Below are 456,260 nucleotides of genomic sequence, written 5' to 3' on the forward strand. Positions count from 1 at the left end.
CATCGGCAAGGGCGGCTGAGCCGTCCGTACCCGACCCGGTGGCCTTCGATCCTCGTGCCGGTGGCATCCGCTCCTTGTGCCGGTGGCGGCCGGTGGCCTCGTACGGATGGGAACTAACCTCAGCAGATGGCCGACGACCTGCGCGTGACCGACCGACTGGTGATTCCCGGCGGTGAGCTGCGGGAGCGGTTCTCCCGTTCGTCCGGGCCGGGCGGGCAGGGCGTGAACACCACCGACTCGCGGGTGGAACTCTCCTTCGACGTCGGCACGTCGCCGACCCTGCCGGAGCGCCTCCGGGAACGCGCCTTGGAACGGCTCACCGGCCGGCTCGTCGACGGCGTGCTCACGGTCACCGCCAGCGAGCACCGGGCGCAACTGGCCAACCGGGAGGCGGCCCGGGCCCGGCTGGCGGCGCTGTTGCGGGACGCGGTGGCGGCTCCGCCCCCGATCCGACGCGCGACGAAGCCGAGTCGGGGAGCGAAGGAACGGCGGCTGGCCGAGAAGAAGCGACGCGGCCAGATCAAACAGTTGCGCCGGGGCGACGGGGACTGACCGGTGGTCCGCAGGACCCGATCCGCAGGTGACGCCCGGCGGGTGGGAAGGGCGTACCTACCCCGCGGCAGTGCTCAGTCCAGCAGGGCGGCGAGGGCCAGGTCGACGTCGTACTCGGTGGAGTAGAGGTGGAACGAGGCGCGGACCCGGCCGGCCCGGACCGCCGCCCGGACTCCGGCGGACGCCAGCTTCTCCGCCGCCCCGGGTACGTCGACCGTGACGATCGCGCTGTTCGAGGGCGGCCGGCCGAGGCCGGTCAGGAACCGGTTGGCGAGTCCGACGTTGTGCTCCCGGATTGCCGGTAGGCCGATCTCGGCGAGCAGTTCCAGTGCCGGAGCCGCCCCGACGAAGCAGAACCAGGCCGGGGAGAGGTCGAACCGGCGGGCGTCGCCGGCCAGCCGCAGCGGGGGACCGTAGTACGACGCGTGCGGGTCCTCGCCCGCGTACCAGTTCGCGGCCAACGGGGTGATCCGGTCCCGGATCCGGGGGCTGAGATAGCCGAACGCCGCGCCGCGTGGGGCCATCAACCACTTGTACGCGCCCACCGCCACCACGTCCGCCCGGCTCGCGTCGAACGGAAGCCAGCCGCAGCCCTGGGTCGCGTCGACCACCACCAGTACGTCGTGCGCCTCGGCGGCGGCGAGTACGTCGTCGTACCGGGCGATGGTGCCGTCGGCGGACTGCACCAGGCTGAACGCCACCAGGTCGGTGTCGGCGTCGATCTCGTCGGCGAGCCGGTCGAGCGGCACCGTGCGGACCCGTACCCCGCGTTCGGCGTGCACCTGCCAGGGGAACAGGTTGGAGGTGAACTCGACCTCGGGTACGACCACGGTGCTGCCGGACGGCAACGCCGCACCGATCGGGGCGAGCAGTTGGGACACGGTCGCGCCGACGGTGACGTCCGCGACGGGTACGCCGACCAGGCCGGCGAAGGCGGCCCGGGACCGTACGGTCGACTCGTCCCACCCCTCCCAGGAGGTACGCCCGACCTGCCAGTCGGCCAGCGCCGACTGCAACGCCGTCCAGGCGGGTTCGGGCGGCAGACCGTAGCTGGCCGTGTTCAGCCAGCCCGGCTCGGGTTGCCACAGCTCCTGCGCCTTCACGAGATCCACTTGACCAGCGTAGTCAACGATCCGAGCTGGTCATGATCGCGACTTCTCGGCTCCGTTGAGGGCGCCGTGCAGGAACAGGTCGACCAGTTCCTCGACGACGACCTGCGGCTGCCCCTGTGCCGGCGGCCTGCCCCGTCCGAAGAGGAAGTTCAGGAAGATCTCCGCCAGCCGGTCGGGCGGCAGCCGCAGCGTGGCCCTCTCCGGCTCGAACAGCTCGGCGATCGCCTCCCGGGTCTCGGCCTGCGACCTGTCCCGGCCGATCGACCGGCCGGTTGAGCTGTCCCGGTCGGTCGACCGGTTCCGTGTGCCGTCGGCAGCGGTCTGCTCTCCGGATGGCGGCCGGTGCGACTGATAGCCCGAGGCGTGCAGCGCGCCGAGCACGGTTCCCATCCGGTTCAGATACCCGGAGAGCGCCTCGGCGGCCTCCACCAACCTGTCCGCCAACGGCTGCTCCACGGAGATGGACCGTAGTTCCTGCAACACCGTTGTCGGATCCAGGGCCCGGGCGATGCAGGCGGCCAGCAGTTCCTCCTTGTCGGCGAAGACCCGGAAGATGGTCGCCTCCCCGATCCCTGCCGCTCGGGCGATCTGTTGCGTCGTCACCGCGCTGCCGAACTCGGCTACCAACGGTAGCGCCGCCTGCAGCACCATCTCTCGTCGTTGTTCCGGAGTCATGCCCGGCGCACGTCGCCGGGTCGCTGGTGTCGTCATGCCATCCAGCCTACGGAGTGAGTACTCACTCCGTCAACCGCTCGACTCGCGCAGTCTCGCCCAGTCTTACCGAGCCTCGCGGGTGGCGTAACGACGCTTACATCCCCAAGGTAGCGGCGCTTCGGAAGGAGTGTTATCGTCGCTAACGTGGATACGAGAACACGGATACTGCACGCGGCGGCCGACCTGCTCGCCCGATCGCCCGAGGCCGACGTCTCGACCCGGGCGGTCTGCGAGGCCGCCGGTGTCGGCGCCCCGGTTCTCTACCGGCAGTTCGGCGACAAGGAGGGCCTGCTCTCGGCCGTGGTCGACTTCGGCTTCGAGCAGTACCTGGCGGGCAAGCGCGCCGCGAAGCCCTCGACCGACCCGGTACGGGACCTTCGGGACGGCTGGGACAACCACATCTCGTTCGCGCTGGAGAACCCGAACTTCTACCGGCTGATGTACTCGCCGGGGCTCTCCACCCCGCCCGACGCGGCGGCGGAGGCGCACGCACTGCTGCTGGCGGTCCTCGAACGCTGCGCGTCGGCGGGCCGACTGCGGGTCAGCCCGACGCTGGCCGCCCAGATGGTGATGCCCGCCAACGCGGGGGTCGCACTGCTGCTCATCACCCGTCCCGCCATCTACTCCGACGCCGACGAGGTCGCCGCCCGGGTCCGGGAGGCGATCGTCACCGCCGTCACCACCCCGGACGAGCCGGCCGGTACCGCCCCGCCGGTCGGCGAGGTGGCCGTCCTCGCGGCCAGCCTCGGCGCCCTGCTGCGGGCACAACCGGAGAGCCCGCTCTCCGGCGCCGAGACCGCGCTGCTGCTGGAGTGGCTGACCCGGCTCGCCGACCGAAGATAAGGAAGGGCCCCTTCCTATCGCTTTCTGTAGAAGAAGGGCCCCTTCCTAACCACCCACACGGCCGTCGCGACCCGGCGACGTCCGGCGATGACACCTACCCGCACCCCCCGAAGGAGAACACCATGTCCATCGACGCCACCCCGACCGAGATCCCGACCGTCCGGACCGCCGTCGTGACCGGAGGCTCGCGCGGCATCGGCCGTGGGGTCGCCACCCGACTGGCCGCCGACGGCTACGCCGTGGTCATCAACTACGCCAGCAACACCAGCGAGGCCGAGGCGGCCGTCCGGGAGGTCGAGGCCGCCGGCGGCCAGGCGATCGCGGTACGCGCCGACGTCGCCGACGAGAAGGCGATCAGCGCTCTCTTCGACACCGCCGAGCAGACGTACGGCGGGGTCGACGTGGTCGTGAACGCGGCCGGCCGGATGCCACTCTCGCTGCTCGCCGACCTCGACCTCGACGTGCTGGACGCCCTCTACCGGACCAACATCCGGGGCACCTTCGTCGTCAACCAGCAGGCGGTACGGCGACTGCGGCCCGGCGGCGCGATCGTCAACCTCTCCTCCTCGGTCGTCGGGCTCGCCTTCCCCCGCTACAGCGCCTACGCGGCCACCAAGGGTGCGGTGGAGGCGATGACGCTGGTACTGGCCCGGGAGCTGCGGGGCCGCGACGTCACGGTGAACGTGGTCGCACCGGGGCCGACCGCCACCGACCTGTTCATCCAGGCCAACGACGAGGAGCGGGTCGCACAGCTCGCGGCGCAGCCGCCGCTGGAGCGGCTGGGCGTGCCGGGCGACATCGCGGAGGTGGTCGCCTTCCTCGCCGGCCCGGCCGGTCACTGGGTCAACGGCCAGGTGCTGCGCGCCAACGGCGGAATCATCTGACCGCCCACGGCGGAGCCAACCAACCTCAGACGTCCCAGGGAGAACCACAATGGGCAAGATCATCGTCATCACGGGCGCCTCGAGCGGGTTCGGGGCACTGGGCGCACGGGCGCTCGCCGACGCCGGCCACACCGTCTACGCGGGAATGCGGCAGACCACCGGCCGGAACGCGGCAGCGGTCGCCGAACTCGACCGGTACGCCACCGGACACGGCGTCGACCTACGTGCCGTGGAACTGGACGTCAGCTCGCAGGAGTCGGCCGACGCGGCGATCGGCCGGGTGATCCGGGAACAGGGTCGGCTGGACGTGGTCGTACACAACGCGGGGCACATGGTCACCGGTCCGGCCGAGGCGTTCACCCCGGAACAGTTCGCCTCGGTGTACGACACCAACGTGCTCGGCACCCAACGGGTCAACCGGGCGGCGCTGCCGCAGTTGCGGAGCCAGCGCAGCGGACTCCTGCTCTGGGTGGGCAGTTCGAGCACCCGGGGCGGCACCCCGCCGTTCCTCGCCCCGTACTTCGCCGCCAAGGCCGCGATGGACGCCCTCGCCGTCAGCTACGCGGCGGAGCTGATCCGGTTCGGCATCGACACCTCGATCGTGGTCCCCGGCGCGTTCACGTCCGGCACCAACCACTTCGCCAACGCGGGCTCACCCGACGACGAGTCCCGGGTGGCCGACTACGCGGACCGGTACGGCCAGCTGATGGCCGAGGTCGGTGGGCGGCTGGCCGCCCTGGTCCCGCCGGACGCGGACCCGGGCGCAGTGGCCGAGGCCATCGTGCGGGTGGTGGACCTGCCGGCCGGCGCCCGGCCGTTCCGGGTGCACGTCGATCCGTCCCGGGACGGCAGCGAGGTCGTATCGACGGTCGCCGACCGGATCCGGGTGGAGTTCCTCCACCGGATCGGGCTCGACGATCTGCTGGCGGCGGACAGTAGCCGGTAACCGGCCGCGACTTCGGGGTTCAGGGGCGGATCGCCCAGGCGTTCACGGCCAGCCGGCCGGTGGTGCCGAGGTCGATTCCGCCCCGGGGCGCGACGATCTGCGTCGGTTCCCCCACGGCCGGGGCGATCTCCAGGTACTCGCCCTCGGTGGCGGGCACCGTCGACTCCGTCACCGTGTTGCGCCACAGGACCCGCGCCGTCGCCTGGCCGCCCGGGCGCAGCGTCACCGGCTGGGGCGGAGCGTCGTAGCTGTCCGGCGCGCTGACCGGGGACGAGCCGTTGCCGACCGTGATGTCGAGCGGCCGTCGGTTCCCGTCCAACACCCGGACCACAGGAAAGCCGTTCGCGGTGTAGTCCCGGGCGCCGCAGTTGGTGAGCTGGATGCCCAGCGCCCGCAGGCCCATGGCGCTGTCCACCTCGCCCACGGTGATCGCGACCCCCGACTCCGGACAGTCGGCGGCGGTGCTGCTCGGCGACGGCGTGGGCGGGGGCGGCACCGGTGCGGGACCGGTGCAGGCGGCGAGCAGGGCGATCCCGCAGAGCAGCGGGCCGAACCGGCGGATCGTGCGGCCGGACCCGATGCTGCCGGACCGGATGTGGCTGGATCGGATGCGGCCGCTCGGCGTGGCGCTCGCCACGGCCAGGATGGATCTTGGATTCACCCGATCGACGATTCCACGACATCCGACGGGACGGCCGGCGGGGACGGTGCAGATCTCGTGGAGATATCGAGCAGGGCCGCGCAGACAGCGATCAGCCGGGCGCGCAGTCGACCGGCGCGCTGCGAGAACCCGCGTTGCCGGGCGACGTACTCGGCCCTGCCCTCCGGGGTCTCGATGGCCACCGCCGGCTCCCCGTACGAGGAGAGGTCGTACGGGGAGGCCTGCATGTCGAGCAGTCGGATGTCGCGGGCGAGGTCGAAGCAGTCGAGCGCCAGGTCTCCGGGGACCGCCGGACCGAGCTTGATCGCCCACTTGTGGCAGTCCATCGACGCGTGCAGGCAGCCCGGCTGGTCGAGATCCACCTGGGTCGCCCGGGTGGGTTGAAGACGGTTGAGCCCGACCGCCTCCGGGGTGAAGAACCGGAACGCGTCAAAGTGCGTACAGCGGATCTGGGACGACTCGACGACGGCGTCGGTGCCCTCCTGCCCGAGGCGCAGCGGAAGGGGGTGCCGGTGCTGGGGCTGCCGGTACACCATCGCCCACTCGTGCAACCCGAGGCAGCCGGTGAAGGCCGGCCGGGAGGCGATCGCGGTCAACAGCCGGTGGATGTGGTGCACCGACTCGGATCTGTCCAACAGATAGGCCGGCACGTCGAGCCGGACGACCCCGTCGGCGTCGGCGGCGTACCAACGCCACTGCTGGTGCGGCGCGGCGCCGGCCGGATCGGGTTCCAGGGCGACGCCCACGCCGGGGTGCCAACGTCGCAACTGCGCCGGCCTGGTGCCGTAGTAGTCGTAGAGGAAGTCGTCGATCGCGTGGCGTTCGCCCGATGCCTTACGGGCACGGTGTCCCGAGGTGAGCGAGTCGGCGCGCTCCTCGTGGGCCCGGGCAAGGTCACGCCAGATCGTCGCGGGCAGGCTGGTCACGGCCGGTCACCCCGATCGTCCGTCGCCCGCCGGGCACGCCGGCCGGCCGGGTCGGGCGCGGCGGCCCGGGTACGGGTGGCGGTCACCGATCCAGGGTACGACCAGCCTCGGCGCACGCCCGGCGGGGCAGGGTCCCGCCCCGGTCAGCGCGGTACGTCGACGCTGACCCCGGCCGAGAAGACCGCACTGCGCAGCTCGATCCGGGTCGGTGCGGCCGGGCCGGCCGGGGCGAACACCAGCGGCAGGAGCATGCGTTCACCGGCCGGTACGGGGTCGGCGAACGGGTCCTTGCCGGCGTTGGCCGTCTGGGTGGCAGGTACGTCCGCGCCGACCCAGTCGCCCGTGGGCAGGTACGCCCGTTGCAGCGTGCCGTGCCACTGCTGACTCCGGTCGGTCAGGTTGCGTACCCCGACGATCGCCTGGCACCCGCCCGGTGCCGGCGGGCAGAGCAACCGGTACACGGTGAACTCGAAGGCGCTCTCCCGCAGGCTCGTGCCGACCGGCCCGGCCACGGTCTTGCCGACCCACGCCCCGCTCGACGGCTGTCGACCGGTGCTGATCGCGCTCACCTGGCTCGATCCGATCCACGCGGTGATCGTGGCGAACGCCACGGCCAGCACCAGCGCGACCCCCACGGCGAGCCAGGCCGGTGGCTTCGCCCGCCGTCGCGGCCGGTACGCCGTGGCCGGATGCGGGCTGGGTCGGGCCCGACCGACCGCCGGGGACACCTGCTCGGGGTACTGCTCCGGTGCTTCCTCCAGCTCGTCCTCGTCGGCCCGCCCGGCATCCACCGGCACCGGGGTGCGGGGCGGTACCGCCGCCTGGCCGACATAGCGGGCGCCGCCGGCGATGCCCACCGGTCCGTCCTCCTCGGCCGGCTCACCGGGCCGGTGGAGGCGGTCGGCCCCGATCAGACCGTCGTCGACCAGTTCGGCGTCCTCGTCGACCAGGTCGTCGACGGGTCGGAGTCGGTCGTCGGCGAGCCGGTCCCGCTCCTCCGCGAACTCCCGGTCCTCGAACAGCCCCCCGTCGGCCGGCAGCGCGGCATCCGCGTCGAGTTCGGGCTTTGTACCCCGGTCGGCATTCGTACTCCGGTCGGCATTCGTATCCCGGTCGGCGCCCGTGCCCGGGGTGCCGGGTCCGGCCAGGACGCCGTTCTCGGCATGGCCCGTCGCCAGGCGGACGCCGGGCGGCGCGGGGATCTTGGCATTTCCGCGTACCCGGGCGGTGGCCCTGGCGATGGGATTGCCGGACCTACGGATCACCCGGCCCTGGGCGGCGGCGGCCCGTTCCTCGGCAGCACGCCGCTGGGCCGCGCGTTTCTTGGCGCGCTTCTTCTCGGCCTTCTTCGCGGCCCGTTCCTCGGCGGCGCCACCCCGACCCGCAGCGCCACTCGGGGCCGCTGGGCCAGCCGGGGCCGCTGGGTCAGTCGGGGCCGCTGGGCCAGCCGGGGCCGCTGCGTCAGTTGGGAACCCGTCGCCGTTGCGGCCGGTGGCGTTCACACCGCCGGCCGCCCGTCGACGCCGTAGCCGGCGGGACCAGATCAGACCGGCAGCCCCGGCGAGCAGGACCACCACCACGATCGCCGTGCCCAGCATCAGGGTGCTGCGCCACCACGGCGGGGAGGCGGCCGGCTCGGCCCGTACCGAATTGTCGGTACCGGCGCCACCCCCGCCGGCCTTCGCCGGGTCCCAGGTCGCGGTCGCGCAGTCGTACGGCATGCTGCCGTTCGCGACGTACGCGCAGGCCGGTGCGGTGACCTTCGTTCCGGCGGACGGCGGCGTGAGGGTGCTGGTCAGCCGCGCGGTGGTACGGGGGGCCAACTGCACCTGCCAGACCACCTCCGGGCCGGTCTGACCGGGCTGCCCACCGGCGGGAACCACCTGCCCACCCTGGCTGATCATCGCCGCGGTGGTACCGGGTGGCAGATCCTGCCGGACGGTCGTCCTGGCCATGCCGTCGGTGCCGTTGCGCACCTGGATTTCGTAGCGTGGCGTCGCGCTTCCGGAGCTGGTCATCACGACCGTGATCAGCGGAGCGGCGGCCTGGGCGGGTACGCCGGGCGCGGCGGCGGCCAACAGGCAACCCCCGATCACCGCCCCTGCCGTACGTAGTCGGGTCGATGCAGGCATCACGAGAAGTCCTCCCAGTCCGACGCTAGGCCGGCTCCGGCGCCGGTCGGCGGCGAAGGATCGAACCGCTGCCCGGGAACCGGAGGCTGCGGTATCGTGCGCCGCCCGGTGCGACCTCGGCCCTGACCGCTGGTGGGGATAGATTGGCCGGGTGCGTATCGCTCGTTTCGCTCATGCAAAGGGAATGTCGTTCGGCGTGGTCGAGGGTGATCCCGAGGCCGGCCCAGAGGGTCTGACGGTGGCCGAGATCGAGGGCCATCCGTTCGGCGAGATCCGCTTCACCACGGCCCGATGGGCGCTCGCGGACGTCCGCCTGCTCTCGCCGATCCTGCCGAGCAAGGTGGTGTGTGTCGGGCGTAACTACGTCGAGCACGCGGCTGAACTCGGCAACGACGTGCCCACCGAGCCGCTGCTCTTCCTCAAGCCGTCCACCTCGGTGATCGGGCCTCGGGACGCGATCCGGCTGCCGACCCAGTCGAAGCAGATCGAGCACGAGGCCGAGCTGGCCGTGGTGATCGGGCCGCCGGGCGTACGCCGGGCCGACCGCGCCACCGCCGCGCAGGCGATCTTCGGCTACACCTGCGCCAACGACGTGACCGCCCGCGATCTCCAGCGGTCGGACGGTCAGTGGACCCGGGCCAAGGGCTTCGACTCGTTCTGTCCGATCGGCCCGTGGATCTCGACCGGAATCGACGTCAGCGACGTCGAGGTCCGCTGCGAGGTGGGTCGGGGTGCCGAGGAGATGGAGGTACGTCAGCTCGGCCGGACCAGGGACATGGTGTTCGACGTGCCGACCCTGGTGTCCTACATCTCACACGTGATGACGCTGCTCCCCGGTGACGTGGTGCTGACCGGCACTCCGGCGGGGGTTAGTCCGATCGTCGACGGGGATATCGTCACGGTGCGCGTCGGCGGGATCGGCGATCTGTCGAATCCGGTGGTGGCCCTGGACTAGGGCGTACCGGCGGGGCCAGCGTCCGGTACCGACCCGATTTGGCCTCCACCACCGGGTCCGGTAATGTTCGCTCTCGGTGCGACGAGTACCGATGGGGTATGGGGTAATTGGCAGCCCAACTGATTCTGGTTCAGTTAGTCTAGGTTCGAGTCCTGGTACCCCAGCCACCGATGTCCGAAAGGGCGCCGGTAGCTGGTCTCTGGTAGAGTTCGGCAGCGTTGATCGCAAGGTCAACAACGGAAGTTCTGGCCCCGTCGTCTAGCGGCCTAGGACGCCGCCCTCTCAAGGCGGTAGCGCGGGTTCGAATCCCGTCGGGGCTACATCTGACGGCCCGTGTCACCTCTGGTGGCGCGGGCCGTTTCCGTTGCACCAGGGCTGCGGGTCGTACCGGCGCCCCGGCTTCGCGGCGGACCACAGCCGCAGACGGCTCGCGCCGCACCGCTCGGGTGGCACCGCTTGCGGCGTACGCCTTCGCGGGCTGTCTGCTGCACGTTCGCGGGCTGTCGCACCGCTTATGGGTCGAGCATCGCACACCCGACGCCCGTCCAGCCGGCGAAATGAGCTATTTACCCCGCATCCTCGGCAGCCGTCCGTCGCGAGGATGGTTAGGAAGGGGCCCTTCTTCTACAGAAAGCGATAAGAAGGGGCCCTTCCTTGCACCGCCTACAGGCCGCTGAGGCGTTGGCCGGCCCGGACCACGGCCATCGCGTGCCGGTCGCCGGGGCGGCGGCCGAGTCGCTCGATCGGGCCGGAGATGCTGATCGCGGCGATCACCCGGCCGGTGCGGTCGCGGATCGGGGCCGAGACGCTGGCCACTCCGGGCTCGCGTTCCGCGACGCTCTGGGCCCAGCCGCGACGGCGTACCTCGGCCAGAGTGCGGCCGGTGAACTTGCATCGGGGGAGCAGCGGCATGACCGCCTCCGGTGGTTCCCAGGCGAGCAGGATCTGGGCTGCCGAGCCGGCGGTCATCGGCAGGACCGAACCGACCGGAACGGTGTCGCGCAGTCCGCTGGCGCGTTCGGCGGCGGCCACACAGATGCGCTCGTCGGCCCGGCGCAGATAGAGTTGTGCGCTCTCACCGGTCGCGTCCCGGAGTGCCGACAGCAGTGGCTCGGCCGCCGTCAGCAGGACGTCGGGAGCGGCGTTGGCCAGCTCGCCGAGCCGGGGTCCCGGGCGCCAGCGCCCCTGGGTGTCCCGGACCAGCATCCGATGGATCTCCAGGGCCTGCGCCAGGCGGTGCGCGGTGGCCCGGGGCAGCTTGGTGCGATCGACGAGTTCGGCCAGGCTGGCGCCATCGACGCAGGCCGCGAGGATGACCACCGCCTTGTCGAGAACGCCGACACCGCTCATACTGTGTCCCACAAGCCGAAACCTACCTCCCAGAATTTAGGATGTCCAGATGGTGGGAGTCACTCCAGAGCCGTCCTCGCCCAGGACCTTGGCCGAGAAGGTCTGGGATGCTCACGTGGTGCGATCCGCTGACGGTGAGCCGGATCTGCTCTATATCGACCTGCACCTGTTGCATGAGGTGACCAGTCCGCAGGCGTTCGACGGGCTGAGATTGGCCGGTCGACCGGTCCGTCGCCCGGATCTCACGCTCGCGACCGAGGACCACAACACCCCGACCGGGTACGACGATCCGGCGTTCCGGTCCCGGCGAGGTGACCTGCTCACCATCGCCGACCCGACCTCCCGGACCCAGATCGAGACGCTGCGCCGCAACTGCGCGGAGTTCGGTCTCCGGCTGCACCCGCTCGGCGACGAGAACCAGGGCATCGTGCACGTGATCGGGCCACAACTCGGACTGACCCAGCCCGGCCTGACCATCGTCTGCGGTGACTCACACACCGCCACCCACGGCGCGTTCGGCGCCCTAGCGTTCGGGATCGGGACCAGTGAGGTCGAACACGTCCTCGCGACCCAGACCCTGCCGCAGGGCCGCCCGAAGACGATGGCGGTCACGGTGACCGGCGAACTGGCCCCCGGAGTCACCGCCAAGGACCTGGTCCTGGCGCTGATCGCCCAGGTGGGCACCGGCGGCGGTCGCGGCCACATCGTGGAGTACCGGGGCGAGGCGATCAGCCGGCTCTCCATGGAGGGCCGGATGACCATCGCCAACATGTCCATCGAGTGGGGCGCCAAGGCCGGCATGATCGCGCCGGACGAGACCACCTTCGCGTACCTCAAGGGCCGTCCGAACGCCCCGCAGGGCGCGGACTGGGACGCGGCGCTGGAGTACTGGCGGACGCTGCCCACCGACCCGGGCGCGACGTTCGACAGCGAGGTGGTGCTCGACGCCAGCCGGATCAGCCCGTTCGTCACCTGGGGCACCAACCCCGGACAGGGCACCGCGCTGAGTGCGGCCGTACCGGATCCCGAGGAGTTCGTCACCGACGCCGAGCAGACGGCCGCGCGGCGGGCCCTGGAGTACATGGACCTCAAGCCCGGCACCCGGATGCGAGACGTGCCGGTGGACGTGGTCTTCGTCGGCTCGTGCACCAACGGACGGCTGGAGGACCTGCGGGCCGCCGCCGAGGTCCTGCGCGGGCACAAGGTGGCCGACGGGGTACGGATGCTGGTCGTGCCGGGTTCCGCCGCCGTCCGCGAGGCGGCCGAGCACGAGGGCCTGGACCAGGTCTTCACCGCTGCGGGTGCGGAGTGGCGGTTCGCCGGCTGCTCGATGTGCCTCGGCATGAACCCGGACACCCTCAAGCCGGGCCAGCGCTCGGCCTCGACCTCCAACCGCAACTTCGAGGGCCGGCAGGGCCGGGGTGGCCGTACCCATCTGGTCTCGCCCCCGGTCGCCGCGGCCACCGCCGTCGTCGGCCGACTGGCCGCTCCCGCCGACCTCTGAAGGGGCCGACCTGACATGGACAAGTTCACCGTGCACACCGGTACGGCGGTTCCGCTGCGCCGGTCCAACGTGGATACCGATCAGATCATCCCCGCCGTGTACCTCAAGCGGGTGACCCGGACGGGCTTCGCCGACGGTCTCTTCAGCGCCTGGCGGGAGGATCCGGCATTCGTTCTCAACGATTCCTCATATTCCGGCGCGTCGATTCTGGTGGCGGGCCCGGAGTTCGGCACGGGGTCGTCCCGCGAGCACGCGGTCTGGGCTCTCCGTGACTGGGGGTTCCGGGCCGTGATCGCTCCCCGCTTCGGTGACATCTTCCGGGGGAACTCGCTCAAGGAAGGTCTCCTGCCGGTCGAGCTGGAATTGAAGGCCGTCGAGGCATTGTGGGAGTTGGTGGAGTCCGACCCGACCGTGCGGATCGATGTTGATCTGACCGCCCGGGAGGTCCGGGCCGGTGACGACACCTGGTCCTTCCCCCTCGACGACTTCAGCCGTTGGCGGCTCATGGAGGGCTTGGACGACATTGGACTGACCCTCCGGCATGAGGCGGACATCACCGCGTACGAGGGGCGCCGCTCACCCTTCCGGCCCGTGGTGGCATAGGCCGAACGCTCGACCACACAGTCGTTTTCGCCCCCGTCGGTTCGCCCGGCGGGGGCGAATCCGTTGCGACACAATGGGTTTTTTCGAGCAGATGTTTGTGTCCTGGTGGCACAGGGCATACCGTGCGCGCAGAATGGCTCGCGTTGAGTCCAGTTGCACATTGGGAGGGAAGTCGTGAACAAGGCCGAGCTCATCGAGGCTCTTGCCGCGCGTCTGGGTGACCGGAAGGCGGCGACGTCGGCGCTCGACGCGGTCCTCGCGGAGGTCCAGGCGGCGGTCACCAAGGGGGATCGGGTGGCCATCACCGGGTTCGGGGTGTTCGAAAAGCGCGTGCGCGGTGCTCGAACAGCCCGCAACCCTCGCACCGGCGAGTCGGTGAAGGTGAAGAAGACATCGGTTCCGGCCTTCAGGCCGGGCGCCGGATTCAAGGAGATGGTGGCCAGCGGCAAGGCCCCGAAGAACACGGTCGCGGCGAAGAAGACCGCCACGGCCACGACGGCGAAGTCGACCGTCGCCAAGAAGACCACGACCAAGAAGGCGGCGCCGGCGAAGGCGACCGCCACCAAGGCCGCGGCGAGCAAGAAGACGGCTCCGGCGAAGAAGGCGACCACCGTCAAGAAGGCCAGTACGGCCAAGAAGACGACGGCGGCGAAGAAGACGACGGCAGCCAAGAGCACTTCCACCCGCGCAACGGCGGCGAAGAAGACCACCGCCAAGAAGGCTCCGGCCAAGAAGGCCGCGAAGCGCTGACTTGGGCACCGCGAGGGCGTCTCCGGCTCGGCCGGAGGCGCCCTTCGTGCTGTCCGTCGGGGTTGAAGGCGTACTGCCTGGGGGCGGTAGGGGTGCTCAGCGGGCCCTGGGCGGCCTGGAAACCCCGTTGCCCGGTAATCCGTACCCTCCGGGCGGCTGTACCCGCAGAATCGCCGCTACGCAGGTCAGGAGACCGCAGCGGTGAGCCGGTCCGCGCCGTCCAGCCGGCTGGCGGCGACCAACCGGTCGGCGGCGAACGCGAGGAGCCAGCCGGTGCCCTTCGCGGTCTGGAAGTCCTGCGCCCGCCCGGTCGGATTCGTCGGGGCGGCCAGCCGGGCCAACGCCTCCGGAATCACCTTGCCCTGACTGCACACCGCCGCCGAGGTGCCGGTACGGGCCAGGTCGAGCAGCGCACCGGCCGCGGCGAGCGCGTTCTCCACCGCGTCCTGCCCCGGGGCCGGCTCGGCGAAGAGGGAATCGACCTCGACCGGCCGGTCGAGCAACTCGGCCAGCGGCTGGAGCGTCTGTACGCACCGCCGGGGCGCCGCCGAGAGCAGGCGTACCGGGCGGACGAGCGCGAGGAGTTCGGCCAGGGCGTGGGCCTGCTCCCGGCCGGCGGTGTCCAGCGGACGCGCGGTGTCCGGCCCGGACCAGGTGCCCCGTTTGCCGGCCGGCGCGTGCCGGACCAGTCCCACCATCGCGGTCACCGGCGGCAGGGCGGCGAAGTTCCCGAGCACCGTCACGTCGTGCGGATAGCTGAGCAGTCCGGTGGCGTCGCCCAGTGGCAGCCAGCGCACGTCGTCGACCTCGGTCTGCGGCTGGAAGCCACCCGAGCCGGCGGCCCGCATCGACCAGAACTCGACCACCTTCGGCGCACCGTCGCGCATCAGGTAGTGCACCGGCGGCAGCCGTACCTGCGGCACTCCGCGTACGTCGGCCTCCTCGGCGACCTCGCGTACCGCCGCGGTCAGCGGATGTTCCCCCGGATCCAGCTTGCCCTTGGGCAGCGACCAGTCGTCGTACCGGGGACGGTGTACGACACACACCTCCACGACGTCGTCGGACCGCCGCCAGACCACGCCACCCGCTGCCCGTACCGGAGTCATCGCAGCCAGGCCGTCCGGCGTTTGCGTGCCGCCCGGTCCCAGGCGGCGGGGAAGGCGGCCCGGGCGGCGTGCACGCTGGCCCGCTCCCGTTCGAAGAGCCGCCCGGCGGTGACCGCCGTGACGTGGTCGCTCCGTTCCAGTTCGGCGATCGACAGCCAGGTCTGCGCGGCGATCGCCGCGTCCTGGTGCTCGCCGAGCAGGTCCTGCACCTTCGCCAGAGCGCGGGCGAGCTTCGCCGCCTCGCCGCCGAGTACCCCGGCGACGGCGTCGACGGCGTACCGGGCCCGCTTGCCGTTGATCCGGACCGCGTGCCAGCGCTCGTCCGGTGCCGCCGGGTCGAGGTCGGCGGCACCGTCGACCTCGTCGTCGCCGTCGGTCAACCGGTGCCAGGGCCGGGCCACCAGCCGGGGCAGGACCTCGGTCGCGGGTCGTCCGGCCCGGCCGGTCAACTGCGGCGTCCGGGCGGCGTCCACCAGCGCCTCGACCAGGGCGAGGTAACGCGCCGAGCCGAGCGCCTCGTCGACGGCGGCCAGCGCCGCCTCGTGCCGGGTGGCGAGCACCTGGTCGATCCGGGCCACCGCCGCCGGATCGAGCGGGCTGACCGGGTCGGCCGCCGCCGTGCGCGACAGCCGGGCCCGCAGCACCTCGGCGTCGCGGGCCTGCCCGAGTACCCCGGCGAGCCACTTCAACTCGTCCCGCAGCGGCCGGGTCCAGGACTTGCGGACCAGCGGCCCGAACGTCCGCAGGTCGCTGCGGAGCCGTCGACAGCCGACCCGCATCTGGTGTACGGCGGTGTCGTCGTCGCCGACCGGTGCCCGGAGCCGGACCAGCGGATCGTGTCCGAGTAACCGGCCCGTGCTGCGGCGGATGGCGGCGACGACCACGTCTCCGGCGCTCGGCTCGGCGGGCAGTTCGCCCGGGGCGACCAGTTCCGGCTCGCCCTCGGCCGCCGCGCCGAGTGCCCGGACGTGCTTCGGGGTGAAGCCCCCGGCCTGGGCACCGGCGGCGGTGAGTATCGACTCCACCCGGTCGAGCAGCTCCCGCTCGCCGAGTTTGCGCTCCACCTCGATCTCGCGGAACGTCGTCCGGATCCGCTTGCCGTCCAGCACCGACACCGCGTCGTCGGCGAGTTCCACCAGTACCCGGCCTGCGTCGTCGCGCAGCTCGTACGCCCGGCGGACGGTCTGTACGACCGCCGCCGGGGTCAGCTCGACTCCTCGGGAGTACGCCGTGACGAGTGCGACGAGGTCGGCCGGCGGCGCCTTCGGTCGGCCCTTGCGGGAGATCTCGTGCCGTACCCCGGGACTGTCCGCGGGCAGTTTGACCGTCCAGGGGAGGGCGTCGCCCCGGCGGTGCCGCAGCGAGACACCGGCCCGGGCCAGGCGCAGGTCGGCGGTGTCGAGATAGGTCGCGGTGAGGGTCACCGGGGGCAGCTCGACCAGCCGGCCACCGGCCGGTACGGCATCGGACAGATCGGGCAGGAGGAACTCCTGGCCCACCTCGTACTTGCGCTCCTCCTCCAGCATCGGGCCAGCCTAGTCCGCAGATCCGGGGCCGCCACCGCCTCGACGGGGCACCCGGTTCACTTGGCGCGCCCGGAGAACCGGCGCAGCAGCGCCTCCTGGAGGTGGATCATCGGCCGGTCCGGGCTGCCGGTGCGGCGGGTCCAACTGCCGTCCCCGGCCAGCTCGAACGCGTCGATCTGGTCACCCATCGAGATCGTCAGCAGCTCGTCGAGCTCGGCTCGGGCGACCGGATCGGCGACCTGCACGAGCGCCTCCACCCGGCGGTCGAGGTTGCGGTGCATCAGGTCGGCCGAACCGATCCAGAACTCGACGCCGTCGTCCGGGCCGCCACTGCCGAACCGGAACACCCGGGAGTGTTCGAGGAACCGGCCCAGGATCGACCGCACCCGGATGTTCTCCGACAGCCCCGGTACACCCGGCCGGAGCGTGCACATCCCCCGGATCAGCAGGTCGACGTGCACCCCGGCCCGCGACGCCCGGTAGAGCGCGTCGACGATCGCCTCGTCCACCAGCGAGTTGACCTTGAACTGGACCAGACCCGGTACGCCCCGCTCGACCTGCCCGATCTCCCGCTCGATCCGTTCGATCAGGCCGCTCCGGATGCCCTGCGGCGCCACCAGCAACCGCCGGTACGAGGTCTGCCGGCTGTACCCGGTCAGCACGTTGAACAGGTCGGTGAGGTCGGCGCCCACCTCCGGGTCGGCCGTGAGCATGCCGAAGTCCTCGTAGAGCCGAGCGGTCTTCGGGTGGTAGTTGCCGGTGCCGATGTGGCAGTAGCGGCGGATCTGGTTGCCCTCCCGCCGGACCACCAGGGCGGTCTTGCAGTGCGTCTTGAGCCCGACCAGGCCGTAGACCACGTGGCAGCCGGCCCGCTCCAGCACCCGGGCCCAGCCGATGTTGGCCACCTCGTCGAACCGGGCCTTGATCTCCACCAGCACCACCACCTGCTTGCCGGCGGCGGCGGCGTCGATCAGCGCGTCCACGATCGGGGAGTCGCCGCTGGTCCGGTAGAGGGTCTGCTTGATGGCCAGCACGTTCGGGTCGGCGGCGGCCTGCTCGATGAACCGCTGCACGCTGGTGGAGAACGAGTGGTACGGGTGGTGCAGCAGGACGTCGCCGTCGCGCAGGGTGGCGAAGACGCTGCGCGGCACCTCGCCCTCGACCAGCCGGGGATGGGTGGCCGGCACGAACGGCGGATACTTCAGATCGGGCCGGTCGCACTCGTTGTAGACCTGCCACAGCGACGACAGGTCGAGCAGCGCCGGCACCCGCAGCACGTCCTGGCTGTCCATGTCGAGTTCCCGGACCAGCAGGTCGAGGACGTGGTCGGAGACCGAGGCGGCCACCTCCAGGCGTACCGGCGGGCCGAACCGGCGCCGGGCCAGCTCCCGCTCCAGGGCCTGGAGCAGGTCCTCGTCGCGGTCCTCGTCGACCTCCACCTCGGCGTTGCGGGTGATCCGGAACAGGTGGCACTCGACCACCTGCATGCCGGAGAAGAGCTGGTCGAGGTGGACCGCGATCAGGTCCTCCAGCGGCAGGAACCGGCTACCCGGGGCGTCCCGCTCGACCCGGACGAACCGCGGCACGTTGTTGGGCACCTTGACCCGGGCGAAGAGTTCCGAACCGGCGTCGGAGTCGCGGACCACCACGGCGAGGTTGAGCGATCGGCTGGAGATGTACGGGAACGGGTGCGCCGGGTCGACGGCGAGCGGGGTGAGCACCGGAAAGATCTGCTCCCGGAAGTACGTCCGCAGCCGCTGCCGCTCCGGGGCGGGCAGGTCGTCCCAGTGGACCAGACCGATGTTCTCGGCGGCGAGCTTGGGCATCACCTCGTCGACGAAGCAGCGGGAGTGCCGCGCCACCAGGTCGGCGGCGGTCTCCGAGACCAGTTGGAGCTGGGTACGCAGCGGCATCTGGTCGCCGCCCCGGACCGGCAGTCCGGCCGAGAGCCGGCGTTGCATGCCGGCGACCCGGACCATGTAGAACTCGTCGAGGTTGTTGGCGAAGATGGCCAGGAACTTGGCCCGCTCCAGCAGCGGGGTGTCCGGGTCCTCGGCCAGGGCCAGCACCCGGGCGTTGAAATCCAGCCAGGACAGCTCCCGGTTCAGGAACCGGTCCGGCGGCAGAGGTTCCGCCGAGGCCGGTGGCGGCGGGCCGGGATCGGCCGGCGGCATCGCCGCGCCGGAGCGGGCGGGTATGCCGCTGGCCGGCATCGGGCTGTCCGGTCCGGTGGCGGGGCTGCCCCGGCGTCCCCGTTCCGGGTTGTCCGGTCCGGTGGCCGGCGTCCGGTCCGTCCCACCGGCCGCCCCGCGAGCCGAATCCGCCGCCTGGTCCGGTTCGGCCGCCGGGGAATCGGAAGTCGGACCGTCCGGCTGGCCGGCCGGGGCCGACCCGTTCCGTCCGGTCGCCAGCTTGCCGGTGGCGTTGCCGTCCGCGGCGCGTGCCGGCCGGGACTTCGTCGCTCGACGCGGTTCGGCGGATCGGCCGGGGGCGGCGCGGCGCGGTTCGGCCGCCGCATCGGAGCCGGTGGCGCGCTCGGTGGAGCCGGATCGCGATTGACGCTCGGACTGGGGGCGACGGGACGGCGGGGTGCTCACCTCCCCATCATTCCCCGGGGGCGGTGAACGGAAAATGAACTTGCCCCCACCGGATCACTGGAAGGTGGGCAGCGTTATCCGAACCAGCGTTCCGGCCGCGTCGTGTTCGAGGCGTACCCGTTGACCCAGCCGGAGCAGCCGCAGGCCGGAGGCGTCGAACGCGGCGGCCGGGAAGGTGACCGTGGCCCCGTCATCGAGCAGCAGCGTGCCGGTCCGGGTCTCCGGGTCGTAGGTGGCCACCGTGCCCTGCATGCCCAGCACCGTACACCGGGTGTCGGGGCTGGTGCTCCGGACCGGTCAGCGATCGGCTCCGGCCGGCGCGGACCGCCGGGTCAGCTCCGCGGTGCGCCGGCCGAGGCCGAGGGTCGTGGCGGCGAGCAGGTCCGCCGGGGTGTCGACGTCCCGGCGCAGCGTCGGCCAGGCGGCGGTGAGCGGTACGGCACCGGAGGCCGCGTGCGCCGCCGCCGAACCCGGGCCGAACCGGGGATCCAGCGCAACTCCGGCAGGGGCGGTGAGCAGGACCGTGCCGGTACCGGGGGCGTCGGCGACGAACCGGCGTACGCCGGGCGGACCGCTCTCGGCGCCCCGCAACGCCTCGGCCAACTCGACCGGACGCAGGGCCGGCAGGTCCGCGGTGAGCGCGGCGACCCAGCCGTCGGCGACCAGTGCGGCGCCCCCACCGAACGCGGGATTGAGCCCGCTTTCCGGCGGTTCCGCCACGATCCGGGCACCGAGTCGCCCCAGCACCCGGGTGACCTCGGGATCGTCGGTCACCACCAGCAGTTCACCCACCGGGGCGCAGGCCAGTACGGCGCCGACGGTGTCCTCGGCCAGCGCCAGGGCGAGCCGTTCGTGTGGTACCCCGTCGAGCGCGCCCCGCAGCCGGCTCTTCGCCGATTCGAGGCGCTTGACCGGCACGACCACCGTCCAGTTCCGCTCACCCACGCGGCAATCCTGCCAGCCGGCCGGTGTCGACCGCTGCGCGGCGTCGGTGGGACCGGTGGCACCCCTGGCTGGCCGTACCCAGGGCGAGCAGGCATGATTTCGCTGCGGGCGGCGGCATCCCCCACGGGTCGGCGGCGCTCCGCCGGCGGTGTCAGGTCGCCGAGGGCCGTGGGCACGGGCGCGGGTGGCGGCGATCGCTCCACCGGTGGCGCCCGGTGCCCGGCGGCGCCTCGGGCGGGCCGGGCCAGGGTTGGGGACGACAAGGAGGCACAGTGGCACGGCGCAGGCTGGGGTTCTGGCGACGGTTTGCCGTGAGCGTGGTCAAGCCGACGATGGCCGGGTGGACGCGGCGCACCTGGAGCGGCATGGAGCACCTGCCCGCCTCCGGAGGCGTGATCATCGTGCCGAACCACCTCTCCCACGCCGATCCGCTGGTTTCGGCGCACTACATCTACGACGCCGGTCGCTGGCCCCGGTACCTCGGCAAGGCGAGCGTGTTCCGGGTGCCGCTGGTGGGGCGGATCCTGTTGAAGTGCCAGCAGATTCCGGTCGAGCGGGGCACGGTCGACGCGGCCCGGTCGCTGGAGACGCTGGTCAGCGCGGTCCGGGACGGCGGTGCGGTGGTGATCTACCCCGAGGGCACCACCACCCGGGAGCCCGACCTGTGGCCGATGCGTGGCAAGACCGGAGCGGCGCGGTTGGCCCTGGCCACCGGGGCTCCGGTGATCCCGGTGGCGATGTGGGGACCGGAGAAGATCTTCGATCCGCGAACGAAGAAGCTCAGTTTCCGGCCCCAGATCCCGGTCACCGTGATGGCCGGCCCGCCGGTGGACCTGCGCCGCTGGGCCGGTGCCACGCCCAGCCGGGCGGTGCTGGACGAGATGACCGACGCGATCATGTTGCGGCTGCGGGACATGCTTGCCGAGATCCGGGGCGGAACGCCGCCGCCGCTCTGGTCGGCACAGGCGAACCGCCGCGCCGACGAGTCGACCGGGCAGGCCAATCCGGCCCCGCCGGCCGGAGATCCGGCATGAACGGACGTCGTGGGCGAATCGGCCGGCCGGGTTCTGACGGTGCCGGGCGCGGCGGGGTGACGGCATGACCCACGTCGTGGTGCTCGGCGCCGGCTCCTGGGGTACGGCGTTCGCGAAGGTGCTCGCCGACGCCGGCCGGGACGTGGTCGTCTGGGCCCGCCGGCCCGAGGTGGCGGAGGCGATCCGGTCCACCCGGACCAATCCCGACTACCTGCCGCAACTGCGGTTGCCGGCGGGGGTGCGGGCCACCACCGACGCCGCCGAGGCGATCTCCGGCTCCGATCTCGTCGTGCTGGCCGTGCCGGCGCAGACCCTGCGGGGCAACCTGGCGGAGTGGGCCCGGCACCTCGAACCCGACTCGACGCTGGTCTCCCTGATGAAGGGCATCGAGTTGGGTACCACGAAGCGGATGAGCGAGGTGATCGTGGAGACCGCCGGGGTCGCCGCCGACCGGGTCGCGGTCGTCTCCGGCCCCAACCTGGCCGCCGAGATCGGCAGTGAACAGCCGGCGGCGACCGTGGTCGCCTGTACCGACACGGATCGGGCGACCGAGGTGCAGAACTCCGTCAACACGCCGTACTTCCGGCCGTACACCAACGACGACGTGATCGGCACCGAACTGGGCGGGGCGGTGAAGAACGTGATCGCGTTGGCGTACGGGATCACCACCGCGATGGGGCTCGGCGACAACACCCGGGCGACCCTGATCACCCGCGGGCTGGCCGAGACGGCCCGGCTCGGGGTGGCCCTGGGCGCCGACCCGCTCACCTTCGCCGGACTGGCCGGGCTCGGCGACCTCGTCGCCACCTGCTCCTCGCCGTTGTCCCGCAACCGCACCTTCGGCGAGCGGCTGGGCCGGGGGGAGACCCTGGAGCAGGCCCAGGCGGCGACCCGGCAGACGGCCGAGGGCGTGAAGAGCTGCCTGGCGATCCGGGACCTGTCCCGGGCGCACGGGGTGGAGATGCCGATCACCGAGCAGGTCGAGCGGGTCTGTCACGAGGGTGCCGACCCGCACACCGCGATGGCGGTGCTGATGAGTCGCAAGCCGAGGCCGGAGTGACCGGGGCGGCGCACGGCCCGCCCGACCTCTCCGGGTACGGCGACGGCACCCGGTGCGTACACGCGGGTCTGCCGGAGCCGGTGCCGGGGGAGCCGTTCCTGCCCGGTCCGGTCTTCGCCGCGCCCTACCATCTCGATCCGGCGGCCGAGCCGTACGCGACGACCCCGAACGGGTACGGGCGACCGGACAACCCGACCCGGCGTGGGCTGGAGGCGGCGATCGGCGAGCTGGAGGGTGGAGACTGTCTCGCCTTCGCCAGCGGGCAGGCCGCGATCACCGCCGTACTGCTCTCGGTGCTCCGCCCCGGTGACAGGGTGCTGCTTCCCACCGACGGCTACTTCCCGGTTCGGGCCTTCGCCACGGAGACGCTGGCCGGTCTCGGGGTACGCGTCGACTTCGTACCGACCGCCGGGCCGTATCCGGCGCTCGACGGCGTACGACTGGTGCTGGTCGAGACGCCGGCCAATCCGGGCCTGGACGTCTGCGACGTGGCCGAACTGGCGGAGCGGGCGCATGCCGCCGGCGCACTGCTCGCGGTCGACAACACCACCGCCACGCCGCTCGGGCAGCAACCGCTGGACCTGGGGGCCGACCTGGTGGTCGCGTCCGGTACGAAGGCGCTGACCGGGCACTCCGACCTGCTTCTCGGGTACGTGGCCAGCCGGAACGCCGAACTGCTCGACGCTGTCCGGGCCTGGCGGACCACCACCGGATCGATCCCCGGTGCCTTCGACGCGTGGCTGGCACACCGGTCACTGGCCACCCTGGATCTGAGGTTGGCCCGGCAGAGCGCCAACGCGGCGGCGGTGGCGGTGGCACTCCGGGACCGGTCCGACGTCCGGGGCGTACGGTGGCCCGGGCTGCCCGACGATCCGGCGTACCCGGTGGCCAGTCGGCAGCTTCGGCGGGTGCCCGGAATCGTGTCGTTCGACCTCGGCGACGCCGGGCGGGTGGCGCGGTTCCTGACCGCCAGCCGGTTGGTCTTCGCGGCGACCTCCTTCGGCGGCCTGCACACCAGCGCCGACCGGCGGGCCCAGTGGGGTGACGACGTTCCCGCCGGCTTCGTCCGGTTCTCCTGCGGGGTCGAGGACACCGCGGACCTGCTCGCCGACCTGCACGCGGCACTGGACGCGGCCGACGGACGACAGCGGACCGACCCCCGCCAGTGAGTACGCCGCAGAGCGGCGGGTATCCCGCGCCCATGGCGCAATACACGAAGCCCGAGCTACGGGAAAAGCTCAAGGAAGAGATCAAGGCGTCCGACCGGGGCGGCAGACCGGGACAGTGGTCGGCGCGCAAGTCACAGCTTCTCACCCAGGAATATAAGAAAAACGGCGGCGGCTATCAGGGCCCCAAGGACGACCGTCAGAAGTCCCTGCAGCACTGGGGCGACCAGAAGTGGCGGAACAGGCAGGGCACCACCCGGGCGCGGCACGACGGCGAAACCGACCGTTACCTCCCCGACAAGGCATGGAACCAACTCTCTGCCGAGCAGCAGCGCGACACCGACGCCAAGAAGCGCAGAGAGTCGAAGTCCGGCAAGCAGTACGTCGCCAACACCGGGCCGGCCAAACGTGCGCGCCGCGACTCCACGACCGTGCCGCTCACCGAGATGCCGGTCGCCGAGGCGACCCGACACGTCCGCGGCCTCAACGCCAATCAGCTCAAGGCGGCGCTGCGCGCGGAACGCGCCGGAAAGGGCCGCAAGACGCTCATCCAGCGTCTGGAGGCGGCACTCGACCGCCACTGACCAGAACGGGGTGCCCAGATCCGCGCTGGCCTTTGGGCCGGGCGCGTGGCCGGCGCCTCGTCGCTGCGACGGGAGCCCACAGTCCGCCAGCGACGGCGGGAACCGGTGCCGAGGCTGGTGACTCGGTTCGGCTGTGCGGACAACACAGCGGGCCCTGCCCGTCCTCGTCGCGATCGGTCTGCTGGCCGCCACCGGATGCACCGGCCCGGAGCCGGCGGGACCCGCGTCCGGCACCCCGACCGGTGTCGCCGGGCCGACCTCCACGGCCATCCCGGGGCGTACGCCGACCGGCCCGGTCCCGGCCGGGGCGAGCCTGGTCTCCTGCGCACACGTCATCGACCACCTCGACGCGCCGCCGGCGGACCGGGTGGTGGTGGCCGAGGTCGTCGCCGTACCGGTGGGGCTGTTGGAGGTCCATCCGGCCGGGAAGGCGGGTCCGGCCCGGTTCTTCGCCAAGACCGGCATGGTGGTGCGGGCCGACTCGACCGTGGATCTGTCGGTGCCGGCGGGCTCGGCCGGCAGGACCGTGATCGGCTGGGGCAGTCCGGCAGAGCCCGCACGCCAGGTGCGTCTTCCGGGCTGCCCGGATCGGACCGGCTGGGTGGCGTTCGCGGGCGGCTTCTGGCTCGACGAGCCGGCCTGTGTCCCGTTGACGGTCCGGTCCAACGGGCGGGACGAGCGGGTCCGGATGGCGATCGGGGTCGACTGCCCGCAGTGAGCACCGCTGCGGCAGCCGCACAGGTGGTGACGGGTCGACATAGTCACCGAGAGCCGGCGCGCACCAGCCCGCACTCGTACGCGTAGACGACCGCCTGGACGCGGTCACGCAGACCCAGCTTGGCCAGGACGCGGCTGACGTAGGTCTTGACGGTGCCCTCGGAGATGTACATCCGGCCGGCGATCTCGGCGTTCGACAGTCCCCGGGCGACGAGGCCGAGCACCTCGCGCTCGCGTCCGGTGAGAGAGTCGAGCGCGGCGGCGGCGGCCCCCGGGGATCCGGCACTGGCGTAGCGCTCCAGAAGCCGGCGGGTGACGCTCGGCGCCACCACCGCGTCACCGCGCGCCACGACCCGGATGGCGGACAGCAGGTCCGGGGCGAGGGTGTCCTTGAGCAGGAAGCCACTCGCCCCGGCCTGGACGGCGGCGAAGACGTACTCGTCGAGGTCGAACGTCGTCAGGATCAACACCCGGGTGTCGGGCGCGGCGCCGTCCACGCAGATCCGTCGGGTCGCGGAAACCCCGTCGAGTTCCGGCATGCGTACGTCCATCAGCACGACGTCGGGACACAGGTCGAGGGCGATCGCCACCGCCTGGGCACCGTTCCCGGCCTCCCCGACCACCCGCATGTCGTCCGCGTTCTCCAGGATCATCCGGAAGCCGGTGCGGACCAGCGACTGATCGTCGGCCAGCAGTACGTCGATCATGACTGTTGACCTCGCAGTGGCAGTACCGCCCGGACCTGGAAACCAGCGGACGCCCGCCGTCCGGCCTCGAACGACCCGCCGAGGAGGCGGATCCGCTCCCGCATGCCGCGCAGCCCGTTGCCGCCGCTGCTGGCGCCCTTGAGCCGGAGGTCGCCCGGCCCGTCATCGGTGACCTCGACCTCGACGTGCGCGTCGGTATAGGAGACGACGACCTCGGCCCGGGCGGCGGGACCGGCATGCTTCATCGCGTTGGTCAACGCCTCTTGGACGATCCGGTACGCGGACAGATCCACAGTGGTGGACAGCGGTACCGGTTCGCCGACGATCTTCAGCCGCACCGGGGTTCCCGCCTCACGCACCTGGGTGAGCAGTGCGGGTAGCGCGGCCAGCCCCGGTTGCGGGCGCCAGGCGTCGTCTGTCTGGTCCACCGTGGCGAGCACCTGGCGCATGTCGGTGAGGGAGTCCCGGCCCGTCTTGACGATCGCCTCCAGCGCCCTGCGGGTGTCGGCGGGGCGGTTGTCCAGCGCGGCAGCGGCACCCTGCGCCTGGATCACCATCACCGACAGGCCGTGCGCCACGACGTCGTGCAGTTCGCGACTGAGTCGGCTCCGCTCGGCCGCCACCGCCAGCGCCGACTGCTGGTCCCGCTGGCGTTCCAGGTCGGCGGCGTGGGCGTGCAGTTCGTCGAGGTGGGCCCGCCGGCTGCGCGCGCCGGACCCGATCGCCCACGACGCGATCAGCGTCACCATGAGCGCCGGCAGGTCGTTCCAGGCGATGCCCGAGATGTGCCGTACCGCGACGCCGACCGGCGCGGGAGCGGGTGGGGGTTCTTCGTGGCGTGGCGGTACGTCCTGGGGTGGGGGTAGCTCCTTGCGCGGAGGTACTTCCTGGAGCGGGCGTCGCACCTCGCGCTGCGATGTCCGCGCCAGCGGGTCGATCTGGGTGACGGCGAACGTGCTGGAGGCGGCGGCGATCGCCAGCATGGCAGCCAGTGCCGCGACGGAGATCGCCCGCGGGTACCGGACCGCCACGGTGGCGAGCAGGATCGGTGCGCTCAGGTCGATGACCGTTACCGGTACCAGCAGGGCCAGATGGACCACGACGGTGCCGGTACACAACACGAGCATCGGCAGTGGCCAGCGACGGCGCATCGCGATGCCGACCGCGGCGACCACCGTCGCGGCCCACCACATCGCCGAGCTGTCGTCCGGCGGAGCGCTGTCGGAGGACTTGGCCAGCCCGTCCACCGGGGTGCCGAGCAGCACGCAGAGCAGCAGTACCGCCGCCGCGAGCGCCGCGTCCTGCGCGGCGGGACTGCGGGCCAGTGTGCGGACGCTACCCGCCGGATGTTCAGCCATGTCGATCGCAGCTTACGGAACCACCACCTGCGGGGAATCCATCGCAGGTCGCATACTCCGGTACCTCTCGCGGCAGACGCGGGTAGCGCCGGCTCGCCGTCACGGTTGTCCCATGAATCCATCCGACACTCGCACGATCGGCCGGCGGGCCGCCGCGGTGGTGGCCGCGGCCGGACTCGCGGGCACCCTGCTGGCCGTCGTCGCGCCACCGGCGTCCGCCGGCCAGCACGCGCCGCCGGTCACCTGGCAGAGCTGTCCCGCGTACTCCGACCAGACGCTGGCGCTGTTGGCGCCGCCGGACAAACAGCCGCAGCTCAGAGAGCTGCTGGGTCGGCTGGAGTGCGGCACGGTCAGCGTTCCGCTCGACTACGGCCGCCCGAACGGCCGGAAGATCACCGTGGCCCTCAGCCGGCTGAAGGCGCGTGACCAGGCGCACCGGCTGGGCAGCCTGGCGCTGAATCCGGGCGGACCCGGTGGCAGCGGCTATCTCATGCCGGTGGAGGTCATACTCCGCGGCGAGTCGACCGCGGGGCTGAACGAGCGGTACGACCTGATCGGCTTCGACCCCCGCGGCGTCGGTTACAGCACCAAGGTGGACTGTCCGGCACCGGACGAGATGCCGGATCCGCCTCCGCCCGGACCGTTGACCGAGGACCACGCGCGGCGGATCTACGACGCACAGGTCGCCGCCAACGCCGCCTGCGGGCGGTCCGATCCTCCGTTCCTGGGTCAGCTCACGACTGCCAACGTCGCCCGGGACCTGGACCGGATCAGGGCCGGGCTCGGTGAACCGCGGCTCAACTTCCTGGGCATCTCCTGGGGCACCTGGTTGGGCGTCGTCTACCGCACCCTGTACCCGCAACAGGTCGGCCGGATGTTCCTGGACAGCGTCGCAATTCCGCGGTTCAGCATTCCGGCTTTCGTCCAGGGGCGTGCCGACGCGGCCGAGCGCAAGGCCGGTCGGATGACGGCCTGGCTGTCCGAGTACGACGACACCTACGGGCTCGGCACCACCGCCGCCGAGGTACGCGAGACGATCATCGCGCTCCGCGCCGACTACGATGCGAACCCACGCCGGTTCACCGACCTGCCGGAGCCCCTTGACGGCGGCCTCATCGCGGATGCCGCCGGCCAGGACTCGCCGGTGTGGCCGCTCGTCGGCCAGATCCTGAAGGAGTTGCGGGAGGCGACCGGCCCCACCGCGCCGCCGACGGTCAAGCAGGTCCTCGGAGGATCCGGCCCGCCACCGCCGGCTCCGCCAGCCGACGCGCCGGAGCGGTCGAACCGCACCATGAACAAGGCCGCGTTCTGCAACGAGGACCCGAGCCGGTCCGACTTCGCCAGCGCGTGGGCGGCCTACCGCCGCAACCTCACGCACAACCCGATGACCGGACGGTCGGTCAACTTCGCCGCCGGATGCGCCGGCTGGCCACTGCCCGTGCAGGCGTTCCGGATCAAGCCCGGCGGCGGTTCGCTGGTGCTGTCCGGGCACCGGTGGGAGGTTCCGTCACCGTACGAGTGGACGCTGCAGACGCGGGACATCGCGGGCGGCAAGGTGTACACGGTCGACGACGACGTGCACGGCTCCGCGCTGATGGAGTGCACCGCCGACCTGGTCGGCTTCTTCAACACCGGCCGCATCGACGGCGGATGCGACGGTGTGCCCGTCCCGACCGGGCCGGCGGCCGCCGCGGCGGCGTTCAGCAGCAGCTGAGCAGCGACCGCCGGGGCGGGTTCAACCCGCCCGGCGGTCGTGCCGCGTCGCGCTGTCGCTGACGTGTCGTGGCCCGGCCCGGGGCCGGGGCCGGTCCGGGCCACGACACCTCAGCTGTCGTTCGGCGTCGACTGCCCGAAGAGACCGGCGGAGCGTACGGTCGCCTTGTCAGCGGCGGATGTGTCGATTCCGCGCCCCGAGGGCACGATGTCCGCCGCGTCGATCCCCGGCCGGCGGTTTCGGTAGCCGATCCGTCGGCCCGCGGGCGCCGGCCGGGGGCTGCGGGATAACCGCGGGTACGGCAGGGTAAGGCAATTCCGGCTCGGGCCCGACGTCGGAGGCGAGGAGGCAGCCCCATGGCGAACTCGGACATCCCGGTGGTCGTCGGACTGGACAACGGCGGTAACAGCAACAACGCGACGGTGCTCGACGCGACCGGGCGTTTCCTGGTGGACGAACTGGTCGAGAGTCCCTGCCAGGTGCTGGAGGGGCCGGAGGCGGCGGTCGAGGCGTTGGCGGCGGCGATGGCCCAGGTGTTGGCCCATACCGGCACCCCGGCGGAACTGGTCCGGGCCGTCGGGCTGGACACTCCCGGGCCGGCCAGTGCCACCGGGGTGATCTCCGCGAAGGGGTCGACGAACTTCTCCCAGCCGGCCTGGCGGGGTTTCGACATCCGGTCCGCCCTGGAACGCCGGCTCGGCCTGCCGGTGACCTACCACAACGACGGCAACGCCGCCGCGCTCTACGCCCACCACTCCTACTTCGGCGACGAGGCGATGCGCCGGTCGTCGGTCTCCGCCATCGTCGGCACCGGCCTCGGCGGTGGCGTGGTCGAGTGCGGGCGGGTGGTTACCGGGACCGCCGGAATGGCCGGCGAACTCGGCCATGTGCACATTCCGATGTACGGCCTGCTCGCCGAGGGGCAGCCGGTGCCGCTCTGCAACTGCGGGTTCGTCGCGGACGTGGAGAGCGTCGCCTCGCTGACCGGGATCCGACGGAATCTGCTGCCGTACTGGCTGACCCGGTTCGTCGGGCATCCGCTCGGCGAGGTCGACCTGCTCCAGGCCGCCCGACAGGTCCGGCAGTACGGCGTGGACGGCGACCCGATGGCGCTCAAGATCTTCGAGCAGCAGGCGATGGCGTTGGGCCGGCTGTTCACCATCGTGGCCAACTTCGTCGACCCGGACGCGTACTTCGTCGGCGGCGGTGTGGTCGAGGCGAGTCCCGAGTTCCGGGAGTGGTTCCTCGGCACCGTCCGGACGCACACCACACTCCGGACCGAGCAGGCGGAGCGGGCCCGGTTCGCGCTGGTGCCGGATCTCGACATGGCCGGTGCCCGGGGGGCCGCCATCGCCGCGCTGGCGACCCTCGACGGCCGGTCAGGGTCGGCCGACCCGCAGCCGGGGCGGTAGCCGCAGGTTTCCTGGTAGGGCCTGCCTCACCCTGATCCGCTCAGGGTCGCACAACCGGGGGAGTGGTCCGGGATCACGCCGGATCCGGCGCCGGTTCGTCGCGTCCAGGCTGGTCACATGATGTCCGGATGCCGCTGGAAGTCGTGGACCGCCCGCCCGCTCGCCCTGGTTGCCGCCGTAGGTATCGCCCTGACGGCGGCCCTCGGGGTCGCCGCACACCTCGCTCCGGACCCCGGGATGAGTCCACTCTCCCTGACGATCAGCGACTACGCGGTGTCGAACAACGGTTGGCCGATGAACGTGGCGATCCTCGTCCTGGGTGTCACGTCGTTGGCCGTACCGCTGGCGCTGCAGGCCGTACGCGCCCGGGTCGGGGCCGTCGTGCAGGGGCTGCTCCTGGTCTGGAGCCTGGGCCTGATCGCCGCCGCGATCGTGCCGACGGACCCGATCGGGGTGACCGAGCTGAGTACCCGGGGATACGTGCACCGGTACGTATCGGTGGCCGCCTTCGTCGCCCTGCCGGTCGCCACGCTGCTGGCGATCCGCCGGCTGGCCGTCGACGTACGCTGGCGCGGCGCCGTACCCCGGCTTCGGGCGCTGGCCGTGACGAGCGTGCTGGCGCTGCTCGGCCTCTACTATGTCGCCTTCCCCGGTGGCCGGGTGATGATGGGCCTGGTGGAGCGGATCCTGGTGGTGCTGGAGCTGGCGCTGCTCGCGGTCCTGGTCGGACGGTTGCACCGGCTCGCCGGCCGGACCGCGCCGGTGGCCGCGGGTGAGTCGGTGGCCCTGGGTGAGTCGGTGGCCCTGGGTGAGTCGGTGGCCCTGGGTGAGCCGGTGGCCCTGGGTGAGCCGGTGGCCGTGGCTGAGGCGGTGGCCGTGGCCAGGCCGGTGGCGCTGGCCCGACCGGTGCAGCGTGGTCGGGTGGTGCCTGCTCAGGCTCGGTTGGTGGCGACTCGTTCCACCAGTTCGCGGTAGTCGCCCTTCATCGGCAGCTCGCGTTCGACCCGGACCCGCCGCCGGGTGCTGGTCACCTCGGCGTCGCGCACCGGGTCGTGGCCGGGATGCGGATGGCTCTCCCACCAGAGCCCGACGCCCCGGCGCTGCCAGGCGGGCAGTTCGGCGAAGTTGATCCCGTACCGGAAGAGCAGTTCGTTCTTGTCCGACGTGCTGGCGCCGTCCAGTACCCGGTTGGCCTCCGAGGCGGACCGGCCGTCGTGCCGCAACGTCCAGTAGCACCAGCCGTTCAGCGCGCACCGGGCCGCGTCGGACTGCCGCCAGGAGAAGTAGTCGACCACGTCGGCGACGCCCGCCCCCAGCCAGATCCGGGCGTCGAAGTGCGCCGGTCGCCCGGCCGCGCTGGTGAAGGTGGCGCTGGCAAGGCCCGCCGAGATCGAGACGAGTTTCTCCACGGTTCCGCCGAACAACGCGGTGTCGGGAGGCAGCAGCAGGGAGATCTCGTCGCTCTCGGTGTACGCGTACCGGCCGGCCAGCTCGGTCAGCAGGGTGCGCGCCGTGCCGGTCATCAGTTCGCTGAACCGGGGATCGAATGGCTTGTCGAAGTGCTGTTCGGTGAACCGGGAGAAAGTCCGCCCGTCCAGCCGGATCACCGTCCAGGCACCGGGCAGCACCCGCAGGGTGTGGAAGTGCTCCCGGGCCCGCTGGCCGGACTCGAAGTCGTCGGTGTTCATCGCCCCGCTCAGCCCGTCGGGTAGCGGGCCTGGAAGGCGAGCCGGGCGTCGGCCTCCGCGCCGATCCCGTCGAGCACGTCGTCGAGCCGCATGAACGCCTCCCAGGGCTGCTCGTTCCCGGCCACCGCGAGTCGGCCGACGACCAGTGTCTCAAGCCCCGGTTCCCGCCGGCCCTTCAAGATCTTGTCGGCGAGGCTGACCAGCAGCTCCTCGGTGCTCATCGCGGGGCGGTCCCACCCGGCGTGGCTGGCCGCGAACCGGGCCAGTTCGGCGGGTACGCCGTGCCGAAGCAGCAGTTCCCGGCCGGCGGGTTCGTGCCGGGAGCCCGGTCCGGAGAGTTCCTCGGGATGGATTGTCTTCCCGATGTCGTGGGTGGCCGCCCCGAACAGCACCGCGTCGTGGTCGACGTCGAGTCGGGGGTACGCCGGCCGCAGCCAGTCGAGCAGTCGCGCGGCGACGTCGTGTACGGCCCGCAGGTGTGCGCCCAGCCGAGGTGGGGCGTCCAGCGTCAGCAGCAGCTCGACGGCCCGGGGCGGCAGCGGCCGGAGCGCCGGTGGACCCGGATCGGCGAGCGCGCGGTGCAGGGCGGTGGCGATCACGGTGTCGAAGGTTAACCGAGCGGTGCGAGCCGCAGAAGTGTTAGGAAGGGCCCCCCGCTACAACGGAAAGCGATAAGAAGGGGCCCTTCCTTGCATCTCCGCCACGCCCCCTGCCCGCCGACCCGGACCGGCGGAACAGGGGGCGTGGGGCACCGGAGCTGGGCGGGCCGAGCGTTGCCGGGGGGACGCAGCTCGGAGACCGCCAGCCTCCCCCCGGTCAGGGGAGAATGGGGGAGGCGGGCAGCGCGGTGGTGAATGCGGTCCAGGCGGCCGGAGAGAAGGTCAGTACGGGGCCGGTGGTGTCCTTGGAGTCGCGGATCGCGATGGTGGTGTCGGGGGCGGCGTTGATGATCTGGGCGAACTCGATGCAGGCGCCCTGGTCACCGCTGCGGGTGCTCTTCCGCCAGGCGGCACTGGCCAGTGGTGCGTTCGTCTCCGGTGGCATCTCACAGTCCTTTCAGGAGGCGGTTGATGGTGTCGCGGCTCTCCGCGGGGCTCAGCGCGACGGCCCGCAGGTGTTCCATGATCTTCGCGCAGGTCCGCAGGTCGTGCGGCCGGTCGAGGATCAGCTGCCCGGCGACCGTCTCGACCGAGGCGAGGGTCGGGTCCTCCGGATCGGCGAACTCGAGGATGTGCAGGGAGCCACGGGTGCCCCGGTGGTAGCCGGCCTTGAGGGGGATGACCTGGATGGTCACGTTCGGCAGCTCGGACATCTTGAGCAGGCTCTTTAGCTGGGCGGCCATCACGGCCTCGCCGCCGACCGGGCGGAGCAGCGCGCCTTCGTCGACGATGGCGTCGAAGATCGGTGGGTCGGACTCCTTCAGCCGTTCCTGTCGGCCGATCCGGATCTGGACCCGCTGTTCCACCTCCTCGTCGCCGAGGGTGTGCGGGCCGCCCCGCATGATCGCCCGGATGTACTCCGTGGTCTGGAGCAGTCCCGGTACGACCGAAGGCTCGAAGTTCGCGATCGCGGTGGCCTCGGCCTCGACCGCGATGAAGTCGATGGTGCGGCGGTCCAGGATGTACGAGTAGGACACCCACCAGCCCGGCTTCCGGGCCTCCTTGGCGAGCTGGACCATGTCCTCCAACTCGTTCTCCGGCCGCTTGTAGAGCGTGAGCAGCGCGCGTACCGAGGCCGGGCTGACCATTGTCTGCGCGTTCTCGTACCGGGAGAGCGTGCTGCGGGTGCTGTTGATCTCATCAGCAGCCTGTTCGAGGGTGAGCCCGGCCGCCTCGCGGGCATGGCGTAGGGCTATGCCGAGGCGGCGGGCGCGGAACGACTTCGGAGCCATGCATCGATACTGTCACATGTTGGCGGGAAGGCGTGCATGAGAGAACGCCCGTGAGAGTTGCATTCACGCGTTCACAACTGGCAATCTGTCATCACGTCCTCACCGCCGGTGGTCGTGTCGACGGTGGCTGTGGGTGACCGAAGGGGAACGAGGCGCACGGCGATCGGACCTTCCCGTACCCGATCGCCGTGTCCCTCCCGCCAGCCCGCGGACCTGGAGGCGACAGATGACAGCGAGCCCGTGCTGGCCTCGGGTATCCCGGTGTCGTTGGTGCGCCAGACCCGTGCTGAGGGACAACGAGGGCGCCTGGATCCACGCCGACCTGGCCTACGTGTGCCGGGACCGCTGGGGCGGGCTGGCCGGTACGACGGCCGAGCCGGAGGCGGGGCCCCGTGGATTCTGACCGGCGCCAGGCCCACCCTGGGCGGCCCGCCCACCGCGAACCCGGCGGACGGCGTGGCTGCCACGCCGACCACTGCGGAGGGCGGTCCCGGTGACCCGTTTCCTCATCGTGCTCACCGACGTGCGACCGCTGTCCAAGGAGGGGCGGGACGAGCGGATCGAGCCCGAGCGCCGTCGTCAGGTCGTCGGCGCCACCAGTCGGGAGGCCGCCGAGCGGATCGCCGCCGCCTTCGCGGCCCTGGGCATGGTCCGGGCGGGGCGGCAGCGGGTCAAGGTGCTCGCCGTCGGCCGGCGACGCTCCGGATTCGAGTGACTCTCGCCGGGAGTCGGGCGACTCGCAGTCGAGGATCGGTGAGGATCAGCCGGCCGACGCGGGTGGGCGGTGGGCCCGGAACCAGCAGCGGCGGACGAACCAGAAGAACTCCCGCAGGGCGCGACTCCGCCAGCGGATCAGCAGCGTCAGCAGCGGTACCGAGAACAGGATGGGGCCGACGATCTCGACCACCGGGGGCGGATGCGGGCCGACGATGATCAGCAGCATTCCGGCGGCCAGCGCCGCGAGCCGCAGCGGGGCGGCGACGAAGGTGAACCGGTGACGGTTCGCGCGCAGGAGGGCCCGGACCGGTCCGGGCAGCCGGGACAGTCGCCAGCGGAGCAACACCAGCACGCCGGTGACGGCCGCGACGGTGACCATCACGCCACCGGCCACGGCGAGCGGCCGGGACGGCACCAGTTCCTGCACCGCCACCACGACGAAGTTCGCGAGCAGGAGCAGAAGGCAGCCGAGATCGGTGAGCAACCAGAGCGCCTGCCGGGCCCCGGACGTCGCCGCCCGGATCGCCGCCGGATCGTTGGGCACCGCCTGGAGCATGCCGCCCATCACCGGAGAGGCCCGGACCGCCCGTCCCCGCTCGGCATCCAGCGTCGCCAGGCCGAACAGAGCCTGCGGGTCCTCGGGGGCGAGCCGCAGCGCCTCCAGGTACGCGGCCCGGGCCCGGCCGAACTCGGCCATCCGACGCTGCACCGTGGCCTCGGTGACGTGCGCCCAGACACTGACCGGATCGAGTTCCCGAGCCCGCCGAGTCGAGGCCAGGGCGGCCAGGACGGCCTGGGTGCCGGTGCCCCGAAGCAGCGCCTCGGCCCGGACGATCTCGTTGCGGGCGTCGTCCGGATCGAGCGTACGGGCCCGCTCGGCGGTGTCGAGCGCCTCCGGGATCCGGCCCAGTTGACGGAGCGCGACCGAGCGGTTGCGATGCAGCTGGGCGCTGTCCGGGGTACGCCGGGCCGCGATGTCGAGCACGGCCAGCATGTCCGCCCAGCGGTTCTCCCGCTGGAAGCAGTGCGCGTACACCTGGAGGGTGTAGCTGTCGCCGGGATCGGTGCGCAGCACCTCCAACAGCAGCGGGTACGCCGCCTTGACCCGGCCGACCTCGGCGAGTTGCAGAGCCCGTTCCAGCATCGAGTCCCTGACCTCTTCGGTCATTCCCGTTCCGCCGGGCGGGGCGTCGCCGGGCCCCGTCGTGTCGGCCACGGCTCCCTCGGCCATCAGAGCATCTTCCGCCGCTTCAGGTACGTCACCAGGTCGTCGTACGCGCCGCCCTCGTTGGCGAACATCGCCACGTTGCGGGCGGTGGCGAACCACGGCTTCGTCGAGGGACGCACGTCCTTCAGCGCCCGGTCGAAGTCGCGCTGCTCGATCATCCGTACCTCGCCCCGGCGGATCGAGTCGGCCATCGCGTACTCGGCGGCGGACTCGCAGAGGTGGGCCAGGTCGGCGCCGGAGAAGTCCTCGGTGGCGCCGACGATCCGGCGTACGTCGATGTTGGCGATCGGCCGGTCCCGCACGTGGTACTCCAGGATCGAGGTCCGGGCCGGGGCGTCGGGCGGCAGCACCAGCACCACCCGGTCGAGGCGACCCGGACGGCGCAGTGCGGCGTCGACGTCCCACGGGGTGTTCGTGGCGGCCAGCACGAAGACGCCCTCGTTGTTGCCCTCCACCCCGTCGAGTTCGGCGAGCAGCTGGTTGCCGAGCGTCCGCAGGTTGCTCGACGTCACCTTGGACCGCTTGTGCCCGAGGGCGTCCACCTCGTCGAGGAAGAGTACGCACGGCGCGCTGCGCCGAGCCGTCTGGAACAGCTCGTGCAGGTTGCGCTCGGAGTTGCCGATCCACATGTCGAGCACGTCCACGATGGACAGCGAGATGAACTTCGCCCCCATCTCACCGGCGATCGCCTTGGCCAGGAACGTCTTGCCACAGCCGGGCGGGCCGTACAGCATCAGGCCGCCGCGCAGGCTCTTGCCGTACAGCTTGCGTAGTTCCGGGTTGCGCAGCGGGCCGAGGAAGGCGAGTTCCAGCCGCTCCTTGACCTCGGTCATCCCGCCCACGTCGCCGAGCCGGATGGTGGAGGTCTCCACGTCGAACATCCGGTCGGCCTCCCCGGCCACCGGCTCCGGCTCGTCGCTCGCCGACGCGAAGCGTGGCGGCACCACGTCGGCGAGTTCGTTCTCGTAGGCGGCCAGCGGGTCGTCGGCCGGCGGTGGCGGGACGGCGCCACCGCCGCCGGTCGCCGGGCCGGTCGTCGGCGCGGCGGTCTGACCGGTCGCGGACGATCCGGCCGCCGGACCCGCTGCCGGTACGCCACCGCCGAGCGCCCGCTGCATCAACGACTGCGCGTCGGCGTCGGCGGGATTCCGGGCGAGCGCCTGCCCGATCTGCGCGATGGCCTCGGCCGGCCGACCGGCGTCGAGCAGCAGCCCGGCCAGATGCAGTCGCAGCGGACCGTCGTCGGGGTTGGCACTCACCGCGACGGTCAGGCTGTCGATAAGCGAATCGGAACTCACAAGACGAGGAGCCTAGACGTGTCGTGCCACCCGGACGACGCAGCGGCCACTCCGGGCGCTTCCGCCGCAGCGGCCACAGTTCGCAACCGACTACGCATCGTGCTCGATCCGCTGCCCGGCAGGGGTTTGCCGGTCCCGAAAAGGGGTGTAGACCCGGAAGTTGGCCACGCAGAGTAGGGTCACCCGGTGGGCGTACGAGGAGCGGAGGCGGCGCCCCGGCAGGTACCTTCCGTGGTTGTGGCGTGAACGGTCGCGATCGGGTTCCAGATGGCGACTCGGCGTCCGCCGCGCCGGAGCGGTGCGAGGCCGAAGCGGTGACGCGAACGAGCGGTGACGCGAACGAAAGGTGACCGGAGTGACCACCCCAGGCAAGACCCGCGTGGCCGTCGTCTTCGGCGGGCGCAGCACCGAACACGCGATCTCCTGTGTCAGCGCGGGCAGCATCCTCGCCGCCCTGGACCCGGACGAGTACGACGTGGTCCCGGTGGGCATCACCCGGGCCGGACAGTGGGTCCTGACCGACGGTGACCCGGCCCGGTTCGCCATCACCGAGCGCCAGTTGCCGGAGATCACCGCCGCCGCCGGCTCGACCGTGGTGTTGCCGGCCGACCCGACCGGCAGCGGGCTGATGATGCTGGATCCGGCCGAGGGGCCCCGGGCACTGGCCGACGTCGACGTGGTGTTCCCGGCGCTGCACGGCGCCTACGGTGAGGACGGCACCATCCAGGGACTGCTGGAGATGGCCGGCATCCCGTACGTCGGTGCCAACGTCTTCGCCTCGGCCGCGGCGATGGACAAGGAGTTCACCAAGAAGCTCGCGATGGCCGAGGGAATCCCGATCGGACCGTACGTCGTGCTGCGCAACGGGGTCAGCCTGACCGAGGAGGACAAGGAGCGGCTCGGGCTTCCGGTCTTCGTCAAGCCGTCCCGGGCCGGTTCGTCGGTCGGGATCAGCAAGGTCTCCGACTGGGACGACCTGGACGCGGCCGTCGCGCTGGCCCGGCAAATCGACCCGAAGGTGCTGGTCGAGGCCGCGATCGTCGGTCGGGAAATTGAGTGCGGGGTGCTGGAGGCCGAGGCCGGCGGTGGCCCCGAGGCGTCGCTGCTGGCCGAGGTGAAGGTGGCCGAGCGCGACTTCTACGACTTCGAGGCGAAGTATCTCGACGAGGGTTCCGAGTACGACATCCCCGCCGGCCTGCCGGACCGGGTGACCCGACAGGTGCAGGAGTACGCCTGCCGTACCTTCACCGCGCTGGACTGTGCCGGGCTGGCCCGGGTCGACTTCTTCGTCACCCCGGATCTGGACGTCTATCTCAACGAGATCAACACCATGCCGGGGTTCACCCCGACGTCGATGTTCCCGCAGATGTGGGCCGCGACCGGGTTGGAGTACCCGAAGCTGGTGAACCGGCTGATCCGGACCGCCTTGCGCCGGGGTACCGGCCTGCATTGACGAACGAATGCTCCGCCGGGCGGGCGGCGTACCCCCGACGGCGTGCCGGTCGTGCCGGGGGTCAGCCCCCGACGCAGCCGGTCGGGACGTCCGGCACCGACGGCACCGAGGCGACCAACGACTCGGACACCGGGGCGGCCCACTGCACCGTCTGCTCCTGCCCCGGCGGTACGACGAGTCGTACCGGCACCTCGCGGTCCACAGTGGTCAGCACCAGGTCGGCATTGCCGTGCTCGGTGTGCCAGCAGACCCCGTTGACCATCCACAGGTCGGCGGTCGGCGCGACCGTGGGCTTCGGCACCCCGCAGGACAGGGTGAGGGCCGGATCACCGTACGCGGCGTTCTGCTCCGGTCCGGCCGTCACCGCACGCTGGCCCAGGTCGCGGATCGTGGCCGGCAGCCGGGACAGCAGTGCCCGGCAGACGGTGGCCGGCCGTTCGGCCAGGGCCGGCGCGGCCATCTCGACCGGGGCGGTCGACTGCGGCCGGGCCGAACTGGGCGACGGGTCGGGCGAGGCAACCGGGTCCGGGTTGAGCTGGCCGAAGACCAGCACCGCGACCAGGGCGGTCAGCGGCAGCGCGATCACCGTCGCCCAGAGCGCGGCCTGTCGGGTGGTCCGGTCCGGGGCACCCGGCCCCGTCCGGTCGCCGGGATCGGTGGCCGTGGCCGACTCCGTCCCGGAGGCGTCGGGCTGCCCCGGTGTCGTGGTGCGTTCCATCTACAGCCGCACCACCGAACAGGTCAGCGTACGGGTGATGCCCGGCACCAACTGCACCTTGCTGACGATCATCTTGCCCAGCTCGTCCACGGTGTGCGCCTCGGTGAGCACGACCACGTCGTACGGCCCGGTGACCGCGTCGACCCGGACGACTCCGGGAATATCCGCGATGTGCGCGGCCACGTCACGTGCCCTTCCGACCTCGGTCTGGATGAGGATGTACGCCTGGACCACGACCCGCCTCCCGTCCGCCGCCGAGCGGCTCGACCGTGAAAATACCGTACGGAGCAGGTCGGATCCCGATCGGTGGTCAAGGGAGACACGATGAGCGATCGAATCGTCCGGCTCGGTCTGTGCGTGGCTGGGCCGGGAAGATGCCGGAGCCTGCCCGGCGAGCAGCACGGTCGGGGGCTGGCGTGAGCGTCGCACGGGCCGGCGAGTTCGGTCTGATCGCCCGGGTGACCGCCCGACTGGCCAGCGGGCACGCCACGCTGCTCGGGCCCGGCGACGACGCGGCGGTGGTGCACGCCCCGGACGGCCGGGTGGTCGCCTCGACGGACGTACTGGTCGAGGGGCGGCATTTCCGGCGGGACTGGGCGAGTGCGGTGGACATCGGACATCGGGCGGCGGCGGCGAACCTCGCCGACATCGCCGCGATGGGCGCGGTGCCGACCGCCCTGCTGGTCGCCCTCTGCATGCCGCCGGAACTCGAGGCGCAGTGGACCGAGGAACTCGCCGACGGACTCGCCGCCGAGGCTGCCCGGGTGGGTGCGAGCGTGGTCGGCGGGGACATGTCGGCCAGTCCCACCCTCACCATCGCGGTCACCGCCCTCGGCGACCTCGGTGGCCGGGCCCCGGTGGTACGCAGCGGGGCCCGCGCCGGTGACGTCGTGGCGCTCGCCGGTCGGCTCGGGTACGCCGCCGCCGGGTACACCGTGTTGTCCCGGGGATTCCGTACCCCGAAGGTGCTGGTCGAGGCGTACCGGCGACCTGAGGTGCCCTACGGAGCGGGTCCGCAGGCGGCTCGGCACGGCGCCACCGCCATGATCGACGTGTCGGACGGACTGCTCGCCGATCTCGGTCACGTGGCGGCGGCCAGCCGGGTCGGGATCGACCTGCTCGGCGCCGCGTTCGAGGTGCCGGACCAGATGCGGGACGCGGCGCACGCCCTCGGGGTGGATCCGCTCGGCTGGGTGCTCGGCGGCGGCGACGATCACGCCATCGTCGCGGCGTTCCCGGAGGACCTGCCGCTGCCCGCCGGTTTTCGGCTGATCGGGCACGTGGTGCACGGTGCGGGAGTGACGGTGGACGGGCGGACCTACAAGGGCGCCGCCGGCTGGGACCACTTCCGCTGAGGCCGGACCCCGGATCGGTAAGGACCGGTCCGGGTCGTACCCTTTTCCAGTGAGTGAGCTGGAGATCCGTCCCGAACGCTACGACTCCTCAGCGGCGCAGGGACTGGTGGTCGCCGCCCTCGCCGAACTGGCGACCCGGTACGGCGGTGCCGGCGACGAGACCCCGGTCGCGCCGACCGAGTTCGCTCCCCCCTCCGGGGAGTTCCTGGTGGCGTACCTGGACGGCGTTCCGGCCGGCTGCGCCGGTTGGCGCTCGCACGGCGACTCCGGTGAGATCGCCGAGCTGAAGCGGTTGTTCGTGGCATCGACGGCCCGGGGACGCGGGATCGCCCGGTCCCTGCTGGCGGCGGTCGAAGGCTCCGCCCGCGAGTACGGGCGGCTGCGGCTGATCCTGGAGTGTGGCGACCGGCAGCCCGAGGCGATCGCGCTCTACCAGCGCAGCGGGTACGAGCGGATCGCGGACTTCGGGTTCTACCGCGACGAGCCGGACGTGCTCTCCTTCGGCCGCTCGCTCTGAGCCTTCGGCCGTACGCCCTGAGCCTTCGGCCGCTCGCTCTGAGCTGCCGGTCGACCCGGGAGTCCCGACGGTCCTGACGACGTCGAGTCGGCGCGGCGGTGCTCCGGCGTAAGGGCCGGCCGGCACGCCAATAGCCGCCGGGTGGTGTTCCCGGCGGCTATTGGTACGTTACGGCGTGCCCAGGCTCAGGCGCGGGCGACCTTGCCGGCCTTGATGCACGAGGTGCAGACCTGGAGCTTGCGGGTCGTGCCGCCGCCCGCCGGGGTCCGCACGGACTGGATGTTCGGGTTCCAGCGGCGGTTGGTCCGCCGGTGCGAGTGGGACACGTTGTGGCCGAAGCCAGGCCCCTTGCCACAGATGTCGCACACGCTAGCCACGGAATACTCCTGGAATTGATCGTTCGTCAGGTCGCGGGCAGGGTGCTGCCCAGCAACCTGGCCAGGTTACCCGATGCCCCGTGCGCCGGGCCAATCGGCTCCACCGGCGTTCCTCGGCGGGCTCATCGGGCGGGCTCGCCGGGTACGCCGACCGGAAGATCGCGCGGCTGTGCCAGCGGTGGGTCAGGGGGCGCCAGTAGGCTTCTCGCCGTGCTGCAGACCCTTGACGCCGCCGCCCTGCGCCGGTGGTGCGCGGGCGGGCTGGCCGCGCTCGAGCGGCACCAGGACGAGATCAACCAGCTCAATGTCTACCCGGTGCCGGACGGGGACACCGGCACCAACCTGGTGCTCACGCTGACCTCCGCCGAGCACGCGTTGCGGCTGGACCCGGACGACGCGGCCGATGCCGGACATCCGCCGCACGGACGGGTGCTGCGGCTGCTGGCCCGGGGCGCGCTGCTGGGTGCCCGGGGCAACTCCGGCGTGATCGTCTCGCAGATCCTCCGGGGCCTGGCCGACGCCCTCTGCGACGTTCCGGTGGTACGCGGCCGGGCGCTCGCGGCGGCCCTCCGTACGGCCAGCACGACGGCGTACGCGGCGGTGGCGAGGCCGGTGGAGGGGACGGTGCTCAGCGTCGCCGTCGCCGCCGCGACCGCCGCCGAGCGGGCCGACACCGACGATCTTCCGGCCGTTGCCCGGGCCGCGGCGTCCGCCGCCGACGAGGCACTGGCGCGTACCCCGGAACAACTGCCGGCGCTGGCCCGGGCCGGAGTCGTGGACGCCGGTGGGCGCGGCCTCTGCGTCCTGCTCGACGCGCTCGTCGAGGTCGTCACCGGTGACCTGCCCGTCCATCCCTGCGCCGAGCCGCCGCCGGCCGGTGCGCCGCGACCGCCGGCCGGGTCCGTGCCGCCGGCCGGGTCCGGGTCGGGCACCGGGGCGAGGGCCGTCGCGCCGTCGTCGGCGGGCGGCCCGGCGACGACGGCGCGGGAGACCGGCTCGCCGGAGTACGCGTACGAGGTGCAGTTCCTGCTCGACGCCGCACCCCCGGCGGTACGGACGCTGCGGGCGGAACTGGACCGGCTCGGCGACTCGCTGGTGGTGGTCGGCGACGGGTCCCGGGCGGGCGGGACGGCCACCTGGAACGTGCACGTCCACGTCAACGACGTCGGTGCGGCGATCGAGGCCGGTGTGGTGGCCGGCCGGCCGTACCAGATCTCCGTCACCCGCTTCGAGGATCAGGTGCCCGAGCCCGTCGCCGTACCGGTGCCGACCCCTGGGACGCCGGAACGGGCGGCGGTGGTGGTGGCGGCCGGCCCCGGACTGGCGGCGATCTTCACGGCCGAGGGCGCCACCGTCGTGGACGGCAACCCGTCCGCCGGCGAGCTGCTCGACGCGATCCGGTCGACCGGTGCGTCCCGGGTGGTGGTGCTGCCCAACGATCCCAACACCCAGGCGGTGGCCGGAGTGGCGGCGCAGGAGGCGCAGCCGTTCGGGGTACGGGTGAGCGTGGTGCCGACCCGCTCGCCGGTGCAGGCGCTCGCCGCGCTCGCCGTACGGGATCCGGCCCGCCGGTTCGCCGACGACGTGATCGCGATGGCGGAGGCGGCCGGTGCCTGCCGGTACGCCGAGATCTGCCACGCCAGCCGGGAGGCGCTGACGGTGGCCGGCCCGTGCCAGCCCGGTGACGTACTCGGACTGGTGGACGGCGAGGTACACCTGATCGGCAGCGATCTGGTGGGGACCTGTGAGGCGCTGCTCGACCGGATGCTCGGCGGCGGCGGGGAACTCGTCACGCTGCTGCTCGGCGTCGACGCGCCGGACGGCCTGGCCGAGACCGTCCGGGCCCACCTGGCCCGGCGCTGGCCGTTCGTCGAGGTGCACCACTACTCCGGCGGTCAGCCGTTCTACCCCTTGCTGGTGGGAGTCGAATGACGATGGTCGTGGGGACCGATGACAGCGCTCGTGGGGGGCCGATGACAACCGAAGATCCGAACTCGGCCCAACTGGACACGCCGCTGAAGAAACTGGTCGGGGAGAAGACCGCCAAGGCGTTGGCCAGCCATCTGGACCTGCACACGGCGGGCGACCTGCTCTACCACTTTCCCCGCCGGTACGACGAGCGGGGCGAGCACACCGACATCCGCTCCCTGGAGGTCGGCGAGCAGGTCACCGTGCTCGGCCAGGTGCGGCGTACGGACGTGCGGCCGATGCGCCAGCGCCGGGGCAAGCTGCTGGAGGTGACGGTCGGGGACGGTGACGGCGGCGTACTGACGCTCACCTTCTTCGGCAACCAGGCGTGGCGGGAACGCGATCTGCGCCCGGGCCGGTGGGGGCTGTTCGCCGGAAAGGTCACCGAGTTCCGGGGCAAGCGCCAGCTCAACGGCCCGGATTACGTCCTGCTCGGCGACGGGAACGGGAACGGCGGCGGGGCGGACGCCGACGGTTCCGACGGTGCCGAGGTGGCGGCCAGCGAGGAAATCGAGGAGTTCGCGGGTGCGTTGATCCCGGTCTACCCGGCCGCGGCGGCGGTGCCCACCTGGGTGATCGCCAAGTGCGTCCGGGTGGTGCTGGACACCGTCACCCCGCCCGAGGACCCGCTGCCGGCGAGCCTGCGGGCCAGCCGCAACCTGAGCGGCCTGGGCACCGCCCTGCGCGGGATCCACCGGCCGGGGACCAAGGAGGAGCTGTACCGGGCCCGGCACCGGTTGAAGTGGGACGAGGCGTTCGCCGTACAGCTGACCCTGGTGCAGCGGAAGCACCGCGCGGCGGCCTGGCCGGCCCGACCCCGACCACGCCGGGACGACGGCCTGCTGGCGGCGTTCGACGCCCGGCTGCCGTACGAGTTGACGGCCGGGCAGCGCACGGTGGGCGAGGAGGTCGCGGCCGATCTGGCGACCGCGCATCCGATGCACCGGTTGTTGCAGGGCGAGGTCGGCTCCGGCAAGACGGTCTGCGCGCTGCGCGGGATGCTCCAGGTGGTCGACGCGGGTGGCCAGGCCGCCCTGCTCGCTCCCACCGAGGTGCTGGCCGCGCAGCACTACCGGGGGATGCTCGAGCTGCTCGGCCCGCTCGGTCGGCACGGTGAGCTGGACGGCGACCCGGACGGCACCCGGCTGGCCCTGGTCACCGGTTCGCTCGGCGCGGCGGCCCGGCGGCGTGCCCTGGAGACGGTGGCCGCCGGGGACGCCGGCATCGTCGTGGGTACCCACGCACTGCTCTACGAGGGTGTCGACTTCGCCGATCTCGGTCTGGTGGTGGTGGACGAGCAGCACCGGTTCGGGGTCGAGCAGCGGGACGCGTTGCGGGCCAAGGCCGAGCAGCCGCCACACGTGCTGGTGATGACCGCGACCCCGATCCCGCGCACCGTCGCGATGACCGTCTACGGCGACCTGGAGACCTCCACCCTGTCCGAGTTGCCGCGTGGCCGTTCGCCGATCGCCTCGCACGTGGTGCCGGCGGCGGAGAAACCGGCGCACCTCGACCGGGCGTGGGTACGGCTGCGCGAGGAGGTCGCCGCCGGCCACCAGGCGTACGTGGTCTGTCCCCGGATCGGTGACCAGGCGGCGACACCGGAGGAGGTCGGGGCGGCCGGCGAGGACGGCAAGCGTCCCCCGTTGGCGGTGGCGGAGGTGGCACCCCTACTGGCCGACGGGCCACTGCATGGGCTGCGGATCGGCGTACTGCACGGGCGACTGCCGGCCGACGAGAAGGACTCGGTGATGCGGACGTTCGCCGCCGGGGATCTCGACGTACTGGTGGCGACGACGGTGATCGAGGTGGGCGTCGACGTACCGAACGCGACCGTGATGATCGTGCTGGACGCGGACCGGTTCGGCGTCTCCCAACTGCACCAACTACGTGGCCGGGTGGGCCGGGGTTCCGCCGCCGGGCTCTGCCTGCTGGTGACTGAGGCGGTGGAGGGGGCACCGGCCCGGGAACGGCTGGACTCGGTCGCCTCGACCACGGACGGTTTCCGGCTGGCCGAACTCGATCTGGAGCAGCGGCGCGAGGGGGACGTACTGGGGGCGACCCAGTCCGGCCGGCGGTCGCATCTGCGGCTGCTGTCGCTGCTCAAGGATGCCAAGCTGATCCTGGAGGCCCGGGCCGAGGCGATCGCTCTGGTCGAGGAGGATCCGGAGCTGGAACGGCATCCGGCGCTCGCCGCCTCGGTGGCCGCCCTGGTGGACGCCGAACGCGCCGAGTACCTCGAAAAGGGCTGACGAATATTCCGTAGGCCCGGAAGTTTCCGATGACGTGGCGATCCATCGCCACTGCGGAGCTGGAAACAGAATCGCGATCAGGACCAGGAGAAGCGGCGAGGGCGCGCCGACCGTTTCCGGTCGACGCGCCCTCAGCGCCTGGTTCAGATCGTGCGGCTCTTACCGGTCAGACCGTGAAGGTCACCCGACGGCGACGGGCCACGACAAAGAGCACCACACCGGCGGCGAGCAGCAGTACGGCGCCGCCCGCGATGCCACCGGCGGCGGCACCGGTCAGCGGCAGTTCGCCACCGCCGCCACCCGACTCGCAGTCCTCCGGCTTGGTCCACCTGACCGGTGGGCCCTCTTCGCCGCCGGAGTTCGCGATGACCGTAAGTCCTTCGTAGGCGTCGAACGACACCGAGGTGACCTGGCCGGGAATCGCCTCGAGGGTCCTGACGACCCCCTTCTCGGACTGGAACCTGATCGAGAAGGCCTCGCCGTCGGCCGGATTGTCGATGATGATGATGAGTTCGTCGCAGGTTTCCTTCAGTTCGAAGGTCGCCTCGCCCGGCTCCGGAACGCTCGGGGTGGGGCTCGGCGTCGCGGGCGGGGTCGTCGCGGGCGGAGTCGGCCCCGGTGTGGTCGGAGTGGGCGCCGGCGTGGTCGGGGTCGGGGTCGGCTCCGGCTCCGGCTCTTCGCACTTGCCCTTGAGCTTCGCCCGGCCGGTCCTGGTGTTGGTGACGTCCTCGCGCTTCTTGTCCCAGAAGGCCGTCACGGTGAGTTCGGCATTCTGACCGGCGGGGACCGTCTGCTCGCCGGTCGGCGCGGGTCCACCGGACGACAGCTTCGGCAGCTTGGTACCGACACCGAGGCCGGTGACCGTCGCGCCGGACGGCGAGGAGATCTGCGTGATCTCGGCGTCCCAGTCTTTCTCGCTGTTGGCGACGGTCCAGACGACCTTGATGTCACCATTGTCGAGCTCACAGCCGGCACCGAAAATCTCGGGATGGTGGGCGCTCGCCGGCGCCGCGAACGCGACGGCGCCCGCGACGCCGAGCAGCAGGCCCGTGGCGAGGGCGAGTGGCCGCCGAAGCGACAGCTTGGGACGGATCACGCGTACTCCTGGAAGATGAGGGCGTCACGGTACGACGGGGAATGGCGATAGGAGTCACCGCCGGTACGGCGTGACCTGCGAGAACTACCTCTCCGACGTCGTAGACCGGCAAACCGTGGCCGGCACAGCCCCAGACCTTAGCGATTGTCGTGGTACAGAAAAACCCCTGAGGGTTAGGCAATCACGATGTTTTCGATTCGAGATGATCGATTCACCTGTGGTGATGTCTTTATCCCACCGGCCCGAACCTCTGTCGCCTTTCCTGGCAGCCTGCCCCCGCCCTTGCGGGAAACCTGCCCCGGTCCTTCCTGGACGCCTGCCCTCGCCGTTCCTGAGAGACGACGCGGTGTCCGGACAGACGCTGAGGGCGCGCCGACCGTTTCCGGCCGACGCGCCCTCAGGCGTGTGGTTCAGATCGTGCGGGTCCTACCGATCAGGCGGTGAAGGTCACCCGACGGCGACGAGCCACGATGTAGAGCACGATACCGGCGCCGAGCAGCAGCACAGCGCCGCCCGCGATGCCACCGGCCGCAGCACCGGTCAGCGGCAGTTCGCCACCGCCGCCACCCGACTCGCAGTCCTCGGGCTGCTCGTACTTGATCGGCTCGCCCTCGAGGCCCTCACCACTCGGGGTGACGGTCAGGCCCGCCTTGGCGGGGAACTTGACGCTGCCGGTCGCGCCCGGCGCCACCGTCAGGGTCTTCGCCTCGCCCTCGTTCGGGGTGAGGACGACGCTGATCTCCGCGTCGGTGGTGTTCTCCAGCGTGATGACCAGTTCGTCACAGGTGGACTCGTAGGTGCCCACCGGCTCGACCGGCTTCTGCGTCACCGGAGGGGTCGCCGGGGGCGTCACCGTGGGGGTGACCGGCGGCGTCAACGGAGGGGTGACCGGAGGGGTCACCGGGGGCGTCACCGGAGGGGTGACCGGCGGGGTCACCGGAGGAGTGACCGGCGGCGTCGTCGGAGGGGTCTTGCACTTCCCCTCGTCCTTCGCCTTGACCGTCCGCTGCTCGGTGACGATCTGGTTGGGGCGCCGCCACTTGGCCTCAACCGTCAGGGTCTTGTCGAGCTGGTTGTGGTTGGCAGCCGTACGCGTCTCGGTACCGCGCAGCGGAGCGCCACCCTTCGGGTTCAGCTCCGCGCCGACCTTGATGTCCCCGGCCGGGCCGGGGCGGACCTGGGTGACCTCAGCCTTGATGTTCTCGCTGTTGCCGACCGTCCACTTGAACTCGTAGTTGTTGCTTCCCTTGACCACGCAGTAGGTCCCGAAGATCTCGGGGTGGTGGGCGCTCGCGGGCGCGGCCACCGCGACCGCCGCGCCGAGGCCGAGGAACGCGGCCCCGAGGATGGCGGCCGATCGCCGGAGCGACAGCTTAGGACGGATCACGCGTACTCCTGAGAGATGAGGGCGTCACGGTACGACGTGGGAATGGCGATGAGGGCCGCTGCCGTAACGGCGCGACCTGCAAGAATTGCCTTCCTGGCGTCGTAGGCCGGCAAGACGCAGCCGGCACAGCGCACGACCTTAGCGATTGCCGTCGAACGCGGATACTCTTCAGGCTTCTCTAACGATGATGTTGTCAATTCGAGATGATTGATATACAAGCGGTGATGGAGCTATCTCCCTCGGTGCGTGCGCCCTGTCGTTTTGTCCGTTGCCGACCTTCCGAGGGTGGGCCCAGATCATCGCGTAGCGTCGGCGCCATGGAGAGGAAGCCGGGATGACCCGGATCGTCGCGGGAGTGCTTGGTGGACGGCGGATCTCCGCGCCGCCCGGTGCGAACACCCGGCCGACCAGTGATCGGGTCCGGGAGGCGTTGTTCAGTGCGGTCGAGGCGTCGACGGAGTTGGCCGGTGCCCGCTTCGCCGACCTGTACGCCGGCTCCGGCGCGGTGGGGCTGGAGGCGCTGTCCCGGGGTGCCGTCCAGGTGCTGCTGGTGGAGTCCGATCCCCGGGCCGCCCGGATCATCCGGGAGAACCTCGCCGCGCTGCGGTCGACCCCGGCCAGCCCGTTGAGCGGTACCGCCCGACTGGTGACCGGGAAGGTCGCCCAGGTGCTCGGCACCCCGCCCGGGGGCGGCCCCTACGACGTGGTCTTCGCCGACCCGCCGTACGCCGTACCGGACTCCGACCTCACGGTGGTGCAGGAGGCACTGCGGGACAACGGCTGGCTGGCCCCGGATGCCCTGCTGGTGCTGGAGCGGTCCACCCGGACCGGCCCGGTCGACTGGGTGCAGGGGATCACTGCCGAGCGCAGCCGCCGTTACGGCGAGACCACTCTTTGGTACGGTCGCCGATCGTGAGACGTGCGGTCTGTCCCGGCTCCTTCGATCCGGTCACCAACGGTCACCTGGACATCATCGGTCGGGCGAGCCGACTGTTTGACGAGGTGATCGTCGGCGTGCTGATCAACGAGTCCAAGCGTGGGCTCTTCACCGTCGAAGAGCGGATCGAGATGCTCCGTGAGGTGACCGCCTCCGACGGCAACGTACGGGTGGAGTCGTTCCAGGGTCTGCTGGTCGACTTCTGCCGTACCCAGCGGGCCGGGGTCGTCGTCCGGGGGCTCCGGGCGGTGAGCGACTTCGACTACGAGTTGCAGATGGCCCAGATGAACATCGGGCTGGCCGGGGTCGAGACGCTGTTCATGCCCACCAGCCCGCTCTATTCGTTTCTTTCGTCGAGTCTGGTCAAGGACGTCGCCAAGTGGGGCGGTGACGTCTCTCCGCACGTTCCGGACGTGGTCCGGGAGCGCCTGCGGGAACGGCTGGTCCGGCCGGGTTCCTGACCGGCGACGAGGCCGGGGTCGCCGGTCCGGCGGACCGTCGGCGGGCGTCGACGGTCAGGACCGTACGCCCGGGAGGATCGGGCCGACGGGGCCCGTACGGTTCGGCGACCTGCCGACCCGGTCCCGGCGACCGGCGCGCTGGGCTCGACACCGGCGCCACCCGGCTCGGCGACCAGACTTTCCGGCCCGCCGTAGACGCCCGTCGGCCTGCGGCGACGCGCCGGTCCCGGGTCGATCGCCGGCCCGGTCCGAGGCGCACCGCATCATTGGTTGAGCAGTAATCCGGTCTGACACCTCATCATGTAGGTCGACCGAAGCAACGACGGGAGTGAGGTACCGGTGGACCCGCTCGATCGCATAGACGAGATCATCGGCATGGTGGAGACGGCGCGTTCCGTCCCGATGTCCCGCAACAACGCCATGGTCGACCGCGCTGAAATGATCGGTGCCCTTGAGGAGCTGCGCGTCGAACTGCCCGTCGACCTGCGTCGGGCGGCGGCTCTGCTGGACGAGCGCGACAAGATCATGGATGCCGGTAAGCGCGAGGCGGACCGGATCATCAGCGAGGGTGAGGCGGAACACGCCCGGCTGGTCTCGGTCAACGAGATCACCGTCTCCGCCGAGCACGAGGGCGCCCGGATCGTCGCCGAGGCCCGGGCCGAGGCCCAGCGGCTCCGCGAGGAGGTCGACGACTACGTCGACACCGCACTGGCCAACTTCGAGCAGTTCCTGACCCGGGCGCTGGCCTCCATCGAGCGTGGCCGGGACAAGATGCACGCGCTCCGGGAGATCGGTACCTTCGCGGGGGAGGAGAATGAACGTCCTCTGCCGTTCTGAGCGCGCCGTCCGGATCGCCGACCCGGCCCGAGCCGCCCAGGACTGGGCTGGCCTGCCCCAATTCGACGCTAAGCCCGCTGCTCAGGTAACCTGTTTCGTCGGCCTCGCACAGGCCGGAGTCTGACTATGCCCAAGCATCTGCCGAGCCACCTCAACCCCAGGTCGCCGCTGGTCCTCGACACGAGGGAACTGCCGCGCCGTCCTGGAGTGCTGCGTACGGTCGCTCGGACGGCACCGGCACCGGCGGACCTCGGACTGGAGCTGATCGGCGTGCCGGAGGGCGCGGACCTGAGCCTCGACCTGAGGCTCGAGTCGGTGTCCGAGGGCGTACTCGTCTCGGGGACCGTCACCGGTCCCATCGCTGGCGAATGCGGCCGCTGCCTGCGCCCGATCACGGACTCGTTGGTCGTCCCGATCCAGGAGCTGTACGCCTACGAGGACAGCACCACGGTCGAGACCACCGAGGAGGACGAGGTGGGCCGGATGCAGGGCGACCTGATCGACCTGGAACCGGTACTGCGGGACGCGGTGGTGCTCGCACTGCCGACCAACCCCGTGTGCCGGGAAGACTGCCCAGGCTTGTGCCCCGAGTGTGGGGTGCAGTGGGACGAACTGCCGGCTGACCACAGCCACCAGCAGGTCGACCCCCGCTGGGCGGGCCTGTCGCAACTGACCCGTCAAGAAGAGTAGGAAGTACCGTGGCCGTCCCCAAGCGCAAGATGTCGCGCAGCAACACCCGGTCCCGCCGGGCGAACTGGAAGACCACGGCGGTCGCGACCGTCGCCTGCCCGCAGTGCAAGTCGCCGAAGCTGCCGCACGCGGCCTGCAGCGTCTGTGGCACCTACAACGGCCGCCAGGTCATCGAGGTCTGACCTGGAACCCGAGTGACGCCACCGACCTCTGGTCGGGCGGCGCACGCGCCCTGGCGACTGCCCGGTGTGCCGGCTCCCGCCGCCGCTGACCGACTTCGGCCGGTCGGCGTTCCAGTGGAGCCGGGCACCGTGCGGATCGCCGTCGACCTCCTCGGCGGGGACGATGCTCCCGCCGTCGTGGTTGACGGCGCTCTGCGGGCGTTCGGCGCTGACCCCGATCTGCGTCTACTGCTTGTCGGCCCGGCTGAGGTCGCCGACGAGCTGATCGCCATGCTCCGGCCCGACGACCGGGACCGGGTTGCCGTCCGGCCCGTCCGTGAGGCCGTCGCGATGACCGGGGACCCTGCCGCCCTCGTCCGCTCGGACAGCACCATCCGGGCGGCGGTGGCCGCCGTGGCCGAGGGAGCCGCCGACGCCGTCGTCTCGGCCGGTTCGACGGGTGCCACCGTGACCGCCGCCGTCCTCGGCTTCGGTCGCTGGTCCGGCGTCCGGCGTCCGGCACTGGTCGCCACCCTGCCGGCCCTCGCCGGCCCGGTCGCGCTGCTCGACGTTGGTGGCTCGCTGGAGGCCCGCCCGGCAACCCTGGCCCGGCACGCCGTGCTCGGCGCGGCCTACGCCGCCGTCGTCTACGGGGTGTCGGAACCCCGGATCGGGCTGCTCTCCATCGGCACCGAGGCCGGCAAGGGCGACCGGGCCCGCCGGGCCGCCGACCCGGTGATCGCCGATCAGCCACTGCCGGCCGGCGGCCGGTACGTCGGATTCGTCGAGGGCTACGACGTGGCGCTGGGCAGCCGCGCCGACGTGGTGGTCACCGACGGCTTCACCGGCAACGTACTGCTCAAGGGCATCGAGGGCGCGTACGCGATGGCCGGAGGTCCACCGGCCGGCGGCGGTGCCCCCCGGGCCGCCGCGCTGCTGGGCGTGGCCGGCGCCGTGGTGGTCTGCCACGGTGCGGCCCGGGCCGACGACGTCGCCTCGGGCATCGCGCTCGCCGCCCACCTGCACCGCCGCCGGGCCATCGCGGCGGTATCCACGCTGCTCGCCGAACTGACGGGGGCCAACCGCATCACCGACACCGAGGTAACGGCATGACCAAGGACAAGCGGCGGCGACCGCCGATCACCCACCTTGAAGCGGCGTTCGGCGTCGCCATGGACCCGGAGCTGCTGGAGCGGGCCCTCACCCACCGTTCCTTCGCGTACGAGAACGGTGGCCTGCCGACGAACGAACGGCTCGAGTTCCTCGGTGACTCGGTGCTGGGCGTGGTGATCACGACGGCGCTGTTCCACAACCATCCGGACCTGCCCGAGGGACAACTGGCCAAGCTGCGGGCCAGCGTGGTCAACATGCGGGCGCTGGCCGACGTCGCCCGGCGGCTCGGCCCGGCGGGTCTCGGGCCGTACCTGCTGCTGGGCAAGGGCGAGGAGAGCACCGGGGGCCGGGACAAGGCGAGCATCCTCGCCGACACGCTCGAAGCCCTGCTCGGCGCGATCTACCTCCAGTACGGGCTGGACACCGTGGCGATCGTCATCCACCGGCTCTTCGACCCGCTGATGGCGGAGTCGGCCGGCCGGGGGGCGGCACTGGACTGGAAGACCAGCCTGCAGGAGCTGACCGCCGCGCTGGGGCTCGGCGTTCCCGAGTACCGGATCGACGAGGCGGGTCCGGATCACGCCAAGACCTTCACCGCCTGGGTGGTGGTGGCCGGCCGGAAGTACGGCGGCTCCGACGGCCGCAGCAAGAAGGAAGCCGAGCAGCGGGCCGCCGAGGCGGCCTGGCGTACCCTCTCCGACCAGGGCGAGGAGGACGTCGAGCCGGCGTCGGCGGCGGCTCCGGTGGCGGCGGTCGACGGCCACGGCCCGGCGGTCGGTGCCGAAGTCGAGCTCGGGGTCGGCACCGACGCGACCGGGGGCGTCGACGCCGGGGTGGGGCCGGTGGACGGTCCGGAGCGCGACGCGGCCCCGACGGCCGAGCCCGCCGCCCGTTCCCGTACCGCACCGGCCGGGGGTTCCGCCGGTGGGGCCGGTACGCCGAGCTGATCGAGGATCACAGATGCCTGAACTGCCCGAGGTGGAGACGGTCCGGGAGGGCCTGAGCCGCTGGGTGACGAACCGCCGGATCGCGGCCGTCGAGGTACGCCATCCGCGCGCCATCCGCCGGCACCTCCCGGGTGCCGAGCACTTCGCGGCGGTGCTCGCCGGACGGGTGATCCTCGCCGCCTGCCGCCGCGGGAAGTACCTCTGGCTGCCGCTGGACAGCGGCGACGCCGTCATCGGGCATCTGGGCATGTCGGGACAGTTGCTGGTCCGACCGGCGGAGATGGCTGACGAGATCCACCTGCGGATCCGTTTCACCTTCGACGACGGCGGACCGGAGCTGCGCTTCGTGGACCAGCGCACCTTCGGTGGCCTGTCGGTCTCGGAGGGCGGCGCGACCCTGCCGGCGGAGATCGCGCACATCGCCCGCGACCCGATGGATCCGGAGTTCTCCGACGCCGCCTTCGTGACCGCGATACGCCGGCGCCGTACCGAGGTCAAGCGGGCGCTGCTGGACCAGACGTTGATCTCCGGTGTCGGCAACATCTACGCCGACGAGGCGCTCTGGCGGGCCCGCCTGCACGGTGCCCGACCGACCGACGCGCTCACCGGTCCGGCGATCACCCGGCTGCTCGGGCACGTCCGCGACGTGCTCGGGGAGGCTCTCCAACAGGGCGGCACGAGTTTCGACGCGCTGTACGTCAACGTCAACGGCGAGAGCGGCTACTTCGACCGGGAGCTGAACGTCTACGGTCGGGAGGGGCTGCCGTGCCGGCACTGCGGTGCGCTGGTGCGTCGGGAGGCCTTCATGAACCGCTCGTCGTTCAGTTGTCCCCGCTGCCAGCCCCGACCCCGTACGGCGGTCGCGCCGAGGTGAGGACGCGGGGCGCCGGCATCGCTCAGAGCGGGCAGGTGTCGCGCCGTACGCCGAGGTTCCGGTCCTTGCGGATGGAGCTGAAGCCGTAGCCGACGGTGGCGGTGCAGAAGTCGACGACCGACCCCTCGTACTCGACGTGGAAGACCGGCTTGCCGGCCGCCACGAACGGCACCAGCCGGTCACACTCGGTACGCCGGAAGCACTCCTCGTTGACGACGAAGTCGAAGTGCGGCTCCAACGCCAGCACCTGGTCGACGTCGTTGGTCAGTCCCGGGGCCAGTCCGGTGCGGCGGGCCAGGTCGGCGATCCGGCGGTTGAAGGTGAGCTGGTCGTCGAAGGTCAACGGAAATCCGCTCCGGTGCCGGTAGGACTCCATCCCGACGGGCAGTACGGCGACGAAGCCCTTGCCCCGGCAGAGTCGGAACCGGTCCGCCAGCACCGGTTCGAGGGTCGACCACTGCCGGATGTCCAGCCACCGGCCGCGCGGAGCGCCCTTCGGCTGACCCGGTACCCCGGTCGGACGGCCCCGCACGGCGGCCGGGAAGCGCTTCGCGTCCGGGCGGGACTCCTGGTGGATCCCGACCTCGACGGAGCAGATCAGCCGCCGGCCGTCGGCCCGGAGCCGGCGGGCCTGCTCCAGGGTGGTGCGGAAGACGTCGAGCGCGTACACCTGCGCGTCGACGGTGGGATCGAGCGGTCCGTCGAGCTGCCACTGCCAGCTCGGGGCGGGGCCACCCGGCCAGGGCGGTACCGGGGCGGAGCGGTCCGGCAGGAAGCGGCAGCCGGGCAGCAGCAGCGCCAGCCCGAGCGCGAGAAGCAGTCCAGTGGCCCGGGTCGGCACCTCAGTGAGCTGCGGTGTTCACTAGCCGCACACCCCCTCGTACGGGCCAACGAGTCAGCCCGGGCGACGGGCACGGCGACGGTCGGCGTACGGCTCAGGCGGCCCGCGGGTACGCCGTACGGGTCAGGCGGCCGAGCCGAACACCTGGGTCCAGTACAGCCGGCCGTCGGTTCCGGTGGCCACTCCGACACCCATCGCCTTCGCGTTGCAGTTCAGGATGTTGGCGCGGTGTCCGGAGCTGTTCATCCAGCCCTCCATCACCGCGGCCGGGGTGGCGTAGCCCATCGCCACGTTCTCGCCGATCGGGCTGCTGTAACCGGCCCGCCGGGCCCGCTCCACGAAGTCGCTGCCGTCGCTGCCGGTGTGCGACATGTTGGTGTGCTCGCCCTGGTCCTGGCTGTGCAGCCGGGCCGCCTCGGCCAGATCGCTATTGATCACCACGGAGCCGCAGCCGTTGGCGGCGCGCTCGCGGTTGACGATCTCCAGCACCTGCGCCTCGCGGCTGTCCCCCGTCTGGGCGGCCTTCGCCGGGGTCCGGGCGGGCGTACGGCGGGCGGTCGGTTTGGTCGTCCGGGGTGGCCTGGTGGTGGTGGCCGTGGGCTTCGGCGTTGCCTGCGGGGCGGTGGTGGCGGTCGGGGTGGGTGCGGCGGTTTCGGCGTCGACGCCGGTCGGCTCGTCCAGGGGTGCCGTCGGCTCGTCGAATCCGTCGGGCGCGGCCGCGTCGGCGGCGGGTTGGTTCGAGCGGCCCCCGGGTGCGTCGGCGAGGCTCGGCGGAAGCAGGGCGGCTCCGACCCCGAAGAGGCCGAGCAGGGCGGTCACGGCGAGCCCCAGACCCACCGGCCCCGGCAGCCGGCTCGGCCGCCGGTGCTTTCCGCTGCCACCGGACGGGTCGGCCTGTTGACGGCCCGGCCCGGGGGCGTCGTCGCGACCGGCCGGGTGCCGCTGACCGGACCTCGTCCGCCCGGCTCCGGCCAGCCCTCGCCCCGACTCGAATTCCGGGTCCCGCTCGAAGCTGTCGAATCGCGGATCCGGGTCGAAGGTGTCGAATCGCGGGTCCGGGTCGAAGCTGTCGACTTCCGGATCGCGGTCGAAGGTGTCGTGTTCCGGGCCGAGCGCGAAGGTACCGAGTTCCGCCGTCAGGTCCGGTTCCGAGTCGTCCGTTCGTGCCGAGCGGGCCGGCGCCTGGGCGCGACCGGCCGGCTGGACGGGCTCCCATTGGCCCTCGTCCCGGTCGTCCGGTTCGTTCCACCCGTGCACGCCAATACCTCCACTCGTCCGGTGCTCCGACCGTCCGGACGCTACGCGGGCCCCTGGCCAGGGGCAACGCGGCTAAGGAAGAGTTAAGAGGAGGCCCGCGAGCGGGATCGGGGCGCTGGCCTGGGGCGTTACCAGATGAGACATCGACTGGCGGTACACTTCCGGTGTCCGAACAGCGACCTGGTTCGTGCCTTGCGGCAGCCCTCGGTTCAGGGTGGTTGACGGCACAGGTGGACCGCGCCCCGGTGAAACTTGACTCAGCCGGGACATCGGCACACTATAGAAGTGTCGCCAGTCGCGCCCGACCATGCCCGCGTTTGCCTGCGGGTAGGTAGTCGCGAACGAGTTGGGCGCGCGTTGGCCGGCCTTTCCGGCAGCGCATTACAAGGAGACGATATGGCGAAGGCCCTCTACGGCCACGTTGGTGCGGCGCCAGACCGGCGCCTACTCGACGAGGTCACCCGACTGCGTTCCAGGGTTCAGGCACTGGAGTTCGAGACTACGCGGTTGCGCGCCGAGAACGATCGGCTCGCTGCGGCGGTCGCCGAGGCAGATGACCTGCTGCGGCTGGCCGAGCCCGCGCTGACCTGAGCTTCCGGGCGCCGGGCGACCGGCGCCCCCGCCTGACACCTGAAACGCACCAAGAAATCGCGCGCCGACACGTCCGTGGCGGCGCGCAGTTCTGTATCCGGACCGGCCGCCGGGCGCCCGACCGCCGGCCGCGGCCGCCTGACCACCGGCCCCCCGCGCACCTGACCACCGGCCGCCGGGCGCCTGACCACCGGCCCCCCCGCGCGCCTGACCACCGGCCGCCGGGCGCCCGACCACCGGCCGCCCGCGCACCTGACCACCGGCCGCCGGGCCGCTGCCGGTGACCCGAGCCAGCCGAGCCAGCCGAGCGCGGTCGTACCCCGAGAGCGCTTTCCGGGTGATCCGATACCCTGATCGGTGCGTGCCGCGTCGGGCAGGGCGTCGAATCCCGGGTTACCCTGCGGGTTGACCAGGCTCCCACCGCCGGGAGCGAGCCATCTCCTCCGGCGTCCGGTCGCGGCCGACCGGGCCGGCGAATCCGGTCGCGGTCGTGCCGGACGGGACCCGGGAGCGGAACTGACCGGGAAGCGGCGAGTCTGCCCGGCGGTCACGTCGGACGAGGATCGAGAGCGTGTATCTCAAGAGCCTGACGGTGAAGGGCTTCAAGTCCTTCGCCTCCAGCACGACCTTCAAGCTGGAGCCGGGAATCACCTGCGTGGTGGGGCCCAACGGCTCGGGCAAGTCCAACGTCGTCGACGCGATCGCCTGGGTACTCGGCGAGCACAGTGCCAAGGCACTCCGTGGCGGCAAGATGGAGGACGTGATCTTCGCCGGCACCGCCGGCCGGGCCCCGCTGGGCCGCGCCGAGGTGACGCTGACGATCGACAACACCGACGGCGCGCTGCCGATCGACTACACCGAGGTGTCGATCACCCGACGGATGTTCCGGTCCGGCGAGAGCGAGTACGAGATCAACGGCGACTCCTGCCGGCTGCTCGACATCCAGGAACTCCTCTCCGACTCGGGAATCGGCCGGGAGATGCACGTCATCGTCGGCCAGGGGCAGTTGGACGCCGTACTCCACGCGAAGCCGGAGGACCGGCGGGCGTTCATCGAGGAGGCGGCCGGCGTACTCAAGCATCGCAAGCGCAAGGAGAAGGCCCTGCGCAAGCTCGACGCGATGCAGGTCAACCTGAACCGGTTGACCGACCTGACCGCGGAGTTGCGCCGCCAGCTCAAGCCGCTGGGCCGGCAGGCCGAGGTGGCCCGCCGGGCGCAGGGGATCCAGGCCGACCTGCGGGACGCCCGGCTGCGCCTGCTCGCCGACGACCTGGCCACGCTGCGTTCCACGCTGGACAAGGAGATCGCCGACGAGGCCGCGCTGCGGCAGCGCCGCGAGCAGGTCGAGCGGGAGCACGCCGAGGTGCAGACCCGGCTCGCCGAGCTGGAGACGGCGCTCGCCGAGGACGCTCCGCTGCTCACCCGGGCCCAGGACACCTGGTACCAGCTCTCCGCGCTCACCGAGCGGTTCCGCTCGACCGAGCAGTTGGCCCGGGAGCGGCTCCGCCACCTGAGCGCCACCCCGGACGACGAGCGTCCCGGCCGCGACCCCGACCGGCTCGAAGCCGAGGCCGAGGAGGTGCGCGCGCACGAGGAGGAACTGCGGACCGCGCTCACCGACGACCAGATCCGGCTGGCCGAGGCGGTGGAGAGCCGGCAGCAGCTGGAACGTCAGCTCGCCGAGGCGGAACGCTCACTAGTCGTCGCCGCCAAGGCGATCGCCGACCGGCGGGAGGGCCTGGCCAAGCTGACCGGACAGGTCAACTCGGCCCGCGCCCGGACGGGTTCGGCGGCCGAGGAGATCGCCCGGCTCGCCGCCGCGCACGCCGACGCGGAGGTCCGGGCGGCGCAGACCCAGACCGAACTCGACGCGGTCGCGGAGCGGTCCAGCGAGGCCGACCGGGACAACGCGGACCTGGACGCCCGGCACGCCGAGGCGGTCGCCGCGCAGGAGGGGGCGGCGGCCACCGTACGGGCGCTTTCCGACGCCGAGCGGGCGGCGGAGAAGGACGCGGCGACCTGGAAGGCCCGGGAGGAGGCGCTGGCCATGGGCCTGCGCCGCAAGGACGGCGCCGGGGCCCTGCTGGCCCGCGCCGACCAGGTGCCGGGGCTGCTGGGCAGCCTGGCCGGGCTGCTGACCGTCGCGCCGGGCCACGAGGCGGCGCTCGCCGCCGCGCTCGGCAGCCTCGCCGACGCGGTCGCGGTGGCCGGGGTCGACGAGGCGGCCGAGGCGATGCGGTGGCTGAAGATCCAGGACGCCGGCCGGGCCGACCTGCTGGTCGGCGGGCAGGCCGGGCCGGGCATGATCGGTACGGCCGACGCGCTGCGCCCGGCGCTTCCGGCCGGCGCCCGCTGGGCACCGGACCTGGTCGGCTGCCCCGACGAGGTACGCCCGGCGGTGCACCGGGCACTGCGGGACGTGATCCTGGTCGACGACCTGGAGACGGCGACCCGGGTGGTGGCCGGTAATGCCGAACTGCGCGCGGTGACGGCCGACGGCGACGTGGTCGGCGGCTACGCGGCGGCCGGTGGTTCGGCGAAGGCACCCAGCTACCTGGAGGTGCAGGCCGCCGTCGAGGAGGCCCGGACCAACCGGGTGACCGCCGAGCAGACCATCGCCGAGCTGCGTGAACAGCTCGGCGCGGCCCGGGAAGAGGCGGCCGACCACAAGCAGACGGTCGCCGCCGCGGCAGCGGTCAAGCGGGAGGCCGAGGGGCAGCGCAACGCCGCCGCCCGCCGGCTCGCCGAGCTGGGCGGGGCCGCGCGGTCGGCGAAGGCCGAGATGGATCGGCTGGCCGAGTCCCGGGACCGGGCCCAGCAGGCCCGGGACCGCGACCTCGCCGGCCTGGCCGAGCTGGAGGAGCGGCTCCGGCTGGCCGAGGCCACCCCGATCGACGCCGAGCCGTCCACGGAGGAACGCGACGAACTGGCCCGGTACCTGCCGCCGGCCCGGCAGAACGAGATGGAGGTCCGGCTCGCGGTGCGTACCGCGGAGGAGCGGGTCGCCTCGATCGCCGGCCGGGCCGACTCGCTGGCCCGGCAGGCGGCGGCCGAGCGGGCCGCCCGGGAACGGGCCGCCGCCCGGCGGGCCGCCCGGGCCCGCGGCGCCACCATCGCCCGCGCCGTCGAGATCGGCGCCCGGGAGGCGCTGACCCGGCTCGCGGTCTCCCTCGCCACCGCCGAGCAGACCCGGGACGCCGTCGCGCAGGCCCGGTCCGCCCGGGAAGCCGAACTCCAGGAGGTACGCGGCGCGGCCAAGCGGCTCGGCGGCGACCTGGAACGGCTGACCAGCGCGGTGCACCGGGACGAGGTGGCTCGGGCCGAGCAGCGGCTGCGGATCGAGCAGTTGGAGGCCAAGGCGGCCGAGGACTTCGGGCTGGACGTGGAGAGCCTGGTCGCCGAGTACGGCCCGCAGCAGCCCGTACCGCCCGCCCAGGCCGAGATCGCCGCCGCCGAGCGGGACGACCGGCCGGCGCCCGAGCCGGTGCCGTTCGAGCGGCCGGTGCAGGAGAAGCGGGCCGCCAAGGCCGAACGCGAGCTGGCCCTGCTCGGCAAGGTCAACCCGCTCGCCCTGGAGGAGTTCGCCGCCCTGGAGGAGCGGTACAAGTTCCTCTCCGAGCAGCTCGAAGACCTCAAGGCGACCCGCAAGGACCTGCTCACCGTGGTCAAGGACGTGGACGACCGGATCCTGGAGGTCTTCGCCAGTGCGTACGCCGACACCGCCCGGGAGTTCGAGCAGGTCTTCACCGTGCTCTTCCCCGGCGGCGAGGGGCGGTTGGTGCTGACCGACCCGGAGGACATGCTCACCACCGGGGTCGAGGTCGAGGCCCGCCCGCCGGGCAAGAAGATCAAGCGGCTTTCGCTGCTCTCCGGCGGCGAGCGGTCGCTGACCGCCGTCGCCATGCTGGTCGCGATCTTCCGAGCCCGGCCCAGCCCGTTCTACATCATGGACGAGGTGGAGGCGGCGCTCGACGACGTCAATCTCGGCCGCCTGATCACCCTGATGGCCCAGTTGCGGGAGAAGAGCCAGTTGATCGTGGTCACCCACCAGAAGCGCACAATGGAGGTGGCCGACGCCCTCTACGGCGTCACCATGCGAAGCGGCGTCACCCAGGTGATCAGCCAGCGACTCAGCAACGAGGAGGACTGATGGCCCGGGAGCGCCCGACCGCACTGCTGGTGGACCTGGACGGGGTCCTGCGGCGGTGGGATCCCGACAACGCCACCCGGGTGGAGAGCCGCTACGACCTGCCGTCGGGCGTGCTGTACGAGATCGCGATGCAGTGGGCGCTGTTGCGTCCGGCGGTCACCGGGCAGCTCAGCCACGCCGACTGGATGGTCGCCGTGGTGGACGCGCTCGCCGGGCCGGGCCGGGACCGGGACCGGATGCGGGCGGCGGTCGACGAGTGGCAGGCGGACCGGGGGACGGTGGACCCCGACGTACTGGCCTTCGTCCGGGAGGCGCGGGCCGCCGGCGTACGGGTCGGGTTGGCCACCAACTCCACCGACCTGCTCGACACCGACCTGGTCACGCTGGGCCTGACCGAGGAGGTCGACGTGGTGGTCAGCTCCTCGACGCTGGGCGTGCACAAGCCGATGAAGGAGTACTTCCAGCAGGCCTGTCTGGCCGTCGACACGCTGCCGGCCCAGGTGCTGTTCGTGGACGACGAGGACCGTGCGATCCGGGGGGCGCGGGTCGCAGGGCTGTCGGCGTACCGGTGGACGGGGCCGGACGACCTGCGCTACCTGCGGGCGGCGCTGGCCGTCTGAGGCGTCACCCGCCGGCCGGTGCTCGCCCGGCTCGGCTGAGCGGCGTCACTCGCCGGTCGTACCGTCGATTCGCTCGCGGATCAGGTCGGCGTGGCCGTTGTGCCGGGCGTACTCCTCGATCATGTGCACGTAGACCCAGCGCAGGCTGATGTCGCGGCCCTTCGGCCCGACGAACGTCTCGTCCAGCGACCGGCCGGCGACCGTCTGCCGGACCAGTTCGATCTCTTCGCGGAGGGTGGCGAGGTCGGCTTTCGGGTCGGCGGCGGTGACGTCCTCGAAGTCGCGGTCCCGCTGCTCCTCGGTGTAGTAGTGGTACGGCAGGTCCAGGCCGGCGAACTGCTGCCGGAACCACCACCGCTCGTTCTCGGCCGAGTGCCGGACCAGGCCGAGCAGGGTCATGTTCGAGGGTTCGACGCTGGCCGTCCGGAGCTGCTCGGCGGTGAGCCCGGTGCACTTCCTCAGCAGCGTCTGCCGGTGGAAGTCGAGCCAGGCGTCGAGCATGGCACGCTCGTCGGCCACAACAGGCGCACGGTCACGGTCGACGTCAGGGGCGGTCCAGGTCATCCGGTCATGATCGCATGATCATGGGGAGCCGCCACCAAGATTCTTGTCGATCTGTGCTTAGTACCGAACCATAACTCTCCAAGATCTGCGATCGGATGATCACGGACTGGAGCCCCGTTACCGGGGAGGCTGCGCCGCCTCGGTGATCGGGCTCCAGTCAGCCAGGGCTGGTGGCGACGACCTTGCGGAGGCTGCGCAGGCACAGGTCGAGCGCCCGGTGCTTGGAGACGGAGTGCTCCCGGGTGTGTTGCCACGTCGCGTAGAGCAGTGACCAGAGCACCTGCTGGACCCAGATCGGATCGAGGGCCGGGTCGAGGGTGCCCTCGGCGTGGCCGCGTTCGACGAGCCGGATCAGTGCCTTGTCCGCCTCGCTGCACTCCTCCCAGGCCTGGGTGTTGTTGACCAGTTCCGGCTGGGAGAAGACGCACATCAGGATGTCGCCGAGTTCGAAGTACTCCTGGCAGAGCCGCTCCAGGGCCTCCGGTGCGGGTCCCCGGTCGAGCTGGGACCGTTCGGCGGCAGCGTCGATCCGGGCGAGCACGTCGGTGCTGAGCGCGGTCATCAGGTCGGCGCGCTCGGGGAAGTAGCGGTGCAGCGTGGTGCGTCCCACCCCGGCGGCGTCGGCGACGTCGGCGAGGGAGGCGGCGCTGTGCTGCGACAGGACGGTGATCGCGGCGTCGAGGATCGCCCGCCGGGTACGGGCCCGGGCCCGGCTCTCGACGTCGACGCTATCCCTCACCGCCATGCCGGCAAGTCTAGACAACATCGAACCCAACTTGAAATATCGGTTGTCCCTAGTGGAACATGTGTGCTCCACTAGGGGGCATGTCTGTAGCGGAAAAGGTCGGCAATGATCAACTTTCCTGGGGGAGGCTACGGATCCTCTGGTCCTTCGCCCGACCACACACCGGCAAGCTGATCCTCGGCCTGCTCCTGGCCCTGCTCGGATCGGCGGCCGGGCTGGCGTCGCCGATGGTCACCAAGTGGGTGCTCGACTCCCTCGGCGGCTCGGCGTCGCTGTCGGGGCCGATAACGGCGCTGGCCGTACTGCTCGTGGTCGGCAGCGCGATCTGGCTGTGGCAGTGGATCCTGCTCGGCACCCTGGGCGAGCGGATCGTGCTGGACGCGCGCGAGTCGATCATCCGGCGCTTCTTCCGGGCGACCGTGCCGGAGGTGACCCGGCGACCGACCGGTGAACTGGTCGCCCGGGTCACCTCGGACACCCTGCTGCTGCACCAGGCCGCCTCGTCGAGCATCATCGGGCTGATCAACGGCACGGTCATGATGGCCGGCACGCTGGTGCTGATGGGCGTACTCGACCTGGTGCTGCTCGGCACCACCGTGGGCGCGGTGATCCTGGTCGCGCTGATGTTCGCCGTACTCATGCCCTCGATCGCCAAGGCGCAGGAGCGGTCTCAGGAGCATCTCGGCCGGCTCGGTGGGGTGCTGGAGGGCGCGCTGCGGGCGATCCGGACCGTGAAGGTGAGCCGCGCCGAGCACCGGCAGTCCGAGCGGATCCTCGCCGAGGCACGCCAGGTGGCGAAGTTCAGCGTCCACGCGGCCCGGCGCGAGGCGATGGCCTGGACCATCGTCTGGTCGGGCATCCAGCTCGCCATCATCCTGATCCTCGGCATCGGCGCGTGGCGGGTCAGCGAGGGACGACTCGAGGTGTCCAGCCTGATCGCCTTCCTGCTGTACGCGTTCAACCTGATGGGCCCGATCAGCGAGATCAGTCAGAACGTGACCGCCCTCCAGTCGGGCATCGCGGCGGCGGGCCGGATCCGCCAGGTCGCCGACATCGAGGTGGAGAGCCCGGACGCCGGACCGGAACGCGCTGACCGACAGCGGCCGGACACCGGGGCGGAACGCGCCGACGGGCATCGGCTGCCCGGCGGCGACCCGACGGACGGGCACCAACCACATCCCGGCCCGGTGCTCGAACTGCGGGGCGTCTCCGCGCGGTACGGCCCGGACGCCGCCCCGGCGGTCAGTGGAATCGACCTGGCCATTCCGAGGCGGGGGCACACCGCGATCGTCGGACCCTCCGGTGCGGGCAAGACGACGCTCTTCTCGCTCGTGCTGCGCTTCCTCGAACCGCAGGAGGGGGAGATTCGGCTCGATGGCCGCCCCTACCGCGAGCACACCCACAGCGAGATCCGCCAGCGGCTCGCGTACGTCGAGCAGGAGAGCCCGGTGGTACCCGGCACGATCGGGGAGAACCTGCTGTTCACCTATCCGGACGCGACCGAGGAGGAGGTGCGGGACGTACTGGCCCAGGTCCGGCTCACCTCGAAGATCGACGCCCTGCCCGAGGGCCTGGACACTCCGCTCACCTCGTCCTCGGTCTCCGGTGGCGAGCGGCAGCGGATCGCACTGGCCCGGGCCATCCTGCGTACCCCGGACGTGCTGCTGCTCGACGAGGCGACCGCGCAGATCGACGGGCTCACCGAGGCGGCGATCCACCAGGTGATCCGGGACCGGGCGGCCCGCGGGGCGGTCGTCACCGTCGCGCACCGGCTCTCGACCGTGATCGACGCGGACACCATCGTGGTGATGGAGGCCGGACGGGTCAGAGCGCGGGGCAGTCACGAGGAACTGCTGGCCAACGACGAGCTCTACCGGCAGCTCGTCGAGGCCCTGCGGATCGCCGGTGCCGGCGACACCGACGCCTCGCCGCGGACCGCGGGTCGCCAGGTCGGGAATGGAGACGGCCGATCGGTGGTGGCCGGCGCGGTCACCCACTAGGGCCGCGTCAGCCGGTGCACCCGCCAGGGCCGCGTCAGCCGGTGCGACCGCCTCGGTGCGGCCCGCGTCAGCCGGTGAGCGAGCGGCGGGCGACGGTGTGCAGGGTGCCCTCCGCCGAGGTGCCCTCGATGGTCACCTCGGCGGACCGGCCGTCGTGCCGCAGGGTGCTCACCGCGTTGCCAAAGTAGGGCCCGTCGAGTCGGCGCCACCGCACCGACGGCCGGCGTACCCCGGCGGTCCGGGCCAGTGCCCGGGCCGCCACGGACGGGCCGCGCCACCAGCCGAGCCGCAGCAGCGGGCGCATCGGAGCCGGTATCTGGTTGTGGATCGGTGAGCAGGTCAGCTGGTGGACCGGGGTGGCGATCGCGGTGTCGAAGCGGGCCCGGGCGACATAGGAGTGGTGTACGTCGCCGGAGAGCACGCTGATCGACGCCGGCGGCGGGTACGCCGGACCGGTGCCGACCCGGTCGCCGGGCTGTCCGGGCGTGCCGCTGCCGAGCCGGGCGAAGACCTGGGCGAGCGCGTCGAACGACCGGCGGAACGCGCCCCAGTGCTCCAGGTCGAGTGCCCGGCGCAGCCGCTCGGAGTACTCGGCCACCCGGGGGCGGTCCGAGTCGGCCAGCCGCTCGTTCCAGGACTCGAGGTGATGGATGCCGGGCGGAAGGAGCCAGGGCAGCGACGACCCGACGACCAGGTGGTCGTAGTCGCCGTGCACCTGGTCGGTGAACCAGGACCACTCGGTCGGCGGGAGCATGGCCCGGTGGGTCTTGTCCAGCACCCGGCTGCACCGGTTGTCCAGCACCACCAGCCGGGTCCGGCCGAGGTCCACGGCGTAACTCCACTGGTAGCGCCCGGGCACCGCCGCGTCGGCGGGTGCCGTACCGGCGCCCAGCGCGGCGTCGTAGCCGATCGCCTCGGCGTCGACCCGCTGGCCGAACTCCCGGAGTACCGAGGTCGCGTCCTCGGCCGCCATGACCTTGGCATAGACCGGGTCCGCCGCGATCTCGTCCGGGTCCAGGTTGCCCAGGTGCTGGTAGACCCAGTACGAGGCCAGCCCGCTGGCGATCCGCTCCGGCCACCAGGGCTGGCTGTGCACCTCGGCCCGCCACGGGGTGGAGGTGTTCCAGTCGTCGATGATCTCGTGGTCGTCGAAGATCATCACGCTCGGCACGGTCGAGAGCAGCCAGCGGATCTCCGGATCCCGCCACGACTCCAGATACAGCTTGGTGTACTCGTCGAAGCTGACCACCTGGTCGGCCGGGGCGCCGACGGTGCGCCGCCGCCGCCGTCGAAGCAGCTTGCGGACCGTCGGCGAGGTCTGGTCGGCGTAGACCTGGTCACCGAGCAGCACGATCAGGTCGGGCCAGTCGGGGTCGGTGCCGTCCGGGCCGGCACGGTACGCCGCCATCAACCGCCGGGAGTACGCGTCGAGCGCGTCCGGCGGCAGCTTCCGTGCGGTGGCGTGCTGGGTGGTCTCCCGGCAGGAGCCGAAGATCAGCCGTACGTCCGGGTCGTCCTCCCGGCGAGTGTGGATCATGCTCGGCGGGAACTTCGACTCCGGCTCCGGCCAGACCTGCTCGTCATCGAGGAAAACCTGGTACGGCGTTGCCCTGCCCGGCGTCAGCCCCTCCACCACGACCAGCGCGTAGTGGTGGTCGAAGGCGGTGAAGGTGGTCGCCTCGCCACCGGCCCCGTCCGGGGTACCGACCCGGACCAGGGCCGGCCCGCTGGTCTCGACCCAGACGGTGGCTCTGGTTCCGACGACCCGGCGTAGGGCCGGGCCGACCAGTAACCGGGCGGTAGGCATGGCACGACCTCCGAGCGGACGGGGATGGTGGGCGAATCCTCCTACCCAGGCTGGCCGTGGCGCTACCAGGGTTTCGCGGCGAGCCTACTCGGGCGCGTGACCCGACACAGGTGCGGCGGCTGCGCCAAGCCGCCCGACGTCTGACAGGATCGGCCGTATGGACAACATCGTCGTCATGGCGGTCGTGGCCGGCGTGCTGCTGCTCCTTCTGGTGGGTCTGGCGGTCGGACTGGTGGTGACCCGGCGGGGTGGCCGGGCCACGCCGCCGCTGCCGCCCATCCCGCCCGCACCACCGGTACCGCCCGTGCCGACGTCGCCACCACCGACCGAGGTGGTGGCCCCGCCGGTGGAGGCCCCTCCGGTACAGCTGCCGCCGGTCGAGGCGCCGCCGGTGGAGCGGCCGGAGCCGACCGCCGGGCGACTCGTCCGGCTGCGTGCCCGGTTGTCCCGATCGCAGAATGTGTTCGGCAAGAGCCTGCTGAACCTGCTCTCCCGTGATCATCTCGACGAGGACGTCTGGGAGGAGATCGAGGACAGCCTGATCGGCGCCGACGTCGGGGTGGAGGCCAGCCGGGTGATCGTCGACCGGCTGCGCGAGCGTACCGCCGTGCTCGGCACCCGCAGCGCGACCGAGTTGCGCGCGCTGCTCGCGGACGAGCTGGTGAGCGCCCTGGACCCGACGCTGGACCGGACACTGCGGGCCACCCGGCCCGGCGACACCCCGGCGGTGCTGCTGATGGTCGGGGTGAACGGCGCGGGCAAGACCACCACCTGCGGCAAGGTCGCCCGGGTGCTGATCGCCGACGGTCGTACCGTCGTGCTGGGTGCCGCCGACACGTTCCGGGCCGCCGCCGCCGAACAGCTCACCACCTGGGCCAGCCGGGTCGGCGCCGAGGTGGTCCGCGGCCCGGAGGGCGCGGATCCGGCGAGCGTGGCCTTCGACGCGGTCCAGCGGGGGATCGAGGCCAACGTCGACACGGTCCTGATCGACACCGCCGGCCGGTTGCAGAACAAGGTCGGCCTGATGGACGAGCTGGGCAAGATCAAGCGTGTGGTGTCCCGGCACGGGCCGGTGGACGAGACCCTGCTGGTCCTCGACGCCACGACCGGACAGAACGGCCTGGAACAGGCCCGGGTCTTCACCGAGGTGGTGGACGTCACCGGAGTGGTGCTGACCAAGCTCGACGGCACCGCGAAGGGCGGCATCGTGATCGCGGTGCAACGCAAGCTCGGCATCCCGGTCAAGCTGGTCGGGCTGGGCGAGGGGCCGGACGATCTCGCTCCCTTCGATCCGGCGCAGTTCGTCGACGCGCTACTCGGCACCGAGCCGCTTGGCGTCGACGCGTAATCTCGGGGGACTCTGCACATGCGCCCCGGTCCCCCCGGGGCGCGACCGCGCCAACCGCTCCGGCGCCGCTCCTCGGGAGAGACGTACGTGACTTCGCAGGAGATCCCGCTGCACGGCGGTAACGTCAGCACCGTTGTGCGGGTGGGTGACACCGTCCGCCGCAACGCGGGCCCGTGGACGCCGTCCGTGCACGCCCTGCTACGCCACCTTGAGTACGTCGGCTTCACCGGCTCGCCCCGGGCGCTCGGGATGGACTCGCGCAACCGCGAGGTGTTGTCGTACCTGGAAGGGGAGTGCGGCGAGTACCCGCTCGCCCCGCACTGGGTCACCGACGAGGCGCTGGTCACCGTCGCCACGATGCTGCGGATGTTCCACGACGCGCAGTACGGCTTCCAGCCGCCGCCGGGCGCGGTGTGGCGGTCGTTCGGGCCGCCGCCGCCGGACACCGAGGTGATCTGTCACCACGACGCCGCCCCGCACAACGTGATCTGGCGTCCGGACGGCACCCTCGCGCTGATCGACTTCGACCTCGCCTCGCCCGGCGCCCGGATCTACGACGTGGCGTACGCGGCCTGGACCTGGGTGCCGCTCTTCTCCGACCGGGACTCCTACACCCTGGGCTGGCAGCGGCCCAACCGACCGCGCCGGCTACGGCTGTTCGCCGACGCGTACGGGCTGATTCCCCGGGACCGGCACCGGCTGGTACGGACCATCCGGAAGCGGATCGTGGACCACGTGGAGGGGATCCGGCGGATGGCCGCCGCCGGTGATCCCGCGTTCGTCCGGATCGTGCACAAGGGTCACCTGCGTCGCCCGATGCGCGATCTGCGACTGCTGGACTACGAGCGGCACACCCTGGAGTACGCACTCCGGTAGCCGTGCGTCGCTTTCCGTTCATTCACGGCGAGCTATTCGGCTGATATGCCCCCGTCCGTTCCATCGATGTAACGGGTTTCTTCACACGTTGGAAACAACCCGTCACGCGGCGGAAACCCCGTGGGCACCACAGGTGAAACAGCGAGCTACGAAGCTTCCGCGCAACCGGCGTACGGGCGATGCTGCCTCGGTGGGCCGGGAAGGAGGGTAACCAACTTTAGGAGGCCAGCGTGCCTGAAGCACCGACGATCGATCCCGCCAACACCGTATGGCTGCTGGTGTCGACGGCGCTCGTGTTGCTCATGACGCCCGGTCTGGCGCTGTTCTACGGCGGCCTGAACCGGTCCAAGGGCGTGCTCAACATGATGATGATGAGCTTTTCCGCGATCGGGCTCATCTCTGTTCTGTGGTGGTTCTACGGCTTCAGCATCGCGTTCGGTACGGATGTGAACGGATTCTGGGGCGACATCTCCCAGTACCTCGGCACCAAGACGTTCCTGGCCGAGACGGACCTGTGGGGTGCGACCGCCGAGAACCCCAGCGGCATCGGCATCCCGCTCTACGTCTTCATGGCGTTCCAGATGGTCTTCGCGGTGATCACCGTCGCGCTGATCAGCGGCGCCATCTCCGACCGGGCCAAGTTCGCCGGCTGGCTGCTCTTCGCGTTCGGCTGGGCCACCCTGGTCTACTTCCCGGTCGCGCACTGGGTGTGGGGCGGCGGGTTCATCGGCGCTGACATCCACGCACTCGACTTCGCCGGTGGTACGGCCGTGCACATCAACGCGGGTGCCGCCGCGCTCGGTGTCGTACTGGTGCTCGGCAAGCGGCTCGGCTGGCCCAAGGAGGTCATGAAGCCGCACAACATCCCCCTGGTGGCGCTCGGCGCCGGCCTGCTCTGGTTCGGCTGGTTCGGTTTCAACGCCGGCTCGGAACTCACCGTCGACTCGGTGGCCGGCCTGGCCTTCATCAACACCCAGCTCGCCACCGCCGCCGCGGTGCTCGGCTGGATCATCATCGAGTGGATCAGGGGCGGCCGGCCGACCCTGGTCGGTGCCTCCTCCGGCGCCATCGCCGGCCTGGTCGCCATCACCCCGGCGTGTGGGTTCGTCGCGCCCTGGGCCGCGGTGCTCCTCGGTCTGGTCGCCGGTGCGGTCTGCGCCCTCGCGGTCAGCCTGAAGTACAAGCTCGGCTACGACGACTCGCTCGACGTGGTCGGCGTGCACTTCGTCGGCGGCTGGATCGGCTCCCTCTGGCTCGGCCTGTTCGCCACCAACAGCGTCAACGGGGCGATCAGCGACGTGGTGGGCGCCTCCGACGGTCTCTTCTACGGCGGCGGCGCGACCCAGCTCGGCCGGCAGGCCCTGGCCGGCCTGATCGTCACCGCCTGGTCCTTCGGGATCGCCTGGCTGCTGGCCTTCGCGATCGAGAAGACCATCGGGTTCCGGGTGAGCGCCGAGGCCGAGGTCGACAGCATCGACCTCGCGGAGCACGCGGAGAGCGGCTACGACCTCTCCACGGCCTCCGGCAGCGGCGGTGGCGGCGCGTTCGCCATGGCCGGGATCGGTACGCCGAACACCAGCACTCCGGCGGACGAGCCCGCCACTCCGGTCAGCGAAAAGGTCGCCGGTTAACGTTACTGCGATGGAGGGGTTGGATATGAAGCTGGTGACCGCGGTCATCAAGCCGTACCAGCTGGATGCGGTGAAGGAGGCGCTGCACGCTCTCGGCGTGGCCGGCCTGACCGTCAGCGAGGTCCAGGGGTACGGACGGCAGAAGGGGCACACGGAGGTGTACCGGGGTGCCGAGTACACCGTCGAGTTCCTGCCGAAGATCCGGGTCGAGGTGCTGACCGACGAGATCGACGTCGACAAGGTGGTCGACGCGGTGGTCGCCGCCGCCCGTACGGGCAAGATCGGTGACGGAAAGGTGTGGGTGACCGGGGTCGAGGACGTGATCCGGGTCCGCACCGGCGAGCGCGGCCTCGACGCTCTCTAGGAGAGATCATCACGATGACCAGGGGACCCGTGCCGTCGACCGCCGGTCAGGTCGACCCGAGGCCCCTGCCCATCGCGGGCATCGGCGCCGCCGCACGTGAACAGCGTGCGGCGGCGCTCGACACCTGGCTGGCCGGGCTGCTGGCGACCGGCCTGCGTGAGACCGGCACCGGCCGCGAGACCGGCAACGGAGCGGGCGGTCCGGTCCGGCCGGACACCGCCGGACCGGACGATGCGGCCTGGCCGAACACCGCCACCGGGGTCGCCCTGCTGGCCGTCGGCGGTCTCGGCCGCCGGCAGTGCGCGCCCTGCGGCGACCTCGACCTCGTCCTGGTACACGCCGGAGTGCCCGGGATGGACGAGCTGGCCGCCGCCCTCTGGTACCCGATCTGGGACGCCCGGCTCGGGTTGGACCACTCGGTACGGACCATTCCCGAGGCGCTCTCGGTGGCGCACGACGACGTCAAGGTCGCGCTCGGGCTGCTCGACGCCCGGCACCTGGCCGGCGACCCGGAGATCTCCGCCCAGCTGATCGGCGCGGCGGCGGACCAGTGGCGGCGTACCGCCGTCCGGGCGCTGCCCGCGCTGCGGGAGGTCACCGCGTCCCGCTGGCAGGCGCACGGCGAACTGGCCTTCCTGCTCGAAGGCGACCTGAAGGAGGCCGCCGGCGGGCTGCGTGACGTCGGCCTGCTCCGGGCCATCGCCTTCGCCGGGATCAGCGACACCCTCCGCCCGGCGGTCCGGGCCGCCCACGTACGACTGCTGGACACCCGGGACGCGCTGCACCAGTCGGTCGGCCGGCGGGTGGACCGGCTGCTCGCCCAGGAACGCGCCACCGTCGCCGCGCTGCTCGGACTGGACGACGGCGACACGTTGCTGCGCCGGGTCGCCGGTGACGCCCGTACCGTCAGCCACGCCCTGGACGACGCCTGGCGGGCCGTCGACCGGCTCCGCTCCGGCCGGCGCCGGGGCGCCGACGGCCGGCCGCTGCGCCGCCCGGTCGCCCGGGACGTGGTCGAGCAGGACGGTGAGCTGGTCCTCGCCCGGACCGCGATCGGCGCCCGCCCCGACCCGAGCCTGTCGCTGCGGATCGCCGCCGCGGCGGCCAGCGCCCGGCTGCCGATCGCCAGGGCCACCTGCGAATGGCTCGCCGCATACTGTCCGCCGCTGCCGACGCCCTGGCCACCGGCCGCCCGGGCCGCGCTGGTCACCCTGCTCGGCGCCGGTCCCGGCCTGGTCAGCACCTGGGAAACCTGCGACCGGTACGGCCTGGTCGACGGCTGGCTGCCCGAATGGCCCCGGATGCGCAGCCTGCCGCAGCACAACCCGGTGCACCGGTACACCCTGGACCGGCACCTGGTGCAGGCCGCCGCCGAGGCCACCGGGTACGCCCGCGAGGTGGACCGGCCCGACCTGCTGCTGCTCGCCGCCTTCCTGCACGACGTCGGCAAGGGGCTGGCCGGGGATCACAGCATCGTCGGAGCACCGATCGCGGCCCGGATCGCGGCCCGGATCGGGCTGCCACCCGCCGAGGTCACGTTGATCGAGAAACTGGTCCGGCTGCACCTGCTGCTGCCGGAGGTGGCGACCCGACGCGACCTCGGTGACCCGGTGACCATCGCCGGAGTCGCCGAGGCGGTCCAGGACACCACCACGCTGAGCCTGCTGCACGCGCTGGCCCGGGCCGACGCCCGCGCCACCGGACCGGCCGCCTGGTCGGACTGGAAGGCCCGGCTGATCGCCGAACTGGCCCGCCGGGTGCACACCCGACTCGACACCGGCCTGCTCCCCGACCCGCCGGCACCCGATCCGGCGCTGGTGGCGGGGCCGCTGCCGGCCGTACACCTGGAGGGGGACCGGGTGGCGGTGGCCGCGGCGGACCGGAAGGGCCTGCTCGCGGCGGTCGCCGGATGCCTGGCCCTGCACCGGCTGGAGGTGCTGGCCGCCGACGCCAGCATGGTCGAGGACCGGGCCCTGGTCGAGTTCCTGGTCCAACCCCGTTACGGCACCCCGCCCGACCCGATCGCGCTCGCCGCCGACCTGCGTCGGGCGGTCACCGGCGACATCTCGGTGACCCAGCGGCTGCGCGGCCGGGCCCTCGCCGCCCGGGGTAGTGGCGCCGCCCCCCGGGTGGTCTGGCACCGCGAGGCGGCCACCGACGCGGTCGTACTGGAACTCCGCGCCGCCGACGCCGGTGGCCTCCTTTACCGCGTCACCAGTGCACTCGACGAGGCCGGCGCCCAGGTCCGGGCGGCCCGGATCTCCACCCTCGGCGGTGACGTCGTCGACGCGTTCTACCTGGTCGGCGCCTGGCCCGACGAGTCCGAGCGGAACCGGGTCGAGGCCACCGTCCTCGCCGCCGCCGCCGGCTGAGGGTGAAAGGAAGGGCCCCTTGTTATCATTTTCTGTAGAAGAAGGGCCCCTTCCTAACACCCGGGCACTACGTCAGCGGGCGTAGCGGCGACGCCGCTCGCGGGGGGATTGCGGCGGGGCCCGCGCCGGGGATCGTCGTGGGCATGACGAGACCACTGCGCGAGGTGCCGGGTCCGCCGGGCGGCGGGCCGGCGCACCCGGTCGAGACCCGCGGCCTGACCAAGCGGTACGGCGAACTCACCGCCGTCGACGCGATCGACCTGACGGTACGGGCCGGCGAGGTGTACGGCTTCCTCGGCCCGAACGGCGCCGGCAAGACCAGTACCCTGCGGATGCTGCTCGGCCTCGTCCGGCCCACCGCCGGCACGGTCCGGCTGTTCGGCCGCCCGCCCGACGCCCCGGGGCGCCCCCCGGTCGGTGCCCTGATCGAGGGTCCCGCCTTCTACCCGTACCTGTCGGGCGAGCAGAACCTGCGGGTGCTGGCCCGGTACGCCGGCAGCCCGCCGGACCGGATCCGGACCGTGCTGGAACTGGTCGACCTGACCGGCCGGGCCGGCGACCGGTACGCGACGTACTCGCTCGGAATGAAGCAGCGGCTCGGGGTGGCGGCGGCGCTGCTTCCCGACCCCCGACTGTTGATCCTCGACGAGCCGACGAACGGGCTCGACCCGGCCGGGATGGCCGACATGCGTACGTTGATCCGCCGGCTGGGCGCCGCCGGCCGTACGGTGCTGCTCTCCAGCCACCTGCTCGGCGAGGTGCAGCAGATCTGCGACCGGGTCGGCGTCGTCGCCCGGGGGCGGCTGGTGGCCGAAAGCACCGTCGCCGAGCTGCGTGGTGCGGCGAGCCTGCGGGTGCTGGCGGATCCGCTGGACGCCGCCGCCGAGCGGGCCCGGGCGCTGTTGGGGCCGGACCGGGTACGGGTCGTCGACGGCGGACTGGACCTCGCGGTCGACCCGGACCGGGCCGCCTGGATCAACGCGGAGCTGGTCGGCGCCGGGGTGGCGGTCCGGGAGCTGCGCCCCCGGGAACGGGACCTGGAACAGGTGTTCTTCGAACTCACCGGCGGCGGGGACTCCGCCGTACCGAACGGACGTGTGGAGGCGGACGATGTCGTTCCGACAGTTGGCTGAACGGGCCGCCCCGGCGGGACTGGACCCGGATCCGGGCGCGTCGGCGTACCGCCGGCCCGGCGGCCTGCCCGAGGTGCTGGCCGCGGAGCTCTACAAGCTGGTCCGCCGGCCGGCGAACTGGCTGCTGCTGACGGTCGCGCTGGTACTCAGCCTGACCTTCACCTACCTGGTGCCGTACGCCGGCTATGTCGAGGGCACCGGCACCGCTGGCGACGGCCCCGGTGCCGGTCAGGTGGGCGTCGAAGGGGGCGGGCTGAGCGGGCTGCTTCCGGCCGAACTGGTCGGCAACTCGATCGGTGGCCTGCCGATCTTCCTCGGCGCCATCATGCTGATCCTCGGCGTGCTGACCGTCGGCGGCGAGTACGGCTGGGGCACCTGGAAGACCCTGTTCACCCAGGGCCCGTCCCGGCTGGTCGGGTACGCCGGCAAGCTGGTCGCCCTGGCCGCCGCGACCCTGGTCGCCGTGCTGGCGGTCTTCGCCACCGCCGCGGTCGCCAGTGCCGTGATCGCCGGGGTCGAGGGGCAGCCGATGCACTGGCCTCCGCTGGCCGAGCTGACCGTGGGGGTGGGGGCCGGCTGGCTGATCGCCACGATGTGGGCCTGCTTCGGGGCGCTGCTGGCCGTACTGCTGCGCGGGGTGGCGCTGCCGGTCGGGCTGGGTCTGGTGTGGCTGCTGGCCGTACAGAACCTGCTGGCCAGTCTCGCCGCGCCACTGCTCGACTGGGTGGCCGAACTACAGAAGGGGCTGCCCGGACCGAACGCCGGGTCCCTGGTGGCCGCGTTGGGAGCCGGCGCGGACACCCCCGGCGTCGAGCAGGTCGTCGGTGGCGGGCAGGCGGCATTGACCCTCGCCGGTTATCTGGTCGGCTTCGCGCTGGTGGCCGGTGCCGTACTGCACCGCCGTGACATCCTCTGAACCGGTGGCGGACACCGACCCGGTGGGCCGCTTCCGGGGCGGACGCCGGTCCGGTGGCGGGCCGCTTCCGGCGCGGATGCCGATGCGCTGGCGGGCGGGTGCTGATGCGCTGGCGGATGCTACTGCGGTGGCGGGTGCTGATGCGGTGGCCGACGCCGAGCCGAGGGGAGGCCGCGTGATGGCGGTGCCGGGGCGGGGCTGGCCGGCGATGCTGGCCGATGCCGCGCTGGCGGTCGGGCTGTTCGCGTTGACCGTGCCGGTGACCACCGTAATCGGGGAACACCAACCCGGGGTGGTTCCGGCGGACGGTTGGTGCTACGCCCTGATCGCGCTCTCCACGCTGGCGTTGGCGGTACGCCGCCGCTGGCCGCTGGCCACCCTCGCGGTGTGCACCGTGGCCACCTCGGCGTACCTGGTGGGCGGCTATCCGTACGGGCCGATGCTGCTGAGCTATCTGATCGCCGTGTACACCGTGGCGGCGTACCTGCCGATCCGGCGCGCGGCGGTCGGCGGGGCGGTGTCGCTGGTCGCCATGCTGGCGCACACCGTCGTGTCGATCCGTACCTCTCCCGTGGGGTTGGCCGGGGTGCTACCCGGGTCGGCCTGGGTCGTCGTACCCTTCGCGGTGGGTGCCACGGTCCGGTCCAACCGGGAGGCCGCCGCCCGTACCCGGATCGAACAGACCCGCCGGCTGGCCGACGAGGAACGGCTCCGGGTCGCCCAGGAGGTGCATGACGTGGTCGGGCACGGGCTCGCCGCGATCAACATGCAGGCGGAGATCGCTCTGCACCTGCTGCCGACCCGACCGGAGCAGGCGGAGACGGCGTTGACCGCGATCAGCCGGACCAGTCGGGAGGCGCTCGACGAGTTGCGGGTGACCCTGTCGGTGGTCCGCCGGGACGCCGGCACCGACCGGGCCCCGGCACCCGGCCTCGACCAGGTCGCCGCGCTGACCGAGCGGCTGCACGGCACTGGTCTACCGGTCACGCTGACGGTCACCGGCGACCGCCGGACGCTGCCGGTGGCGGTCGACCTGGCCGCGTACCGGGTGGTGCAGGAGGCGCTGACCAACGTACTGCGGCACGCCGGCGCCGCCACCGCGACCGTCCGGATAAGTTACCTGCCCGCCGAGGTGACGATCGAGGTCACCGACACCGGGCGTGGTGGGCCGGGGGTCGCGGGTCCGGGGGCGGGTCACGGGCTGACCGGGATGCGGGAACGGGTCGACTCCCTCGGCGGCGTACTGGAGGCCGGCCCGCGTTCGGGCGGCGGGTTCCGGGTCCTCGTCAGGCTGCCCGCGGAGGCCCGGGGATGACCGGGGGCGGAACGGGAGCGCCGCCGACGATCGGGGTGCTGATCGCGGACGACCAGGATCTGGTCCGGCTCGGCCTGCGCACCCTGCTGGAGAGCGAGCCGGACCTGCGGGTGGTGGGGGAGGCGGCGGACGGCCTGGGCGCGGTCGAACTGGCCCGGCGCGAGCGCCCCGACGTGGTGCTGATGGACGTCCGGATGCCGGGGATCGACGGTATCGAGGCGACCCGGAGGATCGTCGCCGATCCGGAACTGACCGGCACCCGGGTCGTCGTGCTGACCACCTTCGAGATCGACGTGTACGTCTTCGACGCGCTGCGCCACGGTGCCAGCGGCTTCCTGATCAAGGACACCCGGCCGGTCGAGTTGCTCCGGGCGATCCGGTTGGTGGCCGGGGGCGAGGCGCTGCTGTCCCCGTCGGTGACCCGGCGGGTGGTCCGGGAGTTCGCCACCCGGCCGTCCCGGGTGCTCCGGCCGCATCCGCAGTTGGACACCCTGACCGAGCGGGAGCGGCAGATCGTCGGCCTGGTCGGCGAGGGCCTCAGCAATGCCGAGATCGCCGCGCAGCTGCTGGTCAGCCCGGCCACCGCCCGTACCCACGTCAGCCGTGCCATGATCAAGCTGGCTGCCCGGGACCGCGCCCAGTTGGTCGTCTTCGCCTACCAGTCCGGGCTGGTCGAGCTCTGAGCCGACCGGTGGGCCGACGGGGTACGGCAGCGGTACGGCCGTCTCGACTTGGTCCCGGGCTCGGCGGCGCGGAAGCGCCGGATGGAGCGGGCGGCTACCCTTGCCATGGCCGGGCACCCGTGGTTCGGCCACGTCATGCTCGGGTGAATACGACAAACGGGATGCTGCGCCGTGTTTGATACTTTGAGTGACCGCCTTTCCGGGATCTTCACGAAGCTGCGTGGCAAGGGCCGGCTCACCGACGCCGACATCGACGCCACCGCCCGGGAGATCCGGCTGGCGCTGCTGGAGGCCGATGTCGCCCTGCCCGTGGTCAAGGGTTTCATCGCCAGCATCAAGGAGCGGGCGCGTGGCGCCGAGGTGTCGCAGGCGCTGAACCCGGCCCAGCAGGTCATCAAGATCGTTCACGAGGAACTCGTCGGCGTGCTCGGCGGCGAGAGTCGCCGGTTGCAGTTCGCCAAGCAGCCGCCCACCGTGATCATGCTCGCCGGCCTCCAGGGCTCCGGTAAGACGACCCTGGCCGGCAAGCTGGCCGGTTGGCTCAAGGGGCAGGGTCACCAGCCCCTCCTGGTCGCCGCCGACCTCCAGCGTCCGAACGCGGTCGGTCAGTTGCAGGTGCTCGGTGGCCGCGCCGGGGTGGAGGTCTACGCGCCGGAGCCCGGCAACGGCGTCGGTGACCCGGTCCAGGTCGCCAGGGGGTCGCTCGAGCACGCCCGCCGCGCCGCCCGGGACATCGTCATCGTCGACACCGCCGGCCGGCTCGGCATCGACGCCGAGATGATGGCGCAGGCCGCCGCCATCCGGGACGCGGTCAACCCCGACGAGGTCATCTTCGTCATCGACGCGATGGTCGGCCAGGACGCCGTACGGACCGCCGAGGCGTTCCGGGACGGTGTCGGCATCACCGGCGTGGTGCTGTCCAAGCTCGACGGCGACGCCCGGGGTGGTGCCGCGCTCTCGGTACGCCAGGTCACCGGCCAGCCGATCCTCTTCGCGTCCACCGGTGAGAAGCTGACGGACTTCGACGTCTTCCATCCGGACCGGATGGCCAGCCGGATCCTCGGCATGGGCGACATGTTGACCCTGATCGAGCAGGCGGAGCAGGCCTTCGACGCCGATCAGAAAGAGAAGATGACCGCCAAGCTCATGGGCGGCGAGCAGTTCACCCTGGAGGACTTCCTCGACCAGTTGATCGCGGTCCGCCGGATGGGCCCGATCGCCAACGTGCTGGCGATGATGCCCGGGATGGGGCAGATGAAGGACCAGTTGGCCGAGGTCGACGACAGTCACTTCGACAAGGTCACCGCGATCATCCGTTCGATGACGCCGGGGGAGCGGACCAACCCGAAGATCATCAACGGCTCCCGGCGCGCCCGGATCGCCACCGGCTCCGGGGTGACCGTGATGGACGTCAACCAGCTGCTCAACCGCTTCACCGAGGCGCAGAAGATGATGAAGCAGATGGGCGGCATGATGGGTCTGCCGGGCGGCCGGCGGAAGGCGACCAAGTCGCCGAAGAACAAGCGCAAGGGGACCAAGGGCGGCGGTCGGCCCCGGGTCGGCGGCGGCCCGGCCGGCGGTTTTCCGGCCGGCATGCCGCAGCTTCCGCCGGGGATGGACCCGTCGGCGCTGCCGGGTGGGCAGGGCCTGCCGCCGGGGTTCAAGCTGCCGAAGCTCGACTTCAACAAGCTCACCAAGCGTCCGAACGAGAAGTGACCGGAGCGGGCGCGGCCGTCGGTCGACAGGGACAGCGAGCGATAGCCTGAACGCGTGCAACGAGCCCCGGCCCGACGTGGTGGCGCTGCGGCCCGATCACGTCACACGCAGCCCGGTCCCGGTCGAGGACGCGATCCTCGCGGTCGAGGTGATCTCGCCCGACTCCACGTTCCGCGACATGTACGACAAGGCCCGGGTCTACGCCCACGCGGGCGTGCCGACGTACTGGGTCGTCGATCCGCTGCACGAGCGGATGACGCTCACCGAGATGGTCCTCGGACCCACCGGGGAGTACGAACCGGCCGCGCACACCGATGACGTCTTCAGCACCGAGCGGCCCTGGAAGGTGACGGTCGACCTGCCGGCGCTCACCGCGCGCTGGGCCGGCCTGCGCGGACGCGCCGACAGGTAGGGCGCGGCGCCGCTCGAAAACCGTGGGGCACGGGAGGGCGCGTCGACCGTGGGGCACGGCGCGCGGGTGAATCGCGGGGCGCGGCGGGTGGCCGGGACGTGATCCGGTAGGAATGTGCGCATGGCGCTGCACGTGCGAGGGGTCGTACTCCCCGACGACGAGGTCCGTGACCTGTGGTTGGTGGGTGACCGGATCACCTTCACGCCGGTCGCCGACGCGGTCACGATCGCCGATCGGGGCTTCGTCCTGCCGGGTCTGGTCGACGCGCACTGCCATCCGGGCATCGCCCCGGGTGCGGTGCCGATCGGCTCACTCGACCAGGCCCGCGAGCTGGCGCTCATCGACCGGGACGCCGGGGTGCTGACGATCCGGGACGCCGGCTCGCCGTACCCGTATCCGGAGTTGGAGGAGGAGCCGGAGCTGCCTCGACTGGTCCGGGCCGGTCAGCACATCGCGCCGCCGAAGCGGTACCTGCGGGACATCGCGGTGGAGGTCGAGGCCGCCGACGTACCGGCCACGGTGACCGCGCAGGCCCGGGCCGGCAACGGCTGGGTGAAGCTGGTCGGGGACTGGATCGACCGGGGCCTCGGTGACCTGGCGCCGTCCTGGGATCCGGCCACCATGGCCGCCGCGGTGGAGGCCGCGCACGCGGCCGGCGTCCGGGCCGCGGTGCACACCTTCTCCGAGTCGGCGGTCGAGATCATGGTCCGGGCCGGGGTGGACTCCGTGGAGCACGGGACCGGGGTGAGCCTCGACCTCGTCGACGAGATGGCCCGACGCGGCACGGCACTGGTGCCCACGATGATCAACATCGACACCTTCGGCGGCATCGCCGAGCAGGCCCGGGGCAGGTTTCCCGGGTACGCAGAGCACATGCTCGCGCTCCGCGACGGCTTTCCGGCGGTGGTCCGGGCCGCGTACGAGGCCGGCGTGCCGATCTACGTCGGTACCGACGCGGGTGGTGGCATCGAGCACGGGCTGGCCGCCCAGGAGATGCTCCTGCTGCACGAGCGTGCCGGGATGTCCACCATGGATGTGCTCGCGGCGGCCTCCTGGCGGGCCCGGGAGTGGCTCGGCTTCCCCGGGCTGGTCGAGGGCGGTCTCGCCGATCTCGTCGTGTACGGCTCCGACCCCCGGGCCGATCTGCGGGTCGTCCAGGCGCCGGACCGCATCGTGCTGCGTGGCCGGGTGGTGCGCTGACCGGGTGCTGCGCTGACCGGGTGGTGCGCTGACCCGGGTGCTGTGCTGACCCGGGTGGTGCGCCGACCGGGTGGTGCGCTGACCGGGCAGGGTCGGTAGGTGGCCCACGGGTCAGGTGACGACCAGGAGATAGTTCGCCTCGACCCGGAACCGGCGGCCGTCGGTTCCGCCGAAGATCAGCCGGTACTTGCCCGGTGGCAGCGGGTCGAGCCGACCCCACAGGCCCCAGCAGCTCACCGGCTGCGCCGAGGGCATCCCGGTCACCGGGTTGCCGAGCGCGCCCCGGACGAGGAACGGCTCGGGCGTGCCGATGACCGCCAGCGGCAGGTCCTCGTCGTCGAGCCGGGCGTACCCGCTGGCCTGTTCCATGATCGGCATCTGGCCGGACCGGGCCCGGGGCTGCCAGATGTTGAACGCCGGGAAGAAGAGCGGCCGATCGGCGGGCAACTTGCACCGGCGCGCCACCGGGCCACCGAACGTGCCGGCGAGAAACCAGACGTCGTCCGGCTGTTTGACCGAGGCGAACTCGCCGGTCTCGTCGGCCACCGGACTCTCCCGCCGGGCCGAGTCGGCCACCCAGCGGACCCAGCGCGCGACCAGCCCTTCCGGCGACATCGGATCGTACGGCAGCGGCATCGGAGGACGGGGACGACCGCGTAGACGATCAAGGAAGGACATGCTCCGGATGCTAGTGGCCTCGCCCCGCCGCGCCGCCCCCGGCACAGGCGCCTAGGATGTGCCCTCATGGCACGCGTGCTCACTCCCCGTGCGGAGGACTTCCCCCGCTGGTACCAGGACCTGATCGCCAAGGCGCAGCTCGCCGACAACGGGCCGGTGCGGGGGACCATGGTCATCCGACCGGCCGGCTACGCCATCTGGGAGCGGATGCAGGCGGAGATGGACGGCCGGATCAAGCTGGCCGGCGCCGAGAACGCGTACTTCCCGCTGTTCATCCCGGAGAGCTATCTGCGCCGGGAGGCACAGCACGTCGAGGGCTTCTCCCCGGAGCTCGCGGTGGTCACCCACGGTGGCGGCAAGCCGCTCGCCGAGCCGATCGTGGTTCGGCCGACCAGTGAGACCGTGATCGGCGAGTTCATGGCCAAGTGGGTCGACTCGTACCGGGACCTGCCGCTGCTGCTCAACCAGTGGGCGAACGTGGTGCGCTGGGAGTTGCGGCCCCGGATCTTCCTCCGGACCAGCGAGTTCCTCTGGCAGGAGGGGCACACCGCGCACGCCGACGAGGCCGACGCTCGGGCGTACGCCCGCAAGATCCTGCACGAGGTGTACGAAGACTTCATGGTCAATGTGCTGGGCATCCCGGTGCTGGTCGGGCTGAAGACCGCCCGGGAACGGTTCGCCGGTGCCACCCATACCTACACCCTCGAAGGGATGATGGGCGACGGCAAGGCGCTCCAGATGGGTACCTCGCACGAACTGGGGCAGAACTTCGCCAAGGCGTTCGACATCACGTACACCTCGGCGGCCGGCGGGGTGGAGCACGCCTGGACCACCTCCTGGGGCAGCTCCACCCGGATGCTCGGCGGGCTGATCATGGCGCACGGCGACGACAACGGGCTGCGGGTGCCGCCCCGGCTGGCGCCGACCCAGGCGTACGTGATGGTGGTCAAGGCCGGCGACGGGGTCGCCGAGGCGGCCGCCAAGCTCTGCGACGCGCTGCGCGACGCCGGGGTACGGGTCGGCTTCGACGACCGGGTCGACACCCCGTTCGGCCGCCGGGCCGTCGACGCCGAACTGAAGGGCTATCCGGTACGCGTCGAACTCGGCCCCCGCGACCTCGCCGCCGGCAACGCGGTGCTGGTGCGCCGGACCAGTGGCGCGAAGACCCCGGTTCCGGTCGCGGACGTGGTGTCGGCGGTGCTCGCCGCGCTCGACGCCGACCAGCAGACGCTGCACGACGAGGCGCTGGCGATGCGCGAGTCGCGTACCGCGTCGGTGAAGACGTTGGACGAGGCGATCGAGGCGGCCGGCGCGGGCTGGGCGCTGGTGCCGTGGTCGGCGGTCGGTGCCGAGGGCGAGGCGAAGGCCAATGCCCAGGCCGTCACGGTGCGCTGCCTGCGCCGCGCCGACGGATCGGTGCCGGACTCGGAGGACGAGCCCGACCTGGTCGCCATCCTGGCCCGCTCGTACTGACCGGCCGGATGCGCTTCCCCCGGGGTCGGGTCGTCCTGCACCGCAACGTCCGACGCGGGCGGATCGGTTGGGTCCGCCCGGCCCGGGTGGTCAGCGACGACGCCCGTGGCCTGCTGCTCTGGATCGCCCGGGGCACCCCGGCCGCCAGTGAGGTCACCGAGGACGGTCGGGGCATGCGGGCGATGCCGTTCACCGAGTGGGTGACCTCGTCGTACCGGCTGAAGGTCGGGATCTGGAACGGACCTCCGCTGCTGAAGTTCCTGCCGGCCGGGGCCGACCACTCGGTCTGGTTCTTCCGGGACGCCGACGGACGGTTCGCCAACTGGTACGTCAACCTGGAGGAACACGGCGTCCGGTGGGACGACGGCGAGGTGGCCGGCGTCGACATGGTGGACCAGGACCTCGACGTGGTGATCTGGCCGGACCACAGCTGGGAGTGGAAGGACGAGGGAGAGTTCGCCGAGCGGCTCGCCCTGCCGGAGCACTACTGGGTCCCGGACCCGACGGCGGTACGGGCCGAGGGGGAGCGGGTGGCCAAGCTGGCCGAGGCCGGGGAGTTCCCGTTCGACGGCACCTGGTGCGACTTCGTACCCGATCCGGACTGGACCGTACCGACGCTGCCGCCCGGCTGGGACCGCCTGCCCGTGCGCTGAACCGCCCCGGCCCGAGGATCGACGCGGACCACGAGGTTGCGGGTGCCGGCCGGGCGACCCCGGGCGCCCCGCCCTCGACCGCCTCCGCCGGGCAGTCGAAAGGAGCAGGCAAGCCAGTTGCTCGGTCGCCTGTCGGCCGGCTGCTCAGTCGCCTGTCGACGCGCTCGGTCGCCTGTCGGCCGGCTGCTCAGTCGCCTGTCGACGCGCTCGGTCGCCGGTCAGCCGGTTGCTCAGTCGCCTGTCGACGCGGGGCGGGTGGACAGCGGCAGCCTCCGCCAGGCCGGGGCGTACGGGCGACAGGACGCGCGGACGACCAGCTCGGTGGGGAGCCGGATGTGCGTATCGCGGTCGACGCCGCCGATCAGGTCGATGAGCAGCCGCAACGCCTCGGCACCCATGCGTTGCAGCGGTTGCATGATCGTCGTCAGTGGCGGGTTCACCAGCGCCGACTCCGGGACGTTGTCGAAGCCGATCACGGACAGGTCGTCGGGCACCGTGATACCCATGTTCCGGGCGACGTCGATGGTGGAGATCGCGGAGAGGTCGTTTCCCGCGAAGACCGCGGTCGGCCGGTCGGCGAGCGTGAGCAGCTCCGCGGCCGTACCGGCGGCGCTTTCGATCCGGAACCCGCCGACGCGTACGAGACTCTCGTCCACCGGGACATCGGCGTCGGCCATGGCCTTGCGGAAGCCGGCCTCGCGCAGGCGTGCCGACTCGAGGTCGGGGCGTCCGCTGATGTGCCCGATCCGGCGGTGGCCGAGCGACAGCAGGTAGTTGGTGGCGAGCACGGCTCCGGCGAAGTTGTCCGAGTCGACGGTGGGCAGGCCGGACGGGCCCGTGTGGGGGTCGACGGCGACGACGTGGAAGCCCTGCTTGGTTTCGACCACGGTCGGCGTGACGATCACGGCCCCGTCGATGAGCGATCCGGACAGGCGTGCCAACGACCGTCGCTCCCAGCCGATGGCCGCGACGTCGCCGTCGCCGCCGGAGTAGGCCAGCAGTTGGTAGCCGGTGCCGGCCACCTCCCGGGACGCTCCCTTGAGCAACTCGGTCGAGAACGGCTCGAACTCGGCTACCAGGATCCCCAGCACGTTGGTCCGGTGACTGCGCAGGCTCTGTGCCCCGAGGCTGACCTCGTACCCCAGTTCCTGGATGACCTGCTGGACGCGTTCCACGGTCGCCTGCGCGACGCCGTACCTGCCATTGATCACCTTGGACACGGTCGCCAAGGAGACGCCGGCCGCACGGGCTACGTCTGACATCTTGACACGCTGCGGAAACGCCACGCCGACGATGATAGAGGTCCGGCAGAACCCCGCCGCAGGGGAGTCGAAAACGTTATCGACAACGGTTGACACTGCGTTACAGGGCTGTAAAACTCGCCCTTCAGATTGAAGTACCGCGACTGCCTAGTCGAGGAGACATTCGATGCCGATCAAGCGCCGTACGGGCGCCGTCCTCGCGCTGCTGACGACCAGCGCACTCCTTGCCGCCGGATGCGGCGGTGGTGACGGTGAGACGCCCGTTGAAGAAGAGCTGTACAAGAACCCGGTGACCCTGAGCTGGTGGCACAACGCCTCCCAGGACGGGCCCGGGAAGACCTACTGGGAGAAGGTCGCCAAGGACTTCTCCGCCCTCCACCCGACTGTCACGATCCAGATCGAGGCGATCGAGACCAACCAGCTCCAGCGCACCCGGCTCCCCGCCGCCCTCCTGACCAGCGACCCGCCGGACATCTTCCAGGCGTGGGGCGGTGGCGAGATCCGCGAGCAGGTGGAGGCCGACTACCTCAAGGACATCACCGACCAGGTCAAGACGGAGACCGCCAACATCGGCAGCGCCGCCGAGATCTGGCAGGTGGATGGCAAGCAGTACGGCCTGCCGTACCGGATGGGCATCGAAGGCGTCTGGTACAACAAGGAGATGTTCGCGCGAGCGGGCATCACCGCTCCGCCGACCACGTTCGACGAGTTCAACGACGCGGTCACGAAGCTCAAGGCCATCAATGTCGTCCCGATCGCCCTCGGCGCCGGTGACAAGTGGCCGGCCGCGCACTGGTGGTACAACTTCGCGCTGCGTGCCTGCTCGGTCGACGTCCTGAAGAAGGCCTCCGTCGAGACCGTCTTCGACGACCCCTGCTTCGTCAAGGCAGGCAAGGACCTCAAGACCTTCATCGACACCAAGCCGTTCCAGCCCAACTTCATCGCCACGCCGGGCCAGAACGATCCGACCAGCGCCAACGGCATGCTCGCCAACGGCAAGGCCGCGATGGAGCTGATGGGTGACTGGAACAAGAGCACCCTGGAGACCGTCGCCGAGGACAAGGCGGCCCTTGCCAAGTTCCTCGGCTGGTTCCCCGTACCGGCGATCTCGAATTCGGCGGGTGACCCGAAGGCGGCCCTCGGCGGTGGTGACGGGTTCGCCTGTGCCAAGAACGCCCCGGCCGAGTGCGTCGAGTTCCTCAAGTACATCGTGAGCCCCGAGGTGCAGAAGGCGTACGCCGAGACCGGCGTCGGTCTGCCCGTCGCCAAGGGCGCGGAGGCCGGCGTCGCGGATCCCGCCCTGAAGTCCATCCTGGAGGCGACGTCCAGCGCGACCTACGTACAGCTCTGGTTGGACACGGCCTTCGGTAGCACCGTCGGCAACGCGATGAACGACGCGATCGTCGCCATCTTCGCAGGCGGCGGCAGCCCTGAGAAGGTCGTCGAGGCTATGAAGGCGGCCGCACGAAAGTGACCTCCATCAACCCAACCCTGAATCCCGTCGGCGGCGCGGACGCGCCGCCGACGGGCCTCCGGCCCGCCCCGAGACGGTCGTTCTCCCGCGCGGCCGACAGGCGACGCAAGTGGTACGAGATCATCGGGCTCACGACGCCGGCGGTCATCGTCTACGTGATGTTCGTGCTGGTGCCGATGGGCTTCGCGGTCTACTACAGCCTCTTCCGGTGGCGCGGGGTCGGCCCACCCACCGACTTCGTCGGCCTCGACAACTATTTCCTCGCCTTCGAGGACCCGATCTTCCTCGACGCGCTGCGCAACAATGCGATCGTCGTGGTCGGGTCGCTGCTGATCCAGGGCCCCATCGCGCTGGCCGTGGCCCTGCTGCTCAACCGTCGCTTCCGCGGGCGCACCGTGTTCCGGCTGCTGGTGTTCGTGCCCTACGTGCTCGCCGAGGTCACCGTCGGCATCATGTGGAAGCTGATCCTGACCGACGGCGGGACGGTCGACGCGCTGCTGCGGTCACTGGGCCTGGGCAGTCTGGTGCAGGCGTGGCTCGCCGACCTCGACGTCGTCATCTGGACGTTGCTCTTCGTCCTCACCTGGAAGTACGTCGGCTTCGCCATCATCCTCCTGCTCGCCGGTCTGTCGAACGTGCCGCACGAGCTGACCGAGGCCGCCGAGATTGACGGCGCGAGCTGGTGGCAGATCCAACGCCACATCACGCTCCCGCTGCTGGGCCCGACGATCCGGATCTGGATGTTCCTGTCGATGATCGGATCACTACAGGTCTTCGACGTGATCTGGGTGACCTCGGTACCCTCGGTCCGGTCGCTCGGTGCGTCGGCCACCATGGCGACGTACATGGTGGACAACGGCTTCTTCGCCCGGCTCTGGGGCTACGGCAACGCGGTGGCCGTGATCCTGTTCGTCATCTCCTTCGTCGCGGCGCTGCTGTTCCAGCGTTTCCTCCTCCGTCGCGACATCCAGGGCGCCATCACCGGAAGGGTGAACTGACCGTGGCCGCGAACGCTGTCCTGCCCCCACCCTCCAAGCGCCGCCCGGTGTCCTGGGGTAGTCCGCTCACCTACGCGCTGGCGCTCGCGATCGCGGCCGTGTCGATCTCCCCGGTGGTCTACGTGATCGTCGGCGGTTTCCGTACCACCCCGTCGATCGTCGCGAACCCGGCCGGGCTGCCCGACCCGTGGGTGTTCGACAACTACGCCCGGGTGTTGACGCAGAGTGACTTCTGGGCGCAGGCGTTCAACAGTGCGGTGATCGCCCTGGGTACGACGCTCTCCGTCGTGGTGCTCGGGGTCTGCGCGGCGTTCGTGCTCGCCCGTTACACCTTCCGGGGGCGTGAGGCGCTCTACACCTTCTTCACGCTCGGCCTGCTCTTCCCGGCCGGGGCGGCGATCCTGCCGCTCTACCTCATGCTGCGCGACTTGAACCTGGTCAATTCCTACCTGGCGGTGATCCTCCCGCAGGTCGCCTTCGCGTTGCCGCTCACGATCGTGATCCTGCGCCCCTTCCTGGCCGCCATCCCCCGCGAGTTGGAGGACGCCGCCGCAATCGACGGCACGGGCCGGCTCGGCTTTCTCTGGCTCATCGTCCTGCCGCTGTCGAAGCCCGCGCTCGTCACGGTCGGGATCCTCGCATTCGTGGCGAGCTGGAACGCATTCCTCCTGCCGTTGCTCGTGCTCAGCGACGCCAGCCTGCACACCCTCCCGCTGGGCGTGCAGAACTTCTCGAGCCAGTACACCTCCGACACGGCGGGGATCCTCGCCTTCACGTCGCTGGCGATGCTGCCGGCGCTGCTGTTCTTCACGTTCGCCGAGAAGCAGATCGTCGGTGGCCTGCAGGGCGCGATCAAGGGCTGAGCGGCAGCGGTACGCCGCGCGAGACGTGGGTCGACACCGCAGGGCCGAGATCCGCGCGACGACGAGCGGGCCGGGACCGGTACGGACGGGTCCGACCGGGACCGACGGGATGGGCGGGACGGCGGGGTACATCTCACCCGGACCGCCCGTCCCGTCGATGCCGCCACGGGCCTGCTGGCTGTGCCGCCACGGGCCTGCTGGCTGCGCGGGTTCCAGCCGGACCCGGCGACCGTCCGGCCCGCCAGTTGGTCCCGGAACCGACGGCCACGGTAGGGTCTGTCGGCTCGTGGCGTGGTCGATCGTCTCCGAGCGTGTCGTGCTGGCGTTTTCGCCGGCCGGTGTGAGGTCTCGGGGCCGGGTCTGGCAGAATGGGTCGCTGGTATCCGGCACACGTCAGGCGCCCTCTACCCGGGCGTGTCGCCAGTCCATCGAGCAGTCTCCGGCCCAACCCCACGGTGCCGGTTGGCTCTCACCCGCGCACCGCCCGTTCCGGGCCGGTGAGAATCGCAACAGGAGCGAACACACTGTGGCCGTAAAGATCCGGCTCCTGCGGATGGGTAAGATCCGCAACCCGCAATACCGCATTGTCATCGCCGACTCGCGCACCAAGCGTGACGGCCGGGCGATCGAGTTCGTCGGGATCTACCAGCCCAAGGAAGATCCTTCGATCATCGAGGTCAAGTCGGACCGGGTGCAGCACTGGCTCTCCGTCGGTGCCCAGCCGAGCGAGGCCGTCCAGCGTCTGCTCGAGAAGACCGGCGACTGGCAGAAGTTCAAGGGCCTGCCGGCCCCGCCGCCGCTGCTGGTCGCTCCCGAGCGGGCCGACCGCAAGGCGGCCTACGAGGCCGAGGCGAAGGCCGCAGCCGGGCTGACCGAGGCGACCAAGCCGGCCAAGAAGGCGGGCAAGGCGGCACCCGCCAAGGCCGAGGCACCTGCCAAGGCTGAGGCGCCCGCCAAGGCCGAGGCGCCGGCTGAGGCCCCCGCGAAGACCGAGGAGCAGACCGGTGCGGGCTCCGGCGAGCAGGCCTGACGTGGCACTCCGGCCGGCGCTCGAGCACCTGGTCAAGGGCATCGTTGATCATCCGGACGACGTACGGGTCCGGATGGTCGACTCCCGGCGGGGCAAGCGCCTGGAGGTACGCGTCCACCCCGAGGACCTGGGCACGGTGATCGGCCGCTCCGGCCGTACCGCGAAGGCGCTGCGCCAGGTGATCGGTTCGATCGGCGGGCGCGGGGTACGGGTCGACATCGTCGACTCGTACTGATTCCGGTCACGATGCTCCTCGTCGTCGGCCGGATCGGCCGTCCGCACGGTATCCGCGGTGAGGTGACCGTGGAGGTGCGGACCGACGATCCCGAAGCACGGTTCGCCGTCGGGACGGTGTTGCGCACCGACCCGGCGGCGGAATCCGCCACCAGGGCGCCCGCCGCGCCGCCGGTCACCGCGCACGGCGAACTGGTACGCGTACCCGAGGCGCTCCTCATCGAGGCGGTCCGCTGGCACCAGGGCCGGCTGCTGATCTGCTTCGACGGCGTGTACGACCGGGACGTGGCCGAGGCACTGCGCGGCACCCTGCTCTGGGTGGACAGCGCGAAGTTGTTGCCGCCGACCGACCCCGACGAGTTCAACGATCACCAGTTGGTCGGCCTCGCCGTGGTCACCACGTCCGGTGAAGCGCTCGGCGAGGTCGCCCGGATCGACCACGCCCCCGCCTCGGACCTGCTGGTGCTGCGCCGTCCCGAGGGGCATACGGCGTTGATCCCGTTCGTCAAGGCGATCGTTCCGGAGGTGGACCTGGCCGGCGGCCGGGTGGTGGTCGACCCACCGGCCGGACTGCTGGACCTGTGAGCCGGCCCGACGAGGCCACGGCGACCCGGATGCGGGTGGACGTGGTCTCGATCTTCCCGGAGTACCTCGCCCCGCTGGATCTCTCCCTGATCGGCCGGGCCCGCGCGTCGGGGGTGCTCGACCTCGCCGTGCACGACCTGCGGACCTGGACCCACGACGTGCACCGGACCGTCGACGACACGCCGTACGGCGGTGGGCCGGGGATGGTCATGCGGCCCGAGCCGTGGGGGGAGGCCCTGGACGCGCTGGTCCCGGTCGGGGAGGAACCGCCGCCCCGGCTCGTGGTACCGAGTCCGGCCGGGGTGCCCTTCCGGCAGGCGCTGGCGCACGAGTGGGCGGCCGAGCGTCATCTGATCTTCGCCTGCGGCCGGTACGAGGGAATCGACCAGCGGGTCCTGGAACACGCCGCGACCCGGATGCCGGTGACCGAGGTTTCGCTGGGCGACTACGTGCTCTTCGGCGGCGAGGTCGCGGTTCTCGTGATCATGGAGGCGGTGACCCGGCTGCTGCCCGGGGTGCTGGGCAACGCCGACTCGCTCGCCGAGGAGTCCCACGCGCACGGGTTGCTGGAGGCGCCGGTCTACACCAAGCCACCGGGATGGCGGGGTCACGACGTACCGGAGATTCTGCGGTCGGGTGACCACGGCCGGATCGCCCGGTGGCGGCGGGACGAGGCGCTGGTCCGGACGGCCCGGCGCCGGCCCGACATGCTCGCCGTGCTGCCCGCGACGGAGCTGGACAAACGGGACATCGCCGCGTTGGCCGGGGCCGGATTTCAGCCACCGGCCGACGATATGGCAAAGTAGGGGGGTTGCCGCAGTCGCCCGTGCCACGGACGACTGCGAGGATCTCCGCCGGAACTCCGATCCAGGAGCCTCCATGGGGATCAGAATCACCCATCCGCGCGCCGACGACCGGTGCGCCGTGAGCCATCAAGGATGCAGCGATGAACACCCTGGACGCCCTCGACGCCCAGTCGCAGCGCACCGACGTGCCCGACTTCCGGGGCGGTGACACCGTCAAGGTGCACGCCCGAGTCATCGAGGGCAGCCGCTCCCGGGTGCAGATCTTCGAGGGTGTCGTGATCCGGCGCCACGGAGCGGGCCTGCGGGAGACCTTCACCGTACGGAAGATCAGCTTTGGGGTCGGGGTCGAGCGGACCTACCCGATCAACAGCCCGGGTATCGACCGGATCGAGGTCATCGTCCGCGGTGACGTCCGCCGGGCCAAGCTCTACTACCTGCGTGAGCTGCGTGGCAAGAAGGCCAAGATCAAGGAGAAGCGCGAGAAGCGGGTCAGCTGACCGCTGACTGACCGCACCCGCGCCGTTGGCGGGGTGCCGTCGGTGTCGAACGCGGCTACTCTGGCCGCACGGGCAGACGCGAGACGCGGCAACCCCGGCTTCCACCGGGGTTGCGGGTCACCCCCGCGCTACCGCTCGCGACGGCTGTCATCCAGGGAGACTGGATGACAGCGCTGTATCTCGGGACCGGGGAGATGCGTTGGTGCGTAGGGTGGACGAAGAGGGCGACATCGAACCATGGAGTCGTCGAGCCCGGCGATCGCGCCGTACCCGTAAGCAGATGCCGCTGTGGCAGGAGCTTCCGCTGCTGCTCGTCGTCGCCTTCTGTCTCGCGGTGCTGATCCGCACCTTCCTCCTCCAGGCGTTCTTCATCCCCTCGGGGTCCATGGAGGACACTCTGCTGATCGGTGACCGGGTCCTGGTCAACAAGATCGTGTACGACATCCGGGATCCGGACCGTGGCGAGATCGTGGTGTTCCGAGGTACGGACGCCTGGGCGCCGCAGGTGAGCGACGAGCCGGATCCCGGATTCGTCGCCAAGCTCGGGCGCACCGTCGGTGACCTGGTCGGAGTGAGCCGTCCGGGCGAGAAGGACTTCATCAAACGGGTCATCGGAGTTCCCGGGGACCGGGTGCAGTGCTGCGACGACCAGGGCCGGGTGACCGTGAACGGCGCCCCGCTCGACGAGCCGTACGTCCTGGAGAACTCCCCAGTGGATGTACCTCCGAACAGCCAGGAGTGCCGGTCCCGCCGGTTCGCCGAGGTGGTGGTGCCGCCGGGGCAGCTGTTCGTGATGGGTGACCACCGGTTGGTGTCGCAGGACGCGCGATGCCAGGGGCCCGTGCCGATCGACAACGTCATCGGCCGGGCCTTCGTGATCGTCTGGCCGTTCGGCAACTGGACCTCGTTGCCGGTGCCGGAGACCTTCGACGAACTGCCGAGACCCGTTGCCGCACCGGCCCCGGGCGAGTCGTCGGACAGCAGCCCGCAAAACACCGCAAACACGGGAGATATAGCAATTGCTATGCCAATCCTGGGCACTCTACTCGTTACCGCGCGTTCCCGACGCTCTCCCGGGACTCGGCATCGTAGGCTCCACCCGTGATTGACGAGCAGACCGACCAGTCCAAGCCCCGCAGTTCGTTCTGGCGGGAACTACCCATCCTGCTGGGCGTGGCGATTCTGGTCGCGGTGCTGGTACGGACGTTCGTGCTTCAGACGTTCTACATTCCGTCGCCATCGATGGAGCACACTCTCGACATCTACGATCGGGTGCTCGTCAACAAGCTCGTCTACGATTTCCGGTCGCCGCACCGGGGCGAGATCGTGGTCTTCAAGGCGCCGACCCAGTGGACGGGTAATCCGAAGGGTGAGGACTTCATCAAGCGGGTGATCGGCGTCGGCGGCGACCGGGTGGTCTGCTGCGACCCGGAGGACCGCCTGATGATCAACGGGCAGTCGCTCGCCGAGCCGTACATCTTCACGGAGAACGGCGTCCAGGATCCGGCCGCCGACGAGGAGTTCGACATCACGGTGCCGGCCGGCCGGCTGTGGGTGATGGGTGACCACCGGTCGGCCTCGGGCGACTCGCTGGAGCACTACCAGCAGAGCCGGCAGAACATCGAGCTCGCGACCATACCGGAGGATTCCGTGGTGGGCCGCGCCTTCACCGTCTTCTGGCCGGTCGGGCGGGCCACCTGGCTCACCGTGCCGAAGCCCTACGACGCCATCCCGAATCCCCAGGGCTGAGCGGCGTTCGGTGGCGGTCAGCCCGGTGGCGGCGCGGCCACCGGCGGCGCGACTAGGCTGACCGGGTGACCGTGTTCAGCCCTCGTCAGGCCGCCCGGATACTCCTGATCGACGCCGCCGGTCGGGTACTGCTGTTCCGGGGCTGGGACCCGGCCCGGCCCGAGCACCGGTACTGGTTCACCCCCGGCGGTGGCCTCGACCCGGGCGAGACGCCGGCGGCGGGCGCCGCCCGGGAACTGGCCGAGGAGACCGGGCTGCGGGTCACCCCCGACGAGCTGGGTGAGCCCGTCTGGCGGGAGGTGACCGAGTTCACCTTCGGCGGCCAGTGGTACCGGCAGGAACAGCAGTTCTTCCTGGTCCGGATCCCCGCCTGGGAGGTGGACACGGCCGGGTTCGATCAGATCGAGCGTGAGACCATTGACGCCCACCGCTGGTGGACGATGGACGAGTTGGCCCGTACGCCGGAGCGGTTCTATCCGACCGACCTGCCCGAAGTGCTACGCCGGGCACTGGAGAGCGAGTAGCGGTGCTGACCCCACCCCGTACGGTGATCCGCCGTGAAGGCGGCATCTATGCCATGGAACGGGCCCTGCGGCGCCGTGGGTTCCGGTACGTCGCCGGCGCGGACGAGGCGGGCCGAGGTGCCTGCGCCGGTCCGCTGGTGGCCGCCGCGGCGGTACTCCCCGAGGGTCGGCGCGGTGAGATCGACGGGCTGAACGACTCCAAACTTCTCACCCCGGCCGCGCGGGAACGGATCTACGCCGAGGTGGTCGCCCGGGCCCTGGCGTACGCCGTGGTGATCATTCCCGCCGTGGAGGTGGACGCCCGGGGGCTGCACGTCTGCAACGTGGCGGCCATGCGTCGGGCGCTGGCCTCGCTCGCGGTCCCGCCGGAGTACGTGTTGACCGACGGGTTCGGCGTCGACGGGCTGGGCGTGCCGGGGCTGGCGGTCTGGAAGGGGGACCAGGTCGCCGCCTGCGTGGCGGCGGCGAGCGTGCTGGCAAAGGTCACCCGGGATCGGATCATGGTCGAGCTCGATGACGAGCACCCCGGGTACGGGTTCGCCGAACACAAGGGATACATCACCGCCGAGCACAGCGCCGCACTGGAACTTCACGGTCCGTGTCCGGAACATCGCTTCTCGTACGTCAATGTCGCCACCGTCTCCGGCCGGGCCGGCAGCCCTCTGCGGTCGCGGCGGCCGGCGCACCTTGGCGGAATCGAGTCGATGGCGCGGGCGGGCCGGTCAGGGAGTACCGTCGGCGTGGCGTTGGGCGAGCGGCTTCGGCCGTCAGCGTTGGTGGGGGAAGATGTGGCCATGGAAGGCGGAGTGGGATGAGCGCGGAAGATCTCGAGAAGTACGAGACCGAGATGGAGCTGCAGCTCTATCGGGAGTACCGCGACATCGTTCGCCAGTTCTCCTACGTGGTGGAGACCGAGCGGCGGTTCTATCTGGCGAACCAGGTGGATCTGCACGTACGGAACTCCGACGGAGAGGTCTACTTCGAGGTCGAGATGCACGACGCCTGGGTGTGGGACATGTACCGCCCAGCGCGTTTTGTAAAGAATGTCCGAGTGATGACGTTCAAGGACGTCAACGTCGAAGAACTCGAAAAGCCGGACATCTCTCTTCCGGCGGATTCCGGATTCGGCGGCTGAGCCTCCGGCCGAGCCGACTGGCACCTCGAACTCGACCCCTGCGAGATCTGCCCGAATCGTCGGGCGGCCTGTGGAAATCGTCCGACCCGCCGCAAATCATCCGGCAACCGGAGTCATCGGCCGACGGGCAACCGTCGGCCGGTCCGTGGGGTGGGTGGCCGCGGCCGATCGATCCGATCGGCAGGCGGTGGGATGCCGGTGACCTATTGATCTTCGGGGACCACGACCTCCACCCGCTGGACGAGATTGTTCGCGAAACCGCCCCGGTTCCACGGCGGATCGACCGGTTGGACCCGCCCCGACGCGTCGGTGGCCCGTGCGCCGAGCGTGTACCGGCCGGGGTTCGCCGTCCACTCGTACCGCCAGCGACGCCACGCCCAGCGCTCGTCGACCGTCGACCCGCCCGGCTCCCGGCCGTCCGGCCCGGTCACCGACGGGTCGCCCGCCGAACCCGCCGACCCCGTCGCCCCGGCTCGATCAACCGGCCCGGTCGGATCGAGGGTGGCGTCGCTCCAGCTGGCACCGCCGTCGGTGGTCACCTCGACCCTGGTCACCGGAGCGTGGCCCGACCAGGCCCGGCCCTCCACGGTGCACGGTCCCGGCCGCAGCACCCGGATCCGGGACATGAAGTCCGGAAATCCGGGCGGCTGTACCAGCGCCCGTGGCTCGATCCGGGTCACCGGCACCCCCGGATCGTCAGCGTCGGTGCGTACCCGGTACGCGACGGCGTTCTGATAGCCGTCGAACTCCCGGTCCAGCACACTGATCCGGGTCAGCCACTTGACGTGCGCCATCCCGTACCAGCCGGGCACCACCAGGCGCAGCGGCGCACCGTGCTGCGGCAGCAACGGGGCACCGTTCATCTCGTACGCCAGCAGCACCTCCTCGCGCAGCGCCTCTGGAACCGGCAGTCCCCGCTGGTAGTCCTGCTCGATTCCGCGCTCCACCCCGTGGTCGGCGCCGGTGAAGACCACATCCACCGCGTCCGGTCCGAGCCCGGCCTCGCGCAGCAGCGGCGCCAGTGGCGTACCCGTCCACTCGGCGGTGCCGACGGCCTCCGACAGCCACGGCTGGCTGACCGGACGAGGGCTCAGGAGCGCCCGGCCGTTCCCGGCACACTCCAGCGTGACCCGGCGGGTCACCCGGGGCCGCTCGCGCAGGGCGGCCAGGTCAAGTCGGAGCGACCGGTCGACCCGACCGTCGATGGTCAGGACGTGTCGCTCCGGGTCCAGGGCCGGGATGTCGTAGTGGATGAGCAGGTAGTGCAGGCCCACCGGCGTGACGTCGTAGCGCAGGGCCTCCAGCGGTAGCCCGTGGTTGCGCGCGGCCAGCGCCAGTTCCTCGATGCTGATGCCCTCGTCGGGCTCCGCGAGCCGGGAGGGTCGGCTGACGTCGTCCACTATGCTCATCGCCGCTCCTCGGGCTGGTGACGGGCTGCTGCCTGCTCCGACTGCCCAGCCTAGGCGAGGGTGCCGGCCCGGCCCGATTCCGGTCCGTGCCACGGCCCCGGGGGCCGTTCACGGGTGGTTCGTGCCGCCCCGCGATGTATCAGATCATCGGGCTCCGTGGGCGTTTTCCACAGCGGGGGAAGTTGTACACAGGCCCGGGTCCGGAGGATTGCGGCGCGGGCCAGGGGAGGCGACTCTGCGAAGCCATGAGAAGAAGATGGCACCGCCGGACGGTCACGTTCCTGGTCTCGCTCCCGTTGTCGCTCGGTTCGGTCCCGGTGTCGGGTTCGGTCCCGGTGTCGGGCTCGGTTCTGGTGTCGGGCTCGGTTCTGGTGTCGGGCTCGGTCCTGGCGGCGGCTCTGGCCGGGTCGTCGGTGTTGCCCGGGTCGTCGGTGTCGGATCAGGCGTCGGTCTTGCCCGGGTCGTCGGTCTTGCCTGGAGTGTCGGTCTTGCCTGGGGTGTCGGTCTTGCCTGGGGTGTCGGTCTTGCCTGGGGTGTCGGTCTTGCCTGGGGTGTCGGTCTTGCCTGGGGCGTCGGTTCTGCCTGGGGCGTCGGTCCCGGTCTGGGCGTCGAGGTCGGTCGAGTCGTTGCGGGAAGCTGCTGTTCCGGTCGGTGGGGCGGTACCGGGCACCGGCATCGTCCGGGCGGCGGTGCCCGAACACCGCCGCACCGCGCCGGTGACGACCAGGTTCCGCTGGCCGCTGGACGGCACCCCCCGGGTGGTACGTCGGTTCGACCCGCCACCAGAGCCCTGGCAGCGAGGGCACCGGGGCGTCGATCTCGCCGCACCCGCCGGTGCCATGGTCCGTGCCGCCGGGCCGGGAGTGGTGCTCTTTGCCGGCATGGTCGCCGGCCGGCCGGTGGTCAGCGTGTCTCACGCCGATGGGCTACGGAGCACCTACGAACCGGTCCATCCCGGTGTCGTGGCCGGCGACCAGGTCCGGCCCGGAGATCCGCTCGGCGTACTCCTGGCCGGGCATCCGGGCTGCGTCGGGTCGGCCTGCCTGCACTGGGGGCTGCGCCGGGGCGACGAGTACCTCGATCCACTCCTGCTGCTGGGCCTCGGCCGGGTCCGCCTGCTGCCGGTGAGGTCCGCCCTGCCGGTGACGTCTGTCGTGCCGGTGACGTCTGTCGTGCCGGTCACGTCTGTCGTGCCGGTCACGTCGGTCGTGTCGGTCGTGTCGGTCGCGGCCGGGAGGCCGGTCGCGTTCCTCCTGCCGCCAGCGGCCGGGACACTCGGTCAGGACGGAGCAGCGAGCAGGGCCGGTAGGCGTTCGGCGAGCTGCTCGTACTCCTCCGCCCGGTTGTAGACCTGACCGGACAGTCGCAGCCAACCTCGGCCCTGCCAGGCGTTGACGGCGACCTCCGCCCCGAGTTCGTCGCCGATCCGCCGCCGTAGCTCCATCGCATCGTCGAGCGTGCTGGCCGTACCGGCCGGCAACGGGAGGAGCCGCATCGCGACCGTCGGCCCACCGGGATGGAGCAGATCGGCCGGCGCTATCCCGAGGGCCCGGCCGATCACCCACTGCCCGTACGCGGCCAGTGCCGCGTTGTGCGACCGGACCCGTTCGAGCCCGAGCGTACGCAGCGTGAAGAGTCCCACCGGCGCGGCGAGCCACGCGGTGTAGTCGAGAGTCGCCTGCCACTCGATCCGGGTGGGGAAGCCGGCGTCGTCATACCAGGAGACGGCGAGTGGCTCGATCCGTTCCCGCCAGCGGGGCGCCACGACCAGTGCTGCGGTACCGCGCGGCGCGTACCCCCACTTGTGCAGGTTGCCGACCCAGAAGTCCGCGCCGATCGTGTCCACCGGCAACGGCAGCATGCCGGGCGCGTGTGCCCCGTCGACCAGCACCGGAACGCCACGCTCCCGAGCCACTGCCACGATCGCCGCGGTCGGAAACAATCGGGCCGTCGACGAGGCGATCTGGTCGATCATGAGCAGCTTGGTGCGTCCGGCACGGATGCCGCTCCGGACGATCTCGATGATCTCCTCGTCGGTCGCGCCCAACGGCACCGGCAGGGTACGCCGGACCGCCCCGGTGCGGCGGACCTCCCGATCGACGGTGAGGGCGAACGAGCCGTACCCGTGATCCGTGCCGACCACCTCGTCGCCGGGCTCCAGCCGCAGTGACTGCAGGACGATGGCCGCGCCGATGGTGACGTTGCCGATCAACGCGGTTCCGTCCGGGTCGGCGCCGAGGAAGCCGGCCAGGTGTCGCCGAGCATGGGTGATCCGGTCGACCAGTCCACGGTTGAAGAACCGCATCGGATTGGCCTCGGTCTCGTCCCGCAGCCGCTGCTGGGTCCGTTGGACCCCGATCGGCACCGCGCCGTACGAGCCGTGGTTGAGGTGGGCGACGCCCGGGTCCAGGGAGAACAGGAGGCGGGCGCCGGGGATCGGGACGGGCGGCTGCGGCCCGGCGACGCTCATTCGATGATCGTATCCCGGTACGACCCAGGGGTCCGGCCGGAACATGACAACCCGGTCATCGCCGGGCTTGTGCCGGGCGGAGGTAGCCGGAGTCGTTTCCCGTCACGCCCGGGGATGTGCCTGGCGATACGCCGCCCGCAGCCGTTCCACCGAGACGTGGGTGTAGATCTGCGTGCTCGACAACGTGGCGTGCCCGAGCAGCTCCTGTACGGCCCGCAGATCCGCGCCGCCCTCCAGCAGATGGGTCGCGGCGGAGTGCCGGAGTCCGTGTGGACTGGTCCGGGGGAGGTTGGCGGCGCGGGCGTAGCCACCGACGATCCGCCGGACGACGGTGGGCTGGAGCCGCCCACCGCGTACGCCGAGCAGCAGGGCCGCACCGCTGGCCGGTACGGCGAACGTCGAACGTCCGAGCCGGAGCCAGTCGTCGAGTGCCCGCTGTGCCGGCAGCCCGTACGGGACCGTGCGTTCCTTTCCGCCCTTGCCCAGGACCCGGACCACCCGACGGGCGGCGTCGACGTCGCCGAGATCCAGGCCGCACAGTTCGCTGACCCGGATTCCGGTGGCGTAGAGGAGTTCGAGCACGACCCGGTCCCGGAACGAGGCCGGGGACGGATCGTCGCCGGGGGCGAGGACCAGTTCCGTTGCCTGGTCGGCGCGGAGTACGGCTGGCAGCTCCCGGTGTGCGCGAGGACTGGCCAGCGGGGCGCCGACGTCCGTCTCCAGTAGGCCGTTCCGGTGCGCCCAGGTGCTGAACGTACGGGCCGAGGCGGCTCGCCGGGCCAGCGAGGCGCGGGCGGCCCCGAGCGTACGCAGCTTCGCCAACCAACTGCGCAGTACGCTGATGTCCAGGTCACGAGGCTCGGTGCAGCCCATCCGGCCGGCGTGGTCGAGTAGCGAGACCACGTCGGCGACGTAGGCGCGGACGGTGTGGGTCGACCGGTTGTCGACCCGGGCGAGATGCCCGGCGAACTCGTCGACGCCGTCCCGCAGGGACGACGGCAGGGCCTGGTGAAGGGCACGGGTGCTGCGATCGGTGCGACTCATCACCCGTGACGGTGTGCTCGGTGTGGCGCCCTCGTCAAGAGGGCTCGCCGGAAACCGGCGTCAACATGCGCGTTGGATACCGGCGCGAACACGCTCGCCGGAAACCGGCGTCAACATGCTCGCCGGATACCGGCGTCGACATGCTCGCCGGATACCGCCGCCAAGAGTCCGAACACGTCCGACACCGTCAGGTGCCGGAGGGCGGCCTAGCGGTGCCGGCAGGACGGTCTACCGGTGTCGGACCGTCCGGTTCACCGGTTCTGAACCGGTTGACCGGCCGGGCCGCTGGATGGCCGGGCGGCTGCCGGTGCCAGGACGTATCCGTCGTCGCGGCGGATGACCAGCCCCAGTTGCTCCAGCATGGACAGCTTCCGCAGTGCGGTGCGTAGTTCGAGCCCGGCCTGTGCGGCCAGGGCGTCCGGTCCGAACGCGCCTCGTCGGGGTACCGACTCCAGGATCAACGCGGACTCGTCGTCCAGCATGTCCCGTGGCTGTTCGGGGCCACGGACCGGCGGGGCCAGGTCGGCGCCGATCCGCCCCACCTCTTCCAGGATGTGCGGTACGCCGGTGACCAGCCGGGCCTCGGGATGCTCGCGGAGCAGCTCGTGCGCCCCGACCGACATGGCGGAGGTGACCGGTCCGGGCAGCACCATCGACGGGTGCCGTAGAGCCAGCGCCCGGCGCAGGGTCTGGGTGGCGCCGCTTCGGGCCGCCGCCTCCACCAGCACCGTTCCGATCGTCGCCGCCGCGATGACCCGGTTCCGGGTCAGGAAACGGGGGCGCAGCGGCGCGGCCCCCGGAAGCCACTCACTGACCAGCAGGCCGACGTCGGCGATCCGGTCGAAGAGGGCGGTGTTCCCCATCGGGTAGGGCCGGTCGACCCCACAGGCGAGCACCGCCACGGTCAGGCCACCAGCGTTCAACGCGCCACGGTGCGCGGCGGCGTCGATGCCGAACGCCCCGCCGGAGACGACGGTCCAGTTCCGGTCGGCCAGACCGAAGGCGATCTCGGTGGCGACGTGCAGCCCGTACGGGGTGGCGGCCCGGGAACCGACGACCGCCACCGAGCGGTGCAGCGCCTCGTCCAGCGGCCATGCGCCACGTACCCAGAGACAGAGCGGTGGCGCGGTTTCCTGGTCGACCCTGCGGTCGGCGCTGGCCAGCGTCAGCCGGTTCAACTCCTGCACCCGTGTCGGCCACTCCTCGTCCTCGGGGGTGACCAGTCGCGCGCCCACCCGTTCGGTCTGCTCGGCGGCGATGTTCGCTGCCTCCCACGGATCCCCGGCGACGAGCCGGGACTCGACCCTCGCCCGCAGTTTCTGGTCCGCCACCTCCCCGGCGAGCAGGCGGCGCAGCGCGCCGACCGGCCCGAACCGCTCGACCAGCCGGAACACCGATCGGGTACCGGGTTCGACGAGCCAGGTCAGCGCGATCCGGGCCAGCCGCATCTCGTCCATCCCGGAAGACGTGCCGGAGGTTGATCGAAGTGGATCCGTCATGCCAGTCTCCCGGTTCGTAGTTGGGTCGCCTCGTCCACGTCGCCGAAGTCCGGTCGCTCTCGGCCGTCCAGGTCGGCGATCGTCCAGGCGACCCGGATCACCCGGTCGAAGCCACGGGCGGACAGGACGCCGCTGTCGAGCAGCCGCCGCAGCGTCCGCGTGTCGTCGGCCGGCAGTCGCCATCGGGGTCGGCGCAGCTGTGGCCCTGGCACCTCGGCGTTGATCCGCCATCCGCCGGCTGCCCAGCGGGCGGCGGCGGCAGCCCTGGCCCTGCCGACCCGTGCGGCGACCACCACGGAGGATTCGATGGTCAGCCCGGCGTCCATCAGCTCGGACGCGGTCAGGGGATTCAGCGTCACCTGTACGTCGATCCGGTCCAGTAGCGGGCCGGAGAGCCGGCCAAGGTAACGGCGCCGGGCGAGCGGCGTGCACTCGCAGGAGATGTCCCCGGAGGGCTTCGCACAGGGGCACGGGTTCGCCGCGATCACCAGTTGCACCCGGGCGGGATATTCCGTGCCGCCCCTGGCCCGGGTCAGGACGATCCGGCCGCTCTCCAGCGGTTGGCGCAACGCCTCGAGCGCGCCCCTGGTGTATTCCGGGGCCTCGTCGAGGAAGAGGACACCACGGTGTGCCAGCGACACCGCGCCGGGCCGGGCCAGCCCGGTACCGCCACCGACGAGGGACGCGATGGTCGCGGTGTGGTGCGGTGCCTGGAACGGCGGTCGGCGCAGCAGCCGGCCGTCCGGAGGTAGCAGACCGGCGATGGAGTGCAGCGCGGTCACCTCCAGCGCTGCCTCGTCGTCCAACTCGGGCAGGATCGAGGGCAGCCGCTCGGCCAGCATCGTTTTGCCGGCACCGGGCGGGCCGAGCAGGGCCAGGTGGTGGCCTCCGGCCGCGGCCACCTCCAGGGCGCGCCGGGCGAATCCCTGACCGGCCACGTCGGCGAGGTCGGGTCCGGGGTGGGCGGCGGGCGGCTGCCCGGCCGGCGGCTCCAGCAGCGGAGCGCCGTCCCGGATGAACGCGACCAGCCGGTGCAGGCTGTCGACGGCGCGGACCCGTACGCCGGGGACGACCGCTGCCTCCGCGGCGTTGTCCAGTGGTACGACCACCCGGGTTATCCCCGCCCGGGCCGCCGCCGCGACCATCGGCAGTACACCCCGGACCGGGCGTACGGCTCCGTCGAGTCCCAACTCGCCCAGCACTGCCACCCGGTCGAGTGGGGCCAGTGGCAGTTCGCCCGATCCGGCGAGCAACGCTGCCGCGATGGCGAGATCGAACGCCGACCCGAACTTCGGCAGCGTCGCGGGGAGCAGGTTGACGGTGATCCGGCGATTCGGCCAGCGCTGCCCGGAGTTGACGATGGCGGCGCGTACCCGGTCCCGGGCCTCGTTGAGCGCGGTGTCGGGCAGGCCGGACAGCACGACGGTGGGCAGTCCCGACGCCAGGTCGGCCTCGACCTCGACGAGATGCCCGGTCACGCCGACCAGCCCCACGCAGAGCACCTTGGCGTAGCTCATCGGGTGGACTCACGGGTCACGTCGTTCGGCACCGGCATGGGAACGACGGTGCCCCGACCAAGGGTGGCCCGAAAGACCGGTGGGCCGGACCTGTGGACAACCAGGGGTGCTGTGGATATCCGGACGATCAAGTGCTCACTGTGCTAGACGTACCGTCCAAGTGGCCGTCCGCAGGCAGTCCTGCCTGCCGGGACGGCTCCGGTCAGGCCGGCTCGGCCGGCTCGGCGCGGACGTCCAGTGGGCGCTCGAATGCGGTCTCCAGGACCACGATGGTCTGGGTTCCGGTGACCCCGTCGATGCCGAAGATCCGTCGGAGCGTCCCCTGTAGCTCCTCCGTGCTGGCCGTCCTGATCTTCACGAGCACGGACGCGGGGCCCGCGATGATGTGCGCTTCCTGGATCTCCGGCAGGGCCAGCAGCGCGTCGCGGGTCGGAGGGTCGCCCATCCAGGCGTTGGAGTCGATCAGGACGAACGACAACACGCCCCGGCCGACTTCGGCCGGCGTGATGTCGACCGTGGTGCGGCGGATCACGTTTCGCTCACGGAGCTTCCGGACCCGTTCGTGGGCCGCCCCGGCGGAGAGGCCGACGGCCGCGCCCAACGAGGCGTACGACTGTGTGGCGTCGCGCTGCAACTGGGCCAGCAGTGCCCGGTCCGTTCCGTCAAGCACATCCTGCTCCGCGTGTGATCTGGGACATCATCGGCTTGACCATACAGCATTCGGCGTACAGGCTGAATTCCTGAACTTTATCCTTTGCGCCCATTGGAGGTTCCTGGTGTCGGACGTCATCCCCGCGCGGTTCCACCTCGTCGACGAGCGGTTCGCGGACTGCAACGGTGACTACGTCGTCGAGCGTCTGCACACCGGCGCGCGGAAGGCGGAGGGACCGGTGTACTTCGCCGCCGGTCGCTATCTGGTCTGGAGCGACATCCCCAACGAGCGGCTGCTGCGGTGGGACGAGACGACCGGCGCGGTGGGGGTGTTCCGGCATTCGTCCGGGTACGCCAACGGCAACACGGTCGATCGCCAGGGCCGCCTGATCACCTGCGAGCAGGGCAACCGGCGGGTCACCCGGACCGAGTACGACGGCTCGATCACCGTGCTGGCGGACCGGTACGACGGCAAGCTGCTGAACAGCCCGAACGACGTCGTCGTACGGGCGGACGGCTCGGTGTGGTTCACCGATCCGAGCTACGGCATCAGCGACGACTACGAGGGCAACCGGGCCGAGAGCGAGATCGGGGCCTGTCACGTCTACCGGATCGACCCGCAGACCGGCCAGGTACGCATCGTCGCCGACGATTTCACCCGGCCCAACGGGTTGGCCTTCTCCCCGGACGAGCAGCGGCTCTACATCGTCGACACCCGGCAGGAGCCGAGCCACATCCGGGTCTTCGACGTCACCCCCGACGGCGGACTCACCGGCGGGGGCGTCTTCGCCGAGTGCGACTTCGGCCGCTTCGACGGCATCCGACTGGACGACGCCGGACGGGTCTGGGCTGCGGCCTGGGACGGCCTGCACTGTTTCGACCCCGACGGGACCCTGCTCGGCAAGTTGCTGCTACCCGAGTCGGTCGCCAACCTGACGTTCGGCGGGCCGAAGCGCAATCACCTGTTCATCGCCGCCTCGACCTCGCTGTACGCGCTCCGCGTCACCTTCGGCGGAGCCCGCTACCCGGACTGACCGCCGCCCGCGCCGGCCCGATCGAGCAACTCGTGCAGCAGCGCGACGACCTCGTCCGGGGTGAACGCCATGGCCTGCTCGCCCACGGTGATCTCGAAGCTCGACCGCCTCGGGTCGGATCCGGTCCGTACCCGGGCGAACAGCTGGGTGCCGTGCTCGGCGATCATCTCGGCTCCGGCCCGCTCGACCGAAGCCCTGGCCGCCGGCAGGTGCACGTGGAAGATCGGTGTCTGGGGCGGGTCGGGCCAGGCGAACGCCACCCCGTCCGCGTTGATCGCGCTGGCGATCGCGATAGCGTGGTCCCGGAAGGCCGGCATCCGGGGCAGCAGCGTGTCGAGCCCGGCGAGCGCGGCGAGCGCCAGCGGCCAGGCGTCGTGGATGTTTCCGCCGAGCCGGGTCCGCCAGACCGCCGCTTCGGCGATGGTCGCCGCGTCGCCGGCCAGGACGGCGCCCCGGACGCCGAGCAGGGCCTTGTACAGCGACACGTAGACGGTGTCGAAGAGGCCGGCGATCTCCGCGAAGGGGCGACGGTAGTAGGTCTGCGCCTCCCAGAGCCGTGCGCCGTCCAGGTGCGTCGCCGCGCCCCGGGCCCGGGCACCGGCCACCTGTGCGCACAGGTCCGTCCACTCGGGAAGCTGCCCGCCGATGTCGCGCTGCGGCAACTCCCAGACGACCGCGGCCAGCGGCTCACCGATCGCCGCCAAATCCGCGTCGGTCATCAACTGGTGGCGGTCGCCGGCCGGATGGAACCGGAGGCCGTGGACGGCGTTGTAGCCCTGGCCCTCCCAGACCTCCAGGTGGCTCTGCGGATGGGCGGCGAAACCGAGCCGGCCCCGACGTTGGGCGTGGATCCGGAGCGCGACCTGCTGCGCCATCGTCCCGGTGGGGAAGAACAGCGCCGACTCGGTGCCGAGCAGTTCACCGATCCGCCGCTCCAGTCGGGCGACCGGCCCGTCCGGACCGCCCGGCGGCGTCTCGTCGTCGACCTGGTCGAGCAGTTGCCGCAGAACCGCCCGGGGCATCCGGTGAGTCGGCGCGTGGAGGAAGAGCGAACGCCGGATCGGAGAGGCCGCCGCCGTCCCGGAGACCGGGGTGGGAGGGGTGGAGATCGGGGCGGAAGGGATGGGGATCGGGGCCGAAGGGATTGGCATCGGGGTGGGACCGGGGTCGGACGGAGGCATGAGCAGGAGTCTGATCTTGTTGCCACAGTTTGGCAACAAGGGCGTCCGGATGGTGTCGACGGCACCCGGTGCGGCGTCCGGGGCCCCGGGTCAGAACGCCGCCTTGAGGTGCTCGACGCGGGCGGCACCGGCCCGGGCGGGGTAGACCTCGACGATGTCGAAGCGGATCTCCCCGGCGTGCACGTCGCCGGCCGCCAGCCACTCGGCGGCCAGTCGGCGCAGCCGTCGGGCCTTCCTGCCGACCACCGCGTCGGCCGGTGTGCCGAAGGCACCGCTCCGTCGGGTCTTCACCTCGCAGAAGGCGAGGACGTCGCCGTCCCAGGCGATGATGTCGATCTCGCCGTGGGCACACCGCCAGTTCCGGGCCACCACCCGCAATCCGGTCCCGACCAGGTGCCGTACGGCGCATCGTTCGCCGTACGCGCCGACGGCCTCGCTCGCCGCTGTCATGGAACGTAACCGTGCCCTCGATCCCGGCCCGGCATAAGCCCCGATCACGAAACTGTGGATATCCGGCCGCCCTGTGGACAGTCGGACGATCATGCATCCGAACTGCTATGGGCGGGCCAGCCACTCCAGCCACTGACCGTGCGGACCGGTCCGGGCCAGGACGTCGACGCTGATCCGGCCGCTCCGCCAGGTGACCAGGGTGAGCAGACCGACCGAGAGCACCCCGGCCGGACCGGCCGCCGCCGGGCGGTGGTCCTGGAAGAGTTCGGCACCCGCCTCGGACGCCTCGTTGAGCAGCACCGTCAGGTCCCGTCGCGCCCCCACCTCCGCCAGTACCGCCACCAGTCGGCGTCGGTCGGGCTGGCCGAGGTACGTCACCGCGTTCGAGGCGAAGACGCACGGCAGGGCGTCGTCGGCCACGGTGGACAGCACCAGGGGCAGGGTCTCTGCCATGTCACCGGCCACCATCCGCAGGTCGTCCCGGCCCATCTCCGCCAGCGCGGCGTCCAGCCGATCGAGCCGGTCCGTCTGCTCCGGCCAGACACAGGCCCGCAGCCAGTCCGTCGCCCGGCTGTCGCTGGCATCGATCGGCGCCAGGTCGATCCCGGTCCGGGCGACCACCAGCGGGTCCACCGCCGCCGGCTCCGGCCAGGCCGTGCCGCGTACCTCGCAGGTCATGGTGAGAGCCGGCGGACCGCCGGCCGGACCGTAGGTCGCGGTCCGCCCGTCGGAACCGAGATACCGGCACGGGTACCGGTCGGTCCGGAGCAGCAACCCGGCACTGGCTCCCAGTTCGACCAGGTGCAGCGGTCGCTCCGGCCACAGCTCGGCCACCCGGCCGAATCCGGGACGGAGCAGCGCGGCCCGGTTGGCCTCGTTGGTCTGTGTGCTGCGGGTCGCGCAGAGCTGGGCGAGTTCGTCCCGGCGCGTCTGCACCAGGTCGGCGAACGCGGTCGCCAGGCCGGGACCGATCGCGCCGTACCCGCCGAGTCCTGGCAGGTACTCCGCGAGCGGATGGCCGGGCGCGGTGGTGCGGAGCAGGTACTGCACCGCGGCGAAGAAGAGGATCGGCCGACGTTGTCCCGGGCCCGCCGCCAGCAACGGGGCCGCCAACTCCGGACGGTCGGCGACCACCTCGGACAGGAACTCGTAGCGGGGGGAGTGACCGTGGAACTCGTGCCGGGCGAAGTGCTGGAACAACCGGGCCAGCCGAGCCTGCTCGACGGTGTTCATGGCGGGAAGTATGGATCTGACGCCGGGACCGGCGCTGCGACGACGATCACCACCGACCATGGGAGTCGACCGCCGCCGGGTGACCGGTCACCCCTTCACCACGCTCGTCAAAACCGGAATATCCGCTGGCAAGCCGGCATCTGGGTCAGGCAACTGGCGAGCAACCACGCAGGTCACATAGCGTGCCTGGCCGTGGACCAAGAACGCAGCTTCCCGGAAGAGCAGGTGCCCGGCTGGCGGGCCGGTGATCGCGCTTATCCCGACCAGCAGTGGCGTGGCGTTGCTGAGGACCGCTATTCCGGCGCCGATCCTCTCGCCCCGACGCAGCCCGGTGGTCCGGTCCCGAACGCACGGTACGGCCAGCCCTCCGATGCCGGCCCCGAGCGGTACGGCCAACCCTCCGACGCCGCCGCCGAGCGGTACGGCGCCTCGGCCGGCGCCTCGCTGGAGGTGCCGCTGCCGGGCTTCGGCCTCGCCGGGTCCGGAGCCGAGCCCGGCTATCCGTCGGCTGACTGGTCCCGGGACGCCACCGAGCGGGGCCGGGGTTCGGCCACCGGCCCCGACGGCGGGTCACCGGGCCACGCCGGGCCCGGGGCACCCCTGCACGGCGGAGGTCCCGACCCGGCCGGCGGTGTGTACCGGATCCCCGCCGGTGGTGGCGTCGACGGCGGCTCGGGCCCGCCGTACGGCGGCCACGGAACCGGCCGGCACGGTACGCAGCCCGCCGACCCTGGCCGGCATGGTGCGCCGCCCGCCGACCTGGGCCAGTCGCCGCCGTCCGCGCCGGATGCCGGCGGGTCACCGGTGGGGGCGGATCCTGGGCGCTCACCGTTGTCCGGCTATCCGATCGTGCAGCCCGGGCGGGGCGCCGAGCAGCCCGGACCGCTGGACCAGCCCACCAACCTGGTGCCGCAGGTCGAGGCGCGGCCGGGCGGGGGTGGTCCGCTGGCCGGTGGCGACGCCGCCGGTTTCCACACCGAGGCGATCGACCGGGCGGCGCTGCGCCGTCCCGTCGCGCCGGCCTCGCCGGGCCACGGCGAGCCGGGCGGTGTCGGTCTGGCCGGTGCCGAGGGGGTCTACCGGAGCCGTCGTCCGGGGCTGGCCGCGATCCTGGCGCTCCTCACGCTGGTCTTCGAGGTACCGGCCGTCCGGGTACTGCTCGACGGGGCGGTCGGCAGTCCGGTTTCGCCCTCCGCGGTACTCGCTGGGGTCTTTCTCGTACTCGGGTTGCCGATCTTCGCCGCTGGGCTCTATGGGCTGATCACCAATGCGGCGACCCTCGGCGACCCGGCCCGTGCCTGGCTCCGGCCGCCGACCGGGTACCTCACGATCGGGCTGGTGCTCTTCGTCGCGGCGGCGCTCGCCACGGGCTGACCCGGCCCGGCAGGGGCCGACCACGGCCCCGGCCCAGGGGGGCTTGACCACGGCCCGGCAGAGGCTGACCACAACCCGTCCCAGGGGGCTTGACCACAACCCGGTCCAGGGCTGACCACGGGCCGGATGAGGGCCGGGGACGGGCGGGCGTGGACCCGACCGGGCAGACCGCCGGTAGCGTCGGAACGAGTGCCCTGACCAGCGCCGGGGCCCCGGAGGGGGTTTGTGTGCTGGTGGACGGGGCGGGGGCGTACACTTGGCCATTGGCGACCGCCTCGTGCGGTCGACCTCGCGCGCCCTCTCCGCGGTCTGCCCGTGGAGCGACGGCCCCCTGGTCCCGATCTTGATCGGGTCCGTCATGGCCGGCGATCCGGCGCCAGGACGCCAGGCCGCCGGCCAGGCGTGGACAACCAGGGACAGAAGGAGCACCTCACCATGGCCGTAGTGACCATGCGCCAACTGCTGGAGAGCGGTGTCCACTTCGGGCACCAGACCCGGCGTTGGAACCCGAAGATGAAGCGCTTCATCTTCACCGAGCGCAACGGTATCTACATCATCGACCTCCGCCAGACCCTCGAGTACATCGAGAAGGCGTACGAGTTCGTCCGCGGGACCGTGGCCGAGGGCGGCAGCATCCTCTTCGTGGGTACCAAGAAGCAGGCTCAGGAAGCCATCGCCGAGCAGGCGACCCGGGTCGGCCAGCCGTACGTCAACCACCGCTGGCTCGGCGGCATGCTGACCAACTTCCAGACCGTCTACAAGCGGCTCCAGCGGATGAAGGAGCTGGAGGCGCTCGGCGATCTGTCCGGCACCGCGCAGGGTTACACCAAGAAGGAGACCCTGCAGCTGTCCCGCGAGAAGATCAAGCTGACCCGTACCCTCGGTGGGCTGCGGGACATGCAGAAGGTTCCGGCCGCGATCTGGGTGGTCGACACCAAGAAGGAGCACATCGCCGTCGACGAGGCCCGCAAGCTGGGCATCCCGGTGATCGCCGTGCTCGACACCAACTGCGACCCGGACGAGGTCGACTTCCCGATCCCGGGTAACGACGACGCGATCCGCTCCGCCGAGCTGCTGACCAGGGTCATCGCGGCGGCCGTCGGCGACGGCCTGATCGCCCGCTCGGGCAAGCGTCGGGGCACCGACGAGAAGCCCGAGCCGGGTGTCGTCGGCGCCGACGAGCCGCTCGCCGAGTGGGAGCGCGAGCTGATCGAGGACACCGAGAAGAAGGCCGATGGCGACGCGGAGCCGAAGGCCGCCGAGCCGGCGAGTGCCGAGCCGGCGACCGCCGCCGCCGAGCCGAAGACTGCCGAGCCGAAGGCCGCCGAGCCGGCGACCGCCGCCGCTGAGTGATTTCGCCGTCGGGTTCCGCCGGTTGATCGTCTGACCGGCGGAACCCGACCTGGTACGAGGCACGGTGGCCCCGAATCGGGGTAACCGCAGAAGACCACCGAATCAGCCGCGTTACACACCGAAGAGAGAGTCATGTCCAACTTCACCGCCGCGGACGTCAAGAAGCTCCGGGACCTCACCGGCGCCGGCATGATGGACTGCAAGAAGGCCCTCACCGAGGCCGAGGGCGACTTCGACAAGGCTGTCGAGTTCCTGCGCGTCAAGGGCGTCAAGGACGTCGGCAAGCGGGCCGGCCGTACCGCCGCCAACGGTCTGGTGGCGCACTCCGGCAAGGCGCTGCTCGAACTCAACTGCGAGACCGACTTCGTCGCCAAGAACGCTGACTTCATCGCGTTCGCGCAGCTTCTCGTCGAGCACGGCGGGCAGTCCGGCGCGGCCGACGCCGAGGGTCTGCTCGGCACCACCCTGGCCGACGGCCGTACGGTCGCCGACGCGGTCCAGGAGCAGTCCGCCAAGATCGGCGAGAAGCTGGTGCTCAACCGCTTCGTCGCACTCGACGGGCCGGTCGCGGTCTACCTGCACCGCAAGGCGCAGGACCTGCCCCCGCAGGTCGGCGTGATGGTGGAGTACACCGGCAAGTCCGACGAGGCCGGTGACGCCGACGCGCGCGGCGTCGCGATGCAGATCGCCGCCATGCGTCCCAAGTACGTCAACCGCGATGAGGTGCCGGCCGAGACCGTGGCCTCGGAGCGGCGCATCGCCGAGCAGACCGCTCGCGAGGAGGGCAAGCCCGAGGCGGCCATGTCCAAGATCGTCGAGGGTCGGGTCAACGCCTTCTTCAAGGACTACGTCCTGCTCGAGCAGGCATCGGTCGCCGACAACAAGAAGTCGGTGAAGCAGGTGCTCGCCGAGGCGGGTATCGAGGTAACCCGGTTCGTCCGGTTCGAGGTCGGCCAGGCCTGAGCCGCCTGACGTACGGGCCGGGTCGTCGCGACCCGGCCGTACGGCGCAGACGGGGTGACACGGAGAGGAGGCCGCTGGTGTACGTGACAGGCACCGCGGCCTCCTTGTCACGTAGGGTCAGCAGCGGCAGGTTGGGTGAATGGACGCCGGCGTGCCGGCGCGGGAGAGGCGGGTCGGATGACGCAGGTTGTGAGTGACCGGACCTCGGCGGCGGACGATCCGACGGCGCCGCCACCCGGGCGGGCCCGCCGGGTGGTGCTGAAGCTGTCCGGCGAGGTCTTCGGCGGTGGCGCGATCGGCGTCGATCCGGACGTGGTGCAGGCCATCGCGCGGCAGATCGCAACCGTGGTACGCCGGGGCGTACAGGTCTCGGTGGTGGTCGGGGGCGGCAACTTCTTCCGGGGCGCTGAACTCCAGAAGCGCGGCATGGACCGGGCCCGGGCCGATTACATGGGCATGCTCGGCACGGTGATGAACTGCCTGGCACTCCAGGACTTCCTGGAGAAGGAGGGCATCGAGACGCGGGTGCAGAGCGCGATCACGATGGCGCAGGTCGCCGAGCCCTACATTCCGCTGCGGGCGATCCGCCACCTGGAAAAGGGTCGCGTGGTCATTTTCGGCGCGGGCGCCGGGATGCCCTACTTCTCGACCGACACCGTCGCCGCCCAGCGCGCGCTGGAGATCCGGGCCGACGTGGTGCTGATGAGCAAGAACGGGGTCGACGGCGTCTACACGGCGGATCCGCGTACCGACCCGAACGCCAGCAAGCTCGACAAGATCACCTTCACCGAGGTGCTCCGGCGCGGACTGCGCGTAGCGGATGCCGCCGCGTTCAGCCTCTGCGAGGAGAACGGGCTGCCGATGCTGGTCTTCGGTGCCGAGGGCGACGACACCATCATCCGGGCTGTCGGCGGCGAGCGCATCGGAACGTTGATCACGGCGTGAGCCGCGCTTGGGCCCGGGCCGGCCAGACCGGGCAGGGTATTAACGACGGAGCAGCATCCAGCAGAAGGAGGCGAAGGAGCAGGTGATCGACGACACCCTCCTCGAGGCCGAGGAGAAGATGGAGCGCGCGGTCGAGCACGCCAAGGAGGAGTTTGGCGCCATCCGCACCGGGCGCGCCTCTCCGGCGATGTTCTCCAAGATCATCATCGACTACTACGGTAGTCCCACCCCCCTGACCCAGATGGCCTCCGTCGGCATCCCCGAGCCTCGGATGGCGATCATCAAGCCGTACGACAACTCGCAGTTGCAGGCGATGGAGAAGGCGATCCGCGACTCCGACCTCGGCGTGAACCCCAACAACGAGGGCAACCAGCTACGTATCGTGCTGCCGCAGATGACCGAGGAGCGGCGCCGGGACATGATCAAGGTGGCCCGGCACAAGGCCGAGGAAGCCAAGGTGGCGATCCGGAACATCCGCCGCCGGGGCAAGGAAGAGCTCGACCGGATCGTCAAGGACGGCGAAGCGGGTGAGGACGAGGGTCGGCGCGCCGAGAAGGAGCTGGACGACCTCACTCACCGGTACGTGACGCACGTCGACGAGTTGGTGAAACACAAGGAAACCGAGTTGCTCGAGGTCTGATGTCCCACGTCGACCCCTATCGCGGCGGCGCGGAGCCGCGTGGCCGGCAGCAACGGCCCGAGCATCCGCGTGGCCTGGATAGGTCCCGTGGTCCGGAGCGCCAGGACGGCCCGGCGGGCCGCCAGTGGCCAGCCGGCGACGACGACGCCTGGGTTCGGGCGCGGCACGGGGGTGCCGCGCCCGACACCTATGCGGCGCCGACCGACAGCTTCCCGGTCCTACCCGACACGTCCGCGGGCCCGACTGGCCAGCACCCCGCCCCACCCGACATTCCGGTGGATCCCGACGGCGGCTATCCGGCCACCGGATTCCCGCCGGGAAAGGCTCCGGGACTCCGGTCCGGAACACTGCCAGGACACCGGAACGGCCACCGCGACCAGGCCGTCGGGGACCCGGGCTCGCAGTGGCGTGGCGCCGAGCCGGGTGGGCCCGCGACCGAGTACCCCGCCGCCGGGCGGCCCGGCTATCCGGAGGGCGGCGATTCGCCGTACCCGGACGGGGACGACCGGCGTGGTGCCGACGCCAGCGCGGAGGCACCGACCAACCCGGTAGGTTGGCCCTTCGTGGACCCGGATCCGGCCCCGGAACCGTCCTCGGCGCCGCGGCGCGGTCCGGGCCGCCGCCGGGCGACCCGCTCCGGCCAGCCGGCCGCTTCCGGTCGGGCCGGCCGGAACCTCCCGGCCGCGATCGGCGTCGGGCTCGGGCTCGGCGCCGCGATCGTCGTTCCGCTCTTCCTGTTCCGCCCCGCCTTCCTGGTCGTGGTGGCGATCGCGGTCAGTATCGGCATCTGGGAGATGACCCAGGCGGTACGGCCCAGCGGGGTCCACCCGCCACTCGTGCCGCTGATCGCGGGCGGCCTGCTGATGGTCGGGCTGGCCTGGTGGGCCGGGCCGGACGCGCTCAGCCTCGGATTGCTGGTGACGGTGCTGGCGACGCTGGTCTGGCGGCTCGGTGACGGGCCGGCCGGCTACCAGCGGGACATGACGGCGGCCACCCTCATCGCGGTCTACGTGCCGTTCCTCGGCGGGTTCGCGGCGCTGCTCGCCGCCGCGCCGGACGACGGCGAACTGCGGGTACTGGTCACCCTGGCCGCGGTCGTGCTCTCCGACACCGGTGGGTACGCCGCCGGTGTGGCGTTCGGCAAGCATCCGATGGCGCCCTCGGTCAGTCCGAAGAAGTCCTGGGAGGGTTTTGCCGGTTCGGTGGCGGCGGCGGCGATCGGCAGCGCCGTACTGCTGGGCGTCCTGCTCGACGTCGAGCCGTGGTGGGGGGCGATCTTCGGGGTGGCGGTCTCGGTGGCGGCCGTGCTCGGAGACCTCGGCGAATCGATGATCAAGCGGGATCTCGGGGTCAAGGACATGAGCAACCTGCTCCCGGGACACGGTGGACTGATGGACCGACTCGACTCGGTCCTCTTCGCCGTGCCCACCGGGTACCTTCTCCTGGCGATCTTCGCCCCGACCGGTTGAGAGTCGACGTGAGCCTTCACACCAGGGGTATCCGGCACCGCCCGCCGGTTCGGCACCCTCGGCCAGGTGCGTTGTCGCGCGGACGTGGGAGACTGGACAGGCCATGACGAGCCTGCCCATGATCCAGATTTCCCCGGACGCCCCGATCGGGTCCGCACCGTCGCGCCGGGCGGCGATGCCGCCCCGGCACCTTGCCGACCTCGACCTACCCGGACGACAGGCGGTCGTCGCCGAGCTGGGTGAGCCCGCCTTCCGTGCCAAGCAGATCTCCACCCACTACTTCGGCCGCCTGGTGCGGGATCCGGAGCGGATGACGGACCTGCCCACCGCCAGCCGGGACCGGATCACCGACGCGCTGCTGCCGAACCTGCTCACCCCGGTCCGCGAGGTGGCCTGCGACGACGGCGCGACCCGCAAGGCGCTGTGGCGGTTGCACGACGGCTCGCTGGTCGAGAGCGTGCTGATGGGTTACCCGGACCGGGTCACCGTCTGCATCTCCAGCCAGGCCGGCTGCGGGATGGGCTGCCCGTTCTGCGCGACCGGTCAGGCCGGCCTGACCCGCAACCTCTCCACCGCCGAGATCGTCGACCAGGCCGTCCACCTCGCCGGCGTGGCCGCCTCCGGGGCGGTCGTCGGATCCCCGCCGAGGTTGTCGCACGTTGTCTTCATGGGCATGGGCGAGCCGCTGGCCAACTACTCGCGGGTCGTGGCGGCGGTCCGCCGGCTCTGCGCGCCGGCACCGGAGGGGCTCGGTCTCTCCCAGCGTCACGTCACCGTCTCCACGGTCGGCCTGGTTCCCGCGATGCGCAGGCTGGCCGAGGAGGGACTGTCGGTGACTCTTGCGCTGTCGCTGCATGCGCCCGATGATGAGCTGCGCGACGAACTGGTGCCGGTCAACCAGAGGTGGAAGGTTGCCGAGGTGCTGGACGCCGCGTGGCACTACGCGGAGCGTACGGGGCGTCGCGTATCCATCGAATACGCGATGATCAGAGATGTGAACGACCAGCCGTGGCGTGCCGACCTACTCGGTCGGTTGCTGGCTGGTCGGCTGACCCACGTGAACTTGATCCCGCTCAACCCCACCCCGGGTAGCCGCTGGGACGCGAGTCCGAAGCCGGTGGAGCGGGAGTTCGTCCGGCGTCTGCGCGCGGCCGGCGTCTCGACGACCGTCCGGGACACCCGCGGGCGTGACATCGACGGTGCGTGTGGCCAGCTGGCCGCCGCGGCGGTGACACCGTGAGCGGCCGGGTCATCAGACTTAGTGGTGCCGCTTGCGGCGTCGACCCGCGTGGCGGGGCGGCGTGAGCGAGCGAAGCGAGCGAGCGAACCAGGAGACATAGTGGCGAGTCAGGGTCAGCGTTTCCGGCGCAAGGCGCTCCGGCGGGGCTACAAGGTCGATGAGGTGGACACGTTCCTGGACCGTGTCGAGGCCACGCTCGCCGGTGAGTCGCTGGGCGCGCCCGTCGCCTCCCAGGAGGTGCACGACGTCGTCTTCCGGGTGCGCTTCGGAGGGTACGACGAGTGGCAGGTCGACCTGCACCTCGACCGGGTGGAGCGGCAGATCGCCGAGCTGGAGGAGCGCGGCGGTGCCGTCGGCAACCGCGGCGGGGATTCGGGGATGGGCGACCGCGGGACGCAGCCGGGCCGCCTCGGTCCGCCGGACCGGATGGGTCCGCCCGACCGAATGGGGCCGCCCGACCGAATGGGTCCGCCGGACCGGATGGGGCCACCGGACCGGATGGGTCCGCCCGACCGGATGGGCCCGCCGATGCGCGACGACCGGGGACTGCCCCCGGGTGGGCAGCCGCCACCGTTGCGTCCCATGCCGGCGCAGGCCGGGCCGCCGAACGATCCGTACGGGCAGTTCGACGAGCCCACCGGGACCTTCGGCGGCGGCTTCGACCCGCAGCGGGGTGGGTTCGACCCGCAGCGGGGTGGCATGGAGCCGCAGCGGGGTGGCATGGAGCCGCAGCGCGGCGGGTTCGACCCGCAGCGGGGCGGTTTCGAGCCCCAGCGGGGTGGCTTCGAGCCGCAGCGCGGCGGGTTCGACCCGCAGCGGGGTGGCGGGGATCCCCAGCGCGGCGAGTTCGAGCCGCAGCGGGGTGGGTTCGACCCGCAGCGCGGCGGTCCGGATCCGCAGCGGGGTGGCTTCGAGCCGCAGCGAGGTGGTTTCGAGCCCCAGCGGGGTGGCTTCGACCCGCAGCGCGGAGGTCCGGATCCGCAGCGGGGTGGCTTTGACCCGCAGCGGGGCGGTCCCGAGGGCCCGCGCGGAGGCTTCGAGCCGCAGCGCGGCCCGGGTGCTCCGGTTCCGCCCCGTACCCCGGGCGGGCCGCCGGGGGGGTTCGGGCCGAACGAGCGGTTTGACGGATTCGATCCCAACCGCCACGGCAAGGCGGACATGACCGCCGAGATCCGGATGCCGGACCGCGAGTTGCGCGGGCCGGGCCGGGGTGTCGGTGAGCCGCCGCCGATGGCACCGCCGATGGGTGGCCCGGGGCTCGGTGGCCCGCCGCCGATGGGAGCTCCGGGGCCGTCGGGGCCGGGTGGTGAGCTGGCGCGGATCGACCAGATCCGTCGTACCTTCCAGGTGCGCCGGTTCGGTAGCGGGTACGACCCCGATCAGGTCGACCGGTTGTTCGAGGGGATCCTCGGCGGCATGGCCGGGCGAGGACCGATGCCGGTCAACCCCGTCGATCTCGACACCATGCGGTTCGGGCTGGTGCCGGGCGGCTACTTCGAGGCCGAGGTCGACGCCGCACTCAAGGAAGTCAAGGACCTGCTGCTCGGACAGTGACCATGCCACCGCCGGCGAGGACGCTCTCCTCGCCGCGCGGGGGCGGGTGGCGCCGACTGGGTGCTTCGGGCAGCCGACTCGGCAGGCCTGACGGCCGACTCAGCGGACGGGCCGCCCTCCCGGGGTCGGCCCGACGTGCCGTCGATCGTCAGGCCGGCCGGAAATCAGGAACGCAGGCCGTTGCGGCGCAGGATCGTGTCGCCGATGACGGCTACCACCAGGAACGCGGCGATCCCACCGAGCCAGATCTTCTCGATGCCGCTGACCTCGTTGTTGTTGAACATCAGCAACACCAGCACGGCCGCGGAGAGGATCGCGCCGATCCGACCCGCCCTGCGGTGTCCCGGCTTGCGTTGGTCGGGTGACGTCACCGGCTCGCTTCCAGCCACTTTCCGGTCCTTTCCTCACGATCGGATGCCGGTAAGTCTGGCACGTGCCGTACCGGCCGCGCCGGAGGGCCCGGCGTCCCGGCGCTGTCCGGCGCTGTGGAACGGCCGGACCGGGAGGCGGCCGGGCGGCCCAACCCGGCGTCGCGGGTCGGCCAGCTCGGGGCCTCCGGTAGCGTTTGGGGGTACGCCTTGATTCCGGGGCCAGGGATGAGATTGCCTACGTCTAGGGGGACTGTGCGGTGCGACTGACCGGTACGGGACACGCGAGCATGCGGATCGACACCGGTGCGGGCAGCATCCTGTGCGACCCATGGGTCAACCCGGCCTATTTCGCCTCATGGTTCCCGTTCCCGGACAATTCACAGCTCGACTGGGAGACGCTCGGGCAGGTCGACTACCTGTACGTCTCGCACCTGCACCGGGACCACTTCGACGCCGAGCACCTCAAGCGGTTCATCTCGAAGAAGGCCACCGTCCTGCTTCCGGAATACCCCACCTCCGAACTCGAGGACGAGCTGCGGGAACTCGGGTTCACCAGCTTCCTGCGTACCAAGACCAACGAGGTCATGGAACTCGACGGCGGCCTGAAGGTGATGGTCCAGGCGCTGACCAGCCCGACCGACGGGCCGATCGGTGACTCGTCGCTGTGGGTGGAGTACGACGGCGTACGGCTGCTGAACCAGAACGACGCCCGCCCGAGCGATCTCGACATCTTCGCCGAACTGGGCCACGTGCACGCGCACCTGCTCCAGTTCTCCGGCGCGATCTGGTACCCGATGGTCTACGAGCTGCCCACGGCGGCCAAGACCGCGTTCGGCAAGCAGAAGCGCGACCGGCAGATGGACCGGACGATCCGCTACATCGACGACCTCAAGGCGTCCTGGGTCTTCCCGATCGCCGGCCCGCCGTGCTTCCTCGACGACGAGCTGTGGCAGTTCAACGACATCCACGGCGACGAGGGAAACATCTTCCCCGACCAGCAGGTCTTCCAGGACCACTACACCGAGCTGGGCTACGACAACAGCGTGATCCTGCTGCCCGGCACCGTCTCCGAGGTCGGTGTTGACACCTGCGAGACCAGCCAACCGGTGCCGGACGTGCGGGAGTTCTTCGTCCGCAAGGAGGAGCACCTGCGCGAGTACCAGGCCCGGTCCCGGCCGGTGATCGAGGCGGCGAAGGCATCCTGGCGGCATCCGGAGATCGACGTGCTGGCCGGGATGAAGCGTCGGATCGAGCCGCTGCTGGACGAGTCGATCTACCTCGCCAAGGGGGTGGGCGGCCCGGTCCGGTTCGACCTGGTCGGCTACGACGGCGAGTCGGTCGAGTCCATCCTGGTGGACTTCCCGGGCAAGGAGGTCCGGCCGGCCGCGGACGAGAAGGTGCGCTACCGGTTCCGTACCGAGCGGGCGCTGGTCGAGCATCTGCTGCACATCGACGAGGTCGACTGGGTCAACTCGCTCTTCCTCTCCTGCCGGTTCTCCGCCGCCCGGATCGGCCAGTACAACGAGTTCGTCTACTCCTTCTTCAAGTGCCTCTCCGAGGAGCGCCTCCAGTACGCCGAGGGCTGGTACGACGAACACGAGCGGGCCGTCGACGCCGAGGACATCACCCTGGGCGACTGGGTGGTGCAGCGGCGCTGCCCGCACCTGAAGGCGGACCTGACCCGGTTCGGCATCGTCGAGGGCAACCAGCTCACCTGCCAGCTGCACGGCTGGCGGTTCGACCTGGAGAGCGGCCGCTGCCTGACCAGTGTCGGGCACAAGGTCCGGGCCCACCGGGCCGGCGAGCCCGCCCCGGTGACCGTCGACGCCGAGTCGGCCGGCTGAGCCGCCGACCGTGCACAGGCGTTAAGAAGGGGCCCTTCTACAACGGAAAGCGATAAGAAGGGGCCCTTCCTTTCACCGGCCGGGGCCGACCTGGCCGAGGTCGGTGAGGATCCGCCGGGCGGCGTTGTGTCCGGCGGCGCCGATCACACTGCCGCCGGGGTGGCAGCCCGCACCACCGGCGTAGAGGCCGTCGAGCCCGGTCGCGTACGGCATCCGGTCGGTGAACGAGACGGTGTTGTCGACGTGGTGGATGTGCCCACCGGTGATGCCGAAGTGCGCCTCGATGCCCGGTGGGGTCAACGGAACCGCGTCGGCGACCAGTTCCGTGGTGCCGGGGGCGTACCGGTCGCAGATCGCGAGCAGTCGTTCCACGTACCCGGGCAGGAGCTCGTCCCAGGACGCGCCGGTCGGTGCGTACGGCACGGACTGGACGAAGAGCGCGGAGGAGTGGTGGCCCGCCTCGTCCCGCAGCGACGGGTCGACTGTGGTGTGCAGGTACCACTCGATCGTCGGCTCGTCCGGTAGCCGGCCGGCCTGGACGTCCGCCCACATCCGGCGCAGCGCCGCCATCGGCGGTTCGTCGCCGGTCGCACCGGGCAGCAGCGAGGTGGAGCCCGGCAGCAGGTGGATGGTGGCGCCGAACGGGCTCGGCGCGTCGGCGGGCAGGCAGGTGAACCGGGGCAGCCCGGAGAGGGCGAGGTTGACCTTCAGGGTGGTGCCGGTGCGACGGACCGCCGTCATCCGCTCGGTCAGCGACGCCGGCAGGGCGCCGTCCGGCACCAGCTCCATCAGCCGGTACGGGTCACCGGCGCCGAGCACCACCTCGGCGTCGACCGTCCGCCCGTCGTCGAGTACGACGCCACTGGCCGCTCCGCCGTCGACGGTGATCGCGGACACCGGCGTACCGCTGAGGATCGTGGCGCCCGCGGCTCGGGCGGCGTCGGCGAAGGTGCTGGTGACGGTGCCCATACCACCGGCGACGATCATCCAGGTGCCGCCCGAGCCGGGCAGCCGGCACATGTTGTGGGCCAGGAAGTTGTGGCCGGTTCCGGGGTCGTCCGGACCGGCGTTCAGTCCGGAGAGGCCGTCGGTGACGGCGTACATCGAGACCAGCAGTTCGGAGCGGAAGTCGAACCGGGCCAGGTAGTCGGCGACCGAGCCGCGGACCAGATCGACGAAGGGCTCGCGGAGGGCGCGCCGGATGTAGCGGTCGGCGGTCTCCTCCACCGGCAGCGGTTCGGCCAGCCAGGCCGGTCCGAGGTCCTCCCGGAGCGCGGCGAGTTCGGCCTGCATAGCGTCGTCGGCCGTCACGTCGGCCCGGGAGAAGAACCGTTCCATCTGCTCCCGGGTGCCCTCCCGGTCGGCCCCGAACAGCAGGTACGGCGAGCCGACACCACCCGGGGTGGGCAGGAAGTAGTGCGGATCGCGGCGCAGCACCGGGATCTGGACGTCGAGCAGCTCGATCAGCTCCGGCGGCATCAGGCCGAGCAGGTACGAGCCGGTGGAGTGGCGCAGGGCCGGCACCTTCGGAAACGGGTTCTCGGTGCGGGCCGCCCCGCCGATCGTGTCGGCGGCCTCCAGCACCACCACGTCGAGGCCGGCCCGGGCCAGCAGGATGGCGGAAACCAGGCCGTTGTGGCCGGCGCCGACGATCACGACGTCGGCGCGGGCGGGTAGCTCGGCGGTCATGCTCGGGAAGCCTAGTTCGGATGCCCCGGGTCGGTGCCGGGTTGGCCGGCCTTGGTTCCGGCGGTGCGTGGTGGGGCGGCGTCGGGTCCGGGAGAGAGCTGGCGCAGGAAGCCCGCCAGCTCCGCCTCGAAGAGTGCCTCCGGATCGGACACCGCCCAGCGGAGCTGGGGTAGACCTCCATCGAGATCAGTCCGTACAGCATCGTCCAGCCGGACAGCATCATCCGGGCCACCTCGACCGGCAGTTCGGGGTGCCGGTCCCGCATCGGCACCAGCGACTCGGCCAGTCGGTGGTCGACCGGGGCCGGTGGCGACACCGCCGGCGGAAAGTCGCTGGTGTGCGGGGCGGGTGATGGCTAGCATCCCGCCGCGTGACGATCTACGAGACCGAACGACTGGTGGTCCGGAACTGGACGCTGGAGCCCGCCGATCTCGCGCGGGTGTACGACACCTACTCCCGTTCCGAGGTCGTCCGTCACCTGGGTGCGGCACAGTTCCCGCTCCGTACGCCCGCCGACGCCGAGGAGTTGGTACGTCGCTGGCACGCCCGCAACATCCGGTTCGGCGTGGAGACGTACGGCCTCTGGGCGGTGCAGCGTCGGGAGGACGGGCTGGTGGTCGGCACCGTGATGCTCAAGCCGTTGCCCGGAGTCGACGAGTCGACGCTGACCGCCGACATCGAGGTCGGCTGGCACCTGCATCCCGACTCGTGGGGGCACGGGTACGCCACCGAGGCGGCGCGCGGAGCCGTCGAGCGGGGCTTCGCGGCCGGGGTCGAGGAGATCTACGCCGTCGTGTCACCCGGGAACGAGGCGTCGATGTCGGTCGCCCGTCGGCTCGGCATGGCGTCGATCGGCCGGCGGGCCGACTGGTACGGCGGCCAGGAGTTGGAAGCCTTCCGGCTGCGCCGCCCCTGACCGGCAGCCCGTACGGCTGGCCCACCCCTGACCGCCCGTCGGTACGGCTGTACCGGCCTCTGACCGCCCGGATTGCCGGCCGGGCGCCCCGCCGGCCGGCCTGCCAGCGGACGCTCAGAGTTGTTCAGGGAGAATGTCCGGGTGAGTTCTCCGCGTGAGATCGTGTTGCTCGGTTCCACCGGGTCGATCGGCACCCAGGCGATCGACATAGTGCGCCGTAATCCGGACCGGTTCCGGGTGGTCGCGCTCGGCGCCGGCGGCGGTAACGTGGGCCAACTCGCCGCCCAGGCGCTCGAACTCGGGGTCGAGGTGGTCGGGGTCGCGAAGGCCTCCGCCGCGCAGGACCTGCAACTGGCCTTCTATGCGGAGGCGGCGAAGCGGGACTACCCAGCTGGCGGCTTCCGGATTCCCAAGATCGTGGCGGGTCCGTCCGCCATGACCGAACTCGCCGAGTGGCCGTGCGACATCGTGCTGAACGGCGTCGTCGGCTCGCTCGGCCTGGCGCCCACCCTGGCGGCGCTGCGCGCCGGCCGTACCCTCGCATTGGCGAACAAGGAGTCGCTGGTGGCCGGTGGTCCGGTGGTCCGGGCCGCGATCCGCCGCCCGGGGCAGATCGTGCCGGTCGACTCCGAGCACTCGGCGCTGGCCCAGTGCCTGCGCGGGGGCAGCCGGGCCGAGGTGCGCCGACTGATCCTCACCGCCAGCGGAGGGCCGTTCCGGGGCCGCCGCCGCGACGAGTTGACCGGCGTCACCCCCGAGCAGGCGCTCGCGCACCCCACCTGGAACATGGGACCGGTGGTCACGATCAACTGTGCGAACCTGGTGAACAAGGCGCTGGAAGTGATCGAGACCCACGAGTTGTTCGACGTCCCGTACGACGACATCGAGGTGACGGTGCATCCCCAGTCGGTGATCCACTCGATGGTGGAGTTCGTCGACGGCTCGACCCTGGCCCAGGCCAGCCCGCCGGACATGCGGCTGCCGATCGCGCTCGCCCTCGGCTGGCCGGACCGGGTGCCCGAGGCCGCGTCCGCCGTCGACTGGACCACCGCGCACAGCTGGCAGTTCGATCCGCTGGACGAGGCGGCCTTCCCCGCCGTACGGCTGGCCAAGCAGGCCGGCACGGTCGGGCGGTGCCGTCCGGCGATATACAACGCCGCCAACGAGGAGTGCGTCGCCGCGTTCCTCGCCGGCCGGCTGCCGTTCCTCGGCATCGTCGACACGCTCGAACGCGTGCTGGAGGCGGCCCCGGATTTTGCCGAACCGGGTAACGTCGAGGAGGTGCTCGCCGCCGAATCCTGGGCGCGGGCACACGCCCAGGAGATCATCGCGAAGGCGGTCGAGGGAGCTTGATGCTGTATCTACTCGGGGTGGTGGCGTTCGCCCTCGCAATCCTCATCTCGGTGAGCCTGCACGAGGCCGGGCACATGCTCACGGCCAAGCGGTTCGGGATGAAGGTGACCCGGTACTTCGTCGGGTTCGGTCCCACCGTCTGGTCGTTCCGGCGGGGCGAGACCGAGTACGGACTCAAGGCGATCCCGCTGGGCGGTTTCTGCAAGATCGTCGGGATGACCCCGCAGGACGACGACGTCGACCCGGCCGACGAGCCCCGGGCGATGTGGCGGTTCCCGCTCTGGAAGCGGACCGTGGTGATGTCCGCCGGCTCGGTGGCGCACTTCCTGCTCGCCATCGTCACGCTCTGGCTCGCCGCGATCTTCATGGGCCTGCCCAACCCGGACTACCCGACCAACCAGGCGGAGGTCCGCAACGAGCCGGCGCGGATCGAACTGGCGTCCTGCGTCGTTCGGGAGAACCCGCCGAGCCGGGCCTGCCAGGCAGGTGACCCGGCCAGCCCGGCCGCCCAGGCGAACCTGCGCGACGGCGACGTGATCACCTCGATCGGCACCACGTCGGTGGCGAACTGGGGGCAGATGCTCGACGCCGTCCGGGCGACCAAGCCAGGTCCGGTCCCGGTCACCTACGTCCGGGACGGTGCGACGCACACCGCCCAGGTCAACCTCGCCGAGGTGCAGCGCCCGCCGCAGGACCAGGCCGACGGCCCGGTCGGCCCGGTCTCGGCACTGGGCGTCGGACTCGGTACGCCGCCGACGATCACCTACGGGCCGGTCGCGGCCTTCGGGGCGACCGCCGACTTCACCGGCGACATGGCGGTCAACACCGCCAAGGCGATCCAGCGGATCCCGCAGAAGGTTCCGGCCCTCTGGGCGGCGATCACCGGTGAGGAACGCGACGTCGACACCCCGATCAGCGTGGTCGGGGCCAGCCGGCTCGGCGGCGAGGCCGTCCAGCACGGGCTCTGGGAAGTCTTCGTGCTCCTCTTCATCTCGCTGAACTTCTTCATCGGCGTCTTCAACCTGCTGCCGCTGCTGCCGATGGACGGTGGACACATCGCCATCGCGTGGTTCGAACGGGCCCGGTCGTGGCTCTTCGCCCGGCTCGGCAAGCCCGATCCCGGCCGGGTCGACTACTTCAAACTGATGCCCGTAACGTACGCGTTGATCCTGATCGGTGGCGCGTTCACGCTGCTGACCGTCACCGCCGACGTGGTCAACCCGATAACGCTGATCCAGAGGTGAGTGCAGAGTGACCGCCGTCAGCCTTGGCATGCCCGCCGTACCGCCGCCGCCGCTCGCGCCCCGGCGGGCCAGCCGGCAGATCATGGTCGGTTCGGTGCCGGTGGGCGGTGGCGCGCCGGTGTCGGTGCAGTCGATGACCACGACCCTGACCGCCGACATCAACGCGACTCTCCAGCAGATCGCCGAGCTGACCGCCTCCGGATGCCAGATCGTCCGGGTGGCGGTGCCGTCCCAGGACGACGTGGAGGCCCTGCCGGCGATCGCCAAGAAGTCCCAGATCCCGGTGATCGCCGACATCCACTTCCAGCCGAAGTACGTCTTCGCGGCGATCGACGCGGGCTGCGCCGCCGTCCGGGTCAACCCCGGCAACATCCGGCAGTTCGACGACAAGGTCAAGGAGATCGCGGCGGCGGCCTCGGCGGCCCGGGTGCCGATCCGGATCGGGGTGAACGCCGGTTCGCTGGACAAGCGCCTGATGGCCAAGTACGGCAAGGCCAGCGCCGAGGCCCTGGTGGAGTCGGCGCTGTGGGAGTGCTCGCTGTTCGAGGAGCACGGCTTCCGGGACATCAAGATCTCGGTGAAGCACAACGATCCGGTGGTCATGATCCGGGCGTACCGGCAGCTGGCCGAGCAGTGCGACTACCCGCTCCACCTCGGGGTGACCGAGGCCGGGCCGGCCTTCCAGGGCACCATCAAGTCGTCGGTGGCCTTCGGGGCGCTGCTGGCCGAAGGCATCGGGGACACCATCCGGGTCTCGCTCTCCGCCCCGCCGGTCGAGGAGATCAAGGTCGGCAACCAGATCCTGGAGTCCCTGGGGCTGCGGGAGCGGGGCCTGGAGATCGTGTCGTGCCCGTCCTGCGGCCGGGCCCAGGTCGACGTCTACAAGCTGGCCGAGGAGGTCACCGCCGGTCTGGAGGGGCTGCCGGTCCCGCTGCGGGTAGCGGTGATGGGCTGTGTCGTCAACGGTCCCGGCGAGGCCCGGGAGGCCGACCTCGGGGTCGCCTCCGGCAACGGCAAGGGACAGATCTTCGTCCGGGGCAAGGTGATCAAGACCGTTCCCGAGGCGCAGATCGTCGAGACCCTGATCGAGGAGGCCGTCCGGCTTGCCGAGGAGATGGGCGCGGACCTGCCGGAGGAACTCCGCGAACTGGTGACCGGCCCCACCGTCACGGTGCACTGACCGGTCGACCGACCCGCACCACGGCGGCCCGACGACGGCGGCCGGGCCAGAGCCGATCGGACCAGAATCACAGCCGGCCCCGACGACCGGTGGCGGATGTTCCCGCCACCGGCACGTCGAGGCCGGCTGATTGCCTTCCGAAGGCCGTCGTGCGGCTCACTCCGATTCGGCGAGGATCGCGTACAGCTTCCGCCGGGTCTCGTCGAGCACCTGGGCGGCCCGCTCGCGTTGGTCGTCGGTACCGGTCATCATCACCTGGCGTAGCGCGTTCATCGCCTGGAATCCGGCCTCCCGGATGTCGTGCCAGCTGTTGATGGTGTTCTCGGCGAACTCACTCCACGGCGGCTCCTGGGCCGCCTGGGTCGCCTCGGCCTGTCCGGCCTCGGTGAGCCCGAAGCGCCGCCGCCCGCCGCCCGACTCCTCGGCGGTGGTCGCGATCAGGCCCTCGTCCTCGAGGAGTTGCAGGGTCGGGTAGATCGACCCCGGGCTTGGTCGCCAGGCGCCGCCGGTACGCGAGTCCAGCTCCTGGATCATCTCGTAGCCGTGCATCGGCCGCTCGGTGAGCAGGGCCAGTACGGCCGCCCGGACGTTCGGCCGGCGTCCCCGTCCGCCGCCGCGACCCCGGCCGTGGCCGTGGCCGCCGTGGCCTCGACCACCGGGCGGACCCATCGGGAAGCCGAAGCCACGCCTCCGGGACTCGTGCAGATCGTTGAATCCTCGGTGAAAACCCATCCTGGGCCTCCTTCATACTGTCGCCGATAGCCTCACGATATATCGGCAAACTATCAGCGACAAGTCTTCAGCCGACAGGATCTTCCCCGGTTCGGCCGTTGGACACCCCCGGAAGGAGGACGAGCCGGCCGCCGGAACCCGCGCAAATGGATGTCGGCGCCGGCCGAAGCCGACGCCGACACCACCGGAGGAGGAGGTCAGGAGGCGGTACAGGTCACCGCCGGCAGGCTGTTGGTGCCGTTCCAGGTGCCGATGAACCCGAAATTGGTGCTGGCCCCGGCACCGAGCGCCCCGTTGTGGGCGGCGTTCGTCGCGGTCACCGCCGAGCCGCTGGTCGTGATGCTCGTCTCCCAGGACTGGGAGACGGTCTGACCGTTGCCGAACGTCCAGGTCACCCGCCAGCCGCTGATCGCCGACGTTCCGGCGGTGACCCGGACCGCACCCTGGAAGCCGCCGGTCCACTGGCCGCTGACCGAGTACGCCGCCGTACACGTCCGGCCGGTGGCGGGCGGTGTCGTGACCGGGGGAGTGGCCGGCGGGGTTGTGGTCGGCGGGGTGGTCGGGCCACTGGTCCCCCAGCCGGCGCTGCTGTCCAGCCAGGCGGTCCGGCGGAACATCCAGTCCCGCATGAACTGGACCTGCCCCTGCCAGGTGGCGGCGGTGGGCGTGACGAAGGGGCCGAGCATCCGGGTGCTGAGGTTCGGCCACCGCTGGAAGTTCCGCTGCGCGGCGTTGCCCAGCGGGGCGACGAGGGTGTTGATCCTGGACTCGAGCTGGGCGTTGGACAGTACGCCCTGACGGAGCTGCTGCCAGCGGGTCCTAACCCGGTTGACGAACGCGGGGTCCTGGAGCAGCCGGACGAACCAGTCGTTGGCGCTCGGGCTCCGGGTCTGCTGGTACTGCCAACCGGAGACCTGGTCGTTGTTGAAGAAGCCGCCGACGCCGAAGCTGAGGTCGAAGTCCCACAGCGGCCCGGCGACGATCTTGCCGTCCCGATCCTTGTGGAAGTACGCGCTGCGCAGGTAGGAGTCCATCTCCCGGCTCAGCTCACTGACGATCAACTGATTGACGAAGGAGTCGATGTCGATCCAGGCGGGATAACCGGTCGTGGGATTGGCGAACCCCGGCGTTCGTAACAGGTCGTGGAACTGTTGGATGTGCTGGCGGAGCCAGTCGCGCTGCGCGGGTTGCAACGGGTCCGGGTCGACGACCTCCAGGTAGTGCCAGCAGGTCTGGTCGGCTCCCTGGCAGGGCAGGGTCGGCTCCTCGGCCGCCATCCACTCGAACTTGAAGATGTAGCCACCGGTGAGCTTGGGCAGCGTGACGTCCTCCTCGTCGAGCTGCTTCAGGTCGAGTCGGTTCTTCGAGTTCTTGATGGTCTCGACGATCAGGTACACCCCGAGGTAGTCGTTGGCGGCCACCGGTTGGGCGTCGGTGTTGACGTACACCTCGGCGAAGGCGAAGCGGGGGGCGTGGATGCCCATCTCGCGGCCGAGGCCGTACACGAAGGCGTCCCGGATCAGTGCCTTGTCGGTGTACGGCCCGCGCAGCACCCAGTCGGAGTCGGCGGGCATGCCGAGCAGCGGCAGGTCGCTGTCGTCGTCGGTGTTGTCCCGCAGTTCCAGCCGGTACGGAGTCTTCGGGAACATCGCACTGGAGTTCCCGCGCAGGTGGAAACCGGCCCGACTGACCAGGTTGGGTGTCGCGGCGATCGAGGTGGACCCGTTCGTCGGCTGGAACTCCATCGCGGCCACGTCGACGTAGTCCCGCCCCGGGGCGCCGCGCCCGTACGCGTCCAGCAGCAGGACCGGCAGGTCGTGGCTGGTGTTCACGGCGCGGGCGACGTAGAGCGCCGTACCGGGTGCTCCGGTGGCGGTGCCGCCGACGAAGGCCTGTGCCCGAAGCTGGGTCGTACGGGTGAACCGCAGCGGTGTCCCGGCGTAGCTGGGCGAGGTCGCGGTGGGCGGCTGGCCGTCGGTGGTGTAGCGGACCTGGGCACCGCTCACGGTGGTACCCAGGCCGACCGAGACCTCGCCCTGGAAGGTGCCGCTCGGCACCGAGTACGTGATGTCGCCGGGGTCGGCCTGGGTGCTCACGTTGTCGGACGCTGCCGGTGGAGCAGGGGCGGCCGGTAGAGCCGGAGCGGCGACGGCGGCCGTACGGCTGATTCCGGCGCCCTGCCCGGGGGACGCCCCGACATCCGTGCCGATGGTGGCGACCAGGAGGACGCCCACTACGTAGTACACGAGTCTGCGCACGGTTACTCCATTTCAGATCTGCCCGAGCGACGGGCTGGGCCCGGCCGCCGGGGCGAAGTCGATGCGTCGGGGCGCGGGATGCGGCCGGCCGCCGTACTCGGGATGGGCGTCGTGCCGGACGAGGTCGGCATCGACGTCGGAACGGCGGGGGACGGGGTGGGTGTCGTGGCCGCAGCTCGGGGAGCCGACCTGGGTGAAGTGCCGGCGCAGGGTCCGTCGCCACGGCGCCGCCGGCAGGTCGGGACGCAGCGCGGCCAGCCCGGTGGCGTACTTGGAGATCCGGGTCGGCCGGTAGCCGCGGACCCACAGCATCCGGTCCACCCGGGACGCGGTGGAGCCGGTCTTGGTCTCGACCACCGCCAGGTCCGGAAGCCGCAGCGGGCAACCGTCGTCCTGCCAGGTCAGCTCGGTGTCGATGGTGACCCGGCTGGTCGTGTCGGGCAGGAACAGGGTGCTGCGCCGGTACTGCGTGACGAGGGTGGGTACGAACGCCGGGGTGCCGCCGAGGACGATCGACTCCTGGGCGAGCACGGTCTCGACGAACTGCCAGCCCGGGGCGAGCGTGGTGTGCTGGTCCGGCTCGTACGCCAACCGGTTCTTCACCGTGCTGCCCCGGGCGCCGTGTGTCTTGACCTCCAGCCAGCACTGCGCCGAGTCGAGGTAGGTCCGGGTCCGAACCTTGAACCGACGGCGTCGGCGCTGGGCGGTCAGCAGATAGCTGGTCAGGTCCGGGGTGTCGAAGTACACCGACTGGTAGGCGAAGGAGCGGGCCCGGTCGATCTCCAGCACCCGGGTCTGGGGGCCGACCTCGGCGAGGACGGCACCGACCGCGCCGAGCGGCAGGACGTACTTGCGGTCGACCCGGGTCTGGAGGTCGGCGCGCTCGGTGAGTTCGTCGAGTCCGATCGGATCCAACCGGTCCAACGGGGCACCGTCGAGCGTGGTCATCGGGGTACTCCGCCCGAGGCGGCGGCGACCGTCACGCCGCGGACGGCGCGCTGCACCGAGGGGTGCGAGTAGCGGACGTCGACCAGCGTCGTGTCGTTGACCAGGTCGACGCGCTGGATGCCGGCGGAGTGCACCCGGGCGCCGAGGATCTGTTCCAGATGGGCGACGAGCGCGACCTGGTCGGTGACGGCCGAGTCGAGGAGCACGCTCTGACGTCGGTAGCTGCGGAACAGCCGGGGATGGTCGCCGATGAACATCACCACGAGGATCAGGGCCATCATGGCCGGAACCTGCCACGGCGGGCCGCCGCCGAGTGCCGAGAGGATGCCGAGCGCCAGCGCGGAGAAGTAGTACGCCACCTCGTGCTGGTCCAGTTCCGTCGAGCGGAGCCGGATGATGGACAACACCCCGAACAGCGCCAGTCCGAGCCCCAGCCCGGTGCCGGCACTGCTGGTGCCGAGCGAACTCGCGACGGCCATGACCCCGATGTTGACGCCGAGGTACGCGGCCACGAGATCTCGGCGCCGGTGACGGGGAAAATAGAGCCCGAACACGAGCAGGTTCACTGCGACGATGTCGATCGCGAAGAGGGCGAGCTGAGGCATGGGTCCTGTCCTCCTGGATATCATCCGGTGGGTGGTGGGTTAACGGACGCCAACATCCAGGTTACATTGAAGAATCTCGATGTATATGGACGGCTCCTGCTAACAGTTTGTAACGAGACTAGATTCACAACTCTCGATCGAATCGGAGATGGTGTCAGGCGGTCGGTGTCAGGCGGTGGCGTCCGGCGGTGCGCAGACGAAAGCGGCGGCTCCGACCCGTTTCACCGGGCCGGAACCGCCGCATCGGGCTCCGTACTCCTTCGACGACCTCGCCCGAGGGGGCGGATCAGGTCAGGTCAGGTCATGCCGATCCGAAGACCGCCAGTCCGGGTAGTGCCCGGTCGCTGTAGTCGAACAGCGCCTGGTTCTCCCAGCCGTTGCCCGAGGACGCGTTCTCCGGATCCCAACCGTTACCGGCTACGGCCGTCCAGGTCGGCTCCCAGTAGAAGATCCCGAGGCCCCGCCCGTTCGGTACCGACCGGACGACGTTGAACACCGCGCGCAGCGCGTCGGCCTGCCCCTGTGGAGTGGCCGGGTAGCCGCCGGCCTGTTGCAACGACGAGTTGAAGATGTTCGGCTCACTGTCGTCGGCGTTGAGCGTGAAGCCGTACGCGGTCTCGGCGACCAGCACCGGCCGGCCGTACCGGGACGCCAGGTCGTTCAGGTTGGCCTGGAGACTGGACAGCGACCCGTGCCAGTAGAGGTAGTGGGAGACACCGATCACGTCGAACGGCACCCCCCGGGACGTCGCCTGGTCGAACCACCACCGGTGCTGCGAGTTGTTGCCGCCCTCGGCCAGGTGCAGCAGCACCTGGGTCGAGCTGTTAACCGCCTTCACCGCGTTGCTGCCGGCGGTGAGCAGGGCAGCCAGATTGGCCCAGTTGTTGCTGCGGCCGTCCGGCCAGAGCATGCCGTCGTTGATCTCGTTGCCGACCTGCACCATGTCGGCCGTCGTACCCTGCGCCTTCAGGGCGTTGAGGACGTCGTACGTGTGGTTGTAGACCGCGTCGCGCAGTTGGCTGAAGTTGTAGCCGTTCCAGGCGGCCGGCTTGTACTGCTTGCCGGGGTCCGCCCAGGTGTCCGAGTAGTGGAAGTCGACCAGCAGCTTCATCCCCTGCGCCTTGATCCGGCTGGCCATGGTCAGTACCCGGGCCTTGTTGTTGTAGCCGTCGGCCGGGTTGACCCAGACCTTCAGCCGGGCGTAGTTGACCCCGTTGGCGCCGAGCAGTTGCAACGGGTCGCGCTGGGTGCCGGCGGCGTCCCGGTAGACGCCACCCCGGTCCTGGCTCTTGAGCAGGGTGGAGATGTCGACGCCGCGGATCTGGGACACCGGGCCGCCGCTGCTGCCCCCGCCGACGAACTCCACGTCGTCGACGTTGATCCAGTTTCCGGCCTGCGCGTCGGAGACGATGCTCGCGGTGCACTGGCCGGTGCTGACCTGGGCGGTCACCGAGATCTGGGTCCAGTTGGCGGCGGTGGGGATGTTGACCCGCTGCTCGGTGCCGCCGCAGTTGCGCAGCGACAGGTAGGCGGCGACCTGGCCACCGCCGGAGCGTACCCAGGCCCGCAGCGTGTACGACCCGTTGCCCAGCCCGGTGAGCTGCTGGTAGCTCTCCACCCGGTACGCGCCGGACGCCCAGTGGGTCAGTCGGTAGTTGCCGGAGCGTCCGCCCGCCTCGGTGAAGCCGGCGCTCTGCGTTCCGTTGCTGGAGGACTCCGACCAGCTCGTCGGTGTCTGGGTGGCACCGGAGGACTCGAAACCGGGGTTGGTGATGGTGGCGGCGGCGGACGCGGGGTTGGTGGGGCCGGCGACCATGCCGGCGACGAGCAGCACGAGGCCGGTGGCGGCAGCCAGCGTGCGGAGCGGGGACGGTCCGCTCATGACGCCTCCTCGCTTCGCTCGTCGGTGTCATGAGCTTGGAGACTGAGCCAGCCGATTCGCTCGCTGCGCTCGCTCATGGTTCTTCCTTCCGTCAAAGGGATCGGTCGCCGGCCCCCGGAGCGGTTGCCGGCCTACCGTTTCGGGCTCACCGAGTCGCCGAGCACCCGAAGCGCGGGCAGGGCTCGGCCGGAGTAGTCGAACAGGGCCTGGTTCTCCCAGCCGTCACCCGAGGCCGGGTCGGCCGGATCCCAGCCGGCGCCGTCGACGGCGGTCCAGGTCGGTTCCCAGTAGAAGACGCCGAGCGCACCGGGTACGGCGGCCACGGTGTTGACCATGTCCCGCATCGCGTCGGCCTGGCCGTCCGGGGTCGCCGGGTAGCCACTGGTCTGCTGCAACGAGGCGGTGAAGATGTTCGCCTCGTGGTCGTTCTCGGCCAGCGTGAAGCCGTACCCGGTCTCCACCACCATCACCGGCTTGCCGTACGCGCTGGTCAGGTCGAAGAGGTTGGCCTGGAGGGAGCCGAGCGGGCCGTGCCAGTAGGTGTAGTGCGAGACGGCGATGATGTCGAACGGGACGCCCCGGCTGACCGCGTTGTCGAACCACCAGCGATGGCCGCCGTTGTTTCCGCCCTCGGCCAGGTGCAGGGCAACCTTGCTCCGGGGCGAGGCGTCGGTGACCGCGGTGCTGGCCGTGGTGAGCAGCGCCGCCAGCCCGTCCCAGTTGTCCCAGCGGCCGTCCGGCCAGAGCATGCCGCCGTTGATCTCGTTGCCGATCTGGACCATGTCGGCCGGGGTGCCCTGCCGGCGCAGGCTCGCGACCACGTCGTACGTGTGGTCGTAGAGCGCCTGCCGGAGCTGGTCGAACGGCAACTCCGCCCAGGCGGCCGGCTTGAACTGCTTGCCGGGGTCGGCCCAGGTGTCCGAGTAGTGGAAGTCGATCAACAGGCCCATTCCGAGCGCGTGCGCCCGCCGGGCCTTGGCGAGTACGTCCTCCTTGTCGCTGAATCCGTCGGCCGGGTTGACCCAGACCTTCAGCCGGGCGTAGTTGACGCCGTTGGCCCGCAGGATCCGCAGCGCGTCCCGGGGTGGTCCGGTGCGGTCCCGGTACACGGCGCCGTAATGCTCGTTCTTGGTCAGGTGCGACACGTCGGCCCCGGCGATCCGCAGCGCGGGGCCACCGGCCGGGCCGTCCGCGCGGGTGAGGCTCAGGTCGTCGAAGTGCGCCCAGTCCCCGGCGTTGCCGTCGGAGACGAGTTCGATCGTGCACCGGCCGGAGGTGACCCGGGTGGTGAGGGCGACCTCGACCCACCAGTCGGCACCGGTACGCGGCAGGTCGACGCGCTCAGTCGCCCCGCCGCACCCGGTGAGCGCGACGTGCGCGTCCCGCTGTCCGCCGCTGGCCCGGACCGACACCCGCAGCGTGTGGTAGCCGGGCCGTAGCCCGCTGAGCCGCTGGGAGGTCTCGACCCGGTAGGGCTGCTCGGCCCAGTGGGTGAGCCGGTTCTCCCCGGACCGGCCACCCGGCTCGGCGAAGCTGGCCGACCGCTGGCCGCGCTCCGACCAGCCGGCCGGTGATCCGAGGTCGCCGGTGGTCTCGAACCCCGGGTTCGCCACTTCGCCGGCCGGGCTGGTGACCCCGGCGCCGGCGCCGAACCCGCCGCTGGCCACCGCCGGTCGACCGAGATCCGGTACGACGACGGCGGCGACCAGCGCGAGAGCTCCGAACGCGATTTTCCTGTTCTGCATCGGCGAACGTTCCTCCTTGTCGGAACCGGCGCCGCAGGCGGGACTCCGCCGGGGCGCCAGCACCGCATATCAGCCCGGAATTGGGAGCGCTCACAGGTAGTGAAAGACGCCTGTTACCTGGAGAAACTCTGTCTTTGGGCATCGAATAAGCGAGTGATGCTGTGAGCGCTCACGGAACCATCAGCGTCGAGCGATGTCAAGAGGTACGTCCAGGGGCCGGTCCGACGTAGATCGACGCCCGCCCACCGGTGCCGGGGTACGGGCCCCGTCGTGCTGCCCGTACCCCGGCCGGAGTCGGTTCAGGTGCGCAGGGCCCGTACGCCGCCGGCCGGAACCCGGAGCACGCCATCGTGGAACGTGCCGTCGATCAGGTCGGTACCGGTCCCCGGCAGTTCCGCGTCCAGGTCGCCGTGGTTGATCGCGATCAGGAACCGGCTGCCGTCGGTACCCGCCCGGCGGATCAGTTCGACGCTCTCCGGCGCCCCGTCCGGCGGGACCAGGCCCGCGTCCCGGTACGCGGCCCGGAGCACCGGGGCGAGGCCGGCGGCGTCCAGGCGGGTGGAGACGTACCAGGCGTGCCCGGCGCCGAGGCGGTTGCGGGTGACCGCCGGACCACCGGCGGCCGGACCGTCCAGATAGGTCAGCACCGTTTCGGCCGCGTGCGGTAGCACCGCCTCGGTCCAGACATCTGCGGTCAGCGTCGCCGCCCGTCCGTCGGCCGGGTCCGCCGGCCACCCGCCCGGCGCCGGAGCGGCGGCGACGTCGTCCGGGCGGCCGAGCCGCACCGTCTCGCCGGCCCGGAGCGGCAGGAACTCCTCCACCGTCAGTCCGAGCAGGTCCCGCAGCGCACCCGGATAACCACCCGGATGTACGGCGTCGTCGGCGTCCACGATCCCCGAGAAGTACGAGACCAGCACCGTTCCGCCCCCGGCGACGTACCGGCGGAGGTTCTCGGCGGCGGACGGTGTGGTCAGGTAGAGGCTCGGTACGACGACCAGCCGGTAGTCGCCCAACGCCCGCTCCGGATGGACGAAGTCGACGGTGAGCCGGTCCCGCCAGAGCCGTTCGTAGTACGCCGCCATCCGCTCGCGGTAGTCCAGGTCGACCGACGGGCGCCAGTCCAGTTCAAGGGCCCACCAGGACTCCCAGTCCCAGAGTACGGCGACGTCGCCGACCACCCGGGTTCCGCGCAGCGGTTCGAGCGCGGGCAGGTCGGCGCCGAGTTCCACCACCTCGCGCCAGACCCGGGTCCCGGTACCGCCGTGCGGCAGCATCGCGGAGTGGAACTTCTCCGCCCCGAACCGGGCGGCCCGCCACTGGAAGAACAGCACCGCCTCGGCGCCCCGGGCCAGGTGTCCCAGGCTATTGCGGCGCAGTTCCCCGGGGCGCTTGGCGATGTTGCGCGGCTGCCAGTTGACCGCCGAGGTCGAGTGCTCCATCAGCAGCCAGGGCCGGCCTCCGGCGACCGCCCGGGTGAGGTCGGCGCACATCGCCAGTTCGATGTGGTTGTCCGGCTCCTCGGCCCGCAGGTAGTGGTCGTTCGAGACCACGTCCACCTCGTCCGCCCAGCGCCAGTAGTCGATTGTCTTGCAGTTGGCGAGCATGAAGTTGGTGGTCACCGGTACGCCGGGGGAGAGCCGGTGCAGGATGTCCCGCTCGCGCCGGAAGTTGGCCAGGTGCGCGTCGGAGGAGAAGCGCAGGAAGTCGAGTTGCTGGGCCGGGTTGACCGCCGTCGGCGCGGCGAACGGCGGTTCGATCTCGGCCCAGTCGCCGTACCGCTGGCCCCAGAAGGTGGTGCCCCAGGCGTCGTTGAGCCGGGCCAGTTCGCCGTGGCGGTCGCGCAGCCAGTCGCGGAACGCCGCCGCCGAGGTCTCGCAGTAGCAGAGCGCGTTCACCCCGCCGTACTCATTGTGGGAGTGCCACAGCACCAGGGCCGGGTGGTCGGCGTAGCGCCGGGCCAGTTGCTCGGTGATCCGGGCGCTCGCCTGCGCGTACGCGGGCGAGGAGGGGCAGAACGACTGCCGGGCGCCCCCGCCGAGGGCGGTCCCGTGCCGGTCGACCAGTCGGGCTCCGGGGTGCCGCCGCCGGAACCAGGCCGGTGGGACGGCGGTGGGGGTGGCCAGGTCGACCGCGATCCCGCCGTCGTGCATGAGGTCGAGCAGCCGGTCCAGCCAGCCGAAGTCGAAGTCGCCCTCCGCCGGCTCCAGCAGGGCCCAGGAGAAGATGCCGACGCTGACCAGGTTCACCCCGGCGGTACGCATCAACTCGACGTCCTCGGCCCAGACGTGCTCCGGCCACTGTTCGGGGTTGTAGTCGCCGCCGTACGCCAGGCGGTCCAGTCGGGGCAGCGGCCCGGCCCGGCCCGGTACGTCCGCTGCGGCTACCACGAGGTGCGGGGTCTGACTCATGCGGGATCTCCGAACTGTGCGCGCTCCCAACGGTAGTGCGCATGATTGCACACCGATCTACAAGGAGAACAAGCACTAGTTGACACCTTGACATGATCGACCGGTAGTCCAAGACTGTGAGCGCTCCCAGTTGTTTCTGTCCGATCACCAGCAGATGACACAGCGGAAACTGAGAGGTTGAGATGACCCGTTCGCTCGGCGGGAAGGTCCTGGCGTTGGTAGTCGGCGCCAGTCTGGTCGCCGCCTGCACCTCGAACTCGGACGACGAACCGGCGCAGGCCACCGGGCCGGTCGAGCTCTCCTTCTGGTCCTGGGCTCCCAAAATCGAGACGCTCGTCGACCGGTGGAACGCCGACAACCCGGAGGTGAAGGTGACGCTGAGCAGGCAGGCCGGGGGCGCCGACATCGTCACCAAGCTGCTCACCGCGGCCAAGGCGGGCAACCCGCCGGACCTGGCCCAGGTGGAGTACCAGGCCCTGCCGACGCTGGTCAGCAACGACGTCCTCGCCGACATCGCCGAGCAGGCCAAGCCGTTGAAGGACAAGTTCGCCGAGGGCACCTGGCAGCAGGTGACCCTGGGCACCGACGCGGTCTACGCCGTTCCGCAGGACGCGGCCCCGATGATGCTCTACTACCGCACCGACCTGTTCCGGCAGTTCGGCCTGACCGTGCCGAAGACCTGGGAGGAGTTCGCCCAGACCGCCCGGACCCTGCGCGGCAAGAGCAGCAAGCACTACCTGACCACGTTCTCCGCCACCGACCCCGGATGGTTCGCCGGCCTGACCCAACAGGCCGGGGCGGCGTGGTGGGGAATCGACGGCGAGTCCTGGCGGGTGACCGTCAACGACGCGGCGACGAAGAAGGTCGCGGACTACTGGGGCGGCCTGGTCACCGAGGGCGTCGTCGACGGGAAGCCGATGTACACGCCGGAGTGGAACAAGTCGCTCAACGACGGCAGCCTGCTGGCCTGGCCGGGCGCGGTCTGGGGGCCGGGCGTGCTGACCGGCAACGCACCCGACACCAAGGGCAAGTGGGCGATGGCCCCGCTGCCACAGTGGAGCGCCGGAGAGAACCGGACCGGCAACTGGGGCGGCTCCTCCACCGGGGTCACCGCCGCGTCGAAGCACAAGGCGGCGGCGGTCAAGTTCGCCAGCTGGTTGAACACCGACCCGACCGCCACCACGATGCTGGTCCGGGACTGCTCGGTCTATCCGGCCGCCCGGGACGCCCAGGCCGGCCCGGCCCTGGCCCAGCCGCCGGACTTCTTCGCGGGCCAGGCCGACTTCTATCCGGTGGCCAAGCAGATCGCCGAGACCGCCGCCGGGGTCACCTGGGGGCCGAACGTTAACGTCACCTACCAGGTCTACCAGGACGAGTTCGCCAAGGCGATCACGGCAAAGACGCCGTTCAGCGGCGCGGTCGAGGCGATGCAGTCGGCGACGGTGGCCGACATGCGCAAGAACGGCTTCACCGTCGCGGGCTGACCGGTGGGGGCACCGGCACGCAGGTCACGGTGCCGGTGCGGTGCAATGACGAGAACCGGCCGACCGAACGGAGAGTCGATGTCCACGGCCACCAACCGGGTCGGCCGCCGGGGAAGGCGTACGGCGGCCCCGTACGCCTTCCTCGCCCCGGCGGTGATCCTGTTCACCCTGTTCGTCATCCTGCCGATCGGCTACGCGGGCTATCTGAGCCTGCGGAAGGTCCAGGTCAGCGGGCTGGGACTCGGCCGGGGCGCCCGGAAGGAGATCTTCGCCGGCCTGGAGAACTACCGCGACGCGGTCGGTGACTCGGAACTCTGGTCGGGTGGGTTGCGGGTGCTCGGCTACGGGGCACTGCTGGTGCCGATCATGCTGGGGCTGGCCCTGCTCTTCGCCCTGCTGCTGGACCGGCCCCGGGCCCGGTTCGGTCGGTTCGCCCGGACCTCGATCTTCCTCCCGTACGCGGTGCCGGCGATCATCGCCAGCCTGCTCTGGGGTTTCCTCTACCTGCCGGCGACCAGCCCGGTCAACGACCTGCTGGCCTGGGTCGGGCTGCCCGAGCCGGACCTGCTCGGCCAGGGCACCGTCTTCTACTCGGTGGTCAACATCGCGCTCTGGGGCGGCATCGGGTTCAACATGATCGTGCTGTACACGGCGCTGCGGGCGATCCCGGTGGAGCTGTACGAGTCGGCCCGGCTCGACGGCTGCTCCGAGGTGCAGATCGCGCTGCGGATCAAGATCCCGTTGCTGGTTCCGGCGCTCGTGATGACCACGGTGTTCAGCATGATCGCCACCTTGCAGGTCTTCATCGAGCCGATGGCGCTCGAGCCGCTGACCAACTCGATCTCGTCGACCTGGACGCCGCTGATGAAGGTCTACCGCGACGCCTTCGCCACCAACGACCGGTACGCCGCCGCCGCCACCTCGGTGCTGATCGCGGCGATCACCCTGGTGCTCTCCTTCGGCTTCCTGCGGCTGGTGCAGAACCGGGCATTCGGACAGGAGCGCTGAGATGGCGACCAGAACCGCCGAGATCGTCACCCCGGACCCGGCACCGGCCATCCGGAGCGGCCCGACCGGCGGGCCGAACCGGTCCAACTGGTCCCAGCTGGTGCCGACCGCCGTACTGCTGATCGGGGCGGTGTACTGCCTGCTGCCGGTGCTCTGGGTGCTGGTGGCGTCCACCAAGAGCGGGTCGACGCTCTTCACCAGCTTCACCTTCGCCCCGAGCACCTCGATGCTGGACAACCTGACCGACCTGTCGACGTACGCGGACGGGATCTTCTGGCGCTGGATGCTCAACACCCTGCTGTACGCCGGGGTCGGCGGGGTGCTCTCCGCGCTGGTCTCCGGGCTGAGCGGCTACACCCTGGCCAAGTACCAGTTCGCCGGCCGGTCGGTGGTGTTCAACGTACTGCTGGCCGGGGTGCTGGTGCCGGGGATCATCCTGGCCGTCCCGCAGTACCTGCTGCTGGCGAAGGTCGGACTCACCGACACGTACTGGTCGGTGCTGCTGCCCAGCATCGTCAGCCCGTACGGCATCTACCTGGCCCGGATCTACGCCGCGTCGGCGGTGCCGGACTCGGTGATCGAGGCGGCCCGGGTGGACGGCGCGAGCGAGTTCGGGATCTTCCGTCGGGTGGCGATGCCGATGATGGTGCCCGGACTGATCACCGTGTTCCTGTTCCAGTTCGTGGCCATCTGGAACAACTTCCTGCTGCCGTTCATCATGCTCGCCGACGACGACCGGTTCCCGGTCACCCTCGGGCTCTACACGCTGCTCAACCGGGGCTCGACCGAACCCGCGCTGTACCGGCTGGTGATCATCGGGTCGTTGCTGTCGATCATTCCGCTGGTGGCGCTCTTCCTGTCCCTCCAGCGGTACTGGCGGGTGGACCTGATCTCCGGCTCGGTCAAGGCGTAGGCGAGGTGTGTCACAACCGCCGATACCGCCGCCGCCGGCCGACCCGGGGACAATGACAGCGTGACCGCGCCCGACCGCAGCCGTAGCCGTAGCCGCCGTACCCGGCCCCGCCCGACCATGGACGACGTGGCGGCGCTGGCGGGGGTCTCCCGGGGCACCGTCTCCCGGGTGCTCAACGGGGGGCACAACGTCAGCGGCCCGGCGCTGGACGCGGTCCGCCGGGCGATCCGCAAGACCGGGTACGTGGTCAACCAGCACGCCCGGAGCCTGGTGACCCAGCGGTCGGACTCGGTGGCGTTCATCCTGTCCGAGCCGCAGGACCGGCTCTTCGAGGACCCGAACTTCAACATCCTGCTCCGCGGCTGCACCCAGGAACTCGCCGAGCACGACATCACGCTGCTGTTGACCATCGCCGGCACCCAGGAGGACCGCAAGCGGGTCGGCCGGTACGTCACCGCTGGCCACGTCGACGGGGCGCTGGTGATCTCCACCCACGCCGGCAGCCCGCTGCTCGACGAGCTGGAGGAGCGCGGCCTGCCCTTCGTGGCCTGCGGCCGGCCCCTGGGGCGGGACCGGGACGTCAGCTACGTCGCCGCCGACGACCGGGGCGGCGCCCGGCAGATGGTCAGCTACCTGCAGTCCCGGGGGCACCGCACCATCGCCACCATCACCGGCCCGCTCGACACCTCCGGCGGGGTGGACCGGCTCGCCGGCTACCACGACGTACTCGGGGAGTCCGATCCGCGCCTCGTGGTGACCGGTGACTACACGCACGCGGCCGGCGAGGCGGGGATGGAGCAGCTGCTGCGCCAGGTGCCCGACCTGGACGCGGTCTTCGTCGGTTCGGACCTGATGGCCACCGGGGCGATCGCCGCACTGCACCGGGCCGGTCGGCGGGTCCCGGACGACGTCGCGGTCGGCGGCTTCGACGACTCGAAGGTCGCCACCACCTCGGTGCCCCGGCTGACCACCATCCGGCAGCCGTGGGGCCGGATCAGCGCCGAGATGGTCCGGCTGCTGCTCAACCACCTGGCCGGCGACTCGCACGCGGCGGTCATCTTCCCCACCGAGCTGGTGGTCCGGGAGTCCGCCTGAGCACGGGACGGCTGTCCGACCCGGCGGCCTGGTCGCCCGGTCGTGGTGGCCAGCCCCGCGATCGGCGGGGGGATACCGGGCGGGCCGGTGATCCGCCCCGCCACCCCGCCGATGATCTGGCAGGCTGGTAGATGTGCTGATGGTTCCGGTACGCCAGCTCGGCGAGGCCGAGCGTGGCGCGGTGGAGCGGATCCTCGAACTCGACCCCTTCGCCGCCGCGCAGGTGGCCGAACGGGTCGCCGCGAACGGCCTGTCCTGGTGGCGGGCGGACGGTCGGGTGCTGGGCTACGGCTCCCGGGACCAGATCGAGTCGCTCTGCTGGCTGGGCGGTCAGCTCACCCCCGTCTGTGCCAACCGGTCGGCGATCGCGGCCTTCGCCGAGGCGCTCGGCGCGGAGGAACGGGGCTGCTCATCGATCGTCGGACGGGCCGAAGGGGTGCTCGGGCTCTGGGAGCGGCTCTCCTCCCGGTGGGGCCCGGCCCGGGACGTACGCCCCAATCAACCCCTGTTGGCGACGGACGCGGTACCGCAGGTGGAACCGGACCCGGACGTACATCCGGTCCGGGCGGGCGAAATCGACGGGCTCTTTCCGGCGGCGGTGGCGATGTACACCGAGGAGGTGGGCGTCTCGCCGCTGGCCGAGGACGGCGGGCGGGCGTACCGGCAGCGGGTCGCCGAGCTGGTCCGGGCGCGGCGGGCGTACGCCCGGTTCGTCGACGGGCAAGTGATCTTCAAGGCCGAACTGGCGGTCGTCACCCGGCGCACCGCGCAGATCCAGGGAGTCTGGGTCGACCCGGCCTGGCGCGGCCGGGGCATCGGTGCCGCCGCGATGGCCGCCGTGGTACGCGACGCACTCGCCCGGGTCGCGCCCACCGTGAGCCTCTACGTCAACGACTACAACGCGCCGGCCCGCCGGGTCTACGAGCGGTGCGGCTTCCGCACGGTGGGCACCTTCGCCACCGTGCTCTTCTGAGGTGTAAGGAAGGGCCCCTTCCTATCGCTTTTTGTAGAAGAAGGGGCCCTTCCTAACAGCTCAGCCGGCCCGGAGGTACTGGTCCGGCAGGCTGGGGGTGGCGCCGAGCCGGACCGCCGCCCGACGCGGCCAGTACGGGTCGCGGAGCAGTTCCCGGCCGAGCAGCACCAGGTCGGCGTCGCCGTTCGCGACGATCGCCTCGGCGTGCTCCGGCTCGGTGATCAGACCGACCGCGCCGGTGGGCACCCCGCTCTCCCGCCGGACCCGGGCCGCCAGCGGCACCTGGTAACCGGGCCCGGTCGGCACGACGGCGTCCGGTACCCCGCCGCCGGACGAGCAGTCCACCAGGTCGGCCCCGGCGGCGGCGAGTTCACCGGCCAGCAGCACGCTGTCCGCCACCGTCCAGCCGCCGTCGACCCAGTCGGTGGCCGAGATCCGGACCAGCACCGGTACGTCGTCGCCGACCGTGGCCCGCACCGCGCGGGTGACCTCCAGGACCAACCGGCTCCGTCCGGCCAGGTCCCCGCCGTAGCCGTCGGTGCGGTGGTTCGTCAGTGGAGAGAGGAACTCGTGCAGCAGGTAGCCGTGTGCGGCGTGGACCTCGACCGCTTGGAAACCCGCGTCGAGCGCCCGCGCCGCACCCGCGACGAAGGCGTCGACCACCCGGGCGATGCCGGTCTGGTCAAGCGCCTCCGGCACCCGGTACGACGGCAGGAACGGCTCGGTCTCCGGCCCGACCGGAGTCCAGCCGCCCTCGTCGTCCGGCACCCCGCCCCGGACCGTCGACCATGGCCAGTACGTCGAACCCTTCCGCCCGGCGTGCGCGAGCTGGACGGCAGGCACCGCGCCGGCCGAGGCGACGAAGGCGGTGATCGGGCGCCAGGCGTCGACGTGGGCGTCCGACCAGAGTCCGGTGTCCCGGGGGCTGATCCGCCCCTCCGGCACGACGGCGGTGGCCTCGCTGATCACCAGGGCGGCGCCGCCGACGGCCCGGGAGCCGAGGTGCACCCGGTGCCAGTCGGTGGGCAGCCCGTCGGGACCGGCCGAGTACTGGCACATCGGCGCCATCACCACCCGGTTCGGCAGCGTCACGCCCCGCAGCTTGAACGGACTGAACAGAACGCTCATCCACGCTCCCTAAGTTGGGTGAAAGGAAGGGCCCCTTCTTATCGCTTTTTGTAGAAGAAGGGGCCCTTCCTAACACCTCAGGCTGGTACCGGGGCCGGGTCGCGGTCCCGGGCCGGCGTCTCCGCCGGCGGCTCGTCGTCGATCAGCTCGTGCCGGCCGGCGCTGTCGTACGCGGCGCGGTCGAGGACACCTTCGCGGGCGGCGACGACGGTCGGCACCAGGGCCTGACCGGCGACGTTGGTCGCGGTGCGGATCATGTCCAGGATCGGGTCGATCGCGAGCAGCAGACCGGCGCCGGCCAGCGGCAGGCCCAGGGTGCTCAGGGTGAGGGTGAGCATGACCAGCGCGCCGGTCAGCCCGGCCGTCGCGGCGGAGCCGACCACCGAGACGAAGGCGATCAGCAGGTAGTCCAGCGGGCTGAGGCTCACCCCGAACACCTGGGCGACGAAGATCGCGGCCAGCGCGGGGTAGATCGCGGCGCAGCCGTCCATCTTGGTGGTCGCGCCGAACGGTACGGCGAACGAGGCGTACTCGCGCGGAACGCCGAGCCGCTCCACGGACTTCTGGGTCACCGGCATCGTGCCCACGGAGGAGCGGGAGACGAAGGCCAACTCGATGGCGGGCCAGGTGCCGGCGTAGAAGCGCAGCGGGTTGAGCCGGCCGGCGAGGATCAGCACCAGCGGGTAGACCACGAGCAGCACGATCGCGCAGCCGACGTACACCGCGGTGGTGAACTTGGCCAGCGGGGCCAGCAGGTCCCACCCGTACGCCTCGACGGCGTGACCGATCAGGCCGAGGGTGCCGATCGGGGCGAGCCGGATCAGCCACCACAGCGCCTTCTGGGTGATCGCCAGCAGCGCCTTGTTGAAGTTGACGAACGGCTCGGCGGCGGCGCCGACCAGCAGCGAGGCGATCCCGGCGACCACGGCCAGGAAGACGATCTGCAGCACGTTGTTCTCGACGAACGCGCCGACCGGGTTCTCCGGCACGATGCCGGTCAGGAAGTCCGTCCACGAACCGGTCCGCTCGGGCGCCTTGGCCCCGGCGACGTCCAGGGTCACGCCCCGACCCGGGTTGGTCAGCAGGCCGAGCCCGATGCCGACGGCGACCGAGATCAGTGCGGTGATGCCGAACCAGAGCAGCGTCTTCGCGGCCAGCCGGGCGGCGTTGGCCACGCCACGCAGGCTGACCAGGCTGACCACCAGGGCGGTGAAGACCAGCGGGGGAACCGCGAGCCGCAGGAGTTGGACGAAGAGACTGCCGATGGTGTCGAGGGTCGTACCGAGCCAGGAGATGTCGGCGGCCCGGGCCAGGTAGCCCAGCGCGACGCCGAGCACGAGTCCGAGCAGGATCTGTAGGGAGAATGGGATCTTGCGAAGAGCAGAGGGCATCAGGGAATCCAAGAGGTCTGGGTCCGGCGGGGCGGATCTCCCGGTGAACGGGTCCGCGCTCGCGGCCGGATGGTGGTCTGCGGTCCGGAGGGGCGCGTCAGCCCGGACAGCAGCCGCTGGCCTGTAGTCGGAGATCGACATACAGGCGGACGGTAAGGAACCAGACGTTGTTCATCGCGGGATGACGTTACGACGACGGAGAGGTGAAGTGAAAGGAGAGGGGCCCGTGAGGCGCCTTACAAGCGACCGATGTCACATTCGCGGCCCGGCCGAGGGACCGCCGGGGCGGCCACCACGGGGCGCCTCACCCGGACCGGTGGCCGGTCGAGCTCCCGGGCCGGTGCCGGGGTGGTCATCCGGGCCGGTGCCGGTGGGCGGGGTCGCGGTGCCGGCCGGCCGGACCAGTCCGAGCGCGATCGCGGTGGCCACACCCCAGGCCGCCAGGTCGATCAGGAGCAGGCGTTCGACCGTACCCGTCAGAAGGCCCCGGCCGACCACGAGCAGCGCGACCCCGGCGGTCAGCGACAGCGGGACGGCGACCACGGCGGCGACCGTGGCGAGCCGGCGCAGCGCCGGCGCCGCTCCGGCGGTCAACGCCACCGCCAGTACGGCGAAGACGGTGCCGGCGGCGGCCGCGATGCTCGCGCCGCCGTGCACCAGGTCGGCGAGGGTGGTCTGGTCGAAGGGCGGCAGCGGACACTCGCTCCGGCAGCTCACCCCGGCGGACACCACCGTGGCCAGGCCGCTCGCGGCCAGCAGCCCGGTCGCCAGCCGGAGCGCCGGGGGCATCGCCACGGCGAGCAGCAGCAGGCCGGCGGCGATGGCCAGCACACCCAGCCGGTACGTCCACACGCTCGGGCTGTCCGACGCGCCGGCCTCGCTGACGTAGCCGGCGAAGCCGGGACTCGGTCCGGCGTCCACGGCGAGGGTCACCGCGACCGCGCCGGCCAGTGTGCAGGCCCCGGCGGCGAGGGCGATCCTGCCGCGCCGCAGCTCGGCCTGCCCGACCCGGACCCGGTCCTGCCCGGCGAGGTCGTGTCGGTCGGGCCGGGACCGCCCCGCGGAGCCGGGGCGGTCGTGGCGGAACTGTCCGGCACCGGGGCGAGGATCGGTCACCGTGGTGCGGGCCGGGACCGGGCCACCGCGCCCGACCGTCCGGTCGACCGGTGAGCCGGTCGGGCCGACCGGCCATCGACACCGGTCTCCCGGTTGAACTGCGCCTGCGCCATGCGGCCAAACCTATCCCGCCGGCCGGCGGCCGGTAGAAGATCGGGTGTACAGGCCCTAAAGTGTGGGTCGATCACCACGACCCTTCCCGGGGCTGCCGGCGCCGCCTGCCCGTGCAGGTCGTGGCCGAGCAGCCCTGCGCGGGCCGGAGTGACGAGCTGAGGCCGACATGCGACTGCCGGACGGGCTACCTGCGGACATCGACCTGACTCGGCCCAGCGCAGCCCGGGTCTACGACTACTTTCTCGGCGGCGCGCACAACTTCGAGGTCGACCGCCGACTCGCCGAGCAGATCGCCGGCATGACCCCGAACCTGGCCGAGACGATGCGCGCCGGTCGGGCCTTCCTCCAGCGCGGCGTACGGATGCTGGTCGGCGAGGGGATCGACCAGTTCCTCGACATCGGCTCGGGCATCCCCACCGTCGGCAACGTGCACGAGGTCGCCCAGGCGGTCAACCCGCAGGCCCGGATCGTCTACGTCGACATCGACCCGGTCGCGGTGGCGCACAGCCGGTCGATCCTGGCCGACAACGAGTACACCCGGGTCATCCACGCCGATCTGCGCGAGCCGGACCGGATCCTGACCGAGGCGGAGAAGTCCGGCCTGCTCGACTTCGGTCGACCGGTAGCCGTACTGCTCGCCGGGGTGGTGCACTTCATCCCGGACGCCGACCGGCCGGCGGAGATCCTGGCCACCCTGCGCGCCGCCACGGTACCGGGCAGCCACCTGCTCCTGTCGCACTCGACGTACGAGGACCAGCCGCCGGAGATGCTCGACGCGCAACGGCTGTCGGCCCGTACGGCGACCGAGATCACCCTCCGGTCCCGGGCCGACATCACCGCCTTCTTCGGCGACTTCACGCTCGTCGAACCAGGGGTGGTGCACCTGCCGCTCTGGCGGCCCGATGATCCGTCCGAACTCGACGGTCATCCGGAACGGCTGGGCGCCTTCGGCGCGGTGGGCCGGCACGACCGCGGCGTAGCGTAGCCGTGCCCACCTCCGCCCCTGCCGGTGGCGGCGTCGACCGGTCCGGTCCGAACGCCGCCGGCAGAAAGTCGGGTACGCCGAACGCCGTCGGCAGAAAGTCGGGTACGCCGAACGCCGCCGGCAGAAAGTCGGGTACGCCGGGCGGTGCCGAGCAGTCGCGGCCGGGTCCGGGCGAGCGGTTCAGCGAGTCCGGCGTGCACCGGTACGCGGCGTGCTGGGCGGCGGCGGTAGCCCGACTCGGCGGTGTTCCGGCGAGTGCGACCCAGTGGCAGCCGCTGCTGCTGGCGCTCACCGTCCGGCTGGCTCGGGCGGCGGTCGCCGAGCCGTTCGTCGCCGAGCCGGCGTACGAGGTGGGTCAGGCCATGGTCGACGGCGACCTCGTCGATCCCGGAGTCCTTGACTGGGCGGTGCGCAGCCTCGGCGACCAGTTCCCGGCCCTGGTGCTGCCGCCGACGGTTCACGCCTCGACGGTGGCGTCGCGGATCCCGGCGTTGCAGGGGGCACTGGCGGCCGGGTTCGCCCAGGCGCTGCGGACCCGGACGTTCAGTCAGCAGGAGCGGATCGCCGAGGACGCCCAGGCAGCGCGGGACCGGGTCGAGTTGGCGCTGCGGGACAGCGAGGCACGGTTCCGGGCGGTCTTCGTCGACGTCGCGATCGGGATCGGCATCGCCGACGTCGACGGACAGGTCATTGACGTCAACCGGTCCTTCGCGGAACTGCTCGGCTACTCCGTACCGGAACTACGCGAGATCAACGTCTCCACGCTGTTCTACCCCGACGACGTGGCCGGGATGTGGGAGCTGTACCAGGATCTGCTCGCGGGCCGGAAGGACGCGGTACGGGTCGAGAAGCGCTACCGACGCAAGGACGGCAGCGCGGTCTGGACGGATCTGGCGGTCTCGTTGGTCCGGCACGACGACGGTCGACCCCGGTTCACGGTGGCGGTGGTGGAGGACATCACCGAGCGGCGCGAGTTGCAGCAGCGGCTGCGCCACCAGGCGTCCCACGATCCGTTGACCGGGCTGCCGAACCGGGCCCTCTTCTTCGACCGGCTCGCCGAGGTCTTCGCCGGGGCCCAACCCGAGGCCCGCGTCGGACTCTGCTTCCTCGACCTCGACGGCTTCAAGGCGATCAACGACAGCCTCGGCCACGATCTCGGCGATCGTCTGCTGGTCGCCGTCGCCCGCCGCCTCGCCGACTGCGTGGCCGGGCAGGGACACCTGCTCGCCCGGATGGGCGGCGACGAGTTCGTGATCCTGATCAGTCAGAACGCCGGATGCCGGGCCGTGCGGGCGGTGGCGGAGGCGGCGCTGGCGGTGGTCGCCGAGCCGGTGCAGCTCGGCGACCAGGAACTGTCGGTGACAGCGAGCATCGGCATCGTGGCCGGTCCGATCGCGGCCACCACCGCCTCCGAGCTGATGAAGGCCGCCGACGTCACCCTCTACTGGGCCAAGGCGGAGGGCCGGGGGCGGTGGGCGACCTACGACCCGGAGCGTCGAGCCCGGGAGCAGGCGAAGTCGGCCCTGGTCGTCGCGATGTCCGTGGCGCTGGAGCGGGACGAGTTCACCGTCGACTACCAGCCGATCGTCACGCTGGCCGACGGATCGATCTGCGCGGCCGAGGCCCTGGTCCGCTGGCGGCATCCCGAGCGGGGACTGCTGGGTCCCGACGAGTTCATCGGCCTGGCCGAGGAGACCGGGATGATCGTCGAGCTGGGCCGCTGGGTACTGACGCGTGCCTGCGAGGCGGCCAGCCGCTGGCTCCGGGACTTCCCCGACGTCCGGCTGGTGGTCAGCGTCAACCTGGCGGCCCGGCAGGCGGGCGATCCGAGCATCGTCGCCACGGTGTCGGAGGTGCTGCGCCAGACCGGCCTGCCGGCCGACCTTCTGCAACTCGAACTGACCGAGAGCGCGGTGATGGCGATCGCGGGCGAGCCGCTGCCCGCGCTGCGCCGGCTCGCCGCCCTGGGCGTACGGCTGGCGATCGACGACTTCGGCACCGGGTACTCCAACCTGGCGTACCTGCGCCGGCTGCCGATCCACAGTCTGAAGCTCGCCGGTCCGTTCGTCGACGGCATCCGGTCGAGCGATCGGCAGGGGCTGGTGGACGGCCGGATCGTCGACGCGTTGGTACGGCTGGCGCACGCGCTGGGCCTGTCGGTGACCGCCGAGGCGGTGGAGACGGTCGGGCAGGCCGACCAGCTCCGGGCGCTGGGCTGCGATGCCGCCCAGGGCCGGCACTTCGGTCCGCCGGCTCCCGAGAGTGAGATCACCCGCCGTCTGGCCATCCGGGCGGACAACCGACGGGAGCCGGTCTCCTGAACCGCTCCGCTGGACTGAGCCGGGCCGTCGGGGTGAGCCGGGCCGTCGGCCCGGTCGGGTCCGCCGGACTGGGCCGGGTCGCCGGCGTGCGCCGGGCCGTCGGCCTGGGCGGATTCGGCGGCGTGACCGGCGTCGGTGGTTCGGTGCGGGTCGACCGGCGTCGGTAGGGCACCCTGTAGGGCGTGGACATGACCGACTCCGATGGACTGGTGACCATCCTGTGTGGCGTGACGATCGTCATCGGCGTCTGCGGGGTGATCGTGCCGATGATCCCCGGGCTGATTCTGTGCTGGCTGGGCGTGCTGGTCTGGGCGTTCTTCGGCGACGGCGCGGGAGTGGGCCGCTGGGTGGTGCTCGGCCTGGCCACCGTGATCACCCTGCTCGGGACCACCGTCAAGTACCTCTGGCCGGGCCGCAACCTGAAACGCAGCGGGGTGCCGAACCTCTCCCTGCTCGCCGGTGGCGTGCTCGGCATCGTCGGATTCTTCGTCGTACCGGTGGTCGGGCTGGTGCTCGGGTTCGTCCTCGGGCTGTGGCTGGCCGAGCTGGCCCGGCTCGGCGAGGCCCGGCTCGCCTGGCCGTCGACGAAACACGCGCTCCAGGCGGTCGGGCTCGCCCTGCTGGTCGAGCTGGCCGCGGCGCTCAGCATCACCGGAGTCTGGCTGGTCGGCCTCGTGCTCACCTGAGCGTCCGACGGCCCTTCCCGGGCATCGTCGGGGCGCGTCGGAAGATCGTGGTCACCGGGACGTCGCGGGGCGGATCCGGATCGGTGTCGCCGGTACGTGCACGTGCTGCATTCCACCCGGGCCCTCCACGTAGCCCGAGCCGCTCCAGTTCGCCGCGCCGGTGACGAACGAGCCGGCGTAACCGCGCAGCTCGGCGGCGTACCACCGGGGTTCGCCGTCGCAGGCCTGAGGTTCCAGGTAGCCGAAGGCGGCCGTTTCGACGCCGTCCACGAGCTGCCGTACGCCGAGGTCGACGACCCCACGCTCCGGCACACCGTCCGGGTACGGCCCGCAGCTGTACCGCCCGACCAGTACGACGACGTCCGGTGTGTCGCCGAGCAGCGCGTAGCGGGCGGTGATCGTGAGTCCGGTGGCGGTGGCGGTGGCGGTGGCAGTGGAAGTGGCGGCGGTGGCGTCGGTCGGGGAGGGCGACGCGTCGGTCTGGGCGGTCGCCGGAGTGGCCGGGCCGGCCAGCCCCGCCAGGGCCAGCCCGAACCCGGCGAGCAGCCGTGGCAGCATCCTCGTCATCTCGGTGTCCTCTCGTCGGCGCCGCCCGGGGGTGCGGGCTCCGGCGCGGCAGCGGGTCGCGGTGCGAACGTGATCGCACATCGTGATTGAGACGGCACGCTAGGCCAGCGCGGCGTGCGGCGCTCGGAGAAGGGCGACGCGCTGGGACATGCTGCGACTACCGACATGCTGCGACTACCGACATGCCGAGCAGAGGGATCACCGTCGACGTCGACCGGGAACCACTCACACGTTCGGCCAGGGCAGTGGTGCGGCGGCGCGGGGCGGGCGTCGGCACGGTTGCCGCCGTACCCGATGAGAGAGAGGTGACCGCGCCCCGCGCCGTCGCGATGGCCGGGTCGTCCGAGGACCCGGCTTCGGGCCCCGCTTCGGGGCCCAGATCCGGCCAGCCGGACCGGCGCGCCGAGATCGCGCGCGAAGTCGTCCGATCAGGCCAGGAAGCTGACGCGCCGCAGTCGGCAGCGGCACGCGGTGTAGAACTCCTGCCATGTCACGCCTAGAAGGATGCGGGTCGGCGAGGGCCGCCGGCAAGGCAATTACCGACCGGGGGTCCGGTCCCCGGATGGCGGGTGGCGAGCCGTACGGGAAGCTCAGCCGGCCGTGAGATCCAGCTCGGGGACGCGCTCGGTGGCGGCGGCCACCACGGTGTGCGCGAGCCCCAGCGGCAGCGCAGCCGAGGTGGCCAGGCTTTCGATCGTGACCTGCTGCTGGTCGAGCAGTTCGACCGCCTTGCCGAGCAGGGACGGCGCCTCCCGGGGCCCGAGGTCGCCGGGTTCGGGGTAGCCCCACTGGGCGAGCAGGCCCATCCCGCGCCGGTACGTGTGCTCCCGGTAGACGCCCAGGTCGTGCCCCCGGTAGACCAGCGCCTTCAGGCTGACCCCCCAGCGGCGCTTCAGTTCGTGCAGCCGGTCGAAGTCGAGCCGGGCCGGCAACTCGTCGCGCAGTACGGCGCTCGGAGCCAGGAACTCGGAGGCGAACGCGGTGGCCTGGCGCTCCAGGAGCTGGCTGCCGGGTTCGGCGTCGTGGTGCATCAGCAGATGGCCGAGCTCGTGCGCGGCGTCCATCCGGGACCGCGCCTTGTCGTCCTTGGCGGGGTTGAGGAAGACGAACGGGCGCTGGCCGTACCAGTGGGAGAACGCGTCCACCCGCTCGGAGACGTCGGGCAGGGCGAGCACGATCACCCCGGACGCCTCCAGCAGTCGGACCATGTGCGGTACCGGAGCCGCACCGAGGCCGTACGACTCCCGGGCGGTGGTGGCGGCCACCCGTACGTCGTCGGGACCGGCGGGTTCGGCCAGATCCAGTTGCGGCAGCCGTAGCCGGGGCAGCCGCAGGTGCCGTTCGGTCACCTCGACCACCCGCCAGGCGATCTCGCCGAACGACTCGGCCTGGTCCCGCTCTGCCTGACTCGTCGTCCGCAGGCTGCGGAAGTGCGCCTGCCCCGGGGTGACGGGCGGCGGGAACCCGGCGGCGAAGAAGTCGACCGGCATCGACAGCGCCAGCGCCAGCCGGGCCAGTACCGCCGCCGAGGGACGCGCCTGGCCCAGCTCGTACTGGCTCACCGCCGCCGCCGTGACCCCGATCTGCCGGGCGAGCTCGTTCTTCCGCATCCGCCGCCACCGGCGGGCCAGGGCCAGGGTGTGCGGGGCGAACGCCGCAGCGGCGGCAGCAGCGGGAACGGGCGGTCGGAGTCGGCCCGTCACGCGGACCGTCCGGCCGACCGGCCGGATCGTGGTGCGAGGTCGCGCGCTCCGCCGACGGGCAGGGTCCGGAGCTCCAACTCGGGAATCGGGAACTCGTCGTGCCGGGGCTGCGGCACCGGGCCGTCGACCACCGGCAACGCCTGGCCGGACGTGGTCGGCTCACCGAACCAGAGCAGCACCTCGAACCAGGGCGAGCCGCCGTCCCGGTTGTCCCGGGGCAGCCCGACGTAGGCGACCGCCTCGCCGGTGACGATGTCCCCGGTGTGCGCGATCCGTATGTGTCGTTTCGGCGGCACGACCCCGGCGAACACCTCGGGGAACTGCCCCTCGTCGTCGAAGGCCAACTGCCGGTCGCGGCTGTTTTCCACCGCGCCGCCGAGCCGGGCCTCGCTGCCCTCCCAGCGGATCGACTCGACCCCGCCCTGGAGCGAGTAGAGCCGTACGACGTAGCCGGCGGAGAGGATCTCCAGGGAGTTGTCCTCGACCCGGACCCGTACCCCGTCCACCCCGGCGAACTCGGCCTGGCCCAGGTGTACGAGGTTGCGCCAGACGGTGGTGCCGAAACTCATCGCGTCGTCGCCGAGCTCCGGCTCGTGCCGGTCCGCCGCCCGTCGGTACACCTGCTGGATCAGCCGGCCCAGCCGGTCCAGCACGCCCCGCTCGTTCAGCACCGCCACCGCGTCGCCCAGCAGTCCCATGCGGGAAAACCTAGCCGATCCACCGGTTGATATTGCCGAAATCAAGTGCCGACACGCCACGGACCGGTGCCCCTTGCGACCGCGATGAGCGATTGCCCCGACAGCCGCGATGAGCGATTGCTCCCGACAGCCGGTTGTGAGCGATCTGGCAGACCTGATCGGCAGGCTGCCGGCAAGGAGGTACTCGGGACATGATTTTTGTCGAACTCACCACGGCCAAGGGCAACCTGGATCCGGAGCAGCGGCTGCGGGTGGCCCAGCGGATCGGGTCGATGCACGAACTGAGCGGTGGCGCCGAGGTCCAGCCCGGCACGGCGGAGGTCTTCCGGTCGATGTTCCAGGTCGTGATCCACGAGCCGGAGGTGTGGGTGGTCGGCGAGGAACCGCTGGCGCCGGCCGATCCACCCCGGTACGTCGTCCGGGCGTACGTGCCGGCGCCGTGGCGCAAGGAACTCAGTCAGCCGCTCATCGCACACGTGACGAAGGTGGTCTCGGAACTGGGTGCCGGCGACGACCGGGCGGAACCGGGGCGCGAACCCGCCGTGCTGGTGCTGGTGCTCGGCATCTCGGAGGGCGCCATCGGTCTGGACGGGGTGCCCCGGACCTCCACCGACCTGGTGGAGATGCTCGGCGAGCCGTACCGGAACGATCTCGCGGCCGGCAGGGCGGTGAAGGATCCGCTGTGCGGAGTGATCGTTCCGTTGAACGAGAACGCCGTCACCCTCGACCTGGACGGCACCCGGTACGGCTTCTGTTGCTCCGGGTGCCGGGACACCTTCGTCGCCAGACGACGCGGGGAGGGCGTGCGGGTGTGACCCGGGCGGGCGGCTCAGCTGTCCCGGATCAGCCCGAGCGCGGCGTCGCGACCCAGGCGCCTGCCCCCGTCGTACGCGGTCCGGTAGTCATCCGGACCGAGCAGGGCCGGCAGGTCCCGGGTCAGCCGGAGCACGTCGGGATTTCGGGCGCTCGGCCCTCCGGAGAGGGCGTGGGCGGCACCGAGGATCCGTGCCGCCCGCTCCGGCCGTCCGGAGTGCCGGAGCAGGTCGGCCACGCCCACTCCGACCATGGCCACCATCGGCAGGTCGGGCATGGTGACCGCCAGGGCGTACGCCTGGCCGAGGTGTCGAGCGGCCGCGTCGAGGTCACCGGTGGCGACGGCATGCCGGCCCGCTCCGGCCGAATACAACACCCGGTACGCCGGATCGCCGTCCACACCGGCCAGCGCGAGTTGGTGTGCCGCCTCGCGCAGGTCACCGTCGTACCGGGCCAGGTCTGCCAGGGTCAGCCGGGCCAGCGCGATGTGCCGGATCGACGGGGCCTGGTCGAGCACGTCCAGCAGGTCGGCGCGGGCGGCCGTCACGTCGCCCGCGTCGATGCGGACCATCGCCGCCCAGATCCGCTGGTCGGCGTCGGTGCCGAGGACCCGGAGCAGGGTCATCGTCTCGTCCAGCGCGGCGACGGCCTCGTCGAAGTCGCCGGCGGACAGCGCGGTGGAGGCCAGGGACATCAGTGACAGCGCGAGGCCCCAGCGTTCACCGGCCACCCGGAAGCCCTCGACGGCGGTGCCGAGTGCCTGACGGCCGTTGTGCGAATCTCCCTCGGTGCCGAGCAGGAATGCCCGGACCAGCCAGAGCATCGCCCTGGTCCAGGGGTCGGGGTGGGTCAGGTACCCGTCCAGTGTGGACAGCCCGGCGCCGAACTCGCCGCCGACCAGCGCGAGGAGCGCCCGGACGAGGGCGGCGGTGGGCCCGGACCCGCGTACCGGTCCGGCCACCGCCGCCGCGTCGGCCAGGTCGCCCGCGAGCATGGAGCTGATCAGGAAACTCGCCACCGCCTCCAGCCGGATCTGCTCGGGTACCGGGCCCGGCACCGCGAGCGCTCCGCGCAACCGGTTCGCCGCCTCGGCATGATCGCCGTGGATCGTCCAGAACTGTCCGAGGGCCGCGCCGAGCCGTACCGCCGTCTCGGCGTCACCGGCCTCGACGGCGAAGCGCAGGGCGGTGAGCAGGTTGTCGCGTTCGGCACTGAGCCGGGCGATCCACGGCAACTGACCGGACCCGCGCAGGTGCGGCGCCGCCCGTTCGGCCTGGTCGAGGAAGCACCTCGTGTACGCGGTCCTGGCCTCGGGAAGCCTGCCGGTGGCGGCGAGCCGCTCCAGCCCGTACGCGCGGATCGTTTCGAGCATGCGGTACCGGCCGTCGTCGTACTGGAGCAGGGACTTGTCGACGAGGGCGTGCAGGAGGTCCGGGCCGATCCCGAGGTGCTCGGCGGTGGACGAGGTCAGGCTCGCCGGGAAGACCGCGAGCCGCGCGGCCGCCTCGCGTTCCGGCTCGGCGAGCAGATCCCAGCTCCAGGCCCGGCGCGCTGACCACCCGGCCAGGGTCGAGGGCGAGCCGGATCAACAACGCGCGCAGCCGTACGCCGCCGATGGGCACCGGCGTTCCGTTCGCCAGCACCTCCAGCGGGCCCAGCACCCCGATGCGCATGCGATCCACTCTGCCACCGACACGCCGGTCGACTTCGGCGTGATCGGTTGACGTGGATCTCCGGCCGGCGGACGATCTCGGATAGAAGTGGCGGAGGTCACAGTCTTCATCCGGCACGGTTGAAGGAGACACTGATGAGCGCACCTACCCAGCCGAGCGGTACGCCAGCCGCGCCGGAGGTCGGTCTCGACGAGCAGCGCCTGGCACAGCTCGGCTACCAGCAGGAACTGCGGCGGAAGCTCTCCGGGTTCTCCAACTTCGCGGTCTCCTTCTCGATCATCTCGGTCCTGGCCGGCGCGATCACGTCGTACGGCATCGCGATGACCGCCGGTGGCCCGATGGCGATCACCCTCGGCTGGCTCCTCGTCGGCGGGATGGTCACGCTGGTGGCGCTGGCGATGGCCGAGATCTGTTCGGTGTACCCGACCGCCGGGGCGCTGTACTGGTGGGCGGCGGCGTTGGCCAAGCGGAACAAGGCGGCCTGGGCCTGGTTCATCGGCTGGTTCAACTTCCTCGGCGAGGTGGCGGTCACCGCCGCCATCGACTTCGGCGCCGCGATCACGACCTCCGCGTTCCTGAGCCTCACCTTCGGCCTGGAGGTGACGCCGGAACGAACCTTCGTGGTCTTCCTCGTGATCATCGTCGCGCACGGCCTGCTGAACACCTTCGGGGTCAACCTGGTACGGGTGCTCTCCGACGTGAGCGCCTGGTGGCATCTCGTGGGCGTGGCCGTCATCGTCGGGGTGCTGGCGATCGTCCCCGACCAGCACAAGCCGATCTCGGAGGTCTTCTTCGAGGTCCGCAACGCCACCGGCTTCGACTTCACCGGCGCGGCCGTCTACGCCGTACTGGTCGGTCTGCTGATGGCCCAGTACACCTACACCGGGTACGACGCGAGCGCGCACGTCGCCGAGGAGACCCACGACGCCGCCCGGTCGGCACCCCGGGGCATCGTGATGTCGGTGGTGGTCTCGGTGGTCGCCGGGTTCTTCCTGCTGTTCGCGATCACCTGGTCCATTCAGGACTACGACGCGCAGCGGCAGACCGAACTCGGACTGCCACCGGCGCAGATCTTCATCGACGCGGCCGGCGAGGAGCTGGGGTTCTTCCTGCTGTTCATCTGCGTGGTGGCGCAGTTCTTCTGCGGGATGGCCTCGGTCACCGCCAACTCCCGGATGACGTACGCCTTCAGCCGGGACGGCGCGCTGCCCGGTTCGCGGATCTGGCGCCGGGTCAACCCCCGGACGGGTACGCCGACCAACTCGATCTGGCTCTGTGTCGTCTGTTCGACCCTGCTGGTGCTGCCCTCGCTCTGGAACACCACCGCGTACCTGGCCGCCACCTCGATCGCGGTGATCGGCCTCTACATCGCGTACGTCGGGCCGGTGTTCCTGCGCCGCCGCAGCCCGGACTTCACCCCGGGCCCGTGGCACCTGGGCCGGTGGAGTCCGCTGGTCGGCTGGCTGGCGATCGGCTGGGTGGGCGTGATCTGCGTCCTCTTCGTGCTGCCCACCTCGGCCCCGGTCACCGCGTCGAACTTCAACTACACGATCGTGGCCGTGGTGGTGGTGCTCGGCGCGGCCTGGCTCTGGTGGGTGCTCAGCGCCCGGCACTGGTTCACCGGCCCCCGCCAGAACATCGCCCCGCATCCGGAACCCGAGCCCGAACCGGAATCCGGGTCCGAACCCGATCCCGAGCCGGAATCCGGGTCCGGGGCCGACGCCGTCAGGCCGGGGGAGGGGCGTTGACGCCCCGGCTCCCCGCGCTCACCGTGGAGGAACTGCGGGTGGCGGTGGACGGCGGTGAGATCGACACGGTGGTGCTGGCCCTGGTCGACATGCAGGGCCGGCTCCAGGGGAAACGGTTCCACGCGCCGTACTTCCTCGCCGAGGTGCTCCGGCACGGCAGCGAGGGCTGCGACTACCTGCTGGCGGTGGACGTCGAGATGAACACCGTCGACGGGTACGCGATGTCGAGCTGGGAGCGGGGCTACGGCGACTTCGCGATGGTTCCCGACCTGAGCACGCTGCGGCGGGTCCCCTGGCAACCCGGTAGCGCGATGCTGCTCGCCGATCTCGCCTGGCTGGACGGCTCCGGTGAGGTCGTCGCCTCGCCCCGGCAGATCCTGCGCCGCCAGCTCGACCGGCTCGCCGCGCACGGGCTGACCGCGTACGCCGGCACCGAGCTGGAGTTCGTGCTCTACCGCGACACGTACGAGGACGCCTGGCGTCGGGGCTACCGCGAGCTGACCCCGGCGAACCAGTACAACGTGGACTACTCCCTGCTCGGTACCGCCCGGGTCGAGCCGTTGCTGCGACGGATCCGGAACGAGATGGCCGGCGCGGGCCTGACCCCGGAGAGCGTCAAGGGCGAGTGCAACCTCGGCCAGCACGAGATCGCCTTCCGGTACGCGGACGCGCTGACCTGCGCCGACAACCACGTGGTCTACAAGAACGGGGCGAAGGAGATCGCCGCCCAGGAGGGGATGGCGATCACCTTCATGGCCAAGCCGAACGAGCGGGAGGGCAACTCCTGCCACGTGCACTTCTCGCTGCGTACGGCCGACGGCTCCTCGGCGATGCTCGGCGACGGTCCGGCCCAGCTCTCCGACACCGGGCGCCGGGTGCTGGCCGGGCTGCTGGCCACGATGTGCGACTTCAGCCTCTTCTTCGCGCCGAACGTGAACTCCTACAAGCGCTATCAGCCCGGGTCGTTCGCGCCGACCGCGCTGCGCTGGGCCAGCGACAACCGCACCTGTGCGCTCCGGGTGGTCGGGCACGGTCAGGGCATGCGGGTGGAGAACCGGGTACCCGGGGCGGACGTCAATCCGTACCTGGCGATCGCGGCGCTGGTGGCGGGAGCCGTACACGGGATCGAGGCCGACCTCGACCTGGAACCTGAGTTCATCGGCAACGCCTACGTCGACGGGTCCGCCGCCCGGGTGCCGTCGACGCTGCGGGACGCGCTCGTCCGCTGGGACGACTCGCCGCTGGCCGCGGCGGCGTTCGGTGCCGAGGTGGTCGCGCACTACGCCAACCACGCGCGCGTCGAACTGGCCGCGTTCGACGCCGCCGTCACCGACTGGGAGCTGCGCCGTGGCTTCGAACGACTCTGACCCGGCCGCCCCGGTCACCGAAGTGGTGAACCCGGCGACCGGGCTGGTGGTGGCGACGGTGCCGGCGACCGGTGCCGAGGAGGCCGACGCGGCGATCGACCGGGCGGCCCGGGCGTACGGGTCGTGGCGGGAGGTGGCGCCGGGAGACCGGGCCCGCCTGCTGCGCCGGTTCGCCGCCGAGGTCGACGCGCACCGGGAGGAGCTGGCCGAACTCGAGGTACGCAATTCCGGGCACACCATCTCCAACGCCCGGTGGGAGGCGGGCAACGTCCGGGACGTGCTCGACTACTACGCCGGGGCACCGGAGCGGCTGACCGGCCGGCAGATTCCGGTACCCGGCGGGTTGGACGTCACCTTCCACGAGCCGCTCGGCGTGGTCGGGGTGATCGTGCCGTGGAACTTCCCGATGCCGATCGCCGGCTGGGGCTTCGCGCCGGCGCTCGCCGCGGGCAACACGGTGGTGCTCAAGCCGGCCGAGCTGACGCCGCTGACCGCGATCCGCCTCGGCGAGCTGGCTCTCGACGCCGGGCTTCCGCCGGACGTCTTCACCGTGCTGCCGGGTCGGGGCAGCGTGGTGGGGGAGGCGTTCGTCGCGCATCCGGCGGTCCGGAAGATCTGCTTCACCGGCTCGACCGAGGTCGGTACCCGGATCATGGCCGGCTGTGCCGCGCAGGTGAAACGGCTGACCCTCGAACTGGGCGGCAAGAGCGCCAACCTGGTCTTCGCCGACGCCGACCTGGAGCGGGCCGCCGCGACCGCGCCGTACGCGGTCTTCGACAACGCCGGCCAGGACTGCTGCGCCCGGTCCCGGATCCTGGTCCAGCGTCCGGTGTACGACCGGTTCCTGGCCCTGTTGGAGCCGGCCGTGCAGGCGTTCCGGGTCGAGGACCCGGCGCTGGACACCGCCGAGATGGGTCCGCTCATCTCGGCCGGTCAGCGCGCCTCCGTCGCCTCCTGTGTCGACGGTGCCGAGGTGGCCTTCACCGGCTCCTGTCCCGAGGGCCCCGGCTTCTGGTACGCCCCGACAGTGCTGCTGGCCCGGTCGCCCGCGCAGCGGCACTGGCGGGAGGAGGTCTTCGGCCCGGTGGTCTCGGTGCTGCCGTTCGACGACGAGGCCGAGGCAGTGGCGCTGGCCAACGACACCGAGTACGGCCTCTCCGGCTCGATCTGGACCCGGGACGTGGGCCGGGCGATCCGAGTGGCCCGGGGCGTGGAGTCCGGCAACCTGAGCGTCAACTCGCACTCGTCGGTGCGGTACTGGACGCCGTTCGGCGGGATGAAGCGCTCGGGCCTCGGCCGGGAGCTGGGCCCGGACGCCCTGCACGCGTTCACCGACGTCAAGAACGTCTTCATCGCCACCGGTCAGTGAATGGGTGGTGACTGCCGAGGAAGACCGGACGGGTCGGCGTCCCGGTGCTGGGCGCCGACCAGTAGGTCCCCGGCGGCAGTACGGAAGTAGAGCACGGAACGGCCGGACCGGCGGCGCCGGACGAGCTGGGCGTCCAGCAGGACCTGGAGGTGACCGCCGACCGAGCCGTAGCCGTACCCGGTGAGCGCGACGAGCTGGGTGGGACTCTTCGGCGAGTCCAGCAGCGTCAGGATGCCCGCCCGGACCGGTCCGAGCAGCCGGCTCAATGCCCGGGGCGGTTGGCGATCGGCCGGGTCGGCCAGGATCCCGGTGCAGGGGTAGACGATCGAGTGCCGGTCCGATCCGGCCGAGCCGAGCCAGCCCCGGTGGTTGGTACTCGGGATGAACAGCAGTTGCGCCCCGGCCAGGTCCTTCGCCGGCAGGTCGTAGTTGTTGACCTGCAACCGGCCGTCGCCGAGCCACCGCATTCCCGGCCTCATCCCGTCGAGCGTGCTTGCCCAGCCGCCGGAGCTGAGCTGCTGGGTCCGGGACACGATGTCGGCCTCCAGGATGCGGCGGCGCCGCGACCAGTCCGGTTCCACCGTCCGGGTCCAGATCCAGCCGAGCAGTTCCGCGGCCCGATCCGGCAGGTCCGGCACCGCCAGCTCCGCCGGCAGCGGTGCGGCCGGCCCGCCGTCGAGTTCGGCCCGGGCGGCCTCGGGCGGGGTGGCCCGGACCCGCGCCAGCTCGTCGGCGAACGTCTCCTCCGGTCCGGCGGGCGGTGACGTCAGGAAGTCGGCCACCCATCTCGGCCGGAAGGCGGCCCGCACCAGCGCCCGGGCGAACGGATCGGCGGCGATCCGCTCCCGGTAACCGGGAGCGTGGGTGGCCAGCCAGTCCCGCTGCCCGGGAACGACGATCCCGGTGTTCAGCGACTTGAGCGCCGAGACCGTCTCGGCCAGGGCGGAGACGGCGAACCGGCTCCGGGCCAGTGCGTCCGTACCGATCCGCCAGGTGCCCACCGCGCGCCTCCCCCGGTTCCGTGTGCCGACGACCTCTCGCGTACAGCCGAAAAGGTATCTTGCCGGGGCGGCGCTCCCCAGACTCCTGCGCATGCACACCTATCGGGAGTTGTTCCGGGTCCGCGAATTCCGGCCGCTCTTCGCGACGGTCTCGCTGCTGACCGCCGCGCGTACCGTCACGGGGTTGGCGCTCGGCACCCTGGTGTACGCGGCCACCGGGTCGCCGCTGCTCGCCGCGCTCAGCCTCTTCGGGTCGTACTTCGCCCAGGTGCTCGGCGCGGCGACGCTGCTCAGCGTCGCGGACCGGGTGCCGCCCCGGGCCGCCATGGTCGCGATCGCGGTGTTCGCCGGGCTGAGCACCCTGATGCTGGCACTGCCGGGCATGCCGGTCTGGGGAATCTTCTGCGTGATCGGTCTCCAGGGGCTGGTCGGCTCGGTGGCCGGCGGCGTCCGCTGGGGACTGCTCGGGGAGATCCTGCCTGGCAGCGGGTACGTCCTCGGCCGGTCGGTCTTCAACATGTCCCTCGGCGTCACCCAGATCACCGGGTTCGCCACCGGTGGGCTGCTGGTCGCGCTGACCTCGCCCCGCCAGGTACTGGTGATCGGCGGCGGGCTGACCCTGGCCGGTGCGCTCACCGCCCGGCTGGGCCTCTCCCGGCGCCCGCCCCGGGCCACCGGCCGCCCGTCGGTGGGGCAGACCTGGCGGGTCAACGCCGAGCTCTGGTCGATGCCGGGCCGCCGGCACGCGTACCTGGCGATGTGGGTGCCGAACGGCCTCGTCGTCGGCTGCGAGGCGATCTTCATCCCGTACGCGCCCAATGCGGCGGGAGTGCTCTTCGTGGCCGGGGCGGCGGGCATGCTCGCCGGGGACGTACTGCTGGGCAGGTTCCTTCCGGCCCGGTGGCGGGCCCGGACGGTCACGCCGCTACAGCTGCTGCTCGGGGCGCCGTATCTGCTCTTCGCCCTGTCACTGCCGTTGCCCGTCGCCGCGGTCGCGGTCGCCGCCGCCTCGTTCGGTTTCGGCGGCGGGCTGCTGCTCCAGGAGCGGCTGATCGAGTTGACCCCGCCGGAGCTACGCGGACAGGCGCTCGGCCTGCACTCGGCCGGCATGCTGACCTTCCAGGCGGTGGCGGCGACGATCGCGGGCGCCGTGGCGGGCTGGCTGCCGGTCGGTCTGGCGATGGCGGTGATGGGGGCGCTTTCGCTGCTGGTGGCGCTCTATCTCACACCTCGGCTGCGCCGCCGGGACCAGGTTCCCACGCCCGAGCCGGTGCCGGCGTGACCCCCGCTGCCCCGATCAGCCTCGCCGGGCACTTCCGACGAAGGCCCGCCACGCGTCGGCGTCGAAGGCCAGCTTGCCGCCGTCGGGGTCCTTGCTGTCCCGGACCAGTACGACGTCCGGCAGGTTGTCGGCCACCTCGACACAGTTGCCGCCGCTGGAGCCGCTGCGGGTGGACGTCCGCCAGTTGGCGCCGGTCACATCCATGGCTGCGGTTCCACCGCCGAGACCATCGACGCGGAATAGTGAGCGATCTTGCCGTACTCCTCCTGGCTCAGCCCGCCGTCCGTGCGCATCCGCCGTAACTGCGCCCGGATCAGATCTGCGGTGAGGACGAGCTTCCGGGTCACGGTTCCTCCACAGTGCTCCCGATGCCTGCCGAGATTGAGTAGTCCTGCGGACAGCAGACTGTCACCGGCAGAACGCGGAGCGGAGGAGGCTCAGGCGCGGCCGGAAAGCAGGTGTGGGGCGTGCTCGCGGACGGCCGCCAGCAGTTTGCGGACCGACGGGTTCACCATCGGCCGGCCCGCGACGGTCACCGTCGGCACGGTCTCGTTGCCGTCCGCCACCGAGCGGACGAACGCCGCCGCGTCCGGATCCTTCCAGATGTTGACCCTCGTGTACCGCAGCCGGCTGAAGAGCAACAGGAACATCAACTTCATGCAGTACGGGCATCCGTGCCGCCAGTAGACGACCACGCCCTCCCGGTCCTCGGTCATGGCGCTCCTCCACTGTCGGCCTCTGCTGTCGGCCTCTGCTGTCGGCCTCTGCTGTCGGCCTCTGCTGTCGGCCTCTGCTGTCGGCCTCTGCTGTCGGCCTCTGCTGTCGGCCTCTGCTGTCGGCCTCTGCTGTCGGCCTCTGCTGGTCGGAGCGTAGCCGAGACCGTCCGGATCCAGACCTGCCGATCTGGTCCTCGACCACCGCCGACGGGTCGGCGAGGATGCCGGGAACGGTGGTGATCCGGAAGGGGAGTACGGCGATGACAAGTGATCGACTGACCGGGCGGGTGGCCGTGGTGACCGGCGCCGGCAGCGGGATCGGGCTGGCCACCGTACGCCGGCTCGCCGCCGAGGGGGCCCGGGTGGTCTGTGTCGACATCGCGGCCGTACCCGGGCGGGCCGCCGCCGACGAGGTGGACGGCGAGTTCGTGGAGTGCGACGTGGCCGACGAGGCGGCCGTACGCGATCTCTTCGACCAGGTCGCGGCCCGGCACGGGCGGATCGACATCGCGTTCAACAACGCCGGCATCTCGCCGCCGGACGACGACTCGATCCTCGACACCGGCCTGGACGCCTGGGAACGGGTGCTCCGGGTCAACACCACCAGCGTCTACCTCTGCTGCAAGTACGTCATTCCGCACATGCTGCGCCAGGGCAAGGGGTCGATCATCAACACCGCCTCGTTCGTCGCCCTGATGGGGGCGGCGACCTCGCAGATCGCCTACACCGCGAGCAAGGGCGGGGTACTGGCGCTGACCCGGGAACTCGGCGTGCAGTTCGCCCGGCAGGGCATCCGGGTCAACGCGCTCTGTCCGGGGCCGATCGGTACCCCGCTGCTCCGGGACCTCTTCGCCAAGGACCCGGAACGGGCGGCCCGCCGCCTGGTGCACGTCCCGATGGGGCGGTTCGGCGAGCCGGCGGAGATCGCCGCCGCGGTGGCGTTCCTGGCCAGCGACGACGCCTCGTTCATGACCGCCGCCCAGTTCGTGGTCGACGGGGGGATCACCGGCGCGTACGTCACCCCGCTGTGAGGTTGTCCGGTGCTGTCCGGATGTCGTCCGGGTCACCGAAGCGTGAGCACTTCCAGGGGCCGACGTTAGGCTGGAGGCCATGACCGTCCGTGCGCCGTTGACTCCCGGCACGCTCTCCCCGTGGCGCCAGGTGCCGCCGCAAATCGTCCGTCCCGAGTACGTCGGCAAGAAGCGGCCGAAGGAGTGGCGTGGCTCGCACGTCCAGTCCGCCGAGACGATCGAGAAGATGCGGGTGGCCGGCCGGATCGCTGCCCAGGCCACCCAGCTCGCCGGGGAGAACTGCAAGCCGGGCGTCACCACCGACGAGATCGACCGGGTGGTGCACGAGTTCCTGGTCGACCACAACGCCTACCCGTCCACGCTCGGTTACAAGGGCTTCCCCAAGTCCTGCTGCACGAGCCTGAACGAGGTGATCTGCCACGGCATCCCCGACTCGACCGTGCTGGTGGACGGCGACATCATCAACGTCGACGTCACCGCGTACCTCGACGGGGTGCACGGGGACACCGACGCCACCTTCTGCGTCGGCGAGGTGACGGAGCCGGCCCGGCTGCTGGTGGAGCGGACCCACGAGGCGATGATGCGCGGCATCCGGGCGGTCGTACCGGGTCGGCAGATCAACGTGATCGGCCGGGTCATCGAGTCGTACGCCAAGCGTTTCGGCTACGGCGTCGTCCGGGACTTCACCGGGCACGGCATCGGCGAGGCCTTCCACAGCGGGCTCTACGTGCCGCACTACGACAGCCCCCGGCCCACCGACATCATGGAGCCGGGAATGACGTTCACCATCGAGCCGATGATCACCCTCGGCACCCACGAGTACGACATGTGGGACGACGGCTGGACCGTGGTGACCAAGGACCGGCGCTGGACGGCACAGTTCGAGCACACCATCGTGGTCACCGAGGACGGCCACGAGATCCTCACCCTGCCGTGACGGACGCCTCCACCGGGGTCAGCGAACACCACCACGCGGACGTCTCCGGCGGCTGGCTGCGGCCCGCCGTCTTCGGTGCGATGGACGGTCTGGTCACCAACATCGCCCTGATCGCCGGCGTCGGCGGGGGTGGCGCCGAGCCCCGGAACATCGTGCTGACCGGATTCGCCGGTCTCGTCGCCGGGGCGATCTCGATGGGGCTGGGCGAGTACACCAGCGTGCAGTCCCAGAACGAGCAGGTGGCCGCCGAGGTGGCCAAGGAGCGCCGCGAACTGGAGCGGAATCCGGCCGGCGAGGCCCGGGAACTCGCCGACGCCTGGGTGCAGCGCGGCCTGCCCCGCCAGCTCGCCGAGCAGGTGGCGGACGCGCTCCGGCGCAACCCGGAGGAGGCGCTCCGGGTGCACGTCCAGGAGGAACTGGGCGTCGACGTCGACGAGCGGCCCAGCCCGTGGACCGCCGCCTTCTCCTCGTTCATCTGCTTCTCGGCGGGCGCCCTGGTGCCGCTGGCGACGTACCTGCTGGGGTTCTCCAGCCTGTGGCTGGCGTTGGCGGTGGGCGGTATCGGCCTGTTCGTCGCCGGTGCGCTGGTCGCCCGGTTCACCAACCGAAAGTGGTGGATCAGCGGTGGCCGGCAGCTCCTGCTCGGCGCGGCGGCGACCGTCGCGACGTATCTGGTCGGCCGGCTGATCGGGGTCGGCGTCAGCTGAGCCCGGGTGATCCGGTCCGGCGGAGGCCCGGCGCCGTGCCGGAGGCCGGGGACCCTCAGTCGCCGAACAGGTCGGCGACCGTGCCGTCCACCGGGCGACCTCGGGCGGCCAGCTCCGTGGCCTGGTCGCGCAGCACCGTGCCGAGTTCGGTCATGTCGGCGCCGGCCAGGCCGGTCCGGATCACGGCGTCCGCGTCGGTCCGGAAGTAGGTGCGGGTGAAGAGGCCGACCACGGTCGCCGCGGCCAGTCGGGCGGCACCGAGCATCAGCAGCGCGGCGTCGATCTGGTACCACTGCGCCAGCCACACCGCCCGGGTGTGCGCCGCGAACCCCCGGCACCACGCCTGCCGGGCGAGCGAGGTGAACTCCGCCGGCCGGGCCGAGGCCAGCCGGCCCAGGTGCGCGTCGCGCAACGCCGGCAGCCATCCGGTGGGGTCGTGCAGCGGCTTCGTGCTGACGTACCGGTCCGCGACGAGCGGCCACGACGCCGAGAGGGTACGCGCCTGGGCCAGGTAGTCGTCGGCGCCGACCGGAGCGAGGTCGACCAGCACCCCGTCCAGCCGTCGGGTGGCCGGCCGTGGTCCCATCCCCGGTCGGTAGGTGACGGCGACGAGGTTCACGTCACTGGTCTCGTCGTCGTCGCCGTGCGCGAGTGGGCCGTACACGCCGATCGCCAGGATGTCGGCCGGATACCGTCGGCGGGCCTGTCCGGCCACCTGCTCGGCGAGCAGCCAACGGGGATTGACGAGGTACGGGTTCTCCTCCGACATCACGCCATTGTCGTGGATCTACCTCTGGTCGGGCAGGGTCGGATCGAGTCGGAAGATGCGGATGTCGCGACCACCTGCCCGGCTCACGTAGGTCTGGTACGCCGGCCACTCGGCCACCAGCAGCTGCCACAGCCGGTCCCGCTCCGCACCTTCGACCAGTTGGGCCCGGACCGGTATCCGGTTGCCGGCGACGGTGACCGTGGCGGCCGGCTCGGCGAGCAGGTTGAGTGCCCAGGCCGGCTGCTCCGGTCGACCCCAGTTGGACCCGATCACCACGTAGCCGTCGCCGTCCGGTACGTAGAGCAGCGGGTTGGCCCGGGGCTGTCCGGACCGGCGCCCGGTGGTGGTGATCAGCAACGACGGGAGCAGCCCCAGCGCGACCACCCGACCCCGGGTCAGGCGCGCGACCAGGCGGTCGGCGGGGACCAGTAGCGGGGTGCAGGCGGCGAACCAGCGCCGGTGGCCGAGCCGGCGGACGAGCCTGCCGGGTACGGAGACCGGTCTACCCTGAGTGGACATCGCCACAGTCTGCCGGCTGCCCGGTCCCGACGACACCACCGATCGGCGCGCGGTGCCGGGCACGGGTCGGCCGGAGGCTGATCGGGCCGGCGACGAGAGGCTGATCGGGCCGGCGGTGAAAGACTGATCGGCCCGGCGGTGGAAGGCTGATCGGCTCGGCGACGGATCAGGCGGGCCGGCCGGGGAACGGCACCGTGGCCGGGGTGACCCCGGCGGCCCGCCGCCACCTGGTGGCGCGTACCGCGGTGTCGGTGAGCCCGTTCAGCGCGCTGGTCCGCTGCGCCCCCTCCGTGGTCGGTAGGGCGGCCCGCCACACCGCGCCGGTCCGCTCCTCGACCTCGACCGCCAGCCGGAGCGCACTGGCCTCGTCGGTAACGGGGAACGGCAGGGCGTACGCCGGGGCGGCCGGCGGAGGGGTGCTGCCCTTCCCGTTCAGCAGCAGGATCAGGCTGTCCCGGCGACTACGGTGTGCGGCCTCGGCGGACCGGGCCTGGGCAGCCCCGTCGCCGTCCAGGTGCACCCCGATCGGCCCGTACGCGTAGATCGCGGCGTGTTCAGCGGCCAGCGCCGCCGCCAGTGCCTCGGACATCAGGCCGCCCTTCCCGTCCGCCCGACGGCGACCGTCGTCCGGTCCACGGTCGTCGTCAAAGCCGTGGTCGTCGTCAAAGCCACGGTCGTCGTCAAAGCCACGGTCGTCATCCGGTCCGAGGTCGTGCTCGAATCCGTGGTCGTCGTCGGCGTCCCGGTCGGCCGGGTCCTGGCGTGGCGCCCGGTCATCGGACCACCTCCAGGTGGCTGGCCCGGGCCGCGGCGATGGACCCGACCAGCGCGGATCGGTTGGCTGGCGCCTCGGTGCACGCCTTCGCGGCGGCCTCGCGGCCCTGCTGCTCGGCCTCCCGTAGCTGCGCCAGGGTCGCGGCGGCGGTTCCGGCGCCGGAATCTCCGGCGGGCGCCGAGGGCGTGGCGGTACCGGGCAGTGTCGTCCGGGTGACCCGGGCCAACTCCGCGGCGTGGGCCCGATGGGCCTCGGCGACCGGACCGAGCCGGTCCGCCAACTCCGGGAACGCGGCGATCGCCGCGTCGTAGCGGGCGGCGAGGTCGAGCGCCCCGCCGATCAGTGGCGCGAGCGGGTCCGGGGCGGGCGGTGGGTCGGGCTCGTTGTCGAACAGGCCGCATCCGGTCAGCGAGCCGGTGGTGCCGACCAGCGCCACCAGGGCGGCTGCTCGCACCACATCGCGTCGGGATCGCCCCGCCGTCCCGTACCTCTGGTTCGTCTCTCCGGTCCGCACCGAACAAGTCAACACCATCGGTGGTCGCGACGGCGTTAGCACGGGCGTCGTGGCTGTCTCGTCGGTGCGCCGATCGGGCCCTCGGCGGGCCAGCGCGTTACGCTCTGCGCAGCCGCCGGGCGCATCCGTCCGGTGGCACGCTGGTGTGGCTGCCGGGACGGGGCCGATGATCGCGAGAGGGGGACGGAGATGACGCAGCGTGGCCGTGCCGCCGGCCGGCCGAAGGCGGGTCCCCGCGCTCCGGGGCGCCCCCGTGACGACTCGTCCGCGCGCCGGCTCCGGCTCCGTGCCGTTATCGAACCCGTGGTGAACGCCGCCGGCTACGACCTCGAGGACCTTGCGGTGTCCCGGGCCGGCCGCCGGTACGTGGTCCGGGTCGTCGTCGACGGCGACGCGGGCGTCAGCCTGGACGCGGTGGCCGACGTCTCCCGGGCCCTGTCCAAGGCGCTAGACCAGGCGGAGGAGACCAGCGGCGATCTGGTCGCCGGGGAGTACCAGCTAGAGGTGAGTTCCCCCGGCGTGGACCGGCCGCTGACGCTGCCCCGACACTGGCGGCGCAACGTGGGCCGGCTGGTGAAGGTGACTGTGCGTGGTGCCGGCGAACCGGTGGCGACCGCCCCGGGTGCCCCGGGAACGGCGACCGGCCCGACCGATCGACCGACGGGCGACCGACAGGTGACGGCCCGGGTGGTCGCTGCCGACGAGATCCGGGCGGTGCTGGACACTGACGCCGGACCGACCGGATGGGCGTACGACGACCTGGGACCCGGCCGGGTCCAGGTGGAGTTCAACCGGCTGGACGAGATCGCGGAAGACGATCCGACCGACGCTGGCCATGACGACTATGACGACGACGTCGAAGACGGCGACGACGAAGATGTGGAGGGCGAGGAGCGGTGAACATCGACCTCGCGGCGTTGCGCGCCCTTGAGCGCGAACGGGAGATCCCGTTCGACACGATTCTCGCGGCGATCGAGACCGCGTTGCTGACGGCGTACCGGCACACAGAGGGGGCCCAGGCGAATGCCCGGGTCGAGATCGACCGTAAGACCGGCGCGGCCCTGGTGTACGCCCAGGAGCAGGACGCCGAGGGTGCGGTGATCAGGGAGTTCGACGACACACCACACGACTTCGGTCGGATCGCCGCGATGACCGCGAAACAGGTCATCCTGCAGCGGCTCCGGGAGGCCACCGACGAGGTGCACTTCGGCGAGTACGCGGGCCGGGACGGTGACCTGGTCACCGGAGTGGTGCAGGCGCACGAGGCGCGCAGCGAGAAGGGCATCGTCTCGGTCGACCTCGGCAAGGTGGAGGCGGTGCTGCCCCAGGCCGAGCAGGTGCCGGGCGAGCTGTACGAGCACGGGCAGCGGCTGCGGTGCGTGGTGGTGCACGTGGTCAAGGGCTTCCGAGGCCCCCAGATCACCCTCTCCCGTTCGCACCCCAACCTGGTGAAGAAGCTGTTCGCCCTGGAGGTGCCCGAGATCGCCGACGGAACGGTGGAGATCGCGGCGATCGCCCGGGAGTCCGGTCACCGGACCAAGATCGCGGTTCGGTCCACCGTCGCCGGGGTGAACGCGAAGGGCGCCTGCATCGGCCCGATGGGTCAGCGGGTCCGCGCGGTGATGAGCGAACTGCACGGTGAGAAGATCGACATCATCGACTGGTCCGAGGACCCCGGGATGTTCGTCGGCAACGCCCTGTCGCCGGCCAAGGCACTCCGGGTCGAGGTCGTGGACGCGGCGACCCGGACAGCGCGGGTCACCGTACCTGATTTCCAGCTTTCATTGGCTATCGGACGAGAAGGGCAGAATGCCCGTCTCGCCGCCCGCCTCACCGGCTGGCGGATCGACATCCATGCCGATACCGAGCAGGTGCCGAGCCCGGCACCGGCCGGCCGGCAGGGCGGTGCTGATCACGCAGCCGAGGCGGACGGAGCGATCTCGACCGGGTAGGGGTAGACTTTCTCAGTGGTACGACGCGCGTGGCCGGAGCGCACCTGTGTGGGCTGTCGGCAACGGGCGCCGGCCGGCCAGCTGCTGCGGATTGTCGCGGTCGGCGATGAGACTGGTCACAGCCTCCGACCCGATCCGACCCGTAGGCTGCCGGGACGGGGGGCGAACCTGCATCCCGACCCGGCCTGCTTCACGCTGGCGCTGCGGCGTCGGGCCTTCGGACGGGCGCTGCGTATCGCTGGCGTTCCTGACGCGAGTGAGTTGGCCGAGCACCTCCAAGGCGTTGACAAACCACGACCGGTCACCCGGCTGGGCGGAATCGACGCAACGGAACCCAAGCAAGGTAGGACGACCGACATGAGCACACGATGAAGTCCCAGAAATGACCAGGCTTCAAGTGCACGAGTGAGGTTGCTGCGGGTGCTGCCCGCACGACCTCGGAGTGAGGAGTGCAGTGGCAGGCAAGGCCCGCGTACACGAGCTGGCAAAAGAGCTCGGGGTCGAAAGTAAGACCGTTCTCGCCAAGTTGAAAGAGATGGGCGAGTTCGTCAAGTCCGCGTCAAGCACTGTCGAGGCCCCGGTGGCCCGGCGGCTGCGTGGCGCCTTCGTCGCGTCTTCGGAGCCGGCGGCACCCGCCGCTCCGTCAGCGCCTCCGGCCCCCAAGGCGACCCCGACCCCGGGTCCCGGGGAGCCAAGAGTCTCCGCCAAGCCGGGACCGCCCCGTCGGGTGACGCCTCCGGCGGCGAAGCCCACCAAGGGTCCGGTTCCGGGTCCGCCGCAGCCGGCGGCTCCGGTCGCCAAGCCGGCGAGTGCCCACGACATCGAGCTGGCCGCGGCCGAGGCTCGGGCCACGGCGCTGAAGGCCGAGCAGGAGGCGGCGGTCAAGGCCGCCCAGGCCGCTCGGCAGCAGCGCAACGACACGGTCCGGCGGGAGCCGCCGGCCGAGGGCGGTCCCACGTCCCGGCCGAGGCCGAACCCGGGTGCCGTTCCGCCGCGACCGGGTTCTCCGGCCGGCGCGCGGCCCGCGCCGCCCGGTGCGCCGGCGCCCGGCCCGGCCCGGCCCGGTGGCCGTCCGCCGGCACGTAGCGGCGGCAACAACCCGTTCGGCATCACGCCGGGCGGACAGCGTCCCGCGGCTGGGGGCGGCCCTCGGCCCAACCCGGCCAACATGCCTCCTCGGCCGAGCCCGGCTTCCATGCCGCCCCGGCCCAGCCCGGCTTCGATGCCGACGCAGCGCCCCGGTCGTCCCGGTGGCGGCGGTCCCGGTCGTCCTGGTGGCGGTGCCGGTGCCGGTCGTCCCGGTGGTGGCGGCGGCGGATTCCGCGGCGGCCCCGGCGGTGGCGGTGGCGGCGGTGGGTTCCGTGGCGGTCCCGGTGGGGGCGGCGGCGGTGCCGGCGGTGGCGGTTACCGGGGTGGTCCCGGTGGCGGTGCCGGCGCCGGTGGTGGCGGTTACCGCGGTGGTCCCGGTGGGGGCGCACCGGCCGGTGGCGCGGGTCGCCCCGGTGGTGGCGGTCGCGGCCGTGGCGGCGGCGCCGCGGGTGCCTTCGGGCGTCCGGGTGGCAAGCCGACCCGTGGTCGCAAGTCGAAGAAGCAGCGCAGACAAGAGTTCGACAATCTGTCCGCGCCGACGATGAGCTCGGGCGCCCCGCGCGGCCAGGGCCAGGTCATTCGGCTGCCGCGTGGTGCCTCGCTGTCGGACTTCGCCGACAAGATCAACGCGAACCCCGGTTCGCTGGTCCAGGAGATGTTCAACCTGGGCGAGATGGTCACCGCGACCCAGTCCTGCTCTGACGACACCCTGAACCTGCTGGGTGAGCACCTCGGCTTCGAGGTGTCGATCGTCAGCCCGGAGGACGAGGACCGCGAGCTGCTCGCGCAGTTCAACATCGACCTGGACGCCGAGGTCGCCTCCGAGCGGCTGGTCACCCGTCCGCCGGTGGTAACCGTGATGGGTCACGTCGACCACGGTAAGACCAAGCTGCTCGACGCGATCCGTAAGGCCAACGTCGTGGAGGGCGAGGCCGGCGGTATCACCCAGCACATCGGTGCGTACCAGGTGCACGTGCCGCACGATGGTGTGGACCGGGCGCTGACCGTCATCGACACCCCGGGCCACGAGGCGTTCACCGCCATGCGTGCCCGTGGTGCCCAGGTCACCGACATCGTGGTGCTGGTGGTCGCGGCCGACGACGGCGTCATGCCGCAGACGATCGAGGCGCTCAACCACGCCAAGGCTGCGGACGTACCGATCGTGGTCGCGGTGAACAAGATCGACAAGCCGGACGCCAACCCGGACAAGGTCCGCCAGCAGCTGACCGAATACGGTCTGGTCGCCGAGGAGTACGGCGGCGACACCATGTTCGTCAACGTGGCGGCCAAGCCGGGGATCGGCATCGAGGAACTGCTCGAGGCGGTCCTGCTCACCGCCGACGCGTCGCTGGAGCTGACCGCTCCGATCGACGGGCCGGCCCAGGGTGTGGCGATCGAGGCGCACCTGGACAAGGGTCGCGGTGCGGTGGCCACGGTGCTGGTGCAGAAGGGCACCCTGCGGGCCGGCGACTCGATCGTCGCCGGTGGGGCGCACGGCCGGGTCCGGGCCATGCTCGACGAGAACGGCAAGCCGGTCGCCGAGGCCGGGCCGGCGCGTCCGGTCATGGTGCTCGGTCTGACCGCGGTGCCGGGCGCGGGTGACACGTTCCTGGCGGCCGAGGACGACCGGACGGTGCGGCAGATCGCCGAGCAGCGGCAGGCCCGGCGGAGGGCGGCGAGCTTCGCCAACTCCCACCGGCGGCCCAGCCTCGAGACGATCATGGAGCAGCTCAAGGAGGGCGAGAAGACCTCGCTCAACCTGGTGCTCAAGGGCGACGGGTCCGGTTCGGTGGAGGCGCTGGAAGACGCGCTGTTCAAGCTGGACATCCCGGAGGAGGTCCAACTGCGGATCATCCACCGGGGCGTCGGTGCCATCACCGAGAGCGACGTGATGCTGGCCAGCGCCTCTTCCGAGGCGGTGACGATCATCGGCTTCAACGTCCGGGCCTCGAACAAGGTCCGGGAGATCGCCGACCGCGAGGGTGTGGAGATCCGGTACTACACGGTCATCTACCAGGCCATCGAGGAGATCGACGCGGCGCTAAAGGGCCTGCTCAAGCCGGAGTACGAGGAGGTCGAGCTGGGCAGTGCGGAGATCCGCGACGTGTTCCGCTCGTCCAAGATCGGCAACATCGCCGGTTGTATCGTCCGGTCCGGTGTCATCCGCCGTAACGCCAAGGCACGGCTGCTGCGGGACGGGACGGTCGTGGCCGACAACGTCGCGATCAGCTCGCTCAAGCGGTTCAAGGATGACGCCACCGAGGTCCGTGAGGGCTTCGAGTGTGGTCTGACGTTGAGCAACTACAACAACCTTCAGGTTGGTGACATCATCGAGACGTTCGAGATGCGCGAGAAGCCGCGCGCCTGATCGAGATCGATGTAGCGGTGGCCGGGGCCCGACGGGTCCCGGCCACCGGCCTGTCCGGGGGCCCGGCGCCCCGGAAAGGTGATGATCGGCGGGGGCGGATTGCCGTACCCTTCCGGCCGTGTATACCGGAACCGCCGTTTTCGACCTGCTGCTGCCCGGAGACTCGCGCTCCCTGAAAGCGAAGAGGTCGTACGTCCGCCCCATTGTCGCCGCACTGCGGAAATTCGAGGTGTCAGCCGCCGAGGTGGGCGCGCTTGACCTGCACGGCCGGGCCCAGATCGCCGTCGCAGTGGTGGCCTCCGAGACTGAGCACGTCAGCACGGTGCTGGATTCCTGTGAGCGCCTGATCGCCGGCCGACCGGAGATCGAGTTGCTCTCCGTACGCCGACGGTTGCACGGTGCGGATGACTGATCCCCGGTGCCGCCCCCGGTACCCCGGTCAGGTCCGCTGATGTCGACGGCGGCGGCGCGGGCCCCGGGCGCGCAGGTAGTGTTCAGCGAGTCGGCCGGTCCGGCCGCGGCGCGTGGCGCCGCCGGTCCGGCCCGGAAGCGGGATGCCGTGGAGGTGCGGAGATGACGGACCAGGCGAAGGTGCGCCGGCATGCGGAACGCGTGCGGGAGTTGGTCGCTTCGGTGGTGCGTACCCAGGTCAAAGATCCCCGACTCGGCATGATTACGATCACCGACGCGCGGATCACCCCTGACCTGCGGGAAGCCACGGTCTTCTACACGGTGCTCGGTGACGCTTCCGAGCAGGCGGCCACCGCCGCCGCCCTGGAGAGCGCCAAGGGGCTGCTGCGGAGCACGGTGGGCAAGGCGCTCGGGTTGCGGCACTCGCCGAGCCTGTCCTTCGTCCTCGACAACGTGCAGGACCAGGTCAAGCAGATCGACGAGCTGCTGACCGCTGCCCGTACCGCCGACGCGGAGGTGCAGCGGCTGGCCGCCCAGGCCGAGTACGCGGGCGAGCCGCAGCCGTACCGGGTCGAGGACGACGAGGAAGCGGACGACGAGGAAGCGGACGACGAGGAAGCGGGCGACGACGAGGACCGGCGGTCAGCGGGCGGAACCGGAGCCCGGCCGTGAGCGGCGGAGCGTTGCTCGCCGACGTGCCCCGGCCGGCGGCCACCGAGCAGCCGACCGAGGCGGAGTGGGCCGCGGCGGTGAGCGCGATCACGACGCTGCCGGCCAACGGCCGGATACTGCTGATCTGTCACGTGAACCCGGACGGCGACGCCCTGGGCAGCATGCTCGGGTTCGCGCTGGGACTGCGCCGGCTGGGCGTACGCCAGTTGCAGGCCACCTTCCCCGGGCGCCCGGAGGTGCCGGAGCCGTTCCAGGCGATGCCCGGCCTCGACCTGCTGGTGCCGGCCACCGAGGCGGACCCGGACCCGGACCTGGTGATCTGCTTCGACGTCGCCGCCGTGTCGCGGCTGGGCGACCTGGCCGACCGGTTGGACCGGGCCGGCGCCTCCGTGGTGCTGGACCACCACGCCTCGAACACCCGGTTCGGCGGGATCCACCTGGTCGACCCGGACGCCGCCGCGACGTCGGTGGTGGTGGAGAAGCTGCTCGTCCGGCTGGGAGTGCCGCTGGACCAGGGGATCGCCGAGTGCCTGTACGTCGCCCTGGCGACCGACACCGGCTCGTTCCGGTTCGACATGACCACACCGGCGGTGCACGAGATGGCCGCCCGGCTGCTGGCGACCGGAATCCGACCCGGGGAGATCTCCCGGCGGATCTTCGACACCCGGCCGTTCGGCGCGGTCCGGCTCTACGGGGACGTGCTGGGTCGTACCCAGCTCGAACCGCTGGAGGCCGGCGGGCGCGGGCTGGTCTGGACGTACGCCACGCTGGCGGACCTGGAGCGGCACGGGCAACGCCCGTACACGCTGGAGCCGCTGATCGACTCGGTCCGCTGCACCGCCGAGGCCGACGTGAGCTGCGTACTCAAGCAGGTCGCCGAGGGGGAGTGGGCGGTCTCCATGCGCAGCAAGGGCGCGATGGACGTGAGCCGGGTGGCGGTGGCCCTCGGCGGTGGCGGACACCGCCTGGCGGCCGGCTTCACCGCGTACGGGTCGGTGCCGGAGGTCATCGAGGCGATCCGGACCGAGCTGGGCCGGGGCGGGGTCGCACTGGACCTGGGCGGGACCGCCGCCTCTGAGCTGCAAGATCAGGAGTAACCGGGCGGGCGTCTAGCTTTCCGCCGGGCGGCGCCGCAGGGACAATTGGCGGATGGAACAGCAACCGGAGCTCTCCGTCGATGTGCCCCGGGCCTGGGACCGACCGGTCGTATCGGTTCCCATCCTGACCTTCTTGTCCCTGGTCGGCGGGCAGCTGCCGTCCTTCTCGCCGCAGGCCAACCTCTATACGATCGGCACCGGCGGTGCGCTGGTGTGGCTCGGGCTCTCCAACCGGATGCCCCGACGGCCCGTACCGCAGCGGTTGGGGTCCGGGGCCGTCTGGTGGGTGCTGCCCGTCATGATCTTCGGAGTCTTCGAGGCCGGCACGTTCATGCTCGGCTCCCGGGACGACTTTCCGACCTTCTCGAAGATCACCGACCCGCTGCTGGACGACTCGCTGATCCGCTCAGCCGCCTACTTCGCGTGGCTGTCGGCCTTCTGGGGACTGGTACGCCGATGAAGCTTCTCGCGATCGGCGGGTTCACGGCGGCCCTGCTGCTCTTCGTCGTGGTGGAGTGGGCGGCCCGGCGGGAGGGGTCCCGGATCCCGACCTTCGGCGACGTCTGTGCCTACGTGATGCGGTACGAGGTCGGCCCGGTGCCGGTCGGCCGGATCGCCCTGTTCGGCTTCTGGTGGTGGATGGGCTGGCACTTCTTTGCCCGCTGAGCAGGACCTACTGTCCGGTACCGTTCCACATGGCGGGAATGCCGCACAGAATGTGGACCTGAACGATAGCTTGGGTAATGGACCTGAACGATACCTAGGGTCGTGACTGCGCCCGTCCCACCCGCGTCGGGTGTGGCACACCCATTGAGCATCGCCTGCCTCCAGGGTCAACCGACCCGGGCTCACGCTGTCCCGGCCACCTTGTCCGGCGATCCCGGACCTGCCACCGAGGACGATCAGCAGGACCCGCCGCAGTGGTCCGCGTCGATGTGGACCACGTGCCCTGGAAGGAGCCCTCCCATGGCGGCCAAGCCGAACAAGCCCAAGCCCGAGAACACCGACGAGGCCCGCGAACAGGCCCGTCGCGCAGTCCAGATGTCGATGGACACCCGTCAGTGACCGACGCGTCGCCGCGGTGACCGACCCGGTCCCGGGTCGTCCGCGTCGACTCCGGTCGGACGGATCTTCCCGTACCGGCCACCTGACCGAGCAGTTCCGCCCGCACCGGCCCGTCGGATGGCAGCAGCCCTCCGGGTAGCCGGTGCGGACGTGAGTTCTCCGCCGGGCAGGATTCGTGATCGATCCTCGGGAACCGCTCGGGGTCGCGGCTAGGTAAGTGCAGCCCTGTCTTGTGCTCCTTACTTGGGCCGTGCCAGGATCGTTCGCGATGAGCCAGCCCGCCAGCCCGCCTCCGGACGCAGCGGTTCCGGACACAGCGGTTCAAGACGAGGCCGTTCCGGACGCGGTCGCTTCGACGGCGGTCGCCGCACCGCCCCCGGCCGCCGGGGCGTCCGCCCGACGGATCGCCGGGTTGGCCCTGCCCGCGCTGGTGGTACTGGCCGCCGAGCCGCTCTACGTACTCGTCGACACCGCCGTGCTGGGGCACCTCGGCTCGGTGCCGCTCGCCGCGCTCGCCGTCGGCGGTCCGGTGATGACCCTGGTCGTCTGGATCGGCACCGTCACCGCGTACGGCACCACCGGGCGGGCGGCCCGACGATTCGGGTACGGCGACCGGTCCGCCGCCGTCGCCGAGGGCGTCCAGTCGTCCTGGCTCGCCCTCGCCGCCGGCCTGCTGCTGGCCGTCGTGATGCAGTTCGCGGCCGGCCCGCTGGCGCGTACCGTCGCCGGAGCCGGATCCCCCGAGGTGGCCGACGGCGCGGCACTCTGGCTGCGGATCGCGGCCATCGGCGCCCCCGGCCTGCTGCTGGCGGCGGCCGGCAACGGCTGGATGCGCGGCGTGCAGGACACCCGCCGGCCGCTCTACTTCGTGCTCGGGCCCAATCTGCTCTCCGCCGTGCTCTGCCCGATCCTGGTTTACCCGGCCGGCCTCGGCCTGGCCGGTTCGGCGGTGGCCAACGCGGTGGCGCAGACCCTTTGCGGGCTGCTCTTCGCCGGCGCGCTGGTCGCCGAGCGGATTCCGCTGGCTCCCCGGCCCCGGGTGATCGCCCACCAACTCGTGCTCAGCCGGGACCTGTTGATCCGGGGAGCCGCCTTCCAGGCCAGCTTTCTGTCGGCGACCACGGTGGCGGCCCGGTTCGGGGTCGCCGCGGTCGGCGCCCACCAGATCGCACTGCAACTGTGGTTCTTCACCGCACTACTGCTGGACGCGCTGGCAATCGCCGCGCAGTCGCTGGTCGGTGCCGCGCTCGGTGCCGGTGACGCGGCCACCGCCCAGTTGCTGGCCCGCCGGGTCGCGGTGCTCGGCGGACTCTGCGGCATCGCCTTCGCGGTGATCATCGGGGCCGGTGCCGGGATCGTGCCCGCCTGGTTCAGTGCCGATCTCCAGGTACGGGAGCAGGCCCTGGTCGCCTGGCCCTGGTTCGCCGGGATGCAGCCGCTGGCCGGAGTCGTCTTCGCCCTCGACGGGGTGCTGATCGGCGCCGGTGACATCCGCTACCTGCGCAACCTGACCGTGCTGAGCGCGCTCGGCGTCTTCCTGCCGGCGATCTGGCTCACCTTCGTCTTCGACCTCGGACTCGGTGGCATCTGGGCCGGCCTCACCCTCTTCGTCGTGGCCCGGCTGGTCGGGCTGCTGCTCCGGATGCGTTCCGGCCGGTGGCTGGTGCTCGGCGCCATCCGCTGACCCCGCCGGGCCACCGGTGGCCCGGGGCGGCGGGCGTCACGGATGGGCGGGGCGCGGGTGACGTCGCCGGGCCGTCTGGCACGCTTGGCGCTCGTGAGCGTGGACGGTCTGATCGTGGTCGACAAGCCCGGCGGCATGACGTCGCATGACGTGGTCGCCCGGATCCGTCGGCTGGCCCGGACCCGGCGGGTCGGGCACGGCGGGACGCTGGATCCGATGGCCACCGGAGTACTGGTGATCGGGGTCGGCCGGGCCACCCGGCTGCTGACGTACGTGATCGGCGCCGGCAAGGGCTACGCCGCGACGATCCGGCTCGGCCAGTCGACGGTGACCGACGACGCGGAGGGCGAGGTGGTCAGCGCCGCCTCGGCCGGCGAGGTCACCGACGCCGCCGTGCACGCCGGTCTCGCCGCGATGACCGGAGAGATCGACCAGGTACCGAGCGCGGTCAGCGCGATCAAGATCGACGGCCAGCGGGCGTACAAACGGGTACGCGACGGCGAGACGGTCGCCCTCGCGGCGCGCCGGGTCACGGTCTCCCGACTCGAACCACTGGCCGTCCGGCGGGAGTCGGTCGACGGGATGGCCGTACTGGACGTGGACGTGCTGGTGGACTGCTCGTCCGGGACGTACATCCGGGCGCTGGCCCGGGATCTCGGCGCCGGGCTCGGCGTCGGCGGACATCTCACCGCGCTGCGGCGTACCGCGGTCGGCGGGTTCACCCTCGCCGAGGCGCTGACCCTGCCGGCGCTGGAGGAACGGGCTCCGGACGTGGTCAACCTCTCGGTCGAGGCGGCGGCCCGACGGTTCTTCCCGGAGCGCCGGGCGAACGTCGACGAGGCCAAGGTGCTCTCGCACGGTGGTCCGCTGGAGCCGGCCGGCATCGAAGGCCCGTACGCGGTCTTCGGCCCGGAAGGCGACCTGATCGCTATCGTCAGCGAGCGGGGCGGACGGGCCCGGGCCGAAATCGTGCTCGCACCCGCCTGAGCGTGGCACACGGGCAGAAGGGGAAGTCAGGAATGCAGCGGTGGCGCGGGTACCACGGAGCACCGGTGGGCTGGGGCCGGTCGGTCGTCACCATCGGCGTCTTCGACGGGATACACAAGGGGCACCAGGCGATCATCGGGCACGCCGTGAAGCGGGCCCGGGACATGGGCGTGCAGTCGGTCGTGGTCACCTTCGACCCGCATCCGGCCGAGGTGGTCCGGGCGGGCTCGCATCCGGCCGTACTGACCGAACCCGCCCGGAAGGCAGAGTTGATCGAGGCGCTCGGGGTCGACGTACTCTGCGTGGTGCCGTTCACCCCGGACTTCTCCCGGCTGTCGCCGGAGGCGTTCGTGCACGACGTACTGGTCGAGCAGTTGCACGCCGCGCTGGTGGTGGTCGGGGAGAACTTCCGGTTCGGGCACCGGGCCGCAGGCGACGTGGCACTGCTGGAGCGGCTCGGCCGGACCTTCGGGTTCGGCGTCGAGGGTGCGCCGCTGGTCTCCGACGAGGAGACGGTCTTCTCGTCCACCTACATCCGGGCCTGCGTCGCCGCCGGTGACGTCACCGCCGCGGTGGCGGCACTGGGCCGGCCGCACCGGCTGGAGGGCGTGGTGGTCCGGGGTGACCAGCGCGGCCGGGAGATCGGCTTTCCGACCGCCAACCTGCTCTGCCACCGCTACGCGGCGGTGCCGGCGGACGGGATCTACGCGGCCTGGCTGATCCGCCGGGGCGGCCGGGCGGGGCAGCGCGCCGAACGGCTGCCCGCTGCCGTGTCCATCGGGACGAACCCGACATTCTCCGGCCGGGAGCGCCGGGTCGAGGCGTACGTCCTGGACTTCTCGGACGATCTCTACGGTGAGCGGCTCGCGTTGGACTTCGTCGCGTACCTGCGGGAGATGCGCTCCTACGACGGCATCGAGCCACTGGTCGCGCAGATCGCCGAGGACGTCGCCCAGACCCGCCGGGCGCTGGCCGACCCGGCCTGACCCGCGCTGACCTGGCCTGACCCCGCGCTGACCTGGACTGACCCGTCCTGACCTGCGGATCTGGCCGGGTCGGTGCGGCTCCGACCGGTACCCACGAGCCCTTGACTCGGACGAACCGTGCCAGGCTGGTAACCTGACGGGGACGTCGGGTTACCGACGTGGCCTCGCGTGCCTGCACGACGCCGCGGGTGCGAGGTCGCCACCCCGGTCCCGTGACCGGATCGGTGGACGTACGCGACAATCCAGGAACAGGGAGATATGGCGCTCGACCAGGAAGCAAAGAGCAAGATCCGGCAGGAGTACGCGACCGTCGAGGGTGACACCGGGTCGCCCGAGGTGCAGGTCGCGGTCCTGACCAAGCGGATCGCCGAACTCACCGAGCACCTCAAGGTGCACAAGCACGACCACCACAGCCGTCGTGGTCTGTTGCTGCTCGTCGGCCGCCGCCGCCGGTTGCTCAACTACATGCAGAAGAAGGACATCAGCCGCTACCGGTCGCTCATCGAGCGGCTCGGCCTGCGGCGGTGACCTGAGCGGGGGAGTGGCCGTCCGAGGTGTCGCAGCCACCGGCGCGTACCGAGGGACGGCCGCTCCACCCGCCACGTCGCCACCCCACCAGGGGCCAGCGCGACCACCCGATGGGGAGCCGGTCGACGCACCGGTCCTCGGTAGTGGCCCCCGGGCCAGCCGGCACGCACCGGCACCCCGGGCGCTTCGATCGAAGACCGGCCGTCTGAACAGCTCCTCTGACCACGGTCCCGTGCCGGGACGTACCGGCGCGGAGGGCGGTCGCGGCCCCCGATCGAAGGAGTGCTACCGCACCATGACCGAAACACCAGGCACCAACAACACGCTGGGCAGCGAGCACCGCACTGCCGTGATCGACAACGGGTCCTTCGGCACCCGTGAGATCACCTTCTCGACCGGCCGGCTCGCCCGGCAGGCCGCCGGCTCCGTCATCGCCCAGCTCGGCGAGACGGTGGTCCTCTCCGCGACCACGGCCGGCCGGCAGCCGAAGGAGCAGTTCGACTTCTTCCCGCTGACCGTCGACGTCGAGGAGCGGATGTACGCCGCGGGTCGCATCCCCGGCTCGTTCTTCCGCCGCGAGGGCCGGCCCAGCGAGGACGCGATCCTCACCTGCCGGCTGATCGACCGGCCGCTGCGCCCGTCGTTCGTCAAGGGCCTCCGCAACGAGGTCCAGGTCGTCGAGACCGTACTGGCGCTCGACCCGCAGCACCCGTACGACGTGGTCGCGATCAACGCCGCGTCGCTCTCCACCAAGATCTCCGGCCTGCCGTTCTCCGGCCCGATCGGGGCGACCCGGATGGCGCACGTGGACGGCCAGTGGGTCGCCTTCCCGACCATCGAGGAACTGGGCCGGGCCACCTTCGACATGGTGGTGGCCGGCCGGGCCCTGCCGGACGGCGACGTCGCGATCATGATGGTCGAGGCCGAGGCCACCGAGCACACCGTCGCGCTGGTCGCCGGCGGTGCCCCCGCACCGACCGAGGAGGTCGTGGCGAGCGGTCTGGAGGCCGCCAAGCCGGCCATCCGGGAGCTGTGCCGGGCGCAGAGCGAGCTGGCCGAGGTCTCGGCCAAGCCGATCGCCGAGTTCCCCGTCTTCCTCGACTACAACGACGACGTCTACGACGCGGTCTCCGGTGCCGCCCGTAGCGAGATCGCCGAGGCACTCAAGATCGCCGGCAAGGCGGATCGCGAGGAGGCTCTCGACCGGATCAAGGAGCGGGTCGTCGAGCAGCTCGCGACCGACTTCGAGGGCCGGGAGAAGGAGATCAGCGCGGCGTTCCGCTCGCTGAACAAGTCCGAGGTGCGGGGCCGGGTGCTCCGCGACCAGGTCCGGATGGACGGTCGGGGCGTACGCGACATCCGGCCGCTGACCGCCGAGATCGCGGTGCTGCCCCGGGTGCACGGCTCGGCGCTGTTCGAGCGCGGCGAGACGCAGATCCTCGGCGTCACCACGCTCAACATGCTGCGCATGGAGCAGGCGCTGGACACCCTCTCCCCGGAGAAGCACAAGCGCTACATGCACAACTACAACTTCCCGCCGTACTCCACCGGTGAGACCGGCCGGGTCGGTGCGCCGAAGCGGCGCGAGATCGGGCACGGGGCGCTCGCCGAGCGGGCACTGATTCCGGTGCTGCCGAGCCGCGAGGAATTCCCGTACGCGATCCGCCAGGTCTCCGAGGCGCTCGGCTCGAACGGGTCCACCTCGATGGGCTCGGTCTGCGCCTCCACCCTGGCGCTGCTCTCGGCCGGTGTGCCGCTGAAGGCGCCGGTGGCGGGCATCGCGATGGGGCTCATCTCCGACGAGGTGGACGGCAAGACCCAGTACGTGACGCTGACCGACATCCTCGGTGCCGAGGACGCCTTCGGCGACATGGACTTCAAGGTCGCCGGCACCAAGGAGTTCGTCACCGCGTTGCAGCTCGACACCAAGCTCGACGGCATCCCGTCCGACGTGCTGGCCGCCGCGTTGCAGCAGGCGTACGAGGCCCGGCAGGTCATCCTCGGCGTGATGCAGGAGGCGATCGAGGCTCCGGCCACGATGTCGGACTACGCGCCGCGGGTCACCACCGTGAAGATCCCGGTCGACAAGATCGGCATGGTGATCGGCCCGAAGGGCCAGACCATCAACGCCATCCAGGACGAGACCGGCGCCGAGATCTCGATCGAGGACGACGGCACCATCTACGTCGGCGCGACCAACGGCCCGTCGGCAGAGGCGGCGGTCGAGCGGATCAACGCGATCGCGAACCCGACGCTGCCGAAGGTCGGCGACAAGTTCCTCGGCACGGTGGTGAAGACGGCCGCCTTCGGCGCGTTCGTCTCGCTGCTGCCCGGCCGCGACGGCCTGTTGCACATCTCCAAGGTGGGCGACGGCAAGCGGGTCGAGCGGGTCGAGGACTTCCTGAACGTCGGCGACAAGGTCGAGGTGTCGATCGCCGACATCGACGCCCGCGGCAAGATCTACCTGGACAAGGTGCGGCCCGAGGGCGAGGAGGCACCGGCCCAGGCGCCGGGCGGCGAGCGTCCGGCCAGCCGGGACCGGGGCGACCGTGGCCCGCGTGACCGGAGCGACCGCGACCGTGGCGACCGTGGCCCGGCCCGGGGCGACCGCGAGGGCGAAGCCGGTGGCAATGATGGCAATGGCGGCGAGGGTGGCGAGGGCGGTGCCGGCGGCGAGCGCCGTCGCCGCAACCGGCACAGCTGATCCATCGCGCCCGCGCTGACCTGCGCCGCCTCTGTGCGCAGGTCAGCGCGGTGCGTGCCGCACGTGCCGGCACCGTTTCATCAAGCTAGGAGCCATGGTCCCTTGAGTCGGGCGAGACGAGCGTCGATCCCCGGCGCCAGCGGCGTTCCCACCAGCATCCGTGCCAACGTCGCCGCCGCTGGCCGTGCCGGCGCTGCCGTCGGCGGTGGGCCGGCCCGTGCGGTGACCCGGGTCGTGGACAGTGATCCACTCGGCGGCACGGTACGCCGTACCGTCCTGCCCAGCGGGCTGCGGGTACTCACCGAGGCCATCCCCACGATGCGCAGTGTGTCGTTCGGCATCTGGGTGGCGGTCGGCTCGCGGGACGAGACCCGGCCCCAGTCCGGCGTCTCGCACTTCCTGGAACACCTGCTCTTCAAGGGCACCCGGAAGCGGAGCGCCCTGGACATCTCGGCGGCGATCGAGGCGGTGGGCGGCGAGACGAACGCCTTCACCACCAAGGAGTACACCTGCTACTACGCCCGGGTGCTCGACCAGGACCTGCCGCTGGCCATCGACGTGATGTGCGACCTGGTCGCCGACTCGGTGCTGAACGCCGCGGACGTGGAGACCGAGCGCGGGGTGATCCTCGAAGAGATCGCCATGCACGACGACGAGCCCGGTGACGAGGTGCACGACCTGCTGGCCCAGGCGGTCTACGGAGACCATCCGCTGGGCCGGTTGATCTCCGGGACCGAGGAGACGGTCTCTCCGATGTCGCGCCGGCAGATCCAGGGCTTCTACCGGCGCCGGTACACCGCACCGTCGATCGTGATCGCGGCGGCGGGCAACCTGGACCACGCCGAGGTGGTCAAGCTGGTACGGCAGGCGATCGGGGGCACCCCGCTGGACAGCGAGGCCGGCACACCGGCTCCGCTGCGTCCGGCCGAGTCGCGGATCCGGACGAGCCGCCCCGGCAATCTCGTCGAGCACAAGGAGACCGAGCAGGCCCACGTGGTGCTCGGCTGTCCGGGGATCGGCCGACTCGACGAGCGGCGGTTCGCGCTCGGCGTACTCAACAACGTGCTCGGCGGCGGCATGTCCAGCCGGCTCTTCCAGGAGATCCGCGAGCGCCGGGGCCTGGCCTACTCGGTCTACTCCTACTCCAGCCAGTACGCCGACAGCGGCCTCTTCGCCGTCTACGCCGGCTGTGCGCCGGGCAAGGTCGACGAGGTGCTGGAGCTGATCCGCGTCGGACTGGCCGAGGTTGCCGCGCACGGGGTCACCGACGCTGAGCTGGCCCGGGGCAAGGGGATGGCGAAGGGCTCGTACGTGCTCAATCTGGAGGACACCGGGTCCCGGATGAGCCGGCTCGCCAAGGGGGAACTCCTCTTCGGCGATCTGCTCTCCGTCGACGACCTGCTGTCCCGGATCGACGCGGTCGACGCGGACGAGGTCAACACCCTCGCGGCCGAGCTGCTGTCCCGGCCGATGTCGCTGGCCGTGGTGGGTCCGTTCGGCGCGGGTGACTTCCCGGCCGAGGCCGGCTGACCCGCCTGCCTTCCCTGCCCCCTGTCGCCTGACCCGCCTGCTGCCTGCCTCCTGAACCGCCGACGCCTGCTGCCTGCTGCCTGAACCGCCGACGCCTGCCGCCTGCCGCACGGCGCACCGCGCACCGCTTGACGGTGATCCGGCGCCGGCCCTTTCCCGGCTCCGGCTTAGGGGACACCCCCGGACGGAGCGTGCCGGGTGGGATAGGTTGTGCCGCGTGAGCGACGAGCGTGAAGCCCAGGCCGGACCGTCCCCGGAGCCCTCGGACCCGCTGTCGGGAGATCCGTTGCGGGTCGGTGTGCTGGGGGCCCGTGGTCGGATGGGCATCGAGGTGTGCCGGGCGGTCGACGCCGCCGAGGGACTCGAACTGGTGGCGATGATCGACCAGGGTGACTGGCTGTTCAACGCCTCCGACGCCGGTGCCGAGGTGGTGGTCGACTTCACCACCCCCGACGTGGTGATGGACAACCTGCACTGGTGCATCGACCAGGGCATCAGCGTGGTCGTCGGCACCAGCGGCTTCACCGAGCAGCGGCTGGACCGGGTGCGTACCTGGCTGTCCCACAAGCCCGGGGTCGGGGTGGTGATCGCCCCCAACTTCGGGATCGGCGCGGTGCTGATGATGCAGTTCGCGGCGCGGGCGGCCCGGTTCTTCGAGTCGGTGGAGATCATCGAGCAGCACCATCCGAAGAAGCTCGACGCCCCCAGCGGCACCGCCACGCACACCGCACGGCTGATCGCCCAGGCCCGTGCCGAGGCCGGGCAGGGAGCCGCGCCGGATGCGACCAGGGACGAGGTGCCGGGCGCGCGGGGAGCCGAGATCGACGGGGTACGGGTGCACGCCGTCCGGGCCGCCGGTCTGGTCGCCCACCAGGAGGTGCTGTTCGGTACCACCGGTGAAACGCTCACCATCCGGCACGACTCGTACGACCGTACGTCGTTCATGCCCGGCGTCCTGCTGGCCGTCCGCTCGGTCCGGAACCGCCCCGGCCTCACGGTCGGCATCGACGACTTCCTCGCCTGAGGTGTTAGGAAGGGCCCCTTCTTCTACAGAAAACGATAGGAAGGGGCCCTTCCTTTCACCGGGTGAGGGTGGCGGTGCCGGAGTGGTCGACGGTGACGTCGACCGGGTTTCCGGCGACCCGGAGCCGTCGGGCGGTGATCGCGCCGAAGGGCATGGTGGAGAGCGGTCGGAGTTCGATCCGGCCGGCCGGTACGTCGGGATAGAGGCCCACCGCCGCGTGCAGTAGGACCACGGCGGCGGCGGCGGACCAGGCCTGTGGGCGGCACGCGGCGGGGTACGGCAGCGGCCGGCCCAGCGTCTCCCGGTCGTCCCCGCCGTACAGTTCGGGCAGCCGGTAGTCGAACGCCTCCGCCGCGCCGAGCAGCCCGTCGGCGAGCCGGGTGGCCTGGCTGGCGAAGCCCTCCGCGGCCAGTCCACCGATCACGATCGCGGTGTCGTGGGCCCAGATCGATCCACAGTGGTACGACAGCGGGCTGAAGCCGGTGTCCTCGGTCGACATCGTGCGCAGCCCGAATCCGCCGGCCAGGGCGGGCCCGGCGAGCAGGTCGGCGACCTGGGCCGACTCGGCGCCGGAGAGCAGTCCGGTGCCGAGCAGATGGCCCAGGTTGCTGGTGAGCGAGTCGACGGGTCGGTTGTCCCGGTCCAGCGCCAGGGCGGGATGGGCGCCGAGGGGGCCGTCCACCCAGAACCGGGCCCGGAAGCGGTCGGCGAGTGCGGCGGCGTACTCCCGCCAACGCCCGCCGCCGGGCCGGTCGAACGCGTCGAGCAGCGCCGCACCGTCCAGCGCCGCGCGGTGGGCGTAGCCCTGCACCTCGGCCAGTGCGATGGGCGGCCGGGCGAGGCTGCCGTCGCGGAACCGGACCGAGTCGTGCGAGTCCTTCCAGCCCTGGTTGGCCAGCCCCTGTCCGCTGCCGTCGAGGTATTCGACGAAGCCGTCGCCGTCCGGGTCGGCGTGTTCGGCCAGCCAGCCCAGCGCGGCCTCCAGGTGCGGCAGCAGCGGGATGATCTCCTCGTCGGCGAGTCCCCAGCGCCAGGCGTCGTGCAGCAGGCTCACCCAGAGCAGGGTCGCGTCGATCGTGCCGTAGTAGGCGGCGGGCAGCCGCAGGCCGTTGCCGGCCGCGACGAATTCGTGCCGGCGCAGCTCGTGCATGATCTTCCCGGGCGCCTCGCCGGACCGTACGTCGATCCGGCTGCCCTGCCGCCGGGCCAGTACCCGCAGCGTGCTGGCGGCGAGGTCGGTGCCGAGCGGCAGCAGCATCCTGGCCGCCCAGAGGCTGTCCCGGCCGAACAGGGTGAGGAACCACGGCACTCCGGCACCGAGGAACACCTCGTGTGGCGTGTCGGCCTCGGCGAGCCGGAGCGCGCGGAGGTCGTCCAGGGAGCGGTCGAGCAGCCGGGCCAGTCGTGGGTCGTCCGCCACCACCTCGGGCCGGGACCAGGCGGGCTCCCGGGGCGGCGTCACCACCACCGCCCGGGGGTCGTCGACGAGCAGGCGCCAGCGCAGCACGGTCCGGCCGCGCGGCGGCAGGTCGATCGACCAGGAGAGCGTCGCGGCGGCCGGCCCGGGGTCCGGTGCGGCGTCGGTCGGGCTGGCCGGCGGACCGGTCTCGATCCCGGTGTGCGCACCAGCGCCGTCTCCGGTGACCGTGACGGTGATCCCCTCGGCGGTCCAGCTCAGTTGGTCGGGCTGGCCGCTCTTGGCGTCCAGCGGGCTGACCGGGATACCCGACTTCACCGTCTCGATCGGTGCCAGGTCACAGCCGAGCCGGAGGGTCACGGTGGCCCGTACCGGGTCGGTGGCGGTCGAGACCACGTGGATCTCCTCGGTGAGTCCACGCGGGACGGCCCGCCGGATCCGGTCGATCCGCACGGTCGGGTCGGGGCCGGGGTCGCCGAGCCAGCGGGCGAGGGAGACGAACCGGGCGCCGTGCGGGCCGTCCGGAGCGTTGCCGATCGCCTCCGGTTCCCGGCCGTCGATCCGGAGCTCGGCCTGGCGGAGCACCCGGGCGTCGGCGTGGAAGACCCCCTGTACGCCGGCGGGTCTCAGTTGGCCGTCCGGGTCGGTCAACGCGCTGGTCGGAGCCAGGACGACTCCCACGAGTTCGTGCAGCAGCGGTTGCAGGTGCTGGTCGGCCACGAGGAACTCCTGATCGGGGGTGGTACGCGGTGCCTTGACAGATCGTCGCGGGAGGTGCAAAGTGCGAAACATTCCAGCAACTTGAACGATCCAATGATGCCTTATTTCGATTGGATCGTTCAAGAGGGGCGATGAGGGAACTTATGGCGGAAAAAGTGACGATCGCGACAGTGGCCCGCCGGGCGCGGGTCAGTCGGCAGACCGTCTCCAATGTGCTGAACGCCCCGCACATGGTCCGGGAGGAGACCCGGGAACGGGTGCGGGAGGCGATCACCGCGCTCGGCTACCGGGCCAACCAGGCCGCCCGGCAGATGCGTACCGGCCGGTCCCGGTTGATCGCGGTACGGATCGAGCCGACCCGGGACGGGGTCAACGGCTCGGTACTCGACCGGTTCCTGCACGGGCTGACCGAGGCGGCCGAGGACTCCGGCTACCGGGTGATGCTGTACACCGCCGCCGACCCCGGTGCCGAGATCGACGCGTACGACAGCCTGCTCGGCGCGTACGACCTGGATGCCTTCGTGCTCACCGGCACCGACCACGGGGATGCCCGGACCGCCTGGCTGGCCGAGCGGGACGTGCCGTTCGTGACCTTCGGGCGCCCCTGGGACAACCCGGCGGAGACCTCGTCGCCACACCGGGCCGCCGTCCCGGCCCCGCATCCGTGGGTCGACGTCGACGGCGCCGACGGAGTCGCCCAGGCGACCCGACGACTGCTCGACACCGGCCATCGGCGGATCGGCTTCCTCGGCTGGCCGGCCGGCTCCGCCGTGGGCGACGACCGGCGCTCCGGCTGGTTCACCACCCTGCGGTCGGCCGGGCTCGACCCGACCGGCCTGGACCGGGCCGCCCCGGACGGGTTCACCCAGGGCGAGGCCGCCGCCCGGGACCTGCTCGCCGTGGCCGAGCCACCGACCGCGATCGTCTGCGCCAGCGACTCGCTCGCGCTCGGCGCCCTCCAGGCGGTCCGCGCACCCGGTGGCTGGCCGATCGGCACCGGGGGAGGACCGGAGGTCGCCATCACCGGCTTCGACGACACCCCGGTGGCCCAGGCCATCGGGCTGACCAGTGTCAGCCAGCCGCTGGCCCCGGCCGCCGCCTGCTGCATGGACCTGCTCACCGACGTACTCGACGGTGGGCGGCGGGGCGCGGCCGACGGGCGGCACCGCACCGACCCGAGCCTGGACGGCGGGGCGGTGCGGACCGGCGGCAGCCCCACCGGGCCGGGGCAGGTGCTGTTGCGACCGTCCCTGGTGGTGCGGCAGAGCGGCTGACCGTCCTCCCCGGCGGCGCGGCGACCGTCCCCGCGCGGAAGCAGACCCGACAGAAGCGAACCCAGAAGATCCGATTCCCCCACCAGGAGAGTGAGATGGCACGACGATTCATCCGCCGGGCGACCGTGGCGGGCATCGCCGCCGCGACGCTGTTGACCTCCGCCGCCTGCGGTAGCGGCTTCGACGACGACGGCGCCGGGGACACCCAGAGCAGTGGACCGGCCGCGTTGCAGATCATGATCGGCTCCTCCGGTGCGGCCGAGACGACGGCGGTGCAGGCGGCCGCCGCCGGCTGGGCGAGCTCGTCCGGCAACACCGCGACGGTCACCCCGGCCCAGGACCTCGTCCAGCAGCTCGGCCAGGCGTTGGCCGGCGACACCCCGCCGGACGTCTTCTACGTCGACGCCGGCCGGTTCGCCGACTACGCCAGCGTGGGCGCGCTGGAGCCGTACGGGGACCGGGTCGCGGGCGCCGACGACTTCTACCCGAGCCTGCGGACGGCGTTCACCCACGACGGCAAGCTCTACTGCGCCCCCAAGGACTTCTCCACGCTGGCCCTCCAGATCAACACCGACCTCTGGGCCAAGGCCGGCCTGACCGACGCGGACGTCCCGACCACCTGGGACCAGTTCACCGCGACGGCCCGCAAGCTCAAGGCGAAGGGCGTCACCCCGCTCACGCTCGGCGACACCCGGGACCGGATCGGCGCGTTCCTCGCGCAGTCCGGCGGTTGGCTCACCAGCCCGGACGGCAAGCAGGCCACCGCGGACAGCCCGGAGAACCTCCAGGCCCTCCAGTACGTCAAGAGCCTGCTCACCGAGGGCCTGGTCCGGTACCCGAAGCAGTTGGACGCGGGCTGGTCCGGCGAGGCGTTCGGCAAGGGGCAGGCGGCGATGACCATCGAGGGCAACTGGATCAAGGGTGCCCTGCAGAACGACTTCCCGAACATCAAGTACTCCGTACACCCGCTGCCGGCCGGGCCGAAGGGCAAGGCGACGCTCTCCTTCACGAACTGCTGGGGCATTGCCGCGAAGAGCAGGTTCAAGGAGCAGGCGATCAAGTTCGTCGAGGCGATGACCTCGGTGGAGCAGCAGATGACCTTCGCCAAGGCGTTCGGCGTGATGCCCTCCCGGCAGGCCGCCCGGGACCAGTACACCCAGGCGTACCCGGCGGACCGGGCCTACATCGACGGCGCCGAGTACGCCCAGGGGCCGGTGAACGCTCCGAAGATGGACAGCGTGCTGGCCGACTTCGACACCGGCCTGCAGGGGCTGGACCGGGGCGACCCGAAGGCGCTGCTGGAGCGCGTACAGAAGAACACCCAGGCCGCGCTCGGCGGCTGACGATGCCGGCTGGCCCTGGCTGCGGCCGCCCCCGTGTCGTGGCCGGGGCCAGTCCCCTCGATCCCCGATCCAGCTGGTGAAGGAAGGAACATGGCGACCGACGTACTCACCGGATCGGATGACCCGGGCCGGACCGCGCCCGCCCCGACGCCCCGGCGTACCCGACGGCGGGGTGGGATCCGCAGCGCGGAGGCGACCGCCGGCTGGATCTTCGTCGTACCCGTGGTGGTGATCCTCGGGTTGTTCATGCTGCTGCCGATCCTGATGGCGCTCTGGGTGAGCCTGACCGACTGGAACGGTCAGGGCAGCCCGTTCACCGGCAAGGTGCCGCTGGTCGGCCTGGACAACTACACCGACCTGTTCACCCGGGACGGGTTGGCCCGGCAGAACTTCATGACCTCGATCCGGAACAACCTCTACTACGTCGCGATAGTGGTGCCGGCACAGACGGTGCTGGCGCTCTTCCTCGCGCTGGTGGTGAACAACCGGATGCTGCGCGGGCGGTCGTTCTTCCGGACGGCGTTCTACTTCCCGTCGGTCACCAGTTCGGTGGCGATCAGCGTGGTATTCCTCTTCATCTTCGCCAACTCCGGGGCGGTGAACCGGCTGCTCGAACTCTTCGGAATCGACGGTCCGCAGTGGTTCGCCGACTCGCGGGGCGTACTGCACATCCTGTTCGGTGCGGTCGGCGTGGACACCCCGCCGGCGTCGCTCACCGGCGACGGACCCTTTGGGCTGCCCTGGTGGGAGTGGCTCTCCGGACCCAGCGTGGCGATGTGCTCGATCATCATCCTGGTGGTCTGGACCACCTCCGGCACCTTCATGCTGATGTTCCTGGCGGCGTTGCAGAACGTGCCGGAGTCACTGGAGGAGGCCGGCCGGCTGGACGGCGCGACCCGGTGGCAGCGCCTGCGGTACCTCACCCTGCCGTCGATCCGGCCGACCCTGTTCCTGGTGCTGGCCCTGGGCGTGATCGGTAGCTGGCAGGTCTTCGACCAGATCTACGTGATGAGCCAGGGTGACCCGGCCAAGACCACGCTGACCCCGGCCTATCTCTCCTACCGGACCGCGTTCCGGGACTTCGAGTACGGCTCGGGCGCCGCCATCTCCTTCGTGCTGTTCCTGATCATCATCGTGCTGACCCTCGGGCAGCGGTGGCTGCTGCGGGAGCGCGATTCCGGGCGCCGGATCCGCCGTCCCCGGCGCCGGGGCCGCGAGACCGGACGGAGGTCCTGACGATGGCCGTACTGACCGAACCGGGGCCGGGTGCGGTGGGCCGGTCGCCGAGCCCGGAAGGCCGCCGCCGGCCGCGCCGGAACCGTGGGCCGGGCGCCCTGGCGACCAGCTTCGCCGGGTACGCCGTGCTGGTCTTCTTCGCGCTGGTGTTCCTCTATCCGTTCGTCATCCAACTCGGCAACGCCTTCAAGACCGAGCCGGACGCGGCGGCGAACCCGCTCTCCCCGGTGCCCTCGGTGCTGGACCTCAGCAGCGTGCAGCGGATCTTCGAGGGGACCGACTTTCCGCTCTGGCTGGGGAACTCGACCCTGGTCACCGTCGTGGTCACCATCGGCCGGGTCTTCTTCGCCTCGTTGGCCGGCTACGCCCTGGCCCGCCTGCGGTTCAGCGGCCGGCGTCCGGTCTTCGCGGTGGTCGTGGCGATGATGGCGGTGCCGCCCGTGGTGCTGCTGATCCCGAAGTTCCTGGTGCTCAACCAGCTCGGGCTCTACAACAGCTACGCCGCGCTGATCGTGCCGCTGCTGGTCGACGCGACCGGGGTGTTCGTGATGAAGCAGTTCTTCGAGTCGATCCCGGTCAGCGTCGAGGAGTCGGCCCGGATCGACGGCGCCGGCACGTTCCGGACGTTCTGGTCGGTGGTGCTGCCGATGGCCCGGCCGGCGCTGATCACGGTGACCATCATGTCGTTCCAGGGCTCGTGGAACGAACTTCCGCACAGCCTGGTCGCGGTCCAGGACCCCGCCCTGTTCACCCTGCCCCGAGGGCTGGCCGACCTGGTCAGCGGTTCGCTGGGCAAGGGCAACCAGTATCCGTTGAAGCTCGGCGCCGCGCTGTTGGCCACCATCCCGGTGGCGATCATCTTCGTGGTCTTCCAGCGCTACTTCGTCCGGGGCGCGAACGAGGGCGCAGACAAGGGCTGACGCCCGGGTCAGTGGTCGGCCGGGTCCGTGCTGGGCCCGGCCGACGGCTGCGTGGCCGGGTCGGCGGTCGGGTCGGCCGCGATCGAGACGTGCAACCGGAGCTGGGGTACCAGCAGGTCGTCGACGTCGAGTGCCCGGGCGGCACCGTCCGGCTCCCAGCCGGCGCCGCCGAGGAACTTGCGGGTCGCCTCGTCACCGTCGAAGGCCCAGGCCACCGCCGTGTCGAAACCGTCGGCGCGCCACAGGTCGACGGCGGCGGCGAGCAGCCGGCTGCCGTGCCCGCGTCGACCCCAGCGCGGCTCGACCAGCAGGTCGGTCACCGCGACGACGTTCGGGCCGAGCGAGCTGGCCGGCTCGTCCGGGGCCAGGGCCTGTTCGTCGGGCGGTCCAGATGCCGCAAATCCCACCAGATACGATTGTTCGGCCTGCTCGACGGCGACCAGGACCCGGTGCCGTTCGTCCGGTGGCGTCTCGACCGCCGCACTCCACCGGCGACCGAGCCAGTCCTCGTCCAGGTTGTCGAGCACGTGCTTCGGTAGCATCCGTCGGTACGCGACCCGCCAGGTCGCGAGTTGGATGCGCGCGATCTCGCCGGCGTCCTCGGGACGCGCCGGGCGGACGTACCCGAGACTCATGGGTGGGAAGCCTACGCAACGCGAGGGGGGCGGCAGTGGCGCAGGGTGCCGTCGGGCGTACGCGGTACCAGGTGCTATTCGTGATCGCGCTCGCCGTGCTGGTGACCGGGTTCCTCTCCGTGGCGGCAGTCCGGCACGGCTTCTTCGACCTGCGGGTCTACTACGGCGCCCTGCACCACTGGGTACGCGCCGACGGGGAGATCTACGACTGGCTGATGCCGGACAGCAAGTACGGCTTCACCTATCCGCCGTTCGCGGCGCTGGTGATGCTGCCGATGGCGTACCTCTCCTGGCCGGCCGCGATGGTGATCAGCGTTACCCTCACGGTCCTGGCCAGCGCGCTGGTGATCTGGTGGCTGGTCGGTCCGGTGGCCCGCCGGGCGGGCTGGCCCCGGTGGTTCGCCCTGGCCGTGGCGTTCTGCCTGGCGGCGGCGTTCGAGCCGATGCGCGAGACGGTCAACTTCGGCCAGGTGAACATGCTGATGCTCTTCCTGGTCGCGGCCGACCTGCTCTGGCTGGCCGCCCCGGCGACCCCGTGGGGCCGGCGACTGCCGCAGCGCTACCGCCGTTTCGCGGGGGTGGGGATCGGGCTGGCAACCGCGATCAAACTGACTCCGGGGATCTTCATCGTCTACCTGCTGGTCACCCGGCGCTGGTTGGCGGCGGCGGTGGCCAGCGGCACCGCCGCGGCGGCAACCCTGGTCGCGGCGGCGGTGGCCCCGGACGCGTCCCGGGAGTTCTGGACGACCGCGCTCTGGGACACCGACCGGGTCGGCTCGCTGTCGTTCATCTCCAACCAGTCCTGGCAGGGCGTGGTGGCCCGGCTCGACCCCGACCATCCGAGCCGGCTGCTCTGGCTGGTGCTGGTGGCGGCGACGGTGGCGGTCTGGGTCTGGCGGGTCCGGGCCACGGCGGCGGTCGGGGACGAGGCGACCGGATTCGCGCTGACCGCGGTGGTGCAGGGCCTGGTCAGCCCGGTGACCTGGGTGCACCACCTGGTCTGGCTGATTCCGGCGCTTATCCTGCTGGTCGACAACGCCTACGCGGCGCCGGCCGGCAGTCGGCGTCGGCGTGGCCTGCTCGGCTTCGCGATCTTCGCCTACCTGATCCTGATCAGCCGGCTGGTCTGGATCTGGCAGAGCCGGTTCGACGGGCTCCTCGGCTTCCTCGGCAGCAACTTCTACGTCTGGATCAGCCTGGCGTTGCTACTGGTGCTGCCGGTCCGGGGGCCCGGCCAGCTGGCCGAGGCGGGCGGCGTAGCGGAGTTCGGTCAGCCCGAGCGGCGGCCGTCCCCCCGGCCGCTGCACTTCATAGGTCGACCGCTCACCATCGGCGACTAGTCCGGCCCGTTCGTAGAACCGGCGGGCCCGCCCGTTGTCCGCCAACACCCAGAGCCGCAACTCGGTCTGGCCCTGTCCGGTCAGCTCGGCGACGGCGGCGGTCAGCAGCCGCCGGCCGATCCCGGCGCCCCAGCGAGCCGGCTCGACGTAGATGCCGAGGATCTCGCCGTACCGGTGGTCGAGCCGGTCGGGGTCCTGGTCCCGCCGGTACGGCCCGACGGTGGCGAAGCCGAGCACCGTCGCGGCGTCGGTGCCGGTGTCCGACTCGGCGACGAGGGTCCGGAACGGGTGGTCGGGCTCGGCGGTGCCCAACTCCCGACGGCGCTGGGCCCAGGCGGTGACGTTCAACCGGGCGAGCACCTCGTCCGGCATGATTCCGGCGTAACCCGCCTGCCAGGTGCGTACGTGCACTCCGGCGACCGCCAGCGCGTCGTCGGGATCTTCTGAGCGGATGCTTACCACCCAGTCGTTTTATCCGGGTTCGCCCGGCAGATCCAGTACCGCCGCCGACGAATTGCTGTCGTAGCCGTGGACTAGGGTCGCGTTGATGGCCGCACTTGAATCATTGTCCCTGGCCCAGGCCCGGCGGATCGCGCTCGCCGCCCAGGGGTTCGCCGACCCGATGCCGGCCGGGGTGCCGACCCGTCGCCACCTCCGCCGGGTGCTCGACCGGATCGGCCTGCTCCAGATGGACTCGGTCAATGTGCTCCAGCGGGCGCACTACCTGCCGCTCTACAGCCGGCTCGGGCCCTATCCGACCGACCTGCTCGACCGGGCGGCCTACCGGCGCCCCCGCGACCTGTTCGAATACTGGGGCCACGAGGCGTCGCTGCTTCCGGTCGACCTCCATCCGGCGCTGCGCTGGCGGATGGCGGGCGCGCACTCCGACGCCTGGGGCGGGATGCGCCGGATCGCCGTCGAGCAGCCCGAACTGGTCGCCCGGGTGCTCGACGAGGTACGCGCGAACGGCCCGCTGACCGCCGCCGAGATCGAGCACGACGCGCCGCGCGACAAGAGCAACTGGGGCTGGAACTGGTCGGTGGTCAAGCAGGCCTGCGAGTTCCTCTTCTGGGCCGGTGAGCTGATGGCGGGCTCCCGGAACACCTCCTTCGCCCGGGTCTACGACGTACCGGAGCGGGTGCTGCCGCCGGCCGTGCTGGCCACTCCGACCCCGGCGACGCCGGACGCGTACCGCCGGCTGGTCGGGATCTCGGCCAGGGCGCTGGGAGTGGCGGCCGAGCCCGAACTGCGGGACTACTTCCGGCTGCCGGTCGCCGCGGCCCGGGTCGCGATCGCCGAGCTGGTGGAGGCGGGCGAGCTGCTGCCGGTCGAGGTGCGGGGCTGGCGGCTGCCGGCGTACCTGCACGCGCAGGCCCGGCTGCCCCGCTGGATCAGGGCCAGCACCCTGGTCAGCCCCTTCGACCCGCTGATCTGGGAGCGGGCCCGGACGGAACGGCTCTTCGGGTTCACCTACCGGATCGAGATCTACGTTCCGGCGCCGCAGCGGCTCTACGGCTACTACGTACTGCCGTTCCTGCTAGGGGACAGGTTCGTGGCCCGGGTCGACCTGAAGGCCGACCGCAAGGCCGGCGTACTGCTGATTCCGGCCGCCTGGTCCGAGCCCGGCACCGACCCGGTCGAGACCGCGCGGGCGCTCGCCGTCGAGCTTCACCGGCTCGCGGGCTGGCTCGGGCTGGACGCGGTGGCGGCGCCCGAGGGGGGCGACCTCGCCGGGCCGCTCACCGCCGCACTCGCCAGCGTGCTCGCGGTACGGTGAGACGAGCCGGCCGGCGACGCCGTGGACCGGCGGGCGATGCGTCGCGGACGACGACGGCGACGCCGTGGCGGACGGATGGGGCACGATGACGAGCGTGGGCGAGAGCCGGTCGGACGAGTTCGGCCCGGTGGCGACCGGATCGCAGGTGCCGGCGGACGAGCCGGCTGCCGCCGCACCGTCGGGGCAACCCGCCGCCGTGCCATCGGAGCAACCCGCCGTGGCATCGGGGCAACCCGCCGTCGTGCCGTCGGGGCAACCCGCCGTCGCACAGTCGGAAGCACCGGCCGGTGGTTGGCCGCCGGCCGGATATCCCGGGCCCTGGCCGCCCGCGGACGGATCGGTGCCGGCCGTCTACCTGGTGCCGCCCTACCAGATGCCCGAGCCCGATCGGCTGACCCGACTCGTCAACCGGATCCAGGCCCGGTCACCCCGCTGGGCGGCGCCGGTGGCCGCGCTCGCCTGCATGGCCGGCGCGGTCGGCTACACCCTCTTCACCGACCCGGCCCACAGCGCCCCCGACGCGGCACCGTCGTGCATCCTCAAGCTCACCACCGGGCTGGACTGTCCGGGCTGCGGCGGCACCCGGGCCTTCTGGTACCTCCTGCACGGCGACCTGCCGGCAGCCGCCCGGCACCACCTGATGTTCGTCTTCGCGGTGCCGTTCCTCCTCTACATCTATCTGGCCTGGACCGGCCGGCAGGTGTTCGGCTGGCGGCTGCCGCAGTTGGAGATCACGCCGAAGATGATCGGCATCTTCCTCGCCGCCTGGGCGGCCTTCTCGGTGCTGCGGAACCTGCCCTGGGCACCCTTCGACTACCTGTACGTCTGACCGCCGCACCCCGGTCAACCGATCTTGTACGCCCGGATCACCGTCTGGGTGACCGTGTTGCCGGCGGTGTCGGTGGCGCTGGCCCGCAGCGAGACGTACCCCGGCGCGGCCGGATGGCGCAGTACGGCCTGGCCGGCCGTCACCTCCGCCGGTGCCCAGCTGACCCCGTCGTCGTAGGAGACCTCGACGTTCAGCCGCTCGTTGGCGCCGGCCCCCGACTCGGGTTGGGCGGTGACGCTGACCGGGATGGTGCCGGTCTGCCCGGCCGGGGTGCTGTTGTCGCTGTCCACCCGGGGCGAGAAGCGCACCGTGGAGACGGGTAGCCGGACCGGTGTCTGGCCGTCCACGTGGCCGGAGCGGAAGGTCCAGGTCACGCTGACCCGGGTGGACAGGGTCGCCGGTCCACCCCGTTCCGCGCTCATCGTCAGCCGGTAGGCCCCGGCCTCCGCCGGCACGGTCAGCTCGCCGTAGAGACCGTCGAGTTCGGCCACCGGGGCGCCGTCCCGTTCCAGGGTTATCCGGCCGGTGGCGATGGAGGAGAAGCCGGCCCGTCCGACGCCGTCGCCGTAGAGCGGCGCCTGGACGTACAGGGTGTCGCCGAGCCGGGTCACCCACTGGTGCTCGTACGGCGGTGTGGCCACCGTGGGCCCGAACACTCCGCGGCTCCACTGTTCCTGGTACGACTGCCCGGCCCGGTACGTGATCGGCGGCGCCACCAGGCTGGTCAGGTACGCCTGTTCGGCGCCGGAGCCGGTCATCTCGTCCACCGCGCGGAACCACTGGGTCCGACCGTCGGTGTTGTAGTACTCGGTGCGGGTCGAGGGCAGGGCGAAGGTCATCGCGTGGGCGAACCCGCCCATCACCGACTCCGGCAACACCGACCAGGCGAGTTTGCGGCCGGTGCTGCCGGAGGACTCGTGCCCGTGGTCGGCCCGTACGGTGGCGAGATCGGCGGTGCCGACCGCTCGGCTGAACCCGCTGGGCATCCGCTGCTCGGTCATCCAGCACAGCAGGTACGCGTACGACTGGTCGGCCGGGTCGCCCGGGGCGAAGGTGGCGGTGATCCGGGAGACGAAGCCGGCGGCCGGCTGGTCCGGGCCGATCCGGCCGACGCGCATCCGATCGAAGGTGCTGCCGAGGGTGCCGACCTCGACGGTCCGCCCGGCGGCCAGCACGCTGGTGGCCAGTTCCGAGAAGACCTGCCGGGCGCCGCTGTTCGGCACGGTGATCGAGAGCGGCTTGCCGAGCCGGGCGTCGAGGACGACGCCGCGCTCGCCGCTGACGTCCAGTTCGGGCTGGGCCACCATGCTGGTCAGGTAGGCGGTTCCGGACAGGCTGGTGATCGCGCTGAGGGCCGAGTACCGCCCCTTCGGCACCCGGAGGGTGACCGCGCCACTGGCGGCGGCGGGCACCGGGATGGCGTGGGCGTTGTCCAGCCCGGCCAGCATGGTCAGGTAACCGGCGGTCGGTTCGCCGCCCTGGCCGAGGTGGGACAGGTCGACGTCGTAGCTCTCCACCTCGCGGTCGACGGCCAGCGGGGTCGGTACGCCGGCACCGTTGGCGGCGGTCGCGGTGAGGTGGCCGGTGAGCTGGCCGAGCGGCCCCCCGCTGCCGGCCGTGTCGGCGGTGACGGTCACGTCGGCGGTGCCGCCGGCCGGGACGGTGACGGTGGCCGGCGTCACCTCGAACATTCCGGCGGGCACGGTGTTGCCGTCCGGCCCGGTCGCCCGTACGCCGAGCCGGAGGGTCACCGTGGCGGTGCCGTCGTTGCGGTAGCTGACCGTACGGCTGACCGGGGTGTCGTCGTCGTGCGGCCACGCCTGTCGGCCGAAGCTGAGGCTCGGCGGGTCGGCGGTGACCCGCTGCTCGAGCGCCCGGGCGACGTCGAGCCGGCCGGCGCCCTGGGCGAAGACGCTGAGTTCGGGGTTCGGGCGTGCGGCGGCCATCAGCGCGCTCTTCAGGCTGGCTGCCGGCAGGTCCGGTTGGCGTTGGGCGAGGATCGCGGCGGCACCGGCGACGTGCGGGGTGGCCATCGAGGTGCCGGACATGCTGATGCCGCTGCCGTCCGGTACCTCCGGTCCGGAGTCGACGCTGCGGGCCGCGACGATGTCCAGTCCGGGCGCGGTCAGGTCGGGCTTGATGGCACCGTCGCCGACCCGGGGACCCTGGCTGGAGAAGCCGGCGAGCTGGTCGGTCTTGCTGACCGCGCCGACCGCCAGCGCGGCGTCGGCGGTGGACGGCGAGCCGACCGTGCCGACCCCGGGTACGTTGCCGGCGGCGACCACGAAGAGCGTGTCGTGTGCGTCGGTCAGCTGGCCGACCGCCTGTTCGATCGGGTCCACCACCGGGCTGTCCGGTCCGGTGAGGCTCATGTTGACCACCTGGGCACCCGATTCGGCCGCCCACTGCATGCCCGCGATGATCCACGACTCGGTGCAGCCGCCGGCAGCGCAGACCTTGCCGTCCAGCAGCCGGGCCCCGGGGGCCACGCCGGTGAACCGGGCGGCACCGGAACCGGCCACTGTGGACGCGACGTGGGTGCCGTGCCCGACGATGTCCCGATCGTCCTCGGTGCCGTCGGTGAAGTTCCGGGCCCCGGTCACCTGGCCGGCGAGGTCGGCATGGGTCTCGTCGATGCCGGTGTCGAGCACGGCGACGGTCACTCCGGTGCCGTCGAAGCCGGCGGCCCAGGCGGCCGGCGCGCCGACCTGCGGGACGCTCTCGGCGAGCGTGGGCTGGCGCAGGCCGTCGAGCCAGACCGTCCGGATGCCCGCGTCCATGGTCCGGGCCGTCGGTAGTGGACCGGTCAGGTCGGTCCAGAATCCGGGCAGTCCGGTCCGGTCCACCACGACCGCCAGGCCGTGCACCGGAGGCAGTTCGCGGACCACCCGGGCGCCGGTCCGGGCGGCCTGGCGCTGGCCCTGGGCCCGGGCGTCGGTGCCGGCGTACGTCACCAGCAGCGGAAGGTCCGCCCGCCGGTCGTAGCCGAACTCCAGCAGTGCGGTGACGTCGAAGAGCCGTTCGTCGAGCCGTCCACTGCGCAGCAGGACAAGGGCGTCGGTCGGGATCACGTGCAGCCGGTCGGCGATCCGTCGGGTGAGGAACTGGATCTCGGCCCGGCCGGGTCCCGGTTCGACGCTGGTCTTCTGCTCGGCGCTGACCGTGACCCGGTCGCCGGTGATCAGGGTGACGGTCCGAGCACCGGTGGCGGCCGGCGTGTTCGCCCCGGAGAAGGCGGCCGGGGTCGACGGGCCGACCGGCGCGGCGGAGGCACTGCCCGGCGGCCCCGGTACGGCGATCGCGAACAGCAGGGCGAAACTCGTTACTCCCCGCGTAAGCCTTCTAAGCGGATTCATGGTGTGCCTCCCCTTGATCCCGGTCATACCGGCATCTCTACCGTCGACCGAAACACATCGCCGGGTAGGCGGCAACATAGACGTCCATAGATTGAGATGATCCCCGGGACGGGTACCCGCCGGATCCGGACCGCCAATTGGTCAGCAGTTCGGCAGCGCCGCGCGGAATCGCCCCAGCACCGGGGACGGGTCGGCGGCCCGCCAGGCGACACCGGAGCTGACCCGGGGTACCGGGTGGCGGATCGGCAGGTACGCGATTCCGTCGCCGCGCAGCATCCGGGCGGACTCCTGCACCAGGGCGACGCCGAGGCCGGCCGCGACCAGGGTCAGTTGGGTGCCGACCTCGCCGGCCTGGTGCACCAGCCTCGGGGTGAAACCGGCGGTCCGGCACACTCCCGCCACCATCTCGAACCAGTGTGGACAGAGGTCGCGGGACAGGAACGCGAAGGTCTCGTCCGCCAGGTCGGCGACGTCGATCTCGGCGCGGTCGGCCAGCCGGTGCCCGGCGGGGACCGCCGCCACGAACGCCTCGCACGACAGTTGGCGCAGTTCGATGTCCTCGCCGAGCCAGTCGCAGTCGAACTGTCCGAGGGTGACCACGAAGGCGATGTCGACGAGGTCGTCGCGCAGCGGTGTGGCGATGGAACCGATCGGCAGCTCCGACAGGCTCAGGTCGACCTCGGGTACGGCCCGCTGGAACTCGCCGAGCAGTTGCAGGAACTGCTGTGCCGAGGCGGTGGGTGTGTAACCGATCCGCAGCCGGCCCAACTCGCCCCGCTGGGCGCGCTGCGCCACCGTCTGGGCCACCCGGGCCTGCTGCAGCGTCCGGCGGGCCTCGACCAGGAAGAGTCGGCCGGCCTCGCTGAGAGCGGTCCGTCGGCGCTGCCGGACCAGCAGGTCGGCACCGAGGGTCGCCTCCAGTCGCAGGATCTGCTGGGACAGCGCGGGCTGGGCGATGTGCAGCCGGCTGGCCGCCCGGCCGAAGTGCAGCTCCTCGGCGACCGCGACGAACGCCTCCAACTGGCGGAGCTCGAAGTTCATGCACTGACGTTATCAACTCATCGGAACTCAGTCTTTGACCGGCATCAACTCCCGCTTCTAGCGTCGAGGCATGACTGATCGGGAGTTGAGCGGCAAGGTGGCGTTGGTGACCGGTGCGACCGGCGGGATCGGAGCGGTGATCGCGCGTACGCTCGCCTCGGCCGGGGCCGCGGTGGCCGTGGTCGGCCGGCGTGCCGACCTCGGTACGGCGGTGGCGGACGAACTCGGCAACGGTCTGTTCGTACCGGCCGACCTGAGCCGGCGGGAGAGCCACGACGAGGTGCTCGGCGCCGTCCTCGACCGGTTCGGCGGGCTGGACATCCTGGTCAACAACGCCGCCGCGCACACCATCGGGCCGACCCACGAGGCCACCGAGGCGGAGTTCGACCGGGTCGTCGGGCTCAACTACAAGGCGACGTACTTCCTGACCCAGGCCGTGCTGCCGCACCTGCTGCGCGGTGCCGACGGCCGGATCGTCAACATCAGTTCGATCGGTACGACCCGGAGCTGGGCCGGTTCCTCGATCTACAACTCCTCCAAGGCCGCCCTGGACAACCTGACCAGAACCTGGGCGATCGAGTACGGGCCACAGGGGCTGCGGGTCAACGGCGTCAACCCGGGAATCGTGCGCGACGGCCCGATGTCGTTTCCGGTGCAGGCGGCCGTGGACATCGAGGAACACGTCCTGCCGACAATTCCGGCCCGCCGTCTCGCCACCGCCGCCGACGTCGCCGCCGCCACCCTGTTCCTCGCCGGCCCCGGCGCCGGGTACCTCAACGGAGTTACCATCGCCCTGGACGGCGGCCTGACCGCCTGACGCCGAGTGGGTGTTAGGAAGGGGCCCTTCCTATACAGAAAACGATAGGAAGGGCCCCTTCCTTGCAGTCAGGCCACCCGGTGTACGTCGATGTCGCCGCTGACCGTCCGGACCTCGAGGTTTAGTCGGGGGCCGTCGGGCGCGACATCCGGGCCGGTCATGTCCAGCCCGTTCCGGGTGCTGCCGGAGATCGTGCTCAGGTCCAGCCACACCCCGGTGCCGGGCCGTACGCCGATGCCGACGTCGCCGGAGGCGGTACCGATCCGGACCCTGCCCTGCCGGGTGAGCCCGAGCAGTACGTCGCCGGAGGCGGTCTTGACCTCCACGCCGTCCCCGGCGTCGGCGATCTCGACGTCGCCGGAGGCGAACCGGGCCTTCACCGGGCCACCGATCTGTCGTGCCGTGAGCCCACCGGAGGCGCCCTTGACCTCCAGCCGGCCGTCCACCCGGGTCACCCGTACGTCGCCGCTGGCGGTCTGCAGGGTGGCGTTGCCGGTGGCGTGGTCGACCTCGATGTCGCCGGAGGCGCTCTCGACCGCCAGATCGGTGTACCGGCCCCGGATGCGCGTGTCGGCCGAGGCGGTCCTGATCCGGGCGCCGCTGTCCAGCGGAACCCGGACGCGGACCCGTACCCCACCGGAGCGGAACCGGAACATCCCGCCGAGGGCGTGGTCGGGCGCGATCACGGAGAGGGTGTCTCCGGTCAACTCGACCCGGGTCTGTGCGGCCTGCTCCCGGGACGCGTCACTCGCGTCGTACGGCTGCACGTCGACGACGGCGTGGGAACATTCCTCGGCGACGATCTCCAGGTCGCCGGCCGGCAGTTCGGCGACGACGGTGACCGGTGCGGTACGCGGGAATTCGGGCATGACTCCTCCAGTTGGGGTCCGGGTTGCGGATGCAGTCGGGGATGGCGCCCGGGTGCGCCCGGGATGGTGTCCGGGTGTGGTCAGGCCTGGGCGAAGCCGGTGATCCGGCGGGACGAACCCCGGCCGGGTCGCCCCGGTGCGGGAGGTACGGCACCCGGCGCGGCGGCGGCGACGGCGCGTACCAGCCAGGCGTTGACCGAGATGCCCTCGGCGGTGGCGGCCTGCTCGACGGTGTCCTTCAGGCTGTCCGGCAGGCGCAGCGTGATCCGGGCGACGTCGCCGGTCGGTTCGGTCGCCGCCGGCACCGGTACGGCCGGTTGCTCCGGCGGAACCTGGTGCACCACCAGGTCCGCCTCGCGGGCGCGCAGCCGCACCTCCACGGTTGCCCCGTCGAGCTTCGCGGTGATCTCGGCGGTGGCGTCGGCCAGCACTTCCAGCAGGCAGAGCCGGGCCGAGACGTCGAGCGAGTTGGCGAGCAGGTCCGCCGCCCGGGTGATCTCGGCTCCGCCGGGTGCGGCGGCGGCGCTGAGGTCACGGCGTAGTGCCGCGAGGTAGGGAGCCAGGTCCATGACGTCATCATGACACCATGGTGACGTCACTGGCAAGTCAGAGTGACGTCAACGCCGGTGCCGGGCGGGGCGCATCGACGCCGGCAGGGGGTCGTCGGTTCCACCAATCGGGCCGACTAGAGTCCGAGGAATGTCGGAGATGGTGGGCCCCCAGGTCAAGGTCATCGCTTGGACGCAGTTCGAGGCGCCGGAGGACGTACCGTGGTCGACCGACGCGGACGGCGGACAGGCCCTGGCCGAGTTCGCCGGACGGGCCTGTTACCAGTCGTGGCGTAAGCCCAACCCGGCCACCGCGACCAATGCCGGATACCTCGCGCACATCCTGGAGGTCCAGCACCTGTCGGTGCTGGAGCACGGGACGGTGACCTTCTACTTCACCGGGGTGTCCCGCTCGTTCACCCACGAGCTGGTCCGGCACCGGCACTTCTCCTACTCCCAGCTCTCCCAGCGGTACGTGCCGGAGCGCGACGCCGCGATGGTCGAGCCCTCGGTGATCGCCGAGGACGCCGAGCTGCACAAGCGGTTCGTCGAGGCGACCGAGGCGAGCCTGCGGGCGTACAACGAACTGCTGGAGGGGCTGGAGCGTCGGTTCGCCGACGTGGAGAACCCGACGCTGCGCCGCAAGCAGGCCCGGCAGGCCGCCCGGGCGGTGCTGCCGAACGCCACCGAGACCCGGATCGTGGTCACCGGCAACTACCGCGCCTGGCGGCACTTCGTCACGATGCGGGCCTCCGAGGGCGCCGACGTCGAGATCCGTGAGCTGGCCGTGGAATGCCTGCGTCAGCTTCAGCGCGTCGCCCCGAACGTCTTCGCCGACTTCACCATCAGCGCGCTGCCCGACGGCACCGAGATCGCCACCAGCCCGTACGCCCAGCAGTCCTGACCCTTCCCCGCTGGCCGGGCGGCGCGAGTCCGATAGGTTGTTCGCATGACCCACGACCACCCTGCCGCCACTGATCGGGCGGCACCCCGCCCGTTCGGGCGACTGCTCACCGCCATGGTGACCCCGTTCACCGCGGACGGCTCGCTCGATCTCGACGGCGCAGCCCGACTCGCGGCATATCTGGTGGACGAGCAGGGCAACGACGCACTGGTAGTGAACGGAACCACCGGCGAATCACCGACCACCAGCGACGCGGAGAAGGAGCGGTTGGTCCGCGCGGTCGTCGAGTCGGTCGGAGGCCGGGCCCAGGTGGTCGCGGGCGTCGGCACCAACGACACCCGGCACACCATCGAGCTGGCCGGCGCCGCCGAGAAGGCCGGCGCCCACGGGCTGCTGGTGGTCACCCCTTACTACAGCAAGCCGCCCCAGGCCGGCCTGTTCGGGCACTTCACCGCCGTCGCGGACGCCACCGGCCTGCCGGTGATGCTCTACGACATCCCGCACCGCAGCGGCGTGCCGATCGCGACCGAGACGCTGTGCCGGCTCGCCGAGCACGACCGGATCGTCGCGGCCAAGGACGCCAAGGGCGACCTGGTGGCCACCTCCTGGGTGACCAGCCGTACCGACCTGGCCTTCTACTCCGGCGAGGACGCATTGACCCTGCCCGCCCTCGCGATCGGCGGGGTCGGCCTGGTCGGCACCTCCACCCACCTGACCGGGGCACTGACCAAGCAGATGATCGAGGCGTACGACCGGGGCGACCAGGCCACGGCGCTGGCCCTGCACCGCCGGCTACTGCCGCTGTTCACCGGGATCTTCCGTACCCAGGGCACCATCCTGGTCAAGGCGGCGCTGGCCGCGCACGGCCTGCCGGCCGGTACGGTACGGCCGCCGCTGGTGGACGCCACCGAGGCCGAGATCGCCCAACTGCGGGCGGACTGTGCCGACGCGGGACTGGGACTGCCGTCGTGACCGAGAGCAACGACTCGGCCAGGCACGACGAACGAAGCGGAGCGGTGGCATGAGTGGGTGCAGCGAGCGAATCGGCTGGCTCAGGTTGGCAGCTCATGACGCCGGCGAGCGAAGCGAGGCGGGGGCATGAGCCAGCCGGGCATTGACCTCGAACCGCCGCCGGAACTGCCCGAGGGCGGGCTCCGGATCATTCCGCTGGGCGGGCTGGGCGCCATCGGGCGCAACATGACCGTCTTCGAGTACGACGGCAAGCTGCTGGTGGTCGACTGCGGGGTGCTCTTCCCCGACGTCGAGCAGCCCGGCGTGGACCTGATCCTGCCGGACTTCGCACCGATCCTCGACCGGCTCGCCGACGTACAGGCGATCGTGTTGACCCACGGGCACGAGGACCACATCGGCGCGGTGCCGTACCTGCTCGCCCACAAGCCGGACATCCCACTGGTCGGCTCGGAGTTCACCCTCGCCCTGGTCGAGGCGAAGCTGGCCGAGCGGCGGATCGACCCGTACACCCTCACCGTGCGGGAGGGCGGCCGGGAGCGGCTGGGCCCGTTCGAGTGCGAGTTCTTCGCGGTCAACCACTCGATCCCGGACGCGCTGGCGGTGGCCATCCGGACCCCGGCCGGGTTGGTGCTGCACACCGGCGACTTCAAGATGGACCAACTTCCGCTGGACGGCCGGATCACCGACCTGGCCGGGTTCGCCCGGCTCGGGGCGGAAGGCGTAGACCTGCTGCTCTCCGACTCGACCAACGCGGAGATCCCCGGGTACGTCACCCCGGAGCGGGAGATCGGGCCGGTACTCGACTCGATCTTCGTGAAGGCGCGTGGCCGGATCATCGTCGCCTCGTTCGCCTCGCACGTGCACCGCGTCCAGCAGGTGCTGGACTCGGCGTCCGAGCACGGCCGGAAGGTGACCTTCATCGGCCGGTCGATGGTCCGGAACATGGGCATCGCCCGGGACCTCGGCCTGCTCCGGATCCAACCGGGCCTGGTCGTCGGGCTGGACGAGGCGACCGCCCTGCCACCGGACCAGATCGTGCTGATGTCGACCGGGTCGCAGGGCGAGCCGATGAGCGCGCTGGGTCGGATGGCGACCGGCGACCACCGGCACATCACGGTGGCTCCCGGCGACACGGTGGTGCTGGCCAGCTCGCTGGTTCCCGGCAACGAGACCTCGGTCTACCGGGTGATCAACCAGCTCTCCCGGGCCGGTGCGCTCGTGATCCACAAGGACGTGGCCAAGGTGCACGTCTCCGGGCACGCCCCGGCCGGCGAGCTGCTCTACCTGCTCAACGTGGTCCGGCCGAGCAACCTGCTGCCGGTGCACGGCGAGTGGCGCCACCTGCGGGCACACGCCCGGCTGGGGATTGAGTCCGGGGTTCCCGCCGATGGCGTGGTGCTCTGCGAGGACGGCGACGTCGTCGACCTGGTCGCGGGCCGGGCCAAGGTGGTGGGGCACGTCAAGAGCCGGTACGTCTACGTCGACGGGCTGGCCGTCGGCGACGTCGGCGAATCGCTCCTCACCGAACGGCGGATCCTCGGCGACGGCGGGTTCATCTCGGCGACCGTGGTGGTCGACTCGGTCACCGGCAAGGTGGTCGGCGGACCGACCATCTCCGCCAAGGGCTTCTCGGACGACCCGGACGCGTTCAACCCGGTGATCCCGCTGATCACCGAGGCGCTCAGCCGGGCCGCCACCGAGGGCATCACCGATCCACACCAGTTGCAGCAGATCGTCCGCCGTACGGTCGGACGCTGGGTGAACGACGCGTACCGGCGACGGCCGATGATCGTGCCGACGGTGGTCGAGGTCTGATCGTCCACACCCCTGGCCGGCTGACCATCCCCTCCGGTCAGGGGTGACACCGCCTTCGGCGCTACCCCGAGGGCGGCCCGGCATCGGATCTTCCGTCCCGATGGCCACAGTTGGTACGTATTCGGCCCTTCATCGGTTCAATCGTACGGTGTGAGATTCTCCATCCCGATCGATTCATCGGTAGCCGGCTATCGCCCGTATCTCACCTCGGGCTGCCGAGGTGAAGGAGTCGATCGGATGGATCGCAGTCGCGCGACGCGAAGCCGGCGTGGCACGGTAAGTCGACGAGGTACGACGGGTCGGCGGGGGATAGTGATCGGTGTGGCGGTGGCTACGGTCGCCGGCCTCGCCGCGGTCACGCTGCCGGCGCTCGCCGGGGACGATCCGGCCCAGCCGAAGGCCACCGCGCCGGCCGGCCCGGCCCGCGAGGTGCTGGAGGCGTTGCAGCGGGACCTCTCGCTGACCGAGGCGCAGGCACGGGCCCGGCTGACGAAGGAGCAGTGGGCGAGCCGGACGGCGCAGCGACTGCGTACCGAACTCGGTGCCGGCTTCGGCGGCACCTGGCTCGCCGCCGACGCCAGCCAGTTGATGGTGGGAGTGACCGACTCGGCCGGTGCCGACCGGGTCCGGGCGGCCGGGGCCGAACCGAAGATGGTGACCCGCAGCGCCCGGCAGCTCGACGCGATCAAGGCCAACCTCGACCGCCGCGCCGCCGACGCCACCCCGGACCTCGCCGGCTGGTACGTCGACGTCTCGAACAACCGGATCGTGGTCCGCGCCCAGCCCGGTGCCGAGAGCGCGGTACGGCAGTTCGTCCGGTCCAGCGGCGCGCAGGAGAGCGCGGTCCAGGTGGTCGCCTCGGCAGAGGCGCCGGTGCCGCTGATCGACATCCGGGGTGGCGACGGGTACCAGATCGACAACGCCGCCCAGTGCTCGATCGGCTTCTCGGTGGTCGGCGGCTTCGTCACAGCAGGCCACTGTGGACAGACTGGCAGCACCACCGCCGACGCGGACGGGGTCGCCCAGGGCGTGTTCCGGGCCTCGTCCTTCCCCGGTGACGACTGGGGCGTGGTGGAGACGAACGACGACTTCGTCCCGCAGCCCGTGGTCAACGACTTCGGCGGCGGCACGCTGCCCGTCGCGGGCGCCCAGGAGGCACCGGTCGGCACCTCGGTCTGCCGGTTCGGTATCACCACCGGCGCCCGGTGTGGCGTCGTCGAGGCACTCAACGCCACGGTGAACTACCCGGAGGGTACGGTCACCGGCCTGACCAGGACGAACGCCTGCGCCGAACCGGGTGACTCCGGCGGATCCTGGCTCTCCGGCGACCAGGCCCAGGGTGTCACCTCGGGCGGCTCCGGCGACTGCACCGTGGGCGGTACGACGTTCTTCCAGCCGTTGGCCGAGATCCTCGCCGTCAACGAACTCACCCTGGTCACCACGGAGACCGGTCCGGCCGAGCCGGTCGACCCGCCGGCCGCCGACCCACCGGCGGCCACCGAACCGCCCGCCGCGACCGAGCCGCCAGCGGCGACCGAGCCCCCGGCCGCGACCGAGCCTCCCGCCGCGACCGAGCCCCCCGCAGCCACCGAGCCACCGGCGGCGACCCCGCCGCCCGGCTCCGAGTGCGCCCACCACAAGGTGGCCAAGTCGGCCACCCTCGGCAACGGCCACCGGCAGGTGCAGCCCGCCGGTCGATACTTCCGGGCCGGCAAGGGCCGCCAGACGGGCTGCCTGGACGGACCCGCCGGGGCCAACTTCGACCTGGTCCTGCAGAAGTGGAGCCGGGGCGGCTGGCGGACCGTCGCCGTCGCCAACGGGCCCAGCGCCGACGAGCAGCTCTCCTACAACGGCACCACCGGGTTCTACCGCTACCGGGTCGAGTCGCGGCGCGGCTCCGGCAGCTACGCCCTGGGCTTCTCGCTGAGCTGAGGACGGGGCGGTCGGCGGCCTAGGTATCCGTACCCGGTCCGCCGGCCGCCCGGCTCGGTAGCCTTGCCGGCGGGAGGGCAGGCGATGGGCTACCGGATGTTGGTCACGTTGGTCCTGGTGCTGCACTTCGGCTTCCTGGCGTACCTGGTGGTCGGCGGCTTCCTGGCCTGGCGCTGGCCGCGTACCGCCTGGCTGCACCTGGCGGCGGCGGCCTGGGCCGTACTGGTGGTCGCGGCCCGACTGGTCTGCCCGCTCACCTACGCGGAGCACTGGGCCCGGCGACGGGCCGGGGAGACCGGCGTCGGGCAGGGCTTCATCGACCGGTACATCGAGGGCGTGGTCTATCCCGAGCGGTACGCGGCACTCGCCCAGGCCCTGGTCGCGGCGCTGGTGCTGGTCTCCTGGATCGGCCTGTTCCGCCGGCTCAGGGCAGCGCGGCCACCGCGGCCGCGAAGGCGGCTCCGGTGGCGAGGGTCGCGTTGACCAGGATCCCGAGCTGACCAGCGGCGACGCCGTGCTCCAGGTCGGTGGTGACGTCACCGACGAGGATCAGCTCACCGTCCCCGACGTCCTGCACGTACGCCTTGGGCAGCAGCCGGTCGTGGTTCCAGGCGTTGCAGAACTCGTACGCCTCGGCGAGCCGGTCCGCCGACAGCCGACGCTCGGCAATCACCCGGGCGTGCAGGATCTCCCGCCGTTCGCCGAACCGGTGGAACTGGATCAGCGCGTCGCCCCACCGGCCGTTGACCGTACCGTCCGGGTCGACGACGTAGTGGTCCGCCCGCTCGCGCAGAACGTCGACGATCGCCGCCGTGGTGAGCGGGCCGACCAGTTCGCGGCGACCACCCGGCGGAATCTGCTCCGTCGGCGACCCCTCGTCGACCGGCCCGTCCGGTGGCAGCGCCACCACGCCCGGAACCGGCCGCTCGGCCAGCCAGCCCGCCATCCGCCCGGACTGGTGGCTGGTGCCGTTCCGGGCGTCGAACCGGCCGGCGAAGTCCTGGGCGGCGGCCAGCAGTTCGGCACCGAGGGCGGTGACAGTCAGCTCCGCGGCGAGCCGGTCGGCGTACGCCGGGCGGGGGATCGAGTGCCGCTCGAAGCCGGCCGTGGCGGCCAGCCGGCAGAGCAGGGCACCGGCGGCGGCGAACTCCATCGCCGAGCACTCGTCGTACGGGCGGTCCCACCAGGGAAGATGCCGGGCGAGGATGTCCAGGCCACGTTCGTAGTGCCCGGTCAGCGCACAGAACCGGAGGTGCTCGGCGAGGAACGGAAACGCGTCCCGTTCGTGGCGGTGTCGCCGGTAGGCCCGGACGTGCGCCTGGGCGGCGTCGTCGTACCGGCCCAGCCGCAGGTACGCCAACTGCACCGAGGCGAGGGTCCGTTCCGGCTGCTCGGGACAGCCCAGTACGCCGGTCAGCACCGGCTGGACGATCTCGATCGCCTCGGCCCACCGCCCCCACGCGGTCAGGAGCTTGGCCTGGTTGGCCGGATCACAGCCGGCGCAGTCGCTGTTCTCGTCACGGGGCGCGTCCCGCCACTGCGCGAACCAGTGCCGGGCGGCCGACTCGTCGCCGACGTGGTCCGCGATCCGGCACCGCAGGCTGTACGCCGCGTGCGGGCTGTGCCCGCCGGACCCCAGGCGCCGCTCCAGGTCGGCGAGGGTCTCCTCGGTACGGGCCAGGCCCACCCGCGAGCTGTCGCGCAGCGCGACCACCGCCCACTTGTGGTACCAGCGCAGCAGTTCCGCCTCGGTCGGATCGAACAGCGCCGGGTCCCGGTCGAAGGCGGCGAGGCACCACTCGAACGGAGCGAGCATCCGCCACCGTTCGGTGTGGTAGGCGTGTGCCTCGATCAGCGTGAGCCGGGCCGTGATGCCGAGGCGTACGTCCTCGGCCGCGTCCGCGTGGGCGACGATCCGGTCCAACTCAGCGATCTTGGTGTCGCCGTCCGGCAGGTCCCGGGCGTCCTCCAACGCGGAGAGCAGTTCGTCCGGGGTCACGCGGCTTCCCACCGACGCTGGATCATGGACGTGGTCTCCTCGGGGCGGGCCGAGTTGGCGGGTGGTCGAACTGGCGGGTGGTCGAGTCGGCGGACGGTCGGTCCGGGAAGTTTACTCAGGGCCGCAGCTCCGCCACGGCCTCCGACATCTGACAGCCGGTCGAGATGCCACAGCCGACCAACTGGTCGAGCTGCGCCACGGTGACGCCGCGTTCGAGATCGGTGACGACCTCGCCACACACCCGGGCGCTTCCGTCGTCGTTGACGTGCACGAACGCCTTCGGCCAGAACCGGTCCAGGTTCCAGGAGTTGCAGAACGCGTAGAGGCCGGGCACGTCGTCGATCGAGAACCGGCTGGCCGCGATCGTACGGATCTGCAGCAGCTCGCCGGCCGTACCGAGCCGGAAGAAGTAGATGACGTTGTCGTCCCAGCGGCCGACCAGGTCACCGTCCGAATCGGTGTAGTAGGTGTAGCCACGGCCGTCCAGCACGGTGGCGAGAAGCTCGTTGGTCAACGGCTGCAGGTGTTGCGGTCGGCCACCACCGGGCAGGTCCGGCGCGTCTGACGGGTCCGGCGCGGGCATGCGGGTCCCTCCTGGACGGCTTGGGCTCTGTCCGTGATCGTATGCGGCACGGTTTGGTGCCGGTAGTCCGGTTCTCCGGGGTAATCCGCTGGTAGACACGGTGGGCAAAAGCGGGGAATCCTCGGCGGGCGCCGCTAACGTGTGAACTTATGGCGGGCCGTGCCTCCTCTCAGCCGAACCGGCGCCGGAACGGGTCGACCACTCGTACCGGCGCCACTCGTGCCGGCAACACCCGAGCGCGTCAGTCCGCGCGGGCCCGAGCCGCGGCGGCACGCCGTCCGGCCCGGACCAGTCCGGCGGTGTACGTCGGCCGCGCACTCGGCGGGGCCTGGATGGGGCTGGCCCACGGCGTCGGTTGGGCGATGCGGGCCGCGGGCCGGCAGGCGGCGACCGCACGCGACCTCGATCCGGAACACCGACGGGACGGCGCCGGCCTGCTGCTGCTCGGCCTGGCGATCCTGAGCGGCGTGGCGGTCTGGTTCTCCTCGGCCGGACCCGTCGGCGGTCGGCTTGCCGACACCATCCGGCTGTTCTTCGGCGCGATCTCCATCGTCCTGCCGGTCCTGCTGCTGATCGGGGCGGTCCGGCTGATGCGGGAGCCGGGCGAGCCGGCGCACCGGGGACGAGGACTGGTCGGCTGGACGGCCCTCATCGTCTCCACCGCCGCGCTGCTGCACATCGGCCAGCATCCGGTGACCAACCTCCAGCGGGACTACGCCGGTGGCCTGATCGGTGCCGGCGTCGGGCAGCCGCTCGAACAGGCGGTCAGCGCCTGGGTGGCGGTGCCGCTGCTGGTCCTGCTGCTGCTGTTCGGGCTGCTGGTGGTCACCGCCACCCCGCTCAACAAGGTTCCGGAGCGGCTCGGCCTGCTGGCCGGGGCGGTGCTGGGCCGCCCCGAGACCGACGAGCCCGAGGTGGAGGAGTCGACGCGGACCCCTTCGGGACGCCGGTCGACCCGACGCCGGTCCGCCCGCCCTGACCTGGCGGACGACGAGGCCGACTACGACGACGACCCGCCGGCCGAGTCCGTACCGCTGCCGCGCAAGCCGCCGGCCAAGGTGCCCGCCGCCCGCAAGACCCCCGAGCCGCCGGAGCACTCGGCACCGCCGACCCGGGCCGAGCAGTTGGCGATCACCGGGCTGGCCGGCGACTACAAGCTGCCACCGACCAACCTGCTGCGCCCGGGTGGCGTGGCGAAGACCCGTAGCCGGGCCAACGACGAGGTGATCGCGGCACTGACCGGGGTCTTCGACCAGTTCGACGTGGATGCGGCGGTCACCGGCTTCACCCGGGGCCCGACCGTGACCAGGTACGAGGTCGAGCTGGGACACGGCGTCAAGGTGGAGCGGATCACCCAGCTCTCCCGCAACATCGCGTACGCGGTCAAGTCGCCGGACGTCCGGATCCTCAGCCCGATCCCGGGCAAGAGCGCGGTCGGGGTGGAGATCCCGAACAGCGACCGTGAGGACGTGGCGCTCGGCGACGTACTCCGGTCCCGGGCGGCGACGAGTGACCACCATCCGATGGTGGTGGCGCTCGGCAAGGACATCGAGGGCGGCTTCGTGGTGGCCAACCTCGCGAAGATGCCGCACATCCTGATCGCGGGCGCCACCGGTGCTGGGAAGGCTCTCGCCCTGGACACGCCGATCCCCACCCCGGACGGCTGGTCCACAATGGGTGACCTCAAGGTCGGCGGCCGGGTCTTTGACGAGCGCGGGCGGGCCTGCAACATCGTCGCGGCCACTCCTGTGATGTACGGCCGTCCGTGTTTCGAGGTCGAGTTCTCCGACGGCACCGTGATCGTCGCCGATGCCCAGCACCAGTGGCGTACGACCACCCGCGCCGGTCGAACACAGCGCACCCACCGGTGGCGGAACGGTTCGTACTGGTCCGCCGACGATGCCAGACTGGTCGCCAGCCGAACCGAACAGGTGCTCACCGAGCCAGAGCGTCTGGTATCGATCAATGATGTGGTGTCGGATCTCGGTCAGCCGTTTCAGAACGTGCTCCATCACGTAACCAGAGACCTGCCGAAATTCGGGCTGCGGGCGAGGGTGACCTATCAGCGCGGTGGGCGCGATGTGACACGCTCGGTGCAGACCTACTCGAGTCACCGGATGTATCAGGCACTCCGTGACCGGATTCTGGCTCCGGGCCGATCGGCCCGGAGACGCGTTCTCGACGATCGGCCGGTCACCACGGCGGAGATCGCCGCGTCACTCCGCGTGACAGGTCGTAACAACTCGTGGGTCAACCACGCGGTAGCGGTGTGCGAGCCGTTGGAATACCCCGAACAGGATCTTCCGATCGCCCCGTACACCCTGGGTTGCTGGTTGGGAGACGGGACGACTCACGCCGCGGGCTTCACCTGCGCCGACGATGAGATCCTCGACTACATCCGTGCGGACGGGTACCTCGTCAACAGACAACCACGGGGTCGCCTCCACTACACGATCTCGAACAGTCCCGAACGTGGCCGGCGAATCGCCGAAGCGGTGGCGCTGGCCGCTGAGGGTGTCAGTTTGGCTCGGGCGGCCCGGCACTGCGGCGTCGGTCTCTCGGCGACGTACCGGGCGGCCGACGGCAGATTTCCACCGGGCAAGAGGGCTTCCGCCGTGCCGACCACGGCGCCTCGGGAGCGCTACCGGACGATGCGCGAAATGTTCCGACAGATCGGCGTCAAGCACATCCCCGACGCGTACCTGCGTGCGTCGGAGCAGCAGCGGCGAGCGTTGCTGGCGGGCCTACTGGATACGGATGGCACGGTCTCCAAGCACGGCGGTGTCGAGTTCGCGGTCACCAACGAAGCGCTGGCGCGGGACGTTCTGGAGTTGATTCTCGGCCTCGGTTACCAGGCCAGCCTGACGACGAAGCGGGTCAAGGGTCGCCGCGAGGACAGTTCCACCTGCTACCGGATCCACTTCACCCCCCCTGACAAGGTGTTCCGGTTGACCCGGAAGCTGAGTCGACAGGTGACCAGCACCCGGTCCACCACCTCTCAGCGATACATCGTGGATGTGCGGCCGATCGAGTCCGTACCAGTCCGATGCATCGAGGTCGACAGCCCGAGTCACCTGTACCTGGCCAGTCGATCCTGTATTCCGACGCACAATTCCAGTTGCCTCAACACCCTGTTGGTGTCCGTGCTGACCCGGGCCACCCCGGACGAGGTGCGGCTGCTGCTGATCGACCCCAAGCGGGTCGAGATGACCAACTACGAGGGGATCCCGCACCTGGTGACGCCGATCGTCACCAACCCGAAGAAGGCGGCGGACTCGCTGGACTGGGTGGTCCGCGAGATGGACATGCGCTACGACGACCTCGCCGCCGCCGGGGTACGGCACATCGACGACTACAACCGCAAGGTGCGGGCCGGCCAGGTCAAGCCGCCAGCGGGCAGCGAGCGGGAGATCCGGCCGTACCCGTACCTGCTGGTGGTCGTCGACGAGCTGGCCGACCTGATGATGGTCGCCCCGCGCGACGTGGAGGACTCGGTCGTCCGGATCACCCAGCTTGCCCGCGCCGCCGGCATCCACCTGGTGCTGGCCACCCAGCGTCCCTCGGTCGACGTGGTGACGGGTCTGATCAAGGCGAACGTGCCGTCCCGGCTGGCCTTCGCGACGTCGTCGCTGGCCGACTCCCGGGTCATCCTCGACCAGCCGGGCGCGGAGAAGCTGATCGGGCGCGGTGACGGCCTCTTCCTGCCGATGGGTGCCTCGAAACCGGTACGCATCCAGGGTGCCTGGGTCACCGAGAACGAGATCAACGACATCGTCAAGTTCTGCAAGGACCAGCGCGAGCCGGAGTTCCGGCCAGACGTACTGGCCCCGGCGCAGGCGACGAAGAAGAAGGTCGACGAGGACATCGGCGACGACCTCGACCTGCTCGTCCAGGCGATCGAGCTGGTGGTCACCTCCCAGTTCGGCTCCACCTCGATGCTCCAGCGCAAGCTGCGGGTCGGCTTCGCCAAGGCGGGCCGGCTGATGGACCTGATGGAGACCCGGGGCATCGTCGGGCCGTCCGAGGGCTCGAAGGCCCGGGACGTGCTGGTGAAGCCGGACGAGCTGGATGAGGCCCTCGCCGCCCTCCGCCCACAGGAGTAAGGAAGGGCCCCTTCCTATCGTTTCCGGTAGAAGAAGGGCCCCTTCCTAACCGGTTCTCCTTGACCTCAAGCGCGGTTGAGCCAGCAGTCTGGGCGGATGACCCGATTCATCACCGACGCTGAGGTGGCGGCCCGGCTGGACGCCGGGACGGCCGTGTCGACCATCCGGGAGGCGTTGCTCGCCGCGTACGAGGGCCGGCTCGTCGCGCCGCCCCGGGTCTCCGCGCCGTTGGCCGAGGGCCGGCTGGTGCTGACCGCTGGCCAGCTGACCGGCGAATGGTACGGCTTCCGCTCGTACGACACCTTCGGGCATCCAGAGGCCGAGCAGGTGGTCGCCCTGCACGACGCCGGTACGGGGCGGGTCCGGGCGATCGCGGTCGGGCAGGAGATCGGCTCCCGCCGTACCGGGGCGCTCGGCGGGGTGGCCGTGGACGCGCTCGCCCGGCCCGAGGCGAGCACGGTCGGGGTGATCGGCGCCGGTGGACAGGCGTGGACCCAGGTCTGGGCGGTCGCGGCGGTCCGCCGGCTCAGCGAGGTCACCGTGTACAGCCGTACTCCGGCCGGGCGGGAGAAGTTCGCGGCACGGGTCCGGGCCGAACTGGGCATCGCGGCGCGGGCGGTGCCGAGCCCGGCCGAGGCGGTTCGCGAGCGCGACGTGGTGCTGCTCGCCACCACCAGCCCCACTCCGGTGATCTCGGCCGCCGACCTGCGCCCCGGCACCCATCTGAACACCGTCGGGCACAAGCAGATCGGCCGGGCGGAGTTCGGCACGGATCTGCTGGACCGGGCGGATCTGCTGGTCACCGACTCGATGGCCCAGGCCGGGGCGTACGAGCCGCCGATGCTCGCCGCCGCGGCGCCGTACGCCGGCCGGCTGCGCTCGCTGGGCGCGGTGCTCGCCGGGGCGGTTCCGGGCCGGAGCACGGCGGACCAGGTGACCATGTTCTGCTCGGTCGGTCTGGCCGGCGGCGAGGTCTTCCTGCTCGACCGGCTGACCCGGGAGATCCCCGAACTGACCGGTTCCGGTGCCCCACCCCGGGAAGTGGATCAGGTTGCCTGGTCGGAGTGAGGCATCCGACCCGGACAGCCTGCCGTGGATGGCGTGTCCGGCCCTCCCGGTACCCTCGGATGGTGTCTGCCGCTTCCTCCTCCGCAATTCCCGGCCGTCGGGTCGCACTGCTGACCCTCGGCTGCGCCCGTAACGAGGTCGACTCGGAGGAGCTGGCGGCCCGGCTGCACGCCGACGGCTGGCAGGTGAGCACCGACGGCGAGGGCGCCGACGTGGTCCTGGTCAACACCTGTGGCTTCGTCGAGAAGGCCAAGCAGGACTCGATCCAGACCCTGATGGCCGCCGCCGACACCGGGGCCAAGGTGGTGGCGGCCGGCTGCATGGCCGAGCGGTACGGTCGGGAGCTGGCCGACAGCCTGCCCGAGGCCGAGGCAGTGCTCAGCTTCGACGACTATCCGGACATCTCGGCCCGGCTCGACGCGGTCCTCGCCGGTGACAAGATCACCGCGCACACCCCCCGGGACCGGCGTGAGCTGCTGCCGCTGACCCCGGTGGCCCGGCAGCGCAGCGCGGTCGTGGTGCCCGGCCACGCCACCGCCGGAGCCCGTCCGGCCGGCGGCACCCTGGTCGCCGACGAACACACTCCCGCGCATCTGCGCCAGGTGCTCCGCCGACGCCTCGACTCCGGCCCGGTCGCCTCGCTCAAGCTGGCCAGCGGCTGCGACCGGCGCTGCGCGTTCTGTGCCATTCCGGCGTTCCGGGGCGCCTTCGTCTCGCGTACCCCGGACGAGCTGCTGGCCGAGGCCGAGTGGCTGGCCGGCTCCGGCGTACGGGAACTGGTGCTGGTCAGCGAGAACTCGACCTCGTACGGCAAGGACCTCGGGGATCCCCGGTTGCTGGAGAAGCTGCTTCCGCAGCTCGCCGCGATCGACGGAATCGTCCGGGTCCGGGCCAGCTATCTACAGCCGGCGGAGACCCGCCCGGGTCTGGTGGAGGCGATCGCCACCACACCGGGAGTGGCCGCCTACTTCGATCTCTCCTTCCAGCACTCCAGCGAGCCGGTGCTGCGCCGGATGCGCCGATTCGGGTCGACCGACCGGTTCCTCGAACTCCTGGCGACGGTCCGGGAGTTCACTCCCGAGGCCGGGGCGCGGAGCAACTTCATCGTCGGCTTCCCCGGCGAGACCCGGAGCGACGTCGACGAGCTGGTGCGCTTCGTCTCCGCCGCCCGGCTGGACGCGATCGGCATGTTCGACTACAGCGACGAGGACGGCACGGAGGCTGCCAACCTGCCGGGCAAGGTCTCGGCGGCGACCGTGAAGCGCCGCTACGACCGGTTGTCCGCGTTGGCCGACGAACTCTGCTCGCAACGCGCGGAGGAGCGGCTCGGCTCGACCGTCGAGGTGCTGGTCGACTCGGTGCAGGACGGCGTGCTGGAGGGGCGGGCAGCCCATCAGGCACCGGAGGTGGACGGCTCCACCACCCTGGTCGCGCCGGCCGAGGGCGGGGTCGACCTCGCCGTACTGCGGCCGGGTGACCTGGTCCGGGCCACGGTGACCGGTACCGAGGGCGTGGACCTGATCGCCGTACCGGAAGAGATGATCTCGGCGGCGCCGCGTAGGGCGGGATGACGCCGGTGAGCGCGGCGGCCTGTCCGGGGCGTGCCGCCGGTCCGGTGGCGTCGAGTGCGGCGGGATGACGTCGTGACCGAGGCGGCGGATTCGGGGCCGGGCAAGGCGGGCGTTCCGGTGTCCGGTGCCCCGGTGGGGCCGGGCCCGGCCGGCGGCCTCGGCCGTACCGCCGGCACGCTCGACGCCGCGCCGGGCCGGGTCGGTCCGGTACCGATCGTCAACGCGGCCAACGCGCTGACCGCGCTCCGGCTCGCCCTGGTGCCGGTCTTCATCGGCCTGGTGATCGCCTCCGACATGGTCGACTCGGGGTGGCGGATGGCCGCCTGCCTGACCTTCGCCTTCGCGTCGATGACGGACCTGGTGGACGGCTGGATCGCCCGCCGGTACGCCCTGGTGACCTCGTTCGGCAAGGTGGCCGACCCGATCGCCGACAAGGCGCTGACCGGGACCGCACTGGTCTTATTGTCGTGGTATGACCGTATTCCTTGGTGGATCACCGTGCTGATCCTGACCCGCGAGTTCGGGGTCACGCTGATCCGCTTCTGGGTGATCCGCTACGGCGTCATCGCGGCCAGCCGGGGCGGTAAGGCCAAGACCGCCGTCCAGATCCTGGCGATCGTCTGGTACCTCTGGCCGGTCCCCGCCGGGCTGGTCGGCGTCGGTCCGTGGATCCTGGCCGTCGCCGTCGTGGTGACCGTGCTGACCGGGCTCGACTACGTGGTCCGGGCACTGCGGCTGCGGCGTCCGGGCGGGGTGGCCGCGGCTTCCGGGGCCCGGCCGGAGCGCGCGGGAGGGTCGGATGGATGACGCGGTCCGCGCCGTCGACAGCGCGGCTGCCGCCGTCGTGCACGCGCTCGCCGACCGGGCCGAGAGCCTGGCGGTGGTCGAATCACTCACCGGCGGGCTGCTGGCCGCGGCGATCGTCGACATCGCCGGGGTGAGCAGCGTGTTCCGGGGCGGGCTGGTGGCGTACGCGACCGAGTTGAAGTCGTCGCTGGTCGGCGTACCGGCGGACCTGCTGGCCGCACGCGGGGCCGTCGACCCGGACGTGGCGGTGGCACTGGCCGAGGGCGGCCGGGTGCGTTGCGGGGCGGACTGGTGCCTCGCCACCACCGGGGTGGCCGGGCCGGAGCCGCAGGACGGCCAGCCGGTCGGCCTGGTCTTCGTCGCGGCGGCGGGACCGTCCGGCACCGTGGTACGCCGGCTCGAACTCGCCGGCAACAGGTTGCAGATCCGGATCGAGGCGGTGACCGGCGCGCTGCGGCTGCTGGCCGACCGGCTGCACGCCGAGGCCGCCGGCAGCCCGGCGGGCCGGACGGGCTGACCGGTCACCGGACCGAACCGTCCGGCGCCGCTGCCCCGGACGAGGCGGCCGGCGCCGATGCCCGGATGACGGCTCACCGTGGTGACGTTCGCCGAGCGGGCGCGCCGGGGCTGGTGCCCGGACGAGGGCCCGGGCCGGTACCCGGATGACGGGCGGGGTCGAGCCGGGCCGGAGTGGCGGGCCGGGATGTCGGAAGCGGCCGTACCGGGTACGGTTGCGGGAAGGCTCGGGCAGTCGACGTCGTGGCTCAGCTCCGCTCAGCGGTGTGATCGACGCGGCGGCGCCGGTCCGACGTCCGGGAAGTCTTGGTCCCGCGACACGGGAGGTGCGATGGTCCTGCTACGCCGGGTGATCGGTGACGCGCTACGGGCGCGTCGGCAGGGGCAGCACCGGACCCTGCGCGAGGTGTCCTCCGCCGCCAATGTCAGCCTCGGCTACCTCTCCGAGATCGAACGCGGGCAGAAGGAGGCGTCGAGCGAGCTGCTGGCGGCCATCTGTGACGCCCTCGGAGCCCGGCTCTCGGAGCTGCTCCGCGACGTCAGCGACACGGTCGAGGTGGCCGAGCAGCCGCCCGGAGTCCTGGTACCGGCGCAGGAGCGTCCGAGCACCGAGCGGATGGCCCCGGCCGAGCGGATGGCGCCGGCCGAGCGGATTGTGCCGAGTCGTCCAAAGTCGGGATCGTCGGCGGACGAGCCGGTCCGGGGCGAGCCCGCCACCCAGTCCGCGCACGTCGAGGCGCCCCTGCCCCGGGCGGCACTGGCCGAGCCGGCCGTACGCAGCCTGGCCGAGGCCGGGGTGCGCCAACTCGCGACCGACGCGGTACGGCAGATCACGACCGACGGGACCGTGTCGGTGACGGTTCGGCAGGAATCGCCGCTCAAGACGACCCTGCGGACCACCCGCCGGATCCGGCCGGCCGGCAACCCCGAGCGTGACGTCGTCTGCGTCGGCTGACGGCCGGCTCTCCCCGGGGCGACTCCGCCACCGCCCTGCTCGGACGGGTATGGAGCGGATTCCGGCGTCGACGGGTCGGGAAGGTGTGGCTCGGTAGGGGCGTACCGAGTTACGGTGGCCCCCTAGCGGCATATCCGGTGGATATCCCCCTGAGGTTGTATGCCGGGGTGGCGCGAGACTGGGACGATGGAGATCGTGTCGCGCGGGCGCCTCGACGGGCCGGCCCGACACGGCTTCCGGAGCGATCACACTGAGGGGATACCGGGACATGGCGAACCCGTTCGTCAAGGGCTGGCATTACATGATGGCCTTGTTCGGCGCCAAGATCGATGAGCACGCCGATCCCAAGGTGCAGATCCAGCAGGCCATCGAGGATGCGCAGCGTCAGCACCAGGCGTTGGTGCAGCAGGCCGCGGCTGTGATCGGCAACCAGCGCCAGCTCGAGATGCGGCTGTCCCGGCAGATGTCCGAGGTCGAGCGCCTGCAGGGGATGGCCCGGCAGGCCCTGGTGCTCGCCGATCGGGCCCGGGCTGCCGGTGACGAGACCGAGGCGACCAAGTACGAGCAGAGCGCGCAGACCGTCGCCACCCAGCTGGTCGCCGCCGAGCAGTCGACCGAGGACCTCAAGACCCTGCACGACCAGGCCATCGGCGCTGCCGCACAGGCCCGGCGGGCGGTCGAGAACAACTCGATGATCCTCCAGCAGAAGCTGGCCGAGCGGGCCAAGCTGCTCAGCCAGCTGGAGCAGGCCAAGATGCAGGAGAGCGTGGCCCGGTCGCTGGAGTCGATGTCCGCGCTCGCCGCGCCGGGCAACACGCCCTCGCTCGACGAGGTGCGGGACCGGATCGAGCGGCGCTACGCCAACGCGATGGGCCGGGCCGAACTGGCCGGCAACTCCGTCGAGGGGCGGATGCTGGAGATCCAGAAGTCGACCCTCGACCTGGCCGGCTCGTCCCGGCTGGAGCAGATCCGGTCCAGCATGGCGGGCGAGAAGCTGGCCGGCGCGGGCGGTCCCGCCGTCGAGTCGGCGGCACCGACCGGGGACTCCGCCGGGGTGGCCCGGCTCGACGAGATCCGTGCCAGCCTGGCCAGGGACAAGCAGGCCGGCGGGAACAGCAACGCTGCCGGCTGAGCCGGCGGTCCATAGCGAGAAGGGGGCGACGTGGCCGACCAGAGAGCCCGTCATCTGCGCCGGCTGCGTGGCCTGCGTCGGTCGGTTCGTCGCTGGAGTGTGCTGGCCGGCGGCCTGGGTGGGGCGAGCGCCATCCTCACCCCGTACCAGGGACTGGGTCTGCCGGACGCGGCCTGGACGGCGGCGGCCGGCGGATCGATCATGCTGGCGATCTGGCGCTGGTCGGACCTGCGGGGCCTGGCGGCGGAGCCGGTGCCCCCGCCGCCCGAGCCGGTCACGGCCGACCAGGCCCGCGCCCGGCTGGTCGCCGTCGTCGAGCGGATGCCCGCCGGCCGCCAGGCGCTGGCCGAGGTACGCCGACAGCGCGCCAGGATCGCGATGCGCGGCTCGTCGGCGGCGGAACCCTGGACCCGGCTGGACCGGGCGGCGGCGACGATGGCCGGGCTCACCGGACGGCTGACCGGCCCGGCCGGTACGGCTGCTCTGGAGGCGGCGGTGGCGGAGCGCTCGTTGCGTGACCTCGCCGACCGGGTGGCCAGCGTGGACCGGGCGCGGCGGCTCGCCCCCGAGGACGCCCGGGTCGAACTGGACACCGCCCACCGCACCCTGCTGGCCGAACTCGACGGGGGCGTCTCCGCGTACGAGCGCATGGTCGCGGCGGCGGCCGGCTACGTCGCCGAGGACGGCTGGGACGGCGACGGCAACGGTGCCGTCTCCCGGCTCACCGAGGCGACCGACCTGCTGCGCGGCGTCGCGGCCGGGCTCGCGGAACTGCGGGCGACCCGTGGAATGCCCCGGACCGGCGCCTGACCGCTTCCGCCGTACCCAACCGGGGCCGGGTCAGAGTGGCGGCGTGTGGATCGAGACGGAGCGGCTGACCACCGACGAGCCGGCCGCGTTGCTGGCCTGGATCCGGTAGTGGTAGTCGGTGTCGCCGGTCAGTCCGGTGTCGCGGAACGACCGGGTCCCACCGGCAAGGGTGAACGTCGTCAGCCCGGTGGTGAAGCCGGGACTGGTGGCCCGGTACAGGATGAAGCTGGTGACCATGCTGGTGACCGCGACGGACCAGCTGACGCCCACCGCGGCGGTGCCGGACCCGGCCGTGGTGCCGCTGGCGTCGGCCAGCCGCAGGTCGATCGGCGTCGCCGGTACGGCCGGAGTGACCACCGTGGAGACGTTGGACCACGGTGACGAGGCGCCGAGATAGCCGGTCCTGACCCGGTAGTAGTAGGTGGTGTCGGCCGCCACGGGACTGTCCGGACAGCTGCCGGTGACCCCGATGGTGGTGGTGACCAGCCCACTGGTGAAGGTCGGGTTGGTGGCGCGTTGCAGGTCCACGCTGGTGGCGAAGGACCGGTTCACCCAGCCCCGGTTGACCCGCAGCGGCGTTCCGCTGGCCACGGTCGCGACCAGCCCGGTGGGCGGCAGCAACTGCACCAGCGCGCTGGCGGTGTTGGAGTACCCGGAGTGGGCGACACCGTTCTCCGCCCGGACCCGGTAGTAGTAGGTCACCCCGGGGGTGACCGTCGAGTCGACGTACCGGTTCTCGGTGGCGGGCACCTCGAAGAGGGTCAGTCCCCGGCTGAACCCGGCGTCGGCGGCCCGCTGGATCAGGCTGTTGGTGGCGCCCGGAGGAGTGGGCGGGCCGAGGCTGGGCCGGGAGTTGTTCGTCCAGGCGACCACGATCGCCGGCAGTACGGTGGCCGAGCCGGGCGCCGGCCGCGCCGCGAGCCCGGTCGGGGCGGACGGGGAGAACCGCAGCACCATCGGGCGGGTCATCTGGTGGTCGGCGTGTCCGAGCAGCTGGCAGTGCCAGACGTACTCCCAACCGAAGTCGTAGAGCCGGTTGGTCACCATCGCCGGTTCGCCGGTCTTCGGGTTGACCTGGGTGTATCCCTGGGCGGACCCGAACGGTTGGCTGGGATCGTGCAGCCGCACGCTGTCCGGGACCTTGAACGGCAGCGGCTCGGGCAGGGTCGGCCGGATCGCCACGATCGTGGCCTCGTACGGGTTCATCCGGACGGTGTCCTTCCAACCCACCTCGTTCGGCTCCGGCGGCTTGATCGCCCCGTCCCGGCCGACCCGGTTGACGAGCTGGACATTGACGTGGTGGAAGTGGACGGCGTGGGTGTCCATCCCGTTGTGGGTGATCTTCCAGAGCTGGGTGCCGTCGCCGGGGGACCCGACCGGGGCGGTGGGGTCCGACGGGTGCAGCACCTCGGTCGGCGGGTCGATCCGGGTCAGCGGGATCGTCGTCTGGATCAGTGTGCTGGTCTTGGGCAGCTCCGTACCGAGCAGGAAGTTCATCCGCCCGTACTCGGGGTCGAACTCCGCGACGATCGCCTTCGGGTGCAGCTCCAGGGTCACCGGGGCGCTGCCGCCGTACGGGGTGAAGGTGATCGAGGTGTCGTCGATCGGTACGTACGTGTTCCTCGGCGTGCTGGTGCCGAACGCGGGGTCGTACGCCTTCTGCGGCACGATCGGCGGCGGCTGGCTCCGCCCGTACGCCAGGGGGAGCCGTTCCCGCAGTCGGTCGGTGTCGAACGGCGGTGCCGGCGTGCCGACCACCTGGATCTGCATCAGAGTCCGGGTGTTCGGGCCGTAACCGGGCAGCGTGCTCGGTGCCCCGCCGGTCGAGGTCTGGTCCGGGTCGCCGGTGTAGTGGTCGTTGCGCGGGTCGAAGCCCGGCATCGGCGCGGGACAGTCGTTGTAGAGGATCAGGTTCGTTCCCGGCGGTACGGAGGAGAAGTCGACGATCACGTCGGCCCGTTCCCCGGGACCGAGCAGCAGGGCGTGCTCGGTGACGTTGAGCACCGTGACGTCGCGCCGGTTGTACTGGTAGTTGATCGGCTGGCTGGGTAGCACCGCCACCGCCGGCAGCAGTCCGGCCTCGTTGCCGATCTGGATCCAGTCCGGTCCGGCCGCGGCTGGGTCGGGCACCCCGCCGCACCGGCCGTCGGTCGGCCAACTCGGCGGGAAGTCGGGGTTCGGCCGGGCCGCCACCATCGGCACCTCACCGGCGTCGCCGTCGGCCAGCGTGCCGTCCGGATGCCACATCGGGCCGTCGGACGCCGCGTGGTAGAGCTGGAGGTTCAGGCTGCGGTCGTTGCAGCCGTTGAGGATCCGGAACCGGTACGCGGCGGGACGCAGCCGCAGGTACGGGTACGCGGCGCCATTGACCAGCGGGGTGTCGCCGAACGCGTCGGGTACCGCCGACGGGGTGGGGGTGCCGGGCTGGACCGGCGGCTCCCACGGCCGCGACTCCGGATCGTGGTACGGGTTCGGCGCCGGTCCGTGGGTGATGCCGGTGAACGGCGGCCAGAACCACGGCCCGTAGTCCCATCGGCCCATCGGGTTCGTGCCGGACTCGTTGTACGGGTTCTGGCTGGGCATGTAGACGTGCGGGAACCAGAGGCTGCCCTTGCCGCCCCAGTTGGCGACGTCCCAGGTCGGGTCCTGGCCGGCGAGTTGGGCGTGGTCCGGTACGAAGGTCCGGTCCTGGATGACCAGGAGAAGTTCCTCGGCCGGGACCACCGCCTCGTCGAGGAGTTGCCGCTGCGCCGGGTCGTCGAGCCGGTAGAGGCCGACCTGCCCGGAGTAGACGGTCAGCCGGGCGATGCCCTCGGTCTGGTCGTGGTACCACAGCAGCCGGCCGCTCTGCTGGTTCGGATAGAAGGCGGTCACCGCGCCGGCTCCGGGCTCGGGCATGTCGGGCACGGTGGCGTAGCTGGCGCCGTGCCGGTGGGCGGTCGTCTCGCCGGCCGGCGTGAACCACTGCGTCGGCCCGCCGTCACTGATCCACGGGGTACGACCGCCGTGCAGGTGGACCGCGGACCGGTTCTGCGGATAGGGCTCCGCCTCGCCCGGCGCCCCACTGCCGGGGACGGACGTCGGCGGGCCGGTGCCGGGGACGGGCGTCGGCGGGCCGGTGCCGGCGCCCGGAATGGTCGGGTCGACCGGCAGGAAGAGGGCGCCCTCGGCCCCGACCGGCAGCTGGTTGACGTACTTGACCCGGACCGGGCGGTCCCGCTGCGCCAGGATCAACGGCCCGAGGTGGTACGCCCGGCTCGGCGGCGCCACCGTGTTGTGCCCACCCGCGTCGGTACCGTTGTTGAGCTGCCGGTACCCGCGTAGCCGGGTCGGCGGCAGGTCCTGGTGCAGGCGTTGCGAAAATTCCTGCACGCCGATCTCGTAGTAGTCGCAGCCGGGGTACGTCATCGTGTCCGGTACGGCCACCGGGATCAGGTTGCCCAGCTCGTTCGGGGTACGCCCGGCCCGGGGCAGGGCGGTGACGAACTTCCGGATCCCGGTGCCGGCCACCACCTGCCCATCCGGGTCCCGCACCGGCAGTGGGCTGTACGCGAAGTTCGGTACGAAGCCGAAGTAGTCCGGTGGGGCGGAGGGGTCGAGGGCCGTGACCGAGCGGGGATCGGTGCCGAGCCGCGCCGCCGGCACTGTGCTCTTCGTCGCCCGGCCGGCGGCGTTCTGGCTCCTGGCCTGCTCCGCGCGGGCCGCCCGGTGTGCCGCGAACCTCTTGAACATGGCCACGCCCCTCCCCGGAGTACGGCTCGACGTCACCGGCCGGACGTCAGCGGTCGAGGCGGTCGACTCGGCGGCCTCCGATCGGTCCATCGACTGGTCCGCCGACAGCCCAGGAATCTGCTGACGATCCGTAAGCAGTCAACCGCGCAGTGCCAGGAATGGATACGGGCAGTGGCGTACGGAAGCGCTTCGACCCCGGGATTGGCACGCACCGCTCAACCCTGTTGATGCCTGGATCGGCGACCGTTCGATGCCCGGGTCGGCGACGGTTTGTTGCCCGGGTCGGCGACCGTTTGTTGCCCGGGTCGGCGACCGTTCCTGCCGCTACCGGCCCGACTTGCGGGTCATCTGGTAGTGCAGGACGAGGAACGGAATGCCGAAGAGCCAGAAGCGGTGCTCCGCGCGGAGTTCGTCGTCCTCGACGTGCACATCGAGCTGCTCGGTGAAGCCGTGCATCGCCAGGGCGGTCAGTTCTCCGCTGTCCGGGTCGACGTAGGTCAGGTAGTGACCGGCCTGGTCGAGATCACTTCGGCTGGTCAGGACCAGGCCGCCGTCCGGGCGGGCCTGCGGGACCAGGGTGGCCGTGAAGCTGGCCTGGGGGAGCGGAAAGCCGACGCTGACGTAACCACGCCCGGCCCGCCGATAGGTGGTGTAGATGCCGACGTAGATCGGTTCGTCGGTGTCGGCGAAGGACCGGATCCAGCCACGGATGCCCACCACCTGCGTTCCCGGTGGACTGATGGTGTCGATCCGGCTCCGGATGCCCCGCAGCGTCTCACGCTGGTTCATCGGCACGTTGGCCTGTCCGAGTGGGCGTGCCACCAGAGCGCGGTAGAGCAGGTAACCGGGTCGTACCCACAGCCGCCACCGGGGCACGATGTCGAGCGCGAACCGGGTGGTGTGTTCGTAGAACTCCCGTACCCGTGGATCGACGGCGCCGGGTTCGAACTGCGGTCCGGCCAGTTCGTCGAGCGAGGAGACGATTCCGATGTCCGGCGCGTCCGCGACGTATCCGCCGCCGAGTGACGCTGCCAGCGTCCGGACGTAGTCGGTCCCCACGTACCGGGTCCGGGCCGCCAGGGGGACGACAAAGGGCAGTTCCTCCGCCCGGACCCGCTCGGCCAGCAGGCTGACCTGCGCGTCGCGGAAGAGCAGGGCCGACAGGATCCGGTACGCCAGCACCACGCCGGCCGCCACCACCGCCCCCGGAACGGGGTATCCGGTGGCGATCGCCGCCCCGCCCACGGCGGCCCCCACGACCGGTCCCAGCAGCACCTTCTGCGGACGGACCCCCAGGATTCCGACCAGCAGCCCGACTGCCAGTCCGAGCGGGAGCGGGCCGACGCCGGTGAGCCGCTCGGCCAGCCAGCCGAGCGGGGCGGCCAGCGCGACGCTCATCGCGATCCGGGCCCACAACGCGGGAATCTGGCCGGGACGCTGCCGGGCCCGGGCCACCGCCTCCGACCCGCCCAGTCCGATCCCGCCGACCACCGCGCCGAGGCCGGTGGCCAGCCCGCCCCAGTGACCGGCGAGCGCGGCGCCGGCCAGCGCGCCGACCACGCAGCCGAAACCCACCGACCCCGGCCGCCGACCGTCCGTCGGGACCGACCGATCCACCGTCACCGCCGAAATCTACCGCCGGCCTGGTCGCGCCGCCGAGCCGGTTCAGTTCCGAGGTACCTGTGGCCCGGGTGAGACCGGGTCGCCGGAGCCGCGCTGGTCAGTCGCGACCCGGCTGACAGGTCGGGCACCAGAAGGTCACCCGTTCGTCCTGGTCGCGCTTGCGGATCGTCGCGCCACACCGTCGGCACGGCTCGGACCGGCGGCCGTAGACGTAGCTGGTCCGGCCCCGGTGCAGGGAACCGGTGGTGCTCTGCGTCCACCGGCCCCGGTTCGCCATCAGGATCCGGTGGGCCAGCGCCACCAGGCCGGGCAGATCCGGTACGTCCCGAACCGGGGTCCACGGCGAGACCCCGCGCAGGAACAGCAGCTCGGACTTGTACAGGTTGCCGATCCCGGCGAGGTTGGTCTGGTCGAGCAGCGCCTCCGCGATGGCCCGGCCCGGCTCGGCGGCGAGTCGGCGTACCGCCTCGGCGGGGTCCCAGTCCGGTCCGAGCAGGTCCGGCCCGAGGTGCCCGACCAGCGTCGCCTCCTCGGCGGTGGGAAGCAGGGCGAGATCATGCAGGTGGTAGCCGACCGCCACCGCGTCCGAGGTGCGCAGCACGGCCCGGATCGTGTGCGCCGGCCGCGCCGCCCAGCGCTCTCCCGGGGCGTACGCCCGCCAGGCGCCGTCCATCCGCAGGTGCGAGTGCAGGGTCAGCGGTTGCCCGTCGGCCAGGGGCCGGAACCGCAGCAGCAGGTGCTTGCCCCGGGCGGCGGACTCCAGCACCACGGCACCGGTCAGGTCGACGGTGGCGAGTCGCGGCACCCGGAAGTCGGTCGCGGTCAGCTGACCACCGGCCAGCGCGCGGTGCAACGCACGGGCCGTGTTCCACACGGTGTCGCCTTCGGGCACCAGCTCATCCTGCCCCAGCCGGCCGAGTCTGGTGCCCGCTCCGCGTTCAGGGCAGTTCGTCCGGGCGGGGCCGGCGGACCGCGTCCTGGTAGCGCGGGTGACTCGCACCGTAGATGGCGTAGTTGAGCCGCGCGTGTGACAGGCTGAGGTCGCCGTTGGGACCGCCCTGGACGACGCCGGCATTCTGGTCGGTGGAACCGTCGTCGGTCCAGAAACAGACCGGACAGGTGCCGCCCCCGGTCCGGTGCGCGCAGCACGGACAGGCGGCGAAATCGATCGAGTGTTTCCCCACGGCCGACAGCATTTCACAGCGGCACGCCACGGGCACAGTAGACATTTCTCCTGCACCAGCCCGACCAAGAGGCTCAATCTTGGTACTCCACCGCTGTCAAGGCAACGGGGGAATACCAAGATTCACGGGTCGGGGGTCCAGCCGGCGGCGGTTAGGGCGGCGCGTACCTGGGTGAAGACGTCGGCTGGGCGGTGGCGGACCAGATGGGCCGGAAAACGCAGCACCCGGTCACCGGCGATCCACAACTCGTTCTGCCGTTTCATGTCCGCCCACTGGTGGCGTGGGTCGCCGTGCTGACCGCCGTCGACCTCGACGTGCACGCCCCACTCCTGGTAGTAGACGTCGAGATAGCGGCGCCGACCGCCGGCGTCGCGACGTACCACCTGACGACTGGGCTCGGGCAGGCCGTACCTTCGACTCAGCCGCAGGTAGTCCAGTTCGGCCAGCGAGTGCGAGCCGCCCGCAGCGTCCCGGGCGGCGGTGGCGATCACCGCACGGCGGCGAACCCTCGGCAGGCGGTCGAGGACCGTACCGATCTCCTCCACGGTGACCAGACGGCGTTGGAACGAGGCCGCCACGATCGCACACGCCGTGTCGTCGGATCCGGCCCAGGCGGCGGCGTCAACCACCGACCGGGCCGGCATGGTCCGGGGCGGTGCCGCCATCCGGTGTACGTCCTGCGCCGGCAGAACGGTGCTCCGGTGCACGATCACCCCGCGAGGTACGTCCCGGGGTTGACGGCCGGCCGGGAGCAGCAGATGAATACCACTGCCGGCGTAGCCGTACAGGCCGTACCCGTCCAGCGCGGTGACGCCGGCGAGCACCGCGCCCGTACCGGCGGCGAGTACGGCGATCCACAGCCGCTGCTCCGCCCCGACCGGCCCGCTGTGTGTGACGTACACCCGAGGATGGATCCGGCGCCAGCGGCCGGAGGCGACCCGGTGCCGGACGGCTGCCTCGGTGAGGAACCGCCGAGCCTGACGCCACGAGATGACGTTGTCCTGCCGGAACAACAGCCAGGTCAACTCGTCGGCGTCGTCGGCGGGCAGCGGACGGATGTCCATCGGCATCATCCGATGGACTGTGTCGGATCCCGGGGATCATGTCAGTCGGAAAGACGGCAGGTCAGGTGGCGGAACCTCCGGTACCGGCCGGCCGTTCGAGCCGCAGCAGGTCGCCCGCCGCCACCCCGAGTACGTCGGCCGCACGACCGCCGTTCACCGCCAGCGCCAGCCGACCGGCGGAGTCGCGGTAGGCGACGAGTTCGCCGGGCGGCGCGTCGCCGAAGGTGGCGCCCCGGATCACCCGGAGGTCGCCGATCCGGACCACCGACCCGAACCGGTCCAGAGTGGATCCAGGCGCGGCGAGCTGGACGTTGCCGAAGTGGTCGACCGTCAGCACCCCGGCCTCCAGCCAGCCGTCGCCCTCGGCGACCAGTGGATCGGGGAGCCGGACCAGACCGGTCGGGTCGATCGGCGGTCCGGCCTCGACCAGCGCCGCGCCGAGCGCGAACCGGGCGGCGGCGGGGGCGAAGACGTCCCGGCCGTGGAAGGTTCGGGACACGTCGGGGAACCACTCCGGATTCGTCAGCTCCACCGCCTCGGTCACCCCACCGAGAGCCTCGGCTGCCCAGGGCAGCAGGCCGTTGTCGGGGCCGACGAGCAACCCGCCGGGGGTGCGTACGGCGATGCCGCGTCGGGCCGTACCCACGCCGGGGTCGACCACCGCGACGTGTACGCCCGGCGGCAGATGCGGCACTGTCTGGGCGAGTACGGCGGCACCCTGCGCGACGTCGCCGGCCGGTACCAGGTGGGTCACATCGATCATCCGTACCGCCGGGGCGATCCGGGCGACCACGCCGTGGCAGGCCGCCACGAATCCGTCCGAGAGTCCGTAGTCGGTGGTCAGGCTGAGCCATTGGTAGCCGGGCACAGCCGGAAGACTAGTCCGTCGGCTCCGGGGCCGGCCGCGGTTCGCGCGCCCCGGTCGGCCGGTCCCGCCGCCCGTGGCAGCATCTCCGACACCTGCCCGCTCGTTCCGTCCCGCCCGGCGAGTCCTTCCGTCCCGACTGGCAAGGTAACGGTATGCGCTTGTGTATCTTCACCGAACCCCAGCAGGGGGCGGCGTACGACGACCTGCTCCGGATCGCGCGGCACACCGAGGACTGCGGCTTCGACGGCTTCTTCCGGTCCGACCACTACCTGACGATGGGTGGCAGCGGGCTGCCCGGTCCGACCGACGCCTGGCTGACCCTGGCCGCCCTGGCGGTGCAGACGTCCCGGGTCCGGCTCGGCACGCTGGTCACCTCGGCGACGTTCCGGCTGCCGGGACCGCTGGCGATCAGCGTGGCCCAGGTGGACGCGATGAGTGGCGGCCGGGTCGAGCTGGGTCTCGGCACCGGCTGGTTCGAGGCCGAGCACCGGGCGTACGGCATCCCTTTCCCGCCGCCCCGGGAGCGGTTCGACCGGCTCACCGAGCAACTGGAGGTGATCACCGGGCTGTGGTCCACGCCGGTCGGCGAGACCTTCGACCACCAGGGAACGTACTACCAGCTCACGGACTCGCCCGCGCTGCCGAAGCCGGTGCGGTCGCCGGCGCCGCCGGTGATCGTCGGCGGCAAGGGGCTTCGTCGTACCCCGATGTTGGCCGCCCGGTTCGCCGACGAGTTCAACGTGCCGTTCAGCTCGGCGGACGACGTGGCCCGGAGCTACGCGGCGGTGGCCGACGCCTGCGAGCGGACCGGCCGCGCGGCGGCCGGTCGGGCGCCGCTGGTGCTCTCCGCCGCGCTCACGGTGCTCTGCGGGCGCTCCGACGCCGAGGTACGGCGCCGGGCCGAGGCGGTCGGGCGCGACCCGGCGGAGTTGCGGGCCGTCTCCGGCGTCGCCGGCACGCCGGACCAGGTCGTCGAGCAGATCCAGGAGTACGCCGCGCACGGCGCGGAACGGTTCTTCCTCCAGGTGCTCGACCTGGCCGACCTGGACCACCTGGACCTGATCGCCAGCGAGGTGGCGACCCAACTCTGAGCGCACGCCTGCGCCCGTGGACGCCGGGGCTCCAGCCGGCGTCCACGGCCGCGGTCGGCCGGCCCGGTCAGAAGTAGTCGGGGGTGAGGTCCCGGGTCGGCCAGCTGGTGACCCGGCCGATCTCGGCGTTGATCCGAGGGCTCAGTACGTTGAAGTCGAGGCTGCCGGTCTCTTCCCGCCGGTTGAACAGGGCGGCGTAGGTGAAGCCGTTCTGTAGCCGGGCGAGGTAGCCGTAGTTGCCGGGCAGCGAGCCGTCGTGCCAGCTGTTGCGGTGGCCGGTGACGTCGCGGGCGAACCAGCCGGCGGCGTACCAGGAGCCGTTGGCGTTGGCTCCGATCTCGGGGATGGCGAACGTTCGGCCGATGGAGGTGGCGTTCAACACCGGGCCGGGTGCGTCGAAGACCTTCGCGAGGTGCACGAGGTCGACCGCCGAGGCCAGCCAACCACCGCCCGGACCGCGGTTCTCCATGCTGAACCCGCCGTAGGGGGTGGGTACCGGGATGCCCGACGGGTCGGTGACCGTCGTACTGGTGTACTGCGACTCGTAGACCACCTCGCCCGGCGCCGCCGCCGAGCGGAGGGTGCGACCGAGCCGCATCCGGCCGATCCCGACCGGCGTGAGGAGCTTCTGGCTCACGTAGGACTCGTAGCTCTGCCCGGAGACCTTCTCGACGATCTGGCCGAGCAGGAGGTAACCGTAGTTGCTGTAGGCGTAGCGCGTGCCGGGGGCGAAGTCGAGGGGCCGGCTGGACGCGTACCGGACGATGTGCTCCCGCGTGATCGGCAGCGGTACGCCGAGCGTGCTGGCGATCTGGTGGTCGAGGTAGAGGTAGTCGGGGGAGATGTCCCGGTCCCAGCCACCGGTGTGTTGCAGCAGTCGCCAGACGGTGACGTCGGCCAGCCGGGGATCGGCGGCGGTCGACAGGCCGAGCAGCGGGGCGACCCGGGCGGTCAGGCTCAGTGCGCCGTCCTGGGCGAGCCGGATGATGGCGGCGGCGGTGATGTGCTTGCTCAGGCTGGCGATCCGGAACAACGACGTGGGCGAGACCTGCGGGACGTCCGGGGTCGTGGCGGCGTACCGGTAACCGCGCGCGAGCACGATCCGCCCGTCCTTCGCGATGGCGAGCTGCGCGCAGGAGATGCGGCGCTCCGTGACGTACGTCTTCAGCACGGCGTCGAATCCGGCGAGTTGTGCCGGCACGACCCCGGTCGTGGTCAGTACGACCGGGCCTGCCACCGCCGGCCGGGAAGTCGCGCCGAGGGCGATCGCCGGGATGACCCCGGCACCGGCCCGGAGAAAGCTTCGCCTGCTGACCATCGTCACTCCGCTCGTCCGAAATGGGCGAGCCTACCGTGTCTGCACTGGCGACAGCGTCGGCCCAGCAGCTCCCGGGAAGCGTCCTCAGGCGTCGTCGTCGGCCCGGCCCAGCCGCCAGTAGCCCATGAAGGCCACCGATTCGCGGTCGAGTCCACGCTCCGAGACCAGGTGCCGGCGCAGCGTCCGGATCACCCCGGACTCGCCGGCCAGCCACGCGTAGTGCCCGCCGCCGGACAGCCCCACCGGCACCTCCCACAGCTCCTCGTCCGGGTCGACGGCCGTGTCCGAGGTGTCGGCCGGAGCCAGCCGTTCGACCGGGATCAGCCGCTCGGCCGCGGCCCGGACGGCCGGGACCAGCAGGCTGCCGTGCGGCGCACCGGACCGGGGCAACCAGGTCACGGTCACCATCGGCGGAGCCGGCAGGTCGAGGACGTCGCCCGGGTGCGGCACCTCGAGCAGGACCTCGCCCCGACTGTCCGTCGGCAGCCGCTCCACAATGCCGGCGATCGCGGGTACCGCCGTCTCGTCCCCGGCGAGCAGCAGGGTGCGGGTCGTCAGCGCGGGTTGGAACTCCCGGCCGCCGTGGTCGCCCCGGTAGCCGTCGTCCGGCCCCATGATGACCACCTGGTCGCCGAGCTGGGCGGATGCGGCCCAGCGGGCAGCCGGCCCGTGGTTGCCGTACGCCCCGCCGTCGGTGTGCAGCACGATGTCGACGTCGACCTCGCGGGTGTGCCGGCGTACGGCGCGCACGGTGTAGGTGCGGAACGGGTTGCGCAGCTTGGTGGGCAGGGCACGCCAGCGGGCGTACCAGTCCGAGTCGGTGGGGAGGTGGCGGAAGCCGTGCACCGGAATCGGGAAGACGAGCTTGATCCGCTGGTCGTAGCCGGGGTCGGCGAAGGTGTCGAGGTCCGTTCCGGTGAAGGTGACCCGGAGGAAGGACGGGCTCAGCCGACGCAGCCCGGCGACCTCGGCCGAGAAGAGCCGCCACGGGGCGACCAGCGGCGTGGCGGTGGAAACCTCGGTCATCGGTCCTGCCTCTCGGTACGCGACGTCGCCGGCTCTGCGCGGGCAGCGTGCCGTTAGGTTAGCCTAACCTGCACAGAATGTCAGGTCCGAAGTCGGAGGGCCAGCGCACCCCAAGTTGTCGAAGTGTCGACTATTACGGGTTGCGGTACCGTCCGACGGTCCGGTCAGTCGGCGGGGAGAGTGGTGGTCGTGGCGGCACAGCAGGTACGGGACCTGGCGGAGATCCGGGTCCGGATCGACCTCCTCGACCGGGAGGTCGTCCGGCTGCTCGCCGAGCGGGAAACCCTGGTACGCCAGGCGGGCCGGCTCAAGTCCGACAGCTCGGCGGTCCGGGCGCCCGACCGGGTGGCCGAGGTCATCGCCCGGGTCCGCGCCGTCGCCGAGGAGGTGGGCGCCAGCCCGGCGGTCGTCGAGCGCACCTACCGGGCGATGATCGACGCCTTCATCGAACTGGAGTTGGCCGTGCACCGGGAAACGGACGCGTCCGAGCCATCACTACCGTGACGGTCATCCGGTAGCTGCTCACGGCGCAGCCCCAGGCGGGTCAGATGGGGCAGCCGAGAGCAGACGGGCGCGGACGAGGATCTGCGCTTGGTCGCCAGACCGGCCGTCCTGACAGATCTTCACACCTTCCAGCCACACCCACTCGTGCTGCTCCGGCCGGTTCGTCACCAGGCGCACCCCGGTCACCCAGAGGGCGACCGGCCCATCGGTTGGACGGAACCGATCCGCAGAGGCGATCCGGATCACCTCGCCGAGCCGGACTCGTACGTCAAACACCACGTCCCCCGACCAGCGCCACCGCACCTACGGATTGGCCAGCCCGACGGGACCGCGGTGCGACAAGGCAGAGCCCGGCGAGGCGTACGAAGACCTCTCGCCGATCGACCGCCCGCCCGGACTGGTCGAGGACGTAGCCGGTCAGCCAGCACCAGCCGTAGTACGTCGGACGGTCCGCCACCACCGTCACCCGCAGCAGCAGCCTCCGACCTCCGGCGAACTGAACCGACGCCCGCCCGTCCAGCAGCAGCACGTCACCCGGTTTCGGAACCATCCTGCGTCCCTCCAGTCGTTGGAAGGCGTCGAGGCGAGCGGGCATTCAGGCGGCTGCGGTCGACCCAACAGCCAGGCGCCGGCACCCACCCCGACGCCCAGCTCACGAGACCGTCACCCGGTCCGTACCCGAACAACCCGGGCAGGACCGCCGGGGCACCATCCGGGACGGCCCAGACGACCGCCGCACCGGCCGCAGCGCCACCCGGCGCGTGGGGGGCTTCAATCCAGCGCCGGTGGAGGAATGACGTTCGGTTGACAGGTTGTGCTCGATCATTGACAAAGGGTGTGGCACAACCGGCCTTACACCCCGGAAAATCATTCCGGGTCCCCATCCCCCGGGGAGGCATCGTGCGCGGCATGTCCAGCACACTCACGATCGGCGAACGCGTCGCCTGGTACCGCAGGCGGCGTGGACTGTCTCAAGAAGTCCTCGCCGGCCTGGTCGGCCGCACCGCCGACTGGCTCGGGAAGATCGAGAACAATCGGATCGAGCTTGACCGGCTCTCCGTCATCAAGTCGCTCGCCGACGTCTTTGACATCTCACTCGGCGACCTCCTCGCCGAACCATCGTTGCTCGACTGGACGCCCGACAGCGGCACCAACACCATGCCAGCACTGCGCGCCACCCTGATGAGCTACCGCGCCATCACGCCGTTCGGCCAGACCACCGACGGCCAAGAGCCCTCCAGCATCGCCGAACTCAAGCAAGACGTGAGCGCACTGTGGACCGCCTACCAGGACTCCCGATTCGGGTACGTCACCAGCCGCTTGCCGAACCTCCTCGACCGCGCCCAGACCGCTGCCGACAGACTCGACGGCGAAGACCAGTCCCAAGCCTGTCGCCTTCTCGGACTGACCTATCAACTCGCGGCGACCCTGCTTACCAAGCTTGGCGAGACCGACCTCGCCTGGATCGCCGCTGACCGTGGACTCACCGCCGTCCGCCCGACGGGCGATCCCGTGGTGACCGGTTCGCTCTTCCGCTCGGTCAGCCACACTTTGCACTCGACCGGCCGTTACCGCGAGGCCGTACGCGTCACCGAGGATGCTGCCGCCTACCTCGAACCCCACCTGAGACAGCCGACACCCGCCCTGCTATCGATCTACGGCACCCTGTTCCTGTCCGGCTCGATGGCCGCCGCCCGGGCCAGCGACCCCGGCACCACTCGCACCTTCCTCGCTGCCGCCGCCGAAGCTGCTGCCCGGCTCGGCGGCGACGCCAATCACCTCTGGACCGCCTTTGGCCCCACAAACGTTGCGATCCACCGCGTTGCCACTGCCGCAGAACTCGGCGACGTCCAAGTCGCCGTAGACCTGGGACCCCGTCTCGACACCACCGGCCTACCCTTGGAACGCCAGGTACGGCACGCACTCGAAGTCGCCCGCGCCTACAACTCATGGAACCGGACCGACGAGGCCCAGGCCGTCCTACTCGACGCCGAACAGCTGGCACCCGAACAGGTCCGACACCACTTCCTCAGCCGGCAACTCGCGCTGACCTGGATCCGCCGCCAACGTGGCAAGCCCTCAACCGAGCTGGTCGGACTCGCCCGTCGTCTCAACGTGCTCGACTGATCCACCGGTCTACGCTGCCGATGTGACGGGATCCGAGACGCCACCCATGGCAACCCCACGCGTCGCCGCAGGCGCCCTCTTCTTCGACGACCAAGGCCGCGTACTCCTCGTCAAGCCGCACTACAAGGACCACTGGGACATCCCCGGCGGGTACGTCGAACCTGGCGAGTCGCCGCGCGCCGCCTGCGTACGCGAAATCCACGAAGAACTTGACCTCACCGTCGACATCGGCCCGATGCTCGTAGTCGACTGGGCACCGGCCGCCGGCGAAGGCGACAAGATCCTTCTCATTTTCGATGCAGGCCTGCTCATCGACGCTGACCGCAAGCGAATCGCCTTCCGGGACGGCGAGCTCACCGAATGGCGTTTCGTCGCCAGCGAAGACCTCGACGCCTACGGCCCAGACCGCCTCACTCGCCGCATCCGAACTGCGATCACGGCAAGAGGTCGAGAACAGCCAACGTACGCGGAACACGGGGCGGCATTGACCTGACAGGGCGGGTCCTCTCCCGACGCATCCCTGGCGCTGAGGTACCGAGTGTTTGGTCCCATGATGCTTGTCGGAACGGCGTCGGTTGGCCGGTGGGTCCGGCGCCGCCGGCCGCTGGCGGGTCCGAACAGGGTTGAGGTGGGGAGCCATCCCGCCGACCGTCGACCCGGGCGAAGCTGAGTAGACCACCGCCCGAGGCCCCAGCGTCCGTATGTGCGTCCCCCGGGCGGCGCGGCGCGCTCTACAGGAGTGCGGTCGACGGCATACGGGATGGACGGTTGGTGCGTGGGGGTCAAACCGTGGCGCAGACTGCCGCCGGTGGCTTGAGATGTTAGCCTCGGGCTTTCACGGCGGCGGTGATCTTGGGGGTTGAGAAGGCTCGGTAGAGGCGGCGAAGCGCCTGCCACGTAAGGAAACTGTCCGGTGTCGAGTCGTTTGCAGTTCCCCGCGCGGAAGGCACTTGGTAGGTGCAGATTACCCAGTGGTGCCAGGTCAACGAGCTGCGGGCCGACATCTCAACCGCGAACCTGCAGCATTTGAATCAAACGTTGTCCCACTTCCGAGTCCCGCACATTGGGTCAACGAGTCGCCAACGCGCACATGTCACGCATGTCAATGGATCGATTTTCTCAGCCGCACCCGGGGTAGGGTCACCGCCCAGAGCAGGAACGCGAGTGCGCTGATCCCCGCCCCCAGCACGCACACGCCACCCCAGCCGGCCCGCGCGTACACGGCGGTCGAAGCGATCCCCCCGGCGCCGCTGCCGATCGAGTAGAAGACCATATAGCCGCCAATCAGCCGGCTGCCGGCGTCCGGCCGCAACTCGTAGATGACGGACTGGTTGGTGACATGGACCGCCTGCACGGCGAGGTCGAGCAGGACCGCGCCGATCGCCAGCGCCCACAGCGACTGTCGGGTGAGCCCGATCGGCAACCAGGACAGGACGAGCAGGACGAGAGCGACGCCGGTGGTCCACCCGGCCAGGCCCCGATCGTTCAGCCGACCCGCGGGAGCCGCCGCCAACGCACCCGCCACCCCGGCAAGCCCGAAGGCGCCGATCGCGCTGTGCGACAGCGACAGGGGCGGTGCGCTGAGCGGCAGCGCGACCCCGCTCCACAGGACGCTGAACGCGGCGAAGATGAGCAGGGCGAGCAGGGCACGGACGCGGAACAGGGGTTCCTCGGTGGACAGTGACACGGTCGAGCGGAGCAGCCTGCCGTACCGGAGGCGGTTGCGGGCCGGCGGGTGGTACGGCAGTACCCGGTACAGGAGCCCCGCGAGCGTCACGGTCAACGCGGCGGAGACGAGGTAGACCGACCGCCAGCCGGCGAAGTCCGCCAGGATGCCGGACACCGTCCGGGCGAACAGGATGCCGATCACCACCCCGCTGGTCACCAGGCCGACGATCCGACCGCGGTTGGCCGGTCCCGCCAGCGCAGCGGCGTACGCCACCATCGACTGGGTCACCACCGCGAGCAGTCCCACTGCGGCGATGCCGGCGAGCAGAACCAGCGCCGTGCCGGCGGTACCGACCACGGCCAGCGCGCCGGCCAATAGCAGCAACTGCGTCACGACCAGCCGCCGCCGGTCCAACAGGTCACCGAGCGGGACGACGAGGAACAGGCCGAGCCCGTAGCCGAGTTGGGTGATGGCCACCACGATGCCCACGGTCGCCGGGCTGAGCGCGAACTCCCGGCCGATGGTCACCAGCAGCGGTTGCGCGAAGTAGACGTTTGCCACCGTCGCCCCGGCGGCGACGGCGAAGAGCAGGGTGAGCCACCCGGACAGCCCAGGGGGCGACGCCGCTCGGCTTCTCGTCCGGTCGGCGCCGGCTAGGTCCATCCCTGGGTCATGGTTGCATGTTGCCACCATGGCACGGTACGGGATTCTGGTAGCATGTTGCAACCAGCATGTGACGAGGAGAGCACGATGGTGAAACGGACCCGCTTCGACGACGCCGAGTGCCCGGTGGCCCGGTCAGTCGACGCGATCGGGGACTGGTGGTCGCTGCTCATCGTGCGCGACGCGTTCGACGGCAGCCGCCGCTTCGGCGAGTTCCAGCGCAGCCTCGGGGTGGCGAAGAACATCCTCGCCGCCCGCCTGCGGACCCTGGTCGCCAGCGGCGTGATCGAGATCGTCGAGGCCACGGACGGTGGCAGCTACCACGAGTACGCGCTGACCGAGAAGGGCAAGGGCCTCTTTCCGGTCATCGTGGCACTACGGCAGTGGGGCGAGACCCACTGCTTCGAGCCGGGCGAACCGCACTCGGAAATGATCGACCGCCGGCACGGGCACCCGCTGCGCGCCCTGGAGGTCCGATCCGACGACGGGCGACAACTCGGTCCGGACGACACCATCATCAACAAGGTCGCCAGTCCGGGCCGAGACGCGACAGCAGCTGTTTCCACCTGAAATGGACGAAGACCCGGCCGAAGTCGTTCGGGTCCTTCTTCGCCGGTACCCGTTCCTGGGCCTCGAACAGGACATGAACGGCACCGGCGAGTGGACCGTCGAACTGCTTGACTGCCGCTGCGATAGCGGCGCTGGATCCAGCACACCGATCGTAACAGGCAGGATGTGCAGCGTGATGCGCTACATCTATTCGGTGGGCCCGCCACCTCGGTTTGCTAAAACGATGGCTTCAGAGGAAAGGTCCACGAAGTCCGTTGGGAGGTCCGTCCTTACGACCTGCCGCGGGTGTCGTGCCGATGAGAGTGCGTGCTTCCTTCCGCCCTAGGAGTACGTCATTCCCAAAGTGGGTCCTGAATTACTACTGGATCACGGCCAGAAACTAGCCGCACGTCCGAATCCGGAACATTTCGATGGCTCAGCTCAAGCAGAAGTCGGACTGCGGCTTGCGCCAGTTCGTCAAGTGGAAAAGAGGCGTTAGTGTGGCCCATGGCCGTTCCGGTAACGAAATCCGCTATTAGATTCCGTCCACTGGGCATCGCTATTGCGGCTGTCTGTGCCACCGAGTCGCCACGATCTACTAGTTGACCGAAGTCCGGACTGTCGACGACGTCGGCATTGCCAACAGCTTGGATCGATATGGCGAAGTTGTCCTGCTGCACTTTGACGTCCGTCATGCGGACTCCCAACTGACGAATACCATCCATCAAGGTAGTAACCGACACGCCGCGACGTGTCTCGTGGGGAGGCAAGTCGTTTGACCTAGCGGCGAAGTAGGCGATCCAGCCGTCACCGCGCAGTGCTAGACAGTCCCGTTCTACGCCCCAATCCGCACGTTGTCCCTCGGAGCTAGGCGCGCCGCTTTGCCCTAAAACACGCGCTCCACGTGCTAACAATCGATCCAGATTTGCTTCGACTAGGTGGCCCAAATTCGGTCCTGACTCTGGCCCCAGGGCTACTACTTGTTCGAGTCGAACGCTGCGGCCGATTCTGCGCCAGAACTGCACATCATCAGTTGTCAGGGTTGCAAGAAGAAGGGAAAGGTCCCTGCCTGTTAGGGGTCCATTCAGGTTTCGATGGGAGGGGAAATTTTCCGCTGTCCCACCTTGTCCCTCCCAGACTGCCCGGTAAAGACGGCTGAATCGGTTGGCCTGCTCGTCGTCCAACATGCCTTCGGCCGCTACGAGCGCCGACCTGATCGGCTCCGCCTCCAAATTCTCCGCAGCGGAGAAACCTGCGATGGCCGATTCGGTCGCACCTCTTGCAGCCTGCCCATCGACTAAGCCCATGCCGCCACGGATGACGGCGTTCGTAAGTACCGAAGTAATCGGGACGCGAGGGGACACGAATTCCTCGATTGCATCTGGATCCGTGATCAGGGCCCGCGCCTCCTTCGCAGTCATCACTAAGCGTTCATGAGCGGTTGGATCCTGTTCGGACCCGGAGTCGTCCAACGTGAGCACAATCGGGTGGCTAGGTGCGATGACCTTGAGATCGGCCGCTAGCCATTCTGGGTTCGGATTGGTGCGAAGGAAGACCAGCCTCTCCCGGTTCTCATCCGGCCAGGTCAATACTAGGTCCGGCGCGAACGTGTGGTTGAAGTATTCAGTCTTCCTGACGCGGGCAGACGGATCGCCGGATCGCAGAAAGTTGCTGACACTGGTTTTCAAGGAGTCGATTCGTCGATCCGGTGTGTCGAAATCTAGCGCATGACGCAAAGCTGCACTGAATTCGCCGCTCATTGGGACTCGTCCCCGATGCCCATGAACGCCATGACCCGCTGGTAGTTGTCGCCCGTGATTACTAAGCCTTCTTGCTCATCGCAGAGCGTCAGCAGCCATAGGCGGTTGGTCAACTCGTATATAACTTGCGCGTCTAGTTTTCCTTGCGCTTCCTCGGCCGATTCCGTTCCGAATATCCGAAATACGTTTTCAGCGTGAAGAAGATGCTTTTTAACGGACTCTGCACTCCGATGTTTATGCCAGCTTTGCGCCTGAAAGGGCGCCCAGGATAACCATAAGAGGTTATCGCATCGGTCTGGCTTCTCTTGGAAGGCTACGTAGCATTCGGCGACGAATTTCCGGTACTCCGTAGCCGAGTCCATCTCGTAGCGGTACGCCTTGACTTCCGCCATGAATGACTTGTCATGGAGAGCGCCGCCGCGCAACTTGCCTCCCAAGTCAAAGCTGAAGCCTTGACCGCCGTAGGGCCACTGGAAATGCAGCAGGTCCTTAAACACCTTGTCAGTGTTTGTGTAGATCGATGCAACACGGGTCGAGTAGTTCAGCCACCGCTTAGCTCGATCTACGCCAATGCTGCCGGTCTGCTGTCGTAGCTCGCCCGCCACCATCACAGGATGATATGCCGCCCACACGGACGGCAACAGGACCGAAGATTCACCTAGAGCCCGCCGGCTGGCCGACGACAACGCCTGTTTGGCTCTCGGTGGCCCCACTGCGAAGCCTTGAGCAGGGCGGGGGCGCGCCGCAGGCCCATGCCGGCGTGGGGTTAGACAAGGGCACAAACACCGTCAAACGTCGTCAACCACCGGAGACGCCGTGCGACCAGGCACCAACCAGCGTTCCCGCTGGTGGCAGGACAGCGGCTCTAAGTTCCGCTTGGTCCTGTGTGGCTCGGTGTGCCCCTACGTTGCACAGGGCTTAGCCCCGTAACCGCAGTCCTCGGGGTGTGGTCCGGAAGCCGGCGGCGGTCAGCGCGTCGCGCAACGGCGACGCGTGCACCGAACCCCCGTCGGCGCGCTCCACCGCGAGCGCGCCGAGCGCCCCGGACCCGACCGCCGAAGCGAGCGCCTGGGCGGCGGCACCTAGCGCCTCACCATCGTCCACAAACGACAGCAGGGTCCGGCCACCACGCTCGACGTAGAGGGCCAAGGCACCCCCGACCAGCACCACCAGCGCGCCGGCCTTACGCCCCGCCCGATGCCCGGTCGCGACGCCCGCCGCTCCACCGCCCGGACCCGCGCCACTCGCGCCCGGCGTCGCACTGACGGCGCCGTCGCCGGAATCGAGCACCCGGGCGGGCCAGGGCAGCGCGGCGCCGTACGGGTTCGCGGGATCGGTGGCGGCCAGCACCCGTGCCGTACCGGTCCGGCGGCGCAACTCGTCCGGCTCGGCGAGCGCCCGCAACCGGTCCACCGCGCCCGGCACCGCGAACTGGGCCGCGCCGAGTCCCTCGACGAAGTAGCCCCGTCGGGCCGCCCCCCGTTCCTCCAGGGCGGCCAGCACCGGGTAGACGGCGGCGAATCCGCCGGTGACCCCCTCGGCGACGACCGCGCCCCGGGTCACCACCCCGTGCCGTTCCAGCAGTACGTCGGCGAGTGCGGCGGCCCGACGGGTCGGATCGGCGTCCCGCTCCGGCAACCGGGACCAGCGTCCCGCGACGGTCGGTGGCCCGGTCCGGCCGGCCAGGACGGGCCGACCCGGACGCCGGTACCGGGTACGCGGCGCACCGGGACGCGGGCGGTGTGCCCCGCTGCCGCCGAGCACGGCCCGCAGCGGTGCCAGGGTGTCGTTGGTCAGCCAGCCGGCCCAGGCCAGCTCCCAGACGGCGGCGACCAGCGCGTCGTCGTCGGTCGCGGTCAGGCCGGGCGTCGAGGAGATCCGGTCGGACAACGCGCGGAAGAAGAGGGCCTGCCCGTCGCCGAGCGCCTCCAGCACCGCCTCGTGCAGCGGGGTCAGGGCCAGCGCGTCGTCCGGTGGCGACAACAGCAGGGCGGCCGTGTCGGCATAGGCGAGCGTCACCCAGCCATCACCCCGGCCGATCGCGCCGGAGCCGGCCCAGAGCACCTCGCCGCTGGCACAGAGTTCGTCAAGGTAGGCGGGGGAGTAGTCGGCCACCCGGGCCGGCAGGACCAGGCTCTCCAGCGCGGACGCCGGCACCGCCGCCCCCTGCAACTGCTCCACCACGGCGGCGACCGCCTCGACGCCCCGGGCCGCCGCACCGACCTGCTGCCAGCGCGGCAGGAAGGTGGCCAGCGCCTGGGCCGGCGCCGGTTCGATCTCCCGACGCAGCGCGGCCAGCGAGCGGCGGCGCAGCATTCGCAGCACCTCGGCGTCGCACCACTCGGCGCCGCTGCCGGTCGGGGAGAACTCGCCGGAGACCACCCGCCCGTCGGCGCCGAGCCGGCGCAGCGTCTGCTCGACCACGAACACCCCGAGCCCGAACCGGGCCGCACAGGTGGTCGCGGCGAACGGGCCGGAGGTACGGGCGTACCGGGCGACGAGGTCACCGAGCGGGTCGGCCACCGGTTCCAGGTACGCCTGCGCGACCCCGACCGGCAGCGCCACGCCGAGCGCGTCGGCGTACCGGCCGGCGTCCTCGATCCCGATCCAGCGCTCCTCGCCCGCCACCCGGATCCGTAGCACCCGCCGAGCCTCCGCCAGCGTGGTCAGCCAGTCCGGTTGGACCCCGCGTTCGGTCAGCTCGGCGTCGGAGAGGTCGCCCAGCAGCCGGAGCAGCTCCACGGCGTCCTCGGCGTCCCGGGGCCGGCGCTGCTCGGTCAGCCACCGCAACTGCCGCTCGGTCTCGGTCACCACCGCCGGATCGAGCAGCTCCCGCAGGTCCACCCGGCCGAGGAGCTCGCCGAGCAGGGCCGAGTCCAGGGCCAGCGCGGCGGCGCGGCGCTCGGCGAGCGGGGCGTCGCCCTCGTAGAGGAACGCGCCCACGTAACCGAAGAGCAGCGAACGGGCGAACGGCGACGGCCGGGGCGTCTCCACCTCCACCAGCCGGACCTTGCGGGCGGCGATGTCCCGCATCAGCGTCACCAGGCCGGGCAGGTCGAAGACGTCCTGGAGGCACTCCCGGGCCGCCTCCAGGGTGATCGGGAAGTCGGCGTACTCCCGGGCAACGTCGAGGAGCTGGGCGGCCCGCTGGCGCTGCTGCCAGAGCGGCTGGCGGCGGCGCGGGTCCCGGCGGGGCAGCAGCAGGGCACGGGCGGCGCACTCCCGGAACCGCGAGGCGAACAGGGCCGAGCCGCCGACCGATTCCTCGACAATGCCGGCGATCTCGTCCGGGTCGAAGGCCACCAACTCGGCGCCGGGCGGATCCTCGGCGGTGTCCGGCAACCGGACCACGATCCCGTCGTCGGAGGGCATCGCCTGGGCGTCCACCCCGTACCGCTCCGCGAGCCGGCGCCCGACGGCCAGCGCCCACGGGCCGTTCACCCGGGCTCCGAGCACGCAGTGCACGGCCAGCCGCCAGTCGCCCAGCTCGTCGCGGAACCGCTCGACCAGCACCGTCCGGTCGTCCGGCACCGACCGGGTCGCCGCCTGCTGCTCGCGCAGGTACGCCATCAGGTTGTCGGCGGCCCAGTCGTCCAGCCCGCCGGAGTGCAGGGTGGCCCGCGCCGCCTCGTCGTCGGCCCGGACCAGGGTACGCAGCCGGGTGCCGATGGCCCGGCCCAGCTCGACCGGCCGACCGAGCTGGTCGCCCTTCCAGAACGGCATCCGGGCCGCCTGGCCGGGGGCGGGGGAGACCAGCACCCGGTCCGGGGTGATGTCCTCGATCCGCCAGGACGACGAACCGAGCAGGAACACGTCGCCGACTCGGGACTCGTAGACCATCTCCTCGTCCAGCTCGCCGACCCGGGCGGCCCGCTCGGCGCCGGCCAGGAAGACCCCGAACAACCCCCGGTCCGGAATCGTGCCGCCGCTGGTGACCGCGAGCCGCTGCGCCCCCGGCCGGCCGGTGAGCAGGTCGGCGGCCCGGTCCCAGACCAGCCGCGGACGCAGCTCGGCGAAGGCGGTGGACGGGTAGCGGCCGGAGAGCATGTCGAGGACGGCGTTCAGGGCCGAGTCGGGCAGCTCGGCGAAGGGTGCGGCCCGACGTACCAGCGCGGTGAGGTCGCCGACCGGCCACGGATCGAGCGAGACCATCGCGACCACCTGCTGGGCCAGTACGTCCAGCGGGTTGCGCGGATAGTGCAGCTCCTCGATCGTGCCGGTCGCCATCCGTTCCGCGACCACGGCACAGGAGACCAGGTCACCCCGGTGCTTCGGAAAGACCACACCCCGGGAGACCGCGCCGACCTGGTGCCCGGCCCGGCCGACCCGTTGCAGGCCGGCGGCGACGCTCGGCGGTGCCTCGATCTGCACCACCAGGTCGACGGCGCCCATGTCGATGCCCAGCTCCAGGCTGGAGGTGGCGACCACCGCCGGCAACTGGCCGGACTTGAGTGCCTCCTCGATGTGTTGGCGCTCCTCCCGGGAGACGCTGCCGTGATGGGCGCGGGCGATCACCGGGGCGGCCCCGGCGGCGGCACCGGACTGCGCCATGATCTCGGCCGGCAGGCCGCCCGGTCGGCCGGGGCGACCGGGTGCCGGTGGGGCAGAACCCTCCGGGGCGAGTTCGGCCTCGTCGGCCGCGAGTTCGTTGAGCCGGGCGCAGAGGCGCTCCGCGCTGCGCCGCGAGTTGGTGAAGACGATGGTCGAGCGGTGGGCGCGGACCAGGCCGTACACCCGTTCCTCGACTGCCGGCCAGATGGACGCCCGGCGCGGGGTGCCCAGTTCGTCGTCGCCGGGTGGCTCCTGCTCGTCGAGCCGGGTCATGTCCTCGACCGGCACCTGCACGCTGACCTCGATGGTCTTCGCCGTTTTGGGCGCCACCACGGCGACCGGCCGGGCACCGCCGAGGAACCGGGCGGTGGCCTCGATCGGGCGTACGGTCGCGGAGAGCCCGATCCGCTGGGCCGGGGCGGGCAGCAACTCGTCCAGCCGCTCCAGGGAGAGCGCCAGGTGGGCGCCGCGCTTGGTGCCGGCCACCGCGTGCACCTCGTCGACGATCACGGTCTCGACCCCGCGCAGCGACTCCCGGGCGGCGGAGGTGAGCAGCAGGAACAGCGACTCGGGCGTGGTGATCAGGATGTCCGGCGGGGTACGCGCGAAGGCCCGTCGCTCGTCGGCCGGGGTGTCGCCGGTACGCATCCCGACGGTGATCTCCGGTGGTGGAAGGCCCAGCCTGGCCGCCGCCTGCCGGATCCCGGTCAACGGAGCGCGCAGGTTGCGCTCGACGTCGACGGCGAGGGCCTTCAACGGGCTGACGTAGAGCACCCGGCACCGCTGCCGGGGTTCCGGCGGCGCCGGCTCACGGGCCAGCCGGTCCAGCGACCAGAGGAACGCCGCGAGCGTCTTGCCGGACCCGGTCGGGGCCACCACCAGGGCGTTGCGGCCGGCGCCGATTGCCCGCCACGCCCCGACCTGGGCGTCGGTGGGCGCGGCGAACGCGGCGGCGAACCACTCCCGGGTCGCCCTCCCGAACGAGGTCAGCACGTCAGTCACCGGCCAATCCTGCCTGGTCGGTCCGACAACAAGCCCGGAACGGATGGCCCCGGCCCGTTTGATCGTTGTTATCGCCTGAGATGAGGGCTAAGTCTCACTTAACTGCTTGCGAATGATGTGCGACATACAGTAACTTCGCGGAAACCTCAGCTCGGCACAAGGGGGCCCCGGATGACCAGCGTTCCGCGTGACGCCCCGGTCGCTACGGACGTGCTGACCCGACGGGTCGAGACCTACCTGACGATGGCGCGGACCAGTCTGCGCGGCGTCGACCTCGACCTAGCCGAGCGGCTCGCCGACTGCCTGCGGACGCTCGTCGCCGACACCGCCACGGCCAGCGCGGCGGACCGGGCCCGGGTCCGCGCCGCCGTGCACGCCCTCGTGCTGCGCCGTGAGGCCCACGGCCGGGTGCTGCCCCGGCGTTCCCTCGCCGCCGCCCAACAGGTGATCAACCAGGTCGCCCGGCAGCTCGGCCGGCCCGAGCTGGCGGTGCCGTCCACTCCGGACGAGCCGGACGACGTCGCCCCCGGCGACCTCGTGCCCCGACTGGCGGCACACTCCGTCGACTCGCCCTGCGCCGTCGGCTGACGAGAAGCAGCGCCACCTCGACGCACCGCCACCCGAGGCACCGCCACCCGACGCAGCCCCACCCGAGGCACCGCCACCCGACGTACCGGCCCCCGGGCGGGGTGGATTCGGCGAAACCGCCTCGTTGACGGCCAACTCTGTCGTCTGATCCTTCTACAGGCGCAGACCTCGGGTGGAATCGCGCCGACACCCACCTGGAGTACGCATGCTGATGCTGCTGGCCCTGCATCTGGTGGCCGCGGCGACGGCGCCCGCACTCGTGCGACGGTGGGGCCGGTGGGCCTGCTACCCACTGGCACTCGCTCCGGCCGCCGCGCTCGGCTGGGCGGTCGCGTACGCCGGGACGGTCCGGAACGGCGGCGCGGTCGTCGAGACGTACCCCTGGGTTCCGGGGTTGGGGCTCGGCCTGGACCTGCGGGTCGACACCCTCTCCTGGCTGCTGGTGGTGCTGATCGGCGGCATCGGCGCCCTGGTGCTGGTCTACTGCGTGCGGTACTTCGACGCCGACGAGCCCGGCCTCGGCCAGTTCGCCGCGATCTTCGTCGGGTTCGCCGGCGCCATGCTCGGGGTGGTGGTCGCCGACAATCTGCTGCTGCTCTACGTCTTCTGGGAGCTGACCAGCGTCTTTTCGTACCTGCTGATCGGGCACAACCCGGAGAAACTGGCCAGTCGGCGGGCGGCGGCGCGGGCGCTCCTGGTGACCACCCTGGGCGGACTGGTCCTGCTGGTCGGGTTCATCATGCTCGGCCAGCACGCCGGCACGTACCGCTGGTCGGAGATCGCTGCCCGGCCGCCGCCGTCCGGCACCTACCTCGGCGTGGCGCTGGTGCTGATCCTGCTCGGCGCGCTCGCCAAGTCGGCGATCTTCCCACTCAGCTTCTGGCTGCCGGCCGCGATGGCCGCACCGACCCCGGTCAGCGCCTACCTGCATGCCGCCGCCATGGTCAAGGCCGGCGTCTACCTGGTCGCCCTGCTCGCACCCGCATACGCCGCTGCCGGCCCCTGGCGTCCGGTGGTGTACGTCGCCGGGACCGTCACCATGCTCGCCGGCGGTTGGGCGGCGCTGCGCCAGGTCGACCTGAAGCTGCTGCTGGCGTACGGCACCGTCAGTCAGCTCGGGCTGCTGATCCTGGTCGTCGGGGCCGGCACCCCGGAGGCCGCGCTCGCCGGCACCGCGCTGCTGCTCGGCCACGCCCTGTTCAAGGCGGCGCTGTTCCTCGTGGTCGGAATCATCGACCGCCGGGCCGGCACCCGGGACCTGACCGTGCTCTCCGGGCTGTGGCGGCGGATGCCGCTGGTCTGCGCGGTCGCCGTACTCGCCGCCGCCTCCATGGCCGGCGTGCCGCCGCTGTTGGGCTTCGCCGCCAAGGAGGCGGTCTTCGAGGCATTCACCGGCGATCCGCCGCTGCTCGTCGCCGTGCTGCTCGGGGCCACGATGACGGCCGGCTACAGCGCCCGGTTCGTCTGGGGAGCCTTCGCCGCCCGGCCCGGCGTCGAGCCGACTGCGACCCGTCGCGTCGAGCCGGCGCTGCTCGTGCCGGCCGCCCTGCTCGCCGGGGCCGGGCTGGTCCTCGGGGTACTGGCCGGCGCGGTCGGCGGGCTGCTCGCCCCGTACACCCGGTTGTTCGGGCCGACCGGTCACCACCTGGCGCTCTGGCCCGGCCCGGGGCTCGCACTCGGCCTCTCGGGGCTGGCCCTGGCCGGCGGCGGGCTGATCTTCGCGTTGCGGAACCGGACCGGTGCGGTGGTCGCCCGGCTGCGGGCCCCTGTCGACGGCGACACCGCGTACGGCTACGCGACCCACGGGCTCGACCGGCTGGCCGTCGAGATGACCGGCGCGACCCAGCGCGGCTCCCTGCCGCAGTACCTCGGCATCATCCTGCTGGCTCTGGTCGTCGTGCCCGGCGGCGCGCTGCTGTTCGGACGGCCGTGGCCGCAACGGTGGATGCTCTGGGACAGCCCGTTGCAGGCCGTCGTGGCGACGGTGCTCGCGGTGGCCGCGGTGCTCACCGTCCGGGCCCGGCGCCGGCTCACCGCCGTGATCCTGCTCGGAGTCACCGGCTACGGCACCGCGATGCTCTTCGTGCTGCACGGGGCGCCGGACCTGGCGCTGACCCAGTTCCTGGTGGAGACCGTCACGATCGTGATCTTCGTGTTGGTGCTGCGCCGCCTGCCGCCCCGGTTCTCGGTCCGGCCACTGCCCGGCAGCCGGTGGGTCAGGGTCGCCCTCGGGGTGGCGGTCGGGGTGGTCGTCTCCGCGATGGCCCTGGCCGCGGTCGGCGGCCGACGGGCCGTACCGATTTCCGAGGAGTTCCCGGAGCCGGCGCGGTCGTTCGGGTACGGCCGCAACGTGGTCAACGTGATCCTGGTCGACATCCGGGCCTGGGACACCATGGGCGAGCTGGCCGTGCTGGTGGTGGCGGCCACCGGCGTCGCCAGCCTGATCTTCCAGCATCGGCGGGGCGTCGGACGTCCCCGCCGACGGGACCTGCCGGCGAGATCGCCCGGATCCGAGAAGGCCTGGCTACGGGCCGGCCCGACGCTGCGTACCCGCAGCCGCTCGATCGTCCTGGAGGTGGTCGTCCGGCTGATCTTCCACACCGTCGTGGTGTTCTCCATCTTCCTGTTGTTCTCCGGGCACAACGCTCCCGGCGGCGGGTTCACCGGCGGCCTGGTGGCCGGTCTCGCGCTCGCGGTCCGCTACCTCGCCGGTGGCCGGCACGAACTCGACCAAGCGGCCCCGGTCGACGCCGGCGTCGTGCTCGGCACCGGCCTGCTCGTCGCGGTGGGCACCGGGATGGCGGCCCTGCTGACCGGGAGCCCGGTGCTCCGGAGCACGGTCCTGGACCTGCACCTGCCGCTGATCGGCGACGTGCACCTGGTCACCTCGATCTTCTTCGACATCGGTGTCTACCTGGTCGTGGTCGGCCTGGCCCTGGACATCCTGCGCAGCCTCGGCGCCGAGGTGGACCGGCAGATCGAGGCGGAGGACGAGCCCGGCACCGGGCTGCGGACCGACCGGGACGGCGAGCCGGAACCGGCCGGGGAACCGGATCGGCCGGCCGGGTCCGACCAGCCGCCTGCCGGAGCCGACCAGCCGCCTGCCGGAGCCGATCCCGGCTCTGCGGCACTGCGGCGGCCGAGATGAGTCCCCCGCTGGTCCTGGTGGTCGTGGTCGGGGTGCTCTTCGCCGCCGGGGTCACCCTGCTGCTGGAGCGGAGCCTCAGCCGGGTGCTGATCGGCATCATCCTGCTCGGCAACGGGGTCAACCTGCTCCTGCTGCTGACCGGCCGGTCCGGGAGCGCGCCGATCCTCGGCGTCACCCCGGCCGGCGAGATGAGCGATCCGCTGCCCCAGGCGATGGTGCTCACCGCCGTCGTCATCACCCTCGGCCTGACCGCGTTCCTGCTCGCGATGGCGTACCGGAGCTGGCAGTTGACCGGACACGACGAGGTCCGGGCCGACCCGGAGGACCGCCGGATCGTACGGCACGCCGCGCGGGGCGAGAGCTCCGTCCCGGACGACGACCTCGGTGCCGGCGTACGGCCCTGGGCGGAACCGAGCGGCGGGACCGGGCAAGTGGATCCGGAGCAGGTCGATCCCGAACCGGGGCCCCGCCGGCTCGACCGCGAGGCGGACGAGCGATGAACTTCCTGGTACCGCTGCCGGTGGTCGTACCGCTGCTCGGGGCGGCACTCACCCTGATCCTGATCCGCCGGCCGATTCTCCAGCGGGCGATCAGCGTCGCGGTCCTCGTGATCACCCTCACCGTCGCGATCCTGCTGCTCTGGCACGCGTACCGGGACGGGCCGCTGGTCGTCTACGTCGGCGAATGGCCCGCGCCGCTCGGCATCGTCCTGGTGGCCGACCAGTTGGCCGCGCTGATGCTGGTGGCCTCGGCGGCGGTGACCCTGTGTGTGCTGCTCTACTCGATCGGCGAGGGCCGGGCGGATCCGGGCCAGCACGCGCCGGTGGTGATCTACCACCCCACCTATCTGGTGCTGACCGCCGGAGTGACCAACGCCTTCCTCTCCGGGGACCTGTTCAACCTCTTCGTCGGCTTCGAGATCCTGCTGGCGGCGAGCTACGTGCTGTTGACCCTCGGCGGTACCGAGGAGCGGATCCGGGCCGGCACCACGTACGTCGTGGTCAGCCTGCTGTCATCGATGATCTTCCTCACCGCGATCGGCCTGGTGTACGCGGCGACCGGAACGCTGAACCTGGCCCAGCTCGTACACCGCCTCGACGGGCTGCCGGCCGAACTGCAACTGGTGCTGCACTTCATGCTGCTGCTCGCGTTCGGCATCAAGGCGGCGGTCTTTCCGCTCTCCGCCTGGCTGCCGGACAGTTACCCGACCGCGCCGGCACCGGTCACCGCGGTCTTCGCCGGCCTGCTGACCAAGGTCGGCGTCTACGCGATCATCCGGACCGAGACGTTGCTCTTCCCGGACGGCCGCGCGGCCGAGGTGCTGCTGATGGTGGCGCTGCTGACCATGCTGGTTGGCATCCTCGGCGCCGTCGCCCAGTCCGACATCAAGCGGCTGCTGTCGTTCACCCTGGTCAGCCACATCGGCTACATGCTCTTCGGGATCGCGCTGACCTCGGCGGCCGGACTGGCCGGGGCGATCTTCTACGTGGTGCACCACATCACCGTCCAGACCACCCTGTTCCTGGCCGCCGGACTGGTCGAACGCCGGGCCGGCAGCACCAATCTGGACCGGATCGGCGGGCTGGCCCGGACGGCTCCGCTGCTCGGCCTGCTGTTCTTCCTGCCGGCGCTGAGCCTCGCCGGAGTCCCCCCGTTCTCCGGTTTCCTCGGCAAGCTCGGCCTGTTGCAGGCCGGCGTCGCCGCCGGTGGGGTCCTGGCCTGGCTGTTGGTGGCCGGCGGCACGCTGACCAGCCTGCTCACCCTCTACGCGACGACGAAGGTCTGGAACCTGGCTTTCTGGCGCTCGCCCCGGACGCCCGACCCCGAGGCGGCGGGCGGGCGGCGCCCGGCGAACGTCGACGAGGCCAAGGCGCCGGACCGTGATTCGGCGGGCGGGCAGCCGGACCGTGACTCGGCGGGCGGGCAGCCCGACCCCGGGGCGGCGGAGCGGCTGCCCCGGCTGATGGTGTGGGCCACCGTCGCGCTGGTCGTACTCGGCCTGGGGCTGACCGTGGCGGCCGGCCCGCTCTTCGGGGTCAGCGCCGAGGCGGCCGAGGACCTGCGGCAACGCACCCCGTACGTGGACGCGGTCTTTCCCGGCGGTGCGCCGTGACCGGCGGTGCACCGTGACCGGCGGTGACCTGCCGGAGTACGCCGATCCGCCGGCCCGGCACCGGGGGACACGCGGCTGGCGTGCGGTGTGGGGTTGGCGGCCGGACCGGCGCCGGTTCCGGGACAACCTGTTCACGGTCGCCTGGCTCGTCGCGGTCTGGAGCCTGCTGTGGGGCGAGTTCTCCCTCGGCAACCTCCTCGGCGGGGCTCTCGTGGCCGTGGTCGTGCTGGTCTTCCTGCCACTGCCCCGGGTGACCTTCGGGGGCCGGCTCCGACCGCTGGCCCTGGCCGACCTGGTCGTCCGGTTCGTCGTCGAACTGGTGGTGGCGAGCGTGCAGGTCGGCTGGGTCGCGGTACGCCCCGGCCCGCCACCCCGGAACGCGATCATCGCCGTCCGGTTGCGGGTACACAGCGACCTCAACCTGACCCTGACCGCCGAGGTGCTGTCGCTGGTGCCGGGAACGCTCATCGTCGAGGCGGACCGGGACACCGGAACGCTGTACGTGCACGTTCTGGACGTCCGTGGCGCCGAGGACCTGGCGCAGAGCCGGGCCCGGATCCTGGCGCTGGAGACCCGCCTGGTCCGGGTGGTCGGCTCCGCCGCGGAACTGCGCCTGCTCTCGCCCACACATCCCGAACCGGAAGGATCCAGATGACTGTCACCGTCGTTATCGTCGCCATCCTGCTCTCGGTCGCGGCGGGGCTGGCCCTGTTCCGCGTCGTACGCGGCCCCGCCCTGCTGGACCGGATGGTCGCGGTGGAGGTACTCCTCTCGATCATGATCGGTGCACTCGGCGCGGAGGCGGCCGTCAACCGGCACGCCACCACCCTGCCGATCCTGATCGCCCTGTCGATGCTGGGCTTCATCGGCTCGGTGTCCCTGGTGCGGTTCGCCGCCGGGGAGGAGGCGTGAGCGGCGCGGATCTGCTGGACGTGCTCGTGGCGGCCTGTCTGGTCGCCGGAGGCCTGCTGAGCCTGCTCGCCGGGATCGGGCTGCTCCGGTTTCCCGACGTACTCACCCGGATGCACGCGGCGACCAAGCCGCAGGTGCTCGGGGTGCTGCTCATCCTGCTGGCGCTGGCGGTGAGCCTGCGCAACGGTGCCGACCTGGCCACGCTGGTGCTGATCGGCGGGTTCCAGCTGGCCACGGCGCCGCTGGCTGCCCAGATGATCGGCCGGGCCGCCTACCGGACCGGGCGGGTCCGCGCCGATCTGCTGGTGGCCGACGAGTTGGCGGACCGCGGGGACGGGCCCGGGGACGGGACCTGAGCGGGCCACGGGCCCGCCCGCCGGCTACGACCCGGCGGGAAAGGCCATCGTGCCGAGCAGTCCGAGGGCACCGGGCAGCCGGGTGTCCTGCCGAAGGAACTGGACGACGACCGGAACCTGGGACCGTACGACACAGCCGAACCGTCGCCCCAGGACGATCGCCTCCGGATCGACGAGATCGTTCAGGCGTACGTGCCGGACCCGGCGCGCGCCGACCTCGATCGGGTACGGCCCGACCGGTTCCCGGTCCTCGTAGTAGATCGTCAACTCCAGTTCGGCGGTCTCGTCCCCCGTGTTGAGCACACACAACTGGTCGAAGCTGGTGAACTCGGGTTCCTCACCACTGCTCGGGAAGGGGATCCGGCCACCCGGGACCACCCACACCCGTCCGCCGAGCCCGGTCATCACTCGTCCCTCAGCAGCCGGGCGAGGTCCGGGGTGAGGAAGACGTCGTCCGGATCGAGCCGACTGCGGAGGTCGGCGAACCTCTGCCACTGTGGATAGAGCCCGCGCAGCTCCCGGGCGGTCAGCGAGTGCTTCTTCCCCCAGTGCGGGCGGCCGTCGTGCTGCCGGAACACGGCCTCGACGTCGTCGAAGTACTCCCGGTGGGGCAGCGAGTTGTTCTGTATGCAGGCGATCGTGGTGGTGGCCCGGCCGTACGCGGTGCTGAGCCAGATGTCGTCCTCGGCGACGGTGCGGACCAGGATCCGCCAGGCCACCCCGGTCCGGTGCCGGTTCAGGACCCGGCGGCGGATCTCCGCGAAGCAGGCGTGGAACGCCTCCGACGGAATGGCGTACTCGATCTCGTCGAAGCGCAGTTCCCGGTGCCGGGGAATGGTCCGGTGACTCGGGCCGGTCTCGGTCGTCCGGGGCTCCCCGGCCGGGGTGAACGCCGGCTCGTCGTCGCGCAGGTTGAGGGTCCGGATCTGGGTGGTGTCGGTACGCGGGTACCAGTAGAAGTCCATGTTCCGGTTCTGCCGCTGCAACTGGTGCAGATGCTCCAGGGTCCAGGCGATGGACGAGCACCAGCTCCGGCGCCGCAGATGGTAGGTCGGGCCGAGCCGCAGCGTCATCCGGGTCACCACACCGAGTGCGCCCAGGGACAGTCGGACCGCCGGAAGCAGGCTCGCGTTCCGCTCCGCGCAGACGTCCAGCACCTCGCCGGTGCCGGTCACCAGCCGTACGCCGGCCACCTGAGTGGACAGATTGCCGAAGCGCAGCCCGGTGCCGTGCGTACCGGTGGCGGTGGCGCCGGCGATCGTCTGCACGTCGACGTCGCCGAGGTTGTCCATCGCCAACCCCGCTTCGTACAGGGCCTCGCCGAGTTCGCCCAGCGGTTCGCCGGCGCTCACCGTGGCCAGGTACGGATCCTCGTGCCGCCGCACCGACCGCTCCAGCCCGGTCAGGCTGACCAGTACGTCGTCGGTCCGGACCAGTGCGCTGGACGAGTGACCGGCGCCGACCGGCCGGAGCTTCGTCGACGTCCGACGGGCCCGGTCGACCAGCGCCCGGAGCGCGTCCTCGTCGGCCGGCGCGACCTGCTCCCGAGGGGTGAAGCGCAGGCTTCCGGACCAGTTGCGCCACTGGCGTCCCAATACCGCCTCCCGTTCCCCGGTGTCCCCGCTGCCGCCGGTCGCGCGTGTGGCTCCGTACGCGGTTCCGGCGGGCCGGCGGGGCCGCCCGGGCACGCTTCCCTACCCGGTCACCGGCCCCGGAAACGGTCTCGGTTCCCGGCCGGCCGACCCGGCGACCGCGGCGGTACGCCCTGGTGGCGGGTCCGGCGGCGGGGACCGGTGGTTGTCCCGGCAGGGCACAGCGGGCCTGGATAAGATGGTCGCGTGATCGACTCAACTGCCCAGGAGGGCAGCTGTAGCCAGCCGGGTCAGACCCGGCACCCATCGCACCAGTCGCGACAACGGGGAGCGCTGAGCCACCCGTGCTGATCGTGCTCGGTCTTCTTCTGATCATCCTGCTCACCGTGGCGACCGGTTATTTCGTCGCCCAGGAATTCGGCTATGTCGCCGTGGACCGGGGCAAACTCCGACAGCTCGCCGAGGACGGCGACATCGCCGCCCAACGCGCCCTCACGGTCACCGGACGCCTCTCCTTCATGCTCTCCGGAGCGCAACTCGGGATCACCGTCACCGCGCTGCTCGTCGGTTACGTCGCCGAGCCGTTCCTGGGCGACGGGCTGGCCGAACTGCTCGGGGTCGCCGGGGTCTCGGCGGCGGTCAGCACGCCGGTCTCGGTCGCGCTGGCCCTGGTGATCGCCACCGTCGTACAGATGGTCTTCGGTGAACTGGCCCCGAAGAACCTCGCCATCGTCCGGGCCGAGCCGCTGGCCCGGGCGCTCAGCCGCTCGACCCTCTTCTACCTCGCCGTCGCCGGCCCGGTGATCCGGCTGTTCGACGTCGCCGCCACCCGGCTGCTGCGCCGGTTCGGTATCGAACCCGTGGAGGAGCTGCCGAGCGGGGCGACGCCGGAGGACCTGGAGCAGATCATCGCCGAGTCGCGCGAGGAGGGGCAGCTCGACGCGGAGATGTCGATCCTGCTCGACCGGGGTCTCGACTTCCGGCAGCTCACCGCCGCCGAGGCCATGGTCCCCCGGGTGGACGTGCACACCGTACGCGCCGACGAGCCGGTCAGCCGGCTGGTCGAGCTGCTGGACACCGGGCACTCACGATTCCCGGTCCGCGGGGCGGAGGGGGTGGACGACCTGATCGGTGTGGTCGGCATCGCCGACGTGCTGGGGGTGCCGGCGGCGGAACGGGCGAGTACCCCGGTCGAGGCGGTGGCCGTACCCCCGTTGCTGGTGCCGGCGACGCTGCCGCTGCCGACGGTGCTGGACCGGTTGCGGGCCGGGCACCGCCAGCTCGCCTGCGTGGTCGACGAGTACGGCGGATTCGCCGGCGTGATCACGCTGGAGGACATCGCCGAGGAACTGGTCGGACCGATCCGGGACGAGGACGATCCGCCCGAGCGGGCCCCGATCCGCCAGGCCGACGGCTCCTGGGTGGTGCCGGCCCGGTGGCGGATCGACGAGGTCGCCGACAGCACCGGCATCACCCTGCCCGAGGCGCCCGAGTACGACACCCTGTCCGGACTCGTGATGCGGGAACTCGGCCGGGTGCCCGAGGTCGGGGACCGGTTGGAGATCCGGTTGTCCTCGGACGGGGACAACGAGCACGACGAGTCGCTGCCCCGGGCCCACGTCGAGGTGCTGGCGGTCGACCGGCACGTCGCCGACTCCGTCCGGCTCCGGGTGCTGGCCAACGAGGCGGCGTCATGAGTACGACGTGGGCGTTGCTGATCTCCCTGCTGCTGCTCGCGCTCAACGGCTTCTTCGTGGCCGCCGAGTTCGCCCTGCTGGCGAGCAAGCGCTACCGGTTGGAGCAGGCCGCCGCCTCCGGTGGCCGGGCCGCCCGGGCGGCACTGGACGGGGTCCGGGAGCTGACCCTGATGCTGGCCGGTGCCCAACTCGGCATCACGGTCTGCACACTGGGGCTCGGCGCGCTCGCCGAACCCGCCATCGAGCACCTGTTCAGCCCGGTGCTGCACGTGGTGGGCCTGCCGAACACGGCCAGCCACGTCATCGCCCTGCTGCTCGCGCTCGCCATCGTGACCTTCCTGCACCTGGTGGTCGGCGAGATGGCCCCGAAGTCGTGGGCGATCACCGACCCGGAGCGGTCCGCGCTGCTGCTCGCCCTGCCGTTCCGGGCGTTCGCCCGGGTCGCCCGGCCGATCCTGGCCGCGCTCAACGGGCTGGCCAACGTCACGCTGCGGCTGGCCCGGGTGGATCCCGAGGAGCAGTTGGCCCAGGCACACGGGCCGGAGGAGCTGCGGATGCTGTTGCAGCAGTCCCGTGAGCACGGTCTGCTCGGCGCCGACCAGCACGAGATGCTGACCAGCATGCTGTCGCTCCAGGGCACCACGGTCGCCCAGGTGATGGAGCCGGTGGAGACCATCGTGTCGGTACGCCTGGACGACTCCGCCGAGCGGATCGAGGAGGTCTGCCGGTCCAGCGGCCGTTCGCGGCTGGCCGTCTTCGACCATCCGGGTGAGGTGGCCGGGGTCGTACACGTCCGGGAGGCGGTCCGGGTCACCACCGCCGGTCGTGCGGCGACGGCCCGGGATCTGATGACCACCCCGTTCACCCTGGCGGCGACGGCCACGGTCACCGAGGCGGTCGCCGCGATGCGTGCCGACCAGGCGCAGTTGGCCCTGGTCAGCAACGGTGCAGGTGCCAGTCGGCCGATCGGGTTCGTCGCCTTGGAGGACCTGCTCGAGGAGGTCATCGGGGAGTTCGACGACGAGACCGATCCGGTGCCACGGGGGCGGCGGCTGCGCTGAGCGGTGCCCGTACGGCCGGCGGGGGCCGGACGTCCGGGTGCGGAAGGGACGGCGGCGGTGGGCTTCGGAGGGCTGCTGCCCGGTTCGGGGTTGAGCGTCCGGACCGCGCTGACCAATCCGAGCACCCGGCCGGGGTTGACCCTGCCGGGCCGGGTCGCCGTCACCGCCGGCCGGTCTCCGGTGACCGTCGACCGGTTGGCTCTCGGCCTGGTCACCCGGGTCGAACCGGCGGACGGTTCGGCGGAGTACGTGCCGGTGGAGTTTCACCGGGTGCCGGTCACCGGAGGGTTCGGGTTGGACGCCGACGAGTGCCGGACCGTGGACTTCGGCGTGCCGGTGCCCTGGGAGACCCCGGTGACGGTGGTCAACGGGGTGTGCCTGCTCAACCTGCGGATGGGGCTGCGGGCCGAGGTGGCGGTCAGCCCGATGCTGGACCGGGGCGACCTGCGCCCGGTGTACGTACATCCGCTGCCGGCGCAGGAGGGCGTGCTCGCCACGCTGACCGGGTTGGGTTTCCGGTTGCGCCAGGTCGGACTGCTCGCCGGCCGGCTGCCCGGAGTGGCACAGCGACTGCCGTTCCACCAGAAGATCGGCTACTGGGCGGCGCCGCTGTACGCCGGCCCGTTCAGCGAACTCGAAGTGAGCTTCTTCGCCAATCCACTCGGCGTGGAGGTCGTCTTCGCGCTGGACCGCCGGATCGCGCTCGCCGGAGCCGGCCACGTCAGCCTGAGCCGGTTCCGGGTCGCGCACCAGGGCGCCGCCGAGGTCGACTGGACGAACGTGGTGGACGGCTGGATCCGGTACGCGGTCGACCGGCACGGCGCGCTGGGCTCCGGCTATCCGGTCCGGACGGCCCGCCGCCCTCCGGCGCCGCCCCGCTCCGCCGCGGTCCGGGCCGAGGCCGACCCACTGCACCCCGGTCCCTCCGGCACCAACACCCCGGACAGCCAACACCCGGGCGCCGAGCCGTCGGGCCACGCCTCAGGCGATGCGTCCGCAGCCGACCGGGGCCCCCGGCAGGCAGACAGCGGCGGGGGCGGCATCGGCGGCGGCGGCGATGGCGGCGGCGGAACCTGACGGTAAGGAAGGGCCCCTTCCTATCGTTTTTTGTAGAAGAAGGGCCCCTTCCTAACACTTCAGCCCCGGCGCGCCCCCCAGGCTCAGCCGACGGTGGCGGTGGCCAGTTTGAGGCCGAAGCCGAGGAAGAGGGCGCCGATGCCGGTGGTCACGGCCGCGGTCAGCCGACGCCGACGCCGGAACTGGGCCGCCAGGTGGCTGCCGGCGAAGATCAGCATGGTCAGGTAGAGCGCGCTGGTGACCTGGACGATCAGGCCGAGCATCAGGAACGACAACGCCGGGTGTGGATAGGCCGGATCGACGAACTGGATGAAGAACGAGATGAAGAAGAGGATCGCCTTCGGGTTCAGCAGGCTGATCGCCGCCGCCCGCCGGAACGGCCGGTCGACAGCGGCCGCCGGGGCGACCGTGGCCGGCCGGGCGCCGGCCGGGTCCGGCGCCGCCGGCTCGTTGCGGGTACGCCAGCGCCGCCAGGCGCCGCGCAGCATGCCCAACCCGAGATAACCGAGGTACGCCGCACCGGCGTACTTGATCACCATGAAGATCGGCGGGTGCGTGGTGAGCAGCGACGCCACCCCGGCGGCGGAGAGTGCCATCAGCACGGCGTCGCCGACGAACACCCCGGCGGCGGCGCGGTAGCCCGTCCGTACCCCGGTCTTGGCGGCCGTGGCGAGTACGAAGAGTGAGTTGGGTCCGGGCAGCAGGATGATGGCCACGGTGCCCAGCAGGTACGTCCAGATGTCGGTGATCCCCAGCACGCCGGAATCATCGCCCGGCCGGGACCGCCGAACGAAGTCTTTTCCGCAGCTGAAGCTGTGCTTCCGGCCACTCGTCGGCGATCATCACGTACTGCACGGTGTCCCGCCACGAGCCGTCCGGACGCTGCCGGTGGCGCCGGAGCACCGCCTCGCGCCGGGCGCCGAGCCGCTCGATGGCCCGCTGCGAACGCTCGTTGCGGATGTCGGTGTGCCAGACCACCCGCTGCGCGCCCAGTTCCTCGAAGGCCCGGGTCAGCAGCAGCAGCTTGGCCTCGGTGTTGACCCCGGTACGCCACCAGCGGCGGCCCAGGAAGGTGTGTCCGATCGCGACGGCGCGGTGCTGCGGGTTGACCTCGTAGTAGGAGGTGGTGCCGATCACCTCCCCGGTGCCGGCGTCGAGTTGCACCCAGGGCACCCGCTCGCCCCGCCAGCCGGCGTCGAGTGCGGCCCGGACCACGTCGGCGAGTTCGTCCGGGTCGGTCGGCCTCGCGACGCTCAGGTGTTGCCAGACCTCGGGGTCGCGGCCGGCCGCCCACAGCCCCTCGACGTGCGACTCGGCCAGCGGTTCGAGCCGGACGTGGGCACCGGCCATCGGTGCCGGGGTGTGCCAGGGGGACAGTGCCGGCAGCAGGTGGTCGGGCAGCGGCGCGGTGACCCCGGTGTCCGGCTCCGGCCGGCCGGTGACCATCCGCAGTGGCAGTACGCCGGCCCAGTACGGCAGGGCGAGGTCCGCCGGCTCCTCGCGTACGCCGCCGGTACGGGTCCGGACCGAGACCTCGCGCAGCGGCAGTGCCAGTACGGCGGTTTCGGCGAGTTCCCGGCGGTTCGGTGGCCGGCTGGCGCCGGACCGTCCCCGGCCGACCTTCTCCACCAGCGCGGTCAGCACGGCCGCCTTCTCCGCCTCGGCGGTGACCAGGTGGGCGCTGCCGTGCACCACCACCGAGCGGTAGTTGGCGCTGTGGTGGAACTGGGAGCGGGCGTAGACCAGGCCGTCGAGGTGGGTGATGGCGACGCAGACCGCCAGCCCGGCCTCGCTCCGGGCGGCCAGCAGCGGCCGGCTGCCGGTGGAGCCGTGCAGGTAGAGCGTCTCGCCGATCCGCACGTGCAGGGTGGGCAGCACCCGGGGTTCGCCGTCGACGGCGAACCCGAGATGGCAGTGGTACGCCGAGTCGAGGAGTTCGTGTGCGGCGTCCCGGCGGTAGTCGGTCCGCGCCCGGTCGCGGGTGGCGGTGGTCCGGTGCGTCTGCTCGTACATGCCGCGTCCACCTCTTTGTTATAGTACAATCCTGTAACTGTGACAGCACATTATCAGATCACCGGTACGACGGCAGCCGAGATTTCGGCGAACATCGAAACCGGGGTACGCCTCGGCGAGTTGCCCGCCGGAGCCGCCCTGCCCGCCGTCCGGGCCCTCGCCGACCAACTCGGGGTCGCGCCGGGCACCGTCGCCAAGGCGTACCAGGGGCTCCGCCAGCGCGGGGTGGTGGAGACCGCCGGCCGCAACGGCACCCGGATCCGCCCCAAACCACCGGTCACCGCCGGCCGGGCCGAGCTGCGGCTGCCCGCCCCACCCGGCGCCCTCGACCTGTCTGTCGGTGAGCCCGACTCCCGGCTGCTGCCCCCGCTCGGCACCCACCTGGCCGCGCTGGCGTCCAGCGCCGACAACCCGGTCAACTACCGGAGCGGTGGCGTCCTGCCCGAGCTGGTCGAGGCGGCCCGGGAGCGGCTGGCCGCCGACGGCGTACCGGCGGAGGCGGTCACCGTGACCGGCGGCGCGTCGGACGGCATCGAGCGACTGCTCGTCACCAATCTGCGGCCCGGGGACGCGGTCGCGGTCGAGGACCCGGGCTGGGCCAACACCATCGACCTGGTCGCCGCCCTCGGGCTGCGGGTGGTGCCGATGTCGGTGGACGACGAAGGCCCCACGCCGGCCGGACTGCGGGCGGCACTGGCCGCCGGAGCCCGTGCGGTCGTGGTGACCAGCCGGGCGCACAACCCGACCGGAGCGGCCGTCACCGCACGGCGGGCGGCGGAACTGCGCGGGATTCTGGCCCGCCATCCGGACCTGCTGCTCGTCGAGGACGACCACGCCGCCGAACTCTCGGTGGAGCCGCTGCACTGCCTGGCCGGCGCGACCCGTACCTGGGCCTTCGTCCGGTCGGCGAGCAAGCCGTACGGGCCGGACCTGCGGGTCGCGGTGCTCGCCGGGGACGCCGCGACGGTCGCCCGGGTCGCCGGCCGGCTGCGGGTCGGCTCCGGCTGGGTCTCCACGGTGCTGCAACGGCTCACCCTCGCGCTGTGGCGGGATCCGGAGGTCGCCGAGCGGATCGCGCTGGCCCGGCAGAGCTACGCCGACCGGGTCGCCGCGCTGCTGGCCGCGCTCGCCGAACGGGGACTGACCGGGCACGGGCGTACCGGAATCAACGTCTGGCTGCCGGTACCCGACGAGACCCGGGCGATCACGGTGCTGCGCGACGCCGGCTACGTGGTGTCGCCCGGCGCGATCTACCGGCTGGCCAGCGGTCCCGGAATCCGGATCACCGTCAGCCCGCTCGCCGAGGAGGACATCGCACCCCTGGCCGACGTGGTGGCCCGGGCCGCCGCCCCCGGCGCGTCGGCCACCCTGAGTGCGTGACGTCGGAGGTATCGGGTAGAACATGCGCTATGTCTGACACCGAGACCGCGCCCGGAGCCCAGGAGTTCATCCCGCCCGGTGCCGACAGCCTCGCCGAACTACGCGCGGCGGCCGGTGGCTGCCACGGCTGTGAGCTGCACCGGGACGCCACCCAGACGGTCTTCGGCCGGGGCGACGAGCGGGCTCGGGTGGTCTTCGTCGGTGAGCAGCCCGGCGACATGGAAGACCAGAAGGGGTTGCCGTTCGTCGGCCCGGCCGGGCATCTGCTGCGGCGGGCCGTGGACGAGGCGGGCATCGACCCGACGCAGCTCTACATCACGAACGCCGTCAAGCACTTCCGCTTCGAGATGCGGGGCAAGCGCCGGCTGCACAAGACCCCCGACCAGGTGCACATCGTCGCCTGCCGGCCCTGGCTGGTCGCCGAGTTCGCCAAACTGCACCCGGAGGTCGTGGTGGTGCTCGGCGCGACCGCCGCCAAGGCGCTGCTCGGCCCGTCGTTCCGGGTCACCCGGTCCCGGGGCGAGCTGCTGCCCTGGCCCGAGTCGGCCCAGCGCCCGCAGGACTTCGCCAAGGTGCCGGTCGGGCCGACGGGCCAGCGGGAGTCGGTCCCGCCGACCCAACTCGTCGCCACCATCCACCCCTCGGCGGTGCTCCGCGCCGACGACCGCGACGCCGCGTACGCCGGCCTGGTCGCCGACCTGAAGGTGGTGGCCGGCGCGCTCGGCTGAGCCTTCGTACGCGGGGGAGTGACCACGGCCTTCACGTCGAGAATCGGTCGTGCGGGCCCAGCTCGCCGTAGCGGCGAGGACCGGTTGTGACAGGTGCGGGACAGCGCACTAGGTGATTGAGAAGAGCCGATCCGTCGGATCCACCAGGACCGCCAGCAACGTGCCGGGTACGAGGGCCGGGTCGTCGGCGCGGATCGTGTCCGCCTCGAAGGTCGCGAACCCGGGCCCGCTGATCCGCAGGCGGAGTTCCAGCCCAGGATCCTCGCCGCCCAGGTGGTTGGCCACCGTGAGAACCTCCGCCGTCGCGGCGACACCGGCGGTGGCGAGCCGACGCGCGTCGCGGCGCGAGCGGGTGACCAGGCGCAAGCCGAAGACGCCGAAGCCGACCCCGACGATCGTCGCCAGTACGCCACCGGCGAGCAGGCCCCAGAAGTCCGTGGGCGACTGCCGTGGGTCCACAGTCACCCCGACAGCGAGCAGGACTGGTCCGGGCAGGAAGATGGCCAGGAAGACGAGCCGGCAGAGTAGTGCGCCGATCGGACCGAGGCGCGCTTCCGCCTCCCGAGGTGTGCCCGCCATCCCCGAACCCTAGTGCACCGCCCGACGTGACCGACCAGTTGTGGGATCGACCGGGTCCGACCCGGAGCAGAACGGCTGGGCGGTGCCGCAGGGGTTGGGTTGGCCGTTCCCCCGGGGCAGACTGACCGGCATGGAGCAGCACCTCTACCAGCCGGTACACGACGAGTTCCGGGCGCTGTGCCGGGCGTTCCTGGCCCGCGAGGCGGTACCGCAGCACGAGCGGTGGGAGGCGGACGGCATCGTCGACCGGGAGGTCTGGCGCCGGGCCGGCGCCGCCGGGCTGCTGGGGATGGACGTTCCCGAGGAGTACGGCGGGGGCGGCCAGCGGGACTTCCGGTTCAACGCGGTACTGGTGGAGGAGATCGTCGCAGCCGGCTGCTCCGGCCTCGGGTTCGGGTTGCACAACGACGTGGTGGCGCCGTACCTGACCGAACTCGGCACGCGGGAGCAGCGGCGGCGCTGGCTGCCCGGTTTCTGCTCCGGCGACCTGGTCACCGCGATCGCGATGAGCGAGCCGGGTGCGGGTTCCGACCTGGCCGGGATCCGGACCACCGCCGTCCGGGACGGTGACGGGTACGTCCTCAACGGACAGAAGACGTTCGTCACCAACGGCGAGCTGGCCGACCTGGTGGTGGTCGTGGTCAAGACCGCGACCGACCGGGGCGCCCACGGGGTCAGCCTGATCGTGGTCGAGCGGGACACGCCCGGCTTCACCCGGGGGCGTCGACTGGCCAAGGTCGGCCTGAAGGCCAACGACACCGCCGAGCTGTTCTTCGACGACTGCCGGGTGCCGGTGGAGAACCTGCTCGGGACCGAGAACAAGGGCTTCTACCACCTGATGGGCAACCTGCCCCGGGAGCGGCTCAGCATCGCGGTTGCGGCGGTGGCCGCCGCCGAACGGCTGCTCGCGATCACCGTCGAGTACGCCCGGTCCCGGGAGGCGTTCGGCCGGCCGATCGGGGCGTTCCAGCACAACCGGTTCCTGCTCGCCGAGCTGGACACCGAGATCACCATCGCGCGTACCTTCCTGAACCACTGCGTCGCCGAGATCAACGCCGGCCGACTGTCCGCGGTGGACGCGGCGAAGGTGAAGTGGTGGACCACCGAGTTGCAGAACCGGGTCGCCGACCGCTGTGTGCAACTGCACGGCGGGTACGGCTACATGCTGGAGTACCCGGTCGCCAGGGCCTGGCTGGACGGCCGGGTGCAGACCATCTACGGCGGCACCACCGAGATCATGAAGGAGATCATCGGCCGCGAGCTGGGCCTTTAGCACATCGACCACCGGATAGGCCCTCGGCGAATCCGGGTTGATATCGCCCGTACCCCGTGTTTCCATCCGTGCACGCGTGTATAGGAAGGGTCCCTTCCTATACAGAAAACGATAGGAAGGGACCCTTCCTAACCAGCAGGGCGGACGGGGAGCGGCATGGCGACGGAGTTGACGACCGGAACGGCAAGCCGGGCGATCGCGGCGGAGCGGACGGATGTCCCCGGGATTCAGCGGCGCACGCTGTGGCTGCTCAGCCTCACCCAGGTCATCGGCGGGATCGGCATGACCATCGGGATGTCGGTGGGCGTGCTGCTCGCCGCCCGGATCGGCGGTACCGCGATCTCCGGCCTCGCGCAGAGCGCCTCGGTGGTCGGCGGGGCGCTGCTCGCCGTACCGGTGACCCAGATCATGCGGTCCGTTGGCCGGCGACCCGGGCTGGTCGCGGCGTACCTGGCGGGTGCGGTGGGCGGAGCCCTGATCGTCGTCGCGGCGGTGACCGGCTGGGTCCCGCTGCTCTTTCTCGGCATGCTGCTCTTCGGCGGCGGCACCGCGGCCAACCTGCAGGCCCGGTACGCCGCCGTCGACCTGGCCGAGCCGGCACGGCGGGGCCGGCATCTGTCGATCGTCGTCTGGGCCACCACGATCGGTGCGGTGACCGCGCCCAACCTGGCCGCGCCGGCCGACGACGCGCTGGGCTGGCTCGGGTTGCCCCTGCTGGCCGGCCCGTTCGTGTTCAGCGTGCTCGCCTTCCTGCTGGCGGCCGGCGTACTCCTGGTCCTGCTCCGCCCCGATCCGCTGCTCACCGCGCGCCGGCTCGCCGCCGAGGAGGCAGAGGAGGCCAAGGAGGCGGAGGAGGTCGACGCGGTGCCGGCTCCGCCGGTCGCTGCGGCGGCCGGCGGGGTCCGCCCGGGCCGGCGGGACGGCCTGCGGGCGGCGTTCCGGGTGGTACGCGAGGTCCCCGCCGCCCGGCTCGGCATCTCCGCCGTCGCAATGGGCCATCTGGTGATGGTCGGAGTGATGGTGATGACCCCCGTACACCTCGGCGAGTGGCACTCCGACGCCGACGTGCTGCGGGTGGTCGGCATCGTGCTGAGCCTGCACATCGCCGGCATGTTCGCGTTCTCCCCGCTGGTCGGCTGGCTGACCGACCGGTTCGGGCGGCGGGCCGTGATCCTGGGCGGCATCGGTACGCTGCTGGCCGCCTGCGCGGTCGCCGGGACCGCCGGGCACAACACCGCACAGGTGTCGGTCGGACTGGCCCTGCTCGGCCTGGGCTGGTCCGGGACCATGGTGGCCGGCTCCACCCTGCTCTCCGAGTCGGTGTCGGCCGACGTCCGACCCGCCGTCCAGGGGCTCTCCGACCTGACCATGGGGTTGGCCGGCGCGCTCGCCGGGGCACTGAGCGGGTTTGTCATCCAGGTGGCCGGCTATGCCGTGCTCAACCTGCTGGCCGCGGTCGCCGTCGTTCCGCTGGTGGCGCTAGCGTTGCGGACGGCGCCGCCGCAGGAGCGCGCCGGAGCGTGAGGCGCGCCCGATCGGGTGGACCCGGCTCGTCGATGGGATGGGAAGGAAAGTGTCTCGGTGCGGCTGACGGATTTCTGGACACGCCTGGAGCAGACGTTCGGTCCGGCGTACGCCGGCAGCCTCGCCGCCGACCAGGTGTTGCCGCAGTTGGGTGGCCGGACCATCCGGCAGGCCCTCGAGGCTGGTGAGGAGACGGTCGTGGTGTGGCGGGCGGTCTGCGCCGCGTACCCGGACCGGGTTCCCGCCCGGCTGCGCTGAGCGGTAGAGTCCTACCGATCAACTCCGAAGCGTGATCAACGAGGCACTTACGGTAGTTTGGCGTGTCGTGCGTTGAGTCGTACACATGTTCGGCTATTGTCCACAGCAGGGCGCCCGTCCACAGGTCGCGGCCAGCCGGCTGTTTTCTGTCGGACCGAGCGCCTAGCGTGTCCGCGTGACGAAAAGCTCAGCGAAGATGCCGGCGAAGGCAGGGGTGGCGACGATGGCGGCAGGTCCTGACCGGGAGAAGGCACTCGACCTTGCTCTCGCTCAGATCGACAAGCAATTCGGCAAGGGCTCGGTGATGCGGCTGGGGGAGCGGCCGGTCATCCAGACTGCCGTGATCCCAACCGGTTCCATCGCGCTCGATGTGGCACTCGGCGTCGGCGGTCTGCCGCGCGGCCGGGTCGTCGAGGTGTATGGACCGGAGAGCAGCGGTAAGACGACCGTGGCGCTGCACGCGGTGGCCAACGCCCAGCGGGCCGGGGGGATCGCCGCGTTCATCGACGCGGAGCACGCCCTCGACCCGGATTACGCGAAGGCGCTGGGCGTGGACACCGACGCGCTGCTGGTCTCCCAGCCGGACACCGGTGAGCAGGCGCTGGAGATCACCGACATGCTGATCCGATCCGGCGCGATGGACATCATCGTGATCGACTCGGTCGCGGCGCTGGTGCCGCGCGCCGAGATCGAGGGCGAGATGGGCGACAGTCACGTGGGCCTCCAGGCCCGGTTGATGAGCCAGGCGCTGCGGAAGATCACCGGTGTGCTCAGCAACACCAACACCACGGCGATCTTCATCAACCAGCTCCGCGAGAAGATCGGCGTCATGTTCGGCAGCCCGGAGACCACCACCGGTGGTCGGGCGTTGAAGTTCTACGCCTCGGTCCGGCTCGACGTGCGACGCATCGAGAGCCTCAAGGACGGCACCGACGTGGTCGGTAACCGGACCCGGGTCAAGGTGGTGAAGAACAAGGTCGCCGCTCCCTTCAAGCAGGCCGAGTTCGACATCATGTACGGCAAGGGCATCTCCCGAGAGGGCTCGCTGATCGACGTCGGGGTGGAGCAGTCGATCATCCGCAAGTCCGGCGCCTGGTACACCTACGACGGCGACCAGCTCGGCCAGGGCAAGGAGAAGGCCCGCGAGTTCCTGCGGGAGAACCCCGACGTGGCGGCCGAGGTCGAGAAGAAGATCCTCGAGAAGCTCGGTGTCGGGGTGGGTGCACCCGACGCGGCCGGCGGACCCGAGCTGCCGCCGGTGGACTTCTGACGGTCGACTGAGTCCATACAGACGTGGCTGGACGACGTGGTGCCCGTACGGGCCGGGGCTGGGACGCTGCCCCGTCGGCCCGTACGGGCGGAAGTGGCACGGGGCGTACCCGTCGGGGCGGCTCCGGAGGTTCGGGCGGTCCGAACGGCCCGGGGTCCGACGTAGCGGGTCGCCCGGTCGGCGAGGGGTCCGAGCCGGCGAAGCCGCGCAACGAGGCGGAGCTGGCGCGGGAGATCTGCCTGCGTCAGCTTTCCGCTCGACCCCGCACCCGGGCCGAGCTGGCGACCGCGCTGACCCGCAAGGGCATCTCGGCGGAGACGGCCGCAGAGGTGCTGGACCGCTACGACGAGGTCGGCTTGATCGACGACGCCGCCTTCGCCCGTGCCTGGGTGACCAGTCGTCATCAGGGCCGGGGCCTGGCCCGCCGGGCGCTCGCCAACGAGCTGCGCCAACGGGGGGTGGACGCCGAGACCGCGACCGAGGCGCTCGACGAGTTGGACGAGACGGCCGAGGCCGAGACCGCCCGCCTGCTGGTCGACCGGAAGCTGCGTACCGCCACCGGTAGCCCGGACGCGGTGTTCCGCAGGTTGGTCGGCATGCTCGCCCGCAAGGGCTATCCCGCCGGGGTGGCGATCCGGGCGGTCAAGGACGCGCTCGCCGAGCGGGACGCCGAGGCGGCCGAGTTCGCCGAGTACGTCGACCCCGACGCGCTGGCCGACACCGAGACGGAATTCGATCGGGACGGGCTCTGAGCGGAGCGGTCCGGGTGGGCCGGGCCGCCGGGAGAATGCCGCTGATCAGCAGCCGTGGCTGACGGTTAGGATCGCGTAGTGGATCAAGAGGAGTGGGAACGGCGGTTATCCGATGCCTGGGCGTCGTTCGACCAGCGGAGCGAGCCGGAGTTCCGGTCCCTGATCGAGGAACTCGTCGCGGAACTGCCCGAGGGGAGTGCCATCGGTACCTTCGAGCGGGCGTCCTCGTTCGATGCGACCGACCGGCCCGATCTCGCCGTACCGCTGTACCGGGAGGCGCTCGACCAGGGGCTGACCGGCGAGCGACGGCGCTGTGCGGTGATCCAGATGGCCAGCTCGCTGCGGAACCTCGGCCAGCCGGAACAGAGCGTGGCGCTGCTCACCGCCGAGCTGGACGCCGGCTCCGACCACCTGGACGACGCGGTGCGGGCCTTTCTGGCGCTCGCCCTCACGGACGTCGGGCGGGAGCGGGAGGCGACTTCGCTCGTACTCGCCACGTTGGCCCCGCACCTACCTCGCTACCAACGCTCGGTGGTCCACTACGCCGGACTGCTCGTCGAGCCGTAGCCGTAGCCGTAGTCCTCGCGACCGGGGGCGGCTGTGCGGTGGGACGCCTGCTGGGAGCGCTTCCGCCGGCCGTTTCGGCGCCGGTCGTCGGCCACTCGGGACCGAGTCGGATTCCGGACTCGCCCCCTTATGCCCGGCCCGATATCAGCGCCGCGTGAGCGTGCCGCTGCCCTGCGTCAGGTACCGCGTCGGATCATGAGTTTCTTGACCGAATGCCCCATCGCGACCTAGCCTCGCCTTAGACGAGTTTTCCCGACCATCGCAGGCTAAGCGCACAACATAGAACGCGTAACAGTACGGCATCACTTCGGCCAGTTCATCGGCCAGATAAGCGGTTACCGGGCGGGCCGGCTCGGTGACCGCAGCACCACACCCGGTCGTCAGCGGTGTCCCCGGGGGGCACTGCCGGACGGCCGTATCCTCGGCCAGCCGCCTCGGTCGGGCGTCGTGACAGCCGTAGGGCGCGCGCCTCACCCACAGGCGCAGCCCCTCCGGCGCCGGACGGCAAAGGGGAGGCGGCCATGACCGAGCGGGCCAGGGACAGTAGCGGAGCCAGTCACGTCGAGGTGACGGCGTGAGTGAGCGCATCGGGCGGACCAGTGTGTCCGGTACCGCGGCTCACGGCGGCGCCGAACGCACCGGGGTGACGACGTGAGCACCCTCGAATGGGCACTGCTGGCCGCGATCGTCGGGTTGGCGGCGCTGGTGCTCGTCGCGATGGCGCTCGGCGCCCGCGCGCTGCGCCGGATCGGTACGGTCGCCGCGACGCCGGCCGTGGACGACCCCGCGTTCGTCGCCGAGAAGGACCGGCAGGAGCAGTCGCTGGCGGCGTTGCGGACCGCCGCCGACGAGGCGTCGTCGAGCGTCGACACCGCCAAGTCCGCCGCCGCGTCGGCCCGGGCGGACGCCGCCGCCGCGAAGGCCGAGGCGAGCGCCGCCCGCGCCGAGGCGCAGCGGGTGCTGGACACGGCCCGCGCCGAGGCGGACACGGTGCTGGACCGGGCGCACCGGCAGGCCGAGACCGACGCCGAGCAGGTACGCGCGGCGGCCCGGCGCAGCGGCGAGCGGGAGATCTCCCTGCTCGCCTCCACCACCCGGGAGCAGGCCGCCGAGGTCGAACGGCGAGCCCAGCGGATGGACGAGCGGGAGCGACTGCACACCGAGGAGGTCGAGCGGCTCGCCGAACGGGAGCGCAGGCTGACCTCGACAGCGGCCGAACTGGTGGCCCGGGAGGCCGGGCTGGTCGCCCGGGAGGCGGCCCTGGTCGAGGCGGAGGAGCAGCAGAAGCGGGAACTGGAGCGGATCGCCGGCCTGACCGGCGACGCGGCCCGGGTCGAACTGGTCGACGCGATCGAGGGCCAGGCCAAGCGGGAGGCCGCGATCCTGGTCCGGGACATCGAAGCCGACGCCCGGAACACCGCCGACCAGCGGGCCCGGCACATCGTGGTCGACGCCATCCAGCGGATCGCCAGCGAGCAGACCGCGGAGAGCGTCGTCAGCGTGCTGCACCTGCCCGGCGACGAGATGAAGGGCCGGATCATCGGCCGCGAGGGGCGTAACATCCGGGCCTTCGAGTCGGTCACCGGAGTCAACCTGATCATCGACGACACCCCGGAAGCGGTGCTGCTGTCCTGCTTCGACCCGGTACGCCGGGAGATCGGCCGGTTGACGCTGGAGAAACTGGTGCTCGACGGCCGGATCCATCCGCACCGGATCGAGGAGGTCTTCGAGACCGCCAAGCACGAGGTGGAGCGGCTCTGCCAACGGGCCGCCGAGGACGCCCTGGTCGAGGTGGGCATCACCGAGATCCATCCGGAGATGGTCAGCCTGCTGGGGCGGTTGCGCTACCGGACGTCGTACGGGCAGAACGTGCTCAAGCACCTGGTGGAGACCGCGCACATCGCCGGGATCATGGCGTCCGAGCTGCGGCTCGACGCACCCACGATCAAGCGGTGCGCGTTCCTGCACGACATCGGCAAGGCGCTCACGCACGAGGTGGAGGGCAGCCACGCCCTGATCGGCGCCGACCTGGCCCGCAAGTACGGCGAGGCCGAGGAGGTCGTGCACGCTATCGAAGCGCATCACAACGAGGTGCAGCCGCAGACCATCGAGGCCGTGCTGACCCAGGCGTCGGACGCCTGCTCCGGCGGCCGGCCGGGCGCGCGGCGGGAGAGCCTGGAGGCGTACGTCAAGCGGCTGGAGCGGATCGAGGAGATCGCCGCCGGCAAGTCGGGCGTGGAGAAGGTCTTCGCGATGCAGGCCGGTCGGGAGATCCGGGTGATGGTCAAGCCGGACGACGTCGACGAGATCGGCGCGGCGGTGCTGGCCAGGGACGTGGCCAAGCAGATCGAGGAGGAGCTGACCTATCCGGGTCAGATCCGGGTCACCGTGGTACGCGAGTCCCGGGTCACCGAGATCGCCCGCTGACCCGACCGAACCCGCTCGTCGGCGACGGGGTTCGCCGGCGACGAGCCGGCCCTCCGCTTCGGCGTCACGGATCCGCGCTACAGACGGAAACGCCGGCCACGACCCTCGGGTCGTGGCCGGCGTCCTGTCGTCATCGGTGGAACGCGGATCCCGCACGGTGGCGGAGGACCGATCAGGTGCCGTCGGCTCCCGCGCCCACGCTCACGCCGGCTCCGGGCTGCCCGGTCTGCGGCATCACCGACGGCGGGGCGGCCTGGGTGGGCAGGCCGCGGGTCTTGCGGCCCCGGGCCATCCGGCGCTGCGCGTATTCGGCGAGCTTGGAGAGCAGGTAGTTGACCAGGATGTAGATGGCGCCGACCACCGCGTACACCTGGATCGGGTTCTCCAGGTTGTCGATGATGAAGCGGCTGACCCGGAGTACTTCCTCGTAGCTGATGATGAAGCCGAGCGAGGTGTCCTTGAGTACCACCACGAGCTGGCCGATCAGGGCCGGCAGCATGATCCGGAACGCCTGCGGCAGCAGGATCATCCGGGTGGTCTGGAACGAGGTGAGGCCCACCGCGCTGGCCGCCTCCCGCTGTCCGCCGGGCAGGCCCTCCATGCCGGAGCGGAGAATCTCACCGATGACCACGCCGTTGTAGATGGTCAGACCGATGACCAGGTACCAGAGGATGTCGCCGAGGTCGACGCCCAGGTCGGGCAGGGCACTGGCGACGAAGAAGATGGTGATCACGACCGGCAGGCCGCGGAAGATCTCCACGCAGAACCGGGTGATCAGGTTGAGGACCCAGCCGAGCCCGCGCAGCGTCACGGCGGCCGGCGTGGGGAACCCGACGTACCGTCGCTGTTTGAGGGTCTTGAGCTGGATCCGGAGTACGGCGAGCGCCGTACCGAAGACGAGCGAGCTGACGATCGCCAGCCCGGCCGCGGTCAGGGTGGCGATGAAGCCGTCCCGCAGCCGCGCCCACACCAGCGGGAACACCTCGTTGTTGGGGTCGACCAGCGGACCCCACTTCTCCATCGTGAACTGGCCGTTGTCGTCGAGCGGCCGGTAGACGAAGAGGTAACCGAGGCCGGCGATGCCGACGAGGGCGAGCAGGCTCACGATCAGGGTCATCCGGCGGGCCCGTGGCCCGGGGGCGTCGTAGAGCACCGTCTGCTGCTGGCTCATGCCGCCACCTCGCCGCGCTCGTTCACGTCCGCCGCCTTGTTGTTCGCACCCGTACCGGTCTCTGCACGGCTGTCCAGTGTGTTCACCGGGCCGCCACCGCCCGGCGCCGCTCGACTCGGTCGAGCAGCATGCCCAGCGGCACGGTCATCACGAGGTAGCCGATCGAGACCCCGATGAAGACCGGGATGATCGGCTCGCCGAGCGCGCTGGTGAGGTTGATCCCCGAGTTGGAGAGATCGCCGACGACCCCGAAGAAGCCGGCGAGCGCCGAGTTCTTGATCATCGCGATGATCACCGAGCCGAGCGGTACGATCGCGGATTTCCAGGCCTGCGGCAGCACGACGTACCGGAGGTTCTGCCCGAAGGTCAGCCCGATGGCGCGGGCCGCCTCGGCCTGGCCCGGCGACACCGCGTTGATTCCGCTGCGGATCGCCTCGCAGACGAACGCGGCGGTGTAGAGGGCCAGCGCGATCACGGCGAACCGGAAGTACGGCAGGTCGATGCTGAGTCGGGAGAAGACGCTGGACAGCCCCGGGACGCGGAGGAAGTCGGCGTTGGAGCCGAGCGCAGGCAACCCGAACGCGGCGAAGAACATCACGATGGTCAGCGGACTGTTCCGGAACACCGTCACGTACGCCGTACCGATCCAGCGCAGCGGCGGGATCGGCGAGATCCGCATGACCGCGACCAGGGTGCCCACCACCAGCGCCCCGATCGCGGAAAGGATGCAGAGCTGGAAGGTGAGCCAGAACCCGCCAACGAAGACGTCGAGGTGGTCGACGAGCACACTCACGGGTACGCCTCTCTCATGGTCACCTTCCAGCTCCTACCTGATCAGTTTCTCGGTGCCGTCACCCGTCAGTACCGGTTGACGGCGGGACCCTGCGGGACGGTCGAGTCGAACTTGCCGGCGGTGTCCTGCCACGCCTTGGCGTACCGGCCGTCGGTGTAGATCTTCTCCAGGGTGGCGTTGACGAACTCGCGGAACGCGGTGTCGCCCTTCTTGACCCCGATCCCGTACGGCTCCTCGGTGAACTTCTCACCGGTGAGCTTGAACTTGCCCTCGCTCTTGGCCACGTAGCCGAGCAGGATGACGTTGTCCGTGGTGACCGCGTCGACCTGCTTGTTGGTCAGCGCGTCCACGCACTTCTGGTAGCCGTCGAAGAGCACGAGCTGGGCGCCGGGGCTGGCCGGGTTGGCCAGGTACTTCTTGATGTTGTCGCCCGGGGTCGAGCCCTGGACGGAGCAGACCTTCTTGTCGCCCGCCTTGAACGAGTCCGGCCCGGTGATCGAGCTGTCGTCGGAGCGGACCATGATGTGCTGCCCGGCGATGTAGTACGGACCGGCGAAGTCGATCCGCTCCTTGCGCTTGTCGTTGATGGTGTAGGTCGCCACCACGATGTCGGCCTTGCCCTGCTCCAGGACCTCTTCCCGGACCGCCGACGGCGCCTCGATGTATTCGACCTTGTCCGCGGCGATGCCCAGCTCGTCGGCGATGATCTTCCCGATCTCGACGTCGAAGCCGGCGGGCTTGTTGTCCAGACCCTTCAGGCCGAAGCCCGGCTGGTCGAACTTTGTGCCGACGATGATCTTCTGTGCCTTGTTGAGCCGCTCCATCGTGCTGCCGGCCTCGAAGGTCTTGCTGCCGCTGCCGGTGTCGTCGCCGTCTCCGCCGTCGCCGCCGCAGGCGGCTACGGTGAGGGCCAGAGCCGCGACCGCGGCCACCGCCGCCACTCGCGTGATGCGCATTTTTCCTCCTTCGACGGAGCGGCCCAGACCCGGGGGCGTGTCCGCTCCACTGTGGATGTAACTAGTGGGTCAGGATCTTGGACAGGAAGTCCTTGGCTCGCTCACTACGGGGGTTGGCGAAGAACTCGTCCGGTGCGGCGTCCTCGACAAGCTGGCCGTCGGCCATGAAGATGACCCGGTTGGCGGCGTGCCGGGCGAAACCCATCTCGTGGGTCACCACGACCATCGTCATGCCGTCACGGGCAAGTGAGGTCATCACGTCCAGCACCTCGCCGACCATCTCCGGGTCGAGCGCGCTGGTGGGTTCGTCGAAGAGCATGGCCTTGGGCTGCATGGCCAGGGCACGGGCGATCGCCGCCCGCTGCTGCTGGCCGCCGGAGAGCTGGGCCGGATACTTGTCGGCCTGGTTCGCGATACCGACCCGCTCCAGCAGCTTCATCGCCCGCTCGCGGGCGGAAGCGGCCTTCTCCTTGCGGACCTTGATCGGGCCGAGGGTGACGTTCTCGAGGATCGTCTTGTGGGCGAAGAGGTTGAACGACTGGAAGACCATGCCGACCTCGCTGCGCAGCCGGGCCAGGGCCTTGCCCTCGGCCGGCAACGGCTGGTCGTCGAAGATGATCGTCCCGGAGTTGATCGGTTCCAACCGGTTGATCGCCCGGCAGAGCGTCGACTTGCCGGAGCCGGACGGACCGATCACCACGACGACCTCGCCACGGGCAACCGAGAGGTCGACGTCCTGCAACACGTGCAGCGGGCCGAACCACTTGTTGACCCCGTCCAGCCTGATGAGCGGTTGGTCGGTCGTACCACTCACTTCGCCCGCCTCGCTCCGCTCGGTCATTCCCCCACCTGTCTTATCCACGATCTGTCGCACCGGATTCCGCTGAATCGGTGACGCAACTCTAGGGGACCTGACGTGCTGGAACGCAATCGAGTTCATCACGGGGCGATAACAGCGGCAGCAAAGATCGGCACTGTCCGTTAAGGTCGGCGACCCTCAGTAACCATCGATCGGATGCCCGACGTCGGAAGGGGGCATCGGCACCGCGCCGGGATGCTCTCGGCCGTACGGGATGGCGGAGGCGTACGGGAATCGAACCCGCCCAACCGAGCTACTCGGTCGCATCGGTTTTGAAGACCGTGAGGACCACCAGGCACCTGCCCGCCTCCCTGGCCAGCAGCGATGTTCCGTCCCTGATGGTAGGGCGTGCCCCATCCGGAAGATCGGCCGGGGCGCCCGGCTCCCACCGGTCGCCCCCCCCTCGTCCTCGGTGACCCGCCGGCACCTCTCGACCGGCTCTCCCGCCGGGTGCGGCCGAGGAGCGGGGTGGGGAGCCGGGCGGTGGTAACTGCTCCAGGTCGGACCGGGGCGGTGTCGGAACTGTCCGGTGCCTGACCCCACCGGCCCGTTCGGGCCACGCTCGGTGAGCGTGTCGGGCGCGCTGCGCCGGTAGAGGGGCACCCTCCGACTACAATAGGTAGTCAAGGGTCGTCTATTTCGGCGGATATGGTCACAGACCGGTAACTTAGCCGCGCTCGACCCGATGTGCCCGGCACCATCGTGGGTGAGGCCGTACCACCCGAGGACCGGGCGGCGGCCCCGACCGGAACCTCCGGCCGAACCCAGGCATTCGACCACGACGGAGCGCAGCGAGGAGGCGGCAATGATCGAGCTGTGGAACTGGAGGACCGAGGGGCGCGTCGCCGCCAGGGAGATCCGCCTCGCGGTCGCCGGCGCGCTCGACGTACCGGTGCTGCCGCTCGGCGGGGTCGATCCGGCCCGGCTGCCGCACGGCGCCCTGCTCGTCGACGTCTGGCACCGGCCGGGCGACTATCCCACCTCCGTCGACTGCTACGGGGTGCCGGCCGGGCTACCGGAGGTGACCGCCATCGCGGCGTTCGCCCGCCGGCTGGGCCGGGGCTGCCTGCTGGCCGACGACACCCTCGACGCCGGACGGCACCTGCTGGTCTCGGCGAACGGCACGATGCGCCCGGTGCACCTCGACGTGCGGGACACCGAGGACGGGGAGATCCTCTCCAACCAACGGCTCTGTACGGTGCTCAGTCCCCGCTGCCGGGGCTGGTCGCCGTGCCATCAGTCGCGCTGGGTCCCGGATTCGATCATTCCGGCGCTCGCCGCCGCCTGACCGCTGCCCCGGACCACGAGCTGGTCGAGCAGGGTCCGGGTCGCGTCGGTCACCGCGGCCACCGCCGCTTCGAACGCCGGGGCGTTGTGCGCCGCCGGGGCACGGAAACCGGAGATCTTCCGGACGTACTGCAGCGCGGCGGCCTCGATGTCCGCCTCGGTGACGATCTCGGCGTACGGCTGGCGAAGCGTCTTGATACTCCGACACATGGCGTTCCTCCTTCTCCGGGTGCCGGATGGCCGTCCCACGGGACCGGGCCGCCCGACCGCTACGGATACTCTGTCACTGTCATGACTACCGCAGCCCTCGGCAGCCCGCGTACCTATCAGGTGCGCACCTATGGCTGCCAGATGAACGTGCACGACTCCGAGCGGATCTCCGGACTGCTGGAGCAGGCCGGCTACGTCCGGGCGGCCGGGTCCGACGATCCGGACGTCGTGGTCTTCAACACCTGCGCCGTACGCGAGAACGCGGACAACCGGCTCTACGGCAATCTCGGTCATCTGCGCCCGGTGAAGGACAAGCACCCCGGGATGCAGATCGCGGTCGGTGGCTGCCTGGCCCAGAAGGACCGGGGAGAGATCGTCCGCCGGGCACCCTGGGTCGACGTGGTCTTCGGCACCCACAACATCGGCTCGCTGCCGGTGCTGCTGGACCGGGCCCGGCACAACGCGGCCGCCGAGGTGGAGATCCTGGAGTCGCTGGAGGTCTTCCCGTCCACCCTGCCGACCCGGCGCGAGTCGACCTACGCCGGCTGGGTGTCGATCTCGGTGGGCTGCAACAACACCTGCACGTTCTGCATCGTTCCGGCGCTGCGCGGCAAGGAGAAGGACCGGCGACCCGGCGACATCCTGGCCGAGGTACGGGCACTGGTCGCCGAGGGTGTGCTCGAGGTCACCCTGCTCGGCCAGAACGTGAACTCGTACGGGGTGGAGTTCGGTGACCGGCTCGCCTTCGGCAAGCTGCTCCGGGCCACCGGCGAGATCGACGGGCTGGAACGGGTCCGCTTCACCAGCCCGCATCCCAAGGACTTCACCGACGACGTGATCGCCGCGATGGCCGAGACGCCGAACGTCTGCCACTCGCTGCACATGCCGTTGCAGTCCGGCTCGGACGACGTGCTGCGGGCGATGCGCCGGTCGTACCGGTCCGACCGCTACCTGGGGATCATCTCCAAGGTCCGGGCGGCGATGCCGGACGCGGCGATCACCACGGACATCATCGTCGGCTTCCCGGGCGAGACCGAGGCCGACTTCGTCCGCACCCTGGACGTGGTCCGGGAGGCCCGGTTCGCCTCGGCGTTCACCTTCCAGTACTCCAAGCGCCCCGGCACCCCGGCCGCCTCCATGCCCGACCAGCTGCCCAAGCAGGTGGTGCAGGAGCGGTACGAGCGACTGCTCGCGGCGGTCGAGGAGATCACCTGGGCGGAGAACCGGAAGCTCGTCGGCACCCCGGTCGAGGTACTGGTCGCGGTCGGCGAGGGCCGCAAGGACGAGCGCACCGGACGCCTCTCCGGCCGGGCCCGGGACGGCCGGCTGGTGCACTTCGCCGCCGGCTCCTACGCCGGACAGATCCGGCCGGGCGACATCGTGCACACGACCATCGACTACGCGGCACCGCACCATCTCAACGCCGACGGCGAGCCGCTCGCCCACCGCCGTACCCGGGCCGGGGACGCCGCCGAGGCCGGCCGGGCACCCCGTACCGGTGGGGTGTCGCTGGGCCTGCCGACGGTCGGCGTCCCACCCGCGCTGCCCGAGCCGGCGGCGGCCTGCGACCGCTGAGGATGTAAGGAAGGGCCCCTTCTTATCGTTTTCTGTAGAAGAAGGGGCCCTTCCTAACCCTGCTAGAGGCCGATGCGGCCGGTGCCGGCGCCGCCGGTCACGATGGACTTCACGTTGCTGGCGGTGTCGAGCTGGTACGAGTACGGAATACCGGCGACGCTGCCGCCGGTCTGCCCACTGCCGGAGTTCACGAAGTGGTTGTTCCGGGCCACCAGGCTGCCCGGCCCCGAGTCGCCCTCACCGAGGTGGTACGGGTCGTCGGTGTTCTCGAAGTAGTTGCCCTCGACGAGCACACCGGCGTTCTCGGTCGAGGCGACGCCGTAGCCGCTGACGTTGTTGTAGTAGTTGTTGTAGACGTGCACCGGGTTGCCGAACCGGACCCGGGGGTGCCGCTGGCCCGACCCGTCGAACCAGTTGTGGTGGTAGCTGACCCGCAGGTGGCCGTTGTCCTGGCTGGCGTTGTCGTCGCTGTGCCCGAGCAGCATCGACTTGTCGTGGCCGTACACCCGGTTCCAGGAGATGGTCACGAAGTCGGAGGCCCGCTTGACGTCCACCGCGCCGTCGTAGCCGTCGGTGAAGCTGTTGTGGTCGATCCAGATGTTGGTCGCCGACTCCTGGACGTTGATCGCGTCGTCGTCCCAGCCCCGGAAGTTGATGTTGCGGATGATGACGTTGCGGTCGCCGTTGATGTTGAGACCGCAGCCGGAGATGGTGGCGTTCGAGCCGACGCCGAGGATGGTCTTGTTGGACCGGACCCGGAGCATGCCGGAGCAGGAGATGGTGCCGGAGACCCGGATCACCGCCGCGCTGCTGGAGCCGACCGCGGTGGTCAGCGCCGAGGCGCTGGTCACGGTCGTCGAGGCCGCGCTACCGCCACCGGAGGTGCCGCCGTTCTGGGTGGCCCAGCCGACGAGGCCGGTCTGCGGCGGGACCGTCGGGCCGGTCGGCGGGGGAGTGGTGGGGCCGGGTGTGGTCGGCCGGGGCGTGGTCGGATTCGGGCCCGGCGTGGTGGGCGCGGTACCGCCGGTACAGGTCACGTCGTTCACGCTGAAGCTGGTGGGCGCCGGGTTGCTGGAGGTCCAGGTGCCGTTGAACCCGAACGAGGCGGTGCCGTTCGTGCCGACGTTGCCGTTGTAGCCGACATTGGTGGCCGTGACCTGGCTGCCGCTCTGCGACACGGTTGAGTTCCAGGCCTGGGTCACCTGCTGCCCGGCCGAGTACGACCAGCGCAGGGTCCAGCCGTTCAGTGGATCGCCGAGGTTGGTGATGGTGACGTTGGCACCGAATCCGCCCTGCCACTGCGAGGCGACCGAGTAGCTGACCGAACAGCCGACCGCGGCGTGCGCGGAGACCGCGGTGACGACCCCGGCTCCGGCGAGCGCGGCAGTGGTGGCGGCAGTGGTGAGGATCAGCGCCGTCCGGCGCCGTCGTACGAGCATCGTGCTCTCCTTGTCGTCCGGATGCGACGCACGTTCGGCCGATCGGGTCCGGGACCGTGCCCAGCGGTTCCGGTGACCGGCTGCTCCGCGCCGCGGATCCAAGCCGTGTTCGAGACGATGGCTCCCGCGCTTGCTGTCTGCCCACAGGCAAGCGCTTTCCAGAAATGAAATCACGGTTCTCAATGCTTGTAAACGGCTGGTGGTCGCCCGGTCCCGACCGTCAGCCCACCGTCAGTCCGGTTCCGGCCGTCAGCCCGGTTCCGGCCGTACCCGTCAGCAGTGGACGGTCACGGCCGGGTCGCCGGCGGGCTGAACCGGGGCGGGACGACCGTCGCTCAGCTCGCCTGCTCGGCGAGCTCCAGGAACCGCCGCTTGGCGGTCAGGGCCTGCTCCGCCTCGCGGATCCGCTTGGCGTCACCGGCGGTCTTGGCCCGCTCAAGTCGCTGCTCGGCCTCGGCGACCTGGTCACGCATCTGGGTGAGCAGCGGGTTGGCCGACGGCTCGGTCCGGCGCCACGCCGAGTCCATGGCCTGGCGGACCTTGTCGTCCACCGCGCGCAGCCGCCGGTCCAGGCTGGCGGCCGCCTCGCGAGGCACCCGGCCGGCCTCGTGCCACTGGCCCTGGATCTCCCGGAGCTTCGCCTGCGCGCCACGCGGGTCACCCTCGACGTCCAGCGCCTCGGCCTCGGTGATCAGGGCCTGCTTGCGGTCCAGGTTGCCGCGCTGCTCCGCGTCCCGGGCCGAGAAGACCTCGCTGCGCCGGGAGAAGAAGGCGTCCTGGGCGCCACGGAACCGCTCCCAGAGCCGCTCCTCGGCCTCCTTCGAGGCACGCGGCGCGGCCTTCCACTGTGTCATCAGCTCCCGGAGCCGGTTGGCGGTCGCCGCCCAGTCCGTCGAGTCGGCCAGCGACTCGGCCTCGACGACCAGCTCCTCCTTGGCGCCCTGGGCCTGCTTGCGCTGGGCGTCCAGGGTGGCGAAGTGCGCGCCCCGGCGACGGGTGAAGCCGTCCCGGGCGGCGGCGAACCGCTTCCACAGCTCGCCGTCGGTCTTCTTGTCGACGCCGCGAATGGTCTTCCACTCGTCGAGGATCTCCTTGAGCCGGTCGCCAGCGGTCTTCCAACCGGTCGACTCGGCGGCCAACTTCTCCGCCTCCTCGACCAGCGAGGTCTTCCGGGTCACCGCCTCGGCCCGGGCGGTCTCCCGGGCGGCCCGCGCCTCGCCCGCCTTGCCCTCCGCCAGCGTGGTCAACCGCTCCAGCCGGGTCGCGAGCGCGTCGAGGTCACCGACCACATGCGCCTCGGCCAGCGAGGCGCGCAACCGGCGAATGGTCGCGAGCGAGCCGGACGGATCGGCGGCCCCGGAGTTGAGCCGGGCCTCGGTCAGATCGACCTCGGTGACCAGATCGGCGAAACGGCGGGCGAAGTGAGCCAGGCCCTCTTCCGGTGCTCCGGCCTGCCAGGAACCGACCACGCGCTCGCCCTCGGCCGTCTTGACGTAGACGTTGCCGTCCGCATCCACCCGTCCAAAGGCAGTCCAGTCACTCATGAGCCCATCCTCGTTCTCCCGGCGCTACCGGGGTTGGGGGTCCCCGGCGGTCGCCGCCACGGCGCAGCGAAGTTTCTCCCGGCATTGTCACAGGTCCAACCCCGTCCGCGTCGAGCGCCTATCGTCGACCGTGACCATACGGTGTCCTAGAGCGCACGCGGATCGCCTGGCTTGCGGGTGTACAGTCCGCTGCCCGCTACGGTGGACGCGTGCCACTGGTCGCCGCAGCCATCTGCCCGAATCCCCCGATGATCGTCCCCGAGGTCGCCGGTGCGGCGGCCGATGAACTGGATGATCTCCGTACCGCGTGTGCCGAGGCGATCGGCCGGCTGCTGGCGACGGAGCCGGACACCGTACTCGTCCTGGGCCCGGGGGCCCGGACCGTCCGGTACGGCGAGGCCGACCATGGCAGCCTGCGGCCGTACGGGCTGGACCGCACGGTGGCACTGGGTCCGGCCGGCGACCCGGCCGGCCGACCGGACCTTCCGCTCAGCCTGCTGGTCGGCGCCTGGCTGCTGCACCGGGCCGGTGCGCCAGGACGACGCGGCGGGCAGAGCATCGCGCCGGACGCCTCGGTGGACGAATGCCGGCGGATCGGCGGCGACCTCGTCGAGGGACCGGACGACCGGGTCGCGCTGCTGGTGATGGGCGACGGCTCGGCCTGCCGGGGCGAGAGGTCACCGGGGTACGACGATCCGGACGCCGAACCGTACGACGACGCGGTCGCCGCGGCCCTCGGCAAAGCCGACGGTGCGGCCCTGCTCGGGCTGGATCCGGAGTTGTCGGCGCGGTTGCGGGTCGCCGGCCGGACGCCGTGGCAGGCGCTGGCCGGTGCGGTGGACCGGACCGGACTGTCCTGGCAGGGCGACCTCTCGTACTACGCGGCGCCGTACGGGGTCAGCTACTTCGTCGCGAACTGGATGCCGGTCGGGTCGGACCGGGTGCCCGCGTGACCGGCCGGAGCGACGGACCCGCTCCGGGGCGGAGTGGGGACGCCACCCCCGCCCGGGGCAGGGTGGTCGCGATCGTCGGTCCCACCGCCGCCGGCAAGTCGGGGCTGAGCATCGAGTTGGCGCAGGCCCTCGGCGGCGAGGTGGTCAACGCGGACTCGATGCAGCTCTACCGGGGCATGGACATCGGCACCGCCAAACTGACCCTGGCGGAGCGGGCCGGGGTGCCGCACCACCTGCTGGACATCTGGCCGGTGACCGAGCCGGCGAGCGTGGCGGCGTACCAGGCGCTGGCCCGGGCGGCGGTGGACGACATCCTGGCCCGGGGCCGGGTACCGCTGCTGGTCGGCGGTTCCGGGCTCTACGTACGGGCCGTACTCGACGAGTTCGCGTTCCCCGGCACCGATCCCGACGTACGGGCGCGGCTGGAAGGGGAACTGGCCGAGGTGGGTACGGCCCCGCTGTACGCCCGGTTGCGGGGCGCCGACCCGACGGCGGCGGCGAACATCCTGCCCAGCAACGGGCGGCGGATCGTCCGGGCCCTCGAGGTGATCGAGCTGACCGGGGCGCCGTTCACCGCGTCGCTGCCCCGGCCCACCCCCTGGTACGACGCCGTCCAGCTCGGCGTCGACCTGGCGACCACCACGTTGGACGAGCGGATCGCGGTACGGGTGGACCGGATGTGGGCCGCCGGACTCGTCGCGGAGACCCGGTCCCTGGTCGGCCAGGGGCTTCCCACCGGTCGTACGGCCAGTCGGGCGCTCGGCTACCAGCAGGTGCTGCGGCTGCTCGACGGCGAGTTGTCGGAGCCCGAGGCGCGGGCCGACACGATCGGGGCGACCCGCCGGTTCGTGCGCCGGCAGCGGTCCTGGTTCCGGCGGGACGCCCGGATCAACTGGTTGGACGCGGATCGGGACGATCTTCTCGGTACGGCACTCGCGGCGCTGAACCGTACGGACTGAGGATCCGGGTCCGGGAACGGACGAACCAGGCGGGCCCGGCGCGGCTGGAGGGCGGCCGGGGGAGCCGGCCGTGGTTCGGGGATGATGGACGGGTGCAGTTCAGCAAAGGCCACGGCACCGGCAACGACTTCGTGCTCCTGCCCGACCCCGACGGTCAACTCGACCTGACCCCGTCGATCGTCGCCGCGCTCTGCGACCGACGGCGCGGGATCGGCGCCGACGGCGTACTGCGGGTGGTCCGGGCGGCGAAGCATCCCGAGGCGGTCGCGTACGCCGGTGCGGCCGAGTGGTTCATGGACTACTGGAACGCGGACGGCTCGCTCGCCGAGATGTGTGGCAACGGCACCCGGGTCTTCACCCGGTATCTCATCTCCACCGGGCTGGCGGCTCCGGTCGGCGGCACCCTGCCGATCGTCACCCGGTCCGGAGTGGTCCGGGCCGAGGTGGGGAGCGCGGAGATCGGCGTCGACCTGGGGGCGCCCCGGATCGGGGGCGGCGGCGTGGCGACGCTCGGCGGGCTCACCCTGGCCGGTACGGCGGTGGACTGCGGCAACCCGCACCTGGTCTGCGTACTGCCGGCCAGCATCGACCTGGCGGGCCTGGACCTCGCCCGGTCACCGGGGTTCGATTCGGCGCTCTTCCCCGACGGCGTCAACGTCGAGTTCGTGTCCTCCGCGCCACCGGTGGCCGGCGCCGACCTGCATGTGCTGATGCGGGTCTACGAACGTGGTTCGGCGGAGACGCTGTCCTGCGGCTCCGGGGCCTGTGCGGTGGCGGCGGTGGCGCTGCGCGACGCCGGCCGGACCGCCGGGGTGGTGGCTGTCGACGTTCCCGGCGGCCGGCTGACGCTGACGCTGGACGAGCAGAGTTGCTGGCTCGCCGGCCCCGCCGTCCTGGTCGCGCACGGCGAGATCGACCTGGCGGCACTGACCGCCTGACAAGCGTTAGGAAGGGCCCCTTCTTATACAGAAAACGATAAGAAGGGGCCCTTCCTTACACCTCAGCTCGACAGTGGGCTGGCCGGTGCGGCGGCCTCGGCGGCGATCTCCGGCAGGTCGGCCGGGCCCGGGTCGGCGGCCGGCGGGGGAGTCGGGGCGTGTGCGGCGGCCCGGACCGCGGCCGCGACCGCCGGGGCCACCCGGGGGTCGAAGACGCTCGGCACGATCACCGTCGGGTTCAGCTTCTCGGCGCCGACCGCGTCCGCGATGGCCCGGGCGGCGGCGATCGCCATCTCCTCGGTGAACTCCTCGGCGTGCGCGTCGAGCATGCCCCGGAAGACACCGGGGAAGGCGAGCACGTTGTTGATCTGGTTCGGCTGGTCCGACCGACCGGTGGCGACCACGGCAGCGTGCTTGCGCGCCTCGCGCGGGTCCACCTCCGGATCCGGGTTGGCCAGCGCGAAGACGATCGAGTCCGGCGCCATGGCGGCGATGTCGTCACCGCTGAGCAGGTTGGGGGCGCTCACCCCGATGAAGACGTCCGCGCCGCGCAGCGCCGCCGGCAGGTCGCCGGAGAAGCCCTCCGCGTTGGTGTTCTCGGCCAGCCACTGCCAGGCGGGGTTGAGATCGGGCAGCCCACGGTGCAGGGCGCCCTGGCGGTCGTACGCGATGATGTCGCCGACGCCCTGACGGAGCAGCAGTTTCATGATCGCCGTACCGGCGGCGCCCGCCCCGGAGACGACCACCCGGACGTCCGCGAGCTTCTTGCCCACGACGCGCAGCGCGTTGGTGAGCGCGGCCAGGACCACGATCGCGGTGCCGTGCTGGTCGTCGTGGAAGACCGGAATGTCCAGCAGTTCGCGCAGCCGGTTCTCGATCTCGAAGCAGCGCGGCGCGGCGATGTCCTCCAGGTTGATCCCGCCGTACCCGGGGGCGATCGCCCGGACGATGGCGACGATCTCGTCCGGGTCCTGGGTGTCCAGCACCACCGGCCAGGCGTCCACCCCGCCAAAGCGCTTGAAGAGCGCGGCCTTGCCCTCCATCACCGGAAGCGCCGCCGCCGGGCCGATGTTGCCCAGGCCCAGTACCGCTGAGCCGTCGGTGACCACCGCCACCGTGTTCCGCTTGATGGTCAGTCGCCGCGCGTCGGCCGGGTTCTCCGCGATCGCGAGACAGACCCGGGCCACCCCGGGGGTGTACGCGCGGGACAGCTCGTCCCGGTTCCGCAGGGACACCTTCGGGGACACCTCGATCTTGCCGCCGAGGTGGAGCAGGAAGGTCCGGTCGGACACCTTCCGGACGTCCACCCCGTCCAGCGCGGTCAACGCCTCCACGACCTGGTCCGCGTGGGTCGCGTCCGCGGTGTCACAGGTCAGGTCGACGATCACCGTGGTGGGATCGGAGTCGACCACGTCGAGCGCGGTGACGATGGCGCCGGCCTCGCCGACGCAGGTGGTGAGTCGGCCGATGGCCGAGGCGTCCGCCGTCACGCTGATCCGGATGGTGATCGAGAATCCGGCACTCGGCAGTCGCGTGATCGCCACGTGGTCCTCCGTCGTCGTCCTGCGGCCTCGCTGCCGCCGTCAGCATTCTGACCCGTGGCCCGGGTCAGCCATCGCCCGGGCCGGCGTAGGCCGCCACCGGGCGACCCGGACCACCCTAGGCCGACCGGGAAGTGCCGCTGACGCCAGCCCTGAGCTGGGGCGTACTCCGCCCGCCGGACCGCCGGGGTACGCGGGCGGGATATAGCGGGTGCGTCGGGGGGACGGGCGTGTCACGATTGATTGTCACCACAGCACACAGTGGCACCAATGGGCGCAAAGGGTAACCAGGCCCTCTCCGGTGCCATCGTGTGCCCGGAATCCTCGGTGGCCGCAGGGCGTTGCATACAGATGCCCACGGTGTTCCGGGCGGATGCCCGTACCGGCGGCGAGGATCGCGCGACAACGACGGAGATCAGGAGAAACGCTTGCGAGACCAGGAAAGCTTCGTTCGGCTGGCGGATGAGGACCTCGACGCCATCGTCATCGGCGGCGATGTCACCAGTGGCGATGTCACCAGCGGCGAGATGGAACTGGAGGACCGGCAGGCGCTCCGCCGGGTCGCGGGGCTGTCGACCGAGCTGGCGGACGTCACCGAGGTCGAGTACCGGCAGCTCCGGCTGGAACGTGTGGTTCTGGTCGGCGTCTGGACGGACGGCAGCGTGACCGACGCGGAGAACTCCCTGACCGAGCTCGCGGCGCTGGCCGAGACGGCCGGCTCGCAGGTGCTCGAAGGGCTGATCCAGCGTCGTAGCCGGCCCGACCCGGCCACCTACATCGGTCGCGGCAAGGTCGACGACCTCGGTTCCATGGTCCTCTCCTCCGGCGCCGACACGGTGATCTGCGACGGTGAGCTGTCCCCTTCCCAGCTACGCAACCTGGAGCAGCGCACCAAGGTCAAGGTCGTCGACCGGACGGCTCTGATCCTGGACATCTTCGCCCAGCACGCGAAGAGCAAGGAGGGCAAGGCCCAGGTCGAGCTGGCCCAGCTCGAATACCTGCTGCCCCGGCTGCGGGGTTGGGGTGAGAGCCTGTCCCGGCAGGCCGGCGGTAGCGGCCGGGGCGGCGGCGCGGGCGGCGGCGTCGGGCTGCGTGGCCCGGGTGAGACCAAGCTGGAGACCGACCGGCGTCGGATCCGGATCCGGATCTCCCGGCTGCGTCGCGAGATCAAGAACATGCGGACCGCGCGGTACACCAAGCGGGCCCGTCGGACCCGCAGCGGCGTACCGGGCGTGGCCATCGCCGGCTACACCAACGCGGGCAAGTCCAGCCTGCTCAACCGGCTCACCAACGCGGGTGTGCTGGTGGAGGACTCGCTCTTCGCCACCCTGGACCCGACGACCCGCCGGGCGTACGCCGCCGACGGTCGGGTCTACACCCTCTCCGACACCGTCGGGTTCGTCCGGCACCTGCCGCACCAGATCATCGAGGCGTTCCGCTCCACGCTGGAGGAGGTGGCCGACGCCGACCTCGTGCTGCACGTGGTGGATGGCGCGCACCCCGACCCGGAGGAGCAGGTGCGGGCGGTTCGGGAGGTGCTGGCCGAGGTCGGCGCCGACAAGCTGCCCGAGTTGCTGGTGGTCAACAAGGCCGACGCGGCGGACGAGGAGACCCTGCTCCGGCTCAAGCGGGAGTGGCCGGAGGCGATCTTCGTTTCGGCCCGTACCGGCCGGGGTATCGACGACGCGCGGGCGGCCATCGAGGCCCGGCTGCCCCGGCCGGCGGTCGAGGTGCGGGCGGTCCTGCCGTACGACCGGGGCGATCTTGTCGCCCGGGTGCACCGGCAGGGCGAGGTGCTCGGCACGGCACACCTGCCGGAGGGGACGAAACTGCACGTAAGGGTGGACGAGGCGCTCGCCGCGGAGTTGGCGCCGTACCAGGAGGTAGCGGGATGACCCGTCCCAGCGGTGCCCGATAACATCAGGTTGATCACGTCGCCTCCCCGGTTAACGGCGGCAGCATGCGACACTGGGCGGATGCGGCGAGTCCTCTCTACCGTGCTGGTTGCCTCCGGCGTGCTCGGGTCGAGCCTTGGCCTGGTCGGGCTTAGCCTCGGCTTCGGAGCTGACGCGGCCTCCGCCGCTGCCGGCAAGAAGGTCTGCACGATTGCCGACGAGCGGATGACCGAGCTCTCGGGCCTGGTCGCCACCTCGGGCGGTTACGTGGCGGTCAACGACGGCAGCGAGGATCCCGACCGCGAGCGGGTCTTCGTGCTGGACAGCAAATGCAAGATCAAAAAGGCGGTCCAGTACGCCAGCAGCCCGCGCGACCCGGAGGATCTCGCGATCTCCCCGGACGGCAGAACGGTTTGGATCGCCGACATCGGCGACAACGGCACGGAGCGCCGACCCAACGTCGTGCTCTGGAGCATGCCGGTCGCCGGCACGTCCAAGCCGGCACTGCACCGGCTGACCTTCCCCGGAAACAAGCGTCACGACGCCGAGGCCCTGTTGATCGGGGCCGACGGCGTGCCGTTGATCATCACCAAGACGACCGGCAAGGCGGAGATCTTCCGGCCGGCCGCGGCACTGGAGAAGGGCAGCTCCGAAGGGGTGGCGCTGGCCAAGGCCGGCGAGATCACCCTGCCCAAGTCGACCACCGCCAACCGGTTCGGTCCGGCCGGTCGGCTGACCATCACCGGAGCGGCCCGCTCGCCGGACGGTACCCGGATCGCGCTGCGCACCTACGCGGACGCGTTCGAGTGGGACGTCAAGGACAACGACATCGTCAAGACGCTGACCAGCGGTACGCCCCGGATGACTGCGCTGGCGGACCCGTTCGGCGAGGCGATCGCGTACACCCCCGACGGCAAGACCTTCCTGACCGTCTCCGACGTCGACTCGATCGACGAGGAGACGGACGTGACGATCCTGAGCTACGTCCCGGCGAAGGTCGTGGCGGCGGCAGCGGCTGACGGGGAAGCGGGCGGAACGAAGAAGGCCGGGGGGTCGTGGACCGACTCGCTGACCCTGGACGACATCACCTATCTCATCGCCGCGGTCGGCGTCATCGGTGCCGTACTCGTGGGTCTCGGGATCTTCGGGATCGTGCGGGCCCGACGTCGCCCCCGGGAGGACGGGCTGGGTGCCGCCGGTCCGGACGGTGACGACAACGATCCGCGGGCCGGCCGGGGAGCCGCGCCCGGCGACGACCAGGACGCCCGCCGATCGGGGTACGACGACGGTGACGGGTCGAACTGGGGACCACCCCAGTCTGGCGGGTACGGCGACGGCTACCGCAGCGACCGACCCGCCGACGACTACGAGCCGGCCGGACGGGGCAGGCCCGCCGGTGGCGGCGTCTACGGCGGCAAGCCGGCCGGCGGCGGCGGGGTCTACGGCGGTCAGCCCTCCGGCGGTGGCGCTGGCGCTGGCGGTGGCGGCGTCTACGGCGGCGGTCGTCCTTCCGGGCGTCCCGCCGGACGTCCTTCCGGTGGTGGCGGTGGCGTGTACGGCGGAACTCCGGCCGCCGGTGGACCGCCCCAGGGCGGGCGACCTGGTCCGATTCCGGCCGGGCGACCCCGGGCCGGCGGCGGTGGAGGTGGCGGTGGCGGCGTCTACGGCGGTCAGCCGTCCGGTGGCCACGGCGGTGGCCGGGGTGGCCGCCCCGGACCGGACGAGCAGCAGCAGCGGGGTGGGCAGCGTGGTGGCCCGCCGCGGAACGGCCAGGGTCCCGGACCGCGCGGCGGCCAGTACGGTCAGCCCCGGCAACGGTCCGGTGGGCATCCCGACGACTACGACTACCGCTGACCAGCGACTACCAACCACCGCTCGGCACCTACGAGTGCCGCTGACCCAGCGATTCCGAGCACCGCTGGCCGGTTGTCGCGACCACCGGGCACCGTTGCTGTCGGCTGCTGACCGGGTGCCCGGGTGAGCCGAACCGTCCCACCCGGTCCGTACGCGGCTGGGCAATGAAGACGCCAGCGCCCCGGCCTCCGGTGATGCCGGGGCGTGGCACTGGCGCCGAAGGTGCGGAGAAAGGCGTCAGATCCGGCGGAGTACCGCCACGACCCGGCCCATGATGGTGGCGTCGTCCCCGGGGATCGGGTCGAAGGCGGAGTTCTGCGGCATCAGCCAGACGTGCCCGTCGCGGCGCCGGTAGGTCTTCACCGTCGCCTCACCGTCGAGCATCGCCGCGACGATCTCCCCCGCGTTCGCCGTCGGCTGCTGGCGTACGACCACCCAGTCGCCGTCACAGATCGCCGCGTCGAGCATCGAGTCGCCCTTGACCTGGAGCATGAAGACGTCGCCCTCGCCGACCAGTTCGCGGGGCAGCGGGAAGATGTCCTCGACGGCCTGCTCGGCGAGGATGGGGCCACCGGCGGCGATCTGACCGAGCAGCGGCACGTACGCCGGGGTGGGGCGCTGGGCACGGGCGGTCTCGTCGTCGATCATCTCGCTGGGCGGCCGCACGTCCACCGCGCGCGGGCGGTTGGGGTCGCGCCGCAGGAACCCCTTCCGCTCCAGCTCCTTGAGCTGGTAGGCGACGCTGGACGGGGAGACCAGTCCGACCGCCTCACCGATCTCGCGGACGCTCGGCGGGTAGCCGTACCGCTCCACCCAGTCCCGGATGAACTCCAGGATGCGCCGTTGCCGGGCGGTCAGGTCCGCGGTCACCAGGTCCGGGAACGCGCTCACCACCGGGGTCACGGCCCGCAGGGCGGGCGCGCCGTCCCGAGCCCGCGGCCCGGCCGTGCGTCGGCTGGCCCGGGTGCCTGGTACGCCGCTCTTCTGGGGCTTCTGCCGGCTCGTCCGGTCGTCGGTCGACACGTCGTCCTCCTGGTGGCGGTGGGGTGCCTTGGCGGCTCGTGGTGCGTCGTGGGGTCGGCGCCGGAACTCCGCCTCGGCGAATCCGGTGTCGATGTTCACGACCGTATAGGTGAGATCACACAGTTTCAAACATCTGTTCGACATCGGCGCGGCGTGTCGCCCCTGGAGGCTCGACTTCGAACAACTGTTCTGGTAGACCATCGTACGTCTGTTCGTTAGAACTGGTGTTCGATCTTGGAGGTCGCGATGGGTGCGGCGGGGGTGTCGAGGGCTTCCGGAGGTGGCCGGCTGCGGCTGACTCGGCGGGGTCGACTGGTGGTGACGATTCTTCTGCTGCTGCTCGTGGCCGGGCTGGCGGCGGTCCTGGCGCCGGCGTCCCGGGCCGCCGATCCGCCGGGGCCGGTGCCGACCGCCGTGGTGCGCCCGGGGGACACCCTCTGGTCGGTGGTCGAGCGGCACCGACCCGGCTCGCAGCCGTTCGCCGTGATCGATGAGATCCGTCGGTTGAACGGCCTGGAGGACTACACGGTGCACGCCGGGCAGCGGCTGATCCTGCCTACGGAACGGTAACCGCCCGCCCGGTCACGCGGTTGAAGATTGCGGGCTGCGCCAGTTGAAGATTGCGGGCTGCGCCACGCCCCGTGAACTTGACCTCGGCCCGTCGGCGACATACGGTCGACCCCTAGATGTAGTAGTGACAAGGGTGTAAGTCGCCTAGAAGTTGGGGTTCAACTACCCGCAGCTCTCAGGTTCACCGACACCGCGGGAGCCACCCGGCGTGGCGGGCCCGCGGCCGGTGGCTGCCCGGTGGGCGAGACGCGCGGTGGTCGCGACGGCGGAAGGAGGTCGGTGATGCGGTGTCCGTACTGCCGGCACGCCGACTCCCGGGTGGTCGACTCGCGGGAGGCCGACGACGGCCAGTTGATCCGCCGTCGACGGTCCTGCCCGGAATGCGGCAAGCGGTTCACCACGGTCGAGGAGGCCGTGCTGGCGGTGGTCAAGCGCAGCGGGGTCACCGAGCCGTTCAGCCGGATCAAGATCATAGGCGGGGTACGCAAGGCGTGTCAGGGCCGCCCGGTGGATGACGACGCGATCGCGCTGCTGGCGCAGCGGGTCGAGGAGACCGTCCGGGCCAAGGGCGCCGCCGAGCTGCCGAGCCACGACGTGGGGCTCGCCATCCTGGGGCCGCTACGGGAGTTGGACGAGGTGGCCTACCTCCGCTTCGCCAGCGTGTACCGCTCGTTCGAGTCGCTGGACGACTTCGAGCGGGAGATCGAGACGCTGCGCGCGGCGGCAATGGCCCGGAGCCAGTCGGGGGACGGCATCGGGGTCGTCGGGCCGGCCGGCGCTCCGACCGGTTAGTTCTTTCAGTTTTCGAATCAGCGACGGACGCACGACGGGAAGAGTCGTGCGCGCAAGGGGGCGGATGAGATGTCGGGGGAAGGTGTGACAGCGAGTAAGTCACGGACCCGGGCGGCGGCCACGGCCGGCCTGAAGGTCGAGCGCGTCTGGACGACCGAGGGCGTACACCCGTACGACGAGGTGACCTGGGAGCGCCGGGACGTCGTGATGACGAACTGGCGGGACGGCTCGATCAACTTCGAGCAGCGGGGCGTGGAGTACCCGGACTCCTGGAGCGTCAACGCGGCCAACATCGTGACCACCAAGTACTTCCGGGGCGCGGTCGGCACCCCGGAGCGGGAGTGGTCGCTCAAGCAGCTCATCGACCGGGTGGTGCGGACGTACCGGGCGGCGGGGGAGCAGCACGGCTACTTCGCCACCGGCGCCGACGCGGAGATCTTCGAGCACGAGCTGACCTGGATGCTGCTGCACCAGGTGTTCAGCTTCAACTCGCCGGTCTGGTTCAACGTCGGTACGGCCTCGCCGCAGCAGGTCTCGGCGTGTTTCATCCTGGCCGTCGACGACTCGATGGACTCGATCCTCGACTGGTACAAGGAAGAGGGTCTGATCTTCAAGGGCGGTTCCGGCTCCGGGGTGAACCTGTCCCGGATCCGCTCGTCCCGGGAACTGCTCTCCAGCGGCGGCACCGCCTCCGGGCCGGTCAGCTTCATGCGGGGCGCGGACGCCAGTGCGGGCACCATCAAGTCCGGCGGCGCTACCCGGCGGGCGGCCAAGATGGTCATCCTGGACGTGGACCACCCGGACATCGAGGAGTTCGTGGTCACCAAGGCGCGCGAGGAGCACAAGATCCGCGCGCTCCGCGACGCCGGCTTCGACATGGACCTCGGCGGCTCCGACATCGTCAGCGTGCAGTACCAGAACGCCAACAACTCGGTCCGGGTCTCTGACGAGTTCATGCGGGCGGTGCAGGACAGCGGCTCGTTCGACCTCCGTGGCCGGCTGGACGGCGCGGTGATCGAGACGGTCGACGCCAAGGGGCTGTTCCGGACCATCTCCCAGGCCGCCTGGGAGTGCGCCGACCCCGGCCTCCAGTACGACGACACCATCAACGACTGGCACACCTGCCCGGAGACGGGCCGGATCACCGCCTCGAACCCGTGCTCGGAGTACCTGCACCTGGACAACTCCTCGTGCAACCTGGCCTCGCTGAACCTGATGAAGTTCCTCCGGGCAGACGGCGGGTTCGAGGTGCAGAAGTTCGTCCGGTCGGTGGAGTTCGTGATCACCGCCATGGACATCTCGATCTGCTTCGCCGACTTCCCGACCGAGAAGATCGGGGAGACCACCCGGGCGTACCGGCAGCTCGGCATCGGGTACGCCAACCTCGGTGCGCTGCTGATGGCGACCGGCCACCCGTACGACTCCGAGAGTGGCCGCTCGGTCTCCGCCGCCATCACCTCGCTGATGACCGGTACGGCGTACCGCCGCTCGGCCGAGCTGGCCGGCGTGGTCGGCGCCTACGACGGGTACGCCCGCAACGCCGAGCCGCACAAGCGGGTGATGCGCAAGCACGCCGCCGCGAACGACGAGATCAAGCCGACCAGCGCGGTCGCCACCGAGATCGTCCGCGAGGCGACCAAGCAGTGGACCCAGGGCAACAAGCTCGGTGACAAGTCGGGCTGGCGGAACGCCCAGGCGTCCGTGCTCGCCCCGACCGGCACCATCGGGCTGATGATGGACTGCGACACCACCGGGGTCGAGCCCGACCTGGCGCTGGTCAAGTTCAAGAAGCTGGTCGGCGGCGGCTCGATGCAGATCGTCAACCAGACCGTGCCGCGCGCCCTGCGCAGCCTCGGGTACCCGGAGGAGCAGGTCGAGGCGATCGTCGAGCACATCGCCGACCACGGCCACGTCGTCGACGCGCCCGGGCTGAAGCCGGAGCACTACCCGGTCTTCGACTGTGCGATGGGCGAGCGGTCGATCGCGCCGATGGGGCACGTCCGGATGATGGCGGCCGTGCAGCCGTTCATCTCCGGCGCGATCTCCAAGACGGTCAACATGCCGGAGGCGGCCACCGTCGCCGACGTCGAGGAGATCTACTTCCAGGGCTGGAAGTTGGGCCTCAAGGCACTGGCGATCTACCGGGACAACTGCAAGGTGGGTCAGCCGCTGTCGGCGTCCAAGCGGGAGCCGGCGAAGGCGGCCACGCCGGCCGCGCCGGAGAAGACGGTCGAAAAGGTCGTCGAGTACCGGCCGGTGCGTAAGCGGCTGCCGAAGAAGCGCCCGTCCGAGACGGTGTCGTTCTCGGTCGGCGGGGCCGAGGGCTACCTCACCGCCTCGTCGTACCCGGACGACGGTCTGGGCGAGGTCTTCCTCAAGATGTCGAAGCAGGGCTCGACGCTGGCCGGGGTGATGGACGCCTTCTCGGTGGCGATCTCGATCGGCCTCCAGTACGGCGTGCCGCTGGAGACGTACGTCAGCAAGTTCACCAACATGCGGTTCGAGCCGGCCGGGATGACCGACGACCCGGACATCCGGATGGCGGCCTCGGTGATGGACTACATCTTCCGGCGGCTGGCCCTGGACTTCCTGCCCCAGGAGCGGCGGGCGGAACTGGGCATCTTCACCGCCAAGGAGCGGGCCGCGCAGTTGCGGGCGGAGGCGGAGGCGGAGAGCGCCGTCGACCTCGCCGCGATGGCCGCGTCCGCACCGGTGGAGACCAGGTCGGAGCCGGCGGCGGAGCAGCCGGTGATCGAGGCGGCGCCGGAGCGGCCGGCGCCCAAGGTGGGCTCCTCCACCGAACTGCTGGAGGCGGTGCTCGGCAAGGCGCAGGACGCCCCGCTCTGCTTCACCTGCGGCACCAAGATGCGGCCCGCCGGCAGCTGCTACGTCTGCGAGGGCTGCGGCTCGACCTCCGGATGCAGCTGAACAGCCGGAATCGCGTTCGGTGCACCATTGCAGGTGTAGGTAGAACGTGACAGAACGGGATCGGGCCACAGGGTCCGATCCCGTTCCTGCTGTGTGGCAATGCGTACGTCGCTCCGGGCGGCAACTGATTCAGCGATGTCGCGTCGAGCCGCCGTGAGACCTCGTGGCTGACCTGTCGGACCCTCAGCGGCCGTCGAGGTCGGCGGCAGCAACTCCGTTCGCGTAGGCGAAGATCACCAGTTGCACCCGGTCGCGGGCGCCGACCTTGGCCAGTACGCGGCCGAGGTGGCTCTTCACGGTCGCCTCGGTCACCACCAGTTTCTCGGCGATCTCTCCGTTGGTCAGTCCGCGGGCCACGAGGACGAGTACCTCGCGTTCGCGTGGGGTCAGCGTGCCGAGCAGCGGGGAGGGGCGTACGGCGACGGACGGGCGAGCGGCGAACTCCTGGATCAGTCGGCGGGTGACGGTGGGCGAGAGCAACGCGTCCCCCGCGTCGACCACGCGGATGGCCTCCAGGAGACGGTCGCGTGGCGCGTCCTTGAGGAGGAATCCGGCCGCGCCGGCGCGCAGTGCTCCGTAGACGTACTCGTCGAGATCGAACGTGGTGAGGATCAGTACCCGGGGGGTGTGGTCGCGTCCGGGCGCGGTCAGCCGGGCGGTCGCCGCGACGCCGTCCAGGACGGGCATCCGGACGTCCATCACGACCACATCCGGTCGTAGTTCGGCTGCCCGTGCCACCGCCTCCGCGCCGTCCTGCGCCTCGCCGACGACGTCGATCCCGTCCTGGGTGTCGAGAAAGAGCCGAAGACCGATGCGGATCAGTTCCTGGTCGTCGACCAGCAGAACCCGGATGCTCACGGGTACACCGTGATCGGCACGTGCGCGGCGACCAGGAAGCCGCCGTCGGGACCGGGTCCTGCCGCGAAGTTTCCGCCGAGGAGTCGGACGCGTTCGCGCATGCCGACCAGCCCGTGGCCGCCGGGAGGGTGCTGTCCCGATGGCCCCACTCCGCGGTCGGACACCTCGAGATCGAGGTGGCCCTGCCCGGTCCTGAGTCGGACGAGCGCGTGGTCGGTCCCGGCGTGCCGCAGGGCGTTGGTGAGGGCTTCCTCGACGATTCGATAGACCGACAGGCCGACCCCTTCGTCAAGGACAGGCGGTTCGCCGTCGATCTCAAGGCTGACCGAGAGGCCGACCGCACGGAAGGTGGCCGCCAGTTCCGCCAGTTCGGCCAGGCCCGGCGAGGGTCGGTGCGGTGCTGCGTAGGATGTCGCGGCGGGCACTCCGGAGCGCAGCAGTGCCAGCAGTCGGCGCAGTTCCGCGATGCTCTGCTCACCGCTGGACTCCACCCGGCGCAGTACGTCGGCGGCGACGTCGGGTGCCGTCGGAAGGACGTCCCGCGCGCCACGTACGCCGACCAGCATCACCGTGACCGAGTGCGCGACGATGTCGTGGAGTTCACGCGCGATCGCGGCCCGCTCCTCGTGCGCCGCGATCGCTGCCCGCTGTTCACGCTCGGCCCGCTCGGCGGTGGCGCGGGCCCGCAGGTCGTCGTGGTGCCGGCGGCGACCGCGTAGGGCGGCGCCGACCGCCCACACCGCCACCGGCACCGGCACCGAGCTCACCGAGAGGGCCACGAGCACGACCGTGGCGCCGATCAGTGCCACCACCGACACCCGGGCCCCACAGCGTTCGGCGACGGTGAACAGCGCGACACCGACCAGAAACCCGCCTGGGTACTCGCCCAGGGCGAAGAGGAGACCGGTGGTGGCGAGCATGGCCGCCAGTACCAGGACCGGAAAGCGGCGCCGACCGAGCAGTGCCGTGCCGGCGATCACGGTGAGGAGGACGGGCACCGGGCGGACCAGCGGGGATACGTCGTTGTAGAGGAGGGACAATTCGCCCGCGACGCCCACCACGACCGCGAGGAGGTCGACCAGCACCCGCTCGGCGCTGGGACCGAGCCACCGCCCGCCCCCCGGTTGGGCCCGCAACCGGAGGGCTTTGAACCAGGTCATGGCCGTTATCCTAGGTCTCGACGTCGTTCGGCGAGCACGGCGAACACCGCCAGCCCGACGGCCCAGGCGGCGAGCGCCAGGGCGGAGGCCGGTAGGGAGTGTGTCGCGCCGTGCACACCCTTGGTGAGCACCTGCACGCTCCCGAAGGGGGTGTAGTCGACCGCCGAGGTGTTGATCATCCCGATCAGCGACGGCGCGACGAAGTAGACGACGATCCCGGCCACCACGGCGGCGATCTGGTTGCGGAGAAGACCGCCGAGGGCGGCACCCACCAGCACCGAGAGCGTCCCGGCGAGGACGCATCCACCGGCCAACGAGATCAACTGTGCCGTCGTGAGATCGGGACCGGGGTGGTGCGAGGCGAGGATCGGCACCCCGAGGGCGAACGACGCTCCCGTCGTGAGTACGGCCAGGCCCAGTCCGACGAGCACGGTCGCGACCAGCCGGGCAGCGGCGACGGCGCCAGGGTCGCGGCCGGACACGAGGACCGCTGGCGCCGCGGTGCGGTGCCGGTACTCGGCCGTCACGGCCACCGCGCCGAAGAACAACAGGAGCAGCGGCATTCCGCCGAGCGCCTCCTCCTTCTCGGTGACTTCGTCGAGCGTTCCGGAGGCGAGCGAGACGATGACGACGTTGAGGACCGCGAGCGCGACCGAAGCGAGGGCGAACCAGAGCGCGGTCCGAATCGTGAGGAGTTTGCGTACCTCACCGACGATCAAGGTCATGACCGGGCTCCGATCAGGTCGAGGAACACGTCTTCCAGCGAGGTGGACTGCGGTGTCAGCTCGTGCAGATCCACCTGCGCTCGGCGGGTCACCTCGGCGACGGTGGGCGCGTCCAGGCCATCGATCAGGTAGCGCCCACTGGTCACGTCCGGCGTGATCCGGCCACCCGCACGTACCACCGCCTCCGTGAGCCGTCCGGGCGCGTCGGTGCGTACCCACACACCACTGGACGGAGTCAGGTCCGCGATCGGGCCGGCATGAACCACCCGGCCCTGCCGTACCACGACGACATCGTCGACGGTGTGCGCCGCCTCGCTGAGCAGGTGGCTGGAGACGAGCACCGCCCGGCCCCGCTCAGCCCGCTCACGCAGCAGCGTGCGGAGCCAGCGGATCCCTTCGGGGTCGAGTCCGTTGGCCGGTTCGTCGAGCAGGAGTACCTCGGGGTCTCCCAGCAGGGCGGCGGCCAGCCCCAGCCGCTGGCGCATGCCGAGCGAGAAGGTGCCGACCCGTCGACCGGCTACCTCGGTCAGCCCCGCCAGCGCCAGCACCTCCTCGACGCGGGTCCGTGGCAGCCGGGCGAACCCGGCCAGGATCCGCAGGTGTTGCCGGGCCGAGCGGCCCGGGTGCGCACCACACGCCTCGATCGCCACGCCGATCGTCCGAGCCTGTGGCGAACGTTCCTGTAGTGGCGTACCGCCGAGCAGCACGCGGCCCGAGGTCGGGCGCACCAGGCCGGCCAACATCGCCAGCATCGTGGTCTTGCCGGCACCATTGGGGCCGAGGAAGCCGGTGACGACGCCAGGCCGGACATCGAAGGAGACGTCGTCGACCGCGGTCAGCCGACCGAACCGCTTGGTGAGCCGTTCCGCGGTGAGGACCGCGGCAGGGGCGGGGAGGGGAGGTGCTTTCGTCATGTGCACAACGGTCCCGCTCGGGGGCGGTTCCGGTCATCAACCCGCGGACCACACTTGATCTCCCACCCTGGTCGGAGAGGCGACGAACCTTGCCGGTGGTGCGACGGGTCGTCGACGGAGCGGAGTTCGGCCGTGATCATTGGGGAATGACCATCGCCACGATCTACGCCGAGTTCGCCGAGCGGGAGGCGTCCGGCGTGTCGCCCGGGTACGAGCGACTGGCCCACGCCGTGTCCCGCGACGACGACATACTGGCCCTGCTTGGCACGCTTCCGCCGGCCAAGCGCCAGCCCAACCTGCTGTTCGGCGTCGTACGGCTGCTCGGCGGTCCGATCGACGACCCGGCCGCCTTCCACGGGTACACGGTGGCGAACTGGTCGGCGATCGAGGCGGAGCTGCACCGCCGGGCCACCCAGACGAACGAGGCCGGGCGGTGTGCCGTACTGCTGCCGCTGCTCGCCGCGCTGCCGCAGCCGCTCGCGCTGATCGAGGTGGGCGCCTCCGCCGGGCTCTGCCTCTACCCCGACCGGTACGCCTACCGCTACGGGGAGCAGGTGGTCGGCTCCGGTGAACCGGTTCTGGAGTGCGAGGTGGCCGGGATGGCGCCGCCGGCCGGCGTACCCGAGGTAGTGTGGCGGGCCGGCCTGGACCTGAACCCGCTCGACGTGACGGACCCGGCGGACGTCGCGTGGCTCGAGGCGCTGGTCTGGCCGGAGCACCTGCACCGCCGCGCCCGGCTGCGGGCCGCGGCGGCCGTCGCGGCGGCCGATCCGCCGCTGCTGGTCCGGGGCGACCTGGTGGACGACCTGCCGGCGCTGGCCGCGCGGGCACCGGCCGGCGCGACCCTGGTGGTGTTCCACACCTCGGTGCTGTACCAGGTGCCGGCGCCGAGGCGGAAGGCGTTCACCGAGCTGGTACGCGGACTGCCCGGGCACTGGATCGCGAACGAGACCCCGGACGTGCTGCCGCACGGGGCGCTGCCGGAGCCGCCGGGCGAGGCCCTGTACAACGTGCTCAGCCTGGACGGGACGCCGCTGGCCTGGACCCGCTCGCACGGGCAGGCGATGACCTGGTTCGCGGACGGGATGAGCCTGCTGCCCGGGTAGCCCGGATCGGGCCCATGCCCCCGCGCGGGTCGACGACGTCGTGACGGATCAGACCGCCGGCATGTCGCGCATCTTCCGCAGCGGTGAGAAGAGGACGAACAGGGCGGCGCTCCAGGTACCGAGCACACAGATCCAGAGCGCCGTCCGCAGGCCCAGCTGGCTGCCGAGCGCGCCGCCGAACAAGGCGCCGAGCGGGATCACCCCGTAACAGACCCACAGGAACGCCGCGTTGACCCGGCCGAGGAGCCGGGCCGGGGTGACGTGTTGCCGGTACGACATCGCCGCCGCGTTGAACAGCACCGAGTTCGCGGAGAACGCGGCCAGCCCGGCCCCGTAGAGCAACAGGCCCCAGCCGGGCCGGGCCAGCGGCATGAGCAGGTACAGCGGGCCGGGCACGAGCATCGCCACCCAGATGATCCGGGCCGAACCGATCCGCGCCGAGATCCGGTTCGTCATGGCACCGGCCACCAGGCCGCCGAGCGCGCTGATCGTGAAGACGAGGCCGACCAGCAGGGACGAGGCGTGCAGCTCGCGGACCAGGAAGGTGATCTCGATGGAACTCGACGCCATCACGAAGAAGTTCGAGGTCGTCGTGCAGGCCAGGAGCTTGGACAGGATCGGCTGTCGGCGGATGAAGCTGAGTCCTCCGGTCAGGGCGTCGCGCACCGAGGGCCGCCCGTCGTCCGCCGGCCCGGTATCCGGCTCGGCCGGTACCTCCCGGATCAGCCAGAGCGTCACGGCGCTCACCAGGAAGGCGAATCCGTTGCTGAAGAAGGTTCTGGCCGCGCCGACTGCGCCGATCAGCGCCCCGCCGATGGTCGTACCGACGAGTTCGGCGAACTCCTGGCTCATCCCGAGTTTTCCGTTGGCGTCGACGAGTTGGGAGGCGGCCACCAGCTTCGGCAGCGTGCTCCGGTAGGCGACGGTGAAGAGCACGGTGAGGACGCCGGAGAGCCCGACGACGACGTACAGGTACGCCAGGCTCAGCGTGCCGCCGATCGCGACCAGCGGCAGCGACACCAGCAGGGCCATCCGGCCCAGATCGCAGGCGATCATCAACTTTCGCTGGTCGACCCGGTCGGCGAGGATCCCGGCCGGCAGCGAGAAGAGCAGGTACGGCAGCCAGGCCAGGAACGTCAGCAGAGAGATCTGGAAGACGCTGGCATCGAGGTCGTTGGCCGCGAGCAGGGGTATCGCGATGCCGGAGATCCGGGTACCCAGTTCGCTGACGGTCTGACCGCTCCAGAGCAGCAGGAAGTTCCTGGCTCGCCAGAGTGAGGGGCGCGGCGCCGGGTCGGTGGCCGGCGGCGGCGTCAGCTGTTGCGTCACTGAGGTCCTCGTCCAGCACGGGAAACGGAGCTGACCGTCGGCGCTGGCGCCGAGCCGGCGGTGGGCGGCGAATGGTCGGCGAGCGGTGCCCACGGCCAGGGGGCGGTCGAACCCTAACGGCGGCTACCGGCGCTCCGCGAGGAGTTTTAACCGGTCGTTCCACAGGTCGTGAGCCTTGTGCATACCGTCGGGGTCGGAATTGCGCATCCCGACCGCGGCCGGGCCGCGGGCCGCCTCTTCCATGATGACGTGACAGCGGTTCGATTCGTCGAGCAGCCGCCAGGCGTGGTACGCCCGAAGACCGACCGCGTTTCCGTACCAACCGATGCGGGTGTCCGGGACGAATTCGAATATCTCGGAGAGGACGTCGATTCCGAGCGTCGTCCACTGGAACCTGCTGTCCTCGCGGAGCACGCCGGTCCGATCGTTGAGGATCTGCACGTCGTGGGCGTTCGGGTACCACTGCGGCCACTGCTCGGCGGCGATCAGGAGCTGCCACACGGTCGAGCAGGACGCGTCGATGAACACCTCGTTGTGGGTGAACAGATCGGCGCCCTCCGGCGAGAGTCCGTCCGGCCAATGTATGTCGTCGAATCGATTCGCCAGGTCGTCGTCCACCGGATTCTCCATTGGGATGGCGGATTCGCCGCCGCGGTCTCCCCACTCGACACCTTAGTCGGCCGATCCCGTTCCATTCGTCGGTTGACGCCGGGCCGGCACTGGCCGGCTGACGAGGCACGGCGGTGTCGTAGGGTCGGCGGAATGGACGGTGCCGACACCAGCGGGCCGGGGCGCCGGCTGCCGCTGGCGCCCCGGCCGTTGGACTCGCCGCACCCGTCCCGGCTGTCGCCGACGCATCCGGACCGGGACCGGATCCTGGCCGCCCATTCCGCCGCCCTCGCCGCCGGTGAGGCGGGCTATCCGGACCCGGCCACCGGGCTGTTCGTGCTCAGCGCGGGCTTCCTGGCCCGTCGTGGCACCTGCTGCGGGCGCGGCTGCCGCCACTGCCCGTACGTCGACGATCCGGCGCCCTCGGACCCGTCTGCGCCGTAGCGGGCGGGGCGAGGAGCGGGTTCCCCGGCGGCGCCACCAGGCACACCGGAGTACGGGGTTTCGCCAGCCGCGCGGAACCCGTACGGTGGCCGACGGATTCCCCGGTCGCTGCGACCGGGCGGATGGGAGGTCGGCGGTGCGCGGGCGGCTGTGCCTGGTGGGTGTCGGGCTGTTGATGCTCACCGGCTGTGGTGAAGATCCCGCTCCGGAGCCGCTCGGACCGGCGCCGAAGGTCGTACGGCTTCCGGCGTCGGCGGCTGGCGGTGCGTGTCAGCTGCTGGAGTACCAGGTGGTCGAGCAGGCCATCGGCACCCAGTTCGAGGTCTCGGCGGCGAGCCGGCACGGCAAGACGGACACGTGTGTGCTGCGTGCCGAGGCCGATGCCCGCCCCGAACTGTCGCTGTCGGTCACGCCGACCACGGCCGACGCGGCGATCTTCGCCGACGAGATGGTGCCGAGCGGCGGGAAGTCCGTCAAGGGGCTCGGCAAGGCCGCGTACCAGTCGGCGGTGGCGGCCGCGAAGGGCTCCGGGGTCGGTGTGGAGATCGGTTGGCTCTCCGGCGACAAGCGTCTGGTCAGCCTCCGCTACACGTTCCCGACCGGTGCGGACCGGGCCGGGGCCGACGCGCTCACGCCGAAGCTCGTCGCCCTGGCGAAGAAGGTCGACACCAGCAGTCTCTGATCGGGCGAGGGTCGCACCGGGGCCGCCCGGTCGACAATCCGCCCGCCCGGCAGGAAGCCGGACGGGCGGAACGATGATCGGAAAACCGGGTTGGTGGCGCTCAGTGGGCGGCGACGAAGACTCGGGAGGCGACCTCGCGCGGCAGGCGGATCTTGTCGCCGGACCGGTCGATGGTCACCCCGTCACGCTCCTGCGCGACGGTGACCGTCGCGCCCGGGTCCACCCCGGCGGCGTGCAACTGGCGCAGCACGTCACCGTCGGTCTGGACGCTCTCACAGATCCGCCGGACCACCACGGGACCACTGAGACCGGGAAAGGCGAGGTTCCGCTCGCTGTCGCCGACCGCCTCGGCGGCCGGGACGTCGGGGTTGGTGACCAACGACTCCAGCCCGGGGATCGGGTTGCCGTACGGCGACCGGGTGGGCCGGTTGAGCAGCTCGTAGACCTTCTGCTCGACCGAGTCGCTCATCACGTGCTCCCAGCGGCAGGCCTCCTCGTGGGCCTCCTCGTAGGGCATCCCGATCACGTTGACCAGCAGCAACTCGGCCAGCCGGTGCTTGCGCATCACGGACACCGCGTGCGTCCGGCCGAGGGCGGTGAGTTGCAGGTGGCGGTCGTCCTCGACGGTCAGCAGTCCGTCGCGTTCCATCCGGGCCACTGTCTGGCTGACGGTGGGACCACTCTGGCGCAGCCGCTCGGCAATCCGGGCACGCAGCGGGGGCACACCCTCTTCCTCCAGCTCAAGGATGGTGCGCAGGTACATCTCGGTGGTGTCGACAAGGTCGTTCACGTCAGCGGTCCTCCCGATGACGATGTTACCTCGGGGGACCGATATTCAGTGTCGCCGAGCCGGGCTGGTTCCGTACCCGATGGTGTTGACTGGACGCCGTGTCCGTACCGGATGATCTTCTTGTCGATGTGACCGGGCTCGCCGCGGAGCTGGCGTCCGCCGAACCGCCGACCCTGCTGGACGTCCGTTGGCGGCTCGTCGGGCCGCCCGGTCGGGCCGACTACCTCGCCGGACACCTTCCCGGCGCGGTCTTTGTCGATCTTGATGCGGAGCTGTCCGGGCCGCCCGGGGCGGGCGGGCGGCATCCGCTGCCCGATCCGGCGGCGTTGCAGCGGGTACTCCGCGCGGCGGGGGTGCGGGCCGGTCACCCGGTGGTGGTCTACGACGGCGGCGACGGGATGGCGGCGGCGCGGGCCTGGTGGACGCTGCGCTGGGCCGGGCACCGCCAGGTCCGGGTGCTCGACGGTGGCTTCCCGGCCTGGGCCGGGGCGGGAGCGCCGGTCTCGGCCGAGCCGGCGGACCCGGTACCGGGCGACCTCACCGTGCGCCCCGGCGGAATGCCGGCGCTCGACGCCGGTCAGGCGGCCCGGCTCGCCGCCGAAGGGGTGCTGGTGGACGTGCGGACGGCGCCGCGCTACCGGGGCGAGAGCGAGCCGATCGACCCGGTCGCCGGGCACATCCCCGGCGCGGTCAACCTTCCGGCCGCCGAATACGTCGGTGCCGACGGCCGCCTGCCGGCCGCCGACCTGCTGCGCGCGCGGTTCGCCGAGGCCGGCGTCCGGCCCGGGGTACCGGTCGGCGCGTACTGCGGATCCGGGGTGACCGCCGCCCAGGCCGTGCTCGCCCTGCACCGGGCCGGCCGCCCCGACGCCGCGCTCTACGTCGGCTCGTGGAGCGACTGGCTCACCGACCCCGCCCGCCCGGTCGCCATCGGTCCCGACCCCGACCCGGTCCCAGGTCCGGACCCGGAACGACCCTGAGCCGAACCGCCCGATCCCGTCCCGGAATCCGGCTGCCGACTCGCGTTCCGGAGGCCATCGGGCGGCTCTGGCCGGCCGAGGCCCCGTCAGCATGCGACGATGAGCGCCATGTCGGACGGCACTGTGGTGGTCTGGGACCAGAGTCTGCTGGCGTACGACCTGGGCGACCATCCACTCGATCCGGTCCGGGTGGAACTGACCATCGCGCTGGCCCGGTCGCTCGGGGTCCTCGACCGCCCCGGCGTACGCCTGGTGGCGCCGACGCCGGCCGACGACACCGCGCTGGCCCGGGTGCACCGGCCGGACTACCTGGACGCGGTACGGGCGGCACCGAACGACCCGCTCTTCTCCGGCTACGGCCTCGGCACCCCGGACAACCCGATCTTCGACGGCATGCACGAGTCGAGCGCCCTGGTCGCGGGTGCCACCCTCGCCGCGGCCGAGGCGGTGTGGCGGGGCGAGGCCCGGCGGGCGGTCAACGTGGCGGGGGGACTGCACCACGCCATGCCGAGCCGGGCGGCGGGATTCTGTGTCTACAACGACCCGGCGGTGGCCATCGCCCGGCTCCTCGACCTCGGCGCCGAGCGGGTGGCCTATGTCGATGTCGACGTGCACCACGGCGACGGGGTGCAGCAGATCTTCTACGACGACCCACGGGTGTTGACGATCAGCCTGCACGAGACTCCGTTGGCGCTCTTTCCGGGAACCGGGTTTCCCGACGAGACCGGTGCGCCGGGCGCCGAGGGCAGCGCCGTCAACCTGGCCCTGCCACCGGGTACCGGTGACGCGGGCTGGCTGCGGGCCTTCCACGCCACCGTACCGACGCTGCTCCGGGCGTTCCGGCCGGAGATCCTGGTCACCCAGTGCGGTGCGGACAGCCATCGGCTGGACCCGCTCGCCGACCTGCGGTTGACCGTGGACGGTCAGCGGGCCAGCTATCTCGCCCTGCGGGCGCTCGCCGACGAGTTGTGCGACGGTCGGTGGGTGGCCACCGGGGGCGGCGGATACGCCCTGGTCGAGGTAGTGCCCCGGGCCTGGACACATCTGCTCGCGGTGGCCACCGGTGAACCGGTCGACCCGGCCGCGCTGACCCCACCGGACTGGCGGGCGCTGGCCCGGGACCGGCGCCCGGACCGTGAGGTGCCGTTGCGGATGACCGACGACGCCGACGTCTCGTACGAGCCCTGGCAGCCCACGGGCGAACCGGACGCGGTGGATCGCGAGATCCTGGCCACCCGCCGGGCGGTGTTCCCGCTGCACGGCCTGGACCCGCTCGACCCGGCGGTCTGACCTCCCCTCCCCGACCAGCCGTCCGGAGCTGTCCGGACGGCCGCTTTCCGACCTCTGACCTGCGGTTCTGGGACAACTGTGCCCATGCCCACCCGGCTGCGTCGGCCCGGCTGTGATCGACCGATCTCTATAGTCGGATGACCGGCGTCCATCCTGGACGACGAGGATGGGGGAACGGGCCATGACGGATCAGCAGAGCGCAGTGACCCGACGACGACTGCTGCGGGCCGGCACCGTGGCCGCCGGTGGCATCCTGGCCGGGGGAGTCACCGGCGGTACGGCCCTGGCCGCACCGGCATCGCCGCCGACCCCGGCCGGCCGGCTCGTCGCGAAGCCGCCCGCACTCCGCCCGGGTGACCGGGTCCGGATCGTGGCGCCGGCCCGCCCGGCCGACCCCGCCCTGCTGGCCCGGGGAGTGGAGATCCTGGAGAGCTGGGGGCTGACGGTCGAGATCGGCGCGCACGTCTACGACCAGCACGGTTTCTTCGCGGGCACCGACGCCGACCGGCTCGCGGACCTGCGGGCGGCCTTCACCGATCCGGGTGTCCGAGGCGTCTTCGCCTGCCGGGGCGGCTACGGCACCCAACGCATCGTGGACCGGTTCAACCCGAGCGGGCTCGGCCGGGATCCCCGGGTGTTCGTCGGGTTCAGCGACCTGACCGCGCTGCACGGGCGGCTGTGGCGGACGGCCCGGCTGGCGACCTTCTACGGGCCGGTGATGAACTGGAACGACGCCCGGACCGGCCCGGCGTCGATCGAGTCACTGCGTCGGGCCGTGATGACCACCGACCCGGTCACGATCACCCGGAACCCGGCCGAGCCGAGCGCGGCGGTCATGGTTCCCGGTCGGGCCACCGGCGTGTTGCTGGGCGGCACGCTGACGATGTTGACCACGAGTTTCGGCGCCCCCGACTTCCCCCGGCTCTCCGGCGCGATCCTGCTCTTCGAGGACGTCGACGAGGCGGCGTACAGCGTCGATCGGATGTTGACCCAGTTGCGCCGGGTGGGTGCGCTGGAGGGGATCGCCGGGGTCGCGGTAGGGCAGATCACCAACTCGAGCGGCATACCCGGGTACGACCTGGCCACGGTGCTCTCCGACCGGCTGGGCGATCTCGGCGTGCCGGTGCTCGGCGGGCTGCCGTTGGGGCACGGCCCGGGTCAGCTCACCGTACCGCTCGGTGTCGAGGCCACCATCGACGCCGAGGCGGGCACGCTCGTCACCGCGCCCGGGGTGCGGTGAGCCGGTCCGGCGCTGTGGTCACCGGCCGGGCCGAGTTCGTCGGCGCTGTCGCAAAACCGTCTCTAATTTGTCTCAGAAACCGTCTCATTAATTGCTGGAGAGGTTGACCGGGTGCCCCGCAGGTGTCGGTAGACCGTCGCCCGGGAGACCCCCAGGTTCGCGGCGATCTGGTCGACGGTGTGCGAGCCCCGGGTGTGCATCGACCGGGCCGTCCTGATCTGCTCGACGCTCAGCGCCGGAGGGCGGCCCGCGCCACGCCGGCCCGCCCCGGTCGACGGGTCTGTGCCGGTCGCCGAGTTGGTCCCGGTCGACGAGCCGGTCCCGGTCGACCGGGCGATCCCGGCCGGGGCGCCGACCGCGTCCGCCGGGCCGGAGGCCGTGCCGCCGGCCGGTTCCGCCGCCTCCGCCCCGGGCCGGGCGGCCGGCGGTCCGTACCCGCCGGTCGCCGGGGACTGCCCGGGTGGCGACTCGCCGAGCAGCCGGGCCACCCCGTCCAGCATGTCCGCCCGCAACTGGTCGTCCGGCACGTCGGTGAAGAAGACGATCGGATCGCCGAGCATCGCAACGGCCTGTACGGCGCGGATCCGTTCGAGCCGGGTCGCGTCCGCCCCGGCGACCAGCCCGTACGCCTGGAGCGCCAGTTGCATGATCCGGGCGTACGTGCTGCCCCGGGCGAGCAGGGTCATGTCGTGGTACAGCGTGCCCAGTGGACGGCGATGGGCGAGCAGGGTGTCGAGCCAGCCCGCCAGTGCCGCCCAGCGGGCCGCCGGCCAGGGCAGCCGGGCCGCCCGGTCCAGGGCAGCCTCCAGGTCGGACAGCAGTGGCTCGGCCAGCGCCACCAGCAGGTGTTCCTTGCTCGGGAAGTGGTAGAGGACGCCGGCCTTGGTCAGTCCCAGCCGATCGGCTATCTCGCGCAGTGAGGTGCGCTGGTAGCCGTGTGCGGCGAACAGGTCGAGCGCGGTCCGCAGGATCCGGCCACGGGTGTCGAGGGTCGGCGGTCGGTCCATCCCGCGAGCGTACCGGGCCCTGACCGACAGTCAGAAATTTGTGACCGTCGTCCTACCATCGGTCAGTACACTGTGAATTGACACATCGTCACACTGCGAGTCGCCGCATCGTCCTCGGTGAGGAGATCCCGCTGGGGAGATGTCGTGAGCGGCACTAGTAAGGGGGCGTCATGACCGCTGTCTCGGTGGCCGGCCTGGTGAAGACCTTCGGGGCCACCCGTGCGCTGGACGAACTGGAGCTGACCGTCCGGACCGGCGAGGTGCACGGGTTCCTCGGGCCGAACGGTGCGGGCAAGTCCACCACCATCCGGATCCTGCTCGGGCTGCTCCGCAGGGACGCGGGCGAGGTCACCGTACTGGGCGGTGATCCCTGGCGGGACGCCGTCGGGCTGCACCGCCGGCTGGCGTACGTGCCCGGCGACGTCAACCTCTGGCCGAACCTGTCCGGTGGTGAGGCGATCGACCTCTTCGGCGCGCTGCGCGGCGGACTCGACCGGGCGCGCCGCGCCGAGCTGCTGGAACGGTTCGACCTCGACCCGACCAAGAAGTGCCGCACCTACTCGAAGGGCAACCGGCAGAAGGTGGCGATCGTCGCGGCGTTCGCCTCCGACGTGGAACTGCTCGTGCTCGACGAGCCGACCTCCGGCCTGGATCCGCTGATGGAGAAGGTGTTCCGGGACTACGTCGGCGCGCTGCGGAACGCCGGCCGTACGGTGCTGCTCTCCAGCCACGTGATGAGTGAGGTGGAGGCGCTCTGCGACCGGGTCAGCATCATCCGGGCCGGCCGTACGGTCGAGTCCGGCACCCTGGCCGAGCTGCGCCACCTGACCCGTACGCCGATGACGGTCGAGACCGAGCGGCAGGTCGACGGACTCGCCGACCTGCCGGGGGTGCACGCGGTCACGGTGACCGGGTCGAGCACCCGGTTCGAGGTCGACGCCGGCACCCTCGATCCGGTGCTGAGCCACCTGGCCCGGTTCGGCGTACGCGCGCTGACCAGCACTCCGCCGACCCTGGAGGAGTTGTTCATGCGGCACTACGGCGACGATCTCGACCGGAGCGGTGCGGCGCAGCCGGCGACGGCGGGTGCCCGATGACCGGATTCACCGGCACCGCCGCGCTGACCCGGCTCGCCATCCGGCGGGACCGGACCAGGCTGCTGATCTGGGTACTGGCCATGCCGGCGGTGACGGCCGCCGTGCTGCAGAGCGTCCGGGGGGTGTACGGGACCGAGCAGGACCGGATCGGGTACGCCACCACCAGCGCCGCCAGCGTCGTCGCCCGGGCGTTCAACGGTCCCGCCTCCGGACCGAGCCTGGGCGCGGTGGTGACGGCCGAGGCGTACACCATGTTGGCCCTGCTCGCCGCGTTGCTGAGCACCTTCGCGGTGATCCGGCACACCCGGCAGAACGAGGAGACCGGCCGGGCGGAACTGCTCGGCTCGGCCGTGGTCGGCCGGCACGCCCTGCTCTCCGCCGCGCTGCTCACCACGCTGGCGGCGAACGTCCTCAGCGGGCTGCTGCTGAGCCTGGTCCTCGTCGCCGATGGACTGCCGTTGTCCGGTTCGCTGGCCCTCGGCACGGCGATCGGCGGGATCGGTGTCGCCTTCGCCGCGGTGGCCGCGGTCGCCGCCCAGGTCTCGGGTACGGCCCGGGGCGCGAACGGCATCGCATCGGCCGCCGTCGGGCTCGCCTTCCTGCTCCGCGCCGCCGGGGACGCCTGGGGTGAGGTCAGCGCGGACGGACTGCGGGTGACCAGCGCCTGGCCGTCCTGGCTGTCCCCGTTGGGCTGGGCGAACCAGATCCGGCCCTTCGACGGTGACCGGTGGTGGGTCGCGGCGCTGACCGCCGGGCTCTGCGCGGCGGCCGTCGGGCTCGCCTTCACGCTCACCGGTCGGCGCGACCTCGGCAGCGGGCTGCTGGCGGTCCGCCGGGGCCCGGCGGTGGCGGTACGCCACCTGCTCAGTCCGGTGGGCCTGGCCTGGCGGTTGCAGCGCGGTGTCCTGCTCGGCTGGGCGATCGGGGTCGCCGTGATGGGGCTGGCGATGGGCTCGGTGGGCAACGAACTGGAGAGCTTCGTGGGGGAGAACGAGGCCGCCTCGGAGCTGATCGCCCAGCTCGGCGGCACCGACGTACTGGTCGACGCGTTCCTCGGCACCATGATGGCCATGTTCGCGCTCGCGGTGGCCGGCTACGCGGTCCAGTCCGTGCTGCGGCTGCGCGCCGAGGAGGCCGCCGGAACCCTGGAGGGGGTGTTGGCGACGGCGGTCAGCCGGCCGGGTTGGCTACTGAGCCACCTGCTCTGGGCCGGGATCGGCACCGTCGCACTGCTGGCGGTCGCCGGGGCGAGCACCGGGCTGGGGTACGGACTGGTCACCGGGGACGTACCGGGTGAGCTGGCCCGGCTCACCGCCGCCGGGCTGCTACAGGCGCCGGCCGCGCTGGTCCTGGCCGGTCTGGTCGCGCTGTTGTTCGGGCTGCTGCCCCGGCTGGCGGTGGCGCTGTCCTGGTCGGCCTTCCTGGTCTGCGTGCTGCTCGGCCAGCTCGGCGCGCTGCTGGAGCTGCCGCAGGCGGTGCTGAACGTCTCGCCCTTCACCCACCTGCCGGCGGTGCCGGCCGCCGATCCGGCCGCCGTGCCGCTGGTCACCCTGTTGCTGGTCGCGGTGGCGCTGGCCGGCCTGGGAATGGCGCTGTTCCGCCGCCGTGACCTGGCGATCGGCTGACCGCACCGGCTCGCCCGGCCCGGGTACGCCGAAGTCCCCGTCCACCGGTGGTGGCGGGGGCTTCGGCGTACGGCTCAGCTCGCGTACGACTCGAGTCGGTCGGCGCGGGACGGGTGGCGCAGCTTGAGCAGGGTCACCTTCTCGATCTGACGGATCCGCTCCCGGGACAGCCCGAACTCGCGGCCCACCTCGTCGAGGGTGCGCTGCCGACCGTCGTCCAGGCCGAAGCGCAGCCGGATCACCGCCTGCTCGCGGTGCGACAGCGTCGCCAGCACGATCTCCACCTCGTTGCGGAGCATGCCCTGGGAGACCGCGTCGCCCGGCTCGTCGCGCGGGTCGACCGCCGCGACGAAGTCACCGAGGGCGCTCTCACCGTCCTCGCCGACCGCCTGGTCCAGGCTCACCGGCTCCCGGTCGTACGAGATCAGCTCGATGACCTGGAACTCCTGTACGCCCAGCGCGACGGCGACCTCGGCGACGCTCGGCTCCCGGCCCAGTGAGGCGGCCAGGTCCCGACGGGTCCGGACCATCCGGTTGACCTGCTCGACCATGTGCACCGGGATGCGGATGGTGCGGGCCTGGTCGGCCATGGCGCGGGTGATGGCCTGGCGGATCCACCAGGTGGCGTAGGTGGAGAACTTGTAGCCCTTGGTGTAGTCGAACTTCTCGACGGCGCGGATCAGGCCGAGGTTGCCCTCCTGGATCAGGTCCAGGAACGCCATGCCCCGCCCGGTGTACCGCTTCGCGATGCTGACCACCAGCCGCAGGTTCGCCTCCAGCAGGTGGTTCTTCGCGGCCCGCCCCTGGACGACGATCGTCATCAGGTCGCCCCGCAGATCCACCGGCAACGCCCCGGACGTCCCGCCCGGCTGTCCGCCCCGGAGCAGCCGCTCGTCGGCGGTGAGCTTCTCCTCGGCGTACAGCCCCGCCTCGATCCGACGGGCCAGCTCCACTTCCTGCACCGCGGTGAGCAGCTTGGTCCGGCCGATACCGTTGAGGTACGCCCGGACGAGGTCGGCCGACGCGCCCCGCTCGTCGGTGGCGTCGAGGTCGACCATGACCTGGCCGGGCCCGCCGTCGTTGACCAGTTCGTTATCGGTCCCGACCGTGCTGGCCGGGCTAGTGTGGTTCTCGTTCATGTGCCGGACCATCATCTGTCGCCTCCCCGCTTCGACAAAGTGACGCCTCCCAGCGGAATACCTCGCTGGTGACAACCAGCTTGGCCGTTGGGGCGTGAAGCCGGGGTGAGGAGACCGTCGGGTTGGCATGAATCCGGGAGAGAACCGGGGAGCGGATTGTTCGGCTTCCTGGTGCTTCAGCCGGATTTGTGGCGGGCGATCGTCCGGGGACGGGCTTGCCGGCGGTGGCTACTGTGCCAGCCGGCCAGCCGGGTACCGACGGGGCCGGGGGCGCGATCGAGGCACGGATGGAGGACATGGTGGTCTTCAAACGGTTGATGCAGGCGATGGGCGTGGGCGGTCCGTCGGTCGAGACGGTGCTGACCAATCCGAACTGCCGGCCCGGCGGTCAGCTGGAGGGGCAGATCCACGTCGCCGGCGGTGACCATCCGGTGGACATCGAGTACGTCTCGCTGGGCCTGGTCACCCGGGTCGAGGTGGAGAGCGGCGACAGCGAGTACAGCAGCACCCAGGAGTTCCACCGCCAGCGGGCGACCGGCCCGTTCCGGCTGGAGAGCGGAGCACGGCGCGACATCCCGTTCCGCTTCGACGTGCCGTGGGAGACCCCGATCACCGAGATCGGCGGCCGGCACCTGCACGGCATGACCATGGGGCTGCGGACCGAGCTGGAGGTGGCCCGCGCGGTGGACAAGGGCGACCTCGACCCGGTCGCGGTCTATCCGCTGCCGGCGCAGGAGCGCATCCTGAACGCCCTCACCCAGCTCGGTTTCCGGTTCACCCGGGCCGACGTCGAGCGCGGACACATCTACGGCGTCCAGCAGTCGCTGCCGTTCTACCAGGAGATCGAGTTCTATCCCGCCCCCCAGTACGCCCGGGCGATCAACCAGCTGGAGCTGACGTTCGTCGCCACGCCGCAGCAGTTGCAGATCGTGCTGGAGCTGGACAAGCGGGGTGGGCTGTTCACCGAGGGCCGCGATGCGTTCGGCCGGTTCAGTCTGGACCACGCCACCGCCGACCGGACCGACTGGACCAGCCAGCTCGACGGCTGGTTGCGCCAGTCGCTACAGAAGCGCGGCCTGTCCTTCTGAGCCTGGGCGCCGCCGGGTTCAGAGGTCGAGCAGCACCGTACGTGGGCCGACGTTCACGCTCTCGACCAGCATGTGGGTCCGGAACCGGCCGGTCTCCACCTTGGCACCACGGAGCCGGAGCGCCTCGACGAACGCGGTCACCAGCGGCTCGGCCAGTTCGGCCGGGGCGGCGGCACCCCAACTCGGCCGGCGCCCCTTGCGGGCGTCGCCGTACAGGGTGAACTGGCTGACCACCAGCAGCGGTGCGCCGACGTCCGAGGCGGACCGCTCGTCGTCCAGGATCCGCAGCTCGTGCACCTTCCGGGCCATGGTCTCGGCGGTCGCCGGAGTGTCCGAGTGGGTCACCCCGAGCAGTACCAGCAGGCCGTCGGAGATCGCCCCGACCACCTCGCCGTCCACCGTCACGCTGGCCCGGCCGACCGTCTGCACCACCGCCCGCACGACGGTCAGTCTGCCACGGGCGCGAGAACGCCGCGCTCGACCAGGTGCGCGATGATCGGCCCGGCCGCGTCGGCAAGATCCTCCGCCGGTACGTCGTGCGCGATCGCCAGCACCGCGAGCTGCTCGCGCAGCGCCACCTGCCCGTTGGCCCCGCCGACCAGGGCGAGCACCAGCGGATCGACCTCCTCGGTCCAGCGCAGCCCGTGCGGCTGGACGAGTACCTGCCGGTCCACCGCCCAGCCCTCGTCGCCCATCGTCGCCTCCTGACGCAGGCGCAGCCCGTCGACCGCCCGGAACCGGGTGGCCAGCAGCGCGTCGTCGTCGCGGGCCCGCAGCCAGTCCTGTCGATCGAACCAGGCGGCGATCTGCTCGCCCATCGGCGGCTGCACCACCTGCCGAAGGTCCTCGATCCGGACCACCGGATCGGTGTGGCCGGCCCGACGCAGGTTCACCACGCCGAAGCCGACCGCCTCCACCTTCTGCGCGTCGAACCAGTCCAGCCAGGCCGCCGCCCGGTGCGGATCGGCGGCCTCGCTGGCGTCGGCCAGCCACAGGTCGACGTACGCCATCGGATCGGCGACCTCGCGCTGGATCACCCAGGCGTCCAGGCCGGTACCCGCGAACCAGCCGGCCACCCGCTCGCCCCAGTCCTCCCCGGCCACGTGCAGCCAGTTGGCCAGGTACTGCATCGTGCCGCCCTCGGTGAGCAGGCCCGGGGCGGCGGCGGCCAGCTCGGCGGCGACCCCGTCCCCGACCCGGCCCGAGTCGCGGTAGCTGTGCGTGGTGGTTCCGGGGCCGACCACGAACGGCGGGTTGCTCACCACCAGGTCGAACCGGCGACCGGCGACAGGGCTGACGAGATCACCCTGAAGCAGCTCCCAGCGGTGTCCGTTCAACGCGGCCGTGGTCGCCGCGAACCGCAGCGACCGGTCGGAGACGTCGGTGGCGGTGACCGAGCGGGCGTGCTCGGCCAGGTGCAGGGCCTGCACACCGCTGCCGGTACCGAGGTCGAGCGCGCTGCCGACCGGGCGCCGGATCGTCGCACCGACCAGGGTGGTGGTGGCCCCGCCGATCCCGAGTACGTGGTCGGCGGGGAGCGGCAGGCCGGGCCGGGCGCTCGCGGGCACGTCCGAGAGCACCCACCAGGAGTCACCGTACGGCTCCAGGTCGATGGCCTGCCGAAGGCCGGAGTCGACCCGTTCGACCAGGCCGGCGGCGAGCGCGTCCGCCAGGGGCAGCGGTGCGAGCGCCGCCCGTACGGCCGGCTCCGGCTCGGTCTGGCCGCAGACGAAGAGCCGGATCAGCGTGTCGAGCGGGTCACGTTCCCCGGTGGCCCGCAGCGCCGCCCGGAAGTCGTTCCGGGCCATCGCGCTGGTCGCCTGCGGCCCGAGCCGCTCCGCGATGCCGCTCGACGTGTACGCCGCGCCGAGCAGGGCCTGCCGGAGCTGGTCCACCCCAGCGGGTGACAGCAGCATGTCGTCTCCGTCCACGGCGTCCATCCTGCCGGTCGCCCGTACCGGGCCTGCCCGCAACCCCCGTAGATGCCCGGCCGGAACCACCCCGTCGGGGGGTGACCGGCGGGTAACCGGCCGGCGACCTATCCGGCGTACGCCTCGTCCACCGCCGGTGGCGGCGGCGCGGTGGACCGCTGCGGCGCGGGGCCGGCGGGCGTCGGGTACCAGGGCAGTACGGTCGGCAGCCGGCGACGGCGGGCGAGCCAGAGCACCACCCCGGTGTACGCGGCGTGCACCACCACGCTGACCACGAACATCTCCCAGGGGGCGTCGGCGGCCGTCTCCTCGGCGGCGAGTTGGCCGAGCGCGGCGGAGCCGACGAAGGCGATCACGTTGTTCACCACGTGCAGGGTGATCGCCGCCTCCAGCCCACCGGTGCGGATGGTCAACCAGCCGGTCAGGCCCGCCATGATCATCAGATCGACGAAGCCCCACCGGGTACCCCAGCCGTGTGCCGCCGCGAACAGCACCGCCTGGACGGCGATCGCCGGCCACGGCGTACGGAGGAACGCCCCGACCGCCTGGAGCAGCCAGCCCCGGAAGACGTACTCCTCGGCGGCCGCCTGGAGCGGCACCAGCGCAAGCAGCACGGCCACGGCGCCGAGGAAGCCGGCCCAGCCCGGCCATCCGCCGTCGACCGACCCGCCCTCGTCCGCGTTCCCGGTCAACGTGAGCAGTCCGAGACCCCCACCGAGCAGCGCCAGCACGGTCGGCACGGCGACCAGGGCGCAGACACCGAGCCAGCGCCAGCGCAGCCGTCCGAGTACCGACGACACCGTCCCCACCGGGCGGGCCTGCACCCATCCGGCCGCGAGCAGCACCAGCGGCAGCGCCACGGCGATGCCGGCCAGCAGCAGTACGAGGTCGCCGAGCGGCCCCCAGGTGGGCAGGCCGTCGGCGCCGTTCGGCCGGTCGGCGAGTTCGCCGGCCGAGAATGCGACGCCGGTCAGCAGGCAGAGCACCATGAAGGTGCCGCCCAGGATCAGCACGCTGCCGAGCACCGGTCGCCACCAGTCGTGCCGCTCGGTCCGGGCCAGCCGGTGGTACGGCGTACCCGGTGGGGGTGGGGTCATCATGCGGTCCAGCCTGCCGGCCGCGCGTGGGTCGGGCATCGTCCGCCGTTGCGAGCCGGCCCCCGCTCCTGCGGCATAGCCAGGCCCGCACCTTGGGGGCAGTGCGACTAGAACCTGAGGTATAGCCCGGCCACCACCGCCAGCGGATGTGCCGGGCGGGTCGGCGGTCCTATCGTCGGAGCCGTCATGAGACTGGTCCGGGACTGGCTGCTGCCGGTGGTGCTGGCCGGGGCGCAACTGGCGTACTGGCCGGGCTCCCGGCTGGGCGGTGGTGGCCCGGTCGACCCGGAGTTGGTCGCCGGCCTGGTGGCGACCGTCGGATGCGCGGTCGCGCTGGGCTGGCGCCGCCACGCGCCGGTGTTGGCGCTGGGCGCCGTCCTGCTCGCCCAGGCCCTGGGCCGGCTCGCGGTGGACCCCGACGCGCTGCTCGTGGTCGTCAGCGCGGACGTGATCGCGCTCTACTCGGTGGCGGTACGCCGGCCGCTCCGGATCGCCGGTCCGGCGGTCGCCGTCGCCTTCGCCCAGACGGCGGTGCTGGGCCTGCTGGTCTACGGGTTCGGCGCCACCTACCTGGGCGAGGTGCTGTTGGGGCTGGCGGTGTATCCGGTGACGCTGGGCCTCGGGCGGAGCCGCCGGCGGTGGCACGCCGCCCGGACCGCCGCCGCGCAGCGGCTCGCCGAGGCCGAGGCGGACCGGCAGCGGGCGGCCAGCACCGAACGGCACCGGCTGGCCCGGGAACTGCACGACGTCAGCGCCCACCACCTGACCGCGATCGTGGTGACGGCGGGAGCGGCGCTCCGGCTCGCCGACCGCCGCCCGGAACTCGTCGCCGAGGCGGTCGGGTTCTCGGCGCGTACCGGCCGGGAGACGCTGACCGCGTTGCACCGGTTGGTGGCGGTGATCCGCAGCGCCGAGCAGCAGGACCGCCGGCCCCTGGAGGTACGGCTCGCGGAACTCGCCGACGGCTTCCGGCGACTGGGGCAACCGGTGCGGGTCGAACCGGACCCGATCCCGGTGGAGCAGCCCGAACTTCCGCCGGCGGTCGCCGAGGCGGTGTACGGGATCGCCCGGGAGGCGCTCACGAACGCCCTGCGGCACGCGCCGGGTTCCGCCGTCCGGCTGCGGATCGCCCGCCATCCGGCCTCGGTGCAGATCGTGGTGGGCGACGAGGGTGGCGGCGTACCGGGGAAGGCGGCGGAACTCGGCTCGGGGCGGGGCGTACCGGGGATGCGGGACCGGGCCGCCTCGCTGGGCGGGACGCTGACCGCCGGCCCGGAGGCGACGGGTTGGCGGGTCCGGGCGACGCTTCCGCTGGCCGCTCCGGTCGGGTCCGCCGGTCGACCGGGCTGGCGTCGTCCGAGCTGGGCACGGGTGGTGGACGCCCTCGTCGTACTGGGCGTGCTGGCGCTCACGGTCGCCCCGGTGCTGCCGGTCGACGGGTCGGCAGGGGCCGGATCCGGTTCCGCCGGGCTGCTGGTGGGGCTGGTGATGGCGGCGCACGCCGTACCGCTGCTGTGGCGGCGTCGCCGGCCCTGGGCAGCGCTGTCCGGGGTGCTCGGCAGCGCCGCGCTGTGGCCGGTCGCCGTCGTCGGCGTGCCGTTGCCGGGGGAGTCGGCCGAGGTGCTGGTCGCCGGGGCGATCTGCGAGTTCGTCGTGGTCTACGCGGTCGCCGGGTACGCCCGCCCGGCCCCGAACACGCTGCTGGCGATACCGGTCACGGCGCTGAGCCTCGCCGCCGCGTTGACGGCGTCGGCCGCAGTCGACGGCTCGATGGCCGGTCAGCCGGTCCGGCCCGACGCCCCGATGACCGAAGAACTGGGTCTGCTGGTCACGCTGTTGTACGTACTTCCCGGATGGCTGGCCATGGCGGGCGTGCTGACGGTTCCGCTCGGCGCGGTCTGGTTGCTCGGTGCCGCGCTCCGGCGGCGCCGGACCGGAGTCCTGGCCCGTGAGGCGGACGCGGTGGCCCGGACGGCCGCGAGCGCGGTCGAGGCGGCCCGGTGGGAACGGGCCCGGATCGCCGCCGGGCTGCGCGCCGCCGTCCTGGACCGGGCCGGGCAGGTGGTGGCGGCCGCCGACGAGGGCCGGCTGGACGTGGTGGTGGAGCGGGCCCGGTCCACCCTCACCGCGATGCGTGGCCTGCTCGACACCCTGCGGGCGGACGCCGGAGCGGAGCGCCGGGCTCCGCAGCCGACGGTCGGGGCGATCGCGCGGCTCTGCGCGGACCAGCGGGCGGCCGGGCGGCTGGTCGAGGCGTCCGTGCCGGTGGCGCCGGGTCCGCTGCCGGCGGACGTGGACGTGTCCGCGTACCGGGTCGTCGAGCTCGCCCTGGCCGCCGGGGACCCCGGACCGATCGCCGTCGATCTCCGGTACGGTGACGGCGGCCTGCGGATCGTGGTGGCCGGCGCGCCGTCCGCCACCGATCCGGTGATCGTGGCGGGGCTGCGGGCCCGGGTCGGCGCGCTCGGCGGCGAGGTGGCGGTGGACGTACCGGCCGGCCGACTCGACGTGTGGCTGCCGACGCCCGTACCGGCACCGCCGGGTCGGGTCGGTTCCGGCCGGCGGCCGGTCGGTTCCGGCCGCCTGTCGATCGGGGACGAGGAGGTGGCGACATCGTCGTCCGGATAATGGTGGTGGACGACCAGCCCGTGGTCCGGGCCGGGTTCGCCGCGATCGTCGATGCCGAACCCGACCTGGTGGTGGTCGCGGAGGCCGGCGACGGTGCGGACGCGGTACGCCGGGCCGAGGAGAGCCGGCCGGACGTGGTGCTGATGGACATCCGGATGCCCGGGATGGACGGGCTCGCCGCGACCCGGGCACTCACCGCCGCCGCGGCCGGTCCCCGGGTGCTGGTGCTCACCACCTTCGACCTCGACGCGTACGTCTTCGAGGCGCTCCAGGTCGGTGCCTCCGGATTTCTGCTCAAGGACGCCGAGCCCGCCGACCTGCTGGCGGCGATCCGGGTGGTCGCCGCCGGCGAGGGGATGCTCGCGCCGGCGGTCACCCGACGGCTGATCGACTCGTTCGCCGCCGGCCGGTTGATCGTCCCGCCGCCGATGGCCGACACGGTGTCCGGCCTCACCGGCCGGGAACGGGAGGTGTTCGAGCGGATCGCCGCCGGCCTCTCCAACGCGGAGATCGGCGCGGAGTTGGGCGTCGCCACCGGCACCGTGAAGGCGCACGTCAACGCCCTGCTGAGCAAGCTCGGCGTACGGGACCGGGTGCAGGCGACGATTCTGGCGTACGACCTGGGGCTGGCCCGGCCACGTGCGCGCCGGCCGGAGTAGTCGCAGGGACGTGGCTGGCCGGTACGACCAGCCGTGCTCGGGCGGGATACCCCGGTGGCTGTCCGTGGTATCCCGCCCGAGACCGTTCCGGATTCGCCGCGCGGGGGCGGGCCGGGCGACGTGCCTGCGATGGTGGAGCCGCCGCCTAGAAGGTCACGTCCGAGCAGCCGTAGAAGGTCTCCTGGCTGTCGGAGCGGGTCCACACGGAGTAGATGATGTGGTGGCCGCTCTTGCCGGACGGCAGTCGTCCGCTCCAGTAGTAGTGGCCGCTCTGGCTGCCCACGCTCCCGTTCTGCGGCGGGTTGACGACCGAGGAGAACGGCGTCGACTCGATGTCGTTCCAGGTCAGCGCGCGGGTGGGGCTCCAGCCGTTCCGGGTGACGTACAGGTCGAACCGGCCCGGGTGGGCGGCCCAGTTGCTGTACCGGAACTGGACGGTCGCGCCGGAGCTGACCTGGGCCTTCGGGAAGTCGCCCCGGGCCAGGTCCCAGCCCCGGAAGGTGGAGTTGCCACCGCTGCACAGTTGGCCGTCCGGGACGAAGCCCCGGGTCCGGCCGGCACCGTCGGAGCGGAGCACGCTGAACCAGTTGTAGAGCGGGCTGACTCCACTGATGTTCGCCGCGGCGACGCAGCCGGCGTTCTTGTTCACGATGTTGCCCTGCGGGGTCAGACCGTCCTGGTAGCACGCGTAGGTGCGGCTGGCCGGCAGCATCAGCGCACCGTGTGCGGATGCCGCGTTCGGCGAGATCGCGGTCAGGAGCCCGGCGGTCAGTACGGCGGCGACGCCGACGACCGTCAGTTTGCGCAGCAGTTTCACGAGATGGATCCCTTCTGTTCGACCGCAGCCGGAGGTGGTTGTGGGCGGCGCGGTCGGGTGGGTACCGGCGGGGCGTCTGCCGTGGGTGTGCGTCTGTCGCGCCCGGTCACCGGCATCGTTTTCAGGCTCGGTCCCGCTCTCGCAGTGCGGTTGCCCCCGTACTGCGGCGATATGAACCATTGCAGCACGGGTGGGCGGGCTAATCAATAGGTGACGATCGATACGTGACGTCGGATACGCCCGGCATGGCCGGAACGACGCCCTCCGTTCGGCCCGATCGGCGGGCCGCTCCCCGGCGCGGGCCAGGATCGTGGCTCCGGTTCGGCTGGGCCGGCGGTCGGGTCAGGCCAGTTGGAAGTCGGCGAAGTCGAACCCGGGTGCCACCACGCAGCTGACCAGCACCGGCTGGTCACCGGCGGGTTCCGCCGCCTGCCAGACGCCGCCCGGAACGACCGCCTGCGGATGCTCCCCGGCAGCCACGTCGGGGCCGAGCCGGATCTCCGCCGGCTCCGCGCCGGGCACGTCCGCCGAGCCGGCCAGCCACAGCCGGAGCGGGCCGCCCGAGTGCCACAGCCACAGCTCCGTGGAGCGCACCACGTGCCAGCGGGAGCGCTCGCCCGGCTGGAGCAGGAAGTAGATCGCGGTCGCCGCGGAACGCGGTCCGGCGTACCCGTCGGGGGTGAAGGTGTGCGTCGACCGCCAGGTCTCCCGGAACCAGCCGCCCTCGGGGTGTGGGGCCAGGTCGAGCTGTTCGGCGAGGTCGGGTCGGCTCGGTGTCGTCACGGGTTGACCTCCACTCGGGTACGGCCGGCGGCTGGCCGGTTCCTCGGCGTGCCCATCGTCCACCGGCAGCGTATCGGGTCCGCCGGCCGGTCCGCCGTCGACGACGCCTCCGGAAGGTGAAGCGCGATCGCCCAGCGGTTTAGAACAATTTATTAAGTGTGGGCAAATGCCTGCGCCGGCAACAGGCACATCGATGTGGGTAATAGCTTGACAAGTGATCCAGATATTTAGAAGGATTAATGCGCGCATCGGTGGTGCGTAAACGGGGGCATCTGAGATCAGCGCTGACCGGCCCGAGGCTGTGCCTCGGTCGCCGGTGGATTCCCCTGTCACCGTGTCCCGGGCCCGTCTGGGAAATGTCCGACCTGGTGAAGGGAAAGTGAGCATGATCGGTGCACGCGAGTTCACGGTCCATCGGCGTCTCGCCCTATTGTTGGCGCTGGCGACGGTGTCCCTGTCCGTACTTCTCTCCGGTCTTCCGGCGTACGCCGGTGTGTCGCGTGCACCGGTCGCGACCGGTGCGGAGCTGACCGCCACCCTGCTGCCCGGGGCGGAGGACGGCACCCGGTTGGCGGTCGACTGGCGGGGTGCCGCCGGTGCCCGGCTCGGCGTGACACTGGGTACGTCAGAGCGGCCGGATCGGGTCCTGGTCGCGGAACGGCCGCTGAGGTCCGGCGCCAACCTGCTCACCCTGCCGGTCCACGCGGGCGCGAGCGGGACCCTGCGGCTACGGGTCGAGGGCGGCTCCGGTGTGCTGCTCCGGACCCTGGTGCAGGAGCTCGACGAGCTGCGGGCCGAGTCCGAGTTCGCCTGGGCACCGGAGTCCTCCGTCGCCGCCGTGCCACCCGGTCTGATCGTCGGTGGCATCTTCGGCGCGACCGGCGCGGGGACTGCGAACAACATCGCCCGGCTGAACGGCAGTACCTGGTCGTCCTTCACCGGTCCGGGCGGTACGGGCGCCGACAGCCAGGTCGCTGTGCTGGGCGTCTTCGACGGAGACCTGATCGCCGGCGGAAGCTTCATGTACGCGGGCGGCAACCTGGTCCGTGGTATCGCCCGGTGGGACGGCACGGACTGGTTGCCATTGACCGGGTCGTCCGGCACCGGGGTGATGACGATGCCGTTCGACTTCGTGGCCAGCCTCGCGGTCTACAACGGCGACCTGATCGTCGGTGGACAGTTCCTCCGGGCCGGAAGCGTTCCGGTGAACCACGTCGCGCGGTGGGACGGCGCCGAGTGGTACCCGTTGACCGGGCCCTCCGGCACCGGGGTCGACTACGCCGCGGTCCGGGACCTGGCCATCTACGGCGGCGCGCTCATCGTGGGCGGCGGCTTCACCCAGGCCGGTGGGATCCCGGCGTCCCGCATCGCACGCTGGAACGGCAGCACGTGGTCGACGTTGGGCGCCGGCCTGGGCACCACCCAGGTGACCGCCGACGTCGCGGCGCTGACCATCTACAACGGGGCGCTGATCGCGGCGGGCTACTTCGACGACGCGGCCGGGGTGACGGCGAATCACGTCGCCCGGTGGAACGGCACCGCGTGGTCGGTGCTGACCGGACCATCCGGCACCGGTACCTCCGATCCGGTCCGGGACGTGACCGTCTACAACGGGGCGTTGATCGTCGCCGGGCACTTCACCCATGCCGGCGGGCTGCCGGTGAACTACATCGCCCGGTGGAACGGCAGCGCCTGGTCGGGCCTGACCGGCCCGTCCGGCACCGGCACCAACTCCACGGTCTACACCGTGACCGTACGGTCCGGGGCGCTGATCGTCGGCGGTGACTTCAGCCAGGCCGGCGGGGTGAGCGCGGGCTACCTGGGCCGGTGGAACGGCACCGCCTGGTCGGCCGTCTCGGCCACCGGGCCGAACGGTCCGGTCTTCGCCCTGCTCAGCGCGTAACCGGCCGGGGCGAGCGAGCCGGCTCCGACAGGGCACCGGCGGTCGGGTGGGCGGGAAGTGCCGCTCCGCCCGACCGCCGGCGTCGTCGTGGTTGTCGCCGTGCTCAGAGCCCGGCGGCCGCGTCGTAGCGGCGGCGCAGGTCGGCCATCTCCGAATCGGACAGGGCCTCCTTCTCTGCCTGCTGCTCGTACGGGTCCGGGAACACCTCGCGGAGCCGGTCGATGAACCTCGTGTTCTCCGTCGCCTCGACGACCTGGATGCCCGGCGGTTCGGTGGACATGTCCATGATCAGTGGGCCGACCAGCTTGACCGCCCAGTCCCACGGCTTGTCCGGCTCGGCGATGCCGCAGAGGTGGAAGCCGTAGACCAGGTCCACGTCGGCCAGTGCGGTGACAGTGGTCGGCTCGAAGCCGTAGACGTGTACGCCGCAGATCACCGACGGCTTCTTGTCGCCCTCCGAATTGACCTGTGCGGTGTGGCCCGCGTGCTGGTGCTGGGCCGGGTCGGCCGTTTCGAGCACCGTCCGCATCCGGGTCATGATCTGGCCCCTCAGGTCGGCCGGGCGAGCCTCCGAACCGGCCGAGTTGACCAGTACGACCGCCGTGGCCGACACCGCCAACAGGATGACCGCCACCCACACGAAACGGTTGCGGTACCACCCCGCGAAACTGTCACGGGTAAACATGATCGTGTATCACCTCGTCGCCGGTTGATGCGTTGGCAGATCCCGGTCGGACACGTCGGGCCAGGTGCGCGTACGCGTCCGGTGCGGTGAACTCGCGTGGCTGGCCCCGTTGCTGAGCGGCGTCGATGATCGTCCGCACGGTACGTCGTCCAGCCCTCGGCTGCTCCCGGTGATGGCCGTTCCCAGTGTGGTTGCCCCCGCACTGCGGCGATATGAGCCATTCCAGCACGCCTCGCCCGCTCCGGCAACATCGATGACCCTCATCGGGACGTCGTCATCGTCACGACGGGCGCCGGCAGCGCTTGACCACGCCGTGCGGGGCGAGGCGCTGGTCGGTGCGATGGCTACCTGACCTCGGAGGTAATCGACAGTCCCGGGCGACAGGTGGAAGGTTCGTGGTCGGCGGCGGTACGGATCGAGTCGGACCGCCGCCGCGACCCACCCTCATTCGGAAGGACCCCAGTGGTGAACGACTTCAAGAGCCTTGTCGACCAGTACCTCGAGCTGTGGAACGAGCCGGACGCCGACGTACGGTCGAAGGGGATCGCCGACCTCTTCGTGGCGGAGGCCACGTACACCGATCCGCTCGCCGACGTCGGGGGACACGGCGGCATCGGAGCGGTGATCAGCGGAGCCCGCGAGATGTTTCCCGGTCTGGTCTTCGAGCCGACCGGGTTACTCGACGGCCACCACGACATCGTCCGGTTCGGCTGGCAACTCGTACCGTCCGGTGGCGGGGAGCCCGTCGTCGTCGGTTTCGACGTCGCCGGGATCACCGAGGACGGCCGGATCCGGGCGGTCTACGGCTTCCTGGACAAGGTCCCCGGCTGACCCCGATGTCCGGTGCGCGACGCGGGCCCGACCAGCAGCGAGGTCGGGTCCGCCGTGGAATCGGTTCAGGCGGTGGGCGTCGGGTCCGCCGGCGGGCGCCGGTCCGGCACGAGAGCCTGGGCCGCGTTCGCCACGAACAGCAGCGCCGACGGCAGGAACGCGACGCCGAGGCCGCCCAGTGCCAGCAGCAGACCCCAACCGCCGATCACGGCTCCGGCGAGGAGGTCGACCAGTCCGGTCCGCCCGGCGAATCGCTGGGCCAGCAGCGGCAGGGCGGCGCCGACCACCGGCACGCCGAGCAGGAAGAACGCTGCCGACCCGGCGTCGTCGACGGTCAGCGGCGTGAGGGCGGCGGCGACCAGCGCGGTGATCACCAGCCCGGCCCAGCGGACGCTTCGTCGCCCGTCGACGGGTTTCCGGATCACCACCAGTACGCCGACCGCCAGTACGGCGACCAGGGCACCCAGCGTGGCGACGAGGATCATCCTCATGGCCCCTCCGGTCTGTCGGGGACGTTGCGTCCGCTACGGGGCTGACCTGCCGGTCCACCGACACCCGGCCACGTCGACCCACGACCACCTGCCCGGACAGATTACCGTCGATCGGAGATCTTTCACTCTCCGTCGTCCCGCCCGTCCGGTTGGCGCGGGAGAATTCCGAGATGCTCCTTACCCGGTTGATCGCCGAGGGCGTGGCGGCGGGCACCGTCAGCCTGATCTTCCGGCGCTGGGCCAGACCCGACGTACGGGCCGGCGACACCCTGGTCACCAGCGCCGGTGTCGTCGCTGTCGAGTCGATCGTCGCCATCGACCCGGCCACGATCACGGATGCCGACGCCCGTCGCGCCGGCTCGACGTCCGCCGCGGTGTTGCTCGCTGCCCTCGGTGGCAGCCCCGACGGGAGCACGTACCGGATCGAGGTTCGGTACGTCGGCCCCGATCCCCGGGTGGCGCTCAGTGCCGAGGATCAGTTGTCGCCCGAGCAGCGTGCCGAGGTGACGGCCCGGCTGGCCCGGCTCGACCAGCACAGCACCCACGGCCCGTGGACCCACGCCCTGCTCCGGCTGGTCGCGGCGAACCCCGGCCGACGGGCGGTCGAACTTGCCGAGCAGGTCGGCCGCGACCGGGACGCGGTGAAACGTGACATCCGCAAGTTGAAGAACCTGGGTCTCACCCACAGCCTCGACGTCGGGTACCGAATCTCACCGCGCGGCTCCGCGTACCTCGCCGGTCTGCCCGAGGGGAACCAGGGCGAACCGGCCGGCGGGGGCGGTCCGTCGGTCATCGACTGAGCGGGCAAGATGGGCGTATGACGCTCTCGCTGCCCATCGCTGCCGAAGCCAACGAGTTGCTCCGGCGCGACCCGCTGGCGTTGCTGACGGGCATGGTCCTTGACCAGCAGGTCAGCATGGAGAAGGCCTTCGCCGGCCCGTACGAGCTGGTGAAGCGGCTCGGACACGAGCCGGACGCCGCCGAGTTGGCCGACTACGACCCGGAGGCGCTGACGGCGATCTTCGCCGAGCGCCCCGCCCTGCACCGGTTCCCGAAGGCCATGGCGGCCCGGGTGCAGGAGGTCTGCCGCGCCCTCGTCGAGCGGTACGACGGCGACCCGAGCCGGCTGTGGTCCGAGGCCGAGGACGGCCGGGAACTGCTGAAGCGGATCACCGAGTTGCCGGGGTTCGGCAAGCAGAAGGGGCAGATCTTCGTCGCCCTGCTCGGCAAGCGGTTCGGCGTCCAGCCGCCCGGCTGGCGCGAGGCGGCGGGCGACTACGGCATCGACGGCGTGCACCACTCGGTCGCGGACGTCGTCGACGACACCTCGTTGGCCAAGGTGCGGGAGCACAAGCAGCAGATGAAGGCCGCGGCCAAGGCCGGCGCGGCCGGCTGACCCGGGCGATCAGGTCCGGCCCGGTGGCGAGCACTTCCGGGGGTCGGTCGACCGGTTGACCCCGGCCTCGGGGCTCGAATCGGGGCCGGAGGCAGCGCCCCGGGCCGGCACTGGCTCGTTTGAGGGTTGAGATCGTCGACACTCAGGGGGCGCTGTGGTCGTTCCGGCGGCGCCCGCTGGCGTACGCCCGGCCGAGGTGTCGACCGGACGTTCCGGGTCGGCGACGGATGGGTGAGACGCATTCGGGCCTGATCCTGCGCGGCGAGGCCAGTTCGCAGCGGGCGACGTTCCTGGAACTCTTCCTGGACCTGGTCTTCGTCTTCGCGCTCACCCGGGTCTCCCAACGGCTGATCACCGATTTCACCACCGAGCAGCGGATCCTGCTCTCCGAGGCCGGGCAGACCCTGTTGCTCTTCCTGGCGCTCTGGCTGCTCTGGGCGACGACGGCCTGGATCACCAGCACGCTGGAGCCCGACGCGTTGGCCGTACAGGTCGTCGTGGTGGTGACCGTGGTCGGCAGCATGGTGATGGCGGTCGCGCTGCCGCAAGGGTTCGGCGAGCGCGGTCTCGTCTTCGCCGGCGCGTACGTCTCGGTCCAGATCGGCCGCATTCTCATCTTCCTGCTTGCGACGCACGGCCGGGCGGATCCGACAGATCCGGCCGCCCCGCTCCGGGTGCTGTTCTGGAGCGGGCTGACCGCCGTGCCGTGGATCATCGGCGGGTTGCTCGGCGAGGGTGCGGCCCGGGGCGTGCTCTGGAGCCTCGCCGTGACGGTGGACTACATCGCCCTGACGCTGGGCTGGCCGGCGCCCCGACTGGGCCGGACCCGGTTCAGCGGCCAGACGCTCGCCGAAGAGCACCTGGCCGAGCGCTACCAGCAGTTCCTGTTGATCGCGCTCGGTGAATCGATCTTCGTCATCGGGGTCACCTTCAGCGGTGGCGGCGGCGCCTTCACCCCCGCCCGGACCGGCGCGTTCGGGCTGGCGCTGCTGACAACGGTGCTGTTCTGGCGGATCTACTTCTACCGGGCCGGACAGGTGCTGCCGCTGGCCATCACCCGGGCCCGGGACCCGGCCCGGCTCGGCCAGTCCGTCGCCTACACCCACCTGACCATGATCGCCGGCATCGTGCTGACCGGGGTCGGCTACGAACTGTCCATCGCCCATCCGCTCGGGCACAACCCGCCGGCCTGGCTCTTTGCCGTTCTCGGTGGGCCCGCGCTGTTCCTGGTCGGGCGGGCCGGCTTCGAGTACCAGGTGTTCGGCCGGGTGTCCCGGTCCCGGGTGGCCGGCCTGATCCTGCTGGGCGCGGTGGTGCCGGCAATGCTGAACATGTCACCACTGACCATCGCCGGCACCGCGGCCGGGATACTGCTCGGGGTCGCGCTCCTGGATTTTCGCCGCTCGCACGGCCGGGCACCGGAGCAGCCCGCGCCGCCGATCTGAGCCGCCGTGGAGTTCGGAAGGCGGCTCAGGCGGCGGTCGGCTGGGCGAGCGAGGCCAGCGCCCGGCGTACGTCGGCCAGCGACACGGTCGCCGAGTCGTCCAGGTCGGCGAGCCCCGCCTCGATCCACTGCCGCATCAGCGTGGTGACCCCGATTCCCCGGGCGTCGGCGGCCGCGCGGACCCGTTCGTAGGTGTCCAACGGCAGTCGTACGGACCGACTGACCATCGGCACGTCGGTGTCCGGGGTGGGCAGCTCGACCGGCTGCGCATCGTCGATCAGGTCCGCCAGCTGGTCGTCACCGGAGTGGAACTGCTTCGTCGCGTCGTGTCGGTTCATCGTCACCGCCTCCTCCTCGTCTCCGTGGTCGATTCCGTGACCGATCTCCGTGTCCTGGTGCGCGTGGTCGGCCCACCCCGGGGCGGGCTCATCGCCGTCGCCCCTGGACCGCCTCCTCGTAACGCTTGGACTCGACGTCCGTCAGGTCACGCGCGGAGAGGATGTCCCAGTCGTTGTCAACTTGATCGGCCTCGGCGAGCAGGATGGCCAGCCGACGCCCGCGTCGTGCGGTCGCGTACACGATCATCACGTCGTCGCCGAGGTGTCGGATGACCCGTCGTGCGCTGTGCAGCGCCTCCCACACCTCGCCGGGAGTGACGTCGTGGACCCTCAGGTTGCCCAGTGCCTCGTCGGTGAAGCTGAACCTGCTGCCCACGCGGGGAGCGTACCACGCACGTAACACGACGGGCAGTGGATAGCTGGTCGGCCGGCCTCCGGACGAAGGTGCGAGGATGGGAGCGGCGTCCCGGGACGGGAGAGTCCCGGCGACGATGGGCCAGATCCCTCTGGAGGGCCGTGGTGAAGCGTCAGGTGTACCAGCCGATCCTGATCACCGACGCCTCACGAAGCCAGGACGACCAGCTACGCAGCCGCCAACGGCGCTACATCGTGATGATGTCCATCCGGGCGCTCTGCGTCGTCCTCGGTGCCATCCTGGTCGGCGCCAAGGCACCACTGCTCTGGCTCTGGTTGCCGCTCTGCGCGGTCGGCATGGTCCTGATCCCGTGGTTGGCCGTACTGCTCGCCAACGACCGGCCGCCCAAGGACAAGCATCGGATCGGCGCCCGGATGCGCCGCTCACACATCGACGAGACCCCGCCGCGCGCTCTCGCCGCCGAGGAGCGGCCGCACCGGGTCATCGACGTCGAGCCCTGATCCGGGCCGAGCCGGCAGGAGAAGCCGCAGACCGGGCGGACGTCCGGTGGGCGCGGCACGCAACCGTCAGGAGGACCAGCAGTGGGTGACTGGGGCAGCGGGAACTTCGACAGCGACACCGCCGCGGACCACCTGTCGATGATCACCGACCGGTTGCTGACCGAGGTCGCCGAGGCGATGGCGGGCGACCCCGTACGGATCGAGCCGGACGAGTACTGGGGTGTCGCGGTGCCGTGCAACCTCGAACTGCTCTGCCGGTTCGCCGAACTGGGCTACGTCGGCGTGCAACTGCCGAACCCCGACCTCGCCGCCGAGTGGAAGCGGCGCTACCTGGCGGTCTGGGAAGAGAACATCGGCGAGTTCGAGTCGGCGGACTACCAGGAGCGGCGGCGGGCCGTACTGGAGGAGACGTTCGACCGGCTGATCGAGGCGTCCCGGCGCGAGACCGTGCACGCCCTCTGACCGGTCGTCGCGCCGGCTGACCGATCGCCTCCGGCCGCTACCGATCGTCATCCGGGCCTGTTCGCGCCGGTCCGGGCGCCGATCGGCCGATCGTCATCCGAGCCTGTTCGCCACCGGCCGGGCGCCGAGGGTGGAGACCGCCGCCGCACCGAGTTCCGCCGCCCGGCCCAGCGACTCGGCCGGCCCCGCTCCGGTCACCCAGGCCGCCAGCAGGCCGGCCGCGAACGCGTCCCCCGCGCCGGTCACGTCCCGGACCGGCACCCGGCGGGCCGCCGCGTCGACCATCCCGCCGTCCCGCTCGGCCCAGACCGAGCCGTCGGCGCCGTTCTTCACCACCGCGTGCCGGGTCACCCCGGCCAGCGTGCGGGCCTGGTCGGCCGGGGATCCCGGACCGGCCAGCACCGTCGCCTCGTCCGCGTTGGCGAGCAGCAGGTCGACATCCCGTACCCAGGCCAGGAACGCCGCCGGGCCGACCCGGCGCAGCGGCTCGGCGGAGGCCGCGTCGACGCTGGTGGTCAGCCCGCGTTCGCGCGCGACGGCCAACGCCCGCCGGCCCGCCTCCCGCGACCCGGCGTCCAACAGGGTGTACGCGGACAGGTGCAGATGGGCCGCGTCGGGTGCTTCCGCCAGCGCGGCCGCGACGTCGTCCGGAGCCAGTCGGAGGTTCGCGCCCCGCTCGGTGATCATGGTCCGTTCGCCGTCGCCGGCGAGCACTATCACCGTGCCGGTCGGGTCGTCCGGGTACCGGCGTACCGCGCACCGCACCCCCAGCCCGGTCAGCTCGGCGAGCCGGGACCGGCCGGCGTCGTCGGCGCCGACCGCCCCGACCAGGGTCACCGGATGTCCCCGCCAGGCCAGCCAGGCGGCGGTGTTGGCAGCCTGCCCGCCCCCGGTGACCCGGATCCCGGCCGGGGTGTCCGAGCCGGCCGCGAGCGGGCCGGAGAGCATCGCGACGACGTCGGTGACGATGTCGCCGACCACGACGATCCGGGCTGACGCCGAGGTCATCCCCGCTCGGCAGCGGCAGCGGCAGCGGCTGCACCGGCAGCGGCGGCGACGGCGATCTGAGCCGCCAACGCCGCGTTCCGCAGGATGATCCGGACGTTCACCGCCAGGCTCGCGCCCTCGGTGGCGGAGTGGAAGTGGGCCAGCAGGAACGGGGTGACCGCCTTGCCGGTGATCCCGTCGGCCGCCAGCCGGGCCAGCCCGTCGGCCAGGGTCCGGTCGTGCAACTCCGGATCGAGCTGCTCGTCCACCGGCAGCGGGTTGGCCACGATCACGGCGCTCGGCTGGACCCGGTGCGCGGCCCGGGCCGCCAGTACGGCGGCGGCCTGCTCCGGTGACTCGACCGACCAGTCGAGGTCGAAGCCACCGTCGGTGATGAAGAAGCCCGGGAACCGGCGGCTGCGGTAGCCCACCACCGCCACGCCCAGGGTCTCCAGCCGTTCCAGGGTCGCGCCGACATCCAGGATCGACTTCACGCCGGCACAGACCACCGTGATCGGCGTCCGGGCCAGGGTGATCAGGTCGGCGGACTCGTCGAAGGTCTGCGCCGCCTCCCGGTGCACCCCGCCGAGCCCACCGGTGGCGAACACGCCGATTCCCGCCACCGCGGCGACCGCGCTGGTGGCGGCGACCGTCGTCGCGCCGTCGGCGCCGCTCGCGGCAGCCACCGCCAGGTCGCGTACGGAGAGCTTGGCCACCCCGTCGGTACTGGCCAAACGGGTCAACTGAGCGTCGTCGAGACCCACCACCAGTTCGCCTTCGACCATGCCGATGGTCGCCGGCACCGCCCCGTTCGCCCGTACCGTGGCTTCGATCTCCCGGGCCACCCGCAGGTTGTCGGGGCGGGGCAGCCCGTGCGAGACGATCGTGCTCTCACAGGCGACAACGGGAAGTCCGGCGCGCAGGGCCTCGGCCACCTCGGCGCCGTACCGGATCTGAAAATCGGTCACGGCTGACCACCGTACGGGTCCCGCCGACGGGGTGTTCCGGTGGACCGTTCGGCAGTGACCTGCCAAACTTGAGCGTTGGCGGGGTCACTTAGGGAGGAATCACTGCCGTGAGCACAGAGGTTCTCGAGCGTCCGGAGCTGAAGGACGCGGACACCGGGCCGGAAATGTTCCACTACGTCCGGAAAGAAAGGATCGCCGAGAGTGCGGTCATGGGGACCTTCGTGATCGCACTGTGCGGCGAGACGTTTCCGGTCACCAAGGCGGCCAAGCCGGGTTCGCCGGTCTGTCCCCGCTGCAAGGAGATCTACGACTCCATGCGTGACTGAGCCGGTGCGGCGGGTCCCGCCGGCCGCGTAACACTGTGGTGACCGCCAGTGCCGCCCTGCTCCTCGCCGACCTGACCGGTGTCGCCATCTTCGCGGCCTCCGGTGCGTCCGCCGCGGTGGCGAAGCGGCTCGATTTGTTCGGGGTCGTCTTCGTCGGGTTCGTCGCCGCGCTCGGTGGCGGGATCTTCCGTGATCTGGTGATCGACGAGGCGCCGCCACTGGCCTTCGCCGACTGGCGGTACGCCGTGACCGCCGCGGTCACCGCTGCGGCGGTCTTCTGGCTGCATCCCCAGCTCGCCCGACTGCGTACCACCGTGCTGGTCCTCGACGCGGCCGGGCTCGCCCTGTTCACCGTCACCGGTACGCTCACCGCGCTGCACGCCGGCATGCCGCCGGTCGGTGCCTGCGTGATCGGCATGCTCACCGGGATCGGCGGCGGGCTCGGCCGGGACCTGCTCACCGGGGAGATCCCGGTGGTGCTGCGGCGGGAGATCTACGCGGTGGCGGCGCTGGTCGGGGCGGTCGCGGTGGTCGCCCTGGACCGGGCCGGCCTGGCCGGTCCCGGGCCGCTGACCGTCGCCGCGCTGTTCGTCTTCGTGGTCCGGCTGGTGGCCCTGCGCCGCCGCTGGTCCGCGCCGGTCGCCGCCGAGCGGTCGGCGCGCGAACCCCTGCCCGACCGGTCGGGCCCGGACGAGCCGTGACGGGTGTGGCGCTGGTGTCGGCTGGGTCCACCGGGGCCGGCTGGTTATGCTGACATGGCCTTCGCGCCAGCTCGACTCGATCCGGCCGCGAAGGCGTTTTTGTGTGGTCGGATACGTGCCGTCGGAGGGGAGTGTGCTGCGTGGGAGCCCGGCTGCCGGCCATCGAATCGTTCCCCTCGCTGCGGGCCTGGCAGCGTAAGGCGCTGGTCGAATACCTGCGACGCCGGTCCGACGACTTCCTGGCGGTCGCGACTCCCGGGGCCGGCAAGACGACGTTCGCGCTGCGGATCGCCGCCGAACTGCTCGCCGACGGCACCGTCGAGGCGGTCACCGTCGTCGCTCCGACCGAGCACCTGAAGACCCAGTGGTCCGTTGCCGCGGCCCGGGTCGGCATCCAGCTCGACGCCGCGTTCCGGAACGCCGACGTGCACTCGTCGAGCGACTTCCACGGTGCGGTGGTCACCTACGCCCAGGTCGGCATCGCACCACAGGTACACCGGCGCCGGACGATGACCCGACGCACCCTGGTGATCCTGGACGAGATCCACCACGCCGGGGACTCCCGGTCCTGGGGTGACGGGGTCAAGGCGGCCTTCGAGCCCGCCGTACGCCGCCTGATGCTGACCGGTACGCCGTTTCGGTCCGACGACAATCCGATCCCCTTCGTGAACTACGAGCGGGGCGGCGACGGCCTCCAACGGTCCCGCGCCGACTCCGTGTACGGCTACTCCGACGCCCTGAACGAGGGCGTGGTCCGCCCGGTGATCTTCCTGGCGTACTCGGGGGAGACCCGGTGGCGGACCAGTGCCGGCGACGAACTGGCCGCCCGGCTGGGCGAGCCGATGACCCAGGACCTGATCGCCCAGGCCTGGCGTACCGCCCTCGATCCGGCCGGCGACTGGATGCCGCAGGTGCTGCGGGCCGCCGACGCGCGGTTGGGCGTGCTCCGGGCGGGCGGGGTGTCCGACGCCGCGGGTCTGGTGATCGCCACCGACCAACAGACCGCCCGGGCGTACGCCCGGCTGATCGAGCGGCTGACCGGCGAGCGGGCGGTGGTGGTGCTCTCCGACGACCAGGGCTCCTCGGCCCGGATCGCGGCATTCGCCGAATCGGACCAGCGCTGGATGGTCGCGGTGCGGATGGTCTCCGAGGGCGTCGACATCCCCCGGCTGGCGGTCGGCGTCTACGCGACCAGTGCCTCCACCCCGCTGTTCTTCGCCCAGGCGATCGGCCGGTTCGTCCGGGCCCGCCGGCCCGGGGAGACCGCCTCGGTCTTCCTGCCCAGCGTGCCGCACCTGCTCGGGCTGGCCAGCGAGATGGAGGCCGAGCGGGACCACGTGCTCGGCGCGCCGAAGCGGGGCGACGGGCTGGACGACGAGTTGCTGGAGCGCGCCCAGCGTTCCGAGCAGGCGAGCGGGGAGTTGGAGAAGCGGTTCGAGGCGCTGTCCGCGACCGCCGAGCTGGACCAGGTGATCTTCGACGGCGCCTCCTTCGGCACCGCCGCCCAGGCCGGTACGCCGGAAGAGGAGGAGTACCTCGGCCTGCCGGGACTGCTCACCGCGGACCAGGTCTCGGTGCTGCTCAACAAGCGTCAGGCGGACCAGTTGGCCGCACAGCGGCGTCGGCAGGCCGGTGAACCGGCGCCGGCGCCCCGGACCGCCAGCGCGCCGCTGAGCGCGGCGGAACGGCGGGTCTCGTTGCGCCGCCAGCTCAACGCGTTGGTGGCGGCGCACCATCACCGTACGGGGCTGCCGCACGGCAAGATCCATGCGGAGCTGCGTCGCCGGTGCGGTGGGCCGCCCAGTGCACAGGCGACCATCGAGCAGCTCGAGGAGCGGATCGCCACCGTACAGACACTGTGATCCGGCGGCCCGTTGCTGGCCGAACGGCACCACGGACGGGCTTACGGAACGGCGCGACCGTACGGCGCACGGCGGGACGACCGGGATGGCCGGGATGGCCGGGGCCGAAGGCGCACCCCTGCCGGTGGAGCCCGCACGGGGCCCACCCGACGCACCCGCTCCGGTACGCCGATCCGGAATAGAGGACCGGAGGTGCCCTTTCGGAACACCTCCGGCCAGCTATGTCCTGTCTTGGTCAGTTCGCCATCAAATCGGCGCCACGCCAACTAAATTCCGGGTCAGCCGCGTACCGCACCGTGATCTTCACCAGATCCTCGGCGTACTTGTTCGCGTGATGTCCACAGAACACCAGTTCGCTCCCACCCGCGAGGGTGATCCGGAGCTTGCCGGCTGCGTTACAGCGGTCGCACCGTTCATCGGCGGCTGGGGGAGCCACCGTCTCGGGCGGCGGCGTGAGGGTCGGGGTCATCGCCTGTCCTCCTGCGGTCGTCACCGATGAACTCTCTCTTCGGTCATTGCTCACCTATCGTGCAACACCCTTGTGGGGTGTGGCCTTCCCAGTGTGCCCCCGGGGGACCGATGTCACACGTGGTAGAGACAGTGTGCCGTGCCACCAGGGTGCCACGTCAACGATCACTCGTGGGGAACCGACCGATCACCATGCACCGTTGTACGTCTGGTGATCAGACCGACACGTCCGGTTGACTTTTGTGATCAGTCAAGATAATCCCGGAGGACCTGCGAACGGGACGGATGGCGCAACTTCGACATCGTCTTGGACTCGATCTGGCGGATCCGCTCACGGGTGACGCCGTACACCTGACCGATCTCGTCCAGGGTCCGTGGCTGCCCGTCGGTCAGCCCGAAGCGCAGTCGCACCACGCCGGCCTCCCGCTCGGAAAGCGTCTGGAGCACCTGCTGGAGCTGGTCCTGCAGCAGCGAGAAGGAGACCGCGTCGACCGCGACGACCGCCTCGGAGTCCTCGATGAAGTCGCCGAGCTGGCTGTCGCCCTCGTCGCCGATGGTCTGGTCGAGCGAGATCGGCTCCCGGGCGTACTGCTGGATCTCCAGTACCTTCTCGGGTGTGATGTCCATCTCCTTCGCCAGCTCCTCGGGCGTGGGCTCGCGGCCCAGGTCCTGAAGCAGCTCGCGCTGGATTCGGCCAAGTTTGTTGATCACCTCGACCATGTGCACCGGGATGCGGATGGTGCGGGCCTGGTCGGCCATGGCGCGGGTGATGGCCTGGCGGATCCACCAGGTGGCGTAGGTGGAGAACTTGTAGCCCTTGGTGTAGTCGAACTTCTCGACCGCGCGGATCAGGCCGAGGTTGCCCTCCTGGATCAGGTCCAGGAACGCCATGCCCCGCCCGGTGTACCGCTTGGCCAGCGACACCACCAGTCGCAGGTTCGCCTCCAGCAGGTGGTTCTTGGCCCGCTCGCCGTCCCGGGAGATCCACATCAGGTCGCGCTGCATGTCCCGGACGAGCTTCTCTTCGCCCTCCTCGGCGGCGCGCAGCCGCTCGGCGGCGTAGAGCCCGGCCTCGATCCGCTTGGCCAGCTCGACCTCCTGCTCGGCGTTGAGCAGCGGAACCTTGCCGATCTGCTTGAGGTACGCCCGGACCGAGTCCGCCGAGGCGGTCAGCTCGGCGTCCCGACGCGCCTGCTTGAGCGCCTCGGACTCCTCGTCGTCCCACTCGAAGTCGTTGTCGGTCGCCGCTTCGGCCGCGTCGGCCTCGGCCGCCTTGGTCAGCTCGACCGGCTCCTCGACCACCACGTCCTCGATCTCGGCGGCAAGCGCCTCCGGATCGATGTCCGCGTCACCGGGCGCGTCCGGGTCGCCGGGTTTGCCGGTGCCCTTGGCGCCTCTGGCCGGTCCTGCCGTCGTGCCGGGCTTCGTCGTACGTCCGGCCTTCGCGGGGCCCTTGGCGGCCGTCTCAGTGCCCTTTGCGGCCACCTTGGCGCCGGGGGCCGACGCGGAGCCGTCGGGGGCGAGCGTGGGTTTGCGGGGCGTGGCCTTCCGCGGTCCGCCGGCCTCTTCGGCGGCGGGCGCCTGTTTGGGCGCGGGCGGGGCCGACTTCTTGGTCGCCTTGGCGGTGGTGGCCCGGGAAGCGGGGGTGGCGGACCGGGCGGCGGCGACCCGGCGACGGGTGCTGGCGGAGCCGTCGACCACAACGGTCACCCCGGCGTCCGAGAGCGCACGCAGGATCTTCTTGGCCTGGGCCGGAGTCACCTCAGCAGTCTCGACAGTGCGCGCCAACTCGGCCGACGTGAGCTGGCCGCCGGCGTTCTGCGCGTGGGCGATCAGGGTGTCGGTGAGCGAGCGTACGTCGGCGCCGATGTGGCGGGGTTCTGTCACGAATGACCTTCCGGAGGCGATGAGCGGGCACGGCCGGGGTCGGCCGGCGCAGCGCGATGCGTCGTGCCGGGCCGATGTGGTTGAGGAACCCCCGTGTCCCGGGCCGGCCGGTGCTCGGCGGTCCGTGGCGCGTGGGCAGGGGTGAATTGTAACGCCGTCTGCGGCGATCATCCCGCGCCGCACGCCGGAGACGCGGTCCGGGGCTACCGACTCGATGCGCGTGTGGACTTTGTAAGGATGATACTCGCGCCGGGCACGGGACGTCACAGGCGTGCGGAAGGGGACGTCATGGACGGCACGAGACCGGCCGGGGACGAATTACTGAAGATCGCTGTCGAGGTCGCGCGGCAGGCGGCCGAGACCGCCCGCCGGATGCGTGCGGACGGGGTGTCCGGGGTTACCACCAAGAGCACGGCGACCGACGTGGTCACCGCGGCCGACCGCGCGGTGGAACGCGAGGCGGTCGCGACCCTGCGGGCGGCCCGGCCCGGGGACGCCGTCCTGGGGGAGGAGTACGGCGGTGCCGACGGCACCGGGCCGACCGGCGGTGCCGGCGTGCGGTGGATCCTGGATCCGATCGACGGCACCGTGAACTACCTGTACGGACTGCCGCACTACGCCGTCTCGCTGGCGGCCGAGGTCGACGGAGAAGTGGTTGCCGGGGTGGTCCGCAACGCGGTCACCGGCGACGAGTGGACCGCCATCCGGGGCGGCGGTGCCTACCGGGCCGGTCAGCGGTTGCGGTCCTCGACCGAGACGGACCTCGGCAAGGCGCTGGTGGCCACCGGTTTCGGCTACGACCCGGCGCGCCGGGCCCACCAGGCCGGCGTGCTGGCCGAGCTGATTCCGCACATCCGGGACATCCGCCGGTTCGGTGTCGCGTCGATAGACCTGTGCCTGGCCGCCGAGGGATCGGTCGACGCGTACTACGAGAAGGGCCTCAACCTCTGGGACCACGCGGCCGGTGGGTTGATCGCCACCGAGTCCGGGCTCCTGGTCGACGGGCTGGCCGGGGCCGGTCCCGGGCCGGATCTGGTGATCGCCGCGCCGCCGGCGTTGTTCGGCCCGCTGCACGACCACCTGGACCGGCTCGACGCCGCCGGCGGCCCGTAGACCCGGCCAAGCGTTCCGGGGCCGGCGAGGTTCCGGCCGTCGGGCCGGCGGAGCCATCGGCTACCGCCCGCCGACCCGACCACGCCGGCTCAGGTCAGGCTCGGGTCGGCGCAGGTCTGGGCCGGCAACTGCGGCCCACCGCCGCCCTGGGCCAGCGCCTGGCTCACCTCGGTCTGGGTGGCCAGCTGCTTGAACTCGTCGCCGATCACCACGTCCACCACGTCGGTGTCGCGCTTCAGGTCGAACTCCGGCGTCGCCTCGTTGAGGAAGTACGCCTTCAGCACGTGGTAGGAGCCGACGCCCTTCGGCCCGTACCGCAGCACGGCGACGCGGTCGACGCCCTTGTTCTTCGGCTCGTTGCCCGCCTTGAGGACCTTGAACTTCCGGTTCTGGAAGTCGTCCTTCACCTCGTTGGCCTGGTTAGGAGTCGAGGTCGCGTTGAAGACGTTGATCTTGATGTCCTCCGGCAGTCGCAGCCGCGCGTCGGCCAACTTGTAGCCGTCCGGGCACGCCTCGGCGGTGTCCTGGCCCGCCTGCGTGTCCCGGACCAGGGTGACGGCGACGAAGACCAGGGCGATCCCCGCGAGCACGCCGACGACGATCAGGGCCCGGACGCGCGCGAAACTCATCTGGTTGGCTCCCCGAGGTTTGTCTGTGACAGATGCCGGCCGCCGCTGCGAGTCGGCCGCCGTTGGCTACCGAGTATGCCGGTGACACCAGCCGTTGTCCGACCGGGTGTGGAAACCGCCGAATTTGTCGGCGCGCCGACGACGATCGGCCGACCCTTACCCCTATCTTCGTGTCGCCTGAGTCACATTGGGAACAACTCCGCGCGCTCGGACGTACATGCATGCCGCAGGGACGGTATACATGCCTCGCCCGAAGGGGGGTAAGGTACCCCGCTCGCCGGGGCAGTTCCGCCCGGCGGCCGCGACCCGGAACGTGCGCCGGGTCGGGCGACCGGAAGTAAGGCCGGCCAGCGGGAACCGAAACAGCGTCCTCCGGCGTTACAACCGGAAGCGACTATATCGATATGGGAGAGTGAGACCGATGGCCACCGACTACGACGCCCCGCGTCGCGACGAGGTCGACCTCGGCGAGGACAGCCTGGAAGAGCTCAAGGCTCGGCGGGTCGACTCACAGTCGGCCGCAGTGGACGTCGACGAGGCCGAGGTCGCCGAGAGCTTCGAGTTGCCCGGTGCCGACCTGGCCGACGAGGAACTCACCGTGAAGGTGCTGCCGATGCAGTCGGACGAGTTCCGCTGCGCGCGCTGCTTCCTCGTACACCACCGCAGCCAGCTCGCGGTGGAGCGCAACGGTGACCTGATCTGCCGCGAGTGCGCCTGAGCTTCCCGGAGCCGGGAAGTGGTTCCCCGGCCAGGGGATCCGGCCTGTCGTCGACGGGTTCGGATTGTCCGGGTCCGGGGAGCGGCGACCTCCACGGCTGGAGGTCGCCGCGGGTGATTCGGCATGCGCGTTGGTGGGTACCTGCTTGACTCGAATCCACGTGGCTCGACGCCTAACCGACCGCCACGCGCATGGAGGTCATGATGAGCCGTTCCGACCAGGCGCCGGATACTTCGTCGCCGGCATCCGCCGAGACCGGTGGGGCAGCGGCCCCGCAGCCGGGATCGGAACTGGTCCCTCGGGACGAGGAACTCGGCGCGACGGTCGCCGCGCTGACCGACGACGACCTCGGCCGGGGCGGCCGACGGCGGCTGCTGAGCCGGCTCGTCGGTCAGGTGCGGGCCCGTGGGACCAGCAGCCTGTTCAAACCGAAGGCGGCGGTCCGCTGGCTGACCGACACGGTGGCGGAGATCGCGCCGCACGTGCCGATCCGTGACCGGGAGACCCTGCGCCGGCACTTCGACGGGCTGGACGACGACGCGCTCGCCGAGCGGCTGGTCCGCAACGCGGTCCGGGCCACGGCCGGGGTGGGCGCCGCCGGTGGCGGCGTGGCGGCGGTGGAGTGGGTCGTCACCCCGACCCTGCTCTCGGCGCCGGTGCTGCTGGCCGCCGAGACCGTCGCCGTGGTGGCGATCGAGCTGAAGCTGATCGGCGAGCTGCACGAGGTGTACGGCGTTCGGATGCCGGGCACTGCCGGCCAGCGGGCGGTGGTGCTGGTCCGGTCCTGGGCCGCCCAGCGTGGGGTGAACCCGCTCCTGCCCGGGGTGGGTGTGGGCGCGGTGCTCGGCACGGCGGCCCGCAAGGAGCTGCGGGACCGGCTGCTGAGGCGCTTCGGGCGCAACCTGACCACGCTCGGGCCGTTCCTCACCGGAGCTGCCGTGGCGGGCTTCCTCAACGGCCGGGCCACCCGTGGGCTCGGCAACCGGATCCGGGAGGACCTGCGGCCGGGCCGCCCCGCGATCGACGACTGAGCAGCCCGACGATCGCGGTCCGGGTCGGGCTCGGGCGGTCCCGGTCCGAGCCGCACTGGCGGCTCAGGCCGGTTGGGAAGGGCTGCTCAGGCCGAGTCGCGGGCCGCCATGATCGCCTCGGCCAGTCGTACCGGGTGACGTGAGCTGACCACCCAGTAGGGCGTGGGGTCGGCCGGATCGTCCAGCACCACCTGCACCGCCCCGGGTACCCAGGGACGCTGCACCACGAAGGCCAGCGGGTCCGCGCCGACGCCGAGCACCTCGCGCCGGCCGGCCACGTCCAGGGCGATCGCGTCCGTGACGAACTCCACCGGCAGCCGGGCGTCGTCGACCAGGAGTTCCCGGTCCCGGACCGCGACCCGGATCCGACCCAGCCAGCCGAGCCCGACGGCGGTCAGCGGAAACAGGATCACGAACGGCAGCCAGGCCCGGACGCCGGTCGAGCCGAGCCAGAGTTCGGCGGCCAGCAGTCCGGCCACGGCGGCACCGGCCAACCAGAGCCACCACGGCAGGCTCAGCCGTTCGGTGTACCCGGTGTGGGCCGGGGCGACGGCGGATTCGGAACTTCTCGGAGCCACGGTGTGAGGGTACGGCGCGGCGTGACCGGTTGACCCGGCAGGATGGTGGCATCACCGGTGGATCCGTGAACCCTGCCAGGAGAGTGACGCACGTGACGCACGTGGTGCCCGTACCGATTCGACGGCTCGATCCGGACCTGCCACTGCCGGCGTACGCCCATCCCGGCGACGCCGGGGCCGACCTGGTGGCCGCGGAGGAGGTCGAGATCCCTCCGGGCGAACGGCGCCTGGTCCGCACCGGCATCGCGGTGGCGCTGCCCGAGGGCTACGTCGGCCTGGTCCACCCCCGGTCCGGACTCGCGGCCAGGCTCGGTGTGACCGTGCTCAACGCGCCCGGTACGGTCGACGCCGGTTACCGCGGCGAGATCCTGATCAACCTGATCAACCACGACCGGGTCTCACCGGCGAAGATCTCGCGGGGTGACCGGATCGCGCAACTCTTGGTGCAGCGGGTGGAGCGGGCCGAGTTCCAGGCCGTCGACGAGCTGTCCGACTCCTCGCGTGGCGAGGGCGGGCACGGCTCGACCGGCGGGCACGCCGGCCTGGTCGTCCCGCGTGACCCGAGTGGCAAGACCGAGGGGGCGAGCGCCCACCCCGCAGCCGTGAGCGGAAGGTAGCAGGTACGCACGATGATCTTCTCCCGAGGACGCGGCGGCGGGCGTCACGCCCGTGACGATCGGTCCGATCGGCAGAGCGCCGACACCCAGGACCTCACCGCCTCGGCCGAACGCGCCGTCCCGCAGCGTGGGCCGTACGACCTCAGCGAGGCGCCGGACGGAGTGCAGCGACTCGACCTGGGCAGCCTGCAGATCCCGGCCATCGGGGAGGTGGAGGTACGGGTCCAGGCCAATCCCGAAGGCGTGATCCAGCAGGTCGTCCTGGTGTACGGCGAGAGCGCCCTCCAGTTGGGGGTGTTCGCCGCACCGCGTACGGACGGCATCTGGGACGAGTGGCGGGAGGAGATCCGGACGTCGCTGGCCGCCGACGGCGTGGTGGCCGAGGAGCTGACCGGCGACTACGGCACCGAGCTGCGGGCCCGGGTCCAGACTCCGGACGGCGGCGTGGCCGACCTGCGGTTCGTCGGCGTCGACGGCCCCCGGTGGATGATCCAGGGCGTGTTCCAGGGACGGGCCGCCAGTGACCCGGCCGTGGCCGGACCGCTGACCGAGTGCCTGGACGGGCTCGTGGTCGACCGTGGCCAGGAGGCCAAGCCGGTACGCGAGCCGCTGCCGCTGCGGCTGCCGCGCGATCCCGACGAGGCCGGGGCGACCACGGAGCAGGCCGAGGGGTCCGCGACGAGCGGCCCGCCGGTCAACGGCGTCGTCTCGGGGCAGCAGACGCCGCACCGGACCGACCCTCCGTCGGGGCGCCGGAACGCCTGACCACCCACGCGCCGCGCTGCCGACCGGACCGGATTCGGCTGAACCGGATTCGGCCGGACCGGCCCGGACCGCGCCGGCGCCACCGGCCCGTGCCGGGCGTGGCCGGGCGGCCGACTCCGGGCGTGCCGATCCGGCGTACGCTTGCGGGACGGCTCCACGCGGGTCGTGACGAGGACGTGCCGGGTCCGGCGCGTCGAGGAGGGTGACACCGGGTCATGGCGACCGACCAGGGTCGAATGTCGTGGCGGGGGTTCCTGCAGCGGCTGACCGCGAGCGAGGCCGAGATCGAGGCGGAGGAGTTGCTCCGGGAGAGCGCCGAGTGCGGCAGCACTCCCGCCGGGCAGTGCAGCCGCGGCCAGGTGGTGTCGGTCTCCGGCCGGCTCCGCACGGTGGTCTACACCCCCCGGACGAACCTGCCGACGCTGGAGGCGGACCTCTACGACGGCAGTGACATCGTGACCCTGGTCTGGCTGGGACGCCGGCACATCTCCGGGATCGAACCGGGCCGGCAATTGACCGCTCGCGGTCGCATGGCGGTACGTGATGACCGTAAAGTCATCTACAACCCGTACTACGAGCTGGAGTTGCCGCGGTGAGGGTGAGCCCAGGCGACTCCGGAAGCGACCGGAAGAAACCCACATGACCCCTGGACAGCCCCGAATCGACAAGACGGACGGCGAGCCGGACGCCGGCCGGGCCGCCGAGGACGACGAGCAGCTCCCCAGCCTCACCGAGCAGATGGCCGAACAGCTCGGTGGCTGGCGGGGGATGGTCGAGTCCAGCATTCCCGTGGTCGTCTTCGTAGTGCTCAACATCGTTACCGAGCTGCGGCCCGCCGTGATCGCCTCGGTGGCGGTCGCGGTGGCCATCGCCGTGCTCCGGCTGGTCCAGCGACGGCCGGTCCGACACGCGGTCAACGGCCTGTTCGGGATCGGCGTCGGCGCGCTGATCGCCTGGCGGACCGGTGACGAACGGGACTTCTATCTTCCCGGCATCCTCTACGGCATCGTCTACGGACTGGTCCTGCTGGGTTCGGCCGTGATCCGTCAACCGCTGGTCGGCTGGATCTGGTCGATCATCGTCGGTGGCGGCCGTTCGGAGTGGCGCGACGATCCACGGCTGGTCCGTACCTTCACCCGGCTCACCGTGCTGTGGGGCGTGGTGTGGCTGGCCAAGGTGGGCGTACAGGCCGGGTTGTACCTGGCCGACAAGGACACCGCGCTGGGCATCGCCCGGCTGGCCCTGGGCTACCCGCCGTACGCGCTGCTGCTGGTGATCACCATCTGGGCGGTACGCCGGGTGAACCGGACTCCGGCCGTACCGGCCGCTGTCGGAAACTGAACTGACCGCCGGCCCGGGCGACCCTGGGCGACGCCGCTCGGCTCACTTCGTGTTGCGGGTCCGTTCGACGCTGTCCGGACCGAGCACGACCTTGCGGACCTCGTCCTCGACCTCGGCGGTGCAGACGAAGATCAGCTCGTCGCCGGCCTCCAACGGGTCGTCGGGAGTCGGTACGAGCACCCGCTTGCCCCGCAGGATGGCGACCAGCGCCGAGTCCCGAGGCAGCGGTACGGCGTGGATCGGGTGGCCGACGTACGGCGCCGTCGGCGGCAGGGTGATCTCGACCAGGTTCGCCTCGCCCTGACGGAAGGTCATCAGTCGGACCAGATCGCCGACGGTGACCGCCTCCTCGACCAGGGCCGCCATCACCCGTGGCTTGCTCACCGCCACGTCGACGCCCCACTGGTCGGTGAAGAGCCACTCGTTCTCGGCCCGGTTGATCCGGGCGACCACCCGGGGCACCGCGAACTCGGTCTTGGCCAGCAACGAGACCACCAGGTTGACCTTGTCGTCGCCGGTCGCCGCCACCACCACGTCGCAGGTCGCGATGTCGGCCTCCTCCAGGCTGGCCAGCTCACAGGCGTCGGCCAGGATCCACTCGGCGGCCGGCACCCGCTCAGGGCGCAGCATCTTCGGCTTCCGCTCGATCAGCATCACCTGGTGCCCGTTCTCGATCAGTTCCTGGGCGATCGAGCGGCCCACGTTGCCCGCGCCGGCGATGGCTACCCGCATGTCAGCGCCCTCCTTCCGGGGGTGAGCCCGCCACCGTCGTCACCTGGTTGGCGACGTCGTCGGTGACCAGCATGGAGATCTGGTCGCCCTCCTGGATCACGCTGGAGGCGGTGGGCAGGGCGGCGATGCCGAACCGGGTCACGTACCCGACCCGTGCTCCGGTCGCCTCCTCGAGCCCGCGTACCGGTCGGCCGATCCAGCCGTCGTGGATCGGCACCTCGATGATCGAAATGGTGCTGGTCGGGTCGCGGAAGATCTCCACGTGTCCCTCGGGCACCAGGTGCCGGACGATCCGGTCGGCGGTCCACCGGACGGTGGCCACGGTGGGGATGCCGAGCCGCTCGTAGACCTGCGCCCGTTTCGAGTCGTAGATCCGGGCCACCACCCGGGAGACGCCGTAGGTCTCGCGGGCCAGCCGGGCGGAGATGATGTTGGAGTTGTCGCCGCTGGACACCGCGGCGAATCCGTCGGCCCGCTCGATGCCGGCCTGCCGTAGCACGTCCGCGTCGAAACCGGCCCCGGTGACCGTGATTCCGCCGAAGTCCGAGCCGAGCCGGCGGAAGGCGTCCGCGTCCTGGTCGATCACGGCCACCGAGTGGCCGCGCGACTCCAGGTTGTGGGCCAGGGTCGAGCCGACCCGTCCGCAGCCCATGATCACGACGTGCACGTACGTCCTCCTGGTGATCACGTGACCGACCCGTCGGAGTGGGTGGGTTCACCGAAAGCGTGCCATGCGACCCGTCCCCGGTGGTGCCCGACCTCCCCGACGGGTGCGGTCGAACCGGTCCGGGTCGCCCCGTCCGGCGCCGGGCCGGGCTGCCGGGCACCGGACCGGTGAAGATCGCCGCACCGGTCGGCCGGGCGATTCCGACAGCCGTACCCTTACCGGTTGTGGCCAGACCCACCTCGCTGCTGAAGCGCCTGCTCCTCGGCCGACCGTTCCGGTCGGACAAGCTGCAGCACACCCTGCTGCCGAAGCGCATCGCGCTGCCGGTGTTCGCCTCCGACGCGCTGTCCAGCGTGGCGTACGCCCCGGACGAGATCCTGCTGACCCTCTCCATCGCCGGCACCTCCGCGTACCTCTTCTCCCCGTGGGTGGCCCTGGCGGTCGTGGTGGTGATGCTGACGGTGGTGGCGAGCTACCGGCAGACCGTGCACGCCTACCCCTCCGGCGGCGGCGACTACGAGGTGGCCACGGTCAACCTGGGGCCGAAGTTCGGCGTCGGGGTGGCCAGCGCTCTGCTGGTCGACTACGTGCTGACGGTGGCGGTCTCGGTCTCCTCCGGCGTGGCCAACCTGGGTTCGGTGCTGCCGTTCGTCTCCGAGCACCGGGTGGGGGTGGCGGTGACCGCCGTCATCCTGCTCACCTCGATCAACCTGCGCGGGCTGCGTGAGTCCGGCACCGCGTTCGCGATCCCCACCTACGGCTTCATCATCGTCATCGTCGGGATGATCCTCACCGGGTTGGTCCGGATCTTCGTCCTCGGGCACGACCTCTCGGCGCCCAGCGCCAACCTGGTGGTCAGCGCCGAGCACGCCAACCTGACCGCCTTCGCGATGGCGTTCCTGCTGCTCCGGGCGTTCTCCTCGGGCTGTGCCGCGCTGACCGGGGTCGAGGCGATCTCCAACGGCGTCCCCGCCTTCAAGCCGCCGAAGAGCAAGAACGCCGCCACCACGCTGCTGCTGCTCGGCACGGTGGCGATCGTGATGATCGTCGGCATCATCTGGCTGGCCCGGCTGACCCACCTCCAGTTCATGGAGAATCCGGCCCGCCAGCTCGAACACGGGCCGCTCGACTACGTGCAGAAGACCGTGACCGTCCAGCTCGGCCAGGCGATCTTCGGCGACGGGGTACTCCTCTTCGTGGTCGCCGGGGCGACCGCGCTGATCCTCTTCCTGGCCGCCAACACGGCGTTCAACGGCTTCCCGGTGCTCGGCTCGATCCTGGCGCAGGACCGCTACCTGCCCCGCCAGTTGCACACCCGGGGTGACCGGCTGGCGTTCTCGAACGGCATCGTCTTCCTCGCGGTCGCCGCGTGCCTGCTGATCGTCGCCTTCCAGGCCGAGGTGACCCGGCTGATCCAGCTCTACATCGTCGGCGTCTTCGTCTCGTTCACGCTCTCCCAGGCCGGCATGATCCGACACTGGAACCGGCTGCTGCGTACCGAGCGGGATCCGGTGGTCCGGCGTCGGATGATCCGTTCCCGGGCGATCAACACCTTCGGGATGGGGCTCACCGCGGCCGTACTGGTGGTCGTCCTGATCACCAAGTTCCTGCTCGGCGCCTGGATCGCGATCGCCGCGATGGCCGTGATCTTCGTGATGATGCTCGGCATCCGCCGGCACTACGACCGGATCGCCGCCGAGCTGACCCCGGCCGAGGGCCGGCCGGTGCTGCCCGCCCGCAACCACGCCATCGTGCTGGTCAGCAAGGTGCACCAGCCGACCCTGCGGGCGGTCGCCTACGCTCAGGCCACCCGGCCGGACACGCTGACCGCGTTGACGGTCAGCGTGGACGACGTCGACACCCGGGCGGTCCAGGCCGAGTGGGAGCGACACGGGATGACCGTGCCGCTGACCGTCATCGACTCGCCGTACCGGGAGATCACCCGGCCTATCCTCGACTTCGTCGCCTCGGCCCGCCGGGCGTCACCCCGCGACGTGGTCACCGTCTTCATCCCCGAGTACGTCGTCGGGCACTGGTGGGAGAATCTGCTGCACAACCAGAGCGCACTGCGAATCAAGGGCCGGCTGCTCTTCGAACCGGGAGTGATGGTGACCAGCGTGCCGTGGCAACTGGCCTCGACCGCCCGGAAGAACCTGGACCGGTACGACGCGACACTGCGGCGCGGACCCGCCCGGGGCCCCCGGGGCGCCAGCGTCGGCGACCTGCTCACCCCACCGGCGCCGTCGGGCGGCAGCACGACCGCCCCGGCGCGACCGTCGAGCCTGAGCACCGCGCCACCGCCGCCGCCCCCCACCACCGCACCGTCACCCCCGCCTCCGCCGCCCGGTACGGATCTCGACGATCCCCCGCCGGCCCCCGGTGCCGACACCGCCGGCCCCCGATGAGTCCCGGTGAGGCGGAGCGGGTCGAGCGGGCCACGACCGGCCCCGGTGAGGCGGAGCGGGTCGAGTTGACCGTCGGCGCGGTGGCGCACGGCGGGCACTGCGTGGCGCGGCTCGACGGCCAGGTGGTCTTCGTCCGGCACGCCCTGCCCGGCGAGCGGGTTATTGCCGAGATCACCGAGGTACGCCGGGACTTCCTGCGGGCGGACGCGGTGACCGTACTCGAACCGTCGCCGGACCGGGTCGAACCGCCCTGCCCGTACGCCGGTCCGGACCGGTGTGGCGGATGCGACCTCCAGCACGTCGCGCCTCCGGCGCAGCGGGACTGGAAGGCGGAGGTGGTACGCGAGCAGTTGCGCCGGCTGGCCCGACTGGACCCGGCCGAGGTCGCCGAGCTGGACGTCCGGGTCGACGCGCTGCCCGGTGGATCGCTGGGCTGGCGGTCCCGGGTGCGCTACGCGGTCGACGGGGCGGGCCGGGCCGGCCTGCTCAAGCACCGCTCACACGAGGTCGTCCCGATCGACCGCTGCCTGATCGCCCACCCCGCGATCCAGGACCAACCGGTCCTGCCGGCCAGCGGCCGGAGCTGGCCGGACGCCGACGTGGTGGAGGTGATCGCCTCCTCCGGCGGCGACGTGACGGTGCGCCCGCGCCGGACGACGGGGCTGGGTCTCGGCGGTGAACTGGGCGACGCCGCCGACCCGGTGGACGGCGTCGACGCGGGGCAGCCCGGCGGTGACCCGTCCGGTGGGCGTACCGCCCCGGGTGGGGCCGCCGGACCGGGTGCGGTCGAGGCGCCCGTCGAGGCGACGGGAACGGTACGGGAGCTGGCCGTCGACCGGGTGTGGGAACTGCCGCCGGAGGCGTTCTGGCAGGTACACCCGGCCGCGGCGGACACGCTGGTGGCGGCCGTACTCGACCTGCTGGACCCGCGCGACGGTGAGTCCGCCTGGGACCTCTACGGCGGTGCCGGCCTGTTCGCCGCCGCGCTGGCCGGCGAGGTCGGCCCGACCGGCCGGATCACCCTGGTCGAATCGGCCGCGGCGGCGGTCCGGGCCGCCCGGCAGAACCTGAGCGACCTGCCCCAGATCGAGGTGGTACGGGCGTCGGTCGCTCCGGCGCTGTCCCGGCGCCGCATCATCGGCCCGGTGGACCTGGTGGTGCTGGATCCGCCCCGGGCCGGTGCCGGGGCGGAGGTGGTCCGGGCCGTCGCGGCCGCCGCCACCCGGGCGATCGCCTACGTGGCCTGTGACCCCGCCTCCTTCGCCCGGGACGTGCGGACGTTCCGGGAGGCGGGCTGGCGGCTCGCCGCCCTGCGCGGATTCGACCTCTTTCCGATGACCCAGCACGTGGAACTCGTGTCGTTGCTGGTGCCGGCGGCCCCGACCACCACCGGCTGAGCGGTACGGCTCCGTCGACGGGCCGTGCCGCCTCAGCCGGTACGGCTCCGTCGACGGTCAGCGGCCGCCGCGTCGCTTCAGCGTCCGTTCGTAGTCCTGGAAGCGCGCCTTCGCGATCGCCGAACGGGTCTCCGAGCGCAGCACGATGCCCTCGGCCCGACCCGGCGTACCGTCCAGCGCCACCGTCGTCGAAGGCAGGTACTCGCCGAGGAACCGGAACATCTTGTCGAGGTCGGTCGGCAGTTCGGTGGCCTCGACCGCGTCCAGCCGGGGCACGGTCTCCAGCCCCGCGGCGGCGGCGGTCTCCAGCAGGTCATCCTCGGCCAGGAAGCGCTGGCCGGCCGCCTCGCGCCAGGCCGAGATCCGCTCGGCCGGCCAGGTCAGGAGTTCCGCGTGGTCGTCGAGGACCGCGACGTCGAACAGCCGGGCGCCCACCGTCCGGGCGTTGGTGTAGTGCTTCGACCCGGCGGTGACCTTTCCGCCGTAGACCTCGAAAAAGTGGACCACGATGCGGTCCGGTCCGGTCGGCCGCAGCCGGTCGGCGATCGGGCGGAGCGCCTCGACGATGCCGAGGGCGGGATTGCCGATCAGGTCGCCACGGGCGTAGAGGAGTTCCTCGCGGCTGCCGATCAGATAACTGCCGTCGGGCAGCGAGACGATCCGGCCGTTGGTGCCGTCGATCTTCTCGGTCAGGAACACCCGGCCGGCGAACGGGACGGTCGCGTCGAGCAGCCCGCCGTTGCGTGGGTCGAGTTCGTGGTAGGTCGGGATCGACGGGTACTTCGTCATCGAGTTGATGATCGAGAGGTCCGCCGTACGGACGTCGAAGTCGGACACGCTGTCTCCCCGTCATCTGCCGCTCCCGAACGGAGTGGCGGCTCAGGCCACCTTCGGGGATGGAGATCGAACTGGCAACGCAGATATCGACGGGTCGGACCGTCGCGGCCCCGGCACGGCGAGGACGTGCCGGCGTCCTCGCCGTGCCGTGACCGCGATCAGGAGGTGACGTGTACGGCGGCCCGGCGGCCGGTGGAGACAGCCTCCGAATCGCGGCGCGCGGCTCGGGCGGAGGCCCGGTCGCGGAACCGGATCCAGGCGACGATCAGCAGGATGAACGGAAGTAGTGGCAGCGCGAGCAGGAGCACGATGCCTACCGCGAGTACCTGACCCGCGGCGTAGCGGCCGGACATCGGGGCGCTACGGGCGCGGCCGGGAAAGCGGCTCGGGCGGGGGCCAGCAGGCGACATGTCGAGACCTTAGGGGAGGGTGGGGTTACCGGCCATGCTACGGCTCTTCGCGGTATCTGCCCGATTTTTCGTTCGTTTGGCCGAGTCCCTCCCCACCACTCGCGGTTGGGGGACGTCGACTGTCCGCTACCGGAGCACCGTCCGGTCAACGGGACTCTGCTGATCGCCGACGGCTCTGCGCCGGGTGGCGAAGCGGTTCGCCACCGGAGAGCGGTCGGCGTCGACTACCCTGCCCGCCGACGCGTCTCAGCTGGCCTGCGGAAGCCGGCCCGACACCGATCTTCACCGGATCCACCACCGATCTTCACCGGATCCGACCCCGGTCCTCTGGCGGCCCGGCTGCGGGCCGTACCGGCCCCGATAGACTCTGCGGCTATGAGCCTGTGTAGGGAGCGAATCAGCCAGCCCAGTGCCGTGCGGCCCGATACGCCTGCCGAGCACGGCGAGGTGGTGGCATGAGCGACCGTACCGAGGAGACGAATTCCGCCCGCCGGTTGCTGGGCGCGGTGCGAGGACCGCAGGACGTCAAGCGGATGTCCGGCGACGAACTCGACCTGCTCGCCGCCGAGATCCGGGACTTCCTGGTCGCCAAGGTGTCCCGGACGGGTGGGCACCTCGGCCCGAACCTCGGGGTCGTCGAGCTGACCCTCGCCATGCACCGGGTCTTCGACTCGCCCCGGGACCGCTTTCTGTTCGACACCGGCCACCAGGCCTACGTACACAAGATGCTCACCGGTCGGCAGGAGGGCTTCGACCAGCTGCGACAGCGCGGCGGCCTGTCGGGCTATCCGAGCCAGGCGGAGAGCGAACACGACCTGATCGAGAACTCGCACGCCTCGACCGCGCTCTCCTATGCGGACGGGCTGGCCAAGGCGTACGCCCTGCGCGGCGAGTCGCGCAACGTCGTCGCCGTGGTCGGTGACGGGGCGCTCACCGGTGGCATGTGCTGGGAGGCGCTGAACAACATCGCCGCCGCCCGCAATCCGCTGGTCATCGTCGTCAACGACAACGGCCGGTCGTACGCCCCGACCATCGGCGGGCTGGCCGACCACCTCTCGACGCTGCGGCTCAACCCCGGCTACGAGAAGGTGCTCGACACCGTCAAGGAGGCGCTCGGCTCCACCCCGCTGGTCGGCAGGCCGATGTACGAGGTGCTGCACGCGGTCAAGAAGGGCATCAAGGACGCGGTAGCCCCGCAGGCCATGTTCGAGGACCTGGGCATCAAGTACCTCGGCCCGGTCGACGGGCACGACGTGGCCGCGATGGAGTCGGCACTGCGCCGGGCCAAGGGCTTCGGCGGGCCGGTGATAGTGCACGCGGTGACCCGCAAGGGTCTGGGCTACCGCCCGGCCGAGGAGGACGACGCCGACTGCCTGCACAGCCCGGGCACGTTCGACGTGGAGACCGGCAAGCTGCTCGCCGCCCCCTCGGTGAAGTGGACGCACGTCTTCGCCGACGAGCTGGTCGCGGTCGCCGACGAGCGGCCCGACGTGGTGGGCATCACGGCCGCGATGGCCGAGCCGACCGGGATCGCCGCGATGGCCCGCAAGTACCCGGAACGGGTCTACGACGTCGGCATCGCCGAACAGCACGCGGTCACCTCGGCCGCCGGCCTCGCCCTGGGCGGCCTGCATCCGGTGGTGGCGGTCTACGCGACCTTCCTCAACCGGGCGTTCGACCAGGTGCTGCTCGACGTGGCGATGCACAAGCTGCCGGTGACGTTCGTGCTGGACCGGGCCGGGATCACCGGCCCGGACGGCCCGAGCCACTACGGCATCTGGGACATGTCCGTGTTCGGGGTGGTTCCCGGGCTGCGGATCGCCGCGCCTCGGGACGCCGCGACCCTGCGGGCGGAACTCCACGAGGCGGTCGCGGTCGAGGACGGGCCGACCCTCCTGCGGTTCCCGACCGGATCGGTCACGGCCGATCTGCCGGCGATCCGTCGGGTCACCGCCGCCGGCTCGGTGTCGGGCGGCGTGGACGTGCTGGCCGAGTCCGCCCGTGCCGACGTGCTGCTGGTCGCCGTGGGGGCGTTCGGGCACCTCGGGATGGAGGTGGCTGCCCGGGTCGCCGAGCAGGGCTACGGCGTCACCGTCGTCGACCCGCGCTGGGTCCGGCCGATCCCACCGGAGCTGGTCACCCTGGCCGGCGCGCACCGGCTGGTGGTCACCGTCGAGGATGGCGTACGGGCCGGCGGTGTCGGCGACGCGCTGGCCAAGGCGATGCGGGACGCGGACGTACGGGTGCCGCTGCGCGATCTGGGCGTACCGCCGGTCTGGCAGCCGCACGGCACCAGGGCGCAGATCCTGGCCGACCTGGGACTCACCGCGCAGGATGTGGCCCGGGACGTCACCGGCTGGGTCTCCCAGCTCGACGACGAGTCCATCGCACCGGTCCGGGTGACCGCCGCCAACGGTGGCGACCGGACGGCGAAGGGCCGCAACGGACGCGGCTGATCCCGCGCCAACGAACCGACGGGCCCGGTCGACCTGACCGGGCCCGTCGTCGCTCTACCGGGTTGGTCAGTTGCCGCCGAACGAGCGCTGGATCGTCTCGTCAGAGTGCGTCAGGCTGTACGTCTGCCTGCTGGTCGGCTTGTCCAGGACGACCAGACCGGGGCGGTCGATCCGGCGGGGCGTACCGGGCGGCAGCGTGAGGCTGCTCTCCGAGCTGTCCTCCCAGACCAGTACGACGACGGGGCTGGGCAGCGGCAGGAGGTACCCCTGGAGCGGCTCGGACCGGTCCGCGGCCGACACCACCGGCGGGCCGTCGGCCGGCCGCACCATCACCGCGGTCATCACGCCGTCGTCGGTACGCCAGCGGAGCTGCTCGAGCTTGCTCAGCCGTCCGGAGTCGTCGAGCGCGACCTCGCCCAGCGTCTTCGTCCTGACCTGGTCGATCGGCCAGGACGCCGGCACCGATCCGGGATGGACCCGGCCGTGCACCCGGTGCGCGATGCTGCCGAAGGCGCCGGTCTTCTCGCCGAGTCGGCAGGTGTCGAGCCCGCGCAGCGCCGCCCCCGCCGAGGCGGTGTCGTCGTTGACCAGCGGATAGCGCGGTCCGGCCGTACCGGTGCCGAGATCGACGAGCCGGTCGGCGGACTTGCCGCTCGGCAGCGACTCGCTGGGGCGCAGCCGGGCGGTGACGGTGGCGGCGGCGCAGGCCGGCACGGCGACCGGGGCGGTCAGGCCGTCCGTGACGGCCAACGTCTGGCGGTCCGGTCCGAGGAGGCGGTCCACCCGGGCCGAGACGAGGTAGCGCCGCCCGGTGGGAAGCTGCACCGGCAGTACGTCGGAGTAGACCAGGTAGCCCGGATCGGTGTACTCGACCGCCCGGTCGACGCGGAAGTCCGTGCCGTCGCTGGTCAGTTGCAGCAACCAGGACGCCGACTCGCCCGGTACGTCGGCGGCGACGAGTGCCAGCCGGGCGCCGTCCACCTCGCCGAGCCAGAGGATCCCCGACGAGGGGAGGTGGACCCGGTCCTCGACCGGTGAGCGCCACTCGTCCACGGCCTTCGCCACGGCGGTGGTCGCTTGTGGATCCCCGGCCAGCGTGCCCCGGGACGGCCAGACCTGGAGGGTGCCATCCAGTGTGTCGTAGCCGACCCGCAACGCGACCGCGGGCTCCTTCGGCACGGTCCCGCATCCGCCCGCGAGGAGAGCCAGCACCAACACCGCGCCGGTGATCCCGGTACGAGGGACTGAACCCACCGCTGTGCCCCCGATCCGCCTCAGCTGTCTACAGAAGCCACATCCTACGAGATCTCGGACGCCGGCCGGGCATCACCCGGCAAAGCCAGCCGATCGGGTCCGCCCCGCTGCGGGTCGGCGGAAGATGCCGCTCGCCCTGCGGTAACCGGCCGCCCAGGCATCCGGGACCAATCGGGTACTCCTGTAGACTCCGCCGACTGTGACGCTTGCCGAGCCACGTCTCGAAACCACACCGGACCCGGAGGGCCCCGAGCCCGGAGGGCGCACGGCGACCGGAACCGACGGGGGCGCGGCGGAGTCGGCAGGTTCGGGCGCCGATGCCGGAACGGGGCCGGCCGCCACGCCCGGAGCGGGCTCGGCCGCCGATCCCGAGACGGGTTCGCGACCCGGCGCCGCCGTCGAGGATCCGGGTACGCCGGACCGGAACAGCGGTACTCCGACGACCCGCCCGCCGCGTTGGCCGACCTGGCGCCGCGACCTCGCCGTGTACGCGTGCTTCCTGGTCGCCGCCTTCTGGGTGACCAGTCAGATCTGGCTGGACCCGGCGGGTCGGGTGGCGTCGCTCTACAGCAGCGACCCGGCCCAGGTGCAGTACTTCCTCGCCCATTCGGTCCGGGTGGTGCTGCACGGCGAGTTCCCGTTCTTCACCGACCGGTTGAACTATCCTGATGGCGTCAACCTGATGGCCAACACGGCGATCCTGGGGCTGGGCATCCCCATGGTGCCGGTGACGTTGCTGTTCGGGCCGGCGGTCTCGTTCGTGGTCCTGGTGACGCTCGGGTTGGCCGGCACCGCCTCCGCCTGGTATTACGTGATCTCCCGTCACCTGGTGAAGGCGCCGATCGCGGCCATCGTCGGGGGCTGGTTCTGCGGCTTCTCCCCGGCGCTGCTGTCGCACGCCAACTGGCACCCCAACATCATTTCGCAGTTCCTCCTGCCGTTCATCGTCTGGCGGGTCATGGTGCTGACCCGGTCCACCCGGGTGATCCGGGACGGTGTGATCCTCGCGCTGCTGGTCACCTACCAGGCGTTCATCAACGAGGAGATCCTGCTCTTCACCGCGCTGGCCTGCGGGATCTTCCTGTTCGCCGTCGTGGTGCAGCAGTCGGGTCGGTGGGCCGCCGCGTGGCGACCGCTCCTCGGTGGGCTGGCGGTCTGCACGGTGCTCGCCGGAGCGCTGCTCGCGTACCCGCTGCTGGTGCAGTTCGCCGGGCGGCAGGCGTACCACGGGCTCAGCGACGCGGTCCGGGACTACGGCAACGACCTCGCGGCGTTCTTCGTGCCCGGCTCCACCACGCTGGGCGGGAACCAGCGGGCCAACCTCGACCTCGCGCCGAACTACTCGGAGGAGAACGCCTTCTTCGGCTGGAGCCTGGCGCTGCTGACCGTGGCGATCGTGGCCTGGCTCCGGCGTGAGGTGATCATCCGGGCCCTCGCGGTCACCGGCCTGATCTTCGCGGTGCTCTCCCTCGGCGAGCGGATCTCCTGGTGGAACCGGGGGGCGTTCTGGGGGCCGTGGGACGTACTGGTCAAGGCGCCGCTGCTGGACGCGGTGGTGCCGACCCGGTTCGGCCTGATCACCACCGTCGTGGTCGGACTTCTGCTCGCCCTGGCCACCGACCGCGCCTGGGCGATGGAGATCGCCGACCGGCGGATGCTGCGTACGGTGGTGGTCGCCGCGCTGGCCATCGCGCTGGTGCCGATCCTGCCGCTGCCGCTGCGGGAGGTCAGTCGGCCACCCGTGCCGACCTTCATCACGTCCGGGCAGTGGCGCCCCTTCGTCGGGCCCGAGCAGACGCTGGTGCCGGTGCCGATCCCGGCGATGGGACACACCAACGGGATGCGCTGGGCCGCGTCCACCAACCTCGACTTCAAGATTCCCGGGGGCTACTTCCTCGCGCCCCGCAACGGGAACACCGGCGATCCGGGACGGTTCGGCGGACGCCCGAGCGGGCTCAGCGCCGTGCTCGACGAGGTGGCCACGACCGGCCGCCCGGTGACCCTGAACGACCGGCAGCGTCGACGTGCTCTCGACGAACTGCGCCACTGGCGGGCCGCGATCCTGGTGCTGCCGGTACGGCAGGACAACGTCGAGGCGCTGCACCGCACCGTCGACCAGATCGCCGGCCCCGCCCAGCGTCGGGCCGACGTGTGGGTATGGGACGTCCGCGCCCTGACTGACCGTACAGCTGGGTGAGCGGGCCGGGTCGCCCCGCCGAGACCGCGCCGGAGGACGTCGCGGTCCCGACGGACGCGCCCGGGTCGCCGCCGGTGAACCGCCGGTGGTGGTGGGTACGGCCGGACGGCTGGCCGGCCCGCACCGGCTGGTTCCGGGCGCTGCGGGCCCGTACCGGCCGGCTCGGCACCGTTGCGGCTGCCTGGGCCGGACGACGTCGCGGGCCGCTCGTCGACGGAGCCGTTCTCACGTTCTACCTCGCCGTGGCGGGCTACGTCACCTCTCCGCTCTGGCTGAACCGGGACCGGATGACGTACGCGGACAACGACATGATGCTCTTCGAGTGGATGCTCTCCCGGGCCGCCCAGGCGGTGACCGGGCTGGAGAATCCGCTCTACAGCACCGCGTTGAACGCGCCCGACGGGATCAACCTGATGGCGAACACGTCGGTGCTGGGCCTGGGCCTGCCGCTGACCCCGGTGACCCTGCTGTTCGGCTCGCAGACCAGCTACCTGCTCGCCGTGGTGCTCTCTCTGACCGGTACGGCCGCCGCCTGGTACCTGTTCCTGTCCCGGCGCCTCGTTCCGTCCCGGCCCGGCGCGGCCGTGGCCGGGCTCTTCTGCGGGTTCGCGCCCGGAATGATCTCCCAGGCCACCGGGCACCTGCACATGATCTCGCAGTTCCTGGTCCCGGCGATCCTCTGGGTGGTCTTCGACCCGCGTACCGACCGGGTACGGCGCCGGGGCGTACTGCTCGGACTGCTGGTGACCTATCAGGTCTTCCTCGGCGAGGAGGTGCTGGCCTTCCTGGTTCTCGCCTGCGGGCTGTTCACCGTCGGCTACGCGGTGGCGGCTCCGGCGACGGCCCGACGGCTGGCTCCGGCGTTCCTCGGTCGGCTGGGCGTGGGCACGGTGACCGGGGTGGTGCTGTTGGCGTACCCGCTGTGGTTCCAGTTCTTCGGCCCCGGGCACTACCGGGGACTGCCGTTCGACCCCGCCGCGTACGCCCTGGACCTGGAGTCGTTCACCGCGGTGGCCCGGCAGTCGATCACCGGGTACGACTCGGTGCCCGGCCTGCTCTCACCGAACGCGACCGAGGAGAACTCCTTCTTCGGCCTGGGGTTGATCGTGCTCTGCGCGGTGATCGCGATCTGGCAGTGGCGGCGGCCCCTGGTCAAGGCGCTGGTGCTCTGTGCGGTGGTCTTCGCCGCGCTGGCGCTGGGTGAGACCGTACGGCTCGGCGGGCAACCGCTCGACCTGCAAGGCCCGTACCGGCTGGTTTCCGGGCTGCCCCTGATCGACCTGGCGGTGCCGGCCCGGTTTCCGCTGATCTGCGTGCCGGTCCTGGCGATCCTGCTGGCGATCTCCTTCGAGCGGGTCTTCGACCGGGCCAACCGGCCGGCCGAAGTCGCCGGAGCCGCTGGAGTCGCCGGAGCGCATCCCGCGACCGACCGACCGGCTCCGTTGGGCGCACGGGTGCCGGTCCGGCTGCTCTGGACCGGGGCGGTCGTCGCCGTGTTGCTGCCGGTGGCGCCGGCGCCGCTGGTCACCAAGCCGGTCTGGCCGGTCCCGGAGTTCATCGCCAGCGGGCAGTGGCGGTCGTACGTGCCGCCGGGGCGCACCCTCGTGCCGGTGCCGCCGACGACGGGCAGCGAGGCGATCGCCGGGATGTACTGGTCGGCGCGGACCGGGCTGGCGTTCACCGCGCCGGGCGGGTACTTCATCGGCCCGACGGGTGCGGACGACCGGCAGGCCCGGTGGGGTTCGCCGGACCGGCCGACGGCGGTGCTGCTCGGCCGGGTCGCCCGCAGCGGAGAGGTGCCGGTGATCGGCGACGCGGAACGCCGGCAGGCGATCGAGGATCTCCGGCACTGGCGGGCGGCGATCGTGGTGCAGGGCGGCCTGCACCGGGGCGCTCCGGTCAAGGAGACGCTCGACCGGCTCCTCGGCCCGGGGCGGGACATCTCCGGCGCCTGGGTATGGGACGTCCGCGCCCAGGTCGACGGCTGACCCGCCGCCGATCAGCCGACCCGCCGGTACGGCCGTGGAACGGTTCGGCCGGCGGCCGGATCGGCCGGGAGTCAGCCGACCAGTGGGCGGACGTCCCAGAGCCAGACGTCGTCCACCCGCTGACCCGGACCGAGCAGCCCGGCCAGCAGCACGTGCAGCGCCGGGGTCGCCGGATGGTCGCCGAGCACCACCACGGAGGCCTTCCAGAACCGCAGGTCCTCGATCGCCTGGCGCCGGTTCTCCTCGGTGACCACCGGCGCCGCTCCCCGGTCCATCGTCCCGTAGATCAGCATGCTGGTCGGCCGGGACGGGGCGCCGAACACGCCGCTGCCCTCCGCGTTGGGCCCGATGAAATAGCCGGCCGGAATCGGGAACGCCTGCTCGGTCAGGGCGCTCCACCTCAGTGTCGAGAGGCCGTGCACGTTGCTCGGAATGGGCACCGGCACCAGGGTGCGGCCTGCGGGGACGTAGGGCCGCCAGGCCCCGGAGGTGATGAAGTGCGGCGGCAGGTCGATGTGCTGGGCCGGCAGCGGGCGGGGGAAGATCGGCAGCAGCGCGAGCGCGATGGCCGCGTACGCCAGGATCCGCAGCCGTGGCCGGGCCGGCTCCAGCCGGCCGGGTACGTCGACCGCCGTGCCGCCGTCCAGCGCGACGGTGCTGGGCCTGCCGTTGCCGGACAGCCCGTTCGTGGGCCTGCCGTTGCCCGGCAGCGGGATACCGGCCAGCCCGGTCGGACCCGTCCGGGTCCTGGCGACCTCGTTCCAGGCGAGCGCGATCAGGATGCCGACCGCGGCCACCGTGACCAGGCTCAGTCGGGTGGGCATCATCATCTCGACCAGCGGGAGATCCTCGGGCAGCAGGTGCCACGGACCCTCGATCTCGGTCACCCGGCCGTCGATCCGGACCTGCCGCCCCAGCGAGGCGAGCGCGAATCCGACGGCGAGCAGCGAGGCGATCCGGGCGGTCACGCTGGTGCGCCAGAGCAGGACGGCGACCAACACGGCCAGCCCGACGAGCGGCCAACCGAGCCAGGTGTTCTGCTCGGTCATCCCGATGGTCTTCTCCACCTCCGGCGAGCCGGCGATGGTGTCCCGGGAGTACGTCACGAAGGCCCGCAGGTCCTCGCCCCAGTTGTGGAAGACGCCGCCCTGCAACCCCCGGTAGGACTGCGGGCCGTTGAACTGGTACCAGATCGGGTAGCCGGCCAGCAGCAGCGCCAGGGCACCGCCGACGCCGAGCCCACGGAGGAAGTTCCACGCCCGGGCCCGGGTCTGCGACCACCGGAAGACGGCGTACAGCAGCACGATCGCCGCGCAGGCCAGCGCGGTGAGCAGCAGCATCTCCTCGTTGATGAAGATCTGGTACGTCACCAGCAGCCCCAGCACCACTCCGCCCCGCAGCCAACGGCCCGGCTCGCCGAGCCGGAGCACCCGGACCACGATGAGTGGAAGCAGGAAGTTCGACGCGAAGTTCGGCTGGCCGTTGGCGTGGTGGATGATGCCGGGCGCGAAACCGAGGAACGCGCCGCCGACGAACGCGGCGCCCCGGGAGGCGACCAGGTGGCGGGAGAGCATCCAGTACGAGGTCGCGGCCGTGGCGGCCAGCGCACCACCGAGATACACCGAGTACGACACCTGCGGGCCGAAGAGCAGCGTTATCGGGGCCAGTGGCAGGCTGATGCCGAGCACCGACGTGTTCGCCATCATGTTGACCCCGTCCGGCGCGTTCTGCCGGGCCGAGAAGAGCGGGTTCTCCAGGTGCTGGACCGAGTACGCGCCGTGCGCCAGCAGCCACTCGAACCAGCTGTGGTCGGTGGGCAGGTGCGACGACACCCGGTGCTGGATGTCGGCCCAGTAGTTGGCGCAGACGAAGACACCGAGCAGGACGTACGCTCCGATGACCAGTACGTCGGCCCGCGCGGGTGCCCGGAACCTACGCCACCGGCGAGGTCGACCGGTCTCGGTCGAGCCGGCCTCGGCGTCCGAAGAGTTGTCCACCACCGGAACTGCCACGAGGCGCCATCGTACAGGTGGCTTCGCGTCCGATTTGCCGCTACCCGGTGTGGTCCATCCGGAGTGTGCCGGAGCGCGGGGTGGGGACGTCGCCGGATCCTCGGGAGGGAAGTGCATGCCCACCATCGAGCTGGGTGAACTGGGTGCCGAGCCGGCGCACGATCTGGTCGGCACCGGGAAGCGGGCGCCTCGTCCCGGAGATCGTCGGTCGATGCTCCTCCGGGTCGGGCTGCCGGCGGTGCTCGTCGGGCTGCTCGCCACGATGGCCGCCGGTAACCCGTTTCCCGGGCCGTGGCGGGCGGTGGACGTCCCGGCCCGGCTCGGCGCGATGGTCCTGGCGGACCGGGACCGGGTGTTCGTCGTCGCCGGGGTGGGGACGTACACGTCCGGCCGGGAAATCGCCGCGTACCGGCTGCCCGAGGGCACGCCACGCTGGCGGACGACCCTGCCACCCGGCGACGTGAGCCAGCCGATGCTGCTCGGCGACACGCTGGTGCTGGTGTCGTACTCGGAACAACCGTCGGGCGGACAGATCGTGGTCACCGCGGTGGACGCGACGACCGGGGCGCTCTCCTGGCACCGGGCGGCGACGCTGGAGGCGATCAGCGGCACGGGTGACCTCGTCCTCTGGGCCGGGCCGGAGGGCTGGAATCCGCTGGACGGGGACGAACAGGACCCGGTCGAGGAACGCCCGCCGGGGACCCTGCAGGTGGTGGACCCGGCGTCGGGAGACGTGCGCTGGTCGATGCCGACGCCGGCCGGTGCCCGGCGCGCGTACGACCACTCGATGCTCGGCCAGGGTCCGAAGGTGGCGCTGGTCGCGTCGGAACGCATCGAGATGCGTGACCTGATCACGGGTGCCGTCATCCGGACCGCCCAGCTGCCACCGCCCACCGAGCGAACCGACAACTACTGGTACGTCGACGTCGTCGACGACCTCGTCATCGTGCACGAACGGCGGTCGCTGACCGCGTACGGGTGGCACGGGCCGGACAGGCTGGACCGCAGGTGGTCGATCCCCAATGAGAAGGGCCTGGAGTACGGGCCGGTCACCTGCGGGTCCCAGCTCTGTACCTACCTGCGGGACAACGGGGTGCGGGTCCGGGACGGTCGGACGGGTCAGGTCCGATGGTCGGACTCCCGCTGGACCAGCCTGTTGCTGGCCGGCGACGTCTGGATCGCCACCGCCGGTTCGGATTTCGGTACCCCCAATCTCCAGTACGCCGTGGATCCCGCCACCGGACGGGTGCTCGCCGAGCTGGGCTCCTGGCAGCTGGTCGACAGCGAGGCCGGAGATCCTCGGCCGATCGGGATCCGGATCGGCGCGAACCGTCGGGCCTGGGTGGCCGAGATCGACACGACGACCCTGCGGACCCGGGTGCTGACGGTCCTGGAGGGTGTCTCCGGCGACTGCGGGCTCAGCGGGGAGACGCTGCGCTGCCGGTTGGCCGACGGCTCGATCGGGCTGTGGCAGCTACAGCGGTAGCCGAGGCCGGCCCCGGACACCGGCGCAGGCGCGTCCCCGGCCGGTGACTTGTCGACCACGGATAGGTTGTCCCTGGACGAGCGGCCGGGGAGGTCATGGTGCGGGTACTGGTGGTGGAGGACGAGCGGAATCTCGCCGACGCGATCGTCCGGGGACTGCGTCGGCAGGGCATGGCGGTCGACGTGGCGTACGACGGGTCCGCCGGGCACGAGATGGCCTTCGTCACCCGGTACGACGTGGTGGTGCTGGACCGGGACCTGCCCGGCGTGCACGGCGACCAGATCTGCGCCGACCTGGTCACCTCGGGAACCCTGACCCGGGTGCTGATGCTCACCGCGAGCGGCACGGTCGCCGACCGGGTCGAGGGGTTGCAGCTGGGCGCCGACGACTACCTGCCGAAACCCTTCGCCTTCGACGAACTGGTGGCCCGGGTGCAGGCCCTCGGCCGCCGCGCCACCCCGGTGACTCCGCCGGTGCTCGCCGTGGCCGACCTGGTGGTCGATCCGGCCAAACGGGTCGCCACCCGGGGCGGGGTGGTGGTGGACCTGGCCCGCAAGGAGTTCGGCGTGCTGGAGGAGCTGCTCAAGGCGCGCGGCGCGGTGGTCTCCAGCGAGGAACTCCTCGAACGGGTCTGGGACGCCAACACCGACCCGTTCACCACGACCGTCCGGGTGACCGTGATGACGCTGCGCAAGAAGCTCGGCGACCCACCGCTGATCGAGACGGTGGTCGGCGCCGGCTACCGGGTGCCCGACCCCTACATACCCGGCCAGGTGAGCGCGTGACCGTCTATCTGACCCGGCGCCGGCCCCGGCTGCGCCCGACCCTGCGGCTCCGGCTGACCCTGCTCAACGGGGTACTGCTGATCGGCGCCGGGGCGATCCTGCTGCTGCTCGCCTGGCTGCTGGTCGGCGACGCGCTGCGCCCGACCGAGCAGTTGCAGCCCGGCACGCTCGTCGAGCTGACCGACGGCCGGACGATCGACGCGAGACAGTGGCAGGAGCAGCTCGTCCAGGCCCATTCGCGGGAGTTGCTGGCCAAGGGCCTGGTGGCGCTGCTGGCGATCAGCATCGTCGGTGTCGCCGGGGCGTACGCGGTCGCCGGCCGGGCACTCCGGCCGCTGCACCAGGTCACCTCGACGGCGCGGCGGCTCGGTGAGGCCACCCTGGACCAGCGGATCCGCTACTCCGGGGCGGACGACGAGGTGGCCGAGCTGGCCGGCACCTTCGACGCCATGCTGGACCGGATCGGTGGCGCCTTCGAGGCGCAGAAACGCTTCGTCGCCAACGCCTCGCACGAGCTGCGTACGCCGCTGGCGGTGATGCGTACCGAGATCGACGTGACGATGGCCGACGACGAGGCGGACGTGGCGGAGTACCGCCGGATGGCGACCGTGGTCCGGGACGCGTCCGAACGGGCCAACAACCTGGTCGACGCGCTTCTCGTGCTGGCGCGCAGTGAGGCCCAGGCCGGCCGCCGGCTGGCCCGCAAGGCGCCGACCGACCTCGCCGCCGGGGCGAGTTCGGCGCTCTCCGCGATGCGGGTCGAGGCGACCCGGCTCAAGCTCCAGGTCGACACGACCCTGGAACCGGCGCCGGTCGTCGGCGATCCGGGCCTGCTGGAGCGGCTGGCCGGCAACCTGGTGGAGAACGCGATCCGCTACAACCACCTGCACGGCCGGTTGTGGGTGCGTACCGGTTCGGATCCCGAGCAGGCCTGGCTGGTGGTCGGCAACACCGGCTTCGAGGTGGAGCAGGTGGACGTACCCGGGTTGTTCGAGGCGTTCCGGCGCGGCGGTCGGGAGCGAACCGGAGCCCGGGGTTCGGGGCTCGGGCTGTCGATCGTCCGGGCGGTCTGCGACGCGCACGGCGGCACGGTCAGCGCGGTGGCCCAGAGCGGCGGCGGGTTGGAGGTCACCGTGACGCTGCCGGCGGCCGACACCACCCCGGTGGTGGCCGCCTCCGCAGTCGTCGGGGGGTAAGGAAGGGCCCCTTCCTATCGTTTTCTGTAGAAGAAGGGCCCCTTCCTAACACTTCTGCGACTCGGCGGCGGGTGCGGGCGGCTCAGGCGACCAGGTCGAGTTCGCGGACCTGACGCCGGATCGTCCGGAGCCGGGCGGCGGTGATTCCGAGTTCCTGGGCGACGTCGGCGTCGCTCGCCTCCGGCCGGGCCGCCTGGATCGCGGCGGCGAGCGCTGCCGTCTCGGTGATCGGTCGGCGGGGTCGGGCCGAGGTGGCGGTGCCGGCCGTGCTGCCGGAGGAGGCCCGTTTCCGGGGCGTACCGGAAACGGCCGCCGGGCGGGGACGGGCGGCGGCGATGGTCGGCCCGGTAGTTTCCGATCCGGGGTCGCCCGACCCGCGAGCTGCCGGAACGGAGAGGCCCGACCCGGAATCGCCGGACCCGGGGACGGCCGGTGTGGCCGGCACCGGAGCGACCCGAGGCGTCTTCCGGGAGGTGCCCGGCGCGGCGACGGTCGCGACGGCGGGTTCCTCGGCCCGCGCGGCCTTCTCGGCCTGCTCGATGGAGATCCGGCCACCCAACTCGACCAGGCAGATGCTGGCCACCACGATCAGCCCGTCGACCGAGAGCGGCAGCAGGTACGGCGACGCGCCCGTCTCGCCGTACCGGGCGGCGACCCCGACCATGTGCCAGTACGACACCCAGGCGGCGATCCCGGCGATGGTGGCGGTGGCGGCCATCCTGGCGAACGCCAGCGAGCGGCGGTGCACCGGTACCCGGGAGATCAGCTCGACGGTGAGCAGGAGCGCCAGTGGGGGCCAGGCGGCGATGGCCTGGCTGATCGGGTTGTCCCGGGCGTGCAGGACGTTGGCCACCACCGAGGCCGCCACCCCGAGGGTCAGGGTCGCGCGTACGGCCCAGCGGACACGGCGAAGCTGTGGGAGGGGCACCTGTCACTCCTTGCCTGTCGTCGTGCTTCCTCTCGGTCCAGCGGACCATTCGGCCCGACCGTCGATCATCCTTACGGTCAGCGGCGGCTAGCCGGTGCTATAACCGGATCTCCGGCGTGTCGCTCACGAAGGGTTTGCGTTCCGTGTGCTCACCGTGCGAGCCTCGGCCGTCGCGAGCGGCGGACGACGAGCATCGGGGTGCTCCGCGCCTCGTCCCGCCCCGGCCCGCTTTGTCCCGCCTCGCCCGGCCGACCGTCCGCCTCGGTGCGACAGGTTCATCCACTGTGGAGGTAGCGCACGTGAGTTCTGTGATCCAAAACATCAGCTTCGACTCTGCCGACCCGTACGAGTTGTCCGGCTTCTGGGCCGAGGCGCTCGACCGCTCCCGCCACCCCGAGGACCAGCCCGGCGACGACGAGACGGTGCTGCTTCCACCCGACGGTGTCGGTCCGGACGTCTACTTCCAGCGGGTGCCGGAGGGCAGGTCGGGAAAGAACCGACTGCACATCTGCCTGCGACCGACCGACCGGAGCCGGGACGCGGAGGTCGATCGCCTGATCGGGCTGGGTGCCACCCACGTCGCCGACCACCGCGAGCCGGACGGCACCGGCTGGGCCGTACTCGCCGACCCGGAGGGCAACGAGTTCTGCGTTCTGCGCAGCGCCACCGAGCGGGCCGGCTGACGGCGACCGCCTGACTCTCCCGTCCGGCGTCTCTCCCAGACCGTGCGAAGGAGGACCTGTCGATCGTGGTGACCGGGAACCCTGGCGTACGGCGAGCGACGTGCCGCGAGCCGGGACAGGTCCCCGATCACCACGATCTGTGGGGGATGGACGACGATCAGGAGGGCAGGCTGGCCGCGCCCCGGGGCAGGAAGCGGCGGCCGGTGACCCGTTCGGAGGTGCCGGTCCGGTCCAGGTACGGCGTGACGCCGCCGAGGTGGAACGGCCAGCCCGCGCCGAGCAGCATGCACAGGTCGATGTCCTGTGGCTCGGCCACCACGCCCTCGTCCAGCATCAGCCGGGTCTCCTGCGCGAGTGCGTCCAGCGCGCGTTGACGTACCTGCTCGGGGGTCAGCGGCGACGAACCCACCTGGAGCAGCCCGGCGACCTCGGGGTTGACGGCGCCGTCGACCACCAGCGGCTGGCCGGACTCGGCGATCCGCCGCAGGTTGTCACTGACCCCGAACCGGTCCGGGAAGGCGGCGTGCAGCGTTCCGCCGACGTGGTACGCCACCGCCGGCCCGACGAGTTGGAGCAGTGCCAGCGGACGCATCGGCAGGCCGAGCGGGTCGAGGGCGGCGTCGGCCACCTCCGGCGGGGTGCCCGCGTCCACGGCCGCGAAGATCTCGCCGAGGAAGCGGGTGAGCAGCCGGTTCACCACGAACGCCGGGGCGTCGGCGACCAGTACGCAGGACTTGCGCAGCGCCTTGCCGACCGCGAACGCGGTGGCCAGGGTCACCTCGTCGGTCCGCTCGCCCCGGACGATCTCCAGCAGCGGCAGTACGGCGACCGGGTTGAAGAAGTGGAATCCGACCACCCGCTCCGGGTGCTCCAGGTCGGCGGCCATCGCGCTGACCGACAGCGACGACGTGTTGGTGGCGAGTACCGCCTCCGGCGAGACGATCTTCTCCAGTTCCGCCCACACCTGCTTCTTCACGGCGAGGTCCTCGAAGACGGCCTCGATCACGAAGTCGGCGTCGGCGAAGGCGCTCTTGTCGACCGAGCCGCTGACCAGACCGCGCAGCGTGGCGGCCGTACCCTCGGAAAGCCGGCGCTTGCCGACCAGCTTGTCGATCTCGGCGTGCACGTAGCCGACGCCCTTGTCCACCCTGGACTGGTCGAGGTCGGTCAGCACCACCGGCACCTGGAGCCGGCGGGCGAAGAGCAGCGCGAGCTGCGAGGCCATCAGGCCGGCACCGACGATGCCGACCTTGGTCACCGGGCGGGCCAGCCCCTTGTCGGGTGCCCCGGCCGGCCGCTTGGCCCGGCGCTGCACCAGGTCGAAGGAGTACAGGCCGCTGCGCAGTTCCTCGCTGAAGATCAGCTCGGCCAGCGCGTCGACCTCGGCGACCATTCCGGCGGGCAGGTTGTCCGGGGCGTCGCCCGGGGTACGCCGGGCCGGCGCCTCCCGGGCCAGCTCCAGCAGTTCCAGCGCCTTGTACGCGGCCGGGACCGCGCCGTGCAACCGCTCGTCCAGCATCTGCCGGGCGAAGTAGAGCACGCCGTCCCACATCTCCCGGTCGACCTCCGGCCGGGTCACCTCGATCGTCCCGCCGACCACCCCGGCCGCCCACTCCAGCGAGCGCTCCAGGAAGTCGGCCGGCTCGAAGAGCACGTCGGCGAGGCCCAGCTCGGCGGCCTGCTTCGGCCTGAGCATCTTGTTCTGCATCAACGGGTTCTGGATGACCACCTGCGCGGCACCGGCGATCCCGATCAGGTTCGGCAGCAGTTGGGTGCCGCCCCAGCCGGGCACCAACCCGAGGGAGACCTCGGGCAGCGCCAGCGCCGCCGCGCCGCCGGAGAGCGTCCGGTAGTGGCAGTGCAGGGCCAGTTCCAGGCCGCCGCCCATGGCGGCGCCGTTGACGAAGGCGAACGTCGGCACGGTGCTGTCGCGCAGCCGGGCGAAGACCCGGTGCCCGAGCAGGCCGATCTCGCGGGCCTGGGCCCGGTCGGCGAGCAGCGGCAGGCCGGTCAGGTCGGCGCCGACACAGAAGATGTACGGCTTGCCGGTCACCGCGACGAACGCCGGATCGGCGGCCAGTGCCTCGGTGACGGCGTTGTCCAGGCTGGACAGTCCCGCCGGCCCGAAGGTGTTCGGCTTCGTGTGGTCGAAGCCGTTGTCCAGTGTGATCAGTGCGGCCGGCCGGTCCAGCCCGGGTACGTTCACCAGTCGCAGCAGCGACCGGGTGATCACCTCGTTCGGGTTACGCGGAACCGTCATTTCTGCACCGACCTCCGATCGCACCGCGGGGCTCGCAACACCGGCTCACTCCTCGTGCTCACCTGTCACCGTCCCAGTTGGGGTTCTCCCAGATGACCGTGCCGCCCATGCCGATCCCGATGCACATCGCCGTGACGCCGTACCGCACCTCGGGGTGCTCGGCGAACTGCCGGGAGAGCTGGGTCATCAGCCGTACCCCGGAGGAGGCGAGCGGGTGGCCGATGGCGATCGCGCCGCCCCACTGGTTGACCCGGGGGTCGTCGTCGGCGATGCCGAAGTGGTCGAGGAAGGCCAGCACCTGCACCGCGAACGCCTCGTTCAGCTCGAACAGGCCGATGTCCCCGATGGAGAGTCCGGCGATCCGCAGCGCCTTCTCGGTCGACGGGATCGGGCCGTAGCCCATCACCTCGGGCTCGACCCCGACGAAGCCGTACGACACCAGCCGCATCCCCACCGGCAGCCCCAGTTCCCGGGCCACCTCCTCGGCGGCGAGCAGGCTGGCGGTGGCGCCGTCGTTGAGCCCCGCCGCGTTGCCGGCGGTGACCCGCCCGTGTGGCCGGAACGGGGTCTTCAGGGTGGCGAGTTTCTCCAGCGACGTCTCTCGGGGAGCCTCGTCGACGCTGGCCAGCCCCCAGCCGGTCTCCGGGTCGCGTACCGCCACCGGCACCAGGTCGTCCTGGAGCTTGCCGTTGGCGTACGCCTTGGCGGTCTTGAGCTGCGAGGCGAGCGCGAACGCGTCGGCCCGGTCCTTGGTGATGTGCGGCACCCGGTCGTGCAGGTTCTCCGCCGTGGAGCCCATCACCAGGGCGGACGGGTCGACCAGCTTCTCGGCCAGGATCCTCGGGTTCGGGTCGACGCCCTCGCCCATCGGGTGCCGGCCCATGTGCTCGACCCCGCCGGCGATCGCCACGTCGTAGGCGCCCATGGCGATGCCGCCGGCCACGGTGGTGACCGCGGTCATCGCACCGGCACACATCCGGTCGATCGCGTACCCCGGCACGGTCTTCGGCAGGCCGGCCAGCAGCGCGGCGGTACGGCCGATGGTGAGTCCCTGGTCGCCGATCTGGGTGGTGGCCGCGATGGCCACCTCGTCGACCCGCTCCGGCGGCAGCTGCGGGTTACGGCGCAGCAGTTCGCGGATGCAGCGGATCACCAGATCGTCGGCGCGGGTGTGGGCGTACATCCCACCCGCCTTGCCGAACGGGGTGCGGACGCCGTCGACGAAGACGACCTCCCGGACTTCACGGGGCACTTGAGCCTCCTCTTCGACCAGAATCCGACCTTCGCGCCGACAGGCGGCACGACGGACCGGATGAAGGTCGCCGGCACACGGGCATGTACCTCGGATGCTACTAGCCGGTAACTACTGTCGTTTGCGCCCCCCGTGTGGCCCGGGCCACATATGGTCCGGCTGGATGACCGTAATCCCCGCTATCTGCCGTTAAACGGCCAGGAATACCGAAAAGCGGCTTAACCGGGGCGTGATCCGTCGCCGATGGTGGCCCGGACGCGGGCGGCGCGGGCGGAGGTACGGGGATGAAGGTCCTGGTCGCGGGGGGTGCGGGCTTCATCGGCAGCACCATCGCCTCGGCCTGCCTGGACGACGGCATCGAGCCGGTGATCCTGGACAACCTCTGCACCGGACGGGTCGAGTTCACCCGGGGCCGCACCTTCTACCGGGGCGACATCGCGGACGGACCACTGGTCGACCGGATCTTCGCCGAGCATCCCGAGATCAGTGCCGTGGTGCACGCGGCGGCGCTGATCGTGGTGCCGGAGTCGGTGGCCGAGCCGCTGCGCTACTACCGGGAGAACGTCGCCAAGTCCCTGGACTTCGTCGACCACGTGCTGCGCAACGGGACACACCGGTACGTCTTCAGCTCGTCGGCCTCGATCTACCGCACCGGCGACGACTTCTCCGTCGACGAGACGTCCCCGCTGGAGCCGACCAGCCCGTACGCCCGGACCAAGGCGTTGATGGAGATGGTGCTCGCCGACACCGCCGGGGCCACCCCGCTGCGGGTGCTGTCGCTGCGCTACTTCAACCCGATCGGCGCGGATCCCGAACTGCGTACCGGCCTCCAGGTGATCGAGCCCACCCACGCGCTGGGCAGGATGATCAGCGCCTGGGAGGACGACGAGGAGTTCCTGATCACCGGCACCGACTGGCCCACCCGGGACGGCTCCGGGATCCGTGACTACGTACACGTCTGGGATCTGGCGCGGGCGCACGTCCAGGCGCTGCGCCGGTTCGACGAGATCCTTCCGGTCGACGGCGACCGGTCGGTGGAGGTGGTCAACCTCGGCACCGGCGACGGCACCACCGTCCGGGAACTCGTCGCCGCCTTCGCCGAGGCCGTGGGGCCGCTGCGGATCCGGGAGGCGCCGGCCCGTCCGGGCGACGGCGCCGGCTCGTTCACCCGCAGCACCCGGTGCCGCACCCTGCTCGACTGGAAGCCCGAGTTCTCGGTAGCGGACGCGATCCGGCACTCGCTGGCCTGGGCCCGGGTCCGCGACCAGGTGCTCGGCACCCGGGCGGAGGTACCGGCCCCACCGGTGCCGGCACGCTGACCCCACCGGGGCCGGCACCGACCCGCTGGGGGAGCGACCCGCCGAGGTCCGGCGTGTCGAGGTCACCCGGCCGGTGGGATCCGGCCGGGTGACCATCGGGGACGTCAGGCCGGCTCGGCCAGCGCCACCGCGAGTTCCTCGGAGATCAGGCCGACCTGCCAGCTCCGGGCGCCGTACCCGCGCAGCGTCTCGGCGACCGTCCCCGGACTGATCTCCTCGGGCGGTATCCAGGCCAGCCGGCGTACCGAGTCGGGTGTGATCAAATTCTCCGGCGGCAGGGTGTGCCCGGCGGCGATCCGGGTGACCACCTCGCGACACCTTGCCAGCCGGGCCGCCGCCACCGGATCCCGCTCCGCCCACCGGTGCGGTGGCGGTGGGCCGTCGATCGTCGGGCTCACCGGCAACGCGTCGTCGGGCAGTTGCCGGGCGTCGGCCAACGCCTCCAGCCAGGTGCGGACCAGCCGGCGGACCGACCGCCCGCCGAAGCCGGGCAGCATCAGCAGGGTCCGCTCGTCCTTCGGATCCATCTCGGCCGCAGCGATGATCGCGGCGTCGGGCAGTACCCGGCCGGGCGCGGAGTCGCGGCGGGAGGCGATCTCGTCCCGGGCGTACCACAGCGACCGGACCCGGGCCTGGGCCCGAGCCCCCCGCACCCGGTGGATACCGGAGGTACGACGCCACGGGTCGGGACGCTGCCGCAGCGGCTGGGAACCCCAGGCCACCAGCGCGGCGAACTCCTCCGCCGCCCACTTCTCCTTGCCCTGCCGTTCCAGTTCGACCGCCAGCGCGTCCCGCAGGTCCGTGAGCATCTCCACGTCGAGCGCGGCGTAGGTCAGCCAGGACTCCGGCAGCGGCCGGCTGGACCAGTCGGCGGCGGAATGGTGCTTTTCCAGGGTGAAGCCGAGTAGCGCTTCGGTCAGCGCGGCCAGACCGACCCGTTCGAAGCCGGCCAGCCGGGCGGCCAGTTCGGTGTCGAAGAGCCGGCGTGGGCGTAGACCGAGATCGGCCAGGCAGGCGAGGTCCTGACTGGCGGCATGGAGTACCCATTCGGCGTCGGCTATCGCCTCGTCGAGGGTACGGAGATCGCCCAGGGGCAGCGGGTCGATGAGTACGGTGCCCGCCCCGGCTCGCCGGAGCTGGACCAGGTAGGCGCGTTGGCTGTAGCGATAGCCGGAGGCGCGTTCGGCGTCAACGGCGACCGGGCCGGTGCCCCCGGCAAATCGGGACACGAGCTCGGCCAGGCCGGCAGGTGTCTCGATCGGGGCCGGGGTGCCGTCACGAGGGGCGAGAAGCGGTACGGGCCCGCCGGGCGTTGGGTCGGGCCCCACGGTCTCGGGTTCCGACGCGGGCGCCGGAAGGCTGTGCGGCTCGTCCCCTGCTCGGCGTTGCGCGGCCCGACGGCGCAGGGGTGGTTCGTCGGTCACCTGACAACCCTAGTCTTAGCCCCGATCGCCCCGACGCAGCCGGTCCGGCGAGTCGGGTCCGGTGCGACGGCTGGGGCTGTTGGCGCGATTGGGATTCCGGCCCGGCGCAGCGCGGAAGCGGCCGGTCGTACCGGAATGCCGACCGGTCAGGCGGCTCCGGCCGGACGGGACCGGGGCAGTGCGGTGACTCCGGGCGGCGGCAGGCCGGCGGTGGAGGCGAGCAGGGTGCACCAGGCCAGCAGGTGGGCCCGCAGGTCGTCGTCCGTCGGCGTCCAGGACGCGCGGATCTCGATGTCACCGGCGGCCGGCGGGCCGGCCAGGTCGCCGAACCGGGTCGACATGGTCTGCGTCACCGTGCCGCCGAGCGCCCGGTACGCCGCCTCCCGGGCCTGGAGCGCGTCGGTCAGCCAGGTCCAGCCGACGCCGGGCAGCAGCGGGTCGGCGGCGAGGTCGATCTCCAGCTCGGCGGTGACGTAGGTGACCAGGCGCAGGGTGCCCTGCCACGCCTCGTGTCCGGCGGGATCGTGCAGCAGGATCAGGCGTCCGGTGGCCACCTCCTCGCCGTCACGCGCAACGGTGGCGCTCAACGCGAAGGCGTACGGGGCGAGGCGCTGCGGGGCGCCCACCTCTTCGAGCAGGATCTCCTCGCGCGGCTCCGCCGAGCGCAACCCCGCCACCGCACGGGCGAAGGTCTCGGGTTGCACGATCGGGGACGCCATATCCGCAGCCTAAGCCGATCGTGTGCGTGGTGGTGGACCGCCGCGCCGGGCAGGTCCGGCCCTCGGGGCGCCGATGCCGGACCGACGGGCCCGGCAACGGCGGCCGGCGGTACGTCCAGCGCGGGCCGGGTACGCCACAAAACCCGGCGGTGCGCGTCACCGGCAGCGGGCCGCGTGGCACGATTGCGCCGATGAGCACCACGACTGCGGGCAACGCCGCCCGAGACGACAGACCGACCACGGGTGGGCCGGCGGATTCACCCTTCGTCCGGGCCTGCCGGCGCGAGCCGGTGCCGCACACCCCGGTCTGGTTCATGCGGCAGGCGGGCCGCTCGCTGCCGGAGTACCGCGAGGTCCGGGCCGGTATCGGCATGCTGGAGTCCTGTCGCCGGCCCGAGCTGGTCCGCGAGATCACCCTCCAGCCGGTGCGTCGGCACCACGTCGACGCGGCGATCCTGTTCAGCGACATCGTCGTACCGGTGGCCGCCGCCGGGGTGGACCTGGACATCGTTCCCGGCACCGGTCCGGTGGTGGCCGAGCCGGTCCGCAGCCTCGCCGACGTCGAGCGGATCCGGCCGATCGACCCCGCTGATGTGTCCTACGTGGACGAGGCGGTTCGGCTGCTGGTCGCCGAACTCGGGAACACTCCGCTGATCGGGTTCGCCGGGGCGCCGTTCACCCTGGCCAGCTATCTCGTCGAGGGCGGGCCGTCGCGCAACCACGTCCGGACCAAGGCGCTGATGCACGGCGCTCCCGACGTCTGGCACGCGCTGCTCGCCCGGCTGGCCGAGATCACCCTGGCCTTCCTCCGGGTGCAGATCGCCGCGGGCGTCTCGGCGGTGCAGCTCTTCGACTCCTGGGCCGGCGCGCTCTCCGAGGCCGACTACCGCCGGTTCGTGCTGCCGCACTCGACGGCGGTGCTGACCGGGCTGGCCGACGCCGGGGTGCCGCGCATCCACTTCGGGGTCGGCACCGCCGAACTGCTCGGCGCGATGTCCGAGGCCGGGGCGGACGTGGTCGGGGTGGACTGGCGTACCCCGCTGGACGCGGCGACGGTGCGGATCGGGCCGGACAAGGCGGTGCAGGGAAACCTGGACCCGTCGATCCTGTTCGCCCCCTGGCCGGTGGTCGAGGCCGAGGTGCGGCGGGTGCTCGCCGAGGGCGTCAACACGCCGGGACACATCTTCAACCTCGGGCACGGAGTGCTGCCGGAGACCGACCCCGAGGTGCTGACCCGGGTCGTCGCCCTGGTCCACGAGGTGTCCGCGAGCTGAGCGGGAAGGCGGGCACGCGTGAGCGAGGTGACGGCGTGAACGACACGACACGGGACGCTGGCCTGCGGATCGCCGTGGTCGGTGGCGGAATCACCGGGCTGGCCGCCGCCGTACGGCTGCGCGACCGGCTTCCGCCGGACACCACGATCACCGTGTACGAGCAGTCCGGCGACCTCGGCGGCAAACTCCGGACCGGTTCGTTGGCCGGTTCGACGGTCGAGTTCGGTGCCGAGGCATTCCTGGTCCGTGACCCGGCCGGCGGGAACTCCGCCGCGGTGGCGCTGGCCCGTCGGGTCGGTCTGGCCGACGAGCTGGTGAATCCGGCGACCGGGCGGGCGGCACTGGCGATCGGTGGCGAGCTACGGCCGATGCCCCCGGGCACCCTGGTCGGCGTACCCGGGAATCTGGAGTCGGTGGCGACGGTCGCCCGGCCGGCGGCGGAGCGGGACCGCGACGGCGGCGGCCCGTTGCTCGGTCCGGACGAGGATCCGACGGTCGGTGACCTGGTCCGGCGCCGGCTCGGCGACGAGGTGGTCGACCGGCTGGTCGACCCGATGCTCGGTGGGGTCTACGCCGGCCGGGCCGACGAGTTGTCGCTGGCGGCGACGATGCCCGGACTGGCCCGCGCGGCGCGGACCGAACCGACGCTGACCGGGGCGGTACGGGCGGCCCTGGCCGCGGCCCCGCGTCCCGCCGGTACGCCGGTCTTCGCGACCGTGCGGGGCGGGGTGAGCCGGCTGGTGGCCGCCGCCGCCGAGGCCAGCCGCGCCCAGATCAGACTGAACGCGGCGGTACGTGAACTCGCGCCCGTCCCGACCGGTTGGCGGCTGGTCATCGGCCCGACCCGCGACCCGGAACTGGTCGAGGTCGACGCGGTGGTGCTGGCCCTGCCGGCCCGTCCGGCCGCCCGGCTGCTGGCCGGGGTCGACGTCGCGATCGGCGCGCTGGTCGGCCGGCTCGACTACGCCAGCGTGGCGCTGGTCAGCCTGGCGCTGCCCGACGGCGCGCTGTCCGCCGCACCCGGTGGTGCCGGGCCGGCGGGCGCGGATCGCCTGGTGCCGGCGGAGCTGTCCGGTTTCCTGGTGCCGGCGACCGAGGGCACCCTGATCAAGGCGGCCACCTTCTTCACCAGCAAATGGGCGCACCTGCGCCGGCCGGACGGCACCGTACTGCTGCGTGCCTCGGTCGGCCGGTACGGCGAGGAACACCTGCTGCAACGCGCCGACGACGAGCTGATCTCGGCCGTACACCGGGATCTGGCCACGCTGCTCGGGCCCGACCTGCCCGAGCCGGTCGCCGCCCACGTGCAACGCTGGGGCGGCGCGCTGCCGCAGTACGCCCCCGGTCATCTGGACCGGGTGGGCGCGGCCCGGGCGGCGCTGCGGACCGCACATCCCCGCCTCGCGCTGGCCGGCGCCGGCTACGACGGGGTGGGCATCCCGATCTGCGTACGGTCCGGGGAGACCGCGGCGGAGGAGATCATCAAGGTGCTGGGAGTATCGAGGACATGAGTGCGGAGCAGACCGGCGGCTCGGAGCAGAGCAACGCGGCGCGGTTGCGTGAACTGAACGAGAGCGTCCGGTACACGATGTGGTCGGTGTTCCGGGCCGCCGGCCCGCTGCCGGAGGTACGCGACGGCGTCGCCGCCGAGGTGGACTCGCTGTTCGAGGAGCTCGCCGGCAAGGACGTGGTGGTGCGGGGCAGCTACGACGTCTCCGGGCTGCGCGCCGACGCGGATCTGATGATCTGGTGGCACTCGGCGTCGAGCGACGCGCTCCAGGACGCGTACGGGCGACTGCGGCGGACCGCCCTCGGCCGGAACCTCACCCCGGTCTGGTCCCAGATGGCGCTGCACCGGCCGGCCGAGTTCAACAAGAGCCACGTTCCGGCGTTCCTGGCCGGCGAGCCCGCCCGCGCCTACATCTGCGTCTACCCGTTCGTCCGCTCGTACGAGTGGTACCTGCTGCCCGACGCCGAGCGCCGGGAGATGCTGGCCGAGCACGGCAAGATGGCGCGCGGCTACCCCGACGTCCGGGCGAACACGGTGGCCTCGTTCGCACTCGGCGACTTCGAGTGGATGCTCGCCTTCGAGGCCGACGAACTGCACCGGATCGTCGACCTGATGCGCGACCTGCGGGCCTCCCGGGCCCGTCGGCACGTCCGCGAGGAGGTGCCGTTCTACACCGGTCGCCGTCGGAGCATCGGCGAACTGGTCAACGCGCTTCCGTAGCCGGTTCGCTGGGATACGGCCCGTGCTCAGCGCGCCGGGTCGCGGCGCATCGGGACGTGCGGGATGCCGTCCTCGACGTACTCCGGGCCGCTGGGGGTGAAGCCGTACCGGGCGTAGAAGTCGACCAGGTACGACTGGGCCTCCAGTACGCACTCCCGGTCTCCGACCACGGTCAGCGCCTCGGCCATCAGCCGCCCGGCGTGCCCACCGCCCCGGTCGGACCGACCCACCGCGACCCGGCCGATCCGCTCCACGCCGTCCGGGTCGGAGAGCAGTCGCAGGTACGCGATCGGCACTCCGTCCCGGGACAGCCACAGGTGCCGGGTGCCCGGCTCGACGTCCCGCCCGTCGAGTTCGGGGTAGGCGCACTCCTGCTCGACGACGAAGACGTCCACCCGGAGCTTCAGCAGGTCGTACAGGGTCCGGGCGTCGAGGTCGGCGAACCCGGCGACCCGGAACCCGATCCGCTCCGCGGGTTGCGCCGACGGCGGCTGGGTCTGCCTCTGATGCATCCCGCGATGCTAGTGCGACCGCGTCCGACCGGCGGCGGCGAGCCCTCGCTGACCGGCGCCACCGAGCGGTCGCCGACCGGGTCCGCCGACCGGGTCCGCCGGGCCGGGGGACCGGTGATCAGGCCGGTCGGGCTCCTACCGCGTCCCGGATCTCCGCCCCGCGCTCGCCCTCGACCACCCGGGCGCAGTGCGCACAGCAGAAGAACCGGCCGGACACCTCGACGCCGTGTCCGATGATCCGGACCCCACAGTGTTCGCAGACCGGGGCGAGCTTGTGGGCCGCGCACTCGAACGAGTCGAACGTGTGCACGTCACCGCTCATGGTCCGGACCTCGAACGCCAGCCAGTAGTCGTTGCCGCAGACCTCGCAGGTTGCCATGACAAACCCCCCGTTTCGGACATCTCCCCAGATCCTACGTGCCCAACGGGTCGAGGCGCATCGAGACCGAGTTGATGCAGTACCGGGCGTTCGTCGGGGTGTACCCCTCGCCGTCGAAGCGGTGCCCGAGGTGGGAGTCACAGTTGGCACACCGGACCTCGACCCGGACCATTCCCAGCGAGCGGTCCTCCACGTAGCGGATCGCGCCGGGCAGCGCCTGGTCGAAGCTCGGCCAGCCGCAGTGCGAGTCGAACTTCGTGTCGCTGGCGAAGAGTTCCACGCCGCAGGCCCGGCAGTGGTAGGTGCCGGGGGTCGTCGTCTCCACGTACTCCCCGGTCCACGCACGTTCCGTGCCGGCCTGGCGCAACACCCGGAACTCCTCCGGGCTCAGCCGCACCCGCCACTCTTCCTCGCTGGTCGCAAGCCCATGCTGCCCGTCGGTACGGGCACTGTTGTCGTCGACAGCCATACCTCTACGGTACGGCGCGGATCTTCGACCCGACCGGCAGCGGGTAATCACCGCTCGGGGCATCTGGTCGTTGACAGGACATGCGGGCGGCCACCAGGCCGGGCGGGAACAGTCGGAGGCGGCACCAGGGTCCGGTGCTGGCCGAGTTCCGGCTGACCTGGCGGCAGGCGCTGGTCCGGGGACTCCGCTGGGGTGGACTGGGCAGCGGAGTCGTGCTGGTGATCGCCACCGCCGTCCCCGGCGAGCGCGAACTGCCGGAACTGGTGTGGATCGCCGTTCTCGCCCCGCTGCCGCTCGGCGTGCTCTGTGGGGCCGCCACCCGGTTGCGGGTCTTCACCCGGCTGGACCAGCGGGGGATCGTCAGCCGGTCGTTCGGGCCGCGCGTCTTCGTACCCTGGCACCGGGTGGACGAGGTCCGGGCGGAACGCCGGGGCGGCCGTACCCTCGTCGAGGTCTATCTCATCGACGGTGCCACGCTGCGGCTCCGGGCGCCGTACGACGGCGGGCCGCTGGACGGCGATCCACGGTTCGAGCAGAAGCTCGTGCTGTTCGGCCAGCTCCGGGAGGCACACCTGTACGGCAAACCGCAGAACTGATCCTCATCGGGCGACCGATGTCGGACCGGTGGCATAGGGTCGCGGAATGGGTGCCAGCGCGAAGGCGAAGCCCGTCGAGGTCGAGGTGGCCGGACACACGGTACGGCTGAGCAGCCCGGACCGGGTCATCTTCCCGCGTCGGGGCTTCACCAAGAAGGACATGTTCGACTACTACCTCGCGGTCGGCGACGGGATCATGCGGGCCCTCGGCAACCGGCCGACGGCGTTGCAGCGCTTCCCCGAGGGCATCGAGGGGGAGATGTTCTACCAGAAGCGGGTGCCGGCCCGGGGCGTACCACCGTGGATCCAGACCGCGAAGATCCAGTTCCCGAGCGGCCGCAGCGCCGACGAACTCTGTCCGGCCGACCTGGCACACGTCGCCTGGGCCGCCCAGATGGGCACGGTGGTGTTCCACCCCTGGCCGGTCCGGGGCGCCGACGTGGACCGGCCGGACGAGCTGCGGATCGACCTCGATCCACAGCCCGGCACCGACTTCGGCGACGCGGTGGAGGCGGCCGGTGAGGTGCGCGGGCTGCTGGACGAGCTGGGCGCGATCGGCTACCCGAAGACCTCCGGCGGCCGGGGCGTACACATTTACCTGCGGATCGAGCCGCGCTGGACCTTCACCGAGGTACGCCGGGCCGTGATCGCCTTCGCCCGGGAGATCGAACGCCGCCGCCCGGAACTGGTCACCACGTCGTGGTGGAAGGAGCAGCGCGGCGAGAAGGTCTTCATCGACTACAACCAGATGGCCCGGGACCGGACCATCGCCTGCGCCTACTCGCTGCGGGCCAACCCCCGGGCGACCGCCTCCACCCCGGTCACCTGGGACGAACTGCCGGACGTGGAGCCGGACGACTTCGACCTGCGTACCGTGCCGGAGCGGCTGGCGAAGATCGGTGATCCGCACGCCGGCATCGACGACACCCCGTGGGACATCACACCGCTGCTGGAGTGGGCAGACCGCGACGACCACGGCGGCTCGGGAGACCTCCCCTACCCGCCCGACCACCCGAAGATGCCGGGCGAACCGAAGCGGGTCCAGCCGTCCAAGGACCGCGACCGCAAGGAGAGCTGACGGAAGCGGCCCCAGCGCGAGGTGCGCCGGTCAGGCGTCCACCGTCGACAGCCGGAGCCGCATGGCGGGGTCCGGCGTACGGACGAAGCCCAGCGAGCGGTAGAGCGGCTCGGCCGCCTCGGACGCCCGAAGGTCGACGGTGCGGATGCCCCGATCGCGGTACCAGTCGAGCAGCGCCGTCATGCAGCGCCGGGAATAGCCCCGCCGCCGGTGGTCCGGATCGGTGGCGACGTTGAAGACGTATCCGACCTCGCCGCCCGGGTTGCTCGGTCCGCCGAGCCGGTACTCGACCGTGCCGACCGCACAGGCTGCCAGGACGCCCGGCCGCTCCGACAGTTCGACGACGAAGGCGACCAGCGTCGGGTCGGTCTCGGACAGCCGGCTCCGGAGCGTTTCGGTCGTGGTCCGCCGCCACTCGTCGCCGATCGGCTCGCCCCCCGCGATGGCGCTCAGCAGCACCCCACGGAGCCGGACCAGTTCTGCGGTGTCTGTCGGGGTAGCCCTGCGTACCTCACCCATTTGCCAGAGGCTAGCCGCGCCGGCCTGCCCGGAGCCAACGGATTCCCGTTGGCTTCCGAGGCGTGTGCAGTCTCCCCGTACAGCCGGCGTCAGCGCGACGGTTTCGTACCCTCGTGGCTGGGCGGGAAGCCGGGCGAGACGCGATCCGTAAAGGCCTATCTCCTGCGGCGGCGCAGCGTCTCGCGCAGGAGCAGCACCCCGACCAGCGTGGGCAGCAGCGCGATCGCGCCGATCGCGTAGCCGATCCACTCCAGCCACGGCCGCGGCGCCACGTCGGCGCGGGCCAGCTCCCGGCGGCTACGGTCGTACCCCAGGTCACCGACGCGCACCGAGCTGCCGATGTCGGCGGAGTCGAACACCACGCTGATGGTCAAGCGCTCGACCCCGCCGCCGGACCAGGTGATCTCCGCCTCGCAGCTCTCCCAGTAACCGAAGCCACGGGTGGTGATCGGGCCATGCTTGACGCACGAACGGACCGTGGCCTGTCCCTCACGCTCGGCGTCGGCCATGTCCTCGGCGGACAGCCGGCCCAGGGTGACGGCCACCCCGAGCAGGCTGGCCGCCAGTACCAGCACCCCGACGAGGAACAGGAGCGACCGAAGGAAACCGCCATCCCGCCGTACGACCTGGGTGCCGAGGTCCCGCGCGTCGGCGTTCCGCTCGGCGGCCTTGCGATCCAGATCCGCCTCCTGCTCCCTGATCTCGGCGAGCCGCTTGGCGATCCGGTCATCCTGCGGTTCCACGGTGCCACCCCCGTCAGAGCGGAAGTTCGATGGGCTTCGGGGCCGGGTTGTCGCCACGCAGCGTATCGCCCGACTGTCCGGTGTTCTGCGCGGAGTTCGTCTGGCCCGCACTGCGCGCCGTGTTCTCGATCACCTGTCCGACCGTGCCGTGCACCGAGGTGTGGCCCTGGCCGATCGTGCTGACCGCCTGCCGGTAGCCGCTCCAACTGCGCGTGCTCTCACCGACGGACTGGAGGCGGAACGCCTCCAGACGCAGCGTGTTGCGGCTGGCCTGACCGATCTGCGCGAGAATGGCGTCGCACTGACGGGTGAGCACACCCATGCGCTTGATCGCCTCGAACAGGCGCTTGAGCAGATTGAGGATCTTGCTGCTGGTCTTGCCCACCAGGATGGCGATCTCGGCGGCGACCTTGGGGATCAGCACCACCGTGAGGGCCTGGAGCGCCTTGGAGATGCAGGCTCCGACGACCTCGGCCACGATGTCGCGGATGGTGTTGCGGATGATGCCGACCATGGCACCGACGATGGTGGTCGCCTTGCTCATGGCGTCGGCGACCGCGCCCAGGGCCTGCACCGACTCCGCGTGCGTACGGGCGCGCTGCCGGTACGCCGTGGCCGCCTGTGACGTCCACGCCGCGGTGCTCCGATTGACCTCATCGACGAAGAAGTCGGTGGCCTCGTAGATGCGCTGCTCGATGTTGTACCAGGTCTTGGCGTGCCCTTCGATGGCCTTCGGATCGCCGAGCAGCTTGTCCAGGGGCTCACGCAGGAAGCTGACGTGCTCCATCAGCCAACTGACACCGGCGGCGAACACGGCCTGTAGTGGATCCATGATCGCACCGATGGCGGACAGGCCGAATGCTACGGCGTTGCCCCCGGCACCCAGCCAGTCCCCGTTCTTGACGCTGTCCGCCACGCCACAGGCGGACTCGAAGATGCCGCCACCCTCGTAAATCTTGGTGGCACCCTCGGGGGCGATGACGGACGGGCGGCTCATAACGGCATCCGTACTCATCATCGACCCCCGAGTCGCTGCGCCGCCGCCTGGTCCGTGATATCGACGTTGTCAGCCAGCGTCCTCAGCAGGTCCGCCAGGTGCGCGGTCGCGTCCGCCCCATTCCGGATCTCCGTCAAAGCCGTGTCCTGCAACGGTTGGATTATCGGTAGAAACAGTGGGCTGCACAGTATGCCGTACACCTCGTCATGCATGTCGACGTATTGCGCTCCGGAGACGGCCTCCTGGCACATCGCGGCAGCCTCGTCCACCATCCGGGAGTGGCTGCGGACTTCCTCGGTGGACAGCTTGATGTCTGGCGCTGTCATCGCCGGTCATGCTCCTCTTCCTCGGGCTGTTCCGGAAATTGTCCTGTATAGACGTTGCCGATGAAGGAGGCCGTCTCCGAGTCCGAGCCGTAGAGACTGCTCACCACATCGACCATCTGCTGCGCCATCTTCGCCTGGGCGCGTCGGCTGGTGTCGAGAATGATCGAGGCGAGTTCGTCCGCGGACAGCCGCATCGCCCGTTCGGTGAGACGCAGCTCGGCCAAGCCCCCCGACGAGTCCACGGTCACCACTGCCTCGCCGCCTCTTGACTCGACCGACGCTCTGTTCTGCTCCATCCGCTGGCTCAGCTCGGTGGTGAGCATCGTCTGGTGCTCTACGCGGCGTTCCCAGTCAACGAGGAAGCCTTCCGGATCTTGCGGCACAACGTCCCCCTCCGTTGGCATCGACGCGGGGGAGTCTAGACAATGCGCGAGAGCCGTAGGGGGCCGCTCGTCCGAACAAGTACCTGACAAAGTTCAGCGGACCACAAAGGACAGAGGTCAGAGCGACAGTTTCATGCCCTCGTGGCTGGCCTGGAATCCGAGTGAGGCGTAGAAGCGGTGCGCGTCCGTACGCCGTTTGTCGGTGGTCAGCTGGACCAGCCCGTTGCCGCGCTCCCGTGCCTGGTCCACGGCCCAGGTGATCATCTGCCGGCCGATTCCGGCGCCGCGCAGGTCGGACCGGACCCGTACCGCCTCGATCTGGAGCCGTTCGGCGCCGCGTCGGCTCATCGACGGGATGAAGGTGAGCTGCATCGTGCCGACCAGTTCACCGTCGCGCTCGGCGACCACCAGTTCGTTGCGCGGATCGGCGTCGATCGCGTCGAACCCGGCCCAGTAGGCGGCGTCGATCTCCTCGCTGACCGGAGGTTCCGGGTACCGCGCGGCGCTGATCTCGTCGTCGTGCAGCATCGCCACGATCGCGGGTACGTCGGCCCGGCACGCCGTCCGGAGGATCAGGTCTGCCATGTCAACAGCCTGGCACACCGGCCCGGATGACTGCCCGACCCGGCGTGCCGTTTGCGCGTACGCTGCCGTCACACCGTGATGACGACCTTCGCGCGGGCGTGCTCCACCTCGAGGTACCGGATCGCCTCCGGGGCCTCGACCAACGGGTACGTCTGGTCGATGACCGGGACGACCTTGCCCGACTCGACGAGTTCCCGGAGTGCCGCCAGCTTCTCGCTGCTCCGGGGCACGTCGGTGAGGGTGAGCACCCGATGGCGGACGAAGCGGGACCGGAGCATCCCGCTGAGGGTGAGCCCCATCGGCCCGACCAGGCGGGGACGGCTGCCGGAGACGCCGCCGCCGGCGAGGATCAGCGTTCCGGTGGGGGTCAGCACCCGTCGGAACTCGGCCAACGAACGGTTCGCCACCAGGTCGAACAGGACGTCGTACCGCTGGCTGCTGCGGGTGAAGTCCTCCCGGGTGTAGTCGATGACGTGGTCGGCGCCGATCGACCGGACCAGATCCACGTTTCTGGTACTGCACACGGCGGTCACCTCCGCGCCGAACGCCCTGGCGATCTGGATGGCGAACGTTCCCACGCCGCCCGACGCGCCATTGATCAGCACCTGCTGCCCGGGTAGTACCCCTGCCGCGTCGCGGAGGCCGACCAGGGCTGTGGTCCCGGCCAGCGGGATCGCGGCAGCCTGCTCGAACGTCAGATTGGTCGGCTTGCGCTCCACCACGTCCTCCGAGGCGCAGACGTACTCGGCGAACGCGCCGTCGACGTCGCCGACGTCGCCGTACACCTCGTCGCCGGGCTGGAACCGGGTCACCCGGCTGCCGACCGCTGCCACCCGACCCGCGAAGTCGCTGCCCCGGATCTTCATCTTCGGCCCGCCGAATCCGAACACCGGCCGGAACATCAGCCGCGCCAGGTACGGGTCGCCCCGCATGATGTGCCAGTCCCGGGCGTTGACGGCAGCGGCGTGTACCCGGACCAACACCTCGTTGTCGGCCGGTACCGGCTGCTCGACGTCCCGTAGTTCCAAGAGATCGGATGAGCCGTACCGGTCCTGGAAGATCGCCTTCATGGTGTCTCCGTAAGTCGCGGGAGCCTGTCGGCCCGTGCCCTGAGATCAGGGTAGGAACGCCCGCGCCCCGCCGGATCGGCCCAAAGTACGCTCCGGAAGGTCAGCCCAAAGTACGAGGACCGAACCGTCCCCGGCCGTTCACCGGGCCGGGCAGCTCGTGCCCTCGCGTGGTTCCTGAAGATCGATCAGGTAGGCGTCGACGGCGTTGGTGATGCACCTCGTCTGGGGGTAGGCGGTGTGCCCCTCGCCCTGCCAGGTCAGCACTACCCCGACGTCGAGCATCTCGGCCAGCTTCGGCGTCTGCTCGTACGGGGTGGCCGGGTCGCCGGTGGTGCCGACGACCACGATCGGCGGCGCCCCGGTCGCCGGTCCGGTCGGGTACGGGTCGCGCTGCCCCGGCCAGAACTCACAGCTCAGCATCCCGGTCGCGAGCGGGGCGCCGAACAGCGGGTACTTCTTGCGCCAGTCCGACTGGAGGGTGCGGATCCGGTCGACGCCGACCTTCGTCTCCTCATCGGCGCAGTTGACCGCGAGGTTGGCGTCGAAGAGGTTGGTGTACTTGCCGTCGGCGTCCCGCTCGGCGTACGCGTCGGCCAGTTCGAAGGTGCCCTTCGGGTTGCCGTCGGCGAGGGTGTCGATGGCGGCGGCCAGCTTCTCCCAGCCCGCCTCGGTGTAGAGCGACGAGATCACCGCGTAGAAGATCCAGCCGGGGGTCGCCTCGCGGCCCTTCGCGTCGCGTACCGGCGAGACCCGGGCCTTCTCGATCGCCTCGGTCACCGCCGTGCGGGCGTCCGGCGCGATCGGGCAGCGGCCGGGCGTCCGCTCGCACCAGTCGGTGAAGTTGGTGAAGGCGCGCTCGAAGCCCTTGGCCTGGCTCTCCGAGCCGGCCACCATGTCCTGCTTCGGGTCGACCGCGCCGTCGAGCACGAACGCCCGGACGTTGCGCGGAAAGAGCTGCGCGTACGTCGCCCCGAGCAGCGTTCCGTAGGAGTAGCCGAGGTAGCTCAGCTTCTCGTCGCCGACCGCGGTCCGGATCGCGTCCATGTCCCGGGCCGCCTGCTCGGTGGAGAACAGGCGCAGCCGGTCGCCGTACTTCTCGCCGCAGCCTGCGCCGATCTTGCGGTTGAGCGCCACCAGCTCGTCGAAGTCGGCCTGGCTCTCCGGGTCGGGTTCGAAGCCGAAGGTGGCGTCCAGGTCGGCGTCCGGCACGCACTTCACCGGGGAGGACCGGGAGACCCCGCGCGGGTCGAAGCCGACGATGTCGAACCGCCGGGTCACGTCGTCGGGCAGCCCGCCGAAGGCCGCTCCGAACGACAGGTAGACCGCCGAGTCCACGCCCGAACCGCCCGGCCCGCCCGGGTTGACCAGCAGCGAGCCGATCCGGTCCTGCTGTTTGCTCGACCGGATCCGCAGCAGGGCGATCTCGACCTTGTCGCCGCCGCTTCCGCCGGCCGCGCCGCCCGCGTTCCAGTCCCCGGGTACGGAGATGGTGGCGCAGTCGTACCGCATGTTGGCCGCACCCCGCCCGACGAGCTTGCGCGGCACCTCCGGGCAGGGCTTCCAGTTCGGGCCGGCGCCGCTCGACGCCTTCGGACGGGTCCGGTCGCCCTCCCCGCCCCGGTCGAACACCGGAAGGCTGCACCCGGCGGCGAGCAGGACGACGGCGACGAAACCGACCAGGGGCAGTCGGCGAAGATGCGTGCGGGCCAAGAGAATCCTCCGTGATCTTCTCGATCGCCAGGCTACGCGGTCGGGGCGGACGGCGTGGGGGCGCCGGGCGACCGGGACCGGCCTCGGCGAGGGGTCAGGCGGTGGCCGCCGGATCGCCCCGGAGCACCTGGTCGACGTCGAACCTGATCGGCCGGTCGAGTTGGTCGTACCCGCAGGAACGCGGCTGGCGGTCGGGCCGCCAGCGGACGAACTGCGCGGTGTGCCGGAACCGGTCCCCCTCCATCGCGTCGTAGCCGACCTCGACCACGAGTTCGGGCCGCAGCGGCTCCCACTCCAGGCTCTTGGTACCGGACCACCGGCTCGGGCCGCCCGGAATCCGCTGCCCACTGGTGTGGTCGCCGTGGATCCACGGATGGTCGGCCATCTCACCCCGGTACGGCGCCAGTTCGTCGAGGAGTTCGGCCCGGCGCGCGGCGGTGAACGACGCCGAGACGCCGACGTGGTGCAGCGTGCCCGCGTCGTCGTAGAGCCCGAGCAGCAGCGAGCCGACCACCGGGCCGGACTTGTGCCAGCGGAACCCGGCGACGACGACGTCCGCGGTGCGGGTGTGCTTGACCTTGAACATGAGCCGCTTCCCCGGCTCGTACGGGATGTCGGCCGCCTTGGCGACCAGCCCGTCCAGCCCGGCCCCCTCGAAGATCTCGAACCAGCGGCGGGCGGTCTCCGGATCGTCGGTGGTCTGGGTGACGTGTACCGGCGGGACGACTCCGCTCAGCGCCTCGACGAGCCGGGCCCGACGCCGGGCGTACGGCTGGTCCAGCAGCGCCTCGTCGCCGATCGCGAGCAGGTCGAAGGCGACGAGGTCGGCCGGGGTGGTCTCGGCCAGCATGGCGACCCGGGAGGCGGCCGGATGGATGCGCTGGCTCAGCAACTCGAAGTCCAGCCGGGGTGCACCGTCCGGGCCGTCCCGGCGGATCACGATCAGCTCACCGTCGACCGCGCAGCGCGTCGGCAACTGTTGCCGGGCCTGGGCGACGACCTCGGGAAAGTAGCGGGTCAGGGTCTTGCCGCCCCGGCTGGCCAGCTCGACCTCGTCCCCGTCGCGGAACACGATGCACCGGAAACCGTCCCACTTCGGCTCATAGGTCATCCCCTCGGCGGTGGGGATCTTCGGCACGCTCCGGGCCAGCATCGGCTCGACCGGCGGGTTGATCGGCAGGTCCACCCGGCCAAGTCAACCAGATCGTCGCCGGCCCGTGGTGCTCCTCGTTCGTCTCAACCGTCCCGGTGGTCCCAGCAGCACCGCGTATGCCCCGAGCGAGTCGGAGTTTCCGCAGGTCAGAGCTATGTTCGCCGGATGCGGGACTGGGTCTGCGTCTGCTGCGGCCGGTGGCAGGTGAGCGTCGAGCGGATCGGCGGGAGATACCTCTACCGGCTGGCGTACCGCTATCGCCGGGAGGTCGGTGGGCTGGACGTACTGGGCGAGGTGGGCAGCGTCGCCGCGCTGGAGCGGCTGCTGCGCAGCCGTACCCCGGTCACCCTGGCCGACCTCCGCGAGCTGCCGGCCGGGCGCGGTGCGTGAATCCTGTTCCTGAGGTCGATCGGCTCACCACTTCGGGTCTGCGGCAGGGCCTCCGCACGTGCCCGGTGAGCCGATCGGCCGATGTTCTACAGGGCCTTGTTGGTGCGCGGCCGTCCAGTCGGCTGTCCGGCCGTCGAATGGTTACCTACAGTGTCTTCGCAATCTCCGCGAGCACATCGGCCGGAACTTCGACGGCCGTCTCGTGTGCCGGAATGTCGAGCTGGGCGAGCGCCTCGGGGTCGGAGATTCGCCAGCCCTGCACGACGAAGGTGCCACGATCGGTGCGGTACAGCGACGGGCAATTGTTGACCTGGGACTGCGCGGTCTTGCGAACAAAGGTGAGCTTCACGTTTGTGCCTCTCGCTCCTTTTAAGCCACTTTGGGCCTGATGCCTAGTGGTGCTGTGATGCATTATGAGGCTATTCAGGACGATCGGGCACGGATCGCGGCGGCACAGTCGGATGAATGTAGGTGAACGGTGGATTCATCTCGCGTCGAATCCGGGGATCTCTCGGAAATCGATTTCGAGTGCTACCCAGAGTCAGATCTCGCCGGGCGCCGGAGGTCGCCAGTCGGTGTACCGGGACATCGAGCGGAGGGCGGTGCGGGGCGGGGCGAGCCGGAGCAGACTGTTACGCAACGTAACCGCCACTGGGTTTCGGAGCTGCTGGCCGAACCGGCCGACCCGGTAGGAGGCCCGGGCCACCTGCTGGCTCCGGGGACGGCGCTGTCGGTCGTACCGGACCAGCGCGGCAGCCAGGTCGCCCGAGCCCCCGCCGACCGCCGTACCGAGCACCACCGCGTCCTCGATCGCCTGGGCGGCGCCCTGGCCCAGGTTCGGGGTCATCGCGTGGGCGGCGTCGCCGAGCAGCGCGACCGCCCCGCGCAGGTAACTCGGCAGCGGCTTGCCGAGGTGGTAGATGTCGTTCCGGAGCACCGTCTCGGCGCTGGTGGCGGCCAGCAGGTCCGGGATCGGCGCGTGCCACGCCCCGAACCGCTTCCGGACGGCCCGCAACTCGTCCGGGTCGCGCCCGCCGGCCCTGGCGTTGACCGCGCCGAACCAGTAGACCCGACCGTCGCCGAGCGGGACCATGCCGAACTCCGCGCCCGGCCCCCAGCTGATCGCCACGTACAGCTCGCCGTCCCAGGGCTGGTCGGTGACACCGCGCCAGGCGGTCGACCCGGCGTACACCGGCGGCGGGACGTCCGGCCACAACCGGTTCCGTACGGTGCTGCGGAGCCCGTCCGCGCCCACCACCAGGTCGGCGCCGATCGTGGTCCGGGTGCCGTCGGCCAGGTAGCTGATCTCGGCGGGCGGCCCGGCGACGACCTCGACCACCTCCGCCCCGGTGACCAGCGTCGTGCCGGCCGGCAACGCGTCGCGGAGGATGCCGTGCAACGTCGCCCGGTGGATGCCGAGCGATTCCGTGCCGAGCCGGTCGCTCAGGTCGACGGCCTCGACCCGGAACAGCCAGCGGCCGTCGGCGGTACGGCTGCCGCCGGGCGCCTCCACCCGGCCGCCCGCCCGGACCTGCTCGCCCACCCCGAGCGCGTCGAGCCCGGCCAGCGCGTTGGACATCAGCGTGAGCCCGGCGCCCACCGCACCGAACGCCGGCGCCCGCTCCAGGATGGTGACCCGCCAGCCCTGCCGGGACAACGCCAACCCGGCGCTGAGTCCTCCGATGCCGGCGCCGACGACCACGGCGGTTCGGTCCTGCGTCATCCTCACCCCTCCACGGGATCCGTCGTACCCACTCTTCTACAGGTGTAGAAAGGCATACTACAGCCGTAGAAGAGCCTGGTGAAGGAGGGCGGATGGCTGTCCGGCGGGACCGGTTCGCCGTCATCACCGACGCCGCGATCGAACTCCTGGCGGAACTCGGCATGCGGGGCCTGACCCACCGGGCGGTCGACGCCCGCGCCGGACTGCCGCTCGGTTCCACGTCGGCGTACTTCCGGACCAGGAAGGCGCTCATCGAGGCGGTCGTACGCCGACTCGCCGACCTCGACCGGGCCGACCTCGAAGCCACCGAACTCCCCACCGAGGAGCCGACGACCCCCGGATCGGCGGGCCCAGCATCGCCGGCCCCAGCATCGGCGGGCCCAGCATCGGCGACTGCCGGATCGGCTGTCTCCATCAGCGGAACGGAACCGCTCGGTCCCCGGGACCTCGACCTGCTCGCCGGCCGGATCGCCGGCCTGCTCGACCAGTGGCTGACCGTCGGCCGTACCCGGACGCTGGCCCGGTACGCCTGCCTGCTGGAGGCCACCCACCACCCCGAACTGCGGGACATCCTGGCGTACGGGACCGCCTCCCGGACCCAGGCCCGTGCGCTGCTCAGCCGGGCGGGTGCGGCAGATCCGGAGCAGCGCGGCAACCACCTCGTGGCCTGCGTCGACGGCCTGCTCTTCGACCGCCTCGTCGGCGCCGGTTCTCTCACCGCCCCGGCGCCGGGCAGCGAGCAGAGCCGCCGCGACCTTCACCAGGCCGTCCGGACCGTCCTCTTCGCGATGGCCGGCATCGACCCCGGGTCGACCGGCACCGAGCCCCCGTCGACCGCTGATCCCCCGTCGACCGGCACCGGCACCGGTACCGGCGCCCCGCCGACCGCTGACCTCCCGCCGACCGGCGCCTCGACCGGCGCCTCGACCGGTCGCTGAGCCGGGGACGGCCAACCGGAGGACCGGGTGATCAGGACCGGCGACGTCACCGACCGGGTACGCCGGGCAGCCACGCCGATCGTCGACCCGCTCGGCGGCGGGAGCGGCGCCCGTCCGGAACGTCCCGCCGGGCGGCGAGGATGGCGGCGGCACAGGTGCTGAGCACGATGCCGGCGAACGGCAGGTACTTCGTCACGGATCTCACGGTCGTCGCCTCCGCCGTCCGGTGCGGGCTTCCAGCCGCTTCCGCTGCGGCGTCACGGTGTACTTCGGGTCCCGGGCCGAGGCCAGACCGGCCTGGAAGATCCCGAACCGGAGGCAGATGGAACCCGCGAGCATCGCCGCCGCGCCCACCCTCGTCGCCACCCGGCTCCGTACCGGAATGGTCAGGGCCAGGGCGCCGCCGGCCACCAGCAGGCGGCTGGTCCGCAGCAGCGCGCCACCGAGACCCTGGCGCAGCGGCTCGGCCACCATGCCGAGCCGACGCTCCATCCGGCTGGCCGTCGCCAGTTCGGTGACGGCGCCGAGCAGGGCGGCGCGGCGGGCCGGGCCGGCCTCCGACTCCGGCGCCACGAGCAGGCCGAGCGCGCCGGCCGAGGCTGCGGCCGAGCCCACGAAGAGGACCGGCAGTTCCCGGTACGCCTCGTGCCAGACCGGCATGGCGGTGTCGGAGACCAGCGTCGCCGTGTACGAGGCGACGGCCGGGCCGAGGACGCCGGCGCCGAGGGTGCCGAGCCGGCCGAGCCGGGGCAGCCACCCGGTTACGGCACTTCCGGCGGCGAGCATCGCGAGCGGGCCGTACCCGGCCAGTAGCCAGGAACCGATGTTCATCGGCGAGGTCACCTTGACCACCCGGAGCATGTGGAGAAAGCGTTCGGGGCGGCCCAGGTCGTGCACCAGCGAGTAGAGCGATCCGGTGAGGGCGACGGCGGCACCGGCCTTGAGCCCCCGGGCCAGGTGCGGCCGGCCGGTGAGTTCGGCGGCGGCGGCCAGCGTCGAGGAGGCGCCGGCCAGCCCGCCGAAGAACAGGTAGCCGGCGATGTCGGCCGCCTCCCAGGGCGGCGCCTTGAGCACAGGTTGGCCGTAGTACGACCGGAACTCGGCCTTGGCCACCATCAGCCGCTCGCCGCGTTGCCGGCGCTCCGGCCGCCCGGCCGAGCCGATCAGGGCGTCCCGTTCCACCGGCAGGTCGACCGAGGTGTCGAGTCGGACATCGGTGTGGCTCATGCCATCTCCTCGCAGTGCCGGTCACTGTGCCCGCCGCCGTGCTCGTCGACGTCAGGCGCTTCGGAACCGAGCCGGCGGAATCGCCCGCCGCGCCCGCTCACCGGCGGGCTCCCGGAACGGCGACGGCGACGAGGACGGCCAGCAGGCCCACGGCGGCCAGCCCGGCCCGCCGCCACATCGCGGGCAGGTCCCGGGTGGTGACGACCGGATCCGGCGGCAGGCCGTAGACCTCGGGCTCGTCGAGCAGCAGGAAGAACGCGCCGGCACCGCCGACCCCGTCGTTCGGGTCGGCGCCGTAGAGCCGGGCGCTGGTCACCCCGGCGTCGTGCAGGTCCCGTACCCGACCGGCGGCCCGCTCGCGAAGCTCGGAGAGTTCGCCGAACTGGATCGAGTCGGTGGGGCAGCTCTTGGCACAGGCGGGCTCCTGGCCGACCGAGAGCCGGTCGTAGCAGAGGGTGCACTTCGAGACCAGCCCGTTCGAGGGGCGCTTGTCGATCACCCCGTACGGGCAGGCCGGTACGCAGTAACCGCAGCCGTTGCAGATGTCCTCCTGCACCACCACCGTGCCGAACTCGGTCCGGAACAACGAGCCGGTCGGGCAGACGTCCAGACACGCGGCGTGGGTGCAGTGCTTGCACACGTCGGAGGACATCAACCAGCGGAAGTCCATCTCGGCCGCGGCGGCGACGTGTCCGTCCGGCGGTGCCGCGGCGGGCATGCCGAGCGAGACCGCCGTGCGTCCGCCGGCCGAGCGGAGCAGGTCGGGCGGCAGCTCGGTCGGGGCCAGGTGGGTCTCCTGCCGGCCGAGGCGGCGGGGCTGCTCGATGAAGGCGACGTGCCGCCAACTGTTGGCACCGAGGCTGCCGGTGTTGTCGTACGACATGCCGGTGAAGAGCAGCCCGTCCTCCGGGACCGCGTTCCACTCCTTGCACGCCACCTCACACGCCTTGCAGCCGATGCAGACGCTGGTGTCGGTGAAGAAGCCGACCCGTTCCGGGGGTTCGACGTAGCCTCCGGCGGTGGCCGGATCCCGCTCCCCGCCGGTCCCCTCGCGCAGATCGAGTGCCATTGCTGCTCACGCCTCCGTTCCGGTGCGTTCGGTGATCCCGGCCCGGCGCTGGTAGTCCCGGACCAGCGCCAGCCGGTCCGTCCCGCGTGGCCGGCGCCCCGGGCGGATGTCCGCCGACAGCGCCTTGCTCTCCTGGATGTGCGAGTTGGGGTCGAGCGAGATCGAGGTGAGTTCGTTGGCGGCGTCGCCCCGGCTGTAGCCGTTCGGTCCCCAGTGGAACGGCAGCCCGATCTGGTGGATGATCCGCCCGTCGACGTGCAGCGGCGCCACCCGCTCGGTGACCAGGACCCGGGCCTCGATCGCGCTGCGGGCGGTGACGATGGTGGCCCAGTCGGCGTGCACGAGACCCCGCTCGGCGGCCAGTTCGGGGGAGACCTCGCAGAAGAACTCCGGTTGCAGCTCGGCCAGGTACGGCGTGTGCCGGCTCATCCCGCCCGCCGTGAAGTGCTCGGTCAGCCGGTAGGTGGTGACCACGTACGGGAAGATCTGCGCGCCGCGCTGGGAGCCGTTCGGGTGGTACCGGTTGAGGTCGTGCGGCCGGAGCAGCCGGGCCGGATTGCGCTGCTGGCGGTAGAGCAGGTTGTCCATCGGGGAGTCCTGCGGCTCGTAGTGGGTGGGCATCGGCCCGTCGCCCACCCCGGTCGGCGCGTAGAGCCAGCCGAGCCCGTCGGCCTGCATGATGAAGGCGTCGGTGCCACGCAGTGCGGCGATTCCCCGGGCGCCCTCCGGCGGCTGGTAGTCCGGTCGCTTCGTCGGCTCGAAGTCGGGTACGTCGTACCCGGTCCATCGGCCGGCCTCGTCGTCCCACCAGACGAACTTCTTGCGTTCGCTCCACGGTGTGCCGTCCGGTCGGGCGGAGGCCCGGTTGTAGAGCATCCGGCGGTTCGCCGGCCAGGCCCAGGCCCACTCGGGGGAGACCCAGTGCTGCTCCTCCGCCGGTTTGCGCCGCGCGGCCTGGTTCACCCCGTCCTTGTAGACCCCGCAGTAGATCCAGCAGCCGCAGGCGGTCGAGCCGTCGTCGCGCAGTTCGGGGTACTCGGAGAGCGGCCGGCCGTCGGCGTCCCAACCGTTGATCTCGGCGAGCACCGCCTCGGCGCTCGGCTCGGCGGTCGAGCCGCTCGTCGGGTAGTCCCAGGTCAGGTCGAGGATCGGCCGATCCATCGGATCTGTCGAACCGGCCAGTTTCTGCCGGATGATCCGGCCCAGGTGGTACATGAACCACAGGTCGCTGCGCCGGTCGTCGGCCGGCTCCACGGCCTGGTGGTGCCATTGCAGCAACCGGTTGGTGTTGGTGAAGCTGCCGGCCTTCTCGGTGTGCGCGGCGGCCGGCAGTACGAAGACCTCCGTGCCGATCCGTTCGGTGACCAGCTCGCCCGATTCGATCTCGGGGCCGTCCTTCCACCAGGTGGCGCTCTCGATCATGGTGAGGTCCCGGACGACCAGCCAGTCCAGGTTGGCCATCCCGAACCGCTGCATCCGGGCGTTCGCCGAGCCGACCGCCGGGTTCTCCCCGAGCAGGAAGTAGCCCTTGCAGGTGCCGCCGAGCTGTTCCAGCGTGGTGTCGTAGTGGGAGTGGCTGCCGGTGATTCGGGGCAGGTAGTTGAAGCAGAAGTCGTTCTCGGGCTGGGCGACCGGCCCCCACCAGGCCTTGAGCAGGCTCACCGTGTAGGCCCGCATGTTCGCCCAGAACCCCTTGCGGGCGGCGTCCGCGACGATGAAGTCGTCGAGGGTCTGTGCCTTGTGCGCGTGCGGCATCGGGATGTAGCCGGGCAGCAGGTTGAACAGGGTCGGGATGTCGGTAGAGCCCTGGATGCTGGCGTGCCCGCGCAGTGCCTGGATGCCGCCGCCGGGCCGGCCGATGTTGCCCAGCAGCAGTTGCAGGATGCTGGCCGAGCGGATGAACTGCGAACCGTCGGTGTGCTGGGTCCAGCCGACCGCGTAGACGAACTCGCTGGTGCGTTCGGGCCCGGAGTTGTCGACCAGGTGCCGGCAGACCTCGGCGAAGACCTCCGGTGGGATGCCGCAGATCCGTTCCACCATCTCCGGGGTGTAGCGGGAGAAGTGCCGCTTGAGGATCTGGTAGACGCAGCGGGGGTCCTGCAGCGTCGGGTCCCGCCGGGGTTGGCCGTCCAGCGCGGCGCTGCCGGAGCCGTGCTTCTCACCCTGGCCGGATCCGTGCTCGCCGGTGTCGCGTCCGGGGGAACCGGGCCGGTCGATCTGGGCCGCCTGCCGGGCCATGTACTGGTTGTCGCGCTCGCCGCTGGCCGAGACCAACTGGACGCCCTCGTACTGCCAGGTCTCCTCGGCGTACTGGTGGCCGTTCGGGTCGAAGCCGGAGAAGAGCCCGTCCAGGTCCTCGGTGTCCTGGAACTGCTCGTTGATGATCGTGGAGGCGTTCGTGTACGCCAGCACGTACTCCCGGAAGTCCTTCTCCTCGGTCAGTACGTGGTTGATGATCCCGCCGAGGAAGGCGACATCGGTGCCGGCGCGGATCGGCACGAACAGGTCGGCCAGGGCGCTGGTCCGGGTGAACCGGGGGTCGACGTGGATCACCGTGGCGCCCCGGGCCTTGGCCGCCAGCACCCACTGGAAGCCCACCGGGTGCGCCTCGGCGAAGTTGGAACCCTCGATCACGATGCAGTCGGCGTGCTGCATGTCCTGCATGAAGGTGGTGGCGCCGCCGCGCCCGAACGACGTACCGAGGCCGATCACCGTGGAGCTGTGGCAGATCCGGGCCTGGTTCTCCACCTGGACGACCCCGAGCGCGGAGAACAGCTTCTTGATCAGGTAGTTCTCCTCGTTGTCCAGTGTCGCGCCGCCCAGGCTGGCGATTCCCATCGTCCGGGCCAGCAGGCCGCCGTCCTCCTCCTCCCACTGCCAGGTTTCCCGCCGGGTCCGGATCACCCGGTCGGCGATCATGTCCATCGCGGTGGCCAGGTCGAGGTCCTGCCACTGGGTGCCGTGCGGCGGGCGGTAGCGGACCTTGTCCAACCGGTTCGAGGCGGTGGTCAGTTGCAGCGAGGCGGCACCCTTCGGACAGAGTCGCCCCCGGCTCACCGGCGAGTCGGGATCTCCCTCGATCTGCACGACCCGCTCGTCGCGGACGTACACGTTCTGCGCGCAGCCCACGGCGCAGTAGGGGCAGACGGACTTGACCACCCGATCCGCGGTGGCGGTGCGGGCCTGGAGGGTGTCGCTCTGCGGCGACTTCACCGAGGCTGCCCGGCCGGTCCGGTCCGCCCCGGTGAGCTGGCGCCACACCGGCCACGAACCGATCGGAATCTGGGGCACGGCAGGCTCCTGTCCTCGATGGCTGTCCGGGGGCGCGGGTCGGGGCTCGGGCGGCGGTCCGGGTTACCGGCCCGGCCGGTTCGGCCGGTCGTCGCGGGCCCGGGTCCGAATCCAGTCGTGCACCGGTCCGGCCGGAGGCGGCGGCGCCTCGCGCGGGTTGACCAGGCACTGGGTCCGGGACGGCAGGATCCCCGGGCGCTCGCGCTGCGCCCTGGTCACCGTGCCGCCGCCGTCGGCCGGGATCCCGGTTCCGATCAGGTACGCCTGACCGGGTGGGATGCCCAGCGTCGCGCCGATCTCCTGGTAGCTCCGACCGAGCCCGATCAGGTGCAGCACCGCCGCCTTGCTCGCCATGCCGCCTCCCGTCGGGCTCCGGGCCGGCGTCCCAGCACCGCCGACCAGCAACTGCCAATAAGCCTCTCATTTCGCCTATATCGGTGCAGCCGGTTTGGCCCTGCTGGTGCCACGTACAACGCCGGTACCGGCCGGGGAAGCCTCGGCCGGTACCGGTGGGAGATCGGCGGTCAGTCCGCCAGCGGGGTGTGCCCGGCCGGAACGGTCTCGTTGGCCCGGGTCGGTGCCGGCGGGCTGCCGGCGCCGAAGGGGCGTCCGCCGAGCGCCTCCCGACCGTGCGGGTCAAGCCAGTTGGACAGGTCCGGGCCCTCCGGCACGACGCCGCTCGGATTGATGTCCCGGTGCACCTCGTAGTAGTGCCGCTTGATGTCGTCGAAGTCGATGGTGTCGCCGAACCCCGGCGTCTGGAACAGGTCCCGGGCGTACGCCCACAGCACCGGCTGCTCGGTGAGCTTCTGCCGGTTGCACTTGAAGTGGCCGTGGTAGACGGCGTCGAACCGGACCAGCGTGGTGAAGAGCCGGACGTCGGCCTCGGTGATGGTGTCGCCGACCAGGTAGCGCTGGTCCGCCAGCCGGGCCGACAGCCAGTCGAGCCGGTTGAAGAGCCGGTGGTACGCCTTCGCGTACGCCTCCTGGCTGCCGGCGAAGCCGCACCGGTAGACCCCGTTGTTCACGTCGGCGAAGACCACGCCGTTCACCTCGTCGATCTCGGCCCGCAGCGCCTCGGGATAGAGGTCGGGAGCGCCGGACCGGTGGTGCGCCCGCCACTGCGTCGACAGGTCGAGGGTGATCTGGGCGTAGTCGTTCGTCACCACCTGCCCGGTCGGTACGTCCACGATCGCCGGCACGGTGATCCCGCGCTCGTACCCGGGGAACCGGGCGAAGAACGCCTCCTGGAGGCGCTCGATGCCGAGCACCGGATCGCGACCTCCGGGGTCGAGGTCGAAGGTCCAGCTCCGGGCGTCGTGGGTCGGCCCGGCTACCCCCATCGACAGCACGTCCTCCAGGCCGAGCAGCCGGCGGACGATGATGACCCGGTTCGCCCACGGGCAGGCCCGACTCACCACCAGCCGGTACCGGCCGGGCTCCACCGGGTAGCCGTCCCGCCCGTCGCTGGTGATCCGGGTCGCGATGTAGCGCTGGTCGCGGGTGAACTCCCCGCCGGGATTGACGTAGCTGCCGTCTTTGCTGTTCGACATGCCCCCATCGTTCCCCAGCCACCCCGCCGCGCAACCGCCGACCCGGGCCACCGGACCCGGCGAAGGGCCGCTCCGACCGGGGCTGACCGGCCCGTCGCCGTGCTGGTCAGCGCCGCAGTAGCCGGTTGACCGTCCCGTAGTCCAGGGCACCGGCGAGTGCCCCGTACGTGCCCGCCCCGAACGCCTCGTCGGCGGCCCGACGCGCCACCGCGTACGCGCCCTCGGCCACCGAGGAGCCGAGGCTGACCCGGGCCACGCCGAGCCTGGCGAGTTCCGGCACCGCCGGAGCGCCCGGTCCGGCGAGGATGTTGACCGGCGCCGGAACGTTCGCCACGAGCTTTCCGATCGTCTCCGGGTCCACCAGTCCGGGCACGAACACCCCGTCGGCACCGGCCACGAGGTAGGCGGTCGCCCGGGCGACGGTCTCGGCGACGTTCCCCGGGCCACGCAGGAAGGTGTCGATCCGGGCGTTGACGAACAGCGGCACCCCGGCCCGGTCGGCGGCGGCCCGGGCGGCGGACAGCCGGGCCGACTGCTCGGCGACGTCGCGCAGCGCCGGGACGTCGCCGGGAGCCGCGTCCTCGATGTTCACCCCCACCGCGCCGACGGCGAGTACCGCGCTGACCGTCTCCGCCACCTGCTCCGGCGTCGCCCCGTAACCGGCCTCGATGTCGGCGCTCACCGGCACCGACACCGTACCGACGATCCGGCCGACGGCGTCGGCGGCCAGCTCGCGGCCGAGGACGTCGCCGTCGGGCGCACCGAGGCTCCACGCCACCCCGGCGCTGGTCGTCGCGACCGCGTGGGCACCGGCCGCCTCCACGATCCGGGCGCTCGCCGCGTCCCACGCGTTGACCAGGACAACCGGGGTACCGGGGACGTGCAGCGAATGGAACAGTTCGGCTCGGGCCAGCTGATCAGTCATGCCAGGTAGTTTCCGAGGTCAGCGACGATCGCCGTACTCTTTGAGTCCTGACTAAAACGTGAGCGGCTCGGACCGGAACGGGAGGTCGTCGTGGTTGCCATCGGTTTGTCGGCCGGCGCCGTCGCCCGGATCCGGTTCGCGGTCTCCTGCCTCTGGGAGGTCGCCGCCAGCGTCCGGGTGCTGCGGGACACCGGTGACCACGCCGTACACCTGCCGTGGGTGAACCGGGTACGCCCCCGGCTCCGCTCCGCCGGCCTCGTCGGCGCCGACGGCACCCACGGTGCCGACGGTGCCGGCCTGCTCTCGCAGCTCATCCCGGCCCGGCCCGGCTACCTGCCCGACTTTCTCACCCCGCCACCCGGCGGCCTGACGCCGGACCTCGACGCCGAACTCGCCGTGCTGCGGGCCACCCCGCCCGAGATCGTCCGCGCCGACCTCGACCTGTACGACGGAGGTACGCGGTCACCGGCGATCCGCGCCCTGTACGCCGACCCGGCGGCCGGGCTGCGTCGGCTCGCCGAGGAGATCGCCGGGTACTGGCGGATCGCGCTCGCGCCGGACTGGCCCCGGATCCGGCTGCTGCTGGACGCCGACGTGCAGCACCGGGCCCGGCTACTGGCCGAGAACGGCGCCGCCGGGCTCCTCAACGATCTCCATCAACAGGTGCGCTGGGAGGGCGAGACCCTCTCGATCGCCCAACGCCACTGCACCGCCGCCGACGTCGCGGACGGTGGCGGTCTGGTGCTGATCCCGTCGGTCTTCGTCTGGCCGTCCGTGCTCAGCGTCCCCGGTGGCACCGCCGCGCAGCTCGGTTACCCGGCCCGGGGTATCGGCACCCTCTGGGAGGCGCCCCGGCAGGCATCCGACACCCTGAGCGCGGTGCTCGGGCGGGGTCGGGCCCGGTTGCTCGTCGAGATGCGGGCACCGATCTCCACCACCGAGCTGGCCCGACGTACCGGGATCTCCGCGGGCGGGGTGTCCCAGCACCTCGCCGTGCTCCGGGCCGCCGGGCTGGTGTCGACCCACCGGAGCGGCCGTACGGTCCTGAACACCCGGACCACCGTCGCCGACGCGCTGCTCACCGTCGCCGGCTGAGAACGGCGGCCCGGGTCGGCAGGACTCCTACCGGTGCTTCTCCAGGTACAGCAGTCCCGGACCGACGTCGAGCGGGCGGTGCGCGAACACGACGTACCCGTGTCGGCGGTAGAGCCGTACGGTGTCCTCGCTGTCGGCCCCGGTGAACAGCTCGAATCGGCGTACCGGGTCCGGACAGGCGGCCTCCACGGCGCGCAGCAGTTCGCTGCCGATGCCCCGGCCGTGCAGATCGGGTGCGACGGCGAGCCGGCCGATGTGGCCGGTGCCGTCCTCGATCCTGGCCCGGACCGCGCCGACGAGCCGGGTACCGAGCCGCGCCGCCAGCACGATGCCGCCACCGGCCAGTACGGCGCGCAGCTCGTCCAGCGTCTCGGTGAGCGGTGGCAGCAGCGGCTCCCGGTAGCGCTGCGCCTCGCTGACGTACGCGGCCCGCTGGACGGTCAGGATCTCACCGGCGTCACCGCGCCCGGCCGGTACGACGCTGACCGCGAGGGAGGAATCGGAGCGGGAAGTGGACACGTCCGTCAGGCAACCACACCGACTCCAGCCCGGTGCCCGCACCCTCCTAGCCTCTAGGGGTTAGGAAGGGGCCCTTCTTCTACAGAAAACGATAGGAAGGGGCCCTTCCTTACAGCTGACGGGAGGACGTGTGGGATTCACCTACCCCGAGGTGGGGGCCACCGGTACGGGTCGACTTCCGGCCGGGTACCGGCACCTGCGGTGGCGTACCGAGCTGGCGCCGGGCGTGTTCGAGGCTGCCGGGGCGGCCGTACTGACCTGGCGGATGCACCGGGCGATGGGCGTACGGATGACGACCGATGCGCCGTCGGCCGCGCCGGGGGTCGCGGTCACCGCCGGGCTCGGGCTCGGTCGGCTGCGCCTGGCCGCGCCGTGCGAGGTGGTCTGGGCGGTACGCGACCAGCGGCGGATCGGCTTCGGCTACGGAACGCTGCCCGGCCATCCGATGCGGGGCGAGGAGGCGTTCCTGGTGGAGCTCGCCGACGACGGGAGGGTCTGGTTCACCGTGATCGCGTTCAGCGCACCGGCCAGCCGACTGACCCGACTCGCCGGGCCGGTGGTGCCCGTCCTGCAACGGGCGTACGCCTGGTGGTGCGGCACGGTGCTGCGCCGGTTGACCGCGCTTCGCCGCTGATCGCCGGCTGACCGAGCCGCGACGCTGATCGGCGGCTGACCGCGCCGCGACGCTGATCGCCGGCTGACCGAGCCGCGACGCTGATCGCCGGCTGACCGCGTCCCGATGCCGATCAGAAGCGGGCGAAGGAGCGGATCGGCATCCGGGGCCCGAACCGGGGCGCGTGCAGGCCAGCGGCCGCCAGCAGGAGACAGACCCGGCCCCGGTGTCCCCGGAACGGCTCCAGCAGATCCAGCATCCGCGCGTCGTCGCCCCGGGCCTCGCCGGCCAGTGCCCAGGCGACCGTGTTCGGGATGTGGTAGTCGCCGACACTCACCGCGTCCGGGTCACCGAAGGCGATCCGGACCACCTCGGCCGCCGTCCACGGGCCGATCCCGACGATCGCGGTGAGCCGGCGGGTCGCCTCGACCGGATCGCCGCAACGTTCGAGCCGGTCCGCGACGGCCGCCGCCCGGCGCAGGGTGTCGGCGCGCCGCTGCTCCACCCCGAACGGATGGAACACCCAGTACGGCGCGGCGGCGATCACCGCCGGTTCCGGCGGTGCCCAGAGCCCTCGTACCGGGCCGGGGGCGGGGGCGCCGAAGTGCCGTACCGTCGCCGCGTACGCCCGGAACGCCTCCTTGCCGGTGACCTTCTGTTCGAAGATCGCGCGGAGCAGTCGGGGGAAGATCTGGCCGGTGGCCGGCAGCCGCAGTCCCCGGTGGTCGCGGGCCAACCGGGCCACCACCGGATGGCCGGCGGCGAGCCCGTCGAAGCCCGTCAGGTCGTCCCGGAGCCCGGCCACGGCGTCGGCCCGCTCCAGTACCCAGTCCGCGCCCGGTCCGTAGCCGTCGGCGACCAGTTCGTCGGCGCGTCGGCGCAGTGCGAGGGTTCCGGGGCCGGCCGGGCTACGGGTGGCCCACCAGAAGGTGCCGTCGACGAACCGGGCACAGGGGTCGTGCGCTCCCATCGCCAGCGGCCGGACCGAGCCGGCGAGGTGGTAACCCGCCGGTGGGTGCAGCACCCGACTCGCCGTCGGCCCGGTTTCGGTCACCGGGACACTCTGTCACGCCGAGGGCGGTAGCTGACCGTCCGGGCGTGCGGGGCGAAGCCGAGCGCGGCGTAGAGCCGCTTCGGAACCGGATAGGCGTCGTCGCCCCGGGCGTACACCACGGCCGTCTCGGCGCCGGCTTCGCGGAACGCCCGCAGCACCGCGATCCCGGCGGCGCGGCCCAGGCCCTGCCGGCGGAACTCCGCGACCGTGCCGACCGGCTCGAACAGCCCGGCCCGGTTCACCTCGTCGTACCAGCCCAGGCAGTACGCGACGAACCGGCCGTCCGGCGCCTCGACGACCACGTCATACTCGGACCGGTACGGCCAGCGCCGGACGAGGGTGCGGTACCGCTCCTCGGTCACCGCCGAGGGATGCCAGACCTCCCGGTGTACGGCGACCCGGCGGGTCAGGTCGTCCTCGCCGCGTACCGGACGGACCAGGAAACCGCTCGGCAGGCTCGGCATCGCCGGCAGTACGGCGAGGTCACGGCGATGGGCGAGGAAGTACGGCCCGTCCCCGTCGGCCGAGTACCCCCGGCTGCGCAGCGCGGCCTCGAGGTGCCGTTCGGTGTCGAAGACGGTGACGCTGGGCGGTGTGGCCGTCACGTCCTCGGCCCAGTCCAGCACCTGTCCGGCGAGTTCCGGACGGGCGGGGTCGACCAGCAGGGCCAGTTCGTCCGGCGCCTCCAGCCAGCCCCACGCCACCACTTCGGCGCCGATCCGCCACAGCGCCATCGGCCGCTTGGCGGCGGTCGGCTCCTGGCCGAGGTTCCAGGCCAGGTCACCGACGTGCCAACGGCTGCCCGGCGACCAGATCCGCTGCGCGAACCGTTGCAACTCCGCAAGATCGGCCTCGCCGTCGTAGTCCCGTCGCATCGGGCCACCATGCCCGGCTCGCCGGCCGGCGGACAAGCACGATTCCGACCGATCGCCATCGCCCGCCTTTCGGTGGTCGGGGGCCGGACAAAGACGGGACGGCACCGGAACGCCCGTGCGCGTTCCGGTGCCGTCCGGCCTGTAGCGGTTCAGGTGTTTCCCGACCTGGCCCTCGTGCCGTCGTCCTCCCTTCGGATCGACGTCGTCGGATTCACCTGGCGGCGGTGGGTTGGGGACCAGTCACCACCGGTTCGTGCGGGATTGGCGGGAGCGTCGACCGCTCAGGCCGTCGGCCGGCGTTCCAGCCGGCCGGGGATCACCGGACGGTGAGCCGGATTACGTCGAACGCCGGCACCTGGTTGGCGCGGGCCATCATCGGGATCCGGTGCGAGCCGTCGCCGGCCCAGACCGCGCACTGCGCCTGGCCCCGCTGGGTCAGACCGGGGACGGTCACCGTGACGGTGTCCGGCGTCGCGCCGCCGTTGCCGTCCTCGGTCGCCACGAAGAACGCCGGGACCGGCGCCGGGTCGGGCGCGTTGCGGTTGCTGGTCAGCATCCGGCAGGCCGAGTGGAAGTGGCCGCGGACCAGGCCGTCCTCGTTGAGGAACGAGCTTTCCTTGTAGTAGCCACCGGCGGCGGCGCCCAGGAAGCGGTCCCGGACCAGGTTGCGGGTGCTGACCCGGAGCGTGAACTGCTGGTTGACCCGGACCGAGGTCGGCGCCTGGGTGATCAGCAGGGTGGGGTTGTCCTCCGGAGCGCCGACCTCGCCGAACTCGGTTCCGACGCAACGCTCGCCGTTCTGGAAGCCGTCGTGCGCCTGCAGGTCACTGCCGGAGCAGTCGGCGCCCAGCGGTTCGAGGGCGGTCGGGTTGCCCGGCGCGGTGCTCGTCGACGGGCCGGTGCTCGGCGTGCAGTTGCCGCTGCCGTTCTGGTTGCCGCGCCCACGCTGGGCCAGGGTGCCCGGCTGCTGCCCGTCGCCGGGGTGCTGGATCGCGCCGTGGTCGTGGTACGACCGGGTCTCCGGCTTGGCGGCGGTGCCCGGCCCGGTGGCCGTGCCGGTGGGCGCCGGGGTCGCGCTCCCGCCGGCCGACGGAGTCGCCGTGGGCGCGCCGGTGGCGGGCGCGGCCGTGGTCGGGCACGCCTTCGCCTTCGTCTGACCGCCCCGGGTGCCGGCGTTGGAGACCTGGTTCACGGCAACGATCGCACCGAAGACGCCGAGCGTGGCAAGCACGGCAATCAGGCGCTTGTTACGTGGCGGGCGGTTCGAGCGCCGTGAGGAGCGGACGGGGGTGTTCACGTGGTGCCACCTCTTTCTGGAGAGGGTTCGGTCAGCGAGGTCGGATCAGCGGACCAGGCTGGGGGTGCCAACGACCAGGAGGTCGTCAGCCTGGGCGGGTGCTGGACGGGCCGATGTGATGGACCCGGATGTCGGTGCCGGCGATCGGCGCGCCGTTGACCCGGCGGGGGTCGCCTTATATGGCGCTGACCAGGGGTAGCGACGGATCGGGTGACGATCCTGGCCGCCAGCGGGCAGCCCGTCTATCGTCACCATCTTCCTGCCTTTCCGAATAATCAACCGGTAACACTGCGAAAAACCGTACGGAATGCGTTGCCTGAGAGTCAAACCGTGGTAGAGAAGATAGGAATCTCTTGAGGCCCACTTAAAGGGAATTTATGTTTCCGGTGGTGAACGAGCGGCATCAGCCGTTCGGACGATGCCCGGGGTTCGACGGTCGGGTGGACGAAGTGGACCAAGTTGCCGGTCGGTTCGGCGGCGGACGGACCGCGACGCCGGCCCGAACGGGGCCGGCGTCGCAGCCGGAAGGCGACCGTTGCCGCGCGCCGCATTCCGGATCACGGCGGCGACCGACCGCGCCTACCCTGGCAACGGCCGGCCGCCGGGTCTGTGGGGTGACGGCGGTCGGGTCAGTAACTGGGAGCCCCGGTGTCGCCGTCCTGTTCGTCCGCGACCGGTGGCGGGGCGACCGCCTTGGGGGTTCCGGTCGGCAGACAGCTCAGGTTCTTCGTGCCGGTCGGCGTCACCACGAACCAGGTGCCGGCGACGCCCTGCCCGCGCCACTGTCCGGGCTTCTTGTCGCCGATGTAGCGGTAGATCGGCCAGTCGCCGATGGTGACCTGCTTGGTGCCGTCCGGTCGGGTCACCGTGTCGACCTTCTCGTCGGCAATGCCTTTGAGATCCGGCTTTCCGTCGGTGAGCACCGGCGGCCAGACCCGGGCGCAGTCGCCGACGCACGTGGTCTTCGACGGCTTCGCCGAGTCCCGGTCGAACCGGTAGAGGACCCAGCCCTTGTCGTCGGTCACGACCTGACCCATCCGGGCGACCTTCTTGCCGATCAGCCCGTCGGTGAGGTTGACGTCGGCGACCTCGACGGGTTCGGGGGTGGGTGAGGCGCCCGGCTCCGGAGTGGACTCGGCTCCGGCGTTGGCCACCGGCTTGACGTCGGCGGCCTTGTTCGGGTTGGCCGGCGTCGGCGCGCAGGCCGTCAACGCCGCCAGTGCTCCACCGACGATGACGACGCCGGCCCGCTTCATCAGTGCCACGTGCCCTCCTTCGTTGGACAGGTCGCCGGGAAGTACGGGCCGTGGGGGCGGCCGGATGAGGCAATTGGCAGTGGACAATTTCACAGGGAATCGTTGAACCGGGTCGATGCGAGGTACGTGGGAAACTGAAGCGGCGCCGTTTTCCCGCTTCCGTACCGGGGTTGTCGAGTGACGCCCCGTCGATTGTGGCCCGCGCAATTATTCGGGCTGTGGTCGCCCGGGGACATTCCGTGTCTCCGGCGGCGTCCGGCCGTCGGGAATCGTCGCGAACCGATCAGAGCGGAACGGTCACCAGTTCGCTGGTCACCTTGCCGTCGTCGCCGAGCACCTGGACCCGCAACTGGTCGATCTCGCCCAGCGGGGTGGCGGTGGTCTCCTGCAACGTCAGCGGTCGGGGCTGGGCCGCCGTGCCGTATCCGGCGGGCGGCACCTTCCAACTGGAGATGACCTCCGGCGGACTGCCGTCGCGGAGCAGTACGAGCCGGCAGACCCGGGGGCCGGTCAGCTTGCTCAGTGCGAAGGAGACCTGGGTGCCGTACGGCGTCGAGGCGAGGATCATGTCGGCCTGCACGCCGCTGCGCGGGTCGGTGACGCTGAACCGCTCACCCTTGGGCAGGTCCGGGCCACCGATACCGGGCAGGGCGGAACCGCTGGCCGAGGGACCCGGCTGGGCGGTCGTTCCCGGCGGGCCGGCCACCCGGGTCCCGACGAACAACGCCAGGCCGGTCAACATCACCAGGAGTACGACGCTCGCCGCGAGGCTGTAGAGCCGCCTGCTCCGGTCCCGTCGCCGCTCCGCGCCCACCGCCGCCACGACCCGGTCGAAGAGTGCCTCGTCCACCTCGGCGCGCTCGACAATCAGAAGATCGCGGCTGTCGACCTCGGCGAGCAGGTCCACCACCGGCAGGAACGACTCCAGTTCCTCGATGCACTGGGTGCAGGTCGCCAGGTGTTCCTCGAACCGTTCGGCGTCCCGCTCGTCGAGGACGCCGAGGGCGTACGACGCGACCTCCCGGTGGCTCTCCCCGGTCATTCCGTCACCCCCCGCTCCCGCAGGGCCGTGCGTAACGCCCGGAGGGCGTAGTAGACCCGGGACTTGGCGGTGCCGAGCGGAAGCCCCAACTCCTCGGCGGCCTCCGGCACCGTGCGTCCCCGGAAGTACGTCGCCACCAGCACTTCACGGTGTGGCTGACTCAACGTCCGGAGCGCGTCGGTGATCGTCATCATCCGGAGCACCCGCTCGGTGTCGTCGGACTCGGAGAACGCCTCGAGATCGCGGTCGTACGTCTCGGCCGGCCGGGCCTGCTCGCTGCGGTGGTCGTCGATGACGATCCGGCGGGCGACGGTTACCAACCAGGGACGTAGCGAGGACTGCCCCTGCGCGCCTAGCCGGTGTGCGTTGCGCCAGGCACGCAGCAGCGTCTCCTGCACGACGTCCTCGGCCCGCTGGCGGTCGCCGCCGGTCAGCCGCAACACGAACATCAGCAGGGGCTTGGCGTGTTCCTGGTAGAGCAGTCGTACGAGTTCGTCTGAATGCCTCGTCTCGGCCCTCGTCTCGGCGGGTTCGGCATGGTGGCGGCCGGCAGCCGATCGCGGCGTCACCGGCCCATCATTGCGGTCCGCGGGCCGCGCGTCGAGACTTTTCCGGTACCGATTTGACCGCCGTTGCGACGTGGCGCACATTCGCCCCGGCATGGTCAGGTCGCCATGCCAACCGCCGGCTACCGCCTGCATCGCACCCATACCTCCGCGTCGAACGCGTCGCACCCGGGGCACCGGCGATCCGGGCCGAGTTGAGCCGCCGGCGAGAGGTACGGATTTCGTACCCGGCCGGATCAACGCGGGTCGGGGAAGTTGCCGGGTCACCGGGTCGGCCTGCCCGATCGGCCGGATCGGCCGGTTGTGCCGGGGCGCCCGGATGGGTTAAATCGCGACCCCGAAGGTCCCCGGCGGGGGCGGAGCCGACGGCCGGGCGGCGGCGTCGCCGACCACTCGCGCGCCACCGGCGAAGCGGTCCAGGTCGGCGCCGTACAGCACCCGGCCGGGGAACCAGTCACCGGCGGTACGCCGGATCAGATCGGCCACCGGCAGTTGGGTCCGGCCGGCGACCAGCACCAGATTGCCGTAGCGCCGGCCGCGCAGCACCGCCGAATCGGCGATCAGGCAGGCCTCGGGCAGCACGCTGCGGACCGTGGCGACCTGGGCCCGGGCGTGCCCGAGCGGCGGCCCGTCCGCGATGTTCACCAGGTAGGTGCCGCCCGGCCGGAGCACCCGGGCCGCCTCGGCGGCGAACTCCACCGAGGTCAGGTGCGCGGGGGTCCGGGCACCGGCGAAGACGTCGGCGACGATCAGGTCGTACCCGGCGTCGGGGGACGAGCCGAGGACCGCCCGGGCGTCGCCGACCCGGACCCGCAGCCGTGGGTCGGCCGGCCAGGGCAGTTCCCGGCGGACCAGCTCCACCAGGGCGGCGTCGATCTCGACCACCCGCTGGGTGGAACCGGGCCGGGTCGCGCAGACGTACCGGGGCAGGGTCAGCGCCCCGCCGCCGAGGTGCAGCACCCGCAGCGGCGCCCCGCTCGGGGCGACGAGGTCGACGACGATGGCGAACCGGCGGACGTACTCGAATTCGAGATGGGTCGGGTCGGCGAGGTCGACGTGCGACTGCGGCGCCCCGTCGACCAGCAGGGTGTACGAGCGGGGCCGGTCCGGATCCGGGCTCACCTCCGCCAGCCCGGTGTCGACCTTGGCCGCGATCAGATCACTACGTCGTTTCCGGCCCACCCGACAAGTATCAGGGAAGGACCCCCGCCCACCGCATCCGGTCGGGGAACGGCCCTTTCCGACCCCTACGACGCGTTGCTGGCGAAGGTGAGGGCGCGGTGCAGCAGCCGGCCGTCGCCGAGCCGGGCCCGCAGCCGGCGCTCCAGTCCGGCGATCGGGATCAGGTTCTGTGGCGCCCTCGGATCCTTGTACGGGGTGGAGGCGAACCGGGGCAGCGTGGCCAGGGACAGGTGGGCGAGTTCGACCGCCTGCTGTTCGGCCAGCTCGGCCGAGCACTCGACCCGGACGATTCCGGCCCAGGGCCCCCGGCCGCCCCCGGGGAGCCGGAGGTACCAGGAGTAGCCGCCCCAGGCCGTACCGAGCCGGAACACCGGGGAGCGTTCACCGGCGTGCAGCCCGGTGACCAGCGCGGTGTGCCGGGCGTCGAGATACTGGCTGTGCTGCGTCTTGATGTAGCCGAGGGTGCGGGGGAGTTGTCGCCGGTTCCGCAGCGGTCCGTCCACCACCAGCAGGTCACCGTCGTCCCGGACGGCGCCGGAGACCTTCACCTCCAGCGCGGTCAGCGGCCCCTGTACGGCGGCCGGCAGCTTGCTCAGCTCGCCGGTGCCGCCGACCCGGTGTACGGCGTACCGGATCTGCCCGGCGACGACGTCCCCGGCGGACGGGCTGGCGGTGAAGAGTCCCCGTTCGACCTCCGCGCCGGCCAGTTCGGCGACTCCCCGGCGCAGGTCGCACCGGACCACCCCGGCGGCGTACGACGCGGCGACGCCGGGAAACGATCCGCCGTCCGGCTCCTCGGTCCAGACGCTGGCGTCGATCCGGCGCACCCCGTCGACCAGCAGTACGACGTCGGGCGGCTCGATCCCGTCCGGGGCGCGCAGCGGTCGCCACTCGTCCGGCGGCAGTTCGACGTCGGTCTGCACCTGCGCGCTGCTCGGCGCGGCGGGACCGCCGGCAGCCTCGAACGAGGCCCCGTACGCCGGGTCCCAGGCGTCGACGAAGAGCCGGGCGCTCACCGGCCGGTCCGCTCGACCCGGGAGCTGCGGGCGTCCTTGCGGACCTCGAACCGCACCGGTATCCGTTCGGCGAGCGCCGGTACGTGGGTCACCACCCCGACCATCCGGTCGCCCCGGGCGGCCAGGTTCTCCAGGGTGGCGGCGACGGTGTCCAGGGTCGCCGCGTCCAGGGTGCCGAAGCCCTCGTCGAGGACGATCGACTCCAGGCTCGCGGTGGTGGTGGAGAGGCCGGCGAGCTGTTCGGAGAGCGCCAGCGCCAGCGCCAGCGACGCCTGGAAGGTCTCGCCGCCGGAGAGGGTCCGCACCCCCCGGCGCAGCCCGGCGTCGTGGTGGTCGACCACGAAGAACTCGCCCTTGTCGTGCCCGAGGTCGTACTGGCCGCCGGTGAGTTCGCGGAGGATCCCGGAGGCGCCGTCGACGAGCAGGTCGAGCGCCTCCGCGAGCAGCCACCGTTCGAAGTTGTTGGCCCGCAGGTGCCCGGCCAGGGCCCGAGCGACCCGACCCTCGCGTTCGTGGCCGGTCCGCTGTTCGGTCAGCTCCCGGGCCTGCTCCCGACGCTCGACCAGCCGGTCGTGCGCGGACTCGGCCCGCTCCACCGCGATCGCCGCCAGCCGGACCGGGTCGTCGTCGCCGACCGGCCCACCGAGCCCGACGGCGCCGAACAGCCCGGCGATCCGGGCCGCGACCGCCGCCACGGAGTCGTGCGCCCCGGCCACCGCCGAGGCCACCTCGACCCGGTCGCGCCGCCGTTCCCCGGTCGCCCGGGCCGCCCAGTCGCAGAGGCCGGCCCAGGCGACGGAGACGTCGTCGCGGTCGGCGGCGGGTGGGCCGAGCCGGGCCACCCCGTCCCGGACGGTGTCGAAGGCCCGCCAGGCGCCCCGGAGCCGTTCCTGCGCCGCCTCGGCCCCGGCCCGGGCCCGGCGGGCCGCCTCGCGGGCGGTCCGGACCGCCGTACCGGCGCTCTCCAGGTCGCGGCGGAGCCGGGTGAGCAGGTCGAGTTCCTGGCGCAGCGCGGCCGGTCCGGGGGAGTCGGCCAGCCGGACGTCCAGCTCGGCCAGCCGGGCGGTGAGCTGTTCGTGCCGGGCACGGACCTGGTCGAGGTTGCGTTCCAGCTCCCGGGCGGCCCGCTCCCGCTCGCCGACCAGTCGCACGGCGGCATCGGCGGCGGTGCGGGCGGTCTTGCCGGCCGCCTCGGCGGCGGCCACCGAGGAGCCCTTCGGCATCGCCGGCACCTCGGCGACCGGCTGGGTGCAGACCGGGCAGGGCGCTCCGGCGTGCAGGTGGGCCCGGAGCGCGGCGGCCCGGTCGGCGGTCTGCGCCTCCTGGTAGGCGGCCCGGGCCGCCTCCAGTTCCGTGTCGGCCCGCTGCGCCGCCGTGCGGGCCTGCTCGAGGGCGGCCAGCGCCGCGTCGTGGTCGGTGCCGGCGCCGGCCAGGGCCCCGGCCAGGGCACCGACCTCGTCGGCGACCTGCTTCCGGTCGGCGTGCGCCTGCTGCAACAGCCGCAGCGCGGCCGGGTCGCCGGCCCCGGCCAACTCGCCGCGGAGCTTCTCCTCGCGTTCCTCGGCGACGGTCACCGCGGCCATCGCCTCGGTCGCCTCGCCCCGGGCGGTCGCGACCGCCTCGGCGAGCCGGGCGAGGTCGGTCGGGGGCCGGACCCCGGCCAGTTCCGCGAGTTCGGCGTCGAGGGCGGCCAGCCTCGCCTCCACCGCCGTCGCGGCCGTCCGGGCCTGCCGGAGTTCGGGTACGGCGGCGTCGACCTCGCCGGCCAGCTTCCGCATCGCCTCGACCCGGTCGGTGGCGGTGCCGAGCGCCTCGTCGTCGATCCCGGTCAGCCCCTCGAGTACCCGGTCGACGGCGGCCAGCGCGGCGTCGGCCCGACCGCCCCGAGCGGTGGCCAGCTTCTGGACCTCCTCGTAGACGCCGAGTCCGAGCAGGTTGACCAGGATCTGCTGCCGGGTCGCCGGTTTGGCGTGCAGGAAGTCGGCGAACTGCCCCTGCGGCAGCAGTACGCAGCTGGTGAACTGCTCGTAAGGCAGCCCGACCGCCTCCAGCACCGCCTCTTCCATCTCGGCCGGGGTGCCGGCGACGACCTCGCCGAGATCCTCCGGGGTCAGCCCGGTGTCCAGCTTGGTCACGTCGAAGCCGGGAGGCATGAGCTGGAGCCCGGCGTTACCGGTCTTCACGTTGCCCCGGCCGTCCCGCCGGACCACCCGGGTCGCCACGTACCGGGCGCCGGCCGACTCGAAGACCAGCCGGACCCGGGCCTCGTTCGCCGACGGGGCCAGCGCGTTGGCGATGCCCCGGGCACCGCCCCAGCGTGGCACCGTGCCGTAGAGGGCGAAGCAGATCGCGTCGAGCACGCTGGACTTGCCCGAACCGGTCGGCCCGACCAGGGCGAAGAAGTCCGCGTCGGTGAAGTCGACGGTGGTGGCGTCCCGGAAGGCGGTGAAGCCGGCCAGGTCGAGCCGGAGCGGACGCACTATTTGGTCGCCTCCTCGAACAGATCGTCGAACAGCTCCCGGACGCCGTCGTCGGCCTGTCCCCGGGTGTCCAGGTAGTCGCCGAACAGCTCCCGGGGTGACCGCCCGGCCCGCTGGGCGGCCCGGGCGGCGGCACCGGTACTCGGCAGCATCTCGGGATCGATCCGCACCTCCAGGGCCCGGGGCAGCAGGTCCTGTACCTCCTCGCGCAGCCCGGCCCGGGGCGCCTCCCGGACGTACACCCGGAGCCAGGCCGTGGTGTCGGTCAGCTCCGCGAGTTCGGCGATCGTTCCGCGTACGGTGCGCAGCGGCGCGGCGGCGGTGATCGGGATCTCGCGTACCCGGGCGGCGGTCCGCGCGGTCACCTCGACGATGGTGACCGAGGGGCGGTTCTCCTCCTCGCCGAAGTCGACGGCGAGCGGGCTGCCGCTGTAGCGGATCGGGCACGGCCCCAGCACCTGCTGGGCCCGGTGCAGGTGACCCAGTGCCACGTAGTGCGCGCCGGTCGGAAAGACGGTGGCCGGTACGGCGTAGTTGAGCACCGTGTGCGCCTCCCGCTCGCCGCCGCCGGCCTGGGCGCCGACGACGGTCAGGTGACCGGTGACCAGGTGTACCCGGTCGGGTTCGTCGAAGCCCTCGGTGAGCCGGCCGAGCACCCGCCCGACGTGGTCGGCGTACGTCTGGACGGCCTCGGCGGCGGTCAGCTCGTACATCTCGACGGCCCGGACGGCGTACCGCTGGGACAGGAACGGCAGCGCGACCAGCCGCCACGCCTCGCCGTCGGCGGTGCTGCCGTCGATCACGTGCTCGGCCGGGTTGTCCCGGACACTGCCGCGCAGCGCCACCCCGGCCGCCTCCGCCCACGGCCGCAGCGCGTCCAGGGCCGGGCCGTTGTCGTGGTTGCCGCCGATCGCGACGACCTGTGCCCCGGTCCGGCGCAGCGCGGAGAGCGCCCGGGTGACCAGCCGGGTGGACTCCGGGGTCGGCGCCGCGGTGTCGTAGAGGTCACCGGCGACGATTACCAGGTCCGGGGACTCGGCCTGGGCGACCTCGACCACCTGGGCCAGCGCGTCCCGGTGCTCGCCGACCCGGGACTGTCCCTTGAGGACCTTGCCGACGTGCCAGTCGGAGGTGTGCAGGATCTTCACGGGGCAACCGGCCTAACGGGTACTAGAAGGGGATGTCGTCGTCGGAGAGCGCGTTGGCCCGGGAGCCGACCACCGCGAACGGATCGGCCGCCTGGGTGATCGAGCGCAGCGTCTCCGACGGGGCGGCGCCGGCCTCCGACACCCGGGTCGCCCAGGCCGGGAACGGGAAGTCCAGGCAGAGCGGCACCGGGATGTCCGGCTGGTTGACGAACATGGTGCCGGGCTTGGCCAGCAGCGCCCGCTGCCGCTGGGCGGCCGGCAGGAAGCCGTACTCCGGGCGGGACGCCTCGGCCGGGTCGAGCCGGCCGACCACCCGGATCGCCGAGTTGGTGACGATCCGCCGTTCCACCTCGCTCGCCGTCTGCTGCGCCCCGATCAGGATCACCCCGAGCGAACGGCCCCGCTCGGCGATGTCGAGCAGCACCTCCTTGATCGGGGAGGAGCCCTCCCGGGGGGCGTACTTGTTGAGCTCGTCGAGGACCACGAAGAGCAGCGGCTTCGCCGTGCCGGCCTTCTCCTTGCGCTCGAACTCGGTCTTCAGGGTCACCCCGACCACGAACCGCTGCGCCCGGTCCGGCAGGTTGTGCAGGTCGACGACGGTCACCTGGGCGCTCTCGGCGGTGTTCACGCTGTGCGGCCGGCGGGTCGCCAAGTCTCCCCGGATCAGCCGGGCCAGGTCCTTCTTGCTGCCGATCATGCGGCGGGCGAACGCGTTGACCGTGCCCATGTTGACCGCGCTGCCGGCCCAGTCCGTCCGGGTCTCGTCGTCGGTGAGCTGCTCGACGACGTGGTCCACCAGGTCGGGGTAGGAGTTGATCCGGACCCCGTCGATGCTCACCCCGCCGTCGGCGGGTTGGGCGTACCGGGCCAGGTGGGCGGCGACCGAGTGCACCACCATCGTGTACTGCTGGCGTTCGTCGTCGGCGTCGGCGAAGACGTACGGCAGCAGGCGGTCGGCGCAGAACTCGGTGAGCGTCCAGTAGAAGCTGTCGACCCCGGCGAGCCGGCTGCTCACGTCCGGGGTGCCGGAGGAGTCCCCGGGCCGGGGCGGCGCGTAGACCCTGACATCCGGGAACGCCCCGGCGGTCAGCCCCAGTTTCGCGTACGTCGCCCGGGTGGGGTCGTCGAGCCGGCTGTTGGGGTGGTCGAGGAAGAGCAGGTCCTCGCCCTTGACGTTGAAGATCAGCGCCTTGGCGTTGACCGCGTCGCCACCGAGGACGCCGGAGCGGAACACCGAGTAGAGCAGGAAGGTGGCGAAGCTGGTCTTGGTCGCCACCCCGGAGATGCCGGAGATCGAGACGTGTGCGCCCCGGCTGCCGTCCAGGAAGTCGGCGTTGAGGTAGACCGGCACGCCGTCCCGGCCCATGCCCATCGGCACCCGCCGTTCCATCCGGTCGAAGTGCAGCGCCGCCGAGCGGGCCTCACCCTCGGCCCGGTAGACCAGCGCACCGGGGGAGGGCGGCACGTAGAACTCCGGGTCGACCCGGGTGGTGGTGATCTCGGCCGCCTCCTGCACCAGCGCCGGCAGCGTGCCGTCGGCGATGGCGAAGACGTCGGAGTCGAACTGGGCACCCTCGTGCCGGGCCCGGACCTGGGTGACCACTCCGGCGATGGTGACCGGTTCCCGGTCCGGCAGCTCGCGCCGGGTCACCACCACGTCGTCGAGTTGCAGGTAACAGCCGGGTGTGACGGCGGTCCAGAACTGCAGCGGGGTGGCGTCGGCGGTGCCGAGCACCCGGCCGACCTCCGCGCCGGGGGCCTCCGGTCGGGTGTCGGTCACCGCGCGGACCCGGTCAAAGCGAGAATCTGGTCAAGGCACACGAGTCGCATCCTGCCTCACTAGTACGACACCATGCCACGCGACGCGGCGATGGAGCCGGGGGATCGGGTCGGCCCGCCCGGTTCGTCCGTGGTCGGCGGTACACGACTCCTTTCCGCCGCATTCACCAAATCTTGCCGGTTGGCGCCAGATCGCCCCCGTAACCTGCTGGACCATGACGATCTTCCATATTCGGGCGTCCGTCGCGTCCCTCGTCCTGGCCGCCTCCCTCGGTACGGTCACCGCCTCGGTCACCGCCGTCGGGCCGGCGTCGGCGCAGCCGGGTCGGGTGCACGTGTCGGAGAACTTCGACTCCGGGGTACTGCCGGCGGGCTGGCGGGCGATCGACGGCACCTGGCGGGTGCAGAACGGCCGGCTCTACGGCACCTCCGCCAGTTCCAGCCAGAACAACAAGATCACCTTTGGTGCCCATCTGGAGCACTTCCGGTTCGAGGCGACCGTACGCTTCGAGTCGGTCAGCGCGAGCACCAGGTGGGCGGCCCTCGGCCTGGACGTACCGGCCGGCGGTGCCACCCCGTGGTGGATCGCCACCATGCGCAGTGGCACGACGGCGGCCAACGGGCTGGAGTTCGCCGAGCGCACCACCGGGAACACCTGGAACGTGACCGACACCGCCGCCGCGCCGACGGCCGCCGGCACCGGACGGGACGTACAGGTCGCCGCCGAGGTGCACGGCAGCCAGGCGCGGTGGTTCTTCGCCGGCCGGGAGGTGCTGCGGACCGGCAGCCTGCGCCGGTCCGGCACCGCCGGTCAGGCGCTGTTCGTCAACGGCGCCACCGTCTCCTTCGACAACGTCCGGGTGACCGAGCTGGCCCCGAGCGCCCTGATCCGCCCACCGGGCACCCCGCTGACGGTGATCGCGCACCGGGGCGCCTCGGCGGCGGCGCCGGAGAACACCCTGGTCGCCCAGGACCTCGCCCGGCGCGGCGGCGCGGACTGGATCGAGAACGACGTGCAGCCGAGCAGCGACGGCGTGCCGTTCGTGCTGCACGACGCCACCGTCGACCGGACCACCAACGGCACCGGAAGAATCCGCGCGCTGACCAGCGCCCAGCTCAAGGCGCTGGACGCCGGTTCCTGGTTCGCCCCGCAGTACGCCGGGGTCCGGATGCCGACCCTGGCCGAGCAGTTGGCGGACCTGCGTACCCGGGGCGGTCGGCTGCTGCTGGAGATCAAGGGTGCGCACACCCGGGCCGAGGTGTCCCGGATCGTCTCGCTGGTCCGCGAGCAGCAGATGGCCGACCGGGTACTGGTGCAGAGTTTCGAGGTCGACGTCCTGCGGTACACCCGCGAACTGGCTCCGGAGCTTCCGCTCGGGCTGCTCCGCAGCACCCTCGACGCCAATCCGGTGGCGATCTCCGCCCAGCTCGGCCTGGCCGCGTACAACCCCTCCTCGGCCGCCCTGCTGACCCGGCCGGCGGTCGTCGCCGACCTGCACCGGGCCGGGATCGCCACGATGGTCTGGACCGTCGACACCGCCAGCGCCTGGCAGCAGCTCGACTCGCTCGGGGTCGACGGCGTCATCACCAACCGCCCCGCCGAGCTGGTGGCGTGGAACGCCACGCACTAGAGATGTAAGGAAGGGCCCCCCATTAGCGCTTTCGGCAGATGAAGGGGCCCTTTTTAACACCTCAGGCGCGGGTGTAGCGGAGCATCAGCGAGTCCTGCACGGTGAGTACGTGCCGGAGCGCCATGCCCCGCAACTCGGTCGTCGGTCCGGCGGTGATCCGCCCGGCGCCCGGGCCGGTGACCAGCGGCGCCACCGTCAGGCACACCTCGTCGACCAGATCGGCCGCGGTGAGCGAGCCGAACAGGTGCGGGCCGCCCTCGCAGAGCAGTTGCCGGTGGCCCCGGCGGTGCAGTTCGGCCAGGCCGGCGGTGAGGTCGACCCGGTCGTCGCCGACCCGGACCAGTTCGGCGACGTCGGCGAGCCCGGCCGGTGCGGTGGCGTGCGCGGAGGTCAGCACCACCGGCCGGACCGGCGCGTCGGCGAAGACCGCCGACTCCGGGTCGAGGTTCAGCGCCAGGGAGACCACGACCAGGGTCGGGTACTCGGCCAGCCCCTGTTCGCGTCGCCAGGCGCGGCGCGGCTCGTTGAGCCGGACCGCCCGGTAACCCTCGTGGCGTAGCGTCCCGGCGCCGACCACCAGCGCGTCGCAGAGCATCCGCAGCAGGCCGAAGACCCGCTTGTCGGGCTTACCGGAGAGCCCCTCGGAATGGCCCTCCACCTCCACCGCGCCGTCGATGCTGGCCACGAAGTTCATCCGCAGCCGGGGCCCCTGGCCGCGTGGATAGAGCGCGATCAGTTCCTCGTCGTCCAGCGACGTCGCCGTCGGAGCGGGCCAGAGGCGGGTTATTCCGACATTCCCGGTCATTCGCTGGCCGGACCGGTGACCGGAGGGACGGGTGCGGGGGTACGGTGCTGGCAGTCGCACCAGTTGCGACCCCGGCAGTCGTCGTGCCTGCTGTCCCGGCACGCTCGGCAGATCATGCCGGTAAGCCTATGCCGAGAGGATGGGAGATGCGTCGTCAGATCTTCCAGCTCAAGGTGTCCCTTGCCGACGTCACGCCGCCGGTCTGGCGGCGGGTGCTCGTGCCGGGCGGGTACACCCTGGACCGGGTGCACCGGCTGTTCCAGTGCGTGCTGGGCTGGCAGGACTGTCACCTGCACTCGTTCGACATCGACGGCTCCCAGTACGGCGAGCCGGATCCCGAGGGGGAGTTGACACTGCGCGACGAGCTGGACACCCGGCTCGACGCGGTGGCGACCAAGGGTGGCCGCTTCCTCTACACGTACGACTTCGGCGACTGGTGGGAGCACGAGGTCACCGTCGAGGACGCGTTCGGGGCCGATCCCGAGGAGCGGTACCCGCTCTGCTCGGCCGGCGAGGGTGCCTGCCCGCCCGAGGACGTGGGCGGTCCGTTCGGCTACCGCCAGTTCCTGGCCGCGCTGGCCGATCCGGGGCATCCGGAGCACGAGTCGATGCGCGGCTGGCTGGGCCGGTCCTTCGATCCGTCGGTCTTCGATCCCGGCCGGGCGACGACTCTGGCGCGCTGGCTCAGCTGAGTCCGGCCGTACTGCCCGAGGACGCGAAGACCGCCGGCCCGCGCCGGTGCCGAGGCGACCACTGTGGATCGATCGTACGTCGTTGTCCCGTCGGCGGGCCGCGAGGCGTCGTACCTGTGCGGTGCGGGGGATTTCGGGCTGGTTTGCGCCCTCGGACGGCGGTCGGCCGGTGACCGAACAACGGCCCGTTCATTACCTCGGGGATAACGTCCGCTTTGCGGGTGAGTGACCCCGCGCGGTCGGTAACGAAATGGGAACGCTCCCATCCGCCCATTGACACCCTGGAAACCCGCCGGCAATCTCATGGGAGCGCTCCCGGAGGTTTGTGGCCCAGGCCACAAATCTGCTGGCGTGGCGTCACACGATCCCCACCGCACGGCGCCGGGCCCGCTCTCCCGTGCCGGTCGGCGGGCAGGGCGCACCGCGAACCTGAGACACCGGAAACCCTGAGGAACGCACGGCAGCACCGGCACCACCAGCACCGTCAGGCACACCAATCTCAGCCACCACAAAAACGAGTTACCCACCTGAGAGGGGTCAGGGATGAGCGTCATCAGGCGCCGGCTCCGCACTGTCGCGGTCGCCGCGCTCGCCGCGGGCGTGGCTCTCGGCAGCACGGCGTGCAGTAAGAGCAACGACAATGAGGGGTCGACCGGCGAGGGAGGGGAGGTCAAGCTCGTTCTGCAGACCTTCCAGAACTTCGGCTACGACCAGGCCCTCAAGGACTTCGAGGCGGCCAACCCGACCATCAAGGTCGAGCACCAGAAGATGGGCGAGCTGCGGGACTTCCAGCCCAAGCTGGTGCAGTGGCTCGCGGCGGGCAGCGGCGCCGGCGATGTGGTCGGTCTGGAAGAGGGCGTGCTGCTGCAGTACGTGCAGAACCACGACAAGTTCGCCAACCTGCTGGAACTCGGCGCCGACGAACTGAAGACCACCTTCCCGGAGTGGAAGTGGAACAACGCCCTGACCCCGGACGGCAAGAAGCTGATCGGGCTCGGCACCGACGTCGGCGGACTCGCCATGTGCTACCGCAAGGACCTGTTCGGGGCGGCCGGCCTGCCGACCGACCGCGAAGAGGTGTCCAAGCGGATCGGCACCTGGCAGGACTACATCGCGCTGGGCAAGGAGTTCAAGGCCAGCGGTAAGGCCAAGGCAGCCTGGCTGGACAGCGGGACGAGCCTGATGCAGCCGTACATCATGCAGAACTCGGAGACCTTCTTCTTCGACAAGGACAACAAGTTCATCGGCGACACCAACCCGGTGATCAAGCAGACCTGGGACATGGGCCTGCAGATGGCGGCCGACGGCCTGACCGCCAAGGCGCAGCGCTGGAGCGGTGACTGGGACGCGGCGTTCAAGAACAACGCCTTCGCGACCCTGCCCTGCCCGGCCTGGATGACCGAGGGTGTCATCAAGCCGCGGTCCGGCCCGGCCAACGCCGGCAAGTGGGACATCGCCAAGATCCCCGGTGGTGGCGGCAACTGGGGCGGTTCCTACCTCGCGGTGCCGGCGCAGACCAAGCACCCGAAGGAGGCGTACCTGCTGGCGAAGTACCTGACCAGCAAGGCGGGCCACCTGGCGGCGTTCAAGGAGGCCGGTGCGATGCCGTCCGACATCGCCGGCATCGAGGACCCGGCGTTCAAGGACCAGAAGAGCGAGTACTTCAGCGGCGCCCCCACCGGCCAGATCTTCGGCGAGAGCGTCAAGAACATGAAGCCGGTCTTCCTCGGCCCCAAGCACCAGCAGGTCTGGGAGACCATCGTCGAGCCGCAGATGCAGGCGGCCGAGCGTGGCCAGCTCAGTTCCGCTGCCGCCTGGAAGAAGGCGATGGACGAGGCCAAGAAGGCGACGAGCTGAGTCGTCGGTGACCCGCCGAGCCCACGGGCAGCCCGTGCCCGTGGGCCGGCGCTGGCGCCCACACCCGCCCGGGTGTGGGCGCCGCCGCGAGGTCACCCGCCGCCCACCCTCCGGAAGGACCTGCAATGAGTTCTGCTGTCGGCGCGGCACCGCCACGGCACGCTGCCACGCCATCCCCCTCCGACCCGGTGCATCGCCGGCGGTCGTACCGCCTCGGCCGCTGGGACATCAAGTACTCCCCATACCTCTACGTCGCCCCGTTCTTCGTCCTCTTCGGGATCTTCGGGCTCTTCCCGGTCCTGTACACGGTCTGGGTCTCGCTCTTCGAGTACGACCTGCTCAGCGACACCAAAGAGTTCGTCGGCATGGAGAACTACCGCGTCGTCCTGGGTGACGCCCAGTTCTGGAACGCGGCGTACAACACCGTCGGCATGTTCGTGGTCAGCACGGTGCCCCAGCTCATCGTGGCGCTGATGATCGCCAACCTGCTGAACCGCCAGATGCGGGCCCGCACCCTGCTCCGGATGGGGATCGTCATCCCCAACATCACCTCGGTCGCGGCGGTCGGCATCATCTTCGCGCTGATCTTCGCCGATCGGTACGGCCTGGTGAACTGGGTGCTCGGCACCGTCGGCATCGATCCGATCGCCTGGCGGGACAACCGGTACGCCTCCTGGTTCGCGATCGCCACGATGGTCGACTGGCGGTGGACCGGCTACAACGCGTTGATCTACCTGGGCGCCATGCAGGCCATTCCCAAGGACCTGTACGAGTCGGCCGCCCTGGACGGCGCCTCGACCTGGCGGCAGTTCTGGAAGATCACCGTCCCGCTGATCCGGCCGACCATCCTCTTCACGATCATCATCTCGACCATCGGCGGTCTCCAGCTCTTCACCGAGCCCCTGATGTACGGGTACGGCCTGATCCGTGGTGGCGCGTCGAACGAGTTCCAGACGCTGGCCATGTACATCTACGAACGGACCTTCACCGGCAACTTCGAGTACGGGTCGGGTGCGGCCATGTCCTGGCTGCTCTTCCTGATGATCATCGTATTCGCGCTGATCAACTTCGCGCTGGTCCGCCGCTCGGTCAAGGGGGAGAAGAAGTGACCACCACCCAGACCCTGCCCCGGTCGGTGGCCCCGATCTCGTCGCCGCCGCCCCGCCGTCGCCGTGCCCCCGGTGCCCGGCTCTGGGAGGCCAGCCCGCTGACCTACCTTGCGCTGATCCTCGGCTCTGTGCTCTCGATCTTCCCGATCGTCTGGTCGTTCATCATCGCCTCCCGGGACAACGGCGCGGTGTACGAGATGCCGCCGACCCCGGGCGGAGAACTGTTCAACAACATCGACCGGATGCTGGCCAACGAGGACGCCGCGTTCGTCTACGGCCTGGTCAACTCGGTCGTGGTGTCGAGTGTGGTCACCATCTCGGTGATCTTCTTCTCCACCCTGGCCGGCTTCGCCTTCGCGAAGCTCAAGTTCCGGGGCAGCAACGCACTCCTGCTGCTCATCATCCTGACCATGATGGTGCCGACCCAGCTCGGCATCATCCCGCTCTACCTGATGATGGTGGAGTTCGGCTGGACGGGCACGCTACAGGCGGTCATCGTGCCGTTCCTGGTCCAGGGCTTCGGCGTGTTCATGATGCGCCAGTACGCGATGTCCGCGATCAGCGACGAGCTGATCGAGGCGGCCCGGCTCGACGGCTGTTCCACCTGGCGGGTCTACTGGAACGTGGTGCTTCCGGCGCTGCGTCCGGCGGCGGCGGTGCTGGGTCTGTTGATCTTCATGCAGACCTGGAACGAGTTCCTCTGGCCGTTCGTCGTGCTCACCCCCGACACGCCGACCGTGCAGTACTCGTTGAAGATCCTTTCGTCGGGGCCGTACCAGACGGATTATGTAGCTCTGTTCGCCGGTACCGCGCTGGCGACTCTGCCACTGCTCGTCGTGTTCATCATTTTCGGCCGCCAGATCATCGGCGGCATCATGGAAGGCGCCGTCAAGTCGTGAGCAACCCCGCAAGCCCACAGTCCACGCAACTGCTTGAGGGCGTCGGGTCGACCTTCCCGCCCGGCTTCGTCTGGGGCGCGGCGACCGCGGCGTACCAGATCGAGGGTGCCGTGGCCGAGGGTGGCCGTACCCCCTCGATCTGGGACACCTTCAGCCACGCCCCGGGCCGGGTCCTCCAGGGGCACACCGGGGACGTCGCCTGCGACCACTACCACCGGTTCTCCGACGACGTGAAGCTGATGGCCGAGCTGGGGCTGAAGGCGTACCGGCTCTCGGTGGCGTGGCCCCGGATCCAGCCCGACGGAGTCGGTCCCGGCAACCAGGAGGGCCTGGACTTCTACCGCCGGCTGGTCGACGAGCTGCTGGAACACGACATCGAGCCCTGGGTGACCCTCTACCACTGGGACCTGCCCCAGGCGATCGAGGACGCCGGTGGCTGGCCGGCCCGGGACACCGCGTCCCGGTTCGCCGAGTACGCCGCCCTGACCCACGCCGCCCTCGGCGACCGGGTCCGGAACTGGATCACCCTCAACGAGCCGTGGTGCTCGGCCTTCCTCGGCTACGGCTCCGGGGTGCACGCGCCCGGTCGTACCGTTCCGGCCGAGTCGGTACGGGCGGCGCACCACCTGATGCTCGGGCACGGACTGGCCACCCAGGCGATGCGGGCGGCCCGGCCGGACCACGAGGTCGGGGTGACCCTGAACCTGTACGCGGTCTCCCCGCAGACCGACTCGCCCGGCGACGCCGACGCGGCCCGCCGGATCGACGGGCTGGCCAACCGGTTCTTCCTGGACCCGATCCTGCGCGGCAGCTACCCGGCCGACGTCGTCTCCGACCTCGACGCGGTGACCGACTTCGGGCACGTCCGGGACGGCGATCTCGACACCATCGCCACCCCGCTGTCGTTCCTCGGGATCAACTACTACAGCCGGCACGTCGTCGCCGCACCGCTCGAAGGGGTGGCGCCGGAGCCGTACTGGCGGGCGCAGTCGTGCTGGCCCGGCAGCGAGCAGGTCCGGTTCGTCACCCGGGGTGTGCCGGTGACCGACATGAACTGGGAGATCGACGCCCCGGGTCTGGTGGAGATCCTCCAGCTCGTCCACCGGGACTACCCGGAGCTGCCGCTCTACATCACCGAGAACGGGTCGGCGTTCGTCGACGAGCTGGTCGACGGCCAGGTCGACGACAGCGACCGGCTGGGCTACTTCGACGCCCACCTGCGGGCCTGCCACACGGCGATCGCCTCCGGGGTGCCGCTGCGGGGCTATTTCGCCTGGTCGTTGCTTGACAACTACGAGTGGGCGTGGGGCTACACGAAGCGCTTCGGCATGGTCTACGTCGACTACGACAGCCAGCTTCGGATCCCCAAGGCGAGCGCCAGGTGGTACGCCGGCGTGATCCGACGTAACGGTCTGACCGCACAATAGGCGTGGTCAGCCAGTATTGGGGGTGCTCGGCACCGACCCGCCCCGGGTCGGTGCCGGGTGCCCGACGTCGGAGGGACAGACGATGACAACCCAGCGCACCCGCTCGCTCGGGCGGCCCACCCTGGATGCGGTCGCCGCCCGCGCCGGCGTGGGACGGGGCACCGTGTCCCGCGTCGTCAACGGCTCACCCCAGGTGAGTCCCGAGGCCCGGGCCGCGGTCCAGCGCGCGATCGCCGAGTTGGGCTACGTGCCGAACCGGGCCGCCCGCGCACTGGTGACCCAACGGACCGACTCGGTGGCCCTCGTGGTCTCCGAGTCGGAGGAACGTGTCTTCGGCGAGCCGTTCTTCGCCGGCATCGTCCGGGGGATCAGCTCCGCGCTGCTGGAGACCCCGATGCAGCTGTGGCTGGCGATGGCGCAGTCCCCGGCCGAGCGGGAACGGGTCGAGCACCACCTCACCAACCAGCACGTGGACGGCGTACTCCTGCTCTCCCTGCACGACGCCGACCCGCTGCCCACGCTGCTGGAGCAGCGCGGGCTGCCGACCGTGCTCGGCGGCCGGCCGGCCCGGATGCTGGGCGACCCGTCCGGGGCGTACTTCGTCGACGTGGACAACGCCGGTGGCGCCCGGCAGGCGGTGGACTACCTGGTCGGCCAGGGCCGCAAGCGGGTGGCCACCATCGCCGGCCCGCAGGACATGGGCGTGGGCGTGGCCCGGCTGACCGGCTACCAGGACGCCGTCCGGAACAGCGGCGGGATGGTCAGCGACACCCTGATCGCGTACGGCGACTTCAGCGAGAGCAGCGGCGCCGCGGCGATGCGGCGGTTGCTGGACAGCTGTCCCGATCTCGACGCCGTCTTCGTCGCCTCCGACCTGATGGCCTGTGGCGCGTTGCGGGCGCTGCGCGAGGCCGGCCGTCGGGTGCCCGAGGACGTGGCGGTGGTCGGCTTCGAGGACGCCCCGATCGCCCGCCAGACCGAGCCACCGCTGACCACGGTCTTCCAGCCGATGGAGGAGATGGGTCGGCAGATGGCCCGGCTGCTGGTCTCGCGTATCCGCCGCGAGGAGCGCGAGGTGCCGTACGTCCTGCTCGACACCCATCTGGTGCACCGGACCTCGGCCTGACCTCCGGTACGCCACCTGAGTCAGGCGGGGGCCCAGCGCCGCAACTCGCGCCGGGCCAGCGCGGCCCGGTGCACCTCGTCCGGGCCGTCCGCCAGCCGGAGGGTACGGGCCTGGGCCCAGAGCGCGGCCAGCGGCGTGTCCTGACTGACACCGGCCCCGCCGTGCGCCTGGATCGCCTTGTCGATCACCCACTCGGCCATCGCCGGTGTGACGATCTTGATTGCCTGGATCTCGGTGTGCGCGCCCTTGTTGCCCACCGTGTCCATCAGCCAGGCGGTCTTCAGCACCAGCAGCCGGGCCTGCTCGATCCGGATCCGCGACTCGGCGATCCAGTCCTGCACCACGCCCTGCTCGGCCAGCGGGCGGCCGAACGCGACCCGTCCGGCGGCGCGCTGGCAGAGGAGTTCGAGCGCGCGTTCGGCCATCCCGATCAGCCGCATGCAGTGGTGGATCCGGCCGGGGCCGAGCCGCGCCTGCGCGATCGCGAAGCCGTCACCGGCCTCGCCGATCAGGTGGTCCGCCGGCACCCGTACGTTGTCGAAGCTCACCTCGGCGTGCCCGCCGTGCGCGCCGTCGGTGTAGCCGAAGACCGTCAGGCCGCGTCGTACCGTCACCCCCGGGGTGTCCCGGGGCACCAGCACCATGCTCTGCTGCCGGTGCCGGGGCGCCTCCGGATCGGTCTTGCCCATCACGATGAAGATCCCGCAGCGCGGGTCCATCGCCCCGGTCGACCACCACTTGCGCCCGGTGACCACGTAGTCGTCTCCGTCGGCGACGATCCGGGTGGCGATGTTGGTCGCGTCCGAGGAGGCGACCTCGGGCTCGGTCATGCAGAACGCGGACCGTAGTTCGCCGTCGAGCAGCGGTCGCAGCCAGCGCTCCCGCTGGGCGGGGCTGCCGAACTCGGCCAGCAGTTCCATGTTGCCGGTGTCCGGGGCGGCACAGTTGAGCGCCTCCGGTGCGAGGTGCGGGCTGCGGCCGGTCAGTTCGGCCAGCGGCGCGTACTGGAGGTTGGTCAGTCCGGCGCCGTGCTCGGGGTCCGGCAGGAAGAGGTTCCACAGGCCACGCCGCCGGGCCTCGGCCTTGAGCTCGTCCAGCACCGGAGGGCGGCTCCACGGGTCGGCCGGGGTCGACGGGTCGGCCGCGGCGGCGACCTGCTCCTCGTACACCGCCTCGGCCGGGTGGACGCGGTCGAGCATGAAGTCGTGCAGCGCCTCGTGCAGTTCGGCGGTACGCGCGTCGAACCCGAAGTCCATCGCTACTCCTCGACAGTCAGCTTGGTGGCGGTGCACCGGGGAGCGGTGTCGCCCCGGCGGTGGGTCAACCCCGTCTGATCGCGGTCAGGCCGTGCTCGACCAGCGGGGCGACCAGGTCGCCGATCCGGTCGAATCCCTCGCCCACGGTCTGGCCGAGCGAGTGGCGGTAGTGGATGCCCTCGCAGATGACGGCGAGCTTGAAACAGCCCAGGGCGATGTGCCAGTGCAGCGGACCGACGTCGACGTCGCTGCGGCCGGCGTACCGGTCGATGAGTTCGGCGCCGGACGGGAAGCCGGCGCGCGGCCCCAGCCCGTCCGCGACCGCGTTGCCGTCCGCCGCGTCGGAGTCGCCCAGCACCTCCCAGTACGTCAGCAGCAGGCCGAGGTCGGCGAGCGGATCGCCGAGGGTGGCCATCTCCCAGTCCAGCACCGCCCGGATCGTCACCGGTCCGGACGCCGGGTCATCTGGACACCGCGCGATCAGGTTGTCGAGCCGGTAGTCGCCGTGCACGATCCGGCCCGCGTTGGCGCCGTCGGGCGCGGTCGCGGCCAGTCGCTCGCGCAGCTCGTCGATGCCGGGCAGCGCCCGGCTCCGGGAGCGGTCGAGCTGGCCACCCCAGCGGCGTACCTGCCGGCCGAGGAAGCCCTCCGGCCGGCCGAAGTCGGCCAACCCGACGGCCGCCGGATCGACGGTGTGCAGCGTGGCCAGCACGTCCATCATGACCAGCGCGAGTTCGCGGCGCTGGGCCGGTGCGAGCGGGTCGGTCTGGGTCCGGCTCCGGTAGACCACCCCGGATACCCGTTCCATCAGGTAGAACGGGGCACCGAGCACTGTCTCGTCGGCGCAGTGCAGCAGGGCGGCGGGCACCGGGACCTCGGTACCGGCCAGCGCGGAGATCACCCGGAACTCCCGGCCCATGTCGTGCGCGGTGGCCAGGACGTGCCCGAGCGGCGGCCGGCGCAGCACGAAGTCCTGGTCCCCGGTGCGGACGAGATAGGTCAGGTTCGACTTGCCGCCGGCGATGAGCGAGGCCTGGGGCGGGCCGGCCAGCAGGTCGGGCCGGTGCTCGGCGAGGTACCCGACCAGACGGTCGAGGTCGAGCCCGGACGGCGACCCGGAGGGCGGCTCCGGCCGGACGGCGGTGGCCGGCGGATCGGTCATCCGGACAGTTGATGGCATCTGGGCCATCGAGTCAAGTGCGGGACACGCCGGGCTAGAGTCGCCCGGGTATGCCGCCCACCGCCGGACGTACCAGCCGGGCCCGGTCGAGGGCCCGATCCAGGGGAGGATCCGTGGAAACGACGCCCGCCGCCGCGCCACCACTTCGACTGGTACCGATGACCGACGAGGAGTACGCGCCCCGCCGCGCGGCGATGATCGAGGCACACGCGCAGGGGGTCGCGGCGGCCGGCGGGCTTCCGGTCGACGAGACCCGGCAGGCCTCCGAGCGGCAGAGCGACGAGTTGCTGCCGCAGGGCGTACAGACCCCGGACATGCTGCTGTTCCTCGGCATGGTCGCCGAGCAGTCGGTCGGCTGGCTCTGGATCGGGCTGCCCCGGACGCCGGACCGGCCGGAGATGGCCTGGATCTACTACGTCGCGGTCGATCCCGGGCACCGCGCCAAGGGGTACGGCCGGGCGCTCCTGCTCGCCGCCGAGCGGGAGCTGACCCGGCGCGGCGTGCCCCGGCTGGGACTGAACGTCTACGGGCACAACACGGTCGCGATCGGCCTCTACCAGAGCCTCGGCTTCGAGGTCACCGCGCAGCAGATGGCCAAGCCGCTGCCGGAGGCGTAGCCCACGGTCCCGCCGTCGAATCCCCTCGCCCCTCCTCGGAGCGGGTACGGCACCGTGCGTCTGCCGGCCGGACACGGGTTGTTGCGGTAGGGACATGCTGCGGCAACAGGGGCGAAATGGTCATCGGGCAACCTGGTGGACAGCTCGCCGGCGGTACGTGCGCCGGTCCGCCGACGGAGGGGACGGACATGTTGCTGAGGGTTCGGGTGACCCTGCCGGATCGACCCGGAACACTCGGTCAGGTCGCTCGCACGTTGGGCGTCGCGGGGGCCGACATCGTTCAGGTGGTGGTGCTGGAACGGCTGGGCGGCCGGGCCGTGGACGACTTCACGGTCGTCTGGCCCGGTGCGGCCCGGGTCGACCGGCTCTGCGCCGGACTCGGTGCGATTCCCGGCGTACGGGTCAACGGCATGTGGCGGGCGATCGGGGCGCCGAGCGGTGGCGGGCAGGACGCGGAGCTGTTGGCCCAGATCGCGGCGAACCCGGCCGACGGCGTCGCCACTCTGGTGGACGCGATGCCGAACCTACTCGCCGCGGGGTGGGCCGCGGCGGCCGTCGTACCGGCGGACTGGGCGGTCCGTACCGGCACCGGTGGCGGCTCGGTACGCGGCAGCGGCGCACCCGCCGTGGCGTACGCGAGCTGGCGGGCGCCGGCCCCGCTGGTACTGCCCGAGGTGACGCCGTTGCGGGCCCGGGCGATGGACGGGCCGGCGGGCGTGCACTACGCGGTCGCCCCGTTCGGGCGGGCGGGGCTGGTGCTGATGCTGACCCGGGCGGACGCCGACGGCCTCTCGGCGGCCGGTTTCCATGTCACCGAGGTCGACCGGATCGCGCAGTTGGTCCGGGCCGCCGCGACGATTCTCGGTGACCGGCTGGACCTGGTCAGTGCACCACCGCCGGACCCGACGACCGCAATCGCCGGTCCGGTGGCGACGTCCGTGGTCGGGCCGGCAGCGACGTCCGTGGTCGGGCCGGCAGCGATCTCCGCCGCCGCACCGACGGCGACGTCCGTGGTCGGGCCGGTGGCGCCCACCGCGGCCGGGCCGGTGACCAGGTCCGCGGCCGGGTCGGGGGTGACCTCCGGGGCGGCCGTGGCGCCGCTGCGCATCCCGGGCGTGCCAACCCCGGCGATCATGGCGCGTCACCGCTGAGCGATCGGCGGGAGACAGGCAGCGGACCGGCTGGACTCGGGAAGGAGTTCACATGACGCTATGGCGGATCAGGGCGACGGTGGTCGACCGGCCGGGATTCCTCTCCGTACTCACCGCGAGCCTCGCGTTGCGCGGGGTCAACATCCTCACCGTGCAGGTGCACACCACCGAGGCGGGCGCGGTCGACGACTTCCTGGTCGACGCCCCGGCCGAGCTGACCGGGGCCGACCTGGTCGCGGCGGTGGAGCGGGGGCGGGGGCGGAACTGCTGGGTGGCCCGCAGCGAGGCGCAGGGCCTGGCCGACCAGCCGACCCGGGCACTCGGCCTGGCCAGCCGGCTGGTACGCGATCCGGACGCGTTGGGCGAGACGCTGCGTACGCTGCTCAGCGCCGACTCGGTCAGCTGGCGACCGCAGCCGGGCCAGGACGGTCCGGGGCACGGCGCCGAGACGATGCGGCTGCCCGACCCGGACGGCGGGTCGTTCGAGGTGCTCCGGTCCGCGCCCGGCTTCACCCCGGCCGAGTACGCCCGCGCCCAGGCGCTGGTGGACCTGGCCGGTGCCGTGGCGCGGCAGGTGGTCGACCGGGTGACCCTGGTGCTGCCCGACGGCGCCGAACTGGCGGTACGTCCGGCGGTGCCCGACGACCTGCCCGCGCTCCGGGCGATGCACGGGCGCTGCTCACCGCGGACCCTGCACCGGCGCTATCCCGAGGGAGCCGCGCCGGCCACCACGCGGTTGCGGCGGCTGCTCGCCCCGGCGCGCGGAGTGACCCTGCTGGCGGTGACGGGCGGTTCGGACGGGGTGCCGGAGCAGGTGGTGGCGGTGGCGAACCTGGTGGCCGAGGGGGTGCTCGCCGAGGTCGGACTGCTGGTCGAGGACGGCTGGCGGTGCCGGGGCGTCGGCACGGCGCTGCTGCGGCGCCTGGTCGCGCACGCCACCCGGGCCGGGTACGCGGCGCTGCTCGCGCACGTTCCGGCCGACAACGTGGCAATGCTGCGCATCCTGGACCGGCTGTACCGGCCCGGTGCGGTCGACCGCGACGGGAAGATGCTGACCCTGACCGTGCCGCTGACCGGTCGTCGGGCCGAGCCCGCGCCTGCCGGAACCGTGCCTGCCGGAACCGTGCCTGCCGGAACCGTGCCGGTCGAGCCCGTGCCGGTCGAGCCCGTGCCGGTCGGGAGGACTTCCGCCGCCGCCGACGGGTAGCGGGGCGGGAACGACCCGGCGGTTCGGTCCCGGTTCGGGACCGGACCGCGGGAACCGCCTGATCGGGGCGAGACGAGAGGGGTCCCTCCGGTAGGACGGCCGGAGGGGCCCCTCTCGGCGATCACGTGTGGGACCAGGGTCCCGTCCCGAGCGCTCCGGCGCCCGCCAACGGTCGTCCGGTGCCCGCCAACGGTCGTCCGGTGCCCGCCAACGGTCTTCCGGCGCCCGGCTGCCGGCTCAGGTCGCGGGGTAGCTGCTGTAGTCCGGGAAGTTGCCGTACAGCCGGTGGCCCGAGGGGTCGACGGTCACCGCGTGCACCAGCAGGTCGCCGCCGACGAAGGCGCCCTTCCAGGAGGCGCCCCGACCGCCGAACGGCTCGTCCCGGTCACCCCGGGAGCGGGGCCGGTTGATGCCCACCTTGAACGCCTGGAGGTCGACGGCGAGCTTGGCCGCCTCGTCCTCGTCGTCGCAGGCGAGGCTGGCCACCAGGGCGCCGTTGCTGGCGTTCATCGCAGCCAGCAACTCGTCCTGGGTGTCCACCACCACGATCGTGTCGACCGGTCCGAACGGCTCGGCGTGCATCAGCCGGGACCGTCCGGGCGGGGCGAGCAGCACCGACGGGGCCACGTACGCCGAGGTGTCCTGGCCGTCGAGGAACGGTGCGCCGTCGAGCCGGCCCCGGTGCAGCGGTACGGCGCCGCCGCGTACCGCCTCGTCGACCTTGCGGCGCAGCTCGTCGGCCTTGGCGGCGCTGATCAGCGGGCCGAAGTCGAGTTCGGGCAGTGGATCACCCTCGGTCCAGGTGTCGTCGACGGCCAGCGGGTGTCCGAAGCGTACCGAGCGGACCACCGGCAGGTACATGTCGAGGAACTGGTCGACCAGGTCCCGCTGCACGACGAAACGCGGGTACGCGGTGCAGCGCTGCTTGCCGTACTCGAAGCCCTTCTTCAGGTGAGTGGCGAGGCTGTCCCACTGGGAGAACTCCCAGATGCCCCAGGCGTTCAGCCCCTCCTGCTCGATGAAGTGCCGCTTGTCGGAGTCGAGCAGCGCGGCGGCCACCTTGCCGCCGTTGGAGCGCCCGCCGACGAACGCCACCGCACCGATCTCCGGCGCCCGGACCAGTACCTCGGAGAGTTCCTCGCCACCGCCGGAGACCAGCGTGGCCGGCAGCCCGGCGCGGCGCATCAACGCGTGCGCGACGGTGAGGCAGACCGCACCGCCCTGCGACGGGGTCTTGGCGATCACCGCGTTGCCGGCGAGCAGTTGCACCAGTTCGGCATGGATCAGGACGCTCATCGGGTAGTTCCAGCTCGCGATGTTGCTGACCGGTCCGGGAAGCGGCTCGCGGCCGTCGGCCAGCATCCGGTCGATCTCCTCGACGTACCACCGGACGCCGTCCAGGGCGCGGTCGACGTCGGCGCAGGCCAGTCGCCACGGCTTGCCGATCTCCCAGACCAGCAGCAGGGCGAGCAACTCGCGGTGCCGGGTCAGCTCGTCGAGTACGTCCACCACCCGGGCCTTGCGGTCGGCGAGCGGGGTGCCGGCCCAGTCGCGGTGCTCGGCGGCGGAGAACGCGACGGCGGCCCGGGCGGTCTCCGCGTCGAGCCGGGACAGGTTCACCAGGACGGTGTTGTCGACCGGGGTACGCACCGGGGTCGGGGTACCCACCGACCGCCAGGCGCCCTCCACCAGGTTGCGCAGGGTGGTGGTGTCACCGGGGCGGCCGGGGTCGAGGTCGAACGCCTCGGGGGTCGCCTCCACCGCCCGGGCGAAGGTCTCCCGCCAGGTGGTGCCGTCGGCAATGCGCAGTGTCATCGCGCTCTCCTCGGTTCGGCGGCCCGATCCGGCGGATGTCCGCAGGTAGGGGCCGTGAAGCAGCGCGGCAGCGTCGGTGGCACCGCTGATCTGGGCGTACTGTCTCCCGGCGCGAACACGGGCGGCAACCGTACGCCCGTATTCCAGGACGGAGAGTCCGCCAGGTGGCGGCCCGACGGACCGTACTGATCTGCCACTCAGGGGTGTTGAGCTGCGACAACGCGGCTTTTTCATTGACCAGTCTGGATGGTGTGAGTAGCGTCAAAGCCGTAGGAAAGGGCTTTCCCCTGGACGCCGGGGTGTCCCTCTGCTCCCGGAGGCGGCGCGAGCGCCGCCGGTTTGGGTCCTTCACAAACCGGCAATGGCGCGGTTACATTGTTGGCTATCCATGGGAGCGCTCCCGGGGCTCCGATGGCCACCCGACCCGATCTTCCGAAACCAGCGCCCCACCGCCGTCGACCAGAGCCCTTCCACCCCCGCCACCCGCGTCGTGCACCGCGCAGGGGGAGGGGCGGATGCGCCCACATCCGCCCCTCGTGTCCTCCGCTACGCGTCGCCGCGCGCGGCTCCACGGACAGGAGCAATTCTAGTGCGTGACCGCATGGCACCGGCCCGGCCGAACGGGCAACGTCCCCGGCCCGGTCCCCGGCCGAAACCAGGCGCCCGGCAACGCCTCGACGGCCGGCAACGGCCCGACGGCCGGCAGCGGCCCGACCGCGGCCAGCGGCCGGGCCGCTGGTACCAGCGGATGGTGGCGGCCGGCGCCGCGGCACTGGCCGCCACCGGCCTGGTCCTCGTCGGCCCGGTTCCGGCGATCGGCGGCCCCGGCCCGGGTCCCGACACCGGCGGCGGTGCGGCGGCGGGCAACGGGGCGGACGTCCTCGCGGCGGCAGCGCCCTTCAACTACGGCGAGGCGTTGCAGAAGTCGCTCTTCTTCTACGAGGCGCAGCAGTCCGGCGCACTGCCCGACTGGAACCGGGTCTCCTGGCGCGGCGACTCGGCCCTGACCGACGGCGCCGACGTCCGGCTGGATCTCACCGGCGGCTGGTACGACGCCGGCGACCACGTCAAGTTCGGCTTCCCGATGGCGTTCAGCGCCACCATGCTGGCCTGGGGGGCGGTCGAGTACCGCAGCGGCTACCAGGCGTCCGGGCAGCTTCCGCACCTGCTCAACAACCTGCGCTTCGTCAACGACTACTTCATCCGGGCCCACCCCTCGGCAAACGTCCTCTACGGACAGGTCGGCAAGGGCGACGACGACCACAAGTGGTGGGGGCCGGCCGAGGTGCTGCCGATGGCGCGGCCGGCGTACAAGATCGATGCGAGCTGTGGCGGCGCGGACCTGGCCGGTGAGACGGCGGCGGCGATGGCCGCCTCCTCGATGGTCTTCCGGCCCACCGACCCGGCCTACGCCGACCGGCTGCTCACGCACGCCCGCCAGCTCTACACCTTCGCCGACACCGTGCGCCGGGCCTACCACGAGTGCATCACCGACGTGACGAACTTCTACCGGTCCTGGAGCGGCTATCAGGACGAACTGGTCTGGGGTGCGATCTGGCTCCACCGGGCCACCGGCGAGGCCAGCTACCTGGCCAAGGCCGAGAGCGAGTACGACCGCCTCGGCACCGAGCCGCAGCAGAGCACCCGGCTCTACAAGTGGACGGTCGCCTGGGACAACAAGCAGTTCGGTGCGTACGTCCTGCTGGCGAACCTGACCGGCAAGCAGAAGTACGTCGACGACGCCAACCGCTGGCTCGACTACTGGACCGTCGGGGTGAACGGGGAGAAGGTGCGTACCTCCCCCGGCGGGATGGCGGTGCTGGACACCTGGGGCGCGCTGCGGTACGCCGCCAACACCGCGTTCGCGGCCCTGGTCTACAGCGACAAGACCACCGACGCGACCCGGAAGACCCGCTACCACGACTTCGCGGTCCGGCAGATCAACTACGCGCTCGGCGACAATCCGCGCAACTCCAGCTACCAGATCGGGTTCGGCACCAACTCACCGAGGAACCCGCACCACCGCACCGCGCACGGCTCCTGGTGGGACAGCCAGCAGGTGCCGGAGGCGACCCGGCACGTGCTCTACGGCGCCCTCGTCGGTGGCCCGTCGTCGCCCAACGACGCGTACACCGACAGCCGGGCCGACTACGTGATGAACGAGGTGGCCACCGACTACAACGCCGGCTTCACCTCCGCGCTGGCCCGGCTGCACACCGAGTACGGCGGCACGCCGCTGTCGAACTTCCCGCCGGCCGAGTCGCCCGACATCGACGAGACCATCGTGGAGACCACGGTGATGCAGGCCGAGCCGAGGGCCACCGGCATCAAGGCGATCGTCTACAACAAGTCGGCGTTTCCGGCGCGGGCGTTGACCGACTCCTCGTTCCGCTACTACTTCCGGCGCGAGGGGACCAGCGCGATCCAGGTGACCAGCGGCTACACCCAGGGCTGTCCGGCGCCGACCACCGCCACCGGACTCTCCGGCGATCTCTGGTACGTCGAGGTCGACTGCTCCGGGTACACCATCGCCCCGGCCGGTCAGTCGGCGCACCGGATGGAGGTGCAGTTCAAGATCGGTGTACCCGAGGGCGGCACCTGGGATCCGACCAACGACCCGTCGTACCAGGCGACCGCCGGGCCGAACCCGAAGGTGGCGCTCTACGAGGGCGGGACCCTGATCTGGGGCGCCGCGCCGACGCCCGGAACCGACCCCGACCCAGATCCGGACCCGGACCCGACCGACACCATCGGACCGAGTACGCCCGGCAGCCTGACCGTCTCGGCGATCACCCCGACCGGGGCGACACTGGGCTGGACCGCGTCGACCGACAACGTCGGGGTCGCCGGTTACCGGGTCTACCGGGAGGCCGGCGCCACGGACACCCTGCTCGCCACGGTGACCGGTACGTCGTACCCGGTCACCGGGTTGACGTCCGGTACGGCGTACCAGTTCTACCTGCTGGCGGTGGACGCGGCCGGCAACGTCTCGGCGGCCTCGACGCCGGTCTCGGTGACCACCAGCACCGTGCCGGCCAGCGGCTGCCGGATCGGGTACGCCAGCAACGACTGGGGTACCGGCTTCAGCGGCACCATCACCGTCACCAACACCGGCACGACGACGGTGAACGGCTGGACCCTCGCGTTCGGCTTCGTCGCCGGACAGCGGATCGCCCAGGCCTGGTCGGCCACGGTCACCCAGACCGGCACGGCGGTGACCGCAACGAACCTCTCCTACAACGGCACCCTCGCCCCAGGAGCCTCGACGAGCTTCGGCTTCAACGGCTCACACACCGGCAGCAACCCGAGGCCGGCGTCGTTCACGTTGAACGGCGCCGCCTGCGCGATCGGCTGATTCCGTCCCTGAGCCGGTCCCCGCCGGGGCCGTCGGGCAGCACCCAGCAGGGCTGCCCGACGGCCCCGGTCCGCTTTTGACGGTTAGGAAGGGCCCCTTCTTCTACAAAAAACGATAGGAAGGGGCCCTTCCTTTCATGCCGTCTCGGCGGCCTTGTCGAGCCAGTCGAGGTACCAGCGTTCGAAGCCGACCCGGTCGCCCCGGGCGTCGGTCAGCGGCTTGAGGCCGCCGTCGTCGGCGGTGTCGTCGGCCCACATCGCACCGCGCTCCGGGCCGCTCACCACCAGCAGCTGCCGGTACGCGCAGCCGAGGTGGCACAGGTAGATCGTGCCGACGGTGTGGCGCGGGTCGTGCGCCACCTTGTCGTGCAGTTCCTGGTAGGCCTCCTCGGCCGCGTCGAACTCCTCGGCTGAGGGGTGGTCGTCCTCGTCCGGGGGCTCGGGCAGGTCCGCTGCGGGATCGAAGAACCCGGTGTACGGGAACGGCTCGCCGAGCGTCGCCGGAACGGTCAGGTCCGCCCCGTCGCCCTCCCACCGCCACCGGCCGTCGACGCGGCGCAGCGGAAAGACTCCGTACGCCGGCCCCGCGCCACCCCGGCTCACTTCGAGGAGGAACGACCGGTACTCCTCGGGCAGCTGAACGCCGAGTTGCTCCTCCAACTCCACGAGTTCGTCCGGACTCAGCGGAGGATCGAGGAGGAATTGGTGGCTGGCGGCGCCGAACACGTCACTTCCGGGGCGGGCGGCCAGCTCGGCGACCCGCTCGCGTACGCCGGACCAGTCGATGCTTGTCATGCGCGGCACGATAACCGGCCGGCCCGGCATCGGCATTCCGGAGGGGACGGGTCAGAGCCCGCGTCGCTCGGCCATCCGCTCGACCGCGTTCTTCGCGTCGCGCAGGCTCTCCCCGGTCGCCTCCCGGTACGCCTTGATCGCGGGGATCTTCCTGCCCTCCTTCAGGTGGCGTAGCACCTCCGGCAGGTCCGGCTCGGGTTCGACGATCCCGAGATGGTCGAGGACCAGTTGCAGTTTGCGCTCGATCCGGCCCAGCCGGACGGCGCTCTCCCGCTGGCGCCTGGCGGCCGACGACGACTCCGTCAGCAGGATCAGCAGAACGGGCAGGCCGACGATGAGAAGTACCCAGGCGTCCATGAGGGAAATTTAAGCAGCATCCGTCAGATCAATGTCAGGAGCAGTCGATGACCGCGCCGGGGCGGCCGTCCGCGGGAAGTTGGAGCACGGTGATCTCGTCCACCCCGGGAAGCCGCCGTACCGGCGTCAACGCCTCGCAGTCGAACGTCTTCCCGGTGCTTCGGAGCCGGAACGACTCGGGCATCGACTCGGGCCGGGCGGCGTTCACCAGATCCGGTTGGTCCTTGAACTGCTCCTTGAACCTCTCCCAGGTCTCCTCGCGGCTCTGCAACCGGATGCCGTCCACCGGGCGCAGCGCGGTCAGCGCCGACTTGATCACGTCCTTCTGCTCGGCGGTGGCGTCGAGGTCCAGGAGCACGCCCACCTCGTACCGGTGCTGCGCCTGGCCGACCTGGACGACGACCAGCAGCACCGTTGTGGCGATGGCCGCTCCGACGAGCATCGCGACGGCGGCGACGCCCGCCAGCACCGCCCAGTGCCGCGCCGGGACGGATCGACCGGGGGTGGCGGGTGGCGGCGGGACCCCCGTCGACGGCGCAGGCGTTGGTTCGGACATGGCCACCATTCTTACTTACCGACGTCGATGAGCGCACGGGTTGTGGACCCTGTGCGAACGGTGTCGCCGCCGCCGGCACCCGGTCCCGGGGGTGCCGACGGCGGCGACGGAACTATGTCAGCGGGTACGCAGCCCGTACCCGTAGGGGAACAGCGGACGGTAGTTCCGGTCACCGACGTTGATCGGTACCTGTGCCTCGCTGCGCGGCCAGCTCATCGAGAGCTTGCCGGTGAACGGGCGCCTGCCGAACAGGACGTCGGCGACGCCGGCGCCCTCGCTGCCGGGCAGCCAGGATGCGACCAGCGCGTCCATCTGGCCGAGCTGGTCGGTGAGCACCTGCGGCCGGCCGGAGACGACGAGCACGACGCAGGTGTCGATCTCCCCGCAGACCTTGTCGATCACGGCCTGGTCGCCGGGCTGGAGGGAGAGCGACTTCGCCTCCTGCTGCGGCGTCGAGCACCAGGTGCACTCCGGCCCGCCGACGTCGCCGAATCCCTCGGTGTACGGCGTCTCGCCGACCACCACGACCGCGACGTCCGAGCCGGCGGTCGGCGCGGACCCGTCGGCGCTGTACGTCACCGTGGCGCGCGGGGCCACCTCACGGATGCCCTCCAGGATGGTCGTACCCGGGATGGTGTCGCCGGAGACGCCCTGCCAGGTGATGGTCCAGCCACCGGCCTGGTTGCCGATGTCGTCGGCGTTGCGCCCGGCGACGTACACCTTGGCGTCCTTGCGCAGCGGCAGGGCCCGGTCGTCGTTCTTCAGCAGCACCTGCGACTGAGCGACGGCCCGGCGGGCGAGCGCGCGGTGCTCCGGGCTGCCGACCTCGTCGACGTTCTCCGCCGAGGCGTACGGACGCTCGAAGAGGCCGAGTTCGAACTTGGCCCGCAGGATCCGGCGTACCGCGTCGTCGATCCGGGCCTGGCTGACCCGGCCCGCCCGGGCCTCGGCGATCAGCAGGTCGATGAAGAGTTTGGCGTTGTTCGGCGACATGGACATGTCGATGCCGGCGTTCACCGCGGTCCGCACCTTGTAGGCGGTGAGCCCGGCGACGGTCGGCTCGTTCGGGTCGGGAATCTGGTGGATGCCCTCCCAATCGGAGATGACGAACCCCTTGAACCGCTGCGCACCCTTGAGTACGTCGGTGAGCAGTTCCTTGTGGGCGTGCATCTTCAGCGGGTTGCCGACGCCGTCCTCGATCCAGTCCACACTGGAGAACGACGGCATCACGCTGTCGACGTCGTGCCGGCGCAGCGCGGTCCAGTAGGGGGCGAGGTTGATCCGGGCGAAGTCGGCCCGGCTGGTCACCGTGACGCCCTGGTCGATGACGTACTTCTGGGAACCGGGCGGCAGGCTCTCGTTGGCGTCGGCGGCGGCCTGGTCGTACTCGGTGTCGCCGTCACCGGCGAAGTGCTTGATCGTGGCGAGTACGCCGGCGTCGCGCAGCCCGTCGATGTAGGTGCCCATCTCGCCGACCAACGCGGGGTCCTCGCTGAAGCTCTCGTACGTCCGGCCCCAGCGCTCGTCACGGGCGACGCAGAGGCAGGGGGCGAAGTTCCACGGTACGCCGGTGGCCTTCACTTCCTCACCGGTGGCCCGGCCGATCTGCCGGACGAGTTCGGGATCACGGGTCGCGCCGAGTCCGATGTTGTGCGGGAAGACGGTGGCGCCGTACACGTTGGCGTGCCCGTGCACCGCATCGACCCCGTAGATGATCGGGATGCCCAGCCGGGTGCTCATGGCCTGCCGCTGGAACTTGTTGACCATGGACACCCAGGCTTCGGGGGTGTTCGGGGTCGGGGTGGAGCCGCCACCGGAGAGCAGCGATCCCAGTTGCCACTGGGCGACCAGGGTCGGGTCGGCGTCCACCGCGATCCGCTCGGCCTGGGCCATCTGGCCGACCTTCTCCGCCAGGGTCATCCGGCCGAGCAGGTCACCGACCCGGCGGTCGATCGGCAGCTTGGCGTTCAGGTACGCGGGCTTGCCGGCGCCGTTGCCGTTGCCGGAGGCGGTCCCGGCGGGGGCCGCCGACACGGCGGCGGCGGGTAGCAACGAGGCGACCAGCAGGGCGGTGAGCAGGGATATCAGTGATGTTCGGGTTCGCGGGTGTGGACGCATGTCGTGCCCTCCAAAACCAATCGGGTACGCGCCAGGACAGATCTTTCCCAGGTCCATAAGACGACGTCAATGTTAAACCGTAAGGGTTCCTTCGTGAGAGCGCTCCCCCGCGGGCTATATGTCCGGCTATAGCCGTGATTTCTGGTTCCCGGAGTCGATCAAGCCACCGTGGACCATGCCGAAGATCGACGCGGCCGTCAGGTCGACTGTCCTACTTGGACTTAGGGGAGACGCTACCTCGACCGAGGGGAGGCGCTGGCTCGCCAGGGGGGAGGCGCTGGCTCGCCAGAGGGAGGTGGTGCGGCGGCGGCGCGGGCATCGTGAACCTCCGGAACGCCCGGACGGGCGACGATCGAGGAGGACAGGATGAAGGCAACGGTGTACCGGATCGGCGCGGCGGCGGTCGCGGCCGGCATGGTGTTGAGTGGATCGGTGGCGTCGGCGGCACCCGCTTCCCGCCCCGGACCGCTGGCCCGGGTGACGGGCTCGGCGGAGGTCCGGCTGACGTACTGGCCGGACAGTGACGTCCGGGCGTTCACGTTCGACGCCACGGCGGCGCCGTACAGCCGACCGTTTCCGGGGGCTCCCGACGGGCTGCCCACCGATGCGGTGGGGACCGTACGCATCTCACACCTGGTGGCCGACGCGGGCATCACCGTCCGGATGGTCGCGCGGGTCGACTGCCTGGCGACGGGACCCGGTGTGGCAACGCTGACGGCGGTCGTCACCGAGGCGGACGAGCCCGCGCAGGAGCAGGTCGGAAAGCGGCTCGGCTTCAGCGTGTCCGACACGGGGCGGCGCGGTACCGACCGGGTGGGCTTCTCCTGGTCCGTGGTGAACGCGGACCAGAACGAGGCGGGGGAGTGGGGCGAGGGGAGGATCGGTACCTGCATGGGCCCCGGCCCGTTCGCCCCGGTGACGCGCGGCGACTACACGGTCCGGCACCAGGACCTGACGCCGGTGCCGACCCGGCGCTGATCCGGCGAGGGAGGTCGGGTCGTCTCGGGCGACCGCCCCGGTGCCGTCCGGCACACCACGCGCATCGAGGTGGTCGTCCCGCGAGAATTCGCCGACCGTGCGGGACGACCACCCCGAGCGTCGGGGCGGTGCGGCCGGCTGCTACCCGGTCCGGCGCCTGGTGGGCGGCTACTCGTCGGCGTGGTCGGCGAGCGCGCGGATCTCCTTGGCGTAGGTGGGCCAAACGTCGCGGGAGATGAAGTGGCCGACGCCGGACAGAAGGCGTAGCCGGGCGGCGGGGACGGCGGCGGCGATGTCCCGTGGGGCCGTCGACCGCAGTAACGGGTCGCGATCGCCGTGCAGCACCAGGGTCGGTGCGGTGATCCGGGCGAGCGGGCCGCCGTGCCACTTCGCGCCGATCTGCCGGCTCTGCGCCTTGGCGTCACGCAGGCTGGTGACCTGGTGCGCGGCCTCCCTGTCCACGAACTCGCGTACGTCCCGCTCGTCGATCTGTTGGCCCGGCGCCAGGATCCGGGCGACGGCCACGGCCATGGCCAGGTGGCCCTGCGGGGTGTCGGGGGCGCGCAGCCGGGCGAAGTGGGCCACCGTTCCCAGGCGCAGGTAGCGCAGCACACCCAGGCCCTTCGCGTCGCTGGGCACGGCCGAGGAGGTGGTGACGGTCAGCACCCGCTCCGGATGGCGGATCGCGGTGCGCTGCGCCACGAGCCCGCCCATGGAATGGCCGAAGAGGTGGGCGCGTGGCCAGCCCAGGGCGTCCAGTACGGCAACCGCGTCGTCGGTCAAATCCTCGGCGCTGTACGCGGGGGCCGCGCGGCGCAGTAGGGCACGGATCGGCGAGCCGGTGCGCTGGTCGGGCAGGTGGGTGGACTCGCCCGCGTCGCGCTGGTCGTAGGCCACGACGTGGAACCCGTGACGTACCAACTCGTCCACCAGCCCACCGGGCCACCAGAACCGTGAGGCGCCCAGTCCCATGACCAACAGCAGCGGGTCACCGCCCACGCCGCCCAGGTCCTCGAAGGCGAGCTGAATCTCGCCGTTGCGGGCAAAGCGTGTCATGGCGCCCTCCTCTTTCGCGTACGGCGTTCGCGAACAGCGTACGCCAAGGGGTAGGCTGTCGCCAAGCGATGGAGGAGCCCGTGCCGGAACAGCAGCAATCGATGATCTGGATGCGGCCGGAGCAGGCGCGGGTCGGGCGCCCGGCCGAGCGCAGCCGCGTCGAGATCACCACTGCCGCGCTGAAGGTGGCCGACCGGGAGGGTCTCGAGGCTGTCTCGATGCGTCGCGTCGCCGCCGCCCTGGGCACTGGCGCCGCTTCCCTCTATCGCTACGTGGCCACCCGCGACGACCTGCTCGACCTGATGACCGACAGCGTCGCGGGCGAGTACGACCTACCCGCCCCCAGCGGCGACTGGCAGGCCGACCTGCTCGCGATCGCCCACCAGGCCCGCCGGATCATGCGACGCCACCCCTGGCTGCCGACCCTGGTCATCACCCGCCCCACCCTCGGCCCGCACGGGATCGGCCTGCTGGAGCAGGTGCTCGACGTACTCGCCGACCATCCGGCCGAACCCGCCCGGAAGCTTGAGGCATTCGCTCTGCTGAACGCGCTGACCGCACTGTTCGTCCAGAACGAACTCGCCGCCACCGGGCCCGACACCGGGCGGCAGTTCAGGTATCTGCAGCACGTGGCCAGCGCGGGGGACCACCCCCGGATCACCGCCCTGCTCGCCGCCATCCCGTCCGGCGACAAGCCCCGGGACCGGTTCGATGCCGTACTCGCCGGTGCCCTGACCAGCGTGCTCGGCGGGTGACACAACCTCCCGAGAACCGAGTGGGCGTACGGTGATGTCCACCGGTCGCCCCGGTCCGTTGTGCCGTCGCGGATCGCCACCGTCTCGGACATCCACACCGGACCGTCGGCTAGCCGAGGACGCCGGCGTATTCGCGGGCGGCGGCGGCACTGCCCTGGATGAGGGTCGCCGCTTCGGCCAGGCGTTGCTGACGCTGCTCGGCACGCTGGATCGCCTCCGCGATCCTGGCGTGGTTGGTGCCGGCTGCGACCGCCCGAAGACGGGCGAGGACCTGCTCCGTGTTCTCCATGGCTGCGCGGATCTGATTGAGGGTGGTGTTGCCCTGGTCGGCGGCCTGCGCAGTCGTTGCTATATATATCGCAGCACGATATATATAGTGCATGGAAATCAGTGAGCAGACGTTCCTGATCCTCTCCGCCCTCGCCGACCAACCCCGGCACGGCTACGGCGTGGTGACGGAGGTCGACGAGATGACCGACGGCAGGATCCGGTTACGCGCTGGCACCCTCTACGGGGCCCTCGACCGCCTGGTCACCCAGGGGCTCATCGCCCCCGACCACGACGAGGTGGAGAAGGGCCGGCTGCGGCGTTTCTACCGACTGACCGACACCGGGGCGGACGCCATCCGCGCTGAGAGCCGGCGGATGGCCACCGCGGTCCGGCTCGCCGAGGAGCGCCTCGACAAGCGCGCCGCCCGCAACACCCCGCGCCTTGGGACCAGCGGATGAACCCGGACATGAGCCCCCTGGAGCGACGATACCGACGGCTGCTGCGCCTACTGCCAGCCACGCACCGCGCCGCCCGCGGCGAGGAACTGCTCGGACTGCTGCTGGACCTCGACCATGGCCGCCGACACCCGAGCCGGCACGAGACACTGCACATCATCGCCCTGGCGATCCGGCTGCGACTCACGACGCCCGTCACCACGGCGGCCCTCACCACTGGACTCAGTGCCCTGCTCGTCGCCGCCGGTACCCAGCCCGCCGGTGACACCCTGGACCTGTTCACCGGCGCCGTCCTCGCCACCGACATGCCGGGCATCATCTCCAGTTGGCCGCAGATAGCCGTTCTCGGCCTGCTGCCCCTCGCGCCGCTGATCGCCTGGCTGTGCGGCGCGACCCGGACCGCCCTCACCCTGCAAGCAATCTTCCTGACGGCCACCGTTGGTTGGTTCGTCATCGACGTACTCAACGGTGCCGGCATCGGAATCAACCCCGGCCAACAGCTCTTCGCGTACGCCGCACCGGTCTTGATCTTCGTCCTGCTCGCGATCGCTGACCGCGAGCGGTGGACCGCGCCCCGGCCGCGCCTGTTCTGGTGGGCCCTCGTCCCGCTCGGGATCCTCGCCTGGAAGGGCACCGGAGAATGGGGACGCCACGGCGTGTACGTTCCCGACGCCGTGCCGACGGTCATCGGGATCCTCACCGCCGCCACCGCCGCTGTCGGAGCCGCCGTCGCGGTCCGCCGCCACCGGCCCGCCGTCATCATCGGCGTCGGACTCACCGGCTTCATCGCCGGATGGCTCATCCCCGACCCGCTGCTCTCCAACACGGCGATGCAGCACTTCGACCGTCAGCCGCTACCACTGGCAGTCCTCATCACGGTGATCGCTGCCACCATCACTGGCATCAGTCACCTCGCCGGTCGCCACAACCCCGAGGTGCGATCGCTACCACCCGATGAACCCGTGATGCGCTGAACACCAGTCTCGGGCCAGACAAGCGGCGACCGCAGGCCCTCCGTCGCGGGCCGGGGGGCGTTAGGAAGGGGCCCTTCTTCTACAGAAAACGATAGGAAGGGGCCCTTCCTTACCGCCCGGAGTTGACGATCCGAACGATCGTGCGGAAGATAGGGGCGTGGGGAAGGGTGAGCTGACCAAGCAGACCGTGCTCGCGACGGCGACCGAGATCGCCGGCCGGCTCGGGCTGGCCGGGCTCACCATCGGCTCCCTGGCCAGCCAGGTGGAGATGTCCAAGAGCGGGCTGTTCGGGCATTTCCGCTCGAAGGAGGCACTCCAGATGGAGGTCCTGGCGTACGCCCGGGAGAGCTTCATCGAAACGGTCATCCATCCGGCGCTGGCCGCGCCCCGGGGTGAGCGGCGGGTCCGGACGATGGTGGATCGCTGGCTCGAGTGCAGCCTGGAGCGGGAGCCGGGTTGTCTCTTCGTCTCCGCCGACACCGAGTTCGACGACCAGCCCGGACCGGTCCGGGACCAGCTCGTCCGGGACCACCGGGACCTGATGGAGTCGATCGCCCAGATGTTCCGGACCGGGATCAGCGAGGGCGAGTTCCGGCCCGACGCCGATCCCGAGCAGTTCGCCCACGACCTGTACGGCGTCATGCTCGGGTTCTTCCACGCGCACCGCCTGATGAACGATCCCGCAGCCGCGTCCCGGAGTCATCGGGCCGTCGACGCGCTGCTGGACAACGCCCGGATCTGACGAGCCCCTGAGGATGGAGCGACATGGCCGCTTGGCATAGTAAAAAAAGCACGATCGTTCGTACTGCAATCATGGGTGGGCTTCGATTGACCTTCGGTGTCCTGGAGCGGGTGGCGCCCGGGCCGGGGGCGGTGCTGGCCGAGCGGATCTGGTGCACCGTCCCGCGTGGCGCGGTACATCCACCCGAGGTGGCCGGGGAGCGCTTCACCGTTCCGGTGCACGGCCGTACGGTCGTCGCCGAGGCCTGGGGCGCCGGTCCGGTCGTGTACCTGATGCACGGCTGGGGCGGTTGGCGAGGCCAGTTCACGGGCTTCGTCGCCCCGCTCGTGGCGGCGGGACACCGGGTCATCGCCTTCGACGCCCCCAGCCACGGCGACTCGGCGCCCGGCGCGTACGGGCCACGGAGAGGGCTGCTGCCGGAGTTCGTCGACGCGCTGGAGGCGGTGGTCCGGATCGGTGGACCGGCGCACACCGTCATCGGACACTCCCTCGGCGGCGCCGCCACCGCGATCGCAGCCCTGGACGGCCTGCCCGCCGAGCGGCTGGTCCTGATCTCGGCGATGGCCGACCCGATCGCCTACACCTCGGACTTCGCCCGAGCGCTCGGCTTCGGTGAGCGGATCCGGACCGGCTTCCTCCACCGCCTCGAGCGGCGGGTCGGCCGGCGGATGCCGGAGTTCGACGTCCGGGCCCGGGTGGCGGGGCAGACGCAGCTGCCGCCGGTGTTCGTCGTACACGACCGTGCCGACAGGCAGGTCCGGTTCACCGACGGTGAGGCGCTGGCGGCGGCCTGGCCCGAGGCCGAACTGCTGGTGTCCGAGGGGCTCGGACACCGGCGCATCCTGCGCGATCCCGCCATCATCGCCAGCGTCGTCGACTACGTGGCCGGGGCGCGGGTCGGCCGGGGATGAACCCCGTCCGGCCGTCGCCGACACCGCACTGTCGTACCGCCGTCCCGGCGTCGTGATCGTCGAGTTCTCCGCCCGGGGACGCCGGGCGGGAACCACTTCTGTCGATGGGGAATAGCTTCCCCGGGTCGAGGGAACTGAACAGCGACGAGGAGCTTTCGGGACGACCGGGGGACGGGGTACGGAAGGGGCGGCTGGATGAGAACGGATCAGGTGTGGGAGGCAACCCTTCCTCAGCGGTGCCGGTCCTGCGGCGGTCTTCAGTCCTGCCGGGCCTGGGAGGCGCTGGTCCAGGACCGGTTGCAGTGGACGATCCTCGGATCGTGTCCGGGCTGCGGGGACGGGGAAGAGGAGTTCGGCTGGGACGAGTCGCCACCCTCGGTGCGGTCCGCGCTGATCCGCCAGTGCGGGCTGTTCCGGCTGCGCCTCGCGCCGACCCCGGAACTGCCCCGGGTGAGCCTGATGGCCGCGCTCCGGAAGGACGGCGCCACGCTGGCCGACGTACCCGCGCTGGCCGAGCGTCTGGTTCGGACCGGGGTGACCGGGACGGAGATCGAGATGCGGCTCCTGGAACTCCGGCTCAATGCCGTCGGCGCCCAGGCCACGGTGACCAGGGAGGACGGTGCCGGCGTCGCCGCCGTCAGTTGACCCGCGGGACGCCGGGCCGAGCCCCACCGGCCGGCCCTCGGTTGGCCCCGAGCGGCGGAAGCGGACGGTTCCGGTCCCGATCGGAACCGGCGGGTCTGCCCCGCAGCTACGCAGACCCGACGGCCCCGACCGGGACCGGCGATCCGGGTACGGCCACCACCATCCCGGGTACGGGCGAGAGCACTCGACCCCGCCTGTTCAACGGCGCTGCCCCGTCGGCGGGCACCGGTGCCCGATCCTCGGTGTTGCCGTGGACGCCGTCCTCGGGCAAGTGAACCCGAGCCGGACGGGGTAGGTCCGCGGGCGCCCGCGCAATGGCGCGAAGCCGGGAGGGGACTGCGGCCGTACCGGAATCGGCTGGCGCGTCGTACCCGCTCCTGCGACCATCGAGCCCGTCTGCGGTGGCATCCGGACAGGGGGCAGGGATGAAGTCGAGACTGCGGAAGCTGTACGCCCACGACCGGCAGTTCGCGTGGAACGCGCGGATCGATCATGTCCGGACCGGGCAGGGGCTGCGCCGGTGTATCCGGCTCCGGGTCTGGGGCGCGGGAAAGAACAGCCGAATGTTGCAGGTCGATCTGCTGTCCCGGGCAGCACGGTCGGCCTGGGGTGACCCGGCGGCGACCGACGGGGCGTACCCGGAGCCGAAGGACGTCCGTGCGGTGATCGACTACGCCCTCGGCCAGGGCTGGCAGCCCGACGAGATCGGTGGCAACTTTCCGCTGTCCGGAGCGCGGCATGCCCGGGAGTTGACGCTGTCCGACTTCGAGGTGACCGACCTCCTACAGCTTGCCGAGCGGTCGACATCCACCCGAGAGCCGGCGCCGTCCTGACCGTAGGGAAAGTTTCGGCGTACACCCACCCGAGCCGGCAACCCTGAGCGTGGTGATGGTCAGGAGGTGGGTGTGGATCCAGAGGAATCCTTCCGGGAGTACGTCTCGGGCCGGGTCGCGGCGCTGTCCCGCGCGGCGTACCTGTTGACCGGCGACCGACACCTGGCCGAGGACCTGGTGCAGCTCACCCTGGTACGGGTGGCGCGGCACTGGGAGCGGCTGGTTTCCCGGGGCGACCCCGACGCGTACGTCCGGCGGACCCTGTACACCCAGCACGTCTCGATGTGGCGGCGCCGGTGGCGGGAGGTCGACCTGCGTGCCCAGCCGCCCGAGGTGGCGGCTCCGGACAGCACGGCGGGACTCGCGGGAACGCTGATGATCCGTGACGCGCTGCGGCGACTCGCCCCGAAACAGCGTGCCGTGCTGGTACTGCGCTACTTCGAGGACCTGACCGAGGCTGAGGCCGCCGACGCGCTCGGCTGCTCGGTGTCGACGGTCAAGAGCCAGACCCGGGACGCGCTGGCCCGACTGCGGACGCTCGCTCCCGAACTCGCCGACCTGGTCGGTCCGGGACCGGTCGCCAGTGGCCCGGCGTCGGCGCGGCCGACCATCGGGAAGGGGAAGCGGTGACGGAGAATCTACGGGCGGCGCTGGCGGAACTCGCCGACCAGATGTCACCGCCACCGGTCGACGACGTGTGGCGGGCCGGGCGACGGATGCGTCGGCGCGACCGGTTGCGAACGGTGACCCGGCTGACCGCGGTGGTGGCGGTGGCGGTCTGCCTCACCCTGCCGGCGCCGTGGTACCGCCCACCGGCCCAACCGTTCGGGGGCGAGGCGGCCGTGCCGGCCAGGGTGTGGACCCCGTGGATGTGGCAGGCCAGCGTCGGACAGGATCCCCCCGGATCGGCGACGCTGCTGTTCAGCGGTGACGGATTGGGGTTACACGGCGCCGATCCCTTCGACCACGAGGGCAAGGTGGCGGCGGTCGGCAGGGACGGTGCGTACCGGATGCTGCTGTACGGCGGCGGGGAAACCGTCGCCGGGGAGGGGGTTCTCATCTCGCCGGACGGCCGGTCGGTCGTCCAGCACTTCCTCCCCGGGGCCGCCGACGGCTGGTTGGTGGTCACCGACCTGACCACCGGGCAGAACCGTACGATCGCCGCCCCGGACGGAGGAACCTGCTGTGGCGAACCGGTTGCCTGGGCCCCGGACGGCGGCGCGGTGCTCGCCACCCACCGGCCGGCGCAGCCGATCGGGATCGACCCGGTCACCGGAGAGGGAATCACTCCCACCCGGCTGGTACTGCACGACCTGACCACCGGCGTCAACCGGGTGCTGGTCGACGGGTTGGAGAACCGGTCGGGGCTGCGGACCGCCTCACTGGCCGCCTTCTCCTCCGACAGCGCCCGGATCGCGGTCAGCCAGGGCAGCCGGGTGAGCCTGGTCGACCGAACCGGCACGGTGGCCTGGACCCGGGATCTCGGGCCGGGGCGGTATCTGGCCGGACTGGGAGCATTCAGCCCGGACGGCCGGCGGATCGCCACCGTGACCCTCGACGGCTGCCGGCACGAATGCGACACCACCGCGCTGGCCGCCCGGACCTGGCGGTTCGGTTACCTCGACTCGGCGAGTGGGCTTGACGCCGACGGCCCGACGTTCGGACCGGTCACCGCGCTGGCCGTCCGCGCACTCGGCTGGCGTCTCGGCACCGACCTGGTCGTGCTGACCTACCAGCCCGAGGCAGGCAGCTGGCAGACCGCGGACGACGACGGCAGCACGGACACCTGGTGGGAGGTGGGTGACGCGACGCTGGTCGCGCTGCGTCCCGGCGGTGGCTCGGAGGTGCTGGTCGACTCGCCCGGCGAGGTGCTGGCGATGGACGTACCACGCGAGCTGCTGGAGTCGGGCCGGTTCGGCGGCCCGGCCCGCCAGCCGGCACCGTTTCCGGCCCGGCCGCTCATCCTGGTGCCGGCGATCCCGCTTGTCGTGGTGCTGAGCGGCATCGCCGTTCCGGTGGTTCTCTGGGCACGCCGTCGGCGTCGCCGGCTCGACGGGATCGACGGTCTCCGAGGAGGTTGACCGGCCCGCAGGCGCGGCAGGAACTACTGATTGACGGAATCCGCCCGGCGTTCGGCGGGTGGCACCGGTCTCGGGCGAGGGGGAAGCTGATCGGCCTCGACCGATTCGTCACGGGCTGTGCATGGCGAGCCTCACAGTTCGTACCGAAGCGGTTCCGGGGTGCCACCGGCCGTGCAAGCATCGACGAGAATTCACGTGGGCGCGGGGGGTGTCCACGGGGTCGGGGACTTGTGGTGGGGGGCGCGTCCTTGAACCAGGATCGACGTGACGAATTCGGGGTTCTACTTCGGACTCTTCGGCGAGCGGACGGTCTGACCCAGGAGGATCTCGCCGAACGCTCCGGCTCCAGCGTCCGCAGCATCCGGGAGATGGAGCGGGGGCGGGTCCGTTCGCCGCAGCGGCGTACCGTCGCGCTCCTCGCGGACGCGCTCGGCCTCGACGGGTCCGAGCGCTCGCGCTTCCTCGGCCTGGCCCGTACCGTGCGGTTTCCGGCGACCCCGCCGGATGGCGAGGCCACGGTGCCCGGTCCCGAGCCGTCCACCCGGACCAATGCGGCAACCGCGCCGGCGCCGCCGACCGATGCCGTGGCCGGATCGTCGCCCGGATCGGCGGCCGGATCATCGCCCGGATCGGCGGCCGGCCCGGCCGTACCCGGTGAGCCGCTGGCCAGGGTCGGGCCCGGTGAACTGCCCGCCGCGGTGCCGGACCTGGCCGGCCGGTTCGGCGAACTGGACGCCCTGCGCGCGTTGACCGCGGACATCACCGCGGGTCGCACCGACACCGCGTCGCTCGTGGTGCTGCACGGGCCACCGGGGATCGGCAAGACCAGTCTCACCGTGGCGGCGGGACACCGCCTGATCCCGAGTTTCACAGACGGCCAACTCTTCGTCGACCTGAGCGGTGCGGCGGCCGATTTCGCCGCGGCGGCGGCCGGCGCCGAGGCAGGCCCCGCCGACTCCGATGGTGCCCGGGGGCACGGGCGGGTCGATCCGGCCGACGCGTTGGCCGCGCTGCTGCGTTCCCTCGGCCTGCCCGACAGCCGCGTCCCGGTGTCGCTGGCCGAGCGCGCCGGCCTGTTCCGCACCCTGACCCGGGACCTCCGCCTGCTGGTGGTGCTGGACAATGCGACCGACGAGGCCCAGGTGCGTCCGCTGCTGCCGGCCGGGCGGCACTGTCTCGTCCTGGTCACCAGCCGGCGACCGTTGACGGGGCTGGCCGGCGCGGTACGGGTGGCGCTCGGGGTACTGGACCCGGCCGAGGGCCGGCAGATGCTCACCTCGATCGTCGGCACCGACCGGGTGGCCGCCGAGCCCACCGCCACCGAACAGCTCGTCCGGCTCTGCGGCCGGCTGCCGCTGGCCATCCGGATCGCCGGCAACCGGCTGGCCACCCGACCACAGTGGACGGTGGCGCATCTCGTCGCGCAGCTGCGGGACCAACGACGCCGACTGACCGTACTGACCGCGGGCGACCTCGGGGTCCGGGCGGCGTTCGAGGTCTCCTACCGCCAACTGGATTCGGGGACGGCGGCGGCGTTCCGGCGGGCCTCACTGATACCCGGCGCAGACTTCGACGCCGCCCTGGTTGCGGCCGCCGCCGGCAGCGACGGGGAATCGGCGGCCCAGGCCGCTGAGGACCTGGTCGACGCCGGACTGCTGCTGTCGCTCGGCGACCGCTACCGGTTCCATGACCTGGTACGGCTCTACGCGTACGAGCGGATGGGTGGTGACGAGACGCCGGAGCAGCGGACCGTGGCGCACGACCGCATGGTCGGCTGGCTGTTGCGCCGGACCGAGCACGCCGGTGCGATGTTCGAACCGGGTGGCGGCAGGTCAGCCGGCGCGCACACCGGATCGACGCGGACGGGCTCGCCGTTCGACGACCATCGGGCGGCGGGAGCCTGGCTGGACCGCGAGTCCGGCAACTGGCCAGCGGCACTGCGCGACGCCGCCCGGCAGGGTCGGCACGCCGACGTCGTACGGGTGGCCCGGGCGTTGCACTGGTACTCCGACGCGACCAGCCACCGCCACTCGTGGGACGAGATCTTCTCGCTCGGGGTGACCGCCGCCCGCGCGCTCGGCAGTGCCCGCGACGAGGCGGTGCTGCTCAACTTCCTCGGCTGGGCGAGGTACTACTGCCGGGAGCGGAACTCCGACGGGCTGGCCGCCCTGGAGCACGCGCTGGAGCTGGCCCGGCGGATCGGGGATCGGCGGGAGGAGGCATGGGCGCTGACGTACTCGGCCTCGATCTTCGTCCGCTCCGGCCGCGCCGGGTACGCCGTCGACTCCTCCCGGCAGGCGGTCGCGCTGTTCCGGCAGGTCGGGTACGAGCTCGGCGAGGCCTGCGCCGCCAACGTGCAGGGTACGGCGCTGGCCGCGCTCGGCCGGTACGCGGAAGCGGCGGATCTGCACCGCGACGTGCTGGAGTTCTACCGCCGGGGAAGCGGGTTGAGCAGCACGGGTGCGCTGATCGCCCAGGCCAGCACGATGATGTGCCTCGGCGCGGACCTGGCCGGCGAGCGGCTGTGGCACGAGGCGGCCGGCGAGTACGCCCGGGCGCGGATGCTGTTCCAGCAGTGTGCCGCGACGTTCGCCGAGGCCGGCGCCGCCTACCGGCACGGGGTGACGCTCCGGGCCCTGGGCGACGTCGAGGCAGCCACCGAACAGTTGCAACAGGCGCTGGCGCTGTTCGTCGGCGTACCCAGTCCGTGGTGGGAGGCCCGGACCCTGCACGTGCTCGCGGCCCTGGCCGGCGCGGACCCGGTCGGAGCGGCCGACGCGCGGCTGCTGCGGCGACGGGCGCTGGACCGGTGCGGCGAACTGGACGCCCCGGAGGCCCACAGCCTGCGGGCGACCCTGCTGCGCGAACTCGCCGAGTAACCTCGGCGACGATGCCGGCCGTCCGGGCAGCAGGGTCTCCGGTCAGCTCATCTGCAACGCCAGAGGACCGCCTGCGGCTCGCCCTTGGCGTCCTCGCTCTGACCCGTGACGGTCCGTCCGTCGTCGCTCATCATCCAGCCGGTGTTGCCCGGCGCGGACTTGTGACTGTGCAACGGTGGCAGCACCAGCGGTCCGGCGTCGGTGAGCAGACCGGCCCGATCGCCGATGAAGCCCACCATCCAGCCCTGCGCGTTGCCGCTCTGCGGCCAGAACGAACTGCGGGGCACCTCGACGAACCGGCCGGTCGGCAGGTGCAGCCGGGCTGCCGTGCTGACCTCCTCACCCTTCCCGCCGTTGCCCGGACCGCCCCGGGTCGCGACCCCGGTCACCCAGCCGTCGCGGATCGACTGCGGCCGGAAGGAGTCGGCGGGAGCGCCGGCCACGAGCGGGGTCGGCAGGCGCTGTGCCGTTCCGTCCGGGCGCCACAGGTACCCGAACTCATGCTGGCCCTCCCGGTCCAACAGGACCCCGAGCACCGTGCCGGCCTCGTCGATGTCCACCGCCTGGCCCCACGAGCCGTCGTCGGGGAGCGGAAGGTCGACTGCCGGAGTCGACGACCCGCGCCAGATCACCGGCTGGTCCCGCTGCGCTTCCCGGTACCCGACGATCTGGTTCGCCTCGTTGATCGCCAGAGCCTGCCCCGACGTCACGCCGGGCAGCTTGCTGACCTTCTTCCCCCGGTACAGGTAGGGGACCGGGCCGTTCGACGTCCAGCCGCTGCCGACGGCCACGCCGGCCGAGGTGACATCCGCCAGCCGCTGGTCGTCGCCGGGCAGGTTCACCCGCGCAGGCGTGCCGTTGTCCCAGATCAGTACCGGATAGGTGCCCCGGCTGCCGCTCGGGTACGACCGGCCGAGGACGAACCTGCCGGTCGGATCCGCGCCGGTGACCAGGCTCTTCGGATCGCCGCCCGGAATGGCCAGCCGGTGCACCGTGCACCGGGTCGGCGGGGTCAGCGCCGACGCGGGCGGTGTCGGTGTCGGGCCGCCGGTCGGCGTCGCCACGCGGCTCGGGTCGATGCTGGCGCTCGGGTCGACGGTGCCGCTCGGATCCGCCGTCGCCGGCGCGCCGGTGCTGCGGTCCGCCGCCGGCCCCGGGGAGATCACCTGCAACGTCATCGGTACGGCGGCGACCGCGGCCACCGCGAGTACGGCCGCGCTGCTCGCCCCCGTCATCCGACGGGTCCGCCTACGGCGCCGCGCCTCGGCCACCGCCCCGACCAGATCGATCCGTCCCGGCCGGTCCGGTTCGGCGTCCAGCCGACGCAGCATCGTGATCATGTCTTCGTCGTCGTTTCGCACGTTCTTCATCGACCCTTCCCGATTTCCGCGTACTCGTGGTCGCCGAGCAGTCGCCGTAGTGCCTTCAGCCCGTGCGAGGTCTGGCTCTTGACCGTCCCGGCCGAGCAGCCGAGGACCTCGGCGACCTCGTTCACCGGCAGGTCGTGCAGGTAACGCAGCACCAGGACGGCCCGCTGCCGGGGCGGAATCCTGGCGAGGGCGTTCCGCAGCACCGTGCGCTCCGCCACGTCCTCGTCGACCGTGGGCCGTACGTCCGGCGTGGTGCCGAACAGCAGCACCCGCCACCACCCCTTGCGCTGGCTGTCCAGGAAGGTCCGCACCACGATCGCCCGTACGTAGGCCTCCAGGTGGGTGGCTCGGGCCGCCTTCGACCAGTTCAGGAAGAGCTTGGTGACGGCCTCCTGCACCACGTCGTCCGCCTGGTCGTCGTTCCCGCACAGCGAGTACGCCAGCCGGCGCAGGCTCGGAAGCCGTGCCGTGACGTACTCGAGGTATTCCGCTTCGGGTTCGTCCCGCATTCGCCAACCTCCGTTGGGATCCCACCTACAGACGGGAACCGCTCCGGATCGGTTGTACGACGGCGCCACCGGATTGGCGAGGGCTGCCGCAGGCCGATCCCGCGCGGCGGTCGGCCGACCGGCCGCAGGGCCCCGGAATTCTCTCGCGTCGGGGGTCGCGGCGCCGATCGGGGCCGAGGACGATCGGGCCCTGCCGCTCGTGGCGGTAGGGCCCGATCCGGGGAGGCCGGTCCGACTCGTGGCGGCGCGGTCCGGGGGAGTCGATCAGCTACAGGCGGCACCGTTCAGGGTGAAGGGCGTGGGCGTGGTCGGTGAGCCGCTGGCGGTGAAGCCCAGGTTGATCGAGCCACCGGCCGGGATCAGCGCGTTGTGCGCCTCGTTGGTGACCGTCACCTTGGCGCCGGTCTGCTGGAACTGTCCGTGCCAGTGACCCTGGACGACCTGGTTGCCGGGGAAGGACCAGCCCAGCGACCAGCCGCTGACGGCCGATCCACTGTTCTGCACCGTGACGCTGGCGGCGAAACCGCCGCTCCAGGAGTCGGTCACCAGATAGGAGACCCGGCAGGTGGTGGACGCGGTGCCGGTCACCGGCACGATGGCGCCGAAGTCGTCCCGGGCGGTGGCGAAGTCCTGGAAGCCGAGGCCCGCGCCGCCGGACCGGGTGACCGTGCCGGCCGCCAACACGGTGCCGTCGGACTGGACCGCGTAGACCGGTCCGCCGCTGTCGCCGCTGCGCGCCGCCTCCTCGCCGTCGAGCTGGGTGGCCTCGACGAGGTCCTCCCGGTCGTCGTAGTGGAAGTCGACCCGGAAGTTGCAGACCGGCCGGGCGAGTTCCCCGGCGGTGGTCGAGCCGGACTGGCAGAGGAACTGACCGGGGAAGACCTCGGTCCAGCCGGTCACCCGGACCCGGGTCTCGTCGTTCGACCCACCGGTGTAGACATCGCCACCGGCCGTGGCCGTCGAGATCAGCATCGTGTCGTGGTCCTGGTTCTTGTGCGTGGCCGGTCCGATCGGCGTACCGGTGCCGTCCCGCCACTCTTCGCCGACCTCGCTGCAGTGCCCGGCGGTGAGCAGGTAGTTGGCCCCGGAACCGGCGTCCCGGACCCCGAAGCCCGAGGTGCAGCCGTAGCTGGCCCAGATCCGGGCTCCGCCGTTCCACGGGGCGGCGTCGTCCTCCCGGGAGCGCGGGACCATCGGCTGCCGCGCCACGACAGTGGTCCGTACGCCGGTGGCCGGCAGCTTCGGGAGCGTGGCGTTCGGCGTACCCGTGACGGCGATCTCCAGGCCGCTACCGTCGGTCCGGAGCTTCACCGCGTGTGCGGCGTCCTTCGGGTTCGCCCGGACCGCCGGGTCGAGCCTGGCGGCGGCCGCCTTCAGCTCGACCTGCGAGTACGTCGCGTCGACCACCTCGACCGGTGCGGTCCGGCGGGCACTTTCCACCGTCGTGGCGACGCTGGCCGGAAGCTGTCCCTTCCACCACAGGGTGACGTGGTCGTCGACCAGGCCGATGCCGGCGTAGCCGGTGGAGTTCCCGGTCTCGATCGCGGTGCGGATGATGCTCGCGGCATCGATCAGGGGGATCTGTGCGGTCATCCGGTCACTGGTGGCGGCCGGCAGCAGGTCGAGCACGGAGGCGCCCGCGTTCGCCACCCGGAGCGGCTGTAGGGGTGCGGTCGAGGCGGCGACCCCGGGTGCGGGGCCGGCCAGGGCGGCGGCGCCGATGAGTCCACCGGCGAGAACGGTGCGAGCGATGGCATTCCATGTTCGCGTCATGCGGCAAAGTCAAGCAACGCCGGCTGGCCGGAGACAGGAGGGAAACCCGGCAGGACTCCTCCTGCCGGGCTTCCTGCCGGGCGTGCGATCCGGGGCGTGGTTCCGGTCAGGCCGCGCCGGGATGGTGCAGTTCTGGTTGGCGGCGCCGGTGCGGTTCCAGGGCCGCGTCCGGACCCCGTTCGCGATCAGGCGACCGTGGAGTAGCCGCGGGTGGCGATCCAGTTGGTCATGTCGATCGTGCTCATCCAGTAGGTGCTGGGGCCGTACATGCCGGAGCCGTCGGCGATCTTGACGGTCCGACCGTTGTCGCCGTAGCCGATGATCGTGACGTAGTGGCCACCCGGGAAGTCGTGCCAGACCCCGTCGGCGTCGGTCGCGCCGCCGATGATGTTGGCCACGACGGCATAGCCGCTGCCGATCGCGTGTACGGCGTCAGCCTGCAACTGATCCATCTGAGCGGGTGTGGCGTCCTCGTCCGAGATCTCCCGCGTCTGGTACACCTGGCTGCCGATGGCGCCGTTGAGCATCCGGGTGGTGTCGAAGGCGGACGCGGTGCCGTGGACCGTGGTGCCCAGCCCGTTGGCGAGATCCTGCTGGCTGACGTCGATGCCGCGTGCGGTCAACGCGTTGTGCACGGCGGCCGGGCCGCAGTAGTAGAAGTTGATCTGGTACTCGAACGAGGTGTCCAGGGTCTTTTCGGCGGGGCCCGCCGGAACGGCGGGTCGGGTGGGCTTTGCGGCCGTGTCCCGGTCGGCCACCGCAGCACCCATGACCAGCGAATCCGAGGTGACGGCCGGGCCGGGAGCGGTGGCCCCCGGCAGCAGGGCGCCGGCCGTGGCGGCCGTCGCCGCGGTCAGCAGCGCCGCCGACAGCAGCGCCATCTTCTGGCCTCGGCGCGGCGCGGTGGGTCCGAACAGGCCGCGAATTCGGTGCACATCGGGACCGGGGAGACGCACGTGCATTTCTCCTTCCGCTGCCGCCTACCGGGTTAGCTGACGGGTTCGGGCGGGAAAGATGCGCCCTTCCGCGGTCGCCTGAAGCGTCCTACGGATTCACCCCAAGGTGTGGAATGGGTCCCCGGCTCGCAACGATCTGCGATTGAGCGGTCCGGCCCGGTGTCATCACGGTTTGATGACTGATGACCGAGCCCGGATATGCGAGGCTACGGTCCGACTTCTCGACCACCAAGCCCCGCATCAGGGATGTGATCGATTGCATTCGCCGTCAGGCGGATAGCAGGCGTCGCCTTCCAGAAGAGACAGCCATTCCGGAACGCGACACCGGGCGCCGAGTGGCATCGCCGGCAGGAATTGGGGGTCGCCGAGGCAGGCAACCGGGAACCGCCGTACGAAATGGGACACGGTTGGTCGATCTGGTCGACGTGTCACCGTTCCTGGCGGTTTCCGGGCGGGCGCCCCGGGTAGGCGGCCTGGCACCGGACGTTATGTCAGCGGAGGAGGAACTACTGTGCCGCGCGAATATCGTAAGGACCCGGACGTCATCTCCCGGTTGTCGCCGGAACAGTATCAGGTCACCCAGGAGAACGGAACGGAGCGAGCCTTCGGCAATGTCTATTGGGACAACAAGGAGCCGGGAATCTACGTCGACGTGGTTTCCGGTGAACCATTGTTCGCCTCTGTCGACAAATATGACAGCGGTACCGGCTGGCCGAGTTTCACCGCCCCGATCGTACCGGAGAACGTGGTCATGATCCGCGACACGAGTCACGGCATGGCGCGTACCGAGGCCCGGTCGGCGCACGGCGACAGTCATCTCGGCCACGTGTTCGACGACGGCCCGGCAGAGCAGGGCGGCCTTCGTTACTGCATGAACTCCGCCGCGCTCCACTTCATCGCATTGGCCGACCTTGAGCGTGAGGGCTACGGCGAGTACCGCAGGCTGTTCGAGTCGGAGACGCCCGACTGAGGCCGCCCTGATCAACTCCGATCGCAGGCGTGGCCCTCGGCGTACCGGTGACGGCGATCTCCGGGCCGCTGCCGTCGGTATGGAGCCAAGAAGGAAGCCCGGCAGGAGTCCTGCCGGGCTTCCTGCCGGGTCGTCCCGGCGGACCCACCGGTCAGGCCGCCGGGACGGTCCACTTCTGGTTGGCGGCGCCGGTGCAGGTCCAGAGCTGGGCCGGCGTGCCGTTGGCCGGGTTGTTGTCCACCACGTCGAGACACTTGCTCGCGCTGGCACTGGTCAGGTCACGGCCCGCCGTGGCGGTCCAGCGCTGGTTGGCGGCCCCGGTGCAGCTCCAGAGCTGGGTCCGGGCCCCGTTCGCCACGGAGTTGTCCCGGACGTCCAGGCACTTGCCGAGAGCTCGGACGGTGCCGTCGGTGCCGAGGGTCCACTGCTGGGCGGCGGAGCCGTTGCAGTCGTAGATCTGGACCGCGGTGCCGTCGAGGCTGCTCGCTCCGGCGACGTCCAGGCACTTCCCGCCGAGGCCGACGATCGTCCCGGTCCGGCCACCGCCGCCCCCGCCACCGGACTGGGTACCCGACCAGGTGAAGGTCGCCGTGGTCCGGGCCGGCAGGGTGTACGTGAA

413 protein-coding genes, 3 tRNA genes, 10 pseudogenes and 1 riboswitch (2 of these 427 only partly in view) are annotated in these 456,260 nt (G+C 71.6%); of the genes and pseudogenes, 240 read left to right on the top strand and 186 right to left on the bottom strand.

Going from position 1 to position 456,260, the window contains the following annotated elements:
• Both H4W31_RS16900 and arfB read left to right on the top strand, forming a co-directional pair.
• Positions 1-19, top strand: partial view of a S1C family serine protease gene (locus tag H4W31_RS16900; RefSeq protein ID WP_192767534.1) — the end only. The gene continues 857 nt to the left of window position 1, outside the view; only the last 19 of its 876 coding nucleotides appear in the window; the start codon falls outside the window, past its left edge; the stop codon is at positions 17-19.
• A 107-nt stretch (positions 20-126) separates the two neighbouring features.
• A complete protein-coding gene (gene arfB / locus H4W31_RS16905; RefSeq protein WP_192767535.1) occupies positions 127-552 on the top strand; it encodes an alternative ribosome rescue aminoacyl-tRNA hydrolase ArfB in 426 nt (141 codons plus the stop codon).
• A 74-nt stretch (positions 553-626) separates the two neighbouring features.
• Here the strand turns inward: arfB and H4W31_RS16910 are convergent, their stop codons facing one another.
• A complete protein-coding gene (locus H4W31_RS16910; RefSeq protein ID WP_192767536.1) occupies positions 627-1,664 on the bottom strand; it encodes an aminotransferase class V-fold PLP-dependent enzyme in 1,038 nt (345 codons plus the stop codon).
• A gap of 30 nt (positions 1,665-1,694) precedes the next feature.
• Entirely contained in the window at positions 1,695-2,375 is a 681-nt protein-coding gene (locus H4W31_RS16915) for a TetR/AcrR family transcriptional regulator (protein WP_192767537.1), read from the bottom strand.
• Between the two features lie 147 nt (positions 2,376-2,522).
• Between H4W31_RS16915 and H4W31_RS16920 the strand changes: the two genes are divergently transcribed.
• From H4W31_RS16920 to H4W31_RS16930, 3 genes are all read left to right on the top strand, one after another.
• A complete protein-coding gene (locus H4W31_RS16920) occupies positions 2,523-3,221 on the top strand; it encodes a TetR/AcrR family transcriptional regulator (protein WP_192767538.1) in 699 nt (232 codons plus the stop codon).
• Positions 3,222-3,343: 122 nt separating this feature from the next.
• Entirely contained in the window at positions 3,344-4,105 is a 762-nt protein-coding gene (locus H4W31_RS16925) for an SDR family oxidoreductase (protein WP_192767539.1), read from the top strand.
• Positions 4,106-4,154: 49 nt separating this feature from the next.
• Complete coding sequence (locus H4W31_RS16930) at positions 4,155-5,051, top strand: SDR family oxidoreductase (protein ID WP_192767540.1); 897 nt, start codon at positions 4,155-4,157, stop codon at positions 5,049-5,051.
• Between the two features lie 19 nt (positions 5,052-5,070).
• On the opposite strand, the gene H4W31_RS16935 is transcribed toward H4W31_RS16930, so the two are convergent.
• From H4W31_RS16935 to H4W31_RS16945, 3 genes are all read right to left on the bottom strand, one after another.
• Complete coding sequence (locus tag H4W31_RS16935) at positions 5,071-5,712, bottom strand: DUF4232 domain-containing protein (RefSeq protein WP_192767541.1); 642 nt, start codon at positions 5,710-5,712, stop codon at positions 5,071-5,073.
• Positions 5,709-6,638 carry a 3-methyladenine DNA glycosylase gene (locus tag H4W31_RS16940; RefSeq protein WP_192767542.1) on the bottom strand — a complete coding sequence of 310 codons (930 nt, stop codon included), beginning with the start codon at positions 6,636-6,638 and terminating at the stop codon, positions 5,709-5,711. The genes H4W31_RS16935 and H4W31_RS16940 overlap by 4 nt, the downstream gene beginning before the upstream one ends.
• 143 nt (positions 6,639-6,781) lie before the next feature.
• Positions 6,782-8,770, bottom strand: a complete 1,989-nt coding sequence (locus tag H4W31_RS16945) for a hypothetical protein (RefSeq protein ID WP_192767543.1) — start codon at positions 8,768-8,770, stop codon at positions 6,782-6,784.
• Between the two features lie 151 nt (positions 8,771-8,921).
• Here H4W31_RS16945 and H4W31_RS16950 point away from each other — a divergent pair, with 151 nt between their 5' ends.
• The 3 genes from H4W31_RS16950 (at position 8,922) to H4W31_RS16960 (ending at position 10,045) form a co-directional block, all read left to right on the top strand.
• Positions 8,922-9,725, top strand: a complete 804-nt coding sequence (locus H4W31_RS16950) for a fumarylacetoacetate hydrolase family protein (protein ID WP_192767544.1) — start codon at positions 8,922-8,924, stop codon at positions 9,723-9,725.
• 92 nt (positions 9,726-9,817) lie between these two features.
• Positions 9,818-9,892: transfer RNA gene (locus H4W31_RS16955), tRNA-Gln, on the top strand.
• Between the two features lie 80 nt (positions 9,893-9,972).
• A tRNA-Glu gene (locus H4W31_RS16960) sits at positions 9,973-10,045 on the top strand.
• A gap of 343 nt (positions 10,046-10,388) precedes the next feature.
• Here the strand turns inward: H4W31_RS16960 and H4W31_RS16965 are convergent.
• Entirely contained in the window at positions 10,389-11,075 is a 687-nt protein-coding gene (locus H4W31_RS16965) for an IclR family transcriptional regulator (RefSeq protein ID WP_192767545.1), read from the bottom strand.
• Between the two features lie 49 nt (positions 11,076-11,124).
• On the opposite strand from H4W31_RS16965, the gene leuC reads away from it, so the two are divergent.
• From leuC to H4W31_RS16980, 3 genes are all read left to right on the top strand, one after another.
• Positions 11,125-12,579, top strand: coding sequence for a 3-isopropylmalate dehydratase large subunit (gene leuC, locus H4W31_RS16970; protein WP_192767546.1), 1,455 nt, complete (start codon positions 11,125-11,127; stop codon positions 12,577-12,579).
• A 15-nt stretch (positions 12,580-12,594) separates the two neighbouring features.
• The gene (gene leuD, locus H4W31_RS16975; RefSeq protein WP_192767547.1) at positions 12,595-13,182 is read left to right on the top strand and encodes a 3-isopropylmalate dehydratase small subunit; all 588 of its coding nucleotides are present in this window, start codon (positions 12,595-12,597) and stop codon (positions 13,180-13,182) included.
• 174 nt (positions 13,183-13,356) lie between these two features.
• A complete protein-coding gene (locus H4W31_RS16980; protein WP_192767548.1) occupies positions 13,357-13,932 on the top strand; it encodes an HU family DNA-binding protein in 576 nt (191 codons plus the stop codon).
• Positions 13,933-14,117: 185 nt separating this feature from the next.
• Here the strand turns inward: H4W31_RS16980 and H4W31_RS16985 are convergent, their stop codons facing one another.
• From H4W31_RS16985 to cofC, 5 genes are all read right to left on the bottom strand, one after another.
• Complete coding sequence (locus H4W31_RS16985) at positions 14,118-15,038, bottom strand: NUDIX domain-containing protein (RefSeq protein ID WP_192767549.1); 921 nt, start codon at positions 15,036-15,038, stop codon at positions 14,118-14,120.
• Positions 15,035-16,564, bottom strand: coding sequence for a CYTH and CHAD domain-containing protein (locus H4W31_RS16990; RefSeq protein ID WP_192767550.1), 1,530 nt, complete (start codon positions 16,562-16,564; stop codon positions 15,035-15,037). The genes H4W31_RS16985 and H4W31_RS16990 overlap by 4 nt, the downstream gene beginning before the upstream one ends.
• A 56-nt stretch (positions 16,565-16,620) precedes the next feature.
• Positions 16,621-18,777, bottom strand: coding sequence for an RNA degradosome polyphosphate kinase (locus tag H4W31_RS16995; RefSeq protein WP_192772167.1), 2,157 nt, complete (start codon positions 18,775-18,777; stop codon positions 16,621-16,623).
• A gap of 438 nt (positions 18,778-19,215) precedes the next feature.
• Positions 19,216-19,413, bottom strand: a complete 198-nt coding sequence (locus H4W31_RS17000; protein WP_192767551.1) for a cold-shock protein — start codon at positions 19,411-19,413, stop codon at positions 19,216-19,218.
• A 45-nt stretch (positions 19,414-19,458) separates the two neighbouring features.
• Positions 19,459-20,106, bottom strand: coding sequence for a 2-phospho-L-lactate guanylyltransferase (cofC, locus tag H4W31_RS17005; RefSeq protein WP_192767552.1), 648 nt, complete (start codon positions 20,104-20,106; stop codon positions 19,459-19,461).
• 272 nt (positions 20,107-20,378) lie between these two features.
• On the opposite strand from cofC, the gene H4W31_RS17010 reads away from it, so the two are divergent.
• The 5 genes from H4W31_RS17010 to H4W31_RS17030 all read left to right on the top strand — a co-directional run bounded on the left by H4W31_RS17010 (position 20,379) and on the right by H4W31_RS17030 (position 24,668).
• Positions 20,379-21,140 carry a lysophospholipid acyltransferase family protein gene (locus tag H4W31_RS17010; protein ID WP_192767553.1) on the top strand — a complete coding sequence of 254 codons (762 nt, stop codon included), beginning with the start codon at positions 20,379-20,381 and terminating at the stop codon, positions 21,138-21,140.
• A 64-nt stretch (positions 21,141-21,204) separates the two neighbouring features.
• The gene (locus H4W31_RS17015; protein ID WP_192767554.1) at positions 21,205-22,200 is read left to right on the top strand and encodes an NAD(P)H-dependent glycerol-3-phosphate dehydrogenase; all 996 of its coding nucleotides are present in this window, start codon (positions 21,205-21,207) and stop codon (positions 22,198-22,200) included.
• On the top strand, positions 22,197-23,369 hold the full coding sequence (locus H4W31_RS17020; protein WP_192767555.1) for a cystathionine gamma-lyase: 1,173 nt from the start codon (positions 22,197-22,199) through the stop codon (positions 23,367-23,369). The genes H4W31_RS17015 and H4W31_RS17020 overlap by 4 nt, the downstream gene beginning before the upstream one ends.
• A 32-nt stretch (positions 23,370-23,401) precedes the next feature.
• Entirely contained in the window at positions 23,402-23,950 is a 549-nt protein-coding gene (locus H4W31_RS17025; RefSeq protein ID WP_192767556.1) for a hypothetical protein, read from the top strand.
• 133 nt (positions 23,951-24,083) lie between these two features.
• The gene (locus H4W31_RS17030) at positions 24,084-24,668 is read left to right on the top strand and encodes a hypothetical protein (protein WP_192767557.1); all 585 of its coding nucleotides are present in this window, start codon (positions 24,084-24,086) and stop codon (positions 24,666-24,668) included.
• Between the two features lie 43 nt (positions 24,669-24,711).
• Here H4W31_RS17030 and H4W31_RS17035 read toward each other — a convergent pair whose 3' ends face one another.
• Together H4W31_RS17035 and H4W31_RS17040 are read right to left on the bottom strand one after the other, a co-directional pair.
• A complete protein-coding gene (locus H4W31_RS17035; RefSeq protein ID WP_192767558.1) occupies positions 24,712-25,374 on the bottom strand; it encodes a response regulator in 663 nt (220 codons plus the stop codon).
• A complete protein-coding gene (locus tag H4W31_RS17040) occupies positions 25,371-26,732 on the bottom strand; it encodes a sensor histidine kinase (RefSeq protein WP_192767559.1) in 1,362 nt (453 codons plus the stop codon). The genes H4W31_RS17035 and H4W31_RS17040 overlap by 4 nt, the downstream gene beginning before the upstream one ends.
• A 112-nt stretch (positions 26,733-26,844) precedes the next feature.
• On the opposite strand from H4W31_RS17040, the gene H4W31_RS17045 reads away from it, so the two are divergent.
• The 3 genes from H4W31_RS17045 to H4W31_RS17055 all read left to right on the top strand — a co-directional run bounded on the left by H4W31_RS17045 (position 26,845) and on the right by H4W31_RS17055 (position 30,833).
• Positions 26,845-28,446 (top strand): alpha/beta fold hydrolase, encoded by a 1,602-nt coding sequence (locus tag H4W31_RS17045; RefSeq protein WP_192767560.1) that lies wholly within the window; start codon positions 26,845-26,847, stop codon positions 28,444-28,446.
• A 356-nt stretch (positions 28,447-28,802) separates the two neighbouring features.
• Entirely contained in the window at positions 28,803-29,858 is a 1,056-nt protein-coding gene (locus tag H4W31_RS17050) for an ROK family protein (protein WP_192767561.1), read from the top strand.
• A gap of 117 nt (positions 29,859-29,975) precedes the next feature.
• Complete coding sequence (locus H4W31_RS17055; protein WP_192767562.1) at positions 29,976-30,833, top strand: DUF998 domain-containing protein; 858 nt, start codon at positions 29,976-29,978, stop codon at positions 30,831-30,833.
• On the opposite strand, the gene H4W31_RS17060 is transcribed toward H4W31_RS17055, so the two are convergent.
• From H4W31_RS17060 to H4W31_RS17075, 4 genes are all read right to left on the bottom strand, one after another.
• Positions 30,791-31,546: a tRNA(His) guanylyltransferase Thg1 family protein gene (locus H4W31_RS17060; protein ID WP_192767563.1), complete on the bottom strand. Its 756-nt coding sequence runs from the start codon at positions 31,544-31,546 to the stop codon at positions 30,791-30,793. The two genes, H4W31_RS17055 and H4W31_RS17060, sit on opposite strands and share 43 nt — an antisense overlap.
• A gap of 8 nt (positions 31,547-31,554) precedes the next feature.
• Positions 31,555-32,145, bottom strand: coding sequence for an HD domain-containing protein (locus tag H4W31_RS17065; protein ID WP_192767564.1), 591 nt, complete (start codon positions 32,143-32,145; stop codon positions 31,555-31,557).
• Between the two features lie 217 nt (positions 32,146-32,362).
• A complete protein-coding gene (locus H4W31_RS17070) occupies positions 32,363-32,590 on the bottom strand; it encodes a DUF397 domain-containing protein (protein ID WP_192767565.1) in 228 nt (75 codons plus the stop codon).
• Position 32,591: 1 nt separating this feature from the next.
• Positions 32,592-33,437: a helix-turn-helix domain-containing protein gene (locus H4W31_RS17075; protein ID WP_192767566.1), complete on the bottom strand. Its 846-nt coding sequence runs from the start codon at positions 33,435-33,437 to the stop codon at positions 32,592-32,594.
• Positions 33,438-33,897: 460 nt separating this feature from the next.
• Here H4W31_RS17075 and H4W31_RS17080 point away from each other — a divergent pair, with 460 nt between their 5' ends.
• Positions 33,898-34,152, top strand: a complete 255-nt coding sequence (locus tag H4W31_RS17080) for a hypothetical protein (RefSeq protein ID WP_225946713.1) — start codon at positions 33,898-33,900, stop codon at positions 34,150-34,152.
• Positions 34,153-34,197: 45 nt separating this feature from the next.
• On the opposite strand, the gene H4W31_RS17085 is transcribed toward H4W31_RS17080, so the two are convergent.
• Both H4W31_RS17085 and H4W31_RS17090 read right to left on the bottom strand, forming a co-directional pair.
• Positions 34,198-35,385: a tetratricopeptide repeat protein gene (locus H4W31_RS17085; RefSeq protein WP_192767568.1), complete on the bottom strand. Its 1,188-nt coding sequence runs from the start codon at positions 35,383-35,385 to the stop codon at positions 34,198-34,200.
• Complete coding sequence (locus H4W31_RS17090; protein WP_192767569.1) at positions 35,385-36,680, bottom strand: ATP-binding protein; 1,296 nt, start codon at positions 36,678-36,680, stop codon at positions 35,385-35,387. Before H4W31_RS17090 ends, H4W31_RS17085 begins: the two co-directional genes overlap by 1 nt.
• Before the next feature lie 355 nt (positions 36,681-37,035).
• Here H4W31_RS17090 and H4W31_RS17095 point away from each other — a divergent pair, with 355 nt between their 5' ends.
• A complete protein-coding gene (locus H4W31_RS17095) occupies positions 37,036-38,133 on the top strand; it encodes a D-alanine--D-alanine ligase family protein (protein WP_192767570.1) in 1,098 nt (365 codons plus the stop codon).
• A 61-nt stretch (positions 38,134-38,194) separates the two neighbouring features.
• Here the strand turns inward: H4W31_RS17095 and H4W31_RS17100 are convergent, their stop codons facing one another.
• Together H4W31_RS17100 and H4W31_RS17105 are read right to left on the bottom strand one after the other, a co-directional pair.
• A complete protein-coding gene (locus tag H4W31_RS17100) occupies positions 38,195-38,851 on the bottom strand; it encodes a DUF3515 family protein (protein WP_192767571.1) in 657 nt (218 codons plus the stop codon).
• Positions 38,852-39,085: an Lrp/AsnC ligand binding domain-containing protein gene (locus H4W31_RS17105; RefSeq protein WP_192767572.1), complete on the bottom strand. Its 234-nt coding sequence runs from the start codon at positions 39,083-39,085 to the stop codon at positions 38,852-38,854.
• Positions 39,086-39,225: 140 nt separating this feature from the next.
• Here H4W31_RS17105 and H4W31_RS17110 point away from each other — a divergent pair, with 140 nt between their 5' ends.
• Both H4W31_RS17110 and H4W31_RS17115 read left to right on the top strand, forming a co-directional pair.
• A complete protein-coding gene (locus H4W31_RS17110) occupies positions 39,226-40,206 on the top strand; it encodes a thiamine-phosphate kinase (RefSeq protein WP_192767573.1) in 981 nt (326 codons plus the stop codon).
• A gap of 49 nt (positions 40,207-40,255) precedes the next feature.
• On the top strand, positions 40,256-40,723 hold the full coding sequence (locus tag H4W31_RS17115) for a GNAT family N-acetyltransferase (protein ID WP_192767574.1): 468 nt from the start codon (positions 40,256-40,258) through the stop codon (positions 40,721-40,723).
• Positions 40,724-40,908: 185 nt separating this feature from the next.
• Here the strand turns inward: H4W31_RS17115 and rpmB are convergent, their stop codons facing one another.
• Positions 40,909-41,100 (bottom strand): 50S ribosomal protein L28, encoded by a 192-nt coding sequence (gene rpmB, locus H4W31_RS17120; RefSeq protein WP_123555573.1) that lies wholly within the window; start codon positions 41,098-41,100, stop codon positions 40,909-40,911.
• Positions 41,101-41,310: 210 nt separating this feature from the next.
• Here rpmB and H4W31_RS17125 point away from each other — a divergent pair, with 210 nt between their 5' ends.
• Positions 41,311-43,032 (top strand): DAK2 domain-containing protein, encoded by a 1,722-nt coding sequence (locus tag H4W31_RS17125; RefSeq protein ID WP_192767575.1) that lies wholly within the window; start codon positions 41,311-41,313, stop codon positions 43,030-43,032.
• 41 nt (positions 43,033-43,073) lie between these two features.
• On the top strand, positions 43,074-45,320 hold the full coding sequence (gene recG / locus H4W31_RS17130) for an ATP-dependent DNA helicase RecG (RefSeq protein WP_192767576.1): 2,247 nt from the start codon (positions 43,074-43,076) through the stop codon (positions 45,318-45,320).
• A gap of 166 nt (positions 45,321-45,486) precedes the next feature.
• Here recG and H4W31_RS17135 read toward each other — a convergent pair whose 3' ends face one another.
• Positions 45,487-46,416 carry a cell wall anchor protein gene (locus tag H4W31_RS17135; RefSeq protein ID WP_192767577.1) on the bottom strand — a complete coding sequence of 310 codons (930 nt, stop codon included), beginning with the start codon at positions 46,414-46,416 and terminating at the stop codon, positions 45,487-45,489.
• 433 nt (positions 46,417-46,849) lie between these two features.
• Positions 46,850-47,803, bottom strand: coding sequence for a cell wall anchor protein (locus tag H4W31_RS17140; RefSeq protein WP_192767578.1), 954 nt, complete (start codon positions 47,801-47,803; stop codon positions 46,850-46,852).
• A gap of 334 nt (positions 47,804-48,137) precedes the next feature.
• Here H4W31_RS17140 and rsmD point away from each other — a divergent pair, with 334 nt between their 5' ends.
• From rsmD to mutM, 8 genes and pseudogenes are all read left to right on the top strand, one after another.
• Entirely contained in the window at positions 48,138-48,719 is a 582-nt protein-coding gene (rsmD, locus tag H4W31_RS17145) for a 16S rRNA (guanine(966)-N(2))-methyltransferase RsmD (RefSeq protein WP_192767579.1), read from the top strand.
• Entirely contained in the window at positions 48,716-49,201 is a 486-nt protein-coding gene (gene coaD, locus H4W31_RS17150) for a pantetheine-phosphate adenylyltransferase (RefSeq protein WP_192767580.1), read from the top strand. The genes rsmD and coaD overlap by 4 nt, the downstream gene beginning before the upstream one ends.
• Before the next feature lie 339 nt (positions 49,202-49,540).
• On the top strand, positions 49,541-50,038 hold the full coding sequence (locus H4W31_RS17155; RefSeq protein WP_192767581.1) for a hypothetical protein: 498 nt from the start codon (positions 49,541-49,543) through the stop codon (positions 50,036-50,038).
• Positions 50,039-50,164: 126 nt separating this feature from the next.
• Positions 50,165-50,728: a YceD family protein gene (locus tag H4W31_RS17160; protein WP_192767582.1), complete on the top strand. Its 564-nt coding sequence runs from the start codon at positions 50,165-50,167 to the stop codon at positions 50,726-50,728.
• 8 nt (positions 50,729-50,736) lie between these two features.
• A complete protein-coding gene (gene rpmF / locus H4W31_RS17165) occupies positions 50,737-50,910 on the top strand; it encodes a 50S ribosomal protein L32 (protein WP_192767583.1) in 174 nt (57 codons plus the stop codon).
• A gap of 114 nt (positions 50,911-51,024) precedes the next feature.
• Positions 51,025-52,002, top strand: coding sequence for a phosphate acyltransferase PlsX (locus H4W31_RS17170; RefSeq protein ID WP_192772168.1), 978 nt, complete (start codon positions 51,025-51,027; stop codon positions 52,000-52,002).
• Positions 51,999-52,751, top strand: a pseudogene (rnc, locus tag H4W31_RS17175) (ribonuclease III); the annotation flags it as partial. The gene H4W31_RS17170 and the pseudogene rnc, both read left to right, overlap by 4 nt.
• Before the next feature lie 211 nt (positions 52,752-52,962).
• Complete coding sequence (gene mutM, locus H4W31_RS17180) at positions 52,963-53,823, top strand: bifunctional DNA-formamidopyrimidine glycosylase/DNA-(apurinic or apyrimidinic site) lyase (RefSeq protein WP_192767584.1); 861 nt, start codon at positions 52,963-52,965, stop codon at positions 53,821-53,823.
• 22 nt (positions 53,824-53,845) lie between these two features.
• On the opposite strand, the gene H4W31_RS17185 is transcribed toward mutM, so the two are convergent.
• Together H4W31_RS17185 and H4W31_RS44270 are read right to left on the bottom strand one after the other, a co-directional pair.
• Positions 53,846-54,664, bottom strand: a complete 819-nt coding sequence (locus tag H4W31_RS17185) for an endo alpha-1,4 polygalactosaminidase (RefSeq protein WP_192767585.1) — start codon at positions 54,662-54,664, stop codon at positions 53,846-53,848.
• Between the two features lie 123 nt (positions 54,665-54,787).
• Positions 54,788-55,921 carry a CAP domain-containing protein gene (locus H4W31_RS44270; RefSeq protein WP_318783238.1) on the bottom strand — a complete coding sequence of 378 codons (1,134 nt, stop codon included), beginning with the start codon at positions 55,919-55,921 and terminating at the stop codon, positions 54,788-54,790.
• A 396-nt stretch (positions 55,922-56,317) separates the two neighbouring features.
• On the opposite strand from H4W31_RS44270, the gene H4W31_RS17195 reads away from it, so the two are divergent.
• The 3 genes from H4W31_RS17195 to H4W31_RS17205 all read left to right on the top strand — a co-directional run bounded on the left by H4W31_RS17195 (position 56,318) and on the right by H4W31_RS17205 (position 61,282).
• Positions 56,318-56,512 carry a hypothetical protein gene (locus H4W31_RS17195; protein ID WP_192767586.1) on the top strand — a complete coding sequence of 65 codons (195 nt, stop codon included), beginning with the start codon at positions 56,318-56,320 and terminating at the stop codon, positions 56,510-56,512.
• Between the two features lie 571 nt (positions 56,513-57,083).
• The gene (smc, locus tag H4W31_RS17200) at positions 57,084-60,662 is read left to right on the top strand and encodes a chromosome segregation protein SMC (RefSeq protein WP_192767587.1); all 3,579 of its coding nucleotides are present in this window, start codon (positions 57,084-57,086) and stop codon (positions 60,660-60,662) included.
• Positions 60,662-61,282: an HAD family hydrolase gene (locus H4W31_RS17205; RefSeq protein WP_192767588.1), complete on the top strand. Its 621-nt coding sequence runs from the start codon at positions 60,662-60,664 to the stop codon at positions 61,280-61,282. Before smc ends, H4W31_RS17205 begins: the two co-directional genes overlap by 1 nt.
• A gap of 45 nt (positions 61,283-61,327) precedes the next feature.
• On the opposite strand, the gene H4W31_RS17210 is transcribed toward H4W31_RS17205, so the two are convergent.
• The gene (locus H4W31_RS17210; protein WP_192767589.1) at positions 61,328-61,846 is read right to left on the bottom strand and encodes a DinB family protein; all 519 of its coding nucleotides are present in this window, start codon (positions 61,844-61,846) and stop codon (positions 61,328-61,330) included.
• 157 nt (positions 61,847-62,003) lie between these two features.
• Positions 62,004-62,591 carry a TetR/AcrR family transcriptional regulator gene (locus H4W31_RS17215; RefSeq protein WP_192767590.1) on the bottom strand — a complete coding sequence of 196 codons (588 nt, stop codon included), beginning with the start codon at positions 62,589-62,591 and terminating at the stop codon, positions 62,004-62,006.
• 80 nt (positions 62,592-62,671) lie between these two features.
• Between H4W31_RS17215 and H4W31_RS17220 the strand changes: the two genes are divergently transcribed.
• Positions 62,672-64,591, top strand: coding sequence for an ABC transporter ATP-binding protein (locus H4W31_RS17220; protein WP_192767591.1), 1,920 nt, complete (start codon positions 62,672-62,674; stop codon positions 64,589-64,591).
• 67 nt (positions 64,592-64,658) lie between these two features.
• Here H4W31_RS17220 and H4W31_RS17225 read toward each other — a convergent pair whose 3' ends face one another.
• Positions 64,659-66,398, bottom strand: coding sequence for an alkaline phosphatase D family protein (locus H4W31_RS17225; RefSeq protein WP_192767592.1), 1,740 nt, complete (start codon positions 66,396-66,398; stop codon positions 64,659-64,661).
• 157 nt (positions 66,399-66,555) lie between these two features.
• Here H4W31_RS17225 and ftsY point away from each other — a divergent pair, with 157 nt between their 5' ends.
• The 12 genes and pseudogenes from ftsY (at position 66,556) to H4W31_RS17285 (ending at position 80,364) form a co-directional block, all read left to right on the top strand.
• Complete coding sequence (gene ftsY / locus H4W31_RS17230) at positions 66,556-67,746, top strand: signal recognition particle-docking protein FtsY (protein ID WP_192767593.1); 1,191 nt, start codon at positions 66,556-66,558, stop codon at positions 67,744-67,746.
• An 18-nt stretch (positions 67,747-67,764) separates the two neighbouring features.
• On the top strand, positions 67,765-68,622 hold the full coding sequence (locus tag H4W31_RS17235) for an aminoglycoside phosphotransferase family protein (RefSeq protein ID WP_404825595.1): 858 nt from the start codon (positions 67,765-67,767) through the stop codon (positions 68,620-68,622).
• Positions 68,623-68,852: 230 nt separating this feature from the next.
• A complete protein-coding gene (locus H4W31_RS17240; RefSeq protein WP_192767595.1) occupies positions 68,853-70,253 on the top strand; it encodes an ammonium transporter in 1,401 nt (466 codons plus the stop codon).
• Positions 70,254-70,278: 25 nt separating this feature from the next.
• The gene (locus H4W31_RS17245; RefSeq protein WP_192772170.1) at positions 70,279-70,617 is read left to right on the top strand and encodes a P-II family nitrogen regulator; all 339 of its coding nucleotides are present in this window, start codon (positions 70,279-70,281) and stop codon (positions 70,615-70,617) included.
• Between the two features lie 77 nt (positions 70,618-70,694).
• Positions 70,695-72,989, top strand: a pseudogene (locus H4W31_RS17250) ([protein-PII] uridylyltransferase); the annotation flags it as partial.
• 143 nt (positions 72,990-73,132) lie between these two features.
• A complete protein-coding gene (locus tag H4W31_RS17255; RefSeq protein ID WP_192767596.1) occupies positions 73,133-74,122 on the top strand; it encodes an ABC transporter ATP-binding protein in 990 nt (329 codons plus the stop codon).
• On the top strand, positions 74,100-75,038 hold the full coding sequence (locus H4W31_RS17260; RefSeq protein ID WP_192767597.1) for an ABC transporter permease: 939 nt from the start codon (positions 74,100-74,102) through the stop codon (positions 75,036-75,038). The genes H4W31_RS17255 and H4W31_RS17260 overlap by 23 nt, the downstream gene beginning before the upstream one ends.
• A gap of 127 nt (positions 75,039-75,165) precedes the next feature.
• A complete protein-coding gene (locus tag H4W31_RS17265) occupies positions 75,166-76,353 on the top strand; it encodes a sensor histidine kinase (RefSeq protein ID WP_318783239.1) in 1,188 nt (395 codons plus the stop codon).
• Positions 76,350-77,036, top strand: a complete 687-nt coding sequence (locus H4W31_RS17270) for a response regulator transcription factor (protein ID WP_192767598.1) — start codon at positions 76,350-76,352, stop codon at positions 77,034-77,036. Before H4W31_RS17265 ends, H4W31_RS17270 begins: the two co-directional genes overlap by 4 nt.
• A gap of 171 nt (positions 77,037-77,207) precedes the next feature.
• Complete coding sequence (gene ffh / locus H4W31_RS17275; RefSeq protein ID WP_192767599.1) at positions 77,208-78,752, top strand: signal recognition particle protein; 1,545 nt, start codon at positions 77,208-77,210, stop codon at positions 78,750-78,752.
• Positions 78,673-79,164, top strand: a complete 492-nt coding sequence (locus H4W31_RS17280) for a Uma2 family endonuclease (protein WP_192767600.1) — start codon at positions 78,673-78,675, stop codon at positions 79,162-79,164. Before ffh ends, H4W31_RS17280 begins: the two co-directional genes overlap by 80 nt.
• A gap of 120 nt (positions 79,165-79,284) precedes the next feature.
• Positions 79,285-80,364 (top strand): amidohydrolase family protein, encoded by a 1,080-nt coding sequence (locus H4W31_RS17285; RefSeq protein ID WP_192767601.1) that lies wholly within the window; start codon positions 79,285-79,287, stop codon positions 80,362-80,364.
• Positions 80,365-80,475: 111 nt separating this feature from the next.
• On the opposite strand, the gene H4W31_RS17290 is transcribed toward H4W31_RS17285, so the two are convergent.
• Positions 80,476-81,000 carry a hypothetical protein gene (locus H4W31_RS17290; RefSeq protein ID WP_192767602.1) on the bottom strand — a complete coding sequence of 175 codons (525 nt, stop codon included), beginning with the start codon at positions 80,998-81,000 and terminating at the stop codon, positions 80,476-80,478.
• A 108-nt stretch (positions 81,001-81,108) separates the two neighbouring features.
• Here H4W31_RS17290 and proS point away from each other — a divergent pair, with 108 nt between their 5' ends.
• Together proS and H4W31_RS17300 are read left to right on the top strand one after the other, a co-directional pair.
• Positions 81,109-82,515, top strand: coding sequence for a proline--tRNA ligase (gene proS / locus H4W31_RS17295; protein ID WP_192767603.1), 1,407 nt, complete (start codon positions 81,109-81,111; stop codon positions 82,513-82,515).
• An 8-nt stretch (positions 82,516-82,523) separates the two neighbouring features.
• Entirely contained in the window at positions 82,524-83,168 is a 645-nt protein-coding gene (locus H4W31_RS17300; RefSeq protein WP_192767604.1) for a DUF402 domain-containing protein, read from the top strand.
• Between the two features lie 230 nt (positions 83,169-83,398).
• Here H4W31_RS17300 and H4W31_RS17305 read toward each other — a convergent pair whose 3' ends face one another.
• On the bottom strand, positions 83,399-84,430 hold the full coding sequence (locus tag H4W31_RS17305) for a LacI family DNA-binding transcriptional regulator (protein ID WP_192767605.1): 1,032 nt from the start codon (positions 84,428-84,430) through the stop codon (positions 83,399-83,401).
• Between the two features lie 166 nt (positions 84,431-84,596).
• Between H4W31_RS17305 and H4W31_RS17310 the strand changes: the two genes are divergently transcribed.
• The 13 genes from H4W31_RS17310 (at position 84,597) to H4W31_RS17370 (ending at position 94,325) form a co-directional block, all read left to right on the top strand.
• Positions 84,597-85,904, top strand: a complete 1,308-nt coding sequence (locus H4W31_RS17310; protein WP_192767606.1) for an ABC transporter substrate-binding protein — start codon at positions 84,597-84,599, stop codon at positions 85,902-85,904.
• Positions 85,901-86,902, top strand: a complete 1,002-nt coding sequence (locus H4W31_RS17315) for a carbohydrate ABC transporter permease (protein WP_192767607.1) — start codon at positions 85,901-85,903, stop codon at positions 86,900-86,902. The genes H4W31_RS17310 and H4W31_RS17315 overlap by 4 nt, the downstream gene beginning before the upstream one ends.
• Positions 86,899-87,765 (top strand): carbohydrate ABC transporter permease, encoded by an 867-nt coding sequence (locus H4W31_RS17320; protein ID WP_192772173.1) that lies wholly within the window; start codon positions 86,899-86,901, stop codon positions 87,763-87,765. The genes H4W31_RS17315 and H4W31_RS17320 overlap by 4 nt, the downstream gene beginning before the upstream one ends.
• Positions 87,766-88,291: 526 nt before the next feature.
• Positions 88,292-88,795, top strand: coding sequence for a 30S ribosomal protein S16 (rpsP, locus tag H4W31_RS17325; protein WP_192767608.1), 504 nt, complete (start codon positions 88,292-88,294; stop codon positions 88,793-88,795).
• Positions 88,770-89,030: an RNA-binding protein gene (locus H4W31_RS17330; RefSeq protein ID WP_192767609.1), complete on the top strand. Its 261-nt coding sequence runs from the start codon at positions 88,770-88,772 to the stop codon at positions 89,028-89,030. The genes rpsP and H4W31_RS17330 overlap by 26 nt, the downstream gene beginning before the upstream one ends.
• An 11-nt stretch (positions 89,031-89,041) precedes the next feature.
• Entirely contained in the window at positions 89,042-89,614 is a 573-nt protein-coding gene (rimM, locus tag H4W31_RS17335; RefSeq protein WP_192767610.1) for a ribosome maturation factor RimM, read from the top strand.
• A 29-nt stretch (positions 89,615-89,643) separates the two neighbouring features.
• Complete coding sequence (trmD, locus tag H4W31_RS17340; protein ID WP_192772174.1) at positions 89,644-90,420, top strand: tRNA (guanosine(37)-N1)-methyltransferase TrmD; 777 nt, start codon at positions 89,644-89,646, stop codon at positions 90,418-90,420.
• A gap of 140 nt (positions 90,421-90,560) precedes the next feature.
• Complete coding sequence (gene rplS / locus H4W31_RS17345) at positions 90,561-90,917, top strand: 50S ribosomal protein L19 (protein WP_192767611.1); 357 nt, start codon at positions 90,561-90,563, stop codon at positions 90,915-90,917.
• Positions 90,918-91,116: 199 nt separating this feature from the next.
• A complete protein-coding gene (gene lepB, locus H4W31_RS17350) occupies positions 91,117-92,022 on the top strand; it encodes a signal peptidase I (RefSeq protein ID WP_192767612.1) in 906 nt (301 codons plus the stop codon).
• Positions 92,019-92,666, top strand: coding sequence for a signal peptidase I (gene lepB, locus H4W31_RS17355; protein WP_192767613.1), 648 nt, complete (start codon positions 92,019-92,021; stop codon positions 92,664-92,666). Before lepB (H4W31_RS17350) ends, lepB (H4W31_RS17355) begins: the two co-directional genes overlap by 4 nt.
• A 65-nt stretch (positions 92,667-92,731) precedes the next feature.
• Positions 92,732-93,190 carry an NUDIX hydrolase gene (locus H4W31_RS17360; RefSeq protein WP_192767614.1) on the top strand — a complete coding sequence of 153 codons (459 nt, stop codon included), beginning with the start codon at positions 92,732-92,734 and terminating at the stop codon, positions 93,188-93,190.
• 2 nt (positions 93,191-93,192) lie between these two features.
• On the top strand, positions 93,193-94,005 hold the full coding sequence (locus H4W31_RS17365) for a ribonuclease HII (RefSeq protein WP_192767615.1): 813 nt from the start codon (positions 93,193-93,195) through the stop codon (positions 94,003-94,005).
• A complete protein-coding gene (locus tag H4W31_RS17370) occupies positions 94,002-94,325 on the top strand; it encodes a DUF2469 domain-containing protein (protein ID WP_007075222.1) in 324 nt (107 codons plus the stop codon). The genes H4W31_RS17365 and H4W31_RS17370 overlap by 4 nt, the downstream gene beginning before the upstream one ends.
• A 203-nt stretch (positions 94,326-94,528) precedes the next feature.
• Here the strand turns inward: H4W31_RS17370 and H4W31_RS17375 are convergent, their stop codons facing one another.
• Positions 94,529-95,734 (bottom strand): sulfite oxidase, encoded by a 1,206-nt coding sequence (locus tag H4W31_RS17375; protein ID WP_192767616.1) that lies wholly within the window; start codon positions 95,732-95,734, stop codon positions 94,529-94,531.
• A 674-nt stretch (positions 95,735-96,408) separates the two neighbouring features.
• On the opposite strand from H4W31_RS17375, the pseudogene H4W31_RS42845 reads away from it, so the two are divergent.
• A pseudogene (locus H4W31_RS42845) lies at positions 96,409-96,873 on the top strand (murein hydrolase activator EnvC family protein); the annotation flags it as partial.
• A 140-nt stretch (positions 96,874-97,013) separates the two neighbouring features.
• Here H4W31_RS42845 and H4W31_RS17385 read toward each other — a convergent pair.
• The 5 genes from H4W31_RS17385 to H4W31_RS17405 form a co-directional block, all read right to left on the bottom strand.
• Entirely contained in the window at positions 97,014-98,204 is a 1,191-nt protein-coding gene (locus H4W31_RS17385) for an aminotransferase class V-fold PLP-dependent enzyme (protein WP_192767618.1), read from the bottom strand.
• A 102-nt stretch (positions 98,205-98,306) separates the two neighbouring features.
• Entirely contained in the window at positions 98,307-99,248 is a 942-nt protein-coding gene (locus tag H4W31_RS17390) for a tyrosine recombinase XerC (RefSeq protein ID WP_192767619.1), read from the bottom strand.
• Between the two features lie 251 nt (positions 99,249-99,499).
• On the bottom strand, positions 99,500-100,747 hold the full coding sequence (locus H4W31_RS17395) for a DNA-processing protein DprA (protein ID WP_192767620.1): 1,248 nt from the start codon (positions 100,745-100,747) through the stop codon (positions 99,500-99,502).
• Positions 100,744-102,264, bottom strand: a complete 1,521-nt coding sequence (locus tag H4W31_RS17400) for a YifB family Mg chelatase-like AAA ATPase (protein WP_192767621.1) — start codon at positions 102,262-102,264, stop codon at positions 100,744-100,746. The genes H4W31_RS17395 and H4W31_RS17400 overlap by 4 nt, the downstream gene beginning before the upstream one ends.
• 202 nt (positions 102,265-102,466) lie before the next feature.
• Positions 102,467-102,934: an Lrp/AsnC family transcriptional regulator gene (locus H4W31_RS17405; protein WP_192767622.1), complete on the bottom strand. Its 468-nt coding sequence runs from the start codon at positions 102,932-102,934 to the stop codon at positions 102,467-102,469.
• Positions 102,935-103,040: 106 nt separating this feature from the next.
• On the opposite strand from H4W31_RS17405, the gene H4W31_RS17410 reads away from it, so the two are divergent.
• Positions 103,041-103,949 (top strand): SMP-30/gluconolactonase/LRE family protein, encoded by a 909-nt coding sequence (locus H4W31_RS17410; RefSeq protein ID WP_192767623.1) that lies wholly within the window; start codon positions 103,041-103,043, stop codon positions 103,947-103,949.
• Here the strand turns inward: H4W31_RS17410 and H4W31_RS17415 are convergent.
• The 3 genes from H4W31_RS17415 to H4W31_RS17425 all read right to left on the bottom strand — a co-directional run bounded on the left by H4W31_RS17415 (position 103,937) and on the right by H4W31_RS17425 (position 106,813).
• On the bottom strand, positions 103,937-104,971 hold the full coding sequence (locus H4W31_RS17415; protein WP_225945565.1) for a threonine aldolase family protein: 1,035 nt from the start codon (positions 104,969-104,971) through the stop codon (positions 103,937-103,939). The genes H4W31_RS17410 and H4W31_RS17415 overlap by 13 nt on opposite strands.
• Before the next feature lie 249 nt (positions 104,972-105,220).
• On the bottom strand, positions 105,221-105,580 hold the full coding sequence (locus H4W31_RS17420; RefSeq protein WP_192767625.1) for a YraN family protein: 360 nt from the start codon (positions 105,578-105,580) through the stop codon (positions 105,221-105,223).
• Between the two features lie 105 nt (positions 105,581-105,685).
• A complete protein-coding gene (locus tag H4W31_RS17425) occupies positions 105,686-106,813 on the bottom strand; it encodes a DUF2332 domain-containing protein (protein WP_192767626.1) in 1,128 nt (375 codons plus the stop codon).
• A 192-nt stretch (positions 106,814-107,005) separates the two neighbouring features.
• Here H4W31_RS17425 and H4W31_RS17430 point away from each other — a divergent pair, with 192 nt between their 5' ends.
• The 8 genes from H4W31_RS17430 (at position 107,006) to H4W31_RS17465 (ending at position 116,351) form a co-directional block, all read left to right on the top strand.
• Positions 107,006-108,187: a hypothetical protein gene (locus H4W31_RS17430; protein ID WP_192767627.1), complete on the top strand. Its 1,182-nt coding sequence runs from the start codon at positions 107,006-107,008 to the stop codon at positions 108,185-108,187.
• A 435-nt stretch (positions 108,188-108,622) separates the two neighbouring features.
• Positions 108,623-109,540, top strand: coding sequence for a 30S ribosomal protein S2 (rpsB, locus tag H4W31_RS17435; protein WP_192767628.1), 918 nt, complete (start codon positions 108,623-108,625; stop codon positions 109,538-109,540).
• 132 nt (positions 109,541-109,672) lie between these two features.
• Complete coding sequence (tsf, locus tag H4W31_RS17440) at positions 109,673-110,503, top strand: translation elongation factor Ts (protein ID WP_192767629.1); 831 nt, start codon at positions 109,673-109,675, stop codon at positions 110,501-110,503.
• Positions 110,504-110,680: 177 nt separating this feature from the next.
• Positions 110,681-111,448, top strand: a complete 768-nt coding sequence (gene pyrH / locus H4W31_RS17445) for a UMP kinase (RefSeq protein ID WP_225945566.1) — start codon at positions 110,681-110,683, stop codon at positions 111,446-111,448.
• Between the two features lie 82 nt (positions 111,449-111,530).
• A complete protein-coding gene (frr, locus tag H4W31_RS17450; protein ID WP_192767630.1) occupies positions 111,531-112,088 on the top strand; it encodes a ribosome recycling factor in 558 nt (185 codons plus the stop codon).
• A complete protein-coding gene (locus H4W31_RS17455) occupies positions 112,088-113,557 on the top strand; it encodes a phosphatidate cytidylyltransferase (protein WP_225945567.1) in 1,470 nt (489 codons plus the stop codon). The genes frr and H4W31_RS17455 overlap by 1 nt, the downstream gene beginning before the upstream one ends.
• Before the next feature lie 103 nt (positions 113,558-113,660).
• Positions 113,661-114,797, top strand: coding sequence for a 23S rRNA (adenine(2503)-C(2))-methyltransferase RlmN (gene rlmN / locus H4W31_RS17460; protein ID WP_192767631.1), 1,137 nt, complete (start codon positions 113,661-113,663; stop codon positions 114,795-114,797).
• 99 nt (positions 114,798-114,896) lie between these two features.
• Complete coding sequence (locus H4W31_RS17465; protein WP_192767632.1) at positions 114,897-116,351, top strand: DivIVA domain-containing protein; 1,455 nt, start codon at positions 114,897-114,899, stop codon at positions 116,349-116,351.
• Between the two features lie 164 nt (positions 116,352-116,515).
• Here H4W31_RS17465 and H4W31_RS17470 read toward each other — a convergent pair whose 3' ends face one another.
• Entirely contained in the window at positions 116,516-116,740 is a 225-nt protein-coding gene (locus H4W31_RS17470) for a hypothetical protein (protein WP_192767633.1), read from the bottom strand.
• Between the two features lie 239 nt (positions 116,741-116,979).
• Between H4W31_RS17470 and H4W31_RS17475 the strand changes: the two genes are divergently transcribed.
• Positions 116,980-118,566 carry a Rieske 2Fe-2S domain-containing protein gene (locus H4W31_RS17475; RefSeq protein ID WP_192767634.1) on the top strand — a complete coding sequence of 529 codons (1,587 nt, stop codon included), beginning with the start codon at positions 116,980-116,982 and terminating at the stop codon, positions 118,564-118,566.
• 72 nt (positions 118,567-118,638) lie between these two features.
• On the opposite strand, the gene H4W31_RS17480 is transcribed toward H4W31_RS17475, so the two are convergent.
• Both H4W31_RS17480 and H4W31_RS17485 read right to left on the bottom strand, forming a co-directional pair.
• Positions 118,639-120,255 carry a phytoene desaturase family protein gene (locus tag H4W31_RS17480; protein WP_192767635.1) on the bottom strand — a complete coding sequence of 539 codons (1,617 nt, stop codon included), beginning with the start codon at positions 120,253-120,255 and terminating at the stop codon, positions 118,639-118,641.
• Between the two features lie 11 nt (positions 120,256-120,266).
• Positions 120,267-120,407, bottom strand: coding sequence for a hypothetical protein (locus H4W31_RS17485; protein WP_192767636.1), 141 nt, complete (start codon positions 120,405-120,407; stop codon positions 120,267-120,269).
• A 218-nt stretch (positions 120,408-120,625) separates the two neighbouring features.
• Here H4W31_RS17485 and H4W31_RS17490 point away from each other — a divergent pair, with 218 nt between their 5' ends.
• The 4 genes from H4W31_RS17490 (at position 120,626) to ispG (ending at position 124,948) form a co-directional block, all read left to right on the top strand.
• On the top strand, positions 120,626-121,171 hold the full coding sequence (locus H4W31_RS17490) for a GNAT family N-acetyltransferase (protein ID WP_192767637.1): 546 nt from the start codon (positions 120,626-120,628) through the stop codon (positions 121,169-121,171).
• A gap of 141 nt (positions 121,172-121,312) precedes the next feature.
• On the top strand, positions 121,313-122,524 hold the full coding sequence (gene dxr / locus H4W31_RS17495; RefSeq protein ID WP_192767638.1) for a 1-deoxy-D-xylulose-5-phosphate reductoisomerase: 1,212 nt from the start codon (positions 121,313-121,315) through the stop codon (positions 122,522-122,524).
• Positions 122,524-123,768, top strand: coding sequence for a M50 family metallopeptidase (locus H4W31_RS17500; protein ID WP_192767639.1), 1,245 nt, complete (start codon positions 122,524-122,526; stop codon positions 123,766-123,768). The genes dxr and H4W31_RS17500 overlap by 1 nt, the downstream gene beginning before the upstream one ends.
• 7 nt (positions 123,769-123,775) lie before the next feature.
• Positions 123,776-124,948: a flavodoxin-dependent (E)-4-hydroxy-3-methylbut-2-enyl-diphosphate synthase gene (ispG, locus tag H4W31_RS17505; RefSeq protein ID WP_192767640.1), complete on the top strand. Its 1,173-nt coding sequence runs from the start codon at positions 123,776-123,778 to the stop codon at positions 124,946-124,948.
• 156 nt (positions 124,949-125,104) lie between these two features.
• Here ispG and H4W31_RS17510 read toward each other — a convergent pair whose 3' ends face one another.
• The 7 genes from H4W31_RS17510 to H4W31_RS17540 form a co-directional block, all read right to left on the bottom strand.
• Positions 125,105-125,680, bottom strand: a complete 576-nt coding sequence (locus H4W31_RS17510; protein WP_192767641.1) for a PadR family transcriptional regulator — start codon at positions 125,678-125,680, stop codon at positions 125,105-125,107.
• 197 nt (positions 125,681-125,877) lie between these two features.
• Positions 125,878-127,938: a CotH kinase family protein gene (locus H4W31_RS17515; protein ID WP_192767642.1), complete on the bottom strand. Its 2,061-nt coding sequence runs from the start codon at positions 127,936-127,938 to the stop codon at positions 125,878-125,880.
• Positions 127,939-127,950: 12 nt separating this feature from the next.
• Positions 127,951-128,886 (bottom strand): polyphosphate polymerase domain-containing protein, encoded by a 936-nt coding sequence (locus H4W31_RS17520; RefSeq protein ID WP_192767643.1) that lies wholly within the window; start codon positions 128,884-128,886, stop codon positions 127,951-127,953.
• Positions 128,883-129,491, bottom strand: a complete 609-nt coding sequence (locus H4W31_RS17525) for a DUF4956 domain-containing protein (protein WP_192767644.1) — start codon at positions 129,489-129,491, stop codon at positions 128,883-128,885. Before H4W31_RS17525 ends, H4W31_RS17520 begins: the two co-directional genes overlap by 4 nt.
• 301 nt (positions 129,492-129,792) lie before the next feature.
• Positions 129,793-131,373, bottom strand: a complete 1,581-nt coding sequence (locus H4W31_RS17530) for a glycoside hydrolase family 53 protein (RefSeq protein ID WP_192767645.1) — start codon at positions 131,371-131,373, stop codon at positions 129,793-129,795.
• 131 nt (positions 131,374-131,504) lie between these two features.
• Positions 131,505-133,118, bottom strand: coding sequence for a glycoside hydrolase family 53 protein (locus H4W31_RS17535; RefSeq protein WP_192767646.1), 1,614 nt, complete (start codon positions 133,116-133,118; stop codon positions 131,505-131,507).
• A 299-nt stretch (positions 133,119-133,417) separates the two neighbouring features.
• A complete protein-coding gene (locus tag H4W31_RS17540; protein WP_192767647.1) occupies positions 133,418-135,526 on the bottom strand; it encodes a beta-galactosidase in 2,109 nt (702 codons plus the stop codon).
• Positions 135,527-135,708: 182 nt separating this feature from the next.
• Here H4W31_RS17540 and H4W31_RS17545 point away from each other — a divergent pair, with 182 nt between their 5' ends.
• The 5 genes from H4W31_RS17545 (at position 135,709) to H4W31_RS17565 (ending at position 140,999) form a co-directional block, all read left to right on the top strand.
• Positions 135,709-137,010 carry an ABC transporter substrate-binding protein gene (locus tag H4W31_RS17545; RefSeq protein ID WP_192767648.1) on the top strand — a complete coding sequence of 434 codons (1,302 nt, stop codon included), beginning with the start codon at positions 135,709-135,711 and terminating at the stop codon, positions 137,008-137,010.
• 78 nt (positions 137,011-137,088) lie between these two features.
• Entirely contained in the window at positions 137,089-138,018 is a 930-nt protein-coding gene (locus tag H4W31_RS17550) for a carbohydrate ABC transporter permease (protein ID WP_225945569.1), read from the top strand.
• A gap of 1 nt (position 138,019) precedes the next feature.
• Positions 138,020-138,931: a carbohydrate ABC transporter permease gene (locus H4W31_RS17555; protein WP_192767650.1), complete on the top strand. Its 912-nt coding sequence runs from the start codon at positions 138,020-138,022 to the stop codon at positions 138,929-138,931.
• Positions 138,932-138,991: 60 nt separating this feature from the next.
• Positions 138,992-140,026 (top strand): LacI family DNA-binding transcriptional regulator, encoded by a 1,035-nt coding sequence (locus tag H4W31_RS17560; protein ID WP_318783241.1) that lies wholly within the window; start codon positions 138,992-138,994, stop codon positions 140,024-140,026.
• A gap of 133 nt (positions 140,027-140,159) precedes the next feature.
• Complete coding sequence (locus tag H4W31_RS17565; protein WP_192767651.1) at positions 140,160-140,999, top strand: GNAT family N-acetyltransferase; 840 nt, start codon at positions 140,160-140,162, stop codon at positions 140,997-140,999.
• A gap of 60 nt (positions 141,000-141,059) precedes the next feature.
• Here the strand turns inward: H4W31_RS17565 and H4W31_RS17570 are convergent, their stop codons facing one another.
• The 3 genes from H4W31_RS17570 to H4W31_RS17580 form a co-directional block, all read right to left on the bottom strand.
• Entirely contained in the window at positions 141,060-142,127 is a 1,068-nt protein-coding gene (locus H4W31_RS17570; RefSeq protein WP_192767652.1) for an NADH:flavin oxidoreductase/NADH oxidase, read from the bottom strand.
• Between the two features lie 77 nt (positions 142,128-142,204).
• Complete coding sequence (locus H4W31_RS17575) at positions 142,205-143,518, bottom strand: dicarboxylate/amino acid:cation symporter (RefSeq protein WP_192767653.1); 1,314 nt, start codon at positions 143,516-143,518, stop codon at positions 142,205-142,207.
• Positions 143,519-143,770: 252 nt separating this feature from the next.
• Positions 143,771-144,634 (bottom strand): DUF998 domain-containing protein, encoded by an 864-nt coding sequence (locus H4W31_RS17580; protein WP_192767654.1) that lies wholly within the window; start codon positions 144,632-144,634, stop codon positions 143,771-143,773.
• Positions 144,635-144,914: 280 nt separating this feature from the next.
• Here H4W31_RS17580 and H4W31_RS17585 point away from each other — a divergent pair, with 280 nt between their 5' ends.
• The 3 genes from H4W31_RS17585 to H4W31_RS17595 all read left to right on the top strand — a co-directional run bounded on the left by H4W31_RS17585 (position 144,915) and on the right by H4W31_RS17595 (position 148,740).
• On the top strand, positions 144,915-145,733 hold the full coding sequence (locus H4W31_RS17585; protein WP_192767655.1) for an SAM-dependent methyltransferase: 819 nt from the start codon (positions 144,915-144,917) through the stop codon (positions 145,731-145,733).
• Between the two features lie 194 nt (positions 145,734-145,927).
• Positions 145,928-148,054 carry a putative bifunctional diguanylate cyclase/phosphodiesterase gene (locus H4W31_RS17590; RefSeq protein ID WP_192772178.1) on the top strand — a complete coding sequence of 709 codons (2,127 nt, stop codon included), beginning with the start codon at positions 145,928-145,930 and terminating at the stop codon, positions 148,052-148,054.
• A gap of 182 nt (positions 148,055-148,236) precedes the next feature.
• The gene (locus tag H4W31_RS17595; protein WP_192767656.1) at positions 148,237-148,740 is read left to right on the top strand and encodes a DUF456 domain-containing protein; all 504 of its coding nucleotides are present in this window, start codon (positions 148,237-148,239) and stop codon (positions 148,738-148,740) included.
• 51 nt (positions 148,741-148,791) lie between these two features.
• Here H4W31_RS17595 and H4W31_RS17600 read toward each other — a convergent pair whose 3' ends face one another.
• The 3 genes from H4W31_RS17600 to H4W31_RS17610 all read right to left on the bottom strand — a co-directional run bounded on the left by H4W31_RS17600 (position 148,792) and on the right by H4W31_RS17610 (position 151,708).
• Positions 148,792-149,307: a hypothetical protein gene (locus tag H4W31_RS17600; RefSeq protein ID WP_192767657.1), complete on the bottom strand. Its 516-nt coding sequence runs from the start codon at positions 149,305-149,307 to the stop codon at positions 148,792-148,794.
• Positions 149,308-149,897: 590 nt separating this feature from the next.
• A complete protein-coding gene (locus H4W31_RS17605; RefSeq protein WP_318783242.1) occupies positions 149,898-151,010 on the bottom strand; it encodes an XRE family transcriptional regulator in 1,113 nt (370 codons plus the stop codon).
• Positions 151,007-151,708, bottom strand: coding sequence for a hypothetical protein (locus tag H4W31_RS17610; RefSeq protein ID WP_192767658.1), 702 nt, complete (start codon positions 151,706-151,708; stop codon positions 151,007-151,009). The genes H4W31_RS17605 and H4W31_RS17610 overlap by 4 nt, the downstream gene beginning before the upstream one ends.
• Before the next feature lie 191 nt (positions 151,709-151,899).
• On the opposite strand from H4W31_RS17610, the gene H4W31_RS17615 reads away from it, so the two are divergent.
• On the top strand, positions 151,900-152,523 hold the full coding sequence (locus H4W31_RS17615) for a YHS domain protein (protein WP_192767659.1): 624 nt from the start codon (positions 151,900-151,902) through the stop codon (positions 152,521-152,523).
• A 14-nt stretch (positions 152,524-152,537) separates the two neighbouring features.
• Here the strand turns inward: H4W31_RS17615 and H4W31_RS17620 are convergent, their stop codons facing one another.
• The gene (locus tag H4W31_RS17620; protein WP_192767660.1) at positions 152,538-153,893 is read right to left on the bottom strand and encodes a hypothetical protein; all 1,356 of its coding nucleotides are present in this window, start codon (positions 153,891-153,893) and stop codon (positions 152,538-152,540) included.
• 85 nt (positions 153,894-153,978) lie between these two features.
• Here H4W31_RS17620 and H4W31_RS17625 point away from each other — a divergent pair, with 85 nt between their 5' ends.
• The 4 genes from H4W31_RS17625 (at position 153,979) to H4W31_RS17640 (ending at position 158,678) form a co-directional block, all read left to right on the top strand.
• Positions 153,979-154,245, top strand: coding sequence for a hypothetical protein (locus H4W31_RS17625; RefSeq protein ID WP_192767661.1), 267 nt, complete (start codon positions 153,979-153,981; stop codon positions 154,243-154,245).
• Positions 154,246-154,328: 83 nt separating this feature from the next.
• Positions 154,329-155,942, top strand: coding sequence for an amino acid permease (locus tag H4W31_RS17630; protein WP_192767662.1), 1,614 nt, complete (start codon positions 154,329-154,331; stop codon positions 155,940-155,942).
• Entirely contained in the window at positions 155,939-157,309 is a 1,371-nt protein-coding gene (locus tag H4W31_RS17635; protein WP_192767663.1) for a glutamine synthetase family protein, read from the top strand. Before H4W31_RS17630 ends, H4W31_RS17635 begins: the two co-directional genes overlap by 4 nt.
• On the top strand, positions 157,290-158,678 hold the full coding sequence (locus H4W31_RS17640) for an aldehyde dehydrogenase family protein (protein ID WP_192767664.1): 1,389 nt from the start codon (positions 157,290-157,292) through the stop codon (positions 158,676-158,678). Before H4W31_RS17635 ends, H4W31_RS17640 begins: the two co-directional genes overlap by 20 nt.
• Here H4W31_RS17640 and H4W31_RS17645 read toward each other — a convergent pair.
• Positions 158,672-159,679 carry a transcriptional regulator gene (locus H4W31_RS17645; RefSeq protein WP_192767665.1) on the bottom strand — a complete coding sequence of 336 codons (1,008 nt, stop codon included), beginning with the start codon at positions 159,677-159,679 and terminating at the stop codon, positions 158,672-158,674. The two genes, H4W31_RS17640 and H4W31_RS17645, sit on opposite strands and share 7 nt — an antisense overlap.
• 91 nt (positions 159,680-159,770) lie before the next feature.
• Here H4W31_RS17645 and H4W31_RS17650 point away from each other — a divergent pair, with 91 nt between their 5' ends.
• Positions 159,771-160,961, top strand: a complete 1,191-nt coding sequence (locus H4W31_RS17650; RefSeq protein ID WP_192767666.1) for an MFS transporter — start codon at positions 159,771-159,773, stop codon at positions 160,959-160,961.
• Between the two features lie 15 nt (positions 160,962-160,976).
• Here H4W31_RS17650 and H4W31_RS17655 read toward each other — a convergent pair whose 3' ends face one another.
• From H4W31_RS17655 to H4W31_RS17665, 3 genes and pseudogenes are all read right to left on the bottom strand, one after another.
• Complete coding sequence (locus H4W31_RS17655) at positions 160,977-161,165, bottom strand: DUF397 domain-containing protein (RefSeq protein ID WP_192767667.1); 189 nt, start codon at positions 161,163-161,165, stop codon at positions 160,977-160,979.
• Between the two features lie 8 nt (positions 161,166-161,173).
• A pseudogene (locus tag H4W31_RS17660) lies at positions 161,174-161,308 on the bottom strand (DNA-binding protein); the annotation flags it as partial.
• 90 nt (positions 161,309-161,398) lie between these two features.
• On the bottom strand, positions 161,399-161,677 hold the full coding sequence (locus H4W31_RS17665; RefSeq protein ID WP_192767668.1) for a glutaredoxin domain-containing protein: 279 nt from the start codon (positions 161,675-161,677) through the stop codon (positions 161,399-161,401).
• Positions 161,678-161,937: 260 nt separating this feature from the next.
• On the opposite strand from H4W31_RS17665, the gene H4W31_RS17670 reads away from it, so the two are divergent.
• The 3 genes from H4W31_RS17670 (at position 161,938) to H4W31_RS17680 (ending at position 164,352) form a co-directional block, all read left to right on the top strand.
• Positions 161,938-162,708 carry a 3-oxoacyl-ACP reductase gene (locus H4W31_RS17670; protein ID WP_192767669.1) on the top strand — a complete coding sequence of 257 codons (771 nt, stop codon included), beginning with the start codon at positions 161,938-161,940 and terminating at the stop codon, positions 162,706-162,708.
• 79 nt (positions 162,709-162,787) lie between these two features.
• Positions 162,788-163,645, top strand: coding sequence for a type I methionyl aminopeptidase (gene map / locus H4W31_RS17675; protein WP_192767670.1), 858 nt, complete (start codon positions 162,788-162,790; stop codon positions 163,643-163,645).
• On the top strand, positions 163,642-164,352 hold the full coding sequence (locus H4W31_RS17680) for a VIT1/CCC1 transporter family protein (RefSeq protein WP_192767671.1): 711 nt from the start codon (positions 163,642-163,644) through the stop codon (positions 164,350-164,352). The genes map and H4W31_RS17680 overlap by 4 nt, the downstream gene beginning before the upstream one ends.
• 55 nt (positions 164,353-164,407) lie before the next feature.
• Here the strand turns inward: H4W31_RS17680 and H4W31_RS17685 are convergent, their stop codons facing one another.
• The 5 genes from H4W31_RS17685 to H4W31_RS17705 all read right to left on the bottom strand — a co-directional run bounded on the left by H4W31_RS17685 (position 164,408) and on the right by H4W31_RS17705 (position 166,872).
• Entirely contained in the window at positions 164,408-165,121 is a 714-nt protein-coding gene (locus H4W31_RS17685; protein WP_192767672.1) for a nucleotidyltransferase domain-containing protein, read from the bottom strand.
• Between the two features lie 18 nt (positions 165,122-165,139).
• On the bottom strand, positions 165,140-165,640 hold the full coding sequence (locus tag H4W31_RS17690; protein ID WP_192767673.1) for a nitroreductase family deazaflavin-dependent oxidoreductase: 501 nt from the start codon (positions 165,638-165,640) through the stop codon (positions 165,140-165,142).
• A 166-nt stretch (positions 165,641-165,806) separates the two neighbouring features.
• On the bottom strand, positions 165,807-166,229 hold the full coding sequence (locus H4W31_RS17695) for a ferritin-like domain-containing protein (RefSeq protein ID WP_192767674.1): 423 nt from the start codon (positions 166,227-166,229) through the stop codon (positions 165,807-165,809).
• Positions 166,229-166,417, bottom strand: a complete 189-nt coding sequence (locus tag H4W31_RS17700) for a hypothetical protein (RefSeq protein ID WP_192767675.1) — start codon at positions 166,415-166,417, stop codon at positions 166,229-166,231. The genes H4W31_RS17695 and H4W31_RS17700 overlap by 1 nt, the downstream gene beginning before the upstream one ends.
• Positions 166,414-166,872 carry a hypothetical protein gene (locus H4W31_RS17705; protein ID WP_192767676.1) on the bottom strand — a complete coding sequence of 153 codons (459 nt, stop codon included), beginning with the start codon at positions 166,870-166,872 and terminating at the stop codon, positions 166,414-166,416. The genes H4W31_RS17700 and H4W31_RS17705 overlap by 4 nt, the downstream gene beginning before the upstream one ends.
• A 246-nt stretch (positions 166,873-167,118) precedes the next feature.
• On the opposite strand from H4W31_RS17705, the gene rimP reads away from it, so the two are divergent.
• The 16 genes and pseudogenes from rimP (at position 167,119) to dapB (ending at position 185,026) form a co-directional block, all read left to right on the top strand.
• Positions 167,119-167,829, top strand: a complete 711-nt coding sequence (gene rimP, locus H4W31_RS17710; protein ID WP_192767677.1) for a ribosome maturation factor RimP — start codon at positions 167,119-167,121, stop codon at positions 167,827-167,829.
• Entirely contained in the window at positions 167,826-168,881 is a 1,056-nt protein-coding gene (gene nusA / locus H4W31_RS17715) for a transcription termination factor NusA (RefSeq protein WP_192767678.1), read from the top strand. Before rimP ends, nusA begins: the two co-directional genes overlap by 4 nt.
• A gap of 15 nt (positions 168,882-168,896) precedes the next feature.
• A pseudogene (locus H4W31_RS17720) lies at positions 168,897-169,242 on the top strand (YlxR family protein).
• 93 nt (positions 169,243-169,335) lie between these two features.
• The gene (gene infB, locus H4W31_RS17725) at positions 169,336-172,338 is read left to right on the top strand and encodes a translation initiation factor IF-2 (protein ID WP_192767680.1); all 3,003 of its coding nucleotides are present in this window, start codon (positions 169,336-169,338) and stop codon (positions 172,336-172,338) included.
• A 118-nt stretch (positions 172,339-172,456) separates the two neighbouring features.
• Complete coding sequence (locus H4W31_RS17730) at positions 172,457-172,750, top strand: DUF503 domain-containing protein (RefSeq protein WP_192767681.1); 294 nt, start codon at positions 172,457-172,459, stop codon at positions 172,748-172,750.
• Positions 172,751-172,911: 161 nt separating this feature from the next.
• The gene (gene rbfA / locus H4W31_RS17735) at positions 172,912-173,421 is read left to right on the top strand and encodes a 30S ribosome-binding factor RbfA (RefSeq protein WP_192767682.1); all 510 of its coding nucleotides are present in this window, start codon (positions 172,912-172,914) and stop codon (positions 173,419-173,421) included.
• Positions 173,418-174,518 carry a DHH family phosphoesterase gene (locus H4W31_RS17740; RefSeq protein ID WP_404825596.1) on the top strand — a complete coding sequence of 367 codons (1,101 nt, stop codon included), beginning with the start codon at positions 173,418-173,420 and terminating at the stop codon, positions 174,516-174,518. Before rbfA ends, H4W31_RS17740 begins: the two co-directional genes overlap by 4 nt.
• A gap of 52 nt (positions 174,519-174,570) precedes the next feature.
• Positions 174,571-174,978 (top strand): hypothetical protein, encoded by a 408-nt coding sequence (locus H4W31_RS17745; RefSeq protein WP_192767683.1) that lies wholly within the window; start codon positions 174,571-174,573, stop codon positions 174,976-174,978.
• The gene (locus H4W31_RS17750) at positions 174,975-175,184 is read left to right on the top strand and encodes a DUF6186 family protein (protein ID WP_192767684.1); all 210 of its coding nucleotides are present in this window, start codon (positions 174,975-174,977) and stop codon (positions 175,182-175,184) included. Before H4W31_RS17745 ends, H4W31_RS17750 begins: the two co-directional genes overlap by 4 nt.
• 667 nt (positions 175,185-175,851) lie before the next feature.
• Positions 175,852-177,267: an MATE family efflux transporter gene (locus H4W31_RS17755; protein WP_192767685.1), complete on the top strand. Its 1,416-nt coding sequence runs from the start codon at positions 175,852-175,854 to the stop codon at positions 177,265-177,267.
• A 42-nt stretch (positions 177,268-177,309) separates the two neighbouring features.
• Positions 177,310-178,254, top strand: coding sequence for a tRNA pseudouridine(55) synthase TruB (gene truB / locus H4W31_RS17760; RefSeq protein ID WP_192767686.1), 945 nt, complete (start codon positions 177,310-177,312; stop codon positions 178,252-178,254).
• Between the two features lie 32 nt (positions 178,255-178,286).
• Positions 178,287-179,240 carry a bifunctional riboflavin kinase/FAD synthetase gene (locus H4W31_RS17765; RefSeq protein WP_192767687.1) on the top strand — a complete coding sequence of 318 codons (954 nt, stop codon included), beginning with the start codon at positions 178,287-178,289 and terminating at the stop codon, positions 179,238-179,240.
• A gap of 258 nt (positions 179,241-179,498) precedes the next feature.
• Complete coding sequence (gene rpsO / locus H4W31_RS17770) at positions 179,499-179,768, top strand: 30S ribosomal protein S15 (protein ID WP_192767688.1); 270 nt, start codon at positions 179,499-179,501, stop codon at positions 179,766-179,768.
• 295 nt (positions 179,769-180,063) lie between these two features.
• A complete protein-coding gene (locus H4W31_RS17775) occupies positions 180,064-182,472 on the top strand; it encodes a polyribonucleotide nucleotidyltransferase (protein ID WP_192767689.1) in 2,409 nt (802 codons plus the stop codon).
• A gap of 156 nt (positions 182,473-182,628) precedes the next feature.
• The gene (locus H4W31_RS17780) at positions 182,629-184,002 is read left to right on the top strand and encodes a M16 family metallopeptidase (protein ID WP_192772181.1); all 1,374 of its coding nucleotides are present in this window, start codon (positions 182,629-182,631) and stop codon (positions 184,000-184,002) included.
• 271 nt (positions 184,003-184,273) lie between these two features.
• Entirely contained in the window at positions 184,274-185,026 is a 753-nt protein-coding gene (gene dapB / locus H4W31_RS17785) for a 4-hydroxy-tetrahydrodipicolinate reductase (RefSeq protein ID WP_264084177.1), read from the top strand.
• A 55-nt stretch (positions 185,027-185,081) separates the two neighbouring features.
• On the opposite strand, the gene H4W31_RS17790 is transcribed toward dapB, so the two are convergent.
• Positions 185,082-187,163, bottom strand: a complete 2,082-nt coding sequence (locus tag H4W31_RS17790; RefSeq protein WP_318783243.1) for an amylo-alpha-1,6-glucosidase — start codon at positions 187,161-187,163, stop codon at positions 185,082-185,084.
• A gap of 155 nt (positions 187,164-187,318) precedes the next feature.
• On the opposite strand from H4W31_RS17790, the gene H4W31_RS17795 reads away from it, so the two are divergent.
• The 4 genes from H4W31_RS17795 to H4W31_RS17810 all read left to right on the top strand — a co-directional run bounded on the left by H4W31_RS17795 (position 187,319) and on the right by H4W31_RS17810 (position 191,936).
• Positions 187,319-188,437 (top strand): substrate-binding domain-containing protein, encoded by a 1,119-nt coding sequence (locus tag H4W31_RS17795; protein WP_318783244.1) that lies wholly within the window; start codon positions 187,319-187,321, stop codon positions 188,435-188,437.
• Between the two features lie 95 nt (positions 188,438-188,532).
• Positions 188,533-189,780 carry a sugar ABC transporter substrate-binding protein gene (locus H4W31_RS17800; RefSeq protein ID WP_192767692.1) on the top strand — a complete coding sequence of 416 codons (1,248 nt, stop codon included), beginning with the start codon at positions 188,533-188,535 and terminating at the stop codon, positions 189,778-189,780.
• Positions 189,781-189,870: 90 nt separating this feature from the next.
• Entirely contained in the window at positions 189,871-191,016 is a 1,146-nt protein-coding gene (locus H4W31_RS17805) for a carbohydrate ABC transporter permease (protein WP_192767693.1), read from the top strand.
• Between the two features lie 2 nt (positions 191,017-191,018).
• A complete protein-coding gene (locus H4W31_RS17810) occupies positions 191,019-191,936 on the top strand; it encodes a carbohydrate ABC transporter permease (RefSeq protein WP_192767694.1) in 918 nt (305 codons plus the stop codon).
• An 8-nt stretch (positions 191,937-191,944) separates the two neighbouring features.
• On the opposite strand, the gene H4W31_RS17815 is transcribed toward H4W31_RS17810, so the two are convergent.
• Positions 191,945-192,571, bottom strand: coding sequence for a GNAT family N-acetyltransferase (locus H4W31_RS17815; RefSeq protein WP_192767695.1), 627 nt, complete (start codon positions 192,569-192,571; stop codon positions 191,945-191,947).
• A 35-nt stretch (positions 192,572-192,606) separates the two neighbouring features.
• Here H4W31_RS17815 and H4W31_RS17820 point away from each other — a divergent pair, with 35 nt between their 5' ends.
• Positions 192,607-193,911, top strand: coding sequence for a glycosyltransferase 87 family protein (locus tag H4W31_RS17820; protein ID WP_318783245.1), 1,305 nt, complete (start codon positions 192,607-192,609; stop codon positions 193,909-193,911).
• Positions 193,912-193,920: 9 nt separating this feature from the next.
• On the opposite strand, the pseudogene H4W31_RS44275 reads toward H4W31_RS17820, so the two are convergent.
• A pseudogene (locus H4W31_RS44275) lies at positions 193,921-194,373 on the bottom strand (N-acetyltransferase family protein); the annotation flags it as partial.
• A gap of 85 nt (positions 194,374-194,458) precedes the next feature.
• Between H4W31_RS44275 and H4W31_RS17830 the strand changes: the two are divergent.
• Together H4W31_RS17830 and H4W31_RS17835 are read left to right on the top strand one after the other, a co-directional pair.
• Positions 194,459-195,688, top strand: coding sequence for a winged helix-turn-helix domain-containing protein (locus tag H4W31_RS17830; protein ID WP_192767697.1), 1,230 nt, complete (start codon positions 194,459-194,461; stop codon positions 195,686-195,688).
• 85 nt (positions 195,689-195,773) lie between these two features.
• The gene (locus H4W31_RS17835) at positions 195,774-196,517 is read left to right on the top strand and encodes a DUF2752 domain-containing protein (RefSeq protein WP_192767698.1); all 744 of its coding nucleotides are present in this window, start codon (positions 195,774-195,776) and stop codon (positions 196,515-196,517) included.
• 14 nt (positions 196,518-196,531) lie between these two features.
• Here the strand turns inward: H4W31_RS17835 and H4W31_RS17840 are convergent, their stop codons facing one another.
• Complete coding sequence (locus H4W31_RS17840; protein WP_225945573.1) at positions 196,532-199,900, bottom strand: S8 family serine peptidase; 3,369 nt, start codon at positions 199,898-199,900, stop codon at positions 196,532-196,534.
• A 114-nt stretch (positions 199,901-200,014) separates the two neighbouring features.
• Positions 200,015-200,914: a LysR family transcriptional regulator gene (locus H4W31_RS17845; RefSeq protein WP_192767699.1), complete on the bottom strand. Its 900-nt coding sequence runs from the start codon at positions 200,912-200,914 to the stop codon at positions 200,015-200,017.
• A gap of 70 nt (positions 200,915-200,984) precedes the next feature.
• Between H4W31_RS17845 and H4W31_RS17850 the strand changes: the two genes are divergently transcribed.
• The gene (locus H4W31_RS17850; protein ID WP_192767700.1) at positions 200,985-201,731 is read left to right on the top strand and encodes an SDR family NAD(P)-dependent oxidoreductase; all 747 of its coding nucleotides are present in this window, start codon (positions 200,985-200,987) and stop codon (positions 201,729-201,731) included.
• Positions 201,732-201,799: 68 nt separating this feature from the next.
• Here H4W31_RS17850 and H4W31_RS17855 read toward each other — a convergent pair whose 3' ends face one another.
• Together H4W31_RS17855 and H4W31_RS17860 are read right to left on the bottom strand one after the other, a co-directional pair.
• Positions 201,800-202,600, bottom strand: a complete 801-nt coding sequence (locus H4W31_RS17855) for a DUF4097 family beta strand repeat-containing protein (protein WP_192767701.1) — start codon at positions 202,598-202,600, stop codon at positions 201,800-201,802.
• Positions 202,601-202,680: 80 nt separating this feature from the next.
• Entirely contained in the window at positions 202,681-203,169 is a 489-nt protein-coding gene (locus tag H4W31_RS17860) for a toxin-antitoxin system HicB family antitoxin (RefSeq protein WP_192767702.1), read from the bottom strand.
• Between the two features lie 139 nt (positions 203,170-203,308).
• Between H4W31_RS17860 and thyX the strand changes: the two genes are divergently transcribed.
• The 5 genes from thyX (at position 203,309) to H4W31_RS17885 (ending at position 209,254) form a co-directional block, all read left to right on the top strand.
• Positions 203,309-204,052 carry an FAD-dependent thymidylate synthase gene (gene thyX / locus H4W31_RS17865; RefSeq protein WP_192772184.1) on the top strand — a complete coding sequence of 248 codons (744 nt, stop codon included), beginning with the start codon at positions 203,309-203,311 and terminating at the stop codon, positions 204,050-204,052.
• A 45-nt stretch (positions 204,053-204,097) separates the two neighbouring features.
• On the top strand, positions 204,098-205,024 hold the full coding sequence (gene dapA / locus H4W31_RS17870; protein WP_192767703.1) for a 4-hydroxy-tetrahydrodipicolinate synthase: 927 nt from the start codon (positions 204,098-204,100) through the stop codon (positions 205,022-205,024).
• Positions 205,025-205,150: 126 nt separating this feature from the next.
• Positions 205,151-206,839: a ribonuclease J gene (locus H4W31_RS17875; protein WP_192767704.1), complete on the top strand. Its 1,689-nt coding sequence runs from the start codon at positions 205,151-205,153 to the stop codon at positions 206,837-206,839.
• A gap of 321 nt (positions 206,840-207,160) precedes the next feature.
• Positions 207,161-208,771 carry a S1 family peptidase gene (locus H4W31_RS17880; RefSeq protein WP_318783246.1) on the top strand — a complete coding sequence of 537 codons (1,611 nt, stop codon included), beginning with the start codon at positions 207,161-207,163 and terminating at the stop codon, positions 208,769-208,771.
• Between the two features lie 84 nt (positions 208,772-208,855).
• The gene (locus H4W31_RS17885) at positions 208,856-209,254 is read left to right on the top strand and encodes a DUF2784 domain-containing protein (RefSeq protein WP_192767706.1); all 399 of its coding nucleotides are present in this window, start codon (positions 208,856-208,858) and stop codon (positions 209,252-209,254) included.
• Here H4W31_RS17885 and H4W31_RS17890 read toward each other — a convergent pair.
• Positions 209,196-210,782 (bottom strand): type III secretion system chaperone family protein, encoded by a 1,587-nt coding sequence (locus H4W31_RS17890; RefSeq protein ID WP_318783247.1) that lies wholly within the window; start codon positions 210,780-210,782, stop codon positions 209,196-209,198. The genes H4W31_RS17885 and H4W31_RS17890 overlap by 59 nt on opposite strands.
• Positions 210,783-210,885: 103 nt before the next feature.
• Complete coding sequence (locus tag H4W31_RS17895; RefSeq protein ID WP_192767707.1) at positions 210,886-211,353, bottom strand: YbjN domain-containing protein; 468 nt, start codon at positions 211,351-211,353, stop codon at positions 210,886-210,888.
• Positions 211,354-211,502: 149 nt separating this feature from the next.
• Here H4W31_RS17895 and H4W31_RS44280 point away from each other — a divergent pair.
• The 10 genes and pseudogenes from H4W31_RS44280 to pspM form a co-directional block, all read left to right on the top strand.
• Positions 211,503-212,996: pseudogene (locus H4W31_RS44280) on the top strand (DNA translocase FtsK 4TM domain-containing protein); the annotation flags it as partial.
• A 108-nt stretch (positions 212,997-213,104) separates the two neighbouring features.
• Positions 213,105-214,268: pseudogene (locus tag H4W31_RS44775) on the top strand (LAGLIDADG family homing endonuclease); the annotation flags it as partial.
• 198 nt (positions 214,269-214,466) lie between these two features.
• A pseudogene (locus tag H4W31_RS44290) lies at positions 214,467-215,456 on the top strand (DNA translocase FtsK); the annotation flags it as partial.
• Positions 215,457-215,552: 96 nt separating this feature from the next.
• Complete coding sequence (locus H4W31_RS17905; protein WP_192767709.1) at positions 215,553-216,524, top strand: ornithine cyclodeaminase family protein; 972 nt, start codon at positions 215,553-215,555, stop codon at positions 216,522-216,524.
• Between the two features lie 59 nt (positions 216,525-216,583).
• Complete coding sequence (gene rimO, locus H4W31_RS17910) at positions 216,584-218,095, top strand: 30S ribosomal protein S12 methylthiotransferase RimO (protein WP_192767710.1); 1,512 nt, start codon at positions 216,584-216,586, stop codon at positions 218,093-218,095.
• A 213-nt stretch (positions 218,096-218,308) separates the two neighbouring features.
• Complete coding sequence (gene pgsA, locus H4W31_RS17915; protein ID WP_192772186.1) at positions 218,309-218,902, top strand: CDP-diacylglycerol--glycerol-3-phosphate 3-phosphatidyltransferase; 594 nt, start codon at positions 218,309-218,311, stop codon at positions 218,900-218,902.
• Positions 218,895-219,419: a CinA family protein gene (locus tag H4W31_RS17920; protein WP_192767711.1), complete on the top strand. Its 525-nt coding sequence runs from the start codon at positions 218,895-218,897 to the stop codon at positions 219,417-219,419. The genes pgsA and H4W31_RS17920 overlap by 8 nt, the downstream gene beginning before the upstream one ends.
• Positions 219,420-219,749: 330 nt before the next feature.
• On the top strand, positions 219,750-220,373 hold the full coding sequence (locus tag H4W31_RS17925) for a helix-turn-helix domain-containing protein (protein WP_192767712.1): 624 nt from the start codon (positions 219,750-219,752) through the stop codon (positions 220,371-220,373).
• Positions 220,374-220,641: 268 nt separating this feature from the next.
• A complete protein-coding gene (locus H4W31_RS17930; protein ID WP_192767713.1) occupies positions 220,642-221,505 on the top strand; it encodes a PspA/IM30 family protein in 864 nt (287 codons plus the stop codon).
• A gap of 30 nt (positions 221,506-221,535) precedes the next feature.
• Positions 221,536-222,315, top strand: a complete 780-nt coding sequence (gene pspM, locus H4W31_RS17935; RefSeq protein WP_192767714.1) for a phage shock envelope stress response protein PspM — start codon at positions 221,536-221,538, stop codon at positions 222,313-222,315.
• A gap of 30 nt (positions 222,316-222,345) precedes the next feature.
• Here pspM and H4W31_RS17940 read toward each other — a convergent pair whose 3' ends face one another.
• The gene (locus H4W31_RS17940) at positions 222,346-226,047 is read right to left on the bottom strand and encodes a multicopper oxidase domain-containing protein (RefSeq protein ID WP_192767715.1); all 3,702 of its coding nucleotides are present in this window, start codon (positions 226,045-226,047) and stop codon (positions 222,346-222,348) included.
• On the opposite strand from H4W31_RS17940, the gene H4W31_RS43755 reads away from it, so the two are divergent.
• On the top strand, positions 226,046-226,171 hold the full coding sequence (locus tag H4W31_RS43755) for a hypothetical protein (RefSeq protein ID WP_264084071.1): 126 nt from the start codon (positions 226,046-226,048) through the stop codon (positions 226,169-226,171). The two genes, H4W31_RS17940 and H4W31_RS43755, sit on opposite strands and share 2 nt — an antisense overlap.
• 200 nt (positions 226,172-226,371) lie before the next feature.
• Here the strand turns inward: H4W31_RS43755 and H4W31_RS17945 are convergent, their stop codons facing one another.
• The 5 genes from H4W31_RS17945 to H4W31_RS17965 form a co-directional block, all read right to left on the bottom strand.
• Positions 226,372-227,670, bottom strand: coding sequence for a hypothetical protein (locus H4W31_RS17945; protein WP_318783248.1), 1,299 nt, complete (start codon positions 227,668-227,670; stop codon positions 226,372-226,374).
• Between the two features lie 97 nt (positions 227,671-227,767).
• Positions 227,768-228,562, bottom strand: a complete 795-nt coding sequence (locus H4W31_RS17950) for an Fpg/Nei family DNA glycosylase (RefSeq protein ID WP_192767716.1) — start codon at positions 228,560-228,562, stop codon at positions 227,768-227,770.
• A gap of 46 nt (positions 228,563-228,608) precedes the next feature.
• Entirely contained in the window at positions 228,609-228,854 is a 246-nt protein-coding gene (locus H4W31_RS17955) for a CPCC family cysteine-rich protein (protein WP_318783249.1), read from the bottom strand.
• 122 nt (positions 228,855-228,976) lie between these two features.
• Positions 228,977-229,927 carry a DUF559 domain-containing protein gene (locus H4W31_RS17960; protein WP_225945574.1) on the bottom strand — a complete coding sequence of 317 codons (951 nt, stop codon included), beginning with the start codon at positions 229,925-229,927 and terminating at the stop codon, positions 228,977-228,979.
• Positions 229,928-229,979: 52 nt separating this feature from the next.
• On the bottom strand, positions 229,980-230,786 hold the full coding sequence (locus H4W31_RS17965) for an SAM hydrolase/SAM-dependent halogenase family protein (RefSeq protein ID WP_192767717.1): 807 nt from the start codon (positions 230,784-230,786) through the stop codon (positions 229,980-229,982).
• Between the two features lie 152 nt (positions 230,787-230,938).
• Between H4W31_RS17965 and H4W31_RS17970 the strand changes: the two genes are divergently transcribed.
• Complete coding sequence (locus H4W31_RS17970; protein WP_192767718.1) at positions 230,939-231,877, top strand: LLM class F420-dependent oxidoreductase; 939 nt, start codon at positions 230,939-230,941, stop codon at positions 231,875-231,877.
• Between the two features lie 67 nt (positions 231,878-231,944).
• Here the strand turns inward: H4W31_RS17970 and H4W31_RS17975 are convergent, their stop codons facing one another.
• Positions 231,945-233,195 (bottom strand): serine hydrolase domain-containing protein, encoded by a 1,251-nt coding sequence (locus H4W31_RS17975; RefSeq protein ID WP_192767719.1) that lies wholly within the window; start codon positions 233,193-233,195, stop codon positions 231,945-231,947.
• Between the two features lie 84 nt (positions 233,196-233,279).
• Positions 233,280-234,221, bottom strand: a complete 942-nt coding sequence (locus H4W31_RS17980) for a siderophore-interacting protein (protein ID WP_192767720.1) — start codon at positions 234,219-234,221, stop codon at positions 233,280-233,282.
• A 189-nt stretch (positions 234,222-234,410) separates the two neighbouring features.
• Between H4W31_RS17980 and H4W31_RS17985 the strand changes: the two genes are divergently transcribed.
• Complete coding sequence (locus tag H4W31_RS17985; protein WP_192767721.1) at positions 234,411-234,725, top strand: chorismate mutase; 315 nt, start codon at positions 234,411-234,413, stop codon at positions 234,723-234,725.
• Positions 234,726-234,993: 268 nt separating this feature from the next.
• Here H4W31_RS17985 and H4W31_RS17990 read toward each other — a convergent pair whose 3' ends face one another.
• Complete coding sequence (locus tag H4W31_RS17990; protein ID WP_192767722.1) at positions 234,994-235,275, bottom strand: hypothetical protein; 282 nt, start codon at positions 235,273-235,275, stop codon at positions 234,994-234,996.
• Between the two features lie 359 nt (positions 235,276-235,634).
• Here H4W31_RS17990 and H4W31_RS17995 point away from each other — a divergent pair, with 359 nt between their 5' ends.
• Both H4W31_RS17995 and H4W31_RS18000 read left to right on the top strand, forming a co-directional pair.
• Positions 235,635-236,852, top strand: coding sequence for a helix-turn-helix domain-containing protein (locus tag H4W31_RS17995; protein WP_225945575.1), 1,218 nt, complete (start codon positions 235,635-235,637; stop codon positions 236,850-236,852).
• A 22-nt stretch (positions 236,853-236,874) separates the two neighbouring features.
• On the top strand, positions 236,875-237,345 hold the full coding sequence (locus H4W31_RS18000; protein ID WP_318783250.1) for an NUDIX hydrolase: 471 nt from the start codon (positions 236,875-236,877) through the stop codon (positions 237,343-237,345).
• Positions 237,346-237,954: 609 nt separating this feature from the next.
• Here the strand turns inward: H4W31_RS18000 and H4W31_RS18005 are convergent.
• Positions 237,955-239,184, bottom strand: a complete 1,230-nt coding sequence (locus H4W31_RS18005) for an MFS transporter (protein WP_192767724.1) — start codon at positions 239,182-239,184, stop codon at positions 237,955-237,957.
• 87 nt (positions 239,185-239,271) lie between these two features.
• On the opposite strand from H4W31_RS18005, the gene H4W31_RS18010 reads away from it, so the two are divergent.
• Entirely contained in the window at positions 239,272-239,754 is a 483-nt protein-coding gene (locus tag H4W31_RS18010) for a winged helix-turn-helix transcriptional regulator (RefSeq protein ID WP_192767725.1), read from the top strand.
• Between the two features lie 332 nt (positions 239,755-240,086).
• On the opposite strand, the gene H4W31_RS18015 is transcribed toward H4W31_RS18010, so the two are convergent.
• The 3 genes from H4W31_RS18015 to H4W31_RS18025 all read right to left on the bottom strand — a co-directional run bounded on the left by H4W31_RS18015 (position 240,087) and on the right by H4W31_RS18025 (position 247,037).
• Positions 240,087-241,493: a hypothetical protein gene (locus tag H4W31_RS18015; RefSeq protein WP_192767726.1), complete on the bottom strand. Its 1,407-nt coding sequence runs from the start codon at positions 241,491-241,493 to the stop codon at positions 240,087-240,089.
• Positions 241,490-242,101, bottom strand: coding sequence for a hypothetical protein (locus H4W31_RS18020; RefSeq protein WP_192767727.1), 612 nt, complete (start codon positions 242,099-242,101; stop codon positions 241,490-241,492). The genes H4W31_RS18015 and H4W31_RS18020 overlap by 4 nt, the downstream gene beginning before the upstream one ends.
• 310 nt (positions 242,102-242,411) lie before the next feature.
• Positions 242,412-247,037 carry an ATP-dependent helicase gene (locus H4W31_RS18025; protein ID WP_404825715.1) on the bottom strand — a complete coding sequence of 1,542 codons (4,626 nt, stop codon included), beginning with the start codon at positions 247,035-247,037 and terminating at the stop codon, positions 242,412-242,414.
• 180 nt (positions 247,038-247,217) lie between these two features.
• On the opposite strand from H4W31_RS18025, the gene H4W31_RS18030 reads away from it, so the two are divergent.
• From H4W31_RS18030 to mnhG, 7 genes are all read left to right on the top strand, one after another.
• The gene (locus H4W31_RS18030; protein ID WP_225945576.1) at positions 247,218-247,634 is read left to right on the top strand and encodes a hypothetical protein; all 417 of its coding nucleotides are present in this window, start codon (positions 247,218-247,220) and stop codon (positions 247,632-247,634) included.
• Positions 247,635-247,839: 205 nt separating this feature from the next.
• Positions 247,840-250,782 carry a Na+/H+ antiporter subunit A gene (locus tag H4W31_RS18035; protein WP_192767729.1) on the top strand — a complete coding sequence of 981 codons (2,943 nt, stop codon included), beginning with the start codon at positions 247,840-247,842 and terminating at the stop codon, positions 250,780-250,782.
• The gene (locus H4W31_RS18040; RefSeq protein ID WP_192767730.1) at positions 250,779-251,282 is read left to right on the top strand and encodes a Na(+)/H(+) antiporter subunit C; all 504 of its coding nucleotides are present in this window, start codon (positions 250,779-250,781) and stop codon (positions 251,280-251,282) included. The genes H4W31_RS18035 and H4W31_RS18040 overlap by 4 nt, the downstream gene beginning before the upstream one ends.
• Positions 251,279-252,895 (top strand): Na+/H+ antiporter subunit D, encoded by a 1,617-nt coding sequence (locus tag H4W31_RS18045; protein WP_192767731.1) that lies wholly within the window; start codon positions 251,279-251,281, stop codon positions 252,893-252,895. The genes H4W31_RS18040 and H4W31_RS18045 overlap by 4 nt, the downstream gene beginning before the upstream one ends.
• 13 nt (positions 252,896-252,908) lie before the next feature.
• Entirely contained in the window at positions 252,909-253,550 is a 642-nt protein-coding gene (locus tag H4W31_RS18050) for a Na+/H+ antiporter subunit E (protein ID WP_318783251.1), read from the top strand.
• Positions 253,547-253,807, top strand: a complete 261-nt coding sequence (locus tag H4W31_RS18055; protein ID WP_192767732.1) for a monovalent cation/H+ antiporter complex subunit F — start codon at positions 253,547-253,549, stop codon at positions 253,805-253,807. The genes H4W31_RS18050 and H4W31_RS18055 overlap by 4 nt, the downstream gene beginning before the upstream one ends.
• Positions 253,804-254,163, top strand: a complete 360-nt coding sequence (gene mnhG, locus H4W31_RS18060) for a monovalent cation/H(+) antiporter subunit G (protein ID WP_192767733.1) — start codon at positions 253,804-253,806, stop codon at positions 254,161-254,163. The genes H4W31_RS18055 and mnhG overlap by 4 nt, the downstream gene beginning before the upstream one ends.
• A gap of 24 nt (positions 254,164-254,187) precedes the next feature.
• Here the strand turns inward: mnhG and H4W31_RS18065 are convergent, their stop codons facing one another.
• Together H4W31_RS18065 and H4W31_RS18070 are read right to left on the bottom strand one after the other, a co-directional pair.
• Complete coding sequence (locus H4W31_RS18065) at positions 254,188-254,568, bottom strand: sensory rhodopsin transducer (RefSeq protein ID WP_192767734.1); 381 nt, start codon at positions 254,566-254,568, stop codon at positions 254,188-254,190.
• The gene (locus H4W31_RS18070; protein WP_192767735.1) at positions 254,568-255,758 is read right to left on the bottom strand and encodes a D-arabinono-1,4-lactone oxidase; all 1,191 of its coding nucleotides are present in this window, start codon (positions 255,756-255,758) and stop codon (positions 254,568-254,570) included. The genes H4W31_RS18065 and H4W31_RS18070 overlap by 1 nt, the downstream gene beginning before the upstream one ends.
• 341 nt (positions 255,759-256,099) lie before the next feature.
• On the opposite strand from H4W31_RS18070, the gene H4W31_RS18075 reads away from it, so the two are divergent.
• The 3 genes from H4W31_RS18075 to H4W31_RS18085 are packed head-to-tail and all read left to right on the top strand — an operon-like array spanning position 256,100 to position 259,590.
• A complete protein-coding gene (locus H4W31_RS18075; RefSeq protein WP_192767736.1) occupies positions 256,100-257,452 on the top strand; it encodes a hemolysin family protein in 1,353 nt (450 codons plus the stop codon).
• Complete coding sequence (locus H4W31_RS18080) at positions 257,449-258,513, top strand: hemolysin family protein (RefSeq protein WP_192767737.1); 1,065 nt, start codon at positions 257,449-257,451, stop codon at positions 258,511-258,513. Before H4W31_RS18075 ends, H4W31_RS18080 begins: the two co-directional genes overlap by 4 nt.
• Before the next feature lie 57 nt (positions 258,514-258,570).
• On the top strand, positions 258,571-259,590 hold the full coding sequence (locus H4W31_RS18085) for a sporulation protein (protein ID WP_192767738.1): 1,020 nt from the start codon (positions 258,571-258,573) through the stop codon (positions 259,588-259,590).
• 83 nt (positions 259,591-259,673) lie between these two features.
• Here the strand turns inward: H4W31_RS18085 and leuE are convergent, their stop codons facing one another.
• Positions 259,674-260,348 carry a leucine efflux protein LeuE gene (leuE, locus tag H4W31_RS18090; RefSeq protein ID WP_192767739.1) on the bottom strand — a complete coding sequence of 225 codons (675 nt, stop codon included), beginning with the start codon at positions 260,346-260,348 and terminating at the stop codon, positions 259,674-259,676.
• Between the two features lie 7 nt (positions 260,349-260,355).
• Positions 260,356-261,603 carry a bifunctional pyridoxamine 5'-phosphate oxidase family protein/GNAT family N-acetyltransferase gene (locus H4W31_RS18095; RefSeq protein ID WP_192767740.1) on the bottom strand — a complete coding sequence of 416 codons (1,248 nt, stop codon included), beginning with the start codon at positions 261,601-261,603 and terminating at the stop codon, positions 260,356-260,358.
• Between the two features lie 39 nt (positions 261,604-261,642).
• On the opposite strand from H4W31_RS18095, the gene H4W31_RS18100 reads away from it, so the two are divergent.
• Together H4W31_RS18100 and H4W31_RS18105 are read left to right on the top strand one after the other, a co-directional pair.
• Positions 261,643-262,983 (top strand): aminotransferase class I/II-fold pyridoxal phosphate-dependent enzyme, encoded by a 1,341-nt coding sequence (locus H4W31_RS18100; RefSeq protein WP_192767741.1) that lies wholly within the window; start codon positions 261,643-261,645, stop codon positions 262,981-262,983.
• 29 nt (positions 262,984-263,012) lie between these two features.
• Complete coding sequence (locus H4W31_RS18105) at positions 263,013-263,711, top strand: UdgX family uracil-DNA binding protein (protein WP_192767742.1); 699 nt, start codon at positions 263,013-263,015, stop codon at positions 263,709-263,711.
• A 108-nt stretch (positions 263,712-263,819) separates the two neighbouring features.
• Here H4W31_RS18105 and H4W31_RS18110 read toward each other — a convergent pair whose 3' ends face one another.
• Positions 263,820-264,290 (bottom strand): hypothetical protein, encoded by a 471-nt coding sequence (locus H4W31_RS18110; RefSeq protein ID WP_192767743.1) that lies wholly within the window; start codon positions 264,288-264,290, stop codon positions 263,820-263,822.
• 130 nt (positions 264,291-264,420) lie between these two features.
• Between H4W31_RS18110 and H4W31_RS18115 the strand changes: the two genes are divergently transcribed.
• The 7 genes from H4W31_RS18115 (at position 264,421) to rny (ending at position 272,361) form a co-directional block, all read left to right on the top strand.
• Positions 264,421-265,563, top strand: coding sequence for an acyl-CoA dehydrogenase family protein (locus H4W31_RS18115; protein WP_192772192.1), 1,143 nt, complete (start codon positions 264,421-264,423; stop codon positions 265,561-265,563).
• Positions 265,564-265,719: 156 nt separating this feature from the next.
• Positions 265,720-267,087: an MFS transporter gene (locus tag H4W31_RS18120; RefSeq protein ID WP_192767744.1), complete on the top strand. Its 1,368-nt coding sequence runs from the start codon at positions 265,720-265,722 to the stop codon at positions 267,085-267,087.
• A 57-nt stretch (positions 267,088-267,144) separates the two neighbouring features.
• Complete coding sequence (locus H4W31_RS18125) at positions 267,145-267,345, top strand: DUF3046 domain-containing protein (RefSeq protein ID WP_192767745.1); 201 nt, start codon at positions 267,145-267,147, stop codon at positions 267,343-267,345.
• Between the two features lie 223 nt (positions 267,346-267,568).
• The gene (recA, locus tag H4W31_RS18130; protein ID WP_192772193.1) at positions 267,569-268,615 is read left to right on the top strand and encodes a recombinase RecA; all 1,047 of its coding nucleotides are present in this window, start codon (positions 267,569-267,571) and stop codon (positions 268,613-268,615) included.
• Between the two features lie 23 nt (positions 268,616-268,638).
• Positions 268,639-269,367 carry a regulatory protein RecX gene (locus H4W31_RS18135; RefSeq protein ID WP_192767746.1) on the top strand — a complete coding sequence of 243 codons (729 nt, stop codon included), beginning with the start codon at positions 268,639-268,641 and terminating at the stop codon, positions 269,365-269,367.
• A gap of 78 nt (positions 269,368-269,445) precedes the next feature.
• Positions 269,446-269,934, top strand: a complete 489-nt coding sequence (locus H4W31_RS18140; RefSeq protein WP_192767747.1) for a tetratricopeptide repeat protein — start codon at positions 269,446-269,448, stop codon at positions 269,932-269,934.
• Between the two features lie 717 nt (positions 269,935-270,651).
• Positions 270,652-272,361: a ribonuclease Y gene (rny, locus tag H4W31_RS18145; protein ID WP_225946774.1), complete on the top strand. Its 1,710-nt coding sequence runs from the start codon at positions 270,652-270,654 to the stop codon at positions 272,359-272,361.
• A 172-nt stretch (positions 272,362-272,533) separates the two neighbouring features.
• Here the strand turns inward: rny and H4W31_RS18150 are convergent, their stop codons facing one another.
• From H4W31_RS18150 to H4W31_RS18170, 5 genes are all read right to left on the bottom strand, one after another.
• Positions 272,534-273,532 carry an amino acid ABC transporter permease gene (locus H4W31_RS18150; protein WP_192767749.1) on the bottom strand — a complete coding sequence of 333 codons (999 nt, stop codon included), beginning with the start codon at positions 273,530-273,532 and terminating at the stop codon, positions 272,534-272,536.
• Positions 273,533-273,614: 82 nt separating this feature from the next.
• Positions 273,615-274,325 (bottom strand): amino acid ABC transporter permease, encoded by a 711-nt coding sequence (locus H4W31_RS18155; RefSeq protein ID WP_192767750.1) that lies wholly within the window; start codon positions 274,323-274,325, stop codon positions 273,615-273,617.
• A 65-nt stretch (positions 274,326-274,390) separates the two neighbouring features.
• Positions 274,391-275,281, bottom strand: a complete 891-nt coding sequence (locus H4W31_RS18160) for a glutamate ABC transporter substrate-binding protein (RefSeq protein WP_192767751.1) — start codon at positions 275,279-275,281, stop codon at positions 274,391-274,393.
• A gap of 61 nt (positions 275,282-275,342) precedes the next feature.
• Complete coding sequence (locus H4W31_RS18165; RefSeq protein WP_192767752.1) at positions 275,343-276,122, bottom strand: amino acid ABC transporter ATP-binding protein; 780 nt, start codon at positions 276,120-276,122, stop codon at positions 275,343-275,345.
• A 233-nt stretch (positions 276,123-276,355) separates the two neighbouring features.
• Positions 276,356-276,451: transfer RNA gene (locus H4W31_RS18170), tRNA-Sec, on the bottom strand.
• A gap of 494 nt (positions 276,452-276,945) precedes the next feature.
• On the opposite strand from H4W31_RS18170, the gene H4W31_RS18175 reads away from it, so the two are divergent.
• Entirely contained in the window at positions 276,946-277,428 is a 483-nt protein-coding gene (locus H4W31_RS18175; protein WP_192767753.1) for a hypothetical protein, read from the top strand.
• Here H4W31_RS18175 and H4W31_RS18180 read toward each other — a convergent pair.
• Complete coding sequence (locus tag H4W31_RS18180; protein ID WP_192767754.1) at positions 277,377-277,637, bottom strand: DUF2277 family protein; 261 nt, start codon at positions 277,635-277,637, stop codon at positions 277,377-277,379. The two genes, H4W31_RS18175 and H4W31_RS18180, sit on opposite strands and share 52 nt — an antisense overlap.
• 81 nt (positions 277,638-277,718) lie before the next feature.
• Here H4W31_RS18180 and miaB point away from each other — a divergent pair, with 81 nt between their 5' ends.
• Entirely contained in the window at positions 277,719-279,212 is a 1,494-nt protein-coding gene (gene miaB, locus H4W31_RS18185; protein WP_192767755.1) for a tRNA (N6-isopentenyl adenosine(37)-C2)-methylthiotransferase MiaB, read from the top strand.
• 62 nt (positions 279,213-279,274) lie between these two features.
• Here the strand turns inward: miaB and H4W31_RS18190 are convergent, their stop codons facing one another.
• Together H4W31_RS18190 and H4W31_RS18195 are read right to left on the bottom strand one after the other, a co-directional pair.
• The gene (locus H4W31_RS18190; protein ID WP_192767756.1) at positions 279,275-280,651 is read right to left on the bottom strand and encodes a pectate lyase family protein; all 1,377 of its coding nucleotides are present in this window, start codon (positions 280,649-280,651) and stop codon (positions 279,275-279,277) included.
• 335 nt (positions 280,652-280,986) lie between these two features.
• Entirely contained in the window at positions 280,987-282,195 is a 1,209-nt protein-coding gene (locus tag H4W31_RS18195; protein WP_192767757.1) for a DUF349 domain-containing protein, read from the bottom strand.
• A gap of 248 nt (positions 282,196-282,443) precedes the next feature.
• On the opposite strand from H4W31_RS18195, the gene H4W31_RS18200 reads away from it, so the two are divergent.
• The 3 genes from H4W31_RS18200 to dapF all read left to right on the top strand — a co-directional run bounded on the left by H4W31_RS18200 (position 282,444) and on the right by dapF (position 285,045).
• Positions 282,444-283,148 carry a class III extradiol dioxygenase subunit B-like domain-containing protein gene (locus H4W31_RS18200; RefSeq protein WP_192772194.1) on the top strand — a complete coding sequence of 235 codons (705 nt, stop codon included), beginning with the start codon at positions 282,444-282,446 and terminating at the stop codon, positions 283,146-283,148.
• On the top strand, positions 283,145-284,107 hold the full coding sequence (miaA, locus tag H4W31_RS18205) for a tRNA (adenosine(37)-N6)-dimethylallyltransferase MiaA (RefSeq protein WP_318783252.1): 963 nt from the start codon (positions 283,145-283,147) through the stop codon (positions 284,105-284,107). Before H4W31_RS18200 ends, miaA begins: the two co-directional genes overlap by 4 nt.
• Positions 284,108-284,199: 92 nt before the next feature.
• Positions 284,200-285,045, top strand: a complete 846-nt coding sequence (gene dapF, locus H4W31_RS18210; protein WP_192767758.1) for a diaminopimelate epimerase — start codon at positions 284,200-284,202, stop codon at positions 285,043-285,045.
• Between the two features lie 62 nt (positions 285,046-285,107).
• Here the strand turns inward: dapF and H4W31_RS18215 are convergent, their stop codons facing one another.
• A complete protein-coding gene (locus H4W31_RS18215; protein ID WP_192767759.1) occupies positions 285,108-286,589 on the bottom strand; it encodes an NAD-dependent malic enzyme in 1,482 nt (493 codons plus the stop codon).
• A gap of 425 nt (positions 286,590-287,014) precedes the next feature.
• On the opposite strand from H4W31_RS18215, the gene hflX reads away from it, so the two are divergent.
• Entirely contained in the window at positions 287,015-288,481 is a 1,467-nt protein-coding gene (gene hflX, locus H4W31_RS18220; protein WP_192767760.1) for a GTPase HflX, read from the top strand.
• Positions 288,482-288,562: 81 nt separating this feature from the next.
• A complete protein-coding gene (locus H4W31_RS18225; protein WP_192772827.1) occupies positions 288,563-290,335 on the top strand; it encodes a WD40 repeat domain-containing protein in 1,773 nt (590 codons plus the stop codon).
• Positions 290,336-290,572: 237 nt separating this feature from the next.
• On the opposite strand, the gene lexA is transcribed toward H4W31_RS18225, so the two are convergent.
• Positions 290,573-291,358 carry a transcriptional repressor LexA gene (lexA, locus tag H4W31_RS18230; protein ID WP_318783745.1) on the bottom strand — a complete coding sequence of 262 codons (786 nt, stop codon included), beginning with the start codon at positions 291,356-291,358 and terminating at the stop codon, positions 290,573-290,575.
• A gap of 315 nt (positions 291,359-291,673) precedes the next feature.
• Between lexA and H4W31_RS18235 the strand changes: the two genes are divergently transcribed.
• The 3 genes from H4W31_RS18235 (at position 291,674) to H4W31_RS18245 (ending at position 295,648) form a co-directional block, all read left to right on the top strand.
• Entirely contained in the window at positions 291,674-291,928 is a 255-nt protein-coding gene (locus H4W31_RS18235; protein WP_318783253.1) for a LysM peptidoglycan-binding domain-containing protein, read from the top strand.
• 282 nt (positions 291,929-292,210) lie between these two features.
• Entirely contained in the window at positions 292,211-292,720 is a 510-nt protein-coding gene (nrdR, locus tag H4W31_RS18240) for a transcriptional regulator NrdR (RefSeq protein ID WP_192767762.1), read from the top strand.
• A 69-nt stretch (positions 292,721-292,789) separates the two neighbouring features.
• The gene (locus tag H4W31_RS18245; RefSeq protein WP_192767763.1) at positions 292,790-295,648 is read left to right on the top strand and encodes a vitamin B12-dependent ribonucleotide reductase; all 2,859 of its coding nucleotides are present in this window, start codon (positions 292,790-292,792) and stop codon (positions 295,646-295,648) included.
• A 183-nt stretch (positions 295,649-295,831) separates the two neighbouring features.
• Here the strand turns inward: H4W31_RS18245 and H4W31_RS18250 are convergent, their stop codons facing one another.
• From H4W31_RS18250 to H4W31_RS18265, 4 genes are read right to left on the bottom strand one after another with little or no spacing between them, the layout of a single operon-like run.
• A complete protein-coding gene (locus H4W31_RS18250; RefSeq protein ID WP_192767764.1) occupies positions 295,832-296,506 on the bottom strand; it encodes a response regulator in 675 nt (224 codons plus the stop codon).
• Positions 296,503-297,666 (bottom strand): sensor histidine kinase, encoded by a 1,164-nt coding sequence (locus H4W31_RS18255; RefSeq protein WP_192767765.1) that lies wholly within the window; start codon positions 297,664-297,666, stop codon positions 296,503-296,505. The genes H4W31_RS18250 and H4W31_RS18255 overlap by 4 nt, the downstream gene beginning before the upstream one ends.
• A 5-nt stretch (positions 297,667-297,671) precedes the next feature.
• Positions 297,672-298,391: an ABC transporter permease gene (locus H4W31_RS18260; protein WP_192767766.1), complete on the bottom strand. Its 720-nt coding sequence runs from the start codon at positions 298,389-298,391 to the stop codon at positions 297,672-297,674.
• A complete protein-coding gene (locus tag H4W31_RS18265) occupies positions 298,388-299,305 on the bottom strand; it encodes an ABC transporter ATP-binding protein (protein WP_192767767.1) in 918 nt (305 codons plus the stop codon). The genes H4W31_RS18260 and H4W31_RS18265 overlap by 4 nt, the downstream gene beginning before the upstream one ends.
• Positions 299,306-299,451: 146 nt before the next feature.
• Between H4W31_RS18265 and H4W31_RS18270 the strand changes: the two genes are divergently transcribed.
• The gene (locus H4W31_RS18270) at positions 299,452-300,411 is read left to right on the top strand and encodes a DUF2332 domain-containing protein (protein ID WP_192767768.1); all 960 of its coding nucleotides are present in this window, start codon (positions 299,452-299,454) and stop codon (positions 300,409-300,411) included.
• Positions 300,412-300,459: 48 nt separating this feature from the next.
• Here the strand turns inward: H4W31_RS18270 and H4W31_RS18275 are convergent, their stop codons facing one another.
• Both H4W31_RS18275 and H4W31_RS18280 read right to left on the bottom strand, forming a co-directional pair.
• Positions 300,460-301,740 carry an MFS transporter gene (locus tag H4W31_RS18275; protein WP_318783254.1) on the bottom strand — a complete coding sequence of 427 codons (1,281 nt, stop codon included), beginning with the start codon at positions 301,738-301,740 and terminating at the stop codon, positions 300,460-300,462.
• A gap of 123 nt (positions 301,741-301,863) precedes the next feature.
• Positions 301,864-302,358: an SRPBCC family protein gene (locus H4W31_RS18280; protein ID WP_192767769.1), complete on the bottom strand. Its 495-nt coding sequence runs from the start codon at positions 302,356-302,358 to the stop codon at positions 301,864-301,866.
• Between the two features lie 144 nt (positions 302,359-302,502).
• Between H4W31_RS18280 and H4W31_RS18285 the strand changes: the two genes are divergently transcribed.
• Entirely contained in the window at positions 302,503-302,793 is a 291-nt protein-coding gene (locus tag H4W31_RS18285; protein ID WP_192767770.1) for a DUF5522 domain-containing protein, read from the top strand.
• Between the two features lie 136 nt (positions 302,794-302,929).
• The gene (locus H4W31_RS18290; RefSeq protein WP_192767771.1) at positions 302,930-303,475 is read left to right on the top strand and encodes a hypothetical protein; all 546 of its coding nucleotides are present in this window, start codon (positions 302,930-302,932) and stop codon (positions 303,473-303,475) included.
• A 100-nt stretch (positions 303,476-303,575) separates the two neighbouring features.
• On the opposite strand, the gene H4W31_RS18295 is transcribed toward H4W31_RS18290, so the two are convergent.
• Positions 303,576-304,265, bottom strand: a complete 690-nt coding sequence (locus H4W31_RS18295; RefSeq protein ID WP_192767772.1) for a metal-dependent transcriptional regulator — start codon at positions 304,263-304,265, stop codon at positions 303,576-303,578.
• Positions 304,266-304,363: 98 nt separating this feature from the next.
• Here H4W31_RS18295 and H4W31_RS18300 point away from each other — a divergent pair, with 98 nt between their 5' ends.
• From H4W31_RS18300 to H4W31_RS18310, 3 genes are all read left to right on the top strand, one after another.
• Positions 304,364-305,245: a sulfurtransferase gene (locus tag H4W31_RS18300; protein ID WP_192767773.1), complete on the top strand. Its 882-nt coding sequence runs from the start codon at positions 304,364-304,366 to the stop codon at positions 305,243-305,245.
• A 108-nt stretch (positions 305,246-305,353) separates the two neighbouring features.
• A complete protein-coding gene (locus H4W31_RS18305; protein WP_192772198.1) occupies positions 305,354-306,535 on the top strand; it encodes an acetoin utilization protein AcuC in 1,182 nt (393 codons plus the stop codon).
• Between the two features lie 181 nt (positions 306,536-306,716).
• Positions 306,717-307,775 carry a S66 peptidase family protein gene (locus H4W31_RS18310; protein WP_192767774.1) on the top strand — a complete coding sequence of 353 codons (1,059 nt, stop codon included), beginning with the start codon at positions 306,717-306,719 and terminating at the stop codon, positions 307,773-307,775.
• 62 nt (positions 307,776-307,837) lie between these two features.
• Here the strand turns inward: H4W31_RS18310 and H4W31_RS18315 are convergent, their stop codons facing one another.
• On the bottom strand, positions 307,838-308,782 hold the full coding sequence (locus tag H4W31_RS18315) for a TetR family transcriptional regulator (protein ID WP_192767775.1): 945 nt from the start codon (positions 308,780-308,782) through the stop codon (positions 307,838-307,840).
• Between the two features lie 170 nt (positions 308,783-308,952).
• Here H4W31_RS18315 and H4W31_RS18320 point away from each other — a divergent pair, with 170 nt between their 5' ends.
• Together H4W31_RS18320 and H4W31_RS18325 are read left to right on the top strand one after the other, a co-directional pair.
• Positions 308,953-309,879, top strand: coding sequence for an ABC transporter ATP-binding protein (locus H4W31_RS18320; protein ID WP_192767776.1), 927 nt, complete (start codon positions 308,953-308,955; stop codon positions 309,877-309,879).
• Positions 309,876-311,504 (top strand): ABC transporter permease, encoded by a 1,629-nt coding sequence (locus H4W31_RS18325; protein WP_192767777.1) that lies wholly within the window; start codon positions 309,876-309,878, stop codon positions 311,502-311,504. The genes H4W31_RS18320 and H4W31_RS18325 overlap by 4 nt, the downstream gene beginning before the upstream one ends.
• Before the next feature lie 74 nt (positions 311,505-311,578).
• Here the strand turns inward: H4W31_RS18325 and sigB are convergent, their stop codons facing one another.
• Positions 311,579-312,562 carry an RNA polymerase sigma factor SigB gene (gene sigB / locus H4W31_RS18330; protein ID WP_225946782.1) on the bottom strand — a complete coding sequence of 328 codons (984 nt, stop codon included), beginning with the start codon at positions 312,560-312,562 and terminating at the stop codon, positions 311,579-311,581.
• A 380-nt stretch (positions 312,563-312,942) separates the two neighbouring features.
• Here sigB and H4W31_RS18335 point away from each other — a divergent pair, with 380 nt between their 5' ends.
• Complete coding sequence (locus H4W31_RS18335; RefSeq protein ID WP_192772199.1) at positions 312,943-313,731, top strand: sporulation protein; 789 nt, start codon at positions 312,943-312,945, stop codon at positions 313,729-313,731.
• Between the two features lie 18 nt (positions 313,732-313,749).
• On the opposite strand, the gene dtd is transcribed toward H4W31_RS18335, so the two are convergent.
• The 3 genes from dtd to H4W31_RS18350 all read right to left on the bottom strand — a co-directional run bounded on the left by dtd (position 313,750) and on the right by H4W31_RS18350 (position 316,762).
• Positions 313,750-314,172 (bottom strand): D-aminoacyl-tRNA deacylase, encoded by a 423-nt coding sequence (gene dtd, locus H4W31_RS18340; RefSeq protein WP_192767779.1) that lies wholly within the window; start codon positions 314,170-314,172, stop codon positions 313,750-313,752.
• Between the two features lie 5 nt (positions 314,173-314,177).
• Positions 314,178-315,662 carry a DUF7782 domain-containing protein gene (locus H4W31_RS18345; RefSeq protein ID WP_192767780.1) on the bottom strand — a complete coding sequence of 495 codons (1,485 nt, stop codon included), beginning with the start codon at positions 315,660-315,662 and terminating at the stop codon, positions 314,178-314,180.
• Between the two features lie 107 nt (positions 315,663-315,769).
• The gene (locus H4W31_RS18350; RefSeq protein ID WP_192767781.1) at positions 315,770-316,762 is read right to left on the bottom strand and encodes a CPBP family intramembrane glutamic endopeptidase; all 993 of its coding nucleotides are present in this window, start codon (positions 316,760-316,762) and stop codon (positions 315,770-315,772) included.
• Positions 316,763-316,945: 183 nt separating this feature from the next.
• On the opposite strand from H4W31_RS18350, the gene H4W31_RS18355 reads away from it, so the two are divergent.
• Both H4W31_RS18355 and H4W31_RS18360 read left to right on the top strand, forming a co-directional pair.
• On the top strand, positions 316,946-319,387 hold the full coding sequence (locus H4W31_RS18355) for a sensor histidine kinase (RefSeq protein ID WP_192767782.1): 2,442 nt from the start codon (positions 316,946-316,948) through the stop codon (positions 319,385-319,387).
• Positions 319,387-320,046: a response regulator gene (locus H4W31_RS18360; protein WP_225945577.1), complete on the top strand. Its 660-nt coding sequence runs from the start codon at positions 319,387-319,389 to the stop codon at positions 320,044-320,046. Before H4W31_RS18355 ends, H4W31_RS18360 begins: the two co-directional genes overlap by 1 nt.
• A 145-nt stretch (positions 320,047-320,191) precedes the next feature.
• On the opposite strand, the gene H4W31_RS18365 is transcribed toward H4W31_RS18360, so the two are convergent.
• Both H4W31_RS18365 and H4W31_RS42855 read right to left on the bottom strand, forming a co-directional pair.
• Positions 320,192-320,863 carry a lytic polysaccharide monooxygenase auxiliary activity family 9 protein gene (locus H4W31_RS18365; protein WP_404825597.1) on the bottom strand — a complete coding sequence of 224 codons (672 nt, stop codon included), beginning with the start codon at positions 320,861-320,863 and terminating at the stop codon, positions 320,192-320,194.
• Between the two features lie 342 nt (positions 320,864-321,205).
• Positions 321,206-321,646: a cupin domain-containing protein gene (locus tag H4W31_RS42855; RefSeq protein ID WP_318783255.1), complete on the bottom strand. Its 441-nt coding sequence runs from the start codon at positions 321,644-321,646 to the stop codon at positions 321,206-321,208.
• A 385-nt stretch (positions 321,647-322,031) separates the two neighbouring features.
• On the opposite strand from H4W31_RS42855, the gene H4W31_RS18375 reads away from it, so the two are divergent.
• Positions 322,032-323,549 carry a hypothetical protein gene (locus tag H4W31_RS18375; RefSeq protein WP_192767785.1) on the top strand — a complete coding sequence of 506 codons (1,518 nt, stop codon included), beginning with the start codon at positions 322,032-322,034 and terminating at the stop codon, positions 323,547-323,549.
• Between the two features lie 103 nt (positions 323,550-323,652).
• Here the strand turns inward: H4W31_RS18375 and H4W31_RS18380 are convergent, their stop codons facing one another.
• Complete coding sequence (locus tag H4W31_RS18380; RefSeq protein WP_192767786.1) at positions 323,653-324,234, bottom strand: hypothetical protein; 582 nt, start codon at positions 324,232-324,234, stop codon at positions 323,653-323,655.
• A 465-nt stretch (positions 324,235-324,699) separates the two neighbouring features.
• On the opposite strand from H4W31_RS18380, the gene H4W31_RS18385 reads away from it, so the two are divergent.
• Positions 324,700-325,065 (top strand): nuclear transport factor 2 family protein, encoded by a 366-nt coding sequence (locus tag H4W31_RS18385; protein ID WP_192767787.1) that lies wholly within the window; start codon positions 324,700-324,702, stop codon positions 325,063-325,065.
• 65 nt (positions 325,066-325,130) lie between these two features.
• Here the strand turns inward: H4W31_RS18385 and H4W31_RS18390 are convergent, their stop codons facing one another.
• Complete coding sequence (locus H4W31_RS18390) at positions 325,131-325,556, bottom strand: hypothetical protein (RefSeq protein ID WP_192767788.1); 426 nt, start codon at positions 325,554-325,556, stop codon at positions 325,131-325,133.
• A 170-nt stretch (positions 325,557-325,726) separates the two neighbouring features.
• Between H4W31_RS18390 and H4W31_RS18395 the strand changes: the two genes are divergently transcribed.
• The 3 genes from H4W31_RS18395 (at position 325,727) to H4W31_RS18405 (ending at position 328,397) form a co-directional block, all read left to right on the top strand.
• Positions 325,727-326,356: a hypothetical protein gene (locus tag H4W31_RS18395; protein WP_225945578.1), complete on the top strand. Its 630-nt coding sequence runs from the start codon at positions 325,727-325,729 to the stop codon at positions 326,354-326,356.
• 17 nt (positions 326,357-326,373) lie between these two features.
• Complete coding sequence (locus H4W31_RS18400) at positions 326,374-326,952, top strand: HhH-GPD-type base excision DNA repair protein (RefSeq protein WP_192767789.1); 579 nt, start codon at positions 326,374-326,376, stop codon at positions 326,950-326,952.
• Between the two features lie 227 nt (positions 326,953-327,179).
• A complete protein-coding gene (locus H4W31_RS18405; RefSeq protein ID WP_192767790.1) occupies positions 327,180-328,397 on the top strand; it encodes a low temperature requirement protein A in 1,218 nt (405 codons plus the stop codon).
• Positions 328,398-328,422: 25 nt separating this feature from the next.
• Here H4W31_RS18405 and H4W31_RS18410 read toward each other — a convergent pair whose 3' ends face one another.
• Complete coding sequence (locus H4W31_RS18410; RefSeq protein ID WP_192772201.1) at positions 328,423-328,734, bottom strand: hypothetical protein; 312 nt, start codon at positions 328,732-328,734, stop codon at positions 328,423-328,425.
• Between the two features lie 88 nt (positions 328,735-328,822).
• Positions 328,823-329,110 carry a hypothetical protein gene (locus tag H4W31_RS18415; RefSeq protein ID WP_318783256.1) on the bottom strand — a complete coding sequence of 96 codons (288 nt, stop codon included), beginning with the start codon at positions 329,108-329,110 and terminating at the stop codon, positions 328,823-328,825.
• A 140-nt stretch (positions 329,111-329,250) separates the two neighbouring features.
• On the opposite strand from H4W31_RS18415, the gene H4W31_RS18420 reads away from it, so the two are divergent.
• Together H4W31_RS18420 and H4W31_RS18425 are read left to right on the top strand one after the other, a co-directional pair.
• On the top strand, positions 329,251-329,610 hold the full coding sequence (locus H4W31_RS18420) for a DUF3099 domain-containing protein (RefSeq protein ID WP_192767792.1): 360 nt from the start codon (positions 329,251-329,253) through the stop codon (positions 329,608-329,610).
• 81 nt (positions 329,611-329,691) lie between these two features.
• On the top strand, positions 329,692-330,072 hold the full coding sequence (locus H4W31_RS18425; protein WP_192767793.1) for a DUF4259 domain-containing protein: 381 nt from the start codon (positions 329,692-329,694) through the stop codon (positions 330,070-330,072).
• A 93-nt stretch (positions 330,073-330,165) separates the two neighbouring features.
• Here the strand turns inward: H4W31_RS18425 and H4W31_RS18430 are convergent, their stop codons facing one another.
• Both H4W31_RS18430 and H4W31_RS18435 read right to left on the bottom strand, forming a co-directional pair.
• Positions 330,166-331,080, bottom strand: a complete 915-nt coding sequence (locus H4W31_RS18430) for a carbohydrate kinase family protein (protein WP_192767794.1) — start codon at positions 331,078-331,080, stop codon at positions 330,166-330,168.
• Positions 331,077-332,027 carry a pseudouridine-5'-phosphate glycosidase gene (locus H4W31_RS18435; protein ID WP_192767795.1) on the bottom strand — a complete coding sequence of 317 codons (951 nt, stop codon included), beginning with the start codon at positions 332,025-332,027 and terminating at the stop codon, positions 331,077-331,079. The genes H4W31_RS18430 and H4W31_RS18435 overlap by 4 nt, the downstream gene beginning before the upstream one ends.
• Before the next feature lie 107 nt (positions 332,028-332,134).
• Here H4W31_RS18435 and H4W31_RS18440 point away from each other — a divergent pair, with 107 nt between their 5' ends.
• From H4W31_RS18440 to H4W31_RS18450, 3 genes are all read left to right on the top strand, one after another.
• A complete protein-coding gene (locus H4W31_RS18440; protein ID WP_192767796.1) occupies positions 332,135-332,353 on the top strand; it encodes a DUF3039 domain-containing protein in 219 nt (72 codons plus the stop codon).
• Positions 332,354-332,391: 38 nt separating this feature from the next.
• Positions 332,392-333,054, top strand: a complete 663-nt coding sequence (locus tag H4W31_RS18445; protein WP_192772202.1) for a trimeric intracellular cation channel family protein — start codon at positions 332,392-332,394, stop codon at positions 333,052-333,054.
• 140 nt (positions 333,055-333,194) lie between these two features.
• Complete coding sequence (locus H4W31_RS18450) at positions 333,195-334,916, top strand: DEAD/DEAH box helicase (protein WP_192767797.1); 1,722 nt, start codon at positions 333,195-333,197, stop codon at positions 334,914-334,916.
• A gap of 235 nt (positions 334,917-335,151) precedes the next feature.
• Here the strand turns inward: H4W31_RS18450 and H4W31_RS18455 are convergent, their stop codons facing one another.
• Both H4W31_RS18455 and H4W31_RS18460 read right to left on the bottom strand, forming a co-directional pair.
• Complete coding sequence (locus H4W31_RS18455) at positions 335,152-335,385, bottom strand: DUF7455 domain-containing protein (RefSeq protein ID WP_184533193.1); 234 nt, start codon at positions 335,383-335,385, stop codon at positions 335,152-335,154.
• 245 nt (positions 335,386-335,630) lie between these two features.
• Positions 335,631-337,271, bottom strand: a complete 1,641-nt coding sequence (locus tag H4W31_RS18460) for an RNA polymerase sigma factor (protein WP_192767798.1) — start codon at positions 337,269-337,271, stop codon at positions 335,631-335,633.
• A gap of 288 nt (positions 337,272-337,559) precedes the next feature.
• On the opposite strand from H4W31_RS18460, the gene H4W31_RS18465 reads away from it, so the two are divergent.
• A complete protein-coding gene (locus H4W31_RS18465; RefSeq protein ID WP_192767799.1) occupies positions 337,560-338,384 on the top strand; it encodes an inositol monophosphatase family protein in 825 nt (274 codons plus the stop codon).
• Between the two features lie 89 nt (positions 338,385-338,473).
• On the opposite strand, the gene H4W31_RS18470 is transcribed toward H4W31_RS18465, so the two are convergent.
• Positions 338,474-339,013, bottom strand: a complete 540-nt coding sequence (locus tag H4W31_RS18470; protein ID WP_192767800.1) for a LytR C-terminal domain-containing protein — start codon at positions 339,011-339,013, stop codon at positions 338,474-338,476.
• Positions 339,014-339,434: 421 nt separating this feature from the next.
• Here H4W31_RS18470 and H4W31_RS18475 point away from each other — a divergent pair, with 421 nt between their 5' ends.
• Together H4W31_RS18475 and H4W31_RS18480 are read left to right on the top strand one after the other, a co-directional pair.
• Positions 339,435-339,731 carry a DUF4193 domain-containing protein gene (locus H4W31_RS18475; protein WP_101370510.1) on the top strand — a complete coding sequence of 99 codons (297 nt, stop codon included), beginning with the start codon at positions 339,435-339,437 and terminating at the stop codon, positions 339,729-339,731.
• Between the two features lie 200 nt (positions 339,732-339,931).
• Positions 339,932-340,762 carry a hypothetical protein gene (locus H4W31_RS18480; protein WP_225945579.1) on the top strand — a complete coding sequence of 277 codons (831 nt, stop codon included), beginning with the start codon at positions 339,932-339,934 and terminating at the stop codon, positions 340,760-340,762.
• Between the two features lie 86 nt (positions 340,763-340,848).
• Here H4W31_RS18480 and H4W31_RS18485 read toward each other — a convergent pair whose 3' ends face one another.
• Positions 340,849-341,340, bottom strand: a complete 492-nt coding sequence (locus H4W31_RS18485) for a DUF3093 domain-containing protein (RefSeq protein ID WP_192767801.1) — start codon at positions 341,338-341,340, stop codon at positions 340,849-340,851.
• A 92-nt stretch (positions 341,341-341,432) separates the two neighbouring features.
• Between H4W31_RS18485 and dut the strand changes: the two genes are divergently transcribed.
• From dut to H4W31_RS18505, 4 genes are all read left to right on the top strand, one after another.
• Positions 341,433-341,957, top strand: a complete 525-nt coding sequence (gene dut, locus H4W31_RS18490) for a dUTP diphosphatase (protein WP_192767802.1) — start codon at positions 341,433-341,435, stop codon at positions 341,955-341,957.
• A 12-nt stretch (positions 341,958-341,969) separates the two neighbouring features.
• Positions 341,970-342,722 carry a DUF3710 domain-containing protein gene (locus tag H4W31_RS18495; RefSeq protein ID WP_192767803.1) on the top strand — a complete coding sequence of 251 codons (753 nt, stop codon included), beginning with the start codon at positions 341,970-341,972 and terminating at the stop codon, positions 342,720-342,722.
• A gap of 215 nt (positions 342,723-342,937) precedes the next feature.
• Positions 342,938-343,318 carry an OB-fold nucleic acid binding domain-containing protein gene (locus H4W31_RS18500; RefSeq protein ID WP_192767804.1) on the top strand — a complete coding sequence of 127 codons (381 nt, stop codon included), beginning with the start codon at positions 342,938-342,940 and terminating at the stop codon, positions 343,316-343,318.
• A gap of 43 nt (positions 343,319-343,361) precedes the next feature.
• A complete protein-coding gene (locus tag H4W31_RS18505; RefSeq protein WP_192767805.1) occupies positions 343,362-344,063 on the top strand; it encodes a DUF3159 domain-containing protein in 702 nt (233 codons plus the stop codon).
• A 42-nt stretch (positions 344,064-344,105) separates the two neighbouring features.
• Here H4W31_RS18505 and H4W31_RS18510 read toward each other — a convergent pair whose 3' ends face one another.
• Both H4W31_RS18510 and H4W31_RS18515 read right to left on the bottom strand, forming a co-directional pair.
• On the bottom strand, positions 344,106-344,795 hold the full coding sequence (locus H4W31_RS18510) for a potassium channel family protein (RefSeq protein ID WP_192767806.1): 690 nt from the start codon (positions 344,793-344,795) through the stop codon (positions 344,106-344,108).
• 1 nt (position 344,796) lies between these two features.
• Positions 344,797-345,462: a potassium channel family protein gene (locus H4W31_RS18515; protein WP_192767807.1), complete on the bottom strand. Its 666-nt coding sequence runs from the start codon at positions 345,460-345,462 to the stop codon at positions 344,797-344,799.
• A 224-nt stretch (positions 345,463-345,686) separates the two neighbouring features.
• Here H4W31_RS18515 and H4W31_RS18520 point away from each other — a divergent pair, with 224 nt between their 5' ends.
• Entirely contained in the window at positions 345,687-347,867 is a 2,181-nt protein-coding gene (locus H4W31_RS18520) for an APC family permease (RefSeq protein ID WP_404825598.1), read from the top strand.
• Positions 347,864-349,264, top strand: coding sequence for a class I SAM-dependent RNA methyltransferase (locus tag H4W31_RS18525; protein ID WP_192767808.1), 1,401 nt, complete (start codon positions 347,864-347,866; stop codon positions 349,262-349,264). The genes H4W31_RS18520 and H4W31_RS18525 overlap by 4 nt, the downstream gene beginning before the upstream one ends.
• A gap of 57 nt (positions 349,265-349,321) precedes the next feature.
• Here the strand turns inward: H4W31_RS18525 and H4W31_RS18530 are convergent, their stop codons facing one another.
• Together H4W31_RS18530 and H4W31_RS18535 are read right to left on the bottom strand one after the other, a co-directional pair.
• Positions 349,322-350,101, bottom strand: a complete 780-nt coding sequence (locus H4W31_RS18530; RefSeq protein WP_318783257.1) for an RNA ligase family protein — start codon at positions 350,099-350,101, stop codon at positions 349,322-349,324.
• Between the two features lie 158 nt (positions 350,102-350,259).
• Positions 350,260-350,511 carry a hypothetical protein gene (locus H4W31_RS18535; protein ID WP_192767809.1) on the bottom strand — a complete coding sequence of 84 codons (252 nt, stop codon included), beginning with the start codon at positions 350,509-350,511 and terminating at the stop codon, positions 350,260-350,262.
• A gap of 455 nt (positions 350,512-350,966) precedes the next feature.
• On the opposite strand from H4W31_RS18535, the gene dxs reads away from it, so the two are divergent.
• On the top strand, positions 350,967-352,967 hold the full coding sequence (dxs, locus tag H4W31_RS18540) for a 1-deoxy-D-xylulose-5-phosphate synthase (RefSeq protein ID WP_192767810.1): 2,001 nt from the start codon (positions 350,967-350,969) through the stop codon (positions 352,965-352,967).
• Between the two features lie 66 nt (positions 352,968-353,033).
• Here the strand turns inward: dxs and H4W31_RS18545 are convergent, their stop codons facing one another.
• Positions 353,034-354,221 (bottom strand): hypothetical protein, encoded by a 1,188-nt coding sequence (locus tag H4W31_RS18545; protein WP_192767811.1) that lies wholly within the window; start codon positions 354,219-354,221, stop codon positions 353,034-353,036.
• A gap of 199 nt (positions 354,222-354,420) precedes the next feature.
• On the opposite strand from H4W31_RS18545, the gene H4W31_RS18550 reads away from it, so the two are divergent.
• Together H4W31_RS18550 and H4W31_RS18555 are read left to right on the top strand one after the other, a co-directional pair.
• On the top strand, positions 354,421-356,418 hold the full coding sequence (locus tag H4W31_RS18550) for a hypothetical protein (protein ID WP_192767812.1): 1,998 nt from the start codon (positions 354,421-354,423) through the stop codon (positions 356,416-356,418).
• Positions 356,415-358,406: a hypothetical protein gene (locus H4W31_RS18555; protein WP_318783259.1), complete on the top strand. Its 1,992-nt coding sequence runs from the start codon at positions 356,415-356,417 to the stop codon at positions 358,404-358,406. Before H4W31_RS18550 ends, H4W31_RS18555 begins: the two co-directional genes overlap by 4 nt.
• 71 nt (positions 358,407-358,477) lie before the next feature.
• Here H4W31_RS18555 and H4W31_RS18560 read toward each other — a convergent pair whose 3' ends face one another.
• A complete protein-coding gene (locus H4W31_RS18560; protein ID WP_192772206.1) occupies positions 358,478-360,406 on the bottom strand; it encodes a hypothetical protein in 1,929 nt (642 codons plus the stop codon).
• Between the two features lie 127 nt (positions 360,407-360,533).
• On the opposite strand from H4W31_RS18560, the gene H4W31_RS18565 reads away from it, so the two are divergent.
• The 3 genes from H4W31_RS18565 to H4W31_RS18575 all read left to right on the top strand — a co-directional run bounded on the left by H4W31_RS18565 (position 360,534) and on the right by H4W31_RS18575 (position 363,885).
• On the top strand, positions 360,534-361,904 hold the full coding sequence (locus tag H4W31_RS18565) for an outer membrane protein assembly factor BamB family protein (RefSeq protein WP_192767813.1): 1,371 nt from the start codon (positions 360,534-360,536) through the stop codon (positions 361,902-361,904).
• 98 nt (positions 361,905-362,002) lie between these two features.
• Positions 362,003-362,689 (top strand): response regulator transcription factor, encoded by a 687-nt coding sequence (locus H4W31_RS18570; protein WP_192772207.1) that lies wholly within the window; start codon positions 362,003-362,005, stop codon positions 362,687-362,689.
• 8 nt (positions 362,690-362,697) lie between these two features.
• Positions 362,698-363,885, top strand: coding sequence for a sensor histidine kinase (locus tag H4W31_RS18575; protein WP_192772208.1), 1,188 nt, complete (start codon positions 362,698-362,700; stop codon positions 363,883-363,885).
• An 82-nt stretch (positions 363,886-363,967) separates the two neighbouring features.
• On the opposite strand, the gene H4W31_RS42860 is transcribed toward H4W31_RS18575, so the two are convergent.
• Complete coding sequence (locus tag H4W31_RS42860; RefSeq protein WP_318783260.1) at positions 363,968-364,813, bottom strand: DUF2637 domain-containing protein; 846 nt, start codon at positions 364,811-364,813, stop codon at positions 363,968-363,970.
• A 299-nt stretch (positions 364,814-365,112) separates the two neighbouring features.
• Here H4W31_RS42860 and H4W31_RS18585 point away from each other — a divergent pair, with 299 nt between their 5' ends.
• Positions 365,113-365,496, top strand: coding sequence for a VOC family protein (locus tag H4W31_RS18585; protein ID WP_192767814.1), 384 nt, complete (start codon positions 365,113-365,115; stop codon positions 365,494-365,496).
• A gap of 157 nt (positions 365,497-365,653) precedes the next feature.
• On the opposite strand, the gene H4W31_RS18590 is transcribed toward H4W31_RS18585, so the two are convergent.
• Together H4W31_RS18590 and H4W31_RS18595 are read right to left on the bottom strand one after the other, a co-directional pair.
• Positions 365,654-367,756 carry a 3-hydroxyacyl-CoA dehydrogenase NAD-binding domain-containing protein gene (locus H4W31_RS18590; RefSeq protein WP_192767815.1) on the bottom strand — a complete coding sequence of 701 codons (2,103 nt, stop codon included), beginning with the start codon at positions 367,754-367,756 and terminating at the stop codon, positions 365,654-365,656.
• A gap of 58 nt (positions 367,757-367,814) precedes the next feature.
• Positions 367,815-369,008, bottom strand: coding sequence for a thiolase family protein (locus H4W31_RS18595; protein WP_192767816.1), 1,194 nt, complete (start codon positions 369,006-369,008; stop codon positions 367,815-367,817).
• Between the two features lie 284 nt (positions 369,009-369,292).
• On the opposite strand from H4W31_RS18595, the gene galE reads away from it, so the two are divergent.
• Positions 369,293-370,327: a UDP-glucose 4-epimerase GalE gene (gene galE, locus H4W31_RS18600; protein ID WP_192767817.1), complete on the top strand. Its 1,035-nt coding sequence runs from the start codon at positions 369,293-369,295 to the stop codon at positions 370,325-370,327.
• 104 nt (positions 370,328-370,431) lie between these two features.
• Here the strand turns inward: galE and H4W31_RS18605 are convergent, their stop codons facing one another.
• The gene (locus tag H4W31_RS18605; protein WP_192767818.1) at positions 370,432-371,751 is read right to left on the bottom strand and encodes a ribonuclease D; all 1,320 of its coding nucleotides are present in this window, start codon (positions 371,749-371,751) and stop codon (positions 370,432-370,434) included.
• Positions 371,752-371,897: 146 nt separating this feature from the next.
• Complete coding sequence (locus H4W31_RS18610; protein ID WP_192767819.1) at positions 371,898-372,470, bottom strand: DUF3000 domain-containing protein; 573 nt, start codon at positions 372,468-372,470, stop codon at positions 371,898-371,900.
• A gap of 191 nt (positions 372,471-372,661) precedes the next feature.
• Here H4W31_RS18610 and hemE point away from each other — a divergent pair, with 191 nt between their 5' ends.
• The 3 genes from hemE to hemQ are packed head-to-tail and all read left to right on the top strand — an operon-like array spanning position 372,662 to position 375,974.
• On the top strand, positions 372,662-373,744 hold the full coding sequence (gene hemE, locus H4W31_RS18615) for a uroporphyrinogen decarboxylase (protein ID WP_192767820.1): 1,083 nt from the start codon (positions 372,662-372,664) through the stop codon (positions 373,742-373,744).
• Between the two features lie 35 nt (positions 373,745-373,779).
• A complete protein-coding gene (gene hemG / locus H4W31_RS18620) occupies positions 373,780-375,255 on the top strand; it encodes a protoporphyrinogen oxidase (RefSeq protein ID WP_318783261.1) in 1,476 nt (491 codons plus the stop codon).
• On the top strand, positions 375,252-375,974 hold the full coding sequence (gene hemQ / locus H4W31_RS18625; protein WP_192767821.1) for a hydrogen peroxide-dependent heme synthase: 723 nt from the start codon (positions 375,252-375,254) through the stop codon (positions 375,972-375,974). The genes hemG and hemQ overlap by 4 nt, the downstream gene beginning before the upstream one ends.
• A 26-nt stretch (positions 375,975-376,000) precedes the next feature.
• On the opposite strand, the gene H4W31_RS18630 is transcribed toward hemQ, so the two are convergent.
• The 3 genes from H4W31_RS18630 to msrB (H4W31_RS18640) all read right to left on the bottom strand — a co-directional run bounded on the left by H4W31_RS18630 (position 376,001) and on the right by msrB (H4W31_RS18640) (position 377,334).
• On the bottom strand, positions 376,001-376,486 hold the full coding sequence (locus H4W31_RS18630) for a GNAT family N-acetyltransferase (RefSeq protein WP_192767822.1): 486 nt from the start codon (positions 376,484-376,486) through the stop codon (positions 376,001-376,003).
• Positions 376,487-376,604: 118 nt separating this feature from the next.
• Positions 376,605-376,865, bottom strand: coding sequence for a Prokaryotic metallothionein (locus H4W31_RS18635; RefSeq protein WP_192767823.1), 261 nt, complete (start codon positions 376,863-376,865; stop codon positions 376,605-376,607).
• A gap of 34 nt (positions 376,866-376,899) precedes the next feature.
• A complete protein-coding gene (msrB, locus tag H4W31_RS18640; protein WP_192767824.1) occupies positions 376,900-377,334 on the bottom strand; it encodes a peptide-methionine (R)-S-oxide reductase MsrB in 435 nt (144 codons plus the stop codon).
• A gap of 134 nt (positions 377,335-377,468) precedes the next feature.
• On the opposite strand from msrB (H4W31_RS18640), the gene H4W31_RS18645 reads away from it, so the two are divergent.
• Together H4W31_RS18645 and ligD are read left to right on the top strand one after the other, a co-directional pair.
• A complete protein-coding gene (locus H4W31_RS18645) occupies positions 377,469-377,930 on the top strand; it encodes a hypothetical protein (RefSeq protein ID WP_192767825.1) in 462 nt (153 codons plus the stop codon).
• Between the two features lie 46 nt (positions 377,931-377,976).
• Positions 377,977-379,008, top strand: a complete 1,032-nt coding sequence (gene ligD, locus H4W31_RS18650) for a non-homologous end-joining DNA ligase (protein ID WP_192767826.1) — start codon at positions 377,977-377,979, stop codon at positions 379,006-379,008.
• Positions 379,009-379,038: 30 nt separating this feature from the next.
• Here the strand turns inward: ligD and H4W31_RS18655 are convergent, their stop codons facing one another.
• The 9 genes from H4W31_RS18655 to H4W31_RS18695 form a co-directional block, all read right to left on the bottom strand.
• A complete protein-coding gene (locus H4W31_RS18655) occupies positions 379,039-379,527 on the bottom strand; it encodes a GNAT family N-acetyltransferase (RefSeq protein WP_192767827.1) in 489 nt (162 codons plus the stop codon).
• A 155-nt stretch (positions 379,528-379,682) separates the two neighbouring features.
• The gene (locus tag H4W31_RS18660) at positions 379,683-380,270 is read right to left on the bottom strand and encodes a DUF6346 domain-containing protein (protein WP_192767828.1); all 588 of its coding nucleotides are present in this window, start codon (positions 380,268-380,270) and stop codon (positions 379,683-379,685) included.
• A gap of 13 nt (positions 380,271-380,283) precedes the next feature.
• Positions 380,284-381,186 (bottom strand): hypothetical protein, encoded by a 903-nt coding sequence (locus tag H4W31_RS18665; RefSeq protein ID WP_192767829.1) that lies wholly within the window; start codon positions 381,184-381,186, stop codon positions 380,284-380,286.
• Positions 381,187-381,284: 98 nt separating this feature from the next.
• Positions 381,285-381,593 (bottom strand): type VII secretion target, encoded by a 309-nt coding sequence (locus H4W31_RS18670; protein ID WP_192767830.1) that lies wholly within the window; start codon positions 381,591-381,593, stop codon positions 381,285-381,287.
• Complete coding sequence (locus H4W31_RS18675) at positions 381,590-381,997, bottom strand: YbaB/EbfC family nucleoid-associated protein (protein WP_192767831.1); 408 nt, start codon at positions 381,995-381,997, stop codon at positions 381,590-381,592. Before H4W31_RS18675 ends, H4W31_RS18670 begins: the two co-directional genes overlap by 4 nt.
• Before the next feature lie 96 nt (positions 381,998-382,093).
• A complete protein-coding gene (locus H4W31_RS18680; RefSeq protein ID WP_192767832.1) occupies positions 382,094-382,561 on the bottom strand; it encodes a GNAT family N-acetyltransferase in 468 nt (155 codons plus the stop codon).
• Positions 382,562-382,629: 68 nt separating this feature from the next.
• Positions 382,630-383,631 carry an NAD(P)-dependent alcohol dehydrogenase gene (locus H4W31_RS18685; protein WP_192767833.1) on the bottom strand — a complete coding sequence of 334 codons (1,002 nt, stop codon included), beginning with the start codon at positions 383,629-383,631 and terminating at the stop codon, positions 382,630-382,632.
• Positions 383,632-383,769: 138 nt separating this feature from the next.
• On the bottom strand, positions 383,770-385,341 hold the full coding sequence (locus tag H4W31_RS18690; protein ID WP_225945583.1) for an alpha/beta hydrolase: 1,572 nt from the start codon (positions 385,339-385,341) through the stop codon (positions 383,770-383,772).
• A gap of 94 nt (positions 385,342-385,435) precedes the next feature.
• Positions 385,436-386,527 (bottom strand): ATP-dependent DNA ligase, encoded by a 1,092-nt coding sequence (locus H4W31_RS18695; protein WP_192767834.1) that lies wholly within the window; start codon positions 386,525-386,527, stop codon positions 385,436-385,438.
• A 132-nt stretch (positions 386,528-386,659) separates the two neighbouring features.
• On the opposite strand from H4W31_RS18695, the gene H4W31_RS18700 reads away from it, so the two are divergent.
• Positions 386,660-386,884 (top strand): hypothetical protein, encoded by a 225-nt coding sequence (locus H4W31_RS18700; protein WP_192767835.1) that lies wholly within the window; start codon positions 386,660-386,662, stop codon positions 386,882-386,884.
• 145 nt (positions 386,885-387,029) lie between these two features.
• Here H4W31_RS18700 and H4W31_RS18705 read toward each other — a convergent pair whose 3' ends face one another.
• Both H4W31_RS18705 and H4W31_RS18710 read right to left on the bottom strand, forming a co-directional pair.
• Positions 387,030-387,233: a hypothetical protein gene (locus H4W31_RS18705; protein ID WP_192767836.1), complete on the bottom strand. Its 204-nt coding sequence runs from the start codon at positions 387,231-387,233 to the stop codon at positions 387,030-387,032.
• Positions 387,234-387,425: 192 nt separating this feature from the next.
• Positions 387,426-388,607: an FAD-dependent monooxygenase gene (locus H4W31_RS18710; protein WP_192767837.1), complete on the bottom strand. Its 1,182-nt coding sequence runs from the start codon at positions 388,605-388,607 to the stop codon at positions 387,426-387,428.
• A 92-nt stretch (positions 388,608-388,699) separates the two neighbouring features.
• On the opposite strand from H4W31_RS18710, the gene H4W31_RS18715 reads away from it, so the two are divergent.
• A complete protein-coding gene (locus H4W31_RS18715) occupies positions 388,700-389,545 on the top strand; it encodes a TetR/AcrR family transcriptional regulator (protein WP_225945584.1) in 846 nt (281 codons plus the stop codon).
• A 46-nt stretch (positions 389,546-389,591) separates the two neighbouring features.
• Here the strand turns inward: H4W31_RS18715 and H4W31_RS18720 are convergent, their stop codons facing one another.
• The 7 genes from H4W31_RS18720 to H4W31_RS18750 form a co-directional block, all read right to left on the bottom strand.
• Positions 389,592-389,750: a hypothetical protein gene (locus tag H4W31_RS18720; RefSeq protein ID WP_192767838.1), complete on the bottom strand. Its 159-nt coding sequence runs from the start codon at positions 389,748-389,750 to the stop codon at positions 389,592-389,594.
• Positions 389,747-390,772, bottom strand: coding sequence for an NrfD/PsrC family molybdoenzyme membrane anchor subunit (gene nrfD, locus H4W31_RS18725; protein ID WP_192767839.1), 1,026 nt, complete (start codon positions 390,770-390,772; stop codon positions 389,747-389,749). Before nrfD ends, H4W31_RS18720 begins: the two co-directional genes overlap by 4 nt.
• Before the next feature lie 97 nt (positions 390,773-390,869).
• Positions 390,870-391,841, bottom strand: coding sequence for a 4Fe-4S dicluster domain-containing protein (locus tag H4W31_RS18730; protein WP_192767840.1), 972 nt, complete (start codon positions 391,839-391,841; stop codon positions 390,870-390,872).
• A 6-nt stretch (positions 391,842-391,847) separates the two neighbouring features.
• On the bottom strand, positions 391,848-395,132 hold the full coding sequence (gene fdh, locus H4W31_RS18735; RefSeq protein ID WP_318783262.1) for a formate dehydrogenase: 3,285 nt from the start codon (positions 395,130-395,132) through the stop codon (positions 391,848-391,850).
• 63 nt (positions 395,133-395,195) lie between these two features.
• Positions 395,196-395,486, bottom strand: coding sequence for a hypothetical protein (locus tag H4W31_RS18740; RefSeq protein WP_192767841.1), 291 nt, complete (start codon positions 395,484-395,486; stop codon positions 395,196-395,198).
• A gap of 170 nt (positions 395,487-395,656) precedes the next feature.
• On the bottom strand, positions 395,657-396,685 hold the full coding sequence (locus tag H4W31_RS18745) for a glutathione S-transferase family protein (protein WP_192767842.1): 1,029 nt from the start codon (positions 396,683-396,685) through the stop codon (positions 395,657-395,659).
• A gap of 106 nt (positions 396,686-396,791) precedes the next feature.
• Positions 396,792-397,610 carry an isocitrate lyase/PEP mutase family protein gene (locus tag H4W31_RS18750; RefSeq protein ID WP_192767843.1) on the bottom strand — a complete coding sequence of 273 codons (819 nt, stop codon included), beginning with the start codon at positions 397,608-397,610 and terminating at the stop codon, positions 396,792-396,794.
• 90 nt (positions 397,611-397,700) lie between these two features.
• On the opposite strand from H4W31_RS18750, the gene H4W31_RS18755 reads away from it, so the two are divergent.
• Positions 397,701-398,705, top strand: a complete 1,005-nt coding sequence (locus tag H4W31_RS18755) for an ArsR/SmtB family transcription factor (protein ID WP_192767844.1) — start codon at positions 397,701-397,703, stop codon at positions 398,703-398,705.
• A gap of 27 nt (positions 398,706-398,732) precedes the next feature.
• On the opposite strand, the gene H4W31_RS18760 is transcribed toward H4W31_RS18755, so the two are convergent.
• Positions 398,733-399,224 carry a GNAT family N-acetyltransferase gene (locus tag H4W31_RS18760; protein WP_192767845.1) on the bottom strand — a complete coding sequence of 164 codons (492 nt, stop codon included), beginning with the start codon at positions 399,222-399,224 and terminating at the stop codon, positions 398,733-398,735.
• Positions 399,225-399,354: 130 nt separating this feature from the next.
• Here H4W31_RS18760 and H4W31_RS18765 point away from each other — a divergent pair, with 130 nt between their 5' ends.
• Entirely contained in the window at positions 399,355-399,858 is a 504-nt protein-coding gene (locus H4W31_RS18765) for a DUF1990 family protein (protein WP_318783263.1), read from the top strand.
• A 112-nt stretch (positions 399,859-399,970) separates the two neighbouring features.
• Here the strand turns inward: H4W31_RS18765 and H4W31_RS18770 are convergent, their stop codons facing one another.
• The 11 genes from H4W31_RS18770 to H4W31_RS18820 form a co-directional block, all read right to left on the bottom strand.
• Positions 399,971-400,891, bottom strand: coding sequence for a DNA-3-methyladenine glycosylase family protein (locus H4W31_RS18770; protein ID WP_192767846.1), 921 nt, complete (start codon positions 400,889-400,891; stop codon positions 399,971-399,973).
• Complete coding sequence (locus H4W31_RS18775; RefSeq protein WP_192767847.1) at positions 400,888-401,766, bottom strand: GNAT family N-acetyltransferase; 879 nt, start codon at positions 401,764-401,766, stop codon at positions 400,888-400,890. Before H4W31_RS18775 ends, H4W31_RS18770 begins: the two co-directional genes overlap by 4 nt.
• A gap of 316 nt (positions 401,767-402,082) precedes the next feature.
• On the bottom strand, positions 402,083-402,997 hold the full coding sequence (locus H4W31_RS18780) for a Pecanex-like protein 1 (protein ID WP_318783264.1): 915 nt from the start codon (positions 402,995-402,997) through the stop codon (positions 402,083-402,085).
• A gap of 695 nt (positions 402,998-403,692) precedes the next feature.
• Positions 403,693-404,319, bottom strand: a complete 627-nt coding sequence (locus H4W31_RS18785; RefSeq protein ID WP_192772214.1) for a hypothetical protein — start codon at positions 404,317-404,319, stop codon at positions 403,693-403,695.
• A 283-nt stretch (positions 404,320-404,602) separates the two neighbouring features.
• Positions 404,603-405,361, bottom strand: coding sequence for an anti-sigma factor family protein (locus H4W31_RS18790; RefSeq protein ID WP_192767848.1), 759 nt, complete (start codon positions 405,359-405,361; stop codon positions 404,603-404,605).
• On the bottom strand, positions 405,358-406,062 hold the full coding sequence (locus H4W31_RS18795; RefSeq protein WP_192767849.1) for a sigma-70 family RNA polymerase sigma factor: 705 nt from the start codon (positions 406,060-406,062) through the stop codon (positions 405,358-405,360). The genes H4W31_RS18790 and H4W31_RS18795 overlap by 4 nt, the downstream gene beginning before the upstream one ends.
• 189 nt (positions 406,063-406,251) lie before the next feature.
• Entirely contained in the window at positions 406,252-407,109 is an 858-nt protein-coding gene (locus H4W31_RS18800) for a spermidine synthase (protein WP_192767850.1), read from the bottom strand.
• A 65-nt stretch (positions 407,110-407,174) separates the two neighbouring features.
• On the bottom strand, positions 407,175-408,125 hold the full coding sequence (locus tag H4W31_RS18805) for a hypothetical protein (RefSeq protein WP_192767851.1): 951 nt from the start codon (positions 408,123-408,125) through the stop codon (positions 407,175-407,177).
• Positions 408,122-410,605, bottom strand: a complete 2,484-nt coding sequence (locus H4W31_RS18810; RefSeq protein WP_192767852.1) for an AAA family ATPase — start codon at positions 410,603-410,605, stop codon at positions 408,122-408,124. The genes H4W31_RS18805 and H4W31_RS18810 overlap by 4 nt, the downstream gene beginning before the upstream one ends.
• Positions 410,605-411,753, bottom strand: coding sequence for an exonuclease SbcCD subunit D (locus tag H4W31_RS18815; protein WP_192767853.1), 1,149 nt, complete (start codon positions 411,751-411,753; stop codon positions 410,605-410,607). Before H4W31_RS18815 ends, H4W31_RS18810 begins: the two co-directional genes overlap by 1 nt.
• Positions 411,754-411,775: 22 nt before the next feature.
• On the bottom strand, positions 411,776-413,533 hold the full coding sequence (locus H4W31_RS18820) for an ATP-binding protein (protein WP_192767854.1): 1,758 nt from the start codon (positions 413,531-413,533) through the stop codon (positions 411,776-411,778).
• 214 nt (positions 413,534-413,747) lie between these two features.
• Between H4W31_RS18820 and H4W31_RS18825 the strand changes: the two genes are divergently transcribed.
• Positions 413,748-415,163, top strand: a complete 1,416-nt coding sequence (locus H4W31_RS18825; RefSeq protein WP_192767855.1) for a glycerophosphodiester phosphodiesterase — start codon at positions 413,748-413,750, stop codon at positions 415,161-415,163.
• 61 nt (positions 415,164-415,224) lie between these two features.
• Here the strand turns inward: H4W31_RS18825 and H4W31_RS18830 are convergent, their stop codons facing one another.
• A complete protein-coding gene (locus H4W31_RS18830; protein WP_192767856.1) occupies positions 415,225-415,968 on the bottom strand; it encodes a pyrimidine reductase family protein in 744 nt (247 codons plus the stop codon).
• A gap of 146 nt (positions 415,969-416,114) precedes the next feature.
• Between H4W31_RS18830 and H4W31_RS18835 the strand changes: the two genes are divergently transcribed.
• From H4W31_RS18835 to H4W31_RS18860, 6 genes are all read left to right on the top strand, one after another.
• Positions 416,115-416,660 carry a plasmid pRiA4b ORF-3 family protein gene (locus H4W31_RS18835; RefSeq protein ID WP_192767857.1) on the top strand — a complete coding sequence of 182 codons (546 nt, stop codon included), beginning with the start codon at positions 416,115-416,117 and terminating at the stop codon, positions 416,658-416,660.
• Positions 416,661-417,203: 543 nt separating this feature from the next.
• Complete coding sequence (locus H4W31_RS18840; protein ID WP_192767858.1) at positions 417,204-418,517, top strand: extracellular solute-binding protein; 1,314 nt, start codon at positions 417,204-417,206, stop codon at positions 418,515-418,517.
• 125 nt (positions 418,518-418,642) lie between these two features.
• Positions 418,643-419,626 carry a carbohydrate ABC transporter permease gene (locus tag H4W31_RS18845; protein ID WP_192767859.1) on the top strand — a complete coding sequence of 328 codons (984 nt, stop codon included), beginning with the start codon at positions 418,643-418,645 and terminating at the stop codon, positions 419,624-419,626.
• Positions 419,627-419,661: 35 nt separating this feature from the next.
• Positions 419,662-420,525 carry a carbohydrate ABC transporter permease gene (locus H4W31_RS18850; protein ID WP_192772215.1) on the top strand — a complete coding sequence of 288 codons (864 nt, stop codon included), beginning with the start codon at positions 419,662-419,664 and terminating at the stop codon, positions 420,523-420,525.
• Positions 420,522-421,952, top strand: a complete 1,431-nt coding sequence (locus H4W31_RS18855; RefSeq protein ID WP_192767860.1) for a GH1 family beta-glucosidase — start codon at positions 420,522-420,524, stop codon at positions 421,950-421,952. The genes H4W31_RS18850 and H4W31_RS18855 overlap by 4 nt, the downstream gene beginning before the upstream one ends.
• Positions 421,953-422,034: 82 nt before the next feature.
• Positions 422,035-423,078 (top strand): LacI family DNA-binding transcriptional regulator, encoded by a 1,044-nt coding sequence (locus H4W31_RS18860; protein ID WP_192767861.1) that lies wholly within the window; start codon positions 422,035-422,037, stop codon positions 423,076-423,078.
• 20 nt (positions 423,079-423,098) lie between these two features.
• On the opposite strand, the gene H4W31_RS18865 is transcribed toward H4W31_RS18860, so the two are convergent.
• A complete protein-coding gene (locus H4W31_RS18865) occupies positions 423,099-424,334 on the bottom strand; it encodes an acyl-CoA dehydrogenase family protein (protein WP_192767862.1) in 1,236 nt (411 codons plus the stop codon).
• Between the two features lie 64 nt (positions 424,335-424,398).
• Positions 424,399-425,496 carry a phosphotransferase family protein gene (locus H4W31_RS18870; RefSeq protein ID WP_192767863.1) on the bottom strand — a complete coding sequence of 366 codons (1,098 nt, stop codon included), beginning with the start codon at positions 425,494-425,496 and terminating at the stop codon, positions 424,399-424,401.
• Positions 425,497-425,627: 131 nt separating this feature from the next.
• On the opposite strand from H4W31_RS18870, the gene H4W31_RS18875 reads away from it, so the two are divergent.
• The 3 genes and pseudogenes from H4W31_RS18875 (at position 425,628) to H4W31_RS18885 (ending at position 428,489) form a co-directional block, all read left to right on the top strand.
• Positions 425,628-426,131, top strand: a complete 504-nt coding sequence (locus H4W31_RS18875; RefSeq protein ID WP_318783265.1) for a GNAT family N-acetyltransferase — start codon at positions 425,628-425,630, stop codon at positions 426,129-426,131.
• Between the two features lie 188 nt (positions 426,132-426,319).
• Positions 426,320-427,042: pseudogene (locus H4W31_RS18880) on the top strand (amino acid-binding protein); the annotation flags it as partial.
• A gap of 292 nt (positions 427,043-427,334) precedes the next feature.
• Positions 427,335-428,489, top strand: a complete 1,155-nt coding sequence (locus tag H4W31_RS18885) for a GNAT family N-acetyltransferase (RefSeq protein WP_192767864.1) — start codon at positions 427,335-427,337, stop codon at positions 428,487-428,489.
• 237 nt (positions 428,490-428,726) lie between these two features.
• Here the strand turns inward: H4W31_RS18885 and H4W31_RS18890 are convergent, their stop codons facing one another.
• Positions 428,727-430,304 carry an aldehyde dehydrogenase family protein gene (locus tag H4W31_RS18890; RefSeq protein WP_192767865.1) on the bottom strand — a complete coding sequence of 526 codons (1,578 nt, stop codon included), beginning with the start codon at positions 430,302-430,304 and terminating at the stop codon, positions 428,727-428,729.
• A 748-nt stretch (positions 430,305-431,052) separates the two neighbouring features.
• Here H4W31_RS18890 and H4W31_RS18895 point away from each other — a divergent pair.
• Positions 431,053-433,659, top strand: coding sequence for a glycoside hydrolase family 9 protein (locus H4W31_RS18895; protein WP_192772217.1), 2,607 nt, complete (start codon positions 431,053-431,055; stop codon positions 433,657-433,659).
• A 134-nt stretch (positions 433,660-433,793) separates the two neighbouring features.
• Here the strand turns inward: H4W31_RS18895 and H4W31_RS18900 are convergent, their stop codons facing one another.
• From H4W31_RS18900 to H4W31_RS18915, 4 genes are all read right to left on the bottom strand, one after another.
• On the bottom strand, positions 433,794-434,453 hold the full coding sequence (locus H4W31_RS18900) for an SMI1/KNR4 family protein (RefSeq protein ID WP_192767866.1): 660 nt from the start codon (positions 434,451-434,453) through the stop codon (positions 433,794-433,796).
• A 51-nt stretch (positions 434,454-434,504) separates the two neighbouring features.
• Entirely contained in the window at positions 434,505-434,810 is a 306-nt protein-coding gene (locus tag H4W31_RS18905; RefSeq protein WP_192767867.1) for a hypothetical protein, read from the bottom strand.
• A gap of 34 nt (positions 434,811-434,844) precedes the next feature.
• Positions 434,845-435,366, bottom strand: a complete 522-nt coding sequence (locus H4W31_RS18910) for a permease-like cell division protein FtsX (RefSeq protein ID WP_192767868.1) — start codon at positions 435,364-435,366, stop codon at positions 434,845-434,847.
• 117 nt (positions 435,367-435,483) lie between these two features.
• Complete coding sequence (locus tag H4W31_RS18915) at positions 435,484-437,484, bottom strand: glycoside hydrolase family 3 protein (RefSeq protein WP_192767869.1); 2,001 nt, start codon at positions 437,482-437,484, stop codon at positions 435,484-435,486.
• A 366-nt stretch (positions 437,485-437,850) separates the two neighbouring features.
• On the opposite strand from H4W31_RS18915, the gene H4W31_RS18920 reads away from it, so the two are divergent.
• Positions 437,851-438,462 carry a hypothetical protein gene (locus H4W31_RS18920; protein WP_192767870.1) on the top strand — a complete coding sequence of 204 codons (612 nt, stop codon included), beginning with the start codon at positions 437,851-437,853 and terminating at the stop codon, positions 438,460-438,462.
• Between the two features lie 168 nt (positions 438,463-438,630).
• On the opposite strand, the gene H4W31_RS18925 is transcribed toward H4W31_RS18920, so the two are convergent.
• Positions 438,631-439,518: an alpha/beta fold hydrolase gene (locus tag H4W31_RS18925; protein WP_192767871.1), complete on the bottom strand. Its 888-nt coding sequence runs from the start codon at positions 439,516-439,518 to the stop codon at positions 438,631-438,633.
• 80 nt (positions 439,519-439,598) lie between these two features.
• Between H4W31_RS18925 and H4W31_RS18930 the strand changes: the two genes are divergently transcribed.
• The gene (locus H4W31_RS18930) at positions 439,599-440,273 is read left to right on the top strand and encodes a TetR/AcrR family transcriptional regulator (RefSeq protein WP_318783266.1); all 675 of its coding nucleotides are present in this window, start codon (positions 439,599-439,601) and stop codon (positions 440,271-440,273) included.
• A 109-nt stretch (positions 440,274-440,382) separates the two neighbouring features.
• Here the strand turns inward: H4W31_RS18930 and H4W31_RS18935 are convergent, their stop codons facing one another.
• Positions 440,383-440,655 (bottom strand): hypothetical protein, encoded by a 273-nt coding sequence (locus H4W31_RS18935; RefSeq protein WP_192767873.1) that lies wholly within the window; start codon positions 440,653-440,655, stop codon positions 440,383-440,385.
• Here H4W31_RS18935 and H4W31_RS18940 point away from each other — a divergent pair.
• From H4W31_RS18940 to H4W31_RS42870, 9 genes are all read left to right on the top strand, one after another.
• Positions 440,654-441,001 (top strand): PadR family transcriptional regulator, encoded by a 348-nt coding sequence (locus H4W31_RS18940; RefSeq protein WP_192767874.1) that lies wholly within the window; start codon positions 440,654-440,656, stop codon positions 440,999-441,001. The two genes, H4W31_RS18935 and H4W31_RS18940, sit on opposite strands and share 2 nt — an antisense overlap.
• A gap of 8 nt (positions 441,002-441,009) precedes the next feature.
• Entirely contained in the window at positions 441,010-441,972 is a 963-nt protein-coding gene (locus tag H4W31_RS18945) for a hypothetical protein (RefSeq protein WP_192767875.1), read from the top strand.
• A gap of 157 nt (positions 441,973-442,129) precedes the next feature.
• Positions 442,130-442,714 carry a TetR/AcrR family transcriptional regulator gene (locus H4W31_RS18950; protein WP_192767876.1) on the top strand — a complete coding sequence of 195 codons (585 nt, stop codon included), beginning with the start codon at positions 442,130-442,132 and terminating at the stop codon, positions 442,712-442,714.
• 71 nt (positions 442,715-442,785) lie between these two features.
• Complete coding sequence (locus tag H4W31_RS18955) at positions 442,786-443,625, top strand: alpha/beta fold hydrolase (protein WP_225945585.1); 840 nt, start codon at positions 442,786-442,788, stop codon at positions 443,623-443,625.
• Positions 443,626-443,820: 195 nt separating this feature from the next.
• Positions 443,821-444,270 (top strand): hypothetical protein, encoded by a 450-nt coding sequence (locus H4W31_RS18960; RefSeq protein WP_192767878.1) that lies wholly within the window; start codon positions 443,821-443,823, stop codon positions 444,268-444,270.
• A 425-nt stretch (positions 444,271-444,695) separates the two neighbouring features.
• Positions 444,696-445,103 carry an integrase gene (locus H4W31_RS18965; RefSeq protein WP_192767879.1) on the top strand — a complete coding sequence of 136 codons (408 nt, stop codon included), beginning with the start codon at positions 444,696-444,698 and terminating at the stop codon, positions 445,101-445,103.
• A gap of 72 nt (positions 445,104-445,175) precedes the next feature.
• Entirely contained in the window at positions 445,176-445,733 is a 558-nt protein-coding gene (locus tag H4W31_RS18970) for a SigE family RNA polymerase sigma factor (RefSeq protein ID WP_192767880.1), read from the top strand.
• Positions 445,730-447,184 carry a WD40 repeat domain-containing protein gene (locus tag H4W31_RS18975; protein ID WP_192767881.1) on the top strand — a complete coding sequence of 485 codons (1,455 nt, stop codon included), beginning with the start codon at positions 445,730-445,732 and terminating at the stop codon, positions 447,182-447,184. Before H4W31_RS18970 ends, H4W31_RS18975 begins: the two co-directional genes overlap by 4 nt.
• A 233-nt stretch (positions 447,185-447,417) precedes the next feature.
• Positions 447,418-450,063, top strand: coding sequence for an ATP-binding protein (locus tag H4W31_RS42870; RefSeq protein WP_318783267.1), 2,646 nt, complete (start codon positions 447,418-447,420; stop codon positions 450,061-450,063).
• Positions 450,064-450,110: 47 nt separating this feature from the next.
• Here H4W31_RS42870 and H4W31_RS18985 read toward each other — a convergent pair whose 3' ends face one another.
• The 4 genes from H4W31_RS18985 to H4W31_RS19000 form a co-directional block, all read right to left on the bottom strand.
• On the bottom strand, positions 450,111-451,433 hold the full coding sequence (locus H4W31_RS18985; protein WP_192767882.1) for a hypothetical protein: 1,323 nt from the start codon (positions 451,431-451,433) through the stop codon (positions 450,111-450,113).
• Positions 451,430-451,942: a SigE family RNA polymerase sigma factor gene (locus tag H4W31_RS18990; protein WP_192767883.1), complete on the bottom strand. Its 513-nt coding sequence runs from the start codon at positions 451,940-451,942 to the stop codon at positions 451,430-451,432. The genes H4W31_RS18985 and H4W31_RS18990 overlap by 4 nt, the downstream gene beginning before the upstream one ends.
• Positions 451,943-452,206: 264 nt before the next feature.
• Positions 452,207-453,715 carry a cellulose binding domain-containing protein gene (locus H4W31_RS18995; RefSeq protein ID WP_192767884.1) on the bottom strand — a complete coding sequence of 503 codons (1,509 nt, stop codon included), beginning with the start codon at positions 453,713-453,715 and terminating at the stop codon, positions 452,207-452,209.
• Positions 453,716-453,900: 185 nt separating this feature from the next.
• The gene (locus H4W31_RS19000; protein ID WP_318783268.1) at positions 453,901-454,671 is read right to left on the bottom strand and encodes a C39 family peptidase; all 771 of its coding nucleotides are present in this window, start codon (positions 454,669-454,671) and stop codon (positions 453,901-453,903) included.
• 6 nt (positions 454,672-454,677) lie between these two features.
• Positions 454,678-454,830: riboswitch (cyclic di-AMP (ydaO/yuaA leader) on the bottom strand.
• A gap of 352 nt (positions 454,831-455,182) precedes the next feature.
• Here H4W31_RS19000 and msrB (H4W31_RS19005) point away from each other — a divergent pair.
• Positions 455,183-455,641, top strand: coding sequence for a peptide-methionine (R)-S-oxide reductase MsrB (gene msrB / locus H4W31_RS19005; protein WP_192767886.1), 459 nt, complete (start codon positions 455,183-455,185; stop codon positions 455,639-455,641).
• 151 nt (positions 455,642-455,792) lie between these two features.
• On the opposite strand, the gene H4W31_RS19010 is transcribed toward msrB (H4W31_RS19005), so the two are convergent.
• Positions 455,793-456,260: the 3' end of a lectin gene (locus H4W31_RS19010; RefSeq protein WP_192767887.1), read on the bottom strand. Its footprint extends 1,464 nt past the window's final position; 468 of the gene's 1,932 nt are visible here — the last part of the coding sequence; its start codon lies beyond the right edge, outside the window; it ends in the stop codon at positions 455,793-455,795.

Origin of the sequence: Plantactinospora soyae (genome assembly GCF_014874095.1) — a bacterium.
Lineage (GTDB): Bacteria > Actinomycetota > Actinomycetes > Mycobacteriales > Micromonosporaceae > Plantactinospora > Plantactinospora soyae.

Excerpts from the sequence above, each read along its gene's own strand:
- arfB (WP_192767535.1), top strand. The coding sequence starts at position 127 with ATGGCCGACGACCTGCGCGTGACCGACCGACTGGTGATTCCCGGCGGT.
- H4W31_RS16915 (WP_192767537.1), bottom strand. The coding sequence starts at position 2,375 with ATGACGACACCAGCGACCCGGCGACGTGCGCCGGGCATGACTCCGGAA.
- H4W31_RS16925 (WP_192767539.1), top strand. The coding sequence starts at position 3,344 with ATGTCCATCGACGCCACCCCGACCGAGATCCCGACCGTCCGGACCGCC.
- H4W31_RS16930 (WP_192767540.1), top strand. The coding sequence starts at position 4,155 with ATGGGCAAGATCATCGTCATCACGGGCGCCTCGAGCGGGTTCGGGGCA.
- H4W31_RS16945 (WP_192767543.1), bottom strand. The coding sequence starts at position 8,770 with ATGCCTGCATCGACCCGACTACGTACGGCAGGGGCGGTGATCGGGGGT.
- H4W31_RS16965 (WP_192767545.1), bottom strand. The coding sequence starts at position 11,075 with ATGAGCGGTGTCGGCGTTCTCGACAAGGCGGTGGTCATCCTCGCGGCC.
- leuC (WP_192767546.1), top strand. The coding sequence starts at position 11,125 with ATGGTGGGAGTCACTCCAGAGCCGTCCTCGCCCAGGACCTTGGCCGAG.
- leuD (WP_192767547.1), top strand. The coding sequence starts at position 12,595 with ATGGACAAGTTCACCGTGCACACCGGTACGGCGGTTCCGCTGCGCCGG.
- H4W31_RS16985 (WP_192767549.1), bottom strand. The coding sequence starts at position 15,038 with ATGACTCCGGTACGGGCAGCGGGTGGCGTGGTCTGGCGGCGGTCCGAC.
- H4W31_RS16990 (WP_192767550.1), bottom strand. The coding sequence starts at position 16,564 with ATGCTGGAGGAGGAGCGCAAGTACGAGGTGGGCCAGGAGTTCCTCCTG.
- H4W31_RS16995 (WP_192772167.1), bottom strand. The coding sequence starts at position 18,777 with ATGCCGGCCAGCGGCATACCCGCCCGCTCCGGCGCGGCGATGCCGCCG.
- H4W31_RS17000 (WP_192767551.1), bottom strand. The coding sequence starts at position 19,413 with ATGCAGGGCACGGTGGCCACCTACGACCCGGAGACCCGGACCGGCACG.
- H4W31_RS17015 (WP_192767554.1), top strand. The coding sequence starts at position 21,205 with ATGACCCACGTCGTGGTGCTCGGCGCCGGCTCCTGGGGTACGGCGTTC.
- H4W31_RS17025 (WP_192767556.1), top strand. The coding sequence starts at position 23,402 with ATGGCGCAATACACGAAGCCCGAGCTACGGGAAAAGCTCAAGGAAGAG.
- H4W31_RS17035 (WP_192767558.1), bottom strand. The coding sequence starts at position 25,374 with ATGATCGACGTACTGCTGGCCGACGATCAGTCGCTGGTCCGCACCGGC.
- H4W31_RS17040 (WP_192767559.1), bottom strand. The coding sequence starts at position 26,732 with ATGGCTGAACATCCGGCGGGTAGCGTCCGCACACTGGCCCGCAGTCCC.
- H4W31_RS17045 (WP_192767560.1), top strand. The coding sequence starts at position 26,845 with ATGAATCCATCCGACACTCGCACGATCGGCCGGCGGGCCGCCGCGGTG.
- H4W31_RS17050 (WP_192767561.1), top strand. The coding sequence starts at position 28,803 with ATGGCGAACTCGGACATCCCGGTGGTCGTCGGACTGGACAACGGCGGT.
- H4W31_RS17055 (WP_192767562.1), top strand. The coding sequence starts at position 29,976 with ATGATGTCCGGATGCCGCTGGAAGTCGTGGACCGCCCGCCCGCTCGCC.
- H4W31_RS17060 (WP_192767563.1), bottom strand. The coding sequence starts at position 31,546 with ATGAACACCGACGACTTCGAGTCCGGCCAGCGGGCCCGGGAGCACTTC.
- H4W31_RS17070 (WP_192767565.1), bottom strand. The coding sequence starts at position 32,590 with ATGCCACCGGAGACGAACGCACCACTGGCCAGTGCCGCCTGGCGGAAG.
- H4W31_RS17075 (WP_192767566.1), bottom strand. The coding sequence starts at position 33,437 with ATGGCTCCGAAGTCGTTCCGCGCCCGCCGCCTCGGCATAGCCCTACGC.
- H4W31_RS17085 (WP_192767568.1), bottom strand. The coding sequence starts at position 35,385 with ATGGCCGAGGGAGCCGTGGCCGACACGACGGGGCCCGGCGACGCCCCG.
- H4W31_RS17100 (WP_192767571.1), bottom strand. The coding sequence starts at position 38,851 with ATGGAACGCACCACGACACCGGGGCAGCCCGACGCCTCCGGGACGGAG.
- H4W31_RS17110 (WP_192767573.1), top strand. The coding sequence starts at position 39,226 with ATGCCGGAGCCTGCCCGGCGAGCAGCACGGTCGGGGGCTGGCGTGAGC.
- recG (WP_192767576.1), top strand. The coding sequence starts at position 43,074 with ATGACAACCGAAGATCCGAACTCGGCCCAACTGGACACGCCGCTGAAG.
- rsmD (WP_192767579.1), top strand. The coding sequence starts at position 48,138 with ATGACCCGGATCGTCGCGGGAGTGCTTGGTGGACGGCGGATCTCCGCG.
- H4W31_RS17160 (WP_192767582.1), top strand. The coding sequence starts at position 50,165 with ATGCCCAAGCATCTGCCGAGCCACCTCAACCCCAGGTCGCCGCTGGTC.
- mutM (WP_192767584.1), top strand. The coding sequence starts at position 52,963 with ATGCCTGAACTGCCCGAGGTGGAGACGGTCCGGGAGGGCCTGAGCCGC.
- H4W31_RS17195 (WP_192767586.1), top strand. The coding sequence starts at position 56,318 with ATGGCGAAGGCCCTCTACGGCCACGTTGGTGCGGCGCCAGACCGGCGC.
- H4W31_RS17205 (WP_192767588.1), top strand. The coding sequence starts at position 60,662 with ATGGCCCGGGAGCGCCCGACCGCACTGCTGGTGGACCTGGACGGGGTC.
- H4W31_RS17210 (WP_192767589.1), bottom strand. The coding sequence starts at position 61,846 with ATGACCTGGACCGCCCCTGACGTCGACCGTGACCGTGCGCCTGTTGTG.
- H4W31_RS17215 (WP_192767590.1), bottom strand. The coding sequence starts at position 62,591 with ATGGCGGTGAGGGATAGCGTCGACGTCGAGAGCCGGGCCCGGGCCCGT.
- H4W31_RS17220 (WP_192767591.1), top strand. The coding sequence starts at position 62,672 with ATGTCTGTAGCGGAAAAGGTCGGCAATGATCAACTTTCCTGGGGGAGG.
- H4W31_RS17225 (WP_192767592.1), bottom strand. The coding sequence starts at position 66,398 with ATGCCTACCGCCCGGTTACTGGTCGGCCCGGCCCTACGCCGGGTCGTC.
- ftsY (WP_192767593.1), top strand. The coding sequence starts at position 66,556 with ATGGACAACATCGTCGTCATGGCGGTCGTGGCCGGCGTGCTGCTGCTC.
- H4W31_RS17235 (WP_404825595.1), top strand. The coding sequence starts at position 67,765 with ATGCGCCCCGGTCCCCCCGGGGCGCGACCGCGCCAACCGCTCCGGCGC.
- H4W31_RS17245 (WP_192772170.1), top strand. The coding sequence starts at position 70,279 with ATGAAGCTGGTGACCGCGGTCATCAAGCCGTACCAGCTGGATGCGGTG.
- H4W31_RS17255 (WP_192767596.1), top strand. The coding sequence starts at position 73,133 with ATGACGAGACCACTGCGCGAGGTGCCGGGTCCGCCGGGCGGCGGGCCG.
- H4W31_RS17260 (WP_192767597.1), top strand. The coding sequence starts at position 74,100 with ATGTCGTTCCGACAGTTGGCTGAACGGGCCGCCCCGGCGGGACTGGAC.
- H4W31_RS17270 (WP_192767598.1), top strand. The coding sequence starts at position 76,350 with ATGACCGGGGGCGGAACGGGAGCGCCGCCGACGATCGGGGTGCTGATC.
- H4W31_RS17285 (WP_192767601.1), top strand. The coding sequence starts at position 79,285 with ATGGCGCTGCACGTGCGAGGGGTCGTACTCCCCGACGACGAGGTCCGT.
- H4W31_RS17290 (WP_192767602.1), bottom strand. The coding sequence starts at position 81,000 with ATGCCGCTGCCGTACGATCCGATGTCGCCGGAAGGGCTGGTCGCGCGC.
- proS (WP_192767603.1), top strand. The coding sequence starts at position 81,109 with ATGGCACGCGTGCTCACTCCCCGTGCGGAGGACTTCCCCCGCTGGTAC.
- H4W31_RS17300 (WP_192767604.1), top strand. The coding sequence starts at position 82,524 with ATGCGCTTCCCCCGGGGTCGGGTCGTCCTGCACCGCAACGTCCGACGC.
- H4W31_RS17305 (WP_192767605.1), bottom strand. The coding sequence starts at position 84,430 with ATGTCAGACGTAGCCCGTGCGGCCGGCGTCTCCTTGGCGACCGTGTCC.
- H4W31_RS17310 (WP_192767606.1), top strand. The coding sequence starts at position 84,597 with ATGCCGATCAAGCGCCGTACGGGCGCCGTCCTCGCGCTGCTGACGACC.
- rimM (WP_192767610.1), top strand. The coding sequence starts at position 89,042 with ATGCTCCTCGTCGTCGGCCGGATCGGCCGTCCGCACGGTATCCGCGGT.
- trmD (WP_192772174.1), top strand. The coding sequence starts at position 89,644 with ATGCGGGTGGACGTGGTCTCGATCTTCCCGGAGTACCTCGCCCCGCTG.
- rplS (WP_192767611.1), top strand. The coding sequence starts at position 90,561 with ATGAACACCCTGGACGCCCTCGACGCCCAGTCGCAGCGCACCGACGTG.
- H4W31_RS17370 (WP_007075222.1), top strand. The coding sequence starts at position 94,002 with ATGAGCGCGGAAGATCTCGAGAAGTACGAGACCGAGATGGAGCTGCAG.
- H4W31_RS17375 (WP_192767616.1), bottom strand. The coding sequence starts at position 95,734 with ATGAGCATAGTGGACGACGTCAGCCGACCCTCCCGGCTCGCGGAGCCC.
- H4W31_RS17385 (WP_192767618.1), bottom strand. The coding sequence starts at position 98,204 with ATGAGCGTCGCCGGGCCGCAGCCGCCCGTCCCGATCCCCGGCGCCCGC.
- H4W31_RS17390 (WP_192767619.1), bottom strand. The coding sequence starts at position 99,248 with ATGAGTCGCACCGATCGCAGCACCCGTGCCCTTCACCAGGCCCTGCCG.
- H4W31_RS17395 (WP_192767620.1), bottom strand. The coding sequence starts at position 100,747 with ATGACGGATCCACTTCGATCAACCTCCGGCACGTCTTCCGGGATGGAC.
- H4W31_RS17400 (WP_192767621.1), bottom strand. The coding sequence starts at position 102,264 with ATGAGCTACGCCAAGGTGCTCTGCGTGGGGCTGGTCGGCGTGACCGGG.
- H4W31_RS17415 (WP_225945565.1), bottom strand. The coding sequence starts at position 104,971 with ATGCCCCGGGCGGTTCTGCGGCAACTGCTCGACCAGGTCGACGACGAG.
- H4W31_RS17420 (WP_192767625.1), bottom strand. The coding sequence starts at position 105,580 with ATGACAGCGGCGAGCGAGGCCGTCGGCGCGTACGGCGAACGATGCGCC.
- H4W31_RS17425 (WP_192767626.1), bottom strand. The coding sequence starts at position 106,813 with ATGAACACCGTCGAGCAGGCTCGGCTGGCCCGGTTGTTCCAGCACTTC.
- rpsB (WP_192767628.1), top strand. The coding sequence starts at position 108,623 with ATGGCCGTAGTGACCATGCGCCAACTGCTGGAGAGCGGTGTCCACTTC.
- tsf (WP_192767629.1), top strand. The coding sequence starts at position 109,673 with ATGTCCAACTTCACCGCCGCGGACGTCAAGAAGCTCCGGGACCTCACC.
- pyrH (WP_225945566.1), top strand. The coding sequence starts at position 110,681 with ATGACGCAGGTTGTGAGTGACCGGACCTCGGCGGCGGACGATCCGACG.
- H4W31_RS17455 (WP_225945567.1), top strand. The coding sequence starts at position 112,088 with ATGTCCCACGTCGACCCCTATCGCGGCGGCGCGGAGCCGCGTGGCCGG.
- rlmN (WP_192767631.1), top strand. The coding sequence starts at position 113,661 with ATGACGAGCCTGCCCATGATCCAGATTTCCCCGGACGCCCCGATCGGG.
- H4W31_RS17480 (WP_192767635.1), bottom strand. The coding sequence starts at position 120,255 with ATGACCGCCGAGCTACCCGCCCGCGCCGACGTCGTGATCGTCGGCGCC.
- H4W31_RS17500 (WP_192767639.1), top strand. The coding sequence starts at position 122,524 with ATGCTGTATCTACTCGGGGTGGTGGCGTTCGCCCTCGCAATCCTCATC.
- H4W31_RS17510 (WP_192767641.1), bottom strand. The coding sequence starts at position 125,680 with ATGGGTTTTCACCGAGGATTCAACGATCTGCACGAGTCCCGGAGGCGT.
- H4W31_RS17520 (WP_192767643.1), bottom strand. The coding sequence starts at position 128,886 with ATGACCACGCTCGACGGTGCCCCGTTGGACCGGTTGGATCCGATCGGA.
- H4W31_RS17525 (WP_192767644.1), bottom strand. The coding sequence starts at position 129,491 with ATGCCTCAGCTCGCCCTCTTCGCGATCGACATCGTCGCAGTGAACCTG.
- H4W31_RS17530 (WP_192767645.1), bottom strand. The coding sequence starts at position 131,373 with ATGAGCGGACCGTCCCCGCTCCGCACGCTGGCTGCCGCCACCGGCCTC.
- H4W31_RS17535 (WP_192767646.1), bottom strand. The coding sequence starts at position 133,118 with ATGCAGAACAGGAAAATCGCGTTCGGAGCTCTCGCGCTGGTCGCCGCC.
- H4W31_RS17540 (WP_192767647.1), bottom strand. The coding sequence starts at position 135,526 with ATGAGTCAGACCCCGCACCTCGTGGTAGCCGCAGCGGACGTACCGGGC.
- H4W31_RS17545 (WP_192767648.1), top strand. The coding sequence starts at position 135,709 with ATGACCCGTTCGCTCGGCGGGAAGGTCCTGGCGTTGGTAGTCGGCGCC.
- H4W31_RS17550 (WP_225945569.1), top strand. The coding sequence starts at position 137,089 with ATGTCCACGGCCACCAACCGGGTCGGCCGCCGGGGAAGGCGTACGGCG.
- H4W31_RS17555 (WP_192767650.1), top strand. The coding sequence starts at position 138,020 with ATGGCGACCAGAACCGCCGAGATCGTCACCCCGGACCCGGCACCGGCC.
- H4W31_RS17570 (WP_192767652.1), bottom strand. The coding sequence starts at position 142,127 with ATGAGCGTTCTGTTCAGTCCGTTCAAGCTGCGGGGCGTGACGCTGCCG.
- H4W31_RS17575 (WP_192767653.1), bottom strand. The coding sequence starts at position 143,518 with ATGCCCTCTGCTCTTCGCAAGATCCCATTCTCCCTACAGATCCTGCTC.
- H4W31_RS17585 (WP_192767655.1), top strand. The coding sequence starts at position 144,915 with ATGCGACTGCCGGACGGGCTACCTGCGGACATCGACCTGACTCGGCCC.
- H4W31_RS17600 (WP_192767657.1), bottom strand. The coding sequence starts at position 149,307 with ATGACGAGGATGCTGCCACGGCTGCTCGCCGGGTTCGGGCTGGCCCTG.
- H4W31_RS17610 (WP_192767658.1), bottom strand. The coding sequence starts at position 151,708 with ATGGGACTGCTGGGCGACGCGGTGGCGGTGCTGAACGAGCGGGGCGTG.
- H4W31_RS17615 (WP_192767659.1), top strand. The coding sequence starts at position 151,900 with ATGATTTTTGTCGAACTCACCACGGCCAAGGGCAACCTGGATCCGGAG.
- H4W31_RS17620 (WP_192767660.1), bottom strand. The coding sequence starts at position 153,893 with ATGCTCGAAACGATCCGCGCGTACGGGCTGGAGCGGCTCGCCGCCACC.
- H4W31_RS17630 (WP_192767662.1), top strand. The coding sequence starts at position 154,329 with ATGAGCGCACCTACCCAGCCGAGCGGTACGCCAGCCGCGCCGGAGGTC.
- H4W31_RS17650 (WP_192767666.1), top strand. The coding sequence starts at position 159,771 with ATGCACACCTATCGGGAGTTGTTCCGGGTCCGCGAATTCCGGCCGCTC.
- H4W31_RS17655 (WP_192767667.1), bottom strand. The coding sequence starts at position 161,165 with ATGGATGTGACCGGCGCCAACTGGCGGACGTCCACCCGCAGCGGCTCC.
- H4W31_RS17665 (WP_192767668.1), bottom strand. The coding sequence starts at position 161,677 with ATGACCGAGGACCGGGAGGGCGTGGTCGTCTACTGGCGGCACGGATGC.
- H4W31_RS17670 (WP_192767669.1), top strand. The coding sequence starts at position 161,938 with ATGACAAGTGATCGACTGACCGGGCGGGTGGCCGTGGTGACCGGCGCC.
- map (WP_192767670.1), top strand. The coding sequence starts at position 162,788 with ATGACCGTCCGTGCGCCGTTGACTCCCGGCACGCTCTCCCCGTGGCGC.
- H4W31_RS17685 (WP_192767672.1), bottom strand. The coding sequence starts at position 165,121 with ATGTCGGAGGAGAACCCGTACCTCGTCAATCCCCGTTGGCTGCTCGCC.
- H4W31_RS17690 (WP_192767673.1), bottom strand. The coding sequence starts at position 165,640 with ATGTCCACTCAGGGTAGACCGGTCTCCGTACCCGGCAGGCTCGTCCGC.
- H4W31_RS17695 (WP_192767674.1), bottom strand. The coding sequence starts at position 166,229 with ATGTCCGAGGCACTGGCGGCGGCGCTGGCCGCTGAACACGCCGCGATC.
- H4W31_RS17700 (WP_192767675.1), bottom strand. The coding sequence starts at position 166,417 with ATGACCGGGCGCCACGCCAGGACCCGGCCGACCGGGACGCCGACGACG.
- rimP (WP_192767677.1), top strand. The coding sequence starts at position 167,119 with ATGACGCAGCGTGGCCGTGCCGCCGGCCGGCCGAAGGCGGGTCCCCGC.
- rbfA (WP_192767682.1), top strand. The coding sequence starts at position 172,912 with ATGACGGACCAGGCGAAGGTGCGCCGGCATGCGGAACGCGTGCGGGAG.
- H4W31_RS17745 (WP_192767683.1), top strand. The coding sequence starts at position 174,571 with ATGGAACAGCAACCGGAGCTCTCCGTCGATGTGCCCCGGGCCTGGGAC.
- H4W31_RS17750 (WP_192767684.1), top strand. The coding sequence starts at position 174,975 with ATGAAGCTTCTCGCGATCGGCGGGTTCACGGCGGCCCTGCTGCTCTTC.
- H4W31_RS17755 (WP_192767685.1), top strand. The coding sequence starts at position 175,852 with ATGAGCCAGCCCGCCAGCCCGCCTCCGGACGCAGCGGTTCCGGACACA.
- truB (WP_192767686.1), top strand. The coding sequence starts at position 177,310 with ATGGGCGGGGCGCGGGTGACGTCGCCGGGCCGTCTGGCACGCTTGGCG.
- H4W31_RS17765 (WP_192767687.1), top strand. The coding sequence starts at position 178,287 with ATGCAGCGGTGGCGCGGGTACCACGGAGCACCGGTGGGCTGGGGCCGG.
- rpsO (WP_192767688.1), top strand. The coding sequence starts at position 179,499 with ATGGCGCTCGACCAGGAAGCAAAGAGCAAGATCCGGCAGGAGTACGCG.
- H4W31_RS17775 (WP_192767689.1), top strand. The coding sequence starts at position 180,064 with ATGACCGAAACACCAGGCACCAACAACACGCTGGGCAGCGAGCACCGC.
- H4W31_RS17800 (WP_192767692.1), top strand. The coding sequence starts at position 188,533 with ATGGCACGACGATTCATCCGCCGGGCGACCGTGGCGGGCATCGCCGCC.
- H4W31_RS17805 (WP_192767693.1), top strand. The coding sequence starts at position 189,871 with ATGGCGACCGACGTACTCACCGGATCGGATGACCCGGGCCGGACCGCG.
- H4W31_RS17810 (WP_192767694.1), top strand. The coding sequence starts at position 191,019 with ATGGCCGTACTGACCGAACCGGGGCCGGGTGCGGTGGGCCGGTCGCCG.
- H4W31_RS17815 (WP_192767695.1), bottom strand. The coding sequence starts at position 192,571 with ATGAGTCTCGGGTACGTCCGCCCGGCGCGTCCCGAGGACGCCGGCGAG.
- H4W31_RS17830 (WP_192767697.1), top strand. The coding sequence starts at position 194,459 with ATGGCCGCACTTGAATCATTGTCCCTGGCCCAGGCCCGGCGGATCGCG.
- H4W31_RS17835 (WP_192767698.1), top strand. The coding sequence starts at position 195,774 with ATGACGAGCGTGGGCGAGAGCCGGTCGGACGAGTTCGGCCCGGTGGCG.
- H4W31_RS17840 (WP_225945573.1), bottom strand. The coding sequence starts at position 199,900 with ATGACCGGGATCAAGGGGAGGCACACCATGAATCCGCTTAGAAGGCTT.
- H4W31_RS17845 (WP_192767699.1), bottom strand. The coding sequence starts at position 200,914 with ATGAACTTCGAGCTCCGCCAGTTGGAGGCGTTCGTCGCGGTCGCCGAG.
- H4W31_RS17850 (WP_192767700.1), top strand. The coding sequence starts at position 200,985 with ATGACTGATCGGGAGTTGAGCGGCAAGGTGGCGTTGGTGACCGGTGCG.
- H4W31_RS17855 (WP_192767701.1), bottom strand. The coding sequence starts at position 202,600 with ATGCCCGAATTCCCGCGTACCGCACCGGTCACCGTCGTCGCCGAACTG.
- H4W31_RS17860 (WP_192767702.1), bottom strand. The coding sequence starts at position 203,169 with ATGGACCTGGCTCCCTACCTCGCGGCACTACGCCGTGACCTCAGCGCC.
- thyX (WP_192772184.1), top strand. The coding sequence starts at position 203,309 with ATGGTGGGCCCCCAGGTCAAGGTCATCGCTTGGACGCAGTTCGAGGCG.
- dapA (WP_192767703.1), top strand. The coding sequence starts at position 204,098 with ATGACCCACGACCACCCTGCCGCCACTGATCGGGCGGCACCCCGCCCG.
- H4W31_RS17875 (WP_192767704.1), top strand. The coding sequence starts at position 205,151 with ATGAGCCAGCCGGGCATTGACCTCGAACCGCCGCCGGAACTGCCCGAG.
- H4W31_RS17885 (WP_192767706.1), top strand. The coding sequence starts at position 208,856 with ATGGGCTACCGGATGTTGGTCACGTTGGTCCTGGTGCTGCACTTCGGC.
- H4W31_RS17895 (WP_192767707.1), bottom strand. The coding sequence starts at position 211,353 with ATGCCCGCGCCGGACCCGTCAGACGCGCCGGACCTGCCCGGTGGTGGC.
- H4W31_RS17905 (WP_192767709.1), top strand. The coding sequence starts at position 215,553 with ATGACCCGATTCATCACCGACGCTGAGGTGGCGGCCCGGCTGGACGCC.
- rimO (WP_192767710.1), top strand. The coding sequence starts at position 216,584 with ATGGTGTCTGCCGCTTCCTCCTCCGCAATTCCCGGCCGTCGGGTCGCA.
- H4W31_RS17920 (WP_192767711.1), top strand. The coding sequence starts at position 218,895 with ATGGATGACGCGGTCCGCGCCGTCGACAGCGCGGCTGCCGCCGTCGTG.
- H4W31_RS17925 (WP_192767712.1), top strand. The coding sequence starts at position 219,750 with ATGGTCCTGCTACGCCGGGTGATCGGTGACGCGCTACGGGCGCGTCGG.
- H4W31_RS17930 (WP_192767713.1), top strand. The coding sequence starts at position 220,642 with ATGGCGAACCCGTTCGTCAAGGGCTGGCATTACATGATGGCCTTGTTC.
- H4W31_RS43755 (WP_264084071.1), top strand. The coding sequence starts at position 226,046 with ATGGCCACGCCCCTCCCCGGAGTACGGCTCGACGTCACCGGCCGGACG.
- H4W31_RS17940 (WP_192767715.1), bottom strand. The coding sequence starts at position 226,047 with ATGTTCAAGAGGTTCGCGGCACACCGGGCGGCCCGCGCGGAGCAGGCC.
- H4W31_RS17960 (WP_225945574.1), bottom strand. The coding sequence starts at position 229,927 with ATGATGCCGATGGACATCCGTCCGCTGCCCGCCGACGACGCCGACGAG.
- H4W31_RS17970 (WP_192767718.1), top strand. The coding sequence starts at position 230,939 with ATGCGCTTGTGTATCTTCACCGAACCCCAGCAGGGGGCGGCGTACGAC.
- H4W31_RS17975 (WP_192767719.1), bottom strand. The coding sequence starts at position 233,195 with ATGGTCAGCAGGCGAAGCTTTCTCCGGGCCGGTGCCGGGGTCATCCCG.
- H4W31_RS17980 (WP_192767720.1), bottom strand. The coding sequence starts at position 234,221 with ATGACCGAGGTTTCCACCGCCACGCCGCTGGTCGCCCCGTGGCGGCTC.
- H4W31_RS17990 (WP_192767722.1), bottom strand. The coding sequence starts at position 235,275 with ATGGTTCCGAAACCGGGTGACGTGCTGCTGCTGGACGGGCGGGCGTCG.
- H4W31_RS17995 (WP_225945575.1), top strand. The coding sequence starts at position 235,635 with ATGTCCAGCACACTCACGATCGGCGAACGCGTCGCCTGGTACCGCAGG.
- H4W31_RS18005 (WP_192767724.1), bottom strand. The coding sequence starts at position 239,184 with ATGGACCTAGCCGGCGCCGACCGGACGAGAAGCCGAGCGGCGTCGCCC.
- H4W31_RS18010 (WP_192767725.1), top strand. The coding sequence starts at position 239,272 with ATGGTGAAACGGACCCGCTTCGACGACGCCGAGTGCCCGGTGGCCCGG.
- H4W31_RS18015 (WP_192767726.1), bottom strand. The coding sequence starts at position 241,493 with ATGAGCGGCGAATTCAGTGCAGCTTTGCGTCATGCGCTAGATTTCGAC.
- H4W31_RS18020 (WP_192767727.1), bottom strand. The coding sequence starts at position 242,101 with ATGGTGGCGGGCGAGCTACGACAGCAGACCGGCAGCATTGGCGTAGAT.
- H4W31_RS18030 (WP_225945576.1), top strand. The coding sequence starts at position 247,218 with ATGACCAGCGTTCCGCGTGACGCCCCGGTCGCTACGGACGTGCTGACC.
- H4W31_RS18035 (WP_192767729.1), top strand. The coding sequence starts at position 247,840 with ATGCTGATGCTGCTGGCCCTGCATCTGGTGGCCGCGGCGACGGCGCCC.
- H4W31_RS18040 (WP_192767730.1), top strand. The coding sequence starts at position 250,779 with ATGAGTCCCCCGCTGGTCCTGGTGGTCGTGGTCGGGGTGCTCTTCGCC.
- H4W31_RS18045 (WP_192767731.1), top strand. The coding sequence starts at position 251,279 with ATGAACTTCCTGGTACCGCTGCCGGTGGTCGTACCGCTGCTCGGGGCG.
- H4W31_RS18055 (WP_192767732.1), top strand. The coding sequence starts at position 253,547 with ATGACTGTCACCGTCGTTATCGTCGCCATCCTGCTCTCGGTCGCGGCG.
- H4W31_RS18065 (WP_192767734.1), bottom strand. The coding sequence starts at position 254,568 with ATGACCGGGCTCGGCGGACGGGTGTGGGTGGTCCCGGGTGGCCGGATC.
- H4W31_RS18080 (WP_192767737.1), top strand. The coding sequence starts at position 257,449 with ATGAGTACGACGTGGGCGTTGCTGATCTCCCTGCTGCTGCTCGCGCTC.
- H4W31_RS18095 (WP_192767740.1), bottom strand. The coding sequence starts at position 261,603 with ATGTACGAGCAGACGCACCGGACCACCGCCACCCGCGACCGGGCGCGG.
- H4W31_RS18105 (WP_192767742.1), top strand. The coding sequence starts at position 263,013 with ATGTCTGACACCGAGACCGCGCCCGGAGCCCAGGAGTTCATCCCGCCC.
- H4W31_RS18110 (WP_192767743.1), bottom strand. The coding sequence starts at position 264,290 with ATGGCGGGCACACCTCGGGAGGCGGAAGCGCGCCTCGGTCCGATCGGC.
- H4W31_RS18115 (WP_192772192.1), top strand. The coding sequence starts at position 264,421 with ATGGAGCAGCACCTCTACCAGCCGGTACACGACGAGTTCCGGGCGCTG.
- H4W31_RS18120 (WP_192767744.1), top strand. The coding sequence starts at position 265,720 with ATGGCGACGGAGTTGACGACCGGAACGGCAAGCCGGGCGATCGCGGCG.
- recA (WP_192772193.1), top strand. The coding sequence starts at position 267,569 with ATGGCGGCAGGTCCTGACCGGGAGAAGGCACTCGACCTTGCTCTCGCT.
- rny (WP_225946774.1), top strand. The coding sequence starts at position 270,652 with ATGGCGCTCGGCGCCCGCGCGCTGCGCCGGATCGGTACGGTCGCCGCG.
- H4W31_RS18150 (WP_192767749.1), bottom strand. The coding sequence starts at position 273,532 with ATGAGCCAGCAGCAGACGGTGCTCTACGACGCCCCCGGGCCACGGGCC.
- H4W31_RS18160 (WP_192767751.1), bottom strand. The coding sequence starts at position 275,281 with ATGCGCATCACGCGAGTGGCGGCGGTGGCCGCGGTCGCGGCTCTGGCC.
- H4W31_RS18165 (WP_192767752.1), bottom strand. The coding sequence starts at position 276,122 with ATGACCGAGCGGAGCGAGGCGGGCGAAGTGAGTGGTACGACCGACCAA.
- H4W31_RS18175 (WP_192767753.1), top strand. The coding sequence starts at position 276,946 with ATGATCGAGCTGTGGAACTGGAGGACCGAGGGGCGCGTCGCCGCCAGG.
- H4W31_RS18180 (WP_192767754.1), bottom strand. The coding sequence starts at position 277,637 with ATGTGTCGGAGTATCAAGACGCTTCGCCAGCCGTACGCCGAGATCGTC.
- miaB (WP_192767755.1), top strand. The coding sequence starts at position 277,719 with ATGACTACCGCAGCCCTCGGCAGCCCGCGTACCTATCAGGTGCGCACC.
- H4W31_RS18190 (WP_192767756.1), bottom strand. The coding sequence starts at position 280,651 with ATGCTCGTACGACGGCGCCGGACGGCGCTGATCCTCACCACTGCCGCC.
- H4W31_RS18195 (WP_192767757.1), bottom strand. The coding sequence starts at position 282,195 with ATGAGTGACTGGACTGCCTTTGGACGGGTGGATGCGGACGGCAACGTC.
- H4W31_RS18200 (WP_192772194.1), top strand. The coding sequence starts at position 282,444 with ATGATCGTCCCCGAGGTCGCCGGTGCGGCGGCCGATGAACTGGATGAT.
- H4W31_RS18225 (WP_192772827.1), top strand. The coding sequence starts at position 288,563 with ATGCGGCGAGTCCTCTCTACCGTGCTGGTTGCCTCCGGCGTGCTCGGG.
- nrdR (WP_192767762.1), top strand. The coding sequence starts at position 292,211 with ATGCGGTGTCCGTACTGCCGGCACGCCGACTCCCGGGTGGTCGACTCG.
- H4W31_RS18245 (WP_192767763.1), top strand. The coding sequence starts at position 292,790 with ATGTCGGGGGAAGGTGTGACAGCGAGTAAGTCACGGACCCGGGCGGCG.
- H4W31_RS18255 (WP_192767765.1), bottom strand. The coding sequence starts at position 297,666 with ATGACCTGGTTCAAAGCCCTCCGGTTGCGGGCCCAACCGGGGGGCGGG.
- H4W31_RS18260 (WP_192767766.1), bottom strand. The coding sequence starts at position 298,391 with ATGACCTTGATCGTCGGTGAGGTACGCAAACTCCTCACGATTCGGACC.
- H4W31_RS18265 (WP_192767767.1), bottom strand. The coding sequence starts at position 299,305 with ATGACGAAAGCACCTCCCCTCCCCGCCCCTGCCGCGGTCCTCACCGCG.
- H4W31_RS18270 (WP_192767768.1), top strand. The coding sequence starts at position 299,452 with ATGACCATCGCCACGATCTACGCCGAGTTCGCCGAGCGGGAGGCGTCC.
- H4W31_RS18285 (WP_192767770.1), top strand. The coding sequence starts at position 302,503 with ATGGACGGTGCCGACACCAGCGGGCCGGGGCGCCGGCTGCCGCTGGCG.
- H4W31_RS18305 (WP_192772198.1), top strand. The coding sequence starts at position 305,354 with ATGTCGGACGGCACTGTGGTGGTCTGGGACCAGAGTCTGCTGGCGTAC.
- H4W31_RS18310 (WP_192767774.1), top strand. The coding sequence starts at position 306,717 with ATGACGGATCAGCAGAGCGCAGTGACCCGACGACGACTGCTGCGGGCC.
- H4W31_RS18315 (WP_192767775.1), bottom strand. The coding sequence starts at position 308,782 with ATGGACCGACCGCCGACCCTCGACACCCGTGGCCGGATCCTGCGGACC.
- H4W31_RS18320 (WP_192767776.1), top strand. The coding sequence starts at position 308,953 with ATGACCGCTGTCTCGGTGGCCGGCCTGGTGAAGACCTTCGGGGCCACC.
- H4W31_RS18325 (WP_192767777.1), top strand. The coding sequence starts at position 309,876 with ATGACCGGATTCACCGGCACCGCCGCGCTGACCCGGCTCGCCATCCGG.
- sigB (WP_225946782.1), bottom strand. The coding sequence starts at position 312,562 with ATGGTCGACCTCGACGCCACCGACGAGCGGGGCGCGTCGGCCGACCTC.
- H4W31_RS18350 (WP_192767781.1), bottom strand. The coding sequence starts at position 316,762 with ATGATGACCCCACCCCCACCGGGTACGCCGTACCACCGGCTGGCCCGG.
- H4W31_RS18355 (WP_192767782.1), top strand. The coding sequence starts at position 316,946 with ATGAGACTGGTCCGGGACTGGCTGCTGCCGGTGGTGCTGGCCGGGGCG.
- H4W31_RS18360 (WP_225945577.1), top strand. The coding sequence starts at position 319,387 with ATGGTGGTGGACGACCAGCCCGTGGTCCGGGCCGGGTTCGCCGCGATC.
- H4W31_RS18375 (WP_192767785.1), top strand. The coding sequence starts at position 322,032 with ATGATCGGTGCACGCGAGTTCACGGTCCATCGGCGTCTCGCCCTATTG.
- H4W31_RS18380 (WP_192767786.1), bottom strand. The coding sequence starts at position 324,234 with ATGTTTACCCGTGACAGTTTCGCGGGGTGGTACCGCAACCGTTTCGTG.
- H4W31_RS18390 (WP_192767788.1), bottom strand. The coding sequence starts at position 325,556 with ATGAGGATGATCCTCGTCGCCACGCTGGGTGCCCTGGTCGCCGTACTG.
- H4W31_RS18395 (WP_225945578.1), top strand. The coding sequence starts at position 325,727 with ATGCTCCTTACCCGGTTGATCGCCGAGGGCGTGGCGGCGGGCACCGTC.
- H4W31_RS18400 (WP_192767789.1), top strand. The coding sequence starts at position 326,374 with ATGACGCTCTCGCTGCCCATCGCTGCCGAAGCCAACGAGTTGCTCCGG.
- H4W31_RS18405 (WP_192767790.1), top strand. The coding sequence starts at position 327,180 with ATGGGTGAGACGCATTCGGGCCTGATCCTGCGCGGCGAGGCCAGTTCG.
- H4W31_RS18410 (WP_192772201.1), bottom strand. The coding sequence starts at position 328,734 with ATGAACCGACACGACGCGACGAAGCAGTTCCACTCCGGTGACGACCAG.
- H4W31_RS18430 (WP_192767794.1), bottom strand. The coding sequence starts at position 331,080 with ATGACCTCGGCGTCAGCCCGGATCGTCGTGGTCGGCGACATCGTCACC.
- H4W31_RS18455 (WP_184533193.1), bottom strand. The coding sequence starts at position 335,385 with ATGACCCCGACCCTCACGCCGCCGCCCGAGACGGTGGCTCCCCCAGCC.
- H4W31_RS18465 (WP_192767799.1), top strand. The coding sequence starts at position 337,560 with ATGGACGGCACGAGACCGGCCGGGGACGAATTACTGAAGATCGCTGTC.
- H4W31_RS18470 (WP_192767800.1), bottom strand. The coding sequence starts at position 339,013 with ATGAGTTTCGCGCGCGTCCGGGCCCTGATCGTCGTCGGCGTGCTCGCG.
- H4W31_RS18475 (WP_101370510.1), top strand. The coding sequence starts at position 339,435 with ATGGCCACCGACTACGACGCCCCGCGTCGCGACGAGGTCGACCTCGGC.
- H4W31_RS18480 (WP_225945579.1), top strand. The coding sequence starts at position 339,932 with ATGATGAGCCGTTCCGACCAGGCGCCGGATACTTCGTCGCCGGCATCC.
- H4W31_RS18495 (WP_192767803.1), top strand. The coding sequence starts at position 341,970 with ATGATCTTCTCCCGAGGACGCGGCGGCGGGCGTCACGCCCGTGACGAT.
- H4W31_RS18500 (WP_192767804.1), top strand. The coding sequence starts at position 342,938 with ATGGCGACCGACCAGGGTCGAATGTCGTGGCGGGGGTTCCTGCAGCGG.
- H4W31_RS18505 (WP_192767805.1), top strand. The coding sequence starts at position 343,362 with ATGACCCCTGGACAGCCCCGAATCGACAAGACGGACGGCGAGCCGGAC.
- H4W31_RS18510 (WP_192767806.1), bottom strand. The coding sequence starts at position 344,795 with ATGCGGGTAGCCATCGCCGGCGCGGGCAACGTGGGCCGCTCGATCGCC.
- H4W31_RS18525 (WP_192767808.1), top strand. The coding sequence starts at position 347,864 with ATGAGTCCCGGTGAGGCGGAGCGGGTCGAGCGGGCCACGACCGGCCCC.
- H4W31_RS18535 (WP_192767809.1), bottom strand. The coding sequence starts at position 350,511 with ATGTCGCCTGCTGGCCCCCGCCCGAGCCGCTTTCCCGGCCGCGCCCGT.
- dxs (WP_192767810.1), top strand. The coding sequence starts at position 350,967 with ATGAGCGACCGTACCGAGGAGACGAATTCCGCCCGCCGGTTGCTGGGC.
- H4W31_RS18565 (WP_192767813.1), top strand. The coding sequence starts at position 360,534 with ATGCCCACCATCGAGCTGGGTGAACTGGGTGCCGAGCCGGCGCACGAT.
- H4W31_RS18590 (WP_192767815.1), bottom strand. The coding sequence starts at position 367,756 with ATGACGGTTCCGCGTAACCCGAACGAGGTGATCACCCGGTCGCTGCTG.
- galE (WP_192767817.1), top strand. The coding sequence starts at position 369,293 with ATGAAGGTCCTGGTCGCGGGGGGTGCGGGCTTCATCGGCAGCACCATC.
- H4W31_RS18610 (WP_192767819.1), bottom strand. The coding sequence starts at position 372,470 with ATGGCGTCCCCGATCGTGCAACCCGAGACCTTCGCCCGTGCGGTGGCG.
- hemE (WP_192767820.1), top strand. The coding sequence starts at position 372,662 with ATGAGCACCACGACTGCGGGCAACGCCGCCCGAGACGACAGACCGACC.
- hemQ (WP_192767821.1), top strand. The coding sequence starts at position 375,252 with ATGAGTGCGGAGCAGACCGGCGGCTCGGAGCAGAGCAACGCGGCGCGG.
- H4W31_RS18630 (WP_192767822.1), bottom strand. The coding sequence starts at position 376,486 with ATGCATCAGAGGCAGACCCAGCCGCCGTCGGCGCAACCCGCGGAGCGG.
- H4W31_RS18635 (WP_192767823.1), bottom strand. The coding sequence starts at position 376,865 with ATGGCAACCTGCGAGGTCTGCGGCAACGACTACTGGCTGGCGTTCGAG.
- msrB (WP_192767824.1), bottom strand. The coding sequence starts at position 377,334 with ATGGCTGTCGACGACAACAGTGCCCGTACCGACGGGCAGCATGGGCTT.
- ligD (WP_192767826.1), top strand. The coding sequence starts at position 377,977 with ATGGGTGCCAGCGCGAAGGCGAAGCCCGTCGAGGTCGAGGTGGCCGGA.
- H4W31_RS18655 (WP_192767827.1), bottom strand. The coding sequence starts at position 379,527 with ATGGGTGAGGTACGCAGGGCTACCCCGACAGACACCGCAGAACTGGTC.
- H4W31_RS18670 (WP_192767830.1), bottom strand. The coding sequence starts at position 381,593 with ATGACAGCGCCAGACATCAAGCTGTCCACCGAGGAAGTCCGCAGCCAC.
- H4W31_RS18675 (WP_192767831.1), bottom strand. The coding sequence starts at position 381,997 with ATGCCAACGGAGGGGGACGTTGTGCCGCAAGATCCGGAAGGCTTCCTC.
- H4W31_RS18680 (WP_192767832.1), bottom strand. The coding sequence starts at position 382,561 with ATGGCAGACCTGATCCTCCGGACGGCGTGCCGGGCCGACGTACCCGCG.
- H4W31_RS18685 (WP_192767833.1), bottom strand. The coding sequence starts at position 383,631 with ATGAAGGCGATCTTCCAGGACCGGTACGGCTCATCCGATCTCTTGGAA.
- H4W31_RS18700 (WP_192767835.1), top strand. The coding sequence starts at position 386,660 with ATGCGGGACTGGGTCTGCGTCTGCTGCGGCCGGTGGCAGGTGAGCGTC.
- H4W31_RS18710 (WP_192767837.1), bottom strand. The coding sequence starts at position 388,607 with ATGACGCAGGACCGAACCGCCGTGGTCGTCGGCGCCGGCATCGGAGGA.
- H4W31_RS18715 (WP_225945584.1), top strand. The coding sequence starts at position 388,700 with ATGGCTGTCCGGCGGGACCGGTTCGCCGTCATCACCGACGCCGCGATC.
- nrfD (WP_192767839.1), bottom strand. The coding sequence starts at position 390,772 with ATGAGCCACACCGATGTCCGACTCGACACCTCGGTCGACCTGCCGGTG.
- H4W31_RS18730 (WP_192767840.1), bottom strand. The coding sequence starts at position 391,841 with ATGGCACTCGATCTGCGCGAGGGGACCGGCGGGGAGCGGGATCCGGCC.
- H4W31_RS18740 (WP_192767841.1), bottom strand. The coding sequence starts at position 395,486 with ATGGCGAGCAAGGCGGCGGTGCTGCACCTGATCGGGCTCGGTCGGAGC.
- H4W31_RS18745 (WP_192767842.1), bottom strand. The coding sequence starts at position 396,685 with ATGTCGAACAGCAAAGACGGCAGCTACGTCAATCCCGGCGGGGAGTTC.
- H4W31_RS18750 (WP_192767843.1), bottom strand. The coding sequence starts at position 397,610 with ATGACTGATCAGCTGGCCCGAGCCGAACTGTTCCATTCGCTGCACGTC.
- H4W31_RS18775 (WP_192767847.1), bottom strand. The coding sequence starts at position 401,766 with ATGCGACGGGACTACGACGGCGAGGCCGATCTTGCGGAGTTGCAACGG.
- H4W31_RS18785 (WP_192772214.1), bottom strand. The coding sequence starts at position 404,319 with ATGAAGCGGGCCGGCGTCGTCATCGTCGGTGGAGCACTGGCGGCGTTG.
- H4W31_RS18790 (WP_192767848.1), bottom strand. The coding sequence starts at position 405,361 with ATGACCGGGGAGAGCCACCGGGAGGTCGCGTCGTACGCCCTCGGCGTC.
- H4W31_RS18795 (WP_192767849.1), bottom strand. The coding sequence starts at position 406,062 with ATGCAGGCGGTAGCCGGCGGTTGGCATGGCGACCTGACCATGCCGGGG.
- H4W31_RS18825 (WP_192767855.1), top strand. The coding sequence starts at position 413,748 with ATGACGATCTTCCATATTCGGGCGTCCGTCGCGTCCCTCGTCCTGGCC.
- H4W31_RS18830 (WP_192767856.1), bottom strand. The coding sequence starts at position 415,968 with ATGACCGGGAATGTCGGAATAACCCGCCTCTGGCCCGCTCCGACGGCG.
- H4W31_RS18835 (WP_192767857.1), top strand. The coding sequence starts at position 416,115 with ATGCGTCGTCAGATCTTCCAGCTCAAGGTGTCCCTTGCCGACGTCACG.
- H4W31_RS18840 (WP_192767858.1), top strand. The coding sequence starts at position 417,204 with ATGAGCGTCATCAGGCGCCGGCTCCGCACTGTCGCGGTCGCCGCGCTC.
- H4W31_RS18845 (WP_192767859.1), top strand. The coding sequence starts at position 418,643 with ATGAGTTCTGCTGTCGGCGCGGCACCGCCACGGCACGCTGCCACGCCA.
- H4W31_RS18860 (WP_192767861.1), top strand. The coding sequence starts at position 422,035 with ATGACAACCCAGCGCACCCGCTCGCTCGGGCGGCCCACCCTGGATGCG.
- H4W31_RS18865 (WP_192767862.1), bottom strand. The coding sequence starts at position 424,334 with ATGGACTTCGGGTTCGACGCGCGTACCGCCGAACTGCACGAGGCGCTG.
- H4W31_RS18870 (WP_192767863.1), bottom strand. The coding sequence starts at position 425,496 with ATGACCGATCCGCCGGCCACCGCCGTCCGGCCGGAGCCGCCCTCCGGG.
- H4W31_RS18885 (WP_192767864.1), top strand. The coding sequence starts at position 427,335 with ATGACGCTATGGCGGATCAGGGCGACGGTGGTCGACCGGCCGGGATTC.
- H4W31_RS18890 (WP_192767865.1), bottom strand. The coding sequence starts at position 430,304 with ATGACACTGCGCATTGCCGACGGCACCACCTGGCGGGAGACCTTCGCC.
- H4W31_RS18895 (WP_192772217.1), top strand. The coding sequence starts at position 431,053 with ATGGTGGCGGCCGGCGCCGCGGCACTGGCCGCCACCGGCCTGGTCCTC.
- H4W31_RS18900 (WP_192767866.1), bottom strand. The coding sequence starts at position 434,453 with ATGACAAGCATCGACTGGTCCGGCGTACGCGAGCGGGTCGCCGAGCTG.
- H4W31_RS18905 (WP_192767867.1), bottom strand. The coding sequence starts at position 434,810 with ATGGACGCCTGGGTACTTCTCATCGTCGGCCTGCCCGTTCTGCTGATC.
- H4W31_RS18910 (WP_192767868.1), bottom strand. The coding sequence starts at position 435,366 with ATGTCCGAACCAACGCCTGCGCCGTCGACGGGGGTCCCGCCGCCACCC.
- H4W31_RS18915 (WP_192767869.1), bottom strand. The coding sequence starts at position 437,484 with ATGCGTCCACACCCGCGAACCCGAACATCACTGATATCCCTGCTCACC.
- H4W31_RS18920 (WP_192767870.1), top strand. The coding sequence starts at position 437,851 with ATGAAGGCAACGGTGTACCGGATCGGCGCGGCGGCGGTCGCGGCCGGC.
- H4W31_RS18925 (WP_192767871.1), bottom strand. The coding sequence starts at position 439,518 with ATGACACGCTTTGCCCGCAACGGCGAGATTCAGCTCGCCTTCGAGGAC.
- H4W31_RS18940 (WP_192767874.1), top strand. The coding sequence starts at position 440,654 with ATGGAAATCAGTGAGCAGACGTTCCTGATCCTCTCCGCCCTCGCCGAC.
- H4W31_RS18935 (WP_192767873.1), bottom strand. The coding sequence starts at position 440,655 with ATGCACTATATATATCGTGCTGCGATATATATAGCAACGACTGCGCAG.
- H4W31_RS18945 (WP_192767875.1), top strand. The coding sequence starts at position 441,010 with ATGAGCCCCCTGGAGCGACGATACCGACGGCTGCTGCGCCTACTGCCA.
- H4W31_RS18955 (WP_225945585.1), top strand. The coding sequence starts at position 442,786 with ATGGGTGGGCTTCGATTGACCTTCGGTGTCCTGGAGCGGGTGGCGCCC.
- H4W31_RS18960 (WP_192767878.1), top strand. The coding sequence starts at position 443,821 with ATGAGAACGGATCAGGTGTGGGAGGCAACCCTTCCTCAGCGGTGCCGG.
- H4W31_RS18965 (WP_192767879.1), top strand. The coding sequence starts at position 444,696 with ATGAAGTCGAGACTGCGGAAGCTGTACGCCCACGACCGGCAGTTCGCG.
- H4W31_RS18985 (WP_192767882.1), bottom strand. The coding sequence starts at position 451,433 with ATGAAGAACGTGCGAAACGACGACGAAGACATGATCACGATGCTGCGT.
- H4W31_RS18990 (WP_192767883.1), bottom strand. The coding sequence starts at position 451,942 with ATGCGGGACGAACCCGAAGCGGAATACCTCGAGTACGTCACGGCACGG.
- H4W31_RS18995 (WP_192767884.1), bottom strand. The coding sequence starts at position 453,715 with ATGACGCGAACATGGAATGCCATCGCTCGCACCGTTCTCGCCGGTGGA.